Below are 461373 nucleotides of genomic sequence, written 5' to 3' on the forward strand. Positions count from 1 at the left end.
ATGTAAATGCCAGCTACCTATTTTGGCAATCCGCACCTTTCCGCTGACTTTGCCAACCACTTCATCACCTTTCTTTTTACTTTTAGTCGCTTTAGCGCCAAGTAAATTTGATACGTCTTCAGGTATCAAATCTTCCCCGAAGATCCGGAGTGTTGCTTGTGAATATTCAAGTGCCCCCATTAAAGGCCCTAACAGCTTATTCAAAGGATCTAAACCCGCGAGTTGCGTGTTCAAGATCCTGCAAGTTACAAATTAGAGCTGAGTTTATTCTGCTAGTTAAATGTAAATCAAGAATTTTTATCTTGTAGCAATTTCGGCCTTTGCAAATCTCGGGTTTCAAACCCGCGAGTTGCAGATAAAAAACTCAAGCCCGATTACTGTTTATTTAATCAGTCATAATTTGCAGCCGTAGGGGTATTATTTATCACTACAACACTTAAGTTAGCGGTGCTAACCGCCAAAAAACAAAAAAGCCAGACACAAGGTCTGGCTTTTTCACATCAGTAAATAAATTTACTTATCGTGGTGTAAGCGCATATGCGGGAACAGGATAACGTCGCGGATTGAGGCGGCGTCGGCCAGTAACATTACCAGACGGTCGATGCCGATGCCCTGGCCTGCTGTTGGTGGTAAGCCGTGCTCTAATGCTGTTACAAAGTCTTCATCATAGAACATAGCTTCGTCGTCACCGGCGTCTTTCTGCGCTACCTGATGGCGGAAACGCTCGGCCTGATCTTCAGCGTCATTTAACTCGCTAAAACCATTGCCCAGCTCGCGGCCGCCGATAAAGAATTCAAAGCGGTCGGTAATTTCCGGGTTATGGTCGTTACGGCGTGCCAGTGGTGATACTTCAGCCGGGTATTCGGTAATAAAAGTTGGGTGGCGCAGCTTAGTTTCTACCAGCTCGTCAAACACTTCCATTAAAATACGGCCATGGCCATAGTTGGCTTTAACTTCAATACCTAAGCTTTTCGCCAGCTCTGCTACTGCTTCACGCGTTTCCAGATGCGCTTTGGTCAGGTCCGGGTTGTAATGCAAAATAGACTCGGTAACCGACATGCGCGCAAATGGCTTGCCAAAGTCGAACACTTCGCCCTGATACGGCACTTCAGTGCTGCCCAATACATGCTGCGCTAAGCCGCGGAATAACTTTTCGGTTAAATCCATTAAGTCGTTGTAATCGGCGTAAGCCCAGTAGAATTCCAGCATGGTAAATTCCGGGTTGTGGCGGGTTGATACGCCTTCGTTACGGAAGTTACGGTTAAGCTCAAATACTTTTTCAAAGCCGCCAACTACCAAGCGCTTTAAATACAGTTCTGGCGCGATACGCAAAAACATCTGCATATCCAGTGCGTTGTGGTGGGTTTCAAACGGACGCGCTGAAGCGCCGCCCGGAATCGCTTGCAGCATTGGCGTTTCAACTTCTAAAAAGCCTTCGTCGTTAAAGAAACGGCGAATGTAAGCCACAGTTTTGCTGCGCACTAAAAAGGTATGGCGTGACTGCTCGTTGGAGATAAGGTCCAGGTAACGCTGGCGGTAACGCGCTTCGTTATCGGTTAAGCCGTGGAATTTATCTGGCAATGGGCGCAGTGCCTTGGTTAGCAGGCGGATATCACTTAGCCATACCGTTAGCTCGCCGGTTTGGGTTTTAAATAAATGGCCGGTGGCACCAATAATGTCGCCTAAGTCCCACTTTTTAAACTGGTCGTTATATACACCTTCAGCCAGGCTGTCGCGCGCGACATACAGCTGAATTTTACCGCCCATATCGGCAATAGTGGTAAAGCTGGCTTTACCCATAATACGGCGCGTCATAATACGGCCGCCTAAGCTTACGGTAATTTTTTCTGCTTCCAGCTCTTCTTTGCTTAAATGGTCGTATTTGGCAATCACGTCGCTGGAGATGCTGTCACGGCGAAAATCGTTCGGAAACATAAAGCCGTCTTCACGCAGTGCGGCCAGCTTATGTTTGCGCTCAGCAATCAGTTTATTTACGTCCTGAATTTCTTCTTGTGGTTGCTGTTGGTCAGACATAGTGCATTTCCTGATTGAGGTCGAAGTTTTAGTTAAGTAGTTATTACAGGCCGGCTTTTAGGCTGGCTTCAATAAATTTGTCCAGATCGCCGTCTAACACCGACTGGGTGTTGCGGGTTTCAATACCGGTACGTAAATCTTTAATGCGCGAGTCATCCAGCACATAAGAGCGGATTTGGCTGCCCCAGCCGATATCCGACTTGGTATCTTCCAGCGCTTGCTTTTCGGCATTTTGCTTTTGCAGCTCAAACTCATATAACTTGGCGCGCAATTGCTTGTAAGCGTTGTCGCGGTTTTTATGCTGCGAGCGGTCGTTCTGACACTGCACCACTATGTTAGTGGGTAAGTGAGTAATACGTACGGCAGAGTCGGTACGGTTAACGTGCTGACCACCAGCGCCCGAGGCACGGTAAGTGTCGATACGTAAATCGGCCGGGTTGATATCAATTTCGATATCATCGTCAATCTCCGGCGAGACAAACACTGAAGCAAACGAGGTATGCCGGCGGTTACCGGAATCGAACGGGCTTTTACGTACCAGGCGGTGTACACCGGTTTCGGTGCGCAACCAGCCGTAGGCATATTCGCCGGAAAATTTAATAGTGCAGCCTTTAATACCGGCCACATCGCCGTCGGTTACTTCATACAACTCGGGTTTAAAGCCTTTATCTTCACCCCAGCGCAGGTACATGCGCATTAAAATGCTGGCCCAATCCTGGGCTTCTGTGCCGCCCGAACCAGACTGGATATCCAGATAACAGTGGTTTTGATCATTTTTGCCGGAGAACATGCGGCGAAATTCCAGCAGGCTCAGCTGTTTGTCTAAGTCGGCCAGCTCGGTTTTGGCTTCTTCGAAAGTTTCTTCATCGTCAGCTTCTACCGCCAGCTCTACCAGGCCGGCAACGTCTTCCAGGCCACTGTCCAGCTTGTCGATAGTGCCAACCACCTGTTCCAGTGCTGAACGCTCTTTACCCAGCGCCTGGGCTTTGTCCGGCGTATTCCAGATTGCCGAATCTTCCAGCTCGCGTGAGACTTCTTCTAAGCGTTCTTTTTTGCCATCGTAGTCAAAGATACCCCCGAAGCACATTCGTGCGTTCAGTAAGATCTTTAATGCTGTTGTACACCGGATTGACTTCAAACATGCTGTTAGCCGTAACCTTGAATATCGGGAGAAAAAATAGGCGTGGATTGTAGCAAATTTATCGCTGGCAGTGCAGCCATCTGTGGCGGATTTTTCCAGCTAGGTAAATTCTGCCGGAATTTGCCACAGTTAGCCAACTTGCAGCAAAATTAAGCCGCTACGCCTGAGAAAAGCGGAAAATCAACATAAAAACAGGCGCCAGCGCCGGTGTTGGAGCTAAAGCCAATACTGCCGTGCATCGATTCTGTCAGCTGTTTTGACAACGCCAACCCAAGCCCGGTGCCGCCTTTTTGCCGTGTATCGCTGCTGTCGGCCTGCGAAAAACGCTGAAAAATCGCGGCTTTAAAGGCATCGGCTATCCCCGGCCCGACATCAGTAACACTGATCCGTACCTGCTGCTGGTGCTGCTCAATCTTTACCACTACGGTAGCAGCATCGGGTGAAAACTTAATAGCATTGGATAGTAAATTAGCCATTACCTGAGCAAAACGCAGGCTGTCGACATTAATTAACAGCTGCTCATCACAACCTGTGCTTTGCAGCTGTAGCTTAATATCTCTGTCCCGACCGTATGGGCTGTTATCGACCACACTTTGCTGCACCAATGCCACTACCGGTTGCGGTTGCAACACTATCTGCATCATGCCAGCGGATAACTTTTCTATATCCAATAAGTCGTTAATCAGGCTGGTAAGGCGCTGGCAATTATTGTTTGCCAGTTGTAACAGCTGAGCGACCTGAGGAGGCAGCTTGCCGATACAGCCGGAATTGACCAGTGCTAAAGCGCCATTAATCGACGTTAAAGGCGTGCGCAACTCGTGGCTGACGGTAGAGACAAACTCATTTTTTATCCGTTCCAGTTGCAAACGTTCGGTAATATCCTGCGCCGACGCATAGAGTTTGCCGCTGGCGGGGTCGAGCACCGAAGACCATTGCAAAGTGATATAGTGGCCGTTTTTATGCCGGTAACGGTTACAAAAGCCGGACGTTACCCGTCCTTGCTGCTGCTCGCCTACTTCAACACCGGTACTGTTTAAATCATCCGGGTGAATAAAGTCGGTGTAGGGCCGGTTTAGCAGCTCGGATTCGCTATACCCGGTTACCCGGCTAAAAGCCGAATTAACCCGTTCAAAATAATTCTGCTTATTGGCAATGCAGAGAATATCGCGCGACAACGAGAAGAACTGCTGCAGCTCGCAGCGGGTTTGCTGCTGTTGGGTTATATCCTGTACTGAGCCTATCAGCCTTGCCGGTTCAGAGCCCTGCGGCGTGGTCCATTTTGCTACTTCATGTACCCAGCGCATACTGCCATCCGGCAGCACTATACGATGTACTACATTGTGTTCACCACTTTGCATGGCACGGGTTTCACTTTGTTGCACCAGAAGGATGTCGTCCGGATGCACCAACTGGTAAAACAGCGCCATACTGGGGACAAAGTGCAGTGGGTCAACGCCAAAGATGTCATACACCATTGGCGACCACCATAGCTCGCCATTGCTGACATCTGCCTCCCAAAAACCAATGCGGGCATTACGGCTGGCCATGTCTTGCCGCTCCAACACCAGCTGATATTCACGCTGCAACTGCAAGTGCCGGCTAAAGGTATGCACTGTGCTGGCTATCGATGCCATAGCAGCAATAAAATGCTGCTCATCTACCGACCAACTGCGTTGTTCGCTCACCTGCTCGACACAGATCACGCCGCCAAGCCCGTATTCAGACTGGATAACCGCATCTAACATTGAGCGGATGCCGGTACTTTGCAAGTAGCCGTCGTTAAACTCGGTTGTCGCCGGATGGCTGGCTACATCAGGCGCAGCAATCAGTGCATGTTGCTTTAAAGCATTGAAGTATTTCGGGTAGTTACTGCGCTGCAAACACACACCGCTGCTGTGGCTGTTAAGCTGGTATTGATATAAGTCGGTGCATTGCAGTACATCGCTTTGGCTAAATAGCCAGATACTGACGCGGTCTGCGTACAACGTCTTACTGATTTGTTTAGTAAGAAATTGCCAGGCCTGGCGGGTATCGTTGGAAAACAACAACGGCGAGGCCAGTATTTGGGCCTGAAGTGCGAGCAATTGCGGCCCCTGCCGCGCAGCGGTAGCAGCAGAAGTTTGCGTTGCAGCTGAAGTGGAATCCATTACTACGCCCTGAGAAATATCCTTATATTCAGCTTAAGGTTTAGCAGGGCGCAGGGGTTACAGCAAGGCTTTTGCTTTAGCCGGTTAAACGGCGTTCATATGCCGCACAATTAACTGCAAACTTTGCTTGTCGCGGTATTCGTTAATATCCAACTGATACGCCAGTTGCACTTTTTGTACGTTAACATCCGGCCAGGCTTTGTTGTCGGCATTAAACCAGATGGCATCTATCAGCTTGCCATCAGCTGTTTGCAGCATCATTTTTAAATGGCGGTCAGCCAGCATTTTTTGGCTGATCAGGTTAAATTCACCATCAAATACCGGCTCGGGAAAGGCCTGGCCCCAGGGGCCGGCGTTTTGCAGTAATTGGGCAAAGCCAATATCAAAACACTCTGCCGGCAACTCGCCATCGCTATAGATCACTGCTGTAAGCTGCTCTGCTGTCAGGTGTTTTTTTGCCGTTAAGCTCAGTGCTAGTTTAAATGTATCCAAGCGATCTTCACTGATGGTTAAACCTGCCGCCATGGCATGGCCGCCAAATTTTTTTATTAAGCCAGGGTACTGGCTGGAAATTTCTTCCAGCAAATCGCGGATATGCAGGCCGCTTATCGAGCGCGCCGAGCCTTTAAGCTCGCCCTCATCGCCCTGGGCAAACACTATAGTTGGCCGGTGAAACTGCTCTTTAATACGCCCGGCTAAAATACCAATCACGCCCTGGTGCCAGTCGTGCCGGTATAAACACAGAGCCTCCGGCAGTTCGGCGCCGTCAAATGACAGCTGGCTTAAAAACGCCTGTGCTTCTAATTGCATACTTTGCTCGATAGCGCGGCGCTCTACATTCAGGCTGTCGAGCTCGGCGGCGTACTGACGGGCTATGCCCAAATCATTTGCCAGCAGGCAGCTTATACCCAGCGACATATCATCCAGCCGGCCAGCGGCATTTAACCGTGGCGCTAAGGCAAAACCAAAGTCGCTGGCGGTCAGTTTAACGGCATTGCGGTTGGCGACATCAATCAGTGCCTGAATACCGGGGCGACACTTGCCGCTGCGAATACGCATTAAGCCCTGATGCACCAAAATGCGGTTATTGCTGTCCAGTGGCACCACATCGGCTACCGTACCCAGCGCGACTAAATCGAGCAATTCGGCTAAGTTGGGTTCGCTTAGTTGGCGTTCGGTAAAATAATGTTGCTCCCGCAGTGCAGCACGCAGTGCCAGCAGCAGATAAAAAGCGACACCAACGCCTGCCAGCGCTTTACTGGGGAAACTACAACCTGGCTGATTCGGGTTTACAATAGCATCGGCATTGGGTAATTCGTTGCCGGCCAGGTGATGGTCGGTTACCAGCACTTTAACACCGGCTTTTTTAGCCAGTGCCACGCCTTCAAGGGCCGATATGCCATTATCAACGGTAACTATCAGCTCGGCGCCCTGCGCTACCGCCAGCTCGGCCATTTCGGTCGTTAAACCATAGCCGTATTCAAAGCGGTTAGGCACCAGATATTCCACTGATTTAAAGCCCAAAGCACGTAAGCCACTGATAAGCACTGCTGTGCTGGTGGCGCCGTCGGCATCAAAATCGCCAACAATGACTAAATGCTGCTGCTGTTGCAGCGCATCAATTAATAACGCTGTGGCCGCATCGATGCCTTTTAACTGTTGAAACGGCAGTAAACAGCCTGCGCCACGTTCAAGCTCATTAGCATGCACTACCCCACGGCAGGCATACAGCCGTTTCAGCACAGGATGGGTGTTATCGGGTAATTCAGGTAATACGCCGGGTACTACCCGGCGTTGAATAAAGCGGTTTACTGCAGACATAAGCGGTTATTATTCCGCCTGCAGTTGGGCTAATAACGCCTTGGCAGGCTGATAACCGGGAATTAAACGCCCGTTGGGTAAAATAATGGCCGGCGTGCCGTTAATACCAAAAGACTGACCCAGTTCATACTGCGCTTTAACCGGGTTATTACACATAGTGGGTTTAACATCTTTACCGTCTTTTGCCGCGTTCATCGCGCCCCGGCTGTCTTTGGTGCACCAGATATGCTGCATTTGCAGATAGGTTTCTGATGTCAGGCCACCACGCGGAAATGCCAGATAACGTACGGTAATACCAGCGTCGTTATAATCTTTCATTTCATTGTGTAATTTACGGCAATAGCCACAGGTAGGATCGGTAAATACGTTAATGACGTATTTTTCATTTTTTGCTTTGTATTCGATAGTGCCGCTTTTATTTGCCGCCACCTGTTGCTGAATATAAGGCCGCATTAGCTCATCGTTAACCAGTACTTTGTTGTTTAAGTCGTAAATATTACCTTCAATAAAATACTGGCCATCTTTTGACGTGAAAAATAAGCCTTTATCGGTAAACACCTGCAACAGCCCGTCCAGCGGTGCCTCGGAGATGGCATTCACCGATAAATTCAGCATAGCAAACTGCTGCTTAACCTGGTTGTGCTGCGCATCAATGTCGGTGCTTTGCGCACTGGCCGCTGCGATAAATCCAAGGCTACATAACGCTGATACAAACTTGTTCATACTGTTTCCTGTTTTGCGCCTAAGGGCGCGGGTGATGTTGCTGATGCAGGCTTTGTAACCGCGCCTGCACGACATGGGTATAAATTTGTGTGGTCGATAAGTCGCTGTGTCCCAGCAACATTTGTACTACACGCAAATCGGCGCCATGGTTCAGTAAATGGGTGGCAAAAGCATGGCGCAAGGTATGCGGTGATAGCTCTGCCTGAATGTGCGCTACTTTGGCATAAAATTTAATACGGTGCCAGAAGGTTTGCCGTGTCATCTGCTGCGCACGGTTGCTTGGAAACACCACATCCAGCATCTGCCCGCCGAGCAACTGTACCCGCGCTTCGCGTAAATAGCGGGTCAGCCAGTGCGCGGCTTCTTCACCCATCGGCACCAGCCGCTCTTTCTGGCCTTTACCCACTACCCTTACCAGACCGTGCTGCAGGTTAAGTTGTTGCATCGACAGCTCAACTAATTCAGACACCCGCAAACCGCTGGCATACAGCAGCTCTAGCATGGCTTTGTCACGGAACTGAATAAGCTCAGTTAAATCGGGCGCATTAAGTAGCGCATCTACATCTTGCTCCGACAAGCTTTTAGGCAGGCTGCGGCCCAACTTGGGGTTTAACAGCTGCGTTAGCGGGTTTTCGGCAATTTTGCCACTTTGATGCGCGTAAGCGTAAAAACGGCGCAAACTGCTAAGCGCACGTGAGGTGCTGCGCGGGCTGTACTGTTTGTCATAACGCTGCGCCAGATAGCGGTTTACCAACATGCTGTCGGTGCTAAGCAAATGCTGGTTTTGCCCGGCGATAAAGGCGGCAAACTTCTTTAAATCGGTGCCATAGGCACTAAGCGTATGTTCACTGACGCCTTTATCCAGCCACAGCTGATCAAGAAAGGCACTGATAAGCTGTAAATCGGCCGCCTGGGGTTGCGCAATTTCTGACACGTTTTTTGATACTGTTTTTGCCATGGCATTCCGCCTGTAATACTGCCGCTATGTTAGCGCATAGCACAGTGCAGGCAAAGCCGGGATTTTGCCGGTGCTGCTATTCTGCTACACTGCGCGTCTTTACTGTTGGCGTTATGGTGTAATAAGACAGACATGAAAATCGGTTTATTTTATGGCTCTACCACCTGCTATACCGAAATGGTTGCAGAGAAAATTCAGGCATTAATTGGTGCCGACGCAATAGATCTGCACAATATCAAGCAGGTGCCATTAAGCAAAATGGCCGACTACGATATTTTAATTCTTGGCCTGTCGACCTGGGATTTTGGCGAAATTCAGGAAGACTGGGAAGCGCACTGGGATGATATCAGCGGCGTAGATTTAAGCGGCAAAATTGTGGCCATTTACGGCATGGGCGACCAACTGGGCTACGCCGAATGGTTTATTGATGCCGTGGGTATGCTGCACGACGCCATAGCGCCACAAAACCCGCAGCGCATTGGTTACTGGCCCACTGCCGGCTACGATTTTATTGCCTCTAAAGCCTTAACTGAGGATGGCACGCTGTTTTATGGCCTGGCGCTGGACGATGAAAACCAGTACGACTTAACCGACGCCCGTTTAAACGACTGGGTAAGCCAGATTTTGCAGGAAATTGCTGGCCTGCTCTAACTTACTACCTGCAGACGACGATAATGCTGTTTCAGCTTACGGTCGTTACAAGCCACCAGTTTCCAGCGTTCACAACCGTTAAAGCGGGCATAACCGGCGACGGCATGTTCAAAGGCGGCCAGAAAATCGCTGACGACATTGCCGGCGCTATCATAAGCCGCCGGCTCCAATGTTAAGCGCTGCAATAATAAGGTTTTACTTGCCCGGTCGGCTTTAACATCTACCCTGCCAGCAAAGCTGTCTGCCCATAAAACGGCCAGGCTGTAATAGCCATAACGGCGCTTTTCTGCCGGCACATACACTTCTATCTGGTAGTCAAAAGCAAACCACTGTTTAATTCTGTCACGTTGTATCAATAAATTATCAAACGGATTGAGCAACCACACCCTGTTTGATATTGGCGAGGGCACGCTAAGTTTAGTAGCAAAGTAGTAGGTTTTGTTCTGTCGGGTAAAGCTGCCGGTCTCCCCTTGTTCGCACATTTGGTCCAGCACAGGTTGCAGCAGTGTTTTGCTGTTTTTACGCAAATAGCCTATTTGCGCGACAGAGCCAAAGCCATGCGCCTGCAAAAACCGGCTGATCAGATAACGGGCAAAAGCAGTATCGTCCGGTACATCACAATTAACCTGCGCCGGCAATACACGCTCAGTCAGATCGTACACTTTGTGAAAATTATCACGGTACTTCACCATCACGTCGCCGTGCATAAAAAGCTGCTCCAACGCTTTCTTCGCCGGTTTCCAATCCCACCAACTGCCGCGACTGCGGCTGTCATCGCCAAAGTCAGCGGCCTTTAGCGGGCCTTCGGCTGTTATGCGCGCCAGCACCTGCTGCATCAAACCGGTATCGGGTTGGTGCCAGTGTTTATCTCCTTGCTTTAGCTGCTGCTTGCGGTACAGGCTGAAACGATAATCAGCCATAGGCAGGTATGCTGCAGCATGGGCCCAGTATTCAAACACCTCTGCCTGCTGTACCGCCTGCTCCAGCATTGCCGGCCGATAACTGCTTAGCCGGCTGTGCAACACATGATGGTGCGCCCGCTCTACCACATTGATAGAGTCAATTTGCACATAACCTAATTGCTGTACCAAAGCAGGCAACGATAACGCTGGTTGTATCAAGCCTTGCTGCTGTAACGCAATCCGATTCCACTCTGTAGCCGAAAAAGGGCTGTTGTTCATAAGTTGTAATCGCTGTCAGGAAATTTCAGATAAAAAGCGCCAAGCAAATGCTGATATTGCGCAGAGTAAGCGCCGTCGCCAGCATGAATAACCAATTGGCTTTCAAACGTAGCAACAGGCTCTGTGCTGCGGCGCAAACACAACAAGCTGCGCTGCGGTTTATCTGCTTTGCTAAACTCAGCTTTGCTAAACACGGTACAGCGCTGCGCTATCTGCCAGCCCTGCGCCAGTGCCAACTGCGTAAACGCCAGGCTGCCGCTGGCAGGCAATACCAACGCAAAGGTACCAGCATCATGCAGCAACTGTGCGGCTTTTTGCAGCAAAGCAGCAAAGGGCAAGCTGTCGGTGTGGCGCGCCTGCGTGCGCCGCTGATCAGGCGATAACAGCGATTGTTGAAAAAACGGCGGGTTAGATACAATTAAGCGGTAACGTTTGCCACTGCTATAGGTTAGAATGTCGCCCTTTATCAGCCGTATCGCGTTTGGCCATGGGCTGTTTGCCACATTCGCAGCCGCTTGTTCTGCCGCAGCAGGATCCAGCTCTATCGCGTCTATCGCATTGGCTCCCGCGGTACGCTGCGCTAACATCAGGCTTATCAGGCCAGAGCCGGCACCAATATCGAGAATATCGCCACCCGGTGGTGGCAGCGGTGCAAAAGCACCAAGCAATAAACCGTCAGTGCCGACTTTCATCGCGCACCGATCATGAGCAACATAGAATTTTTTACATTGAAAACCGGCTGACATCAGCACCTCCGCCACCAGTTTACGGCGAAGCGGGCGCAGTGTCACCGGGCAGGCAACAATGCTGAGGACAAGATGACAACATTCGCAGATTTTCAACTGGACGATGATATTAACCGCGCCATTAGCATGCGCGGTTTCGAGGCGCCCACGCTGATCCAGGAAATGGCGATCCCATTGGCGCTGGAAGGTAAAGACTTACTGGCCAGTGCCCCTACCGGCACCGGTAAAACACTGGCGTTTGTGCTGCCTGCCATTCAGTACCTGCTCGACTTTGGCCGCAAAGACCCGGGCTTTGCCCGTGTGCTGGTTATGACGCCAACCCGTGAGCTGGCGTATCAGGTATACGACGAGTTTAAGCATTTTACCCAGTTTACCGAGCTTAACGTTGGCGTGATTACCGGTGGTATTAACTACGGCAGTCATAAAGATACGCTGGAAAAAAACAACGATATTCTTATCGCCACACCCGGCCGGTTAACCGAATATCTGGATGAGGAAAGCTTTCAGGCTGATGAAGTGGAACTGCTGATCTTAGATGAAGCCGACCGCATGCTGGACATGGGCTTTATTGGCGAGATGAACCGTATTGTGCTGGAAGCCCGCCGCCGCCGGCAAACGTTTTTATTCTCCGCCACACTGGAAGGCGCTAATTTAGAACGTTTTGCCGAGCGTGCGTTAAAAGAGCCAGAGCGGGTTGAAGCGATACCCTCGCGTAAAGAAAACGCCAAAATTCTGCAATGGGTGCATTTAGCGGACGACGCCCAGCATAAACTGGCGCTGCTTATTCATCTGCTGAAACAGCAGGATGTGACCAAAACTATAGTGTTTATTAAAACCCGTGAGCGCCTGGCCAGCTTAACCGGCCAACTGGAAACCGCCGGTTTGCGCTGCGGCTGGTTACAGGGCGAAATGCCACAGGATAAACGCATGCAGGCAGTTGAGCGCTTCAGCTCTGGCCGCGTAAGCATTTTACTGGCAACCGATATTGCCGCCCGCGGCCTGGATATTGACGATGTAAGCCACGTAATTAACTTTGATATGCCACGCAGTGCTGACGTGTACCTGCACCGCATTGGCCGCACTGGCCGCGCCGGTAAAAAAGGCACGGCGATATCACTGATTGAAGCGCACGATATGGCCATTTTGGCTAAAGTAGAGCGCTATGTAGAGCAAAAGCTAAAGCGTCGTGTGGTAGAAGCGCTGCGGCCGAAAAACAAAGAAGCCAAAGTGCCGGTGAAAAAGAAAAAGCCCACCAAGGCCGCAGCGAAAAAAGCCGCTAAAAACACGAAAAAATAAGCTTAACCACCGGCAACCGCCGCTCGCAAAAACAGCGGCGGCTATCGCATTTTTGCTGTGCAATCTTGGAATTATTTAGTTAAGCTGCTATTGGTAGTTTGAATAAATTATTAGCCCAGTGAATTGATAGCCAGTGGAGTTGCTTAATGGACAAAAGACAATTTATAAAAAGCTGTGCCTTTACCGCCGCCCTGTTACCTCTGGCCGGTTGCAGCAGCGTAATGGCCGCACCTGCAGGCGGTAATAACAAACGCTTGTTACCACTGGCATTAAACAAAGGCGATACCGTCGCCCTGGTTAGCCCGTCTAAAGCCACCGATGAAGCCCTGGATTTACAAATTGCCCAGGAAGTGATGCAGGCGCTTGGTTTTAAAGTGAAAACCGGCAAACACCTTGCAGCACGCCGTGGCCATTTGGCCGGCACTGATCTTGAGCGCGCCAGCGACATTAACGCCATGTTTGCTGACAAAGAAGTAAAAGCCATTATCTGCCTGCGCGGTGGTTCTGGCGCCGCACGTTTACTGCCCTTGCTGGACTACAAGCTTATTCGCAACAACCCCAAGGTTTTACTCGGTTATTCCGACATTACCGCGCTGCACAATGCCATTCATGCCCAAACCGGCTTAGTCAGCTTCCATGGCCCTAATGGCACCGGCAGTTGGAACAGCTTTAATGCCAATCAGTTTCAGCGTGTATTTTTCGATCGCGAGTTAATGCAGTACCAAAATGTGCTGGACGCTAAAGACGAGCTGGTAGCACGGCAAAACCGCACCGTAACCATTACCGGTGGTAAAGTTCAGGGCGAGCTGGTGGGAGGCAACCTTACGGTACTAACCGCACTGGCAGGCTCACCTTATTTACCTGATTTTACGGGTAAAATTTTATTTTTAGAAGATGTAGAAGAAGCACCCTACCGTATTGACCGTATGCTCAGCACGTTAAAACTGATGGGCGCGCTGGATAAAATTGCCGGTTTTATTTTTGGTGAATGCACAGCATGCCGCCCCAGCGGTGGTTATGGTTGGCTGACAATGGACCAGATTTTTGAAGACCACATTAAACCGCTGAATATACCGGCTTACCGCGGCGCTATGATTGGCCATATTAAACAGCAGTTTATCGTGCCGGTAGGTGGCCGCGTAGAGTTGGATGCCGATGCCGGTACTTTCCGTTTACTGGAAAGCGTATTTCAGAGCTAACTAACCCAGAGTGATAGCGCTGCGCAGGTGGGCGTCCCGATGCGCAGCCACAGAGTGTCTGAGCAAGCCAGGGATGGCTTGCGACAAATTCTTAGGGAAAGAATTTGAACAGCCTACGCTGGCCCGAAGGGTGATGGACAGGATTGTTCATCATAGTTGCTGTGGCGAGCACAGCGGGATTGCCCACTGAAGCAGCGCCACATCAGGCTAAACGCCCTATCATCTCTCCCAGTAAGCCTCTTCCAGGCTATCTTCACGCTCCGGCAGGCCTTTGGACAGGCGCGGTGCGTTTTGCACCAGAATCTCGTAACTTACCCGGTTAGCATACTTACAAATTTGTGCGAATGATGAATACGCCAGATACGGCTGCTCATGTTTGCCGGATAACGGCTGCACCTGCTTGTGAAAATGATTCGCCGCCATATCATGCAAAATAGCCGACAGCGCACCATCACCGGCGCCGTTAGTGTTTTTAATCCGCTCCGGCCCGCCTAAATACGGGTCGATATGCGAATACACTTTTAGCGGCTTGTCACAGCTGGCATGTAGCATTGGCCGGCTAAACTCGTACTGGTTAAAATCGGCCAGGCTGGCCGATTTAATCGGATTACTGCTCTCACGTTTTACATTGTCATCGGTATGGCCACACAGGTATAAACCTTCCGGCCCGGCGGTAATCAGCACCATATCAGTAAAGTCCAGTATGGCTTCGGCGGCTTTAAGTGGATCGGCAAAACCGGTTAAGGCTTCGGCTTCCAGTTCGTTCATTGCCAGCACGTTAACGTAATCTTTAATAGTACTGAGAATTTGCTCGCGGTTTTCTTCTACCAGATGCCGGGTGCCCAGGCTCATTACCACCGGTACATTATGCGCTTTAGCGTCCTGCAAGGCTTTAAACATCGCATGTTGAATCGGCTGATTTGTAGCACGCAGCGGGTAAGCACTAACTACAAAAGCCGCGCTACCTGCAATAATGTCAGTAGGAATATACTCCTGGCTTAACTCATCCATATCGCTGGGATCGATAACAAAGGTACGTTCGCCATCCGGCGTTATCATGGTAATACCCCGACCAATATCACCGGCCACGCCTTGTAAATGGTTCATATCCACTTTCGAGCTGGTGTGGCAAACATAGTGATATGCCGGTGAACCCAGCGCAATATTGGCAGACATGACGCCCAGCAACACCGATTTATCATCAGCCAGTACAGAATAATTGTGAATAGTATTGCCGATAGTACCGCCGGCGAAATGATCCGATATGGCCTGCTGCGCCACCAATTCCTGATAAATCAGATTGGCTTTGCCGTGCTCTACCAGATTAGATAAGCCTTTGCGGATATTATACTTTTGCAAAAATTCATCGCTAACGCTGGCCACTACATCAACAATAGTTTGATCCAGACCAACGATATAAGTATCAAGCTCTGGCCGTACTTCAAAGCTGGGTAGCTGAGGCTTGGGCTGGGATACCGGGAAATAATGTTTAATTTTACGCAGGCCGGGAAATTTCATCTGTTATACCACTGCAAAGCCGCTACCGGCAAAGAGCGGCATTGTAACAAAAAAACGACGGGGCGTAATGTTGAATCAATCAGCAGAACCGGCTTGTTGATGTGGACAAGCCGGCCCTAATTGTTCCTTGGAGAAGGACTATTCTGCGCTATGGCGTAAAAATACCAGTTCGTTGGCCGTGGAGTGTTCAGCGCTGTAGGCGTAGCCTGCCAGATCAAAGCCTTTTAACTGCTCTGCCGCTGTTAAGCGCTGCTGAATAATATAACGCGCCATTAAACCACGGGCTTTTTTGGCAAAAAAGCTGATAATTTTGTACTGGCCGTTTTTAAAATCTTTAAACACCGGCGTAATTAAACAGCCCTGCAGCAACTTAGGTTTTACTGCCTTAAAGTATTCCTGCGATGCCAGATTTACCACTACATCGCTTTGCAGCTTATCTAACTGCTGATTTAGCTGCTCTGTAATGCTGTTTTGCCAAAACGCATATAAGTCTTTACCGTTTGGGTTGGCCAGTTTAGTGCCCATTTCCAGCCGGTAAGGCTGCATCAAATCCAGTGGCCGCAGCACGCCATACAAACCACTTAAAATACGCAGGTGCTGCTGGGCAAAGGTAATATCGTCTGTGGTTAAGCTGGCAGCGTCCAGCCCCTGATATACATCACCATTAAAGGCAAATAAGGCTGCTTTGGCATTTTTTTCCGTAAAAGGCAGTTTCCAGTCGGCAAAACGGGCGGCATTTAAGCCTGCCAGTTTATCGCTGATATGCATTAGTGACGATAAATCGGACGGGGTCAGGGTTTTACAAATCTCGGCCAATTGCTGGCTTTGCGCCAACATGTCTGGCTGGGTAACCGGCAGTTGTGCTGCCAATGGCTGAAAATCAAGATCCTTTGCAGGAGATACAAGCAACAACATAAATAATTCCGATATTAATAAAACCTGTGTTAATCAAGGTACAGCTCTGGCAACTGAGGCAATAGCTGCGCCAGACGTTGCTGGTTCGCACTGGTTACGCTGGTATTTTCCAGCGCACTGAGCACGGCTTTAGCCAACGGTAGCAAGGCTTTGTGTGCCGGCAACTGGCTTAATACCTGCAACAGGTTAAGTGCCAGCCCGGCGTTACACGGCATCAGTAAAAACGCCTGGCGCAATTTTACCAGTGCCACTTTTACATTGCCTTTTTGTGCAGCGTCCATACCAGCCTGGTTTAAATCGCGCAGTTGCGCTCTGAGTTCTGTTTCACGCAGCACCACTTGTTTGGCTAATAAACGCTGACAACAACCCGACAGATCATCTGCGGCGAAATCGGCACTTTTTAACACCGCAAGATGCGCTTCAGCCTGTTTAGTATCACCCAGGGCAAAAGCCAGACGGGCTTTGTCCTGCTCGGCGGCAACATGCACCGGTTTTGTTGCCACGGTAATAAGGTTCAATTGCTGTTTGGCATCTGCCACATTGCCTTGCAATAAACTAATGCGCGCACGCAGTACTGCCAGTTCCGGCTCTATTACGTCTGTTGTCAGTTTCTGCGGCATGCTTGCCAGCGCTTCACTGCTTTTTTTCAGTGCAGCGGTAAAAGCCCCCAACTCGGCGTGTTGTGCTTGTTCCAATAATAAGCGGCTTAATTGCAAATAGCACTCTGGTGCATCAAAAGCAGAAAAACGAAACTGTTGAATCAATTTTTGTAAATATCGGCTGCTATCTTCCTGTTGGCCATTAAGCTGTAATACATCTGCCAGGGCATAATGTGCCGCTATATGGGTAGGTTGTAGTTTCAGCAGTTCGGTTAATTGTTCCTGCGCTTTGACTAAGTCAGCCTGCAATAAATAACACCGTGCCAGCCACTCTACAGCTTCCGGGCGAATATCGTCCTGCTCTGCCAGTTGCAACAGCGCTTGCTCGGCATCAGCCCATTGCTGCAGTTTCACCATGGTGACAGCAGCACCAAGCCTGGCCCAGCTAAAATCGCGTTGTTGTTGAATTTTGCTGTACAGCTGTGCGGCGGCGTTATATTCGCCTTGAGCCAGTAGCAGTTCGCCCTTTAAACGTAAAGCCTGTAAGGCATTGGCAGAACCGGCTTTTATCGCTTCGTCCAGTTCCAGCAGGGCATTGGCCAGATCGGTCTGTTTGATGGCCTGATAAACCTTGCGCAGTGCAGTACGGTTTTGCCAGGCTTTAGCCAGCCGCTTTTCCAACTCAACATAGGAAAACGGCTTTAATACAAAGTGATCAGGTGTACCTTGCAATACACCAAACACCGGTAAACGTTGTGGTTCAGTGCTCATGAGGACAAAACAACAGGCGGTTTTAATAGCACCCAACGCAGAAAGTTCGTTAAACAGCTGCAGCGCGTCTTTGCCGTCGCCCAGATTAAAATCAGCCAGAATAAAGTCAAAGCTGTGCCGCTTAGCAGGAGAAACAGCCTGCATTGCATCGGCAACAGCGGTAATATCATCGAAACCTATTTGCTGTAACATACCCTTAATAGAGGCACGTACAGGCTCACAGTCTTCGATTAGCAGAAGTTTTTTACTTTTATAAAAGCTGGCTTGGAAGATCATCGAGATCCTGTGCTAATTTACACTGAAACAAAATACAGGCCTTAGTGCCCGACAAAAACAGGCAATATAGTAACTTACTTTACGTCACGCAACGCTAATGTAGTTAAAATCCGGTTCACACCGAACTTTGTTGTAATATTCCTACATTAATTGCTTATTAAACGCTACATCACTAGAATGTGATCAAAAATACGGTAATAAAACAATATGAGCGACTTACTTACCCAGTTAAAAGCAGTGACCACTGTAGTGGTCGACAGCGGCGATCTGACCGCCATTGAGCAGTTCCGTCCGGTAGATGCTACCACTAATCCCAGCTTATTGTTAAACGCCAGTCAGCTGGAATTTGCTAAACCTGTGTTAGCCGGTGCTGTAGCCTATGCCAAAAGCAAAGCCAGCTCGGCTGAAGCACAGCTTAGCCTGGCATCAGACAAATTTGCCGTCGATATTGGCACAGCCATCAGTAAGCTGGTGCCGGGCCGCGTATCTACCGAAGTTGACGCCCGCCTGTCTTTTGATACTGATGCCACCATAGCCAAAGCCCACCAATTGGTAGCGCTGTACAAAGAAAACGGCATAGGCACTGATCGCATTCTGATTAAAATTGCCTCAACCTGGGAAGGCATTCAGGCAGCGCGCCAGCTGGAGCAGGAAGGTATTCAATGTAACCTGACGTTGCTGTTTCATATGGCTCAGGCCCGTGCCTGTGCTGAAGCTGGCGTATATTTAATTTCGCCTTTTGTTGGCCGCATTCTGGATTGGTACAAAGCCAGCACCGGGCAGGATTACACCAGCGACACCGATCCTGGCGTTGTATCTGTACGGGAAATTTACCGCTTTTACAAACAACATGGTTTTAAAACCGTGGTGATGGGCGCCAGTTTCCGTAACGTGGGCGAAGTATTGGCCCTGGCTGGTTGTGACCGCTTAACCATTAGCCCCGGCTTACTGGCCGAGCTTAGCCAGCAACAAGGCGAGCTGACAGTGCATTTAACCGATACCGGTGCCACCCGCTCTGCACCAGAGCAACTGAACCAAAGCCAGTTCCGCTGGGCATTAAATGAAGATGCTATGGCGACAGAAAAGCTAGCTGAAGGTATTCGCAAATTTGCCGTTGACCAACGTAAGCTGGAGCAATTGATCCAGCAGGCACTTTAATTACACATTTTTCAGGGGAGTAGAGTATGTCAGGTTCAGCATTGTCTGGTTTGAAACAGCTGGCAGCAAAACACATTTCGTTACGCCAGGCGTTTAATACCGATCCCGGCCGGGCCAACCGCTTTAGCACCAAAGCTTGTGGCATTACCCTTGATTACTCGAAAAACCTGATTGATGACCAAAGCTGGCAGGCGCTGCAGCAACTGGCCGCACAAAGTAATATTAATGCGGTGCTGCAGGCGATGCTGGCCGGCGACAAAATTAATAACACCGAACAACGCACGGTATGGCATACCATGCTGCGTAAAACGGATGTGGCAGGGCTTGAGCTTGATGGTGAAGATATCGGCGCCGCCATCGCCGATTGCCGCGCCAGAATGACAGCGCTGGTCAGCCAGCTACACCAGGGTGAATATAAAGGTTACAGCGGCAAAGCCATAACTGATCTGATTTGGGTTGGTATTGGTGGCTCGTTACTTGGCCCGCAAATGGCAGTAGAGGCATTAACGCCTTATCACTGCAGCCCGGTTAAGCTGCATTTTGCCGGTAATATCGATGGCGCTGTGGTATCTGATGTAGTGAAACACCTCGACCCGGCCACTACTCTGGTGTTTGTGGCGTCTAAATCATTTGGTACTGAAGAAACCAAACAAAACGCACTGGCTGTGCGCCAATGGTTTAAAGACAATGGCGCAGATGCCGCAGCTATTGCACGGCATTTCTGGGCAACGTCGTCTAACATTGCCGCTGCAGCAGAGTTTGGCATTGTCGAGCAAAATATTCTGCCGATGTGGGACTGGGTCGGTGGGCGTTACTCGCTGTGGTCAGCTATCGGCTTGCCGGTAGCACTGATGATTGGTAATGAGCATTTTTCTCAGTTGCTTAAAGGCGCTGAAGCAATGGACGAGCATTTTATCAACGCCCCACCGGCCGAGAATATGCCGCTGACGCTGGCACTGCTGGGTATTTGGTATATCAACGGCTTTGGCTGTCAGGCGCAGGCTTTACTGCCATACAGCCATTATCTGCGCTTGCTGCCCTCTTATGTGCAACAGCTGGACATGGAATCTAATGGCAAGAGTGTTGATACTAACGGCCAGCCATTAACTGACGCTACCGCACCGGTAATCTGGGGCGATGCAGGTACCAACGGCCAGCATGCATACCATCAGTTATTGCACCAAAGCGCGTTAGCTGTGCCAGCCGATTTTATTTTGCCATTGAAACCTGCGCATAGCTTAACCGATCATCACCAGCGTTTGGCGGCGCATTGTTTTGCCCAGACTCAGGCATTAATGCAGGGTAAAACACTGCAGGAAGCCACAGACGAATGCCTGGCAGCAGGTATGACTGCCCAACAGGCTGCAGAGTTAGCCCCGCATAAAGTATCGCCGGGCAATAAACCCAGTAATACCCTGCTGTTGCCGGAATTATCGCCCTATTATGTTGGCGCTTTAATCGCGTTGTATGAACATAAAGTATTCTGTCAGGGCGTATTGTGGGGCCTTAATTCGTTTGACCAGTGGGGAGTTGAACTGGGTAAACAGCTGTCAGGCCCTATTTATCAGGCATTGAGCGGCTCTGATGCCAGTAAACTGGACAGTTCAACCCAGGCATTAATAGCGGCATTCTCTCAACATAAGTAAGGTAAATAGTGCGGGTCTGTCATAGTGTTGTCACTTAGTTGTTTTATTTTGATGCAAAATGTGGTAAATCATTTGTTGAAAATAACAACAACTATTGAACAACAACTATCAGAGAGGCCAAACTATGGAAAGCTTCGAAGACTTACTGAATATGTTGGAGCGCCCTGCCGCTAAACCGCGTGCGGTAAAGCGTAAATGGCGTGAAATTGAACAGCTCAAAGAGCGCCAGCGCCTGAAAAGGGAGCTAAGCGATATTGACTGGACTATTGAACCTGAACTGGCTGATATCGAATTGTAGAAAAATGCCCGGTGTGTAAACTCCGGGCATTTTTCGTTTCTGTGTTCATATAACACAGAACGATAATAACCAGACTGATAGATGGGCTGTGCTTTAAAGCAGCTGTATCAGCGCTCGCGTAGTGCCTCTTTGGCTCTGTTAAAGGGTTTTATCAGGTAGTCCATCACGGTTTTGTTACCGGTTTTAATATCCACGGTAGCAATCATGCCCGGCACTATGGCAAAGCGCTGGCCAGTCTTGTTTTGCAGAAAATCAGCTTCAGTGCGGATATACACCCGGTAGTAGAAAACATCCGGCTTAACTTCATCCTGCAACGTGTCTGGTGAAATAGTCACAACCTCAGCGGCTAAACCGCCGTAAATAGCATAATCATAGGCGGTAATTTTCACCATGGCTTGCTGCCCCGGATGAATAAAAGCTATATCGCGCGGTGCTATACGCGCTTCAATCAGCAAATGGTCATCTACCGGCACGATTTGCATCAGTTGGCCATTGGGTGGTATGACTCCGCCAATAGTTGTCACCGCAATATCTTTTACAATCCCCCTTACCGGTGAACGGTGTGTCAGACGGCTAAGGGTATCTGAACGACCGCGCAATACTGAGGTTTGTAAATCGGCTTCTGCGCTGGCTTTTGCCAGCTCTTCGCGTGCTTGCACCAGATATTGCGTATTCAGCTCTGTTAGTTTCAGTTGTAATTCTGCCTGCTGGCGCTGCAGGCGCAATACTTCAACATTGCTGGCGGCACCGCTGTCCTGTAACGAGCGGGTAAGCACCAGTTCTTGTTCTACCAGTTTAAGCGACTGCTCAATACCTGCCTGTGTTTGCTCCAGCCAGCGCCGCCGGCTTTGATACAAGCGTGTTTCTGCAGCAATGAGGTGCGCAAACTCCTGTAGCTCGGCAGGAAAAATCAGCTCGGTTGCATTCACTTCGGCCTCTAAGCGTGCGGCGCTGGCCAGCGCCGCACGGTATCGGGCCGCACTTTCACCCAGGTTAGACTCTGTGCGGGTAGCGTCAAGCCTGGCTAGTATTTGGCCAGCCTCGACCAGAGATCCCTCGCGCACCGTTAGCTCAGTAAGAATACCGCCTTCAAGTGACTGGATAACTTGTTCACGGGCACTGGGCACTACTTTACCTGTGCCTGCTGATACTTCATCCAGCCGGGCAAAAGCGGCCCAAATCAACAACACCAGCAGTACCAGTGCGCTAAGTCTGATAATACGGGTAGTGCGGCAAAGTGCGGCCTCACTGTACTGGCTGTTGTCATCTAAAGCCGATGCGATAAGCTGCTCTGTTTGCTGTTGACTGGTATTGGCCATATCACCCTCTGTATTTTACCCAGGCTTACCTGCAGACAAGGCAGCAATAGCCTGAGCTTTGGGGGCATCCAGCACTATGCGGCCGGCATCGAGCACCAGAACCCGGTCTGCCAGCTCAAGCATCGCCATACGATGGGTAGCTATCAGCAGAGTGCGCGGCCCCAACCAGCGTTTAAGGCTGGCAATAAAAATACGCTCGGTATTGTCATCCAGTGCGGCACTGGGTTCGTCTAATAACAGAATATTGGGCTGGCGCAATATTAACCTGGCCAGCAGCAACGATTGCTGTTGCCCGCCGGACAGCCCCAGCCCTCCTTCCATTAGTTGCTGATCAAGGCCTGACGGCAAACGACTGATAAAATCTGCCGCACCGGTCATAGCTAAAGCGGCCAGAATGTCCTGATCAGAGGCCTGCGGGGCGGCTAATCTCAGATTATCGCGCACTGAACCATGAAATAACCTGGCCTGTTGAGTTAACACGCCAACATCGCGGCGCAAATCAGCCGGGTCAAGCTGCGGCAAGCTGATATCATCCAGAGTAAGCAAGCCAGAGCTGAGCTCTACACTGCCAGCCAGCGCCTGCAATAAGGTGGATTTACCCGCACCATTGCGCCCCAATATGGCAATGCGCTCTCCGGCCTGAATGTGTAACTGGTTGATATGCAGTACCGGTGCCGGATCATCACGGTGATAGCGAAAGGCAGCATCCTGCATCTGGTATTTGCCATTAAGTGCAGCCCGATGTATTGGCTGGCTGCCGTTTGCAGAATCCACCGGCAATTGCATAATGCTGTCCAGGCTTTGCATGGCAACTTTGGCCTGCTGCCAGCGGGTAAGAATAGCAGTTAGTTGCCCCATTGGCGCCAGCATTCTTGACGACAGAATAGATGCTGCTACCAGCGCGCCTGTTGTCATATCACCTGCCATTACCAACGGCGCGCCTACCACAATCACCAAAGCAAACACGCCCAGCTGTACTGTCTGGCTCCAGACTGTCAGCAGGTGAACCCGCTTACGCATGGCAACACTGGCTTCTGCGGTAGCAGCGTTAAACTGGTTCCATTGTTGCTGAAAACGCGGTTCTGCCTGTAACGCTTTAATATCGTCCAGCCCCTGAATACTTTCTACCAGCAGGCCGTTGCGTAATGATGACTCCCGCATCGCCATCTGGGCGCAGCGAGCCAGTTGTCTTTGCATCAACAAGGCAGGCCCAAGCATGAGCACGACAGCCAGTAACGGGATCCAGGAAACCGGCCCGGCGATGAGATGAAATACCAGCATAAACAGTAAGAAGAACGGTAAATCTGCTAGTGCGTTTATTGTGCTGGACGTAATGAGCTCGCGGATTTGTTCCAGTTCACGCAGTTGGGAAATAAAGGTGCCGGTTGATTTTGGCCTGACACTATTACGCAGCCGCAGAGCATGGCCAAATACCCGGTCTGACACCCGGATATCAGCCCGTTTACCAAGCAGATCGGTAACATGGCTGCGCAGCAGGTTCATCAGAAAACTGAATATCAGCGCCAGTAGTACACCACCAAATAATACATATAAAGTTGGCATCGACTGAGCCGGAATAACTCTGTCATACACCTGCATGGAAAATAAAATACCAGCCAGCGCAAGGATGTTGGCGATCATTGAGGCCAACATAACATGCCAGTAAGGTTTAAGCTCCGGTACTATCAGCCGCCACAACCAGCCGCGTTGCCAGGGCGCAATATAGCCGTCAATCCGCACATCTTTGCCACCGCTGAGTGGGCGCAGAGTCACCTTTTGCTGTGTAGTGCCAAGCAAAGTGCTGTAACTTACTGACAATGTCAGCCCCTGCTCTGCTATCGGGCAGATACTGATATCGCCATTAGCCTTTACCGCCTGAGCAACAACTAATTGTCCGTCTTGTAACTGCAACACTAAAGGCAAGCGCCAGGGCGATAAATCCTGCTTTGTCAGCTTGCCAAAACGAACTGCCAGCCCAGCTTGCCGTGCAATCTGCCGTACCAGATTATGCTGCTCAGAATCAGTGTACCAGTGCACTGCCTGCCGGATATTTTGCTCAGAACACTCCAGCCGATAATGCCGGCTGATCATTAACACAGCGGTTATCCAATCATATGGGTCGGGTTGTTGTTTGCCTGTACCATGCTCCTGGTCCTGGTCCTGGCGTAACTGTTTCACAGTAGTCATGGTTGTAGTTCTACCCCCTGGATCCGGCTATGCTGCAAAGCAAAAATCCGCCGAAGCTGGCCTGAATGGAACAGACAGCCTGCCTGAAGCTGCCGCAGATCTGACAGCGTATGCTGCCGGTCAAGCTGTGCCTGATAAATTTCCTGCTCAGCATTTAATAAATCAAGCAGCGGCCTGGTGCCCAGTGCCAGATATTGCTGGCGGTACAGATCCCGGGTTTGCATGCTCAATTGCTGACGGCGAACCAATACATCCAGATTCTGCTGTAAACTGGCTTGCTGGTTTTGCCCCTCCAGTAATTGCTGCTTTGCTGTTAACGCGGCCTGTTGTAACCCGGCATCGGCACTGCGTAATGCCTGGCTGGCAGCTCGTTGCCTGGCTTTTACCGCACCGCCCTGATCAATTGGTACACTAAAATTAAGTGCAACGGCATACTGGGTGCGATCACGGCCACTGCCCGCCAGCGGGTTATTGTCCAGATAGTGAGTTGCTGTTGGGTCAAGTGAAATGGTTGGCAACAGCTGAGCCTGCGCCTGATCTATGCGGGCTAAAGCTTGTTGGCGCTGAGCCTGTGCCACCAGCATGGCAGGGGTAGTTTGAATATCTGCTGCGGCATTGCAGGCTCCATGGTGATCCGGAAAACGTGCAGAGATATGCGGCACCTGCATGTCGCCCATCAACATAGCCAGAGTCCCGCGCCAGCGTTCAAGTTGAGCCTTGTATTGCAAATGCAAAGCTCTGGCGCCCTCAATCCGTGATTCGCTTTGTACAACATCTGACAATGAACTGGCTCCTTTGCTATGCCGCTCTCTGGCCAGGCCGGCTACCTGCTCTAATGCCTGCAGTTGCAAGCTGGCAACACTGACCAATTGCTGATAACGCTGGATCTCAATTACGGCTTGTATTACTTCACGGATAATTTGATCAATGGTGAGTAACAACCCGGCCTGGTACTGTGTTACTCCGGCCCTGGCTACCCGGACTTCGCCCGATACTTTGCCAAAATCATATAGCATCTGAGATACCGACAATACCAGCGCCTGACTATAACGGTTGTCAGGGTAGGCATTATCGTAACCACTGCGCACTCCTGCAGAAATCTGCGGGTAATAACCGGCACGTGCCACAGTGATCTGCTCATTTTGCTGCATCAGCAAACCTATAGCCTCTGCAATAGCAGGATGCCATTGCACAGTGCGCTGCACGGCAATATCAATATCCAAAGATGCAGCCTGCATATAATCAGCTTGCACTACGGGGGAGCCAAATGCGCTAATCAGACAGCAGTGCAGCGCTGCTTTCTTCACTTTGACAGCGCATAACTGTCGCCACGTTGCTATCCTGCTCCTTTTGGTTATCAGACCCATATCCTTAGCTTTGTCAGGTTCAGACAACTGACATATTATTCTGATGATAATATTCCTGCTCTGCCAGCAGTCTTAAGTTATGCATATCTGTTGTTACTTGCCAGTTATCCGCTGTGAGTGCCACCCGTGATGCTTCGGTGCTGCGAAGCTGAATATGCTGGCCGGTATCAAGCAACTGTGACAGGTGTAAATCAAGCCCTGTAGCAAGCTCAGCTGTATACTGCATTTTTGCAGTTAGCAGATCAAAATCCGGTGACCAGCCTTCGTGAGATAACCCCGGTTGCTCATACACCTGCGGGTTATCCGCATGGGTATCAACAGCGTCTTCACCATCACTTTGCAATACAGCATTACCAGATAATACACCTGCGCCTGCTACATCCAGCTGTATCTCAAGCCTGGCTGTGATGATCTCCCCTCCGGGATGGCGCAGCTGATACTCAAACAGTTCTGTAACATCGGCTGTATGATGCTGGCTACCATTTGGGGTATAAACATAGTCACCGTGTTTATTAATATGCAGCACACCATAACTACCGGTAATACTAATACCGGCATAATTCACCTCCTGATATAACCCGCTGCTGCCTTTAACAAACAATTTGGTAAAACTGGAGCCCAGCACATCATTCGCCAAAATATTACCGCTGACACCGGGGTTGGTGTCCACTGTGTATTCATCAAGGTGAGTTATTGTTTGTACCAACTGCACACTGGACAGAAAAGAGCCGCCAATCGTATTGTTGGTATTAACCGTAATACGATAATTGCCACCGGTGAGGCCATCAAGACTGAGTGATACTCCGGTGCCTACCAGAGGTAAACCCAATAACGCCGTGCCACTGACACTGCCGCCGGGTACCGCGACCCAGCCACCGGCACCATTCGACTTTTCCAGCACCACAGAGAACGTGGGTAACACTGCTACAGCCAGTGAAGTACCGGCATAAATAATGATATTGGAAACATCATTGGCATCTACCTGAAAAGCAAACTGGCCGCTGCCCTTACCAGGGTTAACCAGAATAGCTCCGGGTGTGTTAAAAGTGCCCAGCAGATTGGTTACAGGTGCATCAACCACATTTTTATATACCACAGCGGCAACCGCACTGTTGTTACCCGCTGATAGCACCAGTTCGGCGTTATTGCCTGGCTCACCCCAAACCAAATCAACCTGATCGCTGTCAATGCGTACATATAAAGTGGCTGTACTCTGCCGGCCGGTTGCAGTATCAATAATACGGTACTGGAATTGTTCAGCCTTGCCGATAACAGTGGCATTAGCATCTGGGGTATAGGTGTAATTACCTGCAGCATCTATTGTTAGTTGGCCGTACTGGCCCTGAATAACAGTGTTGCCCGCTGCTGCCACAACAGTTTGGTTAACCTGGCTGACAACGGTATTTACAGTGAGCAGATCTTGCTGTGATTCATCATTTAAATCTGCCAGTACATTGCCCGATGCAGCAATATCATCATAACCATGCGGGTTGCTGTAATCTGCCTGAATAAGGGCACCAGACAGGGTAGTAGCAATACTTAACCCTACCAAAGCGTTAATCGCAACAAAAGCGCGGTACTCCCCTGCCGCCAAACCTTCAACAACAACACCTTTGGCGTTATCTGCCAACAGACTAACCGACAAGAAAGATGCCTGACCGACACCACTGATAGCCTGCCACTGCCCGTCCTGCTTTACTTGCAGTACAATACGGTGCTCGCCCAGCGCATCAATTGCCAGTAACGTATCCAACGTCAGGGTAATCTGGCCTTCGCTACCATCGGCTACGGTAAAACCGATAGAAGGTGTTGCCAGCAACTGTAAGTTAATCGCACCCAGTAACCCCAGTAGCAACGTATAAGCCGCGCTACCAGCAGAGCTTTGCGTTTCAGTTGGCAGAATATTCACTTTTGCAGTCGCTGCATTGTCAAAAGCAGCGATATCAACCACCACAGGCGCAGCCAACTGTGCTGCGGCAGATATATTGCCACTGCTGTCTGCCAACACGACAGATAACAAGCCACCGCTGTCCTGCGCGGGGTTAAGTGCAATAGTAAAAACACCGTTTACAGCCACAATACCGGTACCGACAACGTCTGCATCAGCGTTATATATTGTTACCGTGGCACCGGGTTCACCTTCGCCGGTTAACTCTGTACCCGGCGCATTAATGCTAAGATTGTCAGCCACCGCTGGTGGAATTAAATCCGGAGCATTGGCGCTGGCTGCGTCGGAGGAATTACCCGCAGCATCGGTTAAAGTAACACTTAGCACGCCACTGTCACCTTGCACTGCAAGCAGCGTAATAATAAAGCTACCATCAGGCTGAACCAGGCCAGTGCCGACTATCTGGTTTACTGCATTGCGCACCGTTACAGTCGCCCCCGCTTCGCCGTTGCCGCTGAGACTTAAACCATCGGCACTGACCTGCAAATTTGCCGGCGCTGACGGGGCAACAAGATCCGGGCTGAGCACTAAACCAGTATCAGAAATATTACCGGCGGTATCTGTCAGGCTTACCTGTAGCAATGAACCGTCATTTTGTGCCGGGCCTAACGCTACAGTAAAGCTGCCATCGCCCTGCACAGTGGCAGTGCCTATTATCTGGTTCGCCGCATTACTTACGGTAACGGTTGACCCGGCTTCACCATTGCCGGTCAGGCTCAAACCATCGGCACTCACCTGTAAATTTGCCGGAGCTGCCGGCGCTATCAGATCAGGAGTGCTGACATTAGCCACGACAGAGGTATTACCTGCCGCGTCTGTCAGCGTCAACTGTAATGCTGTTCCATCTTGTTGTGGCGGAGCGAGCGTAACACTGAAACTGCCATCAGGTTGTACAGTACCGGTACCTAATAGTTGATTCGCTGCATTGTGTACCTCAACCGTTGCCCCAGCCTCGCCAGTGCCGGTCAGCAGGCTGCCATCGGCGTTAACCTGCAGCGCTGCTGCCATATCAGGCGCAGTCAGGTCCGGGCTTATTATCAGGCCTGGGGCAGAATATTTACCGGCGCCATCGCTTAGTACCACCTCCAGCGAGCGCCCGTCAATTTGCGCCGGAACCAAAGTAATGCTGAAGGTACCATTGGGTAGTACCACCCCGCTTCCTACCTGCTGGCCGTCCTCATTCCAGACAGTAACAATGCTGCCAGCTTCGCCTTCACCGGTCAGTTCAGTGCCAGCGCCATCCATACCCAAATTAACCGGCGCAACAATTTCAATAAGATCAGGCGACATAGCAAAGCCAGCGTCAGAGGCGTTACCCGCTGCATCAGTAAGGGTTATTCTTAGCTCTCCACCATCTACCTGTGGCGGATTAAGTGCAATGCTGAAGCTGCCATCACCCTGGACAACTCCGGAGCCAACAATATGATTAGTGGCATTGCGCACTGTGACCACTGTGCCGGCTTCACCTGTTCCTGAGATACTGGTACCTTCAGCATTAACCTGCAAGGCTAAAGGCATTGCAGGCGGGATCAGATCCGGGGCGCTGACAGTTCCGGCTAACGAGGTGTTACCGGCAGCATCAGTCAGGGTTATGCTTAATAGGCCGCTATCTCCTTGTGGCACAGTAAATACGATACTGAAACTACCGTTAGCCAATACTGTGCCTGTCCCGATAACTTCATTTAATGCATTACGCACCGTTACTGATGTCCCTGCCTCGCCACTGCCGCTTAACAAAGTGCCGGTCGCATTGACCTGAAGATTAAAGGGTGCGTCCGGAGCTATCAAATCCGGGCTGGCAATATCACCCGCAACGGAGGTATTGCCAGCGGTATCGGTTAATGTAACGCTTAAAGATGAGCCATCTGTTTGCGCCGGTGTTAGTGTGACACTGAAACTGCCATCCACTTGTACTGTGCCAGTACCCACTATCTGGTTTGCTGTATTGCGCACCGTTACCTCAGTGCCTGCTTCACCGGTTCCGCTCAATAAAGTACCACTGGCATTTACCAGTAAATTAAGCGGGAGATCCGGTGCTATCAGATCCGGGCTGGCAATGGTGCCCGCTACTGACGTATTACCCGCAGCATCTGCCAACGTTATGCTAAGTAACCCGCCATCGCCCTGAGCCGGGAATAATGAAAGCGTAAAGCTGCCGTCAGGTTGCACTGTACCTGAACCTACAATCTGATTGGCCGCATTATGCACAGTGATGGTAGTACCTGCTTCACCGGTACCACTGAGGATACTGCCGTTTGCACTCACCTGCAGGTTAGTCGGCATATCGGGCGCAATAAGATCAGGCGCATTAACCGTACTGCTGCCAGAAGTGTTACCGGCACTGTCTGTCAACGCCACGTTGAGGCTGCCGCCATTATTCTGAACAGGAACAAGGCTAATACTGAAACTGCCATCTGGCAAAACTGTGCCGGTTCCTACTACTGCATTTAGCACGTTACGCACGCTGACATCGGCCCCGGGCTCACCAGTACCGGTTAATGTACTGCCATCGGCATTGAGTTGCAGGTTTAACGGCGCATCGGGGGCGGTAAGATCCGGGCTGGCAATTATAGCTGCAGCAGAGATATTACCTGCTGCATCGGTTAATGTAACCTGCACTGGGCTGCCATCGTTTTGTAACAGATTAAGCGTAATACTGAAAGAGCCATCAGGCTGCACCAGGCCACTACCTATTTGTAAATCGTCACTGTTGTATATCCTGACAATAGCACCGGCTTCGCCTTCTCCGGTTACCGTGACACCATCAGCTGAGATCTGCAGATTAACCGGTATATCCGGGGCTATAAGATCCGGCGCGCTCACATTGCCAGCCACTGAGATGTTCCCGGCAGCGTCGGTTAGTGTTACATCTAATACACCACTATCACCCTGAACAGGAGAGAGCAAAATAGTAAAACTGCCATCAGCCTGCACTGTACCGGTACCCACTATCTGGTTAGCGGCATTGCGCACAGTAACGACAGTGCCTGCCTCACCGGAACCGGTTAAACTGCTACCATCTGTACTAACATGCAAAGCAAGTGGCATATCTGGCGCAATAAGATCCGGGCTTGCCAGTTGCCCCGCAGCAGACACATTGCCGGCGCTGTCTGTTAAAGTAATACTCAGTTGTCCGCCGTCATTTTGCAGCGGGTTCAGCGTAATACTAAAAGAACCATCGCCTTGCACTGTACCGGTGCCGACAATCTGATTAGCCGCATTACGCACCGTGACGACTGCATCAACCTCACCACTGCCTGTCAAGCTGCTGCCATCAACGTTTATCACTACATTTACCGGTGCTGCCGGAGGAATAAGATCAGGGGCATTTAGTAAACCAGCAGCCGATTCATTTTCGGCGGCATCAGTCAGGGTGACACTTAGTACGCCGCTGTCACCCTGAACCGGAAACAAGGTTACTGTAAAGGTTCCATCGGGGCCAACCAGCCCTGAGCCAACGAGATCGCCCGCAGCATTATATATTTTAACTAGAGCCCCAAGTTCTCCCTGCCCGCTTACTAAAGTGCCTGCAGCATTGATATTGAGATTTAGCGGCATATCAGGTGCAATCAGATCAGGGCTGCTAAGCCAACCTGCGTCAGAGCTGTTATTAGCGCTGTCTGTCAATACGATACTTAACAACCCGCCATCCTGCTGTGCAGGCATCAAGGTAATGGTAAAGCTGCCATCCGCTTCTACCACTCCTGAGCCGACAACTGCATTTGTATTATCACGTATGGTGACAGTCGCCCCTACCTCACCATCTCCGCTGACTTGCGTACCATCAGCCATGATCTGCAAATTTTGCGGTATTGCCGGAGCAACTAAATCAATGCTGTTGACACTGCCAGCAATCGATGTGTTACCCGCAACATCGGTCAACGTAACACTTAGCAATGAGCCATCTGTTTGGGCTACAGATAAAGTGATATCAAAACTGCCATCAGCCTGCACTGTGCCGGTACCAAGAATCTGGTTTGCCATATTGCGCACAGTAACAACTGCACCGGGTTCACCGGTACCACTCAAGGTCAGACCATCCGCACTCACACCCAGATTATCCGGCATAGCCGGTGCCTGCAGATCAGGCGTGTTAACAGTAGCTACCAAAGACGTATTACCGGCTGCATCAGTTAAAGTAACGCTTAAGGCTGCACCATCTGTTTGCGCCGGAGTCAGTGTGGCACTGAAACTCCCATTAGCCTGCACTGTGCCTGTACCCACTATCTGGTTGGCTGCGTCACGCACCGTTACCATTGCGCCAGCTTCACCACTGCCACTTACACTGCTGCCATCAGCACTAACCTGTAAATTAACCGGGATATCCGGCGCAGTATTATCAAAAGTGCTCACTAAACCCGGCGCTGAGTATTTGCCTGCACCATCGGTTAATATAACCTGCAAGGCCCCCCCATCCTGTTGCACCGGCGTCAGTGCAATACTAAAACTACCATCACCCTGCACTGTGCCACTGCCAACCTGCTCGCCGGCAGCATTCCATACCTGAACCTGCGTACCTGCGGTGCCTTCGCCATTAAGCGTTGTGCCATCCGGGCTCACGCTCAGATCCACCGGTGCGGCTATTTCCACCAAATCCGGGCTTTGCAAGGTCGCGGCGGCTGAGGTATTACCGGCATTATCTGTCAGCACTACGCTTAACTGCCCACCGTCTATCTGTGGTGGGTTCAGGGTAATACTGAAACTGCCATCAGCCTGCACTATGCCACTACCCACTAGCAACCCGGCGGCGTTTAACACCTTCACCGTCGCGCCCACTTCGCCTGTGCCGCTTAGTGCTGTGCCCTGAGCATTTAGTTGTACACTCTGCGGGGCCGCCGGTGGCGTTAAATCCGGGCTGCTGACATTACCTGCAACAGAGGTATTACCCGCGGCATCGGTTAATGTAACCTGCAGTGCTGCACCATCCATTTGTGCCGGGATTAAGCTGATATTAAAGCTGCCGTCAGGTAGTACCGCACCAATGCCCAGAACCTCATTATTTGCGCTTAGCACCCTGACTACAGAACCAGGCTCGCCACTACCGATCAGTTTCTGTCCACTGTTAATAATCTGCAGACTAACCGGTACATTCGGTGCTGTAAGATCAGGGCTGCTGACTGCAGCTGCGGCTGATTGATTACCTGCAGCATCGGTTAATGTGATCTGAAGTGCACTGCCATCAATTTGTGCTGAGAGCAGGTTAATCGAAAAAAGGCCGCTTGCTGAAATTGTACCGGTACCCACCAGAACGCCGGCACTATCACGGATTGTAACTGTGCTACCCGCAGCACCACTACCGTTGACAGTTAAACCATCAGCGCTGAGCTGCAGATTATCCGGTGCTGCAGGAGGGGTTATATCCGGTGTATCTGACCAGACCGGCGAAGAATACTGATCCCCCATTCTTAGCGATAACCGCAACACCCGGCCATCATTCTGCGGAGGGTTCAACATAACGGTAAAGCTGCCATCAGGGTTAACCATACCCCAGCCAACCATCTGATTATCCGCATTATGCACCATCACTTCCGCGCCGGCAGGCTGAGCAAGACCCTGCACCATAGTTCCATTGGCCTGCACCGTCACATTTGTTGGCATTTGCAGCGTCACTAAATCCGGGCTTTGTACTGCACTGCTTTCAGATGTATTACCGTTGCTGCCGGTTAGTACAACATTTAGTGGCGCCCCTTCTACCTGTGGTGGCGATAACACAACGCTAAAACTGCCATCAGCAGCCACAATACCCGAACCCACTACCTGCTCGGTAGCATCACGCACCGTTACAGTTGCTCCGGCCTCACCCCGTCCGGTCAGCACAGTGCCATCATTACTTACCTCAAGGGAGGAAGGCGCGGGTGGAGGTGTTAAGTCTGGTGTATTCACTGTCCCCACAGACGACATATTACCAGCAGCATCCGTCAGGGTAATCGATAAAGCAGCACCATCGGCTTGGGCGGGCGACAGGTTAATACTGAAACTACCGTCAATATTAACCATACCAATGCCAACAATATCACCGGCCTGATTACGCACTGTAACTACTGAACCAGGATCGCCACGGCCACTGATAACACTGCCGTTGATACTAACCTGCAAATCTGACGCCGCTACCGGTGGAGTATTATCAGGTGAGCTAACCATTGAGGCCTGTGAAACATTGCCTGCACTGTCTGTCAGTGCCACGCTAAGGGTTGAACCATCAATCTGAGCAGGAGATAGCGTAATACTGAACTGGCCATCCTGAGCAACCGTCCCAGTGCCAATAACATCACCTGCAGCATTACGTACCGTTACAACCGCTCCTGGCTCCCCTTCGCCGCTTAATACTGAACCATCGCTGCCAACCTGCAAATTAGTAGCTGCCTCCGGCGCAGTTAAATCCGGAGTAGCAACTGTAAGGCTCGCAGATTCATTACCTGCGCTGTTGCTTTGCGTTACGTTTAACAAATCGCCGTCTGTTTGCGCTGGAGACAATGGAACTGAAAATGAACCATCTGCAGCTACCGTGCCCGTGGTAATAACCTCACCGGCGGTATTGCGTACTGTAACAGTAAACCCCGGCTGCCCTCGGCCAATAAGGGTTGTACCTGTAGCATTCACTGCCAAATCTGACAGCGGCTGCAGCGAAACCGGAGGAGGATTAACAGAGTTATCATCTGCGCCGCTACTGCCGCCGCCTGCCGCTAAGGCGGCAACCCCGGCAGCACCCAAACCAATAGCCAGCCAGCTTACGCCGGCAGATGCAGCAGGAACCAGCATTAATGCGTCCAGAGATTGAAGCTCAGTAAACTGCAGTGCATTTAACCCGCCATCGTACTGCCCCAGCCACAATGATCCGCCATCTTCAAACACCACCTGGTTGTCATTACTGGCAAAAAAGTTGCGAACATTTAGCGTGCTGCCGTCGGTAAACTTTAATACCAAATCATCACCCAGCCGTTGGCTAAAAGTAACGCTGGTATGTGAAGCCGGAATTTTCACCACTGAGTTGCCAGTAAGGGAAATATCCCCAAAAGGCAGCTCACTGCTCCCTCCGGTTGAGCGATCAATAACCGTTAGCTCTTCAACACTAGTTGCCATAACCTTCATCCATTAATACATTGACTTATAACCAACATAACGGGTTATGCCAATAATATGCTTAAGTGGAAATTTACATTGTGCGGGGTAACAACTGAGTTGTTTTACAATAAATGTCATTACTACACATTATTAAAGGCTATTTTTGTTAACTCGCTTTAATAAACCAAACATAAAATATAAAACAAAACATCTGTACCCAACCCAAATATATTTTGTTACCTAAAAGTAGACAACAGGTTCTGGCATTGTCAAATGGATCTGAAACAGAGACAGAAATTACCGCTCAAAGCAGGCGTAAATGTATTATGGAGTTGATAAAAAGCAGTAAGCCAGCTACTAGCTGGCTTACTAAAATAGAATAAGCAGTTGTTAAATCTGCCAGTTAACCGGGTCTTTACCCTGCTTAACCAGTAGCTCATTTGCCTGTTTGAAGTGGCCACAGCCAAGAAAGCCGCGATGAGCAGACAGCGGTGACGGATGCGGTGCTTCCAGCACAAAATGGCGTTGCCGGTCGATCAGACGGCCCTTTTTCTGCGCGTGCGAGCCCCAAAGCAGAAATACGATGCCCTGACATTGTACGCTGATTTGGGCAATGACCTTATCGGTAAATTGCTCCCAGCCTAAATGGCGGTGCGAATTGGGTTGAGTCGCCACTACAGTCAGCACGGTATTAAGCAACAATACCCCCTGGCGGGCCCAGCTTTCCAGACAGCCATGCTGTGGGATCTGAAAATCGGCATACTCCAGTGCCAGTTCTTTATACATATTTTGCAGTGATGGTGGCACCCGCACGCCCTGGCGTACAGAAAATGCCAGACCATGCGCCTGATTCGGCCCGTGATAAGGATCCTGCCCCAGGATCACCACTTTCAGGTTATCCAGCCCGGTCAGCTTAAAGGCATTAAACACATCACTTTCAGGCGGATATATTACCTGCCCGGCCTGGCGCGCCTGCTTTACCTGCTCCAGGGTCTCAATAAAATAGGGCTGGGTTTTCTCCTGCCCCAATAGCTGCTGCCACGGCATCAGGCTTGCTCCAGTTTTAATAGCTCTTGCTGCAGCACAGCAAAATCTGCCGGAATGTCTTTGCTCAGCCCCTGCTCTGAGGCACAGCGCGCCAGCACTTCCGGCAACGCTATCGGAGTACCCAGAATATTCTCTACCTGCTCTTTAAATTTAGCCGGGTGAGCAGTACCGAGGAAAATGCCGTATTCGCCTTGCTGCAAGCTGCGCTTTAACGCTTTAAAAGCCACCGCTGCATGCGGCTCGCTTAAATAGCCAAGCTGCGACAATTGCCGTACGCCAAACACGGTATCGTCTTCATCTACCATTACTGCTTCAATATCAGTGCGGTTAATTACGCCTTGTGCCAGCAGCGCCTCTACCCTTGGCCAGTTATTCGGTGCGGCTACATCCATTGCATTTGACAGTGTGGCAACAGTGGCTTTTGGCTGCCAGCTGCCACTGCGCCAATAACGCGGTACTGTGTCATTAGCATTAGTCGCGGCAACCATACGTTTAATGGGCAAACCCAAAGTTTTAGCAATTAAACCGGCAGTTAAATTACCAAAGTTACCACTGGGTACCGCAATAACTATCTGATCACGTTTTTCGGCAGGCACCTGTGCTACGGCTTCAAAGTAATAGCAAATCTGGGCAAATAAGCGGCTGATATTAATCGAATTAGCCGAGTTAATACTGAGTTTTTCTACCAGCGCCTTGTGATCAAATACCTGTTTTACCAGTGCCTGACACTGATCAAAATCGCCCTCAACCGCCAGCGTGGTGATATTTTCGCCCAAAGTGGTAAACAGCTTTTCCTGTAACGGGCTGATTTTGCCTTTGGGGAATAAAATCACCACCTGCACACCACTCTGGCGATAAAAAGCATGTGCCACGGCAGCACCGGTATCGCCCGATGTTGCAGTAACAATAGTGGTTTTCTTACCGCCTTGCGCCTTTGCCAGCGCCTGAGCCATAAAACGGCCGCCAAAATCTTTAAACGCCAGGGTCGGCCCGTGAAACAACTCCAGACAACTTACGTCATCGGTTACCGGCACCAGTGGTGCCGGAAAGGTAAAGGCACTGCTAACCATCTGCGTGACTTCTGCCTGGCTTAGCTCGTCACCGATTAATGCCTGCAAAATAGCACTGCTTCGCTCTACCAGTGACATGCCAAGCAGCTTATCAATATCCAGTTTAGGCCAGCTGGTCGGGAAAAATAAGCCTTGCTGCTGCCCCAACCCCTGGCGTACTGCCTGTAAAAAACTCACCTGCTCGGCAGGTACTTTAATATTCGTTAACATCATTATTCTTTCCTACAGCGTCCGTGCGCCAGCCAATGATAAGCGACAAATTTGCGTGGTCGCGTCCTGATTCTTTTCATAATGCCGCGATAAATAGTCAGCGGCAAGCTGAGCCTGCGCTTCATTGCGGCACAATGCAAATAAGGTGGGGCCAGCACCTGAGATACCAACATGCAACACCCCTTCTGCCATTAAAGCTGCCCTGAGCGAAGGTAATTCAGGAATAAGCGGTGTGCGGGCGGGCTCTGCTACCAGATCTTGCAATGCACCTGCAGCATCCGTTTCATCACCGGCATACAGCGCACTGATAAAACGGCTTAACATACCAGCAAAAGCAATACTGTGAGGCAAACTCAACTGCTGCGGCAACACGGCGCGTGCCGCTTTGGTCGATAACACCGTGCCTGGGTAACTCAGCACCACCCGCCAATGCTCAAACCAGGGTAAAGTACGGCAAATATGCGGGCTTTGCGGCAACATCAGTTGCAGGCCACCAAAGTAAGATGGCGCGACATTATCATAATGCACACTGCCACTAACACCACCTTCCGCTTGCGCCATCAGTTGCAGCAATTCGGCCTCAGATAATGGTTTACCAAAGTAATCATTAAAGGCATAACAGGCCACCACTATCGAACAGGCGCTGGAGCCCAACCCACTGCCCACCGGCAGGTTTTTATGTAGTCGCAGCGTCAGGCGCGGTAAGGTGCGGCCCAGCTTTTGTTCAAAGGCATAAAAGCAGCTTAATACCAGATTATCTGTACTATTTGCCGGTAACTGATGCAGGTAGCGGCCAACAATTTCTAAGCTCAGCTCTGCCTGCTCAGCGCAGATATCCAGTACATCGCCAAACAGTTCACCGTTTACCGGTTCAAAAGCGGCGCCTAACAAGTCAAAACCAACCGAAAAATTACCGGTAGACGCCGGGGCGTAATAACGCTTTAAATAAGAAAACTGCTGCATCGTTATTACACCTGTTGTTGCCAGCCAAGGGTGCGCATAATATCGCTGAATACGCCTGCCGATGTTACCGCCGCACCTGCGCCATAACCACGCAGTACAAACGGAATAGGCTGGTAATAGCGGGTATGAATAGCCAGCGCATTTTCACCATCTTTAACCTTTGCCAGCGGATGATCTGCTGCCAGCGCTTTAATGGCTACCCGGCACTTGCCGTCTGCAATTTCACCAATATATCTGAGCACTTTACCTTCAGCTCTGGCGGCATTAATACGTTTGGCAAAGCTGTCATCAAGCTGCGGTAAGCCGGCGATAAAATCATCTGTGCTGGCCCCGGCTGCAAAATCTGCGGGCAATACTGATTCTACTTCAACATCGCTCAGCTCCAGCGCCATACCGGCTTCACGCGCCAGAATTAACAGCTTGCGCGCGACATCCATGCCGGACAGATCATCGCGTGGATCCGGCTCGGTAAAGCCCATTGTCCGGGCTTTTTTAGTGACGTCAGACAGGCTGACACCGGCTTCCAGCTCACCAAAAATGTAAGATAACGACCCTGACAAGATACCTTCAAAAGCAAGTAATTCGTCACCGGCATTGAGCAACCCCTGTAAGGTATCAATAACCGGCAAACCGGCGCCAACGGTAGTTTCATACAAAAAGCGGCGGCGATGTTGCTGCGCCAGCTGACGCAGTTGCTGATAATAAGCATAAGAGGCCGTATTGGCTTTTTTATTCGGTGTTACCACATGGAAACCCGCGGCAATAAAATCAGCATATTGCGCCGCAACCTGCTCTGAGCTGGTGCAATCTACCAGTACCGGATTTGTCAGATGCTGCTGCTGGGCAAACTGGTTCAGCGTATCCAGAGAAAATGCCTGTTTAGCCTCTGCCAGCTGAGGTTGCCACTGTGATAAATCAATGCCGTCACTGTGCAACAATACCGCCTTGCTATTGGCAATGCCGTACACTGTTACCTTAACCTGGCGGCTATGTAAAAAGGCCTGTTGGCGCTGAATTTGTTGCAGCAGTTCGCTACCCACCACACCACAGCCAACCAGAAATACATCAATGCTGGGGATATGGCTGAAAAAGTTTTCATGGCACACTTTTACGGCATTTTTACAGGCTGCCTGCTCAATCACCGCAGAAATAGAACGTTCGCTGCTGTCCTGTGCTATGGCCACTACATTAACCCGCGCCTGCGCCAGCGATGCAAAAAACTTCGCCGCTACACCGCGGTGTTGGCGCATACCATCACCGACCAGGCTAACAATTGCCATATCAGACAAAATACTCAGCGGGCGCAGCAAACCGGTTTGCAGCTCTAACTCGAACTCTTGCTGCAGGGCATTTTTGGCTGCCGTTAAATGCAACTGCGGTACACAAAAGCTGATACTGAATTCTGATGATGACTGGGTGATCAGGCTGACAGAAATATGCGCCCGCGCCATAGAGGCAAATACCCGGCTGGCCATACCCACCACGCCTTTTAAACCCGGGCCGGATACCGTGACCAATGCCAGATGCTCAAGGCTGGAAATACCTTTAACCAGCGCATCGCCTTCACCGTTATTATCAATGCAGGTGCCAGGAGCTGACGGATTAAGGGTATTTTTGATAAAACAGGCGATATTGTACCGTGCCAGTGGGCCTATGGTTTTCGGATGCAGCACCTTGGCGCCAAAGTACGATAACTCCATCGCTTCGTCGTAAGACAATTTATCAATTAACTTGGCATTTTTAACCTGACGCGGATCGGCGCTGTACACACCATCTACGTCAGTCCAAATCTCGCAGGCGCTGGCGCGGATACTGGCAGCAACAATAGCACCGGAGTAATCGGAGCCGTTACGCCCCAGCAAACAGGTTTCACCCTGTGCATTGCTGGACACAAAGCCGGCAATCACATACACCTGTGCGCTCTGGCTGGCGATAGCATGCTGTAACGTCAGCTCCGATGCGGCAATATCTGCCGTGGCATTTAAATAATCGCCACTACTTTTAACCAGTTTCACACCATCCAGTGCAACGGTTTGTACCTGCTTAGCAGTGAGCAACGCTGTCATCAGAGCCACGCTGAATTGCTCGCCCAATCCCAGAATTTGCGCCTTAATATGGTCAGGGCAATGCCTGAGCAACTGCATACCGGTAAGCTGGGCTTGCAGCTGCGTGTGCTGCTGGCTAATAACATCATCTAAACCGCTTAGCTCTGCTGCTGGAAATAACGCCAGCGCCTCACTGGCCAGAGCCTGATAGCGCTGCAGCAACTGCTGTAACAGCGGGCTGAAATCCGACCCCAAATAGGCTAAATCGGTTAGCTCAACCAGCGTATTGGTTACGCCCTGTGGCGCAGATAACACCAGACAAATACTGTCCGTCGCCGTTTGCTGCTGCACTATCTGTGCGACTCCGGCAAAACGGTTTACTGACGCCAGTGACGATCCGCCAAACTTGAGCACCCTCATTTTAAACTCCTTCGCTTAATTTACTGTTATTGTCAGTTATCGCGATACTTGGTTTATTCGGTAACAGCTCTGCACAACAGAGCCAAAAAAAAACCCGTGACATTTGAGGTCACGGGTCTTTTCTACAGACAACACACCGCCGACCTCCTACCCCGAAGGGTTGGTGGTAATAATAATGGTGGTGAGTGTCGTGGTTTTTATTTTCATGGCTTCACTATGCACAGACTTGTAGACGTCTGTCAACGGCTAATTTTTCACACCGGCTATTTTACCTTTTTAAGGTAACCTTCAAGCTCTGGTTGATAGGCAACGGCCCTATTACGCCCCTGTCTTTTGGCACAATACAGCGCCGTATCGGCGCGTTGGATCAGCTCATCAACACTTTGATCAAAGTAGGACACCACACCAATGCTGATGGTGGCTTTGAGTGTCTGCTGGTTATATAGCATTTTATGCTGGGCAACGGTGTCGCAAATGCGGTTAGCCACCTGCAGCGCGCCTGTCATGCCAGTATCGGGCAATATAATGCCAAATTCCTCGCCGCCATAACGGCCGAACAAATCGGTGTCTCTGAGCAATGAACCAATTAGTCGTGATAACTCGATCAGCACAAAATCGCCGCCCTGATGGCCGTATTGATCATTAAGATCTTTAAATTTATCCAGATCGAATAACAACAAAGACAACGGATGCTGATAGCGCTCAGCACGCTGAATTTCATACCCCAGTTGCTGCTGCCAGTAACGACGGTTATACACACTGGTTAAGCCATCGGTGCGGTTGGCATGTTCCAGCTGCATTACGCTTTGCTGTAATTGCTGCTGATATACATAAGCGTCGGTGGCATCTTCAATCAGCAAGCAAATGTAGCGCGATACGCCATCCGGCGCAGTAAGAGGCAGCATACTGCAGTTCTGGGCCATATACTGGCTGTCGCTGCTAAGAGGGCGCAGATGGGCTAATTTAATAATGTACTGCCGCTGCTCCCAGCTGCTGAACGCCGGAACCTGCAAATGCAACACGCTGTCCAGTTTGCGTCGCAGCCAGGCCAGAGGTAAGTCAGCAAAAACATCTTCCAGCAAGTTACCCTGCACTTTAGCCAGATCCACGTCGGCACGCCGGGCAATAAACTGATTAAAAAATACCACCCGGTATTGTGCATCCAATACCAACACACCGGTATTAAGCTGAGTCAGTAAAGGTTGCAGTAGCCAGTCCAGTTGCATCAAAAATCTGCCAGAATGTTGTCCAGTGTCTGACGCAACCGCAGTACCGCCTCTCCGGGAATAAGCAGAATCATGTCACAGTTAAAACTGTAGTCGGTTAACTGATAACGGATATCGACCTGCAGTGCCAGTTGCCATTGCTCCGCCGTGTAGGCCAGTTTGTCAGCAAAATCCTTATCACGGCTAGATAAAATACGCGGCGCAGCATACGAAAAACTGTTTTCCAGTTGCTCTGCCAGCCCACTTAAAAAAGTGGTTGTCAGCACCGAACTGATATCGGTCAGCATTTCAGCCTCAGAAACCGCATCATCGCTGTAACCCAGCAATTGGGCAATCACCCCGACATTCGCCAGCTGATACAACATGATGGTTTCACCACGCAGCCCCTGATCACCAAAAAACCCCAGGCTCACCAGTGTTGCGCTTTGTTGCTGATAACGGCTGGCAAAATGCTGCGATAACAGCGCAGCCTCTACCAGAGCAATAGCCGGCACCTGCAGATGCACGAAAGTGCCAAGGTAACGTGCCAGCTTGTCACTGGCCTGCCCCATAGCAACATTAACCAGCTCCTGCAGGCAATCACGCTGCACATCGGTGAAATGCAGTTCTGTCATATCAAACCGTACTTGTGCATAACATCAGCAAGTTTATCGGCGGTGGCAGGCTTTTGTACAAATGCCAGCGCGCCTAGTTCCATTACCCGTTTTTGCATTTCGGGCTGAATATCGGCAGACACCACAATAACCAGGCAGTCCATTGCATCAGCCTTGATGGCCTCCAGCACACCAACACCATCAAGCTCTGGCATCGTCAAATCGAGAAATACCAGCCCAACTTCGCGCGATCTCAAGATCGTAAGGGCTTCTACCCCGTTACTGGCGGTAATAATGTCGGCATCAAAAGCAGACGGTAGAGATTTTTTCAACTGATTCCGGGCAAGCAGGGAATCGTCGCAAATAAGTGCAGTTAAAGCCATTTACAGCAGCCTGTATTGTTATAATGTGTTTGGCGTAAATAGGTTAAAAAATATATACAGGGTGCCGCTATAAAGCAATATCTGAGCTATAAATAGCTGACACAAGCTGTAACAACTAACCCTATCCCGCAGCAATGCTATTTTCAAAGCTCAGGTTATTGGTTATGGTAGCGGTATAATACTAATAATGTTTCGTTACTCAAGGTTAATTCATGCAACATAAAAGCTTATCCCGTAAGCTCCTGACTAAGGTGTTGTCAGTTTATTTTATCCTGACATTTGTAGTAACACTGGGACAAATTGTTGCGGAGTATTTTAATACTAAGAATCATATCAACGGCGAACTTGAAACCCTGCAGCAAACCTTCTCTGGTAGCCTTACGCGCGCAATATGGGAGCTGAATACCCAGCAGGCGCTGATTATTGCCGATGGTTTACTGGCTATACCGGCAATAGAAGGCATTATAGTGCGCGATGACAGCGGTGCAGTAATTACTCAATTGGGCCGTTATATTGATATACAGGAGCGTTTCAGCACCCAACTGGTCAGGGAAGGTGTGCGCCTTACCGAGCAGCAATCCGGTATTTTTGGTTATACTTTTCCGCTTATTTTTGAGTTTTCCGGCCGGGCAACCCAGGTAGGCGACGTCACGCTATTCTCAAGCCGGGCCGTGGTGATCGATAGGATAAAAGTCGGTATTTATTTCCTGATTGGCAATGCCATGCTCAAAACCACTTTCCTTATTATCTTGTTTTTACTGGCATTTCGCCGGCAGCTCACCGTACCTCTGACAGAGCTGACTCAACAAATTGAAGATTTGGAGCTGGATCAGCTCGACGGTGCCAAAGTCGAAATACAACATGGCGACACCTCAGAATTAAGTGTTATGGCCGATGCCTTTAACCGCTTAATTGGCCGAGTACAGGATTACAAACACCAGTTGGAAACCACACAAAAACAGCTGATGCTGTCAAATGAAAAGCTGGATCAGCAAAACCTGATGTTAGAGCAGGAAGTTGCGCGTAAAACCTCTGGCCTGAGCCAGGCTATGATGGATTTGCAACAACAAAAACAAGAACTGGAAGTAAAACAACAAAGCCTGCGTGAAGAAATAGAACGCCGCCGCCACACTGAAGATGCCCTGCGTGGTAAACAAACCGAGCTGGAAAAAATTGTTGATGACTTAAAACAGGCGCAGGATAGGTTGGTGCAGTCGGAGAAAATGGCCGCACTTGGTGGCCTGGTTGCCGGTATTACGCATGAGGTCAATACCCCTGTCGGCATTGGTGTTACCGCAACCAGCTTTCTGGCTGAAAAAATTCATGCGCTGGAGCAGGCGTATCATGATAAAACCTTGTCGCCCAAAGCGCTGGAGCATTTTATTGAAGAAGCCAAGCAAGGCTCTGAACTGCTGCAATCAAACCTGATCCGCGCATCAGAACTGATTGCCAGCTTTAAGCAAATTGCCGTAGATCAAACCAGCGAAGCCATTCGGACGATAAATCTGGCTGAATATCTGCACGAAGTTATCCGCTCCTTGCAGCCTAACTTTAAAAAGACCCATCACCATATTGAAGTAAACTGCCCGGACAACATTATGCTGAATTGCCCGGCGGGTGCTATCTCGCAAATTTTCACCAACTTACTGATGAATTCGTTAATCCATGGTTTTGAAGATATGGACAGTGGCCTGATCCGTATTACTGTGCTGGACGAAGACGACAACGTAGACATTAAGTACAGCGACGACGGTAGAGGCCTGACCCCGGAGCAACTGGAAAAACTGTTTCACCCTTTCTTTACCACTAAACGTGATCAGGGTGGCAGTGGCCTGGGCACCCATATCACTTATAATCTGGTACGCCAGACGCTGGGGGGAAGTATTCAGGTCAGCAGTGAACCGGGTAAAGGTTTGCACTACCATATCTGCTTTCCAAAAAACCTGAAAATAACAGGCTAATCCACGTTATACTGCCGCTCCGGATTTATTGTTTAGAGTGAATTATGTGGTTTAAGAATGTTCGTGTTTATAAGCTAAGTGCGCCACTCAGTACTGATGTTGCTGAGTGGGAACAAGCCCTTACTGAATTCAAATTTACCCCGCTAACCGCGCAGGAAGCTGTCAGAACAGGGTTTAGTTTTCCGCTACACCATAGCATTAAACAATACTGCCATCAGTGTGCTCAGTTAGTATTTTTTGCGGTAAAACGGCAGGAAAAAATACTGCCGGCAGCGGTAATTAATGAAGAAATGCAACCTAAGCTCGAAGCTATGGAACAGGAAAAAGGCCGGCCACTCAGCCGTAAAGAAAAACAAAGCCTGAAAGAAGAGTTACAGCTGAGCTTGTTACCAAGAGCCTTTAGCCGCTCTTCTTTAACTCAGGGCTACTATGATCCGCAAAATCAGTGGCTGGTGATCAACACCAGCAGTGCCAGCAAAGCAGAAGATGTGCTGGCTTTACTGCGTAAAGCACTGGGCTCGCTGCCTGCACTACCCTGGCTTGATAACCATAAACTGAATGCCAGTTTACAGCTGTGGCTGCAAAATCAAGCATTGCCGCAAGGGTTTGTCCAGGGCAGTGATGCTGAACTTAAAGCGCCGGATGAAGAAGGTGCCAAAGTTAAATTCAGTAATCATCTGCTGTCAGCAGATGAAGTACAAAGCCATCTTCAGGATAAACTGGTCACCAGCATCAGCCTGGAACAAAGCGAAGGCTTGTCAGTGCAGATAACCGATGACGGTGCAATAAAACGGATTAAATTTCATGACTTACTAACCGGCCAGAACGACGAACTGGGCTGGGAAGATCTGACAGCAAGGCTGGATGCCGACCTTATGTTAATGGCTGCTGCGCTGAATAAGGCATTATTGAGTATCAGCCAACAACTTGGCACGGCTGAATAAGCAAACCCCGCTTAACTGAAAACAGCACGCACATCCTGGTATACCGCTTGTATATCAGGGTGTTGCATAAAATCTTGCTGTGGCACCATCTGCATCGTCATGTAATAACGCAATAAACGCTGCTGCAGCTCTTTATCTGCATAGCCATCTCTGGCAATGACAGCCAAACGGATAAAATCGGTATAGCCTGGCCCTGGTTTGTCTGGCTGTAATTTTTGCCAGTTTGATGCCACTTGCTGAAATGGCTCAGCAAAAGCCCAGGCATACATAATCCGAAGACTGACATCAGTAGATAAACTGGTGGCCAGATGCAATAAAAAACGCGGATCGCCGAGTAACGCTTCCTGCCGCTCGGCCTCGGCCACTATAGGTAAAGCACCGATGTTATGCACCAATGCCATTAATGTCAGTACGTCTTTATTTAAACCGGTACGCACCTCACGGCTATTGTAGTACGACAAGCAGGCAACCGCGACACTAGCCACCTGCACACTGCTTTGCCACAATGCATCCAGTTGTTGCTGCACTTGTTTATGTTTAGACACAAACACCTGCTCCAGTGCCATGGCAATAGCAATATTACGGATCTGGCTAAGCCCAATCCGCGTTACTGCCTGATTCAGCGTAGAAACTTTGATCGAGCGGCCCATAAAGGCACTATTAGCAACTTTGATCATGCGGGCAGCCAGTGCCGGGTCCTGCGCAATCACATCTGCCATTTCCTGCAGGCTGACATTCGGCTCAGCCGCCCGGCGTCGTACAGTCAGGGCGACATCTGGTAATGTCGGCAATATCAGCTGGTCTTGCTGTATTTTACGTTCGAGGATCTGAAGCAACTGCTGCTGTGCTGGCATAAAAAGGCTCCGGATTAGGGTGCATAGGCATAATTAACTGCCCGATCAAGATGTTGTATTACCTGTTCAGTATAGGCGGCGCGGCATACTTTGCACCCTATAAACGCTGGCAGGTGGTTATTCTGCGCCAACTGCGGGGTAGCTGTAAAATTATCAGACATCAGAAACTGTTTTATCTTCATTATCTGCCTGAATATTAAGCTGTATTTGTATCAACAACTGCAAGCACTCGTCCTGTTGCTGCGTATTAGCTGCAACTTCAAGCTCACCTGCCAACCGGGTAAGTTGCGGATACCCCATGCTGCCCGCACTACCTTTAAGGCTATGTGCTGCAAACGCCAATTCCCGCCACAGAGCTGCATTGAAATACTGCATCAGCTCCTGATATAACTGCGGGAGCTGGGCAGCAAACTGCCGCTTTAATGCCTGCATCTGCGGGTCTTGCGCCAGTTGTTGCTCCAGGCTATTTACCGCTGATATCGTCTGGTTTGTGTACTTTGCTAACAGCGCGATCAGCTCTTTATGGTTAACCGGTTTGGCCAGTAAGCTCTGGCAACCGGCACGTTTGTAACGTTCGAGATCTTCGGTCATTACATTTGCCGTCACAGCAATAACCGGCGTATCAATACCAGCATGGCGTATTAACTGTGTTGCCTCTTCGCCGCCCATTAGCGGCATTTGCATATCCATAAAAATCAGATCAAAATCTTCCGCCAACGCCCGCTCTACCGCTTTATGGCCGTTATCTACCAATACACAACTGGTATTGGCTTTTTCCAGCATCAACTGCAGCAATAGCTGATTATCGGGGTTATCTTCTGCTACCAATATATGCAGTTGGTGTACTGCAGTCGTTTCAGTATTGTGCGAAGTGGCCTGGGCTTCTTTTGAGAATGAGTGCACCAGTTCAGTTAGCTGGCCAGAACAGTCAAATTGCAGTTCAAAGCAACTGCCAATGCCTTTTACACTTTCAACCTGAATATCCCCACGCATTTGCTGCATTAGCTTCTTTGAAATACACAAACCCAGGCCGGTACCGCCGAAATGGCGGGTAACCGTGGCATCAGCCTGCACAAATGGCTGAAAAATACGCCCCAGCTCTTCCGCCGACATACCTATACCGGTGTCTTTTACCTTAATTGACAGCTGTTCTGTAATAGCATCAAAAGACACACTGATAATTATTTTGCCTCGTTGGGTAAACTTGACGGCATTGCTGGTCAGGTTTAATAGCACCTGCCTGAACCTTAACACGTCGTTATACAGCATCAGCGGTAAGGGGAATTGTAAATCCAGCTGGCAGGTCAGGCCTTTGGCTTCGCTCTGGCTGCGGGTTAACTGAAATACATCATCTATCAGTGCTAAACAGTTAAAGTGCTCGTGCAGCAATTCCAGTTTTTCAGCTTCAATTTTAGATAAATCCAGAATATCGTTAATCAATCCAAGTAAGTGATCACCGCTTTTTAGTACCCGCTGCAGATAGTTTTGCCGTTTGTCGTTATCAGGCTCTGTCTGGGCCTGCTCTGAAAAGCCAATAATGGCAGTAAGTGGAGTGCGGATTTCATGGCTCATATTCGCCAGAAATACACTTTTTAGCCGGTTAGCCTGCTCGGCGGTTTCACGGGCGAGGATCAATTCCTGGTTGGCAGCCGCCAGGTCATCATTGGCGCGGGCTAAATCCTGCGTACGGCGCAGTACTTTGTCTTCCAGTTGTTGTTTGTAGGCGCGCTCGCGTTCGCGGTATACCCGTAGCTGGCGTACCATAACATTAAAGGCAGCAAACATGTCGCCCAGCTCATCCTGCTTGGTGACTTCAAGCAGAGTAGACAAATCTCCGCGCCCTACTGCGGTTTTAGCCGCTGTCAGTTGTTTAATCGGTTCAAATACATTGCGGATAAGCAGCCAATACACCAACAAGGGCAGCATAAGGCAAACCAGCAACGTCATCAGCACCAGCACCAGCGACAGCATTTTCTGCTGGCGGTACAGTTCGCTCTCATCCAGGCCATATAACAGCTGAAAAGAGCCAGGCAGGCTTTTACCCAGCAATAGCCGTGTTTGTCCAAGCAATATCACAGGCTTGAACTTATCGGCATCAATACTTTGCTGAATAGCACGAAAATTAGTCGGTGCAAAAGCACTGCCAATTAATGCCGGCGTATTGGCAAACGTCACGGTGGCGGCTTTGCTGATCAGTAACGTAACGCTGTTAGGCGTATGTTGATAATTAACAATGTCAGACAACAATTGCGGCCTGACCACAACCACCAGATAGCCCCACAACCGTCGCGATTCGCTAACCGAGCCGAGATATAGCTTATGGGCAAAAAACAGCTGCAGATCTTTGCTGTCGTTGTCGCGGGCTAAAAAATAGCCTGACTCATCCACCATGGCCTGCAATGAGGAGAAGTATTCATTACGAAAACGGTTCGGGATGCCCGACACTTCGGCTTTGGCGGGCAACTGTGTTTCATATTCACCGTTCAGGTTAACCAGCTTCAGCGCAACAATATGCTGATCAGCCATAACATACTGATTAAACTGCTGCTCTAACGCTGTCAGTGTCGTGCTGTTACGTTGCGCAATATGCTGTTGCAGCAAAGGGCTTTGTGCCAGCATGGCAAGCCGGGTTTGTTGCAGCAGCAAAAAGTTAGTCAGCTCAGTTTGCTGCCGGAACAAGGTTTGCTCTGCTTTAAAGTAAGCTTCCTGTTGTAAATGTTGCTTGCTGAACTGGTACGCCAGATAGCCAAAAGCCATTACCGGCAATACCAGCAATGGCAACATATAAGCAACGAGCGTTTCGCGTAACCTCATCCTTGTCCTGGCTCACAGACAAAGCCTTACCGGCTTTGCATATTTTTCATCGTTACAGCATAACCAGCATACGACAACGCCACAAGAGCTAGTTTACATCGGCACTTACGTCGGCATGATACAGGGTTTTAATCCAGCGCTCTTCAGTAATAAAGTTCCAGTGCCAGCTCTGCCATTGCTGCCCCAACCCTTTGCTTACCGCTTGCTGTTCGGTCATACCAGCGGCTTTATAGCCTTGCACCACGGCCAGCGTGGCTTCCATCATATCCAGTGAGCGTTGCACACCGGCTTTATCGGTTAACTCGCCATGGCCGGGGATAACTTTAGTCTGCTCGTTCAGCATGCCAATAAGGGTGCGCGTATTATCGATATAGCCTTTAACCGAGCCGCCATTACTGACATCAATAAACGGAAAGCGGCCTTCAAATAACAAATCGCCAAAATGTACCGCATTAGCCTGCTCAAACCACACCACAATATCACCATCAGTATGGCTTGGCGGCATATAATCCAGCCGCACGGTTTGGCCGTTTAAATGTAAAGTGAGTTGGTCACTAAAGGTGGTCTTGGGTAAACCATTACGCGGAAATTTTTCATCTTGTGATAAACGGCTAAGCACATTGTTGTGGGCAATAATGTCGATATCTGCTGCCAGCGCACTGTTACCGCCAACATGATCGCCATGTAAATGAGTGTTGATCAGTGTGGTTAAGGCTTTATTTGCGCTTAGCTGCTGTAACTTCGCTTTTATTTTGTCTGCCAGCTCAGCGTATTGGGTGTCGACCAGCAATATCTTATCACCGGCGATTAAGGTAGCCATATTGCCACCGGCGCCAGACAGCATATACAGATTATCTGCCAGTTTCGTTTCTTCTACCTGCACGTCTTTAAAGCGATCTGCCTGTAGCGGTGCTGCCACAAGCAGCAATACCAGCGTAATGGCGAAGCTAAGTTTCATCAGATTTTATCCCCAAATAAATTTGGCCAGAAATATCAGCGCCAGTAACCAGACACTGAGTGTGGTTTGCTGTAGCTTACCAGTGACTAAACATAACACAGCATAACTGATAAACCCCATACCAATACCGTCTGAAATAGAGAACGTCAGCGGCATCATAATCAACACAACGCATACAGGCACGGCGTGGATCACATCATCCCACTCTACATGTTTTAGACTGCTAAGCATTAAAGTAGCCACGTATAGCAAGGCACCGGCTGTAGCATAAGGTGGCACCATAGCCGCTAACGGTGAAAACCACAGTGCAGCCAGAAATAGCAAACCAGTCACCACGGCCATTAGCCCGGTGCGTCCGCCTGCTGCTACCCCACTGCTGCTTTCTACATAGCTGGTGGTGGTGGAAGTGCCAAACAGCGCACCAAAGATAGTGGCGCTGCTGTCAGCGATCAGCGCTTTATTCAGATCCGGTACTGTGCCATTTTTTTGCATTAAACCCGCTTTATGGCTTACCGCCACCAGCGTGCCGGAGGTATCGAATAAATCCAAAAATAACAGGCTTAAAATAACCGGCAACATACTTAAACTAAGTGCTGCGGCAAAATCCAGTTGCATAAAGGTAGGCGCTATGGACGGCGGCAGCGCGACCACACCCTTAAACCGGGTATCACCAAGCCACCAGGCTAATGCTGTTACCAGTAAAATACTGATTAACACTGCGCTGTGCCAACCGCGGTGCGCCAGAGCAAAAATAACGAAAAAACCTGCCACAGCCAGCAACACTTGCGGGCTGTGTAAATCGCCCAGCGTCACTAGCGTAGCCGGGCTGGCTACAATAATATTGGCAGTTTTAAGGGCGATAAGCGCCAGAAACATGCCAATACCGGCGGCTATGCCCATCTTTAGCGGCAGCGGAATGCTGTTTATAATCCACTCGCGGATTTTAAAAATGCTTAGCAGCAAAAACAAACAACCGGAGAAAAACACGCACGCCAGTGCGGTTTGCCAGCTATGGCCCTGCTCTACCACTATAACGTAGGTAAAAAACGCATTTAGCCCCATACCCGGTGCCAGCGCTACCGGCAAATTCGCCAACAAACCCATTAACAGACAACCTAAGGCGGCTGCCAGACAAGTAGCAACAAATACCGCGCCCTGATCCATGCCGGTTTGCGCCAGCATGGCAGGGTTTACAAACAACACATACGACATGGCCATAAAGGTTGTCAGGCCAGCTACAGCTTCACGTTTAACCGATGTGCCGCGTGCGCTAAGTGCAAATAATCTGTCCAGCAAGGCGGTATTCCTCTAATGTAAAAAAGCTGGCGTGATGCCAGCTTTAGTAATAACCCAATAAACTCATCTGCTTAGATAATTTTATTCTGCTGCCAGAACTTTTCTTTATCCAGCCGCTGTTGGCGTTTTTCGCAAGGTTTATCGCAGTCACAAGCTTTCTCTATACCTAATCCATCCAAACCACCGCAGCTACCGGCAATTGTTTTACGTTGAACCAGATAACCAATAGCCATTGCGACCATAACCAGCAAGAACAAACCGAAAGTGAGCAAAAAAATAGTCATAACCACTCCACTATTGTGTTAAATAAGGCTCAAAGGCTGCAGAGCTAAGCTCTGTATAACCCTCGTTTGTTTTAACCACCAGTAAAACCGCAATATCATGCTGATTGGCAAATGCCAGCGCCTCTTGCGAATCCATCACATTGAGTGCTGTAGCATAGCCATCCGCTGTCATACAGGACGGGTGCAATACTGTTACCGATACAGTGCGATTATTAATCGGCTTGCCAGTACGGGGGTCGAGTAAATGTGAATAGCGTACGCCGTTCTCTTCAAAATAAATACGGTAGTCACCGGAGGTTGCCACACCAATATCGCCTGGTACTAAAATACGCTGTACGGCACGTTCGTTATTAACAGGTTTTTCGATAGCAATTTTCCACGGCTGTTGCTCAGGCTTAACACCTTTCAACCGCATTTCGCCGCCAATTTCTACCAGATAATTGCTGATACCGTTTTGCTCCAGTATCGCTGCTACCTGATCTACGCCAAAGCCTTTTGCTATCGGTGATAAATCAACTGCAAGTCCCGGGTTGGCTTTTTGCAATCCTTGTGCCGTCAGCGTTAACTTATCAAAGCCTACCACAGCCTGGGTTTGTTGTATTACTGCATCATCAGGGGCATGCTCGATACGGCCCCTTGCACCAAAGCCCCACAGCTCTACCAGCGGGCCAACAGTAACATCCAGCACACCCCGTGTCTGCTGTGCAATACGCAGAGCTTCTGCCACTACGGTGTGGGTTTGTGGCGATAGCGGAAAAACACTGCCATCGCTATGACGGTTAAAACGCATCAGTTCTGACTCGGGTCGGTAGGTCGACATTAAATCGTTTACCAATTCAAGTTCAGTATCAATCTGTTGTTGCAGCGCCGTTTTGTCTACTGCGACATCGGTATAAAATTTAACCACATAATAAGTGCCCATCGTGTTACCGTTTAACTGATATTGCTCAGTCGGCGGGGTTGACGGGCTGCATGAAACTAAAATGGCCAGCCCGATAAGAGCCAGCCAGTTTTTCAGCAAAGAAACACGGGACATAAGGGTTCCTGATAGCAGAAGGGGCAACCTGTTACGGTGCCCCTGCCGGTTTACTTAACTGTTAGCCGCCGAAGTCGTCTAACAGAATGTTTTCATCTTCTACGCCAAGATCTTTAAGCATATTGATAACCGCTTTATTCATCATTGGCGGGCCGCACATATAAAATTCACAGTCTTCCGGTGCTTTGTGGTTTTTCAGGTAGTTTTCATAAATAACGTTATGAATAAACCCTGTATAACCGGTCCAGTTATCTTCCGGCTGTGGATCTGACAACGCAACATGCCACTCGAAGTTGTCATTTTCTGCTGCCAGCATATCGAAATCTTCTACATAGAACATTTCACGTTTAGAACGGGCACCGTACCAGAAGGTAATTTTACGCTTCGATTTTAACCGGCGTAGCTGGTCAAAAATGTGCGAGCGCATAGGGGCCATACCTGCACCACCACCGATAAACACCATTTCCGCTTCCGTTTCTTTGGCAAAGAACTCACCAAAGGGGCCAGAAATAGTGACTTTATCACCTTCTTTCAGGCTCCAGATATAAGATGACATCTTACCGCACGGTAGCGTCAGATTATTTGGCGGCGGTGTAGCAATACGTACGTTTAGCATAATAATACCCTCTTCTGACGGATAGTTCGCCATTGAGTATGCACGTATGGTTTCATCGTCTACTTTTGACTCCAGACTAAAGAACTTAAAGCGTTCCCAGTCACCACGGAATTGCTCTGGGATCTCAAAATCCTTGTACTTAACATGGTGAGCAGGTGCTTCGATCTGAATATAACCACCGGCACGGAATGGCACTGACTCACCATCCGGGATCTGCAGTTTCAGTTCTTTAATAAAGGTCGCTTTGTTATCGTTAGAAATAACAGTACAGTCCCATTTTTTGATGCCGAAGATTTCCTCTTCAACTTCAATTTCCATATCAGATTTTACATTCACCTGACAAGACAAACGGCAACCTTCGCGCGCTTCACCTTTAGTAATGTGGCCAAGTTCAGTAGGCAGAATTTCACCGCCGCCTGATTTCACGTGCACACGGCACTGGCCACAAGAACCGCCACCGCCACAAGCTGATGATAAGAAAATGCCTTTATCCGCTAAAACACCCAGCAATTTACCACCGGCTTTAGTTTTAATCGCCTTGTCCGGATCACCATTAATGCTGATGGTAATGTCACCTGAAGCTACTAGCTTGGATTTAGCCGCTAAAATAATAACGACCAATGCCAGTACCACCAGGGTAAACATGCCAACGCCAAGAAATATGTCTAAATTTTCCATCTTCTGTGCCTTTACCCCTTACAGTGAAACACCAGAGAAAGACATAAAGCCTAACCCCATTAAACCAACCATTAAGAAGGTGATGCCCAGACCACGTAAACCATGTGGAATATCTGCATATTTCAGCTTCTCACGAATACCGGCCAGCAATGTAATAGCCAACATCCAGCCAATACCGCTGCCAAGACCGAATACCACACTTTCACCGAAGGTGTAATCACGCTCAACCATAAAGGCTACCGCACCGAAAATGGCACAGTTCACCGTGATTAATGGCAGGAAGATACCAAGGGCGTTGTACAGTGCCGGAAAAAACTTATCTAAAATCATTTCCAGAATTTGTACCAATGCGGCGATAACACCAATATAAGTTAAGAAACCCAGAAAGCTTAAGTCTGCATCCGGGAAACCGGCCCATGCCAGTGCGCCGGGTGCTAACAAATTTTTGAATACCAGATTATTTACCGGTACCGAAATTGCCAGTACCACGGTAACAGCAACCCCCAAACTAAAAGCGGTAGTGATTTTCTTCGATATAGCGATAAAGGTACACATACCGAGGAAGAAGGTCAGCGCCAGGTTTTCAATAAACACTGCGCGAACAAATAAGCTTATATAATGTTCCATCTACAGCTCCTTATGCCTTCTCGACTTGTTCTGTACGGTAAGTACGCAATAACCAAATCAGGCCGGCAATAATGATAAAGGCACTTGGTGGCATTAACAGCAAGCCCATTGGCTGATACCAGCCGCCATCTTTTACCAGTGGCATAATTTCAATACCAAACAGCGTACCAGAACCGCCTAATTCACGGATAAAGGCTACTGTCATCAGCACCACGCTGTAACCTAAACCATTACCGATACCATCCAGGAAGCTGATACCCGGCGCGCTTTTCATCGCGAATGCTTCAGCACGGCCCATAACGATACAGTTGGTAATAATCAGGCCAACAAATACTGACAGCTCTTTGGCCACATCGTAAGCAAAAGCTTTCAGCAATTGGTCTACCACTATTACCAGAGAAGCGATGATCGTCATTTGCACGATAATGCGCACGCTGGACGGTATATGGTTACGAATTAATGAGATAAAAAAGTTAGAGAAAGCCGTTACCAGAGTTAGTGCAATACACATAACCAAGGCTTTATCCATCTTGGTGGTTACCGCCAGCGCAGAACAGATACCCAGTACCTGAAGTGCTATAGGGTTATTGGCAAATACCGGGCCAAACAGAACCGTTTTAATTTCTTTTGCATTAGCCATTATTCAATGCTCCGTCGCGAACTTTAGCCAGGAACGGGGCAAAACCCTTAGCACCTGCCCAGAAATCGAAAGTGTACTGTACGCCATTACTGGTTAAGGTAGCACCAGACAAGCCGTCTACTTCAAAAGCAGAATCAGCACTGGCATTACCCGGTTTAACCACTTTAATAGCAGGAGCACCGGATTGATCAAGCAACTTTTTACCTTCAAATTGCGCCACCCATTTCGGGTTTTGCACTTCGCCACCTAAGCCAGCCGTTTCACCCTGCTCGTAGTAGTTAAGGCCCTTAATAGTAGTGCCATCCGCACCCAGCGCTAAAAAGGCATGCATCGTTGACCATAAACCATAACCATGAATTGGCAGCACTATGGCTGACAGCTCACCGGATTCAACGCCGTTGTTGTAAGCCAGATAAACCGGAGCAATATTAGCGCGGCTTTTGATGGAAGCCAGATCTTCGTCACCTGATAAGCGAATACTCTCGTCCGGGTCTTTCATAAACTTCCGGTAATCGTAGTTCGTAGGCTTTTCAACAAAGTCGCCGGTATCCAGGTCAACAAAGCGCTCTTCAATGTGCTTGCTGTACAGCTCGTTAATATCACTGCCAGACAGTAAGCCCGTTACTGCCAATACGTTTTTCTGCGAGTCCAGCAGCTTGTTTGCAGTTTGTTGCGGGCGTAACTGCACTGCTGCAGTAGACACAATAACCGCACAGACTAAACATAAAGATATGACTACGATCAGCGTTTTGCTGATGCTATCGTTATTACTAGACATTACGTGCCAGCCTCCGTTTGATGTTGGCCTGAGCCACGAAGAAATCGAACAATGGCGCAAACAGGTTAGCGAACAGTATGGCTAACATCATACCTTCAGGGTATGCCGGGTTAGCAACACGGATCATCACAACCATAAAGCCAATCAGAATACCGTATGCCCACTTACCTTTATCAGTAAAGGACGCCGAAACCGGATCAGTAGCCATAAAAAACATACCAATAGCAAAACCACCTAACACCAGGTGCCAGTGCCACGGCATTGCAAACATAGCATTGCTTTCTGAACCGATGGCATTAAACAGATAAGCAGACAGCACCATACCCACCATCACACCGGCAACAATGCGCCAGGAAGCAATGCGGAAGTAAATCAGAGCTAAACCACCGATTAATAATGCTAATACTGAGGTTTCACCGACAGAACCTGGAATAAAACCAAAGAAGGCATCCCACCACAGGTCCATGTTAGTCGCGTAATCCAGCTCGCCTGCTGCCGCCTTGCTTAACCAGGTAGCGCCTGAATAACCATCGGCTACCGTCCATACTGCATCACCGGAGATTTGCGCCGGATAAGCAAAAAACAGAAACGCACGGCCAGCCAGCGCCGGGTTTAAGAAGTTACGGCCGGTACCACCAAATACTTCTTTGGCAATAACGATACCGAAAGTGATACCCAGTGCTACTTGCCACAACGGAATAGTCGCCGGCAGAATTAACGCAAACAGGATAGAGCTGACAAAGAAGCCTTCGTTAACTTCGTGCTTACGCACTGAGGCAAACAATACTTCCCAAAAGCCACCAACAATAAAGGTCACAGCGTAAATTGGCAAAAACCATACCGCGCCGTACCACATTTTACTGCCCCAGCCAGACTGAGCTGTCAGTTCGCCACCTAAGGCCTGATATACAGCAACCTGCCAGGTATCCGGTGTACCAAAACCGGCCTGCAGAGCAATAACCGCCTGGTGACCAATATTGTACATACCAAAGAACAGCGCCGGGAATAACGCCAGCCAGACAAAGATCATGATACGTTTTAAATCGATACTGTCACGCACGTGAGTACCGTTTTTCGTAACAAGACCCGGGGTATAAAGAACAGTAGCAATAGCTTCATACAGCGCATACCACTTTTCATATTTACCGCCTTTCTCAAAAGACGGTTCAATGCGCTCTAAAAAATGCTTCAAACTCATGATTAGCCTTCCTTCTGAATGGTCGTCAGGCAACTACGCAAAATGGTGCCATAGTCATACTTACCCGGACAGACAAAGGTACACAGCGCCAGATCTTCTTCATCTAATTCCAGACAACCTAAAGATATTGCACCGTCAGTGTCACCCGACACCATATCGCGCAGCAGCAACGTAGGCAGAATATCCAGTGGCATCACGCGCTCATAGTTACCAATTGGCACCATAGCTCGGGCTGAACCATTAGTGGTTGTCGTCATGTTAAACAACCGCTTCGGATTCAGATGCGACAAATAAGCACGGGTTACTGAAAATTTAGTTGCGCCCGGAGCAATCCAGCCTAAGAACTCTTTTTCAGTACCTTCAGCCAACACAGAAAGCTGAGTGTGGTAACGGCCGACATAACCGTGTACGCCGTTTGCTGTAGCACCTGCTAACACTGAACCAGAAATAATACGGTTCTGGCCATCTGCCAGTTCACCGGCAGTCAATTCGCTGGTTGAAGCGCCCAGTACGGTTTTAACCAAACGCGGATTTTTCACAGCCGGGCCAGCCACAGCGATTACACGCTCACTGTGTAGCTCACCGGTGGTAAATAACTTACCGATCGCGATAACGTCCTGATAACCGATGTGCCAAACCACTTTTTTCGCACTAACAGGGTCAAGCAGGTGAATATGCGTACCTACCAGACCAGCTGGGTGCGGGCCATCAAACTCTGCTACTTCAGCTTTGCTGATAGTTGGCACTGCGGCTCCGGCTTTCTTACACAGATATAGCTTACCGTCAGTCAGCGTTGCTAACAGGGTTAAGCCCTGGGTAAATGCTTCGCTGTCAGCAGCGATAACTACAGCAGGATCAGCAGCCAGTGGGTTGGTATCCATGGCATTGACGAAAATCGCACGCGGCGTACTATCAATGGCTGGAGTCTGGCTAAACGGGCGGGTGCGCAGTGCAACCCATAACCCTGAATCCACCAGATTTTGTACGATCTGTTCACGGCTTACACCGGCGAGCTGATCGGCAGAATATTTGGCAAACTGCACGGCATCATCACCTGCAGCAGCAATCACTACAGACTGTAATACCCGTTTAGCGCCACGGTTGATCTCTTTGACGGTGCCCGCCAACGGTGCAGTAAACTTAACGCCGGGCGTTTTCTTATCTTCGAAAAGTACCTGGCCTTTCTTTACCGTATCGCCAACTTCAACCGACATGGTTGGACGCATACCAATATACTCTTCGCCTAATACAGCGACAGTGTTAATGGTATTGCCCGCACTGATCTCTTGTTTAGGACTGCCCGCGAGGGGAATGTCCAAGCCTTTTTTGAGTTTTATCATACGTACTTGCACTACTATTTTGGGAAGAAACAGGGCCTAGTTTTTCAGCTGCTCACCGCGCAGCGCATCCGGAGTTATTTATCAGGGTTTCCCGCTGTTTATTTTTAAACCGGATACACGTATTAAAGTCGCGGATTCTAGCATTAATACAGCTGCCTATCTATGCTGTTGCGCAAATTTTCCGGCAAACCAACCGGGCAATATGGCCATTGGTCTAGCCTGACAGCGCCGCGGCATTAGTGCTTTACTGCTGCAAATTCTAGTCAACTTTAGTCCATTTGCGCATAAACAAAAGCCGCCCGTAGGCGGCCTGATAAAATTAACCGGCAATATTTTGCAGTGGCACCATAGGTGAGACATCTGCATCATAATCTACATGGCTGTAGCCAAAACCAAATAATCTTAAAAATTCATTATGATAGCCTTTGTAATCAGTCAGTGTATCAATACTGTCTGTTGTTACCTGGCCCCATAAATCTTTTACTGCCTGTTGAATATGTGCGCTAAGCTCCTTGCCGTCCATGCGTAAGCGGCCGGCCTCGTCCATGACAGGCGTATCGCTATACAAACCCTGACGGAATAAGCCGTTAATTTGCTCAATACAGCCTTCATGCGTGCCTTCTTCTTTCATGACACGGTACAACAGCGAAATATACAGCGGCATAATAGGAATGGCAGAGCTGGCCTGAGTCACCAGCGCTTTTAACGACGCGACGTAAGCCTTACCCTTTTTGCTGGCTAACTGGGCCGTAATGGCTGCGGCCGCACGATCTAAATCTTCCTTGGCTTTGCCGATGGTGGCTTTGCCATAAATTGGCCAGGTTAGCTCTTTACCAATATAGGTGTACGCTACGGTCTGGCAGTTATCTGCCAGCACACCGGCAGCATCCAGCTGATTTAACCAGCGTTCCCAGTCTTCGCCGCCCATCACTTTTACTGTTTGATAAATTTCATCATCATTGGCAGGCTCTACCGACACTTCTTCTATTTCACGCTTGCTGGTATTGAGTGTTCTGGCCGTGTATGACTGACCAATAGGTTTTAATACTGAACTGAATATTTCGCCGCTCACCGGATCTTTACGTCGCGGCGCTGCCAGGCTATACACCACCAGATCGATTTTACCCATTTCACTGCGGATAATATCAATGGCTTGCGCTTTTAACTCATCGGTAAACGCATCGCCGTTAATGTGTTTATTCCACAACCCTTCTAGCTGAGCAGCCTGTTCAAATGCGGCAGTGTTATACCAACCAGCAGAGGCCGTTTTACTCTCTGTGGGTTCTTTTTCAAAAAATATACCTAAGGTTTTAGCGCCTGAGCCAAAAGCTGCAGTAATGCGCGAAGCCAGGCCGTAGCCGGTAGATGCACCTATTACCAGCACATTTTTCGGCCCGTTAGCCACAGGGCCAGCTTTTTTTACATACTCGATTTGTTCTTTTACATGCTCGGCACAGCCGACAGGATGGGCGTTAGTACAGATAAAACCACGAATTTTCGGTTGAATAACCATGACAGCTCCTGCTGTTGTCTCGACAAAATTAACGCTAGTGTAAAACTTTACCGCAGAAAACAGGTCTGATCAGCCGTTTTATGTGTCAGAACATAATTAATATGCGCCGGACAGAAAAAAAGCGTCATACCGACGCTTTTTCAATTTTATTACCGCCATAGCATCGTGGCGACACCGGCGGTTTTTCAGCGTAGTACTCATACCACTCAGACGGTGTGTACGTGTGCAGCGCCAACGCGTGAATTTTCTCTGCCAGTTCTTCTGCCACTATGGCATTAACGGCCCGGTGGCGCTGTAGCAAGCGCATACCATTAAAAGCCGGCGTGACAATGACCACTTTAAAATGCGACTCAGAGCCCTGAGGCACATTGTGCAGGTGGCTTTCGTTCACCACGTCAAGGAACACAGGATCAAATGCACTCAGTAACTTCTGTTCAATAGCTGTATGAATCAACATAGTCCTAATCCTTTTTTATTCCTTTAACTAACTCTAGATGCCCGTGTTAAACTTGCCAGCGGGTTTTGCTGTCAAGTTAAATAATCCGAACTAACGGGCTGGCGGCATTACTAAAAATAAATTTGTCTAAGCCTTTGCTGCAATATAACGAAAGGTCAGGTTCAACCTGGCCTCAGTTACCCGGCTTTGCTTTGGCAACCGGTGCAACCAGTGCTGCTGGCAACCCTGGCTCATTAGCAGCAAACTGCCTGGCGTTAAATCCAGCGCCAGTTGCCAGTGCTGCTGGCGATGTTTTAACTCAAAACGTCGTGCGGCGCCAAGACTAACAGAGGCGATAACCGGATCATCTCCCAGTTCTGGCTCATTGTCAGCATGCCAGCCCATATGTTGTTGACCGTTTGCATATAAATTAAGCAACACGCAGTTAAACGGTTGCTGCAAAAACTGGCTTACCTCGCCGGTAAGCTGCTTGACTGCCGGATGCCAGGGTTCAGGCGTAAAAGTAGTACCTGAGTAACGATAGCTGCAATGACTATCGCCCATCCAGACTTGCTGGCGTGGTATTTTTACTTTTTTACCAAACATCGTAATGCTGTCCTGTTTCCAGGCCAACTGAGCCCCCAGCTCAGCCTGTAACGCCGCAGTTGCAGCAGCATTTAACCAACCTGGCCATAATGTCATCTGCGCATCCGGCAAACGGAACACTTGCTCCGGGCATTGCTGGTTGTCGGCCTGACGTGGCCGTGTCAAAATACTCATCTTATTTCATCACTCGTGTTTCTATGAATACCACTTTTGTGCATTCTCAAGGCAGCCTGCAGTTACACCGCTGGCCGCTTAACCAACCCAATAACAGTTTACAGGCCTGGGATGCGGCTGACGAATTGTTGATCCTGCATGCGCAGGAAGCAATTAGCCAATTCACATTGCAACATCAGCGTCAGCCGACTTTGCTGCTTATTAATGACAGTTTCGGCGCTTTATCCTGCGCGTTGTCTGACTGCCCGCAGTTTCAGGTAAATGACTCAGTGCTGGCAGCGCAGGGCACTTTATATAACCGGCAACAAAACAATATTGCGGATAGCGGCCTGCAGCAATTATCCAGCCTGGCCCCCTACCCGGCGCAGCCAGATATAGTACTGCTTAAGCTTCCCAATAATCACAGTTATCTGCAATATGTATTGCAACAACTTGCCAGTGCAGTTACGCCGCAAACGTTAATTCTGGCCAGTGCCAAAGCAAAAGATATCAGCCGTAACGTACTGGCGATGTTCGACAATACACTGGGCCCGGCCACCGCGTCGCTAACAGTGAAAAAGTGCCGTCTGATCCAATGCAGCTTTAGCACGCTATTACCGGGTGCTGCTGCAGTACAATTTCCGTTAGCCTGGCCGCTGGAGCATACCGAATTTACTGTGGTAAACCATGCGAATGTGTTTTCCCGCGAAAAGCTGGATCAGGGCGCGCGCTTCTTTTTACAGCATTTGCCTGAAATAAAAAGTGCCCAGCGTATTATCGATTTGGGCTGCGGCAATGGCGTATTGGGACTTGCGCTGCTAAGCCAGTATTCTGACTTTCAGCTGGTGTGTTGTGATGAATCTTATATGGCGGCAGACTCGGCCCGGCAAACCATAGCGAACAACTTGCCGGATAAAATAGCGCTGTGTGAGTTTGTCGTGGATGACTGTCTGAGCCAGCAGCAAGATAAATCGGCCGATATTGTGCTGTGCAACCCGCCATTTCATCAGCAACACGCCGTTACCGGCCATATTGCCAGCCAGATGTTTACTGACGCCAAACGGGTACTGAAACAAGGCGGCCGTTTGCGCATAGTGGCAAACCGTCATCTGGGGTATGCTGATGTGCTTAAGCGTTTATTCGGCAATTGCCAACAGCTGGCGGCCGACCCTAAATTTGTCATTTTAGAAGCCATAAAAAGGAGCTGAACATGCGCTATATACTTTTAACCCTGCTGTTGCTTACCGGCTGCAGTGCACCAACACCAAAGTTTATTTTGTCGCCGCAGATATTCTGGCCGCAATCGACTCTGTTACAACAAGCCAGGTTTGCCTTTGCCGTATCTGATGAACGAGGCAGACCTTATTCATTGCGGATCCAAAAAGGTACCGATATACAGCAAATTAATGCCAGTAACGATATCAGTGCCGATTTACAGCGCACTATGGCACAAGCGTTAACCGATCAGGCAGCGGTGCTGGATCAGAACAGTAATACCCAAATGACCATAAAAATTACCCTGTTGCAGGCTCTGGTAGACCAGCGTTCGCTGGAACACGCCGTAACGAATCAGGTTTCGTTAACAGTGTTTGTACAAAGCTCACAGGGCACGTTCAGCAAAACCTATTCAGGTGACAGCAGCTACACGGCTCCGTTTCGTATGGATGTAGCGGCGGTTGAGCGTGAATTACGAGTATTAACAGAGCAAGTACTTGGCCAGATCCTGCAGGACAACAGCTGGCACCAGGCCGTTCGGGGGTAATATGCGTAGCTGGACAACATTCGCGCTGCTGTTGTTTACTCTGGTAACAGCCAGAGCTGAGGCCGGACAATTTATACAGCCCAATAACTTGTACCCTAAAGTAAAACTGATGACATCGCATGGCGATATTATTGTTGAGCTGGATCGTAGCCGTGCGCCGCTGAGCGTGAACAATTTTCTCAGTTATGTGAAAAAGAAAAGTTATGACAACACGCTGTTTCACCGGCTGGAACCTGAGTTTGTCTTACAGGGCGGTGGCTATGACGCAAACTATAAACCGGTAGAAGAGCAAAAACCGGTGTTTAACGAATCAGGTAATGGCATGAAAAACCAGCTTGGCACTATTGCCATGGCGCGCCTGAATGATCCACACAGCGCCACCAGCCAGTTTTTCTTTAATTTGCAGGACAACCCACACCTTGATCCTGGCCGTAACTGGGGTTACGCCGTTTTTGGTTACATTGTTGAAGGCAGCGAAGTTATAGAGAAAATAAGAGCGGTAGCAACCGACACCTCAGCAGAACTTGGCTGGCCAAACGTGCCGGTAGAAAAGGTGTTGTTAAAAACCGCTGTCGTGCTGCCAGAGCAATAAAACCGGCTATACTTGCCTTAACAGTTTTGTCAGTAAGGGGCCGCTGTTAAGGCAATATATGTTAAACCACTTTATTGAGCTGAAATCGCAACAGCTGATTTTTTACATTTCGCGTTACTTCCGTGGCCGCTTGCCGCACAGCGAGCTGCACCTGTTTATCTGGGATACATTGGAAGAATGGGCACAATTAAGCGCAACAGCTCAGTTTCCTTGCAGTTGCAAAGAGCGGGTGTTCTGGCACTTAATTCATCAGTTAGAATTTTGGCCCGATAGCATACTGCAACAAGACAAACTGCTTCGCCGCAATATTCAGGATTGCCTCTGTTATCTTAAAGGCTATGGCGTAGCACCGCCGGATTGCGTTGGTATTAGGCCCTAGCCAGGTTACGCTTTGGCAGTTAACAGAGCTTGACCAGAATAATCCGCGCTGTAAGCTAGGCCCACAAGCGTGTTTTAGCGGATGTCCGTTTTGCCTTATTACCTAGCCTGGCTGTCTGGCCTGAGTATCTATTTCCAACGTCGTGTACTGAGTATCTTTGTGCTGGGTTTTTCCAGTGGCCTGCCGTTAATGCTGGTGTTTGGTGTGCTATCTTTTTGGTTACGTGAAGCGCAGGTGTCGCGTGCCGATATTGGTTATTTTAGTTGGGTAGCAATGGCATACGCCATTAAATGGCTGTGGTCGCCGCTGGCTGATCATCTGAAAATTCCACTACTGCATCAAAAACTTGGCAGACGACGCAGTTGGCTGCTGATATCCCAGCTTAGCGTAATGGTGGCAATTTGCTGTATGGCATTAACCGATCCGCAGCAGGATTTAGCCCTGATGGCCGCTTTTGCTGTCATGCTGGCTTTTGCCTCAGCAACCCAGGATATTAATGTTGATGCCTTTCGTATTGAAAGCGCGCCCGAAAAGCTGCAGGCCGCGCTGGCTGCTGCCTATCTTGCAGGTTACCGACTGGCGATGATTATGGCATCGGCAGGTACCTTGTGGTTGGCCGCTATATTCTCCGATGGTAGCAATTACGATTTGGCCGGTTGGCAACAGGCATATGTGGTTATGGGGTTATGTATGCTGCCAGGTATCATCACCACATTACTTAGCAAAGAACCTGTCAGTGGCCTGCAGCAGCAACAATATACCAGCGGTTCCTTATTACAGCGCACTCTGTCCTGGCTAAAACAAGCAGTGGTTGCGCCCTTGATTGATTTTTTCAGCCGTTATAAATGGCATGCACTACTGATCCTGTCACTGATTGCGTGTTACCGCCTGAGTGACGTTGTCATGGGTGTGATGGCAAATGCGTTTTATGTTGATATGGGCTATAGCAAAGAAGAAGTTGCCAGCGTTTCGAAGATCTATGGCGTTATTATGACGTTGATCGGCGCCGCCCTTGGCGGAGTGCTGATTAATCAGTTTGGTATAATTAAAATCCTGTTTATTGGCGCGGTGCTAAGTGCGGTAACTAATTTGCTATTCTCTGCATTAAGCCAGATTGGCTATGATCTGATGTGGCTAACCTTAGTCATCTCGGCAGATAATTTGAGCGCAGGCATCGCCACCAGTGCTTTTCTTGCTTATCTAGCCTCTTTAGTTAATCTGGCATTTACTGCCACCCAGTATGCGATATTCAGCTCGCTGATGTTGTTGCTACCTAAATTTACCGGTGGCTTTTCCGGGGTATGGGTAGAGCAGATGGGATATAGCCAGTTTTTTATCATGACCGCCCTGATGGGCATACCAGCATTAGTATTGATTGTGTTATTGGCACGCGCTGAGCGCTTAAAACAGAACGCCGCACAATAGCGCGGCGTTGCTGATGTAGTTCAATGGATCAGGCTGATAATACTTGCTTTAACCCTTCCGTGGGGTCAACGTCCAGTGCCTGACAGTAACGTACGTATTCAATCACATCTAAACGACGTTCCTGGTTTTCTACCTTACCAATAAAGGAGTGCGGTGTACCCAAAATTTCAGACAGGCTGCGCATAGTGTGGCCTTTTTCCTGACGCTGCCGTTTCAACCAGACACACAGACGCTTATTTTCATCAGAAATTACGCTTTTTGTACCTTTCATGTTTTTTTCTTCTCCCAGCGTGTTACGCTTTTATTATGTCAAAAATACTTCCTGCAAAAATCAAAACCCTATTGCAAACGCAATAAGCAATAAAAATCGGTTAATTAAACCACAGGATGCGACAAGCGTACAGCCACAACTGTTAAAATATGTATTACGACTTTACAGTGCCAGAAATGGCGTAATGTACAGCTTAGAATTAATGCGAACCTTGAGCAGCACCATGCCAGGTATCAAACAGAGATAAAGATGATAAAACTATTTTTTTTAATGCCAATATTGATGTGCGCACTTTGGTACTGGTACCTAAAGCAGTCAGGCTGGACCATCCGGCAGGGGAAAAAAGGGTTTGCCTACATTATTGCCTTTAACGGCAGCATTGCACTGGCATTGTGGGGCATTATGCTACTGACTCAGCGCTGAGCCAGCAGCTTAAATAACAGACGGATCTGTAGTTTTTATTTTACAAAACCACTACGGCTTACACTGAAAAAGACGAGCCACAACCGCAAGTTGTAGTAGCATTAGGGTTTTGTATAATAAAGCGGCTACCTTGCAAACCTTCGGTATAATCTACCACGCCGCCCATCAGATACTGCAAGCTCATAGGGTCAACTACCATGGCAACGCCCTGCTTCTCTACGACGAAATCGCCTTCATTAACTTTTTCATCGAAGGTAAAACCATACTGAAAGCCAGAACAACCACCACCGGTAATATACACCCGTAGCTTTAGCTCAGGGTTTTCCTCTTCACTGACCAGCAACGCCACTTTACGTGCTGCCGCTTCAGTAAATTCAATTGGTACAGCTGGCTCTGACATAACAACTCCACAGGTTTAGCTAAGGGACAAATTATCTAATACTTGACTAATTTATTCAAGTATTAGCCCTATTCAGCGCAGATTAGTTATCGTCTTCGATAATAAAGCTGAGTTCTCAGCAACTTATGATAAACTCTGTATTAACTATTACGGGTGTTATGGCTTATGCAGCGCTGGCAGATCTGGCTTCCGTCTTTACAACGTCGTTTGGCATTACCACAAACCTCTTTGCAACTCTGTGTACTGGGTATGCTGGGTGGTCTGGCGGCGTCCATTCTGATTATTTTATTCCGCTTAGCCATTATTGGCCTGCAGAGCTTTTTCTTAGATCGTACCGACGACTTCTCAACAGTTGGCACAGATATCCGCTGGATGCTGCCAGTAGGCTCTGCAGTGTTAATTGGCCTGATTGCCTGGATCACCGGCTATAAACATTACCGCCTGGGTATCCCCTTTGTTATCCATCGGATAAAGCTAAAATACGGCATGATGCCAACCCGCAATACACTTAACCAGTTTTTTGGCGGCATATTAGCGCTGGCCGGTGGTTTTTCTGTCGGTCGCGAAGGCCCATCTGTACATTTGGGTGCTTATGGCGCCAGCACCCTGGGTAAATATCTTCAACTGCCTTACAACAGCATTCGTATTCTGGCGGGGTGTGGCATCGCCGCTGGTATTTCCGCCTCGTTTAACACCCCGCTGGCAGCAGTTATTTTTGTGATGGAAGTGGTATTGCGTGAATATCGCGTACATGTGTTTATTCCTATTATGCTGTCATCCGTTGTGGGTGCTCTGGTCACACAAACAGTGTTTGGCAGCGACAGAGAGCTGGCACTGCTGAATATAGTGTCTATCAGCGGTTGGCATATCCCTTATCTGGTGCTGTGTGGCATTGTGTTCGGCGCCATTGCCTTTGTGTTTAACAAAAACATGATGCGCCTGATAAAGTTGTTTAAAAACTGGCCGTTAATATTGCGTTTATGCCTGGCAGGCGCGCTTACTGCGGCGGTGGGTTATGTTATTCCGCATGCGATGGGTTCTGAAACCGGCGCGATTTACTATGCAGTAAATGCACCAAACGACGTTGCCCTGCTGCTGACCATTTTTATCGGTAAAATGCTGCTAACCTTATTTGCTTTGGGTTTAGGTGTACCCGGCGGTGTTATTGGCCCGGTATTTGGTATCGGCATTGTGTTGGGTACTTTGCTGGCTATTGTTCCGTCTGCCATTATTGGTGATAACAGTATCGCCGGTACTTATGCGGTGCTGGGGATGGCTGGTTTAATGGCCGCCACCATGCACGCGCCGTTGGCGGCCTTAGTAGCAGTAATGGAGCTGGCGCACAACCCCGGCATTATTGTGCCCGCCATGGTGGTAATAACCACGGCTTATATTACCGGTGTACAGTTTTTTAATAACAAATCTATTTTCCTGCTGCAGCTCGATTTTCTACAGATGCCCTATAAGCTATCTCCTGCTGATGACGTGTTGCAAAAAGTAGGTGTGCTGGCACTGTTAGATAATCAGTATCAGTTACTTGATAACCCCGACGAGCAACACGTGCTGCAGGCCCTGGATAAGCTGGAACCGCCGCATCAATTGCTGGTAAAACGTGATACGGGCGCTCAAAGCACGTTTTTGCTGGCAAGCTATGATGTTCAGCTGTCGATGACGGGTGCCAGTGCAGTGCAATACCTGCCATTACAGGGTTTAACGCATCAGGCCACCATGGCCGAGGTGTTTGCCATTTTGGAAGATAAGCGCGAAGGCGCAGTGTATATTTATCGCGAAGAAGAACCACAACAGCTGATCGGCATTATCCGCTGGGATCAGGTGCGCAGTTTATTGGTAAAACAGAACAATTTATTATGACGCTTATACTTGTATACAAAGCCTTACACGTGTTTTTTATGGTTGCCTGGTTTGCCGGTATTTTTTATCTGCCACGTTTATTTGTTTACCACGCCGGTACCACAAGCCTGGACTGCGACGCCGAATTTAAAGTGATGGAGCGGCGCTTACTCTATTTTGTAACGCCTTTTGCCGTGCTTACACTAGTGTTTGGCTTACTGCTTATTCACAGTTACGGCGCAGCCTGGTTTAAAGCCAGCCACTGGCTGCACTATAAACTGCCTTTGGTGATGTTACTGTATCTGTATCATGCTTATTGTTTTAAATTGCTGGCAGATTTTAAACACAACCGTAACCGGCGCAGCCCGCGGTTTTACCGCATTTTTAATGAAGTGCCGGTACTGGTTTTGCTGGCAATTATCCTGCTGGCGTACTTAAAACCCATGTAGCAGCTTATTCGCTTTTAACCGGTGTTTTCGCGTATAATGCGCCGGTCCATTGCCGGTTCCGGCCCAGTTCCGGCCCGGGTTAATTCTCAGCGAAAAGAGCACTGACTATGAGCTTTAAAGGCGAACACATCCTCTCGGTAAGCCAGTTTGATCGCGACACCATTCAACATGTTTTTGATATTGCCCGTAAGATGCAGCCTTATGCCAGCCGGCAAAAACGTACCAAAGTGCTTGAAGGCGCTATATTAGGTAACCTGTTTTTTGAACCCAGCACCCGTACCCGGGTCAGTTTCGGCTGCGCGTTTAACTTACTCGGCGGTGAAGTGCGTGAAACTACCGGTATGGAATCGTCTGCGTTATCGAAAGGTGAATCGCTGTTTGATACCGCCAGGGTGATCAGCAGCTACAGCGATGTTATCGCTATGCGCCATCCGCAGGCCGGTTCGGTAGCCGAATTTGCCTTAGGTAGCCGGGTGCCGGTGTTAAATGGTGGTGATGGCGCCAACGAGCACCCTACTCAGGCACTGCTGGATCTGTTTACTATTGAACGTGAGCTGGCCTCTTCAGGCCAGAGTATTGACGGTATGCATATCGCTATGGTGGGCGACTTAAAATTTGGCCGCACCGTACACTCATTATCTAAACTGTTAAAACTGTATAAAAACCTGCGCTTTACGCTTATTTCGCCAAAAGAGCTGGCAATGCCGGACGATATTGTCAGTGCCATTGAAAATGCCGGCCATCAGGTGAATGTTACCGATGTGCTTGAGGGCAACCTGAATGCTGATATTGTTTACCAGACCCGTATTCAGGAAGAGCGCTTTCCGTCAAAAACAGAAGCCAATTTATACCGTGGAAAATTTCGCTTAAACCAGGAAATTTATACCCGCTACTGTAAATCCAACACCGTCATTATGCACCCGCTGCCACGTGACTCGCGTATTGAAGCAAACGAGCTGGATAATGACTTAAACCTGAACCCTAATCTGGCTATCTTCCGTCAGGCCGATAACGGCATTCTGGTGCGGATGGCTTTATTTGCGCTGACGCTGGGCGTTGAAGGAATTATTACCAACTACGAATGCGCTGTGCCCTGGTATAGCAACAAGCACAGTGGTTAATACAGCGTGTAGCTGTTTCAATTTATTTATCGGAAACTGATTTATGTCTTTATCTGCAGAACTGTTCCAACGTGCCCAGCACACCATTCCCGGCGGTGTAAACTCACCGGTTCGCGCTTTTAAAAGCGTCGGTGGTACACCGGTATTTATCGACCGTGCTGACGGTGCTTACCTGTTTGATGTTGATGGCAAACGTTATATCGATTATATCGGCTCCTGGGGCCCAATGCTTTTGGGACATAATCACCCGGCTATCCGTAATGCTGTTATTGAAGCAGCCGCCAAAGGCTTAAGTTTTGGCGCGCCCTGCCCGGCTGAGGTAACCATGGCTGAGCTGGTAAGCAAACTGGTGCCATCAATGGAAATGATGCGGATGGTTAGCTCCGGCACAGAAGCCACTATGAGCGCCATTCGGTTAGCTCGTGGCTATACCGGCCGTAATACCATAGTTAAATTTGAAGGCTGCTATCATGGCCATGCTGACTCACTGCTGGTAAAAGCCGGTTCAGGCGCACTGACCCTTGGCGTACCAAACTCGCCTGGCGTGCCAGCCGATTTTGCCAAATACACGCTAACCAGCGAATTTAACAACCTGCCACAGTTAGAACAGTTATTCGCGCAGCATGGCGACGATATCGCCTGTATTATTGTTGAGCCGGTAGCAGGTAATATGAACTGTATTCCACCTGCCCCCGGCTTTTTACAGGGCCTGCGCCAGCTGTGTGATCAATATGGCGCAGTACTGATATTCGACGAAGTGATGACCGGTTTTCGTGTAGCACTGGGCGGTGCCCAGGCGGTGTACAACGTTAAGCCGGACTTAACAACACTGGGCAAAATTATCGGCGGCGGTATGCCTGTTGGAGCCTTTGGTGGTAAGCGCGATATTATGCAGCATATTGCTCCGCTGGGGCCGGTGTATCAGGCTGGCACATTATCGGGCAATCCCATTGCGATGGCTGCAGGCCTGGCGGCATTGACTGAGATCAGCAAAGCGGGTGTTTATGAGGCTTTAACCGCTAAAACGACCCAACTAATTAAAGGCATCAGCGCAGCTGCGGCAAAACATGGCGTGCCACTGGCCACCAATCAGGTGGGCGGTATGTTTGGCTTTTTCTTTACAGCTGAACCCAGCGTAACCAACTTTGCCCAGGCGACTCAGTGTAATATCGATGCTTTTAAACGCTTCTTCCACCTGATGTTACAGCAAGGCATTTACCTGGCACCTTCAGCCTATGAAGCCGGTTTTTTATCGCTGGCGCACAGTGACGAAGATCTGGCGCAAACCATTACCGCCGCAGAGCACAGCTTTAAACAACTTTAACGGCGGTTTTGTAACCAGACAATATCGGTATCGTACGGCCTTTGCCGTACGATATAACCAAGACCACTACCATCGCTGTATATTGCCACCGGCATTTCCTGCTCCATAACCAATAAAGCATTCACCTGCTGCGACAACCAGTCAAAACGATACACTGTTGTATTGTTATCTGCCAGCCAGTAAATGCCACTGTTATCAGTAAACCATTGTTCACCCGTGCTGCTACGCCAGTCAATTTGTACCGGCAGGGTTATCAGATCCTGTGCCGGTGTTAATAAAGCCAGGTTTACACTATTAGAAAACTGCAGCACTAAGCCCTGTTGTGGGCCGCAACGTACGTCTGTAACGTCAGGCATAACACTCTGTGGCGTAGCGCCTTTTTCTGTCATTAACACCCAGCCATCAGCTGTAAGTGCTGTCCAGTACAACTTGCCATGGCAACTGGCGTAACGCCCTGCCGATGTCATCACGTGATATTGCTGCAGTTGGCCTGATGCCAGGTCAAGCTGATACAAGCTGGCATTAATTAACACCAGCAACTGCCCTTGATGCCACAACATCTGCTGCACATGTTGTTGCTCAGTAAAGCGGGTGATCTGTGTACTATCCCGCTCTTGCGCCAGCCAGATTTGGCTATGCCCGGCACGTTCTGATACAAAAGCCGCCTGTCCGGTCTCACTTATAGCCAGTAAGCGTTCACTACGGTTACTGACATGCCATGGCAATAACTGTATACCGCCGATTGCGGCCGGGTTATCCGCCACCCGCAGGATATCCGTGGTGTAATCTAAAAATTGTGTTGCCAGTACCTGTCCGGGATAACGTAATGCCTGAGTCAGTTCACGTGTCATGGGCCCCAGGCCCTGACTGCTATCTGATTTTAACGAAACAATCTGTAACTCCTGCTGCCCGGCAGACAACAATAACTGCCGCTCATCCCACCAGCTAAATTGGGTGATAACATAAGGAAAATCCAGTAACTGTTCAAACTCACCGTCCGGTAATCGCAGTTGCAGCAGCACTGACTGATTAGCTGTCTGCTGAGCAATAAAGTACAAGGTATTATCGCTGATTAACATATATGAAATATCGCGCCAGCGGTTGTCCTGCGACAACATCATCTCTGCAGCCTGGCCTGGCAAAGCACTCCAAAGCTGTAGTTGATTGGCAGCAGTATCAACATCGAGCCACAACAACCGTTGTTGCCACAAAACAGCACCCTGGGGCAGTACTTTCTGACAGGACCAAAGCGGTTCAGGCTGCGTTGCCGGTTTGATGTGCTGACGGTAAAAGTGACAATTACCGTTGATGGTCTCAGCACGGAAGATGATATGTTCAGCATCCAGCCACAGTGCCTGAGACAACTGGCGATACTTTTGCGACATGTGCTCAACTTTAAGGTCTGTAAGGTTCTGCAAACTCCAGTTAAATAAAGTACTGTCCACAGCTTTATGTTGATACAACACATCAGTGCTGTCTGGCGTTAATACCGGCCAGTATTCCTGCCCGCTTAACGCACTGATAGGTGTAATGGTATCAGGCAATTTTATCAGCGGCGTTGAGGTATAGGTCGCCAGTACATATGCCAGGCTGGCACAGCCAATAATCACCGTCAAAGCAGTGCCAGCGATAAAGCGCCATGCAGGTCGTGGTTTTACTTCAGGGTCGGCATCCGCCATTACCGCTTCAACAACAGCATGCCCACCACTGGCAACGGCAATATCCTGCAACTTGGCCGGTGTAATAGCTGCCAACCAGCGATAACCCTTTTTCGATACTGTCTCTATGTAGCTTGGTGAGCGTACATCGTCGCCAAGCACTTTACGCAGCGCCCCTACAGCACGCATAACCGCAGCATCAGTGCCTTCATCGGCAGGCCAGACTTTTTCAATCAGTGTATCTTTGGCCAGCAGGATATCGGGGTGCAGTAAAAAGTAATTAAGCAGGCTGTGTAAGCGGGGTTCCAGCCGGACCATATCGTTCACACCAGTGGCATCAACCGGCCACAGCTGACCATAGATCACCTGATAATACCAGTTTCCAATTTGTACCACGGGGTCAAGATTTGACATTAAGGTCCGCCCGACAATTGATTGTCTGGGCGGATTATACCTTAACTATAAGAAATGTTTAGCGTTGTTAATTAAGGGACGTTTAAGCCAGCTTTAACTTATCATTGCTGGTGTCTTTGGCTTTGTCTTTACTATCTTTTATAGTCACCGGTGAGTAAATGTCCGGTAACGTGCACAGCGGATACCAGGCACAAGCATATAATTGTTGCTCATTCACGTCTATTTTATCGGTAACATAAGCTTTGTTTGCAACAAGCCCTGCAGTACCCATAATAGCGATAAACATAATTGTAAGTGTAGTTTTCATTTCCAGCTCCTGAGTTATTATTGGCTTACAAAACAACCATAGGAGCATCAATTCATTATAACTCGATGACTTTCAGATAAATTTTTTATAAAACGTCGACGTCGCTCTCAATTACAGCAATATCCATATCGCCAAAATCGTACTCCAGCATAAAAATATATTTTTCATCGGCACTGATACTAAACCGACCAAACTGGATAGGCTCCAGCACATTGGTAATTTCATCGGCAGCAAAATCAAGATAGTTCAACCGGTAATTGAGCTCGTCAACAAGATAAGAGTAATAAATACCTGTTTTACGCAGTTCAAATTTCAACATAATTTGTGTTTCAGGTAATGAAATTTTCAGCTTTTTCGGCGGTTCGCCAGTCCACTGTATGTAAAATTGTTTATCTCTGCTGCTGCGCCAGAATGCATAGTCGGCGTAATAACTTTCGTAGTAGTACTCTTTGTCATTGGCAAAAACATCCAGTTTGCCAAGATCATTGATATCACGCTTTATAATCTGCCAGCGCCCTTGTCTCGATTCTGAATAAAATAACGATTTACCATCTCTGGACCAGCTGGGAAACGCCAGTACGGCATCTTTCTCGCCAGCTATTTTCAGTGGATTTCCCTCAATATCAAAAAGCCATAATTCTTCATTTAATTGCACCATTAGTCTACTGCCGTCCGGGGAGAACATTAAACTGCGAATACGCTGAGCTTCACTAAAATTCGTTAGCTGTTTCTGCCGTCCGTCATTATAAAACAGCCATACCTGCTGCGAGCCTGAGCGCCTTGATACAACTGCCGCAGGTCCGCCCTCTACAGGGTTAGCCTCAACAAAAGTTTCATTCCGGTTAGAGCTGAATACCGGTTCATTGTGAGACTCATTGCTCTTTATACGGTTTGACACTTTTTTCGGGTTTATTCTGGAAAAGTTACCAATTGACGTAACAATTTTGCCTGATGTTGTTACTTGCAACTCACTCGCATACGCATCTGTGTAAGCCAGGATGGTAGGCTCACCTTTATCCAGCCATACCCTGCCTAGCGCATTGGATGCAGAAGGGTAAATAATAGAGCTGTCTGTTAAATCCCAGTCTACATTGCCTGGAAAGGTATCCGGCACTTTCGTTAACAAACGTGTGGATCTATCTGCAAGGTTAAGCAACCAGATTTGCGCAGAACCTGCGGCTTCTCTAAGGAATACCAATTGATCTCCAGCACGGGAAAAACGCGCGGCATAGTCACCAAAACTGCTTGAAGGCGGTACCGTAAGCACTTCTGAAATGGTATTATCGACCGACGTCATCTGTAAAACCATCTGCTTTTTAACGTCATCCATATTGGGATAAACGATATAGCGACCATCAGGTGACCAGGTAATTCTGATCGATACCGATTTCTCACCACAGTGTTTGAGTAAATTATCTTCCAGCACCTGAGTTCTATCTGCGCTAAGCGACATAATGCGCACTTCACACCTTTCCTGCTGATAAAGCCGTTGATAGGCTATCTTAGTTCCGTCAGGGCTAAATACGGCACCAAAGCCACTATAGGATTTATCAGTTAACTGTACCCTTTTATGTTCCTGCAAATCCTGCAACATCAGCACGGCTACATTGTTAGCATCAGGCGCAGCATAGCTATACACCAGATATCGCTCATCCACGGAGACATTATGGTAAAACTCCAGCCCGTCCAGCGCGGTGACAGGGGTGTAACGCCACATAGGAATCGCGCTGGCGGCATCATCACTTCCTGCGTTATCTACAGGCCATAGCCACCAGGTAACAACCATGATCAGCAATGCCGCGAAGGCCAATACACTAACTAATAAGGGGTTTCTCTTTACCGGCGTGATATCGGTATTTGCCGGACTAAGCGCCTGCTGGGTATGTTCTTCAACCGCCAGAGGCACAATTTCAGTTACCGGCGCAATAAAGCGGTAACCGCGTTTTGGAATGGTTTCAATATAACGGGGCTCACGGGTGTCATCCCCCAGTGCAACACGCAGCACCCGGATAACACGCGTTACCCTGCCGTCAGATACGTCGCGGATACCCCATACATCAAGTAGCAGCTCATCTTTTGTAACCAGCTTGCCTGCGTTGACAATAAAGTAGTTAGCTACCTTCTGACAAAGGTTATCTAAATCTGCGGTAATACTCAGCCTACCCTCAGCATCAAACTTCATCAGTTTGTCCTGCTCAGGTATATACTGCCATTCACCAACCTGTAACAGCTGGTTTGGTTTTATCGCCATAGGTTCAGACAATCGTTGTTATTCTTCTATACATTCGGTTGGTAATGGCATTTCAACTGAAATCGCAGGTAATAACAATACGTTAAGGCAATTTTGTGGTTGCGGATAGCCAGTTTTTGCTGAGAATGCCTGTAAAGATACCTGTTCAGGCATGGCTCTGAGCAGTGAATTCACGCCCTGCAGCGTAAAATACCGGCTAAAAACATTTAACGCTCCGCTAGCACCGGTTAACCCTATAGCTTTATTATCATCACGACCTAACCACACTGTCATCAGCGTTTGCTGATCAAAGCCACTAAACCAGCTGTCCCGATAATCACTGGATGTACCTGTTTTGCCTGCTAAAATCTCGCCGGGGAAAGCACTGCTCAGCGCACGTGCCGTACCTGTTTTTGCTGCTTGTATTAACGCATATTGCAACAAATACACTTCTTGTTCATTGTAGCGCCGCGTCAGTTGGTGATCGCGCATATGCAGTGGGTGGCCATTTGCGTCAGTTACTGCATACAAAGTGCTAAGCTGCTGGTGTATACCGTTATTCGCCAGTGTCTGGTACAACTGCGTCACCTCCAGCGGGCTTAGCTCAACAGCCCCTAACAATGCTGCCGGATGCAGTTTTACTCTGCGGTTTAATCCCAGCTTACGTAAACCGTCACTGATAGCAGGCAAGCCAAGCTGCAACCCCAGCCTTACGGTAGGAATATTAAGCGAGTTAACCAGTGCATCCAGCAAGCTAACCTGACCTCTGAATTTTTTATCAAAATTCTGTGGTTGCCAGTCCTGATCGTTACTACGTAAACGGATCGGGCTGTCATCCAACGGTGTTGCTAATGTGTAGCGCCCACGCTGGGCTAAAGCTTCAAGAAAAATAACCGGCTTGATAATACTGCCAATCTGACGTCTGGCATCAGTAGCCCGGTTAAAGCCGCCCTGCACTGCCACTTTACTTCCTATCATGGCGTTAATTTCTGCCTGCCGGTAGTCCACTACTACCGCTGCGGCCTGTAATTCCGGATCCAGCGGGGCAAGCTGGCTGCTAACAGCTTGCTCAATCGCTGCCTGAGCCTGAATATCTAGGTACGTAAATACTTTGATGCCGTTGTCCTGATATTGCTCATCAATATTTAACTGGCGCAGTTCTTTTTTAACCGCATCCAGATAAGAAGCAAAACCTGTATTCATGTATTGGCTGCGGGAAATCACCACTATTGGTTGCTCTACCGCTTGCTCGTACTGTTTGCGGTCAAGAAATTTTTGCTCGAACATCAACCGCAATACCAGATCCCGTCGCTCTTTAGCCCGTGCCGGGAAACGGCGCGGATCAAAGTATGACGGCCCTTTTAAAATGCCGATCATCAAGGCATATTCGGCTGCCGTTAATTCTGTCAGTGGTTTACCAAAATAAAACCGGCTGCCAAGGCCAACACCATGCACAGCATTCGCGTAGTTTTGTCCGACAAAAACCTCATTCAGATAAGCTTCGAGGATCTGATCTTTATTAAAGCGATAATCCAGCACCAGCGCGATCATGGCCTCGTTGAGCTTACGCCACAAGGTGCGGTCGCTGCTAAGGTACATATTCTTTGCCAGTTGCTGTGTCAGTGTCGACCCTCCCTGCACAGTGCGCCCGGCAGTAATATTTACCCACAACGCCCGCAGCACTGCCAGAGGTGACACACCGTGGTGGTGATAAAAGTCACGGTCTTCAACCAACAGCAGGGTATCTTTAAAAATTTCTGGCACCTGTTGTAGCTGCACCAGCTCACGGTCTTCCTGCTGTGCCGACACCAGATGGTCAATCAGCTGTGGCTCAAGCCGGGCAAAGTTCAGCGCTTCTTTTTGCTGGCGCTGGGTAATGCGGTTAATACCGCCACGGTTAAACTCGACACTAAACAGCTGCGCCGCCTCATAGCCTTCAACATACATAAAGGGACGCCGGTAAACTGAGACATGATTGCGCGACACACTGTATTGCCCGGCTGCCGATAACGCCGGGTTGCGCCGATACTGCAGTGAGTTCAGCTGCTGAATAAACTGTTGTTGTGTCAGAATTTTACCGGGATAGAGCTCTATACTCTTGGCATAGATTTGTGCAGGCACCTGCCATTTCTGGCCACTAAATTTTTTACTGATTTTGCTGTCCAGGTACAAAAAATAAAAAGCCAGCACCACCAACAACAGCAACGCCACTTTAACCAGCAACCATAAAGGTTTATGCCACCAGGCTAAGCGCAGCACATCTGGCGTAGCACGCTTTTTATTGCTGCGCCGGGGGCTGTCTTTTTTACTGCTCATCGTAACATCGCCTTTTTAGTTTTCGTTGTCGGCATGGCCTGCGCCGGATCTTCCGGCCAATAATGTTTCGGGTAGCGTCCGCGCATTTCTTTTCTGGCCTCCTGCCAGGCATTTTGCCAGAAACTGGCTAAATTCTGCGTTACCTGTAGCGGTTGTCTGGAGGGTGACAACAGCTCTACTGTGATATTTATTTTGCCCTGCAATAACGTTGGCGACTGCATCTGACCATACATTTCCTGAACCCGCACTGAAAGCCTGGGGCCGCCCTCGGCCAGGTAATCAATGCTAAGCCGTGAACCGGTGGGCGCCTGCCAGTGCGTGGGTAATAACTGGTTCAATAGTTGCTGTTGCTGATAACTTAAACATTGTAGCAGCGCGTCATACAGTGGGATCTGCGCTAAAGCCGTGCTTTTACTGATTTGTGCCAGATAGCTGCCCAACCAATTGGGTAAAGTGGCAAGTAAAGCATCTTCAGAAAAATCCGGCCAGCCAGCATCGCTCTGCTGTTGCTGCAGTAACCTAACTCTTGCGCGCAGTTGTAATGCGGTTTCAGCCCAGTTCAGGCAACTCAGGCCTTTATTATTAATATAGGTCTGCCACGCCAACTGCTTTTGCTCTGCGCTTAACTGCAAAGCTGCTGGCTTGGCAGCCAGTAAACACTGGCCAAACTTCAGTTGTTGCTCGGTAAAAAAGCTGCCGCTTTTGTCATCCCAGAAGGTTTGCGTTTGCCAGCGAAGCTCGGCCTGCCAGTCCGACAACACCGCATCAGGGCTAATACTGACGGCATGGTAAATGCGGTTTTCACGGCCAAACTGCTGCATATGCAATACCACCAGCCAGGGCTGGCCGCTAAGGCTGTGATTGTCTTGCAGCACTGCGCCAATGCCATTGGCTAACTGATAGCCCTGACCCCGGCGCTTGGCCAGCCGGTCCGGAAAAGCCCGCAACGCCAGCACCGGTACTAATTCCAGCGGTAACATTTCGCTTAGCTGACAACCAAGCAAACGGGCAAAACTTTGCGCTTGCTGCCACTGCTGTGGCAATGCCTGCTTTACTCGGCCAAGCAGGCTGTATATATCGCCCTGCAGTACGCGCGTATCTTCCAGTATTGCTGCCAGCACGCACGCCAGAGCCGATGCATGCCGGTGCCCCTGTAGCTCCAGTTGCTGCGCATGCAGCAACATGGCCGCTAATCTGGGATCCGTAGCCAGTTTATGCGCTTGCCGGCCGCTGGCAGTAATTACCCCTTTGCTGTCAATAAAGCCCAGCTGTTGTAATAACTGCTCTGCCACAGCTAAATTTGCTGCCGGCGGCGGTGTTAGCCACTGCAAATCATCCACCTGACAACCCCAGGCAGCAACTTCAAGCCGCAGGGCGGTTAAATCGCTTACTTCAATCTCTGGCGCTTCAAACCGGGCACGGCGCTGCCATTTTTCTGCGGTATCCAGCCGGTAGCAGTGGCCGGGCGACAAACGCCCGGCACGCCCGGCACGCTGGGTGGCTGCCGCCTGGCTTATAGCACAGGTTTCCAGCACGCTTAAGCCCTGACGCGGGTTAAACCGACTTTGCCGGCACAGGCCGCTGTCTATCACCACGGTAATGCCGTCTATGGTTAAACTGGTTTCGGCCAGATTAGTTGACAGCACCACCTTGCGTACCCCTGCCGGCGGCGCTGCGATAGCGGCTTGCTGCTGCGCCAGTGTCAGGCTACCTAATAAACGGTGCAGTTGCACATTGGCAGCTAAACCCTGCTGCTCCAGCAACTGGGCACTTTGGTTAATTTCTGCCTGGCCGGGTAAAAATACCAGGATATTGCCGTTATGTTTATTCAGCGCCTGCTGCACTAAGGCAGCAATTTGCTGCGCCAGCGGTTGGCTACCCGGCAGTGCATATTCGACTGTTACCGGATAACTGCGCCCCTCACTGGCCACTACCGGGGCATTAAGTTTGTCGGCCAGTTGCGCCATATCCAATGTGGCAGACATAATTAATAATTGCAGCTCAGGGCTTAATTGTTGCACTTCCAGACACAACGCCAGTGCTAAATCCGCATGCAGTGAACGCTCGTGAAATTCATCAAACAGTAGCAGATCCACGGCAGTCAGTTCAGGGTCTTGCTGTAATTTGCGCGTGAGTACGCCTTCAGTAACAATAAGCAAACGGGTTTTACTGCAGTGCTTTTGCTCCTGACGAATTTGATAACCTACAGTTTCGCCAACAGCCTCACCCAGTTGTGCCGCCAAATACGCAGCGATACTTTTGGCCGCTAAACGACGCGGTTCCAGCATTAATAGCTTTTTGCCGGCAAAATCGGGGTGCTGCAATAAGTACAACGGTAGATAAGTTGATTTGCCGGCACCGGGCGGTGCCGACAAAATCACTTTATTATGTTGCTGTAACAGTGACAGCAATTGCGGAAAAATGTCAGCGACAGGTAACACAACTTAACCCGAAAAAACTCTATTGGCGTCAGTTTACCCTGTTTTTTGCTGACGCCCCAACCTTGTTAAGCTTTTGGGTTAAGCTTCAGGCTTCGCCAAGTAAGGTGGCGCTGATGGTGCGAATACCCTGCCCGGTAGCTCCGGCCGCCCAATACGCGTTGTTGTTGTTGTTAAAGGCTGCTGCTAAATCAAAATGCAGCCAACCTTTGCCTTTATCAGGCACAAAACGGCTTAAAAACCCGGCCGCGTTACTGGCCCCGCCAGCGCCGCCGCCCTTTACCGGCCGGCTGTTGGCCGTGTCGGCATAAGCTGACGGACACTGCTGTTGATGCCATAGCTCCAACGGTAATTGCCAGGTAGGTTCCTGCACTTGCTCGGCATAAGCCAGGGCCTTTTGCGCTAAGGTTTTATCCAATGCAAACAGCGCATTATATTCCGCACCAACTGCTGTCATGGCCGCACCGGTTAAGGTAGCCGCGTCAATAATAAGCCCGGCACCGCTTTGTGCCGCGCACATCAGGCCATCGGCCAACACCAAGCGGCCCTCGGCGTCGGTGTTGACAATTTCAACAGTAGTGCCGTTTTTATAAGTAATAATATCGCCCAGCTTGTAGGCATTACTGCTGATCAGGTTTTCTGCACAACATAAAATAAGTTGTACGCGCTTATTCAAGCCCTGCTTTATCGCCAAAGCCAGTGCTGCGGTAACAGTAGCAGCGCCGCCCATATCACATTTCATTGTCAGCATGCTTTCAGTGGCTTTAATCGAGTAACCGCCACTGTCAAAGGTAATACCCTTCCCCACCAGCGCAGCACTAACCGGCGCATCGGCCTGGCCAGTCGGGTTATAGTCCAGTACCAGCATAGCCGGTTTGCGGGCACTGCCACGCCCTACAGCATGTAAGCCATTCCAGCCTTGCTCTAACAGTTGCTCATCGAGCAAAATATGGCTGTTAACCGTGCCTTTGGGCGCAATATCTGTAATAAAAGCGGCAGCCTGTTTTGCCAGTTGCTCTGGGTATAATTCATCCGGTGTTTGGTTTGTCAGGTGTTTTGCCCAGCTAAAACACTGTGCCAGTTGTTCCAGTTGAGTCTGCGCGGCATCACTGTTAAACAGCACGCCACCTTGTTTTTTTGCACTGCAAAAGCCCTGATAAAATGCCCATTGCAGTTCCAGTGTCCAGTTGTCACCGGTTAACTGTACCTGAGTTAAGCCTAAATTATCTAAGCTGCGCGCGGCCTTTTGCACACTGCGCTGCGCGTCCTGGGCATTAAAGTGGATCTGAAAACCATTTTCGGTAGGGGTAAGTAAAGCTTTACCCCATTTATTTGCCACGGTTTCTGCCTGTAGCTGAATTTGCACAACGTCTGTCATCTGTCACCCTTTTTATCAGTGCGGTTTTGCGTTAAATGCGATGCTAATCAGTGTATCACAAGGCTTTGCGAGCGAAACAGAAGCTCGTTATTTTGCTGCTGCGCCACGCTAAAGCGCGCGTTAAATTACGGCAAATTAAATAAGATGACGATATGCCCGCTAGTCTGTATACTTCCGCGTCTTTTTAAATCTGATTGCGATGCCAGCAATATTCTGCTATCTATAGCCGCCATATTTTTTCGCTTGGCATTATACAGGAGATGATTATGCCAGAAGGCAATACTACCAAAACGCTGGGCTTACTTGCCCTTGCAGGCGTAGCGCCATATCAGGAAGCTGTCGGGGAAGAGTATATGAACCCGAAGCAACTGGAACATTTCCGCCGCATTCTCGACGCCTGGCGTCAGCAGCTGCGCGAAGAAGTTGATCGCACCAAGAATCATATGGCAGATGAAGCTGCTAACTTCCCCGATCCGGTAGATCGTGCCGCTCAGGAAGAAGAGTTCAGCTTAGAACTACGTGCTCGGGATCGTGAACGTAAGCTACTGAAAAAAATTGAGAAAACACTACAGAAAATTGAAGATGAAGACTTCGGTTTCTGTGACACCTGCGGTATTGAAATTGGTATTAAGCGCCTGGAAGCCCGTCCAACGGCTGATATGTGTATCGATTGCAAAACCTTAGCAGAAATCAAGGAAAAGCAACTGGGCGGCTAAGATGCCCGCTTCGATGCCAATTGTTAGTCCCGCTTATATCGGCCGGTTTGCGCCCTCGCCCTCCGGCCCACTTCATTTCGGTTCCCTTATTGCTGCGGTTGGCAGCTATCTGCAGGCCAAAAGCCAGCATGGCCAGTGGCTGGTGCGGATGGAAGATATCGACACGCCTCGTATGGTGCCGGGCATCGACAGCGATATTCTGCGCACACTGGAGCAATTTGGTTTACTGTGGGATGGCGAGGTGTTGTATCAAAGCCAGCGCCTAAAACGCTACAATGAAATTTTTAACCAGTTACAGCGGCAACAGCTGATTTATGCCTGCCAGTGCAGCCGCAAACAAATCAGTGAAATGGGCGGTACTTACGACAACCGCTGTGGCGCATTGCAATTAACCGCTGATAACCTGGCCTGGCGCCTGCGCAGCGACAATGTCAACACCCACTTTACCGATCTGTTATTTGGCCGACAACAGATAACTACACAACTGGCGCAGGAAGATTATATTATTAAACGCCGCGACGGTTTGTATGCTTACCAACTGGTGGTAGTGGCAGATGATATCGATCAGGGTATAACCGAAGTGATCCGTGGCGCCGATTTACTGCAGATGACACCTCGGCAACAAGCATTGTGTCGCTTGCTTAGCGCACCTGTGCCACGCTATGGTCATTTGCCTCTTGCAGTGCTGCAGCCGGGGTTTAAGCTGAGTAAACAAAACCATGCTGCCGCTATCAGCCAGTGGCCTGAAGCTGGGGTAATGCGTAAAGTGTTGTCTTTTCTTGGCCACCCGCCACCGGCAGAATTAGAACAAGCCCCGGTTACAGAACAACTAAGCTGGGCCATTACCAACTGGCAGCTTGCCAAAGTACCGCTGCAAATGGAAATAAGCAGCACAGAATTTCGTTAAGCTTGCCCAGTTTAATTCTTTTTTTGTTTCGGCTGCGGTATTATTAGCCGGTTTTTGAAAATGCAGCCTGGTGCTGTTTTACCGTGCAGCTCAGGGCTGTTTCAGAATGCAGCTCAAGGCTGTATTTGTCAGGAGAATTATCATTATTTCGCGAGTGTTAGATTTTTGCCGCCGCACTTTTGGCGGCAAGGCCACTAAGGCAAACAACCAGAAAACTAAAGCTGCAGGCAAAGTGCAACAAGCACCGCGCCCGGCTCCGGGTGCCAGCCTGTTGCCTGCCGTGCAGCGTTTAAGCCGCGATCAGCATGCTATTTCACGTAAAGACATCAGCCCGAACGCGCTTAAAGTACTGTACCGTCTCAAAGATGCTGGTTTTGATGCTTATCTGGTTGGCGGCTGCATCCGCGATTTATTGCTCGGCCTTAAGCCAAAAGATTTTGACGTGGTAACCAACGCCAAACCCGAGCAGGTAAAACAGGTATTTCGTAACTGCCGCCTGATTGGCCGCCGTTTTCGTTTAGCCCATGTTGTATTTGGCCGTGAAGTTATTGAAGTTGCTACCTTTCGAGGCCACCACAGTGGCGCCGATGACGAAGCCGACACCGCACCTAAGTTAAAAACAGCCAGCTTAAGTGATCATGGCCAAATTCTGCGTGACAACGTTTACGGCACCATTGAAGAAGATGCTGAGCGGCGTGACTTTACCGTTAATGCGCTGTATTACTCGGTCAATGATTTCTGTGTTTATGACTTTGCCAACGGCATGCAGGCAATAGCCGCACGTAAAATTGAACTGATTGGCGACCCCGAGACACGTTATCGCGAAGATCCGGTGCGCATTCTGCGCGCTATCCGTTTTGCTACCAAGCTGAATATGCAAATTGCCCCAGCCAGCGCAGAGCCAATAGCACAGCTGGCGGTACTGTTGAAAAATATCCCGCCACCGCGTTTATTTGACGAACTGGTAAAGCTGCTACTGGCCGGTAAAGCCTTTGATAACTTTATGCTGATGCGTGACAGCAAAGTATTAAAACAGCTGCTGCCGCAACTGGATAAACTGTTAAAACAGGAACCGGAAGGCAAAGCGTTTCAGTTAGCCACTAAAGCCCTGCAAAACACTGATGAGCGGGTTGAAGCTGATAAACCGGTAACACCGGCCTTTATTTTTGCCGCCCTGTTGTGGTACCCGGTAGAGCTTCGCAGCCAAATGCTGATAACCGACGGTTTAAGTGAAATTGATGCAATGAATATCGCCATGACCGAAGTATTGGACGATATTCAGCGCACTATTGCTATCCCTAAGCGTTTTACGCTGTCAATGCGCGATATCTGGGCACTGCAAAGCCGTTTAACCAAACGCGCCGGGCGCCGGGCCTTTAAACTGCTGGAGCAGCCTAAGTTTCGTGGTGCCTTTGACTTTCTGCAATTACGTGCCGAAGCCGAAGGCGGCAGCTTAGTTGAGCTGGCACTGTGGTGGGAAAGATTTCAGTTTGCTGACGAAACCGACCGGTTGCAGCTGATCAACCAGTTGGGCAAAGAAGGCATCGATAAAGGCCCGCGTCGCCGTCGCAGTTATAAACGTAAACCCACGGCAGAATAATGACGCCGCTACGCTGTTACATTGGTCTAGGTGCTAACCTGGATCAGCCGGTAGTGCAACTGCAGCAAGCTGTGCAGGCGCTTAAGCAGCTGGCACAAAGTACGCTGGTGGCAGTATCCGGCTTTTACGGCTCTAAACCTATGGGGCCGCAAGATCAACCCGATTATGTTAATGCCGTAGCCGCAATAGACACCACACTAACGGCAGAGCAGCTACTGGATACACTGCAACAGATAGAACAGCAGCAGGGCCGTAAACGTAAAGCCGAGCGTTGGGGCCCACGTACACTGGATTTAGATATTCTGCTGTACGGCAATCAGGTTATTGCCACTGAACGCTTAACCGTGCCGCACTATGGCTTGCGTGTACGTGAGTTTGTACTGTATCCCCTTTACGAAATTGCCCCCCAGCTTAACCTGCCGGACGGTACTGTATTATCCTCTTTACTGGCGCAGGTATCGCAAAATGGCCTGCAAAAACTTCACAGCAGTTGCAGCTAATCGCACTTTGTGCGATCTTGCGCGTCCTGCGTTAATGGTCGGATGAGAAGATTATGGCTAAGATCACCACTGCCGTATTACAGAAAATGAAGCAGCAAAGCGACAAGATCACTATGCTGACAGCCTATGATGCCAGCTTTGCTAAGTTATTTGCTGAGCAAGGCGTGGATGTACTGCTAATTGGCGATTCCTTAGGTATGGTGCTGCAAGGCCACGGCGATACTTTGCCGGTTACCGTTAACGACATTGCTTACCATACCCGTGCCGTGCGCGCCGGTGCGCCGGATGCGTTCGTCATCGCCGATATGCCGTTTATGAGCTACGGTACCCTGGAGCAAGCGTTACAAAACGTAGTACCGCTGATGCAAGCCGGTGCCAATATGGTGAAACTTGAAGGCGGCGACTTTTTATTGCCCACCGTAAAAGCCTTAACCGAGCGCGGCGTGCCGGTATGCGGCCATTTAGGTTTAACACCGCAGTCGGTGCATATCTTTGGTGGCTATAAAGTACAGGGTAAAACCGATGCTGCCGCCGATACCATGGTTGCACAAGCCAAAGCGCTGCAAGACGCCGGCGCCCAGTTGCTGGTGTTAGAATGCATACCCACCGCCTTAGCTAAACGCATTACTGAAGCGCTAAGCATTCCGGTTATCGGTATTGGCGCCGGTAATGTTACCGACGGCCAGGTGCTGGTAATGCATGATTTACTCGGCATCAGCAGTGGCTATATTCCGAAATTTTCCAAGAACTATCTGGCACAAACCGGCGAAATAAGAAGCGCAATTGCTGCTTATGTCAGCGAAGTAAAAAGCCAGACCTTCCCTGCCAGCGAACACAGTTTTTAAGCCAGATGAAAATACTCAACTCTATTGCTGCGCTGCGGGCACAAATCAGTACCTGGCGGCAAAATGGCGAGCGTATCGCTTTTGTGCCTACCATGGGCAACCTGCATAACGGCCACTTAAAACTGGTTGATGTTGCCAAAAGCCGCGCCGATCGGGTGATTGTCAGCATATTTGTTAACCCGATGCAGTTTGGCAAAAATGAAGATCTCGACAGTTACCCGCGTACACTGGAAGCGGATTGTGCCGGGCTAACCGCGCATGGCGCCGATGCAGTATTTACCCCTACGCCGGATATGATGTACCCGCGCGGCCTGGACGTGCAAACCTTTGTTGAAGTGCCGCTGCTTGGCGATTTGCACTGCGGTGCCAGCCGCGCCGGCCATTTCCGTGGTGTGTCGACTATTGTTTGTAAGCTGTTTAATCTGGTGCAGCCGGATATTGCCTGCTTTGGCCAGAAGGATTATCAGCAACTGGCGATTATCCGCCAGATGGTGAGCGATTTATCCTTACCGATTGAGATTTTCGGTGTAGCGACAGAGCGTGCCGCCAATGGCCTGGCCCTGAGCTCACGTAACGGCTATTTAACGCCAGAGCAATTAGCAACAGCGCCACAGCTGTATCAGCTGTTGCAACAACTGCGCGCACAAATCCTGGCCGGTAATCATGATTACCGCAGCTTAGAGCTGCAAACTAAACAGCAGCTTAGTGACGCAGGCTTTACGCCGGATTATATTGATATCTCTGACCAAACCGATCTGACGCTGGCCACCGACGCAGAGCAAGCTAAAGTGATTCTGGCCGCCGCCTGGCTGGGCACTACCCGGCTGATTGATAACCTGGAAGTCTGAGTTACCGGCTGTTACCAGGCCGCTGTTTAAGCCGGATTTAACGGCCAAAACAGCGGTAACAACGCCATGGTTATTACAAACAACAATAAACTAAGCGGCCCACCCACTTTTAAATAATCGACAAAGCGATAGCCACCGGGCCCCATTACCAGCGTATTGGCCGCATGTGATACCGGGCTGGCCAGGCTGGTAGCCGCTACCGCTACTATCATCATCGCACTTTGGCCATTCACCCCCAGCGCATTGCTGAGCATTAAACCAATCGGCGCCATAATCAGCACCAGTGCCACAGTTGGCACTACCAAGGTGCCCAGTGCGGTAACCAGATACAACCCCGCCATCACCGCCAGCGGGCCAAATTGGCCGGCCCCTGCCAGTACCGCTTCAGCCAGCCAGGCGGCAGTACCGGAGTGTTGCATTGCCGCCCCGAGCGGCAACATGCCAGCAATCAGAAAAATAGACCGCCAGTCAATAGCAGCATAAGCCTGCTCCATGCTTAAACAGCGGCTGGCAACCATTAACGTCGCCGCCAGAATAGCCGCCAGATAAACCGGTAATACACCGACCACCGTCAGGGCTATCATCAACAGCATTAAGCCGGCAGCCAATGGCGCCTTGCGGGCATTAACCGGTTTTACCTGTACCGGGTTCATTACTATCAGATGCTCACTTTCGGTCAGCATTGCCAGTCGCGGGCGTGGCCCTACAATTAACAGCGCGTCTCCCGCCTGCAACAACATACTGCCCAGCGCCGAGCGATACGCACGGCCTTCGCGCCAAATGGCCGCCACTTCAACTTTGTAACGTTTATCAAGTTGCAAAGCATTCACACTCTTGCCGATGTATTTACTGCGCGGATGCAAAGTGGCTTCTACCAGTTCCAGTTTACCTTTCGCCAATAAATCCAGGTAAGGCGACATATCGTCCAGCCGCTCAAGCTGTTTAAAGCCGCGCAGAATATCCAGATCTTCCTCCCGCCCTTGGATCAGCAGCAGGTCGCCGGCTTGCAGCTTATCGTCGGAGTGAAACTGCTGAATAATCTCACCCTGACGGAACAACCCCAGCAGACGAAAATCAAAGGCGTCCCCCAGGCGGTTATCAGCAAAGGTGCTGTCAACCAGCGGGCTGTCCTCCGGTAAACCCAGCACAAATAAGCGCTCTTCCAGTTTATAGTGCTGGATCACAGCATCAGGGCTAAGCAATTGTACTGTGCTGAACGCTGCTTGTTTTTGCATGGCGTCCAGCGCATTTTTGCTGCCCTGCACCAGAATTTTATCACCGCCGGCCAGAGACAAATCGGCCAGCCGCGTACGTAAAGTCTGGCCTGCACGTTTTACCGCCAGCACATTAACCTGGTAGTGTTCCCGAAAGCGGTGATGCTGCAATACTTCGCCAACCAAGGCGCTGTCAGGCGCCACTTCCAGCTCTGCCAAACCACTGGCTGCCAGCAATTTTTCATGCAGCATTGGTGCTTCGCGTTCAATGGTTAACGAGTTCCAGCTACGCAGCCGTTCAAAGCGGCTGAATTTACCCTGTGCCAGTACAATATCGCCGCCCTGAAGAGCAGTATGGCGCGATGGCAGGGTAAAGGTTTCACTGCCGCGGGTCAGGGCAATAACGATTAGACCGGCGGTATTAATTAAGCCAGACTCTTCCAGCGTGCGTCCGGCCAGTAAAGAATCATCAGGTAAACGCAGCGCAAAAATCCGCTCCTGCAGGCTGTACTGATCACTGAGGTTCTTACTGCCCCCCAGGCCAGCGCGGCCGGGATCGGTATCCGGTAACAAATGACGGCCAATAAAGGCGACAAACAAGGTTCCGGCCAATAAAACCGGTAAACCGATTAAGGCGAAATCAAATAATTTAAAGCCGCTGTGGCCGCTTTCTTCCAGCGCAATATGCACCAGTAAATTGGGCGGTGTACCAATTAGAGTTATTAAACCACCGAGCATGGCGCCAAAGGCCATTGGCATCAACACTTTGGCCGGTGATATACCGCAGCGTCTGGCGGCTTCTACCGTCACCGGCAGCAATAACGCCACCACACCTATATTACTCATAAAAGCTGATAACGCCCCGGAAATCAGCACAATAACGATGATCATCCTGGTTTCACTGCTACCGGATAAGCGAATAACCTGCCGTCCGATACCGTCGGCAATACCAACGCGGGTTAAACCTTCACTCATAATAAACATGGCCCAGACGGTAACCACCGCCGGGTTGCTAAACCCGCTTATAGCCTCTGCCGGCGACACCAGGCCCAATAAAGCCAAAGTACATAACACCAATAAAGCGACCACATCCATTCGCAGCCAGCCGGTAACAAACAACACCAGGGCTGCCAGCAGTATCAATAATACCAGGGCGATATCCGGCGTCATAATGGCCACGTCAGCAAAGTGTTTAACGCCATGCCTATGCTGCTCAACAATACGTTCAGGATAATAGTACCTTGTGTCATGGTTGTATTGGTCTCTCACGGTTCATTAGATTAACAGCCTGGCCAGCTACACAGCCGGCACGCTAATTTCTTCTCAGTTTACAACATCAAGACAGAAAAGATGTTCTGGATCAAGCTATAACCGCATTGATAGCTATACTCTGTAGCAAAGATGGTTAAAGGATACTTTTTTGCTGAAACAACTTTGCGGCGTTGCGCGGATAAACTTTCTCAGTCTTACCCTGGTATGTATTGCTCTGGCAGCCGGAGCAAGCTGGCAAGCCGGATTTGTTTTACACTACGCTACACTTGCGCTGGTAACAGCCGTAGGGCTATGCGCTCACCTTAGTGTTAATGCCTTCAATGAGTACTTCGATTTTAAATCGGGGCTGGATTTTCTCACCGAGCGTACGCCGTTCAGCGGCGGCAGCGGTACCCTTGTCCGCTATCCAATGGCCAGCACCGCTGCTTTAACATTGGCAATTGTCAGCCTGCTGCTAACCATTGGCGGCGGCCTGTACCTCAGCTATCAATTAAACTGGCGGCCCTTAATGCTTGGCATTCCGGGCGTAGTACTTATTTATACGTACACCCAGTATGTTAACCGTTGGCCACTGCTGTGCCTGCTGGCACCCGGCATCGGTTTTGGCGTTTTTATGATACTGGGCAGCTACTGGGTATTGGCCGGCAGCGTCAGTGCCGCGGCTTGGGTGCTGGCGGTTATTATGCTGCTACTGGTGAGTAATTTGTTGCTGCTGAACCAGTTTCCGGATGCCGATGCAGACCGTCGCGTTGGCCGGCGCCACTTACCTATCGTTATCGGCCGGCGACGCAGTGCCAGCGTTTACACCCTGCTGCTGTTACTAAGTTACCTGGTGTTGTTAGCCGCGGTGGCTGGCGGCATTTTGCCCCGGCAGTGTCTGTTAGCACTACTTAGCCTGCCACTGCTGATAAAGTTGCTGCCAGGCCTGTTCCGCTATGCCGATAAACCCAAACAACTCACGCCCTACCTGGGCCTGAATGCACTGCTGTGCCACCTTTATCCGCTGCTGTTACTGGCAGGACTGATTTGGGCCGGTATTGGCCATAAGGCACTTTAATGCAAATACTGCAAACAGACATTATTGTCGTCGGTGGCGGTGGCGCCGGTTTACGCGCCGCCATTGCCGCTGCTGAAGCAGCACCGCAGTTAAGTATTACGTTGCTGTCAAAAGTATACCCAATGCGTTCGCACACAGTAGCCGCCGAAGGGGGCGCGGCGGCGGTAACCTTAAGTAGCGACAGTGCAGCAGCGCATTTTCACGATACCGTTAGCGGCGGTGACTGGCTGGCCGACCAGCCGGTGGTGGAGTTCTTTGTTAAGCAGGCCTATCGCGAGCTGGTACAACTGGAACACTGGGGCTGCCCCTGGAGCCGCCAGCAAGATGGCAACGTTGCCGTACGCCGTTTTGGTGGCATGAAAACCGAACGCACCTGGTTTGCCGCCGACAAAACCGGCTTTCATATTTTGCATACCTTATTTCAAACCAGCCTGAAATACCCGGCCATTAAGCGGCTGGATGAATATTTTATGTTGGATCTGCTGCGTGCAGGCGAGCAGGTAGTAGGTGTATTAGCACTGGCGCTGAACAGCGGCGAGCTGGTGCAAATTCAGGCTAAAAGTGTCATTTTGGCCACCGGCGGTGCCGGCCGGGTGTTTCATTACAATACCAATGGTGGCATTGTTACCGGTGATGGTATGGCACTGGCCTACCGCCACGGCGTGGCGCTGCGCGATATGGAGTTTGTGCAATATCACCCCACCGGTTTACCGGGTTCCGGTATTTTAATTACCGAGGCCTGCCGCGGCGAAGGTGCGGTACTACTGAATAAACACGGCAAACGCTATTTACAAGACTATGGCTTAGGCCCGGAAACTGCATTAGGCCAGCCGCAAAATAAACAAATGGAGCTGGGCCCGCGCGATAAACTATCGCAGGCATTCTGGCATGAACAACAAGCCGGCCGCTGCGGCGACTATAACGGCCATGCGGTGGTGTATCTGGACTTACGCCACTTAAGCCGTGCGCATTTACAACAGCGGCTGCCATTTATCTGTGAGCTGGCCAAAGCCTATGTCAATATTGATCCGGCGTTGGCGGCCATTCCAATCCGCCCGGCGGTGCATTACACCATGGGCGGCATTGCTACCGACATTAACTGCCAAACCACACTGCCGGGTTTATATGCCGTGGGCGAATGCGCCTCGGTCGGCTTGCATGGCGCAAACCGGCTGGGGTCAAATTCCTTATCTGAACTGTTGGTATTTGGCCGTGTCGCCGGTGAGCAGGCTGCGCAATATGCCAGCCAATGCCCGGCAGCTGACAGCAGAGCACTGAGTGTACAAAGCGAAATGTCACAGCGCTGGCTTAACCGCCGTTTTGGTACTAATACCACTGATTCCGTGGCACAGCTGCGCCACGATATGACACTGACAATGGAGCAAGGCTGTGGCATTTACCGCACAGGCGAAAGCCTGCTGCACTGTCAGCAACAATTACAGGCGCTACAACAGCGATATCAGCAGCTTAAAGTTACTGACCGCAGTAAGGTGTTTAACTCTGAGCTGCTGCAGTATCTGGAACTGGGCTTTGGCCTGGATGTGGCGCTGGCTATTTGCAGCGCTGCCATGGCCCGTACCGAGTCACGCGGTGCGCATCAGCGGCTCGACAGCGGCATGACAGTGCGCAACGACGGCGAATTTCTCTGCCATTCGCAGCTGTATTACAAGGCGAACAGTTTACCCCATCTTAGCTGGCAAGCCGTGCAGATCAGCAGCCTGCCACCGGCACAGCGCAGCTATGGGGTAAATAATGCTACTGCAGAGGATAGTGCTGATAGCACACCAGGAACGCAGCCATGACTGAATATCAACTGTTGATCCAACGCTATGATCCGGAGCACGACAACGAACCGCGGCTGCAGCGTTTTACTGTACCTGGCGATCACACCACATCGATGTTGGATGCGCTATTGTACGTGCAGCAAAAGCTGGACGTAACGCTGGGTTTGCGCTGGTCATGCCGGATGGCCATTTGCGGCTCGTGCGGGGTTATGGTTAACGGCATACCCAAACTGGGATGCAAAACCTTTTTACGCGATTATCATAGCGAAATCGTGATTGAACCACTGGCGCACTTTGCGGTGGAGAAAGATCTGATTGTTGATATGACACAGTTTCTGGCGCATTTATCGGCTATAAAACCCTATCTGATTAACGACTACAGCGGCACAGCGATGCATAAGCAAACGCCGGCGCAATTGGCAAAGTATCAGCAATTTTCTAACTGCATTAATTGCGGCCTGTGCTATTCGGCCTGCCCGCAATTTGGCTTAAACCCGGAGTTTTTGGGTCCGGCGGCTATTACGCTGGCACAGCGCTACAACCTCGATAGCCGCGACAACGGCAAAGCCGCGCGCATGCCACAGTTAAACGGTAAAAACGGCGCCTGGGGCTGCACCTTCGTTGGCTTTTGCTCAGATGTTTGCCCCAAACAGCTCGACCCCGCGGCAGCAGTGAATCAGGCCAAGGTGGAGTCAGCGAAAGATTTTATTATCAGCATGTTTAAACCTTAAGGAGCACGGCGATGAACACACCCGTTTCTGCACGTAAACCTTATCAATCCAAACTTAGCCGCAGCTGGTGGCTTAAACATAACTATTACCGGCTGTATATGCTGCGCGAGGCTACAGTGCTGCCGCTGCTGTTTTTTATCGGCTGTTTACTGTATGGCCTGTATTGCCTGACACAAGACGCCGCGCACTGGCAGAGTTTTCAGACGTTTATGCAACAAGGCTGGGTAATAGCACTGAATCTGCTGGCTTTTGCGGCCAGCTTGTTTCATGCCAAAACCTTTTTTGCCTTGTTCCCACGGGTAATGCCGCTGGCACCAGCCTGGTTGATGATCAGTGGCCAATGGCTGGCAACGTTGCTGGTCGCCGCTGGCGTACTACTGCTGTTTGGTGGCTGGCTATGAGCAGCCCAAAACGTTCAGATGAGCCGGTTTGGTGGAGCCTGTTTAGCGCCGGTGGCGTGTGCTTTGCGGTATTTCTGCCGGGGTTAATACTGGCACTGGGGATCTTGTGGCCGCTGGGGCTGCTTAATTCGTCCGTTCTGCAATACGCTCAGCTACTGTCATTATTGCAAAGCGGCTACGGTTTAACCGGGCTGGCTTTTACCGGCGCGGTAATTTGCTTACCGCTGTTTCATGCGGCACATCGTATTCACCATGGTTTGCATGATCTAAAGTGCGGTTACTCCAGTGCTACTAAGCTGTTGTGTTATGGCACGGCAGGCTTACTTAGCGTGCTGGCACTGTATTTTACACTCTCACTGCTACTTAAGTATTGATACCGACGCCTATTAATTTCAGCGTGTCGCTAATCAGCAACAGGCTATGCATATGATTTGTAAAGATAAAAACTCATTACGGTGTCAAGTGACTGCTATTTGCGACAGCTGAAGCAAGCTGGCGCGCAAAACACCGCACCATATAAGAATAAGCTATTGTAAATAATAATATTTTTATTTTTGGCACGGCATCTGCAATTGCTATAACAAGATTGCAAGAAAAGCCGGAGACGGAAAATGAAAAAAGTCCTTATTACTGCCCTGTTATTACTAAGCGCCAATCTGGTACTGGCAAATGAATTTCTGAATAAGGTAAATCAGCAGGATCAACCACAAACAGCGATGCTGTCTGAGGCTGAATTAGCAGCTCAGGAAGAACTTAGTGCAGCGTTATCTGCCAATGCAGAATTGCCTTAAAGCGTTGCCCTAACAAGAGTTGTTTTAAAAGTACGGGTGGCAAGCCACCCGTTCAGCTAAAAGCCGGATCTGAATTTTGCCGCATCGATAATGGCCCAAAGATGGGCAATAACCGCGATAATGCCTGGTATCACTAAAAACCATAAAGCATAGCCCGCTACACACACCAGAAAAAAGATAATTGCAGCAAATATACGGCCCTGTACTAACTGGCCTAAGCCCGGAATAAACACGTTACATAGTGCAGCAACAACATTGCCACCTGAACCCTGACCTGCCATAACTTTCCCCTATCGATTACTGTTTAATATATTACTGCTTTAACGCTGCAACAAACTGCTCTGACTGTGTAATGGCGTTATTCATGTCATCAATCAGGCGGTTAATGTCTTTTTGCACAGTATTAAACTCACCCTGTAAAGCGCCAATAGCTTTCGCGTTCAGATTATGTTTTAAATACAATGAATTGTCTCTGAGCGATGCCAATACAGGCTGCATACTTTGCTCGGCCCGGCGCATGGTTTTTAGCAGGCTGCTGTACTGGCGTCTGGTATCTGCCAGCTTTTTTTTACTATCTTGCTTTAACCTGGCGTTAGTATACTGATCCAGCTCGTCTTGCCATTCATCAAACAAAGCCTCTGCTACCGCTTCAATACTGTTGATCCGCTGACTGACATCCTCAGCCGCTGCACTGCAGGCCTGATACTCACTGTCAGTCGCTACATACATCCGCTGTAAATCGCCGCCATCAAATTTAATCAGGTCGCTAAACTGCTCCAGAGCTGATTTAAACTGCTTTTGTGCATCCTGTTGCGACTCCTGCGCTTCTTCTACGCGGTCGACCAGAATATCGCGCTTGTGCACGCCCACTTTTTCCATCGCAGAATAATAAGCGCTCTGACAACCAGTAACGCTGAGTAACAAAGGGAGTAAAAGCCAAGCATAACGCATAAAATCAGTCCGTTGCCTAAAGGTAATGCCTGATAATAGCCTGTCATGCCGCTTAGAACAAACCCGAATGTCAGGCAGCCAGCTCTTTGGCAAGTTGCAGCAGCTTGGGATAAAACTCTTTATCCAGTTGCGCCAGCTGATCCTGCTCAACCAGAACATCATGCAGAATTTGCTCAGTGGTTAGCGGGTTAGCCAATACCACGCGGAATACTATAGTTTCCTGGCGCTGATAACGCGCCGGGGTTAAGCGGGTACGTGATACAAAAGACTTCCCCTCTTCGCGCTGGCGCTTCTGAATAAACTTTGTCAGGCCGTTTAGCAGCTCGTTAAAGCGCTGCAGTTGCTCCGGGGAGGCGTTAGCCATGGCTTTTTGCACCTGCGCCGGTACATAGCGGTAGGTGAGCAAACACAGCTCGGGCTCGGTGATCAGTTCAAAATCAATATTATGCGAAATTAAGGTAGCAAAATAACGCGCTTTTTCCAGGCTGCGGTTTATCAGTATCTCGTAGCCATCGCGGCCGATTACCTGCAAACAGGCATGCACCAGCATTGCCATGCCGGGGCGCGAGCCTTCGAGCGTCTGGCTGCCTAAATCTTTTGAGCCTTTACGCAGGATATATTCAGCGTGGTGCTCAATGGCATGCGCAGCAGAGGGGTGTTTAAACACCACCATACCGGCCCCCATAGGTACATACATTTGTTTGTGCGCATCTATGGTAACGGAATCTGCCCGTTCTATGCCGTTCAGTAAGTAGCGGTATTTTTCTGACAGCAAAGTCGCACCGCCCCAGGCGGCATCGACATGGAAGTGACACTGATATTGCTCGGCTAAATCGGCCAGCTGGTGTAACGGATCAACATTACCGGTTTCGGTAGTACCGGCCACGCCAACTATAGCCAGTACGCGGATATTAGCGGCGCTAAGCTCGGCCATTTTTTCGGCCAGCAAGGCAGTATCAATTTTATTGTTCGCGTCGGTTTTAACCGCGATCAGTGACTCACGGCCTATACCCAGTACATCGGCCGCTTTACCCAATGAGTAATGGCCGCGCTCAGACACCAGGATTGCCAGGCCATCATAGCCGTAATGCTTCATCGCCTTATACAAGCCTTCACGGGCGATACCTTTAAAGTCGCCGTCAGCTTTTAGCAGGCGGTTACGCGCTATCCACAGCGCAGTAATATTGGCGATAGTACCGCCAGAGCAAAACGCCCCCAGCGAATGGTTGGCACTGTGCATCCACTTTTTATAAAAGCCATCACCCTCGCCGTACACCAGATGATGCATCATACCCAGCACCTGGCGCTCCATCGGAGTAAAGGCTTTAGAGGTTTCAATTTTTACCAGGTTCTGGTTCAGCCCCACCATCATTTTGGACAGCGATAAGACAAAATACGGCAGTGCTGACGTCATATGGCCGATAAAACTGGGCGCTGCGGTGTGTACCGAATGCGCCACCAGCTTTTGCATCAGGCTTTCGGCGTAATCCGAGACAAAGTTCGGCATTTGCGGGATTTGATGGGTTTGAAAATCGCGCTCAATTTGCCACAGCGGTTTTTCTACCGCCACGATACTTTCGCGCAAAAAGCCAGCCAGGTTCTGTGACAGGTTTTGCTCAATAATACTCAGCGTTGAGTCTGGCGCTTCCGGCACCGTAAAGATGCGCCATAAAGCTTCTTCAGAAGCGGTTGCCTGGCGTTTACTGGATTCTGTCATGCGCTTGCTACTCTGCATACGGTTTCAGCGGTTACTAAAACAGCCGGAAAATGGCGCTCACTTTACTGCAAGCGCCGAAAAATGTCTGCAAAAAAATAGCCGCAAACATGGTAGAAGGATTGGTTTGCCCTAAGCCAACCGTTGAAGGCATGGATGCCTGAGTCGAGCCCCCAGGGACCGGGTTTACGGCGCGTTGGCGTGGGCAAACCGATCCGTTAAGGTTGTTAGCTTCGCAGGCCAATGCCGCGGTTAATCAGGTACATGGCATAGCTAAACAACACGACAATAAAGCCCACCACCACCGCTAGCGCCAGCCACAGGCTAACGTCGGTTACGCCCAAAAAGCCATAACGAAACGCATTAACCATATACACCACCGGATTTAACGCCGCCACATGCTGCCAGAAGCCAGGCAGCAAGGTTAATGAGTAAAACACACCGCCCAAATAGGTAAGTGGCGTAAGCACAAAGGTAGGAATAATGCTGATATCGTCAAAGGTTTTCGCATACACGGCGTTAATCAGGCCGCCCAGAGAAAACAGCATCGACGTTAGCGTAACGGTAACGATAATTACCGCCAGGTTATGAATTTGAATTGTAACGAAAAACAGCGACAAAATAGTGACGATCAGCCCTACCAGCATGCCACGCGCCATACCGCCACCAACAAAACCCAGCACAATAATGTAATTGGGCACCGGCGCTACCAGCAGCTCTTCCACGTTACGCTGAAACTTGGCACTGAAAAATGACGACGCCACATTGGCGTAAGAGTTAGTGATCACCGACATCATAATCAGGCCGGGTACAATAAACTCCATGTAGGTAAAACCGCCCATATCGCCAATGCGCGAACCGATTAAACTGCCGAAGATAACAAAATACAACGTCATGGTAATGGCCGGCGGTACCAGGGTTTGCACCCAAATGCGCAAAAAGCGATTGGTTTCTTTATCCCAAATACTTTTTAACGCTACCAGATAATTAGAGTTGCTCATTTCGCACCTCCACGGCCATTCTCTACCAGCGACACAAACAATTCTTCCAGCCGGTTGGCTTTATTACGCATGGATAACACCTTAATATCCTGGGCACTAAGCTGGGCAAAAATGGTGTTTAAGCCCTGTGCTTTCTCTACGTCGACTTCAATACTGTTACCGTCCAGCGTGCGCCAGTTAACACCTTCCAGTTTAAGTGCAGCAGGCTGTGTCGCGAGATCGAGCACAAAGGTCTCACGGGTCAGCTTGGCTAACAGCGTCTTCATGCTGGTATTTTCAATAATCAGCCCTTTGTCGATAATGGCGATATTGCGACACAGGCTTTCGGCCTCTTCGAGGTAATGGGTGGTTAAAATAATAGTAACGCCCTGCTGGTTAATTTTGCGTAAGAACTCCCACATTGAGCGGCGCAGTTCGATATCAACACCCGCTGTCGGCTCATCCAGGATCAGCAGTTTTGGCTCGTGCATTAACGCGCGGGCTATCATTAAACGCCGTTTCATGCCGCCGGATAATTCGCGGGCACGGGCAGTACGTTTTTCCCACAAGCCCAGCTGACCGAGGTATTTTTCAGCACGTTCAAGTGCCAGCTTTTTTGGTACACCGTAATAACCGGCCTGATTCACCACTATCTGCAATACGGTTTCAAACTGGTTAAAGTTAAATTCCTGCGGCACTAAACCAAGCTGGCTTTTTGCTGCCTCGAGCTGAGTATCAATATCGTAATCAAATACTTTGATGCTGCCTTGCGACTTATTTACCAATGAACTGATAATACCAATAGTGGTACTTTTGCCTGCGCCGTTCGGGCCTAACAATGCAAAAAAATCGCCTTGGTTTACCTGTAAATCGATACCGCTTAATGCCACAGTACCGCTTTTATATACTTTATGCAGACCTTTGATATCTAACGCTAAACTCAATGCTATTCTCCTGCTTTTGCGGCATCACCACTGTAACCCCAGCGGTTAAGTAACTGATGCGGCAGCTTAAGGTGGTCTAAAATGCGCGCCACCATAAAATCGACTAAATCGCTGATCTGTTTCGGCTGATGATAAAAACCCGGTGCTGCCGGCATAATAGTCACGCCCACACGCGCCAGCTTAAGTAAGTTTTCCAGATGAATGGCACTAAGCGGGCTTTCGCGTGGCACTAAGATCAACTGGCCGCCTTCTTTGATCACTACATCCGCAGCGCGCTCGATCAGGTTATCACTGGCACCGGTAGCAATCGCTGATACGGTACCGGTTGAGCAAGGGCAAATCACCATTTGCCGCGGTGCAGCCGAGCCGGATGCTACCGGTGAAAACCAGTCATCTTTGCCGTACACTTTAAGCAAGCCGGCATCACAAGCAAAATGTTCCAGCAGCATCTGCGTACATTTGTCCGGTGCGGCCGGCAGTTTGACATCGTGTTCGGTGGCAAATACTACCCGTGCCGCGCTTGATACCAGCAAATGCACTTTAATACCCTGGGCCAGCAATAACTCAAGTAAACGCCAACCATAAGGTGCGCCCGAGGCACCGCTAAAAGCCAGCGTGATCTCTTTTGCAGTTGTCATTTGTATTTCCACATTAGTGTTCCCATTTGCGTCTTAGCGCACTAATCAGCTTATCGTGAATGCCGCCAAAACCGCCGTTGCTCATAATGACAATACTGTCGCCTTGCTCTGCCTGCTCACATAACAAGCTCACTAAAGCGTCAATGTCTTGCGTTAATGTTGCTTTGGGCGTCAGCGCGCGGGTTAAGGCATCCAGCGACCAGTTGGCGTTGGCCGGTTCATACAAAAACACCAGATCGGCCAGTGCCAGCGACAGTGGCAGTGCCGCCTGATGCACACCCATACGCATAGTATTAGAGCGAGGCTCCAATACGGCCAGTACCCGGTTTTGGCCTACTTTATTACGGATACCCTGCAAGGTGGTGCTGATAGCAGTAGGATGATGGGCAAAATCGTCATATACCTTAATACCGGCCACATCAGCTTTTAGCTCCATCCGCCGTTTCGGCGCAATAAAGCGCGTTAATGCTTCCAGCGCTACGTCAACCGGCACACCGGCATGACGCGCTGCAGCAATAGCCATCACTGCGTTATCGACATTATGCTGGCCACTGAGTTGCCAGTTCAGCTCACCAAGTTGTTTGTCCTGATAGTACAAAGCAAAATGGCTGCCATCAGTGCTAATTAGTTCGGCGCGCCAGTCAGTGCCGTAGCTCTGCCGCTCACTCCAGCACCCCATATCCAGCGTTTGTTTTACTGCCGGTGTATCTTCCGGCGACAACACCAAACCATTGGCTGGCACCATGCGCAGCAAATGGTGAAACTGGCGCTGAATGGCGGCTAAATCAGGGAAAATATCGGCGTGATCATATTCCAGGTTATTAATAACTACAGTGCGCGGCCGGTAATGCACAAACTTAGAGCGTTTATCAAAAAAGGCGGTGTCGTATTCATCGGCTTCAATAACAAAAAACGGCGACTCGCCAAGCCGGGCCGAGCAATCAAAATTCTGTGGGATTCCACCAATTAAAAAGCCCGGTTTTAAACCGGCGCATTCTAAAATCCAGGCCAGCATAGTGCTGGTGGTGGTTTTGCCATGGGTACCAGACACAGCCAGCACCCAGCGATCAAATAATACCTGCTCTGCCAGCCATTGCGGGCCTGAGGTGTAGCGTAAATTAGTATTTAATACATACTCTACCGCCGGGTTACCACGTGATAAGGCATTACCGATAATCACCATATCCGGCGCAGGCTCCAGCTGTGCCGGATCCCAGCCCTGGGTTAATTCAATGCCCAGTTGCTCCAGCTGGGTACTCATTGGCGGGTAGACATTGGCATCAGCGCCGGTCACTTTGTGGCCCATTGCTTTGGCAATAGCGGCAATACCGCCCATAAAGGTGCCACAAATACCGAGAATATGAATATGCATAAGTTATCCTGAAAATTAGCCGCAGCCATTGTAGCAAATGCGAACATTGCTGCAGTAACAACTGCAATTTGCGTAGAAATTCTTTAAAATACGCTGGCCTCTACCGCATTAGCAAAAATAATTACTGAGAAGGAACCACCAGCATGCGCCGCATCTCGCCAGTATTGCAACAGGACGGAGTCGACAGCGACCTGATTTCACTGATTAAAACCATACTGGCAGCCTGCCGGGAAATCTCTTTTCGTGTCAGTCAGGGCGAACTGGCTGGGGTATTAGGTTCTACCCTGGGTGAGAATATTCAAGGGGAAACACAGAAAAAACTCGATATTATTGCCAATGAATTGCTAAAAGAAGTGATTCTGGAAACCGGCGTTGTTAAAGCCATCAGCTCAGAAGAGGAAGATGACACCGTTGCCGGCAACCCAAACGGCAAATATCTGGTGACGTTTGACCCACTGGATGGCTCATCTAACACTGATATCAATAGCTTAATCGGCACCATTTTCTCTATTTTGCCAGCGCAAGCCGATAAAGCTGCCGATGATGCCAGTCAGTTTTTACAGCCTGGCACGGCGCAGGTGGCAGCAGGTTATGTGCTGTATGGCCCGTCTACCATGCTGGCGTTAACCACCGGCAAAGGTACGCGGATATATACACTGGATAAAACTTATGGCGGCTTTTTGCTTACTGAAGAGCAAGCCGCCATTCCGAAATACACCGCCGAATTTGCGGTGAATATGTCGAACCAGCGCTACTGGCAACCGGCCATGCAAGCCTATATTGCTGATCTACTTAAAGGCAAAGAAGGCCCGCGCGGTAAAAACTACAATATGCGCTGGATAGCCGCTATGGTGGGTGATGTACACCGCGTATTATGCCGCGGCGGTATTTTTGCTTACCCGCGCGACACTAAAGATGCTACTAAGCCGGATAAACTGCGACTAATGTATGAAGCCAACCCGATGAGTTTTCTGGTAGAACAAGCCGGTGGTGTAAGCTCTACCGGTTATGAGCGCATTATGGACATAGTGCCCACTGATATTCACCAGCGCGTTGCGGTGATACTTGGCTCAAAGCACGAAGTAGAAAGCTGCATTGCCTATCATCAGCGATAGCCATTTTTATTGCCGGCGCTATAATAAGCGCCACTTTTAACCAAGCTTTTATCATTTAAGGACCAGGCCATGAGCTTAAGCGATGTTGCAGCAGGTAAGAACCTGCCAGAAGAAATTAACGTTATTATTGAAATTCCGGCCAATGCCGATCCTATCAAGTACGAAGTAGACAAAGATACCGGTACCGTTTGGGTAGACCGTTTTATGTCTACACCGATGTTTTACCCGTGCAACTACGGCTTTGTAAACCAAACTTTATCACTGGATGGTGATCCGGTAGACGTATTGGTACCAACACCTTACCCACTGGTACCAGGCGCTGTGATTAAATGCCGCCCGGTAGGTGTGCTGTTTATGTCAGACGAAGCAGGCGAAGATGCGAAAGTTATCGCCGTACCGGTAAGCAAGCTGACCAAGTTGTACGACCATATTAAGGACATCAACGACGTGGACGAGCTGCTGAAAAAGCAAATTCAGCACTTCTTCGAGCGTTACAAAGAATTAGAAGCCGGTAAATGGGTTAAAGTAAATGGCTGGGGCGATGCTGCTGCTGCCAAAGCTGAAATTGTTACCTCATTTGAACGGGCTAAGAAATAACTATCTGCCTTTTGTAACAAAGCCCGGCATTGTCCGGGCTTTTTCATGGCGTGTACCCAGCAGACATAACCACAAGCATTTGCTTAAATAAAGCACTATACTGCGCCTGAATCTATTCTAATAATAACTAACAAATTTACAGAGGCCAGCAGTATGGATGTGTTACGACGCCTGTCTATATCAAAGAAAATCTACCTGATACCCTTCATCGGCACCCTGAGTTTTATCATTTACCTGATTCTTGCCAGCAATACGGCGCTGAACAACGTTAAAACGCTGGAGCAAACCCGTGATGTACAGTTCCCGGTATTGCAATCGGCACAAAGCTCGCTGGTGCTGCTGGAACGGATAAAAGACTCGCTGGCCAGTGCCGTGACGACAGGCGATGAAGAAGCTCTGGCCGGTGCTGCAGCTTTCAGCCGCCAGCTGACACAAGATTTAAGTAACATTTCCCAGCTAAACCGTGACTATGCCAATGATGTCAGTAATATCCAGCAAAGCTACGACGCGTATTATCAAGTGGCTTACAAAGTGTCGCAGGAAATGATTAACAACACTGCCGATTTCAGTACCCTGCCCCAGCGTTCAGAAAAAATGAATGCCGATTACGACACGACCGCCCTGCTGCTAAGCCAGTTCCGTGATATGCGGTTGCAGGAGTTTACCTCAACGATTGACGACGCCAGTGAACAGGCAGGTACCCTTATCACTGTGGGTATTATTATGGGCGTGATCACTACGCTGGTGCTGTTTGGCACTGCGTTTCCGGTTGCACGGGGCATTCAAAGCAGCTTGGGTAACATGATTAACTCGTTACAGGATCTGGCCAAAGAAAACGGCGACTTAACCGCCCGCATTAATACCAATAGCAAAGACGAGCTGGGCGACCTAGCGTACTGGTTTAACACCTTTATGCAAAAGCTGCAGCACGTAGTAAAGGATATTGTTAATACTGCCGTGCCACTGTCGGCCCTGGCTAAAGACTTACACGAGCTAACCGACGACACTAATAAAACCATTGCCCAGCAGCGTAAAGCGGCTAACCAGGCCAAACATGCAGTGGATGACATGAGTGCCAGCGTAGTGGCAGAAGTGAGCAGTGCTAACGAGGCGGCAGCTGCCGCCAATCAGTCCAGCGACGCTGCAGGTCAGGGCCAGCAAACCGTTATTGCAACGGTGCAGAATATTCAGCTATTAGCGGGCAATGTGCAGGACGCCTCTGATGTTATTCTGCAACTGGAGAAAGATGCCAATCAGGTAGGCACAGTGCTAAGTGTGATTAAAGGTATTGCAGAACAAACCAACCTGCTGGCACTGAATGCCGCTATTGAAGCCGCACGCGCTGGTGAACAAGGCCGTGGTTTTGCCGTAGTGGCTGATGAAGTTCGCACGCTGGCATCGCGCACGCAAAAATCGACTGAAGAAATTCAGCGCACCATAGAACAACTGCAAACGGCCGCCCGGCTGGCAGTACAGAAAATGCAGCAAAGCACCACGCAGGCAGACCATAGTGTGCAATCCGCCAATAAAGCCGGTGACGCCCTGCAACTAATCACTAAGAGCATTGCGCAAATACGTCTAATGAACCAGCAAATTGCAGAAGCCACTGATGATCAACAAAAAATGGCCAGCGATATCGTTGGCCATGTCGATGCAATTTTCAAGAACACTGAGCACAGCTCAGAAAGTGCTGGTCATATTGCGAAAGCCAGCAGTGAGCTGGCTTCACTGGCGCAAAATCTGGAAAGTATTACCAAATTATTCAGAGTGTAAAAACGGCCGGACCACAAGCCCGGCATATTCCGGCTTGTGGTTAGTTGTCAGCTCTTTTGCTGTTGCAAAAAAGTCAGTAACTCTGCTGGCGGCATCGGCTTGGCATACATAAAACCCTGCACTTCATCACAGCCCATGGCAACAATGGCCTGCTCCTGTGCCTGAGTTTCCACGCCTTCAGCAATAGTCGCCAGATTTAGTCTTTTGCCCAGATTAATAATGGTTTCAGCTATGACTTCGCCGGCCGGTTTATCAATATCACGAATAAAAGCACGATCTACTTTTATCCGGTCCAGCGGCAGTTGCTGCAGGTAATTCAGTGATGAAAAGCCAATACCAAAGTCATCTATCGCTACCTTGATACCGAAGTTTTTCAGTTTCTGCAGTGCGTCGATCACGATCTTAGGCTCGTCCATTACCACCGACTCAGTAATTTCCAGCTCAAGCAGTTGCGGGTCGATCTGCTGGGCACTGACACAGTCAATAACCGATTGCACAAAACCATGGCTTCTGAACTGTGGCATCGACACATTAACGGCAATACGTAAATCGGTATAACCTTGTTTTTGCAGCTGTTTGATTTGCAGGCACGCCTGCTCCATTACCCAGAAACCTATCTCTACAATTAAGCCGGAATACTCTGCCAGCGGAATAAACACGGCAGGCGAAATAAATTGCCCATTTGGCTGCGGCCAACGTAATAACGCTTCCATACCCACAACCTGTTTTGTGGTTAAAGAAACCTGAGGCTGATACCACAGCTGCAATTTATCGTTGGCAAAATCCTGGCGTAACATACGCAACAGTGCCAACCGCTCAGCCATTTCATCTTCCATTTCTGCCTGATAATACTGGAAGTTCTGACCGAGGTGTTTTTTGGCTTTATTCAGCGCAATGTATACATGCTTAAGGATCGTCAGCCCCTGTTCGGCAGTATCGGTTAAGTGGCAAAAGCCAAAGGTGGCACTGATTTGCAGTGAATGCTCTGACGCTTTAAACGGCTCGTCAAACACCGCCTGTAAACGCTCAGGCGTCAGTTCTGTGTCAGGCCCCACCAGGCCAAACACGTCAGCACCAATGCGGCCAAGCTGGGCATAAAGACCAAATTTTTCAATTAATCTAAATGTCACTGCGATCAGTAACTCATTGCCAACATCCTGGCCTAAGCCGTCGTTGACATCAGAAAAGTGGTCGATATCAATTAACACCGCAACATTATGCTCTGCTTCATAACGGCGGGTATCTTGCAAAATCTGAATAAACTCGTTGCGGTTCGGTGTTTTGGTAAGCGGATCTATATAAGCAGCATGCTTAAGCTGCTGAAATAGCGTAACGTTTTCATAGCCAATAGAAATATTACTTAAAAACACCTCTATCAGTTGGCGATCAAAATTCTCTATTGGCCGGTTAGTTTCAATATATACCGCAGCGCTGTGGATCTCATTGCCCAAATACAACACCGTTTCCCGATCGGTAAAAATGTGTTCATGGGTGCGTAAACAGTTGGTAATTTGCTGCACAATACGTGGGTTGCCCAGCCTGTCAAGCTGACACTTAATGTAGGGAGCGTAATTACCGGCTGCGCCTAACACGTATATGGTTTCGCTGGCGCTGCCGTCATCTTCTATCTGGGCACACAGCACCCCTTCAGCATGTAAGCCAATTAATGATGAGATCTGTGTAACAACACCTTCAGAGAACTCATGTAACGAGTGCTGCTCCAGCAGATTTGCCCCGGCATTGATAATTTTTTGCAAACCCAGACGGTTCTGATTAATGGTACGGATCTGCTGATAAGAACGCAGAGAAGAAATAATCGACGTAACCAGTTTGCTGCGGGTCAGTTCTGTCTTGGTTTTGTAATCGTTTATATCATATTCTTTTATAACGCTTTCTTCAGGCGCGTAGCCCGGCTGTCCTGTGCGTAGCACAATACGGATTTCATCCATGCCAAGCTCGTCACGGATTTGTTTCACAACCTTAAGACCGGCGTCATCCGACTCCATCACCACATCAAGCAGCACCAGTGCTACCTCAGGGTGTCGGGTTAAAAAAGCAATTGCCTCTTTACCAGAGTATGCATGATGAAATTTCAGTTGCTTACCTAAAACAGTAAGATCACTCAGGGCCAGCTTGGTCACTGTATGGATCTCTTCATCATCATCAACAATCAACAAGTGCCACTCGCCCAGTGTGTGCTCCTGTGCTGGCTCCGGTTCGTCTTCTGCTAAAAACAGAAAATCTTCATCTGTTTCTTTTGACACCATTATTCAGCCTTATTTAATGATTCCGTTTAAATATACATGTTTAATCTGTTAAATAGTAAGGTATAACAGATTTTATTTTACACAAACAACATAGCTTTACTTGCCGCATATTGCAGCAGATGCCAAGATAACCTATGTTTCATTTTCTGTTGTTCAGGCTGTTGTTATGGTTAAAATTAGTGCATTAAACAGCCAGCAACGTTTGCTGCAATTGGCTAAATCTCAGCTCGGTAGCATTAGTAGTGTCAGTCCGGCTGCCCAAAACGATTCCCCAGAGCAGCAAGGGAACTTTAGCGACAAACATCATCATCTGGCAGCACGCTCCGGTGCGGCCAGTTCAGCCGTGTTAACACTGGCGCAACGTGCTGAACGCAGGTTGCAAATGCAGCGTGAACGGCAGCAATACAATCTTGAAAGTATTATGACCCTCGCCCTGGAGTACTGCACCGATCAGGTTTCAACCCAGGATGTCGATCCAGACTGGTTCCAGCAGTTTTGTGAACTGGTGCTGGAAATCTCGAATAAAAGCATGCAACAGTTATGGGCAAAAATTTTGGCCGGTGAAATTGCCAGCCCGGGCAAATTTTCGCTAAAAACCCTGCATACGCTAAAACGTATGAGCTACAAAGAAGCGTTAGCGCTGCAGCAGGCCGTGAACTTAAGCTGCAAAACCCGGCAAGATCCCAGCGCCCGGATCTACTTTGGCTATATTCGCAAACCTTCGCTATGGCGTGTGCTAACAGGTAAAAGCCGCGCGGTACTTAACCTGAATCAATTTGGTTTATCGTACCCGCAAATTCTCAGCCTGATAGACATCGGCCTATTGCACAGTTCTGAAATTGAAAGCGGCGAATTGCCCGCAGGCCAGATACTTAACTGGCAGTATCAGCAATTACATCTCAACGGTACGATCACCAGTAAAGGTGTGGTACTGCAATACTATAAATATACCGCCAGCGGTGCAGAGCTGCTGCCTTTGCTTAGCAGCCAGCCAAACCAGGCATATATCAGTGCGTTAAAACAGTTACTGGCCGGTATTATCAGTTTTAGTTGACGAGCACCAATGCAATATTTGCTGTAATCTGCTCACTTCTAACGGTTTAAAAATCACATCATTCATACCAGCTGCTTTAAAGCTGGCCACTTCTTCAGCCAGTGCATGCGCAGTAAAGGCCAGTATCGGCGTTAGCTGATACGCCTGCATTTGCCGCAGCTGTTTGGCAACCTCGGTACCATGCATATCCGGTAACTGAATATCTAATAAAATCACATCAAATTGCTGCACGGCGCATAACTGCAACGCTTGTTGTGCACAATTTGCAGTGCTAAGTTCCAGTGGTTGCTGTTTAAGCAGCATCTGAATAAATGCCAGGTTAGTCGGATTATCATCAACCACTAAAAGCTTTGGTAGATTAGTGGTGTCAACCGCTTGTATCTGTTGTAATTGATCCAGACAAAACGGCTCTGCTGTTATCGCTACACCCAGCGCCTCACGCCACATTTGAATACAGTCTTCACCAGCGTAACATAACACTCTGGTTTTCTGTTTCAGCATCTGGATAAGCTCAAGCCATACTGTCAGTTCAGTGGGTTCTGGTAAAAAAATCAACACCACATCGTAATGATGTTGTTTAGCTTTAAGTTGTAACTCAGACAAATCAGAACATTGGGCAACACTAGTGACCAAACTACCCAGCGCAGCTTTTCGCTCTGCTAATCTTGTGAGCTGCAGATCAAATAACAACACATGTTTTAACCGGTCAACCTGCACCGGCTGACAATCCGCCGATGGGAAACGCACTGATACTGTACTGCCAAGCCCTTCGAGTGATTGCACGTCAATACTAGCATTCAGTTTGGCAGCTATCTGCGTAACAATCTGGCTATCAATATTCTGCCAGTGTGAGCTTTGCTGGCCGGGGTTAACCAGTTGCTGCCTGACAGACGCCAATAAGCCGTCGCCATTACCTGTCACACTGAGCAATAAACTGCCAGCTGTGCCGGTAACACTCAGCTGTATAGTCAGTGCCAGCTCTGTTATTCCTTCAGAGTGGCTGCTTAAGCGCAGCAAAGCTGTCAACAACGTTGTCAGTAAATTCTCAGGTAATGCCAGTTGGTATACCACATTAGCCGGGGCTTCATTAAGCTGCAGCGCCAGATTCTGCTCTGCCAGTATATTGCGATAATGCGGCAATTGCCGGCCGAGGTATTCTGTTAATAGCAGTGGTGTCAGCGGCTCAGGTTCGGTTGCCAGTGTTAACTCTGCCAACATCAACTGGCTGTGAAGCACCCGCTTTAGTAGCTTTTCTGGCATTACTGCCTGTTGTTGTACCAATTGCCTGAGCTGCGACAGCTGTTGTTGCTGTTGCAGCTGGTTCTGTTCATATAACCGCTGCAGCTGTGCAGATTGCTGTTTCTCACTGGTAAGCGATTGCGTTAATGCTGTTATCTGCTGTTTAAACTGATTTTTCTCAGTGTCATCGCGGGAGCGGTTGTTTAATTGCTGGCCAGCCAGGTCGTTCAGCGCCGTTTTTAACGGTGTCAGCTCTGCTACCAACTCGTCGTCTAACCTGCTATTTAACTGCCCTTGCTTTAACTGGCTGAGTTTATGTACCAGCAAGCTGATATCGGTTTGCTGGCGTTGTGACACCCGACCAATACCACCTAGCACTATTAGTAAAGTCGCCCAACCCAACATGGCAACCACCAGCACTGGCACTAACCAAACACTGTAATTCCCCGGTGCTTCAAGTTGTACAACCACATAATAATCGTCATTTTGCCCGGCGATAACTTCTTCATAGCCACTGCGGGCAGCAGACGACGACATAGGTTGTATCGCCATCAAATTGCCGGCTTCATGCAATAATTGAAACTCCTGCTGCATCTGCTCTGGCTGAAACTGTGGTAATAAAGTGGCTTTATCTGTACCACTGATTAACCGGCCGGTGTCGCTGTATACTGCAATAGTGCTGACAGGCAAAACACTGGCATAACGTAAATGGTTTAGCTGGGCTTTGAGTAAATCAGGATTTTTGCTGGCCAGCAAAGGCCGGATACTAAATTGCAGGCTGGACGTGAATTGCTGCACCTGTGCGCGCTGCATGATTTTGCTTTCGTAGTGATACCACAACGCCGTAAATAATAGCATCAGGCTAAGTGCAATAAGCCAGGGCAGAGTTAACTGTCTGAAATAATTTGTCAAAACTTAGCCTGCCAGAACGATGCGTGAAATAACTATAAAACGATTTGTCAGGCCTCACAAGACAGGCCCGGAAAATGCTGACCAGCTGTTACAGCCGGTCAGCATTTAACACAGTGTTTAAAAATGCAGCTCTATGCCGGCGAATACGCCTTTAAAGTCCAGATCTGCATGTAAATTGTCAACATCATCCAGCCGTAGGTTCATGGCGCGATATCCTAGTTTCAGGCGCATATTAACGGCCAGGTTATCCAAGACCGCATAAGCCACGCCAGCCTGAACATCATATATCCGGTTGCCATCCAGCGACACGTAACTGCCCTGAGTAAATACGTCCAGCCCGGTCAGCGGTAAACCGACAATGCCTGAAGCATACAACATCGGAATAAGCTGCGATGCCCGTTGAGACGCTGCCATGCCATCAGCGCCAGTTTCAGCAACCGCAACGGTGCCATTAATGTATTTACCGTTTATGCCTAAATCCAGGCTGACCAGATCGTTATCAAGAATTTCGTAGTACAACACATAGTCTGTATTAGTCAGCTCGGTTTGGTTTTGCAACTGGGTGTCGGCAGCGAAGGTAGCACCGGCAAAAGTAAAGTCAGCATCCAGGCTGGTTGAGCCTGAAGACTCTAACTGATTATGCTGCAGCCGGATATTAGGGATAAAAGGCAGCGGATGTTCCAGCGCGACATAATAAGATTTTTGCGTTTTGTCTAAGAAATTAAAACTCTGCAACTGACTACTATTAGCAAAGCCACCATCTGCAGAAGTACGCCAGCCGTCTGCACCAACATAAAGCCCAAGCAGGGTATCTGCCTGCGCTGGTCCGGTAAGTAATAAGCCGCTAACGGATAAGATTAATGCGGTTTTTTTCATGCTGTAACTACCCTTGTGATAATAATTCAGAGAGATCAATTAACGCGGCATTCGCGCGGGAGATATAATTTGCCATTACCAGGCTGTGGTTTGCCATCAAACCAAAACCACTGCCGTTAAGCACCATAGGGCTCCAGATTGGCTGTTGTGTTGCTTCAAGTTCACGGATAATTTGCCGCAAACTGATCATGGCATTTTTACGTTGTAATACGTCACTAAAATCTGTTTCTATTGCTTTTAGAAAATGCAGTAAAGCCCAGGCAGCGCCACGGGCTTCGTAAAATTCATCGTCTATTTTCCACCAGCTGGTTTTGATATTACGATGTGCAGGCGTTTCGGTAGACTGGCGTGCTGAGGCATCACCGGCCAGGTCCGTGTTAATGCGCTCCTGGCCAACACTGGCGCTTAAACGTTGTGAGTAGCTGCCAAGCCGTTTCTCTACTGCTTTCACCCATTCGCGCAAATTATCAGCGCGGGCGTAAAACTGGCTATCTGGTTTGGCGGGATCTAACAGCTCGGCACGATACAAATATAGTTGCTCTATTGCCTTGGCATACTCGGCTTCAGCACTGGGGATAGCCCAGCTTCTGTGATCAATATTAAAACGCGGCTGTGCCACTTTAAGAAAAACATTTTCTGTTGACTGTGACTGAGAGCGGCTAAAATCTTTACGTAAGGCCAACGCCAGATCACGTGACATTTCCAGTACGCCTAACTCCCATGCCGGCATATTATCCAGCAAGCTGAACGGCGGCATAATATCATTTGCCAGATAACCACCGCTTTTATACAGCAGGGTTTCACTGACGCGGATCAACGCAGTGGTAGTGCTATAACCGGTTATAGCGTCATCTCCCAGCTTGCGCTGCTCTTGCTTAATTTCTGCTATCAGCATGGCAGGTTCACGGCTTACCCACCAAGCGGTGCCATACATCAGCACCAGTATTGCCAATACTGCAGCACTGATGAGTTTTTTATTAACCATAAAACGGCCCTCAGCGTTTGGGTGTAGCAACTACCGGCACGGTCAACGCCAGTTGCTGGCCATCAGCAAACTCTAACGTCAGCGGTATTTGCTGGCCAATTTCCAGTTTGTCTTTAGGTTCAAACAACATCAAGTGCAAACCGCCCGGCTCAAATGCCACACTGCCACCGGCATCAATATTAATTTCACTGATTTGTTCCATGCGCATCATGCCATCTTTATGAGTATGCTGATGCAATTCAACCCGCGCAAACTGGCTGCTACTGGCAGCAACAAGCGTAGCCATTTCTGAAGAATGATTATGTAATATCAGGTAACCTGCCGTTACCGTGCGCCCCGGCATTGGCTGACGAATTTGGCTCTCTTGTGCACTGAATGCAGGTTCAGCATTAACCGACATAGCGCAGCTTAACATCAGCAAAGCAGCAAAAAACCGTAGCATCTTGTTTCTCCTTTATAGTCACGGCCTTATCTTACACCAGTTTCAACCAGTTAACAGCCCGTAACTTACCTGGTACAGTGTCAACGGTTTGGTAGCACCACCGCAGCCACCAGATAGGCCAGTATTACTGCCACAGGAAACATCACTAATAATATGACAGCCAGCAGACGGATCAGCCAGCGTGGTTGCTGATAATAACCGGCAAAACCTGCACAAACGCCGGCAATTTTCCGGTAAGCACGGGCACAATACCAACGATCAGTGTCATAAGTTGCCATTTGTCTGTACTCCATCAAGGTGTTTTTTATTTATCTGACTCAGCTCTGCTAACAGCAGTAAAGCCACAAAAATAGCAAAGGCTGTCAGTTCTATTGTTACCCAACTCATATCAGCGTTCCTTTTCTACAACATGCCTGAAGCTTTTTGCCCCAAACCAAACAGTGGCATCAGCCAGTGCCACAGCAGCACAACGGGTATTATGCTTAGCACCGGGCTGAGAAACAGCAGCAGTAACCAACCGGATGACAGCAACATAACTTACTCTGCCACTACAGCGGCAGTACGCACTGCCTGATATGCCAGTAATGCCGTTGCTGCATCCTGCTCAGCGGTTTGCCGGGCCAGCAGCTCTAACGCAGTTTTATGCAGTGCAATTCTGGCCTGTTGCTGATTGTGGCTATGCAGCTCCTGCAATTGCTGCTGGGCTGCGCCACGGATTTGGTCCGTAAGTTCATCTGCCATCGCATTGTTAGCCAGTAAAGCTCCGGCGAAAGCAGCAGTGAGGGTTAACGCAGTCAGTGTCTTCATTATCGTTTCCTTGAAAGTGGTTAGTCTGTACTACACAACCGGTATTTCAAGTGCTGTGCCAAGTCGATAAAACATCGTAAGTAGCTGATATTAATAAGTAAAAAAATAAAGGCGGGTAACTTTCGTTATACCCGCCTTTTATTGAAAACCAAAAAATAGTGAAATTAACTCATCAGGTGGTTAAATCCGCCACAGGCGCTACTTTTGCCAGTGCTTGCAGCATTAACTCTGGTGTTGCATCAGCGAAATGACCACGCTCGCTTAACAAACGCCGCCATTGTCTGGCACCCGGCATACCTTGAAATAGCCCCAGCATATGGCGGGCTATATGCCAAAACCGGGCGCCCTGCTGCATTTGCCGCTCAATATAGGGCAGCATATCCAACACCACCTGATGCGGGCTGCGGCTGTAACCGGGTTTGCCATATATAAGCTCATCAACACTGCTTAGCAACATAGGGTTTGAATACGCCTCGCGCCCCACCATCACACCGTCCAGGTACTGCAGTTGTGCTTTGGCTTGCTCGAGTGTTTTAACGCCACCATTAAGGCTGATATTAAGCTGTGGAAACTCACGCTTTAACTGGTATACCCGCTCGTAATTCAGTGGCGGCACTTCGCGGTTTTCTTTCGGGCTTAAGCCTTTAAGCCAGGCTTTACGGGCGTGGACAATCAATTGCTGACAACCAGCATCGGCTACTGTCGCGACAAAGTCCTGCAAAAACTGATAATCGTCGGAATCGTCAATACCAATGCGGGTTTTCACCGTCACCGGTATGCTGACTACATCCTGCATGGCTTTGATGCAATCGGCCACTAACTGTGGCTGCGCCATCAGGCAGGCACCAAACATGCCGTTTTGCACCCTGTCAGACGGGCAGCCAACATTAATATTTACTGCATCATAGCCGCGCTGCTCTGCCAGCTTAGCACAGTGCGCCATATCAGCCGGGTTAGAACCGCCCAGTTGCAGCACCACAGGATGCTCTTCTTCATTAAACGCTAAATAATCACCGCTGCCATGAATAATAGCGCCGGTAGTGACCATTTCAGTGTACAGCACGGCATGCTGGCTCAGCAGGCGGTGAAAGTAGCGGCAATGCTTATCAGTCCAATCCAGCATAGGGGCGATGGAAAACTTATGGTCGATAAGCCTGGCCATCAGTTACTTCATATCCGGCAGGTTACGGCCGTAGAAAATTTCGCGCATTTCGCGGAACACTTTTTTGCTGATTGTCTTTTGCTCTTCCGGCGTCATTGAATCTTTGCCCATACCAAACAGGTAGTTATTCAAATCAGCTTCTTTTAGCATCATTTTGGTGTGGAACAGGTTTTCCTGATACACGTTAACGTCAATCATCTGGAAGGCACGTTTGGTGTCTTCGTCCATAAAGTTCTGAATAGAACTGATAGGGTGATCGATATAATGCTTGGTGCCGCTGACATCACGGGTAAAACCACGTACGCGGTAATCGATGGTAACAATGTCAGATTCAAAGCTGTGGATCAGAAAGTTCAGTGCTTTCAGTGGCGATATAATACCGCAGGTAGAAACCTCGATATCGGCACGGAAAGTACAGATGCCATCATGCGGATGGATTTCCGGATAGGTATGCACGCAAATATGGCTTTTATCCAGATGTGCCACAACGGCATCAGGCCGCGGCCCCGGGTTTTCTGAGTTGTCTGGATCAACCAGTACCGGCTCTTCACTTACCAGTATGGTAACGCTGGCGCCTTGCGGATCGTAATCCTGCCGTGCCACATTCAGAATGTTAGCACCGATAATATCAGTGACTTCAGTCAGAATATCCGTCAACCGATCGGCATTATATTGCTCGTCGATATATTCGATGTATTCCTGCCGGTGTTGCTCAGTTTTGGCATAACAAATGTCATAAAGGCTGAAACTCAGGCTTTTTGTCAGGTTATTAAAACCGTGTAGTTTCAATTTTTCAAAAGGCTTAACCACTTAACATTGTCTCCGCTAAAAAACCGGTTACCGGTTTTGACTAATTTACTGCTGTTATTCTGCTGCCGGCGTAAGCTCAGCAGCTATAACACTGAATGAATGTGTTACGGCTACGCTGCCGGATAACATAATGGATACCGAACAATATTTATCTGCTGACAACTGCACTGCCCGCTCTACCTGCTTTTCACTGAGGTTAACCCCGGTTACGGCAAAATGCAGATGCAGTTTGGTAAATACTTTAGGTACGGTGTCGGCGCGCTCGGCACTTAGCTTAACTTCACAATCAAGCACTTGCTGGCGGGATTTTTTTAAAATACTGACAACATCAACAGATGAGCAGGCACCTGCGGCCATCAGCACCATTTCCATCGGGCTGGGAGCCGTGCTGTCATCTTTATTGCCGTCAAATACCACTGCGTGACCACTACCAGAGCGGCCAATAAAGGTATTGTTATCGTGCCATTTAACCGTTGCTTCCATCACAAACCCCAGCCAGAAAAAGGAGGCCGACATTCTACGTAAAAGCTGCTCAGGTATCTAGCACATTTGCAGTAAGGTGTAGCGTTAATCCATCAGATCGGCGATAGCAGTATCGAACAGGTTTTTGATTAACAGAGAGATTTCATTGATAAGTTCAGCCTGCTGGCGGGTGGCTTTTTTATCCAGCACACTGGCGAGCACCTCCTGAAAGTCATACATAATGCCGTCAACTTCACGGATAATCATGCTGCGGTGGTTCATCTCCAGCTCAGTGTGCTGGGTGCAAAGCGTGATAATTTGCTCTGCGATAGACTCTTCCAGTAAGGCACCAATAGTTTTATCTGCATCACCCGAGCCGGTTTGCTCAAACAGCGACAAATGCTCTGTCAGAAACTGGATCAAATGCTCGTATCCGGGTTTATCTGTGACCATGGGCTGTTTTACACCTGACTGTTGGCAAGAGATGCATTAAGTATGCGTTATTTAAGCAAATACTGCAGCAGAAAACAAATCGGGGCGCTAGCCCCGATAAGATTTATTTACTGCCAGACTTAAAAAGCCAGACCCGGCGATAATTGCTCTGGCAATACTACCTGTTCCAGCTCCACAGACGCCACCGGATAAGCACAGTAATCTGCGGCATAAAATGCACTGGCCCGGTGATTGCCGCTTGAACCCACACCGCCAAAAGGTGCGGCTGAGCTGGCGCCGGTAATCGGCCGGTTCCAGTTAACAATACCGGCGCGGATGCGGCGGAAGAAATGCTGATATAACTCAGCACTGTCACTTAACAGCCCGGCAGATAAACCAAACTGGGTGTTGTTGGCCGCATCAATCGCCTGATCAAAATCAGTGAAGCGGAACACCTTTAACAGTGGGCCAAAATGCTCGTCATCCGGATAATCGGTTATGTTGCTGCATTCAATAATGCCCGGGCTCACCAAAGCGGTGTTAACATCGATATGCTGCATTTCAACCAGCACCTTGCCACCCAGTTCAACTAATTGCTGCTGCACGGCCAGCATACCTTTAGCGGCGGCAACAGAAATCATTGAACCCATAAAAGGCTGCTCGGCGGCGTCATACACACCTACCTTGATATTGCGGGTTACTTCAAGCAGGCGCGCCAGAATGGCATCGCCCTGCGCATTGGCAGGTAAAAACAATTTACGGGCGCAGGTACAGCGCTGGCCGGCAGAAATAAAAGCCGACTGAATAATATCGTGCACTGCGGCATCAATATTACTGACATCCTGGACAATCAGCGGGTTATTGCCGCCCATTTCCAGTGCCAGAATTTTATCCGGCCGGCCGGCAAACTGCTGGTGCAGGTAATGGCCGGTGCGGGAGCTGCCGGTAAAGAAAATACCATCAATACCATTGTGGCCTGCAATCGCCTTACCGGTATCTACTTCGCCTTGCAGTAAAGCAATAACGCCAGCAGGCAAACCGGCCTGCTGCCATAGTTTTACGGTTTCCTCAGCCACTTTCGGCGTTAACTCTGAGGGTTTAAATATTACTGCATTACCTGCCAGCAAGGCCGGTACTATGTGGCCATTGGGTAAGTGGCCAGGGAAATTATAAGGCCCGAATACTGCGACTACACCATGCGGTTTATGCCGTACAAAAGCCCGGCCCTGTGGCATCGGGTTTTCTTTGCTGCCGGTGCGCTCCTGATAAGCCCGTACAGAGATATCAATTTTACCAATCATCGCCGCAACTTCAGTGCGGGCTTCCCACAGTGCTTTACCGGTTTCGCTGGCAATAGTCAGTGCCATGGCTTCTTTGTTGTTGGTAAGCTGCTCAGCAAACTTTTTTACCACAGCAACACGCTCATCAAAGCTTAAGCCAGCCCAGTCATATTGCGCTTTACGCGCCACCTGCACCGCAGTGTCTACCTGTGCAGCAGTTGCCGCCTGGCCTTGCCATACCGGCGTGTTTTTTACCGGGTCCAGTGAGGTAAATTCTTTACCTTCACCACCAAGCCATTGATTATTAATAAACTGTACTGCGTGATTCATATATCTCCCCTATTAAATTCTTGTAACCCGAACCCAGTCGCCCGCGTTTACCCGCAGCGCCGCGGCAACATCAGCCGGCAGGGTTACCTCTGCGCTATGTTCGTTTACGTCAAGTGCCAGCCAGGTAGCACGGAAGTCTACAACGCTGGTATTACATATCAGATAAGGCTGGCCGTTAACGACATCGCCCAGCCGCACCTGCAGGCGCTGGCTGTTGCGCACTGAGCGGATATGTTCCACTCTGGCTTCTACTGTAGGGCCGGCATCAAAAATATCGACATAGCCTCGATGCGAAAACCCCTCTGACTGCAGCAATGCCAGCGCAGGTTTGGTTTTATCATGCACCCGGCCAATTACTGCCTGCGCCTGTTTGCTGAGCAGGCTGACATAAATCGGATACTTAGGCATCAGTTCTGCGATAAACACCTTCTGGCCTATGCCAGTCAGATAATCTGCGGTGGGGAAATCCAGCGAGAAAAAATGCTCCTGCAGCCACTGCCAGAATGGCGAGCTGCCGTCGGTATTGGAAATACCGCGCATTTCGGCGATCACTCTGTCGGAAAAACGCTGCGGGAATTCCGCCATAAACAAAAAGCGCATTTTTGACAGCAAACGGCCATTGTTTTTCTCGCGGCGGCTTTCTCGCAAAAATAACGTGCATAACTCACTAACGCCGGTGTAATCATTACACAGGGTTAATATATCGGCTGTTTTATACACCCCGAGTGAACGTGAGCTATGTACCACCTTGCCCAGGTGGTAATGATAAAACGCATCATCCAGCCCCACAGCGGCTTCCAGCGCGCTGGTGCCACATACCTCACCGGTGAGCGTATCTTCCAGCACAAACAGATAGCCTTCATCACCCGGCGAACTGACCTGCTTGTTAAATGATTGCTCTGAGCGGCTTATTTTACGCATCAGCAGTTCATCATTTACCGGTAACGAGGTAAAACCATGCCCCGACTCAACCGCAATGCTATACAGCGCCGGGTAATCATCCGCACGGATTGGGCGAATCACCATCATCGTCGCTACTCCACTTTTACGTTATTGTTTTCGGGGCTCTGAGGCCCCTTAGCTTCATTTTTGCAGTCTTGGTGCTGCTTAATAGTAGTGTCAGGAACAGCTGTGTCAGGACAGCAGTGTCCTGATAGTCGTGTCAGGCGTTAACTACCTGTTTTACCGCCTGTTCAAAACGCTGCATTCCTGCCGTAATCTCTTCTGGTGTAATAACCAGTGATGGCGCAAACCGCACTACATCGGGGCCTGCTACCAGTGCCATTAAACCCTGATCTGCCGCAGCCAGAAAAAACTCACGCGAACGGCCTTTGTATTTCTCATTTAATACCGCACCCAGCAACATACCTTTGCCGCGTATTTCGCTGAATACCTGATATTTTTCATTAATGGCAGCAAGTTGTTGGCGGAATAACTGCTCATTGCTTAATACCTGCGCCATGACTTCCGGCTGGTTTACCGTTTCCAGCACAGCTTCTGCTACAGCACAAGCCAGCGGGTTACCGCCATAAGTGCTGCCATGGGTGCCAACTTTAAGGTGCGAGGCGATATCATCAGTAGTAAGCATAGCGCCAATAGGGAAACCTCCGCCTAATGATTTTGCCGTGGTAAGAATATCCGGCGTTACGCCATAGTGCATATACGCATACAGCTTACCGGTGCGGCCTACGCCGGTTTGCACTTCGTCCATAATCAACAACGCATTGTGTTGGTTACATAAATCACGTACACCCTGCAAAAATTCTGCAGTAGCAGGAATAATCCCGCCCTCGCCCTGAACAGGCTCCAGCACTACCGCGCAGGTATTGTCGGAAATTAACGCTTTAACGCTATCAAGGTTATTAAACTCGCCATGCATTACTGCACCGGGTTTAGGGCCAAAACCGTCAGAATATGCCGCCTGACCACCTACCGTTACGGTGAAGAAAGTACGGCCGTGAAAGCTTTTATGAAAAGAAATGATCTGATCTTTATGTGCGCCGAATTTTTCCAATGCATAGCGCCGGGCCAGTTTAAAAGCGGCTTCGTTGGCCTCAGCACCAGAGTTAGCAAAATAGACTTTGTCCGCAAAAGTAGCGTTAACCAATGCACTAGCTAAACGCAATGCCGGTTCATTGGTCATCACATTACTTAAATGCCACAGCTTGTCAGCCTGCTGCTTTAATGCGTTAACCAGAGCCGGGTGGCAATGCCCCAGGCTGCTTACGGCAATACCACCGGCAAAATCAATGTATTCGCGCCCTTGCTGATCCCACACTCGCGAACCTTCACCTTTTACCGGAATAATATTGGCAGGAGCGTAGTTAGGTACCATCACTTCATCGAACAGAGCACGGTTTACTTGCGTTTGGCCAGTCATTTTATTTTCCTTCTTATTCCGCTTCGGTTAGCCCGCTACACAGCCAGAATGTAGCTGGCTGTGATATAAGTTTGTCGCATTATTGCAGATTTAACAGCCCTTGTCTTGCTTGCCAACAGCCAGCAAACCCATAAAACACAAGGCCTGCAGATAGATTTGCATAGGATGTGAATAAGTAAGCACTACGGTACTACCGGCAAAAAGAACGCTGATTTTGCCGCCAGACTCTACACCAAGCACTGCGTTAAGCGCAGGCGGTGAAAATAGCTGCGCTATAACTTTGCATGTTTATTGCGGTATTTTTTATTACAGCTGCTCACTTACACTGCAATACTTACAATTCAATATTTAAACGCTTAAGGTTGGTTCTTGCCAGAATATCTACGCTGTCGCTACTTAATTGTACTGCCGCAAACCAATTACTGGTTTCCTGCTCTGATATCTGCTGGCTATTGCGCAGCGTTTGCCACTGCACATAGGTTTGCGCCTGCAATACCAGCCGGGCCAGAGGGCTGCAGCCGGCAAAACCGGCACCTTCAGCCAGTTGATCCAGCGTCTGGCATAGCGGTAATGTACGTAACTGCCAGCGCGAAGTGATGTCTGCACTTAATACCGCAGCGAACTCGGCAAGGCTTTCACACAAAAAGCTGGCATCGGCTTCAAGCTGATCCAGTGTATTGGTCAGCTGCGTATCGCGGTTTTCTCTGGCATGCAACAGTTGCTGCTGGCGTACCTGCAGGTAAGTACGCAGGTAATTGCGGGTAACTACGGCATGGCCGGTGGTATGAAACAAGCCAGCACAAAACGCATTGTAAGGGTGTTCTGCACTGTTTTCTGCTAACGCACGCGCGGCAATGGCAACGGCCAGTGTGTAGTCCCACAATCGGCTTTTTAACGGCGTAAAAGGGTCGGTTGAATGCGGTATCATCCGGCGCATAGCATATACCGGTATAATCAGCTGCAAACTTTCAACGCCTAAAAAACGTAGTGCGGTTTTAATATCTTTGATCATCGCACCCGATGCGGTGCGGTTACGGTACTGCGGCTGATTAACCAGACGTAATAACTCTTCTTTTAACCATGGCACCTTTGATACCAGCGGATCGAGCTTATTAACGGTAACAATTTTTTCACTGAGTACATCCAGCACCGGGAAAAATGCTTCGCCCGGGTCAAACAACGACGCCATCACCTGCTCAATATTATGCAACTTGCGTAGCAGCTCATCGGCCACTTCATCGTGCAAATGCGCCTGAGCAAACTCAGTAAACTGGGCTTTAGCCTGCTCGCCGGCTTCGCGTAGCTGTTGGGCCTGAGCTTCCACAGCAAGCAAGGTGCGCTGCGTATCCACCTGCCCTGCCCGGATTTGGTAGCCCAGACGTTTCTTTTGTGGGTTTACCCCAACTAACTGATCGAAAAAGCGCTGCACCATCACATCTGCAAAAGCCACTAAATACTCCATCTGAATTCGGTGACAGTTGTCATCTGCACTGTCTGCTGCCAATACTGCAACCTGACTCTGACAGAGTCAAGCCAGCCGGCTAGCCGGGTTGGGCCGAGGTTAAAAAATTATCTAACAGCTGTTTTCCCTGCTGGCTAAGAATAGCCTCAGGATGAAACTGCACACCGTGCAATGCCAGCCCGGGGTGCATTAAGCCCATAATGTCTGCTGTTTCCTGGCTGGCATCATCTGTCCAGGCTGTTTGCACCAGTTCAGCGGGCAGGCTGTGTTTGTCGACTACCAAAGAGTGGTAGCGCGTTACATCCAGCGGATTAGCCAGACCACGAAATACCGACTGATTATTGTGCCGCACCAGCGAATTTTTACCATGCATTACCTGACGGGCCCGTACCACACGGCCACCAAATACCTGCGCAATAGCCTGATGGCCCAGACAAACCCCTAACAGAGGAATTTTCCCGGCAAATTGCTCAATTGCCGCCAACGACACGCCGGCATCATCGGGGGTTTTCGGGCCGGGAGAGATAACAATATGGTCCGGCGCCAGTTTGGCTATCTGCGCCACGCTAATATCATCGTTGCGCCGCACGATAACCTGCTGGCCTAATGCAGCAAAATACTGCACCAGGTTATAAGTAAAAGAGTCGTAATTATCGATCATCAGCAGCATTCGGCCGTCCCTGCTTTATAAGCCCATAGCGAATAACGGGCTATTTTGCCACAAGCGACGGCTTTTTGCTGCGCTGCTAAAGCGCAACGGTCGGGTTTGGATATTTTTACAGCAGTTCATTGACAGGCTATTAATCATACAATAGGATGATTAATAGTTCGTACAATAGCACGAATAATAAAAACACATAAAAAAACGCCTCCATTGTCAGTTTTCTCTGGCCAGGAAGGCAATAACATAAGTGACAAGGGGAGTTATGCTCATGTTTAAACCTTCGGTTTTAAGCAGTGCTGTCGCCATGGCGATAACATTGTCTGCCCATCCGTTATACGCTCAGCAAAGCAGTGACGACACCACAGTATCGCCAGATGAGGTTGAAGTTATTCTGGTAAAAGGCATTCGTGGTAGCCTGGCCCGTTCAGTTGATCTGAAGCGGGAAAATATGCAAATCGTCGATTCAATTATCTCGGAAGATATCGGCAAATTTCCAGACAATAACGTGGTGGAAGCCCTGCAACGTTTATCTGGGGTACAGGTAACAGACCGCGGTGCCGGTGAAGTTAGTACCGTATCTATCCGCGGCTTAAATGACGTGACCACCACCGTAAACGGCCGCAATATTTTTACTGCTTCAGGCCGCTCAGTGGCACTGGCAGATATTCCCGCCAGCTTGCTAAACCGGGTAGATGTGTATAAAACCCGTTCAGCCAGCCTGATAGAAACCGGTATTGCCGGCCAGATTGATATTCATACCCAGCGCCCGTTTGATTTTGACACCAGCAAGCTGGTGGTAGCCGGGCGCGGTATTCACTCAGATCAAGCCGATAAAACTGACCCGAATATCAGCGCTTTATTCAGCAATAACTGGGATATTGGCAATAGCCGCTTTGGCGCGCTGATTAACCTGTCTTATGCGGAAACGCATTATCGCGATCAAAGCGTTACTGCCGGCGCTATGATGCCGTTTGCCACCAATAATCCACCGGCAGGCTTTGCACCTTACGAAATTATCCGCAGCACCGATGGCCGGGCCTCGGAAAACCCAATTTGGCAACCGGGCTTAGAAGCTGGTTTACCCTTTGCACCTGGCTCTACCTTTGATGTGAATGGCGTACCTACCGAATATTTACTGTCGCGCGATGCTGTGTTTGCCAGCGATCTGACCGGTAAACGCGAACGCCCGGCAGTAAACGTGGCTTTTCAGTTTGCGCCGAACGATACCTCTGAGTACATCTTTGAAGCGTTTTATAACGGCTTTCGCAACGAATCTTATAACTCGTTGTTGTTTTCGTTTGTCGATTGGTGGGGCAACTTAGGCGACAATCCGGACATTAGCCTGTTCGAAGGCACTAATATTATTAAATCCCGCACTGTTGGCGCACCTTACATGTTTACCAGCGGTGACTTAAGTACCGGTAAAACAGACAGCTATGTGTATGCGCTGGGCGGAAAATGGCTGATTGGTGACAACCTGCAATTGCGCTCTGAAGTGGTGTATCAGGACACCCAGTACGACGAAAGCTTTTTTGCTATGCGTACTGAGCGGGTAGCAGACAGCATTAGTGTTGATTTTAATAGTGGCAACGGTATTCCATCATTTAGTTTTGGCCCTGCGACAGATTTAACCGCCCCGGACCAATGGGCCATGGCCCAGCTTTATGATCAGGCCTATAGCCGTGGTGGTGATGCACTAACCTTTACCTTAGATGCCGACTACATGCTGAATAAGAGTATTATTACCAATATCAGCTTTGGTGGCCGTTATGACAAACGCAAAGCCTCCGAAGCTCAGCTGCTGCAAGATACCGGCTTGTGTAACTCAGGCACTGCCGCCTGTCAGTTGGCCAGCTATGAAGGATTGCTTAACGTAAATAATGGCTTCTTTGATGGCGAATCGGATGTGCCTACCTCGTGGTTATCTGCCAATGGTTATTACATTCGCGACAATGCCGATATGTTCCGCACTATTTACAACACTGAAACCGGCTCGAGCCTGGCTGTGGGTGATCAGCGCATATTAGCGCAAACTTTCGAAGTTACCGAAACAACCACCGCACTGTATGCGCAGGCAGATTTCGAAACTGAACTTGGCGGGCGTTTGTTCGATGGCCAGTTTGGCTTGCGCTATGTAGATGTTGACACCGACATGGCGTTTGCTGGCAATGCAGCGTCAACCGGCGCCAGCAAGGTGCTGCCCAGCCTGATGCTGCGCTATAACCTGACCGACGATTTACTGGCGCGCTTCAGCTATGGTGAAACGCTGCGTCGCCCGGGCTTTGCCCAGCTAAACCCAACCATCAACTATGTGCGCGATGTCACCAATATTGGTTATGGCACAGCAACCGGCGGTAACCCTGAACTTGAACCGACTGAATCGAAAAACTTTGATTTGTCGCTGGAATGGTATTTTGCCGAAGGCAGCACCCTGTATGCCACAGCCTTTAAGCGCGAGATAGAAGGCTTTGTGGTCGATTTTCGCCGCCGGGTAATCCACGATGATGGCGAGGGCGAATACCCTTATATCCTGAACCAGCCGGATAATGCTTCAAACGGTAAACTGGATGGCTATGAACTAGGCGTGGTGTACTTCCCGAAAGGCTTACCGGATTTACTGGACGGTATTGGCGTGCAGGCCAGTTACACCATACTGGATTCGTCGCAGGATATTCCGATCACCAACAGCGAAGGTACGGTAGTTGGCACCGATACCACACCATTATTCGGCGTATCGGATTCATCTTACAGCGTGGTATTGGCTTATGAGAAAGAACGCTTCGATATGCGGTTATCGTATGTCTGGCGCGAAGACTTCCTGAATAACTATGAAGCAGCGCAGTTTGCCAACCCGCTGGGTATATACCGTAACCCGGAAAAAAGCCTAGATTTTCAGTTAAGTTACAACGTTACCGACAACCTGATGGTAACGTTTGATGCCACTAACCTGACTAACGAAATTTTCCAAAGTTACTATGAGTATCCGTCAACGCATAACTTTGGTTCTTCGCTGTTTAGCAGAACCTTTGCGCTGGGGTTCCGTTACAGCCTTTAACAGTACAAAGCGATAACGCAAAAGCCCCTGACTTCAGGGGCTTTTTAATTTCTGCAGAGTAACTTCCGGGTATTGTTCAGTTATACCCCAGCTCAGCCTGCTTCTCCAGTTCAGCGTCTGGCTCTGCTGGTGGGCACTGTGCCTCAGATGCAGCCACTGCCGAAGCGTCAGATATAGGTAAAGATGTCATGTTTATCACCTGTAATCGTTTATACAGTAGCAGCAGAAACAACGCAGGCTCTGCTGCTGGGCTAATCGTCAGTTAATGGCGCGAATATGAAAGCGCTGGCAGAAACTGTCTGCGGCCAGCGGCGCTTGTTTCAGTTCGCTATCATCGGCCAGCGCACAGGCCGGTACTTCCAACACCGCTTTGCTATGCGCCGACACTAACCGCATACTGCCGTACGCATTGGGTTGCAATAACCAGTGGCTGGCTTTGGCATCGCAGGCGGCCATCACCACCGGCGCACCAGCCGCCAGAGATTCAGCCTGTACCGCCAGGCATAGATTATTGCCACTGCCATTTCGCAACTGCAAAGTACCCTGCTCTGTCTGGCTAAACTTCCAGTGCTGATCGGGCCGGTTTTGCCAGCCTGTCTGGCTCACTTTTACCGCGCCAGCAGGCTGCCCGGCGGCAACTGATAACACCTTACCACTTTGGCTGCTGCTGATAGCCACCTTACCGGCCGGCAGTAATTGCCAGTCGCTGCACCCTTGCTCGGCGTTACAACCTGGTATTTGCAACGCCGTATCACCGGCTTTATTGATTAATTGCCAGGCAGCTGAATCCGTTGCCGCAAAACGCCACTGCTGGCGCACTTTATTGCGCCATGGCCCGGCTTCAGCCGCACCATCAAGCCCAAGGCCGATATACTGGCCCTGCTGTGTCACCAGCCGGTAATATTCGCCTATGGTCGGGTCTACTTTTAAGGCGCTCTGTGCAGAGCAATTAACAGCCGCCGGTGCACCATCCACCACGCTCAGGCATTGGCCCTGGCCATTACGCAGTAACCAGTCAGCCCCTTGCGGCACTGCCGTTATCGGGCCGTTTTCACCGGACGGTGCAGCCATTACCTGGCCTTCTGGTACCGGCTGGCCAAAATTTGGTGTGCCGTCATCATGCCAGCTAAACGGCTGTGCCCGTAACGAGCGGGTCGCACTGCAGCCATCGGTTTCTTTATTGTTACCATGGTAAACCAGCCAGTCTTCTTTATTGTCCGGCGATTTAAAAAAGCCGTTATGGCCAGGGCCATAAACGCCATTAGCGCGTTCAAATACCGGTTTATCGTATTTTTTCCAGTCTGCAGGATTCAACGGGTCGTCGCCGGTCAGTTCCAGCAAACCCAGTTTGTAATCCGGCGTATCGCAAAAGCTGGCTGAATACACCACAAAGGTGCGACCGTTACGTTTTAACACTTCTGCGCCTTCATTCACTTTACGGCCGGATATTTCCCACGGCAGCTCTGGCCTGGACAGCACTACTCTGGGCCCGGTAATGGTCCAGGGGTTAACCATTTCGGCAATCCAGTTCAGTTGCTCATCGCCCTGCCATTCTGACCATAACAGATATAATTTGCCGTTGTGCTGCAGATAATTACCGTCAATATTCCAGCTATCCGGCATCGGTGAGCCTTTAAACTGATAAGGCCCCATAGGATCATCACCGGCGCTTTCCAGTACCGACAAATGCTGGCCATCGAGGTTTTCCTGCTTGCCAGAGGTAAACATCATGTACCAGCGATAACCATCCGGCCCTTTAAGCCGGTGAAACTCATAAGCCCAGAAGTTACAACAGCGGGCCGGATCGGTTTCAGACCAAAGGTAAACCGGCGTTGCCTCTGCCAGCGCGGCCAGCGTGGGTGCTTTGCGCATCACTAACTGCGAGGTCCAGGTGGTGGTGGTCAGGTAATAATTGCCGTCAAAATATTCCAGCCAGGGATCGGCGCCATTGTTATACAGTGGGTTGGTAAAGCTCTGGCCTTCATAGGCATCACTGACCATGCTATTGCTGGCATCCGCTGTCTGATTAAGCGATTGCTGGCAGCCACTTAGTGACAGCACTATGGCGCTGGCCAGTAACGCCGGCTTAAGTATTGGTTTAATATTATGCATCTTCTATCCCCGTTTTTTGTTTGTCGCTTTATCCGCGCTATTTTTGCTCTGCTGGCAGTAATACGCTGCGATAGTCATTCAGCACGCTGTCACTCAGCAGTGGCCATTTGGCGTCATCCCAGCTCATTTCGGCTATTTTTAGTTTTTGTAAGCCATTGTCGGCCGCTTCATAGGCATGAAACACCAGATAGTCTTTACCATTGAAGGTGTAGGCACTGTTATGGCCCAGGCCGGGCCAGTCGCGGTTGCCTTTAAGTAGCACAGTGCCGCCGCCCTCATTTAGCGACTTACCGTCTTTATCCAGATAGGGGCCGGTAACATTTTTTGCGCGACCAACAACCAGATGATAGGTACTGTCGGCACCACGGCAGCATTTACCGTACGAGACAAACAGATAGTAATAACCATGCTGTTTAAAGATAAAAGGCGCTTCCAGCTCGCCCGGGCCAGGCTCGGCGTCATCAATAAAGGCCGGGCGCTGTGCTTTGGCAATGGTATGCCACTGCTGCGGCTGTGCCAGCGATACTAAGTCATCTGCCAGTTTTACCAGCTTTAAGCCGCTCCAGAATGAACCAAAGCTCATCCAGATATCGCCGTTATCATCGGCAATAATATTCGGATCTATCGCGTTCCATAAATCGCGCTGCGGCACTGATTGCAGCACTATGCCTTTATCCTGCCACTGGTAATCCGGGCTGCTTTTATCCAGCGTATTATTAACAGTAACACCAATGGCCGAGGTGTTTTTGCCAAAGGCCGACACTGAGTAATACAAATAAAACTTACCGTTGTGCTGATAAATATCCGGCGCCCAGATATGGCCATCAAAGCTTGGCGCCACCTGCTTAGCCCACTGTGGTTCATCAGCAAATACGCGGCCGGCCAGTTGCCACTGCAGCATATCGTCGGAGTGATAATAGGTAATACCCGGCCCGGTACTGAATAAATAGAAGCGGCCATCTTGCTGTGCCATCACCGGATCATGGATACTGAGTTGTGGCAGTGTGTGTTGTTCATCTGCGCAGGCGGTTTGCCCGGTTAATAACAAGGCCAGCGCTGAAACCCTGCCCATGCCAGCCAGCCATTTTGTTGTCGTTACCCCGTTTAACATCTACGCCTCCTTAAGGCTGCAGACCCCACCCTCTCTAGGGGTAGATATCTGCTTTCATTTTAGTAGTATTGTATTACTATTTATCATATATTATTCGACAGTGCAAAACTCAACCAGCCAAACTGTGGCAGTTTTGCGAATAAAAAATATAAAAAACCGGTGCTACGCAGGAATAATCACAGGCTTGAACCTGCCGCATAGTACCGGGAACGACAGGGAACTTTATGCAAACTCACAAACTTTCCGTACTGGAGAAAGTCGGCTTTGGTGCCGGCGATATGGCGGTCAACGTGGTGATGTCATCTATGATGCTGATTATCACGTTTTTCTACACCGATATTTTTGGCTTAAAGCCAGCCGACTTAGCGGTGCTGTTTTTAGTGGTGCGGCTGGTTGATGCCGTTACCGATCCGCTAATGGGCATAATTACCGACCGTTTTACTACCCGCTGGGGCCGCTACCGGCCCTACTTCTTGTTTTTAGCGGTACCCTTTGGTATTGCGGTATATCTTACTTTCAGTACCCCCGACTGGGATTACAACAGTAAACTGGTGTGGGCCTATGCTACCTATATTCTGGTCACGGTCATTTTTACTGCGGTGACCATTCCGTATATCTCTATTATTGGCGTACTAACAGATAACCCGAAAGAGCGCTTATCCGCCAACGGCTACCGGTTATTTTTTGCCAAAATTGCGGCTTTTCTGGTGACTATTATTGTGCCTATTCTGGCAAAGCACTGGGGCGGAGAAAACCTGGCCGGCGGCTATCAGTCGGCGATGGGAGTGATGGCATTAATGGCAACGCTGCTGTTTTTATTCTGTTTTTTCACCACTACCGAACGTATCCAGCACACCGTAGAAACGCTGCCGTTTTTGCAGCAGCTAAAATACCTGCTGAAAAATGATCAATGGCTGGTGCTGTGCGCGGTGTGCGTTACCGGCACTATCGGCTATGTGGTGCGTGGCTCTGTCGCCGCTTACTACGCCAAATATTATCTTGGTGGTGACGCCGCTATGCTGTCAGCATTTTTATCCACCGGCGTCGCTGCAGCCATATTAGCCATGGTGGCGTCAACCTGGATCACCAAGCATTACTGCAAAGTAAAACTGTTCCGCTACAGCCAGATTTTAGTGGCGATATTAAGTGTGCTGCTATATGTACTGGTTAACCCCGGTGATGTGATGCTGGCATTTGTGTTGTATTTTCTGCTGTCATTTGTCGTCGATTTGCATGCCCCGGTATTCTGGTCGGCTATTCCCGAGGCCGTTGATTACGGCGCAGATAAAACCGGCCAGCGCGTGTCCGGCCTGGCTTTTGGTGGTATCTCTTTTTGCCAGAAAGCCGGTATGGGCATCGCTGGTTTTATGGTTGGCAGCCTGCTGGCCGGTTTTGACTATGTGCCGGATCAACCGCAAAGTGCGCTGGCACTGACCGGCATTGCCTTAATGCTGTCGGTTATTCCGGGCGTGTTTCATCTGCTGATGGGCTTGCTGATGTTTCGCTATCGCATTACCGATAACTATTACCAACAGCTGGTCGGGAAAACCAGTGTCGTTAAGCCCACTACTATCTGAGGAGTTTACTGTGAGATTACAGCAGCCATTAATTGAACAGCGCGCCGATCCGTGCATTTATAAACACAGTGACGGCTTTTACTATTTTACCGCCTCGGTGCCGGCTTATGACTTAATTGAATTACGCCGCGCCAGAACAATAAATGAGCTGGCCAGCGCCCCGGCGGTAGCGGTATGGCATAAGCCCGACAGCGGCCCTTACTCTGAGCTGATCTGGGCACCGGAGATCCATTTTAATCAGGGTGCCTGGTATATTTATTTTGCCGCGGCGCCCAGCCGCGAAATCAAAAATAAGCTGTTCCAGCACCGGATGTATGTACTGCGCTGCACTGACGCCAATCCGGTTGGTGGCCAATGGCAGTTTGTCGGCCAGCTCGACAGCGGCATCGACACCTTTTGCCTGGATGCCACCACTTTTAGCCACCATGACCAGCTGTACTATGTCTGGGCACAAAAGGATAACGCCATCGAAGGCAACAGCAATTTATATATTGCCACGATGGACACGCCGGATAAATTAAGCGGTGCGCCGGTTATGCTAAGCAAACCTGAGCTGGAGTGGGAAACGCGCGGTTTTTGGGTTAATGAAGGCCCGGCAGTGCTCAAGCGTAACGGTAAAATCTTTTTAACTTACTCAGCCAGTGCCACCAATGAAAACTACTGTATTGGCCTGTTATGGGCCGATGAAAATGCCGACCTGTTAAACCCCGCCAGTTGGCATAAATCACCACAGCCGGTATTTCAAAGCTGCTTTGAACATGGTGTTTATGGCCCGGGCCATAACAGCTTTACCGTATCAGAAGATGGCCGGCACGATATGCTGGTATACCACGCCCGCACCTATACCGAAATTGTTGGCGACCCGTTATGGGACCCAAACCGCCATACTTATGTTAAAGCCATACGCTGGAATGACAACGGCATGCCGCTATTTGGCAAAGCGTCAGAGGCGTGAAGTTTAACCCTGAGTGAGGAAGCAAGATGAAAGCTTTGCTTAGCCTGTGTATGTTACTGCTGGTACTGCCGGTCAGTGCCGCTATAGACACTTTTGCGCTTAATCAGGTACGGCTGCACAGCGGGCCCTTTTATCAGGCGCAGCAAACTAACATCGGCTACCTGATGGCGATGAACCCGGACCGCCTGCTGGCCCCCTACCGGCGCGAAGCAGGCCTGCCGCCACTGGCCGATCCTTACCCGAACTGGGAAAGCTCTGGCCTGGATGGCCATATCGGCGGCCACTACCTTAGCGCCCTGGCGTTGATGTACAGCGCCAGCGGCGAGCCGCAACTGCTCGAGCGGCTGAATTATATGATTAACGAGCTGCACAGTTACCAGCAAAAAAACGGCGATGGCTACCTGGGCGGTATTCCAGGTGGCAAAGCCAGCTGGCAGCAAATCAGCCAGGGCCAGATAGACGCTGATTTATTTGTGTTAAACAAGCAATGGGTGCCCTGGTATAACCTGCATAAAACCTTCGCCGGTTTGCATGATGCTTATGTTTACGCCGGTAATCAGCAGGCTAAGCAGATGCTGCTGCAACTGAGCGACTGGGCGCTTAAATTAACCAGCCAACTAAGCGATCAGCAACTGCAGCAAATGCTGATCACCGAATATGGCGGCATGAACGATATTCTGGCCAAAGTGGCCGAACTTAGCGGTGACGACAAATACCTGCAACTGGCGTTTCGTTTTTCTGAACTGCGTATTATGCAACCGCTGTTGCAACAACAAGACGTACTGGACGGCCTGCACGCCAATACCCAGATCCCGAAAATTATTGGCATGGCGCAGCTTGCCAGCCAAACGAACAACGACAGCTGGTACCAGGCCGCCGATTTTTTCTGGCAACAAGTAGTGAATAAACGCAGTGTCGCCATAGGTGGCAACAGCGTGCGCGAGCATTTTCACCCGTCAGACGATTTCAGCAGCATGCTAACTGATGTAGAGGGGCCGGAAACCTGCAACACCTACAATATGTTAAAGCTAACCAAGCTGCTATATCAGCGCACGCCAGAACCGCGCTATATGGCCTACTACGAGCGGGCACTATACAACCATATTTTATCGTCGCAGCACCCGGAGCATGGCGGCCTGGTGTATTTTACGCCCATGCGGCCCAATCACTACCGCGTCTATTCGTCGCCAGAGCACACCATGTGGTGCTGCGTTGGCTCCGGCATTGAAAACCACGCCAAATACGGCGAAATGATTTATGCCCATAAAGGCGATCAGCTGTATGTGAATTTGTTTGTCGATTCCAGCCTGAACTGGCAACAGCAGGCCGTAAAAATTCGTCAGACTACCGAATTTCCGGATCAAGACAGCAGCCTGATCACGATAGAACAAGGCGGTAAATTTGGCCTGAATATCCGTAATCCGCAGTGGGTCGCCGGTAAGGTGCAACTGACACTAAACGGCAAAGCCGTGGAATTTACGTCAACTACACCAGGCTATTTAAGCCTGCAGCGCCAGTGGCGTAAAGGCGATAAGCTGGCGATTACCCTGCCGATGCAAACCACGCTGGAGCAACTGCCGGATAACAGCAAGCACTATGCTATTTTGCATGGCCCTATTGTGCTGGCCGCGCGCAGCCAATGGCAGGACAAGCTTAGTTTTATTGCCGACAGCAGCCGCATGGGCCATATCGCCAGTGGCGAGCAATGCCCGGTTGATCAAACGCCGACCTTTATCAGTGATAACGCGGATTTTGTCCGCCATATTAAACCGGTTGCCGGCAAGGCGCTGACCTTTACCAGCGGCGAAGCAGTGCTGGCCGGTGTTGAGGGCCCGTTAGAGCTGATACCATTCTTCCGGCTGCATGACAGCCGCTACACGCTGTATTTCCCGCACAGTAATGCCGGCCAGTGGCAGCAACAAAAAAATTTATTGCGCCAGCAAAGCCAACTTGACAGCCAGCTGGCAGCTAAAACCATCGATATGATCCGCCCCGGCGAGCAACAACCGGAAGCTGACCATCAGTTTGCCGGCGAAAAAACCGCAGCCGGGGTGCACCAGGGCCGGCACTGGCGCCATGCTGCCGGCTGGTTTAGTTACCGCTTAAATACCAGCGGGCAAGATGCGCTGAAACTACGACTGACGTATTTTGGTGCTGACAGCAACCGGCATTTCCAAATTTTGCTGAATAACCAGCTACTGGCTAATGTCGGCCTGACGGGTGAGCAGGGCGATAATTTTTACCATGTCGATTACCCGATCCCAGCCCGACTGTTAAACACGGGCGATAGTATAGAACTGAAATTTGTTGCAAATCCGGGTTCCATCGCTGGCGGTATTTATGAAGTGCGTTTAATGCAGATTGATTAATATTACTCAGCTGAAAAAAAGCCAGTCCGGTTGCCGGACTGGCTTTTGCTTACTACGGCAGTTTACTGCCCCATACCGACACACCCTGTGTCGACTGAGCGCTAAAGGTCACGACAAACTGTGCCGGGGTTTCATGCCACTGGCGTGATAATACGCCTTCGTACAGGCCGTCATCACCGAGGTTTAGCGTGATCTGCTGCTCTGTGCCAAAATGCCAGCTACCACTGATACTATCGCTGCCACTCGCTGCACTGCTTACCGAGCCATCCGCGCTCAGAGTGATCAGCTGCGAGTTTTTAATACTGGCCGAGATATCTTTACCATGATTAATAAATTTATACTGGCCAGCGACCTCATCTTCGCTAATGGTCGCGTTCAGTTCAGTTGATGCGCTACTCAGCGGTGCATAGCGATGCGGCGCCACCACCGGCCAGCCGTCTTTATTAATAAAAAACTGGTGCACCCTCAGCTGATGCTGCTCACCCAGCCCCGGAAAGCGGGTATGAAACAGCAAAAAGTACTGGCCGCTGGCCGCGTCAAAATAGGCTGAATTATGCCCCGGCGATACATAGCCGCTACCCGCCCCCGTGCCCGGCTCATCGCTACTGCGGACAAACAAATGGTTACCCATAATTTTCTGGCCAAAAGGCGCGATAGAAGCATCATCAAACAGTGGCAGCGCCGGATCCGACTTTACCGCCGCCATATCGTTACCCAGCGCATCCAGATAAGGGCCATCCGGCGCACTGGCGCGGGCCACCCGCATATTGTAAGCGCCGCTGGCATCCAGGCCGCCAAAAGAGCTGAACAGGTAGTAATAATCACTATCCGGGCTGTACAGCACATAAGCGCCTTCAATCCGGCTGTGGTTGCCGCCCATCAGGTGCTTACCGTAGCCCTGCCCTGGTAGCGTTAAGCCGGTCGCCGGGTCCATTTCCAGCATAAACAGGCCACCGGAATAAGAGCCGTACACCAGCCATAACTTGCCGTTTTTATCAAAAAAAGCTTGAGGGTCAACTACATTTGGATGAATTTGCGCATTATAAATCGTGCCGTCTTCACTAATTTCGTCCCACATGCCGGATTTAAGCAAAATCTGCTTATTAACATAAGGCCCCTCTATATTATCGGCCACCGCCACCCCCAGAGCCGAACGGGGTGAGTCGCCCTTACAGGCGTTGTAATACATATAGAACTTGCCATCGGCCAACTGGATCACATCGGTAGCCCATAGCGTATCGGTTTGCGCCCAGGCGAAGGTTTCCTGTAGCTCAGTCAGCACATCATCAAATAGTGGGTTATTGCTGTTTACGCCATCGGCGACTTGTTGCCAATGCATCAGATCAGTCGACTTTGCCGCTGCCAGATGCGAGCCAAACACATAGTAGGTGTCGGCTACTTTAATGACTGACGGGTCGTGCACACCAACATTAGTAAATGTCGGGCCTCCCTGTTCCGGCGGCAGCGGTACTGGCGGAGCTGCCGATGCCGGTGGGTAGGCCACCGCCGCCGGTGGTGAGTTATTGCCGTCGTTACAGGCACTGAGCAGCAGTGCCGTAGCTAAAATGCTGAAGGAAAAAATACCGCTGTTACGTTTTTGCATCTTATACCCCTGTCGTTTGTTGTTATTACGGGTAAGTTCTGCTGCCGTTATATGGCACAAACAACTATGCGGCTAAAAACAACCTGATTTTGCTGCATCGGTTAGTGACAGAATCACCCTTTCGCTCACTAATATTATTGTATTACTTTTTAAATTTAAGCGAAAAATCCCGCTTAAACCGCGATTACAGCGCGGCTATTGTCTTACTACTGACAGTGAATTAATCCGGTTGATGATCGTTAAATAACGGTAAGCCGCTAGCCGACCAGTGTATTTGCCGCCAGCGGGTATGACGGTTGCCGTCGGTTAACGGCGAGCCTTGCAGTTGCTGAGTTTCGCGGGCGTGGTAAAACATCAGATCTTCACCGTTATCACCAACTACAAAGCTGTTATGGCCGGGGCCATAGCGATTAAATTCCGGCCGGGTCTGAAATACCGGCTCAGGCGCTTTATGCCAGCTTTGCGGGTCAAGCAAATCGGCATTTTCATCGGCCCACAGCAACCCCATGGCATAGCGGTGATCAGTCGCACTGGCTGAATAAGCGATAAAGATTTTGCCATGGCGCTTAAGCACCGCGGCGCCTTCATTAACTTTATAGCCCTGCTGCTCCCAGCTGAATTCGGGTTGGCTGATAATCACTTCAGGCGCCTCCAGCCGGGTTGGCGTGGCCATTTTTGCCAGCACTAAAGCACTGTTGTAGCTGCGCGCGGCATCCTGCTGCGCCCACACCATATAATGCTGGCCGCGGTGGACAAACACCGTGGCATCAAGTGAAAAACTGTCCAACGCGCTTTGCATCTGCCCCAGCTCCTGCCATTGGCCCTGCATAGGATCGGCAGCGCTATTGGCCAACACATACATACGGATCTGAAACGGCCTTTCAGCCTCGCCAGCTGCGACATACAAATACCAGACGCCGTCTATCCGGTGCAGCTCTGGCGCCCAGATATTGGCGCTCATCGGCCCGCTGGCTTTTTTGCGCCAAACGGTTTTTGCCTGCGCGTTGGCCAGGCCAGCTATGTTGGGGCTAAAACGCAGCTCTATCCGGTCAAACTCCGGCACCGAGGCGGTAAAGTAATAGCCATTGTCGGCTTTATACACCCAGGGATCGGCCCGCCGTGGAATAAAAGCAGCGGAAACCTCGCTGTTTACCACCACCGGCTGCGCCGCAGCTAAGTTGTCAGTCGCCGTTTTGGCTGGCTGGCAGCCAGTTAGCAGCAACATGCCTGCTAATAATGGTAAAACCCTCATTCAGCACCTCCGTGATAGCGCTGTGCCAGTTGCTGCCACGGCATTACCGCCAGTTGTGGCTCGGTTAGGCCCTGGTGCGGGTACTGATAAACCAATAAATTCCCCGCTTGTGTTTGCTGGTTAAGCTGCTCAGCACTTAAGCCCTCGGTTGCGGTGGTAACAAATAAAATATCCAGCTTGTCGCCACCGAGCGCAACACAGGTGGGTTGTGTTACCGGCAGTGGGTAAAGCGCCGCCAGGCTGCCATCGGCTGCATAGCGGGCCAGTGCACTGCCGCCCCACATGGCACACAATAGGTGATCATCGGCATCAATAATGGCGCCATCCGGCTCGCTACCTGCAGGCACTGTCGCAAACGGCTCTGCCCTGCCAATATCACCGCTGGCCGCATCGAACCGGTACCGGTTAATTTGCCGTAGTGGTGAATCAGCGTGGTACATCAGGCTGCTATCGTGGTTCCAGCACAGCGCATTAGGAATACGCAGGCCGCTCAGCATCTGCTGACAACCTTTTTGATCCAGCCGGTACAAGCTGCCGCTGGCAGCGGTATCTGCTGTTGCCTGCTCTACCATAGTGCCGGCCCAGAACCGGCCCTGGCGGTCGACGCGGCCATCGTTAAAGCGGTTGCCGCTTAATTGCTGTTGGGGTTTTGCCAGCCACAAGATAGCGCCGCTATCGGGGTTATACAGTGCCAACCCGCTGGCAAAGGCCACCAGCAAGGGGTAGCGGCTTGCCATCGGATCGGTAGCATTTAACAACGTAAAACAGCTGATGCGCTCAGGCAGTGGCCATTGACGTAGTGTTTGCTCTGGCCAGCGCAGCTGAAACAAGGCTTGGCCGTGAATATCTGTCCACCACACACTGCCGCTGGCCGCGTGCCAGAAAATACCTTCGCCCAGGCGGTTTTTTACGTTGATACTGGCTAATAGTTGCAGGTTTTCGCTGTTAGCCATGAGCAGTACTCCGTGCCGCTGTTGTTAATGCAGTGCGCCGGCTGAGTAATTTTTGCAGCACAATAAAACCGAACAACAGCAAGCCGATAACAATTTTGGTCCACCAGCTGCTTAAACTGCCATCAAAAATAATATAGGTCTGGATCACGCCCATCAGCAGCACCCCCAACACTGTACCGATAACAAAACCACTACCGCCGGTTAGCAAAGTACCGCCAATAACTACGGCAGCAATCGCATCCAGCTCCATGCCAACGCCGGCCAGGGCATAGCCGGAAAAGGTATAAAAGGTAAACACGATACCGGCCAGCGCCGCCAGCACACTACTTAGTACATAGATGGCTATAGTGGTGCGCGCTACCGGCACGCCCATCAGCTCAGCTGACTGACTATTACCGCCCAGCGCATAGACATAAGTACCAAAGCGGCTGTAGTGCATCAGCACAATAACCAGCAACAACAACACGATAAAGATCATGGTTGAAGCACCTACCCAGCCGCCGCCGGGCAGCGCAAAGCCAAATTCAGCTATCGCATCGTAAAAGCTGTGGTTGATGGCTACTGATTCTTCACTGAGCGTGGTTGCCAGACCACGTGCCAGAAACATGCCTGCCAGCGTGACAATAAACGGCTGCAGTTTATAAACGTGGATCAGCACGCCCATCAGCGCACCAAATAACGCCGCCACCGGCAGGATCAGCGCAAAAGCCAGCAGCGGGTGCCACTGGTACTGGCTGATCAGTAAACTGGCGGCCACGCCACTGAGCGCAATCACTGCACCGACGGATAAATCAATACCACCGGAGATAATCACCAGTGTCATACCCAGCGCGACAATCAGTAAAAAGGCATTGTCACTAAACAAATTACTCACCACGGCCAGTGAGGCAAAGCCGTCAAACTGCCAGCCACCAATGCCAAACAACAGGCACAGCAACGCCGCCGTGATCCACAAGGGTAAATAGCGCACCGACATCATGCCTTATCTCCTTTACGCCACTTTCGCAACTTGGGTAACCAGCTGCTTAGCTGGCGGCGGAACTTATCTGACTGCAGCAACAGCACCAGCAGCACTACCAGGGCTTTAATCAATAAGTTAAATTTGGCCGGTACACCACTGACAATAATAGTGGTGCTTAAACTTTGAATAATCAGCACGCCGATAACCGACAACAGCAGTGAAAACCGTCCGCCGCTGAGCACCGCACCACCAATCACCACCGCCAGAATGGCATCCAGCTCCAGCCATAAACCGGCGTTATTGGCATCCGAGCCCTGAATGTCGGCGGCGCTGATCATACCGGCCAGCGCCGCACAAAAGCCGGCAAAGGCATAGACAAACAGCTTTATCGCTTTATCGTTAACACCTAAATAACGGCTGGCGGTAGCATTGCAGCCTACCGCCTCAATAAACAGGCCCAGCGCGGTGCGCCGCAGCAGTAGCTGGCTTAAAGCAAACATGCCGATAACCAGCCAGATTGGCAGCGGCAGCCCTAACCAACTACCGGTACCAAGCCAGGCAAAATCGGGCCGCAAAAAGGTTACTATCTGGCCCTGGTTAATCAGCTGGGCGACACCGCGCCCGGCCACCATCAGCAATAAGGTAGCCACAATCGGCTGAATTTTCAGATAACTGACCAGAGTGCCATTAATAAGGCCAGCAGCAATACCGGTCGCCAGCCCGGCTGCAATCACCAATGCCAACGGTAACTCTGTCTGCAACAATAAATTCGCGCATACTGCACCGGCAATGGCCATCACGGCCCCGACTGACAAATCAATACCGCCGGTAGCAATCACCAGGCTCATACCTATTGCCAGCAATGCTACCGGCGCACTACGGTTTAAAATATCAATTAACGAGCCATACAAGCGGCCGTCCTGGAAACTTAGCTGAAAAAAGCTGGCATCCAGCAGCAGGTTTACCGCCAGCAGCAACATTAGCGCTGCCAGTGGCCACAAATAACGCGCCGACGCTTTAATGCTGCCAGGGCTGTAACGTGCCAGCCGCGCCTGCTGTAAGCTGTCGGCGCAAGATTGAGTCTGTTTCATTTATCCCTCTGCAATAGCCTGCATAATATGCGGGGCAGTCATAGTGTCGCCGCTTAATTCCGTCACTTTTTGCCGGTCGCGCAGCACCACGACTTTACCGGCAAAAGCGACCAATTCCTCCAGCTCAGACGAGGTGACCAGCAGCGACATACCTTGCTGACACAGGCTTTTAATCAGTAATAAAATTTCGGCGTGGGCGCCAATATCAATGCCGCGGGTGGGTTCGTCCAGAATAAGTAATTGCGGATTAATGGCCAGCCAGCGCGCCAGGATCACCTTTTGCTGATTGCCACCGCTTAGTTGCTCAATAGGTTTGTCGGCATCCGGCGTGGCAATTTGCAGCTTGTCGATATAGAACGCCGCCAATTGTTGCTGTTGTTTAACCGGCAAATAGCGCCACCAGCCACGACGAGCCTGCAGTGCCAGCATAATGTTTTCGCGAATGGATAAAGGGCCGATAATGCCCTCTGTTTTGCGCTCTTCCGGACACAGCGCAATACCGGCTTTTATCGCATCAGCAGGCTGCTGCAACCGCAAAGTTTTACCGCCAAACTGAATCTCGCCCTGGCTTAAAGCATCAACACCATACACAGCACGACACACCTCGGTACGGCCAGAGCCAAGCAACCCGGCCAATCCGACAGCCTGGCCTTGTGCTACCGTTAGCGAAACACCACTAATTGAGCCCTTTACTGCAATATTGTTCAGTACCAGCAGCGGCTCAGCTACGGCTGGCGTGGTGGTAGCAGCCTGATGTGTCAGCTGTTGCAACTCTTTGCCGAGCATGGCTTCAATCAGCCGGGAACGCGGTAAATCAGCCGCCAGGTATTCGCCTACTTTGCTGCCGTTACGCAGCACGGTAATGCGATCACTTATCTGATACACCTGATCAAGGAAGTGGGTAATAAACACTATCGCCACCCCCTGCTCACGCAGCTGGCGCATTACGTCAAACAACATCTGCACTTCACTGCTATCAAGGCTGGCAGTCGGTTCGTCCAGCACCAGCACTTTAGCCGACATTGCTACGCCACGGGCAATGGCAATCAGTTGCTGTACGGCGACAGAATATTGCGCTAATGGGGCAGTAACGTCGATATTAAGCTTAAAACGCAGCAATAACTGCTGCGCCTGCTGCTGCATTTTTTGGTGCTGAATTAAGCCAAAGCGGCGCGGTTCATGGCCCAGAAACAGGTTTTGTGCCACGCTCAGGTTAGGCAGTAAATTCACCTCCTGATACACGGTACTAATACCGGCTTGTTGTGCTGCAGCCGGGCTGGCAAAGCTGCAGTTTTGGCCGTTAAAGTAAATGTCACCGCTGCTTTTGGCCAGCGCGCCGGTCATTACCTTAACCAGTGTAGATTTACCGGCGCCGTTTTCGCCGAGCAGAGCGTGTACTTCACCGGCAAATAAACGTAAATCGACATCTTGCAGCGCCTTAACGCCGGGAAAATGTTTACAGACCTGTTTCAGCTCTAATACCAGAGATGGCGTAGTCATAAATGGCTCCTGTACTTTGCGGCAGCGAAGGCCGAACCTACGCTGCCAGTCAGTTATTTATTGGTACGCTTCTGATATTCGGCTGCTGCCGTATCCTGGCTGAACAGCTCGCCGGTATTATTAATGTATTTAGGTATCGATTTATCGCCACTTAAGTAAGCCGCTATCACATCAAAGGCCGGGCCGCCCAGGTGCGGATCAAGCTCAACGGTGGCATTGGCTTCACCGTCGGCCATGGCTTTGAAATAGTCCGGTACGCCGTCCACCGCCACTACCAAAATATCCTGGCCCGGTTTTAAGCCTGCTTCTTTAATAGCCTGAATCGCCCCCAGCGCCATTTCATCGTTATGCGCCCACAAAGCACAGATATTGCGGCCGCCCTGCTCGGCTTTAAGAAAACTTTCCATCACTTCTTTGCCTTTACTGCGGGTAAATTCAGCGGTCTGGCTGCGGATAATTTTTGCAGCGGGGTACTCTGCCAATACTTCGTTAAAGCCTTTGGCGCGGTCAATGGCGGCCGTGGCCCCCACGGTACCCTGTAGCTCAACTATGGCGCAGTTACCGTCGGTTTTTTGCATCAGCCAGCGGGCAACTTTGCGGCCTTCCTCGGTAAAGTCTGAGGCAATACGGGTTAAAAATAATGAGTCGTCATTTAGCTGCACATTACGATCGACAATCACCACCGGAATACGCGCCCGTTTGGCCTCACGCAGCACCGGCGCCCAGCCGGTTTCAACCACCGGCGCAATAATAATGGCATCGACCCGCTGGGCAATGAAGCCACGTACCGCACGGATCTGGTTTTCCTGTTTTTGCTGCGCATCAGCAAATTTTAAGTCGATTTTACGCGCGGCGGCTTCTTGCTTAACCGACTCACTGAAACTGCTGCGCCAGCCGCTTTCTGAACCCACCTGCGAAAAGCCAATGGTGGTGGCCCTCGCCAAAGAAGATAGTGCCAGCGAAGAAGACAGCACCAGCATAGCTGTGGCGCCTAACAGACGTTTAATTTTCATACCTTGTCCCCGTTGACCGGGTTACCCCGGCAGTTTTATAAGTTATGCGATGCGGGGTCTGTGCCCCGTTGCGATCGCGCTTGGCGGTTTAGCTTATCCTCTGTGTATAAAAACGATAAATAGTGCGCTGCCGGTAGGCCTGCGCCGGTGTAATTAAAATCGATGGAAACTGCGGCAGATTAACTGCATTAGGGTAAGCATGGGTTTCCAGGCACAGCCCGGCAAATTTGCTAAGCGGCAACCCATCGGCGCCGTTCAGGCTGCCATCGAGAAAATTGCCACTGTAAAACTGCATACCGGCCTCAGTGGTGAGAATGTCCATCACCCGGCCTGAGCCCGGATCTGTGAGCACAGCCGCCAGTTGTGGCTGCTGTTTATTGATGTTATTCAACACAAAAAAATGATCATAGCCATTAGTAAGTTGCGCTATATCGCGGCCGATAGTTTTGGCCTGCTGAAAATCAAAGGCCGTACCCGCCACCGCCAGCAAGTTACCGTTAGGCACCAACTGCTGATTAACCTCTAAGGTATGGCCGGCGTTAAGCCATAATGTATGCCCCAGCACATCAGCACCGGGTTTAGCCGCCAGATTCCAGTAACAATGGTTAGTTAACGATAGCGGCGTAAGCTTATCGGTAGTGGCGTAATAGTCGATGCTAAGCTCGTTATCGCGGTTCAGCCGGTAGCAAACTTCCAGCACCACATTACCGGGGTAGCCCTGATCACCATCGGCACTTTGGCAGCTGAAGATCACCGCCACGCTGTCGGCCTGTTGCTCAGTACGGTATTGCCAGAAGCGACTGCCAAGCCCTTCTGGCCCGCCATGCAGCTGGTTGGCGCCCTCGTTAGCGGCAAGCTTGACCTGCTTGCCATCAAGCTCAAACGCCGCAGCAGCAATGCGGTTAGCCACCCGGCCAATGGTGACGCCAAAATAGTACGGATTTACTGCCCACTGCGCCGGGTCCTGATAATTCAGCACCAGTTCGGCCGCTATACCGCTTTCATCCAGCTGGGTAACTGACCAGATGCCAGCCCCCAGCGTCGACAGCGTAGCTGTTAAGTCATTGCCATTATCCAGAGTGATCAGCTGTAGCGGTTGCGCCAGCGCAGGATGCGCCAGCTCACGACTGCTAACTGACATTGCCGCTGCCATTAGCTGACGCTCGCTACCGCAGCTTCTACCGCAGCAGTAGTGCGCTCACCATTGACTAGCCGTGAGATTTGCAGCGGATTGCTATCTTGCAGCTCTTGCGGTAACAGTGCCTGTGGGTAGTTTTGGAAACATATTGGCCGGATAAAACGGGCAATTGAGGCGGTACCTACTGAAGTAAAACGGGCATCGGTTGCTGCCGGGAAAGGCCCGCCATGCATCATCGCATCGCACACTTCCACGCCTGTCGGGAAGTTATTAATCACCAACCGGCCAACTTTGCTGCGCAGCAACTGCACCAGTTTACTTTGCCCGGCCAATTCCGGCTCTGTGCAGTGAATAGTGCCGGTTAGCTGGCCTTTAAGGCTACTCACTACCTGGAGCAACTGATTGTTATCGTTACAGACCACCACCACCGAGGTGTGGCCAAACACTTCTTCCTGTAAATGCGGGTTGGCCAAAAAGGTAGCCGCAGCCACTTTAAATAACTGCGCCTGAGTATAAAAGCCCTGCTCTGCAGTAACGGCTGCGCCGCTGCCGGCGATACTCACGCCTGGCTGTGCTGCCAGCTCAGCCACACCTTTATTGTAGGCATCGGCAATATTGTCATTCAGCATCACGCCGGCCGGTGTTTTCGCCAGTGCTTCAGCCGCGCTTTGCATAAAGCTGTCCAGCTCTGGTCCGGCTATAGCTACGGCCACGCCAGGGTTAACACAAAACTGACCACAGCCCAGGGTTAACGAAGCCACATAGCCTTGGGCTAATACTGCGCCTGATTGCTGCAGCGCCTGTGGCAGAAATACCACCGGGTTAACACTGCCCATCTCGGCGAATACCGGTATTGGCTCCGGCCGGTCATTAGCCAGTTTGAACAGCGCCATACCTCCGGCCAGTGAGCCGGTAAAACCGACTGCTTTTACGGCGGGTGCTACTACCAGCTCAGAGCCAATTTCCCGGCCAGAACCCATTAATAAAGAGAACACACCAGAGGGTAAACCACAGGCTTTAACGGCGTTATCCAGCGCCTGCGCTACTAACTCACAGCTGCCAGGGTGCGAATTATGGCCTTTTACCAGCACCGGGCAGCCTGCTGCCAGCGCTGCAGCGGTATCGCCACCGGCGACCGAGAACGCCAACGGAAAGTTACTGGCGCCAAATACCACAACCGGCCCAAGCGGCTGGTTCATAAAACGTATATCCGGCCTTGGCAGTGGCTGGCGCTCTGGTAACGCCGTATCAATGCGGATATCGAGATAATCACCCGTGCGAATGGAGCTGGCAAATAAGCGCAGCTGATGACAAATACGACCACGCTCACCTTCAACCCGGCCGCGCGGATAGCCGGTCTCCTGCATTACCCGTTCAATTAGCTCGTCCCCCAACGCCATTACTTCTTCCGCGCAGCGCTGTAAAAACTCTGCCCGCTGTGCCGCACTGGTGTTTGCATACAAGGGCGCTGCAGCTTCTGCTGCCGCTACAGCTGAGGCAACCTGGGCCTTGCTGGCATAGCTTAATGCTGGGGCTATTTTCTGGCCGGTTGCCGGGTTAATGGCCTGATATTGCCCTGCTTCACCTGCCAGCCATTGGCCGTTGATCAGTTGTTTGCCGGTAATACGCATAATCTTGGTCCTGTTAAGTTAGCGCAGCTGGTTAAATCCAGCCGCCGTCTACAATAAAGTTCTGTGCTGTGCAAAGCCTGCTGTCGTCAGAGGCGAGAAACAGTGCCATAGCCGCGACATCTTCCGGCATCACGCTGTCTTTAAGGCACTGGTTTTTCTCGATATCCAGGGCAGTTTCCGGTGTCACCCAGTGGGTTAACTGGCGCTCGGTCATTACCCAGCCTGGTGTTAACGTATTAACGCGGATTTTATCCGGGCCTAAATCCCGTGCTAAGCCCCGGGTTAAACCCAATACGGCAGCTTTGGCACTGGTATAGCCCGGCATGCCGCCCTGGCTTTCGTACCAGCTCATCGAGCCAAGGTTAATCACTGAGCCACCACCGAGTTTTTTCATCTGCGGATACACCGCCTGAATAGCGAAAAACTGATGGCGCAGGTTAATTTGCATGCGCTGATCCCAGTACTCCTCTGTTACATCCAAAAAGTGATGCCGGGTGTCACTGGCCGCGTTATTAATAAGTACCGCAATAGCCCCTAAATCCTGCTCAGTCTGGCCAATAACCTGCTTTAAGCGCTCGATATTAGTCAGATCGCAACTGTAAAAACGCACTGCACCATGTTGCCGGTTGTCATCCGCCAATGCCTGTAACCGGCTAATCAACGCCTGGGATTCTGCTTCAAGGATATCAACAAACGCCACTTTGGCGCCCTGACGATAAAAGGCTTCAACCAGGCAAGCACCAATGCCGGAACCGCCACCGGAGATAAATACGGTTTTATCCCGCAAGCTGGGATAATTGTTACTTAACTTCATAGCTAACCCTGTTTAACCGCCTGCTGTAGCAGGCGCCGTTTTTATTATGTTTAATGCGAATGTGCCGGCACCGCTGCACCGCGACAGCCCACCAGAAAATCAAAGTCGCAGCCTTCATCGGCCTGCAATACCCGTTCGCGATACATTTCCATATAACCACCGGTACGCATAATGACCTGGGTAGATTTTAGTTTTTCCAGCCGAGCCGCCAGTTCAGCATCCGACACTTCCAGTTGCAACAGGCCATTCTCGGCATCCAGCTGAATGTAATCGCCTTCCTGCACGGCGGCCAGCGGGCCCAGTTCCATCGCTTCGGGTGTGACATGCAACACAACTGTGCCAAAGGCGGTACCACTCATCCGCGCATCAGAAATACGCACCATATCTTTAATGCCTTTTTTCAGCACTTTTGGCGGCAGGCCCATATTGCCAACTTCGGCCATGCCGGGGTAGCCTTTGGGGCCACAGTTTTTCAATACCATTACGCTGTTCTCGTCGATATCCAGCTCAGGGTCGTTAATGCGTGCTTTGTATTGATCGAAATTTTCAAATACTACGGCCTTGCCGCGGTGCTTCATCAGATGCGGGCTGGCCGCAGAGGGCTTTAATACCGCGCCGCGGGGAGCCAGATTACCGCGTAAAATACAGATGCCGCCGTTCGCCACCAGCGGGTTATCCAGCGGGCGAATGACATCATCGTTATGACACTGCGCGTCTTTAACGTTGTCCCAGATAGTTTTGCCGTTTACCGTCAGCGCGTCTTTTGTCAGCACACCCAACTCACCCAGCCGGCGATGTACCGCCGGTAAGCCACCTGCGTAATAAAACTCTTCCATCAGATATTTGCCGGATGGCTGTAAATTCACAATGGTGGGCACACCGCGGCCATGCTCCCAGTCGTCCAGGCTTAAATCCACGCCAATCCGCCCGGCGATAGCTTTTAAATGGATCACGGCATTGGTTGAACCACCGATAGCCGCATTGGTACGGATCGCATTTAAAAATGCATCTTTAGTCAGAATTTTCGACAGGCGTAAATCTTCATGCACCATCTCAACAATGCGCATACCGGACAAATGCGCCAGCACATAGCGGCGTGAATCCACTGCCGGAATAGCCGCATTATGTGGCAAGCTGGTACCGAGCGATTCAGCCATACAGGCCATGGTAGAGGCGGTGCCCATGGTATTACAGGTACCGGCAGAGCGTGACATGCCGGCTTCGGCGCTTAAAAATTCGTTCATATCAATATTGCCGGCTTTTAAATCTTCATGCATCCGCCACACCAAAGTACCGGAGCCAACATCCTGGCCTTTATGTTTACCATTTAACATCGGGCCGCCGGTAACAACGATAGTGGGCAAATCGCAGCTGGCAGCCCCCATTAGTAACGCCGGTGTGGTTTTGTCGCAGCCCACCAGCAGCACTACGCCGTCTATCGGATTACCGCGGATAGACTCTTCAGTATCCATCGCAGCCAGGTTACGGGTTAACATTGCAGTAGGGCGTAAATTCGACTCGCCATTGGAAAACACCGGAAATTCAACCGGAATACCACCTGCTTCACGAATACCATTTTTTACCCGCTCGGCAATTTCACGAAAATGAGCATTGCACGGCGTTAACTCTGACCAGGTATTACACACACCGATAACCGGCCTGCCTTGAAAGTGGTGATCCGGAATACCCTGATTTTTCATCCAACTACGGTACATAAAACCGTTTTTGTCATTAGTGCCGAACCAGCTTGCTGATCGTAATACTGTCTTGTTGCCACTCTTTTTGTCGTCGTTATCTGCCATGGTTGCATCTCGCAATAGCTTAATTTAATATTATTGTATTACTAATACTAAAACCTTGGAAAGGTTACAAGTGATTTTTTTCTCCGGCAGCAAAATCGGCAAGGTGCCAATGGGGTAAAACAGCTGTCAAAGCAGCTTATTAGTAATACTATAATTCAAATCTGACAATTACAAATATCGACAGGGGACTTATGAAAACACTACTACTGCTACTGGGCTTAAGCTGGGCAATAGCTGCCAGCGCCAACCCGATTTTTAAGGACATACGCACCGCCGATCCAGCTGCGATAGTGCACAACGACACCGTATACCTGTACACCGGCCATGATGAAGCGCCAGACAACAAAGGCTTTTTTGTCATGCATGACTGGCTGGTGTTTTCATCGACCGATATGCTGAACTGGCAACGCCATGGCCCTAAACTCAGCACCAAAGACTTTAAATGGGCCAAAGGCGATGCCTGGGCCTCACATGTGATTGAAAAAAATGGCAAGTTTTATTGGTTTGTTACCGTGCGCCACACCACTATTAATGGCTTTGCTATTGGCGTTGCGGTAGCCGACAACCCACTGGGGCCGTTTAAAGATGCGCTAGGCAAGGCACTTATTACCAATGATATGACCACCGACACCGAGATTGACTGGGACGACATAGACCCGGCCGTGTTTACCGACGATGACGGCCAGTCTTATCTGTTTTGGGGTAACACCAAAGCACGCTACGCCAAACTGAAAGACAATATGATTGAACTCGACGGCCCGATTAACACCATCGATATACCCGATTTTACTGAAGCCTTGTGGGTGCATAAACGTGGCGACATTTACTATCTGTCCTATGCCTCCGGCTTCCCGGAAAAAATTGCCTATGCCACCAGCAAAAGTATTCATGGCCCCTGGCAGTATCGCGGCATTCTGAACGAAGTGGCTGGCAACTCGCCGACTAACCATCAGTCGATTATCGGGTTTAAAGATAAATGGTTCTTTATCTACCACACCGGCGCATCACAACCTGACGGCGGCGAATTCCGCCGTGCGGTGGCAATAGATCCACTGTACTACAACGAAGATGGCAGCATTAAACGCATCATTATGACATCCGAAGGTATCACCGAAGCGGTGAAATAACTTATTTGCCGGCTGCAAGCTAATATGCCGCGGCCGGCTTTTTTGTACTACTTTTTGTAATAAGAGGAACACCATGCGTCTTATTCAGTTTTATACATCAGACAAACAGCGCGCTGTAGCTATTGTTAATTCAGCCGACAGCGTTACAGTGCTGCATAGCGTCAGTTCGGTTTATCAGTTGGCACAGCTGGCGCTAAGCAACCAACTGTCATTGCAACAGCAAAGTCTGGCCCTGAAAAGCGACACCACGTTAAGCTATACCGACATTATTCAGCAACAACGCTTGCTGCCGCCCTATGACCACCCGGACGATGCCGCCCATATGCTGATAACGGGCACCGGCCTGACCCACTTAGGCAGCGCCGACACCCGCGCCACTATGCATGCACAGACATCCGGCAAAGCCGACTCTGAGCTGACCGATACCATGAAAATGTTTAAGCTGGGAGTAGAAGGCGGCAAGCCTGTAGCTGGCCAGCAAGGCGTGCAGCCGGAATGGTTCTATAAAGGCGATGGCAGCATTGTCGTCGCACCAGGGGCAGCGTTAACCTCCCCTGCGTTTGCGTTAGATGGCGGCGAAGAGCCGGAAATTGCCGGTTTGTACCTGATTGGCCCGCAAGGACAACCGTACCGGCTTGGCTTTGCTATTGGTAATGAGTTCTCTGATCATAAAACCGAGCGGCAGAACTACCTGTATCTGGCGCATTCGAAACTACGACCATGCTCGTTCGGCCCTGAGCTGCTGGTAGGCGAGTTACCGGCTGATATTCGCGGCCACTCGCGGATTATCCGTAACGGCGAAACTGTGTGGCAAAAACCTTTTGTCAGCGGTGAGCAAAATATGTCGCACAGCATTGCCAACCTTGAGGCGCACCATTTTAAATACCGCCAGTTCTGCCGCCCGGGCGATGTCCATGTGCATTTCTTTGGCACCGCAACCTTGAGTTTTGGCGATGGTTTTGAGACAAAGGCCGGTGATGTGTTTGAAATTGGCGCAGCGCCATTTGGCCAGCCACTGCAAAATATGCTGGCTGTAGATAATGATGCCAGTGTGCAGGTTAAAGCGCTGTAACTGTAGCGCAGAGATGGCAAGGCAGTAAGCCAAAAGTTTAGTTAACAACTATTGGTTTACTGCTTATTTTTAGCGTACCGCTTAGTGTTTTATGCGCCGCTGCCGGTAAAATTGGTCAGGGCATAATCGAGGTTTTCTTTTGACCGGCTGAGTAAACGCGACATGGCTTGTTTGGCGCCTTGCGCATCGCCTGCGGCTATCGCCTCATACACCGCTTTGTGCGCCGGCAGGGCTTCGGTATATTCATCACCAATTGAACTGCTCAGACGGAATAACCCCATCAACGCCGTTTGGATGGTCATACCCAGCGAAATCATAAATTCATTGTTAGTGGCATTCAGCACACAGAGGTGGAAATTCAGATCGCTGGAGAATACTTCATCAGTGCCCAGCTTAGCTTTTTCCATATCTTTATAAGCTTTAGCCAGCAATTTTATCTGCTCAGCAGTGCTGTTTTTCGCTGCCAGCTCTGCAGAGGCCGGTTCAAAAATTTCCCGTACTTCAAACAGTGAAACAAAAAACTTTGGCGTAGGCTTAGACTCAAAACACCAACTGAGTATTTCGGTATCGAACATATTCCAATACTGCCGCGGCCGCACGCGTGTGCCCAGTTTGGGGCGAGCCTCAATTAAGCCTTTGGCAGTGAGAATTTTAAAGGCTTCACGCAGCGCGGTGCGCGATACATCCAGTTCTGCGCCAATGGCAGCTTCGTTCGGAATATATTCACCCGGCGTATAAACCCCACTAACAATGCGGGTTCCCAGCTCTTCGGCCACCCAACCATGGATACTTTGCGGACGATTTCTGCCTGCAGCCATTCAGTTTCCCCTTGCTCACACCTGTACTGTCAACCGTAACCGCTTAACTGTGCCAATACTACTACAATAATATATATCCTATCTTATTAATGCAGAAAAACCCATAATCTAAGCCAACTTAGCAAGATTATGGCAGCACAAAACCCACAGCATCATTCACTTTTGCCAGTGTCGCTGCGGCTCGCGAACGGGCTTTTTCTGCCCCGGCACGCATTACTGTGGTTAAGGTAGTTTGATCGGCACGTAACTCGGTAAAGGTTTTCTGTACCGGCTCCAGCAAAGCAATGACAGCATCGGCAACATCGCCTTTTAAATGGCCGTACATTTTACCTTCGTATTCGGCTTCCAACGCGGCGATGGTTCTGCCGGTAACACCGCTTAGTATGCTTAATAAGTTGGCTACGCCCGGTTTAGCGTCCAGATCAAAACGTACCCGTGGCGGATCTTCTGAATCCGTCATCGCCTTTTTAAATTTCTTACTGATCATTTTCGGATCTTCAAGCAAACCGACGAAGTTCCACGGATTTTCATCCGATTTAGACATCTTCTTCGTGGGGTCTTGCAAACTCATGACCCGAGCCGCTACCGGCGGAATAAAAGGCTCCGGTACAGTAAAAATGTCGCCATGCACTGCGTTAAAGCGTGTTGCTACATCACGGGCTAATTCTAAATGCTGCTTTTGATCATGCCCCACCGGAATTTGATTCGCTTGATACAATAAAATATCGGCGGCCATCAGTACCGGGTAAGTAAATAAACCGGCATTAACGTTGTGCGTATGGCGCTCAGATTTATCTTTAAACTGCGTCATCCGGCTAAGCTCACCAAACTGGGTGTAGCAGTTCAGCACCCAGGCCAGTTGGCTGTGCTCCGGCACGTGCGACTGCAGAAACACAGCAGAACGCTTTGGATCGATACCACAGGCCAGATACAACGCCAGGCTGTCGAGCGAGGCATTACGCAGAGCTGCCGGCTCTTGCCGTACAGTAATAGCATGCAAGTCAACAATACAGTACAAGCAATCATAGTCATCCTGCATTTTGTCCCATTGGCGCAGCGCCCCCAGATAATTACCGATGGTAAGTTGTCCGGATGGCTGTGCACCACTTAGCACAATTGGCTTATTGCTCATAGTTGTATCCACTTTAAAGGCTGTATTGTTATTGATAGGCCGGTGCAGACCGGTTTGAAGAGCAGCATTATAACCATATCAGCGCGTTGCAACAGTAAAAAAGCCGCTTAACGCGGCACTTTTGCCAATTGCTGGCGCATCTTAGTAATCACTTCGGCATAATCCGCGGCATTAAAAATGGCCGAACCGGCAACAAACATATCAGCGCCGGCTGCAGCGATGTCAGCAATGTTATCCAGGTTTACCCCACCATCAATTTCCAGCCGGATGGGCAAGCCGCTGGCATCGATAATATTGCGTGTTGCCGCCAGTTTCTCCAGCGTGGCCGGAATAAACTTTTGCCCGCCAAAGCCCGGGTTAACCGACATCAGCAAAATAACGTCGACTTTGTCCAATACATAATCCAGGTAACTCAGTGGCGTAGCCGGGTTAAATACTAATCCGGCCTGACAGCCATGGCTTTTAATTAACTGCAGAGTACGGTCAATATGCCGCGATGCCTCAGGGTGAAAAGTAATAATGCTGGCACCCGCTTGTGCAAATTGCGGCACCAGCGCATCAACCGGTTCTACCATTAAATGCACATCTATCGGTGCAGTAATGCCGTAATTTCTCAGCGCCTGACACACCATAGGCCCCATGGTCAGGTTTGGCACATAATGATTGTCCATCACATCAAAGTGCACCACATCGGCACCAGCCTTTAATACCGCCGCCACATCATCTCCGAGGCGGGCAAAATCAGCAGACAAAATAGAAGGCGCAATCAAATAGGGTTGCATAGCAGATTTCCGTTTAAGCACAGTGTGCGAACTTTACTGAATTTGGCATAAAAATGCACGGTTATGCCGCAGTGCATTAGCGCCCAAAAAACGAGCAACGGCGCACCAATTTAGCACAAGCTGTTACATAAGTTAAAACCAGACTAACTTATCCACATGAATTAAAACAATAAAACTACATGGCATATATCTTGGAACCCCAAATCGAGGGAACAGAGAAAAGGGCGAATAAAATGAAAACAGCAACAAAAATGACGACGTTAGCAACTAGCATGATTTTACTGGGATTATCGGCCAGCAGTTTTAGTGCCAGCGCAGTAGAACTGAGCGGAGATATCACTTTCGCTTCAGACTATGCGTTTCGTGGTGTGTCACAAACTGAAGAAGCACCAGCCTTGCAGGGTGGACTATCACTCACTGACGAGTCCGGATTTTATGTTTCAGTTTGGGGTTCAAACGTTGATTTTCTGGCCGAAGGTACCTTAGAACTGGATGTGATGTTGGGTTGGAGTGGTGCCATCAATGATGACTGGTCCACCGACGTTGGTATTATGCGCTACGGCTATCCGAACGCAGAAATCGATGGTTCCAATTTCTGGGAGATTTATGGCTCCTTATCATACAAAGATTTAACCTTTGGCCTGGCATACAGTGATGATTACTATGCTAACAGTGGTAACTTCTATTATGTGTACGCTAATTACAGTTATGCCTTAACTGAAAGTTTCAGTTTAGACTTACATGTCGGCCAGAACGAATATGATGATAGCAGTGCCAGCTATCTGGACTGGAGCGTGGGTGTCAGCACTGAAGTTCTGGGCGCGGGGCTAAGCCTGGCGTACGTTGACACTGATGTTGATGGTTCATATCTGGCGGATAGCCGGGTGATATTTTCTATTTCAAAAAGCTTTTAACGCTACGATTAAGCTGCCGGTGTAGTTGCGCCGGTAGCTACCTCATTTGAATCATATTGTTCGGCCGATAATAAAATGGTGAAGAAATAATCAGCTTGAATCAAAAAGCCAGATGCTTTATTATCTGAACTGTTTACAAGAGCAAATGGAATTAACATGAAATTCACCACCCCGTTAAAAGCGGCTGTAATTTCAGCTGGCATTATTGCCGGAGCTCTGAGCCTTGCCTTACCTGACTGGGTTGCCAATCACCACTGCCAGCAACTGATGCAGTCAGCTATGCCGTGTACCGAGGTTGATCAACAAAACTGGCTGAGCTGGTTTACCGGCAAAAGTCGCTCAACCCAGTTTCATTTCGTTGATTTACTTGAACTCCTAAGCCGGTTTGCTCCGGTACAAAAGTCTTGACAAACCAAAAACCCTCTCTATCGCAAGTCATTAAAGCTGTGTTAGGTGCTTTGGTCGGCGTTCAGTCAGAGCAGCAACGCCAACAAGACTTCAGCGCAAGCAGCCCGCTACCTTATATTGTTGTCGGTGTTATTGTTACCCTGCTTTTTGTGGTAACACTGCTACTTGTAGTGTCCTGGGTACTCTCTTAGGTTGATACACCGCAAATAGTTCAGCTACCTTACCGCGCGTTGCACCATTTTGGCTAATCGAGTGAAGTTGCAGAGAAAGGGTTAGTTAAAAAGAGCGAGCTGTCCCCCCAAATTAATTAGAGAAGTATGTAGTTGGAAAATTGTTTTCGGCATTACATGAATTATGGCGCTTGCAAATGTATACTGTTTAAATATACATATAGTGAGAAAGTTAAATGCCCGAAGAATCAGTTAACTATGGAATGTTCGATACTTTAGAGACAGGCAACGAGTCTTTACCTTTTAACTTGTATAACATGGATGCAATATCTTGGTTAAAGACACTGAATGACAATTCTGTTGATCTCATGATTACAGACCCACCATATGAGTCACTAGAAAAACACAGAAAAATAGGGACAACTACACGCTTAAAAAACAGTAAAGCCTCCAGCAACAAGTGGTTCGAAATATTTCCGAACGAGCGTTTCGAGTCTTTGCTGATAGAGGTATATCGAGTTCTCAAAAAGAATAGTCATTTCTATCTTTTCTGTGATCAAGAAACAGCATTCTATGTGAAACCGATAGCTGAAAGCGTAGGATTCAAATTTTGGAAACCTATCGTATGGGACAAAATGAAAATAGGTATGGGGTACCATTACAGAGCTAGGTACGAATTCATTTTGTTTTTTGAAAAGGGAAAGAGGAAACTTAATAATTTTTCAACTCCAGATGTTTTACAGGTGCCCAGAGTATTCCGAGGATACCCCACAGAAAAACCTGTGAAACTATTGGAAATACTGATAAATCAAAGTAGCATGGCCGGAGAATGTATATTTGACCCTTTTATGGGGTCTGGTTCAACCGGAAAAGCAGCTCTAAACTTAAAACGACAATTTGTTGGAAACGATTTGTGTGTAGAAGCCTGTCAAGTGACTAAAGATAGGTTAATCAAAGAATAAGGACGTCGCATGATTTTAACGGTATTGGCATATCCCAAAGATTTCCCACAGGGAGTTCCTCCCCAAAACGCCCAAGCAGCAGACGGAATAGCTTATAGGGTTGTGGTAAATAATCCTCCTAAACAACAGGATTTCTGTGGTTACTACAGAGAACCGTTTCAAAAAAAAGTGCCTGCCAATCCGCCTCCTAATTTTTTTGGGACATCTATGTACAGAAAATACGAATCCATAAAATTAGCTAGAGATTTGTATAAAAATCTTCGAGGAAAAAAAATAGCTAAAGGGAAGTTGAGTTCAGAATATGGTGTAATTTCTGATGAAAGACATGATTCCCACTTTGAAGCTTGGTTAAAAGAAAATTGCGGTATCGAAAAAAACTTCGAAGTTTTGAGTTGTGAATTATGAATTTCATACCCAAGCTTCAAGAATTAGGCACCGTAAAGCTTTTGAAGATTTATCACCAATACGATATCCCAAGGACATTCTTAGTTAGCACTAGAAATCTCGGCTCTTGTGTCGTCATTTGGTTTGATGAAGATGAAAGTTGTGACTCTTGGTATTACGCTCCCGTAAATGACGAAGAAATAGAAAGACTGGAACGCGGTTATGTGCAACTTCGTGATGTTTTTTGCCATAAAGAGTTATACGAAATCAGAACTGGACACTGTGAAACAGTGAAAGCTTCCTTTAATCGGATTTCTCCTTCTACAGTCGATCAAGACGCATTGCCACCGCCTGGATTTGCAGTCAAGGTTATCGGGGAAGGGATATTTGATATTGAGCAGCGCAAGCACGATTCGTTTGCACTACACTCGAACTCACACGAAATTAGAATAAGTAGGCCTGGGAGCAAAAAACTAATTGAGTGGGAACCTATTGAGTTTATATTTGGAGCTTGGAAGAGATTACACAATAACATCCTCCAAACTGTGCAAAATATAACCGAAGACGTTTCAGCTTTTCCAGATGTTGCTACTACTGGTTCGTATAAAATGCAATTTCGATCATCTCACAATAACGATGTATATGAAGGTGTGAAAAAGGTGTTTGACGCAGTTAAATGTGCAGATGGTTCTTTATATAAATTAAAAGAGCTGAATGTAGATTTATCTGTATTAGAAGAGCTGCTTTTAAATCTGATAGAGTTTAATCTGAAATTTGAAATAAGAACAAATTCTGGTGCTCTTATAGAGAGTTTAAATTACAAGTTAGTTGAAAAAACAATCAACGCTTTAAATGAATATAACCAACATATAATCTCAAGTGATCTAATACCTCAAGCGAATGAAATTGACCGAATAATTACATATGTAAAAAATAAGTCTACGGGTAAACCATTTACATCAGAAACAGAAGACATTACCCCTCGACAGATAGATTATTATAAAGCAGCTTCTGACATGCTTGGTCTAAGTAACAGAGGTACTCTGACTCCGATAGGGTGGAGGTTATCAGAGTTAGAAAATGAAATTGAAATCTACCAAATATTACTTGATAGATTTGAAACATCAGAGTGCGGATGGGCTTGGTTAAAGTACGCAGGTGTAAGATCTATATTAGAGCTAGACCCATATTCAGCAGAAAGCTTTCTGAGAGAATATTCTACAGGTCTAAGTGAGTCTACGATTGTAAGACGAGCTTCAACTCTCAGAAAATGGCCTTTAGCATTTGCTGAAAAATTAAATAGGTCGCGTTGATAGAAAAAGCAATACGAGCCCAGCCAGATATTTACGCGCTTGCAATGCACAATCTCTTTGCGAAGAGATTGCTTTACCTATACCACTTTATAACCATAGCCTCTTGGATAACTTCAACCTAGAGGCTTTTTTCTTTTGAGTTTAGTAAGTATTGATACACCTTTACACTAATCAACCTTCTAAACTTATTACAAGGCATTTAAGACTATTTAGCAGGAAACATCACAAACCCGTGTTTCTCAAAGGTCTTCTTAAATTTCATACTATTTTTTCCAAAATAGAAGAACGCCTGACCTCGAGTATTTCCTGATATATTTTTTCTATCAGCATTCCAGAAGCTTATTCTATGATTCGTAAAACAAATAGCACTACAATGATTCACAAGTGCACTAAACCACCTGGTATCAGTAGCATTATTTGCCAGTACAATACCTTCTACAAATTTATGAGCGTCATATTGATCAATAAATCGATTTACAGAGCGCCCACACAGCCCTGCTGAATAGGGAGGGTTCATAAAAACTTTAACCTTGTCACCAACGTTCCAATCGTTGTCGAAAGCACTGTTATCTATAGTGAATATCTTTGTCGCCCGTACGATTTCATTTGCTCTTTCTGACGAAAAAGGGTCTAGATCGATTCCACCTAAGACAGTTCGAACTGAATCTATATACTCAGGTGGAGTAAACCAAGCGTCAGAATCTCTTTTCTTTTCCTCAGAAGTGCCAGGCTTAGCTCCAATGTAGGCTAATTTGTTTGAGTTAGCTTTGGTCATCAAAATCGCCTCAGTGTTTTTCTATAATTACGACGTGTATTACACATCTAATTCTAATAAGTACGCCATTTATAAGCATGGTTTACAAATCGACGTTTTCTTGTAAAGGTAAATAAAACTTTTCTTAAAAAGGATTCAAAGATCAAAGCATTATCAACAACCCAAGCGAAAAGTTCTTTTTTAGTTCGATATAAGCAATAAACCACTGCACCAACAGGCGCCTGCAGCATTAGTTGCTGGTAGCTGGCACAGCTAAATTCAGCACGTTGCGCTTTCTCTGCGAAAAAATACAACTCGGCTTGTGGAAAGTACGGCTTTTTATAACTGCCAAAAGGCACATTAAACTTACCTGAAAGATTGTAACGGCACAGGCCATTGTAGCCATGCCGGTTCAGATACAGAAATAACAGCGCCCGCTCATAGGCATCGTCACTGAGGTTGAATTGCTGGCGCAACCGCAGATAAACCTCACGCTGGTTAGTGAGCTGTGTAAACAAGGTTTTTGCATCAGCTATAAAACTATCGGGCTGAGTTTTAACCAGTTGATACAAGTTAATTAGATCTGCGTTAATATCGTTCAGTTTATAGCTTGGATAATCAGTATTAAGGAATACTGAGCCGGCGCCAACGAAAGGTTCTATCAGAGTATCACTGTCTGGCAGATGCTGTTGTATTGCATCTACCAGATTGTATTTCCCACCCGCCCACTTAAGAAATGCCCGGCTTTTTTGCCTGCTTTTAACCATAGGTTGTTATTCCGGCACGCTTTGCTGGTTGCGGCGCAAGGCGTTAATTTCTGTCTGTACGGCCTGTAATCGTTTAACAAAAGGCCCGCCAGTCCGCAGTGCCTCAGGCAACTGTGCCAGTTGTTGATTAGCAGCAGCGGCATTACTAAACGGTGCCAATAATATTACCCGTTGTGTTTTACCCTGCCAGTTACGCTGATAAACCAGGCTGCCCAGCTGTGGATAAGCCTTATTAAAGCGCTGTAAGGACGCATCACTGGACAATACGGCAAGCTGCAGTGCTACCTGTTGTTTGTCCATGCCGAGCAGTTCGGTTTCATCATACTTAAAAGACTCTACTACAAGCGGTTCCTCAACCTCTGGCGCATCCGGTTCTGATACGGCTTGCTCTGCCGGCACGGTTGCATTTTCAGCTTCAATCGCACTATCGTCTGTAACGATTTGCTCTGGCGCAGCAGGTGGAATTGTCGGGATCAGTTCTGGTTCAGGTACAGGCTCTACAAAAGCGGTGTCTTGTTCTGCGATAACGTCTTCTGGCTCTGGCGTAACTGCTGGTATCGGCACCGGTATACGCACTGGCGTATCAGGTGTTTCGCTTTCAGGCCAGAAAAAATAAAGCAACATAGCCACCAAAACTACCGCTATCACAATATATACCGCTTTAAACGGCGGCATAGCAGGCTTAGTGTATTCTGGTATTATTGCAGCAGACCTGGCTTGCGCCGCGGGACGCAATAACAAGTGCAGGTTGCCATCAGCATCAGCCAGACGAGTGGTAATTTCCAGTGGATTAAGTTGTTCTGCTAGCAGCAAGGATTCTGCATCGGCGGATGTAGGCCGATTGATGGTAAGCGTTAAGCCGTCGTCTAATAAGGGTTTGCCGGAAAAGCTAAACAGCAAACAGGATAAATTCTGTAACTGTGGCAAAATAGTGCTAAATTGCTCGGTATTATCAATGATAAGCAGCAACGGCATTGTACCGGCCTGGGCCGCTATTTGTTCCGACAACGCGACACCAGCCTGGGCTGGCAAACCAAACCATTGCTGCATTAACTGGCCTGCAACCTGATCATCACCTGCGGCGGTATTGAGCAAAGCAACGTTATATTGCTCGGAAAACAGCTCAGCCAGTGTCAATGCCAGTGTTGACTTACCGCTGCCCACTGCACCAACAGCCTCAATATGATCAACATCATTAAACGCCAGTTGGAACAGCAACCGTTCTGTCCATTCCCGCTGCGATGGCAGCAAGTGGTCAAACGATGCTAACTTTGCCTGCAGTTCAGTTGTTTCCATCAGCAAATACCCTGAAAAGTTCCGTTTCGGTTACGTTATCTACCACAGCTGTGGCGCCAAACGCGGTTGGTAACACAAAACGCATACTGCCGTTTTTAACTTTTTTATCCGTTTTCATGTAAGGCATAAAATCGCCAATATGCATACCTTCTGGAGGTTTAACCGGCAATGAAAATGCCAGCAATAATGCATTAATACGTGTTAAGTCTGCTGCTTGCAAATCGCCCCGACTGAAAGCCAGTTCAGCGGCCATTACCATACCTACTGCCACCGCCTCGCCATGCAGCCATTCGCCATAACCCAGATAAGCTTCTATAGCATGGCCAAAAGTATGGCCTAAATTAAGCAGTGCTCTTTCGCCTTGCTCTGTTTCATCGCGGCTGACAATATCAGCTTTCATTTGGCAACAGTAGCGAATCATCTCGGCCAGTGTAGCAGCATGCTGTTGTTGAATAAGCTGTTGTTTCTGTTCCAGCCAGCTGAAAAACTCAGCGTCAGCTATCAGGGCATACTTAATCACTTCTGCCATACCGGCTGCAAACTCCCGCGTAGGCAACGTTGATAACACTGCAGTATTAATCAGTACCTGAGCAGGTTGTTTAAAAGCACCGATCATATTCTTGCCAAGCGGATGGTTTACGGCTGTTTTACCACCCACAGAAGAATCGACCTGAGATAATAACGTAGTGGGAATTTGTAAAAAGGGCACACCGCGCTGATAACAGGCAGCAACAAAACCAGTAAGATCGCCAATTACCCCACCGCCCAGTGCAACCAGTAGTGCATCGCGGGACATGCGCTGTTCCAGCAAAAAACCCATAACCTGTTCAAACGAACTTAAGGTTTTATAGGCTTCACCATCAGGCAGTAAGAAATGTAGTGTTGTGCAGCCGGTAAACAATTGCTGCACAGACTGAAGATAAAGTGGGGCCACGGTGGGGTTAGAGATAATAACAACCTGACGGCAGTTCGCCAGCGCAGGTTCTAGCCCTTGAAAATTATCAGCGATAGAGATGGTGTAGCTGCGTTCGCCAAGTTGGACTTCAACTTTCTGCATCAGCAGCTCCCCGGTAGATGTTGGTTAGAAACCCAGTTGTTCTATAATCTGACTGGCTACAGCACGAGCGCTTTGCTCATCCGTACGCACTGTAAAGTCAGCAATTTCTGCATAAAGCGGGTTACGTTCAGCCGCCAGACGCTCCAGAACCTCTTTGGGTGCTTCTTCAGTTTGCAGCAACGGCCTGCGTTTATCACGCTGAGTACGGGCAACCTGCTTTTCAATTGGTGTCTCAAGATACACTACAATACCGCGCGCAGACAAGCGGTTACGGGTCTCTTTACTCAGTACGGATCCACCGCCAGTAGCCAGCACAATGCCCTGTAGTTCGGTCAGATCCTGAATGACAGTTTCTTCACGTACGCGGAAACCCTCTTCACCTTCCAGATCAAATACCCAGGCAATATCTGCACCGGTGCGGCGCTCGATTTCCTGATCCGAATCGTAGAACTCAAGATGAAGCATGTCTGCTAAGTGACGTCCAATTGTGCTTTTGCCTGCACCCATTGGGCCAACAAGGAAGATATTACGTTTTTCTGCCATAGGTAGTATTACTAATCAGCTAACTCAGTGAAAAGTTGAATTCAAGGACCAAAAGGCTCCCACGAAAATTTGAAGCGCTGAATTATGTCAGGAATAGCCTTTTGTTGGCAAGCTAATTCTCAAACCTCCAGCACCGCTGCCAGCGCAGCTACAGCAGTGCTTATGTTGTCAGCTCACAGGCCGTCAGTAATGATTTTTGGTGTTACGAAAATTAGTAACTCATTCTTTTCATTAACTTCACGGGTTGATCTGAACAAAACGCCGACATAAGGAATATCACCAAATAACGGCACCTTATTAACTGTCGATAGAATTTGCTGCTGGTAAATACCACCTAGAACGATGGTTTCACCATTATCAACCAAGACCTGGGTTTGTATTTGTTGTGTATCAATGGCTGTTGCTGGCCCGGTTGGGGTTTGCACCGTTTCACCACGGGTATTCTGGGTAATAATCAGATCCAGGATGATTTTATTGTCCGGGGTGATCTGGGGCGTTACTGTTAAACTTAATACCGCTTTCTTAAACTCCACGGTGGTAGCACCGCTGGATGCAGCCTGTACATAGGGGATTTCAACACCCTGCTCTATCCTGGCTTCTTTCTGGTTTGCCGTAGTAATACGCGGGCTGGCGATAATTTCACCTTTGTTTTCTTGCTCAAGGGCTGAAAGTTCAAGATCCAGTAAGGTGCCATCTGCCAGGCGGGCGATATGAAAAGCAATACTACCTGCCGGGTTGCTGGCAGGTAAGTTCACATTCCAGCGATCATCAAGTGAAGGGATCACACCATTAGCAATACTGTTGGCGCCACCTGCAGAGCCTGATGTACCCTGATTAGAGCTGCCACTGCTTTGCTGGTCGCTAAAGCCCCAGCGAATACCCAGCTCATCAGTAACACTGTCACGCACGGTTACCATGCGCGATTCAATCAGTACCTGCCGTACCGGAATATCCAGCCGCTCTATTAACTTACGGACGCTTTCAATATTACGGGCGGTATCTTTAATTAAGATGGTATTGGTACGCTCATCCACATTAACAGAACCGCGGGATGACAGCATGGTTGCATCTTTGTTTGATAATAACCCGGCTAAATCAGCCGCTTTGGCGTAATTAATTGTCAGGAAATCCGAGTACAAAGGCTCCAGATCGGCCACTGTTTGTCTGGCCTCAAGTTCTCTGGCTTCACGCGCTGCCAACTCCTCGGTTGGCGCTACCATCAGGATATTGCCTTCCATCCGCTTATCTAAACCTTTGACCCTAAGCACAATATCCAGAGCCTGATCCCAGGGCGTACCATCTAAACGCAACGTAATATTGCCGGTTACAGAGTCACTGGTTACCAGATTAAAGCCGTTATAATCAGCAATAATCTGTAGTACGGTACGCACCGGGATATCCTGGAAATTCAATGAAATTGCCCGGCCTTTATACTCTTTTCCGCCGCCAAGAATGCTGCGGTTGGTGGTATCGCGCTCCACATTCAACGTGAAAATGTTATCGATTTGCTGATAGGTAAAGGTAAACTCTGCAGTAGTATCTACCACCAGACGGGTAGAGCTGCCTTCTTTAAAGGTTTCTATACCTTTTACAATAGTACCAAAATCAACTACATCCAACTGATACAACAACTCGTCGAGAATATCGGTGTTATGAAACTCAACTTCCAGTTTCCCTAAACGCTCGGCTACATCAACAGCGGCGGTGTTATCGCGTAAAAACACCAATACGTGGCCTTCGCCTTTATCACCACGGCGAAAATCAATTGCATTTACCCGGTTAATATAAGTGGGGGTGACATCGGCCACTGAACCAACATTACCTGAAGTAGGGTTGTCGGAAATATGAATATGAAAAACATTACCTCTGACCCGGGTACGATAAATTTTCAGATAATCCAGATAGATAACAGTTTTAAACCCTTCACCGACAAATTCAGACGTAACACGTTTTACCCCGGCTTTATCGATCAGTACTTCGTTTAATTTTTCTTCGTAATCTGAGTTATCAAAAAATAATTCAATACGAGCAGGTTCATTGAACACCTGAATACTCGGATCTGCGTACAACTCTTCATCAAAAATAAACTCAATTTCTGTTTCACCTGTCAGCAACGGGTTGTATCTGACATCATATAACAGGGGCACAGCTGCTGCGGGCAACGACAGTAACATTAAGGCTGCAAAGCACATAGCTGTGCACTGGAGTCTGCCAGACATTATTTTGATTATTTTATCCATGATTTACTCGCATACCTGTCAATTACTCGCCGCAGATGACAGATCAGTCATCTGTAACATGGTCGTCCGTTCTTTCCAGCAACCCGCGCCATCGGGGATCAATTCCAGCAACTCTATATGAGTAGGCTCCACATTAATCACCCTGCCGTGAAACAATCCTACGTGGTTGCTCAGGGTTACCCGGTGCAATGTTTTGTCAGAGGCCTCAATCAGCGCCCAGATATTACCTGTATCGCCCAAGGTGCCACGCATCTTTAAGTTGTCCAGCGCGTATTTTTCTAATGGTTCTTTCCTGCGCCTCGGGTCTGGATGCAAACAGTCTTGCACCTGCAGAAACTTATCCTGTACCGCCTCTGGCCTTGGTGCGGCAAAGGGGCTCCGTACGTCCTGAGAGCGATAAGGAATATGAACAAACTCCTTAACTTCTGGCAACGGTTCTACACGGGCTTTGGTGCTGGATTTTACTTCGGCAATGTACTGCTGCACACCGCTCAAATCATTAAAACAACCGCTTAGTAGTAAGCTCAACCCAACAACACACATTGGTCTTATCATGGCTGAACCTCCTTATAGCGGTAGGTTTTTGCCACTACATTAAAACGTAGCCTTTCGTTTGGTTCGGTTTGAATAGAAAAGTCATGCAAACTTACAATACGCGGCAATTTAGCGACTTCACTGACGAAATTACCAAACTGGTGGTAGTCACCTACTACTTCTATTTTTATTGGCAACTCAGTATAAAATTCTTTTTCTATTTCCGGTTCCCAGTTAATACGAATAAAAGTTAACCCACTGGTGGTTCCAACATAGGTAATGTCATCCAGCAGGCCTGGTGTTTCATGCGTTGTTGGCAACTGTTTTAGCAAAAACGAAAACGTTTGCTCCATCTCAACCATTTGCTGCTTATATAAATCCAGATTTACTGCAAATGCATATTTGCTGCGGTAAAGCTGGCGTAACTCAACTTCCTTTTTTTGTGCAAAAGCCAACTCATCAATCTTGCTGTCAACCAGCAGGAAATAACTTAATACCGATACTAAAAGTGCAAGTATTACAGCAAAGATGATCTTTGCGGCAACAGGCCAGGAACCCATGTTCTGAAAATCCAGATCATTGATATCAATCTCAGATAGATTCAGATTCATTTAGCACCACCTTTTACCGGAGTTGCAGGGGCGTCAGAGCCCTGCACCGCTTCGTAACCTTCAACTTTGAGGTGCATCTTAAAATTACTTAATAAGCTGGTATTATCTTTACCAGCCTCGATAAATTCCAACAATGGGCTGGAAAGCAATTCTGACTCTTCTGCTTCGCGTAATAAATTAGATAAACGGTTGTTAGATTCGCTTTTACCAATTAACAGCAAAGCCGTACCTTTTTTATCCAGCTGAGTTAGGTAAACCCCGGCAGGCACTGACTGGGCGATAGCGTCCATAATTTGCGTCCCCAGATTACGGCTGCCTTGCAGCTGTTCAATCAGTGACATACGCTGTTGTAAATTTTTCTTCGTGTCATTTAGCGTGCGGATCTCCGCTATGCGTTGATCCAGCACCTTAATTTCATTTTCCAGATAGCGGTTGCGCTGAGTTTGTCCGTCAATACGGGCGTTATAGGTTATGTTTACCAGAAATATAAGTAAAAAACTCATTACCGCTGTTGCCGTAAGCACTGTAAGGTATTGTTTCTGCTGCTCTTTACGCGCCGCTTCCCGCCACGGCAACAGGTTTATATATGCCATGATGAAAAACTCCTTAACGCCAGACCGCTGGCAACCATTAACTGCGATGAATGACGGTTAAGCTGATCACGGTCAACAGACGTGGCCACTTCCATGGCTTTAAAAGGATTCGCCACCACGGTATGAATGCCCAACTCATCAATCAGCAGCTTATCAATACCTTCTATAAGCGCAGTGCCACCAGACAACACCAGGTAATCCACAGTGTCTTTACCACTGCTGGTAAGGTACATCTGGATACCGCGGCGTACCTGTTGTAGCAGCATAGTCTGAAATGGTGCCAAAACTTCAAAGGTGTAATTTGGTGGCAAATCGCTGTTTACTTTGGCTTGTTCTGCTTCGTCGTAGCTTTTATTGTAATAAGATAAAATACTACGGGTGTATTGATCGCCGCCAAATACCTGATCACGGGTATACAGTGTTTTGCCATTTTCCATAATGCTGAGTAAGGTCATGGTGGCGCCTATGTCCACCATAGCAACCACTTTTTTATGCGCATCATCTGGTAATTGTTTCAAACATAGTTGTGCAGCGCGGCTTAAAGCATAGCTTTCAATATCCACCACCTTTGCCGTGAATCCGCTATTGTCTAATGCAGCAACACGCGCCTCAATACTTTCTGTGCGGGCAGCACTTAACAGCACATTAACTTTGGAAGGATCAGCTTCGTTCACATCCAGCTTTTCAAAGTCCAGGCTAACTTCATTTAATGGGTAAGGAATTAACGTGTCTGCTTCTACTTCAATCTGGCTTTCCAGTTCAGCATCCGTTAAGGACACATCCATGAAAATGACTTTGCTGATCACGGTAGATCCGGAAACGGCGGCGGCAGCAAATTTTACTGAACGGGGGATCTTTTTGCGGATCTTGCTAAGCACATTGCCTACGGCCTCTATGTCCTGTATCTCACGATCAGACATAGCACCTTTCGCCATTGGCTCAACTGCAACGGCTTCCACTTTGTAAACACCATTATGCTGGCTAAGTAACACAGCTTTGACGGAGTGTGCACCAACGTCAATCCCAACCATCATGGGCGTTTGTTTACTAAACAGGCGATTTATCATAGCACCCTGCGACCAATTTATAGTTATGATTATAATTGTCTCATTGATAGCTTAGTCGCTAATTTTTGGCAAGAAAAAGCGTTTAATCTAATGCTAATAAATATATACTAGCAGCGTTGTAAAGGAATTGGGAGTAAAAATTGGGGCTATTCAGTGTCTTGGGTTAAAAAACTTTTAATTCTTAGCCTGCTAATGATCGTCTTTGGCATCATTTCGATCGCTGGGATCTACTTTTATCTTAAAGATGATCTTCCAGACGTCACAACCTTGCAGGATGTAAGACTACAAACGCCGATGCAGGTATTTACTGCAGACGGAGAACTGATTTCGCAATTTGGTGAAAAACGCCGTATTCCACTTAAATTGGAAGAAATGCCGCCTTTGTTAATAGAGGCATTCTTAGCTGTTGAGGATACAAGGTTTTATGAACACCCCGGTATAGATATCATCGGTATTTTCCGTGCTGTTACGGTAGTGGCATCATCGGGCGATTTCAGTCAGGGTGCCAGCACTATTACCCAACAGCTGGCGCGGAACTTCTTTTTAAGCCGCGAAAAGAAGATAGTTCGTAAAATCAAAGAGATTTTTCTAGCGATTCATATAGAGCAACTACTAACAAAAGATCAGATCCTCGAGCTTTATCTAAATAAGATAGAGCTGGGTCAACGGTCTTTCGGTGTGGGTGCTGCAGCTCAGGTGTATTTTGGTAAAACGGTGCACGAATTAACTGTCGATGAAATTGCTATTATTGCCGGTTTACCTAAAGCCCCCTCTGCGCTCAATCCTGTGCGCTCGGCATCTAATGCCAGAGCACGCCGTAATGTTGTGCTTGGCCGTATGCTGGAAACACGCGTAATTGACAAAGCCGCTTACGATCTGGCCATTGCTGCTCCGGTTACCAGCCGCTTGCATGGTGCCCAAATTACCGCCTCTGCACCTTATATTGCTGAAATGGTGCGTCAGGACATGGTCAATCGCTTTGGCGAAGAAACTGCCTACTCTGCAGGCTTACAAGTGTTTACCACTATTCAGAGCAAGCAGCAGGCAGAAGCAAAACACGCATTGCAGCAAAACCTGTATGACTACGACGAACGCCATGGCTACAGAGGGCCGGTAGCAGAGCTATGGCAATCAACTCTGGTTGAAGCAGAAAACGCAGAGCATAAGTTTGAACAGGAAGATCCGCTAAGCGCAGAAGAAATTCTTGCCTACCTTGATAAACAAAGTAGCATTGAAGACTTACGTTCAGCCATTATTACAGCAGTGCATGAACAAAGTGCCGATGCGATTATTGCCGGTGGTCAGGAAGTCACATTGCAATGGGACGGCCTGAAGTGGGCTCGTACTTTTCAAACTGATGAACGTCAGGGCGTCGCACCAAAAACGGCTTTTGCTATTGTTAAGCCCGGACAACACGTTTTGCTGCGCCAGCAGAACGACCAATGGCGCCTCAGCCAGGTACCCCAGGCCAGTAGTGCCATAGTAGCAATTGATCCGCATAATGGTGCTATCCGCTCGCTGGTTGGTGGCTACAGCTTTAGCCAAAGCCAGTTTAATCGTGTTACGCAGGCAAAACGGCAGGTGGGTTCAAACATAAAACCCTTTATCTATTCTGCCGCGCTGGAGCATGGCCATACGCTGGCAACCATTATGAATGATGCTCCTATTCATCAGTGGGACAGCAATGCAGGTATTGCCTGGCGGCCGAAAAACTCTCCGGCAGTTTACGACGGCCCAATCCGCGTGCGTGAAGCACTGGCCAAGTCAAAAAACGTAGTGTCAGTTCGTCTGCTCAGAGCAGTGGGTATAGATAACATTATTACCCACCTGCAACGCTTTGGTTTTACGCCCAGTGATTTACCGCGCAATGAAACCCTTTCATTAGGTTCAGCCTCATTAACGCCGTTGGAACTGGTAACAGGCTATGCAGTATTTGCTAATGGCGGCTATCTGGTAACGCCTTACGTTATTGAGAAAATACTGAGTGAAGAGGGTGAGCTATTGTATCAGCACAACCCTGTCACCGCCTGCCAGGGCTGCGACACAACGCCTGCGGAACAGCAGACAGCCGAACAGCCTGGTGATGCTGAAGCCCAGATGGATCAGTTATTTAATACCTTGTCACTTGATACGCCATTAAACCAGCAAGACATCGCAGAGCAGTCAGTAAAACAGGCTGAGCAGGTTATTTCTGAGCAAAACAGCTTTCTTATTGCCGATGCGCTAAAAAGCAGTGTTTGGGGTGGTGGCAGCTGGCAACATGGCACAGGCTGGAATGGCACTGCATGGCGCGTGCAGCGCCTGAAAAGACGCGATATTTCGGCAAAAACCGGTACCACCAATGACTCTAAAGATACCTGGTTCTCTGGTTTTACCCCGGATCTGGCTGTAACAGTGTGGGTGGGTTTTGACGACGCTAACCGCAGCCTGGGCCGTGCTTTATGGCATGCCAATATGGGCCAGCAGCAAAGCGCAGGTACTGAATCCGGCGCCCGTACTGCACTACCCGCCTGGCTTACTTACATGGAAACGGCTTTACCGCAATATCCGGAGCAGCCAGCTAATGCGCCTGTCGGTTTATCATCTGTACGTATCGACTTACAAACCGGCCTGCTGACCAACCGTACCGACTACACCAGTGCTTTTGAATACTTTAAACCCGGTACAGAGCCTAAGCAGTATGCTACCGCCAATATTCAGCAAATCAGTTTTGATAAAGCACAGGATAAAAAGCAGGACGAAGAGGAAGTTGAGTTGTTCTGACTTTCTGTATTGCTTGCAGATAATTAAAAAGCCCGCATTGCGGGCTTTTTAATACTTATCAATATGATAAGAGTCAGGCTGATTCAAACCACTGCTTTGCCTGTGCCAGGGCCGCGAGCACTTGCTGCGGTGCAGTACCGCCCAGGGCTGCACGTTTTTGTAAACCGGCTTCCAGTTGCAGCGCCGGATAGACATCCTCGCCAATCAATCTGCTAAACTGCTGTAACTCGCTCAGAGGCAAGGCTTCCAGCGCCAGCTGCTGCTTAGCCGCATGCAATACCAGCTCGCCGACTACCTCGTGTGCATCACGAAACGGCATACCTTTACTAACTAAGTAATCGGCTAAGTCAGTGGCGTTGCTGTAGCCCAGCTCTGCCGCCTGGCGGCACTGTGCCTCGTTAACACTTAAGTGCGGGAGTACCGTGGCCAATACCAGCAAAGATTGCTGCCACGTCGCCATCAGGTCAAAAAAGCCCTGCTTGTCTTCCTGCATATCTTTGTTGTAAGCCAACGGTAAGCCTTTTAGTACATGTAAAATCGCCACTAAATGGCCCAGTACACGGCCGGTTTTGCCGCGCAGTAACTCAAACACGTCGGGGTTTTTCTTTTGCGGCATTAACGATGAGCCGGAGCTTATCGCATCGCCCAGTTTGAAAAAGCCCGCTTCGCCGGAGCAGAAAAAAATAACATCTTCGGATAAGCGTGATAAATGCGTCATACAGATGCTGGCCGCGGCAGATAACTCCACCACGTAGTCACGGTCTGATACCGCATCCAGGCTGTTTAGCGCAGCGCTGCTAAAACCCAACCGCTGTGCCAGCTGCTCACGATCAACTGCGACACCGGTGCCGGCTAAGGCACCGCAACCGAGCGGACACACATCCATCCGCGTCAGCGCATCGTCTAAGCGGCTGACATCGCGTTTAAACATCTCAACATAGGCCAGTGCCCAGTGCGCTACCAATACCGGCTGAGCCCGCTGTAAGTGGGTAAAACCGGGCATTACCGCCGTACCGGCACGCTCTGCAAAGGTCAGCAAGGCCGCTATGGCACCAAGTAAAGACTGACGCACACTTTGTGCATTCAGTTTGCTCCACAAGCGCAAGTCAGTTGCTACTAAATCATTGCGGCTGCGGCCAGTGTGCAGCTTTTTCGCCACTGCCCCCAGCTTTGCGGTTAGCTGCGCTTCAACCCAGCTGTGAATATCTTCTTCGCTGGTTTGCAGCGGCAACTTAGGGTCGGCATCTATCGCCACTGCTAAATCGGCCAGCCCGGCATCGAGCTGCGCCGCTTCGTCGCTGCTGATAATACCGGCCTGCGCCAATTGCTGCGCCCAGGCGCGCGAGGCCTGAATATCCTGTTGCGCCAGCAGATAATCAAAGCTTAGCGAGTCGTTAAAATCGCGAAACTCCGCCAGGGTTGCTTCCTGAAACCGTCCGCCCCACATAGCCATAATAATTAACCCTTTTGTTGCTGGTGCAGCGTACGGATGCGGCTGGCCAGGCTGTACAAGCGAATAAAGCCGGCCGCATCTTTCTGGTTGTACACTTCATCGCCTTCAAAGGTAGCAAAAGCTTCAGAGTACAGCGAGTTAGGCGAGCGGCGCTTGGCCACGGTAACATTACCTTTATACAGCTTAATTACCACATCACCGGTTAACTGTTCGGCCAGCGAAGTTGCCGCCGCCAATAGGGCATCTTTTAACGGCGTAAACCAACGGCCGTCATATACCAGCTGGGCAAATTCCTGGCCGACTTCTTCACGGTATTTCAGTGAAGTGCGGTCATATACCAGCGCTTCCAGGCCTTTTAACGCCGCCATTAAAATGGTGCCGCCCGGTGTTTCATAACAGCCGCGGGACTTCATACCAACTAAGCGGTTCTCGACGATATCAATCCTGCCAATACCATGCTCAGAGCCGATTTCGTTTAACAATTCAATCGCTGCTACCGGCGCAACGGCATGGCCGTTAATTTTGCTCAGCTCGCCTTTATCAAAGCTCAGCTCAACATAGGCAGCATGATCCGGTGCCTGCTCCGGTGATTTGGTCCACATCCATACCTGGTCTGACGGTTCACACCAGGGGTTTTCCAGCTCGCCGCCCTCATGTGAGATATGCCATAAGTTAGCATCACGGCTGTAAATTTTGGTAGCAGACGCCGTGGTTGGTACCTTTTTCTCTGCAAGGTAATCCAGCAATGACTGGCGTGAGTTAAATTGCCACTCCCGCCATGGTGCGATCACTGCTAACTGCGGTGCCAGCGCAGCAAAAGCGCCCTCAAAGCGCACCTGATCATTACCTTTACCGGTACAGCCATGGCACAGTGCATCGGCGCCCAGCTCCAGCGCCAATTTTACCTGAGCACGGGCAATAACAGGCCGTGCCATAGAAGTACCCAGCAGATACTGGCCTTCGTATACGGCACCGGTTTTCAGTGTCGGGTAGATCACTTCTTTTACCAGCTCTTCGCGTAAATCAACGATATGGCAACTGCTGGCACCGGAGTTAATGGCTTTTTGCTCAACACCGGCCAGTTCCTCATCGCCTTGGCCAACGTTGGCGACAAAGGCGATCACTTCGCAGTTATAGTTGTCTTTTAACCAGGGCACGATAGCCGAAGTGTCCAGACCGCCGGAATAGGCTAAAACGACTTTTTTAATACTCATAGTGTCCTCACGCAAATAAACTGATTAATACGGCATTCTGGGCATGCATGCGGTTTTCCGCCTGCAGTAATACAAGTGACGCCTCGCTGTCGAGTACCTCGCTGGTAACCTCGTGCTCACGGTGCGCTGGTAAACAGTGCATAAAATATTTTACCGCCAGCCGTTGCATCACGGCGGTATTGATCTGATACGGCTTAAACACCCGCTCAATAAGTTCAGGATCGGCTTTATCGCCCATCGATAGCCAGGTATCAGTATAGATAGCATCGGCGCCGGCGGCGGCGGATAAATGCGGGCTCAGCTCCAGCACAGCGCCGGTGTCGGCAGCAATTTTCTGCACATTCAGCAGCACCTGGGCATCCGGTGAAAAGCCTTGTGGCGTTACCACTGTCATCTTCATACCGCTAAGCGCGGCGCCAATCATCAGCGAATGGCAGACATTGTTGCCATCACCGACATAAGCCAGATGCACTTTGCTCAGATCGCCAAAGCGCTCTTTTAGCGCCAGTAAATCAGCCAGCGCCTGGCATGGGTGATATAAATCGCTCAGCGCGTTAATCACCGGTTTATGGCTGGCCTGTGCCAGTTGCTCCAGTGTTTGCTGCGAGAAGACCCGCGCCACTATGGCATCGGTCCAGCAGGCCAGATTACGGCCAAAATCGGCGACGGTTTCGCGTTTACCCATAGCGCCGTTTTGCTGATCCAGATACACACTGTGGCCACCGAGCTTATAAATACCCACATCAAAACTAACGCGGGTACGCAGCGATGGCTTCTCAAAAATCAGCGCTATGCTTTTGCCCGCCAGCGCCTGAGTGTATTTCTGCGGTTGCTGCTTTACATTCAACGCTAAATTCAGCAAATCGTTAAGCGTTGCCGGGCTTAATTCAGCCAGACTCAATAGTTGGTTCAGTTTACTCATTTTCAGCTGATCTGCCGCCAGTGCGGCATCCTTGTTTAAGGGACTAACAGACGATGCGCGTGCCTACTGCTTGCTGTCGCATCAGATTTAACAAATCTTGCGGGTGTTGCCAGCCCGCGACGGTGATACTTCGTCGCAGTGCCTGAGCGGTGTCTAAAGCGGCATCCAGTTTTACTTTCATACCACCCTTGATAATACCTTGGGTGACTAATTCTGCCGCCTGAGCTCCATTAAGCTCACTGATAAGCTTACCTTCGCCATCTAAAATACCCGGCACGTCGGTCAGCAACACCAATTGCCCCTGTACCAGCTGACAAATAGCGGCAGCAGCTAAATCGGCATTTACATTTAATAATTGCGCCTGCTCGCCATGACCAACCGAGCTGAATACCGGTGTAAAACCGGCAGACAATAAATTTTGTAATAAGCTGCCGTCTTGTGGTTTAGCCACGCCAACAGCTCCCAGTTTGGTATTTAATTCAAAGCGGCAGCTGTTACCGGCAGACAGCGTTAACCCGACTGGCTTTAAACCCTGTAATGAGGCACGCGCTACCATGTGCGTATTAACGGCACCGGCTAAAGCACCGGCGATCACCGGCATTTGCTCAGCAGGTGAAATACGCTGGCCATCGAGTTTTTCAGTGTGAAAACCAAATTTGGCCAGCCACTGATCAACCTGATCGCCGCCGCCGTGCACCAGCACCAGCGGATACTGCTGCTTTAATTCAGCACACACTGCCAGCAAGGCATCCAGCGCGCTGTCATCCTGCAACAGGCGGCCGCCCATTTTCAGTACCAGAGGGGTATTATTCATGGCTCACCCCGGCAAATAAACCGGCGGTTTCCGGCTTAGCAAAACGCACGTTAGCCGCTTGCATCGCCTGAGCTGCTGCACCTTTTAACAGGTTATCAATAGCTGATACCACCACCAATTGCTCGCCATCCTGCTGCCAGTAAATATCACAATATGGTGTACCGGCTACATCGGCGACATTAGGTGAGTGCGACACTAAACGCACTAACGGCTTACCGTTATAGGCGTTAGTAAAGGCAGCACTTACCTGCTCTGGCGTAACGCCGGCTTTTAGCGTTACCACACTGGTGGCCAGAATGCCGCGTTTAAAGTTGCCCAGATGCGGCGTAAACACCACTTTGCGGCCCAGGTTTTGCTCTATTTCCGGCCGGTGGCGATGTTTAAAAAAGCCATAGGCATTTAAGCCGACTTCACAAAATGAGGTGCTAAGTGCCGCCTTACGGCCTGCACCGGAAACACCGCTGGTAGCGTTGATTACAGGAATACAGTTATCTGCCACCAAACCGGCTTTAATCAGTGGCAACAGCGCTAAAGTACAGGCTGTCGGATAACAGCCAGGCACAGAAATTAACCGCGGCAATGGCGTGTTCTGCCATTCCATTAAGGAATACACCGCTTCTTCTAACAGTTCAGGATGCTGATGCTCATAACCATAATACTGCGGATACAGCTGCGGTTGCTTTAACCGGAAAGCACCGGATAAATCCACCACATCGATACCTTGTGCCAGTAATAGCGGCGTTACCGCTTCGCTGGCTTCATGCGGCAGCGCTAAAAAAGCCACATCAATTTTGCCGTTTAAGCCTGCAGCCAGCTCATCCGTCCACGGCTGAACCAGAATATCCAGCTGCTGTTTGTAACGCGGATACAAAGAAGAAAACGGCTCTGCACTGCGCCCGGCAGAAGCATAGGCACCACAAAGTTCAAAATAGGGATTGCGCGCTAAAATCACTGCCAGTTCAGCACCGCTGTAACCGGCAGCACCTAATACAATGCTGCGTACTAAAGAAGAAGATTTGTCAGTTGATAACATCGGATACGGCTCTCGAACAGTAAATAACGTATAGGTATAGCACGAAACAGCCGCTAGTGTAGAACGGCCGCCATGCAGTTTCAAGAATTATTATTCTGTTTTTGTGAATTTTTATACAAAACAGTTCATGGTAATAATGCTTAAACAGCAACATCTACCCTGTTGCGGCCATTTTGCTTTGCTTTATACAGTGCGCTGTCAGAACGTGACAATAACTTATCATAGTGTGCCTCTCCGGCAAACTCAGCAATGCCCATACTTACTGTAATACGCAGGTTTGCTGCAAAAACTGCACAATCAATCTGCATAATCGCCTGACGCATTCGTTCGCAAATATCCTGCGCCACCTTTACCGTGGTATTAGGCAACAATATGGCAAACTCTTCCCCCCCCCAGCGCGCTACCGTGTCGTCGGCCCGGCAATGGCTGCTAATTTCTGCGGCCACCAACTTGAGTATTTCATCACCAATGCTATGGCTGTAACTGTCGTTTACCTGTTTAAAATGATCTATATCCAACAGCACCAGGCAAAGTGGTAAATTATTACGCCGTGAGCGCGCGCACTCACGCGCCAGTGCTTCATCAAACGCGCGCCGGTTCGCCAGCCCCGTTAACGCATCACGCCGTGCCTGTTGCTCAAATTCTTCGGCCTGGCGTTTTAATTGTATCAACAGAGCTGAACGTTCCTGATCTATCGCTTTTAAATGATCGGCCTGCTGCTGTAATTCAACGGTTTTTTCCGCTACCTGCCAACGTAATAATTGCTCACGCCGGCGCAAAGCGTTAAGACGCCAGCGCAACATTATCAGGCCCAGCAATGTGACCAAACCTATTATCGCCAGCCAGAAACCCGGCCTTTGCCAGATATAAGGAAAAATGGTGAAGCTTAAGCTGGCTTCATGTTCGCTCCAGCCGCCTTGCGGATAAGCTGCACTGACTAAAAAGCGATACTCTCCTGGTGGCAGGTTGGTGTACTCGGCCACGTTTTGTGAACCCCGCTCCACCCAGTCAGAATCGAACCCCTGCAACCTGGTTCGATATTGAATACGCTGTGGCATAACAAAACCCAGCCCGGCAAAGGCAAATTCCAGCCGGTTAACCCCTGCAGCTAACTGAATTGAAGAGGTTAACTGTCTTTCAGTGCCATTAACTTTCAGGCTTTCGATCACTATCGGCGGAATATTTGCCGCAAAGCGTTTTAACACCTGCGGCTGCACCATACTGGCACCTTTGGAGGTAGCAAACCAGACAGCACCGTCCTGTGCTAATGTAGCAGCAGGCATAGAACCACCATTTGCCTGAGCACTTTGCATGCCATCACCTTCACCAAATAACTCATAGTCAAGTTGATGCCGCTCACCACTTAGTACTGCAGCAATATGCTCTCGTTCCAGCCGCAGTATGCCCCTGTTACTGCTGATCCACAGGTGCTGTTGTCTGTCGATCACCACCTGAAACAACTTATCAAACGGCAAGCCGACATTTCGGCCCAACATTTTTAACTCGCCGCTGCTCAATGAGTAGTGAACCAGGCCGCGGTCGGTTGTCATCCAAATGGCATCAGCACCGCTATCCAATGCAAAACCAAAAGCGTATTCCGCCCCGTCCAGATTGCTGAAATCAACCGGCATTATGCTGCCATCTGGCTGCATAATAGCCACACCAGCCCCGGTACCAATAAACAACCTGCCATCGCTGTGCTGGTACAACGCCATAATAAACGGTGCCGGTAATCCCTCTGTGGTGGTAAAGTTTTTGATGCCGTCAGTGCCGACATAGTTAAGCCCCTGCGCTGTTCCTACCCAGAGCCCGCCGTCTTTTGCCGCTAACAGCGCACGGATTTCATTGGCCAACAAACCACTTTGCCGGTCCAGCCGCCGGACAATTTTACCGTCCTGCCACAGCAGCACGCCGTCGGTGTAGGTACCAATCCATACCGAGCCATCTGTAGCCTCGGCCAGGCTTAATACCGACTGGCCGCGGCTGGCAGCAGACAAATCCAGTGTTTCCAGCTGCCGCCCCGCCAACCGGCTAACACCCTGGCTGCTGCCAATCCAAACTGAGCCGTCGCTGTGCGCCATTACACTGCGCACATAGTCCCCGGCAAGCCCAAGTTCGGCGGTGTAAGTAATAAAAGGTGCGTCGCGTAAACGGAATAAGCCACCGTTAGTGCCTACCCACACACTTTGCTCGCGATCCAGATACAACGATAAAATACGGTTATTTGGCAAGCCACCGGCGATAGTTAGTTGCTCCAGCCCCTGCTCACTGTAACGAAGCAAACCACGGTCAGTGGTACCAATCCAGATTTGCTCATTGCTTAACAACAATGATGAAACCGGTAAATCGGCTAAGGCAGCATTGAGCAATGCACTTTGGCCATTTTGCCAGCTAAATAAGCCACGCTCGGTCCCTGCCAACACTTTGTCGTTATACTGAGCTAACACAAATACCGGCACGGCAGGTATGTCCTCTACTACCACTATTTGCGGCTGCGGCTGTGTTGTATCCAACCAGGCCAGGCCACGACCAGAACCCATCCACAGCCGGCCAACACTATCAACCATTAAGCTGTGTACAACATCACTGGGTAAACCATCAGCCTGGGTATATTGCTTGCGGCTGCCATCCGGTGCCTGGCGGAACAAGCCTTCCCCCTCGCTGGCCAGCCAGAACATGCCATGTTTGTCTTCAACTACGGCATTTAGTAAAACATTAAACGCCGGCCAGCTTTGCCAGCTGTTATCCACACGCCGGATAAAACCGCCGCGCGCGCCCACTACCAACAGGTTGCCGGCATTATCTTTACGCAGCGCTCTGATACCGGAATCAGGCAGGCCTGTCTGCGGCCCACGGCCCAAAATACTAAACTCCCGGCCATTAAAGCGGGCAATACCTTCCCAGGTGGCTATCCAAAGATAACCATCTTCGCTTTGGCTGATACTGTTTATGGTGTTGTGCGGCAGGCCGTCGCGGGTGGTCCAGCTTTCCTGAAAATAATTGCTTAGTTTGGCCGGGCTGGCACTGGCAAAAAGGCTTGCGCAGCTGCACAACAACATCAGTAGTGCCAGCCAGCTATGGCGCATTAATGAGTGTCTGGCAACACAGCGCCAGCTGAGAACTTCAGACATTACTACTCATCCCTGTTCATTAAGCAATTGCTAAAGCAATAATGCTGCTCAGATTACCCCAATTTTCAGTTGGCGCCAACCCGGCAAAAGTCCATTTGTTAATGAAAAAAGCCCGCTTAATCACGGGCACAGGTGTGTCAGAGCAGGTTAAACAGCAGCTTGTGGCCTTACTCCCAGTAGATGGCAAATAGCGTAACTCAGTTCGCTGCGGTTAAGCGTATAAAAATGAAAGTGATCCACGCCTTCACGGCTTAATACCTTCACCATTTCCATGGCAATGTTAGCGGCGACCAAATTACGGGTGGTGGCATCGTTTTCCAGGCCCTCATAGGCTTTATGCATCCAATTTGGCACCGCTACGTTAGTCAGAGCCGCAAATTTCTTCAGTTGCTGAAAATTAGTTACCGGTAAAATACCCGGCACGATATCTACATCAATGCCGATCGCCGCACAGCGATCGCGATAGCGCAAAAATTTCTCTGCATCAAAGAAAAACTGTGTAATAGCGCGTGACGCTCCGGCATCAACTTTGCGCTTTAAATTAAGCAAGTCAAACTGCGTATTAGGTGCTTCCGGGTGCATTTCAGGGTATGCAGCTACCGAGATATCAAAGTCGGCCACTGAGCGCAGTATTTCTACCAAATCTGCTGCATATAAATCTGGCTTTGACGTATTGCCGGGCGGTAAATCACCGCGCAGTGCTACGATATGGCGAATACCGTTTTGCCAATAGTCTTTGGCAATAGCAATTAAATCGTCCTTGGTAGCATCGACGCAGGTTAAATGCGGTGCCGCAATTAAGCCGGTGCGCTGTTTAATCGACTTAATAATATCGTGGGTACGGTCACGCTCACCAGAATTAGCGCCATAGGTTACCGACACAAAAGACGGCGCCAGCGGCGCAAGCCGTTCAATTGACTGCCACAGGGTTTGTTCCATTTGTGGCGTTTTCGGCGGAAAAAACTCAAAACTGACGTTAACCTTGCCTTCCACATCCTGCAAGTTACGGTTAATTGCGTCTAAATATTGTGCATTTGCAAATGCCATAACGATTCTCTTTCTGTTACGTCAGTAAGGCAGGCGCAGTGGCCTTGCCAATAAGTTGATTAACCAGTACAGCCAGATCGGCATGCAAACCACCGGCAGTAACTACCCGGCCAGCACCCGGGCCTTTTAATACCAGCGGGTTAGCATTGTACCAGCCAGAGCGGATAACAAAGACGTTATCGCAAGGTGCTATCGCTGCCAGTGCATGTTGCTGACTAACCTGTTGCAGTGACACACTAGCACTTACTTTGCCAGGCTCCAGCGATAAAACAGCCACATAACGCAACACCTCGCCCTGAGCTTTTGCCTTAGCAAACACTGCTGAAAGCTCTGTATCAAGGACGCCACGCTTCGCCCAGAAATCCTGCCAGTTGCCGTGCTCCAGCCCCTCAGGTAATAAGGGCTGCAATTTAATGTCGTCCAGCTCCAGTGTTACACCCAGCTCGCGTGCCAGTACCAGTAACTTACGCTGTACATCTTTGCCGGATAAATCATCGCGCGGGTCCGGCTCGGTTAACCCGGCCTGCTGCGCTTCCAGCACAAAATCTGAGAACGGTTTGCTGCCATCATACTGACATAATAACCACGACAGCGTACCGGAGAAAATACCGCTGACCTCTGCTATTTGATCGCCGGCACTTAATAATTCCTGCAAGGTACGCTGCACCGGTATACCGGCACCGCAGGTGGTGTTGCTCAGCCATTGTCGCTGATGCTGTGCCAATGCCTGTTTAATTTGCTGATACTCAGCACCTGGCAAAGTTACACCCTGTTTATTGGCGCTGATAATATCGCAACCTGCAGCAATAAACACAGGGTATAAACGGGCAAAGTCACCACTGGGGGTAATATCTATCAGCACTTTAGGTGCCGGCAAGGCCTGCAAATAAGCGGTTAGTTGCTCTGCATGCCAGTTGTCACCTGCGGCCAGTGCGGTTTGCCAGTCAGCGGGCATTACGCTGTCTGCCAGCACTGCACGGCGTGAGTTCAGTACAGCGGCCAAATTCAGTTTAAGCTTAGCGGCAAAGCGTTGCTGTTGCGTTGCCAGCATAGAGAGAAACTCAGCGCCAACGTTGCCAGTACCGGCCACCACCAGTTGTAACACTGGCTTTTGCAAAATTAACTGTTGATGCAATTGCTGTAATACCGCAGCCGACAAGGGCTCAGCCAGCAACCAAATTAGTTGCTGGGTGTTTTCATAGCGATGCAATACCCCATGTTGCTGCAGCAGTTGATCAGCCGGTGCCGCCTGCTCTGTCTGATCGGCTTTTAGCCATGCCACGGCGTAGTATTGCTGTGTATCCCATACTGCATGTACGTTTAATTCTGCCAGCCAGGCCAGTGCCTGCTCTGCACAGGCCGCCGGTAACAACCAGCACAGGTTGTCACCTTGTTGTGGCAGTGCAATTACCGGCTGCTGCAGCTCTAACGCCAGCCTCTGTGCAGTAACGGCCGTGTCCTGATGAAGTGTTAATAAGGTCACGTCATTCAGTTCAGTAATAAAACCCTGTTGCGCAGCGCCAGGCTGTGTAATGTCTGGCTGCGCCACGCAACAGCCACCTTGCGCAGGTTCATAGCTGCTGCGTACCTGCAATACGGTGTCGGTGCCGGTTAATGGTGCTAAAGTGCGGGCATGCAACACCGGGTTACCCAGCTGCGCCAACTGACATGCCTGCTGCCAGCTCACCTGCTTATAAGGTATGGCACAGGCAACTTTGCGCGGATCGGCGCTATAAATAGCTTTAACGTCAGTCCAGATCGTTACTTCACCGGCCTGCACCAGCGCACCTAACAAAGTGGCAGAATAATCGCTGCCATTGCGGCCCAGTGTAATACTGCGGCCTTTGTCGTCACGGGCGATATAACCGGTAACGATATGAATACAGTCTGGCTGTGTATATTCAGCCAGCAATGATGCTGATGCTGCCCAGTCTGGCTGATGCTGCTTTAAACGTAGAAAATCACGGGCATCCAACGCAGTAGCATTAAGCCCGCGCTGCTTTATTAGCTCGCTTAATAATGAAGCCGATAAGCGCTCACCAATTGCCAGCACATCATTTATCCGCTGCTGCGCCAGTGCCTCTGGTACATCAGCTAACCAGTGTTGCAATTGGGTCTGCACTGTTGTGGCCGCCGCTGCGGTTAGTGTTTCGGCCACCAATTGGTTTAGCTGTTGCTGCAAGCTGGCCAGAGCCTGGTCGCGGGCGGCGGTGTCATCAGCACAAGCAATAATATGCAGTAAAGCATCGGTAGTATCGCCCGGCGCAGACACCACCACCCACAGCGCTTGCTGCAGGTTTTGCTGTTGCAGAATATCGGCCACAGCACTAAAACGCTGCGCACTGGCTAAGCTGCTGCCGCCAAATTTATGTACCTGAGCTGCCGGGCTAATTTGTTGTTTCACTTCAATTTGCATTATGTATTACCAAAAGCATGTATTACCAAAAAGCGCTGAGCGCCGGGTTAAGCCGAAACTGCTGCTGTTGCTGTTCATTCTGTTGCTTTAACCTGTCAGTCTGCTGGTTAAGCTGTTGCTGATGATTCTGCTGATTATGTTGCGCCACAGCGTTAAAAGCCTGTTGTAAATCGGCCAGCAAATCATCAGCGTTTTCAATACCTACCGACAGACGGATTAACGTAGCGCCGATACCGGCAGTTTTCTGTGCGGCGGCATCCATTGATGCATGCGTCATAGTACCCGGATGGCACACCAGACTTTCAATACCCCCCAATGACTGGGCCAAGGTAAATAAACGCAGTGCAGAGAAAAACACCGGCAGTAAGGCTTCGTCAGCGGCCAAATCAAAACTGCACATCGCACCAAAGCCGCTTTGCTGGGCTTTAGCAATAGCATGGCCTGGATGCTGCGGCAGCCCGGGGTAATACACTTTAGCCACCAGTGGCTGCTTTGCCAGAAAATCGACTACCCGGGCGGTATTGTCCTGCTGCAAACGCAACCGCGGTTCCAGTGTACGCAGGCCGCGCAGCGTCATATAGCTGTCAAAAGGTGCACCGGTAATGCCCAGGCAATTAGCCCACCATTTTAATTCATCGCCCAGTTGCTGCGATTTTGCAATCAGCACACCACCGACAATATCGCTGTGACCATTAATATACTTGGTGGTGGAATGCACGACGATATCGGCACCCAGCGCCAGAGGTTGCTGTAATATCGGCGATAAAAAGGTGTTATCCACCACCACCAATGCTTGTAATACTTTGGCCAAATCACATACTGCGCGCACATCAGTAATTTGCAATAACGGGTTAGACGGCGTTTCCAGCCAGATCATTTTCGGTTTAACAGCCCGGATTTGCTCAGCCCAGCCAGCTTGCTGAAAATTTACCACCAACAGGTTAAAAGCACGCTTACGCTGTGCCAGGTTAATAAACAACCGGTAACTACCGCCGTAGCAGTCATGCGGGATCACCAGCGTATCATCCGGTGTCAGCAGTTGCAGTGCCAACAGGCAGGCAGACATGCCGGTGCTGGTCACTATGGCTTTTACCCCGCCTTCCAGCTCAGCCAGCGTTTCGGCCAGTAAATCCCGTGTCGGGTTATTCGAGCGTGAATAATCGTACGGGCCGGGTTGTTTAAAAGCTCTTAATTCATAAGTTGAGGTTAAATACAGCGGTGGTGTAACCGCAGCATGAGCAGAGTCCTGAGCGATACCGGCCCGGGCAGCGATAGTCGCGGCGTGGCGCTTTGACATGGGAAACCTCATTTAGATGTTTAGACGTCTAAAAGTATAATGATAGAAATAAAGATGTCAAACCATTTAGCCGTCTATAATCATTATTTGTTGTACACTATTTGACTGCGCGGCATAACAAGATAGAATTTCGCCACTTGCGAAAAGCAATACAACATAATGACTAATACAAGGTAACCATATGGCTAAGTGGAATGGGGAATATATTCACCCGTACGCGGAACACGGTAAAAAATCAGAACTCGTAAAAAAAATCACCGTATCTATTCCGCTGAACGTATTAAAAGTGCTGACAGATGAGCGCACCCGCCGCCAGGTAAACAACCTGCGACATGCAACCAACAGTGAATTATTATGCGAAGCGTTTCTGCATGCATTTACCGGCCAGCCACTGCCAGCCGATGAAGATTTACGTAAAGATAACCCGCACCAGATCCCTGCAGAAGTACGCCAGATCTTAACCAGCATGGGCAAACCGATTCCGGTTATTATTGAAGCTGACAGCGACGAAGAATAACAAACAGAACACCCGCCAGTTGGCGGGTGTTCTGTTTCTGCAGCATGTTAACTGCGCTGGTTAGGTATGGCAGTTAAGTCTGGCAATTAACTATAGTAGTTTTCCGGCAACGGTAACCTTGCCACCCCGGATGCCACTGCGGCATGTGCAACCGCCAGAGCAACCCGTGGTAACAGGCGCGGGTCCATCGGTTTAGGAATAATGTAGGTTTTACCAAAACTAAGCTGGTCAACCTTAGCGGCAGTTAACACTTCCTGCGGCACAGCCTCTTTAGCAATAGCCCTAATCGCATTTACCGCCGCCAGTTTCATTTCATCGTTAATAACACTGGCGCGTACATCTAAAGCACCGCGGAAAATAAATGGAAAACACAGCACGTTATTTACCTGGTTCGGATAATCTGAACGGCCGGTAGCCATAATAATATCGTCGCGCATCGCATGGGCCAGCTCAGGCTTAATTTCCGGATCCGGATTCGAGCAGGCAAAAATAACCGGCTTGTCGGCCATTAACTTTAACGCCTCTGGCGGTAATACGTCCGGGCCAGACACCCCAACAAATACATCAGCACCGTTTAAAGCATCTTCTAATGTGCGTTTATCAGTATTGTTGGCAAACAGCAGCTTGTACTGGTTTAGGTCATCACGGCGGGTGTGAATAACACCTTTAGTATCCAGCATATAAATATGTTCACGCTGAGCACCGCATTTAATCAGCAGTTCCATACAGGCAATAGCCGCTGCACCTGCGCCCATACAGACAATAATTGCGTTTTTAATATCTTTACCCTGAATTTCCAGTGCGTTTAACATGCCAGCGGCTGTGACAATAGCAGTACCGTGCTGATCGTCATGAAATACCGGAATTTTGCAGCGTTTAATCAGCTCTTTTTCAATTTCAAAGCACTCCGGCGCTTTGATATCCTCAAGGTTTATGCCGCCAAAGGTGTCGGCAATATTGGCGACAGTATTGATAAACTCTTCTGTGGTGCGGTGTGTTACTTCAATATCAATCGAATCCAGGTTAGCAAAACGCTTAAACAGCAATGCCTTACCTTCCATTACCGGCTTCGAGGCCATAGGCCCTAAATTACCCAGGCCTAAAATAGCCGTGCCATTAGTAATTACAGCCACCAAATTGCCTTTGGCGGTGTACTTGTACACATTGTCGATATCAGCAGCTATTTCGCGTACCGGCTCAGCCACACCAGGGCTGTAGGCCAGAGCCAGATCAGTAACGGTTTCGGCCGGTTTGCTGATCTCAATACTGATTTTGCCGGGTGTGGGTTCTGCGTGGTAACGCAGTGCTTGTTCTCTGAAATCTGACATCTGTTTATCCTGCCGTTTGTTGTAGGGCTTAGCGTAAAGTTATTGTTATACAGTTACGTCTGAGGGAGGCTTATTCTAAAGAGCTGCCAGCGGTAAGAGAACCTTAATCAGTCTGATCGTACCAGCGCAAAATGGTTTATCTGGCTATACCACTTTAGTCGCACCCAGTAGTTGTTATAACAATTACGACAGACAAACGACATTTCTTTTAGCAATATTGAATATAAATTCCTCATCTGACACAAATTACAGGCACAAAAAAAGCACCCGCAGGTGCTTTTTTCTGTTTTGCTGTAACAGAACCGATTAACGGTTGCCCAGTACAGAGAAACGTTTTTTGAAGCGATCTACACGGCCGCCTACGTCTAACACTTTTTGCTTACCGGTATAAAACGGGTGGCAAGCTGAGCAAACGTCCAGGTGGATGTCTTTGCACAGTGCTGATTTAGTTTTGAATGCATTACCGCAAGTACAAGTTGCAGTAATCTCTTTATATTCTGGGTGAATACCTGGCTTCATGGGTTACCTCGTTAGGCCGTATCGCTATCTGGTCAAATTGTTGCCAGACACCATACGTAATTACAGTTAATTAAGGGCGCGTAGCTTAATAGATAGCCACAAAAGTTGCAACAGCTTATGCACCGGTGCAATAAATTTTGTTTTACTTGGCATTTAACCGGGCTGTCCTTACACTTGAAGGCTGCTATTTAACAGGACCCTGTTGTGACTGTAGTACGCGTGGCTCTGCCGGTGCCGCTAAGACAACACTTTGACTACCTTATTGCCTCTGATCAACCTTGTCAGATTGGCTGTCGTGTACTTGTGCCTTTTGGTAACCGCCAGTTGGTAGGCATTATCTGGCAACTTGCACCTGACGATGGCTTTGATGCCAGCAAACTAAAAACCGTACTGCAACTGCTCGACACCACGCCGGTGCTGCCACCGTTACTGTGCCAGTTGCTAAGCTTTGCGGCTGAATATTACCATTACCCGCTTGGTGAAGTGTTAATCAGCGCCCTGCCAGCTTTGCTGCGCGAAGGCCGTAACTTAACAGACTACCAACCTAAAGCCTATCGCCTGACCACTGCAGGCCAGCAACTCAGTGCTACAGCATTAAAGCGCTCGGCCAAACAAAGTGCGCTGTGGCAGGCACTGCAAAGCCATCAGTTAACCGAATCAGTGCTGTTGCAGCAACATAGCCGCGCCACCTTAAAACAGTTACTGGATAAACAGCTGGCAGAAGAGCTGATTGTGCCACCGGTACCTTTTACTGCACCGCTAAAACCCGCTACAGGCCTTAAACTTACCAGCGCCCAGGCATTGGCGGTTACAGCAGTTGACCAGGCCTGCGGCCGCTTTGAACGCTTATTGCTCGAAGGTGTTACCGGCTCGGGGAAAACCGAAGTGTACCTGCAAAGCATTGCCGGCTTGCTTAATCAGCAACAGCAGGTATTGGTGATAGTGCCGGAAATTGGCTTAACGCCGCAGACACTGGCACGGTTTCAGGCGCGGTTTGATGTTCCGGTGCTCTGCTGGCACTCTGCACTTAGCGATAGCGAGCGCTTACATTGCTGGCTGCAGGCCAGCACCGGCGCCGCGGCTATTATTATCGGCACCCGTTCGGCACTGTTTTTACCCTTTTACCGCCTGGGGCTGATTATTATTGATGAAGAACATGACCAGTCATTAAAACAGCAGGACGGTTTTCGCTATCACGCCCGCGATTTAGCCATTAAGCGCGCGGCGCTGCAGCACTGCCCTATTCTGTTGGGCTCAGCTACCCCCAGCCTGGAAAGCCTGCACAACACACTGAATAAACGTTTTATCCACTTACCGCTGCCAGACCGTGCAGCAGGCCAGGCCTTACCGGTGTTTGAACTGGTCGATTTAAAACAGCAGGTATTGCAGTTTGGCCTGGCCAGCCAAACGCTGGCACAAATAAAAAAACAATTAGATTTAGGCCTGCAGGTGATGTTGTTTTTAAACCGGCGCGGCTTTGCCCCGGCACTAAGCTGCCAGGAATGCGGCTGGCTAACCGAATGCCATCGCTGCAGCGCTTTTACTACCTACCATAAACAAAGCCGCCAGTTAGTGTGCCACCATTGTGGCGCCAGCAAAGCCGTGCCGCGCCAGTGCGGCAGTTGCGGCAGCACCCAGCTAAAACCGTTGGGCCAGGGCACCGAACAATTAGAGGAAAACCTGCAGCAGTTATTTGCGGGTGTGGCCATTACCCGGCTTGACCGTGACAGCACACGCCGCAAAGGCGCGCTGCACCGGGCACTGGATGATATTCATCAAAGCGGTGCCAGGCTGATTGTCGGCACCCAGATGCTGGCCAAGGGCCATCATTTTCCTAATGTCAGCCTGGTGGTGATTGTTGACGTTGACGGCGCGCTGTACAGCAGCGATTTTCGTGCCCCCGAACAACTGGCGCAGTTACTTACGCAAGTAGCCGGCCGCGCAGGCCGTGGCAGCAGCGGCGGTAAAGTGCTGCTGCAAACCCATTACCCGGAACATGTTTTACTGCAGGATATTATTAATAACGGTTATGCGTCTTTTGCCCGCAGTGCGCTGAAAGAGCGCGAGCAAACCCGTTTGCCGCCCTTTCAGCATCTGGCACTGTTTCGCGCCGAGGCGCATCAGTCTGATCTTTGCCAGCAATGGCTGCAGCAATTGGCCGACTACAGCCGTCAGTTTAGCGGCTTACAACTACTGGGCCCAATACCGGCACCACTGGAGCGCCGGGCCGGTAAATACCGCTGGCAATTGCAATTGTACAGCACAGGCAGGCCACAGCTGCACAGTGCGCTGGATAATATGCTGCAACAGCTGCACAGCTGGCCATTAAGCCGAAAAGTAAAATGGCAACTGGACGTTGACCCCACCGATCTTACCTGAAGCCGCACTGTTGTTTCTTTTTCTGCTTAACCTAGTAGAATAGCCGCCAAGCCCCGAAGTTTGAGCAAATTACCTGACCTTATGCCACAAAAAGATTACGTTAAAGCCAGCCGGCCTAAGGCCAAAACCGCCAGCCGCCGTCCGGCCAGAGCCAACAGCAAAGCTGTCGCGCCGAAAAAACCCTGGTTGTTAATTCTGGTTACCCTCACACTGGTCAGTGGTTTTATTTATTTTCTCTGGTACTTAAATCAGCAACCGGCTGCACCGGTAACGCCGGTGGCTAAAAAAGAACAAGCTGTTAAAAAAGACGAGCTGCCAGCCAAACCCACTGAAGAGCCATACCAATACATTAAAGAGCTGGAAAACAAAGAAGTAATTGTAGAAGTGCCGGTACAACAGCAATCCAGTGGCCCTTATCAGATGCAGTGTGGCTCGTTCCGCCAGGAACAACAGGCTGAAGCGATGAAAGCCCAAATCGCTTTTGCCGGTTTTGCCTCAACCGTGCGCCGTACTGAAGGCACTAATGGTGTTTGGTTTCGGGTGGTGTTAGGCCCTTATGAATCCAAGCGTAAGGCCACTTCAGACATGAACCGCCTACGCCAGCAAAATATCAATACCTGCAGGATCTGGAACTGGACTTGAAAAGCGCCCGGCGCAGCCACACTTAAGCCTTAAGTTAATCACGCCACAGGGCTTATTCATGACCACTATTGTTTCTGTTCGCCGCGATGGCCACGTTGCCATCGGCGGTGACGGCCAGGTTTCGCTTGGTAACACCGTAATGAAGGGCAACGCCCGCAAAGTTCGCCGTTTGTACAACAACAAAGTTATTGCCGGTTTTGCCGGTGGTACGGCCGACGCCTTTACCTTATTTGAACGCTTTGAAGCCAAGCTTGAAGTGCATCAGGGCCATTTAATGCGCGCCGCGGTTGAACTGGCCAAAGACTGGCGCACTGATCGCATGCTGCGCAAGCTTGAAGCGCTGCTTGCTGTAGCCGACGCCAATACCTCACTGATTATTACCGGTAACGGTGATGTAGTGCAGCCCGAGCATGACCTTATTGCCATTGGCAGCGGCGGCCCTTACGCCCAGGCTGCGGCCACTGCACTGCTGCAAAATACCCAGTTAAGTGCGCGCGACATTGTTGAGAAAAGTCTGACTATTGCCGGTGATATCTGTGTTTACACCAATCACCACCAGACCATTGAAGAATTATAAGCAGGTACTTTATGTCTGATATGACCCCAAGAGAAATTGTGCACGAACTGGACCGCCACATTATCGGCCAGAATAAAGCCAAACGTGCTGTGGCTATAGCCCTGCGTAACCGCTGGCGCCGTATGCAGCTGGAACCGGCACTGCGCCAGGAAGTTACGCCGAAAAACATTCTGATGATTGGCCCCACCGGTGTAGGTAAAACTGAAATTGCCCGTCGTCTGGCCAAACTGGCCAATGCGCCCTTTATTAAAGTAGAAGCCACCAAATTTACTGAGGTGGGCTATGTTGGCAAAGAGGTAGAAAGCATTATCCGCGATTTGGCTGACAGCGCGGTAAAAATGTTCCGCGAGCAGGCGATTGAGAAAAACCGCTTTCGTGCTGAAGAAGCCGCTGAAGAGCGTATTTTAGATGTACTGCTGCCACCGGCCCGCGACAACTGGAGCGATGCCGACAACAAACCTGCAGCAGACAGCAATACCCGCCAGGTATTTCGCAAAAAACTGCGCGAAGGCCAGTTAGACGATAAAGAAATTGAGCTGGAGCTATCGCAAGGCCCTATCGGTGTTGAAATTATGGCACCGCCAGGTATGGAAGAAATGACCTCGCAACTGCAAAGCATGTTTCAAAGCCTGGGCAGTGAGAAAAAGAAAAAGCGTAAACTGAAAATCAAAGATGCTTTTAAACAACTGATCGAAGAAGAAGCCGCCAAACTGGTGAACCCGGAAGAGCTAAAGGCACAAGCGCTGGAAGCTGTAGAGCAAAACGGCATCGTGTTTCTCGATGAAATTGACAAAATATGTAAGCGCGGTGAAACCAGTGGGCCAGACGTTTCGCGCGAAGGCGTACAACGTGACTTACTGCCGCTGATTGAAGGTTGTACCGTTAACACCAAGCACGGCATGGTAAAAACCGACCATATTCTGTTTATTGCCTCTGGCGCATTTCAGATGAGCAAACCATCAGATTTAGTGCCGGAACTACAAGGCCGCCTGCCCATCCGGGTAGAACTGGAAGCATTAAGTGCTGCTGATTTTGAGCGCATACTGACAGAGCCTAAAGCCTCACTGACCGAGCAGTCTATCGCGATGCTCGCCACCGAAGGCGTTAAGCTGAGTTTTGATGCTGAAGGTATTAAAAGCCTGGCTGCAGCAGCATGGCAGGTAAACGAAACCACTGAAAACATTGGTGCGCGCCGCCTGTACACCGTAATGGAGCGGCTGCTGGAAGAAATTTCCTATGACGCTGCCGATCATGCCGGTGAACATATTGAGGTTGATGCCGCTTATGTTGAAAAGCATCTGGGCGCACTGGTAAAAGACGACGACTTAAGCCGGTTTATTCTGTAACGATGGCCAACACAGAGCACAGCGCACAAACTACTCAGCTGCAGGTTAGCCGCCTGCACTACCACCGCCAAAGCCGGACACTGGACATCACGTTCAGCGATGGCACTGTGGCGTGCTTTAGTGCAGAGTTTCTGCGGGTGTTCTCGCCATCGGCTGAAGTACGTGGCCACGGCAAGCCCAAACTGGTAAGCAATAAAAAACTGGTTAGCATCAGCAAGCTGCAGCCGGTTGGCCATTATGCGGTAAAGTTGGTGTTTGACGATGGCCACGACAGCGGCATCTACAGCTGGCAATATCTTAAACAGCTCAACGAGCAGCAAAGCGAGCTATGGCAACAGTATCTGGCACAACTGGATCAGGCCAACGCCAACCGCGATGGTTTAATTGCTGTTAACGTGCGTTATTAACCGGATTAGTCATCATTTGATGCTTACCTCCACCGCCTCAGCAAGCCCCGCCCTTCGGCGTTCAACTAATTGTGATAACTGGTAATCGTCCAGCATATCCATTAACCATTCATAGGTTTCTGCCGGAACAAGGTAAGCCGTAGGTTTATTGTGGTTAAGAATAGCAACAGCAGCGCCATTGGCTTCGTTAAGTAACGCTGTTGGGTTCTTTTTTAACTCTGAAATGCTGACTGAGCAATCTGCCAAAACCCGCTTCATAAAAACACCTTTTTCAACCCTAAATTAAGTGCTAATTTTAGACCTATATAATAAAAAGTGCCAGCGCTGAGTTTACGGCATAGTGTTTGGTTAAGGATCTGGTTTATACCACGTGAAAACTCATAGCTGTTAAGCTGTTTCCTCAATGCTCTCTTTCTGCTCTGCCCAGTTTAACAGCGCGTCCAAAGCAGGGCACAATGCCTGCCCCCATGAAGTTAACCGGTATTCAACCTTAGGTGGCACCTGCGGGTATACCTTGCGCTGCACAATGCCATCTGCTTCAAGCTTTCTCAGCTGCTGAGCCAGCATCTTTTGCGAGATGTCAGGAATAAGTTTCTCGAAATCAGAATAACGCTGCACTTTTCCGTCGAACAAATGAAACAGGATCACCAGCTTCCAGCGCCCTTCCAGAAATTTAATTGCTTCAAGCGTTTCGGCCGCAGCGCTAGCAGGCGTATAAATCTTTCTCATAGGTATGTCACTTACTTTTTCGTGCGTTCTTGATTATTGCTAAGCCTAAGCAGAAACTTCCTGCTCAGCAACAGTGCAGCAGGAGAAATTTAAATGAATATTCAGTTAGCTAAATCCATCAATAATTATTTTGCGATCGGCAACGGTACAGGCTCGGTCCGGGTACAGGATTGTTTCACGCCCGAGGCCGTTGTACTTGATGAAGGTGGCACTTATCAGGGCCAGCCGGCTATTGAATCCTGGCTGCAGAAAACCCGACAAAAGTATCAGTTCAGCGCCAAGCCCATCAGCGCTACATCGAAGGAACAGCAAGAAATCGTGGTTGCAGAAGTCAGTGGCAATTTCCCTGGCAGCCCAATACAGCTGAGCTATGTCTTTGTCCTTAACGGCGACAAGATCCAATCGCTGGAGATTTCCTGATGGCTATGGATTTAGCGCTACAAGGCAAAAAAGTGCTGGTAACTGCTGGCACAAAAGGGATAGGTGAAGCAGTTGTGACGCTGCTGCGGGATTGTGGCGCAAGTGTACTGGCCTCGGCACGAAGCCGCCCGGCGTCTTTTCCCGAAGAACTGTTTGTCGCGGCTGACCTGACAACAATACAGGGCTGCAATACGCTGATAGATGCTGTGAACAGCCGCCTTGGTGGCGTTGATATTATCATTCATGTATTGGGTGGTTCAGCTGCACCGGCCGGTGGTTTTGCCGCGCTCAGCGAAGACGTGTGGCAACATGAGTTAAATCTCAATCTGTTTCCAGCCGTGCGTTTAGACCGTGCTTTACTACCGCAAATGTTGGCACAAGGCGAAGGTGTCATTATTCATGTCACCTCTATTCAGAACGTTCTTCCTCTGCCAGAGTCCACCACGGCTTATGCTGCCGCCAAAGCTGCATTGTCAGCGTATAGCAAAAGCTTGTCTAAAGAAGTCGCACCAAAAGGTGTGCGGGTTGTGCGTGTATCGCCTGGTTGGGTTGAAACAGAGGCATCAGTGGCGTTAGCTGAACGGCTGGCCGAGCAGGCAGGCACTGATTACGAGGGCGGCAAACAGATTATTATGGCTTCACTTGGCGGCATTCCGCTCGGGCGACCGTCTAAACCTGTTGAAGTGGCAAATCTGATAGCATTTCTTGCATCGCCACTCGCGTCAAGTATTACCGGCACAGAATATGTGATTGACGGCGGAACAACTCCCACGGTTTAAGACATTACCCACCGAAAAATAGCAGGCGCCAGCGAGTTATTTTCCGGTGCATAACAGACTACACTTCACCAACGATACCGTGCTTTGACACTCCATACATACGCGCAAGATATCCTGACTCTTATCTGATTACGCATGAAGCCAAATTTAACACGAAAAGCGACGTAGTGAGTTAACGTCGCAACCAGGCTTTTTTGCTGGCAATACAATTTGTTTGTTATAAGGTTTTACTGCAATTTCAACTGTGTAGCCCAATCTACCTTCTGGTAAACGGACTTATTCTTAAAATCTGTTTTCCCTGTTGATGAACCCACATAATAAAATCCACTACCCATAGAGCCGAAAGCGCCTACTGAAGTTAGGCTTTTGGGTAATGCAGCCACAGCCTGTTCTGCAGTTTCATAAACATGATTCTCAGGATAAGCAGTAGTAATAGCGCCCTGACTTGAATAGCTGATTGCTTGGTTTACTAGCCTACTCACAACAGCATCATTCGTAACACCTTTCGCCCAACCGAGTGATTTGCCTTTTAAAAGATGCAGCTCGTCACTGTGCCCGGCATAAAAAACTTCATCGGCTACAATCACACCATTGTCTTCAATACACCAGTCCACGATCACGAAACTGGCATAGCTTGCGTTGGTAATAACCTGCGCATATTTGTGAATCTTGACATGTATATTGAAACTATCTTTTGCACTGGGGGCATTATTGTTAATAGCATCTAATGCAGCAACTTTAATAGCAGCGACATCTTCATCTGAGAAAGCTCCCCAATTGAATGCACCATGTGACGCATTGTCACTAGCATCTTTGCCAGTGATCACCGTTAAATTTTCTACTCTTTTAGTTACAGCAATATCGTTGGTTAATCTGGGATACTCCGATTTTGAAGCTGTACCTGTTACACCACAACCTGCCAGAAACATTATCCCTGTAAGGACAACTACTTTTCTCATTACAACTCCATTACCGGTGAGGCTTTTGGGCATCCCGTTCGTGATTTTGCTACTCATTGAACCGTCTTACCAGCCCGACTAAATTGGCTACTAGACAATTTTACACCGCTAAATCAGAGTATTACTAGTTCAAATAAAGGCTGGGCAGCCATTATCAACTGGTTAACCGATGAAATTGCCTTCTGCCATCAAGTGCTCATTGAGAATGAGAGAGCCCGCTCTATGTTTGTTACAGGCTATCGCCTGGCTACCATGATGGCAGATAAAGCAGCCTATCTTGCTGATGAACTACAAACTAACCGCTAACTCGGCCTGAAGACGGATTTCAGTTATTAACTCCGGGAAGGTCCATATGTGTTAGGCACGCATGCTCCAAACGGAACTTATAAACATTTAGGGATTTATAACAGTTATATACGAGGCTTTTTCGTTAAGCATATCTCGTAATTCCTTGGCCTCAACCTCGGTAATTCCTTGTTTTAATTCTATGTACATACTGCCAGTTTTACTCACGAATGGTAATTGCTGAGTTTCAGGATAGCACTCCAAAGCCCACACAGAACTTTCTTTATAGGGCAGCTCTTTGACTATGTATCGATAGTCAGCTCTGTTTGTACTCATGTTCTTTACCCTCAAATAAATATGAAACTTTAAGGCTGCTCTTACCCATAAAAATCAGCCGTGCGCTGTTTTTCATCTGCTAATTTTACTTGTCACGTCTAACCAACTGATTCGTACCGATAGTTGCCCTACAGTGGGAAGAGGCTTCGATGCATTGGCGGTGTAACTGTGGCTGTGAACCACCGCTAAAGCTCCATGAAGCTCTTGTTGAGAAACTGTTCGCTCTAGTACGGCCAGCCATGTGCCTCGTTAAACCCTGACCTATTCATGAGATCAGATATAAGCTCTTCTACAAGCTTATAGTCTGACGGATACACCAATTTCATTTTGCCGCTTGCCTTCTTAAGCTCGGATTTTCTTAACGGCACCTGATACTTAGACCCCCATTGCACGAAAATTGTGAGTCGCTCAAGTAGGTCACGTTGAAAATCCGTAAGATTGAGGTCCAATTTTCGTGCGACATCTGAAAGATCATGCGCAGCTTTGTGGAAATGCCGAGGATCCAGCCGGTCTTTGGAAAGATCCGGTTTAGACTGAAATACTAAAGCACCTTTCATTGCATTTTCAGCAGAGAGTCCAAGAAGTAGCATTGCTCCCTTCATTGCCCCTACTCGACGATAATTATCTTCCTCACTCCGAATCGATTCGTGACCTGAAAAAACTTCGTAGAGTGCCTTGGAGGCTTCATACATCTCGCACGACTGCCTAAACCAGCTCTCAGGTGTCGACACACCTTTTTCGAACTCGATCACAGATTCTCCTAATTATAGAGCGAACACTTATTCGGCAGTTCGCTCTATATTTAAACACAGCTTGACCAAATTTTGTAAACTCAATGTGATAAACATTACTTTGCTTTTTGATCATTTACAACGAATTATAGGTACAAGTCTTTTTGATGTTGACGCCCCCGGTCCGTCTAAAAAGACGGGCTGGGGTTTTGCGTAGTATTTATGCTGCTGGCTTAGGCGTGGAACCGGTCTACCGTTTGATGTAAACGGGCTGCCTGCTGGGCGACTTCTTCGCTAATCGACGCATTTTGTCTGGCGTGGGCGTAGGTTTCATCTGACAGATCCCGAATTTTAACCACGTTTTTATTTACCTCTGCTGCCACATGGCTTTGCTGCTCAATTGCCGCGGCTATTTGCGTGGTCATATCCATAATATTGCTGACATCTGCAGTGATTTCACCCAGTAAACGCATGGCCACATTGGCCTGGCTGGCGCTTTCGCTGCCCTGCTCGCGACAACTTAGCATTACTTTAACAATTTCATTGGTACGCCCCTGCAGGCCGCCTACTATGGCTTCAATCTGCCGGGTTGATTCCTGTGTGCGCATAGCGAGGTTTCGTACTTCGTCTGCCACTACGGCAAAACCACGGCCCTGATCGCCTGCTCTGGCTGCCTCAATGGCAGCATTAAGTGCCAGTAAGTTTGTTTGTTCGGCAATGCCCCGGATAACGTCCAGCACCGAGCCTATAGTTTTGCTGTCCTGCTCAAGCTCTGATACTACCCCGGCCGCATTTTGCAGCCTGTCTGACAACAGCTGAATACGTTGCACGGTTTGCTGCACTTCCATTCTGCCGGTCTGGGCATTCTGGTTAGTGGCCTCTGCCCTGGCGGCGGTGTTTTCCGTATTACTGGCGATTTCGTTTATGGTAGCGCCCATTTCCGTTACCGCCGTGGCAACCATGTCAGTTTCACTTTGCTGTTGTTGCATGCCGCGGCTGGTATCGGCGGTAGACTGCGCCAGTTCATTGGTGGCCTGATCGAGCATTTCCAGCGCCTGATTTACCGTTTTAATTAAATCCTGAAAATCACCCAGCATGGCGTTGAAGTCTGTCGCTAATGTGCTCATTTCATCTTTACCGGCAACATCAACCCGCATACGAAAATCGTTACTGCTGCGAATAAGGCCAATGGTTTTACATACATCCAGCACCGGGCGCAATATGCTGCGGCTGGTCATCGCTACCAGCAGCAACACTACCGCCAGCACCAAAACAAAAATACCTACCGCCAGCCGTTGCACTGAAGTAACTGCATCGGCAATAGCTTCGCTGGTCTGCACGGATAACTCGCTAAGGCTGGTTTCAGTAGTTTGAATGGCGGTGCGCATTTGCCCGGTTAAACCCTGGGTTTCGTCCAGACCGCTTTGCTGAATTGAGCTGACCAGCGCCGTAAAATGCTGCTGATAGTTATCCAGTAAATTTTTACTGGCCGGATCATCCGCTACTGCTTGCTGTAGCTGCAATGCCACCTGGTTAAACTGCTGCTGGTAAGCCAAGTCCCGGCGCAGCAAAAAGTCTTTTTCAGCACGGCGTAATTGCAACAATAATACGCTAAGGTTGTCACGCCCCAGTTGCTCAAAGCGGCTTTCAAGCTGGTGCACGGTTTGGCGCAGTTCTCCCATCATACCGGAGGACGGGTTCAGGCCGATAACCTGCTGCTGCGCCACTAACTGATTAAATGCCTGCTGATACTGCGCCGTTAAACCCAGAAACTGCTGCAATGGTTTGGCATCAATGTTGTGCTGCACCAGCAACTGCTGTAGCTCTGTTGAACGCTGCTGCATCTGGCTGTAGTGATCATTCAGCCGCTGCTGGTACTTAAGATCGGTGCGCATAACAAAGTCTTTTTCATGGCGGCGAAACATCAGTACGTCGGTACTTATTTGTTCTACCAATTGCTGTGTTCTGGCCAGAGACGTTAACTGCGCACTTTGATAAAACAGGATCAGCAACATTACTGCCATTGCCACTACCAGTGCCCCGCCGTTAATAAATAACCGCTGTTTTATCGATAACTGTCGTAACTGATTCATACTGCCTGCCTGAGTTATTAACAACTCAGTTGAGCATAGCGCAGCCAGATAAAAGTGCGGGCTATTTTTCGGCTAACCATTAATTGTATATAATATAGGCACTTAAACTGCATAAAGTGCCAAGAGTGGCACCGGCGATAACATCAAGCGGAAAATGTACGCCCAGCATAATACGTGACAACCCCACACTGCAGGCCCAGATCAGCGCTAAAACGGCCAGCGCCGGAAAATAAATGGCCAGTGTGGTTGCTACCACAAAGGCACCGGCCGTGTGGCCGGAAGGCAGGCTAAAGCGGTCAGAAGGGGTAATATGGGCATAACCAAACACCGTTAAAATATCTGCTGGCCGGGCCCGTTTGATACAATTTTTCAGAACTAAATACAGCGGTAATTCCAGCGCAAAAGCCAGCAACAGTATCGTAGTTAACTCTGTAGCATCGGTATGGTTAAACAGATATAAAATGCCGCAAAGCAGCAGGTACAACGGGCCGTCGGCCGTTTTAGACAAAAAGTAGCTGGCGACAAATGCCTGCCGGGACGAGCTGCGGCTGAACAAGCTGCAAAATGAGTGGTGATCCCATTGCTCCAGACGTTTAAGTAACATAACTGCGCCCTGTCATTTATCCTGACTAAACGCAGCCTAACGGCTTTTTATGACGTTATAATGACATTTTACTGCGATAAAACGCGATGGCATCGGCTTCTGTCAACGGCTTGGCCAGGTAATAGCCCTGCACCGCATCACAAGACATGTTTTGCAGCAGTTGCAATTGCACGGCCGTTTCAACGCCTTCAGCCAGAATACGTTTGCCCAAACCATGTGCCAGCTTAATCATGGTTTTAACAATCATCATATCGGAATCGTTACCGGCCATATCCATTACAAAACTGCGGTCTATCTTAATTTTGTCTATTGGCATACGCCGTAAATAGGCAAGTGAAGAATAACCGGTACCAAAATCGTCAATAGATACGCGGATACCCAGTTGTTGCAGTTCCATCACGTAATTTGAGCCTTTTTCCATATCATGCATGGCGGTGTTTTCAGTGATCTCAAGCTCCAGCAGATCCGGTGAGACTTTGTACTGTAATAATAACCGCTGGATTTCACGTTTCAGGCCGTCAAGCTGAAAATTTACCGGCGACATATTTACCGCCAACGGAATATGTAAGTGCTGCTGTTTCCACTGGCTGATCGTGAGCACCGCCTTGCGCAGCACCCACAAATCCAGTTGCCGGTTTAGCCCCAGTTGCTCCACAAAGGGTAAAAACTGCCCCGGCATCAAAAAGCCTTTTTGTGGATGCTGCCAGCGTAACAGCACTTCAAAGGCTTCTATACTATTGCTCCGTGCACAACACTGCGGCTGGAAGTACAACACAAACTGGTTATGTTCCATCGCTGCCAGCAATTCTGTTTCCCAACTGATCAGGCGGCTGCTTTCATCTTCCATACCGGGCTGATACTCCAGCCAGCGGCTTTGCATGCGTTTGGCCTGATGAAAAGCAATATTGGCTTTTTGTACCAGTTGCTCTGCATTGGTGGCATGCTGGGGAAACCTTGCCAGGCCAATGCTGCAGCTTAATTTCAGCGAACCACAATCGAGCACAAAGCTTTTTTCTACCAGTTGCTGTAAATGCCGGATAGTAAACTGCAACTGGGTATCATTATGTACATCGGTGATCACCAGAGTAAAAATATCGCCACCGGTGCGGGCAATTAATGCCGGTTTTAACACACTTTGTTCAAAACGCCGGATCAGCTGGCGTAAAATCTCATCACCTTGTTTCAGGCCAACCGACTCATTGACGGTTTTAAATTTATCTAAACCCAGCATCAGCAAATGTAGCGGTGCTGCTTTTTCCTGCCGCAACTGGTCGTTTAGTATAGATAACAGCGCATCGCGGTTTAATGCACCAGTTAGCTGATCGTAGCGGTTAAGGTAGTGGGCTTTTTCGGTTAGCTGCGCGTTGGTACTGCGTTCATGCTCTTGCAACCACATAATCAGGCTTAGCCCGAGGCAACAAAGCAAAAACAATTCGGCACTTTTATACAGCAGGATCCAGTAGCTCCATTCCTCCTGGCGTTCTGCCAGCATCAGCCAGATACCGTTGCCAACATATAATAAGCCCCAGAGTATCAACGTAACCACGGCCAGCCGCTGCCCCAATGTGGGTGACATTCTCTGCCATAACCCTACAGCAGCTGTCAGCAACACAATGCCCATCAATAACAGTCTGATATACAACTGAAAATATAACTGCCAACTGGCGAAGGCGTCGGTTACTGCAAATGGCACTACGCTAAGTAGCGCAATAACAGCCAGCAACAGCAGAGTAGGCAGCAATTTTACTCTTAACAACAAATGCTGCTTGTCATGCCTTGTCATTACCATGCCGCGTAGTAGTAGCATGGCAAAAGCGTAGCTGCTGAAGATCAGTAAAAACTGAAATACTGAGGGGATTACCGCGGTTCCAGCCCCCAGCCCCGCAGCGCCCTGGATCAAAATTGCCGACTGATATAGGGCAAAACAAAGCAAGGCGGCAAACCAGCATTTAATGTATTCCTGCCGGTATATCCGGCTAAAATGCCACAGCAAATAACACAGTAATAAGGCTATGCCCAGCTGGGTAAAGTACACAACAAACCTGGCAAATAATTCGGAGGTCACTACGGGCAGCCGGTAAATTTTGTTACCATCACCATAGCAAACAACCTGTCAAAACGACAACTATGTGACACGCTGCAGGCTACGAAAAACCAATAATAATAATAGTTTGAGCTTACTCCAGTCAGCGCTATACTGTGGGCTCAGTACCTTTCCTCAACCGGAGCTTCTTATGGAATACAACACTTCTGAATTATGTGATCTTTATGCCGATTTAGTTGATGTAGTAGAGCCGCTGTTTGCCAGCTACGGTGGCAGACGTTCTTTTGGTGGTAAAATTCATACCGTCAAATGTTTTGAAGACAACGGCCTGGTACGGCAGATGCTAACTGATCCCGGCATTGGCAAAGTGTTGCTGATAGACGCAGGCGGCTCTGCCCGTCGCGCTATCATTGACGCTGAACTGGCGTCACTGGCTGCGGCTAATGGCTGGGAAGGCATAGTATGTTATGGCAGTGTACGCGATTTAGATCTGCTGGAAGATTTCGATATCGGTATTCATGCGGTTAATGCCATTCCGGTGGGTGCTGATGACAAAGGCTTCGGTGAAACCGATGTGCCGGTCAATTTTGCCGGTGTCACCTTTTTGCCGGGCGATCACCTGTATGCCGACAGCACTGGCATTATTATGTCGCCAGACGCACTGGATATTGAATAAAACGGCACTGGCATGCTGAATTTTTTTACCCGCGACCAACTTAACCAGCACTGCAGCATCCGTGATGGTGAGCTGCGCCTCGGGCAGGCACTAAACCTGCCTGATCCAGCACTCAACCTGGCTGAACAACTGGCGCAAAGCAAAGCTGAAGGCTGTCGCTTTGTGCTGCTGGGCGTGCCGGAAGATATCGGCCCCCGGGCAAATCTTGGCCTGGGCGGCGCAGACAAAGGCTGGACAGCGTTTTTAAACAAATTTGTAAACCTGCAAAGTAATCATTTTATTGCCGCCGGGCAAATTTTGCTGCTGGGCGAGATACAGTGTGCCGACTTACAACAGCAAGCCAGTAATCTTGATATCTCACAACCACAGCAGCTTAGCCAGCTACGGCAGCTGGTTGAGGTTCTGGACAACAGAGTTGCAACCGTGGTGCAGGCAATATTTGACGCCGGCCTATTACCGGTTGTCATCGGCGGTGGCCACAATAATAGTTACCCGATAATAAAGGCGTTAAGCCAGGCCAGCGGCCAGCAGGTTAATTGCGCCAATTTAGACCCGCATTCAGATTTTCGGCCGCTTGAAGGCCGCCACAGCGGCAATGGCTTTAGCTATGCCTGGCAAGACGGCATACTAAAACATTACTTTGTACTGGGTTTGCATGAGCTGAAAAATTCAGCCGCAACACTGGCGCAATTACAACAAGCTGGCGGTGAATTTTGTAGTTATCAGCGAATTTTTGTCCGTCAGGAATTGAATTATCAGCAGGCGTTGGATATGTGTATCGACAATGTTGTGCTGGGCAATGGCGACATTGGTATTGAGGTAGACACCGACAGTATCAGTCTGATGCCGGTAAGCGCCTTTACTAACTGCGGCATCAATGTGCAGGCCGCTGAGCAATTTGTTTATCAACTGGCTAAATTACCCCGCAGCCGGTATTTGCACCTGGCAGAAGCAGCTCCGCTACAACATCCGGCTGGTTTGGCCGCTGGCATTAACGAAGCAGGGCAAGTGTTGTCTGCACTGGTGTTGGCGTTTATGCAGGGTAAAAAAGATCAGGCTATTGCAATTTAATCTTGTCTGGCTGCCACTGCTTTAACCATACGGCAAAACCACTGAGTTCAAACGGCCGTGAGTAAAAAAAGCCCTGCCCACGGCTGCAGCCCATGCGCAGCAATTTTTGCTCTACTTCTGCTTCTTCCACGCCTTCGGCTATCACACCCAGATCCAGATTACGCGCCATATCAATAATGGCGCCGGTAATGGCAGCATTCATATCAGATTTATGCAGATCACTGATAAAAGAGCAGTCAACTTTAACGTACTGCACAGGGAGTTGCCTGATATATGCCAGCGATGACAAGCCGGTACCAAAATCATCCAGCGCAAGCTCTACACCCAACTGATGTAAACGCTGCAGCATTGTCATGGCTTTTACCGGCTCAGCTACCAGCGCACTTTCTTTTAGCTCCAGTATCAGTTGCCCCGGCGCTACCTGATATTTGTCAAATAACTGCTCCAGCGCTTCAACCAGCTCGTCATGCAATAAATCTTTGCTGGAAATATTTACCGCAATTTTACTGACCAGCCCGGCCTGTTTCAGTTTGGCTATCATGGCAACCGCTTCATTTAATACCCATTGGGTCAGTGGGTAAATAACCCCCATTTCTTCTGCCAGTGCCAGAAAACTATCTGGCGTTAGTAAACCCCGCTTCGGGTGGCGCCAGCGAATGTAAACCTCACCGGCTAATACCTCGTGGCTGCGCATATCTACCTGCGGCTGAATATACAACGCCAATTGTTGTTCGGTAATAGCCTGGCGCAGCTCTGCCATCAGCGTTAATTTGTCGTTGGTGTAGTGCAGCATGTCATTGCTAAACACCTGGCTGCTACCCTGCAACGAACTATGATATTGCAGCGCAAGGTGGGCGCGCTCCAGCAACTCATTTAGCTGAGTGCCATGCTCAGGGTAATGTGCAATGCCCGACTGTAGCTGGTAATCAACAGCACAGCCATGCACTATCATCGGTTCAGGAATAGCACGCTCCAGTGTATCTGCCAGATACTCGGCCATATGCTCTTTGTCGTCACAGTCTACCCAGATAGCAAAATCAACCCCGCCTAAGTGGCATACACGGGTGGGCTTCTGCTGACGAAATTCAAACGTCAGTGCTTTATCTTCAGCGGCCAGGTGGTCATTAATGCGCTGCGCTATCTGCGCCAGAATAAGGTTGCTATTACTGTGCCCCAGTAACTTATTCACTTGTTCAAACTGCGTTATTTTTATCAGTAACAATGAATAATGCTGCTCAGGCGCCCGCTTTAGCAGTTCGTCCAGTTGTTGCTGCAAAAAGAATTTGTTTGGAAAACCACTGATATCATCATGTAGCGAATAAAAGCCAAGCCGGCTGCCTTTTTTGGTCGTTTTGGCTTTCTGTAGCTTGTAGATGTCCAGTTTCAGTTTAAATATGTAAACAAATGCCAGCAGCAAAAAGCCACTAAGCAAACTGACAATTGGCAACGAAGACTCTGATGTCTGCGCTGCCAGCGGACAACTGAGCAGGCCAGAAACAAGCAGCCGGTAAGACAAAACGATACTCCAGCAAAAATAGTGCTATTAGCTTAATCTAAAATACCCACTTGTAAAGCAGATTAACGCCGGTGATTTACCTCTTTACCATTAATAATCAGCTGTTTAAGTGAATTTACACCAAATTGATAGCATAACTCTGCCGGGCGGCTTATGGCATAACAGGCAAAGTCGGCCCGCTGCCCTACCGCCAGAGTACCGCGGTCCGATAAACCAAGTGCGGCGGCTGCATGCCGGGTTACCCCGAGCAAAGCCTCTTCCGGCGTTAAACGAAACAGCGTGCAGGCCATATTCAACATTAAAGGTAAGGAGCACAGCGGCGAGGTGCCGGGGTTTAAATCGGTGGCTACCGCCATCGGCACGCCGTATTGACGCAGCAGTGCAATCGGCGGCAGCTGAGTTTCGCGTAAAAAGTAAAACGCGCCGGGTAGCAGCACCGCAACGCTGCCGGCTTTGGCCATGGCGGCAACACCTGCTTCATCCAAAAACTCGATATGATCAGCCGACAAACCGCCAAACTGTGCCACTAAGGCGCTGCCACCCAGATTAGATAATTGCTCGGCGTGGGCTTTAACCGGTAGCCCCAGTACTGTAGCGGCAGTAAATACTTTGCGTGTTTGTTCAAGGCTAAAACCTATGCCCTCGCAAAATACGTCCACGGCGTCGACCAACCCAAGTGCGTGCAACTGCGGCAGCATCTGACACACGGCCTCAATGTAGCCATCCGCATCGTTGCTAAATTCGGCCGGCAAAGCATGGGCGCCTAAAAAGGTTTTTTGTACGCTGGCCGGATGGTGCTTGTCCAGCTCAGCGGCGACTTCGAGGATTTTTTGCTCGCTGGCTAAATCGAGGCCATAGCCGGATTTAATCTCTACTGTGGTGACGCCTTGTGCCAGCAAGGTATTCAGCCGGTCTTTAGCTAACACAAATAAGTCGGCATGGCTGGCCGCGCGTGTCGCCACTACCGTAGCTTTGATACCACCGCCGGCTGCAGCAATATCCTGATAACTGGCGCCATTTAAGCGCATTTCAAACTCATTGGCGCGGTTACCGGCATATACCAAATGCGTATGGCAATCAATAAAGCCCGGCAGTAACCATTGCCCCTGTGCGTCATAGAGCGGGGTAGCCAGGGCATCAAACGGCGGCAAATCCGCTTTACGGCCAACAAAAGCAATTGCGCCATCTTTAACGGCCAGCGCGCCGTTTTCTATGCAGCCATAGGCCATGCCGTTGTCAGTCATGGTGGCGATATTGGCGTTAATCCAGATGGCATCAAACTGCTGCATTGGGGGCATCCTGTAAGTGGTTTTAAAATAATTTTACACCAACAACTTGTATATACAACCAAATTAGCTTATTTTTTATTTAGTAAAACCAGGGGGTGTTATGGCTGTTGCCAAGTTTGCCGAAATTAAAGAGTACATGCTCAGCCAGATTGAAATTGCCGCCTGGCCGGAGCACAGCCGTGTGCCATCAGAAAACGAGCTGGCAGTGCAGTTTAGTGTCAGCCGGATGACAGCACGGCGCGCGCTGCAGGAGCTGACCGAACAAGGCATTTTGTACCGCACCCAGGGGGTAGGCAGCTTTGTTGCGGCGCTTAAATCACAGTCGTCGCTGCTGGAGATCCGTAATATTGCTGATGAGATAAACAGCCGTGGCCATGCTTACAGTGCGCGTTTATTACAGCTAACCGAACTGCCCTGCCCGACCATTATTGCTGCCGCGCTGGGATTAAAGCGCAATGAACCGGTGTATTTCTCCCTGATAGTGCATTTAGAGAACAACCAGCCGCTGCAATTAGAAGCGCGTTACGTAAGCCCGCAACTGGTGCCGGACTACGTAAAGCAAGACTTTAACCAGCAAACACCACACCAGTACTTAAGCTTTATTGCGCCGCTGACTGAAGCCGAACACACCGTTGAGGCCATTTGGCCGGACGATTTTACCTGTAAGCATTTAGTGCTGAAAAAAGCCGAACCCTGCCTGCGTTTGACCCGCCGCACCTTTAGCCGTGAAGGCGCGGTCAGCCTGGCGTATTTAACTTCACCGGGTAGCCGCTATCGTTTAGGCGGCCATCTGAACTTTTCCTTACCCAGCAGCAGAGAGACTATCTGATGACAGACCCACGTATTGATAACAGCCGCGTGATCCGCGCTGATCGCGGCAGCAAGATCACCGCTAAAAGCTGGCAGACAGAAGCTGCCAAGCGCATGTTAATGAATAACCTTGACCCGGAAGTGGCCGAGCACCCGCAAGCCTTAGTGGTATACGGCGGTATTGGCCGTGCGGCACGTAACTGGCAGTGCTATGACAAAATTGTTGAAGTGTTAAACCGGCTGGAAGATAACCAAACACTGTTGGTACAAAGCGGTAAGCCGGTTGGCGTATTCCCGACCCACCCCGACGCGCCGCGGGTATTGATTGCTAACTCTAACCTGGTGCCGGCCTGGGCCAACTGGCAACACTTTAACGAATTGGATCGCAAAGGCCTGATGATGTACGGCCAGATGACAGCCGGTTCGTGGATCTACATCGGCACCCAGGGCATAGTGCAGGGCACCTATGAAACCTTTGTGTCTATTGCCAAACAACACTTTGACGGCCAGGCAGCCGGCAAATGGGTGTTAACCGGCGGCTTAGGTGGTATGGGCGGCGCCCAGCCATTGGCGGCGACTATGGCCAGTTTTCATATGCTGGCCTGTGAAGTAGATGAAAGCCGGATCGATTTCCGCTTAAAAACCCGTTATCTGGACAAAAAGGCCCGTTCACTGGATGAAGCCCTGGCAATGCTGGCTGCTGCTAAAGCAGAAGGCAAACCAACGTCAATTGGCCTGCTGGCCAATGCGGCTGATGTGTTTGCTGAGTTAGTTGCGCGCGGTATTACGCCGGATGTGGTGACCGACCAAACGTCTGCCCACGACCCGCTAAACGGCTACCTGCCGCAGGGTTGGAGCATGGAAAAAGCAGCTGAGCAGCGTAAAACCGACGAAGAGGGCGTAGTTAAAGCCGCCAAACAATCGATGGCGGTGCAGGTGCAAGCGATATTAACCATGCAGCAACGTGGCGCCGTCGCCACCGATTACGGCAACAATATCCGCCAAATGGCCAAAGATGAAGGCGTGGCCAATGCGTTTGATTTCCCGGGCTTCGTGCCGGCTTATATCCGGCCACTGTTCTGCGAAGGCATAGGGCCGTTTCGCTGGGTCGCTTTGTCGGGCAATGCCGAAGATATTTATAAAACCGATGCCAAAGTCAAAGAGCTGATTCCGGATAACCCGCACCTGCACAACTGGCTGGATATGGCGCGTGAGCGCATTCAGTTTCAGGGCTTACCGGCGCGCATTTGCTGGATTGGTTTAAAAGACCGCGCCCGTATCGCGCTGGCCTTTAACGAGATGGTGAAAAACGGCGAGCTGAGCGCACCGGTAGTAATTGGTCGTGATCACCTCGATTCCGGCTCTGTTGCCAGCCCGAACCGCGAAACCGAAGCCATGCTTGATGGCTCTGACGCCGTATCCGACTGGCCATTACTAAATGCCCTGCTTAACACCGCCGGTGGCGCTACCTGGGTATCACTGCATCATGGTGGTGGCGTAGGTATGGGCTACAGCCAGCACAGCGGCGTGGTAATAGTGGCCGACGGCACCGACGCGGCAGCGGCACGCCTTGGTCGCGTATTATGGAACGACCCCGGCACCGGCGTTATGCGCCATGCCGATGCCGGTTATGATATTGCGGTTAATTGTGCGACAGAACAAGGTTTAGACCTGCCAATGGTAACGGAGTAACAACATGAGCTTTAAACTGAATATAGTGCCGGGCACCCTGACACTGGCACAATTACGCCAGGTACAACAAGGCCCGGTTGAACTGAGCCTCGACAACTCTGCCATAGCCGGTATTGAAAAATCCGCCGCTTGTGTCGCCGACATTATTAAACAAAACCGTGTGGTGTATGGCATTAATACCGGTTTTGGCTTGCTGGCCAATACGCGGATTAAAAACGAAGAGCTGGAGTTACTGCAACGCTCTATCGTGTTATCGCACGCCGCCGGCTTTGGCGACATTATGGACGACAGCACAGTGCGCTTATTAATGGTGCTGAAAATTAACTCCCTCGCCCGCGGCTTTTCCGGTATTCGCCTGTCGGTGATTGAAGCGCTGATTAAGCTGGTGAACGCCGAAGTTTACCCCTGCATTCCGAAAAAAGGCTCGGTGGGTGCATCCGGCGATTTAGCGCCGCTGTCACATATGGTATTGCCGCTGATTGGCGAAGGCGAAGTCAGTTACAAAGGCCAGATCTATGATGCGCGTGAAGGCCTGGGTTTTGCCGGTCTTGAACCGGTAACCTTAGCGGCCAAAGAAGGCCTGGCGCTGCTTAACGGCACCCAGGCGTCTACCGCGCTGGCACTGGAAGGCTTATTTAAAGCAGAAGACTTATTTGCAGCAGGCACAGTAATTGGTGCCATGAGCGTAGAAGCTGCCATGGGTAGCCGCTCACCGTTTGACGACCGCATTCACCAGGCCCGTGGCCAGCGTGGTCAAATCGATGCCGCCGCTATATACCGCCATCTGCTGGGTGCTACGTCAGAAATCGGCGAAGCGCATCATAACTGCGAAAAAGTACAAGACCCTTATAGCCTGCGCTGCCAGCCGCAGGTAATGGGCGCCTGTTTAACACAGATCCGCCAGGCGGCAGAAGTCTTAGCGGTAGAAGCTAATGGCGTTACCGACAACCCGCTGGTGTTTGCCGATGACAACGATATTTTGTCCGGCGGTAACTTTCATGCCGAACCGGTGGCGATGGCGGCAGATAACCTGGCACTGGCGATTGCCGAAATCGGCGCTATATCCGAGCGGCGCATGGCGCTTTTAATTGACGCGACGTTAAGCAAGTTACCGGCGTTTTTAGTGCCCAACGGTGGCGTAAACAGCGGCTTTATGATTGCCCAGGTAACAGCCGCGGCACTGGCATCGGAAAATAAAAGCCTGGCCCATCCGGCCTCGGTAGACAGCCTGCCCACATCCGCTAATCAGGAAGACCATGTGTCAATGGCGACCTTTGCCGCAAGGCGTTTAGCCGATATGGCGGAAAACACCGTGGGTGTATTGGCAGTCGAGTATCTGGCAGCAGCCCAGGGCCTGGATTTTCGCGCCCCGCTTAAATCGACCCCGGCTATTGAGCAAGCCAAACATTACCTGCGCGAACAGGTAAGTTTTTATGGCGAAGATCGTTACTTTGCGCCGGATATTGAACAAAGCGCCAACTTACTGCGCCAGCGTCAGTTAAATGCCCTGTTACCGCAAAATCTGTTATGTAGCTTCTGATTTATACGGCAGCACCATTTTGGTGCTGCCGCCCTCTTTTCGTTCATGTACCTTTTTACTGGCTGGACCAGTTTTCGTTTCTTTGTTAACTTCAGGTTGTTTACCAGACAGCTAGTGTCTATGGTTAAGGCACAGCAACGGCGTGGAGTTTGCTTCAGTGATATCATTAAAAGTTGCCCATAAAGTTATTATCGGCTTTGGATTTATCGCCTTGCTGTTGTTATTGTCCAGCGGCTCTGCACTGCAGAGCTTTGCAGCAATTACTCAGTCCAGCGACAGAGTTAATACCCTTGCGGTGCCCGTACAACAACAAAGTAACGCAGCGCAAATCCAGCTGTTAAAACTGGCCAAGTTATCGGCGTTGGGTTTTACAGCAGAACAAGACAGCGAAATTAGCCAATATCAGCACCTGTTTAACAGTGGCAGCCAAACTCTGCGCGATCTGCTAACCGGTCTGGCTAAGCTTACTAGCGCCGAACCCGCATTTACGCAAACCCTGAATGATATCGACAACCGCTACCAGCAATATGCCACAGCAGTTGATACGATGTTTAATGCCAGGCTACAAAGTATTGCTATGCAACGTCAGGTGCTGGCTGAACTGACCGGGCTGGAACAACTGATTGACAATATAGGCGCCAACCTGCTGGACATCTCTTATCTTGAATTACCGGGCGGCAGACAACAAATGGAGCTGATAGCCGGCAGTGCGAACCGTATCGATGGTCAATTACTGGGTTTGCTGAATACATTAAAAGAAGTAGCTGCCTACAATGAGCTGACAGCGGCAGAAACCGGCCAGGAAAATATCAGCTTTACCCTTAGTGATATGCAGGTCAATATCGACTATCTGGCTAATATTTTGGATAAGCTCGACACCGATGGTTTATGGCAAAATACCACGGAACAACTGGCACAACTGACCACCAAACTGGAAAGCTCAAACAGTCTGGCCAGCCTTAAACTGCAACAGGTTAGCGCGCAGCAAACAGCGCGGGTACAACTGAATCTGTCAGAGCAACGGGTTGAGCAGGTTATCGTTGCACTGGATAAATTACTCTCCGCTGCTGACACCCAGTTCAGCACTTTACAACAAAATGTGTCTGACTCTGTCAGTTCCGGCAATACCCGCACCCTCAGCCTGATGTTGGTGCTCATTTTGCTGGCTGTCGCTGCAGCCTATCTGACTATAAACGCTATGCTGCGCCCGTTAGCTGGCATTAATAAGGTGTTGGGCGACATTGCTAAAGGTGACTTAACCCGCAAACTGCATATTACCAACCAGGACGAATTTGGTGCTCTGGCCGCTAAGGTAAACAGCCTGATTAATGCACTAAGCGCACTGATTATCAATATTCAGAACAATGCTACAGAGCTTAATTTAAACGCCAGCCAGTCAGCACAGGAAGTGGGTGAAATTAATGACTCGCTACACCAACAGCAGCGCCAGATTGCGCTGGTAAACGATGTTACCCGGCAACTGGCAGACAGTACCCGCGATATTGCCCTGCAATCGGCTGAAACCACTGCGGCAATGCAACAGGCATTATTACAAGGCGAACAGATAGACTTAATTGCCGGTCAGAATAATAAACTTATCAATCATCTGGCAGATCAACTGACAGCAACAAGCGCAGTAATGAGTAAGGTAAACGACGAAGCCAATAACATCGGTGGCATTTTGGCTACCATTCGCGGTATAGCAGAGCAAACGAATTTGCTGGCGCTAAACGCAGCGATTGAAGCAGCCCGGGCCGGAGAGCAAGGCCGCGGTTTTGCTGTTGTCGCTGATGAAGTGCGCTCACTGGCAGGGCGAACGCAACAGGCTACCGACGAAATCCGTCAAATGATCGAAACACTGCAACAGCAAAGTAAACAGGCTGTGCAGGCTATTACCAATGGTAAAGCAGATGCAGACAGCTGTGTGGCGCAAACGCTGGAGCTGGTGTCTTCACTTGTTCTGGTGAATCAGGCGATAGCCCAAACCCAGGATATCAGCAGCCGGGTAACGGCCGCCACTGAAACGCAACTGAGCCTGGGCCTGGCCATAGATAAAAATATGCAACAGATGGTCAGTATTGCTCATATCAGTGGCGAAAAAGCCAGCCGTACTTTACAACACAGTGATGGCGTATCTGAACTGGCAGTAGAACTACAGCAAGCTGCCAGTGCCTTTAAAATATCCTGATGACACAGATAAAACACTACAGTGATTTTATGCTGTGGTGTGCTTATTTAATACGATGGTTGTTTAAACGGTGATTGTTTAATAAAGCAGTTGTTAAATGCGAAGGTATTTGTAATACAGCGGCATCCTGCCGCTTTGTTGCTTATCCTGAGCTAAGAAAAGGGCTGGACAATGTCCAGCCAGGCAGGAAGTATCTTTGTGTCCCTTTGTTTTTATTTCGATTCCATTCACTATTCATAGTGCCAAAACAGCAACAAAAAACCCGATGAAAACATGATATTGCTGCTAAACCATTGCAAATTGTTGCTCGCGCTGTCTTTTTTGCTGCTTTTTTAAGCTTTTCGCATCAATCAGTTCAATATTGGCTTCATGAGCAAATATCCAGGCCTGATTACTAAAACCGGCGTAGCTCACTACAACACCGCTGCTGAAATCTGCAGCCAACATCTGTTGGAACAGTGCACGGATTTGGGAAATATCAACGGATTGATTCTTCTGCTGTATATAAACCAGCTTCTCACTTTCGCCTTGCAGGCATTTATAGTCGGGGCTAACACGGCTGGAATACGTCAGCTTACCTTGTCGCAGTAAAAAGCGTTCCGCTTCCTGCATAAATTGCTGCTGTTTGTCTGCCGAAGACAAAAACGCCTTTATCGGGCGCGCCAGCCCAAGCAGCTTATGTTGCTCATCTAATTCAAAAAATGCTAATACGTTAAAGAACAATGCCACCATAAACATCAGCACAAAGGTCCACAACATAAAGGCTGACCAGAAAGCTGATAACACCCATTGGTTGTCGCTCAGCAGCAAAGAATGTTCAGCAAAGAACAGATAAACAGCACCGGCGATAATGCCAAGGCCGGTACTGACAGATGAGATAAGTAGCCATTTATTTTTCATATCAACCTCAAGTCCATATGCAACAGCCTACAGTATCAATCTGATGCTGAAATTTTTCTTAACAAGAAGTTGATAAATGGATTATAAAGACGCTGCTTGCTTAATTTTACATCAATCGCAGTAAGCCAAAGCGTCAGAAGCCGCAGCAAAGCGATAAGAAAAGTTAAACTGCCGGACAAACTTTTCGGCATTCACTTTACGGCCTTCACCGCCCTCGTTGGCGAAAATGGCGGGGGTTTTACCTGCTGACACTGCCGCCTGCTGATAAAAATCCTGCCGTAGTATGGTTAACGGGCAGCTGAGATTGAACACTCCGTTACAAGGTGTAGCGCCAAGTAACAGCTTTACTGCTGCAATGATATCTGCCGAGTGCAGCATATTAATTGGCGCTGTTGCATCAGGCAGCATCTTACCTGCGGTAAAACGCCCTGGGTGCCGCCCTGGGCCCATTAACCCGGCAAGACGCAGTGTTAATGCAGGTTGAAACTGCTGCAATGCCTGCTCACCTTGCCATAGCAAACTGACCCGGGGCTCTGCCATTTGTAGCGGCGCAGTTTCATCGACCTCACCGTGCAGGCCCTGATATATACCGGTAGAACTAAAATGTATTAGTTGCCGGCTGCCAGCTACCGTAGCCAACCCGGCGAGCTGCTGCAATGCGGTTATATAGTGCTGTTGCCTCTGATCCCGCCCCGGAGTGATAGCACAAATAACGACTGCATCATGCAACATGGGCGTTAGGGTGTTTTGATCTACAGCCGCATTTAAATCCAGCACAAAACCGGTTGTACCCTCGGGTAAATGAACCAATGCTGAGCTTAAACGACGGCTGGCATACACCTGATGGCCCTGCGTTATAAGCTCGGCCACCAATTGCTGCCCTAACCAGCCACAGCCTATAATAACCACTTTCATACCGGTTCTGCCTTAGCAGGCAATACCGCATAACGACCAGTAAATTCAACAGCAAGTTCACCTGCCGAGAACACCTGCACTGTAATATGCTGCACAGCTTTACGCCCTTCAGCTAACATCTCAAGAGCGCCGGAACATTGTTGTAATGCACAACGTGCCTGCGGCTGTGCCGCTACCGGCCTGAGATACTTAATTGTCGCATCTGCCAGAACCTGATCGCCATGAAGCCCCAATGCCTGCAACTGCAGATATAACATACCCCAGCCGGTTAATGTCGCCAGTGCATAAATACTGCCGGCAAACATGGTCTGGTGCAGGTTAATGTTTGGCGCCAGCGGTGCCTCGCAACGTATTTCATTGCCATCAAAACTGGCGATAGTCAGCTGCATATACTGGCTAAGCGGTATCGTCTGCTGCCAGGTATTACTTAACTGACTGCACCACAACTGGTGCTGCTCTTTAGTGCCTGCCAGCCGGATCTGCTTTTGCATAACAAAGTGTGCAATACCATATAGCTGAGGGGCCAAAGCAATTTGGCGGTAACCATTGCGTTGATAAAACGCCAAAGCGGTATCACGGGCATTTAATCTGATATAACCGCAACCCCATTTTACCGCCTGTAACTCCAGTGCGGCTAATACTCTGCCACCGGCACCTTTGCCCTGATGCTCAGTAGCAACTGCCATATAACGCACCTGAGCCCCACCGTGTTCAAGCTGATGCAAACGCCCAATAGCTGCAATATCGCCTTGTGGTGTCAACAACATCAGATGATAAGCCTGCGCTTCCAGATCGTCGCGCTCAGAACCGGGTGGCTGCTGCCAGGGCGCACGTAATATTTGCCAACGCAAATGATAATAACGTTGCCACTCGTCAGGTGTGGCGGGCGAGCGTAATTGCCAATGCCGCATAAAGTACAACTCCGAAAAATTAGCTTTGCAGTAAAAACGTTACCGGGCCGTTATTCACCAGACTCACCTGCATATCGGCAGCAAATTGTCCCGTTGCGGTGTTCAGGCCAAGTGAACGGCAATATGCCACAAAAGTTTCGTAATACTGGTTGGCTTTGTCGGGTAGTGCGGCAGGGGTAAAACTGGGCCTTAAACCCGATTGGGTATCAGCAGCCAGCGTAAACTGTGACACCACCAGCAAGCTGCCGCCAGCTTGCTGTACATTCAGGTTCATTTTGCCATTGCTGTCAGAAAACACCCGGTAATGACAAACCTTGTGTGCCAGCCTGGTAATATCTGCCGGTGTGTCATCAGCTTCAACCCCCAGCAGCACTAACAGACCGTGCTCAATTTGGCCGATAACCGCACCGTTAACGGTAACTGACGCCTGATCAACCCGCTGGATCAATGCTTTCATCTTATAACTTAACTCCGGTTTCGTCTTCAGACGGGTCTATCTGGTCTGGATCATCGGCATCGGCTTTTTCAGTATCGGCAGCGATTTGCTGCAGCAAGGCTGTCATTTCAGCCCCCAGCAATACTACCAGCCAGCACAGGTATACCCAGACAAAGACAATCGGCACCAATGCCAGTGCACCGTATAGGGTGTCGTAGGCCGGAAAATGCGTTACATAAACCGCAAAGCCGCGTTTAGATAATTCAAACAGCAGCATCGCCAGTAAAGCACCAAAAAAGGCATGCCGGGAGCGTACTTTGACATTAGGTACCACCAGATATAACAGAAAAAACGCCAGTAAAGACATCAGATACGGCACCACCCCCAACAACAGCGTAGACAATCCCGGAGTGTAATCCTCAGCGAGGCGGGTTAGCCTGATCAGATAAGAGGTTACCGCGATGGATGAACCAAACAGAATCGGCCCTAATGTCAGAATCATCCAGTAAATCGAGAATGAGATAACCGGCCTTGGCCTTTTGGTTACCCGCCAGATTTTGTTCAGTGTTTTATCAATATTATGAATAAGCAGCAACGCAACAAGCACCAGTACCGCAATACCTATTGCCGTCATACCGCCGGTATTGCCGATAAACTGGTTAATGTAGGTTTGGATTTCTTCACCACGCGAAGGAATAACATTGGCGTAAACAAAGGCTTCAATCGCCTGACGAAACTCTCCAAACATCGGAAAAGCACTCAACATGGAAAACATCACCGCGATCAAAGGCACCACAGACAACAGCGAGATATAAGCCAGATAACCGCCAATCATACCAATTTGGTCCTGCTGGCAACGCTGGATATAGAGTTTAATAAAGCGCACAGCAGTTTTTAGGTAGGATTGCCACTCAGGCAGCATAACGCCTCCAAATCACATAGAATACTATCAGAGGATACAAGAAAAGCAGTGGCTCAACCAGCTTGGCAACAACCTAACCCTCTGACTGCTAAAAATAACCCAGAAAAAAGGCCAGCATGATGCTGGCCTTTTATACACGTATCGATCGGTATTAACCGCGGCTGGCGCGTTTACGATCGTTTTCTGTCAGGTGACGCTTACGGATACGGATCGACTTAGGTGTTACTTCTACCAGCTCGTCGTCATCAATAAATTCCAGCGCCTGTTCCAGAGTGTAACGCACTGGCGGCACAAGATTAATTGCTTCGTCAGTACCAGAAGCACGCACGTTAGTTAATTGCTTACCTTTCAAACAGTTTACAGTTAAATCGTTACTGCGGCTGTGAATACCGATAACCTGGCCTTCGTACACTTCTTCAGCATGACCAATAAACATACGGCCACGTTCCTGCAACGAGAAAATAGCATAACCGGCAGCTTTACCCATGGCGTTAGAGATCATTACACCGTTAGTGCGCTGGCCGATAGTACCGCCTTTGTGCTCACCGTAGTGATCAAAGCTGTGGTACATCAGACCTGTGCCTGACGTTATGGTCATAAACTCAGTACGGAAACCAATCAAGCCACGGCTTGGCATTAAGAAATCCATGCGGATACGGCCTTTACCATCTGGTTGCATATTGGTCATTTCAGCTTTACGCTCACCCATACGCTCCATGATAGAACCCTGGTTTTGCTCTTCACAGTCGATGGTAACGTTTTCCATTGGCTCCATCTTCACGCCGTCAACCACTTTCATGATAACTTCAGGGCGTGATACCGCTAGTTCGAAACCTTCACGGCGCATATTTTCAATTAATACGCCAAGGTGCAATTCACCACGACCGGATACTTTGAATTTATCGCCGTCTTCCGTTTCTTCAACCCGCAAAGCTACGTTATGTTTCAGCTCGTTAGTTAAACGCTCTAAAATCTGGCGTGAAGTAACAAACTTACCTTCTTTACCAGCAAATGGCGACGTATTTACCTGAAAGGTCATGGTAACGGTAGGTTCATCGACCTGCAGTGCCGGTAAGGCTTCTACTTTAGTAGTGGCACAGATAGTGTCAGAGATTTTCAGCTCACCCAGGCCGGTAAAGGCTACGATATCGCCGGCGTTGGCTTCGGTAGTTTCTACCCGCTCTAAACCTAAGTAGCCAAATACCTGACCTACTTTACCGTTACGCTTAGTACCATCAGCACCAACAATAGTAACCTGCTGGTTTGGCTTTAATGACCCCCGCTTAATACGGCCGATACCAATAATGCCCAGGTAGCTGGAGTAATCCAGCTGTGATACCTGTAACTGGGTTTCGCCATTGAGCTCTACAGCTGGCGGTGCTACGTGTTTAACAATAGCTTCAAATAAGTCAGTAATATCGGTTTTTGGCACGTTATGATCTAAAGTTGCCCAACCGTTTAATGCAGAAGCGTAAACGATAGGGAAATCTAACTGCTCGTCAGTGGCACCTAAGTTATCGAACAGATCAAATACCTGATCGATAACCCAATCCGGACGTGCACCCGGACGGTCGATTTTGTTTACTACAACAATTGGCTTTAAACCGTGTGAAAACGCTTTTTGTGTAACGAAGCGAGTTTGCGGCATAGGGCCGTCAACGGCATCTACTAACAACAGCACTGAGTCGGCCATTGACAGTACGCGCTCAACTTCACCACCGAAGTCAGCGTGGCCCGGCGTATCAAGAATATTAATGTGGTAACCGTTCCAGCGCACCGAAGTGTTTTTTGCCAGGATAGTTATACCGCGCTCAGATTCCTGCGCATTCGAGTCCATTACGCGCTCCTGTAACTTGGCGCGGGCGTCGAAGGTGCCAGACTGCTGTAGCAGTTTGTCAACCAAAGTGGTTTTACCATGGTCAACGTGCGCAATAATGGCAACATTGCGCAGCTTGTCTAAGTATGTCGCGGTAACGCTCATGTAAATATATCCTCTGTGGCACTAGATGACCGTAATGACCACCAGGCAAAACTAACTGAAACGAAAGGGCGCACATTCTACTCTGTTTTTGCATGGAAATAAAAACAGCAACTGCAGTTTAAGCAATTTTTTTTCTCACAGGCCTCAACAGCATCTAGACTTAAGCCTGCCGCAGGCGCACCATAAAAATGCAACGCAGCACTGTAATGGTGCAACATTGATTGTGGCGACGTTGCATCAGCCATAAATTCAGATATAAATCAAACACTTAAATGTTTGGCATATATCTGGCATTTAATGGAGCAACACCGCTAAATCAGTTCAAAACAGATTAATTGGAGGAATGCATGTCTGCATCATCTGTACTGAGTTTAATTAAAGAAAATGAAGTGAAGTTTGTAGATTTACGTTTTACCGACACCAAAGGTAAAGAACAGCACGTGACAGTTCCGGTTAATCAGATCACCGAAGACTTCTTTGAAGACGGCAAAATGTTTGACGGCTCTTCTATTACTGGCTGGAAAGGTATTAACGACTCAGACATGATCCTGATGCCAGATGCGTCTACCGCAGTACTGGACCCGTTCTTTGAAGAAACCACACTGAACATTACCTGCGACGTTATCGAACCCAGCACTATGCAAGGTTACGACCGCGACCCACGCTCAATTGCCAAGCGCGCTGAAGAGTATCTGAAGTCTACCGGTATTGCTGACACTGTGCTGTTTGGGCCAGAGCCAGAATTCTTTATGTTCGACGACATCCGCTTTGAAACCACGATGTCAGGTTCTTTCTTTAAAATTAACTCTACTGAAGCGGCATGGAACTCAGGCACCAGCTATGAAGATGGCAACAAAGGTCACCGTCCTGGCGTAAAAGGCGGTTACTTCCCGCTGCCACCGGTAGATTCAGGCCATGATATCCGTAGCGCCATGTGTATGGTACTGGAAGAAATGGGTCAAACCGTTGAAGCCCACCATCACGAAGTTGCTACTGCCGGCCAGAACGAAATTGCTACCAAGTTCAACAGCCTGACCAAGAAAGCAGATGAAGTGCAGCAACTTAAATACGTTATTCATAACGTAGCGCACCTGTATGGCAAAACTGTTACCTTTATGCCAAAGCCTTTAGTTGGTGATAACGGTTCAGGCATGCACTGCCACCAGTCTCTGGCAAAAGATGGTGTAAACCTGTTTGCCGGTGATAAGTATGCTGGCCTGTCAGAACTGGCTTTGTATTACATCGGCGGTATTATTAAACATGCTAAGGCAATCAACGCCTTTACCAACCCGTCGACTAACTCGTACAAGCGTTTAGTGCCACACTTTGAAGCACCGGTAATGCTGGCATACTCTGCCCGTAACCGCTCAGCGTCTATCCGTATTCCACTGGTACCTAGTGCCAAAGCGCGTCGTATTGAATGCCGCTTCCCGGATCCGGCAGCTAACCCATACCTGGCTTTTGTTGCTCAGCTGATGGCTGGTTTAGACGGTATCCAGAACAAGATCCACCCAGGCGATGCGATGGATAAAGACTTGTACGACTTACCGGCAGAAGAAGCCGCTAATATTCCACAGGTTTCAACCTCGCTGGAAGAAGCGCTGAACGAACTGGACAAACACCGCGCTATTTTCACTAAAGGCGGCGTAATGTCTGATGCGATGATCGATGCCTATATCGATATTAAACGCGCTGAAGCCCGTAAAGTGGCTGTAGCCGTACACCCATTAGAATTTGAACTGTATTACAGTGTTTAAATGATAATCTGATTAAAAGCTCACTTCGGTGAGCTTTTTTTTTGTAGAAAATTAAACCGAAGCAAGCTAGAGTAACCGGATGGAGTAACAACAATAAATAAAATGGAACCTGCAAAGTATATGAATAAAGTATTGTTTATTTTAATAATGTTGCTTTGTACACCATCTTTGCCGGCGCAGGAAAACAAAAAAGTATTTGTCACACGCGATGCCAATGGCGTACTGGTATTTTCTGACAGCCCGCAACCCGGCGCAGAAGAGCTGACACTATCAACCCGGGCCAATATTATGGCTGCAACAGACCCTACCCTACCCGCCCGCAAAGCACCTGCCGCGGAGCCTTTTAGCGTTGAGATTGTACAGCCTGAAGAACAAGGCACAGTGCGTGACAATACTGGCTCTGTTTATGTATCTGGCAAAATCAGCCCTATGTTTGAACGTGGCTTAAGGGTGCGCTTGTTATTAGACGGTAAACCACAGGGTGAGCCACAAAATAACGCAGTATTTATTCTGCGCGATGTACACCGCGGCGAACACCAATTGCAGATGGAACTTTTTGATCAAAGCGGCAAGCTTATTGCAACAAGTCCTGTAACGACCTTCTATTTACATAGAACATCGGTAATCTCACCAAATTAGTGCGCACGCTATGCAATTCAGCCTGAACTGAATTACACTGCCAAACTAGCGCACCAACTTGGTGCATAAGGTGAAGCAGTGACAAATACAGTAATAGCAACCGAACAATTACACGCTCATATCAGTGAACAACTGACAACTGCAATAATGCTATTGGACGCCGATCTGATGATCCGCTACTTCAATACCGCATGTTGTGCTGTGTTAGGCTTGGGCGAAAAGCGCCTGAGTGCGCAATTTTTCCCGGATTTATTCCAACATTGCGATATCAACGCTAACCATTTTGTTAGTGCGCTAAACAGCAAACAGGGTTTCGGTGTCAGTGATGTACAAGCCGTATTGGCCGACGGTCGTCATCTGCTGCTGGATATTTCAGTCACTATCTGCGAAAACCCGGCAGAGCATTTATTGCTGGAAATTCGCCAGGTTGATCAACAACGCAAAATCAGTCTGGAAAGCCTGCAACAACATCAGCATCTGGCCGCGCGGGAATTAATCCGCGGCCTGGCCCACGAAATTAAAAATCCGCTGGGCGGTTTGCGCGGTGCTGCGCAGTTGCTGGAAGAATCGTTAAACGATGAGTTAAAAGAATACACCCAGCTTATTATCGCGCAGGCTGACCGGCTGCGTAATCTGGTAGACAGGCTACTGGGGCCTTACCGGCCGGCACAGCGTGTTAGTGCCAACCTGCATCAGATCATTGAACAAGTGCGCCAGCTGGCACTGATGGACAACCCGGTATTAGTGCAGTTTAGCCGCGACTACGACCCCAGTATTCCCGATTTTCCGTTTGACCCGGAGTTAATTGAACAGGCGTTGCTGAACATAGTACGTAATGCCCAGCAAGCCCTGGAGCAAACCGAGCAACCGGCAATTTGCCTGCAAAGCCGTGTGTTACACCAACACACTTTGCATGGCAAACGCTATAAGCTGGTGGCGCTGATCCGGGTTATCGACAATGGCCCCGGTATTCCTGCCGATATTAAAGATACTTTATTTTACCCGATGGTCAGTGGCAAAGCCGGTGGTACAGGGCTTGGCTTGTCTATTGCCCAAACCCTGATCCATCAGCATGGCGGCTGGATTGATTGTGACAGCTGGCCCGGCCATACCGAATTTACGTTATACCTGCCAATTGCAGACACTGAGGATTGAACTAATGAGTCATACTGTGTGGATTATTGATGACGACAATTCTATCCGCTGGGTTCTGGAAAAAGCCCTGGCCCGAGCGGATATTTTATGTGAAAGCTATGCCTCAGCCGATTTAATGCTGCAGCGGCTGGAGTATGATCAGCCTGCTGTAGTGGTATCTGATATCAGGATGCCAGGTACTGATGGCATGGCTTTACTGAGTAAATTGCAAGAACTGGCCCCCGAGCTGCCGGTGATTATTATGACCGCGCATTCTGATCTCGACAGCGCGGTTAATGCTTTTAAACGCGGCGCTTTTGAATATCTGCCAAAGCCCTTTGATGTCAATGATGCCGTAGCACTAATCAGCCGCGCACTGGAACATGCCAGTGCACGCCAACCCAAACACAAGGCGGCAGCACCTACTCTGTCGCCGGAAATTATTGGCGAGGCGCCGGCAATGCAGGAAGTATTCCGCGCTATTGGCCGGCTGGCTCGTTCCAGTATCAGCGTATTAATTAATGGCCAGTCTGGTACCGGTAAAGAGCTGGTTGCACGGGCTCTGCACAAGCATAGCCCACGCTGCGAACTGCCGTTTATTGCGCTGAATATGGCCGCAATACCAAAAGATCTGATTGAGTCAGAGCTGTTTGGCCATGAGAAAGGCGCTTTTACCGGCGCGAATAACCTGCGCAAAGGCCGCTTCGAGCAAGCCGATGGCGGCACTTTATTTCTCGATGAAATCGGCGATATGCCGCTGGATGTGCAAACCCGCTTACTGCGGGTACTGGCAGATGGCCAATTTTACCGTGTTGGCGGCCATCAAGCGATTGGTGTAGATGTACGCATTATTGCCGCTACCCATCAAAATCTTGAGCATCTGGTTGGTGAAGGTAAGTTCCGTGAAGACTTATTTCACCGCCTGAACGTTATCAGGGTGCATTTGCCGCAATTAAAAGAACGTAAGCAGGATATCGCCAAACTGGCACAGCATTTTTTATTGCAGGCAGCAAAAGAGCTAAATGTTGAGGCCAAAACCCTGACCAAAGAGGCTGAACAGTTTTTAAGCCAACTCGACTGGCCCGGTAACGTGCGCCAGTTAGAAAACACCTGCCGCTGGCTCACAGTAATGGCCAGTGGTAAACATATTGTAGTGGCCGATTTACCGCCTGAGCTGACATCGCCACAAAAGGCTGCACCAACAGTGCTCAATGGCCAGGGTGGTAGCTGGCAGGATTTACTCGCAGGCTGGATCAGCCATAAGTTAAATGCCGGCGAAGAGAATATTCTGGCAGAAGCCGGGCCGGAGTTTGAGCGCACAGTGTTACAACAAGCGCTGCAGTTTACCCACGGCCATAAACAGGAAGCAGCAAAACGGTTGGGCTGGGGGCGCAACACCCTGACCCGTAAACTTAAAGAGCTGGATATAGAATAAATAACGAGGCCGGGCGTTAAAACGCACCGGCCTGCTGTTAGCTGTAAGAAGCGCCTACAGTGTTATGCTCAATTTCACGAATCGCTGCGTTGCTGCTTCTTTTCCTGCCATTTCTGCCGTTTTTCATTTAGCTGCTGGCGCTGTTCATCTGTCAGCACCTGCAATACCTGATGCTGTAATTTTATCGCAGCCAGCCGTTTGTCTACTGCTTGTTGTTGCTGCTTTTCTATAAGCTGACGTGCAGTGATTTCATCAAAGGTATCTGCGGCCAGTAAATCACGCATTTGCTGGCGCTCTGCCTTGTCAGGCCGGGCCGCTTTTTGCTCGCTACGGTGTTGTTTCATCAGCTGTTTGATCTGTTCCCGCTGGCTATCAGTCAATTCCAGCACGGCCAGCATGCGCTTCATCGGAGCATGCTGCATATGGCGGCCATGTTCATAACCTGCTGCTTTGTGTTCATGTGCTACAGCAACACCAGACAGGCTGCTGGCAGTAAGTAAACCTAACGCAAAAATCAGTTTTGATACTTTCATCGGATACACTCCTTTATTAAGACAGGCTAAGCATAAAACACCCAATGCAAAGCAACGCAAAGGCCGGGTAAAGATTCTGTAAAGCTATATTGCGAGGCACTGACATTAGGTAAACTTATAACAAATAAGGAGTGGTTATGCCTGCAATTTTAATGATCGATGATGACACCGAACTGTGTGAACTGGTAGCGCAATATCTGGCGCTGGATGGCTTTCAGTTTACTGCCGCCCACGACGGCCAGCACGGTCTGACTATGGCTCAAAGTGGCGACTATCAGTTAATTCTGCTCGATATCATGCTACCTGGCATGGATGGTCTGTCGGTGCTTAAAGCGCTGCGAGCCAGCCAGTACTGTCCGGTATTAATGCTAACCGCCCGTGGCGATGATGTTGACCGTATTGTTGGGCTTGAGCTGGGCGCAGACGATTATCTGGCAAAACCCTTTAACCCACGCGAACTGGTTGCGCGTATTAAAGCGATATTGCGCCGGGTTGAACTGACACAAGCTCCCAACAGCACCAGTGACAGCTTGCTGAACCTGAACGAGCTGTTGCTAAACCCGGCTAACCGGCAACTCAGTTGTAATGGCGAAGTTGTCGCGCTAACCGCCACCGAGTTTCAACTGCTGGAACTGCTGATGCGCCGCGCCGGCGAAGTGGTTAGCAAAGACGAGCTCAGCCGTGAAGTATTAGGCAAGCGGTTGCAAATGTATGACCGTAGCCTGGATATGCACATCAGTAATATCCGCAAAAAAATTGCGGTATATAGCAGTGACGAAAAAATCCAGACACTGCGCGGCAGCGGTTATTTGTTTTTACAAGGTAAAGTATGAGCTGGTTAACTCACCTGAACCCGTTTCACTATCTGGCCGGGCGGATTTTTCTCTGGTTCTGGCTGGTATTGTTAAGTGCTGTGTTTGCTACTCTGGGCTTATCACGGGCTTTAGTTGAGCAAACCGAAATCCGTCGCTTGCCACATAATGTAATTCAGCAGCTACAGCAACAACTTGCACCGCTGGCCGACAGCAAAAATAGTGAGCATTTACTTGCCCGGCTGCAACAAGACAGCCCGGACCGCTGGCTGGTAGTCGATGCGCAAACCCAAAGCGTGCTGACACCCCAGCTGTTGCCGCGTGACTTTGATCAACACTGGCTGACTGAACTGTCGCAATTATCGCGCCCGCGCTGGCTAAAACACCACAACACCTCGCTGGCCGGCCCTTTTATTTTACAGCTGGGTGATGAAACCCTGGCACTGTACCAGAAAAGGCAACGCCCACCACAGCCATGGTGGCGGCTAAGCGAAATTCCGCAGCATGTCTTAATGTTATTTACCTTACTTATTTCAGCCGTTGCCAGCTTTGTGCTGGCGGTATCTATCTCCCGCCCGCTACGTGAGCTGTTGCAGCGTAACCTGCAATTTGCCGATGGCCAGCTTAACAGCCGGGTAACCAGCCTTATTAAGCGTAAAGATGAACTAGGGCAATTAGGCCACAGCTTTAATACCATGGCCGAACGCATTAGTGCCCTGTTAACCAATCAGCAGCGCTTACTGCGTGATATCTCGCACGAGTTACGCTCGCCGCTTGCCAGAGCGCAGCTGGCGCTGGGCTTGACCGAACGTCAACAAAATCTTGAGCAGGTACCCAGGCTAAAACAAGAGCTGGACCGGCTGGATATTATGCTGGATGAACTGCTGACCTTCAGTAAGCTGGATGCAGGCCAGTATCAGCTGCAACAGCAACGTTTCGATTTAACCGAATTGCTGTCCGATATTATTGATGTCAACCGGGTAGAGGCGGATGTAAAGCAACAACAAATACTGATGCAAGCGCCGCAACACCTGGAAATAACCGCCGACAGTAGGCTGCTGGCACGGGCCATTGAAAATATTTTGCGTAACGCCATTAAATACGGGCCGCCAAACAGTGAAATAACCTGTGCTGTCACTCAGCTACAGCAACAACTGGTGTTACAAATTTGCGATCAGGGGCCAGGTATTGCCACCGATCAGCTTGAGGCAATATTCGAACCCTTCTACCGGGTTTCTGACAGCCGCACCAGCAGCACCGGTGGCACCGGGCTTGGCCTGGCAATAGTGGCGCAAATAATCCGCCAGCATGGCGGCAAAGTGTATGCGGCCAATGGCCCCGAGCAAGGGCTTTGTATCACTGTGCAGTTACCGCTACACTAGCGCCATAATACTGATTAAAAGAGCCTATTTTGACAGCAAGTGATTTTCCACAGTGGCAGACCAGCGGTAATGCTGCCGATCTGGCAGACCGCTGGACACAGCAGCTACAGCCATTCTGGCAAAATATGACCTCAGGCGTACTTACCAGCAGCGATGGCCTGAAACTGTGTTACCACTACCATCAACACCCCAACGCGCGCCATGCCGTGGTGATCAGCGCAGGCCGGATGGAAATGGCAGTAAAATATGCCGAACTCTGTTTTGAACTGGCCAGTTCAGGCTACAGTGTTTTTTTACTCGACCACCGGGGTCAGGGCCTGTCGCAGCGGGAACTGGGCAACCCACATAAAGGCTACGTAGCCGACTTCAAGCTGTATCAGCAAGATTTAGCCCAGTTTATCCAGCATATTGTGCTGCCAACCGGTCACAGCAGCCATATTGCGTTGGCACACTCAATGGGTTGCGCCATTCTTGCCGGTTATTTACAACAACAGCCGCACCCGTTTAGTGCTGCCATACTGGCGTCACCTATGCTGGGTATTTATACCGGCCTGGTGCCAGCCCGTTTCGCCGAACCACTGGCACTGGCATTTGGTGCTGTTAACCGGGTGCTTAGTCAGCAGCCCTGGTATTTTCCCGGCCAGCGTAATTACGAGGAAAAAGCGTTTGCCAATAACCCCCTAACCAGCAGCGCAGAGCGCTATCAGTGGCTACATCAGTTATATCGTACTTATCCCGACACCAGGCTTGGCGGCGTCACTACCGCCTGGGTTGGTGCGGCGATAATGGCTATGCGGCGCCTGCAGCAAGATGCTGCTAAGTGGCACACGGCAGTGTTAATGCTACAAGCCGGTGACGATAAAGTCGTCAGCAATTACGCCCAGCAGCTTTGGTATCAGCAATTACCTGCAACGATTTATCACCGCAGTGTTGTGCTAAGGCCGGCGCGACATGAAATTTTTATGGAAACAGACAGCATCAGGCAACAGGCATTCGCTGCTATTAATGATTTTCTGGCCCAGCTGCCAGACTAAGCTGCTTTTGCTACAATACCGCCTTATTATGCCGGAGAGCCACATGTTACATATAGTGCTGTTTGAACCCGAAATTCCGCCGAACACCGGCAATATTATCCGTCTTTGTGCCAATACCGGTTATCAGTTACATCTGATCGAGCCGCTAGGCTTCGAGTGGGACGACAAGCGGGTAAAACGTGCCGGGCTCGATTACCATGAGTTTGCCGATGTAAAACGCTACGCCAACTTCAGCGACTTTATCTCACAAGTAAGGCCAGCTCGTTTATATGCCTGCACCACCAAAGGCCACACCCGCCACAGCGACGCCGCCTTTGCCCCGGGGGATGCTCTGGTATTTGGCCCGGAAAGCCGTGGCCTGCCACTGGAGGTGTTGCAACAAATGCCAACAGAAAACTGGCTGCGTATTCCAATGACAGCCAACAGCCGTTCAATGAATTTATCCAATGCCGTAGCGGTTTTTGTTTATGAATCATGGCGCCAGCTGGGCTACGCCGGGGCCAGACAATAACAACCAGTAATAGCATTTGCATATAGCAAAAGACTCCGGCTATATTTAGAGCTGTTTTTATCGATAACAAGGATGTCGATACTATGCCGTTGTCTGGTTGGCTGCTCTTGTCTGCTGTGTTACCGCTGCCAGCAGCTACCGCTTTGAGTGGAGATACTCACGCTATGCTACTGGCATTAACCGTATTACTGCTGTTGGTTATTGTACTTAGCCTGTACAACCGCAAACTGCTGCACAACAATAAAGCCGCTGATTCTGAACAGCAGGTACTGAAAAACCTATTGGATCAGTCGGCTGAATTTATTGCTGTTCTGGACAGCAATCTAAAGCCCACTTACCTGAACCCGGCTTTTTCATCCGTTATTCCAGCCCAGCAATATCCACTAGCCGTTTTTAAGGATGAAGAAAGCGATGTTTTGCTGCTCAGCGAGATTGCCCGGCAACCAGATTGGCAAGGTGAGGCCTGGCTGCAACTGACACAGAATGAAAGGCGCATGCCGATAGCATTAACGATGACTCACCATCAGGATAGTGGCAGTTACTTGCTAACCGGGCGTGATATCAGCAGCTGTAAGCGAAAGCAAACCGAACAAGACGCCGATTATATTTACGATACAGACACCGGCCTTTTTACGCCGTTACTGCTTAATCAATTTATTCAGACCGCGATACACAGCACAACCGCCAGACAACCTCAATTTGCCATCTTCCTGATCAAGTACAATCAGGTATTAAGTTATATGGCCGCAGCCCCCCAAGGCAAAGTGCCTGATGTGATCCGCAGCCTCAGCGCACAGTTAAAACAATACAGCAGCAAAGGTGCAGTAGTTGCCAGATACAATACCGATACACTGGCCATACTGATCCCCGCGCACCTATGCTCTACCCAAATTGAAGTGAACCTGAACCGGCTGGCACAAAAAATTTTGCTGGCTGCCGATCAGGCTGCACAAGAATTTAAGCAATCAGCTTTACAAAGCTATATTGGCATCAGCATTTATCCTTTGGACGGTGCAACCCCGGCAATGCTGCTCAGTAGTGCTTCAACAGCCATCTGCAACGCCGCCAGGCTGGGGCGCAGTAATATGCAGTTTGCCAACAGCCGGTATCAGCTTAAAGCACCGGAATATCTCACGCTGGAAGCCGAGTTATTAAAAGCACAGGATAATGACGAGTTCGATGTTTATTATCAACCGCGGCTCAGCATTGGCAGCAACCGTGTTGTCGGTTATGAGGCTTTGCTGCGCTGGCACAATCCGAAACGCGGCATACTGGCGCCACAGTATTTTCTCAATATCGCGGATGATACCGGCCAGGTGGTTGCCCTGGATAAACTGGTTTTCCGTAAGTGCTGTCAGCAACTGAACCACTGGCAACAAACCGGTATCAGCCGTGGCCGTATCTCAATGAATATTTCTACCCTGAGCTTTCGTCAGCAAGATTTTGTCAGCACGCTACAGCAGCAGCTGGAAGAGTCGCAGTTAACAGCAGAGCTGTTTGAACTCGAGCTGCATGAAGATATTTTCCTACAACCCGACAGCACCATAAACACCACGTTACAGCAGCTTATTACACTGGGTTTTCATTTAACGTTGGACAATTTTGGCCAGGGCGTGTCGTCATTGTCTGTGCTACGGGAGTACCCACTGCATAGCCTGAAAATAGCACAGAGCTTTATCCGGGATATGGAACACAATGAGCAACAGCGCAATATAACGGCCAGCCTGATCCGACTGGCGTCTTATTTACAAATAGATGTGATAGCAACCGGTATTGAAAATGAAATGCAGGCGTACCTATTGCATGTGATGGGTTGTGATATTTTACAGGGCCACTTATTCAGTAAAGCCCTGCCAGCAAGCGAAGTGCCCGCTTTGCTGGCAAGAGAAAACCGGCTACTACGTAAAGAAGTTAGCTAGTAAAACGTGGTTAGCTAAAGTGGTTAACTGCGTAACTCACTCTAAGTGACTTCGTCGCGCTTTTCCCGGCCCAGTAAATCCAGTGCAGCCAGTTTTGCATCTTTACCCTGATACAACACCTGATAGATCTGCTCAGTAATCGGCATTTCAACACCGACACGCTGCGCCAGATTAAACACCTCTTTGGCGTTACGGTACCCTTCAACCACCTGGCCGATGGCCTGTATAGCTTCTTCAACACCTTTGCCCTGCCCCAGCAGTAAACCAAAGCGCCGGTTGCGTGACTGGTTGTCGGTACAGGTAAGCACTAAATCGCCCAAACCTGCCATGCCCATAAAGGTATCTTTTTTGGCACCAAGCGCACAACCTAAGCGGCACATCTCGGTAAGACCACGGGTGATTAATGCCGTGCGGGCGTTAGCACCAAAGCCAATACCATCGGCCATACCGGCACCAATGGCAATCACATTCTTTACTGCGCCACCTAACTGAACACCAATAAAATCGGAGTTGGTGTACACTCTGAAGCTTTTAGCACAGTGCAATAAGTCTGATAACTCGCGGATAAACTCAGGATCGGTTGATGACAACGAGATAGCCGTGGGCAAGCCCATGGCCATTTCTTTGGCAAACGTAGGGCCGGAGAACACCGCCAGCGATACCCGCTCACCCAGAATATCCCGAGCCACATCCTGCAACAGCCGGCCAGTGTCTGGCTCCAGGCCTTTGGTGGCCCAAGCCACACGGCCATTAACCTGCAAATGCGGTTTAATCAGCTGTAAAGTGTCAGCAAAGGCATGGCTTGGTACCACAATCAGAATGTCGCGGCTGCTGGCAACAACATCAGCTAAGTTTGAGCTTACCTGCAGTGTATCGGGCAGGCGGATGTCAGGCAGGTATTTCTGGTTAACTCTGTGCTCAGCCATTTGGGCCATTTCCGGCACATTACGGCCCCACAAACTAATGGTGTTACCGTTACGCGCCAGACAAATAGCCAGAGCAGTGCCATAAGACCCTGCTCCGATCACAGCAATTGCTGAAGGCTGCATTATTTAAGCGTCTGCCTTCACGCCTTGCATATCCGCCTGGCGTTTTTGCAAATATTGCGCAAACAGCGCATCGAAATTCACCGGAGCCAGATTCAGCTGCGGGAAAGTGCCACGGTTCACCAGATTAGATACGGCTTCACGGGCATAAGGGAATAACGTATTCGGGCAGAACGACGCTAACATATGCGCCATTTGTGAGTCTTCCAGCTGGCCGATAGAGAAAATACCCGCTTGCTGAACTTCACACAAAAACGCCACTTCGCCTTCTACTTTGGTGGTTACTGTCAGTGACAGCACTACCTGATATACGTTGTCTTCCAGCTTTTCGCTGCGGGTATCCAGATCCAGTTGCACTTCTGGTTTCCATTCTTTACGGAAAATAGCAGGTGCGTTAGGTGCTTCAAACGAAATGTCTTTTACGAAAATACGCTGAATAGCAAATTGTAAACCCTGCTCAGTGGCAACGCCGTTTACTTGTTGTTCGGCCATGATAATTCCTGTTTTTTTATTTATGACTGTAATAAAGGATCGAGCTTGCCTGCCGCATCAAGCGCCAGCATGTCATCACATCCGCCAATATGCTGCCCGCCGATAAAAATCTGTGGCACTGTTGTGCGCCCTGCAGCACGTTCGATCATTTGTGGGCGCAGCTCGGGCTGCTCGTCAATACGAATTTCCTGATAGGCTACGCCTTTGTTGTCCAGCACCGACTTAGCGCGAACACAATAAGGACAATAAGCCTTAGTGTAAATAGTCACTTGCGACATCAATTACCTCTTCGATTTGACGACCGGCAAACTGGCACCTGTCCAGCTTCCCATACCGCCCTGTAATATAGATACAGTAGTAAAGCCCTGCTTAACTAAACTGGAAGCTGCTTTTGATGCGGTCATTCCAGCCTGACATACCACAATAATGGGCACGTCTTTTTGCTTTTCAAGCCCGGCCAGCTGTTGTTTTTCAATATCGGCCAGTGGTAAGTGCTTAGCGCCGGTAATATGGCCTTTGGCAAAATCAGCTTCAGTGCGGATATCAAGCACCACCGCATTGCTGCGATTTACCTGCAATGTCAGCTCTGTGGGTGACATCTGTTTTATGGCAGAAAAACGCGACTTGATAAGGCTGGTGATTAACATAATAAATAACACCACCCAAACTGCACTTAAGATCGGATGATTAGTAACAAACTCTATATACTGCTGCATACTCATTCTGCTTATCGGAAAATAAACCAGCGCAGAGTATACTCAGTTTGCCAGCCCTGAGCCAGCACACTGCCGATACAGGGCTGGAGAATTGCGCAAAATTCGGTAAGATAGCCATTCACTTTATCCGCATGTCTTAGCTAAACAACGGAGCACACATGACCAGTCGCAAAAAACCTTTGGTATTATTAATTCTCGATGGCTGGGGCCACCGTGAAGAAACCAGCAACAATGCGATTGCCCAGGCCAACACTCCGGTAATGGACCAGTTATGGCGCGATTACCCGCACACGCTGATTTCAGGCTCAGGGCTGGATGTCGGCCTGCCTGACGGCCAGATGGGTAATTCAGAGGTCGGCCACGTTAATCTGGGCTCAGGCCGCGTGGTATATCAGGATTTTACCCGTATAACTAAAGCCATCAGCGATGGTGACTTTTTCACCAACCCGGTACTGACAACGGCAGTAAACACTGCTGCCAAGCAACAAAAAGCGGTGCATATTATGGGGCTGCTGTCACCTGGCGGCGTACACAGCCATGAAGACCATCTGTTGGCCATGATTAAACTGGCTGAACAACAAGGTGCAGGCCCGGTTTATTTGCATGCCTTTCTTGATGGCCGCGACACACCGCCACGCAGTGCTCAGGCCTCGCTGGAAAAAATCCAGGCACATTTTGCCAGCAGCGGCAGTGGCCAGATCGCCTCTGTAATTGGCCGCTACTTTGCCATGGACCGCGACAAACGCTGGGACCGGGTGCAAAAAGCCTATGATCTGCTCACTCAGGGCAAAGCCGCTTTTCAGGCGGCAGATGCTGTCACCGCGTTACAGCAAGCTTACCAGCGTGATGAAAATGACGAATTTGTCAAAGCCACCGCTATAGTAGGCAAAGATGGTAAACCGGTAAAAATGCATGACGGCGACGCACTGATTTTTATGAACTTCCGTGCGGATCGTGCCCGCCAGTTTAGCCGCGCTTTTATCAATGATGATTTTGATGGCTTTAAGCGCGAATACCGCCCTGCCCTGAGCAGTTTTGTTATGCTGACAGAATATGCCGCCGACATTAAAGCGCCTTGTGCCTATCCGCCAGAAAGCCTGAATAATGTACTGGGTGAGTGGCTGGCAAAACATAATAAAACCCAGTTGCGCATCTCGGAAACTGAAAAATACGCCCATGTTACCTTTTTCTTCAGTGGTGGCCGTGAAGAGCTGTTCAGCGGCGAGCAACGCATTCTGATTGACTCACCCAAAGTAGCCACTTACGACCTGCAACCAGAAATGAGCTCAGCTGAGCTGACAGATAAACTGGTAACCGCGATTCATGGCAGCGAATTTGACGTTATTATCTGTAACTACCCGAACGGTGACATGGTTGGCCACACTGGCATTATGTCTGCAGCGATTAAAGCCGTTGAAGCTGTCGACGCCTGTATCGGCCGTGTGGTTGCCGCGTTGCAGGAAGTGGGTGGTGAATGTCTGATCACCGCAGACCACGGCAATGCAGAACAAATGCTGGACACTGAATCTGGTCAGGCTCATACCGCTCACACCAGCGGGCCGGTACCATTAATTTATGTTGGGCGCCAGGCAACAGTGGTTGAGGGCGGTATTCTGAGTGATATTGCTCCCACAATGTTGCATTTAATGTCGATGCCAGTGCCTGCCGAGATGACAGGTAAAGTACTTATGCAGCTAAAATAGATGCCTCTACACTGTATAAAACGCTTCATACAGCAGTCTTGTTGGCTGCTGTGCTTTTGCCTGCCTGTAACTACCGTTGCCCAGCAGCAGGAGCAAGAGCTGGCAGAAGTTAAACAGCAAATACAGCAAACAGAAAAAGAAGTTAAACAGCAGCAAAAGCAGCTGGAGCAAGCTGAAAAAAAGCTGCAACAGTCGGATAAAGCACTGGCTGACGCGTCATCCGAAGTGCGCGAAACCGAGCAACAACACCAGCAACTTATTGCGCGCGAGCAACAGTTGCTTAAGCAAAAGGCTGAGCTGGAGCAAAGCCTGCAACAGCAGCAAAAGCTGCTGGCATCACAGTTAAAAAGTGCTTATAGCCTGGGACAACACGACTACAGCCGCATGCTGCTAAACCAGCAGGACTCAGGCAAGTTGGAGCGTGTGCTCAGTTACTACCAGTACTTTAACCGGGCCCGCATGCAACAACTGGCCGAACTTAACAACACCATTAGCCAACTACAACAGGTTCTGTCTGAGCTGAGCGAAAAACAGCAACAACTGGCACAGACGCTGACAGTACTGCAACAGCAGCAACAGCAACTGCTCGGTGCTAAAACAGAGCAACAACAAGCCGTTGGCCGGTTACAGGCCATGTTAAAGCAACAAGGCCGGCAGCTGGATTACCTGCGCCAGAACGAAGCCAGCCTGCAAAGCAAACTGGAAGAGCTGCGCCGGCTGGCACAGCAGGCCCGTGAACTGGCAGGGTTAACAAAAAATAAAGGCAAGCTGACCTGGCCACTACAAGGTAGTTTGTTGCAACGCTTTGGCGAAAGCCGCCAGGGCGGTATATCATCGCGTGGTATTCTGATCCAAAGTACAGAAGGTCAAGCCGTTAAAGCCGTTGCTGATGGTCAGGTCATTTATGCTGACTGGCTTAAAGGTTATGGCTGGGTCATCGTGCTGGACCATGGCGCTGGTTTTATGAGCCTGTATGGCCATAATCAAAACTTACTGAAAAAACCAGGCACCCGTATCAACGCTGGTGAAATCATTGCTCTGGCAGGCACCAGCGGTGGCCAGTCTTCTGCCGGGCTGTATTTTGAGATCCGCAATAAAGGTGAGGCGGTTAACCCGCTGCAGTGGCTCAGCAGGAATTAGCGGTTGAAAATAGGAATAACAGTAACGTGCGTTTGTTAACTTACCTGCTGCTTAGCCTGCTTAGCATAAAGCTGTATGCCGCAGAGCCTAATGCAAAAATCGCCATTATCATTGACGATATTGGTTATCAGAAATCTGATTTAAAACTTATTGATTTACCGTTCTTGTTAACCTACGCCGTGTTGCCACACACGCCTTATGGCGCCCAAGCTGCCAGGCAGGCTTTTGCGCAACAAAAAGATGTGATGTTGCATATGCCAATGGAAGCCAGCAACGGCAAAGCACTTGGCCCGGGAGCCCTGACCAGTGACATGTCAAAGCAGAAAATTCAGCACACCTTGCAACAAGCGTTAGCGGATATCCCCTACGCTATTGGCGTTAATAATCATATGGGCAGTCTTTATACCGCGCAGGAACAACCGATGGCCTGGATGATGGAGTATTTAAGCCGCCGCCAGTTGTTTTTTGTCGACAGCCTTACCACGCCAAACAGCACAGCAGCCAAATATGCCAGCCATTATGGTGTAACAAATTTAAGCCGGCATGTGTTTCTCGATAACATACAAACAGAAGCCGCTATCACTGTACAGTTTGAACAGTTGCTTGCCATTGCCCGCAAGCGCCACAGTGCCATTGCTATTGGCCATCCCTACCCGGAAACGTACCGTTTTTTACGTAAAAACCTGCCGGCATTGCGCCAGCAAGGCATAGAGCTGGTTAGTATTTCGGCGTTGTTGCCAACTGGCCACAATATCGTTGCTGCTGGTTTTACTGCTCCGGCTATTTCAGCGGCACAGTAAACTTGCAGGCATAAAAAAACCGCCAACCGGCGGTTTTTTATTCAGCTCAGGCTTAGCTCATGGCTGCCTGCAGCTTTTTCATTGCATTCTTTTCTAACTGGCGTACACGCTCAGCAGACACACTGTATCTGTCGGCCAGTTCCTGCAATGTCAGCTTATTGTGGTCAAGCCAGCGGGCACGGATAATATCCTGACTACGATCATCAAGGGTGCGCATTGCGGCCTGTAGACGATCTACCGCAGCGTTATCCCACTGATCTTCTTCTACCCGCAGTGCCAGATCAGAGGCTTTATCCTGCAGATAATATGCCGGAGCAGTATAGGCTGCTTCGTCGTCGTCATCCGGTGCGTCAAATGGCATATCGTAGTTGCTCATGCGCGATTCCATCTCGCGCACTTCATGCTCGGCTACACCCAGCGACTCAGCTACGTTTTTCACTTCTTCCTGGTTAAACCAGCCTAAATGTTTCTTGGCTTTACGCAGATTAAAGAACAGTTTGCGCTGGGCTTTAGTGGTAGCAATTTTTACGATGCGCCAGTTTTTCAGCACATACTCATGAATTTCAGCTTTTATCCAGTGCACGGCAAAGGAAACTAAACGCACCCCCACATTAGGGTCGAAACGTTTTACCGCCTTCATCAGGCCTATGTTGCCTTCCTGAATTAAATCGCTTACCGGTAAACCATAACCAGAGTAGCTGCGGGCAATGTGCACTACAAAACGCAGGTGCGACATAATTAACTGGCGCGCAGCTTCTAAATCACCATTCTGGTGTAAACGTTCAGCCAGATTGCGCTCTTCTTCTGCGCTAAGCATGGCAATGGAACTGACAGCATGAGTGTAAGCTTCCAGGCTGCTGCTGGCTGCTACCGGTAATGACATCATTTCTGCTGTATCGCTCATTTGTGTGTCCTGTCCTAACTAAGTGAACCGATATTAGCACTCTTTGACAGAGAGTGCTAATTTTAGTTGCGGCAGTTTTTAGATCTGCTTATTCTAAAAACTGCGGTGTAATAATTAAACGCTATTAAGGGCCGGTGGGTTCAATGGCACTGATATGCCGGCGTACTGAAAGGTAAGAGCCGGTAAGCCCCAGCAATACCGCCAGTAACATTAAGCTGAAAAACTCTGTTACGCTAAACGCCATCAGGCGAAACTCGCTATCGTATAAAGAGGTGACGCTGCCAATAGCGCCTTGCAGCCACCACAGCATAGCTTCTACAATCAAAAACGCCAGCAGGCCGCCGAATACACCAAACCATACACCACTGTATAAGAACGGCCGCTGAATAAACGCATCGGTTGCCCCAACCAGCTTCATCACTTCAATTTCGTCTTTCTTACTCATAATGGATAGCCGGATGGTATTGCCAATAATCAGCAATACCGCACCAAGCAGCAAAACTGCGATAACCAGCACTGCCTGGCGCAACAGGCTGACAATGGCATCAAGCCGGGTAAGCCAGTCGATATCCAGCTTACCAAACTCGACGATACGTTCCTTTGACAAGCGTTCGAGCAACTGGCGGGCACTACCGGCACTGGTATTTTTCGGCAAAACCAGCAGCACATCCGGTAACGGGTTGTCTGTCAGGTAAGTGAGCGCTGAGCCAAAACCGGAGACATCGGCAAATTCATCCAGCGCCTGCTGCTTGCTAATATGAGTGACGCGGGTAATATCATTGTCGGCCTGCAGAATTTTCAGCAAACTGTTAATTTGCCTGTCGTCAGTGCCGTCTTTAATAAATAAACTGATCTCGGCAGCCTGAGTAAAGCTGTCACTCACCTGCTGCACATTTTTTACCAGCAGATGCAAGGTTGCGGGCAGTGTCAGGCTAACACCCAGCACACCAATAGTTAGAATAGAAGCAGAAGGCGTACGCCATAATTCGCCCAGGCTAAATAGTGCCTGGCGGACATGGTTAACCCAAAACATCACAAAACGGCGGCCAAGACTAATTTTATGTGCCGAAGCACCACTGCTGGCGCGGCCGGAAAACAGAATACTCATAGCGGGTCTTCCTGATACTGCAGCAGGCCGTCGTTAATCATTTTGCCTTGTTTTAACGTCAGGGTACGGTATTTCATCCGCGCAACCAAGCCAAGGTCGTGCGTGGCAACCAGCACCGAAACACCTACCTGATTAAAGGCTTCAAACACCCGCATAATGTCTTTGGACAAGTCCGGGTCAAGGTTACCGGTAGGTTCATCAGCCAGCAGCAAAGGCGGTTTATTAACCACAGCGCGGGCAATGCCTACCCGTTGCTGCTCACCACCAGATAAGGTTTGCGGCAGGCAGCGTACTTTATCCAGCAGGCCCACTTTATCCAGCGCAGCGTGCACACGCTTTACCATATCTTTACCGCTAAAGCCCTCTATCACCAGCGGCAGTGCAACGTTGTCAAATACGGTGTGATTCATCAGCAGACGGTGGTTTTGAAAGATAATACCTATATCGCGGCGTACATAAGGAATATGCGGCCGGCGAATACGGCTTAAATCCACTTCATTAATCAACACCCGGCCAACACTGGGGCGTTCAATCAGGCTGATCAGCTTTAACAGCGTACTTTTACCGGCACCAGAGTGGCCGGTAAGAAATGCCATCTCACCTTTTTCCAGTTTAAAACTGACACGATCCAGCGCAACAAAACCACCCGGATAGCTTTTACTGACCTGATCAAACTCCAGCATAGTTAAGCGTCCCGGTTAAATAGCGCGCGAATAAAATCCTGGCTGTTAAACACGCGTAAATCATCTATACCTTCACCAACGCCGATATAACGCAGTGGCATTTTAAATTGATCAGCAATGGCAAAAATTACGCCGCCCTTGGCGGTACCATCAAGCTTGGTTAAGCTGATCCCGGTTAGCTGCACCGCTTCATTAAACACTTTGGCCTGGCTGAGCGCATTCTGGCCCGTGCCGGCATCCAGTGTCAGCATCACTTCATGTGGTGCTGCCGGGTCAATTTTTTGCAGCACACGAACAATTTTTTTCAGCTCTTCCATCAGGTGAGCTTTGTTTTGCAAACGCCCGGCCGTGTCAGCAATTAACACATCAACTTTACGCGCTTTGGCCGCCTGATAGGCATCAAAAATAACTGAGGCACTGTCTGCACCGGTATGCTGGGCAATAACCGGGATTTGGTTGCGCTCGCCCCATACCTGCAATTGCTCTACCGCCGCGGCGCGAAAGGTATCGCCCGCCGCCAGCATCACCGACTTACCCTGCTGCTTAAATTGCTGCGCCATTTTACCGATAGTAGTGGTTTTACCCACACCGTTGACACCTACCATCAAAATAACAAAAGGCCCGCCCGCATTTACCGGCAACAATGGCTGTTCGACATCTTTTAGCAGCGCCGCCATATCCTGCTGCAATTTTTCAAACAACAGCGAAGAGTCTTTCAGTGATTTACGATCGGCATGCTGCTCCAGTTGCCGGATCAGCTTCTGCGTGGTATCAACACCAACGTCGGCCAGCAACAACTGGGTTTCCAGCTCTTCATACAGCTCGTCATCTATTTTCCGGCCGCTGAATAAACCCGCCAGGCCAGAGCCCAAATTCAGGCTGGTTTTAGCTAAGCCCTGCTTTAAACGGGAGAAAAAGCCGGTTTTTTTTGCCGGTTCAGTAACAGCAACGGGGTCGGCAGCGACTACCGGTTCAGCGGCAGTTTCAGTTGTAGTCTCAATAGCCTCAACAGGTGCAATATCCGCCGGTTCAACGTCAGTTACAGTGGTGTCTGGCACAGCAGTTTCGGCCTGGCTATCGTCTTTGCCAAAGCCAAGCCAGGAAAACAGTTTATTTTTTTTGCTCATAAGCCCAAGTGTATGCAGATAAAAACTAAGGTAAACTTGGCCGTTATACTAACACCTTTGTGTTAAAGGCAAAACGGATTAGATGAAACAAGCAAAAAGCGCAATAAAACGCCCTTCTACCGGTGCAAAACGTGTTGCTGCAGTAGCGGGTGCACCGGGAGAAGTACGGGTAATAAGTGGTAAATGGCGCGGCCGCAAACTGGCCGTGCTAAATGCAGAAGGCCTGCGGCCAACCACTGACAGAGTAAAAGAAACGCTGTTTAACTGGCTGATGCACGACATTAGCGGGGCAACGGTGCTGGATTGTTTTGCCGGCAGCGGCAGCCTGGCGATAGAGGCATTATCACGTTATGCCGCTCATGCCACCTTAGTGGAACGCGACGCAGGCTTGGCGCGGCATCTGAAACAAAACCTGCAAAAGCTAAGCTGCGACAATGCCCGGGTGGTAAATCAGGATTGCTTAAGCCTGTTATCCAACATGGCAACACAGCAATACAATGTGGTGTTTATCGACCCGCCTTTTCGCAAAGGTTTAGCACTGCCCTGCTCTCAGGCGCTGGAGCAACAGCAATGGTTAGCCGACAATGCCCTGGTATATCTGGAAACTGAAAAAGAACTTACAACAACAGAAATACCGGCAAACTGGCGCTTACTAAAAGAGAAAATAGCCGGCCAGCTGGCTTACCGGCTATATCAGCGTGGTTAATACCGCGCTTGAGGGTTAATCTGTATTGCTCAGATCCATACCCAGGTTAGTCAGGCCTTGCTCTTTTACCCAGTTTTGCAGCATTTGCCGCTCTTCGCGGCCAAATTGCTTAACTGGCGTCACAAGTTCAATTAACTCCGCCAGGCAGTCCATTTCGTATTGCATCAACGGGTGTTCGCGGACGATTTTTTTCAGCTCTGCTTCGGTCGTAATATCATCGTCAATACTGTCATGCTCAATTAACCGCGCTACGGTTGCCTGAGAAATTTTAGCGACATTAATAAATTCACCGGCATCTTGCTGGGCAATACCGCTTAGCATCATATCCAGAGCCGTGGCGCAATCTACTGCCGGATACACGCCAAAAATATCAAAGTCACTTAACTCCGGCGTTATTGCGTCCAGCTCTTCAGATAACTTTTCAAAATTAATTTTGGCTTTCTTTACCGTTAACCACTCCCATACCAGCGTCAAAATATGGCGTGGCAGTTCGGCATCACCGGTTTGGGTTACTTCAGCAAACAGCTGGTAGTTCGGTAACATGCGTTCAAGCAAGGTGGCAGCAACGGCGGCTTGCTGGTAAAAGTTCAGCTCACGCATCGCCTGAAAATTATTGGCTTTTTGTTTCATCTTTGTCCTGAAGACATGACCAGCAAATATCAAAACTCTGATAGTTAAGTTCACCGCAGCTACATTGCCACTGTGCTGGTTCATGCTGTAATTGTTGTAAATATTGGTTGATTATACGCTGTGCAGAGGAAAACTGCTGCTGCGGAACCCAAAGCTGAATACCCACATCATTTAATGGCAGTTCACCCGCTGCCCCGGCAAGATATTCACCGCTCACTCTGACCAACACTGCACCGTGCTGCAATAAGCCTTGCACCAGGCCCGCTTCAAAACTGTTGGCCGCCTGATATAACCGCTGCCATTGCTGCACGTCATTGGGGTGCAACAGCTCCACTGTCAGCCCGTCACTTTAAGTTGCTTTTGCGCATATTCAAATTTCAGCTTGAACTCCATCATGCGCTCTTCCATTGCCTGCACCTGTAGTTGATGTGTTTCTTGCTGTTGTTGTAACTCGGTGCGAAGTGTGCGGATTAATTCGCGGCTACTGTCAGCTTCCTGCTGCTGTTTTTGTTCTGCCGCATACTGGCGGTTTTGTGCGTGCTCAAGCTGGGCTTCTATTTTTTGCTGTCTGCTCTGGCTAAGCTGATATTGCTCTGTCAGGTTAACGTAATCGGCCTGCAAACGGGTCAGTTCAGAACCTAAGCTGCCGCTTTCGTCAGTAGCGCTGGTCAGTTGCTGCTGCAAATCTGTCCGCTGTTGTTCTGACTCGTTCAGTTGTTGCTGCCATTGCTGCTGTTGTTCAGCCTGAGCCAAAAGCTGCTGTTGCAGTTGCTGAATTTTTTGCTGCTGTAATTCATGGGTTCTTTTACGGTCCTGCACTTCTTGCTGCAGTTTGGCAATGGCTTGCAGTTTGTCCTGCTGCGCGCCTTCTATCAACGCCATACGCTGATGTTCTGCCGTTAACGCTGCAGCTTGCGTGTTCAGGTTTTGCTGCAGCTCTGCCAGTTGTAACTCATACTTAGCTTGCAGTGCGTCAAGTTGTTGCTGATGTTTTTGCTGTTGTTCATTGGCTAATTTCAGCTCGGCTTTACCCTGCTGTACTACCAGCTTTAACTCATGAGCAGCCGCTTTGGCTTGCTCGGTATCGGCTTCTGCTGATGCCAATTGCTGCTGCAGCTGGCTTAGCTGAAATTCGGCCTGCTGCAGCTTTTTCTCAGCCTCACTATTGCCGTTATCGGCGTGCTGCAATTGCACAACCTGCTGTTGTAATTGCTCGTACTGTTTAATTTGTGCAGTGTAATTTTGCTGTATTGCCGACAACTGAGTGCTGGTTTTCTCCAGTTCATCGGTAACGTCATCGTGTTGCTGGCGCAACTTGGCCAGTTCCTGATGATCGGCACTGGCTACCGGCACCGCCATATCAAGTTGCTGTTTAGTGTGTTGCCAGTCTTTAAAGAGTTTCTGGTAGGCTTGTTCTTGTTCAAACAATCGCTGCTGCCACTGTTGCTGGCTATCGGCCAGTACATCGCTGGCAAACTGCTCTAGTTGTTGCTGCTGAATATTAAGAAGCTGGCTGGAAAAATCGACTAAACTGGCTTCCAGCTGTTGCTGGGCGGCCTGAGTTAAATCGGCAATAATTTGCTGCTCGTTTTTATTATTGTTTTTCTTCACTGCATTCATTATCAGCTCTCGCTTTACTTCGGTAGCCATTGCCTGAATTTTGCAAGCGCCACGACGTCAACAGTTAAGCACACCATAGCCAGAATATCAGCATAAAAAGGCTATAACATACTATGCCGGACTTTAGTGTAATATGACTTATCATTGATAGCTAACGCTATTGATAGTTTTAACATTTTCGCGGTTTAATTTTTTATAACAGGTGCCTGCATATGATGGATTTAACCACCCCCGCCCTACTGTTTCCCGCCATCTCTTTGCTGTTTTTGGCTTATACCAACCGCTTTTTGGTGCTGGCGCAATTGATCCGGGAGCTGAACCAGCGCGAGGGCGATAATGTACGCCAAATGGCCAGACGCCAGATTGACAACTTACGCCGCCGTATAGTGTTAATAAAAGTGATGCAGGCTTTTGGTGTGCTTAGCTTTGTACTGTGCACTGCGGCCATGTTCTGCCTGTTTATGTTGTGGCAAACGGCAGGTCAGCTGTTGTTTGTTGTCAGCCTGATTAGCTTATTAATTAGTCTGCTCTATTCTTTATATGAGATCCAAATATCCTGTGATGCCATAAATATAGAACTGGAATCACTGCAAAACCGCTAATGGACACCGATGATGACAACCAGCACCGGATGGCAGCATGAGTAATGAAGAGTTTCTGTTTCAGGATGAAAGCGCAGGCCCGGATAAAGAGCCAGACATCAACACCAGCCCACCGTGGCGGGTGCTGGTAGTTGATGATGATGAAAGCATTCACCAAATCACCACTTTGGTGCTGAACAACTTTGAATTTGAACAGCGACCTTTGCAATTACTGCATGCCTACAGCGCGCGCGAAGCCTTAAGTATCGTGTCGCAGCAGCCGGATATTGCTCTGGCCATCATTGACGTTGTTATGGAAACACAGCATGCCGGCCTTGAATTAGTTAAAACCATTCGTCAGCAGTTACAAAACCGCAGTATGCGGCTGATTTTACGCACCGGCCAGCCGGGAGAGGCACCCGAAGAGCACGTTATCCGCGATTACGACATTAACGATTACAAAAACAAAACTGAAGTAACCGCAATAAAACTGAAAACCATGCTTTACGCCGGGTTACGTTCATACCGCGATCTATGCATTATTGAGCACCACAAAACCGGGCTGGAAAAAATAATTGGTTGCACTACCAGCTTTTTACAGTGCAGCAGTTTAAAAGAGTTTGCCTCGTTAATTTTGGGTCAGGTTGCTTATTTACTCGGTCTTGAGCGGGAACAAATATACTGCTGCGCCGCTATCAACAACGCCGGGCAGCCCGGGCCCAGGTTGGACATTATTGCCAGCAGTAACCCCGCCAGCGGCAACAAGCTACCAGACGACGTCGCCAGCAAAATCCGGCAGGTGCAGCAAAATAAAGAGTCTTACTATGCTGAAGATTGCTTTATCGGCTATTTCACCACGCACAAGGGCAACGAAAATTTCCTCTTTGTTAGCAAAGGCAGCAAGCTAGAGCAGAGCGATCATCATTTACTCAGTTATTTCTCGCACAGCATCGCCATAGCTTATGAAAATATCCAACTGCGCGAGCTAATGCGGGAAAGCCAGCGCGAGCTGTCGTACATTTTGGGTGAGGCGGTAGAAAAACGCTCAAAAGAAACCGGCAGCCATGTAAAGCGGGTTGCTAATTACAGTTATCTGCTGGCGGTTAAATGTGGCTTGCCAGAGTACGAAGCCGAAAAAATAAAGCTGGCCTCGCCACTGCACGATCTGGGTAAAATTGCGATACCGGATTATATTTTAAATAAACCCGCTAAACATGATGCCAGTGAATGGGCTATTATGCAGCAGCACGCCGAACTCGGTTACCAGATTTTACAACATTCCACTAACGAGATACTGCAGATGGGTGCCACTATCGCTTATCAGCATCATGAGAAGTGGAATGGTAAGGGTTACCCGCAAGGGCTGAGTGGCCACAATATTCATATTGCCGGGCGCATAACCGCACTGGCAGATGTTTTTGACGCTTTAGGCAGCGACCGGTGCTATAAAAAAGCTTGGCCATTGCCGGAAATTATCGAACTTATCCGCCATGAACGTGGTCAACACTTTGACCCGGTATTAGCGGATATCTTGTTAAACAATCTGGATGCTTTCCTCGCAATACGCGATGCGTACCCAGATTAAGCATAGGAAGAAGTGTATGCTACGCAAAAATATTAAACAGATGGTTATTACCTGTGCCGCACTGGCAGCGCTGGTTATCACCGGTTGTGCTACCGGGCCCAAAGTGCGTTCTGACGCAGCGGCCAACACCAACTTCGCTGACTATAAAACCTTTGCTTTTATGCCAGAGCCGGCAACCGACAAAGCGGGTTATGCCACTTTGGTAACGCAGCATTTTAAAGATGCTATCAGCGCACAAATGACGGCTTTAGGTTATCAGTACAGCGAAACCAATGCTGACTTGCTGGTAAATTTTAACTCTAATGTGGAAACCCGCACTGATGTGCGCTCTATGCCATCAGCCACCTTTAACTACGGCTACTACAATTACCGCCGTGGTTTTTATGCCGGTTTCCCGCTCTACACCAATGATGTAGATACCATTCGCTATAAATACGGCACAGTAAATATTGATGTGATTGACGCAGAGAAAAAACAGCTGATTTGGGAAGGTATTTCTGAGGGCACACTGAAAAAATCGGATCTGGAAAAGCCTAAGCAGGCAATTTCAGAAGTTGTAGGCCTGATTTTCCAGCAGTACCCCACCCGTCAGGTTACGCCGCAGTCTTAACTGCGGCCTGATATTAGAATAAGCAGCTCAAACAGCGTTAGGTATGAGCTGCTTAATTTTTTGTTGTAACGCCGCACAGTCGGCGTTTTTATTTTGCTGCTGAATGGCCAAGGTCAGCTCCCCTACCGTTAAACCAAATTTATGCAGAGTACTGCGATTTATCAGATTCTGTTCGTCTACCAGATAGAGCCAGTCTTTAACCTTTACATCAAGCGTGTCGCCATCATACGGAATACGCAGTGTATATTCCCAGTACAAAGTATTCCCGGCCAGTTGCCCGGTGGCGTTGCCGATTACATCACCGGCAGTACCGCTAATACTGCCATCAGCGTTTTGTTGCAGTTGCCAGTGGCGCTGCTCTGTACGGCCATCGCTAAATTGAAACAGCTCATACAAGTTACCGGTATTACCCTGCCAGCTGCCGCATAACTCTGCGCTAAAACGTACACTCTGTTTACCTTGCCAGTTGTGCAACACTCCCCATGCCAGGCTTTCACCCTGAAAAAACTGATCCAGCTTTAATACCGGCGTCTCATTACTATACTCAGACACCGACTGGCTACAACCAGCCACTGCTATGGTGCTGGCAACCACTGCCGCTAACGATAATTTGTGCATAAATCCCTCCACTAATCTGACAAACTACGCAGCGCAGCAACTGTCAGCTCAGAAAATAAAAAAAAATTTGCTAACAGCCAACTAAATTTGCAGTCAGCCCGACTTAATAAACAAAACCAGCAGAGAATAACAATATCGTGTTTAAACGCAGTGACGAGAGCTTAATTGCCAAAGCGTTAAATGGTGATCAAAGTGCCTGGCAGCAACTGGTAAACCGACATCAAAGTGCGCTGTTTTACTTTGGTTTACGCTTGCTTGGCTCGCGTGAAGACGCCAATGACCTGCTACAGGATGTATTGATGGTGCTGTGCCGTAATCTGGGTCAGTACCGTGGCGATAGCAGCTTTAAAAGCTGGTTGTTTGGCATTGCCAACTATCGCGCCATGGACATGCTGCGCCGGCGAAAATACAGCGACAACGATGATGAACTGGCTGAAATGCCAGCCGATAACCCCGGCTTGCCAGAGCAACTGGCCAGCTACCGGCAACAAAAGCAAGTGCAGCAGCAGTTGCGCAGCTTGCCGGCGGAACAACGGCTGGTGCTGGAGCTGAAGTTTTATCAGCAATTTACTTTTGACGAAATTGCCAGCCAGCTGGCGATTTCAAGCAACACCGTTAAATCACGTTTTTATGCCGCGCTGGATAAATTGCGCCTGCAGTTGGAGGACGATCATGTCGAACAATCAGCAAATTTTTGAAGACTGGCTCGACGGTAAAATTACCGATCAGCAATGTGCCACCGCGTTACAACATGATGCTGTTTGGTACGGCCGTATGCAAAATGCTCAGGCAATACAAATCGATGCTAAAGCGCCGCACTTTGAAGCTGTACCGGATTTTGACAGTAGCGCAGTATTTGCCAAGCAGTGGCAAAGGCCCAAACCACAGCGTAGTTGGTGGCCCCAGCTTAGCCTGGCACTGTCTTGTGCGGCCATGTTAATTAGCCTGTCGCCGGCTAAATTTCAGCTACAGGATGGCAGCCTGACACTTAGCTGGCAAAACAGCCAGAATGAAATTAACAACGCCGTCAGCCATGCACTGCTGGCGTACCAAAAAGAACAGCAGCAATGGCTGGTGCAGCAACTGGATACGCAGCAGCAAAGCACCAGCTCACAACTGGTACTACTGAAAGATTACTTACAGGATGAACTGAAGCGCGACCAGCGCAGCGATATGCTGCAACTGGTGGAATACCTTAACCAGCAACGCCAGGCTGACTGGCAATACTGGCAGGAAAACTATCAGCCGATGCAGGCCGGTTACCGCCCTGCCAGCAGTTACTATAGCCCAACCAATACCGGAGTGGTAAAACCATGAATGCATTACGCCGTACCCCGTTTTATGCCGCAACCGTTGGCGCAGTTTTAGCGTTAATGCCATTGCAGGCCGCAGAAGTTAGCCCGGCGCTGAAAAAAAATGCCGATATTCTGCAAACCATCCTGCAAACTGCGTTTAAAGATAACGAAAACAGCCGTTTATCATCGCTGCAGTACAGTTACTTAACTGGCCAGGGCTTATTGTTTCAGGCCAGCAGTGGCGGCCGGCATATTTTTCAGTTCAGAAATATGAGTATACCGTCGGCGCCGGTTGCACCAGTGCCACCATTACCGGGCGGTGAATTTGAGTTTGAATTTGATACCAGCGATATTGAAAAAATCACAGAAGCTGCAGAAGAGATGGCCGAGCAGATGCAGGATCAGCATCGGCAAACCTATCGCATAGCGGAAAAGCAGCGCACGATAGAGCGTGAGTTGCGGGATACTGAGCGCGACAAGCGTGATATAGAATTTAATAAAAATCTGACCAAGCTGGATAAAGAGCAGCAGCAGGAACTACAAATGCTGCAGCAAAAAACCAAGCTGCTGCAGGAAAAGCTGGCCGAAGTGGCCAAAGAAGCAGAGCTAAGCCGTAAACAGCTGGAGGAACAACGCGCCAAACAGCTGGCTGAACAACAACAACAAACCGCAGCTATGGTTAAGGCCGTGGGCGAAAAATTCAGCCAGGTATTGTGTGACTACGGCGCCAGCCTGCGCGATATGCCGGATAACGAATACGTTACCTTGCAGGTAAACAACCGTGGTAGCGAAGGCCGCTATTACTGGGTGGTAAAAAAAGCCGATATTAATCAGTGTATGACCGGCAAAATTAAAGCCAAAGATTTGCTGGCTAAAACCAATAGTTACCAGTTCTGATATTAGAAGGAAAATGACCACCTTAGTGAGAATCGATTTGCCCTAAGCCAACCGTTGAAGGCATGGATGCCTGAGTCGAGCCCCCAGGGATGGGTTCACGGCGCGTTGGTGTGGGCAAACCGGTTCGAAACTGCAACTAACTAAAGATTTTTCATTTCTGCACTTTAGGCCGCAATAACTGAAACCGCGTTGCTGCATCTGCGACAAAGTAATCGCCCGGGCCGCCACCGCGTAATACCGGCTCTGCCGCTGCTGTATCGTATAGTCCATCCACCAGCAAATGCCGCGCAATATGCACGCCTACTACTTCGCCAAACACCATCCAGGTTGTTATTTTGCTGCCATCGGCTGCACTTAGCTGCACTATCTGGCTTAGCTTACACTCAAAAGTAACCGGGCTCTGTGCTACATGTGGCACCTTGATAATACTGGACGCTTTGGCCGTTAAACCCGCCAGCGCAAATTCATCTACCTCAGGTGCAACCGCGGCACTGGTCTGGTTCATCGCCTCTGCTAACGGTTTGGTTACCAGGTTCCAGCAAAACTCACCGGTTTGCTCAATATTACGCAGCGTATCTTTGTAACTGGTGCTGGCAAAACCAATAATCGGCGGCGTGTAATTAAAGGCATTAAAAAAGCTGTAAGGTGCTAAGTTCAGCTTGCCTTCGCTGTCCTGTGATGAAATCCAGCCAATCGGCCTTGGCGCTACCAGCGCATTAAAAGGGTCGTGCGGCAAGCCATGGCCTTTAGCGGGTTCATAGAAATAGATATTATCTGACATGGTTTTCCTCTGGCGTAAACTAACCGGATGCCAAGAGTAACAAAATCCGCTTTATGGGCGTGATTTTTTCAGCGACAATAAGCGCAGTTTATCTTCTGAGTATCGCTATGTCAGGCCCGGCTTTGTCCAGTGACGCTATTATTGAAGCTTTTCATCAGCACGGCTGGGTTTGGCTGCCCAACTTTTTAAACACTGAGCTAAATGCCGCACTGGCGCATGAGGCCAAATATGAAGCACAACTTGCGCCCGCCGGTATTGGCCGCCAGGGCGGTCATCAGTTAAATAAGCAGATCCGCCGCGATGCCACCCAGTGGTTTGATGGCAGCACAGCGGCGCAGCAGCAATATCTGGCACAGATGGCACAGCTACAGCAGCTGTTTAACCGGCACTGCTTTTTAGGCTTATTTGACTTTGAATGCCATTTTGCCCGTTACCAAAACGGCGACTATTACCAAAAGCATGTTGATGCTTTTAGCGGCCGCTCAAACCGGGTGCTTACCACGGTAAGTTACTTAAACAGCGTCAGCGCGGGCGGCGAGTTAGCCCTGTATGATGAACACGACAACCTGATTGATAAATTTCTGCCCACTGCAGGCGGCCTGATCTTGTTTGAAAGCGAGCGCTTCCCACATGAAGTACTGCCAGCTATAGACAGCCGCTACAGCATTGCCGGTTGGTTTCGTAAAAATGCCAGTATTAACGGCGTGCTGGACCCGGCAAATTAAAACGCCTATGATAAGCGCCATGCGCACTGTACTTAGCTATTTGTTATTGCTTACTCTGGCACTATCCGGCCTTAGCGGATCGGTGCAGCAGGCGCATGCCTATACACTGGCTGATGCGATGGCACAGCAACAGCATACAGCACCGGTAGCCGAAGCCGATATGCCCTGCCATAGCGCGCAAAAAGCGGTAGCTGACGATACCGATCACAGTTGCTGTGAGCAAGCGCAGCATATCTGCAAAGGCGATTGCTGCGCTAAACATTGCGCTACAGCCGGTGCATTGTTAGCCACTGAGTTATTTCGCTATATCCGCCCTGACAATACCGTTGCAAGGCTTTCTGACAGCCTGCCACAGTGGTTATTTACTGAAGATCCCCCGCCGCCTATAAACGCCTGAACCGATTAAACCATGTTAATGCTGTGCTTTTGCACGCGGGTTGGTATTGTTTCAGGAAAATATTATGCGCACTTTTTATTTAATGACGTTGCTGTTATTGCAACCGGCTTTTGCTATATCGGCACAAGATCATAGTGAACATCTTCATCAGGCTGCAACGGCTACCTCACCTGCCGCGCAGCAGAGCGTATTGCCACAAGCAACACCGCTGTATGTCTGCCCGATGCACCCACATATTCAGCAAGGCGAAAGCGGTAACTGCCCGATTTGTGGCATGGACTTAGTACTGCAGCGCCAACAGCAAACAACAGCTGTAGAAGTTAACGGTGCTCTGCAGCAGGCGCTGGCGATACGTACCGAAGCTGCAGCACCGCGCACGTTATGGCGCTTTATTGAAAGCTTTGCCCAGGTGCAATACCCGGAAGATGCTATTCATCACAGCCATATCCGCGCTGAGGGCTGGATAGAACAATTGTATGTGCGCAGCCTGGGCCAGCGCGTTAAAGCCGGTGACAAACTGTTTAGTTACTATGCCCCCGACTTACTGGTAGCGCAGGACGATTATCTGCAGGCGTTGTCTGTCAGTAAACAAAATGGCGAGCGCAGCAGCAGCCTGCTAAAACGCGCCGAAACCCGCCTACGGCTGCTTGGCCTTACCGATAACGATATTAGCCAGCTACAACAAAGCCGGCAAAGCCAGTACCAAATAACCGTGTATGCCCATCAGGATGGTGTGGTAACTGTGCTGAACGTGCGTGATGGTATGTATATCAGCCCCGGCGATACCCTGATGGAGATCACCAGCTTAGCCAAAGTCTGGCTATTGGCCGATGTACCTGAAGCGCAGCAAAGCTGGTTGCGTGACGGTATGAGCGCCGAGGTAGATATTCCCCAGCATCAGGTAACAGGCATTGAAACCAAGGTCGATTTTATTTATCCGGCACTGGATGCGCAAAGCCGCAGCAGCAAAGTACGCATGACGGTAGATAACAAACAGCAACTACTGCAACCCAATATGTTGCTGCCGGTGCGGCTATACGGCGGGCCGCTGCGTGATGTATTAGCAGTGCCGCGCGATGCGGTGTTGTTATCAGGTAACGGCAGCCGGGTTATTGTTAAAGATGGCGATAGCTTTAGCGTGCGGCATATTACTACCGGCAGCAGCGCCCAGGGTTATGTGCAGGTATTAACCGGCTTGCATCAGGGTGAACAGGTAGTGGTATCCGGCCAGTTTTTACTTGATGCCCAGGCCAGTTTAAGCCAGTTGCCACAAAGCACAGCTGGCACTCATCAGCATTAGGAGCAGCGACAATGATTAAAGCTATTATTCGCTGGTCAGTACAAAACCCGCTGCTAATTTTGCTCAGCACTTTTGCGCTGGCACTGTTTGGCTATCAGGCCAGTCAGCAGCTGAAATTAGATGCCCTGCCGGATTTATCCGATGTGCAGGTTATTATAAAAACCAGTTACCCGGGCCAGACACCGGAAACCATAGAGCAACAAATCAGCTATCCGCTATCCAGTGCGTTACTGGCAGTACCCAAAGCCAAAGCAGTACGCAGTTTCTCCATGCCGAACGACAGCTATCTGTATGTTATTTTTGAAGATGACACCGACCCGTACTGGGCGCGATCCCGGGTGCTGGAATATCTGCAAACCGTTACGCTACCCGCTGGCGCCAATGCTACCTTAGGGCCTGATGCCAGCGGTGTCGGCTGGATATTTCAGTACGCCTTAGTGGATAGAACCGGCCAGCAGTCGCTGGAACAACTAAGTAGCCTGCAGCAGTTTTTCCTTAAACCTGAATTGCAAAGTGTCAGCGGTGTGGCGGAAGTCGCCAGCATCGGCGGTATGGCAAAAACTTATCAGTTACAAATAGAGCCACGGCTGATGCGCGCTTATAACGTTACGCTGGCGCAGGTGATTAGTGCTATTAACAGCCATAATCAGCAGCAGGGTGGCGGCATTATTGAAGTAGCCGAAACCGAACTGCTGGTGCAGGCGGGTGAATATATTCAGTCGCTGGAAAACCTGGCCGCAGTGCCACTTGGCGTGCGTAACAGCGCCGATTACCCGCTGACATTAGCTGATATCGGCACTGTGCAGTTAGTACCGGCAGCGCGGCGCGGTATTGCCGAACTGAACGGCGAAGGTGAAGTGATTGGCGGTATTATTGTGATGCGCCAGGGCGAAAATGCCCTTAGCACCATCAATGCAGTAAAACGCAAACTGGCTGAGCTGAAAAACGGCCTGCCAGAAGGCGCAGAACTGGTAACGGTGTACGACCGCTCCGAACTGATTGAAAATACCGTCAGCAATTTAAGCCAGAAACTGCTGGAAGAAATGGCGGTAGTCGCACTGGTGTGTCTGGTGTTTTTACTGCATGCCCGCTCCGCGTTAGTGGCAGTAATCAGCTTACCACTGGCACTATTAGCCAGTATTTTGCTGATGCAAAAGCTGGGTATTAATGCCAATGTGATGAGCCTCGGCGGTATAGCTATTGCCATTGGCGCTTTGGTAGATGCAGCCATTGTAATGGTAGAGCATGGCCATAAAAAGCTGGAACAGGCCCGTGCTAATGGCAAAGAGCTGAGCGCTGCAGAGTTTCGCCAAACCATTATCGATGCCTGCCTGGATGTTGGCCCGGCGCTGTTTTTCTCCTTGCTGGTGATCACCGTCAGTTTTTTACCGGTGTTTATGCTGGAAGCGCAGGAAGGTCGCTTATTTGCCCCGCTGGCTTACACCAAAACCTTTGCTATGGCCTCTGCGGCATTGCTGGCAATAACGTTGATCCCGGTGCTGATGCTGTATTTTTTACGCGGTAAGCTGCCATCAGAGCACAGCAACCCGCTTAGCCGCCTGCTGATTGCGCTTTATACGCCGCTGTTAACATTAAGCCTGCGCTTTCCGAAAACCTTAGTGCTGCTGTGCGTGCTGGCGCTGGGTTCCAGCCTGCTGCCGTGGCAACGGTTATCTACCGAGTTTATGCCAGCCTTTGCTGAAGGCGACCTGCTGTATATGCCCACCACCCTGCCCGGCATAAGCCCGGCCACGGCGGCGAAGCTACTGCAGCAAACTGATCGCTTAATAAAAACCGTGCCCGAGGTAGACACCGTGCTGGGTAAAAGTGGCCGTGCCGATACCGCCACTGATCCGGCCCCGCTGACAATGCTGGAAACCAGCATTAAGTTAAAACCGCAAAGCCAGTGGCGGGATGGGTTTACGCTAAATGATATTATTGCGCAGCTGGACGCCACGGTGCAGGTACCTGGCCTGACTAATGCCTGGCTGCCGCCGATAAAAACCCGCATTGATATGTTATCTACCGGTATTCGTACCGCAGTGGGGGTGCGTGTTAGTGGGCCGGATCTGGCCACTATTTCTCAAACAGCGCAACAACTGGAAAGCCAGATCAGACAACTGCCGGGCAGCCGCTCGGTATTTGCTGAGCGCGCTGAAGATGGCCTGTATTTACAAATCACACCCGACTTACAGCAATTGGGCCGCTACGGCCTGACACTTACCGAGCTGCAGCAATATGTCGCCTTTGCCATTGGTGGCGCACCGGTGGCACAAAGTATCCAGGGCCGTGAGCGCTACGATATCAGCCTGCGCTTTCCGCACGACAGCCGCAGCCACCCGGATGATATCCGCAAATTGCCACTGCAAACCGCTGACGGCGCCTACCTGCTGCTGGAACAGGTAGCAAAGGTAGAGGTAGTAAAAGGCCCGGTAATGATCCGCGCGGAAAACGCCCGCTTAACCAGTTGGGTGTATATCGACTTACCGGCAGAAACCCAGCTGGGTGAGTATATATCCCGGTTGCAGCAGCTACTGGCAGAGCAGCGTTTTGCACCGCAGGTTAGCGTAAGTATCGGCGGCCAGTATGAATATCTGCAGCGGGTAACACAGCGTCTGCAGCAACTGCTGCCCTTTACTTTACTGCTTATTGTGTTGCTGCTGTATTTAACCTTCCGCCGCTTTAGTGATGTGCTGCTGGTGCTGGTTACTTTACCCTTTGCGCTTAGCGGCAGCTTATGGTTGCTGTATTTGCTGGATTACCAGCTATCGGTAGCCGTTGCCGTGGGCTTAATTGCCCTAGGGGGCGTAGCGGCTGAATTTGCCGTAGTAATGTTGCTGTATTTAAAGCGCGCAGTGGAGGAAGTAAAACCACAAAATCAGCAGCAGCTCTGGCAGGCCATTATGCAGGGAGCTGTGCAGCGGGTAAGGCCAAAAGCAATGACAGTGCTGACCATTATTGTCAGTTTACTGCCGGTAATGCTGGGCAGTGGTGCCGGTAATGAGGTTATGCAGCGCATTGCCGCACCTATGCTGGGCGGTATGCTGGCCGCACCGCTGGTGTCGATGCTGCTAATGCCGGTATTGTATTTTTTGCTGCTGCGCCGCGCGTTACCGGCAAACTGATACTAAGCGGATATTGAAATAAAGTAGAGATAGTTGCCGATAGCACAGCCACAGACCTTTTCGCGTTAGCGAAGGCGGATAACAAATTCGTCCGGAACGAATTTGGTCAGCGCAGCTGGTCCGCCTGGTGGAGGGCATGATGCCCGTAACCCTGCTGTGGCGAGCAGAGCGGCAACTATCTCGTGCTACGAAGCTGGCACTTAGCAAATCTGTGGGCAAAGTGATATTCAGGTCAAGGTGTTGCACTAAGGCTACGCTATCGGTGCAGTACTCCCTGATTCTGGATCAAAGCAATATTATCAGGGTTTAGTTTCAGGGTTCAGGCTTACTTTCTGCCCAACCGCTACGCCATATTTGGCAAACCAGCCGCGCGGCATCTCCAGCGCGGCGATTACCGGCTGCTGCGATGGCACTGGCGTTTCATCATAAGGCTCAAGCGTAATCAGCTCTGCAATAGTCCAGTTGGCATCAATATATGCCACATCCAGCGGCATAGCGGTATTTAGCATCCACAATGCAATTTCTCGCGGCTCGCTATACAGCAATAACATGCCGGGGTCTGCACTTTGCTGAAACATCAGCCCCTGCGCGCGCTTTTGCGGTGTATCTGCCAGCTGCACCTGAATTAATTGCTCCCCCAATTGCAACGGCACCAGGCTGAATACTTCCCGCTCATCTGCCGGTACAGCACAGGCCAATAATGGCATTGCCAGAGCCAGCATAACTAAAAATCGTTTGATCATCGGTTTATCCTTTTAACAGGTAACTTAAGGCAATACCGGCAAAAACCAGCATGCCTACATAGTGATTATGTAAAAACGCAGTAAAACAGCCCTGACGACTGCCTCTGGCAATAATATACTGATAAATAAAACAGCCAGCAGCGGCAATAAGGCTGAGGTAATACACCAGATGTAATTGTGCCAGATACCCCACTACAACCAGCAGCAGTAAAGTACACAACTGCAGCAGCACAATAATAGGCAAGGCATATTTGCCAAATAAAATAGCGGTCGATTTAATGCCTACTTTCAGATCGTCCGGCCGGTCTACCAGCGCATAGTAAGTGTCATAAGCCACTGTCCACAGCAGATTAGCCAGGTAAAGCAGCCACAGCAACGGCGGTAATTGCAGCTGAATAGCCATAAACGCCATTGGCATACCCCAGCTAAACGCTGCGCCCAGCACTACCTGCGGCAAATGGGTGTAGCGTTTCATAAAGGGATACACCGACGCCAGCAATAAAGCCACTATCGATAGCAATACCGTCTGCCAGTTTAAAAACAGCAATAAAGCGGCAGATAGCAACACCAACAGTGCAAATAACTGCAGCGCTTCACTACTGCTTATCACACCGCTGGCCAGGGGCCGCTGTTTAGTGCGTTCTACCGCGCCGTCCCATTTGCGATCGGCGTAATCATTAATTACGCAACCGGCGGCGCGCATTAACACCACACCGGCGCTAAACACCAGCAGCAAATACAGCGGCGGCGGGCCTTCGGCAGCCAGCCACAGCGCCCACCAGGTGGGCCACAGCAGCAAATATGTCCCTATCGGCTTATTTACCCGCATCAGTTGCAGGTAATACCCCCGATGGGCCCAGTTCAGCGCCAGTTTCATCACAAGGTGGCTTCCAGTTTACTGATATCAGGCAAAAAGGCTTCAGCTACCAGCAGTGGCTGGCCTTCCAGCTGAAATACTGAGCGACGGACATAACAGCGCGCAGCAATATTCAGCTGCGTCAGCATAACGTCAAGCTGCGCAGCCTCAATAGTGCCGCGATGCAGGCTCTGATGCTGAAAAATATAGTCACCCAATGGCCGTTCGCCTAAATCAGCCAGCGGGCGTAGCGTGGTGATAGTTTGCTCGGGTAACCAGCTTTGCGCATACACACAGGGCATATCGTTACACCATAAAATCACTTCCCGCACCTGCGCTGTGGTAGTGTCAGGTAGCAAAGGTTGTAAAAATTCGGGTAAGACAGCGCTGTATTCCTGTAATACCTGCAGACGAAAATTCTGACAATGCCGCTTTAAACGCGCTGTCAGCGAGGCGGGTTCTAAAATCCACGGCGCTAACGCGACCGGTAACGCCAGGGTATTGGCGTCCTGCCAGTCCCGGGCAAGAGAAATCAGGGGAGTGCTCACAAATATCTATTCTGCAACCAAAAGTCTGGCCGCATCATAGCAACTTCAGGCTGACTTTTCAGCCGTAATCAACACAGAAAAACGGCTTACTGTAAACTCAGTTAGCTGGTAAAATGCCACGCTTAACGCTACTGTTAGTGTCGTTGCCGCCATTTATTCCTCAACCAAAAGTGATACTTATGATCAAAAGCCTGCTGCTTTCTCTGGTGCTGTCAGTGCCGCTGCTATTTGCAACACAACCCGCTGTTGCACAGCAGCCACAAGAAATTGTCTATTACGGTTTTGACCCGGATATCGTGACTAACTATATTTCCGGCAACCGTCGCAGCCTGGGTTATATCCGCGTTACTGTAGAGCTGATGATCGAAGATAAAGCTTATCTGACCGCTATTGAACATCACGAGCCACTGATACTGGATCTTATTATCGGCACCTTCACCAAACAGCCGGAAGATAAAATAAAGTCACTTACCGGCCGTGAAGAAATTCGCCTGGCTATTTTAGATAAACTGCAACAGGCGATGAAAAAAGAAACCGGTAACGCCATGATCAAAGATATTTTATTTACCAAGTATCTATATCAGTAGCACCTGTATCAGTAAGCGCTTTATTGCACATGCTCACGGCCTGTTTGTTTACGCAGCAACCAGGCCCAGCCCATACCGGCTAACAAACCACCCAGATGGGCCCAGTTTGCCATGCTTACCCAAAGCACATCGAAAAACCCCAGTAATAACCATAACAGCATAAAACCCACCAGCCCCGGGCTGATAGATAAACCCTGCGCCGGGTTTAACCGCCCTGCTATCCAGAAATAACCAAATAAACCGTATACCACACCAGATAAGCCGCCAAAATTAGGGTTAACCATAAAGTACTGCGCGGCATTTGAAATAAGCGCCACCGACAGGGTGACATTCAGCAACATTACCAGCCCCAGCCGTTGCTCAAACTGGCGCCCGAGATACAACCACCAGGCCAGGTTAAACACCAGATGGGTTAACGAAAAATGCAACAGCATCGGGGTAAACCAGCGCCACAGCTGGGTGGGCTCAGTAAGCTGTAATGCGCCGCTGCTGCTGCGCCAGTCAAGTTGCTGCCACAGATACACCAACAGACATAACAACAACAGTGCTGATGTTAAAGGTGCCTGACGCCACAGCTCGCGCCAGTTAAAAACCGGCAGGCCATCATCCTGCAATTTTTGCGTATCTGGCTGGCTTAGCTGCCAGGCCGCCGCCTGATACCGCGGATGCGCTGGCTGCTGTAAAAAACGGGCAAATTCCTGCTCTATCCGGGCCAACTGCTCTGTTGCACCATACAGCTCTGCCAGCGTTGGCTGCTGCACTACTGCATTTACCTCAAGCCCCTGGGCTACGCAATAAGCAGCAAACAGTTGTGCCGCCTGAGCAGAATTTAACTCGGCAAATTTATGCACTGTCGCCACTCACAAAAGGCAACTGCTGGCGCCAGCTTTCAAAGCCGCCATCCATGCTGTATACCTGCTCAAAACCTTGCTGGGCTAAATATTGTGCCGCGCCTTGGCTGGAGTTACCGTGGTAACACACCACCACGACTGGCTGCTCAAATTCGTACTGTTGCATAAAGCCAGTTAAGCTGCCATTAGTCAGATGAAAAGCCCCATCAATATGGCCACCGGCAAAGCTTTGCTCATCGCGGATATCGGCAATAACCACTTTGCCTTGAGCCAGTAACTCCGCCGTTTGTGCCACAGAAATATGTTGAAAATCGCTCATGCTTACCCCTCAATGTCAGGTTGGCTATGATACCGCAGCCATCAGGAATTACCAGCCAGACACATCGCAGCACCAACCACCGCAGTTTAATGCTGCTTTAGCAAGAATCGCTGGACAGTGATTAAATTATTGTTAACAATAGCTGCCTGAATTATGTAACCTCGGAGACATCATGACCAGCCTGATTATTCTGGCTATCTTAGTTGCCATAGTATTCTGGGTTATCAGCATTTTTAATCAGCTGGTAAAACTGAAAAACCGCTTTCAGAACGCCTTCGCCCAAATTGAAGTACAGCTGAAACGCCGTTATGACCTGATCCCCAATCTGGTTGAGACAGCTAAAGCTTACATGGCCCACGAGCGCGACACGCTTGAGGCCGTTATTAACGCCCGTAATGCGGCGCTGGCCGGGTTAAAAGTTGCGGCAAACAACCCTGGTGATGCCGGTGCTATCAGCGCCCTAGCCGGGGCTGAAGGTGCGCTGCAAAGTGCTATGAGCCGCTTAAATGTAGTGATGGAAGCCTACCCGGACTTAAAAGCCAATCAGAACATGATGCAGTTGTCTGAAGAGCTTACCAGCACCGAAAACCGGGTAGCCTTTGCCCGCCAGGCTTTTAATGATGCAGTAACCGACTACAACAGCTACAAACAAAGCTTTCCACCGGTGTTGCTGGCCCCAGCTTTTGGCCATGCCGCCGATGCTAAGCTGCTGGAGTTTGCCGACAGTGCTGCCATTCAGGCTGCACCTAAAGTCAGCTTTTAAGCTGCGGCGCAGCAAAATATGAGCAGTAACTTTTTTGCCCAGCAGGATTTAGCCCGGCGTAATACCCGCATTTTAGTGGTGTTATTTACGCTGGCTGTGCTGCTGTTATTACTGCTGACCAATATTATCGCGCTGGTTAGTTTAGGCTTTATCGACCCGTCTTTTTTATCATCGTCCTTAGCCTGGCAAACCCTGCCCTGGCATCTGGTTGGCTGGGTAAGTATCGCTGTGCTTGCTGCCGTAACAATAGCCGTGTTGTTTAAATGGCAGCAGCTAAGGGCCGGCGGTAAAGTAGTGGCTGAATCGCTCGGAGGCATACGGTTGTTACCCGACAGCCAGGACCCGCTACAACGGCGTTTGCTTAATGTGGTAGAAGAAATGGCACTGGCCGCCAATACCCCTGTGCCGCCGGTATATCTGCTGCCAGAACAAAGTATTAACGCTTTTGCCGCCGGTTACAGCCCGGCAGATGCGGTGATTGGTGTTACCCAGGGTTGCCTGGAACAATTAAACCGCGACGAATTACAAGGCGTTGTAGCGCATGAGTTCAGCCACATATTAAATGGTGATATGCGGATGAATATCCGCCTGATTGCTATTTTAAACGGCATCCTGTTTCTTGGGCATATTGGCTATTATATGCTGCGCGGCAGCGGCAGAGCCGGTGCCATACGGGCCAGCAGCCGCTCTTCCGGCAACAGTAAAAACAACGGTGGTGGCATAGTGCTGCTGGCGCTGGGCTTAGTGGTAATAGGCTATTTAGGCTCTTTCTTTGGTAACCTGATTAAAGCGGCAGTAAGCCGCCAGCGCGAATTTCTGGCAGATGCCTCTGCTGTGCAGTTTACCCGCAACCCACGCGGGATCGCCGGTGCGTTAAAAGCCATTGGCAGCCATAGCAGTTCAAGTAAAATTAAAAACCAGAATGCCGACGAAAACAGTCATCTGTTTTTTGGTGAAGCCATCAGCCGTTGGGCAGCTATTTTTGCTACTCACCCACCACTGGCCACGCGGATAAAACGGCTGGAACCCCATTGGAATGGCAAATTCCCCACTGCACGGTCCGCACAAACGGCAGTTGATGCTACCGCTGGCACCAATGAGGCTAAGCCCACTAATGCAGAGCGCTTGCAACAGGCGTTACCTTTATTGCTGCTGCACAGCAGTCGCCAGACAGAGCCGGCTACAGCGCTGGTGTGTTGCTTGCTACTGCAGCAGGATCACGATATCCGGCAAAAACAACTGCAGCTGATTAAAGAGCTGGGATCAGCCAGTTTATTGCAGCAAACCGATCAGCTGTGTGACAGCGTGGCAAACCTGGATGCCCTGCAACAAGTGCAGCTATTACAGCGGCTGATCCCAGCACTTAAAACCTTATCCGAAAGCAAGTTCCGCCAGTTTGAACAATTATTACAAGCACTTATGCAAGCTGCCGCCACTCCGGATATCGGCAGCTGGCTGGCGCGCGAATTTGTAGAGCACAGTGTGGCAGTGCAGTTTGATCCGGCTCAGATAAGCCGCAAGTACTCGGGTAAAACCCTGCCCCAACTAAAGCCTGCAGTTAGCGCACTACTGGCTTTAGTGAGCCAGGTTGCCGGTGACGATGCCAAGCAACAACAAGCCTGGCTGGCTGCTGTGGCCGCATTGCCTTTTACTGCCGACAACACCCGGCCTGATTTCAGTTTTACCAACCTCAGCGCGCAGTTGCCGCACTTGCTGGCACTGGCACCACAACAAAAGCAGCAGCTGTGGCTGGCTATTGAAGCCGGTGTGCGTGCTGATAAACTGCTGGTAACGCAAGAGCAGGCATTACTGCTGGCCTTAGCATTATTACTGGAAATGCCCTATCAGCCAGAGCCATCAGCCGCTTAATAGCCAATATTCACCGCTATTGCATTTATCCTTACAGTTCGCCCTTTAGCATCAGCGTAATTTCAGGTAAAATTAGCGGCCATTTTTTCAGCAGGATAACGTCATGACCGATAATCGATTGTTTCTGATGTACGATACGTCATTTGACGAGATGGACGCTGAAGGCAGCCCGAGTTTTGGCTATGTGCTGGTATTTAACAGCGAAGACGCTGAACAATATCAGGCCGGTGAAAACCCATCATGCCCTGCCGTATCGATGATGTTTACCGATCATGCCGATGGCGCTATCAGTGGTGACTTACTCGGCTGGGCCCATCTGGATGCCGACATTTTCCAGCAGTTCCCATTAGGCCACTTTTTATTATTGATGGAACAAGCCGCCCAGGTTGCCATTAATGCCTACCGGCAGGTTGGCCAGGTGCCCGATCGCTTAATAGCCCAGCACCTTGGCGACGAAGAGCTGATCCAGTTCGATGTGCAATTTAACGATCTGCAGTTGAATGAACAACAAAATGAACAGCAACTGGCACAGCAGTTGATGTCCGGCCGCCCTTATCTCGACTCATAGTAGATATTTTAGTGGCAATAAATACCGTAAAACTGTTTTGCATTTCGTCCTAGCGGCTTTTACTATTAGCCGCTGAGTTGGCAGTTTGTTACCGGAGAAGGTGTTATGGCGCATGCCATTGATATGTCAGCAATTGAACAAGCGCTAGATGGCTTTACCATACCACCACAGCCGGAGATCCTGCAGCATATTCAGCAACAGCTGGATCTGCCGGAGCCCAGCATTAAACGCATTGCAGCACTGATAAACCTCGATATTGGTATTGCCGGCTTTACGTTAAAAGTAGTGAACTCAGCCTTTTTTGGTCTGCGGCACAAAATTACCTCTGTTGAACATGCCTGCAAATTTCTCGGCGTTAACCGGGTATTAAAACTGGTGCGCAGTGTACTGGTGCGTTTTACGCTGTCTGAAGGGCGGCATGACAAATTCAGCCTTAAACTGTGGTCCAGCGCTTTACAAACCGGCAATATCGCCATGACACTGGCCAGGAATTTTAATTTCAGCCAGGACATTCAGGACGACTGCTACAGCCTGGGCCTGTTTCATAACGCCGGTATTGCACTTATTCAGCAACAGGTAAGTAACTACGAACAACTGATGCAGCAAGGCTTGCAACAAGGCCGCGGCTACAGCGAAATTGAAGAACAATATTTTCATACCTGCCATGAGGTATTGGGCTACCTGGTGGCACAGTCATGGGGCTTAACGCCAGAGCTGTGTAATGTTATTGCCTATCACCACAGCCCGGCACTGATGCTGGAAACCGACAGTGAACTGGAAAAACAGCTGTTTGCCTTGCTAAAACTGGCAGAGCATTTTAGTGGCGAAAGCCGTCAGCTATTTAATATTACGCTGGACCCGGAATGGGAGCTGCACAAAGGCGCCATTCTCGAAGCTTTAGATGTAGAGCCGCTGCAATTGCCCGAACTGGCTGAACTACTGCATCGCCAGCACATCAATACCGTTTACTCTGTCTGATATGCCACACCACAAACTGCATTTGCCGGAAAAACGTTGTCCGGTATGCGGCCTGATGTTTAGCTGGCGTAAAAAATGGCAACGTAACTGGGAGCAGGTAACCTATTGCTCTGAACGTTGCCGCCGCCACAAAACGGCCGACCCGGCCCAAAGCTGATGAAGATTATTCTGGCGCCGATGGAAGGCGTAGTCGATCATCTTATGCGCGATATGCTGACGCGTATTGGCGGCTATGACTTATGCATCACCGAATTTATCCGCATCGTAGACCAGAAACTGCCGGTACGGGTATTTACCCGTTTTTGCCCTGAGCTGCAAAACGGCGGCAAAACTTTTGCCGGTACCCCGGTGCGGGTGCAATTACTGGGGCAAGACCCAAACTGGCTGGCCGAAAATGCCGTGCGCGCGGTAGAGCTGGGCTCGCCAGGCGTTGATCTAAACTTTGGCTGCCCGGCCAAAACAGTCAATAAAAGCCGCGGCGGGGCTGTGCTGCTAAAAGAAACCGAGCAACTATACCGTATAGTAAAAGCCGTGCGCGATGCAGTACCGGCTGAATTTCCGGTCAGTGCAAAAATCCGCCTTGGTTATGATGACACCAGCCTAACGCTGGCCAATGCAGCGGCTATCGCTGATGCCGGTGCCAGTATGCTTACCGTACACGCCCGCACCAAAAGCGACGGCTACCGGCCACCGGCTTACTGGCCATGGATCGCCAGAATTAAGCAGCAGATAACTATTCCGCTGGTAGCCAATGGCGAGATCTGGAACGCCGCCGATGCTGCCCTGTGCCAGCAGCAAGCCGATTGCAGCGACATTATGCTTGGCCGCGGCGCGCTGGCTATGCCAAACTTGGCCCAAAGCATCCGCACCGGTGCAGCCGCTATGCCCTGGCCGCAAGTGCTGGAACTGCTAATGCGCTACTCTGAATTTGAGATCAGCGGTGACAAAGGCCAGTACTATGCGAACCGTATCAAACAATGGTTCAGCTATTTAAAGCTGCAATACCCGCAAGCGGCCGACTTATTTCAGCAACTGCGTGTGCTGCGTAAAAGCAGCGATATTCTGGCGACATTAAATCAGGCTCTGCAGCAAAGCCAGCAAGCGTAAGCCAACGCAAAGTTTTTTATAAAGACTATACTCCTCAGACAGTTAGTTTAAGGAGTCCAAGTTATGCCAATACAGGTTGCCGTGCTGAAGGAAAGCCGGCCAGACGAAAAACGTGTTGCCATGGTGCCCGCCGTGGCCGATAAACTTAGTAAGCTGGGCTGTCAGATTAGCCTGCTCAGTGGTGCAGGCCTTAACAGCAAATTACCCGACAGCGCCTATGCAACGGCGCGTTTTGTCAATACAGAACCAGAACTGCTGGCAACAGCCAATATAGTACTGGCAGTACAACCCCCTACAGCGGAGCAAATTAACCTGCTGCCGCCCGGCTGCATTTTGCTTAGCTTTGTTTACCCACACAAAGAACCCGACCTTACCCGCTTACTGCGCGATAAACACATTACCTGCTTTGCTATGGAACAGGTACCACGTATCAGCCGGGCCCAGGCCATGGATGCGCTGTCATCGCAAGCAGCGTTAGCCGGTTATTATGCCGCGCTGCTTGGTGCCACTAAGCTTGCCCGCATTCTGCCGATGATGACCACCGCCGTTGGCTCAATCCGCCCGGCACGCTGTTTAGTTATGGGCCTTGGTGTTGCCGGTTTACAGGCCTTAGCCACAGCACGGCGTTTAGGTGCGATAACTGAAGGCTATGACGTACGGCCCGAAACCAAAGAGCAGGCCGAATCCTTAGGTGCAAAATTTGTTGATACCGGCGTTGATGCCCGCGGCGAAGGCGGCTATGCCCGCGAGCTGACACCAGAAGAGAAAGACAAAATTGCCAGTGTCGTCACCCGGCATATCCAGCAGGCCGATATTGTTATTACCACGGCAGCCATACCCGGGCGGCCTTCGCCGAAGCTGATTAGTAAAACCCAGGTAGATGGCATGAAACTGGGCGCCGTGATCATTGATTTAGCCGCTGAAGGCGGCGGTAACTGTGAATACAGCGTACCGGGTGAAACCATTACACAGGGCCAAATCACCATAGCCGCACCGTTAAATGTGCCGTCGATGCTGGCCGAACATGCCTCAGAGCTTTACGCCAAAAACCTACTGAACTTATTACAGTTATTTATTGTAGATGGCGAAATTAAACTGGATTGGGATGACGAAGTACAGGCAAAAACCGTACTGACGCACCAGGGCGAGATCAAACCGGCAGCGGTTAAAACCGCGCTGGAACAGCAATAACCTACCATTATTTTTGGGGATAACCATGGATTACACCACCACCATCTTAACCGGCTTTGTGGCACTGTATATTTTTATGCTGGCCGCTTTTACCGGCTTTGAAATTATCGGCCGCGTACCGGCCATTTTGCATACACCGTTAATGTCCGGTTCTAACTTTATTCACGGCATTGTTGTGGTTGGCGCCTTGTGGGCGCTGTTAAACGCCAGCTCGTTACCCGAGCAGATCATCGGCTTTGTCGGCGTGCTGCTCGGCGCGGGCAATGCCGCCGGTGGTTATGTGGTAACCGAACGCATGCTACAGATGTTTAAACCTTCCAGCAAAACTAATAAGGAGTAAGGCATGAACGCAGCTTTGCTCATCGACAGTAGTTATTTTATCGCCGCCTTTTTGTTTATCTACGGCTTAAAACGTATGTCTTCACCGCTCACGGCCCGCTCTGGTATTGTCGTTGCCGGTGTTGGTATGGTGCTGGCTGTGCTGGCCAGCTTTTTATACACGCTGGATGTTAACGAGGCCGCCAAACCACACCTTAGTACTAACCTGACGCTGGCACTGATTGCGCTGGCATTAGGCCTTGGCTGGGCGTGGCGTAGCGGCAAAAAAGTAGCGATGACCGAAATGCCACAAATGGTCGCGCTGTATAACGGCATGGGCGGCGGTGCAGCAGCGGCGATTGCCGCCATAGAGCTGATTGGCTACAAAACCCACGGCACAGTGTCACTCAGCCTGGCGGTGCTGGGCGGCTTAATTGGTGCCATCGCGTTATCTGGCTCGCTTATCGCCTGGGCTAAACTGGATGGCCGTATTAATAAAACCCTGCGTTTTTCTGCTTTGCAGCTGGTCAATGGCAGCCTGTTGCTAGTGTTGCTGGCCATTGGCGCTTACATTATCTTGCACGGCGGCATCGTTGCGTGGCCGGTGTTTGCCGTGTTTTTTGCGCTGGCGCTGATTTACGGCGTCATGATGACAATGCCGATTGGCGGTGCCGATATGCCGGTGGTTATTTCGCTGTACAACGCCTTTACCGGTTTAGCCGTTGGCTTTGAAGGCTACGTGCTGAATAATCCGGCGCTGATGATTGCCGGTATGGTGGTCGGTTCAGCCGGATCGTTACTAACACTGCTGATGGCCAAAGCAATGAACCGCTCGGTGGCCAATGTGCTGTTTTCTAACTTTGGCGCCACAAGCGATGAAGCCGAAGGGGATATTGCCGGCAGCCAAAAACCGATTGATGCCAGCGACGCCGGTATTAATATGCGTTACGCCAGCAAGGTGATTATTGCACCAGGCTATGGTTTAGCGGTGGCGCAAGCACAGCATAAACTGTACGAGTTGGTAAAACTGCTGCAGGACGCCGGGGTTGAGGTAAAATTTGCCATTCATCCGGTAGCCGGCCGTATGCCGGGCCATATGAATGTGCTGCTGGCCGAAGCAGGAGTGCCGTACGATATTATCTTTGATATGGAAGATATTAACGGCGAGTTTAAAGAAGCCGATGTTGCCATAGTAATTGGCGCCAACGACACGGTAAACCCGGCGGCGCGCACCAATAAAAGCTCGCCGATTTACGGCATGCCGGTGCTGAATGTCGATATGGCAAAGCAGGTGTACGTAGTAAAACGCGGCCAGGGTAAAGGTTACTCTGGTGTGGAAAACGCGCTGTTTTACGCCGACAACACCCAGATGGTATACGGCGATGCCCAAAAAGTGATGGTATCGATGATCCAGGCGATTAAATCACTCGGAGGCGGCCATTAACCGGCACAAGAAACCGTTACCGGTTTAATTGCTGCTGACACAACTGACCCAGCGTTTGCAGTGCCCGCTCCAGCCGGGCATCCTGCTCTATGGCGCAGTTTAGGCGGATAAAGTTACGGTAGTGCGCGCTACCAGTCACAGCAGCGGGTGAGAATATAACCCCCGGCGCTATGCTGATATGCTCTGCCAGCGCCTGCTGTGCCAGCGCGTAACCATCTACTGCGTGTGGCAGTTCTACCCAGAGCACAAAACCACCCTGCGGCTGGCTAACGCGGGTGCCGGGTGGAAATAACCGGCCAATACTGCTGCTAACGCGCTGCACCGCAGCTTCGTACTGTGGCCGTACCTGACGTAGATGCCGTTCATACTGGCCACTTTGCAACACCTTTGCCACCGCTAATTGTGGCAATGCAGCGGTACTTATATTACTAATAAACTTCAGGTATTCCAGTTTTGCAGTGTGTTTTGGTGCTATTACCCAGCCCAGACGTAAATCCGGCGACAGCGTTTTGGAAAAAGTGCTGCAGTAAAAAATATCCTGCTGTGGCGCCAGCGCTAAACAACTGCCCGGCCTTGGCCCGGCAAAGCCTAAATCGCCGTAGGTGTCATCTTCTATCAGCGGTATACCACGTTTTGCCAGCAACTTCAGTATGCGCTTTTTATTGGCGTCAGGTATCAGGCTGCCCAGCGGATTACTGTAATTAGCAATCAGCACACAGGCCTTTACCGGCCATTGCTCAAGTGCTTGCTCCAATACGTCTGGCGCCATGCCGGTTTGTGCATTAGTAGGCAGCGCCAGCGCTTTTAAACCTGCCGCTTCCAGGGCTTGCAGCAAACCATAAAACGCCGGCGATTCTATCACCACCACATCACCCGGCTGGGTTACCGCGGTTAAGCTCAGCATCAGCGCTTCCTGGCAGCCATTGGTAATAATGACATCGTCCTGCGATACCACAGCGCCATGTAATGCCATACGCCGGGCTATTTCACGGCGTAATTCAGGCGCACCACGGCTGGCTTCATAGCGCATTAAGCGTGCTGGTTCGGTTTTTATTACCTGCTGCAACGCTTTTTGTAGCGCGTGCTGTGGCAGATAAACCGCAGCAGGTACCGCGGCCCCTAAGCGCATATAGGCTGGATCGGCTGCAGCCTTAGACAGCGACAACGCTATTTGCTGGCTGCAGACAAGGCTGGGCACAGCCGCCTGTTGCAGCAACGCACTGCTAAGCGGTGGCGGCTGATGACGCGCTTTAACAAAATAACCACTGCGGTTATTGGCTTGCAAATAACCATCAGCCTCCAACCGGCGGTAACTCGCTACCACAGTGGAAATACTCAGCGAGCGGCGCTTGGCCAGTTCGCGCACACCCGGCAGACGCTCGCCACAGCCATACTGGCCCAGCTCTATTTGCTGTTGCAGCTCAGCAGCCAATTGTTGATAACGAAAACTCACACACCCTCCTTTGGTTTCAGCTAAAACACCTGTAGCGCCTGCCACAATGGCGGTAATACCGACAATGCCAGCAGCATGCCCATTGCCCGGTTAAACCAGCGCCGTTGCTCTGGTGCTGTCAGTAAGCGCTTTAAACCGGCACCAAACATCAACCAACTAATAGTGCAGGGCAAACCCACCAGCAAAAATACCAGCGCAATCAGCGCCAGTTGCTGCCAATATACGCCCTGCAAGCTGGTAAAAGCGGCAATAGCGCCGGTAATCATCACCCAGGCTTTGGCATTTACCCACTGAAACAGCAGTGCCTGCATAAAACTCAGTGGCTTACTGTTGCCCGTTTCTATTTGCTTTGGCTCTGCGCTGGCAATTTTCCACGCCAAATACAGCAAATATATCGAGCCAACTAACTTTATCAGTTGGTGCAACAGCGGCTGTTGCTGCAAGATCAGCCCGGCACCCAGACCTACCGCCAGCAACATCAGTAAAAAACCCAGTTGAATACCGGCCAAATGCGCCAGGCTTTTTTGCACGCCGTAATTAACGCCGGACGACATAATCATAATGTTATTCGGCCCGGGTGTAATACTGGTGGCAAAGGCAAAAAATACTAAGGTCCAGAATAACTCCATGCAGCTTGCTCCTGTTTGCTTACGTTAAGTAGCGACAGTAGCGCGTGCCCCCGGCAGAAAATATACACAGTACAGTGCAAAATAAGCAGTACAGATAAAATAAAAATAATAGCAGAGCAATACAGCGAAGCACTCAAATCAAACCATCAGGTCACACCAGCAGTGTAATAAACAATTAATTACACAAAACATTATGCTACTAACTCATGATTAACAGCTTTGTAGTCGCTAAACTTAAAAACACCCTGATTTTTATATTTATTGTGGAGTAATTGGTATGGGCCTTTGGTCTTTTGTTAAACCGGCCGCCAACAGGCACACTGTGCCGGCCTGGTTGCTTGTGTCTGCACTGGCATTAGCAGTGTCGGGCTGCGGTGGTGGCAGTGACAGTGCGGATACTATGCCCCCGGTGGCCACACCTCCGGTGGTAACACCACCCGATCCAACACCACCAGAGGAAACTCCACCGCCAGAGGAAACACCGCCGCCAGAGGAAACACCGCCGCCAGCAGAAGAGCTGCCAGAACCTGATCTTGAAACCGCTCCCAGCGCCGACGTTAAGCCACTGCCCAAACCAGGTGGCCCGTCGTTACCGCCGCCACCGACTGAGCTCAGGCTATCGGCGGCTTATGATAAAAGCGCCGCTGCAACAGCGGTACTTGCGGTATCTGCCAGCTCGTCTGGCGATGAAAATGGCAATAACACTGCAGATAAAGCCATTGATGGCGATTTAACCAGCCGCTGGGAAAGTGCTTGGGGCGATGATGTTGCCAACGCTGACAATGCCTGGATACAGTTTGATTTTGGTGCCAAAACCGCCATTGGTTATATCAAGCTGTATTGGGAAAATGCCTATGCTGAAGAGTACGCCATTTATATTTCTGATGATGGCCAAAACTGGTATCAGCTGCGCTATATCGCCGGAGCACAGGGCGGCACTGAAGAATTTTTTAACCTGAATATCGATGCCCGCTATGTTCGCCTGCAAGGCATTAAGCGCCACACCCAATATGGCTATTCATTGTTTGAGGTAGAGTTTAAAACGCCGGGCAGCGACAACTCCATGCCGCTGCTGGATACCTCCTATGTGCCCTACCCGCTAAGTGGTAGCGGCCGCCAGCCACTGCCAGCCCCGGCTGAACCGGTTGAAAGCGTGCGCTTTACCCTGGCGGATGGCACCCTGGTAACACGGTTTGGTATGGTAGGCCGCTCACGCCACGCCCGCGAGCGTGGTGAGGAATGGAACGAAATAGGTTTTGGCCTGAACGAAACCGTCGACGCCCAGGGCAACCCCGCCGATAAAGGCCCGGGCGCACATTTAAACTTTATTGCTAACTACTTTAAAAACCGTACCTGGGGCGTCGAGTTTATTGATAACAGCAATGTTGCCGGTGTTACCGCGCCAAGGATTATCGTCAACCAATATTACCAGCAAGCGCAAAAAGGCGGCGGTCACTCTTTTGTTCGCCGCTTTGACGAACCCAACGTTACCGGTTTTGGCTGGATGAGCCCAGGCGATTTACTCGATGATTCTACTTATCTGAGTGACGGTGCACCCTGTCCGGTTGTACAAAAGCCAGCCAATGGCGTGCTGTTAAACCCCAACAGCGGCTACAACGACATCATTGGTGCCAATGACGGCTGCAGCGTGGTATTTGACACCTACCCAGGCCACAGAGCGCTGTCTGCCAATGACGATGGCGTACTGGTGCCAAACGGCAATAGCGTAGCCGCGCGGGCGCTGAAAAAGGGTGACATTATTGAGTTTACCGGCTCGTTTTTCTCTACCCGTGCAGTGATGGATGCCATTGGTGATAACGGCGGCTTTCGGTATTACACCAACGAGCTAACCTACGTCATGGGCCAGGGCTTACGCCCCTGGTATGGCGTGCAACCGCGGTTAATGAATGAACCTTTACCAGACAGCACCCTGCAAGGCGGGCTGGGCTCGGTGTCGTACGATTACGCCGACAATGCCACCTTTATTTTTCAGCAGCCGCATAACAATATTGGTATGCAAAATATACAGCGCTTTATGGAAGGGCGCCGCTGGTTACACACCAACTTATGGACCGGTGAGCATAATGAAGATGGCAATGACCGTAATGACGCAGGCCGGTTTCTGCAAGGCCCGCGTTTTAACCAGTCATCCTGTTTTAACTGCCACGTGAGCAATGGCCGCAGCGTCGCCCCAACAGTAGTAAACCAGCGGCTGGACACTATGGCAATACGTACCGGAGCAACCGGTACCGACACCAACGGCAACTACCTGCCACACCCTATTTACGGCCAGGCACTGCAAATGAATGCGCGCTCGGCCAGCACCGGCGCCGTGCAAAACTGGGGCAATGCTGCTGTGGTTGCCGGTTTTACCACAAAAAATGTACAACTGGCCGACGGCACTGTGGTTGAACTGCGCAAACCGGAAATAGCCTTTGAAGGCCCAACGCCTGAGGCTTATTCCGTGCGCTCGGCGCAGCCATTAATCGGCATGGGCCTGCTTGAAGCCATTGCCGATGAAACCATCTTGGCACGGGTACGCACCACCCCCGATGCTGATGGCGTGCTGGGTACCGCCAACTATGCTTACGATCCTGAAACCGGCGATGTGCGTTTAGGCCGCTACGGCTGGAAAGCCGGTAAAGTGAGCCTGCGCCACCAGGTGGCCAACGCCGCCCTGCTGGATATGTCGGTAACCTCGTCTATTTACCCGAACCGCGATTGTCTGGCCGGGGCAGCACACTGCGACGCTGCCAGTGGCACAGAGCCCGGCTTACCGGATGAAGCGCTGCAGTTAATGACAGAATATCTGCACCTGTTAGCCGTACCGGCACAGCGCAGCCTGGTCAGCGGTTACCCTAAAGGCGTATCGCCCATGGCTTATCTGGATGTTGAGCCGGCAAAAATAGCCCAGGGTGAGCAAGTGTTCAAAGCCATCCGCTGTAATGCCTGCCATGTCAGCGAAGTGCAAACCAGCGCCCGCTCGGCGTTTGATGAAGTACGCAACCAAACTATCCGGCCTTATACCGATATGCTGTTGCATGATATGGGCGAAGAGCTGGCCGATAACTTCGCCGAAGGCCTGGCAACAGGCAGTATGTGGCGCACGCCAGCTTTATGGGGCATAGGCTACACCGAACACGTTGCCGACGGTACACCGGTAGGTTATTTACACGACAGCCGCGCACGCACGCTGACTGAAGCCATTTTATGGCACGGCGGCGAAGCTGAAGTGATTAAAAACCGCTTTATCAACTTACCCACCGAAGAGCGCCAGGCGCTGCTGGCTTTCCTGAAATCGCTGTAATATGCAACCCGGTGCTTACCAGGCACCGGGTTTTCACCCTCTGGCCACTTCCGGTTATCTTGCTGCTGATCTTCTTCTACAACAAGCTGCAGGCTTGCAGCATAGACAGGCTTTTCGCCGCGCAGTACACTGAGGCGCTATTTTATTAACAAACAAGGCTATACCAGTGAATAGAGAGACTTTGTCTGAGCAACAAATTGCAGAAATTAAAAGCAACTTCGATTTTTTTGACCGTGACGGCAATGGCCGGATTGATTTAACCGAGTTTATCGAACTGCTTACAGCGCTGGCCCCTAAAACCAAAGCCAGCCATGTTGAAGAAGGCTTTAAACTTATCGACACCAATAATAACGGCTATATCGACTTTGCCGAGTTTTTAGACTGGTGGCAAGACTGCTGGTGGGAATACTAACATCCACAAGGGCAACGCTACGGCCTGCCCTAATCGGCAAAACTCACTGCACCCATTTTAACTATAGGCATTCCCTCTCGGGCGTAATTGAAATTTTCACCATCAGGGGCAAGACAAGAATCATTACTTGCACTCTTAGCTTTGGCCCCCCTACAGAAGGCAAAGCCTGGTTCCCAAGCTTAGTTAGTTACAAACCTTAGGGAGATCAACTTTCCTAATCTGGGTAATTAATTCTTCAGATTCTGTTATGTCATAGTTAATAGGTAAATCTATCTTTACTATATCAAGACCGTCACCCCCATTAGGTCTGTTAAGGATAAATCTGGGGCTAATTGCCTTTAACCCTGAGTTATCCAATACAAGCTTCTGCGTGCCGCCAGTTTGCCCAACTTTGCCACCAATAGCGTCTCCCGCTACTAAGCCAAAGCAAAAATCCTGCACTACATTGATAAACAATATTGAAGAAGAGTAACTAAAGCCATCGACCAAGATAACCACCTCGCCTGTAAACTTATTTGGCAAGTCGCTATTAACCTTTTCAAGATCTTTAACTTCACCGTTTACCACATCACCAACAGCGTGCTTGTCACTGCCCTGACCACTGAGTATTTTTACCTTATACGTTGAACCTGAACGCCAGGGTTTGCTTGCTATATAGGGCATTATTGCCTTTTTCCAGGTGTCATCTCCGCCGCCATTTCCTCTGATATCGATGTATAAGCGGCGGATATTTTTTTCGGCAATTGAAGTGAAGAAACTATCAAAAAAATCTGTAAACTTTTCATTTTCTTCATAACTCCGAAACGACTTAATTTTCAGTACCGCATCGTCATCCAATATAGTGGCCGCAAAGTTGCTCTCAAAACTGTGGTCTGGCAGCAACAAGTCTGTGCTTTTTTGCTCAGAGACATCAATCGACACGTTTGCTAAAAAAATATCCTTCTTCAGATCTAATACAAACTTCTCTGCGGAGCCATACAACAACCAGTAATACATTGAGAATCGGGTGGACAAAATTGCTTGCCGGTGTGTGGCACTATCGCCGTGAGTAAGCTGTAACAAGGCTGGCATAATTTGCGCTACCGGTACACTATTTATACTAACCACCCGATAGCCTTTTAACTTGCTCTCTTTTCCATTTAGATTAGACAGCACAATGAGCTCGTCACCTTTTATCTTAAATTGAAAAGGCAGCACCCTGTCACCTTCATCTATACTTTGGCGAACAAGGTCTTCCAGGGAATCTGGCATAATAGATAGGTGGCCATCATTAAACTGGCTGTTAAATTTCATTAGTTCAAGCCAGTATGCTCTTAGCGCTATTGGCTTCTTCAAGTTCGATTTTAACCTTTCCACATCGTGATAAAACGACGCAGGATTTTTGACGGTATAAGCCAAATCAGGATGAGTCGACTCGATAAAGTGCAGCCATTTATCTATGTCTTCTACTGCTACTTCCGGGGAGATAAGACTATCTGGCTTTAAAAGCTCTGCAGCAGTATGTGTTGATAAGCAAGATATGAACAAGCACAGCGTGAGTGCTATCAGGCGGTTTTTCATTATTATTCTCTCAGTTAAAACAAGTGAGTCGTAACTGAAGGAGAAAAAGTTTGAAGGCTCAGCAAGTGATAATTAAATCAAAAAATTGAAGCATTTTTTGATTCTGACTAATTAATGGTTAAAACGACTAAAACATTTGGCACTGGTTTGTACATTTCGACTAAAAAACACCTAACCAACTAATTTTAAATGATAAAAATACTGGCATAACACTTGATTGCTTAATGATAAAACACCGCATGTTTAACATTAAAAGGATCAACACTATGAACAGAACACTGGTTATTATCTTATTAGTTGTTGTAGGTATTTACTGCTTGCCTACTTTACTGGCTGTGGCCGCGACCATTTTTGCTATTGTTATCGGCGTTTTCGGCGCTATTCTCGGCGTGGGTATCTCATTAGTGGTTACGCTATTGCCGGTTATTATTGTCGGCTACCTGATCTGGTGGCTGGTGCGTGACAACCGCCGTAACCGTCAGTATTAAACGGTTTCCGGCACAGGGGGCGGTTAAGCCCCCAATGGAAAATTTTACTCATCCCCACTACAACAAGGGGAACTCAGATGCCACTTCTGGCAATAATTGCATCGGAGCATAATTGAACTGGTATGTTTGGTTAGTTAATTGATGTCATAACTATCGGTATCTGAATTTATGCCGGTAAGCTGATTAAGGATCCGATTTCGGCAAACCTGTAAAATTTCATCTGCCAGCGGCGAGTCGTCCGGACAGGCTCGTGATAAAACAATCGCGCCCATGATTTGCGCAATCGTCGTTATTCTGCTGGCTCGGGCTTCGCGCTGGGCGCGTTCGCTCAAAGCATCATCTTTACCTGCCAGGGTTGCCAGCTGATTTTCAATGCCGGCTAAAAATGTCTCTTTAAGTGACTCCGGCTGACGCGCAGCATCTGCGCAAAGTGCAGCCATGGTACAACCTTCGCCCGGAGCATCACGGTGCTGCCGGGACAGGTATTGCTGCACAAAGTCGGCGATATCAACGTCTGCAGTTTTCTCTGCCGACTGCGCAAAACTGCAAGCTGCCGCTTCTGCCATCAAATCAGCCTTAGACCCAAAGTGCTTATAAAACCCTCCATGGGTAAAGCCCGCCGCCGCCATTAAGTCAGCGACGCCCACGCCGTCGTAACCACGTTCGCGAAACAATACCGAGGCCGTCTCAACAATACGCTGACGGTTTTCCTGCACCTGCGCTTTTGTCACCTTCATCTTTGCGGCATCTCCTCACAAAATTATGGCCGCAGTATACTTTGATTATGATCATAATCAAAGTATTTGACATTTTAGATTATGGCCATCATCATTAATGCATTCACCATCCATCAACCGGAAAGCATAGACATGACAGATAGCAAACTTAAACTGCACCGCGCATCGCGGCCGCTATCCAACTATTAACTAAGAGTAAATATTTATGACCACATCTTCCGTTCTTATTACAGGCGCTTCCACTGGTATTGGCGCTGTCTACGCAGATCGCTTTGCACGCCGCGGCCACGACCTTGTACTGGTCGCTCGTGATAAAGCCAGGCTTGATGCCCTCGCAAATCGCTTGCGCCAACAATACGGCATTGCCGTCGATGTTTTAGCTGCTGACCTGACTCAAACCAGTGATCTGGTCAGGGTAGAAACACGTCTGCGCGATGACTCCCGCATAGCAACCCTGATCAACAATGCAGGCATAGCGCAGTCCGGTAGCTTTATTGAGCAAACTCCAGTTGCAATAGAGCAACTTATCGCCTTGAATACAACCGCCCTGACACGGCTGGCCAGCGCTGTTGCACCGCGGTTTGTGCAGACAGGTAAAGGCTCAATCGTCAACATCAGCTCGGTTGTTGGCCTGGCACCCGAGTTCGGTATGTCGGTTTATGGTGCAACCAAAGCCTTCGTGCTTTTCCTGTCGCAGGGCATGAGCCTGGAGTTATCGCCTAAAGGCGTCTATGTTCAGGCCGTACTACCAGCCGGAACCTATACCGAGATCTGGCAACGTGCCGGTATCGACATCAGCACCCTCTCCGAAATGATGCAAGCAGGCGAACTGGTCGATGCAGCACTGGTTGGCTTTGATCGTCGTGAACTGGTAACGATCCCGCCACTGCACAACGCAACGCGCTGGGATAGCCTTGATGCAACACGACAAGCTCTGCTTACAGATATCAGGCAAGCAGAAGCCGCCGAGAGATATAAAACCGCTTAGTAATAAGTAACGCATTTAAGGAGTCCAAGTATTGACAAATAAACTTGTAGCCCTTGTAACCGGCGCCTCATCAGGCATCGGCCAATAGCTTGCTGGCAGCGGGCTACACTGTTTATGGCACCAGCCGGCGCGGCGCTCAGGCAGGCCAGCTGCAGTTTTTACGCAGGTTCGCGCCAGCAGTTGTGCTGGATAAAGGCATATGTAAAAGTCTGCAGCTGGATAATACAAAGGAAAAGTGGTAATAAAAATATGATAAGTACTTAGTGCTTAGCTTAACTGCTCAGCACATTATTATATAGAAACAAGCAGCCTGAACAGGAGACACCATGTTTAATGCCATTGTGATTAACAAAGATGAGCAGGGTTATCGCGCCGGATTAACGGCGGTAGACGAGCAGCAATTACCTGCCGGTGATGTTACGGTAAAAGTGCTGGCCAGCACGCTTAACTACAAAGATGCCCTGGCTATTAGCGGCAAATCGCCGGTGGTGCGTACATTTCCTATGGTACCGGGTATTGACCTCGTCGGTGAAGTGCTGCATTCCGATTCAGTCCGCTTTCAAAGCGGAGATAAAGTATTGCTCAATGGTTTTGGTGTCGGTGAGAACCATTGGGGTGGTCTGGCTGAAAAGGCGCGCCTTAACAGTGCCTGGCTGCTACCGCTGCCAGCAGCATTTACACCTGAGCAGGCGATGGCAATAGGTACAGCCGGTTATACGGCGATGCTGAGCATTTTAGCATTGCAAAAACACGGCATTACTGCGGAACATGGCGAAATTTTAGTCACCGGCGCCAATGGCGGTGTCGGCAGTTATGCAGTGCGCTTACTTAGTAAACTTGGCTACACGGTGGTGGCATGCACCGGCAGGCCAAATGAGAGCGACTATCTTAAACAGCTAGGGGCTGCAGAGATATTACCGCGTGAACAGCTGAGCGCTGCCGGTAAACCGCTGCAAAAAGAACGCTGGGCCGGTGTCATCGATTGTGTCGGCAGCCACACCCTGGCTAATGCCTGCGCCAGCACCCGCTACGGCGGCGCGGTGGCAGCTTGTGGCTTAGCACAGGGCATGGATTTCCCGGTAACGGTTGCACCTTTTATTTTACGCGGCGTTACCTTGTACGGCATTGACAGTGTAATGCGCCCGTTGGCGGATCGCAGCAAAGCCTGGCAGCACCTGAGCGAGTTGCTGCAGCCAGCCGATGTTGATCAGATAGCCAGTGTTATCAGCCTGGAGCAGGTTGTTGCCACTGCTACCCGGTTATTGCAGGGCGATATCCGGGGCAGGGTTATTGTTAAAATCTGACATGCAGCGGTTACAGAACCCGCTGCGTAACGCAGGCTTTAATCAGCAAAACTCACCTTACCCATAGTAACGCCCGGTATACCTTCGCGGGCGTTGCTGAATTTTTGCTTACCGCCAACTAAACATTCGTTCGCCAGTACGGCAAATAATACTGCTTCTTTCGCGTCGGGGTTTATGCCTAAGTCATGGGTGGTTTTAATGCTTACGCCCGGCAGTGCGGCCTGAATTTGGGCCATTAATAACGGGTTATGAATACCGCCGCCGCTGGCGTAAATAACAAACTGATCCAGTTTTGCCGTAGTTTGCTGAATGGCGCTGATAATCATATCGGCGCTAAAACAGTTTAGCGTGGCCATAATATCGGCATCGCTTAACTGCTCTGTGCCACTTACCTGCTGCGCCTTAGCAAGATAGGCCAGATTAAACACCTCCGGCCCGGTGGTTTTAGGAAAACCCAGCGCAAAAAAGCTATCTTGCTTTAACGCCCCCAGTAAAGGCTCACTAACCTTTCCGGCTTTGGCCAGTAAAGAGTTTTCATCAAAGTACTTACCCGGATAATGCTGTTGAATAAACGCATCCATCATAGTATTGCCAGGGCCAATGTCGCTGCTAAATACTGCTTCGGCGTCCAGTGTTTGTGGCAGCCAGGTAAAGTTAGCTATGCCGCCAATATTCAGCATAATGCGGTTTTCGCTATTGCTGCTAAACAATAAATAATCGCCATATACCGCTAAGGGTGCACCCTCGCCGCCGGCAGCAATATGTTTTTGCCGAAAATCACTCAGGGTAATAATACCGGTGGCCATCGCCAGATGATCGCCATCGCCAATTTGCAGCGTGGCATTACCGTAATCAGCCAGATTATGCTGGCGTTTGGGGCAGTGAAAAATGGTCTGGCCGTGGCTGGCTATTACGTCAACATCAGCAGCGGTAAGTTGCCACTGCTCCAGACACTGGTTAATCATGCGGCCGTGCTCCAGGCCTATCCATGGGTTTAGCAGCGTTACTGCCTGCAGGTCTACTTCACGTTTGGAAAACACTGCCTTTACCCGCTGCTTGTAGCCGGCATCGTAATCTACCGTGGTGAATTGCAATAAATTAATACGGGTATTAAGGCCATCGCCGCTTAGTTCACACAGTGCCACATCCAGGCCGTCGAGTGAGGTGCCGCTCATCAGGCCAATAACTTTACGGCTGGGTTTGGCGGCAATATTAAACAAGTTCTGAATATGTGTGTGCATGTGTTTTCCTGTTGAGGCTAACCAAAACTACTGTTGCAAACTGTAGCATGAATAATTTATCCGAAAACACTAAGATTTACACTAAATAAAATTGCATAAAATTTCGCACTGGGGTATATATTCATCGAAAGCTAGTTACTAATGTATAAAAAATTCACAAATCTAAACCCGATATTCTAGCTACAGCAACTGGGAGTATACACAGATGGCGTCTTACCTTAGCAGCAAAACCGCCGGTCACACACTGCGCCAAGCCTCTAAACTGGCTTTGGCAGTAAACCTGGCATTATTCAGCCACATCACTCTGGCACAACAAACGGATGAAGCCGCGGCAGAAAAAACCGAAGTGATCACTATCACCGGTTCGCGCATCGCCCGTACTGAACTTGTTGCATCAAGCCCGGTGGCCTCGGTAGATGAAGTACAAATTCAGCTGGACCGCGCCGTTAACGTTGAAGACATTACCGCCAAACTGCCGCAAGCGGCAGCAGGTGCCAATGCCACCGGCGCCACTGTGGGTGACTCTTTAGGCTCTTCAACTATCGACTTACGCAGCCTGGGCCAAAACCGTACTCTGGTACTGATTAACGGTACCCGTGCCATGCCTTTCAGCTTTCGCAACTCGGTAGATGTTAATATTATTCCGGCCGGCTTAATTAAGCGGGTAGATGTATTAACCGGTGGTGCGGCTGCCGTATACGGCGCCGATGCCGTAGCTGGCGTAGTGAATTTTATTATGGACGACAAGTTTGATGGCGTTGAGCTGTCGGCCAGTTATGAAACCGCCGATGGTGGCGGTGAAAAAATGAATACTGAAGCCGTATTTGGTGGCGACATTGCCAATGGCCGTGGCCATATTACCGGCTATGTCGGCTACTCTGAACGCAAAGCGCTGCTGGCCGGTGAACGTGACTGGGCGATGCAAAACAGCGGCAGCATTATCAACAGCGGCGGTTTTTATACCGATGTTGCCAGCGGCAACAGCTTTGGTATTGACGATAACGGCGGCGTGACTGCTGGCCGTAACACAGTAAACGTTACTGATCAGCGCTACCTCACCCAGCCAATGGATCGTTTATCTGCCGGTTTATTCTTTAACACCGAATTTAATGATTACGTTGAACTGTATGGCCGCGGCATGTACGCCAAAGTAAAAGTAACCGGCGCCGGTTCTGCTGGCCAGACTCCCATTTCAGTTAACGAGCAGGTTACCTTAACAGCAGATAACCCTTATATTCCTGCGGCGGTGCGCGATTCAATCAGCTTTGACGCCAACGGCAACGCGCTGGTTAACGTAGAGCGTAATCTGGGCCTGGGTGTCCAGTACACTGAAGCGGTGCGCGAATCCAGCCAGTTCCAACTGGGTTTAAAAGGTATATTAACCGATAGCTTAAGCTACGACGTTTACGCCCAGTATGGCCTTACCGACGAAACCTCCAGCATTTATAACAATGCCTACCGCAACAACAACAGCGGTGTCAGTCGTTTTGGTGCTTTGGCCAACACGGTAGATATTTTTGACCCGCAGCTGGATTTAAGCTCGTTTAGCGCGCCACTGCTGTTTGCCAACCGCGAGCGTACGCAAAGCGTATTGGCGGCTACAGTATCGGGCGATTCAGCGCCATTATTTGAATTACCGGCCGGTGCAGTAAGCTATGCGCTGGGTTATGAATACCGCAAAGAAACTGGCAAACAAATTCCGGGCGATGCGTTTCGTAACGGCACCAGCTTTTCCTCAGCCGGTGTATTTGACATGGATGCCAGCTTCGACAGTAAAGAAGCCTATGCCGAAGTGCTGGTGCCACTGTTATTTGATACCGCCTTTGCCGAACAGCTTGACTTTGAAGGGGCTTACCGCGTTTCTGAGTACTCTAACACCGACGCTGAAAACACCTGGAAGCTGGGCATTAACTGGGCAATAAACAGCGACGTACGTATTCGTGCCAGCCGCCAAACTGCGTTTCGTGCACCTAACTTAGGTGAATTTGCCAGCCCGATCACAGCGTTGTCACTGGCGTTGTTTGACCAAACCAGCGAGCAATTTGTACCACGCTTTGCCGGCCGTTTTGATGGCGACCCATGTTTACTGGGCACCGGTAATGCCGAGCAATGCGCCCGTTACGGTGCCGCGCCGGTAGGCACACCGTTTGATGCCTCTACCGCCAGCTACACTTTTGGCGGTAACCCTGAGATTAAACCAGAGCAAGCTGTGTCTGCTACGCTGGGTCTGGTGTATACGCCGTCTTATCTGAAAGGGTTTGATGTCACGGTGGATTACTACACCATTGAAATTACTGATGCAGTAAGCCAGATCCAGCCGGCTGCCGCGCTGAAAAACTGTTATATCGACAACCCGGTTGCCGGCAACCCGTTGTGTGATGCGGTAGTGCGCGACCCGCAAACCGGCCTGATCAGCACCGCCATTGTGAACGACTTTAACCTGGCAGCTGTGAAGCAAGACGGCGTTGACCTGGCGGTTAATTACCGCTTCGACGCCCCTGCTATTATGGGCGGCAGCATGAAGCTGGCGTATCAGGGCACCATTATTACCAAGCAAACCCGGCAGGATAACGCCACCCTGCCCGCCATTGACTGTAAAGGCACCTTTGGCAGCGCTTGCTCCGGCGATTTTGCCAGCGTGCTGCAGGCAGACTACAAACACCGTATGACACTGGACTGGAACCTCGACACGCTGGGCGTTCAGCTGGGCTGGCGTCGTATTGGCGAAGTAGAAAGTGCCGCCAACCGCAGTATCAGCATTGGCGCACAAAACTATATCGACTTATCCGCGTCATGGCAGGCTACTGACGAGCTTAGCGTAACAGCTGGTATTGATAACATGCTGGATAAAGATCCGCCATTACCGGTATCTGGCGCCAACCACTTTAACACAGTAAGTGACTACTCAGTTTTAGGTCGCACTGTGGGTATTTCCCTGCGTTACAAGCCCGCGTTCTAATCCCGGACACGGTGTTTCCCGGCCTGTATTGCAGGCCGGGCTTTTCAATTCCCTCCCTTCATAATAAGCTGCTGGTTAAAACCGTTTTACTATACTGAGCCAATCTGGCTGCAAACAGGAATACCGGATGTCTGTACTCGACAAAATTCATGCCCTGCGCGAAAAATTTCCGCGTGCAGAGCAGCAACTGGCAGAATATATTCTGGCTAACCCGGATCATATCCGTGATATGCCATCACAAATGCTGGCAAAAGCCGTGGGCATCAGCCAGGCCAGTGTGGTGCGCTTTACCCAGAAACTGGGTTACAAAGGCTACCCGGATTTTAAATTTGCTATAACCGACAGCCTGCACCATCAGGTACTGCCCGCTAGCGCCGACAAGCTGCACGGTGAAATTTCATTAGATGACACCTTCAGCACCATGAGCCAGAAACTGCTGGCCAGCAAAATTAATGTGCTGAATAAAACCCATACCATTAACTCACAAACCAGCTATGAGCAGGCCGCATTGATGTTGCGCAATGCCAAACGGGTGCTGCTGTGTGGCAAGGGCGGCTCGGCCTTAGTGGCAAAAGATTTCTCTTACAAACTGCAAAAACTCGGCATGGCTGCGCTGGCCGAAACCGACACCCATGTGCAACTGGCCAATATTGCCAACTACACCAGAGAAGATGTACTGGTGGTGTTGAGTGAATCGGGTGAAACTGCCGACAGCGTAAAAATTACCGAACAAGCGGCCAGCAACGGCGTGCAAATTATCAGTATTACTGCCTACGGTGCCAATAGCATTGCCCGGCTGGCCGGGCTGAATTTGTATACGGTGGCAGATGAAAGCTCAGCGCGGTTGTCGTCTATTCTGGCGCGCAATGCTCAGGAGCTGGTGATCGACACGCTGTTTATTCTGCTAACCCAAACCTGCCCGCAAGGCCGCAAAAAACTGGCGGCATCTAACAAAGCAGTAGACACCTTTTTAGCCCGCAAACGCTAATAAATTAAAAAATTCTAATATAGAGTAACAAAAGCTTGATCCAGCGCATAAGCGCTGGCTGCCTTCGCTTGTATAGTGTTTGGGCTGTACTACCTTATAGGTACTGCCTAACATTAACCTGCTCACGCGGAGTATGCAGATGGATATTGTAGACCTGTCCCGACTTCAGTTTGCCTTTACGGCAATGATCCACTTCCTGTTTGTTCCTCTTACTCTGGGTATGGCTTTTTTACTGGCCATTATGGAATCGGTTTATGTTATGACCGGTAAAACCATTTACCGTGATATGACCAAATTCTGGGGTAAGTTATTTGGTATTAACTTTGCGCTGGGGGTAACCACCGGCATTGCCATGGAATTCCAGTTTGGTACTAACTGGTCTTACTATTCGCATTATGTTGGCGACATTTTTGGCGCACCGCTGGCAATTGAAGCACTGATGGCATTTTTTCTTGAATCTACCCTAATCGGCTTATTTTTCTTTGGCTGGGACAGGTTAAACAAAGAAAAACATTTAGCAGTCACCTGGCTAATGGCATTAGCCAGCAATTTGTCGGCGCTGTGGATCTTAGTCGCCAACGGCTGGATGCAACATCCGGTAGGCTCAGTATTTAATATCGACACTATGCGGATGGAGCTAACGAGCTTTAGCGAGGTTATTTTTAACCCGGTAGCTCAGGTTAAGTTTGTTCACACCGTATCAGCCGGTTATGTCACCGGTGCGGTATTTGTACTGGCCATTTCCAGTTGGTATCTGCTCAAAGGCCGCGACTTACCCTTCGCAAGGCGTAGCTTTGCTATTGCATCAGCGTTTGGCCTGGCCAGTGCGCTGTCGGTAATAGTGCTGGGAGATGAATCAGGCTATGAAATTGGCGATGTACAAAAAGTAAAACTGGCCGCTGTAGAAGCCGAATGGCATACCCACCCGGCACCGGCAGCCTTTACGGTGTTCGGCGTACCAAACGAGCAAACACAAACCACCGACTACGCGCTGAAAATCCCGGCTGTGCTTGGCCTTATTGCTACCCGCTCGGTAACCGAAGAAGTAGCCGGCATCAGCGAACTGAAAGAAAAACACCTTGAGCGTATTATCCGCGGCCAGGAAGCTTATGTGCTGATGACGCAATATCGCGCCGGTGATAAATCGCCGGCAACGATTAACCGCTTTAATGAAGTCAGCGCCGATTTAGGCTACGGCATGCTATTAACCGCTTACACCGACGATGTTGCCAATGCAACGGCTGAGCATATTGCTCAGGCGGTGGAAGACTCAGTGCCTAAAGTATGGCCGCTATTCTGGAGCTTCCGCATTATGGTCGCGTGCGGCGTATCAATGCTGGTGCTGTTTGCTGCAGCCTTCTGGCACAGCGCTAAACGCACGGTAGATAAACCGCGCTGGCTGCTTAAATTTGCCCTGTTCAGCCTGCCACTGCCGTGGATAGCCTGCGAAGCCGGCTGGTTTGTCGCCGAATATGGCCGCCAACCCTGGGCCATTGGTGAAATACTGCCAACCCATTTAGCGGTGTCGCAGCTTAGTGTCAGCGATATCTGGTTCAGCCTTGGCACTATAGTGGTGCTGTACACCATCTTCGTCATTATCGAAATGTGGCTGATGACAAAATACGCCAGGCTTGGGCCCTCCAGCCTGCATACCGGTAAATACGATTTAGAAAGCCCAGCTACCGTGAAGGAGGCATAACATGGATTACGAAGCACTAAGGTTTATCTGGTGGGTACTGATTGGCGTACTGCTGATTGGTTTTGTAGTAACCGACGGTTTTGATATGGGTGTAGCTGCCTTGCTAAAAGTGCTGGGCAAGAGCAATGACGAGCGCCGCGTTATGATCAACGCCATAGCGCCGCACTGGGATGGTAATCAGGTGTGGTTAATTACGGCTGGCGGTGCCTTATTCGCGGCCTGGCCCACGATATATGCCGCCTCGTTCAGTGGCTTTTATATCGCGTTAATGTTAACGCTGTTTGCGCTGTTTTTACGCCCCATTGGCTTTGAATACCGCGCTAAAATTGACAGCGAAACATGGCGCAGCCGCTGGGACTGGGCACTTACCGCAGGCTCAGCCATACCGGCGCTGATTTTTGGTGTGGCGTTTGGCAATCTGCTACAAGGCGTACCCTTTTACTTTGACGACATTCTACGCCTGCACTACACCGGCGGTTTCTGGGCTTTGCTTAACCCCTTCGCCTTGCTGGCCGGCGTGTTAAGCCTGCTAATGATAGTAAACCACGGCGCCACTTACCTGCAGCTGAAAACCGAAGCCGAACTTAAAGCGCGCAGCGAAAAACTGTCGGTAAAGCTGGCACTGGTATGCGCGGTTATCTTTGTGCTGGCCGGTGTTTGGCTGTTTCTGGCAGTAGATGGCTATAGCGTTACCAGCCTTATTGATACTAACGGTGCCAACCGTACTACCGACAAAACCGTACTGATAATCGCCGGAGCCTGGTTTAGTAACTATGCTAAATGGCCGCTGCTGTGGCTGGCACCGGCGCTTGGCGTGGTGGGCTTTTTAGTCTGTGCGCTGGCTAGTAAAACGCAGCGCCATATTACTGCTTTTATCAGCTCGTCTTTGGCTATTGCCATGGTAGTGCTGACAGCCGGCATAAGTATGTTCCCGTTTGTTATGCCATCCAGCACCACACCGGCACACAGCCTGACCATGTGGGATGCTACCGCCAGTGAAACCACGCTGATGATTATGTTTGTGGTAGCCTGCATCTTTGTACCGCTGATCCTGGCATACACCGGCTGGAGTTACTTTGTCATGCGCGGTCGCTTAAACGAGCAGCATATCCGTGACAACAGCCATTCACTGTACTGATCTTCAGTTGAGAAAAAGGAGCACCTTATGTGGTATTTTGCCTGGATTTTAGGCGTATTAATGGCCTGCTCATTTGGTATTATCAATGCCATGTGGCTGGAATTTAAAGGCTACGAAGGCGAGGATGCCCAAGCTGACTAGCCCAACCAAACCGGCGCAGCAGCTGGCAGCACTGCTGCAAAGCCAGCGTAAACGGCTTAACAGCGCCCTGCTGTTAGCCGTAAGCGCCAGCCTGCTGTTTATCTTGCAATGCTATTTACTGGCCAGCCTGTTTGCCAGTTGGCTTATTGCCAGCCAGCAAGGCCTGCAATTTGACAGCAGCCATTTACTTAACACCCTGCTCTGGCTGGCGCTGTGCCTGCTGGGGCGGCCTGCACTGCAATATTGCCGTGAACAACTTAGCTTAAAGGCCAGCCAGCATATCCGTAGCCGCTTACGTGTGCAGTTGCTGGCAAAACTGGCCGATGCCGGCCCGGCTAAAAACCAGTATGGTAACGATGGCAGCTTAAGCAGCAAACTGCTGGAGCAGGTTGATGCACTGGATGGTTTTATCAGCCGCTATTATGTACAACGTTATCTGGTGCTGATCACGCCATTGCTGCTGGTTAGTACCACCTTTATCTACAGCCCGCTGGCGGCGGTTATTTTATTAGTTACCGCCCCGTTGGTGCCACTGTTTATGATATTGCTCGGCAATGCTGCCGCCGGTGCCAGCCAGCGCCAGTTGCAACAACTTAGCCGCATGAGTGGCCGCTTTCTTGATTTAGTGCGTGGTATGCCTACGCTGCAACAATTGCAGGCTACTGAACGCGCTGCGCAATCGGTTGCCAATGCCGCTGGTCGTTACCGCGACAGCAGCATGGGCGTGCTGAAACTAGCTTTTTTATCCGGCGCTGTGCTGGAGTTTTTCTCGGCACTGGCCATTGCCTTACTGGCACTGTATTTAGGTCTGGGCCTGCTGGGTATTTTGCCCTGGGCCAAAGAAGTTATACCGGTGCCGTATCAGGGCGCTTTATTTATTTTGCTGCTGGCACCGGAGTTTTACGCACCACTGCGCCAGCTTGGCAGCGATTACCACGCCAAAGCACAGGCCGAAGCCGCAATTGACGAGCTAAGCCCTATTCTACAACGCCGTGCCTGGCAACACCCCGGCACACAGTTACTAACGCTAAGCAGTGCGCCGCAGATTAGCCTGCAACAGCTGCATATTCTAACCGCAGAGCAGCGCCAGCGGCTGGCACCGGTTAGCTTTAGCATAAAAAGTGGCGGGCGCATTGCCCTGCAGGGGCCAAGTGGCTGTGGCAAATCCAGCCTGTTGCATGCACTGCTGGGTTTTGTGCCGTATCAGGGCGATATTCTGATCAACCAGCACAGCCTGGCACAGCTTGAGCGCAACCACTGGCAACAGCAACTGGGCTATATGGCGCAGTACAGCAGTATTGCTGCTGCCAGCATTGCCGATAACCTGCGCCTCGCCGCGCCTGATGCCAGCGAGCAGCAACTGATAGCCGCGCTGCAACAGGTAGAGCTGTGGCCGTTAATACAACAATTACCGCTGGGGCTAAATACTATGCTGGGAGAGCGCGGCCGGGGCTTGTCCGGCGGCCAGCTGCAACGGCTGGCACTGGCGCAGCTGTTGCTGCGCGATGCTAAAGTCTGGTTACTGGACGAGCCCACCGCGCACTTAGACGGCGCTACTGCTTATCGTTTACACCAGCTGATTGGCACACTGAGCCAGGGTAAAACGCTGATTATCGTTAGCCACCAGCTACACGGCCTGGATTGGCTGGATCAGGTAATACGGCTGGACAACCCTGCCATTAGCCATATTGACGGAGCGCAGTATGTTCAAGCCTAAGAGCGTGCCAGCGCCTGAACGCAGTATTCGTTTACGCAGCCTGCTGCAAAGCCGCGGCAAGGCATGGTTGCTGGCCTTGCTGCTGGGGCTGGTTACTTTACTGGCTGCAGTGACCTTGCTGGCATTATCTGGCTGGTTTATCAGTGCCGCCGCGCTGGCAGGGCTGGCCAGCGTGGGCGCTTATGGTTTTGATTACTTCCGACCGGCGGCGATTATCCGCCTCTGTGCCATTGGCCGCACGGCCGGGCGCTATGCAGAGCGCTTAACCTCGCACTATGCTGCCCTTGGCTTGTTAAAAGATTTACGCGTGCACAGCTTTACCGCGCTGGCACAACAGCCGCACAGCAACCGCCATTCGGCAGATACGCTGCAGCATCTGGTCGGCGATATCGATTTACTCGATCAGTTTCCGTTAAAAGTTATCGCGCCCTGGCTTTGGGCCTGCAGTTTAACCGCACTGGTGCTGTTGTTCTGGTACTTGCTGGCACCTACTCTGCTAATCTATGCCGCCCCTTGCCTGCTGCTGGCGCTGGCGTTGCCGCTGCTAACGGTACGCCGTGGCAAAGCACTGGCACAACAGGATACCCGCTCCACCACACAGCGGCGCACACAACTGCTGGAGCCGCTATCAATGCTAACGTCGTTACTGTTGTGGCAACGCTGGGCAGATAAAATCAGTCAATTTAGCGCACTGGATCAGGCTTATATCCGTTTACAGCTGCGCCAGCAGCAATTAATCAGCCGTACCGCTTTGGTGCAGCAAAGCCTGCTGGCATTAAGCCTGCTGGCGCTGTTGTGGCAAGGCAGCACGCTGGTGGCAGACAACAGGCTAACCGTGCCGCTGCTGCTGGCAGCCATGCTGGCACTGTGGGCCTTGCATGAAGTATTGCTGCCGCTGTGCCAGAGCTTTATTGCGCTGGGCCTTAGTAGCGCTGCCCGCGACCGGCTGAATCAGTTAACTGATGTCAGCACGCCAAAACAGTTTAATAAACCTGAACCTGCCACACCGCTGAGCCTGAATGTCTACCAGTTGTCGGCACGCCAGAATGGTGCTTTATCTGGCCCTTCACAGGTCAGCTTCAACCTGAAAAGTGGTGATGTACTGCTTGTAAGTGGCGCCTCCGGCAGCGGTAAAACGACTTTATTGCAGGCGCTGGCTAATCAACTGGCGTTTAGTGGTGATATCAACCTGAACGGCCTGCCATACGCCGAATGGCAACTGAGTAATACTGTGGGCTATTTGCCACAACAACCGGACTTATTTGATTTAACTCTGGCGCAAAACCTGCGCTTAGGTGCGCCAGATGCAACCGAGCAACAGCTATGGCAGGTATTAGATGATGTGGCGCTATGCGACTGGGCCAAAAATCAGCCGCAGCAACTGGATACGGTGATGGGTGAATACGGTGCCGCGGTGTCTGGCGGCCAGGCCCGGCGCATTGCCCTGGCGCGCCTGCTGTTAACCCGGCGGCCGCTATTACTGCTGGACGAACCTTTTGCCGGCTTAGACCCGGCCACCACAGCGCATGTGCTTAACACCTTGCTGGCACGCCAACGCAATGGTTTGCTGGTTATGGTCAGCCATCAGCAGCTTAATGTGCCACACGCTAAACTGCTGCAACTGTAGTAACGGCAGTAGAACTTTGTGTCAAAAAGATTTACAACACTACTGCAAATAACGCATTATATTGCAGGTAACCTGATGATTTACAAAAATTTCAGTACTTTGGTATTTTTTTTGCATCAAAGCAGCCATTAAACGGATGCCCGGCTGAATGGATAAAACAGCGTCCGGGCGGCATCAGCTCATTGGATTAAGGCTATCACTATGGAAAAGTTACTTGTTGCCAGTTTGCTTGTACTTAGCAGTACCAGTTATGCAGCTACCCAAACCTGGGATTTTGTTGGCAGCGGCGGTGTCAGCAGCCTGAACCGTAATATAGTTGCCAATAGCATCAACCTGAGTGACAACGACAACACTATGTCGGTGTCAATGACGGCTTGGTCTGCCTACAACGATGAAAACATTTTTCAAAGCGAACTGTGGTTAAGCCAATGGGGTACGCTGGTATATAACGCCAACGGCGAAGCGCACTGGACAGATAACGTCGGGCGCTATGACTTTGTGCTGTTGTCTTTTGATCAGGATGTTGAGCTGTCTGGCATCAGCATTTCTAACTACATGACCGACTCTGATATTTCTATTGCAGCCTTTGACAGCAACCCGTTTGAAGGTGGCTCTGCCATGACTCGCTGGAATCAGGTATCTGGTTATGCATTGTCGTCTTCCAGTTTTTCTAATGTTGGTTCATCACCACTGAACCAGTATTATGCTCTGGACAGCGGCGCTAATCAGGCTAAAACAACAGCCGGCACCAGCGCCAGTTATTGGCTGATTGGTGCTTACAACCAGTATTTTGGTGGTGGTTTAACAGCGGGTAATGACAACCTGAAATTCAGTGGCTTAACCACTCAAACCTCAAATACTACCCAGGTTTCTGCTCCTGCCAGCTTGTCATTGTTTGCCTTTGCTTTATTAGCTTTTGCCGGCCGGCGCAACAAGCTGCGTTGATTTTTATTGTGTTACCCAAAGCACCGCACGCGGTGCTTTTTTATTAGCTGTAATTTATACCAATAAAAAACCCCGCGCTATAAAGCACGGGGTGTCAGATAAAAAGACAAAGGACAAGGATAGACGTAGTTTGGTGGTGACGTTCAGTTCGCGGTAGCGCTACCTGTTGGTAGCGTATCGCTCACTTGCTCCCGGGAAGTTCCACCAACTCTTCCCAGGCTGCTTACTTTACCGACGCGACGAATTCAGGGTAGGCTTCAATACCACACTCTGACGCATCAACGCCTTCATACTCGGCTTCTTCGCTTACGCGGATGCCTATAACCAGTTTCAATACATACCAAACTATCAGGCTGGCAATAAATACCCAGGCGAAGATAGCTGCAGCGCCAATTAACTGGCCAACAAAGCTGGTACCGTCTTTGGTTAATGGCACCAGTAACAGGCCAAATAAACCTGCGACACCGTGTACAGAAATCGCACCCACCGGATCATCAATCTTCAGCTTATCCAGACCGATAATAGACGCTACAACCAACACGCCACCAATAGCGCCGAATAACGTTGCCTGCAGTGCAGTTGGTGTGGATGGCTCAGCAGTAATAGCCACTAAACCCGCCAGTGCGCCGTTTAATGCCATGGTTAAATCTGCTTTACGGAACAACACCACCGACAGTGCCAGCGCAGCTATTGCGCCTGCAGCGGCAGCAGCATTGGTGTTAAGAAATACTACAGCTACCGCATTAGCGTTGCTGATATCACCCAGCTTTAATACCGAGCCCCCGTTAAAACCGAACCAACCCATCCACAAAATCAGGGTACCCAAGGTAGCCATTGGCATATTCGCACCCGGAATGGCATTTACTTTGCCATCTTTGCTGTACTTGCCTTTACGCGCGCCCAGCAGCAATACACCTGCCAGCGCAGCGGCCGCACCGGCCATATGTACGATGCCTGAACCGGCAAAGTCAGAGAAACCAAATTGGTCATCCAGATTAATACCAAACATGCCCTCTGCACCCCAGGTCCATGAACCGTGCACCGGATAAATAAAACCCGTCATCACTACGGCAAATGCCAGGAAAGCCCACAATTTCATGCGCTCGGCCACAGCGCCGGAAACGATAGACATAGCAGTAGCTACAAACACCACCTGGAAGAAGAAATCAGATGCAGTAGAGTACACAGCACCACCAGTGAAGCCATCTTCACGTTCAGCAAAGCTGGTTAAGGTGGCATCAACGTCAACGCCGCCGATACCGCTTAAGAAAAACTCGCCGCCATACATAAAGGCATAACCGCACACCAGATACATAATGCAGGCGATAGAATACAACGCCACGTTCTTAGTCAGAATTTCGGTAGTATTTTTTGCCCGTACCAGGCCAGCTTCCAGCATAGAGAAGCCCGCAGCCATCCACATCACCAATACCCCACAGATCAGGAAGTAAAAGGTGTCCATTGCATACTGTAAATGATAAATTTGCTCTTGCATGATAACAGCTCCTTATATGGCTTCAGCGTCAGACTCGCCGGTCCGAATACGCACTGCCTGCTCCAGGTCATAAACAAAAATTTTGCCGTCGCCGATACGGCCGGTGTAAGCGGCTTTCTGGATCGCTTCAATCAAACGATCAACCTGATCGTCCAGCGTGGCAATTTCTAGCTTGACCTTAGGCAGGAAGTCGACCTGATACTCAGCACCGCGATATAACTCGGTATGCCCTTTCTGGCGGCCGAAACCTTTTACTTCTGTTACCGTTAAACCTTCTACCCCAATGTCAGCAATAGCTTCGCGTACATCGTCCAGTTTGAACGGCTTGATGATGGCACATACAAGCTTCATGATGTTTTCCTTTTTACTTTTGTAAGGCGATTGCACCTTATACAAGGAAACCTTGTGCCACTTTTATTTATTCTTTATTTATCAGAACATTAAGTGAAAACCCCTCTGGTAGATGAAAAAAAACGCACCATAACGGTGCGTTTATTCCCTGTCGCTGTGCAGCTTCAGCGCAGGTTCAGCTCGCCAGAAACTGCTGCCATTCGCGCAGCAGTTTTAGTAAATCTTCCAGCCCGCATTGCGTGCTCATACCCTGCTCGTCCAGCTGTAAATCGTCATCGGCCAGCTTATCTTGCTGGCGCTGCGGCAACTGCTCAGTACCGGTATAAAACAGCGTGTTGTGGCTTAATGTCACTTCGCCATTTTCTACCTCAAGCAAAAACTCTTTGCCCTGATACTGCATACTCTGGTGCGGTTTAAGCCCGCTTAGTTGCTGCAGTAATGGCGTATACGCTTCGGCCAGTTGGCCAAATTCATCCAGTAAAAACCGGCCCAATACCTCATGCTCCGCCGTCAGCTTGATGCTGAACTGCAGTGTATTGCGATCGTAAATAAAGTCGTATTCCATACATTTTATCCATACGAAGAAATAGGCTGATGGTTATTTGCGCTGCTTTTCCCTGGCGAACTTGCATCCCCAATGGGGCGACACAGGGTGTCTGAGCGAGCGCTTTAGCGGGCGCGAGTTACTGTGTCGAGCCCAGTGGGTGGTGCAAGGGTGCCCGCGCAAATAATCTTTCAGCCGGTCGCTGCTAAAATTGTAGCTGCTCGCCGTATATTAGCGAGCAGAAAAAAGGCCTGCAGTGGCAGGCCTTTAGCAGAACAGAGGCTATTACACCGCTTGCTGGATAATCACGTTATCCGCTTTTTTGGTGTACTGCTCCATACGGTGGAAGTTCAGGTAACGGTAAGTATCGGCCGCGGTAGCGTCGATTTGCTTAGCGTATTCCATATACTCGGCTACCGTTGGCAAGCGGCCGATAATGGAGGCTACTGCTGCCAGCTCTGCAGACGCTAAGTACACATCGGCCCCCTGACCTAAACGGTTCGGGAAGTTACGCGTAGAGGTAGATACTACTGTTGAGTTCTCCGCTACCCGTGCCTGGTTACCCATACACAGTGAACAACCTGGCATCTCAGTGCGGGCACCTACTTTACCGAAAATGCTGTAGTAACCTTCTTCGGTTAACTGCGCCTGGTCCATCTTGGTTGGCGGTGCAATCCACAGACGGGTTGGCAGCTGGCCTTTGTATTTATCCAGCAGCTTACCGGCGGCACGGAAGTGGCCGATGTTGGTCATACAAGAACCGATAAACACTTCGTCGATCTTGTCGCCGGCGACGTCAGACAGTAAACGCGCATCATCCGGATCGTTTGGTGCACACAGTACCGGCTCTTTAATGTCAGCCAGGTCAATTTCGATAATTTCGCTGTACTCAGCATCGGCATCGGCCGACATCAGCTGCGGATCTTTCAGCCAGGCCTGCATCGCGTTAATACGACGTTCGATAGTGCGCACATCGCCGTAGCCTTCAGCAATCATCCACTTAAGCATTACGATGTTTGATTCCAGGTACTCAGCAATAGAGGCATCTGACAGTTTGATACTACAACCGGCAGCTGAACGCTCGGCAGACGCATCTGATAACTCAAACGCCTGCTCTACCGTTAAGTTTGGTAAGCCTTCGATTTCCAGGATACGGCCGGAGAAGATGTTCTTCTTGCCTTTCTTATCAACGGTTAACAAGCCTTTTTGAATGGCTACGTACGGAATGGCATGTACCAGGTCGCGCAGGGTAATACCCGGCTGCATTTCGCCTTTAAAGCGCACCAGTACTGATTCCGGCATATCCAGCGGCATAACACCGGTAGCAGCAGCAAACGCTACTAAACCAGAACCGGCCGGGAAGGAAATACCAATCGGGAAACGGGTGTGCGAGTCGCCACCGGTACCTACAGTATCCGGCAGTAACATACGGTTTAGCCAGCTGTGAATAATACCATCGCCAGGGCGCAGTGATACACCGCCACGGTTCATGATAAAGTCCGGCAGCGTGTGGTGCGTATCAACGTCTACTGGCTTCGGATAAGCGGCAGTGTGACAGAACGACTGCATGGTTAAATCGGCAGAGAAGCCCAAACAGGCTAAGTCTTTTAACTCGTCGCGCGTCATCGGGCCGGTCGTGTCCTGCGAGCCTACTGTAGTCATTTTTGGCTCACAGTAAGTACCCGGGCGTACGCCTTTCACGCCACACGCTTTACCGACCATTTTCTGCGCCAGTGTAAAGCCTTTGCCAGAATCCACTTTAGCTTGTGGACGGCGGAATTTGTCCGACGGGCCATGGCCTAAAAACTCACGCGCACGGTCGGTTAAGCCACGGCCGATAATCAGCGGAATACGGCCACCGGCACGTACTTCGTCAATTAATACATCGGTTGCCAGGCTAAATTCTGCCAGCACTTCGCCAGTACCATGGCGAACCACTTTGCCTTCGAACGGCAGAATGTCGATCACATCGCCCATTTCCAGCTTAGATACGTCAACTTCAATTGGCAACGCACCTGAGTCTTCCATCGTGTTAAAGAAGATAGGCGCAATTTTGCCACCCAGCACAAAGCCACCACCGCGCTTGTTCGGCACGTATGGAATATCGTCACCCATAAACCACAACACAGAGTTAGTGGCGGATTTACGTGATGAACCGGTACCCACTACGTCGCCAACATAAGCCAGCGGGAAGCCTTTTTTGTTCAGCTCGTCTAACTGTTTGATTGGGCCAACCGTGCCTGGCTGATCCGGGTTAATGCCTTCACGGGCATTTTTCAGCATGGCTAAGGCATGTAGCGGAATATCCGGCCGTGACCAGGCATCCGGTGCCGGTGATAAGTCATCAGTGTTGGTTTCGCCCGACACTTTAAATACGGTAACAGTAATTTTCTCTGCCAGCGCTGGTTTGGCTTCAAACCACTGCGCATCAGCCCAGCTTTGCACTACTTGCTTGGCATGCGCATTACCGGCATCGGCTTTTTCGGTAACATCATGGAAAGCATCGAAAATCAGCAAAGTGTGCGACAGTGCTTTAGCGGCAATAGGCGCCAGCTTGTCGTGGTCCAGCAGGCTGATTAACGGCTGAATATTGTAGCCGCCCATCATGGTGCCCAGCAGCTCTGTAGCATATTCGGCACTGATCAGGCTGCTTGACGCTTCGCCGTTGGCCAGGGCCGCTAAAAAGCCAGCTTTAACATAAGCCGCTTCATCAACGCCCGGTGGTACACGGTTTACCAGTAAATCAACTAAGGTGTCTTCTTCACCTTTTGGCGGGTTCTTTAACAGTTCAACTAAGGCGGCTACCTGCTCTGCATTGAGCGGTTTTGGCGGGATACCTTGCGCTGCGCGCTCGGCCACATGTTCGCGATATTGTTGTAGCACAGTATGATCCTCATGGTCGTTGCCGGCAGTCTTGCTACTGCGGCGTCATTCTTAGAATGAATGGGCGTAATTATATGAAAATTCGGGCCAGATTGACATCAGGCCGTTAACCACCCTACTTATAGTGGGTATAAATTCTGTGAATATAAAACCGGATGTTATATATTCTTTATTATAGTGGTCAGACCTCACTGATCGAGCAAGTCTATGTTTGCTCTACGATACCAGTTGCAACACCCTCCTTGGCTCACCACAGCAACTACTTCGGGCATCCTGCCCTTCGCAAGCCAGCAAAGCTGTTCAAATTCGTTCCCGACGAATTTGTCGCCCCGCTGCCTACGGCAGGGCTCAGACACTCTGTGGCGACCAAAACGGGGTTCCAACCTCTATCTGGCAGAGTAATCTGAAAACAAAAAGGCCGAGCAGTTACCTACTCAGCCTGTGCAGTGTAGCAGATTTTAGTTACCAGATCTTAACGCGCTGCTCTGGCGGTAAATACATCTTATCGCCCTCTTTAATATCAAAGGCAGTATAAAATTCCGGAATATTTGGCAACACACCAATTACCCGGTAATGCGCCGGTGAGTGTGGCCCGGTGCTCAACTGACGGCGCAAGGCTTCTTCACGAAACTTAGTACGCCAAACCTGCGCCCAACTGATAAAGAAACGCTGGTCGCCGGTAAAACCATCCATTACCGGAGCGTCTTTATCCTCCAGTGACAAATGGTAAGCTTTTAACGCGACTGTCATACCGCCTAAGTCACCAATATTTTCACCCAGTGCCACAGCACCGTTTACATTAACGCCCGGTAATGGCTCAAAACGGTTGTACTGGCCAATTAACTTAGCACCACGCGCCTGGAACTGGCCTTTGTCCTGCTCTGTCCACCAGTTACGTAAGTTGCCGTTGCCATCATACTTTGCGCCCTGGTCGTCAAAGCCATGACCAATTTCATGGCCGATAACACCACCAATACCACCATAGTTCACCGCGTCGTCAGCCTCCATATTAAAGAATGGCGGTTGCAAAATAGCGGCCGGGAACACAATTTCATTGTTTACCGGGTTATAGTAGGCATTTACCGTTTGCGGCGTCATAAACCACTCGCCTTTATCGATTGGCTTACCCAGCTTGTTAAGCATGTCATCATAGGCCCAGTGGCTGGCGCGCATAAAGTTGCCGACTAAATCATCTGCTTTAATTTCCAGTGCTGAGTAATCTTTCCATTTATCCGGGTAACCAATTTTTGGCGTAAAGGTGCTGAGCTTTTCCAGCGCAGCCACTTTGGTTTCTTCGGTCATCCATTCCAGTTCTTTAATGGAAATTTCGTAAGCTTTAATCAGGTTAGCAACCAGCTCTTCCATCCGCGCTTTGGCTTCTGGTTTAAAGTGGCGCTCGACATACAGTTTACCGGTCAGCTCACCCAACACCTGATCCGAGGCATCAACCGCACGCTTCCAGCGAGGTTGCTGTTGCTCAATACCACTTAAGGTGGTGCCATAGAAAGCGAAACGGCGATCAGCAAAATTACTACTTAATTTATCGGCATAGCCATGAATAGCTTTGAGGCTTAAATAATCCTGCCAGCTTTGCAGATCAGTGTCTGCCAGCACTTTGCTAAAACCTTCAAAGTAAGACGGCTGGCTGACAATAATATCCGTTACCGAGCTTAACTTAGCTCCACTGGCAAATGCGGCCCAGTCAAAGCTACCCATGCTGCTGTTAAGCTCAGTGGCAGACATTTTGTTATAAGTTTTATCGGCATTGCGGCTTTCCAGCCGGGTCCAGTGGTGCTCTGCCAGCGCTTTTTCCAGCGCGTAAACCCGCTCAGCCGCCGCTGCAGCATCAGTGTTGCCTGCCAGAGTAAACATATCAGTTAAGTACACTTTGTACTGGTTAATAATATTTACTGAGGCTTCATCATCTTTAAAATAGTAATCACGGTCTGGCAAACCCAGGCCGCCCTGGCCCAGATATACCGCGTACTCGGAAGAGTTTTTTGCATCGTTATTAACATACCAGCCAAACGGAATAGCCACACCATCACGTTGCAGGCTGGCAAAAAGCGCCGCTAACTGGCTTTTATCTGTTACCGCTTTAATGGCATCCAGTTGCGGTGCCAGCGGGCTTAAGCCCAGTTTTTCAATCGTGGCTTCATCCATAAAACTGTTGTAAAAGCTGCCTAGCTTTTGCTCGTCTGAACCGGCTTTTAAATCTGCGCGGGCCGACACTTCATCAATAATGGCTTTTACTGCCTGCTGCGAGTTGTCATTTAAAATATGGAAGGAGCCATAAGAGGCTTTGTCTGCCGGGATCGGTGTTTCAGCCAGCCATTTGCCGTTAATGGCCAGGAAGAAGTCTTCACTGAATTTTACTGCCGGGTCAAAATACTGCTGATCAATACCCGATACCAGCGGTGCTTTAGCTTCAACAGCCGCCGCAGCCGGGGTTTGAGTTTGAGTGGTGTCCTGTTTGTTACACGCCGTAAGGCCAAGCGCCAGCGCCACAGAGGCGGCGGCTAAAGTAAGTTTCTTCATTGTTGTTATCCTGATGGGGTTACTTATTATTACGCCGCTTTATACTACTCCGTTGTATAACTGATGCCAAACCACCGCTGCTACGAAGTTGTAACAAGTTATAAAAACGCTATGATGCTAGCCAACAAACCATCTGAGAAAATAATCGCATGGACAAATTGCAACACGCTAACCAACTCCTGCAATGGCGCGAACAGCGCCAGCTTAGCGCTGAGCAGCTGCAGCAGGCCAGCGGGCAATTTCCGCTGCAGCCTGCTACAGGCCTATGGTTGGCACAGGCTAACCTTATTTTGTTATTTGGCACTGTGGTACTGCTGGGCGCGGCGATAATTTTCTTCCTCGCGCATAACTGGCCGTTTATGCATCACTTTACTAAGTTTGCCCTGGCCGCCGGTGCGCTGGTGCTATCCGGCGTTATTGCTATACGCAGCGCCCCTGCCAGCCTGGTGCAGCGCGCGGCTTTACTAAGTGCCACCATACTGACGGGCGCTTTGCTGGCACTGATTGGCCAGACGTACCAAACCGGTGCGGATATCTGGCAGCTATTTGCCAGTTGGGCTGCGCTTATTACGCCGCTGGTACTGCTATCAAAAAGCCGGGCCTGTTATTTACTCTGGTTTGTGGTGCTGGAACTCGCGCTTGGCCGTTATTTAATGACCCAATCCGAGCTTTTCTGGCTGCTGGCAGGCGCTCCAATGATACTCAGCCTGGCGCTGGCAAATCTGGTAATTATGCTATTTGCCGAGTTTGCCCTGCCGCGGCTGAGGGTTCAGGCCAATCAAACGCTGGTTCGTCTTGCGGCGCTGATATTAATAGCTCCGTTAACGCTTGGTGCAGGTCTTGCGGCGTGGGACAACGGATACCAGCTTAACTTGCTGGTGTATCTGCCACTCACTGCCGCGCTGACACTGTGGTACTGGCGCCAGCGCCGTGATGTGCTGATCCTGGCTTTATTGGCCTTTAGTGCGATTACCGTGGCTACCGCAATGCTGGCAAGCTTGCTGGAAAGTGCTGATGACTTTTTTGCCATGAATTTTTTAGCGCTGTTTGTTATTGGCGCCAGCGCCGGTACGGTTATCTGGCTGAAGAAGCTACTGCCAGGTAGCAGCAAAAAAAACAGCCTAAGCAATCACTCAGAACTTACTACCCAACTGCAGCATGCCAGCATTATTGATGCCGCCAAAGCGCAGCAATTACAGATTGTTACCAGCCCCTGGTGGCTGCAAATTTTGCTTGGCATTGCTGCCTGGATAGCCTCTATTTTGATTGTCGGCTCTTTTTTAGGCCCTTTGCTGGCGCTGGCCGATAATAACCCGGTGCGCACCGTAGCCGCCGCTGTGTTGCTGGCTGCAGCAATCTGGCTGACCAGCCGCAAACAGGAGTTTTTGCAACAAATGGCGGTGGCAATTGCGCTGGCCGGCCAAGGGTTGCTGGTATACGTTATTTACGATGTGTCGGGCCTGAATCATGAAATCGCGCGCTACGCCTGCGCGGTTATCAGCATTTTGCTACTGCTAAGCCCGCTAAACCAGTTGCATCAGCGTGCCAGCCTTAGCATAGCGTTGTTATGTCTGTTATCACTGGTAAGTTCCGCCCCAATGCTTGCGGTTGTCAGCAGCCTGCTGGCTCTTGCCGCCGCACTGTTATGGTGCGGCCGGCTAAAATGGGTGAACCTTTCTCAGGCTAAAACCATTAAAAGCCTGCTGGAAGTCACCACCGTGGCAGCACTGGCGCTAACCTTATTCGGCCAGTGTTTATTGTGGCTGGATGCCGGTTACTACCGGTTGGATCACCAGCTTGATATGGCCCGCGCGCTATATAGTGCACTTGGCAGTGTGTTGTTAATTTCAACTGTATTCTGGCTTAGCCGGCTGGCGACAGTACCCAGCAGGCTGGCGCTGCTTACTATCACCGTTATGCTGTGTATTTTGCTGTACCCGGCATCCGGTTTACTGGTTAGCACAGCTTTAATGCTGGCATGTTTTTATGGCTGCAGCAGAAACTGGTATGCGTTATGTCTGCTTAGCATGTTGTTGGCCATCAGCCAGTTTTACTACAGTTTACAGCTTAATTTATTACATAAATCCGGCATCTTAGCCCTTAGCGGTATAACGCTACTGGCAGCCTGGTTATTGTTGCAGCGCTATCAGCGGAGACTTGTATGAGCATAACATTACAACGCCGGGCTATTGCGGCGGCTTTGCTACTCATTCTTGCCGCAGCAGGTTTTGCTATCTGGCAGTTTGAGCAAACATTAAGAACCGGCCGGGTGGTAAATATTGCGCTGGCACCGCTGGACCCGCGCTCAATTATGCAGGGCGATTATATGGCACTGGCCTACGCCATTGACCGGGAATTACCCGACGATGCCGCGCAATATAAATACGCCTGGTTAAGTATCGATGCCGAACAACGGGCCAGTTTGCACAGCCTGAGCAATAACCTGCCGCAAGACCCACAGCTGGTTGCAGTATTGCTGCGCTGGCGTGACCGTATTATTAGTGTTGGCCCTAATGCATTCTTTTTTGCTGAAGGTACAGGCGCACAGTATGAGCAGGCACCTTATGGCCAGTTCCGGGTAGATACCAGCGGCAAGGCACTGCTGGTAGGCCTATTGGATGAAAATTTGCAGTTATTGGGAGAAAATAACCGCTGAACCTACACTAAGCGAGAACCGGATTACCCTAAGCCAACCGTTGCAGACCAGGACGGTCGAATCGAGCCTACAGGGACGTATTTACGGCGTGTTGGTGTGGGTAAACCGGTTCGACGTGCTTCAGACTGTTTAACCTTTGCACTGATAACAGCCCGGACTTCGCGGGCAGCTGTTACCGCGGGCGCAAATCAGCTGCACCGGTTTTTGTAAGCTGCGTGCCACCCAATTAATATTCAGAATATTCGCCACACTGGTCAGCGCGGTTTGAATACCTCTCGGTACCTTAGCACCACCGCTGCTGCCAACGCACAGCTGTTTTAACTCAGCCGCCATCGTGTCAGCATCAACGCCTTGCGCCAGCAACGCCGGGTTTAAATCAATACCGGCACAGAGCACATGCGTATTACCGGCCAAATCACTTACTTTAGTTGACTCGCAGCAGTAAATTCGCGGCGCGCCGTTTACATCCAGCAACGACAACTGCGCGCTGCTGGCTACACCTTCAACATCAAACATCCGAAACACGGCCCAGTGCTGACAAGGGTCTTCTACCTGGCGCATATTGCCCCATGGCAGCGGTATACCATTGCCGCGATATACGGCCTTGAGTTTGCCCGGTGTGTAGGCATCAAAATAATGCCAGTGCGTATAGGGTGATACCGCCGTCATACGCCGCATTGCTACCGATGCGGAGACCCCGGCTTGCTGATACGTGCTGATCTCATAACCGTGACGGTCCAGCAACTGGCGAAACGGTAACTTGGGGCAAAGCAGCGCGCCGGCAAAAAAGCTCGATTCAAAATCACGCCAGGCATGCAAAATATCCTGCGGCTGCACGGCGGTAGAGCTGGACAGCTCATCATCATGCGCACCGCCCACTGTCATGCTGCTTTTAACGCCATCTTTATTGTGCAGCACGGCATGGCCTATATGCACTGCCAGCTCATACTTTAACCGCGTAGGAAATTGCTGCAGCAAGCTGTTTAAATGCAAGGTGTTGGGCGGGGTGAAAAACGACGTAGAGACATTTTTTGACAACACTCCCAGCTCATCCAGCAGCTCTTTCGGTGCTTCAGCAAACCAGCTTATTTGCAGCCCAAGCTGTTTAACAATCGCCAGCAATTCGTCCACGCCAAGCGGCATCCGTTTTTGGCCGACGTCTTCGGCTGCGCGCTCCAGCTCGGGAAAGTGGTTTTGATGATGCTCCTGATGCGCGCGAATAAGCAGCTGGGCAAACTGCTTACCGCTGGTACCGGTTTGCGACAGCATCTCCGGAATAGCAATTTGTAGAATATCATTGGAAAACAGAAAACCCGGTTCCAGCGCCATACCACTGATCCCGCCACGGCTACCTTTTTGTGGCGTTAAATCCTGGCCGTCGTCTTCGCCATCAAGAAACCAGTCGATGTCTTTTTGAAATACTTCGGCAATCACCTGCAGCATTTCGACACCCGGTACCCGCTTCCCACGTTCAATCATTGACAGATAAGACACCGACGGCGCCTGCTCCGGATCAACACGGATACAGCGGGTGGACAAATCTTCCATAGTTAAGTTGTTGCGCTTTCTCAGATTTCTGATCTTGGTTCCGAGAAAATGCGACTTTCTGAGCAGGCTTTTGTTTGCTTTCATTTTGTAAAATTCACACTGTAAAATTTTTATTGTGAAATTATGCTGATTTTTAGCCTAGACTAGTTTTTAACCGATAGCAACCAAAGCTAAACACTGTACCTGATTACAAGAGACGAGGATGACATCATGACAACACTGGCCCAACACCACAGCACTCCATCACCAAGCCATACTGCCTGGATGGCGACTGAACTAAGCGTGATTAACGAGCTGAACCAGCGCCATGTCAAACAGGTAATGGATTACTCAAAAGGCTTTTTAGACAAAACCTTCCCGCTGCAGCAAGGCTCGCATAAAGATGTATGCAGTTACGTAGTGTACTACCAGCAGCTGCTGGCATTTTTTGCCGACGGCAGCACCAGTGGCCTGCAAACCCCGGCGCAGTTTGTTGCGTTAAGCGGCCACCGTGAAGCGCCCTGTTCTATCGTGCTGAACAATAATGGCCGTCACGTCGAGCTGATTTTAAACCGCAGCGGCATTAACGGTTGCCAGGATAAAGCCAGCATTGATGATATTCAGCTGCAAACCTCCGAGCCAGATTGCGTCTGGTTTAGCATGGTAACCGGCCGCCAGGTTAGCTGCGCCCATAAGGGTAATAAGCAGTTTACCTGCAAAGACGGCCAGCCATATTCGCTGGTATAACATCTGCAACCCCTGAAGTTACCAGCTCAACTTCAGGGGTTGTATAAATGCGCGTTAAACAGCGGAAATAAATCTCATATATGTTTATTTTCATAGCTGAACATGTAAAAATTCTGCATCCACTAAATAATGCCCCAATAAGAGTTTTATATGTGCCTGACGAAACACCTGGCCACAGTTATTTTGCTATTAACTCTTAACGGCTGCACTGTGTTCGGTATGATTGCAGATGGGGCGGCCGAAAACAAAGCTGAGAAACACCGTCCAGTAATGGAGCAAGGCTCAAGTAAAGAACGCATTAGCACTCTTAGCCAAATTGGCCTTGAAGCAGATATTGCCATTGTAAAAAAAATTAAAGATGTACTGACCCCTGAGCAAAACAAGCCCAAAGTACGCTGTACGATGGAAAACGGCCTGCGCATTTGTTATGAAGAAGGCGCTGAAGGCTACTAAAAACCACTTTTCTGTTACGGGGCATTAAAGTTTTCCGGGCCGCAGCCGATACAGGGCAACCTATACTTTAAGCCGCCTGCCTTTTATGCAAATTAATACTCTGCAACCCCAGCTTGTTAGCTTAAAACTCAACCAGCCAAAACAAACGGCAGCCGGTGCAACCACCTCTGCTATCAATAACAATACTATGCCGGGTGCTTATGTCAGCTTGTCAGAGCTGGGCAAAACCAAAGCCAAACAAGCAGAGCAAAATAAAGATATTGATGACAGCAATCTGCCGGATATTATTAAGCAAATATTAAAAACTATCCGCGATCTTAAGCAGGAAATTGCCGATAAGCAGGCCGAAATAGATAAAGCGACACAAGACGGACTGCAATCAGAACAACAGCGGGAAAAACTGAAGCTATTGCAAACTGAGCTAGGCATGCTAAACAGCGCTCTTGGCAGCGCCCAACAAAGCCTGAATAAAGCTATGCAGCAGCAAGATCTAAGCGATGAACAAATACAAACTGCCTTAGCGCTGATGCTATAACGCTAAATTGCTTAGTTACACTGCAGCTGTTTACGCTGACGTCTATCGGTTGCAACCAGCAACAGTTCATCAATATTCGTCGTATTTTTCCGGCAAACGGGGCTTATGCTAACTGCCACTTCAACATTATTGCCATCCTTGTCGGTCATGCTGGTATCTAACTGCAGGGTTTCAGCTTTGCCAAAGCCCGCTCTACCTTTTGCTGTAAACATTGCCCGCAAACGGTGTAGTGCGTCACTGGCAGTGTCGGTTTGCCCAAACAGCGTCATAATGTTCTGCCCGGCAAGGCTCCCGGCCTTATAACGCAGTAAAGTTTCTGCAGAGGAATTATTAAAACGAACGGTGCCGTCCGGGCTTAATACCATAATGACTAACTCAGTGGCTGAATTTAGTACAGCTTGCAGCCTGGCATTGGCTTTTTGTAACCTTTGGGCATATATCATAGTGTCGTTTTGAGTTTTTATCAGCTCCCGCTCAAAGCGGGAACGCTCACGCGCCGGAAAAATAACCCAGCGATAACACTGCTGCTGGCGAAACTCACCACGGCTGCAATTAAGCAATACTGGCAGCTGAGGCTCTGTGCGGGCGCGTACTTTAAGATAAATTTCTTTCACACTGCCCTGGCGGTGTAATAGTGGCCAAACATGGGTTTGCAAAAAAATCTGTGATGCTTTCGGGAAAATCTCACTGATATTGGTATTAATGGCACAGTCGCCAAATTCGTCAGTAAATGCCCGGTTTACCTGCAGCACAATTCCCACCTCGTCTGTAATTACCAGCGGACAAGGCAGAAAATTTATATCATCTGTAATAACCACCTCCACCCTGCCCAGCCAGATACTGCGACATAGCATCAATAATCAGTTGCGGGTGGCTCATATGAGCAACATGGCCCGCCACATCCAATACTACCAAGTCACTGTTTTTCAGCTGGCGGTGCACAAACTCGCCTACCGCTACCGAAGCCAGCGCATCCTGTTTATGCTGCAACACTAAACAAGGTGTTGCCACTTTGGCGAAATCTTCACGGTTGTCAGCAAAAAAGGTGGCTTTGGCAAACTGTTTCATCACCAGCGGATCGGTAGAGCAAAAGCTGTCAGACAGCCGCCCGCTAATAGTGCTGGCTTCGCCAGCGACTACAGGCGCCAGATAGTTAGCCCAACCCAGATAGTTTTGCTGCATTAAATCCAGTAGCTCGTGCAAATCGGATGGTTCAAAGCCACCGAAATAGTGCGGCGGGTCATTGAGAAAACACGGCGAGGGACCAAGCAAAATCATGTTAGAAAACAGTCCAGGCTGGGCTATAGCCGCCAGAATACCGATACTGCAACTGACTGAGTGGCCAACAAAAACAACATTGTTGGTTAAGCTCAACGCTGCGCAAATTTCAATAATGTCCTGAGCATAGCCCTGCAAAGTAGCATAGCGCCCGGCATCATAGGCACTGATATCTGACTGGCCGCTGCCGACATAGTCAAACAGCAGTTGAAAATGGCTGTGTTGAAACGCAGGAGTAATCTGATTCCACATGGTCTGGTCGCAGCCAAAACCATGGCCATACAACAGCACCGGAGCCGTCGGATCGCCAACAGTTTGCACATTATTTCTTTGCAGAATGTTCATTAAGCCAGTGTTCGCAACAAATATCTTAAAAACGTACCTTTTACAGGTTTTTTATCATACTGTCACTTCTGCTAAAAACAAAGCTGAACAGAGAGCCTGATGTTGGGTATATATGCAACGCCATGATGTAAAGCGGCTGAGACTGATGAGTTCTTTAGCCAGGCATTGGTGATACCACCACAAAATGTTATTTTATCAGTCTGGCAACTTTCAACACCTGCTTAGTAGTACAACCGAAGTGCAGCCAATACACCCAACATGCAATAATTGAGCTTTAGCAATGCAAGATTTGATTTACCTGCGCCAATATCCCGACACACTTCAACAGCAAGTACGCCAGTTGCTGGCAGAAAATCAGTTGGGTAGCACCTTACAGCGCCGCTACCCCAACCAAAGCCACAGCGTGCAAACCGACAAAGCCTTGTATGAATTTACCCAGGAGCTGAAACGGCAATGGCTGCGCAGCAGTGAGCCGGTTAGCAAAGTGATATTCGACCCTAAAATTCATATTATTAACAACGCCCTGGGCACTCATACGCAAATTAGCCGGGTGCAGGGCGGCAAATTAAAAAGCAAAAATGAGATCAGAATAGCCGCACTGCTAAAGCAGCTACCCCTACCACTGCTGCAAATGGTAGTGGTGCACGAACTGGCGCACTTACGCGAAAAAGACCACAACAAAGCTTTTTACAAACTTTGCCAGCATATGCAGCCTGATTATCACCAGCTTGAACTGGACTTACGCCTGTATCTCACCTTATTTGAACAGCGCGGTGAAAATACCGTATCAACATAACTACCATGCCCGTTCAACTGAACAAAAACCACAGCCAGACGCCAGCGAGCACCAGCAAAGCCGCACCAATCTGACGCGAATAACGTTTCCACAGCTTTAGCGCCGCTTCACCGGCGACATTTACCAGTATTACCAGGCCAAAATAACGCACCGACCGCGACAACGTAACCGCAAGTAAAAACAGCAAGAATGAATAGCCTGTAGCGCCGGCTGCCAGCATCGCTATTTGCAGTGGCGTTGGCGTTACGCCTACCGCCAATACCGATATAAAGCCGTTATTATGTATTTCCTCGGCAAAGCTGTCATAAGCCTGTGCCCCGCCAAACAGGCTGATCAAAGTATCGCCCCATTGCTCCATCGCCAGCGCACCTAGCCAATATCCCAGCGCGGCAGCAGTGATATTGCCAGCCAGTGCCACAGAGGCAATGGTCCAGCGCCGTCGCGATTGGCTAAGCATCCACGGAATTAAAATCGCCTCTATCGGTATCGGTATAATCAGCGTTTCCATCATCGACAGCACAAATAACAACGGCAATGCGTAGGCAGACCGATCCAGACGGTCCAGCCAGGTTTCGGCCGATAATTCTTTGGAATCCAGCATCGTATTAAAAATCCTAATAAGCCTGCTTTTCACATCTGGCATAAACAGGCAGTAACGTAAAAAATAACGCGGTGCAGTGCTGAACATTCTCGCGGTTAGCTTGCAGGCATTATCTTACCCGCAAGTTATAAAACTTCACACTTAGCTTCAATTTGATTGCAATCAATTACATTTCATCGCCAGCTGACACGCTACCATTTCGGCTAAACCACTGTCGAGAAATAGCATGATGAAAATTAGCGCCCCCCTGCTGGCTGGCAGCCTGTTGCTGCTAACCGGCTGCGATATTGAATACGGCACCTTGCCAGCACATTATTATGATTTTCGCCAGGGTGCTCACCAGTGGCAGCCGGGCTTTTCTGATTACCCAAGCGACAACGCTGATATCTATCAACTGCAAAGTGGTATGCGCGACCTGCCAGCAGGTTTCTCCGGTAAAGGCCTATATCTGGCAGGCATGAACCGCAGCGACGATTTGTTTATGTACATCAAAAAGCAAATAACCGGGTTAGAACCTTCCACCCGCTATCAGCTGTCGGCTTCACTGCGCTTTTTAACCGATGCCGGTGCAGATTGTGTAGGTATAGGCGGTGCACCGGGTGAGTCGGTTTACTTAAAGTTTGGTTACGCCGCTACAGAGCCCAGGCAAGCCGGTTACTATTTAAATGCCGATAAAGGCAATCAAAGCCAGGACGGTACCCAGGCCCGTGTTATCGGCAACATCGCCGCGCCTGAATTAAGCTGTAACGGTCAAACCTTTGCCAGCAAAACCGTTAGCGGTAGCGGCAATACACCGCTGCAATTTACCAGCAACGCCGATGGTACTATCTGGGTATTTATCGGCACAGACTCCGGCTATGAAGGCCTAACCCGGCTGTATTATCAGGAGCTGGAGCTAAGGTTTAGGGCTATTTAACAGCGATTGGTCGCATTAAAACAACGACAACCCCAGCTCGTCGGCCAGCTGTTGAATTAACTGCATGGCCACCACCGAGTTACCATAGCTGTTAAGTGGCGGGCTCCAGGCGGTTATCACACCAAATTGCGGCACTATCGCCACAATAGCACCACCTACGCCACTTTTAGCTGGTAAGCCCACTTTAAAGGCAAACTCACCAGACTGATCATACATGCCACTGGTAGATAAAATGGCATTAATACGGTGAGCATCACGCCGGCTGCAAATTTGTTCGTTAGTGCTTGGCTGCACGCCGCGGTTGGCTAAAAACAACAACGAACGCGCCAGTTGCTCGCAGCTGATTGCGGTGGCGCATTGGTGAAAATAATGCTCCAGCACTTGCGGCACGTCCGCTTCAATATTACCGAAACTTTTCATCAGATACGCCATAGCCGCGTTGCGGTTGCCGTGCTCAAGTTCAGACAAATACACCTGCTGGTCGGCGTAAAGCGCTTCTTCCCCGGCTAAACGGCGTAAAAAAGTTAAAAACGCACTTTTGCTGGCCGAGTAATGGCTAACCAGCACATCAGCCACCACAATGGCGCCGGCATTAATCATCGGGTTGCGGGGTATCCCCTGCTCCCACTCCAACTGCACTATAGAATTAAACGGCTGGCCGGAAGGTTCCATATTTACCCGCTGCCACAGCTCATCACCCAAGCGGTTCATTGCCATTACCAGGCCAAAGATCTTAGAAATACTTTGCAACGAAAAGCTTTGTTGTGCAGCGCCGGCGCTATGCAGCCGGCCATCCAGCGTGGCCACCGCCACCGCAGCTTGCTGCGGCGCCACTTGCGCCAGAGCCGGAATGTAATCGGCCACTTTACCGGTGCTGTACAATGGTTGGCTCTGCGCTAACATTTGCTGCAACAAGGCACTAAGATCGGTGGTATTCGTTATCGGCAAGGCTGCCTCCTGCACTATTCTCTATGCTGGCAGTATGCCACAGCAGCATAGTAACCGGGGCATTTTGCCGCTTTGCATTAGCGCGGAATTTCTGTTGATATAGCATTTTTTGCTTTAGTGAATAACGTCTTATGCTGAAATGGTGCCGCCGTCTGCACAACTGGCTGGGTTTACTGTTGGTAGTACAAATACTGCTGTGGTTTTTAAGCGGCCTGGTAATGGCTATTTTGCCGATAGAACAAGTGCGGGGCGAACATTTACACGCTCAGCCTGATACGCTGTGGCATCAGGCCAGCGTTAATCCGGCCGGCGTGTTGGCACAACACAGCACACAGGCCACTATCAGTCTGAGCCAACAGCTGACACTAAGCGATAACCAGCTTAATGCTGAGCCGGTATATCTGGTAGACGATGCCGGCCAGCGCTTTCGATACAGCGCTGTTGACGGCACGTTATTAACGGCATTATCTGAGCAGGACATCACCGCACTTGCGCAAGCGCAATACCGGGGTAATGGCACGCTTCGCCGGATAACGCTGCTACAACAAACCCCGGCAGAGGTACGACACTTACCAGCACCACTATGGCAATTGCAGTTTGCCGACAGCGACAACAGCATTTTTTATCTCGACCCGGCTACCGGCTCGGTACTCAGAGTGCGTACAGATGGCTGGCGGCTGTTCGATTTTTTCTGGATGCTGCATATTATGGATTACGACGAGCGCAGCAACTTTAACAACCCGCTGCTTATCAGCACCGCCGCTGCATCTTTACTGTTTACACTAACCGGCATTCTGCTGCTGTGGCAGCGCTACCGACCCAGACGGCATCAACTAACACCAGGCAATGTTCAGCCCGGTTAGACGGAGGCATTATGCTCAAGTGCGACTTGCATGATTATATTGAAATTGTCTGCCTGTACCATTATCCGCTGAAGCTAACGCTAAGCTCGGGTGCTGTGCTTAGCGGCACTGCGTTAACCACCCGCTATAACGACAAGCGGCAGGAGTGCTTGGTAATTAAGCAAAACGATAGTGAACAACTGGTGCTGCTGGAGGATATTACGCTGCTTGAAGTGACAATAGCTAACCCGCATTTGCAGCAAGTTCGGTTTAAGTAAGCCACCCGTTAGCTGCGGTACTTGCTTGACCACCTTTGCGCTGATTTCTGCAGATGGCGACCAGGTGATGCAAAAACACCATGCATAAACTGTCGAAGCTTGCTGCTGCAACCCTGATCTCAAAAGCTTTATAAGCCCCCACTAATCGCGATCTAATTAAATTAAATGTAAATTTAATTTGAATAAATAAAGCGTGATGTTTAAAATCTGACAGATAGTCTTTCTGCTTAACTTAAGGAAATTTTATGCTGACGGATCAACAAAAGCGCGGTATGCAGCGCGTTATCCAAGAAAACCAGCACGAAGTCTGTGTGATCTCTGTGGAAATGATGGATGAAATTGTCAATAGTCAGGCAGCGCGAGGCAATACTCAAGCGAAATCTCTCTGGGACCAAATAAGGGGTACACTTGAGTTTGGCGCCAACTACCTCGCTCTTGGTGGAGATATGTCGAAACTGGCACAGCTCGGTTATGCACTAGGTGGCTTAGGCCAGGCGTATGTTAAATCTTATAACGGTAAATCTTACATCATTCTTAAAGGGCACGCTGGGCTACGCAGAGTGCTTACCGGCACCCGTTATCTTGCAAACAACACTCAGGTAATGGCTTTAGGTTTGGGTAAGCATGCAGCACAGGCGTCTGTAAGAGCCGGCGGCATTCTTACACTTTATCTGGTGGGTGCTTATAGGGTTGCCGATTTCTTTTTGCGGGATGAGGCCACTCTTACTCAGCTAATTGGTAATCTGGCCGTTGACGTAGTAAAAGTTGCAATTACTGCAGGCGTTGCCTGGGGCGCTATTGCCGTTGGCGCTGCCATTGGTATTGCAGTTGGCCCTATAGCTGCGGTAGTGCTGGTTGGTCTTATATTAACACCTGCACTTAATTCTTTAGATAAACAGTTTGGTATTTCAGATAAGGTTGTGAAAGGTTTAGAGGAGCTATCAGACAGAACGAAAAACTACGCGCAACAAGTGCGCCGTAACCTGCAGAACAAAGCAACACAGACAGCTGCGAAAGCCGCCAAGCCAGTACTGGATTATATCGTCGACTCTGCCCGCAGAATTGTTATTGATGCTGCCAAACACCAGTTGGATCGTTTCCTGTCTCCAAGGTTATTTTGATGCATAAAGACGAAAATGAACTGGCACCTTGGAAGTTGGTTGCAGGGCTGACAGTATTTGCAATTCTTACAGCCTTTGGCTTTGGTTATTTCGGCTATTACTTGTCGTTACTGCTTAAAGGCTTGTTCAGCGCGGCTGAAGCAGTGACGTTAAATAAAGGTGCTTTTTACTGTTTGGGTGCGGCAATAATTGGTTGTATGTTGCTGTATTTTGGTGTGCGAAAACTTCAGGGTAAGACGGTAAGTACTATACAAAATAGGCGGGCAAGCCTGATTTTCTTTATCGGGTTAGGTATCGCAGTAGTTCTGCCGCAACTCATTCATTATCCTACTGCCAGCTACCTGCAAGCGCAGGGTTATAGCGAATGCGAGCTACAATCGCGCCAATGGTTACACGACAAGGTGATGGTGTTTACCGTTACGCCAGAATACTGCATTGAACTGGCACGGGCAGACTGCGAAGAGACACCTGACAGGCAGAAATGCCGCTTATTACCACAGTTCAGCACAAGCAAAACTGTAACTGATTAGCCTCCGGGAACTACTTATCCAAAGCATGAACATCAATAAACCCAAAGCCGTTCTGTTTGGCGCAGGTATATCTATATTTTGCTGCCTGTTTGCGCTGGGCTTGTTTTGGATATTACAAAGCGATTGGAGCAGCCAGCAAGAGCAGTTAAAAAGTGGCCAGCAGCTAATAGTGCTAAGTTATTCTTCCGGTTATATTCCGGGTGTAATCGCAGGTATAGCTGTTATCGCCTTATTGTTTACTGGCCTTACGCTACTGTTATTTGCAAACAATAAAGTACAACAGCTCAAACCGGCTTTTATCCGGTTTTGCAGCGTAGCAGTGTTGTTGAGCGTTGCCGGTGTGTTTTTTGGCGAAATGGTCATTGCAAATAAGTGGGATAAACAAGCGCAACAAAAAGGCTACCTGCCCTGCCCCGTCGGCACACTGTTATCCAACCGCTTAACCTACACCGCCTGGGTTCAAAACGAAGCATTGTGTTACAACAGCGATGTCCGGCGCATTATCAGCCGGGGCACGCCAGAGGAAACCAGACAGGTAGAACAGTATTGGCAAGCACAGCAAAAACAAAGCCAAACACGGGCGAAATTGCAGCAAGGCTAAACAGTTAAGCAAATACCGGCCACTCGCCACTTATTTGAATCGCGACAGCAATGAGAGGCCTTTAAAAATGGAAAAACTTTAAGAGGACCAGTTTTATGTCCCGTATCCTGAGCATAATATTTTGCGGCCTCTTTACCCACACAGTACATGCCAGCCTCACACAACTGGAACTTAGCTGTAACCTGATCCCATTGGATTATCCCGGTTTTAGTCTGGATGATATCCAAGAACGTACAGTAATACTGGATGCCTCAAATCCTTCTGCCACGCCACTGTTCACTGTGAAAGACCTTACTTTTATAGTTAGTGTTAACCGCACAGATATTACCGATATACCGCATATTCTGGATTTTTATCTGGAAGTGCAGCCACCCGCCCCCGCTGCGCCGGTAAGAGCCTATAGTGCATCTTATTTTAGCCCCGGCAGCGGCAAGCATCACGGCCGATTAGAAATACTGCATTATGGCGATAAAGCTGAACCCTATCCCACGGGCCAGCTGGTATTTGAATGCCAGCAGTATGAGTAAAACATAGAGGTTTTAAAAGCCATCAATCAGCAGATCAAGGCCTGCTTTGATTTACTGGCGGTATTGGGAAGTACTATATCTGCCCCAACCGCTCAGCAAAAGTACCGTGCTGTGCAACTTGCTGGTTATAGGCCGTTATCGCATCGGCATTTTCTGCCGGCCACAACTCAGCTTTAGCCTGGCTAACCGCCTTGCGCAGCGCATGCTCTAACACCACAGATGGGCTGATATTGAGTGACTTAGCCTCGGCCAATAAGGCCGTATCCACCGAAGTATTACAAGCTGCTTTTGTAGTTTGGTTCATACTCAAACTCCGCTGTGAGGTAATTAGCAGCAGTATAGCGCAAATTTTATGCGCAGATAACCTGCGCAAATCTGCTGCGGGAGTCTGAAATGTTTAATTGTGACTTACATGATTATATTGAAATTGTCTGCCGGTACCGTTACCCGCTAAAGCTGAACCTATCTCCTAAGGTTCAATAAATAACTCAACCTGCAGCTTTATCCCTTTGCTTTGTGCATATTGCATCACGTCTTGCATTAATTGCTGCCAGTTGGCAAGCGCATCATAATCAGTTGTTACCTGGCTACCGGTGCAAAAACGCCACACAGTTGGCTCAGTCAGGGTATCCACAATATCCAGCAACAGATCATAAGCGGCATCTAAATTTTCGCCAAAATAATCGGGAAACGAAAAATGCCGTTGCAGGCTGGCCAAGATTGTCTGTTTGATTAGCATGCCATCTTTAGCAAGGCAAATGGCATCCGACGGCGCTGCGATATACTGCAGTAAAACGCTGCCGTTATTGTGTTGGTCTGTCATTGCGCACCAGAAATTATTCGAAATGAGCTGTAATGATCTTCGGTGTAGTAATACACATCTGGCGGATTACCACCGGTAACTACCCGCCTCGGCCCCCGGTGTGGCAGGCCTGGCGTATCAACGGTATATTCGCGGTAGTAACCGCTGGGTTTAATTGGCAACAGGCGTTCTCTGTTGTGAAAAGTAATGCCATCACGGTCATAAGGAAAAGGGCCGTTATCACGGATCCGCAGTAGTGTTTTCTGCAGCTCACGCTCCTGAGCAGACAGATGTTGTGGCAGGCTGTCGCTCTGCTGCGTTACGGCCTGTTGAGAACCGCCATTAAAGCTGTCGCTTAAATTGCTGCCTTGAAAATGGTAGATGCCAGCCAGCACCAGCAATATCAGTAGAAACTTTTTCATCCGAAATCCTTTTCAACCTTGTTTAGCTTAATCGTTACAAACAATACCGAACTTTGCTCAGAGTTAACAACAAAAACTGCTGCTCTGCCGGTATGACATTGCAGCTCTTGTATGCCGAGTTTATGTTTTCATCGTAACTTGCTGTAGATGCAGCTTACTTAGCCGCTATGTAGCATCCAACGCCACATTTGGCTTTGCGTTTTAACAATTGGATCTGACCCCGAACGTCTTGCCCGTCAGCCACGGTGCTTGCTTAACCACCTTTGCACTAATTTCTGCAGATGCTAAACTTTGTGTTAACTATTCACACATAGGTGCAATCATGGCCAGAACCACCAGCGTTACCATAGGCACGCAGCTTGATGACTTTGTCAGTAAATTGCTTGAATCGGGCCGCTATGGCTCAACCAGCGAAGTAATGCGTTCAGCCCTGCGCTTACTAGAGCGCCAGGAAAACCAAATGGCAGCACTAAGGCAGGCTGTTGCCGCCGGTGAACAAAGTGGAGAAAGTGATTTAACGCTAAGCCAGATTGCCGACCGGGTGAAGCAAAAGCACCATGTATAAGCTATCGAAGCTTGCCGCAGCAGACTTCGCCAGTATTTACGAATATACCTTGCTTAACTTTGGCGTGCGTCAGGCTGATGTTTACACCAAAGAGCTGGAGTACGTGTTGGGTCTGTTGTCTGAATCCCCTCTTATGGGGCAGGAGTACACGGATATTGGCGCAGGGATCCGGCGTCATGATCACCAACGCCATGCCATTTTTTACCGCAGCCGTAAGCACGATATATTTGTGTTACGAATATTACACCAGCAAATGGAAGCCACCCGGCACTTGTTTGAACCACCGCTTTACTAAGCGATACCGAAACATAAACAGTTGGAACCATAAATTTCTTGCCATGAATCCGAACGATCGCCGCTGTATGGTGGTTGAAAACTTTTCGCTGGATGGATGCTTCAATCGATGACAACAACATTCACTTTACCGAATTTCAAAAGCATTTTGCTCTGCAGCTTTGCCAGTGCACTACTAAGTTACTCTCTTACCGCCTGCAGCGACCCTGTGCAGCAGCGCGAGGCAGAGCACTATATTCTGCCGGCTAATTATGTCGGCGCCTTTTACGTTATTTTTGATCAAGCCAGCGGCGAGCCATTGCAGTACCAGCACGATGCCCGCCAGTATCAGATCCCGGCCAATGGCGTATTGCTAACACAAGCCAAGATTAGCGAAGGCGCCATTGCCGCCGATAAACTGCGCTTTTTTCGCCAGAATGCACCAGAGCAACTGACTGAAATAACATCGCGCTGGTTAACCAGCATCGATACAGAACAAGCATATCAGGATAACACCACTTACATTTTCGGTGGCGGGCCGGGCGTATACAGCAGCTCAGAGCTTAAGTGCGACATCCACTTTCGTGGCTTTCATATCGGCACTAAAAGCCAGATCCTGGATGAGGTAAACCACTTTGATATTGAGAGCTTTATTCGGCAGAATAAGCTGAATTGTGATTAAGTTAGCACAACAACAAGTTGCTGCTCTATGCGGACAACACTAAATTGCTGCGGCACTATATTTGCCCCAGCCGCTCAGCAAAGGTACCCTGCTCAGCAACTTGCTGGTTATAAGCTGCTATCGCATCGGCATTTTGTGCCTGCCATAACTCAGCCTTAGCCTGGCTAACCGCTTTATGTAAAGCCTGCTCTAACACCACAGACGGGCTGATGTTAAGCGACTTAGCCTCGGCCAGCAAAGCTGCATCCACCGAAGTATTGCACGCTGCTTTAGTATTTTGATTCATCGCAAGCTCCAAGCGTGGTCAGCCCGTTTCATGATGCTTAAAAGTTTAGCGCAAATTTCCTGCGCACAGAAACTGCGCAAATATCGCTAATAATCAAACTGCTGCATATGCAGTTTGCGCAGCACTTTCTTACCGGCCTTAGCCATATTTAGCCTTGCGCTAAACTGGCGCTGTTGGTCGTCACTGAAGCACAGCTGATTAAAACGGTTAATGTAGTCCCCTACCAACTCGGTATACATCACGTTTGCCGGTATTTGAAATTTAAACTCCGCGCGCAGGCTAAAAGCGACAATTGGATGCACTGAGCCACTGTCTTTGCTGCTTAAACCAAGCAGCTGCTTTACTGCTTCAGTGTGTTTATAGTTTTGGTGCAGCGGGTTCATAAACTGATACTTACTGCGAAAGCGCTGTACCGTCCACTGTGGCTGCTTTTCACCACCAAAAATCCAGCCACGGTAGTTTTTAACCTCTATAACAAAGATACCAAAGGGGCTTAATACCAGGTGATCTACCTCGGTAAAATCATCTTTCTCTGCTGGTATTACCAAATTGCGATAATGCTGGTAGCTGGCCGGTAGCTCGCTCACCAAAACCCGGTGTAGCGCCAATTCGCCAAGCGCGCCTTTAATGCGCGCGGCATAACGGCCAGCAACATACGCCAATAAGCCTACAACCAAGGCCAACAACAGCAGCATAGCCAACATACTGCCAAGCAGTGCCAGCACAGGGGCGAATAGTGCTTTTAGTACATCAGCTGGCTTTGCCGGCGCGGAAGGTGCCGGTGCAATCGGTGGCGGTGTTGCGGCGTTAACAGCGACATTAGCGTTAGCAGGCTTTGTTGTTACATTATTTTTAACGTTGCCAACGGTGATGGGTTTGGCTGGAATATTAGTAAGCACCAGATTTTTTACCGGCGCCGGTATCGGGTTTTGGCAGTGGTTATCAACTTCACGCTTAGCGCTTTGGTAGTTATGGCTATTCGGTTGAGCTGAAAACTGCACCATTTGGTGCTGCAGCAACAAACACGCCCCTTCGGTATATTGCTTTTGGCCAAAGGCCAGCGGGGAGGTAAGCAGCAACAGTGGTAAAGTAAAACGCATCCGGCGCATAACACGTCCCTGAATTATGGAATCCAGATGCTAGCAAGAGGAGGCTTACGCGGCAAGTAGCATATGATTGAGTGATTACTATTGTTGAAACTTTGGTAGCCTGAGCTCAGTGGGTGTTCGTGGTTCTCAGAATATCAATGACACTGACCCCATCGATTTTTTTCAACATTACCGCAGGCAAAAGGCTAGAAAACAGGCAAAAAATGCACAGTTAAACTCCTGAAGCGTATGGGCAGCAACGTATTCCTATTAGCAGAAAGCACGCCGTTTTATATCCCTATGTTAGTTGAGTCGAGGTCAACTAAAGCCTATAATGCCGCATCTTGTAAGCAAAATTCGGTGATAGTGAATCAGTATGACAAAACTTGCGATTAGAAATGTTGGTCCCATAAAAAATGGCTTAAGCAAAAATAAGTTCATTGATTTTGGAGGATTAACAATTTTGATCGGTACACAAGGCTCAGGCAAAAGTACAATAGCAAAAGTCTACTCTTCTCTTTGCTGGCTTGAAAAATCTTTAGTCAGAGGTGATGTCACAAAAGATGTAGCCGAAAGTAAAGATTACTTCTTAAATGAAGTTATGTCATTTCAAGGGATATCAGATTACTTCTCTGAGAAATCTCATATAGAATTTATCGGTGAAAAATACAATTTCATACTCAACAATCTAAACTTTAACATTACTGAAAAAGAAAATAGACAATACGCATCTCCCAAGATAATGTATGTCCCTGCTGAAAGAAATTTTTTAACTTCAATTGTAAGGCCAGATTTAATTTCTAAGCTACCTAAAGCATTACATGCTTTCCTTGCCGAATACGAAGAAGCAAAAGACTATAGCCGTTCAAAGCTAATTGATTTACCTATCGGCAATTTGAAGTATCAGTATGATCCTGATGATGGATCTTCTTACCTAGTTGGCGAAAGTTTTAGAACTAACCTTTTAAATGGCTCGAGTGGCTATCAAAGTCTTATTCCACTTTTCCTTGTCACTGAGTACCTTTGTGATCTTATATCTCAACAAGACCAGGACAGCTCTGAGGTACCATTGAGTGTTGCTCTTCAACGCAGGATGATGAAAGAAGTTAAAGTCGTCATGGAGCGACAGATTAAATTGAAAAAAATTAAATCGCTGATGGACGAAATTAAAAGAGTACAAAATAGATTTATTTACTCTTCTTTCATTAATATTGTTGAAGAACCAGAACAGAACCTTTATCCAGATTCTCAGAAGAAAATTTTATTCGAACTATTAAAAACATTAAATTCAACACCAGAAAACAGATTAGTAGTTACCACACATAGCCCTTATATCCTGAATTTTATGATGCTTAACTTTCAGGCCGGCAAACTTTATAAGAAAAACCTGTCGGAAACCTCCGCCTCTGAAGTCGAAAAAATTGTTCCTAGAAACTCTGTAGTCGAGTCAGATAAAGTTAGGGTTTACCAACTAAGTTCAGATGGTACTATTGAAAATCTTGAGTTTGAAGACGGTTATATTCCCGATACAAATAAGCTTAACCATAAGCTTGATGAAATTAACGATCAGTTTTCCCAGTTGTTATATATGGATGTATAAATCTTGAGTTTTTTTCTGGCTCAATGCCACAGTCAAACACAGTGGACTCAATTTGGTCTGATTGATGACAACAACACGAATTGTGGACCAGCATACATCAGCGATACTGACCCAGCCAGTTGGATTGGTGTTGTAAACAACAGCGAAGCTAAACTTTTACATTACTATGCGATTGATAAATGTATACGGTTTTACAAACCAAATACTCACCTCCAATTAGAGTCTACTTGCGATTCTGCCCTGATTGATGGGAATACTCTATACTTTATTGAGTTAAAGGAGCGTTGTAGTTCAGGTTGGTTAGCTAAAGCCAGCGATCAAATTCTAAATACTATGCGGTTGTACAAAGCTAATGACCCACACGCGAACCAATTTCAATTAGTAGGTCAAGTCTGTAATTCTCTAAAACCCAAAGCAAGCTCTGGTCATATGAATGTTATTCGAAAATTTCACTCCCAATCTGGCTGCAAACTGATTGTACAGAAAAATATAGAAATCAGCTAAAGAATCACCAGAGGCAACGGGAACAATTTATGCTAGCTACGATCAATCCGAGCTTGAACACCAATTGATTCAACCTAGCATTTTATCAGCATCAGCTTTTATTTTAACAACAACTCTTCACTAACACGGCTTATTTCTTTTAGCCTTGCTGCTGCCGGGCGAAACAGCCCCTGCTCTACGGCGCCAGACGTTTCGATAATGCGCAGCATTTTTTCATACAGCTCAGCACTTAGCATATAACCAGCAGGCTTGTTGTTCGATAACACTGCCACCGGTTCATCCGTAAAGTACTGGCTTAAGTTCTTACGGGCTTCCGATACCGAAACCGCTTTTTCCGCCAAAATAGCATGTGACGCCATGCAACACCTCAAAGTACATTGTCATGTACATAATTAAGCACAGGCGTAGTATGGTACTTAGACAGATTACAAGCTGACAAAAACAACAAAGGCCGCATTCGCGGCCTTTGTTTCGTTACTCAACTCAGAAAATTACTTTTTCTTCGCTTTCGGGTTTGGCAGGTCGGTGATTGAGCCTTCGTACATCTCGGCGGCTAAGCCGATAGACTCGTTCAGCGTTGGGTGAGCATGGATAGTTAACGCGATATCTTCGGCGTCGGCACCCATTTCTACTGCTAAGCAGATTTCGCCCAGCATTTCACCGGCGTTGATACCCACAATAGCGCCACCCAGAATACGGTGGGTTTCTTTGTCGAAAATTAGCTTGGTGAAGCCTTCAGTGCGGGCTGAAGCGATAGCACGGCCTGACGCTGCCCATGGGAAGGTAGCGGTTTCAATTTTTAAGCCCTGCTCTTTGGCTTCTTTCTCGGTAACGCCGGTCCAGGCCATTTCCGGGTCGGTGTAAGCTACTGACGGAATGCAGCGCGGGTCGAAGTAGTGCTTCTGGCCGGCAATCACTTCAGCCGCTACGTGGCCTTCGTGTACTGCTTTGTGCGCTAACATCGGTTGGCCGATAACATCACCGATAGCATAGATATGGCCAACGTTGGTACGCAGTTGCTTATCAACATTGATAAAACCGCGCTCGTCTACGTTAACACCGGCTTTGGCGGCATCTAACAGCGCACCGTTTGGCTTACGGCCAACGGCAACCAGAATTTTGTCGTAACGTACAGCTTTTTCCGGCGCGTTTTTGCCTTCAAAAGTAACGTATAAACCGTCTTTTTTCGCTTCTACGCCAACAACTTTGGTAGACAACATAATGTTGTAGTTGTCTTTGTTGTACTTGGTGTAGGCTTTAACGATATCAGCATCAGCTGCTGGCACTAACTGATCAGCAAATTCTACTACTGACACTTTAGAACCCAGCGCACGGTATACAGTGCCCATTTCCAGGCCAATAATACCGCCACCTAATACCAGCATTTCGCCAGGAATGTCTTTTAATTCCAGCGCACCGGTTGAATCGATAATACGGTCGTCATCTTTTGGAATAAACGGCAGTGATACCGGCTCTGAACCTGCAGCAATAATGGCGTGTTCAAACGTAATAGTGGTGTCGCCAACCTGTAAGGTGTTCGCGCCGGTAAATTTACCGTAGCCGGTAACTACCTTAACTTTACGCATTTTCGACATACCGGCCAGGCCGTTAGTCAGCTGGCCGACTACTTTGTCTTTCCAGCTACGAACTTTGTCTAAATCAATTTTCGGCTCACCAAAGGTTACGCCGTGTGATGCCATATCGCGGGCATCGTCAATCACCTTAGCAACGTGTAATAAGGCTTTAGATGGGATACAACCCACGTTTAAACACACGCCGCCTAAAGTGCTGCGCGCTTCAACCAGAGTAACTTCTAAGCCTAAGTCTGCCGCACGAAATGCTGCAGAATAACCACCAGGGCCTGCGCCCACAACTACTACCTGAGTTTTGATATCGTTGCTCATCGTATTACCTTTCTTTATCAGTTCAGAGTACTGACAACAGCATGTAGGGCACGGCTGTCAGGCGAAAAAAGTGGCAGAATTTTAACATCCTGCCTGAGCGATGTCCCGTAACTTTTCCGTACGGGACACAAAATTCGCTCTTAGCTAAACATTACATAATGATCTGGCGAATATCGGCCAGATAGCTGGCCAGCGTCGCGGTAAAGCGTGCTGCCAGGGCGCCGTCGATAACACGGTGATCATAAGACATACTTAGCGGCAACATCAGCTTGGGTTCAAACTCTTTACCGTTCCATTTCGGCTTAATGTCTGATTTCGACACACCTAATATGGCGACTTCCGGCGCATTTACAATAGGCGTAAACGCCGTACCGCCAATGCCACCTAAGCTTGATATGGTAAAGCAGCCGCCCTGCATATCGGCAGAAGTTAACTTACCTTCGCGCGCTTTTACCGAAATATCCTGTAACTCGCGTGACAGCTCGATAATGCCTTTTTTGTTTACATCTTTTACTACCGGTACAACCAGGCCGTTTGGCGTGTCTACCGCTATACCTAAGTGCACGTATTTTTTCAGGATCAGGCTTTGGCCATCTTCTGACAGTGAACTACAGAAGGTTGGGAATTCTTCCAGCGCCTTAGCCACCGCTTTCATAATAAACACCAGCGGGGTGTACTTAACGCCAAGTTTTTTCTTCTCGGCAAGTGCATTTTGCTCTTTACGGAAGTCTTCCAGCCCGGTGATATCGGCTTCGTCGAACTGGGTAACATGCGGAATACGCACCCAGTTACGATGTAAATTGTTGCCGGATAACTTCTGAATGCGCGACAGTGGCTTGCTTTCTACTTCACCGAACTTGGCAAAATCGACTTTTGGCCAGGCGATTAGATCAAAGCCCATGCTATTGCCTGCGCCAGAGCCTGCAGCTGCGCCGCTTTCAACCTGCTTAACCAGTTGCTTAACGTAGTTTTGCACGTCTTCTTTTACTACGCGGTTTTTACGGCCGGTGCCTTTAACCTTAGCCAGGTTAATGCCAAATTCACGCGCTAAACGGCGGATAACCGGTGACGCATGGGCATAGGCGCTGTTTTCAACAAAGCCATCATTTGACGCAGGTGCTGCTTCAGCTTTCGCTGCCGGAGCTTCGGTTTTCGTTTCAGCTTTTGTTTCGGCTTTACTTTCAGCTTTTGGCGCTTCAGCGTCTGCCGCCGGCGCAGCATCGGCAGAACCTGTGGTTTCAAATACCATAATCAGGCTGCCGGTAGATACCTTATCGCCAACGCTGATTTTAATTTCTTTAACCTTACCGGCAAATGGCGCCGGTACTTCCATACTGGCTTTGTCGCCTTCCACGCTAAGCAGTGACTGATCTTCGCTTACCGTGTCGCCTACTTTTACCATAATTTCAGTAACTTCAACGGCGTCACCACCAATATCCGGTACTTTTACGTCTTGTACGCTGGCGGTTTTGCTTTCAGCTTTGGCTTCAGTTTTACTTTCAGCCTTGCTGTCTGCTTTTGCTTCTTCCTTTGCCGGTGCGGCGTCGGCTTTGGCCGCGCCTCCACCTTCAAAGGTCATAATCAGGCTGCCGGTTTTAACCTTATCGCCTACTTTTACTTTAATTTCTTTTACTACACCGGCGTCATTGGCCGGTACTTCCATAGAAGCCTTGTCACCTTCAACGCTGAGCAGTGATTGGTCGGCAGCCACTTTGTCGCCTACCTTCACCAGAATTTCGGTTACTTCAACTTCATCAGCACCAATATCCGGTACATGAATTTCAATAGTCATGTGTAATCCTCTTATGCGTACAGCGGGTTGGTTTTGCCGCTGTCGATGCCGAATTTCTTAATCGCATCTGTCACTACGGTTTTCTTCAACTCGCCCTGCTTCACCAGCTCGCTCAGTGCGGCCACTACGATATAACCGGCGTTCACTTCAAAGTGGCGGCGCAGGTTTTCACGGCTGTCAGAACGGCCAAAACCGTCGGTGCCCAGCACCTTGTAAGACGTAGCCGGAATAAAGGCACGTACCTGATCGGCATAGTTTTTCATATAGTCGGTTGCAGCAATGGCTGGCGATTTGTTCATTACCGTAGCAATGTATGGCGTTTTAGCCTTGGCATCCGGGTTTAGCATGTTAAAGCGCTCGGCGTCCTGGCCATCACGCGCCAGTTCATTAAACGAGGTTACTGAGTACACGTCAGACGCTACGCCGTAATCCTTGCTTAAAATTTCTGCCGCTTTGCGCACTTCATTTAAAATGGTGCCCGAGCCCAGCAACTGTACCTTGCCGCGATCGCCATTTAAGCTTTCCAGCTTGTAAATACCACGGCGGATACCTTCTTCGGCGCCTTTTGGCATAGCCGGGTGATGGTAGTTTTCATTCATTACGGTAATGTAGTAATAAATGTTTTCCTGATCTTTACCGTACATACGGCGAATACCGTCTTGCATGATAACCGCCAGCTCGAAGGCGTAGGTTGGGTCATACGAAATACAGTTTGGTACTGTGCCAGCCAGAATATGGCTGTGGCCGTCTTCGTGTTGTAAACCTTCGCCGTTCAGCGTAGTACGGCCCGCAGTAGCGCCTAACAGGAAGCCACGTGCTTGTTGATCACCGGCCAGCCAGGCCATATCACCCACGCGCTGGAAACCAAACATTGAGTAATAGATGTAAAACGGGATCATCGGTAAGTCGTTAGTGCTGTACGACGTTGCCGCAGCGACCCAGGACGACATCGCGCCCAGCTCGTTAATGCCTTCCTGCAGTACCTGACCACCGACGTCTTCTTTGTAGTAGCTAACTACTGAGCGGTCTTCCGGCGTGTAGTTCTGGCCGCCCGGGTTATAAATACCGATTTGGCGGAACAAGCCTTCCATACCAAAGGTACGGGCTTCGTCGGCAATAATCGGCACAATTTGCTTACCGATATGCTCGTCTTTCAGCAGAATATTCAGTGCCCGCACATAGGCCATGGTGGTAGAAATTTCGCGTTTTTGCTCTTCTAATAAACCATCAAAGGCGCTTAATTCCGGCAGTGTTAATGGCTTGGTAAAGTTAGGCAGACGTACCGGCGTATAACCGTGCAATGCTTTGCGCCGTGCGTGCATATATTCCAGCTCTGGTGAACCTTCAGGCAGCTTAATATATGGCAGTTCGGCTGCCTGCTCTTCGGTAATATAGTCTTCCAGGCCTAAACGCTGGCGCAGTTGCAGCACATGCGTCATGTCCATTTTCTTCACCTGGTGGGCAATGTTTTTACCTTCTGCCGCTTCACCCATACCGTAACCTTTAACCGTTTTAGCTAAAATAACAGTAGGTTTGTCGGTGCAGGCCTGCGCCGCTTTAAAGGCAGCAAACAGTTTAGATGGCTCATGGCCGCCGCGTTTTAAGGCAAAAATTTCTTCGTCGGTCATATCAGCAACCAGTGCTGCGGTTTCCGGGTAACGGCCGAAGAAGTGCTTACGCACATAGGCACCGTCGTTAGCTTTGTAAGTCTGGTAGTCACCGTCGATAGTTTCGTTCATCAGCTGTAACAGCTTACCGGTGGTGTCTTTAGCCAGCAGTTTGTCCCAACCACGGCCCCATACTACTTTAATTACGTTCCAGCCGGCGCCGCGGAACAAACCTTCCAGTTCCTGGATAATTTTACCGTTACCCATTACCGGGCCATCTAAGCGCTGCAGGTTACAGTTAATTAAGTAACACAGGTTGCCCAGCTTCTCACGGGCAGCAAAGCTTACCGCACCGCGTGATTCCGGCTCGTCCATCTCGCCATCGCCCAAAAAGGCATAAACGCGCTGTGCGCTGGTGTCTTTTAAACCACGGCCGTGTAAATACTTTAAAAACCGCGCCTGATAAATAGAAGCAATAGGGCCCAGGCCCATAGACACGGTAGGAAACTGCCAAAACTCCGGCATTAATTTCGGGTGCGGGTAGCTGGATAAGCCTTTGCCGTCTACTTCCTGGCGGAAGCTGTCCAGTTGCTCTGCCGTTAAGCGGCCCTCAACAAAAGCACGGGCATAAATACCCGGTGAAATATGGCCCTGATAATACACTAAATCGCCGCCGTCTTTTTCGTTTGGCGCGCGGAAGAAGTGGTTAAAACAGGTTTCATAAAACGCCGCAGAAGACTGGTAAGACGCCATATGGCCGCCTAAATCAAGCTCTTTTTTCGAGCCGCGCAGTACGATCATAATGGCATTCCAGCGGATCACCGAGCGGATACGTCGTTCCAGGTTAACATCGCCAGGGTAAGCCGGCTCTTGCTGCGGTGGAATGGTGTTAATGTAGTTGGTAGTAACACCGGTAGGCATAGCAACGCCCTCTAACCGGGCTTGCTCCAATACCTGCTCCAGCAGGAACTGTGCCCGCTCTACCCCTTCAGTGCGAACAACCGATTCCAGCGCTTCAAGCCACTCTTTGGTTTCCAGAGCGTCGATGTCAACTTTACTGACTTCAGACATATCGAGGTTTCCTTTGGTTATGCACGCCTGTGTTTTAAATGCACAGCTGCGTTAAAAATAATGATCAACCTTGTTGGGTGCGCCGTAACGAGCGTTCAATACGCGAGCGCTCTTTACCCACATCCAGCAAAGCTTCTTCGATAAAGGCCAGATGGCCATTACTGGCCTGGCGCGCCTTCTCCGGCTCACCATTTATGACCGCTTGCATCAGCCGTTGCCGATGCGAATTCAGCTGGCCGACTATGCCTTCCTTCTGCTGCAGGGTTTCCAGGTTAACCCGGATATTCTGCTCCACCAGTGGCGTTAAGCCGCGCACTAAATGCAGTAAAACCACATTATGTGACGCCTCTGCCACTGCTAAATAAAAACTACCTACCGCTTTGGCTTCAGCGTCCAGATCATTTAACTGCTGTGCATCACAAATAGCATCATAGTGGTGCTTAATCTGGTCAAAATCGGCCGTTGTGCCACGCAATGCGGCGTAATAAGCACATATGCCTTCCAGCGCATGGCGAAATTCCAGTAAATCAAACTGCGATTCAGGATGGCGTGCTATTAATTCAAACAGTGGATCGGTAAGGCCGGCGGTCATATTGTCGCACACATAGGTGCCACCACCCTGACGGCGGCTGATCAGGCCTTTGGCTTCCAGCTTTTGAATGGCCTCGCGCAATGACGGCCGCGACACGGCAAACATTTGCGCTAAATCACGCTCGGGAGGCAGCTTTTGCCCCGGTGCAAAACTGCCCTCCAGCAACATGTTTTCCAGTTGCTCGACAATGCGATCAGAGAGTTTAGCCGGTTTAATTTTAAAATCTGCCATGCCGTGCTGTGGTTTCCCGTTGGCTGCAAGCCTTTTGTAAATTGGTATTACCAATTTATTTTTAGTGCCGATAAGGTAACAGTTTCTGCTTAGCAAGTAAATAAAGCAGAGATTACCGGCAAAGGCAAAAGCAGAAAATAGTTAGAGTAATAACTCAGTGTAAAGTGGCTAATAAAGCTGCTGAAAAAATTGGTCTGACCAGAATTGAAATATTGGGAGCGGTAGGTTACAACAGCCACATCGCAGCCACAGACCACTTTCGCGCCAGCGAAGGCGGGCAAGTCATTCGCAGGGAGCGAATGGCGTAAGCATAGCTGGGTTGAGGGCAGGACGCCCGAAACCCCGCTGTGGCGAGTAAGTGGCTTTTGCAACCGGTGGGCTACCCACCAGCAAAGGTCAGAAAAAATGTCCTTAGCGCAAGCGCGCTAAGGAGTACCATCGTTGCCCAGCCAAATTACCCCAACCAGCCGGTTAAGGTTAAAATAGCCGTAAAGGCTAAAAAGAACAGCATATTACGTTTAGCCAGCTGCACCATATAGCTGGTGTCGTCCAGCGTATTAATGCTTTCAGCCGGCAATGGCTCTGCGGCTGTAGCAACATCTACTACTACCTGCTCATTGCTGGCGGTAAAATCAAGAAAGTAGCCCAGCAAGGCGGTAGACGCGCGGGAGAAATGCCCCACCAGCGCAAACCCCAAACCAAATAACCGTGCCGGAAACCAGTTAGCCCAGTGCGCCACATAATGTACTGCTTTGTTGTCGCCGCCCAGGCAGGCGGCGTAATTGGCGGCGTCTTCTTCTGCTACAGCTTCCTGTAAATGCCGCACCAGAGCATAAGTAATTACACCAAAAGCACCCAACAGTAAAAACCAGAACACCACAGCGGCATAATAGCGAAAATTCAGCCAGATCAGTAACTGGCCATAACTGCTTTGCTCGCGTGTGCTACCCATATCAGTGCGTATTTGCTGCATGGTAATAAAAGCTGCTTCTTCGTCGCCTCTGTCCATCGCATTTAAATACTGCTTATACAGCTGGCGGTAATGCCAGCAACCAATAGCCACCAACAATAGCAGGGTGTTAACCACTAAGCTCAGTAAATGGCTGTCTACCAAACACAGCACCAACATTACCAGCGCGCCGGGCAGTGCAAGCCACAAATATTGCCCCAGGCTATGCGCAGATAACTTGCTTAACGCCGACCCGGCGGTAAAGCGCACATAAGCACGGCAATAGCCGCTGGCTTGCCATTTATTGCTGCGCACAGCCAGGCGCTCAATAATTAATGCCAGCAACATACTGATTAACGTCATTTAGAAAACTCCTTGATCGCACTTTTTATCTTATTGCGGTAGCGCATCCAGTCAAAAGCGATGCCGGGGTCGGTTTTACGCCCCGGCGCAATATCACAATGGCCAACAATACGGTCTGGCGTAATAGCCGGATGTTGCTGCATTAAAAAATATGTCAGCGTAATAAGGCTCTGATATTGCTGCTCAGTATAAGGCAAATTGTCTGTGCCTTCTAATTCAATACCAATGGAAAAATCGTTACAGCGTTCGCGGCCATCAAACTGGCTTACGCCGGCATGCCAGGCGCGCTGGGTAAAAGGTACGTAGTTAAAAATGCGGCCATCGCGCCAGATCACGCAGTGCGCCGACACTCTAAGCCCCCGCAAACCGGCAAAGCTGCTATGCGCGCTGCAATCTAAGTTACCCATAAATAAGGCGTCAACAAAGCTTTGCTCGGGTGCGGCAGCAAACTGCCCGGCCGGCAGGCTGATATTATGAATAACCAGTAAACTGATGGTTTCAGCATCCGGGCGCGCATCACAATGCGGGCTGGGGCGGGTTAACATGGCTGGCGGTTTAGCGCTCATCAGAAGTTTTGCCTTTGCAGGTCTGTGCCAGTAAGCTATGGGCCTATTGTCAATGCTGGAGCCTTTTAATGCAAGCGCCTGAGCCCACGAACAAATATGGTAAGACCTTTGCTATTATCGCCTGGCTTATTTTAATGGCGCTGCTGTTTGTATTTTTTCAGGACACCATCAGCAAGCAGCTTAACCCCAACCAACAGTTAAGCAGTGTGCAGGGCAGCGCCGGTGAAGTACGCACCGTGCTTATCCGTAATAAAAGCGGCCACTACGTTGGCACGGCTCTGGTTAATAACAGCCCGGTCGACTTTATGCTGGACACTGGCGCTACCACTGTTGCCATAGCAGCCAGCGCGGCAGAAAAACTCGGTATGCCGTTTGGTGCAGCTATACAGGTAAACACCGCCAATGGCTTAACCACTGCTTATCGCAGCCGCATTGACCAACTACAACTGGGCGACATAGTGCTGACCAATATTCCCGCCAGCATTGTGCCCAACCTTAGCGGTACCGAGATATTGCTGGGCATGAGCGCGCTTAAACAGTTAGAATTCCACCAACAGGGCAACCAGCTCACCCTGATCCAGCATAACTAAAAACGAGCACCACTAACTTTTGTACACACTATGATTATGCCAACTGATATGCCAACTGATTACTCAACACTGCTGCAGCAGGAAATTATCCGCTCGGTATCTAATGCTTTGGCAGAAGATTTAGGCTTTTTACCGCTTAGCGAAGGCGATATTACCGCTTCGCTGATACCGCAAAGCCAGCAGGCCACAGCTACCATTATTACCCGTGAAAACTGCGTAGTATGCGGCACCGCCTTTGCCGATGAAGTATTTCGCCAGTTAGGTAACGACGTTAAACTGCAATGGCAGGTAACAGACGGCGATAAGGTACCAGCCAATACCATCCTGTGTACCTTAAGTGGCCCGGCGCGCATATTACTCACCGGCGAGCGTACCGCGCTTAATTTTCTGCAACTGTTAAGCGGCACCGCCACCACTACCGCGCACTATGTGCAGTTTTTACACGGTAGCAATACCCGCCTGCTGGATACCCGTAAAACCCTGCCCGGCCTGCGCTTTGCACAAAAATACGCGGTAACTACCGGTGGCGGCAAAAACCACCGTATTGGCCTGTTTGATGCATTTTTAATTAAAGAAAACCATATCGCCGCGGCAGGCTCTATTGCTAAGGCGGTTGCCAGCGCCCGGCAGAACTTCCCCGGTAAACCGGTAGAAGTAGAAACCGAAAACCTGCACGAGCTGCAACAAGCACTTAACGCCGGCGCCGATATTATTATGCTGGATAACTTCAGCACAGCCGATATTGTGCAGGCCGTTAGCATTAATAACGGCCAGGCCAAACTGGAAGTGTCGGGTAATATTACCAGCGAGCGCCTGACAGAACTGGCCACCACCGGAGTAGATTACATCTCCAGCGGGGCGTTAACCAAACATGTGCAGGCGATAGATTTATCAATGCGGCTTAATATTAAAGCTGTTTAATATCACGCATTAAGTTTAATCGCAGGTTCAGTTGTTGCTGGTTAAACTTATTGCTCCTTGTTACAGTCACAGCTGTAATCAACCCCAGAGTTTACCCAACTACCATGCAGTTAACCGGTAAAGTGGTGTTCTGGCGCGACGATAAAGGCTTTGGCTTTGTGGTATGCGATCAGACCCAGCAAAAACTGTTTTTCCATATCCGCGATCATGCCGGCACCGAAGGCCGTCCGCAAATGGGTGACACACTGCAATTTAGCGTAAAACAGGATAAACAAAGCCGTGACATTGCCGCCCCCTGGCAATTTGCTACCGCCAAAACCACCACATCAGCACCGCCATATAAAGCCACCGTGCACTCTGACAGCCTCAGCATTCAATACGCTAACCAGATAGCCCTGCTGTTTCGTATCAGTTTTCTTATAGCCGTTATTATCGCCCTGCTGTTTGGCCGCCTGCTGTATATTTTGCCGCTGCTATACCTTGAAGCCAGCTTATTTACCTACTGGCTATACAAAACCGATAAAGAAGCCGCCATCGCCCGCCACGGCAACCGTCTTACTGAAGAAAGCCTGCAGCTATTTAGCTTAATTGGTGGCTGGCCCGGTGCTTATCTTGCCCAGCAACAACTGGCACACAAACGCAGCAAACAATCGTTCAGGCGTGAATTTGGCTTTGTTATTTTGGGTAATACCTTACTGGTTATCTGGCTGTTATCGCCCTGGGGGGAGCAATTTTTAGCCCGTATGGCACTTTGGGCCGGGTAAGATGCAGTAAAACTGGCCTGGCTTGCCGCAAACACTTCACCACAAGAGCAGCGATTAAAAGAACAGCTATTAATTGCTGCCATATACCGCACGGTAATTGAAATATGGCTTCCGATAAAAACCTGCATAGCAGTGGCCAGCAACTTTGGCCAATAAACAGCAACCCCACTACTTTATTTCCGCCAAACTTCCCGGCCTTTATTACCTGATAAATGCACTATACTGTCGATGGTTACACAGTAAATTGCGATAAGTAAAAACGGATTTAGCTGCGTAATCACTTTATTAGAGCTGTAAAACTAGTACTTTATTACTAATAAATATGGCGACAACCTTTATTAGAAACAACTAAAATCTGTTTTAATTTAATTAGTTATGCATTTAAATTAAATTTAGCTACATTTCACTTGCGGCTCTAAATAAATTGCTCAAAATAGCATCTAGCCTTAAAGGCTAAATAAAAAATCAGGAGAAGTTAAAATGAAACGTACACAACAAGGTTTTACCTTAATTGAATTAATGATCGTAGTAGCGATCATCGGTATTTTGGCTGCAGTAGCATTGCCAGCTTACCGTGAATATGTAGCCACCTCTTATGGTGGTCAGGCAATGAAAGGTATCTCTGCTTATGTAAGCAAAATGCAAGCTTGCGTTCAAACCGGCATTGGTTGTGAGACATTAAACAGCGAAGTTACTGCCGATCCAAAAATTGCCTCTACCGCAGCAATCGCTGAAGCTGTGGATGGTGATTTAATTTGGACGAACCAAGGTTGCATATTGACAGCTGATTTAACCGCTGCCGGTGTGTTAACTTATTCCATGGCTGGCGTAGGCACAACTACTGTCGAACAATGCGAAAAAGGTGCAGGCTTAGACAGCTAATGTCTACCTGACTGAAAAGCACTTCGCTAAGCGAAGTGCTTTTTTCTTTACCCAACGGCGTAACTTAAAAGTGCATAACCTCCGCATAAAATACCTTAAGCCCATTTTTTACCTGCTTATTTTACCCAATGTATTTTTATTCTCAGTAGCGGCTTATCTTAACCTCGGCAGGTCACCGGTTAATATTGATTATTTATTTGCAGCGTTATTTGTTTATTCACGTGTTCCGATTATTGGTTATGTTGCTTTTGCTGTATTTTTATTACTGGATGTTTTAGCGCTGGTAGTACAGGTATTCCAATTCGCACGACTTGATCATCTAATGTATTTGTCTAGCTTTTTGCCCGAAGCACCTGTGGCTTATCAGATTGCTACTGCCTGTACCGTGCTCTGGCTGATCTTTTTTATGTTTTATGCAGTAACACTACGTAAAAATACAAATTTAACTCAAGCGTTGGCGCTATTTAATATCGCGCTTGGTATATATACCATAGGTGTCTATTCAGCGCCTGCCGATAATACTGAACGTATCTGGCGCATAGATAATGCTGCATTTGTTGGCAGCCCAACACTGCATACCGTTAAACACCGCACCAGACTGTTTCATCAATACTTTTACGCCGATGGAGAGGCATTTAGCAAATATATCCCTCCAAGTGCTACCAGCGAAAACGCCTCTACGTTTGGTTATAACGATGATGAGAAGCTACTATTAATTATAAATGAATCATGGGGAGTAACGGCCAACCCAGGTATTACTGAGCAACTGCTTCAGTCTGTCGTTCATCTAAATGAGCATGTAACAGAAATTGATTCGGGACAAATAAACTTTACCGGCGCCACGGTTGCAGGTGAGCTGCGTGAATTGTGTCAATTATCCCCCAATCATTTTAATTTAAAAGACGTCACCGCCGGGTTTGAAAACTGTCTTCCTAATAAACTTAAACAGCGTGGCTACACTACTTCCGCTTTTCATGCTGCGTCTGGCGTGATGTATGACAGAATCTACTGGTATAGCCAAGCAGGATTCCAGAATAGTAACTTTTTTGAAAACTTTGAATGGTCACGGCGCTGTTACTCTTATCCCGGCGGCTGTGATTTTGAGCTGATCAATAAGGTTGTCGAAGAGCTGGCAAACCCCGGTAAAAGATTTGCCTACTGGCTAACATTAAATTCTCATGCCATTTATGATGAAAGAGATTTAATCACCAACCAGTTCGATTGCCAACGCTTTGCTGTAGACCCAAGTACACAGTCATGCCGAAATTTAAAACTGCAGGCGCAATTCTTTTATGTTCTGGCGCAGCAAATAGCTGAACACAAACTGCAGGGTGTTAGAGTTATTGTGGTGTCAGATCACGCACCTGTAATAACCGATAAGAAGGAAAAAAATACCTACTTTGTTGACAATCGCATTAACTGGGTGAGTTTTAAAGTGGCTGCATACTAATCTTTGGAGGAACCTTGGGGGGCAGATCCAATTGTTAATGACCTTCGGGGTCAAATCCATATTACAAAAGCCAGCTAAACATGCTGGCTTTTTCTTTTAATGCCATGCCACGCCACACCCTTGAACCACAACTTAATGATGTGTATATTTAATACACAACTCCGCGGCGGGATACAACTATGTTAGGCACTGGCCCTGAAGCAACTCACAAAAAACGCACAAATCTCTCTATCGACAGTCAGTTATTGCAAGAGGCAAAACAACTGGGTATTAATGTGTCGCAATCCGCCGAGGCCGGGCTTGCACAAGCAGTTAGTCAGCAAAAACAGCAGCGCTGGCTGCAAGAGAACAACCAGGCAATTGAAAGCTCAAACGATTTTGTTGCCCATCATGGCTTACCGCTCGCACAGTACCAGCATTTCTAATGGCTCGCTTTGACGTTTATCTATCAGGTAGCCCTGGCCTTTTACTTGATGTCCAGACAAATTTATTAGCAGGCCTGAACACCCGAGTGGTTGTACCTCTATTACCTCTGGGCACAGCGCCAAAAGCAGCGAAACGCTTAAACCCTATTTTTGACATTGAAAATCAATCGTATCTGATGGCGACTCAGTTTATGGCAGCCATTCCAGAAACCGAGTTAAAGCAGAAAATAGGCAGCCTGATTGAGCAGCAACAGGAAGTATCCGAAGCACTGGATATGCTGCTTGTTGGTTTCTAGAACCTTTAGAATCTTCGTAACCTTCGGGGGCAACTCCAGATGTTACAGACTATTAAACCACCTTTTTACTACAACTGTCCCTTAGCCGCTGTTTAACTTGAATAACCGGCATTTAGTGGCATAATCAAGCAATTCAGAAAAATCTTATTAGCAAAATCAGGATGTTTTCGTTTAATGGCCGTTACCACTACCTCAACTCTTTTTAGGCGCCTGGTACAACTGGGTTTGCTAAATAGCGAACGTGCCACTAAAGCGGTAGCCGACAAAGGTGGCCAGTATAAAAACCTGCCTGAATTACTGATTAACGAAAAGCTTATTACCGCCACAGTATTAGCGCAGGCTGCCGCCAGCATTAGCCAGGCAATTAGCCTGGATTTGGAACACTATGACGCGACAAGTATTCCAGAAGACTTACGTAACGAAAAACTGATCCGTAAAACCGATATGCTGCCGCTGGGTAAACGTGGCCGTAATATTTTTTTGGCAGTGGTCGACCCTACCAATATTCAAACCATTGAAGATTTTGAATTTAACACCGGCTTAAATGCCGAGGTAGTGGTAGTTGAATACGACAAACTGCATAAGCTAATTGATAAAATATTTGATAGCAGCCTGGGCGGTGACTTTGCCGAAAGTGACTGGGATTTAGGCTCTATGGGCATCGTTGAAACCGACGACGATGACGGCCCGGGCGCTATGCCCGATAAAGAAGACCAGCCGATCATTGCCTTTATTAATAAAATGCTGCTGGATGCCATACGCAAAGGCGCGTCCGACTTACACTTTGAACCCTACGAAAAAATTTACCGCATTCGCTTTCGTATTGACGGCATTTTACATGAAGTTGCCAACCCGCCGGTGGCACTGGCTACCCGGTTATCAGCCCGGTTAAAGGTTATGTCGCGGCTGGATATTGCCGAAAAGCGCGTACCGCAGGATGGCCGCATTAAATTAAAGTTGTCGGCGAAAAAGTCGATTGATTTTCGTGTTAGCACCCTGCCCACCTTGTGGGGCGAAAAAGTGGTAATGCGTATTCTGGATTCTGACAGCGCCATGCTGGGCATAGATATATTAGGTTATGAAGAACATCAGAAAAAGCTGTATTTAGAAGCGCTGGCCCAGCCACAGGGTATGATTTTAGTAACCGGCCCGACAGGCTCTGGTAAAACGGTATCGCTGTATACCGGTTTGGCTATTTTAAATACCAGCGAAACTAATATTTCTACCGCTGAAGACCCGGTAGAAATTAACCTGCCCGGCGTGAACCAGGTACAGGTTAACCCGCGCGCAGGCTTAACCTTTGCATCGGCGTTAAAAGCCTTTTTACGGCAAGACCCCGACGTAGTAATGGTTGGTGAGGTACGCGATTTAGAAACTGCCGAAATTGCCATTAAAGCCGCACAAACCGGCCACCTGGTGTTATCTACCCTGCACACTAACTCGGCACCGGAAACCCTTACCCGTTTACTGAATATGGGCGTGCCGTCTTATAACGTGGCAAGCTCAGTGTCGTTAATTATTGCCCAGCGCCTGGCGCGGCGGCTATGTAGTTACTGCAAGCAACAAGAAATACTGCCCGAGCAGGAACTGCTAAAGCAGGGCTTTACACCACAGCAACTGCCAACAGTTAAAGTGTTTAAACCTGTAGGTTGCGACCACTGCACCAATGGTTACAAAGGCAGGGTAGGTATTTATGAAGTCATGCCGGTGAGCGGCAAAATGGCCGATATTATTATGCAGGGCGGTAACTCGCTGGATATTGCTACCCAGGCCCAGTTAGAAGGGGTAAATAACCTGCGCCAGTCTGGCCTTATTAAAGCGGCAGCCGGTTTAACCAGCCTGGCCGAAATAAACAGGGTGACAAAAGGCTGACGCTGGCGCTGAGTGGTTAATGCTTAGTGTTTAGTGGTGAGTGTTTAGTTGTGAGTGATAAGTGATAGCAGATTTTGACTTTTATGCGCTAAGGCGCTGCAACAGGAAACCAACATGGCTCAGGCACAACAATTTAAAATAAAAGAGCTGGAAGCATTTACCTATAAAGGCGTTAACCGGCGCGGTAAAAAAGTTGACGGTGAAATAAAAGGCACCAGTATTGCCGAAGTAAAAGCGCTGCTGCGCCAACAGGGTATTACCCCGTCAGGCGTAAAGAAAAAGCCTAAATCGTTATTTGGCGACGGTAAAAAAATTACCGCGTTGGATATTGCTATTTTTACCCGGCAAATTGCCACTATGCTGGGCGCCGGGGTACCACTGGTACAATCGATCGACTTAATTGCCAATGGCGCGGAAAATAAAAGCCTGCGCACTTTAATGCAAAAAATTTCGGTTAAAGTTCAGGCCGGTTTGCCCTTATCAGAAACCCTGCGCGAGCACCCAAAATACTTTGATGAATTATACTGCGATTTAGTGAAATCGGGCGAAGCCTCGGGCGCGTTAGATGCCATTTTTGACCGCTTAGCCATTTATAAAGAAAAGGCCGAAGCGCTAAAATCTAAAATTAAAAAGGCAATGTTTTACCCGATAGCCGTTTTAGTGATAGCCGGTATAGTCACTTCTATTTTACTTGTTTTTGTCGTGCCGCAGTTTGCCGAAATTTTTGCTGGCTTTGGTGCCGAATTACCCGCCTTTACGCAGTTTGTACTGGGTATTTCCGAGCTGATGCAGGCTTATTGGTGGGTAGTGCTGGTAGGTTTGATAGCCACTTTTTTTATAGTTAAAAAAGCTTATGGTAGTAACCTGACGTTTCGTACCTGGGCAGACGGGCTTATTATTAAACTGCCGGTAATCGGCAATATTTTAAATAAAGCCGCGGTAGCGCGTTATGCCCGCACGCTATCTACCACCTTTGCTGCCGGTGTGCCGTTAATTGAAGCGCTGGAGTCAGCCGCTGGCGCCTCGGGCAACGAGGTGTATAAGAATGCCATTTTATTTATTCGTGAAGAAGTCTCCTCCGGTAACCAGATGCATATAGCTATGAAACAAACTAAGCAGTTCCCGGAAATGGTGATCCAAATGGTGGCCATTGGTGAGGAATCCGGCGCGTTAGACAGTATGCTGGCCAAAGTGGCTAATATTTATGAGCAGGAAGTAGACGACGCCGTAGATGGTTTAACAGCGCTACTGGAGCCAATGATAATGGCGGTACTGGGTGTGGTAATAGGCGGCCTGATTATTGCCATGTATTTACCAATTTTCAAGATGGGTTCAATAATCTGATGCAGCAGTTAACAGAATTATTCAGCCTGTACCCGGCGTTATTTATTACTGCCACGGCAATATTAAGCCTGATTATTGGCAGTTTTTTAAATGTGGTAATTTACCGCTTGCCAAAGATGATGGAAAACGAATGGCAGCAAGAATATAAAGCCTATTTTTTATCTGCTGCTACAGCCGCAGCACCGGCTAAGTTTAACCTGGCGGTGCCGCGCTCAAGCTGCCCCAGCTGTAATTCACCGGTGTTGGCGCGTGACAATATCCCCGTACTTAGCTGGTTGCTGCTAAAAGGCAAATGCCGCAGTTGCAGCACACCAATAAGCATACGCTACCCGGTGGTAGAAGCCTTAACCGCGGTACTGTCGGCGTTAGTGGCCTGGAAGCTGGGTTTTGGTTTGCCTGCCGCGGTGCTGATAGTTACCACCTGGACACTTATCGCCCTTACCTTTATTGATATAGATAAAATGCTGTTGCCTGATCAGCTAACCCTGCCATTGCTGTGGCTGGCGCTGTTATTCAGCCTTAGTAGTTCAGCCTTTGTTAATCCGGGGCAGGCTATTGTTGGCGCCGCTGCCGGTTACCTCAGTTTATGGAGCGTATACTGGCTGTTTAAATTGCTTACCGGCAAAGAGGGCATGGGCTACGGCGACTTTAAGTTGCTGGCTGTTTTTGGTGCCCTGCTGGGCTGGCAACAATTACCGCTTATTATTCTACTGTCGTCCTGTGTGGGTGCCATAGTAGGCGTAATATTGCTAAGTGTGCAGGGTAAAAACAAAGCTACTCCGATACCCTTTGGCCCTTATATTGCCGCTGCCGGCTGGATAGCCCTGTTATGGGGCGAGCAAATAACAAGTGCGTATTTACGCTATTTAGGCCTGTAATGTCAGCTGTTGTTGTTGGCCTTACCGGTGGCATTGGTTGTGGTAAAAGCACGGTAACAGAGCTGTTTGCCAGCCATGGCGTACAATATGTAGACGCCGACATTGTAGCGCGTGAAGTCGTGATGCCCGGTACGCCGTGCCTGGCAGCCATAAGCGCGCATTTTGGTGCAGATATTTTGCAAACCAATGGCGAGCTTAACCGCGCCAGTTTACGCCAGCGTGTATTTAGTAACAGTGCAGACAAACTCTGGTTAGAGCAACTGTTACACCCGGCGATACGGCAGGAATTATTAACGCAACTGGCCGCGCTGACATCGCCTTATGCGTTATTAGTGGCGCCTTTGCTTTTAGAGAATAAACTTAACCAGTATGTGCAGCGGGTACTGGTGATAGATTTACCCGAAAGCCTGCAGCTACAACGTGCCATGGCGCGTGACAGCGCCAACGAGCAGCAGATAAAAGCCATTATGGCGGCGCAAATTTCGCGGCCAGAGCGGCTAAAACTGGCTGATGATATTATTAAAAACGACAGCAGTATTGCTGATTTAACTCCCCGCGTTGCCGCCTTGCATCAACAGTATCTGCAACTGGCCGCCGCACAGTAAACGGGGCCTTCAGTCTGCTGTCACAACAGGTGTGATACAGCAAACTCATGACAGAACTTATCTACGAACATCCGCTTAATGAGAAACTGCGCACTTATCTGCGTCTGGAATATTTACTGGCACAGCTGCACAACCTCAACGATCTGGATTCTGAGTGGCAGCAACAGGCATTCTTTAATGCGCTGTTTGATCTGGTAGAAGTGCTGGACCGCAACGATATTCGCCCCGATTTAATCAAAGACTGCGAGCGCTGTGAAAGCGCACTGGTGGCCTGGGCTAATCACCCTTCGGTGTCTGGCGACAAGCTAAAACCGGTACTGCAAAAGGCGGTGCGCTTACAAAGCGAGCTGCTGCGCAGCGGCAAGTTTGTCGGTAACTTAAAAGAAGATAAGTTTCTGGCACCACTACGCCAGCGTTTTTCTATTCCCGGTGGCACCTGCTATTTTGATGTACCCCAATTGCACTACTGGTTTAACTTACCACTGGAACAACGCCAGCAAATGGCCGCCGGCTGGTGCCATGAATTTGGCCTGCTGTTAGAGGCAATAAGCTTTGTGTTAGGTTTTAGCCGGGAAAAAGGCCAGTTTACTGCTGTCGTTGCCGATAACGGTTTTTATCAAAGCAATACTGATCAGCACGAGTTACTGCGTATCCGCTATCCGATAGACGCAGGAGTTTACCCTACCGTGAGTGGCAATAAGTACCGCTATGCTATCCGCTTTATGCAGCTGTGTGATGACGCCGGGCGCAGCAACAGCGACCAAAGCATCAGCTTCGAGCTGGCCTGCTGCTAACAGTAAGCATCTTTGCTGTAAGTTGCCGTGCCGTGACAGCCTGAAAATGCTAACATTGGCGCAAATTAAGCCGGAGCTCACGCATGAATGTAAAATGCCCAACCTGTGATAAAGATGTAGTCTGGTCGGCTGCTTCACCGTTTCGCCCTTTTTGTTCTGAGCGCTGTAAATTAATTGATTTAGGCGATTGGGCAGCAGAAAACCACCGCATACCCGACAAAGCGCCGATAGACGCGGCCTTGTCAGAAGAATATCTGGCCGAGCTGGAACAAGAATTTATCGCGCAGGATAATGAGTTTTTTAAGCATTAAGCCGCTAACCAACAAGCTGGCGTTACGGCGATATTACTCTGGCGCAAATAACTGCTGAATACGCGCGACGATTGGCTGGTTAGCATCCGGAAACGGAATTTCTGTTAGCTCTGCCACTGTCGCCCAGCGCAGTGGCTGGCCTTCACGGCCGTGCGGTTCGCCGCTAAATTCGGTTACCAGCCAAATATCCAGCAGCACGGTTTTTTCCGGATAAGCGTATTCTAACTGCATTAATGGGCTGCTTTGGCTAACACTTATTGCCACCTCTTCCTGCAGCTCACGGTTAAGCGCCTGCGGCACTGTTTCGCCCGCCTCTACCTTACCACCGGGAAACTCCCATTTGCCGCCCTGATGCTGTTTGCTGCTGCGCAGCGCCAGTAAAATTTGTTGCTGGCGTACTATTACGCCAACCGCCACATGCACGACTTTATTTTGCACTGTTGTTTGCATTATTACCTACCTGCCTGACACCAAAACAAAAGAGTCAGCCTAAGCTGACTCTGTATTGATACTGTTGTGTAACAGTTAAACCAGTTTACCGTGGCACTGCTTATACTTTTTACCTGAGCCACAAGGACAAGGGTCGTTACGGCCTACTTTATCCTGGTCACGAAATACCGGAGCGCGTGGGGCATCCTCTGGGATCTCGCCACCAACATGCTCTGCTTCTGCGTGCTGGTAATCGTGCGGTACCGCATCGGCTTTACGGCGTTGGTCTTCTACGGCTTCTACGTCTTCTGCTGCACGTACCTGCACGCGGCTTAATACGCCGACAACGTCAACTTTCAGGTTTTCCAGCATGGTAGAAAACAGTTCAAAGGCCTCGCGCTTGTATTCCTGTTTTGGGTTCTTCTGGGCATAACCGCGCAGGTTAATGCCCTGACGCAGATGGTCCATCGCTGCCAGATGCTCTTTCCAGTGCGTGTCCAGGCTTTGCAGCATAATGGCTTTTTCAAACTGACGCAGTACCTGCGGGCCAACCATTTGTTCTTTATGGCTGTAGGCCTGCTCAACTTCCTGCTGAATACGCTCGCGCAGTTTTTCCTCGAACAGTTTTTTGTCGTCAGCCAGCCATTGCGTAATAGGCAGCTCAAGGTTGAAATCGGCTTTTAAACGTTGCTCTAAACCCGGTATATCCCACATTTCGTCAAGCGACTGTGGCGGAATATACTGGCTGATCACGCCTTCGATAACATCTGTACGGATAGCGCTAATGGTTTCGCTGATATCGGTAGCGTCCAGTAGTTCATTACGTTGCTCGTACACAACTTTACGCTGATCGTTGGCAACATCGTCAAATTCAAGCAGTTGTTTACGAATATCAAAGTTACGCGCTTCTACTTTACGCTGCGCGTTTTCAATGGCGCGGCTCACCCATGGGTGTTCAATGGCTTCGCCTTTTTCCATGCCCAGGCGGCGCATCATGCCTGCCATACGATCTGAAGCAAAAATACGCATCAACGCATCGTCCAGCGACAGATAAAAACGGCTGGAACCCGGATCGCCCTGGCGGCCTGAACGACCACGTAACTGGTTGTCGATACGGCGTGATTCGTGGCGCTCAGTACCGATAATATGCAAACCACCAGAACTGATCACGGCATCGTGCTGCACCTGCCAGTCGGCTTTAACTTTAGCAATTTGCTCAGCACTGGCGTCTTCACCCAGTGCAGTCAGTTCAGCTTGTAAACTGCCCCCCAACACAATATCAGTACCACGACCGGCCATATTGGTGGCGATAGTTACCGTACCTGGCTGACCGGCCTGAGCAATAATCTGGGCTTCGTTGGCGTGGAATTTGGCGTTTAACACCTGGTGTTTAATTTTGGCTTTGTTAAGCAGGCCGGATAAATACTCTGAGCTTTCAATTGAAGCCGTACCTACCAGCACCGGACGGCCGGCATCACGGGTTTGAATAATGTCTTCAATAATGGCCTGGTATTTATCTTCGGCATTTAAATACACCAAATCGGCCATATCTTTACGAACCATAGGCCGGTTAGTTGGCAATACTATAGTTTCCAGGCCATAAATTTGCTGGAATTCAAAGGCTTCGGTATCTGCAGTACCTGTCATGCCCGACAGTTTGTCGTACAGACGGAAATAATTCTGGAAGGTAATAGAGGCAAGCGTTTGGTTTTCGTTCTGAATTTTCATCCCTTCTTTGGCTTCTACTGCCTGGTGTAAACCTTCAGACCAGCGGCGGCCTTCCATAGTACGGCCGGTATGTTCATCAACAATAACGATGTCGCCGTCTTTTACTACGTAATCCACATCGCGCTTAAACAGCTGGTGCGCACGTAAGGCCGCATACACATGGTGCAACAAGGTAATATTAGCAGCAGAGAACAGAGTGTCGTGCTCGCCTATCATACCTTGCTCGCGCAGCATGTCTTCTACTTTAATCTGGCCTTGTTCAGTTAAATATACCTGACGGGCTTTTTCATCTACGGTGAAGTGGCCATCGCCATGCGCGCCCTCTTCGTCTTCTTTTTCTTGCTTAACTAACTGCGGTACCAGCAGGTTAATTTGTTTGTACAGTTCTGAGCTGTCTTCGGCCGGGCCAGAGATAATAAGTGGGGTACGGGCTTCGTCAATTAAGATTGAATCCACTTCATCGATAATGGCAAACGCCTGATCACGCTGCACGCGGTCCTGCGGTGAAAATGCCATATTGTCGCGCAGGTAATCAAAGCCAAACTCGTTGTTAGTGCCGTAGGTAATATCAGCGGCGTAAGCTTTGTGCTTTTCAGGGTGCGCCATGCCAGGTACGTTAACGCCAACGCTTAAACCAAGGAAAGAAAATAACGGCGCGTTAGTTTGGGCGTCGCGCCGGGCCAGATAGTCGTTTACGGTAATAACATGTACGCCTTTACCGCTTAACGCATTTAGATAAGCCGGCAAGGTGGCCGTTAAGGTTTTACCTTCACCGGTACGCATTTCAGCAATTTTGCCCTGATGCAGCACAATACCGCCCAGCAATTGCACATCAAAGTGGCGCATGCCAAATACACGCTTACTGGCTTCACGCACAGTGGCAAAGGCTTGCGGCAAAATGCTTTCAAGCGTGCTGCCATTGGCCAGTTGCTGTTTAAATTCTGCGGTTTTTTGTTTCAGCTGGTCGTCGGATAAGGCTTCAAGTTCTGCCTCTAACGCATTGATCTGCTGTACTTGTTTTTCTAGTTTTTTTAAGAAGCGGTCGTTGCGGCTACCAAATAATTTGGTAAAAAGTTTTCCAAACATTATCCAAATACCATGTTAAGTTAAAACTGCAGTGCAGCCCCGGCGGCGCTATGCCCGGCCAGTAAAAAGTGTGAAAGCTTCAGCATCTTACGCCAGATATGGTGCCCCATGCCAACGCTTTCAAGGTGCAACATTCTCTGCATCTGAAGAAGCTGTTACACTGCACAGATGTTTTTACTTGTTGCAGGTGCTTAAAGGCAATGGCCCGCTATACACAAAAGCCTCTGGATATCAGCAAAGTGCTGGCCCACAGTACTCTGGCATCAAAGCAACAACAGGTAAGCCTGGTGCAACAGCTGAACCGGGTATTAGCCGAGGTATTACAACTGGAGCAACTTAGTTTCTGTCAGGTCAGCTGTATTCGTGACGGCCGGGCGGTGATCTTGTGTGCCTCAGCGCCCTGGCTGACCAGTTTAAAAATGCAGCGCGACGCCATTCTAGACAATTTTCGCCGAAAAATCTTGCCTGATTTAGCCGGAATTGAGATAGAAGCCTCACCTAACGGCCAGATCACCAAACTGCAACTGCCGGTAGCGCAGAAAAACAGCCATCAGCTGTCTGACAATGCCGCTTCAGCGCTGCGCTCGGTAGCGCAAAACAGCGAAGGGGCGTTAAAACAAGCATTGTTAAAACTGGCGCAGAACGCTGATACACAACAGCCAAATAGCGGAAAAACAAAACCCGGCTAAACCGGGTTTGTTTGTAGCTTAAGTTGTCACTCAGGCCAGCTGAGGTGCCAGATAAGATATTGGCATTTGGGCTTTGTCTTCAAAGGTAACAAATTCCCAGTTTTCCTGCTTAGCCAGCACAGCGCATAACAGCTGATTATTCAGGGCATGCCCGGTTTTGAAGGCTTTAAACTCGCCCAGAATGCTGTAACCTGCCATATATAAATCGCCGATAGCATCGAGGATTTTATGTTTAATAAATTCGTCTTCGTAGCGCAGTCCGTCCTGGTTTAATACCCGGTATTCGTCCAGTACTACGGCGTTGTCAAAACTGCCGCCCAATGCCAGGTTATTTGCACGCAGGTACTCTACTTCATGCAAAAAACCAAAGGTGCGGGCACGGCTGATATCTTTAATAAAACCAGCGGCGGAGAAATCCATTTGCATATGCTGCGTGGTTTCTGCAATCACCGGGTGGTTAAATTCAATGGCAAAATCAATTTTAAAGCCATGATGCGGCTTAAATTCGGCCCATTTGTCGCCGTCTTCTACCCGTACAGACTTTTTAATGCGGATAAACTTTTTCGCCTGGCGCTGCTCTGCCACACCGGCTTCAAGCAGCAAATAAACGAACGGGTTGGCACTGCCATCCATAATAGGAATTTCAGCTGAGTCAACTTCAACCACCAGGTTGTCGATCCCCAGCCCGGCAATGGCCGCCATCAGGTGTTCAGTGGTAGATAAGCGCACGCCATTTTCATTGATTAAACAGGTACACATCACCGTATCACCTACTAACTCAGGTGTTACTTTGAAATCGACCACAGGATCGAGATCAACACGACGGAACACGATACCCGTGTTGTCCGGCGCAGGTCGGAGAGTAAGCGTAACCTTTTCGCCTTTGTGCAATCCCACTCCAATGGAGCTGACTGTTTTGTCGATGGTACGTTGTTTAATCATAATTTCTTCCTGCTCAAATAATAAGCAATCACAAAATGGTGGCGAAGCATAGCATAATGTGGCAATTATGCCAAATTCCACTGAACAGCAGCTTAACCCTGCTGTCGGCCCTGCCTGCAACTAAAACTATACTGAGTATAGACTTAGTCGGCTTGTTTGCGTAAAAACGCCGGAATATCAAAAATATCGATATTCGCTTTGCTTTCTGGCTGTGCTTTCACGGCAGCGGTTGGCTGTTCTTCACGCATGGCCTGCGGTGCAGGTTTTTGCATGGTGTTACCGTGTTGTACGTACACAGGCATTGGCTCAGCGCGGTGATTTTGCACCAGGCTGATGTCCGGCCGGCGGTCTGCACCAATACCGGTGGCAACTACCGTTACACGCAGTTCGTCATGCATGTTAGGGTCGATTACCGCACCTACTACTACAGTGGCATTTTCAGACGCAAAAGCTTTTACTGCGTTACCGACAATTTCAAACTCTTCGATGCTGATATCTAAACCGGCTGTGATATTAACCAGAATACCCTTGGCACCTGATAAATCAATATCTTCCAGCAGTGGGCTGGAAATAGCCTGCTCAGCAGCTTCTTCTGCCCGATCCGGGCCAGAAGCACGGCCACTACCCATCATGGCGGTGCCCATTTCTGACATCACGGTACGTACGTCGGCAAAGTCGACGTTGATCAAACCCGGACGGGTAATTAATTCAGCGATACCCTGCACAGCGCCCAGCAACACGTTGTTGGCGGCTTTAAACGCATCCAGCAAACTAGTGCCTTTACCCAGCACTTTTAACAGCTTGTCGTTTGGAATGGTGATCAAGGAATCAACATGCTTGCTCAGCTCCAGAATACCTTCGTCAGCATAAGCGGTACGCTTTTTACCTTCGAACGGGAATGGTTTGGTTACCACTGCCACGGTTAAGATACCCAGTTCACGCGCCACTTCGGCCACGATTGGTGCTGCACCGGTACCTGTACCACCGCCCATACCGGCTGCGATAAAAATCATATCAGCGCCCTGCAGGGTTTTCTTGATGGTTTCGCGGTCTTCCTCGGCTGAACGGCGGCCGATTTCCGGGTTGGCACCAGCACCTAAACCTTTAGTAACATTTGCGCCTAACTGCAGCGTAATGTTGGCTGATGAATTACGCAGAGCCTGAGCGTCGGTATTGGCCGCAACAAACTCTACACCTTCGATATTGCTGGCAACCATGTACTCAACAGCGTTACCGCCGCCGCCACCAACACCTATTACTTTAATAACAGCTTCTTCGCTGTGGTTTTCCATTAATTCAAACATAGCTCTCTCTCCGTTTCTACGCTTACTAACTTAAAATTCGCCTTTGAACCAGCTGCTGATCCGTTTGACGAAGCTACTTACTGAATCGCGCACATCAACATTTTTTTTCTGCTGGGTGCGTGCATCTTTACCGTACAACAACAGCCCTACCACGCTGGCATAAGCCGGGTCCTGTACGTACTCTTTTAAACCAGTAACATGCATAGGCTGCCCTACCCGCACCGGCATCTGAAAAATGTCTTCGGCAAATTCCACCGCGCCTTCCATCTTGGCGGTGCCCCCGGTAAGTACGACACCGGCAGCGATTTGCTCTTCCAGGCCAGAGCTGCGAATTTCTTCCAGCACCAGCTCAAATAATTCCTGATAACGTGGCTCTACTACTTCAGCCAGGGTATGGCGCGACATAGACCTTGCCGGCCTGCCACCAACACTTGGTACTTCAATGCTTTCTTCTTTACCCACCATGCTGCGCAGCGCACAGGCATACTGCACTTTGATGTCTTCAGCATGGCTTAGCGGCGTACGGAAGATTTTGGCAATATCACTGGTAACCTGATTACCGGCTACCGGGATCACGGCGGTGTGGCGCAGCGCACCATTGGTATAAATAGAGATATCAATAGTACCGCCGCCCATATCCACTACGCAGACGCCAAGCTCTTTTTCATCGTCGGTCAGCACGGCGAAACTGGAGGCCAGCGAAGTAAAAATAAGTTGATCGACTTGCAGGCCACAGCGCTCAACGCACTTTTCAATGTTCTTTGCCATGTCGTTGGCGCAGGTAATAATGTGCGCGCGGGCTTCCATCCGCACACCAGACATGCCCACCGGGCTTTTAATGCCTTCCTGCATATCTACCGAGAACTCCTGCGGCAGCACGTGCAGCATGCGCCGCTCGGCCGAAATAGGTACGGATTTAGCAGCGTGGATCACATTGGCGACGTCTTCTGCAGTCACTTCAGTGTCGTTAATCGGTACCATGCCGCTTTCGTTCTGGCAGCGGATATGTTTACCGGTAATGCCTAAATACACTGAGGATACGCGGCAATCTGCCATCAGCTCGGCTTCGTCAATGGCGCGCTGCACAGCCTGCACCACCAGATTCAAATCGTTAACGCCGCCTTTATCCATACCGCGGGATACATGAGTACCCACGCCGACAATGCTAAGCTTGTCATCAGCAGTAATTTCGCCCACCACCGCTTTTATCTGGGCAGTGCCGATATCCAGGCCAACAATCAGATCTCTATCCAACGACTTAGTCATGCTTTTCTCTTTTGTTCAGTGCTGTAACGCACCGCTATACCGGTGTCGTAGCGCAAATCTACTTCGGCTACGGCTTCGGTTTTGTGTTTACTGATAACCGGATACAGCTCGATAAAGCGCTGTAGCCGTTTTAAGGTGTCTTCTCGCCCCAGCTTTAGTGCAACACCGTTGCTCAGGCTTACCTGCCAGGAAAAACGCTCGGTTAAACCCAGCGCCACGGCATTAAATTTATGCAGGGCCAATAAGCCCTGCATATGGCGGAACATGGCAAGTGCATCCTGTTGGCTGCCTTCGGGGCCGGTTAACATTGGCAATGCTGTTTTCAGCTGTTCTACGGGCGCCTGAAAAACCTCGCCCTGTGTATTAAGTAATTGCTGCTGATTCCAGATTGCTACCGGTCGTTGTTCTGTTACCACCACAACCAGAGCATCAGGCCATTGTTTGCGCACGGCCACCTGATATACCCAGGGTTGCTGTAACAGGAACTGCTGCACCTGATCCACGTTCACGCTAAAAAAGTTACCGACGTACTGCTGTTGCAGAGTCTGGTGCAGTACGGTGGCATCGATATGATGAAAATCACCGTATAAGCGCACCTGACGCACCGGCGCACTTTGCTGGCTTTGCATCCAGTCGCTGATTTTTGCCCCTGTCCATGCCAGCGCTGCTACCGCGACAATAAAAAACAGCACTCCGGCATAAAATGCCGGGCGTTGTTTAAATTGCAGCTGAGGCAGGCGCCAGTTCATAGTTATTTTGTTCCTTCGGTCTGGTTAAGTATTGCCAGAACTAATTGCTGAAAACTCAGACCAGCGGCTTTAGCGGCCATAGGTACCAGCGATTTTTCTGTCATACCCGGCACAGTGTTTACTTCCAGTAAATAGTGCTGGCCGCTTTGGTCCAGCATAATGTCTACCCGGCCCCAACCTGATGCACCCACTGCATTAAAAGCCTTAAGCGCAGTGTCTTGCATCGCGGCGGTTTGCTCTGCGCTTAATGGCGCCGGGCATAAGTATTCAGTGCTGTTGGCCTGGTATTTGGCTTCGTAGTCGTAAAAGGCGCGTGGTGTGCGCATTTCCACTACCGGCAGTACCTGGCCATTTAACATAGCGACAGTAAACTCGCGGCCGTTTATCCAGCGTTCAACTAAAATTTCGCTGTCGTATTTCAGTGCCGCGCGAATGGCCTGCTCCAGCTCTTCTGCTGTGCTGGCGGCACTCATGCCAATGCTGGAGCCTTCATTGGCTGGCTTAACCATTACTTTGCCGCCAAGGCTGGCCAGCAAACCGGCAAAATCGGTGTCGTTGTTGTGTACTACGGCAAAAGGAGCCGTTGGTAATTGCTGCGCCTGAAACAGCCATTTACAGCGGATTTTGTCCATCGCCAGAGCAGAACCCAGTACACCGCTGCCGGTGTAAGGTAAGCCCAGTTGTTGCAGTGCGCCTTGCATGCTGCCATCTTCACCACCACGGCCATGTAACACAATAAATACCCGTTGCGCTGCGGTGGCCGCTAACTCAGCCAGTGACTGGGTTTGTGGATCAAAAGCAAAGGCATTTACACCTGCATCTTGCAGGGCTTTTAATACCGCAGTGCCAGAGCGCAGCGACACTTCGCGCTCGGCAGAGTTACCGCCAAACATTACGGCGACTTTGCCAAAAGCATTTACATTGCTAGTCATGCCTGTACTCCTGCGCTGGCTTTAAGTTGGTCAATATTCAGCTGCATAGCCGCCAGCTTTTTAACTAAAGCGCCGATATTGCCGGCACCTTGTGTCAGCACTACATCGCCATCCTGCAGCACACCAGCCAGGCTGGCAGCAAGCTCGGCAGGCTCGGCAACATAAATTGGGTCCAGCGTGCCACGGGCGCGGATAGAGCGGCATAAACTGCGGCTGTCGGCACCGGCAATCGGCGCTTCTCCGGCTGAATACACTTCCAACAGCAATAGCTTATCTACCGTAGACAGCACTTTGGCAAAGTCTTCGTACAAATCACGGGTACGGGTAAAACGGTGTGGCTGATAAGCCATAACCAACCGGCGCTGTGGCCAGGCAGCCCGCGCCGCAGCAATAGTGGCAGCCACTTCGGTTGGGTGATGGCCGTAGTCGTCCAGCAGCAGTACTTTGCCGTTACCGGTATCAAATTCACCGTACTGCTGAAAACGCCGGCCTATACCTTCAAACTTGCTCAGCGCAGCCAGTATGGCCTGCTCGCTGATGCCTTCATCCAGCGCCAGCGCAAAGGCGGCAGTGGCATTTAACGCATTATGTTTGCCGGGTAAATTCAGTACCACTTCGCGTTGATTACCGCTGTTATCGCCAATAGTGTTGTCGGTGATCACAAACCGGCTTTGGGTGCCGCTTTGGCTGAATTCACTGATGACAAAATCAGCGTCGTCACTAAAGCCGTACGTCAGCACGGTGCGGCCAATTTGCGGGATCAGCGCGCGCAGCACCGGATCGTCGATACATACCACTACCACGCCATAAAATGGCAGGTTGTGGCAAAATTCCAGATAGGTGGCTTTTAGCTTTTCAAAGTCGCCCTGATAGGTGTCCATGTGATCAGCTTCGATATTGGTGATCACTGTAGCCAGGGGTTGCAGGTGCAGGAAAGATGCGTCGCTCTCGTCGGCTTCAGCAATTAAATAACGTCCGCTGCCCAACCGGGCGTTAGAACCGGCTGAATTAAGCAGACCACCAATAACAAAAGTAGGGTCGGTACCGGCTTCAGCGAAAATAGACGCCAACAAACTGGTGGTAGTGGTTTTACCGTGCGTACCAGCAACGGCGATACCATGGCGAAAGCGCATTAGCTCGCCAAGCATTTCTGCGCGGCGCACTACAGGAATACGTAACTCACGAGCGGCAGCTACTTCAGGGTTATTGCTGTTAATAGCACTTGAAACCACTACTACGCTGGCGCCATTAACATGGCCGGCATCATGGCCAAACAGCACGCTGGCACCCAGCGTAATTAAGCGTTCAGTAACAGCATTAGGCGCAATGTCGGAGCCCGATACGTTATAACCTTCATTAACCAGCACTTCGGCAATACCGCCCATACCGGCACCACCAATGCCGACAAAGTGAATACGCTCAACGCGGCGCATTGCCAGTTTTTTCTGTTGCGGTGTACTTATCATAAATTCTGTCCTGCTACTTGCTGACCTACTACCTGCTGACATAGCGCCACTACCTGTGCGGTTGCATGATCCAAGGCACAGGCACGCGCTTTGACGGCCATTTGCTGTAACGGTGCTTTACTGTGTAACCATTGCTGCAGCAGCGGCAGCAAGCGTTGTTCTGTTAACTCGTGCTGCGCCAGCAACAAGGCAGCACCCTGTTCTGTTAACCAGCGGGCGTTAGCACTCTGGTGATCGTCTATTGCGCTTGGCAGCGGCACAAACACCGCCGCCACACCGGCACACGCCAGCTCACTGACGGTGGAAGCACCGGCGCGGCAAATTACTACGTCGGCCCAGGCATAGGCTTGCGCCATATCGTCAATAAATGCGCTGGCCTGCGCGGTTAAATTGGCATTGCCCAGTTGCTGATACTGCTGTTCAGTTTGCAGTTGCATGGCTTTACCGGTTTGGTGGCGCACTTCAAGCACACCAGCCTGCGCCGCTTTGGCAAAAATGGCTGGCAATTTATCGTTTAATGCCTGAGCCCCCAAACTGCCGCCCACGACTAATACTTTTAAACTGCCGCTGTAATCGTGCGCTGCGGCAATATTAATAAGCTCTGCCCGTACCGGGTTACCCACCAGCTGTTGTTTGGCATGGCCAGCAAAAGCCGCAGGAAAGGCTACCAGTACCTTGCGGGCCAGCTTAGCCAGCAGCCGGTTGGTGCTGCCTGCAACGGCATTTTGCTCGTGAATAAACAGCGGTAGCCGTTTTAACCAGGCGGCCACGCCACCAGGGCCACTGGCATAACCGCCAAAACCCAGTACCAGATCAGGTTGCACCGTATTAAACACCTGGCGCGCCTGCAATAGTGATTTAACCAGCATCCAGGGTGCGGTTAGCAAAGACAGCACACCTTTACCGCGCAGCCCGGCAACGTTGATAGCATGAAATGGCCAGCCGAATTGCGGCACCAACGTCGCTTCCATCCGGTTAGCCGTGCCCAGCCAGTGAATTTGCCATCCGGCAGCAGACAGTGCAGTCGCTACCGCCTGCGCCGGGAAAATATGACCGCCGGTGCCGCCTGCCATAATCAGAATGCGCGGTTTAGTCATTACGGCCTCCGCTGATGGCGTGCTTGCCTTTTAGCCGCACTTCAAAATCTATCCGCAGTAACAGCGCGGCAGTGGCCAGCATAATAATTAAACTACTACCGCCAGAGCTGACAAAAGGCAGCGTTAAGCCTTTGGTAGGTAAAGCGCCGGTAGCTACACCAATGTTTACTGCCGACTGAAAACCAATCCAGATTGCCAGTGCATAAGCTAAAAAGCCGTGGAAGCTCATATTTTTTGCCAGAGCGCGCTGGCCAATCCACAGGGCGCGGTACACCAGCATAAAGATCAGCGCCAGTAACAACGCAACACCGATAAAGCCGGTTTCTTCGGCAATAACGGCCAGAATAAAATCGGTATGAGCTTCGGGCAAATATTCCAGTTTCTGAATGCTGTTACCCAGGCCCTGGCCAAACCAGCCGCCGCGACCAAATGCCATTAACGACTGCGTTAACTGATAACCACTACCAAAAGGGTCAGCCCAGGGATCCAGAAATGCGGTTACCCGTTTCCAGCGGTATTCGCTGTATACAATCAGTACACCAATCGCCATCAAGCCGGTAAAAATAAGGCCGAAGAACTGCCATAACTTGGCACCTGCCAAAAACAGCAAAGCCACAGCCGTGGCAAACATCACAATGACCGTGCCTAAATCTGGCTGCATCAGTAGTAACACCGCAAAGGCAAATAACACCAGCAAGGGTTTTAGGAAGCCTTTTAAGTTCTCGCGCACTTCTTCATGGCGCCGCACCAGATAACTGGACAGATAAACAAAGAAGAACAGCTTGGCGGGCTCAGCCGACTGCAAACCAATAGGGCCAATGGATAACCAGCGGGTACTGCCGTTAACGTTACGGCCAAACAGCAATACCGCGACCAACAGCGCCAGCCCGGTAAACAGCAGTAACATATTGCTGTTGTGCCACCATTGCACCGGAATATTAATCACCACCAGTGCGGCAGAAAACCCCAGCGCCAGATACACCAGATGCCGGATAGTAAAATGCAGTTCGTTGCCGTGCAGCCTGGCGGCAACCGGCACCGACGCGCTGGTAACCATGACCACGCCCACCGCCAGAATAAGCAGCAGCAAGGTAAGAAACAGCTTGTCGTAGGCAGCGCCATCATCGGCATTCCACCAGTTGGTAATAATGTGCAGCGGGTTTTGCAGCTGAGTTCTCAGCGTATCCAGTGCCAGCTGTTTCATAGCACCTCCGCCTTAACAGCGGCGGCAAATTGCTCGCCACGGTCTGCATAACTTTTAAACATATCCAGGCTGGCACAGGCCGGTGACAGCAATACCATATCGCCAGGCGCAGCCAGCTTTGCCGCCGTTTTTACCGCCTCTTGTATCGTTTTTACCTGAATACTGCCGGCTTTAAGCGCGGCTATCACCGGGCCGTCCTGCCCCAGGGTAATCAGCTGCTGTACGTCGCTGTCTAGCACGGGTTTTAGCTCGGCCATGTCGGCGCCTTTACCATCACCACCGGCAATTAAAATCAGCTTGCCGCTTACCGCCGGGCGCAAACCGGCAATAGCCGCCAGCGTAGCGCCGATGTTGGTGGCTTTAGAGTCGTTGATCCAGCGCACGGCGTTTTTCTCGGCCACTAAAATGCAGCGATGCGGCAAAGACACAAACTGTTTTAGCGCGCTGATTAAACCTGCCCGGCTGGCACCGGCCGCCAGTGCTAAGGCGCAGGCTACCAGGGCATTAAATTCGTTATGAGCACCAAACAGTGTCATTTCGCTAATGGGTAACAGCGGCTCACCGGCAACATTTAACCAGCGGTTACCGTCAATAACGGCAATGCCGTAGGCGGAATCGGCCAGTTTAATGCCCAGCGTATGCGCACTGATTGAAGGTGTGGTGGCACTGTCAGCTAAATTAAATACCGCCAGTTGGCTATGCTGATATACCCGCTGTTTAGACGCGGCATAAGCCGCCATATCACGGTAGCGATCTAAGTGATCGGCGCTTACATTTAAAATGCAGCTGGCCACACTATGCAGGCCTGTTGTGGTGTCAAGCTGAAAGCTGGACAGTTCAAGCACAAACACATCGGTGTCTTGTTGTGCTATGGCATCGAGTACCGGCAAGCCGATATTGCCTGCCGCCAGTGCTTTTACACCACTGCATTTGAGCATGGCTTCTACCAGCATCGTCACGGTAGATTTGCCGTTAGAGCCGGTAATCGCCACCACCGGCTTATGATTAAAGCGGGCAAATAACTCAACATCGCCCAGCAGCTCTACGCCTTGTGCCACCGCAAAGCGGATAGCCGGATGCGTTGGCGATAACCCCGGGCTTAAGATAATCATGTCCATCTTGGCCAGCCGGTTGGCGTCCAGCTCGCCTAAGTAAATGCCATCTACCTTTTCAGCGGCAATTTGTTCAATACCGGCGGGTTTGCTGCGGCTGTCCATCAGCACAGGTTTAACGCCCAGGCTTAACAAAAAACGCACAGTGGCCAGACCCGACAGGCCCAGCCCCACAACTGCAATGCGTTTCTTCGCTAAATGCTGCATCATTAAACTCTGTGTCTCCGTTAACGTCATCGTTATCTCAGTTTCAAGGTGGCAAGGCCCACCAGCACAAAGATGATGGATAAAATCCAGAACCGCACAATCACGCGCGGCTCAGGCCAGCCTTTTAATTCATAGTGATGGTGGATAGGCGCCATGCGGAAAATACGCTGGCCGCGCAATTTGTAAGAGCCTACCTGCAGGATCACTGACAGCGTTTCCATGACAAAGACGCCGCCCATAATAAACAGCACTATTTCCTGCCGCACCAGAATGGCGATAACGCCCAGCACCGCACCCAGCGCCAGTGAGCCAACATCGCCCATAAATACCTGCGCCGGATAGGTGTTAAACCATAAAAAGCCTAAGCCTGCGCCGACTAAAGCGGCACACACCACCACCAGCTCACCGGCGTAGGGCAGATAAGGAATATTCAGATAACCGGAAAAATTCACGTTGCCGCTGGCGTAAGCAATAATGGCAAACGCCGATGCCACCATAATGGTAGGCACTATGGCCAGGCCGTCGAGGCCGTCGGTCAGGTTGACGGCATTACTGGTGCCGACAATGACAAAATAACTTAACGCGATAAACAATAAGCCCAGTTGTGGCATAACGTCTTTAAGAAACGGTACCAGCAGCGCGGTTTCGGCCGGACGCTCGGCGGTAAAATACAAAAAGGCCGCAGTAGCAATGGCAAACAGCGATTGCCAGAAGTATTTCCAGCGGGCAATCAGGCCTTTGGGATCTTTGCGGATCACTTTACGGTAATCATCAACAAAGCCAATCCAGCCAAAACTTATCAGCACAAACAGCACTACCCAGACATACTTGTTGTCCAGATCTGCCCATAACAAGGTGCTTAGCAATACTGAGCCTAAGATCAGCAGGCCACCCATCGTCGGTGTGCCTTTTTTCGAGAAGTGGCTTTGCGGGCCGTCGTTACGTACCACCTGGCCAATTTGCATCAGTTGCAAACGCGCAATAAGCTTAGGCCCTAAATACAGGCTTAATAGTAACGACGTTAAAATACCCAGTATGGCGCGAAACGTCAGGTAACTGAATACATTAAAAAAGCTGAAGTATTGGGTTAAATACTCGGCCAACCAAACTAGCATGGGCTGTTCTCCTGCTGACATCTTTCTAGCAAGTCTTGCACGACTAATTCCATTTTCGCGCTACGCGAACCTTTCACTAGCAGGGTGACTTCCTGTTGTTCTGACACTATCGGCAACAGCCGCTGTAACAGCGTCTGGCGCGAACTGAAATGAGCGCCTTGTCCATTGAACAAGTCACTGGCGCTCTGTGATAACACGCCAAGGGTGAACAACAGATTAATACCTGATTTTTTTGCGTATAAACCAATCTCTTCGTGGTATAAACGGGCATCTGCGCCCAGTTCGCCCATGTCGCCGAACACCAGCACCCGGTAACCGGAATACGACGCCAGTAAGTCAATTGCCGCCTTTACCGACTCGACATTAGCGTTGTAGGTATCATCAATAATACGCAGCTGCGGGTTAACCATTTTGACATTGGTGCGGCCTTTTACCGCCTGCATTTGTGCCAGCCCCAGCTGCACATCGGTCAGCGTGGCGCCAACAGCGATACAGGCAGCTGCAGCGGCCAGCGCATTGACAACATTGTGCCGGCCAGGAATAGTCAGCTGAATAAACTGGCGGCCTGTCGGGCAGATAAGCTCAAAAGCGGCACAGCCCTCTGTGTCCAGTACGATACCTTCGGCATAATAATCGGCCGGCCCGGTAGCGGAAAACTGCATAACTTGTTTGCCTTCAAGCCGTTTTAACCAGTAATCACGGTATTCACTGTCCCCAGGCAATATGGCAAGGCCGTTTGCTGACAAACCATTAAAAATTTCGCCTTTGGCGCGTGCTACGCCGGATACATCACCAAAGCCTTCTAAATGCGACGCCGCCACATTGGTAATAATGGCGACATCCGGCTTAGCCAGTGAGGTGGTGTAGGCAATTTCGCCCTGATGATTCGCGCCCAGCTCCAGCACGGCAAAATTGTGCTTTTCTGTCAGGCGCAGCATAGTTAGCGGCACACCGATATCGTTATTAAAATTGCCCTGAGTTGATAACACCTGGCCACGACGGCTTAAAATGGCGGCCATCATTTCTTTAACGGTAGTTTTACCGGCACTGCCGGTAACCGCGATGGTTTTTGGTACCAGCCGGGCTTTTACGGCCGCAGCCAGTTGCCCCAGCGCCAGGCGGGTGTCTTTTACCACAATCTGGCTGATCGCCTCAGATACCTGTTGCTCAGTGACTACTGCAATGGCGCCTTTGGCTTTCACTTCGGCGACAAAAGCTGTGCCGTCAAAGTTCGGCCCTTTTAAAGCTATAAACAGCTCGCCGGCACTGATACTGCGGCTGTCGGTGCTGACAGAGGTTACAGTGACATCGTCACCGTGCAGGCTGCCATGCAGAATTTCAGTTATGTCGGAACAGCGTAAGCTAATCATAGTGACATCTCCGCAACCAGTTGTTGCAAATAAGCGCGCTCGTCGTACTGCCGTACTTCTGCGCCAACAATCTGTACTGTTTCATGCCCTTTACCGGCAACCAACACTATGTCGCCGGGCTGCGCACTGACCAGTGCCAGCTTAATGGCAGCCTTGCGATCAGGCTCTATCTGATAACTGGCATCCGGGCTCATGCCTGCGGCAATTTCTTCGCAAATTGCCACTATATCTTCGCTGCGCGGATTATCGGCAGTAACAATAATATGGTCGGCAAACAGCTCTGCCAGTTGGCCCATTAGCGGCCGTTTACCGCGATCTCTGTCGCCACCGCAGCCAAAAACACACCACAGGCGGCTGGCACAATGCATACGCAATGACTGTAATGCCTGCTGCAGCGCATCCGGGGTGTGGGCATAGTCGATAACTGCGGTAAACTGTTGCGGAAATAAAAACTGTTCCATGCGACCAGGTACGGCTTTTAACTGCTCAGCAGAGGCAATAAGCATACCCAGTGGATGGCCCAGCATGTATAGGGCGCCAATAGCGGCCAGTACGTTTTGAATATTAAACTCACCCAGCAGTGGCAACTGCAGACTGAACTCGCCCAAATGGCTGCTAAGACGAACCTGATAACCATTTACCATTGGCACAACATCTGAGTACGCCAGATAGCGTTCAAAACCATTGCAGTCTTCTGCTTTGCCATAAACAAACAGTGGATTGACACACTGCGCAGCCAAAGCACGGCCAAATTCATCGGACACATTAATAACTGCGGCCTGGCTCAGCTCTGGTTTAAACAGTAAGGCTTTGGCAGCGCCGTATTCAGCCATAGTGCCGTGGTAATCAAGATGGTCGCGGGTCAGGTTGGTAAACACCGCCACATTGAAATTTAACCCGGCAACCCGTTGCTGCACCAACGCATGGGATGACACTTCCATCGCCGCCAGCTTAATATCTGAGCTAACAAATTCTGAAAAAATACGTTGTAAATCAACAAAGTGAGGTGTTGTATTAGGCAGCGTGGTCAGCTTTTGATAATAGCCATAGCCCAGAGTACCGATAACCGCAGCATTGGTCGCCAACAGCTCTGCCAGCTGATTAATAAAAAACGCTATGCTGGATTTACCGTTAGTACCGGTAATTCCAACAAGTTGCAGTTGCGCAGCCGGTTGCTGATAAAACGCACTAACCAGCTGTGGCAATATTTGGTTTAACTGCGGCAACACAATAATGCGTTCGTCGGTATAGTTGCCGCTGTCAGTCAGTATCAGAGCTGCGCCCTGTGTCAGCGCTTTAGCAATAAACTGGTTACCATGCTGCTGCACACCCGGTATAGCCAGAAACACATCACCTGCGCCAACTTTACGGCTATCCAACTGCAGTTGCTGCACCTGAACATCGGGTGCGCTGATACCATAAGCAGCTAGCCAACTGCGGGCATTAACCGGCATGGCGGCCTCCCGTTACGGCAGAGAGTTTAGGCTGGCTGTCACTGTCTGGTGCCAGATTAAGTAGTTGCATGGTCGCCCCCATAATGTTGGCAAACACCGGTGCGGCAATTTCACCGCCGTGGTAAAAATCACCCGCTGGTTCGTTAATGACTACTACACATGCCAGCCGCGGGTTAGAAACAGGCCCGACACCGGCAAAGGAAGCGACATAGTCGTCACCGTAACCACCGGCAATGGCTTTACGCGAAGTACCGGTTTTGCCGCCAACACGATAACCTTTCACCTTCGCTCTGGTGGCGGTGCCACCGGGCATAATATTGGCTTCCATCATTTCCAGCATGGCCGCAGCATGTTCCGGAGCCAGCACTTGCTCGCCCGGATAAGGTTGATCTGATTTTAAAATGGTCAGCGGCCGGCTGATGCCGCCATTGGCCATGGTGGAATACACTTTTGCCAGTTGGGCTGCAGTAACTGATAAGCCATAACCAAAGGATAAGGTGGCACGCTCAAAATCAGACCAGCGCCGGCGATGGCTCAACATGCCGCCACTTTCGCCATTCAGGCCAAGGCCGGTATCCATGCCCAGCCCCATATTGGCGTACAGGCCAATAACATGCTCTACCGGCATATCCAGCACCAGCTTGCTCACACCGATATTGCTCGATTTCTGAATAATGCCGGTCAGGCTGAGGTTGTTGTAATTGTTTGCATCGCGCACCCAGCTGCCGCCAATGCGCATATAACCGGGCGAAGTATTAACAACCTCGTCCAGTTTGGCCGAGCCGAACTCCAGCGCACTGAGCACCGCCAGCGGCTTCATGGTTGAACCTGGCTCAAAGGTGTCAGCAATGGCACGATTACGAAACAGGTAAGACGGCGTATTGCGGCGGTTATTCGGGTTAAACGACGGGCTGTTCACCATCGCCAGCACTTCACCGGTTAACACATCAACAACGATTGCCGAGCCGGACGTGGCACCATGGGATAACACAGCTTTTTTCAGCTCACGGTAGGTTACCGACTGAATACGCTGATCAATACTGAGTTGTACATTGCCTGGCGCCTGCGCCTGAGCGCGCTCAATTACTTCAATTTCACGGCCTTTGGCATCTTTGCGATATACTTTGCGCCCTGCTGTACCGGTAAGCAGCTCGTCAAAGCGTTTTTCGATGCCTTCTACGCCAACATCGTCAACATTAGTAAAGCCCAGCAGCTGTGCGGTAACTTCGCCTGCCGGATAATAACGGCGCGATTCCTGACGGAAATAAATGCCCGGTACTTTGAGTTTTTTGACATAGTCGACCACCGCCGGGTTAACCTGACGCTGCAGGTAAACGAAACGGCGCTGCGGGTTATCGCCAATCCGGTTTAGTAATTGCGCCGGAGTCAGCTGCAGTATTTCTGCCAGAGCATGCCAGCGACGTTCATCAGCGGCAGCGTTGCGTTCAATAACCACTTTCGGATCAGCCCAGATGGCTTCTACCCCAACACTGACTGCCAGCTCTTCGCCGTTGCGATCAACTATCATGCCGCGCAGTACGCTGTCCGACTCTACCCGCAGGCTGCGCGCATCGCCCTGGCTTACCAGCATGTCAGGCTCTATTACCTGCAGCCAGGCAGCACGCACAACCAAAGCGGTAAATACGGCCGTTAAGCTCAGCAAAACAAACGCAAAACGCCAGCCCAGCACTGAAGGTGATGTTCTGGCTTTAGCCTGAGGTGTTTTCTTTGCCCGGCTCATGGTTGTGTCACCGCAACGTCCTGCTCACCGGCAGGACGTAACATGTGTAATTGATTACGGGCAATGTCTTCCACCCGGCTGTGTTCAGACAACGCCCGCTGCTCCAGCAGCAGGTTGCGCCATTCTATATCCAGTTGATCGCGTTGCTGGTACAGGCCATCCTGCGCTATGGTTAGCTGGCGGTTTAAATGGGCAAAATGTACCACTGTCAACGCCGAGGCAATACACGCCAACAGCATCAGCGCCAGCCACTTTTGTGCACGCCAGTCCTGGCCAATTAAGCGATGCAGGCTGATATTACTCATGGCGCTGCTTCTCTGCTATACGCAGCACTGCACTGCGCGCCCTGGGGTTAGCTTCCAGTTCTTGCTCAGACGGCATAATGGCTTTGCCAATCAGCGTAAGTTCGGTGCGCTGTTGCATCTGGGCCGCTGTCAGCGGTATACCGCGTGGTACAGGTTCACCTTTGGCATAGCGGCGCATAAACTGCTTAACCAGCCTATCTTCCAGTGAATGAAAGCTGATCACCACCAAACGGCCACCGGGTTTTAACACCTGCATTGCTGCCTGCAAGGCCTGGTTTACCTGCTCCAGCTCGCTGTTAATATAAATACGGATCGCCTGAAAACTGCGCGTAGCCGGGTGTTTTTTCTCTTTATTGCTTTTAGGCACGCTGTCGCTTATCAGCTTTGCCAGCTGTGCCGTACGGGTTATTGATGTTTCTGCACGCGCAGCGACTATGGCCTGCGCTATGCGCCAGGCAAACTTTTCTTCGCCGTATTCACGCAACACAAAACTGATGTCTTCCACGTCGGCCTCAGCCAGCCATTTAGCTGCACTGATGCCTGAGCTGGGGTCCATCCGCATATCCAGCGGGCCGTCGCGCATAAAACTAAAACCACGATCGGCGTCGTCCAGTTGTGGGGAGGACACGCCAAGATCGAGTAAAATGCCATCAAGTGCACCGGTGATGTGCAGCTGCTCAGCGATAGTTGCCAGGGCGGCAAAGGGGCTGTGGGTGATATGAAAACGGGGGTCTGCCTTAAGTAACTCGGCAGCTGCTATCGCGGTGGGGTCGCGATCTATAGCAAATAAACGGCCTTGTGGGCCTAATAAGGATAGAATAGCCCGGCTGTGGCCACCGCGGCCGAAAGTACCGTCCAGGTAGCAGCCGTCAGGTTTTATTGCTAGCCCGTCCAGTGCTTCTTGCAGCAGAACGGAAATATGCGCCACAGTAGTCATTTTACAGTGCAAAGTCCTGTAATCGTTCTGACAATTCAACATCACCGGCCTGAGCCTGCTCTAATGCAATATCTGCAGCAAGCCGCTCATGCCAGGCTGTTTCATCCCAGATTTCAAATTTATTTAACTGGCCAACCAAACGAATACCCTTGGTCAGGCCAGCGTGTTGCCGTAAAGGAGCCGGCAATAAAATACGGCCACTTTTGTCCATATCACAATCAGTGGCATTACCCAGCAATACGCGCTGTAAGCGGCGTTCCTGCGGGTTTAAGCTGGATAGGCGTTTAAGTTTTTCTTCTATTTCTTCCCACTCTGCCAGCGGGTACAACAATAAGCAGGGGTCGTGCAGGTCAATTGTGCATATCAGATGGCCCTGACAATCAGACAGCAGAAATTCACGGTAGCGCGCGGGTAGCGCTAACCGGCCTTTCTCGTCCAGTGTCAACGTAAATGAGCCACGAAACATTAAGCTTCCTGAGTATGTTATTTAACAGCTTTGGCTTAGGGGTAACCCAACTTGATCCACTATTACCCACAAATCCCCACAACGACACAGTTTAGGGTGCCGCTTTCCCCCTTGTCAAGGTAAAAACAGTGCCGATTGATCGATTGCAACCACAGTAAAAATAAGCTCTGTAGCAAAGATGATGATTTTGGTGGAAAAAAGTGGGGTGTAGATCAAACAGTAAGATCAAAACAGCGTAAATGTGGCCCGGCCGATATTGTGTTAGTGCTTTTTGCAACAGTGACTTGCCAAGTCAGAATAAATTATTCAATACTGAAGCTAAGTATTAATAACAAATTCCCGCTCAATGCAGCAGCCGGCAAAAAGGAAGATCGTACTATGGTGTGTTTACTGAAAATTCGCGGCATGCTGGAGCAAATGTCAGTAATTGAACGTAAGCTGGCAGATTTTATATTAGACAACGCGCACTTACTGCGCGATTACTCCTCACAGCAGTTGGCCGATGCCGTGGGGATCAGCCAGTCGAGCGTGGTAAAGTTTTGCCAGAAGCTAGGTTATAAAGGTTACCCGGATTTAAAACTGGCGGTAAGTGAAGCCGTTATTACGGCATCGACCCTGCAGCGTGACACCAATGAACATCAGCCTCAGCCTAATACATTGCTGACACTGGTAGAACAGTTGCAGTTTAGCCTGCAGCATCATTTTCGCGCCTTACTGGAAATTAATGCCGAAAAAACCTTGCTGGATGTAGCCGACTTGCTGTCGCAGGCAGATAAAATTCTGATCGCGGGTTTTGGCCAGTCCGGCATCGTAGCCCATGATATGCAATTCCGTTTGTTGCAGCTGGGTAAGCTGGCACTGACCAACAGTGATCCGGCCGTCACCTTGCAGCTAACCAGTATGCTTAGCAGCAACAGTGTATTACTGCTGGTGTCCGAGTCTGGCCAGAATAACGATTTACTGAAACTGGCCAAATTTGCCCGCCAGCGGCAAATTCGTATTATCAGCCTTACCAGTTATAAAACCAATGCGCTGAGCCTGGCGGCAGATTTAGCGCTATTTGTGTTACATGGCGATGAAAACGTGCGGCTTAACCCGATATTGGTGCAACTGGCACAGCAGCACCTGTGCCATATTGTCTACTTATTGCTGTGCCAGCAGCTGAATAATGATTACCAGCTGGAAGAAAACAGCAAGCTGCCGGATTTGCTGGAAAACCTGTAGCAGCCTTATGGCAGCATTTCCAGCCCTTCTATAGCGGTAATGCCCAGCCCCGGTGCATCTTCAATGGTAATATCCGCATCATTAAACTTCACACTGCTTTTTACCGGGTCAAACAAGCACAGCGACGGCCCGTCCAGATCAATTTTGGTAATAACATCTGATTTTGCTACCGCCACATGCACTGCAGCTGCAACGCTGATACTGCCTTCGAGCATGCAGCCTATCATGCACTGCATATCGTAAAACGAGCAGATATCGGCAATTTTAATAGCATTGGCAATACCGCCGGTTTTCATCAGCTTAATATTAATAATGTCGGCAGCACGCATCTTAATAAGGTCAATTACCTCGCGCGGGCCAAAGCTGCTCTCGTCGGCCATTACCGGCGTATGTACGCGCTCGGTAATGTATTTCAAACCGTCTAAATCATAAGCTTTCACCGGTTGCTCTACCAGTTCCAGCCGTACTCCGGCATCTTCGAGTTTATGCAGCGCATATACCGCCTCTTTTGCTGTCCAGCCCTGATTTGCATCCAGCCGGATTAACGCTTTGCCTTCCACTGCAGCATAAATAGCTTTAACCCGCTCAATGTCGACACCAATATCTTTGCCTACTTTTACTTTTAAAGTTTCAAAGCCCCGATCAATCGCGCTTAACGAGTCGGCCACCATTTTGTCGATGTAATCCACGCTGATGGTAATATCTGTGGTTATTTTAGGCACGCCGCCGCCAAGTATTTTATATAGTGGTGCTTTATATAACTGCGCGAACAAGTCATACACTGCCATTTCTACCGCCGCCTTGGCGCTGTAGTTTTTCATAATACAATTTTGAATAAGGCGGATAATATGATTTAAATCAGCTACTTCCTGCCCAACAATTTTAGGTTTAATCACCGTGCGGATAGCTTCAATGATAGAGCCATGAATATCGCCGGTAATCACCGCGGTGGCGGGTGCTGAGCCATAACCAAGGTGGCCGGTGTCAGTTTCCACCATCACCACCACATCTTCGATGGTATTTACGGTGCGCAGTGCAGTTTTAAACGGGGTTTTCAGAGGCACACGTAACATACCCAGTCTGATATCAGTTATTTTCATAGTTGCCTCTGTTAACGCAGTGATTTAATAGCATAGAGCGCATCCAGATAAGATTGCTCCGGATTGGCATTTAATGGCAGTAACGGCGTAACCACTACACCGTTGAGGGTACCGACATAAAGCCCGCCATTGGTTGTCGGATACACCAGGGTATTTACATCGTGGATCATAAAAGGCTGCTCATCCTGCATGCCCAGATACAGTGATACATGGCCGGGGAAATACAGTAAATCGCCAACCTGTGCCTGCTGTATCGCAGTTAGCTTGTCATCTTTACTGCTTTGGCTGTCAAACCTGACATTGCTGCCATAAGTGCCATTACCCTGCTGGCCGGAATTGCGAGGCATTAAAAAGCCAAAGCTGCGAAAAATTTCTGAAATAAAGCCGGTGCAGTCCCTGCCATTGTAATCATGGCCCCAGCCGTAGCGCTCGCCTAAAAACTTAAACGCCTGTGCCACAATATTATTGGCTGTAAACGGCAAATATCCCTGATGTACATCCTCGGAGCGTGGAATAAGCGCAGCCGTAAAGGTCAGGCTGCCATCGTTGCGGCGCAGCGGTAACTGCACTATGTAGCTCGCCGCCGGGTTCTGGCCATGCACTTTAAAACCGGTTTCTGCTGCGCCAATTTCTGCGGCGTTAAGTTGCGGCAAACGGATGCCCATATCCAGCTGCAGTTCAGAAATAGCCTCTAATTCAGGATTGTAGGCAGTGCGCACCTTAGCCCCGGTAGTTACCAGAAAAGGTGTCTTAGCGGTGTAGGCAAATACCTGCTCTTTGCTGCCAATAGCAATATCAGCGGCTTTCACCCAGCCGGTATAATTAAAACTGCGTACCAACAGCCATGTTTTATCGCGGCTCTGATGCAACACAGCCACGGCATCGGCCACAAACAGTGCGGTTTCAGCAAAGCGATCAAGATCGGTATTTAATTGTGCATTAAAAACCCTGTCATCTGTAGGAAAAGCACGCAGCGCGGTGCGTTTAACCACCAAACCAAACTGCACTGCAGTTTGTGGTTTAATCTGTTTTTGCGCCAGCAATGCCGTGTAGCCTTGCCACTGCTTTGGCGTTACCTCACTGCCATCTGCATAAAAGCGTGGCGCTTCAGGTACGCTGCTGACAGCCTGTAAAATAGCCGTCAGCTCATTTTTACTGTAATGCGCGGGCAGGTTTTGCAATAGCTGCATTTCGCTCTGCTGGTTAAAAGTTTGCTGGTTACGCCCGGCTATTTGCTCAGTACTTAACAGCAGTTTGTCGGCACCGGTGAGTTTCGTCTGCCAAAAAGTGCTGTTCAGCTGTTCCTGCCGCAGCAATGGCACATCGGTACTAAACTGTTCTTCAGCAAAGGCTGCAACAGTAGCACTGCACCAGCAACACAGCAGTAATAACAGCTTTCTCATTCAGACTCCTTCAAATACGTTGTTTTTCAGGCTTTTTTCACTCATCAATTGGCATAACCATACTGCCAAGGAATGAAATATTCCAATTATTTTGAAAAATCAGCATAAATTATTTTCAAAAGAAATAAAATATTGCTATGTTAATTTTGAGCAGAAAATAAACATCTGCCAACAAACATCAGAAACGGGCGAACAGAACCCGACAAACGGATAGCGATAAAAAATAAGACACAATTGTAAATCCAGGAGAGAAAGTGATGAAGTCAACACAGCATACCCTGGCTAAAAGCCGCTTAGCCTGCGCAACGCAGCGCGCTTTTAGCTCACCGAAAACAGTATCGGCGTTTGTACTTGCTGGCATGTTAGCTTGTGCTCCGGCCTTAGCTCAGCAAGCAGGCGGTATCAGAGGTAAAGTAACGACCGAGCAAACAGGCACCTCAGTTGAAGGCGTTACCGTTGTAGCATCCAGCCCGGTACTACCCCGTCCGCGTACTGTACAAACCCGTGAAGACGGCAGTTTTAACTTGCCACTGCTGATCCCCGGCCGCTACACGCTAACCATTACCGCAGCCGACGGCTCTGTCAGAACCATGGAAGTAGACGTACTGCTGGACCAAACGTCCAACGTGAACGTGGATCTGCAACCGCAAACGTCTGATATTGAAACAATCCAGATTGTGGGCTCACCGTTTTTCGCTCAGCAAGGCAATTCTTCCCTGAGTAACTCACTAGGCTCAGATGTGGTTGAAGCTTTGCCTGTTGGTCAGACTTTCCGCGACATGCTAAAAATTATTCCGGGTGTCCAATATACCGAAAACGGTACCTTAGGCCCGTCTGCCGGTGGCTCTGGTGCTCACAATAAATATGGTTTCGATGGCGTTGATGTTTCAATGCCGTTGTTCGGTAACCTGGCTTCTGAACCCTCAACGCACGACATTGAAATGGTGTCGATGGAGCGTGGCGGTGCCAAAGCGGTTGGCTTTAACCGCTCTGGTGGTTTTGCCATTAACACTAAAACGAAATCTGGTACCAACGAGTTTAAAGGCTCTGTTGAGTACAAAATAGAAAATAAAAACTTCAGCGCTTCACCTGAAGATGGTGTTGAGCAAGACGTTGATAAAACCTGGATAACAGCGGCGGTGAGCGGCCCACTTATTCAGGATCAGTTATTTTTCTACGGCTCTTACTATGGCCCGGAAGAAAAAGGCTCTAACAAAGTTACCGCTTATGGCCCAACCAAGGCCTATAAGAGCGACCGCGATGAATACTTTGGTAAATTAACCTGGGCACCTACCGACGACTTACTGCTAAACCTCAGCTACCGTGATTCAGACCGTATTGTAACGGGCGGCAGTATCGGTGAGTTTGAAGCAGATTCTGTTTCTGTTGGCGATCAGGCAACCCAGAAAATCTTTACCTTTGACGGTTCCTATATTTTGGGCGACTACACCACCTTAAGTTTTAACATTAATAAATTTGACTATAAAACCGGTGGCAAACCTGACGTAGAGCTAGGCTTGGTGCCTCAGTTGGGGGCATCACTGGACATAGCTAACCTGGAGCAAATGGGTTACTTCAATGTACCTGATTTGCTGGCAGATACTGAAGTTGATGCCGCCAGCTTTAATGTCGGTGCACAACAGCTGATTAATCGCTACGGCTATACTGAAAATGGCGTGATGACAGGCGGCGGCGGTGTTGGTGCTTACTTCCAGTATAATAACCAGAATTTCTTCCGTGATGGCTTTGAGCTAGCACTAGACCATGAAATTATTGGTGATACTCTGGTTCACTCCATTCACGTTGGTTTGAAATATTCTGAAGCAGAAGAAGAATTAAGCCGCTTCTCTAATGGCTGGGGCTCTATCAGTTATCACGGAGGCCGCAATGTAGCTCTGGACGGTAGCTTAGCTGACCTAGACCCGACCTCTGTATATTACATTACCACAACTGAACAGATGAGCTTTGTGAATGAGTCTGGCCAAGCTGTGTCGGCTATCAGCTCGATCTCGGAATCATGGAACCTGGAAATTAACGACACCATTGAACATGGCGACTTTACCTACAACATTGGCGTGCTGATTAGCAAAGACACCCTGTATGGCCAGGGCTTACGCGCGAATGCTGCCAATGGTTCAGGCTGGGAAGTTGCTATGGGCGAGAAGTACAAGATGTACTCTTTTGACTGGAAAGATATGATTCAGCCGCGCCTGGGCATTGACTGGAAATACGATGGCCAAAACTCCGTATTTGCGAACTACGCCAGCTATAACCCTGAAGCCAGTTCATTGGCCCGTGCTGCATCCTGGGATCGTAATACCCAGCAGTCGTTAAAAGTGTACTTTGACGAAGACGGTAATTACCTGGATTCAGGTGCTGCCAGTGGTTCATCCGGTAAATTATTTGCCGATAATTTGAAGCCACACCGTATCGATGAAATCACGCTTGGTACCACTAAGGCAATTACAGACCGCTTGCAGTTGCGTGGCCATACCCGTTACCGTTATGGCTCTCATTTCTTAGAGGATATGCCAAATAATGGCCGTATTGCTGCCTACCCAGAAAGCAGCCAGGCACCGGGCGTACCTGCACATATCGCTGATAGAGGCTTATATATACCCGATTTAGCAGAGCGCTACGACGGTATTGGCACTCCATCAGGTGGCACCTATGTGATTGCCGAGATAGACGATGGCCAGACCAAATACTGGGAAGTGAGCCTGGAAGCTGAATATTTTGGTGACCGCACCTACTTCAATGCGTCATATGTATGGAGCCACTACTACGGTAACTTTGACCAGGACAACACCACTACAGGGAATGACGCCAATATTTTTATCGGCTCTTCAAACTATGGCGATGGTCCTGGCCGTTATTCCTGGGACAACAAGTACGGTAAGCTAGCGGGCGATAAACCGCATCTGTTTAAAGCCTTTGGTTACTACACCACAGACTGGGAAGCCAATATTGGTGCTTACTTTGTGTATCAATCAGGCCAACCATGGGAGACCTGGGACGGTAACTACTACGGTTACAGCGCTGGCACCATCCGTTATTCTGAACCTGCCGGCAGCCGTCGCAGTGCCAGCCATTGGCAGTTGGACCTGAGCTATAACCAGAACTTTACCTTTGCAGATAAATACGTACTGAAGTTCCGTGCTGATTTGTTCAACGTGTTTGATCGTCAAACAGGTTATCGGATAAATCAACTTGCTACCTCAACCACGTATGGCGAGCCAACACGTTACTACAACCCGCGTCGCCTGCAGTTATCTGTCGGTTTCGATTTCTAAACCCACCGTTCCTGGTGATTTTTCAGCCCGCTTTATGCGGGCTTTTTTAGACCAATTTCGACAGTCACCTGACAATATAACCTGACAATCTTTGTACCTGAGCACCGTCATTAAATAAACTCAGCGCCAAAACTTCGCCAGAATCCTGAGTCCAGCCAGCAACAAGACCGTTAATATCACCTGCGATGTCACAGCCACTTAATGTCATACTGATATCAGCAACAGATGCCTGATAATCAACAACTTTGCCAGTTACAGAGCAACCAGATACAGTTCCGCTAACTTCACCAGAGTCAGTAACAGACAATCCATCCCATGTACCGGCCAGCGACTCCAGCATTTTATTCTGCGATATGGGTTGTAGATTTCTAACTGTAAATTCAGTACTGATAATATCAGTCTGGAATGCAACCTTGCCTTCAAGGTTATTACTTGTAGCAGAGAAAGTTAACTCAAACTGTGCAACAGCAGATCTACTCATGTACAGTCCTCTGCCATCTGCTTCTAATTTAGCGCTATCCTCTGAAGCCTTTTGCGTTAAGGCAAAGCTACTACTGCCAAATATATTAACTAAATGTATCTGGTCTCCTTTGCTAATCATTATTTCCTGTGCAGTATTAATATGCACTCCCGCTTTGAGGTTGCCGTTGCGGGCAAAATATTCCTGTGCACTCTCTGCACTATCAATTCGGCCAGAAACAAATTGACGCTTTTCATCAAATGCGAGCCAATTTAAATATTTAACATCGTCAAGCTGATACGCCCATAATGCACCTTCATATTGGCCCGCTTGCTGACAACTACTGTACGTCAGCGATGCTGAAAATACTTTGTTATCTTGTTCTGTCAAAGTACCGCTGATATCGCAGTTGTTAATATCAGTGGCACGAAGTACCAGTCCAGTATCAATTTCAAATGAAGAAAAATGACTAGTTATCCACTGCTGATTAAGCAATGGTAAATCAGTTAAATTGTCGACTGCGACCAGGGCTGACGTTGAAAAACTGGTGAGTATAGGACTAGCTATACTGACATTCGACAGATTGTCTACCATTTTATCGTCGTTGAAACTTAATTCAGCACTGAAAGTCGCATCAGCCAAGAGAGGGTTAATGCCTGATTTAATAATACCTTCCGCATCAACAATTTTGTTTTCAGTAACAAAGCTACTTATATCGTCAAAACGACCATAAACATTCGAACCGGAGCCAGTCACGCTGTACAGCAAACTGTCATTCAGAATAACAATTTCTCTCAACTCACCATTATGTTGACGAATATAAGTTGCAGCAGCAAATTCAGACGCAATAACTACCGGTGTTGGTGTTGGTGTTGGTGTTGGTGTTGGTGTTGGTGTTGGTGTTGGTGTCGGTGTTGGTGTTGGTGTTGGTGTCGGTGTCGGTGTCGGTGTCGGTGTCGGTGTTGGTACTGAAACCGATGTATCTGTTGCGCTGTCAGAGCCACCACCACAAGCGGTCAAACCGGCCAGGGTTAACGCATAAACTACGCTAAGGGCTAAGTTCTTTTTCAACATTTTTTACTCTCCATGCAAAAAAAATCATCCGATGCGCTCTGGCACCAATGGCAAACCAAATGAAGAAGCCGTGATGGCTGCGCCACACGACGAATAAAGACAGACGGCATAGATAGGCATAATCGGATAACGGTAAAGTACCGCCATGATTGACATCAAACAGATGTGACTAAGCTAATGCAACCACTGCCATCATTAACATTCGTAACGAACACTATTAGACCAGCGGCTTTGCGTCCTGACCTTTCGGTACAGTTTGCCTTTTAATTGTATTAGCTTGAAACGAGAACTGGGCTACATTAACTCAAGCTGAACGGACAGCAAGATATACAAATAATTACAAATTCACAAGTTGTTTTTTCGCCAATTTTGCAACAAGCTTTACAAATCAAGCGCTAAGTAGTGATAATTGTTCCGGGAAGAGGAAAGCAGAAAAGCAGGGGGAAGAGTTGCTTTAAAGCAGAGCAGTAGCACAACAAGTTGCACCACTGCAGCCAGTTACTTGATACGACCAGCTACCGCATTATTGGCGAAATGCTCATGATCCCCCTGACAACTCATAACCCGGCTTGTTATTTTTTTCCAAAATAAAATCAATAGTTATTGTATTTGTAACTTCCGCCCCCGTGGGGCATACCGTTGAGCGGTTAAATAACCTCTCCGCTGTCCTGGAAAACACTCTTTCAGGAGTACTGACAATTTCAACAAACTCTTTATGAAAACCGGCGTCATCAAATAATTGAGTAACGACCACCTTCCCCTCAATCCCATCCCGGGCAGCTTGAATAGGATATCTTGACATTCTGGGGAGGTATAAGAATTTTTCTGGCGCAATTGCCAGTTGCTGACACAAGTCCAGTGCCAAAGGCACATACAATCCCTTTTTATGTAACCATAGCGCACTGTCCAGCCAAAGAGCTGATGCTTTTAGTTCCAGGACAACTGCCTTGTGGAAGCCCTCTTCATCCAAGTCGGCTCTAAACTCACGCATGCATGTCTGGTAGGCACCTTCTAATAATTCACTTCTTCTCGATTGCCATGACAGCTCCGCTAAGCCAAACTTGCAATCAGCGATATAGCTTTCATAGTTTTTTCTTTCCTGCTCCTGTCGCAAAATACTCAGCTGTTTGTAGTAGTCTGCTACAGTGCTTGCATCTTTTTTATTGTTGCCTTGTCCGGAGTTTTCAGCTGCACAAGCTGAAATACCTGCCAATAACACCAAAAGACACAACCGCGATTTTAATTGATACATAAAATCCTCCAAGACAACGTAACGTCAAAACATATCACTATAGTATCTGATTCCGGCAATAATTGGGGTCTGATAATCAGGGACAGATAAAACAAAAAAACCGCAGCCTGTTACAGCTGCGGTTTTTGTGGTGTTTGGTGTGAGCCGGCCTTTAAGCCGGGTTCTGTGCTCTGTTGCCAGAGTGACAATCATTCCTCTAGGACTTAAGTCGCCTTAAGCCTCAAGCAATCTACCCGCCCCCAACGCGGGCCGCGCCAAAGGGGGCCTATTTGATCTTGCTCCGGGTGGAGTTTACCGTGCCACGAACTGTTGCCAGCCGCGCGGTGCGCTCTTACCGCACCCTTTCACCCTTACCTGATCCCACTTGCGTGGGCCATCGGCGGTTTGCTCTCTGTTGCACTGGTCGTAGGCTCACGCCCCCCAGGCGTTACCTGGCACCCTGCCCTGTGGAGCCCGGACTTTCCTCCCCCTGCTTGCGCAGGCAGCGATTGTCTTGGCCAACTCACGGCGGCGATTATACCGGTTTTATCCGGTTTCACCAGACAATTGCAGTGCCACTTTATATAAAGCGTTTTTCTTGCCGCCATGAATTTGTGCCGTTAACGCCGCAGCCTTTTTTAGCGGCAACTCGGTTAACAACAGTTTAAGTGTGCCAAGTTCAGCATCGCTTACTTCACTTTCGGCTTTGGGTGTTGGCGCTATCATTAATACCATTTCACCCTGGCAGCGCTGCGGATCAGCTTCGAGCCAGGCAGTAATTTGTGCTGCGGTGCCATATTCCAGATGCTCAAAAGTTTTGGTCAGCTCTTTGGCCAGTACCAGCTCGCGCTCAGGTCCGAACACAGCAGCTACATCCTGTAGCGTATCTTTTATCCGTCTGGCCGTGTCATAGCAAATAATGGTGCCGACACCGGCCGGAATATCTGCCAATTGGTTTTGCCGCTGCTGGCTTTTCGGCAATAAAAAGCCGATAAAATGAAATTTGTCGGTCGGTAAACCAGCGGCGCACAGCGCGGTAATCAGCGCACAAGGGCCGGGAATGGGAATTACCCGTACACCGGCGTCGCGGCACTGGCGCACTAAGCTGTAGCCGGGGTCGCTGATCAGCGGCGTACCTGCGTCTGATACCAGCGCCACGTGCTCTCCGGCCAAACATTTCTGGATAATACTGGCGGCACGCTGCTTTTCGTTGTGATCATGCAGTGCTATGGTTTTGGCACTGATACCAAGATGCGATAACAAGCGCCCGGTATGGCGCGTGTCTTCAGCAGCTATCCAATCGGCCTGCTTTAAGGTGTCAACAGCGCGCTGGCTGATGTCGTCCAGATTGCCTATTGGCGTCGCCACTACATATAAAAAACCGTTATCTTTTGCCATTTGATGATTAATGTACGCTATTTAATTGAGCTTAACCGGCAGTCTCAGTAAGATAAGACCATTGTTTCGCTATGGTACTGTGCATTGTGACTTCCAGCAAATTAAAGCCTTTGTTATTTCTCTGCGCCGCAGGCGTGCTAAGCAGCTGCGCGCAAAGCCCGCAACAACGCCCGGCAGATACGGTATCTCAAAGTGAAGAGCCAGCCAAAGATACCGCTCAACCTGGTGTTGCTGCCCGTCAGCTATACCAACTGGCGGCGAATTATCAGGCCGAGCCGCAACATTATCATTTGCTTAAAGCGGCGCGTCAGGCGCTGATTGAGCAGGATTACCTATTGGCGCTGGCCATATGTGAAAACCTGAAGCAAAGCCCGTTTCCACTGATCCGCCAGCAAAACCTGCTGCCATTGCTGCATGCATATATTGCTACCGGCCAGCAGGCAAACCTGAGCAACTTGCTGGAAAAAACCGACATAAAAGATGTTGCCCGTGCCGATCAGGCCGAATTTCTCTGGCTAACTGCCAGCTATCACAGTGAGCAACGCCGCTATCTGGCCGCAAGCCGCAGCTTGTTGCAACTGGAACAGTACGCCGATATCAGCGCCAACTACCCACAGTACAATGATTTGCTCTGGCGCAATCTGAGCGCCCTTAGCGACAGCCAACTGGAAAGCCTGCGGGTAAATGCCCGGCAAAATACACTGGCCTGGCTTAATCTGGCGCAGCTAAGCCGGCGTCATATTGGTGAGCCTGAAGTATTGCAGCAGGCTTTTACTGACTGGCAACGCCGCTACAGCAATATGCCGCCATTGCAACAGCTACCCGAAGCCGTGCAGCAGCTGTTTAGCTTGCAACCGTTTCAGCCAGCAAAAATTGCCGTGTTGCTGCCGCTGCAAGGTCAATTCCGCCAGCATGCACAGGCTATTCAGTACGGTATTCTGGCCGCAGCCGGTGCCAACAATGCCGAGTTAGTGTTTATCGACAGCCAACAACCAGCCGCAGCACTGCGTGAGCAAATCAGCGCCTTGCAGGCAGAGTTTGTCATCGGGCCTTTATTAAAAGATCAGGTCGACACCATTAGCAACGAAGCTGACTGGCCCTGGCCAACGCTGTTTTTGAATACCCACGACACCAACAAAACTGATGCTAAAGATAAATTTTATTTTGCCCTTAGCATGGAAGACGAAGCAACACAGGTGGCCGAACTGTTTCAACAAAAAAGTTACCGCCGCCCGGTGGTGATCAGTGCAGCGAATAACATTGCTGTGCGGATGCAGCAGCACTTTAGCCGCCAGTGGCAGCAACTGGGCCATCCACCAGCAGAAAGCTATCAGTTTAACAGCAAAGAAGATCTGGAAGCGCTGATTGCCAGTTTGCTGGAAACCGACCGCAGCCGTGAGCGCTTAAAACAAATTAATAGCCTGGTGCCGCAAAAACTGGAAACCGAACCACACAGCCGGTTAGATATTGATGCCATCTACCTGATTGCCGATCCGGTGCAAACCCAGTTGTTTAAACCCTTTGTCGATGTGTCTGTCAGCCCCACAGCACCACGGCTGCCTATTTATGCCAGTTCGCGCAGCCACAGTACCAGCCTTAGCAGCACAGATTTACGTGATTTAAACGGCCTTACTTTTACTGAAATGCCCTGGATGCTGGGCGAGCAAAGTTCAGTCGAGTTGCGGGCGCAATACCAGCAATTGTTTAAAGAACAGGACGAAACTCTGCAGCGTTTGTTCGCCATGGGGTATGATGCCTTCAAACTGGTGGGCAGCCTGCGCCAGCAGCAGCAATTACCGTCTGCCGTTTTTCCTGGCCTGACCGGCCAATTGCGGCTTAGCCCGGATGGCAGCATAGTGCGCCAGTTAAGCTGGGCCAGTTACCGTAATAGCCGATTATCGGCGGTGCAGGAGCCCTGATTAACTGATGAATAAGCTGGGCCAGCTGTATGAGCAACTTGCTATGGCGTATCTGCAACGCCAGGGATTACAGCTGGTGCAGCAAAATTATCAGTGTAAAGCCGGTGAAATAGATTTAGTTATGCGTGACAGCACCACACTGGTATTTGTTGAAGTAAAATACCGCGCCAGCACTGCTTTTGGCGGTGCTATTGCGGCCGTTACAGCAGCCAAACAGCAAAAGCTGCTGCGCGCCAGCCGTTGGTATTTACACCAACACAAATTAAGCGATACCGCCTGCAGGCTTGATGTGCTGGCGATTGAAGGCCAGCCGCCATATCAGTATCAATGGATAAAAAATGCGATTACGCAGTAGTACAACAAGCAGGATACCCTGATGCAAGAGCATATTCGCCAGCTGTTTAGCGAAAATATTCAAACCATGATAGCCACTGGCGAAAGCCTAGCAGGCCCACTGGAAAATGCCGCCTGTGTTATTGTGAATAACCTGATTAGCGGCGGCAAAATTATTTGTTGCGGCGAAGGCGCCACCAGTGCACTGGCAAACCATTTTGCCCAGTTGCTGCTGGACCAGTTTGAAACCGAACGCCCGACACTGCCGGCACTGGCATTATTACCGCATAACCACAGCCTGCAGCATTGCCATCAGCAGGATTATCTGGCCCGGCAAATCAAAGCGCTGGGGCAAAGTAACGACGTACTGCTGGTTATTTCACTTACCGGCGCCGAACCAAGTTTAATAAAAGCCGTCGAAGCAGCATTAACTAACGACATGAAAGTGATAGCCCTGACGGTAGACACCAGTGGCGAGCTGTCTGGTTTACTGAATCAACAAGATGTTGAGCTGAAAGTGCCGGTACACCGGCCAGCCCGGATTTTTGAATGCTATACCTTTTTACTGCACAGTCTGTGCGAACTGATCGATATGACGTTGTTCCCACAACAAGGAGATTTATGAATACGCTAAAGTTAGTCTGTGCCTGTACACTGCTGGCGTTATTGCAAGGTTGTGCCGCTGCTGTGGTTGCCGGCGGCGCCACTGCGGTAACATCAGCCAATGACAGACGCACTCTGGGTGCGCAAATTGATGATAAAAATGTGGTACTAAAAGCTAAGCGCGCTTTATCTGATGATGCCAGCACAGCTGAGGGCAGCAATATCAACGTAACCAGTTATAACGGTGTGTTGCTGCTTACCGGCCAAACGTCAAGCGAAGCCATACGCCAGAAAGCCCAGGCACTGGTTGGCAACATTGATGGTGTACGCGATGTACAAAACCAGATCCGCCTGGGTAACAACACCGCCATGACCACCCGCACCCGCGACAGCTGGATCTCCACCAAAGTAAAAACGCAATTACTGGCGGATGAGCAGGTAAGCGGCCTGAATATCAAAGTGGTAACAGAAAACGCTGAAGTGTTTTTAATGGGTTTGGTTACCGAACAAGAAGCGGCGAAAGCAGTAGATATTGCCCGCCATGTTGATGGCGTATCGCGCGTAGTGCGCGCTTTTGAAACCCGCCAGAACTAAACAGGTTAAGCTGACTAACGGCTTAGTTTGTTCAAATGCCCGGGGTTGCAGTTGCAGCCCCGGGCATTTTGCATCTTAACTCAGCATTCCTGCAAGGCTTTGAGCACTTTAGAATGAAACTCACGGTGCTTCATTACCATCATCACGACAACGGATGCCACCATAAACATTATCGGATCGATAAACCAGGTTAACGCCGATAATGAAAAATAGATCGAACGCAAACCGTAGTTAAACGAGTGGCCGGCCTGATCAATTACTTTAGCAGCGCGGTTGGCATATAACTTTTGGTCATCAGCAGTCATATCGCGGCCATCCGGTGCGGCACCAATTAATACGCCACAAAAACCATACTGGCGTAATGACCAGGTAAACTGGAAAAAAGCAAACACAAAGATAAACGCCAGCAATAATAGCTTCAGTTGTACCGCGCTTTCGCTGTAGCTGGCCCATGGCACCAGATTAGATAACATCAGGCTCAGCTTGTCTGCGGCTGTCATTACCGTTAGCAAACCCGCCAGGATCAGTAAGGTACTGGATGCAAAAAAAGTGACATTGCGCTCCAGCGTAGAAATAAGCCCGACATCGGCCATTTTGTTATCGCGCAGCAGCATCTTTTGCATCCAGTCGTTACGTTTACGCCGCAGCTCAAACGACAAACAAGACACCACTTTTGCACGGCGTTTGGCAAATAATGTATAACCAATCCATAAGCCAAAAAACCAGATAACAGCAATTAAATCAATGGTACCGGCCATCATAATGCTCCTTTATTGTGCCCGTTTTAAGCTTACGCTATTTTAGTTTTGCCTGCAGCCGGCGCTGGCGGTTAAATTGCCAGGCATCGGCGGTATACAGCAATAACGCCAGCCAAATTAAACCAAAGGTAACAAAACGCTCTGCCGCAAACGGCTCGTGATACAGCCAGACACCAAACACAAACATAAAGCTTGGGCCTATGTACTGGAAAAAGCCCATAGTAGATAATTGCAAACGCCGGGCACCAGCAATAAAACACAATAACGGTACAGTGGTAACCAAACCCGCCGCCATCATATAGCCATTTAGCTGCCAGTTATTGGCTAATAAATTTGCCGCACTGCTGTCGGCAAACTGCCACCAGTACCATAACGCCAACGGTAACAATAACAAAGACTCATAAAACAAGCCGGTAATCGCATCTACCGCCAGTTTTTTACGCATCAAACCATAAATAGCAAAAGAGCCAGCCAATGTCAGCGCTATCCACGGCAGTGAGCCAAAGGTGATCAGCTGGATCAGCACGCCACTGGTGGCAAGCGCTACCGCCGCCCATTGCATTTTGCGCAGCCGCTCACCTAAAAACATCATACCCAGCAGCACATTAAGCAGCGGATTAATGTAGTACCCCAGGCTGGCATCCAACATGTGGTGATTATTTACCGACCAGATAAACAGGCCCCAGTTGCCGCCCAGCAATAAAGCCGACAGCAACAGCCAGCCAAGCATTTTAGGCTGACGCAAAATAGCCAGTACTTTATCGCCCTGACGCAGCGCCAGCACAACCAGTAGCAACAAAACAAAAGACCAGACAATGCGGTGCAGCAGAATTTCTGTTGCCGGAATAAAATCAATCTGTTTAAAGTAAAGCGGGGCGACACCCCATAAACTGTAAGCACTGGCGGCGAAAATGCCCCCCAGTTTTTGTTCGCGACTTAACGACATGCAGGCAGGCTCCGGTAAATGAGTCACTATTATACGCCCAAATAAGCACGGCCAGCATCTCACTTAACGGCTAAAATTAGTCAGCCAACTAAACCATTGCAGCGGATAAGCTGAATTTATTGTTTCTGAGCACCGCGTTTGCCATTAGAATGGCGGCTTATTTTCGTTACCCGATGGTATTAAGTGATAGACGATCTGCTGCCCCTGTTAAAACAAGCCTTTGGATACAGTGAATTCCGTGATGGCCAACTGGATGTGATCCAGGCTGCCTTGCAAGGTCAGGACAGCTTTGTGCTCATGCCAACCGGTGGTGGTAAATCGTTGTGCTATCAATTACCGGCATTATTGCTGCCGCAGATCACCTTAGTGGTATCCCCGCTGATGTCACTGATGAAAGACCAGGTTGATGCACTTCAGGCCAATGGTATTGCCGCTGAATTTATTAACAGCAGCCAAAGCCGCGAAGAAATACTGCAGGTATTTGCCCGGCTGCGCCGTGGTGAGCTAAAACTGCTGTACGTTGCCCCCGAGCGCCTGTTACAACCGCAATTTCTCGACCGCCTGCAAGATTTGGGTGTCAGCCTGTTTGCCATTGATGAAGCGCACTGTATTTCACAGTGGGGCCATGATTTTAGGCCAGACTATATGGCGCTGGCATTATTAAAGCAGCGTTTCCCAACCGTACCGGTAATGGCATTAACCGCCACAGCAGATGGCGCCACACGCCAGGATATTCTGCAACAGCTGAACCTGCAGCAGCCGTTAGTGCATCTGGGCAGCTTTGACCGGCCCAATATCCGCTACACGGTACAGGAAAAGTTTCGCCCGGTGGAACAACTGGTCAGCTATCTGCAACAGCAAGACGGCGCCAGCGGCATAGTGTATTGCGGCTCAAGACGTAAAGTAGATGAGCTTACCGAACAACTAAAACAGCGCGGTTTTAACGCTGCTGCTTACCACGCCGGCCTTAGCAGCGACGAGCGCAATAACGTACAGGATGCCTTTAAACGCGACGATTACCAGTTAATTGTCGCCACTGTCGCCTTTGGTATGGGGGTAAATAAATCGAATATTCGTTACGTGGTGCACTTTGAGCTACCCCGTACCATTGAAGCCTATTACCAGGAAACCGGTCGCGCCGGGCGTGATGGTGTGGCAGCCGAAGCCATGCTGTTATTTGATCCGGCAGACATAGGCCGGATGAAACGCTGGCTGGACGCTGAAGAAAACGCCCAACGCGCTGAAGTGACCTGGCAGCGCTTTTTAGCCATGGCCGCCTTTGCCGAAGCGCAAACCTGTCGCCGCCTGGTGTTACTAAACTACTTTGGCGAAGCCCGGCAAACCCGCTGTGGCAACTGCGATATTTGCCTGCAGCCACCACAGCAATTTAACGGCACTGAACTGGCGCAAAAAGCCCTGTCCTGTGTTTACCGTGTTGGCCAGAGTTTTGGTATGCATCATGTTATTGATGTACTGCGCGGCGGCCAGAGCCAAAAAGTGCTGGAACTGGGCCACGACAAACTGTCAACCTGGGGTATTGGTAAAGAATTAAGCCATGATTACTGGCTGAGCATTTTGCGTCAGCTTATTCATTTTGGCTTGCTGCAGCAGGATATTACTGCGCATTCAGTATTAAAACTGCAACCGGCAGCCCGCCCGGTGCTGCGCGGCGAAACCGAATTGTCGCTGGCCGTACCCAGATTGCAAAGCGTAAAACGCGAACCAGAGCGCCTGAGTAAACAGCAATATGACCGGGCTCTATTTGCCCGGCTTAAAACCCTGCGTAAACATATTGCCCAGCGCGACGATGTGCCACCTTTTGTGGTGTTCAGCGATGCCAGTTTAATTGAAATGTGCCAGCAGTTGCCAACAGACAACCGCAGCCTGTTGGCGATATCAGGCGTTGGCCAGACAAAGCTGGCCCGTTATGGTGCTGACTTTATTGATGAGATCAGTGATTATCTGGCAGCTGATAATCAGCCACCGGCCGGTAAGCTGGCAAAATAAGCGGCGATATTCGCCACATCAGCATCGGTTAACCCTGATGCCATTGGTGACATAATCGGGTTTTTCCGCTCACCATCGCGATAAGCCTTGATAGAGCTTTCCAGATATTTCACTTTTTGCCCGGCCAGGTTAGGGTAATCAGGAATAATCGAAATACCATTCGCGCCATGGCAGGCGGCACATACTGCAGCCTTGGTTTTGCCGGCAGCGATGTCAGCCGCACTGGCCGCTCCTGCCAGCAAAAAAAGCCCGCATATCAGTATCAGTGGTTTCATAATGTCTCCGTGTTGTTGTTTTCTTATCTAGTTATAACCTAAGTTGCTGCGTGCTCAAACCGGATAAACCACTCTTTAGCTGATCCGCATCAAAACCACGCCAAACAATGTTTTTTGCTGACACCATAGCGTGGCATATGTTACTGTTCACAGCTCATTTCATTAACATTCCAACCTGCTGCGGAGAAAGCTGTCAGTGAGAACAGGCACTTACTGCTTATTGCTATTGATCTGGCTGTTTACCCTGCCTGCACATGCTTTTCATGCTGAAGTTAACATGCTAAACAGCCCGCTGCCAGAACAGCAGCAGTTGCAGCAGGTCTATTTTCAGGTTACGCCGTTGCAACTGGGCCTGGACGATATTTTAGCCGATCCGGAAAAACAGCATGCGTTTAGCTTACTGGCACCTTCACAACAGGTGTTGTTTGCCGAACATCAGGTAGTATGGCTATTTGCCCGCCTGCAAAATAACAGCCATCTGAAGCGACAAATGCTGCTGGAATATGACTTTCCGATGGCAGATAAAATTGAAATCTACCAGCGCAATAGCCAGACACAAGACATCCGCCTGCTTAGCCGCTCAGGCAATGATTACCCCTACACAGAAAGGGCGTTACCCTATCGCAGCTATGCGGTTAGCCTGAACCTTGCCGCCCATGAGCAAACCGATATTTTTATCCGTATACAGGACGCCGCTATAGTACCCAGTGATTTACTGCTGTGGCGCTATACCAGCTTTATTGCCTACTCGCAAAAAGACGCCATACTGGATGGCCTGTTACAAGGCGTGCTGTTGCTGCTGGCATTTTATAATCTGGTACAGTTTTTCCGCTTAAAAGCAAAAAACTATCTGTACTACAGCGCCTTTTTTGTCAGCTTCGCACTGGTTATTGCCGTACTTAACGGCATGGCATTTGCGATGCTATGGCCCGGCCACCCCGAAGTAAACCAGGCCATTTTATATATCAGCGTGGGTACAGCACTATTGTGCCTGAACCTGTTTATTCATCATGCTTTACAGCATTTATACAGCCCGTTGTGGCGCTGGCTTAGCTACGCCAGCAGCTTTGCGGCTATGTTGCTGTTATTCAGCCCGTTATACGCCTCTGGCCCGTTGCGGATAGTGCTGTTGTTTCTGGCTTTGGCCTGGGTGCTTGGCAGCAATATTGTGCTGGCTGTCCGCTTTACTCTGGCCGGCCAGCCACAAGCCAGATCCTTTGTCTGGGCCTGTGTATTCACACTGTGCAGTGCGTTATTACTGACACTGAGCCAGGCCGGTTATCTGAACACCGGCTTTGACTGGCTATACCTGCTGCAACTATTAATGCTGTTCAGTCTGGCATTAACCAGCTTTGGCTTGCAAAAAATACCGCGCCAGTCCGACGCAAACTACCTAACTCTCAGCCAGTTACAGCAGTATCATGATATTTTTCATAATGCTGTTGAGGGCATGTTTACCACCACTTTGGATGGCAAACTGTTAAATGCCAACAACGCCCTGCTGAATATTCTGGGTTACCACACTCTGGATGAACTGAAGCAGGCCGTGAGCGACAGTGGTATGGCACGCTTTTATGCCGATCCAGCCGAGCGGCAAATGCTGATACGGCAGTTAGAGCTGGGCAGTAACAAAGGTTTTGAAATTCAGGGCTTACGCGCAGACAACAGCCCGTTCTGGGCGTTGATGTCGGCCAGGCTGGCCCGCTCAGTTAATGATCGCGATGCATTTGTGCACGGCTCTGTTATTGATATTACCGAACAAAAGCTGGCCCATGAACAACTGGCCTATCTGGCGAATCACGACAGCCTTACTGCACTGTACAACCGTTTTTACTTTGAACAGCAGCTACAGGCACTATGTCAGCAAGGCGGCGCTACGGCAGGCTGCATGCTGTATATCGATATAGATCAGTTTAAACTGATCAACAACAACTGCAGCCATAGTGCCGGTAATGCTTTGTTAAAGCAGCTCAGCGAAGTATTTAAACGCACTGTAGGTCATAACGGCCCGCTTGCCCGGCTCGACAGTGACGAGTTTGGTGTCTTGCTAACCGGCAAAAATGCCAATGAAGCCTTTGCTCTGGCTTACCGTATGCTGGATGCGGTTAAAGAATTCCGTTTTATCTGGCAGGACAGCATTTACCCGATCAGTATCAGCATTGGTATTGCTGAAATCAGCGGTAATGATGTTGTCGCCGATGATGTGATTAAACAGGCCAATGCCGCCTGCAGTATCGCCAAAGACAAAGGCCGTAACCGTATTCAGCTGTTTGACAGCAACGATCTGGAAACCCAGCGCCATCAGGCAGAAATGCAATGGGTAGCGCAACTGCGTGATGCAATAGCACAAGACCGTTTTGTCCTGTATCAGCAACCTATTCAGTCGTTAAAGCAACAAAACAGTGGCATGCATTACGAAGTGTTGTTACGTCTGCACGGTGACGATAATACCCTGATCGGCCCCGGCAGCTTTCTTAGCTCTGCTGAGCGCTTCGGTTTAATGCCGCAAATCGACCTGTGGGTTATCCGCCATTACTTCCGCTGGTTGCAGCAAAATCCGCAGCATCTGCAACAACTGGAGCTTTGCTGTATTAATTTGTCTGGCAGCTCGCTGGTCGACAGTGGTTTTAAAGAACAGGTGCAGCAACTCTTTGCCGATTATCAAATCCCCTATCAGCGCATCTGTTTTGAAATAACTGAAAGCGTGGCCATAGTGAACCTGCAAAACACGCTGAGCTTTATTCAGTTCTTCCGCGAGCAGGGCTGTTTATTTGCGCTGGATGATTTCGGCAGTGGCTTTTCATCTTACAGTTACCTGAAGCACTTTCCGGCCGATTTTATAAAAATTGACGGTCACTTTGTGCGTGACTTGCTGGACGACCAATACGACAAAGCCATAGTGAAATCTATCCATGAAGTAGCCAAAGCTGTGGGGATGCGAACTATTGCTGAATATGTTGAAACCGAAGCCGTACGCGACGCCCTGCAACTGCTGGGAGTAGATTATGTGCAAGGCTACGCCATAGCGCGCCCCTCGCCCCTGCTGACATTATCCATTTAAGCCTAACTATATTTCACCGCGCCTATTGCTGATAGATTGAACAACTCAGTACAATGGCTCGGCGACATTTCGTCGCTCCTTAACAGGCAAACCCAAATTTATACTTATTTCGTTCGGAGTCTTTAATGCAACGGCTGCGTGAATTATCGCGTCGTGTTGAGGCTGTGTATGGCGAAATAGCGACAACGTTTTCAGCTTATCAGCAACAGCGTGGCTTAAATTGCCGCAGCGGCTGCGGTGAATGCTGCTTGCAACCGACGATAGAAGCGACGGTGCTGGAAATGTTGCCGCTGGCATTACACTTGTTTGATCAAGGTAAAGCAGAACAAACACTGACACAACTCGAAGAGTTAACAGAGCCTCAGGGCTGTTTTTTTTATCAGAAGCTGTCCTTTGATGGCAAACAGGGCCAGTGCAGTGTGTATCAGCAGCGCCCCAGTATTTGCCGCTTGTTTGGCGCCTCAGGCTATCGTGATAAACAGGGTAAAACCTCTTTGTCGGTGTGCAAGGTCATTAAAACTGATCGGCCGGTGCCGTATCAGGACACACTGATAGCGTTGGAATCTGATCCGCCACCGATGATGATCATGGCCAAAGAGCAGGTAAACGAACTGGATTATGAACTGGGTAAGCAACATTTGCCTATTAACGACGCGTTGCAACAGGCGCTTGAAAGAGTGTTATTTAAAGCCTGGTATAGCGGTATGAATGACGATCAGCAAATTGCCTGACCCGACGATGTAACAGCAGCCAGATTTGGCTGCTGTTACAGCTTAACCTGTTAGTTCCAGCCTTCCAGCACCACTTTACCAATAGCGGTACCGCTTTCCAGCAGCAAGTGAGCCTGACGTAAATTATCGGCGTTAATACTGCCCATGGTTTGTTTTAGCGTGGTTTTAATCTGGCCCTGCTGAATAAGCCGGCTTAAATCGCTTAGCAGCTGATGCTGTGCGCTCATATCCGGCGTGCCGAACATGGCCCGGGTAAACATAAACTCCCAGTGCAGCGAAATACTTTTTTGCTTTAACGGCATAATATCAATGCCGCCAACCGGATCGTCTATCAGCGCCAGCTTGCCCTGCGGCGCCAGCAATTGCACCAGCTCAGCATAATGCTGGTCGGTGTGGGTTAAACTGGCAACATGGCTTACGCAGCTTAAATCCAGCGCTTTTAGCTGTGGCAGCAACGGCTGGCTGTGATCCAGCACGTAGTGGGCACCCAGCCCGGTTACCCATTGTTTGGTTTCCGGCCGGGATGCCGTAGCAATAATGGTTGCTGTGGTTAATTGCCGGGCCAGTTGCACCAGCACTGAGCCTACGCCACCGGCAGCACCTGTTATCAGCAGCACAGGGCGCGGGTGCTTTAAACTGGGTTGCTGAATTTCCAGCCGGTCAAACAACAGCTCCCAGGCGGTAATAGCGGTTAATGGCAAGGCCGCGGCTTCAGCATAGCTTAAGTTCTCGGGCATTACTGCGGCCAGGCGTTCGTCCACCAGTTGCAGCTCGCTGTTGCTGCCAGGGCGGGTAAGTGAACCGGCATAAAACACTTTGTCGCCCACTTTAAATAAACTGACGTCTTCGCCCACCGCGACTACTTCGCCTGCTGCGTCCCAGCCCAGCACTTTGTATTGACCGGCTTCAGGCTGAACCCGCGTTCTGATTTTAGTATCTACCGGGTTAACTGATATTGCCTGCACCCGCACCAGAATATCCTGGCCACTGGCTAGCGGATCCGGCAGCTCAATATCAACCAGGGCTTGTGGATCGGTTGCCGCTAGTGACTGCTGATAACCTACTGCTTTCATTTTTATTCTCCAAGTTTTGCTGCCTACCTTAATCTGCCAGTTGGTAGCGGTCAATTTTCTTTAGTAACCCCTGCCGGGATAACCCCAGTTGGCGTGCGGCCTGGCTCTTGTTACCGTTACATTGTTCAAGTGCTTGTTTAATCATGCGTATTTCTAATTGCTGCACTGCCTGGTCTAACAATTGTATCCCTGTTTCTGTTACCGCTTGAGTAGTGCCCGCAGTGCCGGCTTCGGGATGCAGCAAGCTGATATCAGCCATGCTGATAACTCCACCCTGTGCCACAGCAGCTACGCTTTCCAGCGTGTTTTTCAGCTCACGGATATTACCCGGCCAGTCGCGCTGTAAAAACCAGCTTAGTGCAGTGCTGTCCAGTTTTAAACGCTGGCCCTGCTGTTGCGATAACTGTTCAAGAAAGAACTGTAGCAGCAGCGGTATATCCTGGCTACGGCTGCTAAGCGCTACCGTTTCCAGCGTAATGCCTTTAATGCGGTAATATAAATCTTCGCGAAACAGCCCTTTTTGTACCAGTTGTGGCAAATTAGCATTGGTGGCAGAAATAAGCCGTAAATCAATTTTCTGTTGCTCACGGCCGCCAACCGGAAAAAAGGTGCCTTCCTGCAATACCCGCAATAGCTTAACCTGCATTGGCAAAGGCATCTCGCCAATTTCATCCAGAAATAAAGTACCGCCATCGGCCAGTTTCAGCAGGCCCGGCCGGTCTTTATCGGCACCGGTAAAGGCACCTTTAACATAACCAAACAGCTCGCTTTCCAGCAAGTCGGCCGGAATAGCGCCGCAATGCACAGACACAAAGGCCTGCTCCGCACGCCGGCTCAGCTCATGCAGTGCGCGTGATACTACCTCTTTACCGGTACCGGATGGCCCGGTTACCAGTACCCGCACATCAGTGGGGGCAATACGTTGGATCAGTGTACGCATAGCCTCCATTGCCGGTGATACGCCAATTAAGCGCTGCACAGCAGTGTTGGCCTGACGCTGCTGTTTTAGCTGGCTCAGCTCTTGCTCCAGCTGATGCTTACCCAATGCCCGTTTTATTACCACAGCCAGTAAATCCGGATCGACCGGCTTGGCAATAAAATCCCAGGCACCCAGCGCTATGGCATCCAGTGCCAGTTGCCGCTCGGCATGGCCGGTTAAAATAATTACCGGCCTTGAAATAAGCTCGGGCAAGGCCTGTAGTGTATGTTGCGGGTTAAATTCGGGCGGTAATGATAAATCCAGCAAAATTAAGTCAGCATCAAATTGCTGTAGGTGCTGGCGGGCAACGGTTAAATCGGCCGCCGTCACCACCTGATAACCGCTGTTTTCCAACCAGCTTTGTGCCAGTTGGCGAAATGCCGGTTCATCGTCAATCAGTAAAATACGGCCTTTATTCATTTGCGGAGTCTTCTGTATTTAAGTTAAAGCGTAATTCAAAGCTGACCGGCCAACCCAGATCGGTGCGGTGGTTAATCTCACCACCGTGTGCCTGCATAATACGTCGCACTATCGCCAGCCCCAGGCCACTGCCACCGGCCCGTTTGCTAACAAAAGGCTGAAACAGGCTGCTATGCTGCTCGCTGGCAATAGCCGGGCCGTTATTGTGTACATACAGCAGCAACTGCGTACCCTGCTGCTGCGCCTGCAGTTTAATAATGGCGCCGCTCTGGTTACGGCAAAATGCCAGCGCATTATCCAGCAGGTTTACGATCACCTGCTGCAAACGGTATACGTCAGCGGTGATCAGCAGTTGTTCATCTACATCCAACTGGCAGCTTACCCCTTGCCAGTTGTGTTGCTGCACTAAGCTTTGTAGCAGGGCATTCAGTGGCACTGTGGTTAATTGCAACTGCAACTGGCCGGAATAACTCAGTAAATCGGCAATCAGCCGGTCGGCGCGTTTTAACTGTTGCTGAATATGCTGGCGGGTTTCATCTGCCGTGCTTGCTGCTGCCATGGCAATAATATTTAGCGGGTTTCTAAGCTCATGCGCCATCGCGGCCGACAATGCGCCAAGCTCAACCAGATGCTGTTGATCCAGCCTTTTACGCTCCGCTTCAGCCAGTTTTAACGATTGCTCCAGAATACGGCAACTGCTTAGCAATAAGGCAGCAAACACCTCGCCCTGCAGCCGGTAACCCGGCGTAACATCATCCCAGCCTTTAAGCTCATAATGCCAGCCTTCGGCCCCGCGCTGGCAGTGAATTTGCAGCTGTGCCGCCGCTGCCTGAGTTTGTGGCAAATGCACGGCAACACGCATGCGTAACTGTTGCGATAACAACTTGCTGCCAAGGGCCGCCAGCTCCGTCCAGCTTTCGGTTTGCTGCAACTGCAAACGCCAGCGTTCCAGCAAAGCTTCATTTAACGTAACACCGGGGTATATTAATCGCCTGGCCAGCGCGGCTACCGGCTGGTAACAGGCTGCAGACAGTAACAGCAGCAAGGCCGAATACAGCCAAAGCTGCAATGCCGGAACCGCCGACAACGCCTGCATACCAAACTGCCCCAGCATGGCACTGACCAGCGCCATCAGTGCCAGCACCACCAACAGCATGCAAAACCATAACAGCGCTTTATTGGCAAAAGCATTAATCGCCAGTACCTGATACCGCACTACCCCATACACCAGCAATAACAGATAGCTGGGTAACAACAGCATTGGATACGGATACCAGGTCAGGCCAAGTGATGGGAAAATAAAACTGGTAGCCAGCAACAAGCCCCAGCCACCGGCAATAAACATGGCGCCAATAGAACGCCTGCGGTTACCGGAATGATGGCGCCAGCCATACAGCAGCACGCCATGGGCAGCAATACCCAGTAATACTGTGTACACCAGGTTTAACCAACCCAGCCCCTGAAAAGCAAAAAATGCACTGAAACCGGTAGTAGCAATGATTTTGCCACCATTAAATTGCCAGCTCAGCGCTATTAGCACAAAAGTGAAACCATATAGTAACGGCATCTGCCGTTGTAAGGTCTGCAACCGTGACGATAATGGCCGGCCTGCTGCGACAAACTGCAGCGCAAAGTGTAAAAAGCACATTGGCATCAGCGGGTTTGCCAGTACCAATGCAATACCCAATTGCGGCCACTGATGCAAAATTGCGATATGACCGGCGCACCACAGTGCCATCATAGCGGCAAAACCGGCCAAGGCCGGCATACCTGGCTGGCGCTGGCCCTGCCACAGCAACCAGCCAGCCAGTAACACCGCGCAGCAACTGGTTAGCAGCATGCTTATTTCAAATACTAAGTACAGTGGCACTGTAAACCTCGTTTACATCAACTCAGAACGCGAATCGTAAACCTTGTTTACACACCAAACAAGATAAATATAAAAATTGATATAAATCATAAACTAATAAGTATACTGACAAAGTGGTAAGCATCTTGCAAATCTCGCTATATCTAAACTGAACAGATTTCGCATTAAAGAGAGTAAGTTATGAATAGTAGTTTATTAATCACAGAAGTTCTGGCTTTAAGCCTGATGGTGGCAGTAGCCTTAGCACCTGCTTTATACCGCTATTTGCAGCAACGGAGACGCTAATATGGAACTGGATGCTGCGCTGCTATCCCGTCTGCAGTTTGCTTTTACCGTTAGTTTTCATATTATTTTTCCGTCTATTACCATCGGCCTGGCAACACTGATTGCGATCTGGGAAGGCTTATGGCTGAAAACCGGCAACCCGGTATATTTGCAACTGGCTAAATTCTGGATCAAACCTTTTGCCATTACCTTTGGCATGGGTGTGGTGTCGGGCATAGTGCTGTCGTATGAGTTTGGCACTAACTTTTCTGAGTTTTCCCGCATTACCGGTGCAGTACTGGGGCCATTAATGGCGTACGAGGTACTGACCGCGTTTTTCCTTGAGGCTGGCTTTTTGGGCATTATGCTGTTTGGCTGGCAACGTGTCGGGCCTAAGCTGCATTTTATGGCTACGGTAGTGGTGGCAGTTGGTACCTGGATTTCGGCTTTTTGGATTATCGCTGCCAACTCCTGGATGCACACACCGGCAGGCCACATTATTGTTGATGGCGTATTTCAGGTAGACAGCTGGTGGCAGGTGATTTTTAACCCATCGATGCCATACCGCTTTACTCATATGTTACTGGCAGCCTTTATTACCGGCACTTTTGTCGTGTTAGCCACCAGCGCCTGGCAACTGCGGCACAGCGAGCATAAAAATATGGCTCGCAAAGGCCTATCAATGACGCTGTGGCTGGCGCTGATTTTAACGCCGCTACAGGCTTATGTCGGCGACTTGCACGGCCTGAATGTAAAAGAGCATCAGCCGGTAAAACTGGCCGCAATGGAAGGTATTTGGGCCGAACGTGAAGCCGGTGCACCGCTGTTGTTATTCGCTATTCCTGACAGAGCGGCCGAAAAAAACCATTTTGAAATTGGTATTCCCAAACTGGCCAGCCTGATTTTAACCCACGATCCCGACGGTGAGCTGATGGGCTTAAAGGCTGTACCAGCTGATGAGCGGCCTAACGTTGCGGTGGTGTTTTTCTCGTTCCGCGTAATGGTCGGTATTGGCGTGCTGATGATTTTAGTCGCATTTACCGGAGCTTTTTTACGTTGGCGCGGCAGTTTATACCAAAGCCGCTGGTTTTTAACCGCCTGCAGCTATCTGGCCCCCAGTGGCATTATTGCCGTATTGGCTGGCTGGTATGTGGTAGAGGTTGGCCGCCAGCCCTGGCTGGTATATGGCCTGGTGCGCACCATTGATGTGGTGTCGCCCCTGCCGGCCGAACGAGTGCTGTTTTCACTCACCTTGTTTGTCCTGACATACAGCCTGCTGTTTGGTGTTTACCTGTACTTTATGCGCAAGCTTATCCGCAAAGGGCCGCCGCCACTGGAAAAACTGTCGCAACAGCTAATTGGTGTAAAAGCGTCAGGCTACGCCGTAGCGTTAGCCAAAAAAATAAAACCGGAACAGGAGCAACACTAATGGAACTGCAAATGGGTTTACCGTTGTTTTACTTCCTGCTGCTGGGTTTTGCCATTCTGATGTACGTGCTGCTGGATGGCTTTGATTTGGGCATTGGCATTTTGTACCCCTGGTTTAACACTGATGCCGAACACGATCATTTAATGCGCTCTATTTCGCATGTCTGGGATGGCAACGAAACCTGGCTGGTGTTTGGCGGTGTGATCCTGTTTGGCGCTTTTCCGCTGGCGTATGCCAGCATTGCGTCGTTATTGTACCTGCCGATTATGCTGATGTTAATTGGCCTGATCTTTCGCGGTGTGGCGTTTGAATACCGCTTTAAATCTCATACCTCTAAAGTATGGTGGAACCGCGCTTTTGCCATAGGTTCCAGCCTTGCCGCATTTTGTCAGGGCCTGATGCTGGGTGTATTGGTACAGGGTGTCGACGCAGACAGCGTAGCCTCGTCCAGCCTGCAGTGGTTAACGCCGTTTAGCCTGTTTACCGGCTTAGCCGTTATGGCCGGCTATGCTTTGCTGGGCTGTACTTACCTGACGATGAAAAGTCGTGGCGATATTCAGCAAAAAGCAGCGCGCTATGGCCAGCGCTTGCTGCTATTCGTTATGCTGGCGATGTTGTTAGTGAGTTTATTTACGCTGTACCAACAGCCAGAAATCCGCGAGCGCTGGTTTGGCGGCGCCCACAGCCTGATATTAATGTTACTGCCACTCATGGCAATACTGGCGGCCAGACTGTTATACCGTGATTTAGGCCGCGTACAGCGCCAGTTTGCTGCTGAAGCCCATATCAGCATCCGCCACGAAAGCCGCCCGTTCTGGCTGGCGGCCAGTTTATTTTTGCTGGCGTTTGCCGGTTTGGTTGCCGGGTTATTCCCTTATTTACTGCCGCACCAAATCAGCTTTTATGCCGCAGCGGCACCTGACAGCAGCTTAAGCTTTATGCTACCGGGCATACTGATCTTTTTACCGCTGATCCTGGCTTATACCTTGTGGGGTTATCATATCTTTCGCGGTAAGGTGGAAGACTACGAGGAGGGTTACTAATGGTAAAACTATCACTGCCAAATGGCCGGCCACTACCTAAAATAGTCTGGTTTATTCTGCTGTATCTGGTGGGTTTAGGTAGCCTGACCTTAGTAGCCCTGTTACTGAAAAGCCTGCTGTCCGGGCTGTAAACGCCACTGTGTCGTGCAAAAATAGTCGTTAATCGCAATTCGCGGCTATTTTTGCAGCGCCCCCTTGCGCCAGGTGTAACAAGCGCTCATTATCAAATGGCATCGTGTTACTTTAAAACGATGTCTTAAGTGAATGAGGGTGTATGCGCTGGCTAAGTAGTTTTGCCTTACTGTTGTATCTAAGTTTATTGTGCACGCCGCAAGCCTTTGCTGTGCATGATCAGCGCTTGTCGCCGCTGGCAGATACGCAGTTTCATGCCCTCACGCCGTCTGTTTCACACCACACGGTAACAACAGAACAAGACAGCACAGACGAACCCCAACCGGTGTTGCCGGTGTCTGCCGGTGCTGCCACTTTAGCTTTTTTCAGCACAGTTTATGCTGTGCGCAGTGTATTTAACAAAGCACCGTTCTTAGTTTCACTACAGGCCCGCGCCCCGCCCGTTTTTTCCTCACATTAAGTTTCAGCCAGAACAGCGCTGCTGTTCACACTTAAATTATTTTTTAGCTGGTATGGCCTCTGCGTGCCGGCATGTGAGGAACACCATGAAAACATTAGCATTATATTCTGTTGAAGCCATTGATCATTTAGTACAACCCACTGATTTCGATGGTATGACGTTAAACTCACCAGCCCTGACGGTGGTAACCGATTTTAAACACAGCCAGCCTAATATTGTGGCGGCATCGACCACAGCACGTGATGCGCTGGACATGATGCAACAAGAGCAAACCAAACTTAAGCTGGTAGTAGACCACGACGCCGAATTAGTAGGGTTATTGCACCTTGACCAGTTGTCAGATCAGTCGATTATGCGCCGCATTGCCTTTGGTGACAGCCGCGATGACATCACAGTAGCTGACTTAATGCGCCCGCGTGAACGTATTAAAGCACTGGCGTATCAGCAATTGCAGCACTGCAGCATTGCCGATGTGGTTAATACCCTGCAATCAAGTGGTGAACAACACTGTGTGGTAGTTGACCGTGAATCACACCAAATCCGTGGTGTAATAAGCGCGCAGGATATTGCCCGGCGCTTACGCATGCAGCTGCATATTCAGCAAGCGCCCACTTTTTTGCATATCTTCGACAGCTTATCAGCCTGAAGCTAAAACGGCTGGCCTTAGCGCCAGCCTTTTTCTTTGCCGTATTACCACAGCATATTAGCTATGCCGCTTAAAACCCGCGCTTTGCCGCTGTGGGGTTTGTACTTCTGTCTGGATCGGGTTAGGTTTAAACAAAAATAAACTTAAATAAACCTATCCGGGAGCATTATGCGTACATTTACCCGCTCAGCATTGCTGATTAGCACCAGCTTATTACTGAGCAGCCCTGCCTTACTGGCTGAAGAGCCTGTTGCCAGCTCTGGCGCGAACAGTGCAAACACCACTGCCAGCAGCCGTTATTTTGAAGCCGAAGATATTTTTGCACTGGAGTATGCCGCCGATGTGCAAATATCGCCTGATGGCAGCAAGATTGTCTATGTGCGCGCCAGTAACGACATTATGACCGACAGCACCCGCAACAGCCTGTGGTTGCTGGATGTAAAAACCGGCCAGCAGTTGCCGCTGTTTGCCGACCAGTTTAATTACAGCCAGCCGCGCTGGTCTGCGGATGGCAAACAACTGGCATTTATTTCTGATATCAGCGGCTCACGGCAAATTCACCTGCACTGGCTGGCAGAAAATAAAACCGCCCAGTTGTCTAAATTACGGCAAAGCCCGTCTAATCTGGTTTGGTCACCGGATGGCAAACAGCTGGCTTTTACCATGAATGTAGACGCCAGCGAGGCCGCTGTTAAACAAAGCGTAAAACGGGTAAAAAAACCTAACGGTGCCAAATGGTCTGAACCTGCGATAGTGTTGGACAGGGTGCGTTATCAGGCCGATGGCCAGGGCTTTTTAAAGCCACAGTTCCGGCAGATATTTATATTACCGGCCAGCGGCGGTATTGAGCGCCAGCTAACTCAGGGCGACTTTAATTACGGCAGCGATTTAAGCTTTACGCCGGATAGCAAAGCGCTGGTATTTTCTGCCAACCTCGACCCGGAGTGGGAATACCAGCCACGTGACAGCAATTTATACCAGTTGGATTTAGCCACCGAACAGTTAACTGCCCTGACTACCATGCCCGGCAATGAATCGTCGCCGGTGTTTTCACCCGACGGTAAACAGCTGGCGTTTTTATGGCAAAACAATGCGCTGGTGCCTTACAGCAACAGCAAGCTGAAAATTCTAAACCTGAACTCGAACAAAATCAGCGATATTGCCGCAGACTTTGATCGCAGCGTTGAACAACCAAACTGGCTGAACAATTCCAGCTTTGTGGTGCAATACGATGATCGTGGTCAGCGCAAGCTGGCCACCCTGAACAGTAGTGGTAAAATTACTGATCTCACTGCCAGTTTAGGTGGAGTATCACAGCCGCAGCCTTATTTAAGTGGTTCATACTCGGTGGCCAATAATGGTGCCATCGCATATACCCACGGCACCAGCCAGCGGCCAAGTGAGGTTGCCGTACTACAAAAAGGTAAAACTACCGTACTTACTACACTAAACGAAGATTTGCTCGGCCATAAAAAGCTGGCACAGGTACATGAAATTACTTATAAATCGTCTTTTGATGGTGAAGAAATACAAGGCTGGTATATGACACCGCCAGATTTCGACCCGGCGAAAAAATACCCGCTGCTGCTTGAAATTCACGGCGGCCCGCACTTAGCCTATGGCGCCCAATGGAGCGCAGAAATGCAGCGTTATGCCAAAGAAGGTTATGTGGTGTTTTATGACAACCACCGCGGTAGCTCATCTTACGGCGAGCGTTTTGCCATGTTGCTGCACAATAAATACAGCTCACCGGAAGACTATGCCGACCACGACAGCGGCGTAAATGCGATGCTGGCACTGGGCTTTATTGATGAAAACAACCTGTTTATCGGCGGCGGCTCGGCCGGTGGTATTGCTACCGCTTATGCCATAGGCCTGACCGACCGTTACAAAGCCGCCGCAGTGGTAAAACCGATTATTAACTGGTTGAGTAAAGTACTGACCGGTGATAGCTACACTTATCAGACCTTCCACCAGTTCCCCGGCGTGCCGTGGGAAAATGTCGAGCACTACTGGCAGCGCTCGCCGCTTAGCCTGGTGGGCAATGTAAAAACCCCGACAATTCTGATCACCGGTGAAGCAGACCGGCGCACACCTATTTCAGAATCTGAACAGTTTTATCAGGCGCTGAAACTGCGCCGGGTTGATACCACGTTGGTGCGGGTACCGGGTTCACCACACGGTATTTCTAACCGCCCCAGCCGGATGATTGAAAAAGTCGAATATATGCTGGCCTGGTTTGAAAAATACCGCACGCCGTCAAATTAACTGACCGGCTGAAGCAAATAAGCTTAGCAGAACCGGCTTGCCCTAAACTAACCGTTGCAGGCCAGGATGGCCGAATCGAGCCCCCAGGGATGGGTTTACGGCGTGTTAGTGTGGGCAACCGGTTCAGGCTCAAACCTCAAAGTGCTTTTATATTGTGAATTTGCGGCCTGCATGCTAGTTTGCGGCCAGTTGTATTTGCCGGAGTGTCTGTGATGGTGGCCAAGCTTATTATTTTTAGTATCCGCTCGCTTATTTCCCTGCTGCTGGGCGTGGCGCATGTATATTTTGTTATTTTGTGCTTTGGTTTTATCGCCACTATAAACCCGGTGCAACTGTGGATCATGGATTCCAATACCTTACGCGGCTCAGCACTGCTATGGCTTTCCATTATGGATTTAGCGCTACACCTGTTGCTGGCTATTCCGGTTACCGTCGCCCTGTTGTATCTGCAAACCCAGCTACGCCGTTACCATTTGTGCCTGGTTGCCATGCCAATACTTGGCTTTGGTTTATATAGTATGTGGCAGCTGTTTAGCCAGCGGCACGAGCTTAGCCTGACCTACCTCAGCTACATCAACACCCTGCTGCCGGCTTTTGCTTTACTGCTGATTGGCTTTTTGGCATTAAAACACTTTAGCCATATCAAACCTGCAGCTGCATCCGTGCGGCTGTAATGTTTGCTGTTTTAACATGTTAACGCGATAACAGATTAACGCGGTAAAAAGTAACGGTCTAATATCGCCAGAGTATCGCGGACATACCCCATGCGCTGGCCAATATCGGCGCTATGTGGCCGGATACCAATTTTTGCCCCCAGCACCGGCAAGCCTGCCGCATCATTACATGCCGCCAAACAATTGTGCATCGCCTGCTCTGTCATCCAGCTACCGGGTTCACCATTTACGACCAGCTCGCTGTTGCGCGGCGGTTGATGGCTATCGCGCCAGGCGCCGTATTCGCTATCCTGATCCGATACCCCGGAGAACATCAGCCCGCTTAGCACACCTGCTGCCTGTGCGGCCTGAATATGCTCAACAGCACCTGCAACCCGGCGGGTTTCAAATACCGAGCGGCCCCAGTTAATGACCATACCCAATTGCTGCTCTTTGCTTAAAGCGGCATTTAACTGCGTGATAACGTCCAGCTCATCACTTAGTGCTAAAAAGCCTTTCGACGGTGTCTGGCTGTCAACATAAGCATCGCAATGCTCAATCACAATACGGACACCATGCCAGTTCCAGCTAAGCATAGTTTGCAACGATGCCAGCAGCGACGCTTTGGAAGACGCCGCCTTATGCCGTGCCGGTGCGGTTTGAATTTGAATTGCAGTTACCGCCTGGCGCCCCAAATGCGTGTTTAATTTGCCAATCGCTGCACAGGCTTGTTTTATAAATGCCAGCGCTGCCTGGCGCCCGGCTTCATCATCAGAGGCAATACCAAACATTGGGTTTTGCCCCAGTGCATTCATAATGCCGGGAATACAGGTAAACACGTAATTCCACTGCGGCGCGATATTGGCCAGAAACCAGTTGTCATCGTGCTGATGTAAAACACCCCAAAACGGATGCTCCAGGCCTTTTATATTCGGCAGCGCTTTTAACTCGTTGTAATAAGCAGTTTCCAGTATTGGATCCCAGCCACTATGGTTGGGCGAAGCGGCATAAGCGCCCAGATAATATTGCACAATAAATTTCCTTAACTGATGCGAGAACTGACAAAATGCAGGCCGGATAAAACGCCAAGATTACCATGTTGCCAGCGTTTTGCCTGCCAAGACTGCAGTATTTGTTACCCGGTGACAATTCCGGCCGGCTAAATAATAACGGCCAGCTTAGCTGGCCGTTATTTTAAAGGGCGCATCTTAGAGGCTGAATGGCAAACCCTGTAGTTAACGCGCGCGTTTAAACTGTGGCACAACACGCAGTAGCAACAGCATTGCCAGCCACCAGCCTGTCATTGCACCACCGCCACTTTTAGCCGGTGCGGCAATGCTGATATTGGCGCTGGCCGTCTGGCTTTGCCCCAAAGCATCAGTTGCCGTTAAGCTAAGCACTACCGCCTGAGCAGCTTGCACTTCGGGTAACGTAAAGTTAATTTCGGCAGCTGTTGGCTGGCTAAGTGGCACAGCAGGTCCGCTGCTTTGTTGCCAGTTCAGGCTGGCTGGCGTATTGGTTTGCGCCCGCAGTGTCACTTTATCGCCGGCTTTACCGCTGATGCTAAGCGCTGTTTCGCCATTAATTAAAATAGCCAGCGGCGGAATAATCTCAATCTCCGGGGCATAAGCCGCTTCGGTCTGGTTATCCGCAAGCTGGTAATTAACTTTAAGGCGTACATTGCCGCTGGCTTGTGGCGTGCTGACAAAGTGTAGCGTCAAGTTTTTCGCCTCAGCACCAGTTGCTTGTGCCAGCACAAAAGTGATAGTGCCTGTTTGCTGGCTATACTCTGCGCCTTCTAGTGCACTTAAGCTAAGCCCTTCAGGTACAGCCAGGCTAAATGCCACATTACGCGCTGTCGCTGTGGTATTCGCCGCCAGCGTTAGCTGGTAACTCAGCGTTGTGCCCGCCCCTACCTTTTGTTGTGCAGTGCTTAATGCCACAACTGACTCAGCAATGTGAATATCCAGTGCTGTCAGACCAAACCGCTGCCCTGTCACCGTTTCAGCGGCAACCACACCGATATAATCATCGCCCGGTTGTGCCTCGGCTAATTGCCAGTCAGCCCGCAGAGCAAATTGCTGAGCTGTGCCCGGTACCAATGTCAGCGCCAGATTGGCTTCATCTTTATCACTGATCACCGCCACCGATAAGCTGACATCATCCATTGCACCGGCGGCTGAACCCTTAAAATTATGCAGTGCAATATAATAAACACCGGGAGCGGGCGCCAGAAGGTCACAGCTTTCATTGGAGTCGACACCGGCGCTTATGCACAATAAGCTTGTCGTGCCTTCCCCGGCGCTAATATCGCCATCCAAATCTTCATCCGGGCCAATATATAAGTCCAGATCCGGGCTGCTGGTGCTGTCTACTTTTACCCGCACCCGTTGGGTACTGTTGGTAACGATTAGCGGCAGTACAAAGCGGTTATCTTTGTTGTAAGTCCATTCCAGATCATAGGGTTGGGTAGTGGGTGCTAACAGCTGAATATTATAACGCTCAGCTTTTACCAGACCACGGGCAACCGGTTGCAGTTGGTCAATAGACGCGCCGCTACTAAAGCCACCAACCAGTATTTCACCTTCAGGGCTGTGTGCGGTCAGGCTGGCCTGCTCAGGCCCCGTACCGGCAACAAAACTGGCAATAACCGGCAGGTGCAGTGTTTGCTCCTGGTTGCCATTGCTTAGCACCAGTTGGCCAAATTGCCATTTGCTGGCCGACGTAAAACCAGAGCTGGCGGTAATGGTGAGTACCTGAGTTTCACCCTGATTCAGGCTAAAACTGGCCGGGCTGGCACTAATGCTGATATCGCCCTGCAATGTAGCAGAACCCGCGCTCCAGTTACCGCTTTCAGTAGCAGTAAAGGTGCGTGTCCAGGAACAGGTTACAACACAACGCGGTTGAACCATACTGGCCAGGTTAAGCTCTGTCGGGTTACCACCTAACTCTGGATCGGCAGCCAGATAATTATCGCGGCTTTCATCCAGCAGCAAACCGGCTTTTACGGCTTTGTCTACCCGTACCATGCCAGCGCCCATATCAAAGAACGTGGCCTGCTGTTTGTTGCCGCTTAACTCATCGTCTTTATAAGCCTGGCTGTTGGCTGTCATCATTAGCGCCGATTGTGCCTGAGCCGGTGTCCAGTGCGGATGTACTGCCTGAATAAGCGCCAGCGCCCCGGCCACATGCGGGCTGGCCATAGAGGTACCATCTAAAAAGGCGTAAGGGGCTTCGTTTTTCTGGTTACTGAATGGCTGATATGGCGTATAGGCTGCATAAATACTGACACCCGGTGCGGCAATGTCCGGCGATAAGTAGCTATCATAAGGATAGCCGGGGCCGCGGGACGAAAACACACCAGCAACTGAACCCAGCTCATCATCCTGAACAAGCTCTGATGCACTGATGCTAACCTGCTGCCCGCCATTTGTTTCCAGCCAGGTTAATAAGGTTTCGCCGTCTGCAGCGCTAAGGTTAATGCCGGGCAACACATGAAAATCATCATCTACGCTGGCGGCTTCACCTGCTACGTTAACCAGCACAATACCGCCCGCACCACCGGCTTTAACATTGCTGCCTTTTTCAACCCGGGCAATCACCCCTCGGCGACATAGCACAATTTGGCCATCAAAGGTTCCGGCAGCAAAAGGCGTCATACAATCGGCATCGCCATAATCAGCGGCGTTAACCAAGGTTGCATTAACAGCACCGCTGGCACTGCGGCCGCTAAGCTCCAAACCATTGGCGGTTAGTGTTTTGGCCGAAAAAGCCCGGTTGTGGGTAAAGGCCGCAACCGTAGTTACCCAGGGCAAGTTGCCCGGTGAACCGATAGTCTCATTATCAGGCCCGGCATTACCGGCAGATGTAGCAACATGAATACCAAAATTACGGGCATTAAGAAATGCCTGCCCCTCAAACGAACGCCAAGGGCTGTCTGCCGGCCCGCCGACAGAGTAGTTCAGTACCTTTACACCGTTGGCTATGGCATGTTCAACCGCATTGAGTGACAACTCGGGGTAGCAACCGGCCAGATAGTCATCACCGTTGCCCGGTAAACACACCTGATACGACACTATATTCGCATGCGGCGCCATGCCGCTTATCTGGGCAAACTGATAGGCAGATTCTTCGCCCACCGCATTGTAAGCCGGTACGTTTTTCAGCACATTGCCCGCAACCGTGCTGGCAACATGGCTACCGTGGCCGTTAAAGTCAAAGCCCAGCTGTAACCTGTCACCCAGATCTGGGTACTGCACGGTATCTACCGGTACTAACGAATAGGCATTAATAATATCGGGGTAACTGACAATACCAATCAGCTTGCTGTTACAAAACTGGCTGTATGTTTGGCAATCACCGAGATAATTGCCTTCACCCAGCGGATTCACATGCTGATAGCCATCGCCACCGGTTGCAGCAAAACTGGGGTGATCAGCATTAATACCGGTATCCAGAATACCGACGATAACGCCTTCCCCTTTGCTGGCAACACCGGTCTGGCTTTGCCAGATTGCCGGAGCACCGGTATAAGCCGGGCCGGAATCGGTATGCAAATAGTGAATTTGCCGTTTTACTACAGCTTTTACACCCGGTTGCTTTGCCAAAGCAGCAGCGCCCTGCGCCGACACCCTTACCGCGGCAGCATTAACACTGTACTGGTACTGAAACAAGGTGTGTACCGGCTCGCCGATACGGCTACCTGCACTGCTAAGCACCTGTGTCTGAGTGGTTCTCAGGTTGCCAGCATAGCGCTGCACAGCTGCCGATTTAGCATTAAGCAGTTGCCCATTGCGGGCAATACCGGCCGTGGCAACAGCGGGTTCGTCAAACAGGACAAAGTAAACATCATCATCACGGCTGGACAGGCTTTTTTGCGCCGCTTTAGGCACATAATTCATTGGGTTTTGGCTTAGCCGGTTCTGGCCATCATCAGGCTGTGCTGCCACTGCTGGCAAACTCAGCAAAGCGGCCAGTAATAAGGTCTTTTTCATTACAGGGATCCTTTATTGGCGGGGTCTATGGCCCCGCTTAAGTCAAATACGATGAGTAAAGCGGCGACGCAGAGCAACCAACAGCATCAGCAGCATACCGGTGCCAAAAGCACCGCCACTGCTGCCACCGGAGGGCGCAGCTTTCAGGTTCAGAGAAAAGGCAAAAGCAACCTGATGCCGGCCATCGCTAACGTTAACAACAAACTCGTAGTTTCCGGCGGTGGCAATGCGGCCACTGAGTTTGCCGCTGCTGGTATCCAGCGTCAGGCCCTGCGGCAAAGCTGTTGCTGAAAAGCTCAGCGTGTCATCATCGGCATCGTCAAACAGCGCTAACAAATCAAAGTTCAGGCTGGCTCTGGCAGTACCAGTCAGCTTTGCACTGGCCGGGTTATTAAGCTGCGGCGCAGAAATATTGCTGCTGCTCACCTTCACCAATACTTCAACAGTAGGGCTGATAAGTATTTCGGAACCATCTATCTGGCCAAACACTTTTAAGTGATAGGTGCTAATGCCATCTGCATTGAGTACTGAGGCATCATCAACCAGAATTTCACCCTTTTTGGTGATCCGCAGTGCGTTATCCGGCAGCGGGCTAACCAGTTGCACTTCATAACCAGGTGCGGCTTCACCTCCGGCCATATTAAAAAAGGCGTTAGATTCAAGCTGAATAATACCTACCAGTTGGCCGGATTCAGCGTTATCCACAACATTAAACTGCTGCCCGCGGCGTGGGGAGGCAACAAAGGCATGGTCATTACCTAAAGTCAGTGCAGACCAGATATGGTAATCAGCCGCTTCTGCCAGCAGCACAAAGCCTTTACCGCACTGGCCGGCATATTCACAAAAGCCATCCATTACGCCCGTTAACGTGGCACGCTCCCCCGGTGCCAGGGTTATTTCATTTACGTAATCAGTTACTGGTGTGCTGCCGCCTTTTTCGCTTAAAGCAACATAGTTGGCCTGATTACTTATTACTTCAATCAGGTTGCCAAACCAGTCGTACTCGTAGCGTATTTCTATTGGCCCCATATTTACCGGGTTAAAGGCAATAAATGGCTCCCGGTTCGATGCCGGCATAGCATCCCGCTCAGTCTCAACCAGATAGCCGAGGTTTTTGTTCAAATCTGCCAGTGTTAAGTCATCACGCAGCAGCTCTTCCAGACAGTAATCCACCATTAAATTGCGGCTGTCGGTGGCAAAGCGTACTGGTAATTTACTGGTTTTCAGGCTGGCCGCAGGATCGGCCGGGTTAATGGGAATATTCAGATCATGGTAATAATTTACCGGCACTCCGGCTTCATCCAGGCTGACAAAACTCTCCAACACCAGATCTTTATCTTCAATAAAAGAAAACAGTTCCTGCACTGACAAATCCGGGTAATCGGCCAGGATTTCATTACGCACGATATACATATCCAGCGAACCGTTAAGTGCCTTATCAAAATAACTGCGAAATGGCAAAGCGCGCGGGTTAAACAACGTAACCGCTAAAGTCAGCTTCTGGCCCGCTTCACAGCGCCCATCAGCGACTACGGCACTGGCCAGGTTCTGCAGTATCATACCGCCCTTAGCACCCACAGTGCTGTCACGGGGCTGAACATTACGTGCCACCACCGGCAGTACAGTAAAGGTCATATCATGGGCCGAAGTATTTTCAAATTCCTGCTCACGGCTAAAGTAATTGTTAGGAAATAGCGCTTCGCCTAAAGGGAAATCAGGCCCTTCTGTAGTAAACGACGGTAATACCTCACGATAGGTGTCAAAATGCACCTGAATATCGGCAGCAGGCCGCGGCCGCACCAGCCAGGGCAGCTGAATAGCAGGGATATTCTCACCCGCGCTTAGTGTCAGGTAGCCATCCATCTCACTGGCACGCCATTGTGCGTGGTTATAATCAACTGCGTTTTTAAGTGGCCACTTCGGCAGCAAGCTGCCATCAATAATCAGCGTAACCGGCACTGTTACCGCCCGTTTGGCCGGAACAGTAACCTCAGGCGGCAACTGCCAGCTTAGTGCACTGGCGTCTGGCCCATCTTCACGGCTGTGTGCACTAAGGGAGTATGTCAGCGGCTGCTCACTCAGGTTACGGATATAAAGCTCGCGCCGGATCTCAATATGCTTACCCGGCAATACTTCAGGGTTGCCAAGATGCAGGCTGGGCAACCCACTGGCCAGCTCCCAGGCTACCGCCGGGCTGGCAGCGGCTACGGTAGCATCTTCCAGACCTGCGCCAATCCAGCTGATCTCTGCCAGTTTTTCACTGTCTGCGGCACTTATCTGGTTATTGGCGGTATTCATCAGCAAGGCTTTTAGCTCAAGGCTGTTCAGCTCAGGCCGGGCACTTTTTAATGCTGCCGCGCTGGCTGCAGTTCTGGCCAATGCAAATACATTATCACTGGCCATGCCTTCACCCGAGCCGGTGCCTACCAGTGCAATTTGCTGATCCTGGTACAAACCAACAAGGTCGGGTTTAATCGCATTTACATCGCCACGCACCGGCCCGTGCAATGAGTTAGCCGCTACCTCAGGCAGCTCCTGCCCGGCTTGTGCCACACCTACTGCCAAAGCGGCAGGCGCTAAAGCCTGAATAGGTGTCATATAACTGCTTTGATGTTCAGCTACACCCTGTGGCACCAGCACCAGAGTGCCTAACGAAGCCGCTTTTTGGATATTTTGCGCCATCGCGACATAGGTATCGGTCCAGATATCTTGTTCAGAGTAAAAGCCGGGGCCAAAACCAGCCAAATCCAGCACAATAATGTCGGCTCGGTCACTGGTATCGCCATCGCGGTTTGGGTCCAGTGCCCACTCCAGAGCGTCTTTTACCTGATCAGTATTCGGCCCAAGCGGATACACCGAACTACCCACTCGCGATGCCCGGTAGATTTTGCCTGCCCACAACTCGGCACCCGGCGCCAGCTGATGAATAATCGATGCTAACGCGGTACCACGACCGCCGCTGGTGTTACTACTGTCGAGCGCAGAATCTATCGGGTTAATATCCGCAACAATCATCTGCGGCTCACGTTCACTGAAAAAATCCCAGCCTTTGGTAACCACACTGGTAGGAAAACTATCGAAGGGCACACCAGCATACTGCCAGGCCTGCTGGTAAGCTTCTGGTGTACCGGGGCCACCCAGGCTGGCGTGGGTGTAATCAACCCCGGAAGATATCAGCGCAATTTTTACGCCCTTGCCCACATTGGCGTCAGCAGCCGATACGCTAGCAACCGCACGGAGCTGCTGCACTGCTAGACTTAGCGGTGCTGGCAGCGGCAAAGCGGCGCTGGCCAGGCTAATTTGCTTAACCCCTTCCATCCGGCTTACTTCCTGCGCCTGAGCAGCGGTAAGTTTTACTGTAATACTGTTGCCCAGTAGTTTGCTGCGGCTATGTAGCTCTACACCGGCAAAACGAACATATAACTGTTGCAGCAAATCTTCCTGTTGCTGCTGCAATCCAGCCTGCGTATTCGGATTAACACTGCCGTTTTCCACAGCAGGTGCCGCGCTTAGCTGCACAACATAGAGGTTTGGCTCGACGGATTCAGCCGGAGGCCGGGTTAAACTCCCGCTGTTAGCAGGCACAGGCGTTGCCAGAGCCGGCAAACTAAGCAGGCCCAACCCGCCAAGAACCAGGTAGCGTGGCAACCAGGGAAATAAAGCTTTATGCATGACAGTTTCTCTTATCGTTATGGTTAATACCCTGCGGCCAGGGCAATAGGCAGAACTGTCAGGATTAATGCTCCGTTGCTATAACAAAGGCTATCTTTTGAGCATTATTTATTTATCTTTTTTATATTTTTAGAGTAAAAACAAATGCTTGAATAAATTCCGGCCAATTTGATTCAGGTTTACCAATATCCGACAAACGCAACTATTTGTAACCGCAGTTGATACTGACATCTAAATGTAATAGAACCATTAGCAACAAAAATAACCCGAGCCATTCCCTTGTCCAGCCGCACCCGCACCAGTCAATGCTGTTACCAGATAAGCCATTGGACTATTCTCCCTGCCAAGCTGCAGATCCGCGGGCCACAGGGCCAGGCAATACTGCCGGCCAAAGCATTTGAAGTAATAAAACAGCTGATAATCCAGCCAGGCGAAACCGTTAGCCGTGAACAATTTGTCGCAGCCATCTGGCGGGGCCATAAAGACGTGGGTGACAAAGCGCTAAACCAGGCCATCTGGCAGTTACGTAAAGCCTTTGCCGAGACCGGCGGCGACAGTGAAGTGATTGGTACCGTTGCCAGAATAGGCTACGTATTGCAGCACGGTGTTACAGAAGCAGCAGACCTTAGCGCGCAACCCCGTGCTGCGCACAATCAGCCTTGGTGGCTGCTTGCTGCTTTGGCACTGGTGCCAGTTGCAACTGTAGTATGGGCATTAAAGCCGCAAGCCCTGCAACCAACACCGTTACAGCAGCGCCCGGTGATCCTTAGCCATTATAAAGGTGCCGAAGAAACCCCGGCCTTTACCGCCGATGGCCGCTTTATGGCATTTCAATGGGATAAAGGCCGTGGTTTACCGGGCATTTATACCGTTGATTTGGCGCAAACAGGCAGCGAGCCACAGCGGGTATCGGCCAATGATGAATTTGGCGCCTCGCCGACCTTCTCGCCAGACGGCAGTCAACTGGCCTATGCGGTCATTAACGGCAAAGACTGCCGCGTGAAAATTCAGCACTTGTCTGGTGGCACCAACCAGTTTATTGACAACTGCTACGGCGAGAGCATAGTTAACACCCTAAGCTGGTCCAGAACCGGTAATCAGCTGGCGTATGCTTATAAAAATGCGAAGGGTGGCATCAGCATTAAAGGCTATAACGCCGATAATGCCCAGTTTAGCCAGCTAAGTGCAGAGCAAAGCGACTTTGACGATTACCCGCTGGTATGGGCCAACCACAGCGACACTCTGGCTTATGCCAGCCTGAAAGGCGGCCTGGGCAATATTTACCTGCGAGCTAAAAATGGTCGCATCCGTGCACTGCTGAAAGAACCTCAGGCCATTTACTCGCTGGCATTCAGCCCGGCCGATTCCCATTTGTATTTCAGTACCGTTTGGCACTCTGAGGTGACTATTTTGCAGGTGTCACTTAAAGACGGCAGCATATCGCCATTATCGTTTGAAGCCACCCCAGGCCGCATTGCAGTAAGGCCAGGCAAACAGCCACAACTGGTTTACCCACGTTATACCTCGATGGAACAGCTGGTTAAACTGCAGCCAGATGGCACAACCAAACCCTTGCCGTTTTCGTATGGCCGCGAGCTTTACCCGCTTTACTCCGCCAGCCAGGATAAACTAGTGTTTTTTAGTAATAAAAGCGGCAGTTTTCAGTTATGGACGGCCGCTGCCGACAGCGAATTTGCCAGTAAAGTTGCTGATATCAGTGGCTCAGCCTACATTCATGCACTTTCTAATAAAGGTGATAAATTTTTGCTGCCGGTAAAACAAGACGGCGACAACTACTACCGCCTGTATCTGGGAAATTTTGACGAACAACCCTTACAGCAACTACCGCAAATTAATTACTCAGCCAAAAACTTCAGCTGGGGTGTCAATGATGATTCCATCCTGTTTAGTTCTGATTTGAACGGCCACTGGCAAATCTGGCGCCACTATCTGGCAACCGGCATTCGCGAGCAACTTACCCTCAACGGCGGGCTGTTTGCCCAAGATGGGCGTAACAATGAACTGTTTGTTGTTAAACCTGGCGGGGGGATTTGGCGCTTAAGTGCCGGCCAGCCTGCCGAACTACTGGTAAAACAGCTTAGCAGTTTGGATTGGGGCAACTGGCTACTGCGCGAAGACGGTATTTTGTATCTGCAGCGCACCGCAGCAGCAGACCTGATCAAACTGCAAAGCTGGGCCGGCGAGCAGCAACTTATCGCCAGCCTGCCACCAAGGACAATAAAAACGGGCCGCTCGATGACCCAACTACCTGATGGCAGCCTGATCTTATCAATGTATCAGTCAAAAGAAGCCGATATTGTGGCTATTGATTTAGCAATACCTTAGTCATCAGGGCTAGCTAATCGTCAGGTGAGCTAAGCGTAAACACCAGATGCTTGCGCATATCTTTTAGCACTATGCCTTTTTTCAGCAGCAAACCGCTTAAGCGCCTCTGCCACGCCAGCAACTGCGGCTGCGCCGCATCCAGCATCGCTTGCTCAGTAAACTGCAACCGCACCAGTAGCGACATCGGAAAAGCTTCATATTCCAGGCTAAACCAGCACTGTATCGCGCCGGGTAAATCTACCAGCGCCTGTTGCTCCAGAGTGGTTACCGCATCCAGCACAGCAGCCTGTTGTTTTTGTTGTACTATAGAGAGTTTTTTCACTTTGCCCCGTCCTTTAACAATACTGCCCCGCTACCCAGCCGGACGCCCAGGCCCACTGGAAGTTATAGCCACCGAGCCAACCGGTTACGTCGACCACTTCGCCGATAAAATACAAGCCGGGTTGTTGTTTGGCTTCCATGGTTTTGGAAGATAAATAATCGGTATCTACACCGCCGATGGTCACCTCTGCAGTGCGGTAGCCTTCAGTGCCGTTGGGTTTAAATACATAAGCATGCAGGCTGTCGGCAAGCTGTTTAATGCTTTTCGGGTTTAACGCTTTCAGCGGCTGGTTAGTAAAAACTTTTAGCTCCAGTAGTTTTTCTACCAGCCGTTTTGGTAGCAATTTAGCCAGTGCGGTTTTTACTTCCTGCTCCGGGTGCGCTTGCTGTTGCGCCGATAAAAACTCTGCCACATCAGTTTGCGGTGCCATATTCACTATTACTTCATCACCAGGCTGCCAGTAGCTGGAAATTTGCAGTATGGCCGGCCCGCTTAAACCGCGGTGGGTAAACAGCATATCTTCCGGGAATACGGTGCCATTCGCTTCAGCGGTGACCGGTAAGGACACACCGCTGATTTCTTCAAACACCGCTTTGTCGCTGGGTTGCCAGGTTAATGGCACTAAGGCGGCGCGCAGCGGCAGTACTTTTAAGCCAAACTGTTCGGCCAGCTGAAAACCAAAGGCGGTAGCACCTAAATTCGGCAGGCTTAAACCACCGCTGGCCACCACTAAACTGTGGCACTGGCGGCTAAGCTCTGCCGTAGTAACGGTATATTGGCCATCGCCAAAGCTGACGCCGGTAATGCTTTGCTGCAGGGCAATTTGCACATTGGCGGCTTTGACCTCGCTTAGCAGCATATCAACAATATCTTTGGCGGAATCATCACAGAACAGCTGGCCAAGCGTTTTCTCGTGGTAGGCAATAGCATGCTTTTGCACCATAGCGATAAAATCCCACTGCGTATAGCGGCTAAGAGCCGATTTACAGAAGTGTTTGTTTTGCGACAGGAAGTTTTCCGGCCCGGCATACATATTGGTAAAATTACAGCGGCCACCGCCCGACATCAGAATTTTACGGCCAACCCGCTTGCCATTATCCAGCAGCAAGACCTTACGGCCACGTTTACCGGCTTCTATCGCGCACATTAAGCCCGCTGCGCCGGCACCTATGATTATGACATCCCACTGCTGCATTAATTTATACTCTTTTCTATCCGGGTTGCCGGGAGTTGGCTGGCTTGCTGATAACCCAGCTCAAGCACGGCGAATTGCTCACTCTGCCAATGGAAGACCGGCAGCTGCTGTTTTTCTTTATTTAAAGAACGTAATAAACGCTGTACATTCTGTTGTTTCCAGCTTTGATCCGCAAAGTCGGCGCTGCTTCGAATAGCACATTTATCAAAATCTATCAGCCAAAACTGGCCCTGCTTATCCAATAAAATATTGTGACAGTTTAAATCGGAGTGATACACATTGTGCTGATGGAAACGTGCGATTAAAGCCCCCAGTTGCTGCCACTCAGCGCGGCTTAAAGCACGTTGTTGCAATAGATGGGCAAGGTCGGTGGTGCCAGGTATAAGTTCAATCAATATATCGGCGCTATAGCCAAAGAGATGTTGTTGATACAAAGCCGCACAGGGCCGGGGCACAGGTAACCCCCACTGCCGCATTTGCCAGAGTAAACTAAATTCTGCCATAGCCCGGCTTTGTGTTACCGGCTGTGGCCAAAACCGGTCTTGGTTGATTTTACCCACCAGGCCACCACGATAATAATGTCGCAGTACCGCCTGTTTGCCATGCTGCTGCACAAACCATACAGTATTGCGCCCCTTCGACTGGCCTGTTACTAAACCTTGCTGCTGCCAATATTGCGGCTGAAAATACTGCAGTTCAAACTGCGGATAAAACACCGGGTCAAACCACGCCATAGCCTTGTCATTGTTAATTATGCTGACATCAGCCAGCGGTACTAATGCCCGCACCTGTGCCATGATGCGCGACACTGCACCTTGCTGCTGCTGATACAGTTTTAAACCTTTTGCACCGGCCTCAATAGCCAGCTCTGGTTGCTGAATAAGTTGAGTGACTGTGCCAACCAGATCAGCAACCGCAGCAACCTGAAAATATGCTTGCTGTTGTTGCAATAATTGAAATACCAACTGAAAATTAAATACATAAGGGCCTGATAATACGGCTTTAGCAAACGCCATAGCTTCCAGCGGATTATGGCCGCCGCGCTCAATCAGGCTACCGCCGATAAAGACAAAATCGGCCAGCTGATACCAGCTTAATAACTCGCCCATTGAATCACCAAGCCAGACTTCGGTATTGGCAGCTGGCATCTGGCCCTTACTACGGCGGATAAACTTAACTTGCTGTTGCTGCAAGAGCTGCGCGACAACATCAAAACGCTCCGGATGGCGGGGCACCAACACCAGCAATAGCTGCGGAAACTGGTTTTTTAACTGCTGATAAGCCTGAATAAGCAGCTCATCTTCACCGGCATGACTGCTGCCCGCCACCCAAACGATACGGCCTTGCAGCACTGGTTTTAAGCTTTGTGCCAGTTGCACACTACTTTCTGGCACGTCCAGTTCAAACTTTATATTGCCTGCGACACTAACCTGCTGAGCCCCAAGGGCTTGAAAACGCCGGGCGCTGTTTTTATCCTGAGTCAGAATTTGGCCAATGCTTTTCAACATAGGCTGCGTCAAGGCACTACAACGCTTATAACCTTTGGCTGAACGTGCTGATAAACGGGCATTGACGATCAAAGTGGGAATAGACAGCGCTTTACAATTGGCTAGCAGATTAGGCCAAAGTTCAGTTTCTAAAATCAGTAACAACTGCGGCTGCATCCACTTCAGCCAGCGGCGCATCAGTAGCGGGTAGTCAAAAGGCAGGTAACAATGCTCAAGGGTTCTGCCCAGCTGCTGCTGTTCAGCCTGCAATTTTTCAATAGCGGCAGAGGCTGTAGGTGTGGTGCAGCTAATAGTGAAAGGCAAATGCGGATACTGCTGTAACAGTTGCTTAATCAAAGGTTTGGCAGCGTTAAACTCACCCACTGAGACAGTATGCAGCACTATGCCATTTTTGGCAGACGCAGCAGGCAGCTTCAGCGCAAAACGCTCAGCAAAGCGCTGGCGATAGCCAGGGTCTTTGCGCGAGCGCAGCAATAAATACAGTACAAGCAAGGGCGTCAGCGCCACAACCACGGCGCTGTATAGCAATCTTAACAGCAGAAAAACAGGCTGCATTTAGCTTTTTGCTTTGGCTTTAGCATCAGCCACCATAGTGGCTAAAGCGGCATATTTATGAAAAGCATACTGGCCCAGCACTATCGCCATCAGTAAACCACGCCAGCCGTCAAGGAAACCTAAACGCAGTACATATTGCTGAATAAAATCGGTGAAAAACCGCAAAATGGCATAACTCAAACCAGCCTTTTTACCGCGGGCAAATTTATCTTCAGCGCCTAAACAAGCATATTTCACATGCTTTTCCTGGCAATGCTGATAACTGCGCCAGCTGTGGTGAATAATGGCCGATTTCAACACCCGCACTTTTTCGTAAGGCAATAACAGGGTTTCATGCACCTGCCGATCTTTAAAACTGGCGCCTGTTTTTAAAAACAATTTGCCCTGCGGTGTGGAGTAACGACCATGTTTAAGCAACTTGCCAAAGAAGTAAGTGTGCCATGGCATTTTGATAAAATTGGCGTCTAAATCAGGCTCTGCCAATACCTGATCAATTTCCACTTTAAGTTCAGGCGTCAGCACTTCGTCGGCGTCTATGCTTAGCACCCAGTCATGTTCACACCAGGCCAAAGCACGGTTACGCTGCGGGCCAAAACCCGGCCAGTCGGTTTGATATACTTTATCGGCATACTGTTCGGCAATTGCCACTGTTCTGTCTTTACTGCCTGAGTCGACCACTATCAGTTGATCCACCCAGCCAGAGAGCGACTGTAAACAGGCTTCAATGCGGTCTTCTTCATTGCAGGAGATCACAAAACAGGAAATTTTACGGCTACGCATGCTTAAACCTCTTCCTGTTTGGCGGGATTAAACTGTACCTGCGACACATCGCCTGACAGATGCTTGTTACGGATAGATTTCAGCTGGAAACGGTATTTCAGGTTACGCCAGAACGAGGTGCCCCCTTTACGGCTGCCGCCACTCATTTTGTCAATTTCACTTTCAAAACGGCTGGCCGACCATAAGCGATAAGGCAAGATTGAATACACCGTCAGGTTCAGCTCCGGATAAAACTGTAAGTCGACATCTACGGGGCGGAAAAATTTCGGCCGGCTGAGCAGCTTTTTCGCGCCTTCCAGCGTCAGGGCATAAGCTGTGGTGCAGTTCGGTACTTTAGCAAAGTTCACCAGTTGATAGCCATCACCCAGATCTTTTTTCTGCTCGCCCTGGCCTGCTCTGTCATCGGCCAGTTTAATCATATCCCAATGCTTTAGCTGGGTAATTTTTTCCAGCACGGTCAGAAATTCAGGCTCAAGGTCAATGTCGTCTTCCAGAATAAAAGCCATGGCGATGTTTTCATCCACCATACGTTGCCACAAAGTACGGTGACTCAAATAACAGCCAATTTCGCCGGGAGACAAAGGCCGGCGGAATTTTTTCTGGTTAAGCGCAGGATCATAACAAGCTGCCACGTCGCCGGGGCTAAGGTTTTTACCATAAATGGCACTAAAGCGCTCTGCGTCCAGCCCCAGCTTGTGCAGTTGCTTTTTAGCAGACTCATAACGCTCTGGGTTAGAATCCAGATTAATTAACCAGATTGGGTATCCAGCATACTGTCCCATGTATTTCTTCCGTTTTGTGTCGCGAATATGCAACGATTTTACCTGAACGACTTCTAAAGGCAGAGCTTTTTTTCCCTGCGCAGGCCTTGCAGACACAGAGCATTGCGAAAAAGTTCTTTTGCAATAAACAAGATCCGTTAAAATGCCTTTATTCAAGCAGCCAAGCCGAGCCTTATATGTCAGATTTAGAACAGAGTTTTTTACAGAGTTTAAAACGTCACCGTGATGCCTTTGCCACGGTGGAGGCTTATCATGGCCAGGCTATGCAATTACTGGCCGCCGTGCAGGACTGCTTAAAACAAGGCGGCAAAGTGGTCTGGATGGGCAATGGCGGCAGCGCGGCCGACAGCCAGCATTTAGCCGCCGAGTTTATGGTGCGTTACAAAGCCGAACGTGGCCCGCTGGCATCTATTGCCTTAACCACAGACACGTCTATTCTGACAGCCCATGCCAACGACTACCATTTTGACAGCGTGTTTGAGCGTCAGGTGTTAGGTTTAGTGCGGCCACAAGATGTGGTGATTGGTTTAACCACGTCGGGCAAAAGCCCGAATATCAATTTAGCCTTAAAAGCCGCCAATGAATTAGGCGCTTTTACCGTAGCCCTGACCGGCCGCGATGGAGGCTTAGTTAAAGATATTGCCAAACTGCCGATTATCGTTAAAAACGACGAAACGGCCCGCATTCAGGAAATACATATGTTTATTGGCCACTGGCTATGTGAAGCTTTAGACCTTGCCATCGTAGGTAATAACTAATGATTAACCTGAGCCTGCTGCAAAATTTGTCTTCGGCTTCTGTACTGGTAGTAGGTGATGTGATGCTGGACCGTTATTTTAATGGCGACTCGCAGCGGATATCACCGGAAGCGCCGGTGCCTGTGGTAAAAATCAGCAAAATAGAAGACAAAGCCGGTGGCGCTGCCAACGTGGCACGTAATATCGCCCATCTGGACGGTAAAGTGGGCTTATTAGGTATTATTGGTAACGACAGCGCCGGTGAGTCGTTGCAACAGTTGCTGGCGGGTGAACAAATTCACTCCGAGCTGTTTAGTCAGGATCATAAACCTACTATCGCTAAAATGCGGGTGGTGTCGCGCCAGCAGCAAATAGTGCGGCTGGATCAGGAAGAAATGTTCAGCAGCGAAGACGCCGAACTCTTGGCTGAGCGTTTTGCCACTGTGTATCAGAACTACGATGTAATTCTGTTCAGTGATTACAACAAAGGCTCATTGCAGCATATTGCCAAAATGATCAAACTGGCCAAAGCGGCGGGCAAAACCGTATTGGTCGACCCAAAACAAGCCGATTTGTCGGTATATGCCGGTGCTGATGTGATTACGCCGAATTTAGGCGAATTTAAAAGCGCTGGCGGTAAAATCGGCTCGGTGGATGAGATGCTAAGTTCAGCCCGCGAGCTGATGCAAAAAGCCGGCGTAGCTTCTATTTTATTAACCCGCAGCGAACAAGGCATGAGCCTTATTACCGCCACTGAACATTTTCACTTCCCGGCACAAGTGCTGGAAGTCAGTGATGTTACCGGTGCCGGCGATACCGTGATCGCCACGTTGGCGGTGATGTTAAGTGCTGGTATGTCTTTGCATGACGCCACTCAGTTGGCGAACTTAGCGGCAGGTATAGTGGTGGGCAAAGTAGGTGCCGCTACGGTTTCACCTGAAGAGCTGGCCGCTAAGCTAAATAAAGATCTATTCCGTCAGGGCGATTTTTACCAGACGCCTTTTGACAAAGTCCTGCAGCATATTCAGTTTGCCCGGCAAAACGGCGAACGTATTGTGTTTACCAATGGCTGCTTTGATATTTTACACGCTGGTCATGTGCGTTATTTAGCGCAGGCTAAAGCGTTGGGTGACCGTTTAGTGGTGGGCCTGAATTCAGATGCTTCAGTGCGCCGCTTAAAAGGCGAACAGCGCCCTATCAATACTTTGGAAGACCGCGCCACTGTGCTGGCAAGTTTGGCTAGTGTCGACTGGGTGGTGCCTTTTGGCGATGACACAGCCGAAAACGATACGCCGCTCAAATTAATCAGCACCATATTGCCTGACGTATTGGTAAAAGGTGGCGACTACAGCATTGCAACCATAGTAGGCGCTGACGTGGTGATTGCTCATGGTGGTGAAGTGCAGATGCTGACTTTTGTTGATGGCCGCTCCACCAGCAAAGTGATACGCAAAATTCAGGACTTGCAGGGAAATAACTGATTTGTCGCAGCCCATAAAATCTATTTGTATTCTGCGTTTATCTGCTATTGGCGATGTCTGCAATGCAGTGTCTGTAGTGCAGTCTATTCAGCGTCAGCACCCGCAGGCGCAGATCACCTGGATTATCGGCAAAATCGAAGCCCGTTTGCTGGAGGGTTTGCCCGGTGTACGTTTTGTCGTGTTTGATAAAAAGCTGGGCAAAGCAGCCTACAGCCAGTTAAAGCAGGATTTAAAACACGACTATTTTGATGTGCTGCTGCATATGCAGGTAGCCTTTCGCGCGAATGTCGCCTCTTTGTGTATCAAGGCGCGCAAAAAAATTGGTTTCGACTGGCATACCGCCAAAGAGTTACATGCGCTTTTTATGCGTCACCGTATAGCACCTGCGCCACGCAGCCATGTGCTGGATGGCTTTCGCCAGTTTGCCAAAGCTATTGGGGTTACAGAACAACAGCTTGGTAAAACACCTACATGGCAACTGCCCATCCCTGAAGCAGACGAGTTATGGGCTAAACAGCAGTTAGCAGCCAGCGGTAATTCCAGAGTATTAGTCATTAGCCCCGCAGCGTCAAAAGCAGAACGTAACTGGTTACCAGAACGTTATGCAGCCTTGGCCGATTATGCGCATACCAAAGGCTTTGCAGTGATTTTATCTGGTGGCCCGACAGAGCTGGAACGCAGTTTAAGTCAGGCTATTTTGGCATCGGCACAGCATCCAATCACAGACCTGACCGGCAAAACCAATTTAAAACAGCTGCTGGCTTTATTGAAACACGCAAGTTTAGTCTTAGCACCAGATACAGGCCCTACTCATATGGCTGTGGCTGTTGGCACTCCGGTCATTGGTTTATATGGCCACAGCAATCCGGACCGCACCGGGCCTTATTTATTCCGTCAGTATGTGGTCGAGGCCTATCACCAATCTTTGCTGGAGCAGCAGGGCAAAACTGCAGCAGAATTAAAATGGGGCACCCGCGTCAAAGGCAGCGATATTATGCAAAAAATAGCTGTAGAGGCCGTGACCGCCATGTTCGATAAAGTAGTGGCCGAACAGAAATTATGAGCCAGCCGCTAACCCCAAAACCTAAAGCTGCCTTTTTAGACCGTGATGGTGTCATTAATGTCGATCATGGTTACGTCAGCAGCCCGGAGCAATTCGAGTTTATTGACGGTGTATTTGATGCTTGCCGCCATTTACAGCAACAAGGTTATTTGCTGATAGTAGTGACTAACCAATCTGGTATTGGCCGGGGTTATTACAACGAGCAGCAATTCCATCTGTTAACTGACTGGATGAAAGCTCAGTTTAAGTCGCATGGCGTGACTCTGACCGATGTATTTTTTTGCCCTCATCATCCGCTTAAGGCCAATCCACCTTATCAAATCGACTGCGATTGCCGTAAACCAGCCCCAGGCATGTTATTGCAGGCCATCAACAAGTATCAGCTAGACCCAAGCCAAAGCCTGATGTTAGGCGATAAAAAAGCTGATATGCAGGCAGCAAAAGCTGCTGGTGTTGGCCGTAAGGTGCTGGTGTTATCAGGCCAGAGCCTGACAGAAGAAGATAAGGCCAGCGCAGATGAAATCTGGCCTTCGGTGAAAACTGCCCTGACAGCAGTGTAAATATACTAACCTGAGCGCTAACTTACAGCGCGGCCAATACCACTTCAGCTTTGCTTACTTCAAAGGTTTTTGGTGCTTCAACATTGAGCAGCGTAACTACGCCGTTTTCAACGATCATGGCATAGCGTTGTGAGCGTACACCGCCAAAATCACCGGTTTCCATGGTCAGGCCAATCGCTTTATGAAAGGCAGCACCACCGTCGGCCAAAAATACAATTTCTTCGGCATTCTGGCTCTTGGCCCAGGCACTCATAACAAAAGCATCATTTACTGCGGTGCAAACAATAGTATCAACGCCTTTGGCTTTGATCTGGTCGGCCAACGTAATATAACCCGGTAAGTGTGCAGCTGAGCAGGTAGGTGTAAAAGCACCAGGCACAGCAAACAATACCACTTTTTTGTTAGCAAAAATCTGGCTGGTGGTGGGGTTCATTACACCCTCTTTGGTCAGTTGCGAAAAACTCACCTCAGGTAACTTGTCGCCGGTTTTGATCATGGTATTTCCCCTGTTTAATTAATCTGCTGTCAAAAGTATCACTAAATTGCTGCATTAATATACACATCAAAGCGGTTATTCTTGCCGGTTACCGACATTGTCGGTGTTGTAGCGGCTAAAAAGTCGGCATAACCCGGCCGTTTTACCACCACGCGCTTTTGTGCCAGCTTAAGTGCCGGTGCCAGTAAGGCATCAGCATCAATATCACTGCCCACTACATCATGAAAAGCGCGCATTTCTTTTTTTACCAGCGCCGTTTTATCCCGCGGCGGAAACATAGGGTCCAGATACACCACATCAACAGCGCCATGCTGCTGCAGTGCTTCCAGCGCGCTGCTGTGCAGCAGTTGCATACGCTCGCCCAGCCAGTTAAGTTCAGTTATCGTCGCTGCCCGGCGCAAACCGTCAAACAGTAAAGCCGCCACTGCCGGGTTACGCTCAACCAGGGTTACCTTAGCACCCAGGCTGGCTAGTACAAAAGCATCACGGCCCAGGCCCGCAGTGGCATCTAATACGGTGAGATCGCGCTTTTTGTTCAGCCCGCAAGCTTTGGCAATTGCCTCACCTTTGCCACCGCCATGCAAGCGCCGGTAACTGGCAGCACCGCTGGCAAAGTCGACCTGTATATCGCCTTGTTTGGGTAGTTCACTGTGGCGCAATACCAACGCATTATCCTGCCAGGCCAGATGCCAGCCAACGGCCTCTGTGGCTAAGGTTAAACCAAACTGCTGACAGAGGCTGGCAGCATAGTCTGCATTAAGCTCAGGGCTGTGTAATAAATTCAGCGACATTATTGCTGCATACCAACAATATTTTCGCCAACGCTTAAAGCAATAATCTGGCTGATATGTGTCAGGCTGCGGCCCGACTGCTTATGCCACAGATTAAACTGCTGCTGGATCTGATTTAAACTGCGTTTGCTGCTAAGGCCGCCGTCAAATATGTTGGTTGCCCGCAGGTAAGCTTCTACATCACCACTTAAGATAAAGGTATCTTTACCAATGGCCCGCAGCGCATAAGGCCCGGTATTACCACCGAGGCGGGCGCCGTGCTGTTTAAGGTAGGCCCATAAACCGATAATATCGGCTGTTGGCCAGTCGGCAATAAAACGGCCGAAGCTACCATGTTTACGGGCAATATCATCAATCATCAGCGCATTATGGCGAATGGTAAACACTTTAGCGGCATTGCGGATAATACGTTCATCGCGGGCTTTAGCTTCAAGCATTTCATCGCTCATCAGCAGCATTTTTTCGATATTAAAATCAAAAAACACTTCACAAAAGCCAGGCCATTTTTGTCGCACCACGCGCCAGACAAAACCCGACTGAAACACTTTTTTGGTTAGCTCGCCCAGTAATAAGTTGTCTGGTATGGCGGCAATATCATCACTGCTGGCACTTTGCCCCAGCAATGCTTCAAGTGCTGCAGCGCCGCCTTTACGCTCGCAGGCGCGCTGATAGATACGGTCAAAGGGTTCTGCGGTCGTCAAAATTGTACTCATCTTCAGTGAAAAAATAAGGCAACACGGTAACGGTTGCCTTTATGCTTATCATTGTAACCGTTACTGCAGGTTAATAGGCTGCGGTTTCACCGCCCTCTTTTAACGTACACACACCATTTTGCAGCACTACGGCAGGTTTAGGCACTACGGCACAATCAGACATCAGGCCAAGCCGCTCGTTCTCTGCTTTGGCAGCAGAATTATACTTGCCTATCAGAGCCATAATTTCAGTTTCATTGCCGCCTTTGGTAGACACCGCTATGTAGCTGGCCGGGCCGCCGCATGGTTTGCTGCCAAACCCGACTACCCGACATTGCTCAACGTTATCTGCTTTTGCATCGCCAACCAGCGCCATAATTTCAGCCCGCATGGCGCTGAGGTTTACTTCATCAGCCATTTGTTGCTTCCTCGCTTTTACCGCACTTACCGGATCTTTGCTTGGGTCTATCGGCTCTATCAATGGTTTAGGTGGCAACCGCTCTGCAGTGGTATCACTGCCTGCCTGGCCCTGCTGACACGCTGCCAGCGTTAAAGCCGTCATGATTACTATCAATACCTTAGTGCGCATATTTATTCCTCCGCGTTCGGCTTCAGCTTGGCAGAGCTGGTCTGAATTCGCAATGAATTGTTAAGTTTAAATTAACCACGCCGGCATTAACCGGCGATACCCATATGACGCAACAAAGCTTCGTTCGATGGCTCGCGGCCACGGAAACCTTTAAATAACTCCATTGGCTCGGCACTGCCGCCGCGCTCTAAAATCCAGCGCAAAAAGTCACGGCCGGTGTCGGCATTAAAAATGCCCTCTTCCTCAAAACGGCCAAAGGCATCAGCTGATAACACTTCGGCCCACAGGTAGCTGTAATAACCGGCGCCATAACCGCCGGCAAAAATATGGCTGAAACCATGCTGAAACCGGTTAAAACGTGGCGGCACAATAACCGACACTTCATTACGCACTTCGTCCAGCATCTGCTGTACACGGCCGCCCTGCGCCGGATCGTACTCGGCGTGTAAACGAAAATCGAATAAGGCAAATTCAAGCTGGCGCACCAGAAACATCGCCGACTGGAAGTTTTTCGCCGCCAGCATTTTATCCAGTAAATCGTGCGGTAATGGCTCGCCGCTTTCATAATGGCCGGAAATAATCGCCAGCGCTTCACTTTGCCAGCACCAGTTTTCCAGAAATTGGCTGGGCAGCTCTACCGCATCCCAGGCCACACCGTTAATACCGGCGACCGCGGCAGCATCCACTTTGGTGAGCATATGGTGAATGCCATGGCCAAATTCGTGGAATAACGTAACCACTTCATCATGGGTAAACAGTGCCGGCTTGCCGCCCACCGGTTTATTAAAGTTACAGGTTAAATAAGCCACCGGCGTTTGCACGCTGCCATCGGGCAAAATACGCCGCCCCTGACAGTCGTCCATCCAGGCACCGCCGCGCTTTTTCGCCCGGGCGTATAAATCCAGATAAAAACTGCCACGCAAGGTGCCGGTGGCATCAATAATGTCGTAAAACTTAACGTCCGGGTGCCATACATCAACGCCATCGCGCTGCTTTACTTCTACACCAAACAACTTGTTCAGTACGGTAAATAAACCGGCTACTACTTTGTGCTCAGGGAAATACGGCCGCAATTGTTCATCAGAAATAGCGTATTTGGCCTGTTTTAGCTTTTCGGCATAGTAAGTAATGTCCCAGGCCGCCAGTTCTTTCACAGCGTATTCGCTTTGGGCAAAAGCCCTTAACTCCGCTAAATCCTGCTGCGCCTGAGGTTTGGCGCGGCGGGCTAAATCCTGCAGAAAATCCAGCACATGTGCCGGGCTTTGCGCCATTTTTGTTGCCAGTGACTCTTCCGCAGCGTTGTTAAAATCCAGCAATTGCGCCAGCTCATGCTTTAGTGCCAGCGTTTCTTCAATAATGGCGCTGTTATCAAACTGGCCCGCAGTCGGGCCCTGATCAGACGCACGGGTGCAATAGGCGCTGTACAGCTCTTCACGCAGCTCACGTTTGTCTGCGTAGGTCATTACGGCAATGTAACTGGGAAACTCCAGCGTAAACACCCAGCCGGTCAACTCACGGCTTTGTGCTTCTTCGGCAGCGGCCAGTTTGGCATCGTCGGGCAAGCCCACCAAATCTGCTGCATCGGTGATGTGCTTAAACCAGGCCTGGGTAGCGTCCAGCGTGTTATTGGAAAATTGCGAACTTAAATCTGATAAACGGCTTTGAATTTCGCCGTAGCGCTGCTTTTTCCCGGCTGATAAGCCAATGCCCGACAGCTTAAAATCACGCAGGGCATTTTGAATCACTTTTTGTTGCGCCGCCGTTAAGCCAGCATACTGCTGGCTTTGCGCCAGTTGCTGGTACTTCTGGTACAGGCCTTCATGCTGGCCAACCCAGGTGCTGTATTCAGACAGCAACGGCAGACAGCTTTCATACGCTTCGCGCAGCTCGGGGGTATTCACTACCGAATTCATATGCGACACAGGTGACCATAACTTACCTAAGCGCTCGCTGTCCTGATCCAGCTGTTCTATCAGTGTTTGCCAGCTAACGTCCGGCAGTGCCACTGCAGCTTCTACCGCAGCCCGTGCCTGTGCAATAGCCTGTTCAACCGCAGGCTTAACCTGCTCTGGCGTAATGTGGGAAAACGGCGGTAAATCCGGGAACGACAACAAAATATTTTGGGTAGCAGACATAGCAAACCTTAAGCAAAGTAACAAACATTAGCCATAATGTTGGGGCAAACACGGCCATTGTCAATGCTAAAACGGCCCTATTGGCAGTAACTAATGCCGTTGGCTATACTGTGCAAAATTTGTTAATCAAAGGAATGAAACTGAAATGAAAATACTGCAAAAAACCGCTGTCAGCTGCCTGTTACTTAGCTGCCTGAACCTGTCGGCCAGTGCCAGTGAAATAGACGAAGCCATAACAGCTGCCACCAAACATTATAAAGCCGGAGAGTTGTCGCAGGCCATAGCGCAACTGGATTATGCCAGCACGTTAATTCGCCAGGAAAAAGGCGAACAGGTAAAACTGGCCTTCCCAGCCGCACCCAGCGGCTGGCAGGCGCAGGATGCCAGTGCTGAAGTGGCTGGCGCAGCGATGTTTGGCGGCGGCATCAGTGCCTCGCGCAATTACTACAACGACAGTGACAGCATTGATATTGAACTGATGATGGATTCTCCGATGTTACAGGCCTTTGCCATGATGCTGAGTAACCCGTCGATGATTGCCATGTCTGGCGGCAAACTGACCAAAATTCAGGGCCTGCAGGCCGTGCAACGTTTAGAGGGCAATAGCCTGGAAATTCAGTTTGTTACCCAGGGCGGCGCCATGATTACCGTGCGCGGCAATAATGACAACCAAAGCACTATGTTAGCGCTGGCCAACAGCATTGATTTAAAAAAGCTGTAGCCTCGGTCTTACGCCCTGTAGCCGGAACTGCCTGGCAACAGGGCTTGTAAAACACTGTCAGAACCCCTATAACCGCAGTAATGTCTACTTTGCGGAATTGTCTGATGTCTCGTCATTTTAACTATTTGTCCATTGGTGGCGGCAGCGGTGGTATTGCCAGCGCCAACCGTGCGGCTATTCGTGGCGCAACTGCTGCAGTGATTGAAGCAAAAGCCGTCGGCGGCACCTGCGTTAATGTCGGTTGCGTACCAAAAAAAGTGATGTGGTACAGCGCGCACATTGCCGAAGCACTAAAGTACAGCCCGGCCTATGGCTTTGACATTACACAAAACAGCTTTAACTGGGCCACGCTGGTAAAAAACCGCGAAGCTTATATCCAGCGCATTCATGGCAGCTATCACAAAGGCTTTGAGAATAATGGCGTAACCTATATTGAAGGTTTTGCCCGCTTTATTGACGAGCGCACCGTTGAAGTTAACGGCGAGCGTATTACTGCCGATCATATTACTATCGCCACCGGCGGCCGCCCGGTACTGCCTGATATTCCAGGCGCAGAGCACGGCATAGATTCAGACGGCTTTTTTGCCTTAACAGAGCAGCCGAAAAAAGCGCTGGTAATAGGTGCCGGTTATATCGCGGTAGAAGTTGCCGGTGTGCTGCATGCACTTGGCACAGACACACATTTGTTAATACGTGGCGATAAGCCACTGCGCAGTTTCGACTCTGACATTACCGATATGCTGCTTGAGCGTATGACACAGGATAAGCTCAAACTGCATAAACAAACCAACGTGATTAAAATAGAGAAAATCAGCGACGGCAACTTAACGGTGCATTGCGATAACGGCGTTGAGTTTACCGAAGTAGACTGCGTAATTTGGGCCATCGGCCGTGAACCTGTCAGTGACAAACTTAACCTGGCTGCCGCCGGGGTACAAACAGATAAAGATGGCTTTATCAGCACCGATAAATACCAGAATACTAATGTAAAAGGCATTTACGCCGTAGGCGATATTACCGGCGAAGCACAGTTAACCCCGGTAGCCGTTAAAGCCGGCCGCCTGTTAGCAGAGCGTTTATTTAATAAAAACATGCCCGATGCGCATATGGATTACGCGCTGATCCCAACCGTAGTGTTCAGCCACCCGCCCATTGGCACCATTGGGCTAACCGAAGCAGAAGCCATTGAAAAGTATGGTGCGGCCAATGTAAAAGTGTACCGCTCTGGCTTTGCTGCTATGTATAACGCCATAACCGAGCATCGCGCCCTTAGCCGCTTTAAGCTGGTATGCACAGGCAAAGACGAAAAAGTGGTCGGCCTGCACGGTATTGGCGAAGGTATGGATGAAGTGCTGCAAGGCTTTGCTGTAGCAATAAAAATGGGCGCCACCAAGGCTGATTTTGACGCCACTGTGGCACTGCACCCTACCAGTGCGGAAGAATTTGTTACGCTACGCTAACTGAGCACAACTGCAATGGCAGTAACAGCACAACATCCGCCACTGCCATTAGTGTTGGCAGGGCCATTGCTGCGGGCAGTCACACCGAACAGCGTAAGTTTCTGGTTGGCCACCAGCACCCCCGTGCAACTGCAATTATCTCTTAGCCCGAATGGCGAGGCAAGCCGCCACTACAACAACACGCAAATGCAGCAGTATTGCCAGAGTATTCGCTGCGCCGGCAAGCTGTTTTTGCAGCTGATACATATTCCCCTGCAACAGACACTACCAACTGGTTGCTGGATTGGCTACGACTTACGCCTGGCCGCGACAGATGGCAGTATTGAACCTGCCTGGCAAGGCTGGCAGCAATGGGCTCCGGATCTGGTATATCCGGGCAGCGATAGTCCGGGTTTTGTTATACAACCCAAACTAACCCGCCTGCTGCATGGCTCGTGCCGTAAACCGCACTATGATACTGACGATGGTTTGCTGGCAGCTGATTTATACCTGCAGCAGCACGCGCCTGAGCAGTGGCCGGCGCTCTTGTTACTCAGCGGCGATCAAATTTATGCCGATGATGTGGCAGCCCCCATGCTGCGTGCCATTCATCAGCTTATTACCCGGCTGGATTTTACCGACGAAAGCCTGCCATGCTCAGCGGTAAGCCAATCAGCAAAGTTGCATACAGACAGCCCTTATTATTACCGGCGCGATACCTTACTACCAAAAACAGATGGCAGTAAGGCTGTTTTGACACAGGTATTTAAAGGCGCGAAAAAGCCGGTATTTACCTCAGACAACGCCCGCAACCACCTTATCAGCCTGGCTGAAATGCTGGGTATGTACCTGCTGGTTTGGTCTCCTGCCGGCTGGCAGGCTAACGCTACTGAACTAACTGCAGAGCTGGAAGCCACACTTAGTGCAGAACAGCAGCAAACTTATAGCAAACATCAGCATATTATCGGGCAATTTGCTGCAGGCCTTGGCAAGGTGCGCCGTTTGTTGGCTCACCTGCCCAGCGCAATGATCTTTGATGATCATGATGTAACCGACGACTGGAACCTGACTGCTAAATGGGAGCAAACGGCTTATGGCCATGACTTCTCCCGCCGGATTATTGGCAATGCACTAATCAGTTATTTATTATGTCAGGGCTGGGGCAATACACCAAAACGTTTTGATAGTGCGCTGCTACATCAAACCGAGCTGGCGTTTGGCAATAGCGGCTCTGCGCAACACCAGCAACTTATTACCGACTTATTGTGCTTTAATCAGTGGCATTATCAGTGGCCAACAGAACCGCCGCTGCTGGTGTTAGATACCCGCACCCGGCGCTGGCGCTCTGAGGTTGCCATGGATAACCCCTCCGGCCTGCTTGATTGGGAGGCGATTACCGAATTACAGCAGGATTTAATCGGCCATGACGCTGTGGTACTGGTATCACCTGCGCCGGTATTTGGTGTTAAGCTGATCGAAGGTATTCAAAAACTGTTCACCTTCTTTGGCAAACCCTTGTTGGTAGACGCCGAGAACTGGATGGCGCACCGCGGCACTGCTTATGCGCTGATGAACTTATTCCGCCACCCGAAAACCCCAAAACACTTTGTTATTTTATCCGGCGACGTGCACTACTCTTTTGTTTACGAAGTAAACCTGCGTGGCCGCCAGCGCGGGCCGGATATCTGGCAAATTACCAGTAGTGGCTTAAAAAACCAGTTCCCTGCACGCCTGCTGGATGTATTAGACCGGCTTAACCGCTGGCTTTACTCGCCGCGCTCACCACTGAACTGGTTTACCAAACGGCGGCGGATGAAAATTGTGCCGCACAAACCCGACAACGCCAAAGCCGGCGAACGCTTGCTGAATCAATCCGGCATAGGTTTGGTTGAACTAAACAGCGACGGTTCACCAAAGCGGGTTATACAATTAACCGCCAAAGGAGAGGCTATTACTTTTAATATCAGCGAAGATGAAGCCCGCTGGGAGTAAAGCCGCAGTTTAGCTGTTCCCGTTAAACGACGACGTTATCGTCAGCACGAAACAGTAAGCGAAACTGCAACCCCGGCTGCATTTTATGGGCTGATAACGCCCAGCCATGAGCCCGGGCAATTTCGCGGCAAATGGTCAGGCCAAGCCCGGCTCCAGTATCGCGCTTGTGCGCGCCGCGCCAGAAGCGGTCGAACAACTTTAGTAATTGAGCGTCTTCAATACCCGGGCCGTGGTCGCGCACGGTGATATTGTCAGAGAACACATCTACCGACACAGCACTGCCTTCAGGCGCATGTTGTATGGCATTTTCCAGCAGGTTTTTTAACAGGGTAAATAATCCGCCCTTATCAGCCTGTAACAAAATGCCGGTAGCATGCAGTTCCAGATTAAGCTTAACCTTTGCAGTGTCTGCCATGCGTTGCAGGTAGGCAACGGCCTCTGCTACCTGTTGCGGCATATTGACCCGGATAAACTTGTAGTTCTGCCGTTCACTGGCCTCTGCCAGCAATAACAATTGCTGCACCTGACGCGACATATAACTGACATCATGCAATAACCAGTTACGCTGTTCTGTCTCTGGCATCAATTCAAGTTGGGCGCGGATTAATGCTAATGGGGTTTTTAGTTCATGCGCAGCGGTGGCCAGAAACTCCTGTTGTACACGATAACCATGCTCCAACCGCTCAAGTGCCTGATTAAAGCTGTTTACCAGGGGCGTAAGCTCGTTAGGCACGCCTTTAACCGGCAGACGAACATCCAGAGAATAAGGAGAAATAGTGGACGCAGACTGAGAGATATCTTTTAGCGGCCTTAGGGTATAGCGCAGAGTAATGTAAGCGAACAAACCGAAAGCAAGCAACGACACCACACTAAACAGCGTAACACCAGCACCCACCAGCGGCAGTGCAATATGGCGATGCATAAGCTCCATAAACCTTGTGCTGGCGGTAAGCTGCAAATACCAGATTTTACCATTGTGCATAATTGGCTCAGTTGCTCCATGCATAGTAAGCCCATTATGCTCAAAATCAAACCGGCCGCGCACCAGGCTGAGCAGTTCTTTGCTCTGTGGCCAGACTGACTCGCCGGTGCCTGATTGCAACACCACGTTACCGGCCTCGTCCAGTACCCGGTACGCCGTTTCACGCGAGATACTGTCAAACAACCATGTTACATCCTCTACTTTCGCAGCAAATCCAATCGGCGTACCTTCGTCATCGTACCTGATATCATCTGCGATCCCGGCAGCGGCATCTGCCAGGTCCATTCTGGCAAGCGTATTATCTTGCAACACCCAAACCGCAGCCAACACCAGCAATGTTACGCTCAGAATCATCCCGCCGAGATACGACAGTAATACCTGCAGTCGTAAACTATTGAAATGACGCATCGTCACGAAGCGCATAGCCTATACCTCTTATATTTACTATCCGCTGCTGCGAACCAATGGCCTGCAATTTGCGCCGTATCCGATGTAAGGCCACATCCAGTGCATTGGGTGTAACTGCCTCGCTAAAGCCCCAACCGGCGGCTTCCAACGCACTGTGGCGCACCGATTCATTACATCTACGCACCAGCAATAGCATAATTTGCATTTCGGCCTGCGCCAGTATCTCGCTTTTATCACCACAGCACATCAGGCTGTCGGCCGGGCGCAAAGTTAAATCACCACATTGCGGCGCCAGCGAGCGAACTTCCGCCGGCCGGCGCAGCAGCGCCCGCACCCGCGCCAGCATTTCTTCCATGGCAAAAGGCTTGGCCAAATAGTCATCAGCGCCTGCATCTAGCCCTTCAACCCGATCGTTTAGTGCGGTGCGTGCAGTTAGTACAAGACAGGGAATAGTATTGCCCGCCTCGCGCAAACGCCGCAGCAACGATAAGCCATCACCGTCCGGTACACCGCGGTCAATCACCAATGCCTGATAAGGCACTTGCTGTAAAGCAAGCCAGGCATGGTCAATACGGCTGAAAACGTCGGCGACAATACCAGCCTGTGCCAGCCCTTCGCATATCAGCCGGGCTAAACGCTCGTGATCTTCAAGTAACAGAATACGGTTCATCAGAAGCTGTAAATATAACCGAGCATCAGCCGGTTTTCTGTTGAGCTGTCTACCAGAGGGCTGTCTTTGATTTCTGACGCCAGGCTGGTAACGCTAACATCCAGAAACACAAAATGCTTTTGCTTAAACATATAGCCCCCACGTGCGCCTACCTCAATATTTACCGCAGACTCACCCTGATAATAAGCTCTGTCAGCCGTCACTTCATTGGCGCGCACACCATAGTAGTAATCGACATACTTTTTATCCAGTAAGCTCACCATCACCCGCGGGGTAAACATAAACTGTTGTTTAAAATGCCAGGTTCTCTCTACAGCAAAATTAAATGCACTGCCTTCGCTGTCGCCAGCCACCTCAGTAACATATTCGGCACTGATATCAGCCAGGCTGTTTTGCCATTCTGCTTTAAAGCCCGCCCAGAAACCACCATCGCGATCCTCCATACCATTAAGAATTGGCGCATCGTTTTGTTCGTAGTCGGTAAAATCATATTTGCCGATAATACTGAAATTAATTTTATTCGACTCGCTAAACTGATAACCCGGCAACTTAACTGCCAGCTCCGGCCCGGCCAGCCGGATATAACGGTTTTCGTAGCTCAGTATCGGTAATACCTTATTATCACGGTCAATATCAGTATAAGCCTTCTGGCTGGTGACGACTGCCAACCCCAGCCCCCAAGATGACTCAGATGAATCATCATCTACTTGCTGTGCCGTAACAGCCAAAGGTAAACCTGCTCCAAGCAGCATAAACGAAGCCGCAACAGTGCGGGTAATTGCCGTTTTCAAATAAGGCACAGTTGAGATCACTAAGCGCATAGATAACTTCCTTTCAGGTGATGTATAGGTGGCGTTGTATGTAAAAACAGCCTCCATCATCCACCGCCTGACTTACCTAAAACTTACCAAAACATTTTTTTGTTGTTTTTGCGTCAGTAAGTTTGCTGAAAGGCAACTTGCCGGACAGTAGCTGCTATACCCGGTAAAATAAGGAAGCAGAAAATGAAAAGGTCACACCAGGTTGTTTTAATTGCCACCGTGTTCGTAGTGGCAATTACTGCAGCCATTGTCATCGCTGCTGATGGCGCTGATACGCCAGCAAACACCCCCAGCATTGCACCCGCTAAACCCACACTGACAGTTAACCTAACTACACCGCAAGTTATGGTGTTGCCGCTGACAATATCAGCCAATGGCAATATCAGCGCCTGGCAGGAAGCCATTATCGGTAATGAAACCGAGGGTTTAAGGCTGGAACAGGTAAACGTGAACGTAGGTGATATCGTACAGCGCGGCCAGGTGCTGGCAACCTTCGCCAAAGATACGGTTAAGGCAGAACTGGCGCAAAGCCAGGCTGCAGTGGCAGAAGCCGAAGCGGTGCTGGCCGAAGCAGCCAGCGACGTAAAGCGTGCTACTGAATTGCAAGCCAGCGGGGCGCTGTCAGCACAGCAAATTCAGCAATACCGCACCACAGAAAAGACCGCCCAGGCCCGACTTAAATCGACACAAGCTGATTTGGACACCCAACAACTCCGCCTGAAACAAACTCAGGTGCTGGCACCGGACAACGGCATAATTTCTGCCAGAACCGCCACTGTCGGGGCAGTGTTGCCGGTAGGTCAGGAATTGTTCCGGCTGATCCGCGGCAACCGGCTGGAGTGGCGGGCAGAGGTGTCAGCACAAGATCTGGCAAAGCTGCAGCCGGGGCAAGTGGTGCAGGTTACGCCTGTCGGCGGTAACACTATTACAGGTTCACTGCGCATGGTGGCACCGGTAGTAGATACCCAAACCCGTAACGCTTTGGTTTATGTTGACCTGCCTGTTGATAACGCCACCCGGGCCGGCAGCTTTGCCCGCGGCCAGTTTGAGCTGGGTGCGACGAGGGTGCTAACACTGCCACAAAGCGCCGTGCAACTGCGCGACGGTTTTAGCTATGTGATGCGTGTGGGCACGGATGCCAGAGTGATACAAACCAAGGTAAGTACCGGGCGGCGCACTGCTGAGCTGGTAGAAATTACCAGCGGTATTACGCCTGCCGATCAGGTGGTTGCAGCAGGCGGTGCCTTCCTTGGTGATGGCGATTTGGTGCAGATTGCCTCCCGGCAACCCGACGCACAGCAGCCTGCAAAACCCAGCGCGACAACAGCGGCTTTAACCGCGCCATCAGACGACGTGATGTAAAGCCGGAGTATAAAATGAATTTGAATATCTCTACCTGGGCCATACGCAACCCTACGCCGGCTATCCTGCTGTTTATTTTGCTGACCTTTGCCGGAATTTTTAGTTTTCGCGCGATGAAAGTGCAGGATTTACCTGATCTGGATTTACCCACAGTTACGGTAACAGTCGAGCTGCCGGGGGCTTCACCGTCACAGCTTGAAACCGATGTAGTACGTAAAATCGAAAGCTCTCTGGCTACCGTGCAGGGCGTTAAACATATTTACAGTAATCTGACCGATGGTGAAGCCGGTATTTCGGTGGAGTTCCGGCTGGAGCGTTCAATACAGCAGGCCGTTGATGATGTGCGTGATGCGGTATCGCGCATCCGGGCCGATCTGCCGTCAGATTTGCGCGATCCGGTAATAAAAAAGCAAGAATTATCCGGCTCACCTATTCTGACTTACAGCCTGAGCTCAGCACAAATGGATAACGAAGCCTTATCCTGGTTTGTTGATAACGATATCAGCAAAACCCTGCTGGCGGTCAGAGGTGTCGGTGCTATCACCAGAGTGGGTGGCGTTAACCGGGAAATACGCGTTGATTTGGATTTTGCCAAACTGCTGGCATTTAATACTACGGCTGCCGATATTTCCCGCCAGTTACAACTGGTGCAGCAGGAAGCTGCCGGCGGCCGTGCCTATTTTGGCGGTATGGAACAATCGGTAAGAACCATTGCTACCGTGCAGTCGGCTGAAGAATTCGCTGCGATGGAAATTACGTTAACTGATGGCCGCCGGCTGCGGCTGGACCAGATAGCCACAGTGTCTGACACCTTAGCAGAGCAACGTTCTGCGGCCTTTCTTAACGGCGAGCCGGTGGTGGGCTTTGAGATAACACGCGCCATCGGTTACGGCGAACTTGAAGTTGCAGAAGGAGTGCGTGCCGCACTGCAGCAGCTACAAACACAGCGGCCGGATATTAGCGTAACAGAAGTATTTAACCTGATTGACCCGGTAGCCGAGAATTATGCCGGCTCCATGCAGCTACTGTATGAAGGTGCCTTGCTGGCAGTATTAGTGGTATTTCTGTTTTTACGCGACTGGCGGGCCACCTTTATTTCTGCACTGGCACTGCCTCTGTCTATCATTCCCACCTTTTGGCTGATCCATATGATGGGCTTTTCGCTCAATACCGTCACCTTATTATCGCTATCGCTGGTAATTGGCGTGCTGGTGGACGATGCTATCGTTGAAATAGAAAACATTGAGCGCCACTTGCTAATGGGCAAAACGCCGTTTAAGGCCGCTATGGAAGCTGCCGATGAAATTGGCCTGGCAGTGGTTGCCACTACCTTTACCCTGGTAGCAGTATTTCTACCCACCGCCTTTATGAGCGGTGTAATCGGCAAGTTCTTTGTGCAGTTTGGTTGGACAGCAGCTATAGCAGTGTTATTTTCCCTGCTGGTGGCCCGGCTACTTACGCCGATGATGGCTGCCTATCTGCTGCGCTCACCTGAGCAGAATAATAAACAGCAGATTAAACCGGAGCCGGGCTGGGTTCGCTACTACCTGCATCTGGTCACCTGGTGCTTACAACACAAAGGCACAACCCTGAGCGCTGCGGCGGTATTTTTTGCTGGTGGTATTATGCTGGCGATGGCACTGCCCGGGGCTTTTATGCCAGCAGATGACAATCAGCAAACTCAGGTTACGCTTACGCTGCAGCCCGGCACTAAGCTGCAGAATACCATTGCCCTGGCTGAACAGGCGCGCCAGATACTGCAGCAAAATGAGCATGTAAAACAAATTTACACCGCTATCGGCAGTGGCAGTTCCGGTGCATCAGATAACACTGGCAGCACAGCAGCCAGCGTGCGCTCTGCAGTGCTGACACTTAGCCTGACCCATCGCAGTGAGCGGGCTGGTTTACACAAGCAACAGATTGAACAGCAATTACGCGAAATGTTAAGCGCCCTGCCCGGCGCCAGAATTAAAGTGGGTATGGGCGGAAACGAAAATTATATGCTGGTGCTGGCCGGCGAAGATAGCCGCATACTGCAACAACATGCGCTGCAGGTAGAGCGCGAGCTTCGGGCTATCCCGGGCATTGGCGCTGTCACTTCCAGCGCCAGCCTGGTCCGGCCGGAGCTGATTGTTACCCCCGACTTTGCCCGCGCAGCCGACCTTGGTGTAACGTCATCGGCGATTGCCGATACACTGCGGGTTGCCACCGCCGGCGACTATGAGCAGAATTTACCCAAGCTTAACCTGAGTGAACGCCAGGTGCCGGTAGTGGTGCGTCTGAATGATATTGCCCGCGAAGACTTTGACACCTTTAAACGCTTACCGGTACCCGGCGCCCGCGGCCCGGTAGCACTTGAAAACGTCGCCAGCCTGGAAATAGGCAGCGGCCCGGCTGAAATCGCCCGCTTTGACCGGATGCGCAATATCAACTTTGAAATAGAGCTAAACAACCTGCCACTGGGTGTGGTTGAGCAGGCCGTATTGGCGCTGCCAAGCCTGCAAGCTCTGCCACCGGGCGTATCCCAAACTACACTGGGCGATGCAGAAATGATGGGCGAACTCGCCAGCGGTTTCGCCGTGGCCATGTTAACCGGCGTATTCTGTATTTATATGGTACTGGTACTGCTGCTAAAAGATGTTGTTCAACCGGTCACCATTCTTGCTGCACTGGTGCTATCGGTACCGGGGGCCTTTCTGGCGCTGTTTTTAACCAATGCCGCACTGTCGCTACCGGCGATGATTGGCTTAATCATGTTAATGGGCATCGCCACCAAAAACTCTATCCTGCTGATTGACTACATCATCATTGCCAGACGCGATCACCAGCTAAACCGCTGGGACGCCGTTATCGACGCTTGCCGCAAACGAGCGCGGCCAATAGTGATGACCACTATTGCCATGGGCGCCGGCATGATGCCGATCGCCTTAGGTATGGGTGGCGACCCCAGCTTTCGCGCACCGATGGCAATTGTCGTGATTGGTGGCCTTATCACCTCAACCTTCCTTAGCTTGCTAGTAATACCGGTGGTGTACAGCTGTGTCGATGATGTCGTGCAATGGCTAAAACCGCGTTTGCACCGTTTTTCACCGCTTAACCACTAAGCCCAGGTTGTTCACTAACAATGTTGCTGATATTTTTTAGTCTGTTTGAACATTTATTACTGAAATAAGCAGGTAAAGCGCCAGAAAGCGCTGCAAACATATGTTGCATTAGGTTAATATTCTGTCTTTACCAGCTAACATAAAAAGTGCTGTTTCAGCTGAGCTGAAAGCATAAAAACAAGTCTTCTACTTGTTTAAAAACAATATGTTAACTCTGCGTGATGAATTTAAAGGCTATATGCTTAAATACAGCCATATTGGTGATTGATGAAAACTGCTATGACAATAGGTGCGGTGCTGCCGCTTAAAGTAACCGGCAGCTACGGTGTCGACGATTTAAACCGGGCGCATATTTTATTTAGCTCACTGCAACGCTTTGCTGAGCCAGGCTTGTTCAGTGAATTTTATGTGGTGGTACCTGCTGCTGAAGTGGAACAAGTCAGTTCGGCCTTTGCCCGCTGGCAGTCGCTGGGTATTCAGGTGATATCTGAAGACACCCTGGTGCCGGAGCTGGCAAAGTATCCCAAAATGCGCGGTTGGCGTAAGCAGCAAATCGTTAAACTGGCGATAGCCGCAAAAATGCAGGCAAAATTTTATTTAACCTTTGATGCCGATGCTATTTGCCTGAAACCCTTAAGCGCAGAAAAACTTATTATTGATGGCAAAGCCTTGTTGCAATACGAACAGCGCGCCCAGCACCCCAAATGGTGGAAGGCGTCTGCCCGTATCTTAAAAATGAATGCCAACGTTGGCGATCCGCAACTGGGCATGACAGTAACACCGGCTATTTTGGCTACTGATATTGTTAAAAGCCTGATACAACAACTCACGCCAAAAACAACGCAACAAAGCTGGGTAGACTGGCTATGCCAGTTACATTTACCTAAACACCCGAAAAACTGGCTGCTGCACCGGTTTTTAATGCTGAAGTGGACTGAATATTCGCTGTACTACCTGTGCGCCCATAAGCTGGGATTACTGGATAAATACCATGTTACCGCCGGCACCGCCGAGCTGCCACAGCGATTGCTGGTGCATGAGTCTCACCCTTACGAGCAGTGGGATGTTGCGCGCAGTTTCAGCAACAACTGCCCGGGTTTATTTTGTGTTGTTGGCAGTAAAACCTTTTTACCCCCTGCAGAGGTATGGCAGAAGGTAAGGCCCTTCATTGCAACGCAGCAAAATACCGGGCCTTTATAACGGACCACAACGCCGGGCTAATACCCCGGCTATTGTTCAGCATAACTTAAGCTCAAAACGACAAAATAGCCCCATACCCTGGTGCTATAGCGGCGGGCAGATTTCAGCGTTAACACAGCCTTAGTTGTAATTAAGATAACAGCTTAATTACAAAGTCACACAATCTGCCACCAATCACCGCTTTATATTACCGCCAATAAATACAATGCGCAGCGGTGTAACTGATGATCCCGAAAATAATTCATTATGTCTGGGTAGGCAATGCGCCCAAGCCCGAACTGGTACTCAAATGTATTGCCAGCTGGAAAACTCACCTGCCCGACTATCAGATTGTAGAGTGGAATAACGACAGCGTGCATGCGCTGGACAATACCTATATGCAACAGGCTTTTGCGGCCGGTAAATGGGCTTTTGTTTCTGATTATCTGCGACTTTACGCTTTACAGCAGTACGGTGGCTTCTACTTTGATACTGATCTGGAAATTACTGCAGATCTTGATGCATTCCGCCAGCATGATTTTGTTACCGGTTTTGAACAGTTTAAAAAGCGTCTGGCTCCGGTAACGGCATTAATGGGCGCCACCGCCAACAATCCAGTGATCCGGCAACTGCTGCAACCTTATACCAGCAAGCAATTTATTAAGGCTGACGGCCAGTTTGATTTAACACCGAATACCGGGCTGATCAGTGATATTTTTGCCGCAAAGTTTGGCCTAGTTAAGCCCTACAACGCCAATCATATTAACAAACTGACAGACAACGCCTTTATCTACCCCAGCCATTACTTTTGCACGCCAGAGGCGGGCAAACCCGGTTATGCCATTCATCACTTTAATGGCTCATGGTTTGAAGAGTACAGCCGTAAACTACTGTTTAGTATCAAAGAATATAAATTTATCCGCTTAAAGCGCAACAAAATACGCTCGGCATTACTACCATTACAAAGCGGTGAAACTAAAATATGGCAGTTAGGCTTAAATGCCAGATACAGCCTGTTAGTTGTGCATAGCAGCCATAGTTAGATAACTTAATCAACACTACGCTGTTACCCGTGGTATCACTGATGCCACGGGTAAATGTAACGGCCCACTCCCCGCCTTGTCGCGCTAACAGATTCACCTGCTGTATCTTTGTTTCGGTTGTTACAACACCTTTGCCCAATGTTGACTAAGCTGATTGCAGCTGTAACCGCAAACAGGATTAGAAAATGGCGTTTATCAATGAGTTGTTGAACGGCGATTTTATGCCGCATGGCCATTGTTTGTTATGGCGTACCGATTTATTGCTGCTACATGTGGGTGGCGATACGCTGACATTTATCGCCTACATGCTGATCCCGATAGCCTTGATAAGGCTGGTCAGGGCAAGGGATGACCTGCGCTTTGACTGGATGTTTCTGCTATTTGCCGGTTTTATTTTTTTCTGCGGCGCCACCCATATTCTCGGCATTATCAATGTCTGGCATGGCTATTACTATATTCACGGCATTATAAAGTCGATGACCGGCATTATCTCCATTCTGACGGCAATATTACTCTGGTACTTGCTGCCGCAGGCGATAAGCTTGCCCGGCAAACGAGCTATGGAGGCTAAAATTGTCGAACTGATGCGGGCTGAACATGAGCTGGCAGCATCAAACCAGCGGCTGGAAGCTGAGGTAAAAAAACGTACTGCACAGCTGGAAAAAATGGCCACCACTGATGAACTGACAGAGCTGTTAAACCGGCGCGAAATTATGCGCCTGCTTGAGCTGGAGATTGCCCGCGCTGATCGCCAGGGTACTGCGCTGAGTATTATGATGCTGGATTTGGACCACTTTAAGGCGATAAACGACAGTTATGGCCATCAGGCCGGCGATCGCGCATTAAAAAATGCCGCAGAAAACTTTAAACAACAGCTGAGGAAGACCGACTTTATTGGCCGTATTGGCGGCGAAGAGTTTCTGGTTCTTTTGCCCGACACCGGTATCAGCAGTGCTTGCGTGCTTGCCAACCGCATTCGTCAGGCTTTGGAACAGCAAACCACCGACAACTCTGCAATACCAAGCTGCACCGCCAGCATAGGGGTGACGCAATATATCGCCCCTGACGATCTGCACAGTTTAATTCAGCGCGCCGATGAGACCCTGTATCAGGCAAAATCCAATGGCCGTAACTGTGTGTATCAGTCACCAGCCTAACGCTGCCACAGCCGTAGTTGCATACTGCGCTGCAAAGCAGGGTTATAGTTTGCCCGGCTGCAGCTTAATCCGCAGTAAATAACGGCTGGCGGTGATATACAGCCAGCTGTTGTCATGGCTTAACGCCACATTGGCCGCGGCTACGCCGGTTTGTATTGTGCCAAGGTGTTCACCCTGGGGTGATAGCAGCCAAACGCCACCCGGCCCGGTGGCCAGCAAAACGCCTGATGGCAGCACTTTTAAGCCATCGGGCAGGCCGCTGGCAGCTTTAGTGGCTGCTGTGGCATCAAAAAACAACTCACCGTTAGCCAAACTGCCGTCGGCGTTAACAGCATAACGCCACCACTGCGCGGCCGCCGGGTCAGAATTGGCAACATACAGCCATTGCTCATCCGGTGAAAACGCCAGGCCATTTGGTCGCGTTAAATTGTCAGTCAATAGTGTGATCTTGCCATCTGCGGCCAGCCGGTATACGCCATTTACGCTTTGCTGTTTTTGTGCTGAATCATCACCGCCTTTTAAGCCATAAGGCGGATCTGTAAAGTAATAGGCACCGCTGCTATGCTGCACCAGATCATTCGGGCTGTTGAGCAGTTTGCCCTGATAATGACTCACCAATGTCTGATAACGCGGTAATTTACCGGAGGCGTCCTGCAACACCGCCAGGCGCCGGTCACCGTGCTGCGCCAGCACCAGCTTATTGTCAGCGTTAAACATCAGGCCGTTGGCACCTTCCTGCAGATTATTCTCCGGGTACAGGCCACTATAGCCAGAAGGCTGCAGATATACCGCTAAACCGCGTGCTTCACTCCAGCGGAAAACTTTATTCTCCGGTACATCGGAGAACAGAATATCGCCGGTATCAGGCTCGGCTACCGGCCCTTCTGCCCAGCGAAACCCTGTGGCCAGCTGCTCCAGCGTTGCATCTGCAGCTATTAGCTGTTGCATCTGAGGTTTAAGTGTTAATACCGGCTGTGCCGGCCAGGGCGGGTTGGCAGCCAGTGCCGGGGCAATAAGTAAACACAGTGCAAAAGCTGAAAAACGCATAAAAATTCCGCTAAGTCAGGTCAAGTACTTACAGGCTAGCATTAGTACCCGTTTGAAGAAATGCTCAATTTTGCTGTTTTGCTTATGTTTATTAACACAATAAGGCTTGTTCTTCCGGTCGCAGCGTTAACACCTCTACCCCGCTTTCGGTTACCGCAATGGTATGCTCCCACTGTGCCGACAACTTTTTATCGCGGGTTACTACTGTCCAGCCATCTTTTTTGGTTTTAACTTTAGCACTGCCCTGGTTCAGCATCGGCTCTATGGTAAACACCATACCGGGCTTTAACAGCATACCAGTGCCGGCGGCACCATAATGCAGTACCTGTGGCTCTTCGTGCATTTCACGGCCAATGCCGTGGCCGCAATATTCGCGTACCACACTGTAGCCCTTGCTGCGGGCAAACTGTTCAACGGCAAAGCCGATATCGCCTAAACGGGCGCCGGGTTTTACCGCCTTAATGCCAAGCCATAGCGCGCTGTAACAGTCGTCTATTAACTGGCGCGCCAGAAAACTCAGCTCGCCAATGCCATACATCTTGCTGGAATCAGCAATAAATCCATGTTTTTCCAGCGTAATATCGACATTAACAATATCACCGTCTTTCAGCACCTGCGTAGCGGATGGCACGCCATGACATACCACGTCGTTAACCGACGTATTCAGTACATAAGCAAAACCATACTGGCCTTTGCTGGCCGGGCGCGCCTGTAATTCATCAACAATATAGCGCTCTGCCAAATCATTGATCTGCAAAGTAGACATGCCCGCTACGATGTTTTTATCCAGCATGGCAAATACCTGCGTCAGTAAGCGGCCGGCTTCACGCTGCAGCGCCAGCTCGGCGGCAGTTTTAAGCTGAACGGCGCTCATCGCTGCCTCCCGCCAATTTAAACTCTGCCTGCTGTAGCAGCATTTGCACCAACTGCTGATAATTATGTGTTGGGTGCAGTTCAGCCAGCATACCCATTTTCAACCAGAATTCGGCCTGCGCATTAATTGAGCGTGACATAGCGCCGCTGGCTTTACGAATTTCTTCATGCAGTTCATCTGCAATTTTAACAATACCCAAGGTGATACTCCGCTATTGGGTTAGAATATACGAAGTATATATAAAACATATATACCGGTAAAGTCAGGCGTGTAATTTCGGTTGCGCTAGTTTTCAATTGTACTAATTTTAAGTTGCACTGCGGCGGTTATTTTCGCAAAGTAAACACCTATGTTAATAAGCGCGAGATCAATATACCAATGGCTGCAAAACTGCGTACCCTGCTGGTAGGTTACGGTTATGCCGGTAAAACCTTTCACGCGCCGCTGCTGCGCTCAACTACAGGCCTTGAGCTGACGCATGTCGCGTCATCGCAGGCAGCACAGGTTAAGCAACAGCTGGGCTTTGATGTCACGGTATTGGCCGATTACACCGCCGCTGTGCAACTGGCGGATATTGATCTGGTGGTCATTGCCAGCCCGAACGACAGCCACGCCCCGCTGGCTGAACTGGCCCTGCGCGCCGGTAAGCATGTAGTGGTAGATAAACCCTTTGCCCTCACCTTTAAAGAAGCCACAGCGTTAACCGCACTGGCGACAGAACAAAAACTGCTGCTGTCGGTATTTCATAACCGCCGCTTTGATGCTGATTTTCTCAGCCTGCAGCAACTGCTAAACAGCGCTCAGCTGGGCCAGGTAGCACATTTAGAGTCACGCTTTGACCGCTTCCGGCCACAGGTACGCCAGCGCTGGCGTGAACAGGCCGGGCCTGGCGCCGGTTTATGGTTCGATTTAGGCCCGCACCTGCTGGACCAAAGCCTGGTGTTATTTGGTCTGCCACACAGCATTACGGCCAGCTTAAAAACGCTACGGCCAGATGCCACAGCCACCGACTGGTTCTCGGTGCTGCTGGATTATGGCAATTTTAGTGTAACCCTTGGCGCCTCTATGCTGGCCGCCGCACCTTCGCCACGTTTTACCTTGCAGGCTCAACTGGGTAACTGGCAAAAATTTGGCCTGGATATACAGGAAGATCAGCTAAAGCAAGGCTTAACACCCGCAGATACCGGCTGGGGCATCGAAACGCAACCCGGCTTGCTGTATCAGGCAGATCACGTCACCCCCTACAGCACAGCAGTAGGCTGTTATCAGCATTATTACGCAGCCATTGTTGCTGCCATAAACGGCCAGGGCCCAAACCCGGTAACTCCACAACAAGCCTGTAACGTAATGTGGCTACTTGAACTGGCTGTACAATCGGCGGCTGCGGGTAAAACTTTGCCGGTTACCACTGCTTACTGAATAGCGGATACCGATTCAACTACCCGCTGTGCGCCACGTTCAATATCGTCAATTATCGCCGATAGCTGTTTAATTTTATCGCCGTTTTGCTTACTTAAACCATCGATAGAATTAATGGCCTGCAGTACATTTTGCGTAACTTCAAGGTTTCTGCTGACAACACTGGAGATATCGCTGGTGGCCTGGCTGGTTCTGGATGCCAGTTGTCTTACCTCATCGGCTACCACGGCAAAACCGCGGCCGGCTTCGCCAGCTCTGGCGGCTTCAATCGCTGCATTTAATGCCAGAAGGTTAGTTTGCTCTGCCACGCTGCGGATAATGCTTACCATATTGGCAATTTCTTTTGCCTGCTCGTTCAGGCTTTGGATCACGCTGTCGGTTTGCAGCACAGTGGCAGAAATTTCTGTTGCCAGCGCGCTAGATGAGGCAATATGCAATTTGCCCTGCTCTGCCACATTAAAGGTTTCTGTCGCGGTTTCATGGGCTATGCGGGCAGCTTCGCGGGTGCGCATGGCCTGCATAACCCGGTTGGTGATCAACGTAGCAAACTTAATCACCTTATGCACTTTACCCTGCGCATCCAATACCGGGTTGTAGGTTGCCTCCAGCCATACTTCATTACCGCGGGCATCAACCCGCTTAAACTTACCGGAACTGACTTTACCCTGCGCCAGCTTACTCCAGAAGTCGGGGTTTTCACGGTAGAAACTGTCGTCACAAAACATACGATGATGTTTATGCTGAATTTGTTCCAGCGTATAACCCATAGACTGCAGAAAATTTTTATTAGCATTAACAATGTGGCCATCTGGCGTAAACTCAATTACCGCCATAGCCTGATCTATCGAGGCATAAATCGCTTTTTGCTCGTCAGCTTCCTGTGTTTGCCGGGTTACATCGTAAGCTATTTTCATTACCGAGCGCACTTTGCCATTGTCGTCCCGCACCGGAAAATAGGTGGCCTCCAGCCATATTTTTTTGCCACCGTTGGTTTTACGCGAAAAGGTACCATGTTTAGCCTCGCCACGGCCTAAAAACTGCCAAAATGCTCTGTACTCGCCACTGTTGGCATAAGCACTTTCACAGAACATCGAATGATGCTGCCCTTTGATCTGCTCAAGCGAATAACCCACGGCACTAAGAAACAACGGGTTGGCATCTTGAATAATGCCGTCGGCGCTAAATTCGACCAGAGCAACACTATTGCGTACTGCAGCGATTACTGCGGTTTTATATGCCAAATCCGTTTGTGCCGACAACAACTGAGCTTTTAACTGTTTGTTAAACATGATTTTCCCGATTTAAGCAGCGTGTTCTGATACAAACCATCGAATTTTGGTTGAAATAGAAACAACATGATACTGGTACGCAGTGAGCCACCAATACGGAGCAACATTCACTTTTGATCAGCAGGAAAAACAAAAAGGCTAAAACCGGCGGCTATCCCCGCCAGTGTGTTTAAGCAGATTTAATATACGACGTTTAATTATTGGCTTAGTTCGCTAAGGCTGCCGTTGGTTAAATCCAGCATAAAATGCGCATCGCTCTCACCGTGGCGAAAGGCCTGTAGCAGCTGAAACACGCCGCCAAACTGCCGGGCAAAGCTGTCGTGGCCGGTTTCGGCTTTCGCCGCCAGTAAACGTGTAAGCAGTTGGTACTGTGCCAGCCGCTGCGGGCTGATATCCTGCAACGCCAGGCTGCCAGCATTGCGCAGGCGGTAAAAATCCAGCGCTAAATCAAAGCCACTCCAGTTGGCAAAATCTTCAGCATCAAAGCCCGCCTCTATTATCATCGTATTGGCTTTCGTTGCTGCTTGCTGCCAGTTTGGGCTTTGCTGCAAGGTTGGTAGCTCTGCCAATAGTTGTGCTAAAGGCTGTGGGCTTTGCAGTTGTGATAACACCAGCATTTGCCAGCCATTTAATGCCAGCAGGTTATCGCGCAGCGGCGCTGGCCAGTCTTGCGGTAAAAAGCGTTGCCGGGTTAATTCGCTAAGGTGCCAGTTGGTAAATTCGCGGTAGTTTTTTGCCGTTAAAATCGCGTTATTCCACAACTGTGCGCCCTGCTGAGCCAGGGTGCTATGCTCTTGCTGATAGTGCTCAAACAGCTCGTTATAACGCGGAACATCATCCAGTACCACCGTTTGTACTTCAACTTTTTGCTGTGGTTTTATGCTCACCAGCTTATACGCCGGTACATAAGCGGCCAGCGACGGTGCCTGTACATTAACCAGCACTTTGCCATCCGGGCTTTTGCTAATGCCGGTGTCGTTAAAATGCATATGGCCGCCGATATGCAGTTTTAAGCCGGTGGCAGCCAGCAACTGGCTGACATTATCGGCCGGGCGGCGCGCCAGCTGAAAACTGTCGGCGCCAAACTGTTCGGCTATCGCATCCGACTGACCATTGTAAAACTCGGTCATCGGGTAATGACTAAAAGCGATTAAGGTTTTACCGGTTTGCTCAGCGCGCTGCACAACCTGTGTTATCCAGTCGGTTACCTGGGTTTTATGGCTGAACATACGGTTGTAACCGGCATTGCCGGCCCCGGCATAACTGCTGCCACCGGCCTGCGGCAAATAAACGTTGGCATCTATTGCCAGCAACCATACACCGGCCACCGGCTCTACCAGATAACTGCTGTCAGGCACCATACTGCACTGGCTGAAACCGGGTTGCTTGTAACGCCCGCCGGTGCCTTGCAGGCATATTTCATATTGGCGCTGCTTGTAGGTAGCTTGTTCTTTGGCGAGGTTAGCGCTGTAGTTATGTTCGGTATAATCGCTGTACGGCGTTTCCCAATAGATATAATCCGGCTGCGGGTAAAAACCAAACGGCGCCAGCTGCGCCATAATCTCTTTATAGCCCAGCTCTTTTACCTCTTCGCTGCAAATGGTGCTGAGTTTGCTGTGGCTTTGTACTGCCGGTAATTTAGCTGAGCACGCTGCACTGCCGGGGCTGTAGATGGGTTGCTCGTAGCCATTAACGCCTAAATAATCGCTTTTACCGGCCGGGCGGCTAAAGGGCCGTACCGGATCATGGTTACCGGGAGCGGCAAAAAACTGCATGCCGTAAGTGTCACTGTAATGCTGCAAAATGGCCGCCAGACCACGGATATGCAGCGGCTGGCCGTCATCGCTAAAATCACCCGGCAGCGCTATCAGCTTAACACCGCGCGCGGCGGCATCGTCCAGTGCGGCCAGTAAAGCAAAGTAGTTTTCGTTAAATAACCGGGTCGATTTAAGCTGTGCCGCCATACTGCGGATAGTGGCATTTTTACCGCTTTGGCTGTTAGGTAAACCGGTAAATGCCGCATCGCTGAAACTGGCGTAAATATCGTGAAAATGAATATCCGGCATAAAAGCGATTTGCAGCTCCTGGCCGGTGGCTAACTCAGTAGATGTTATTGATGTTGGTACTGATGTTAAAGCGGGTGTTGAGGCTGGCGGCGACGAACAGGCGCTGATACTAATACCTAGTACGGTACTTACTGCTGCCAGAGAAAAACCGGAAAAATGCTTAAACTGCATACTTTTGCCAATTGCTACTACAAAATAAAAACAGTGTACCGCCAGCGCTGTAACATGCAAAGTTACAGCGCTGCGGTGCTTTTAGGCGGTTAGAAATCCGCGCGGATGCCTAAACTAATACGGCGGCCGGAGAACTCATTCATCACCGGGAACAACGGGCTTAATGTATAGCCGGTCGCTTCTTCGTCGGTAATATTAATACCTTTTAAGCTCAGCTTGATATTGTCGGTAAGGTTATAGCCAATAGCGATATCGACCTGGCCATAAGCATCACGGTATACCGGGTACATATTCAGGTGAATATATTCTACGTACTTATCTTTGTAGTTATAAGAAATGCGGGTATCGAAGCTGTCATTCTCATAATACAGCGTAAAGTTGTAGGTTGTATCGGCCAGGCCTTCCGGCGGGGTGGGAATATCCAAATCAGAAGCGCCGGTTAAGGAGTTATCCAGCATGGTGTAGTTGCTGTTAATACCAAAACCTTCCAGCGCTGGATGCAACACGCTTAGCGGCAGTTGAGCAATCAGCTCCAGCCCGGTTACTTTATACGAGCCTTCAGCATTTACCGGCTGAAATACTTCAAAATCGTAGTAACCATCTAAAGTACCGTTGGCGTTAAGCTTTTCCACATCTTCTACCACACCGGTCAGGGCTTCACGCACCACACCGTCAATTTCTTTCCAGAAGTAAGACGCCGCCAGAATACCACCGTTTTCCAGATACCATTCCACACCGGCTTCCCACTGCTTGGCCGTAGTCGGTTTAAGATCCGGGTTGCCGTCTTTAAAGCGGAATTCACTCCAGCTAACCGAGCGCTTATAAGCAATATCACCCAGTGCCGGGCGCATCAGAGTTTCTGACGCTGCAGCGCGTAATAATACGCCGTCGGCCAGCTCCATGGTCATATTCAGGCTGGGTAGCACGTCGTTGTAGCTGCCATCTTTCGAAATAGGCGTATCGGTATAACCGTTAGAGCCGTCGTCGTTTTGCACCTGGTGGTAACCAAAAGACAATACCGAGGTATCTACTGCCCGCACACCGGCGTTCAGTGTTACCGGCATGCCGGCCAGGTCAAAGTCCAGGTTTGCCATGGCATATAGGCTAAGCACTTCTTCATCTACGCGGTAGTAATCGCCTTCGTTAAACGGCGTGCTAAAACCGGCATAGCGAAAGGTGTTGCGGGCGTAATCGTTCGCTACCTGCATCCAGTTCAGATCTTTAGCTTTGTAAGCACCGCCTGGCACTATATCCGTTACCCATTGCAGCTCGCTGTCGGCCAGGGTGCGGGTGTTTACCCAGGACGAGTCACCTGCAGCCGGGCCCTGAATTTTAGTACCGCCAAACTGGCGCTCTTTTGATTTATCGGTGTAACGCACACCAAACTGCACACTGCTCAGCGCTGGCATAAATGACAGCTCAAGCGACTTTTTAAAATCAAGCTGGGCGGCATATTTATCGTCAGTAACACTTTCCAGCTCGGTTTCGTATGCCTCAAACAGGTAGCTTTGCGGCGAGTTGTACATATCAATACTGGCCGGGTTATCGCTGACAATGGTTTCACCGCCCGTCGCTGTCCAGCGCGTACGTGAAGGCGCATAGGCTACATGTTTCAGGTTAGCGTAATCCTGATCTTTTTCCGCACCGGAAAAACCTAACAGGCCGTTAATATCCCAGCCGTGGGTTTGCCAGTCCAGCGCCAGGCTGTACTGCGAGTAATCGGTTTCGTTAATACGCTCTTTACTTAAAAACTCGTGCTGTGTCGCCGTGTAAGACACATCGGTCAGTACCACTATGCCGTATTGCGCCAGCGTGGTGTCATCGTAATCGTGGATGGTTTCCAGCGTGCTGCGGCTGGATGCCGAATAAGCCGCGGCATCATACTCATCTTCTGTGACATCGTAGCCACCTTTCATCGCATCAAAGGTCAGGCTGAAATCATTGCCTGGCTTGTATTGCAGCGATGCGGTAGCGCCCCATTTATCCTGATCATTCAGGTATAGCCGGTCGCCGACTTTATCCTGAAAAATAATCCGGCTGGTTTCGTTTTTATCTCTGCGATCTGCTACCACTACACCGGCATCACGTTCCAGCACAGCTGCGGCCTGATCAGAGCGCGTGCCTGTAGCTTCCAAAAAGCGGCCCATTGGCCGAAAGTTAATACCGGAGTTAGCGTCGGTTCTGTTAGTACGCGTAGCTTTAGAAAACGATACCAAAGCGCCCCAGTCACCAAAAGTATCGCTGGCTAAAAAGGAAAACTTAGGATCAATTTCTTCTGAAATAGAGTTATGCGCACCTTCAGCCGACACAATCAGCTTGCGCTCGCTGTAATCAAATGGCCGCGCGGTAGAGATCATTACCGAACCGGCAATACCGCCTTCTTCATCAGCGGCTGTCGGCGATTTTTGCACAGTAACGCTTTGAATAATTTCTGAGGCAAAAATATCAAATTCCACATCGCGGCCACCACTGCCTGATGCTGTCGCCAGGTTGTTTATCGACACATGGGTAAATTCACTTGGCAGGCTGCGCACGTTAATTTTACTGCCCAGGCCTTTATTGCGCTCTATGGTAACGCCCGGCATCCGTTGTAGCGCTTCGGCCAGGTTTTGCTCGGGGAAATCGGCTACATCGGTAGCAACGATAGAATCAGAAAAACCAATATTGGTTTTTTTCAAATCGATGGCTTTTTCCAAACTGCGGCTATAACTGCCGGTAACTGAAATCACCTCAACAGCTTGCTCTGCATTGTTGTCTGCGGTTTGCGCCAGCACTGGCGTTGCAGCGGCAACCAGCGCAGCACCGATTAAAATTTGCTGCACTGCACGGCTTAATGGTTTTTGTTGTAATTTGCTGATGTCGTTGTGTTTAATAGAGGACTGCATGTGTGTACCCACTGCTAATAGCTATCGCCGGCCCGGCCGCTGTTATAGCAACCCGGCATAGCGCGCACGGTTATTATCGGATTGGTGACTAAGTGCAGTGCTCCCGGGTGACAATAACTCAGAATTACCGTAGCACTGCGTCCTGCTAACAGGAACGCCGCTACAGTACAGTAGCTATATGATGGTTTTCTTACAGTAAAATTAATGATTTACGACAGCGAAGTGCTCCGGCAATCCGCAGGCAGCGGGCTACTCGGCCCAGCGTTGGCGGATAGCCAGAATGTCAGGCAGGTGTTGCTCCAGCAAATCGACCAGCCGGGGCTCAAAATGCAGGCCTTTTTGCGCCCGCATATACTGCAGTGTTTCTTCAATACCCCAGGCTTGTTTATACGGCCGCGCACTGGTTAGCGCATCAAATACATCCGACACCGCCACAATACGGGCTTCAAGCGGAATAGCCTCGCCCGCCAGGCCATGCGGATAACCGCTGCCATCCCATTTTTCGTGATGATACAGCGCCACCACTTTTGCCATACGCAGCAGATCAGAATCACATTCGCCGATAATTTCTGCGCCTATCAGCGGGTGTTGTTGCATCTGCTGATACTCTTCTGCAGTAAGCTTGCCGGGCTTAAGTAAAATACTGTCGGCGATGCCTATTTTGCCAATATCGTGCATTGGCGCGGCGTGCAGTAAGTCTTCTGCCTGGTGCGCAGATAAACCATAAGCCAGTGCCAGTACCTGGGCGTAGTGGCTCATACGCATAACATGCAGGCCGGTTTCGTTATCTTTATATTCTGCCGCCCGGCCCAGGCGCTGAATAACCTGCAGCCGGGTTTGTTTCAGCTCGTCGGCGCGTACCAGCGACAAATGGGTTTTAACCCTGGCCCTCACTACAGCAGGTGATACCGGTTTGGTAATGTAATCTACTGCCCCCACCGCAAAGCCTTTGGTTTCGTCTATCTCGTCTTTTAACGCGGTAACAAAAATAACCGGCAGCCGCTGGGTCGCCGGGCTGGCTTTTAAGCGGGCGCACACATCGTAGCCGGTCATCCCCGGCATCATCACATCCAGCAAAATCAGATCCGGCTGCTGCTGTTGCACTAACTGCAGCGCCTCTTCACCACTTTTGGCAAACAGCAGCCGATAGTCGTCCTGCAATATAGTGCGCAGCACCCGCAAGTTGGTTGGCTCATCATCTACCAGCAACAATGTTTGCTTGTCGGCCATCAGTGTTGTCCTGTATTGATATGCTGTTGCAGTTGCTCCAGTACCGCTAAAGCATGGGCAAAGTCAAAATCATTTACTGCATCCAGCAGTGATAAGATCAGCGTCTCGTGTTTACCACTGTATATTTCCAGCTGTTTTAGTACATTGTCGTCCAGCTCGTGGCGCTGCAGCGCCAGGTGCAGGGGGGTAAGCAACGCTGCCAGTGCATTATCATCAAACTGCTGCAGAGTTTTCGCCGCACCGTTACCGGCCTGTTGTTGCAACTGCTGGCATGCCGCCTGATATTGCGGCCAGTTTTGCATAATCTGTTGTAAGGTTTTATCTGCCCGCTGATGCTGTTGCTGCCGGGCAGCCTGTTCTAACTCACCACATAACTTACTCAGTTGCTCTAATGCCAGGTTACCACTTACGCCTTTAATGGCATGCGCCACTTTTTGCAACTCGTCAAAACGCTGCGCCTGCAGATACTCTGCCGCTTTTGTCAGCATCGGTTGTTGCTGTTGCAAAAACTGCTCAAGCTGCTGCTGGTAATGTGCTACCGAGCCCCACAATTGTAGCGCTTTTGTCATATTCAGCAGTTGCAATACCGCAGGCTCTGCTGCTGCAACAATAGCCGTTGGGCCGGCATTAAGCTGCAGCACCCGTGCTATTTCGTTAGTTAGCACAGCAAAATCAACCGGTTTGCTGGCGAACCCCTGCATACCAGCCTCTTTGGCGGCAACCTTATCTTCATCCAGTACACTGGCGGTTAGCGCAATCACCGGCAACGGCTTACGCTGCTGCGCCTGTTCCCATTGGCGGATCAGTCTGCAAGCCTCCAGGCCATCCATTACCGGCATCTGAATATCCATCAGTACCACATCAAAATGCTGCTGTTGCACTGCAGCTACCGCTTGCTCGCCATCGGCCACGGCAACCACCGTATGCCCGGCGCGTTCCAGCATCAGCTGCAGCAGTTCCAGATTTTGCGCTATGTCATCGGTTATCAGCACAGATAACGCCGGCAGCGCCAGCGCCTGGTCAGTATTGTGTTGCACCAGGGCCACTCCCGGTTGCAGCGGTACAGTAAAGCTAAAACAGCTACCCACGTCTTCGGTGCTTTGTACGCTGATCTGGCCGCCCATCAGCTCGACTAACTGTTTACTGATGGTGGTACCAAGGCCGGTACCACCGAAGCGGCGGCTCATTGAGGCATCAGCCTGAGTAAAAGCGTCAAAAATGTACGGCAAACGCTGCGGTGAAATACCAATACCAGTATCAACAATGCTGAATGTCAGCTCTGACGGTGCACTTAACTGCACTTTTACCCTGACACTGCCCTGCTCAGTAAATTTAATCGCATTGCCCAGCAGATTGGTAAGCACCTGGCGCAACCGGTCTGGCGCACCGTAATAAAACTCGCCCGCCGCCGGGTCCAGCTCCAGCGTCAGTTGCAGTTGTTTTTTGCGGGCCTGCAGCCACAAAGTAGACACCACGGTATCCAGCAGCGCCGGTAACGAAAAGTCGGTGTACTCAAGCTCCAGCTTGCCTTTTTCCAGTTTGGCGCTGTCAAGAATATCGTTTAGCAGGTGCAGCAAAGAGCGCGCAGCACTGTGGATGGTTTGCAGGTGTTTATGTTGCTGCGGGGGTAAATCGTCCGACAGCATTAAATCGCTAAAACCAATAATGGCATTCATTGGTGTGCGGATCTCATGGCTCATATTGGCTAAAAAGGCGGCACGGGCTTCGGCAGCCTGCTCTGCCGTATCTTTGGCCAATACCAGCTCTTGTTCCATCTGTTTGCGGGTGGTGATATCCATTAAGAAGCCGTCTAACCAGATAATATCGCCGTTGTCTGATTTAATCGCTTCGCCGTGCTCTAAAATCCAGCGCCAGCTGCCATCATGATGGCGGATGCGGTATTCCAGCGTAAAACTGCCCTGATACAAGTCCAGCTGGGTAGTGGTAGCTTTATCGGCCGGGTGCACTAAATCAGACCAGCTGCGCTGTGGCGATGGCAGCATAAAATCGCTGGGCGGGTAACCCGACAACAATTCAACGGCATCGCTGATAAACAACATGTCCCAGTTGTCATTGTGCAAACAACGGTAAGCCGCACCGGGAATATTGCTGATTAACGAGCGGTACTTTTCTTCATTATCTCTGGCCAGAATTTCTTTGGCCTTAACCTGCTGGTTCAGCTCGCGGTATTTAAACAGCAAATTCACCGCCACCACCAGGCCAGTGATCATCAGCGTAATAAAAGCTACCGCCAGTGACAGCTGCCAGGAAATATCGTTGTTGTCGCTCATAGCTGTAAAGCCCGGCGGCGGTACAAAACGGGCTGCAGCCATACCGGTATAATGCATACCGCTGATTGCCGCTCCCATCACCACACTACTTAGCAACGTAAGCCAGTGCGGTGCCAGATTAAAACGGCGCAAGCCAAAGCGCACCCATAGCGCAATAATGGCCAGCACTACCGCCACCAGAATAGACAACAAAAACATCGGCAAGTCGTAGCGCAGCGCCACCGACATCTGCATGGCTGCCATGCCCATATAATGCATGGTACCAATACCGGCCCCCACGAGTACGCCGCCGCTCAGCAGTTGTAAGCTACGCAGTTGCTTTTTACTGATCAGGTCAAGCGCTACCCAGGAGGCGGCAATACTGGGAATCATAGATAAAAAGGTTAAACCTGGCTGATAACTGACACCGGTACACAAGGCAAACGCCAGCATACCGATAAAATGCATCGACCAGACACCGCCACCCAGCGCAATACTGCCGCTGCCCAGCATCAGCAGGCGCAGATTTTTTTTCTTAACACTGATAGCCTGGGCGGTAATATGAATGGCAATCGCAGAAGAAAATACCGCAATCAGAAAAGACAGCAGCACCAAGCTGGGGTCATAACTGCCGGCAAGCAGCAAAGGGTCGGCCGGATGCTCAAACCACTGACGTAACCAATCCAACATTTCTACCCTACACTGCTTATGCTTTGAGCAAATGTTAACAGATTACAGCTAGAAGGCTATGTCAGTTGCGCTGGTATAGCAGTATCCTCCGTCAAATAACGGCCAGACTCGCTTACAGCGCTATTGCTAAGCCGCAGCGTTAACAACTGGCACAATTTCTGCTTTATTTCGGTACAGGCAAACATTCCAGCCACAGCGGAGCGCATCGTATGACAGTGTCAGGCCTTAGTATCAATAACTATCAGCTGCAATATCAGTTGTTAAAACCAGAAACCGAAGCTTTCGACAGCAGCGCACAGCGGCAAGAAATTGCCGGCATAGCCACAACTGCGGCAACCCCGGCAACACAACAAGCGCCGCAGCAGCAGGATGAAACCAGCAAGCAGCAAGAAGCGTTCTTAACTCAGCTGATGGAGCAAATGCTGGCTAACCGCATCGGGCTGGATAAGCAAAAGTACGATGAAATACAGCAGAAAATAGAAGAAGCCCAGGCCGAAAAAGAAGCCCTGCAACAGCAACCACAAAGCCCGGAGCGCGACGGTAAAATAGCCGCCTTAGATGCAAAGCTGGATAAACTCGGCAAAGCTCTCGAAGGCCTGTTAGCAGAAGCCAACCGCAACCGCGAAGCTAAAGAACGCGAAAAGCAAACAGTAAATGCCGTGCAGCAATATCAGCTAACAGCGGCAACAGACAAAGAGCCAACGCTGTTTTTGTAACAGCTGTTAGTTATCTGGCCAGTAATTCATTTCGCACAATCTCTGCCCCTGCCGCTAAGGCATTCAGCTTGCCGGTAGCAACGTCACGGGATAACGGCGCCATACCACAGTTAGTGCAGGGGTAAAGCTTGTCGGCATCGACATACTGCAGCGCTTTTCTCAGCGTCGCCGCCACTTGCTCCGCTGTTTCTATGGTGTCAGTTGCCACATCAATGGCGCCTACCATCACTTTTTTACCGCGGATAAGCTCCAGTAGCTCAAGCGGTACCCGCGAGTTGTGGCACTCCAAGGATATAATATCGATATTGGATTGTTGCAGTTTGGGGAATACCGCTTCGTATTGGCGCCACTCGGAACCCAAGGTTTTTTTCCAATCGGTATTGGCTTTAATGCCATAGCCATAGCAAATATGTACTGCCGTTTCGCATTTAAGCCCTTCGATGGCGCGCTCTAAACACTTAATGCCCCACTCATTGACCTCATCAAAAAACACATTAAAGGCCGGTTCATCAAACTGAATAATATCCACACCGGCAGCTTCTAAGTCTTTTGCTTCCTGGTTCAGTATCTTGGCAAATTCCCACGCCAGTTGCTCACGGCTTTTATAATGGTCATCGTACAGCGTGTCGATCATCGTCATCGGGCCAGGCAGCGCCCATTTTATCGGCTGGCTGGTTTGCGCGCGTAAAAACTTAGCATCTTCAACAAACACCGGCTTTGGCCGCGACACCGGGCCCACTACTGTGGGTACACTGGCATCATAGCGGTTACGAATTCTGACCGTCTTACGCTGGTTAAAATCCACACCGCTTAAGTGTTCTATAAAGGTGGTGACAAAGTGTTGCCGCGTTTGCTCGCCATCACTGACAATATCAATGCCGGCCAGTTGCTGCTGTTGCAACGACAGCCGCAGCGCATCCTGTTTGCCATCAGCGAGTTCTTCACCCTGCAACTTCCACGGTGACCAAAGTGTTTCCGGCTGTGCCAGCCAGGATGGTTTAGGTAAACTGCCGGCCGTTGAGGTAGGTAATAATACTTTTTGTAGTAAATGCTTGTTCATAATTCGTATTTTATCCGGGTTATTAAGCGTAGTTAGCCGACCATTGTTCCAGCGTTGCGCGGTGCGGTTTAATAAAGTGCTCTTCAGCAAACCGGCCCTGGGCTATAGCTAACTTGCTGCGCTCTTCGCGGTCATACACAATTTGCGTAATGGAATGATCCTGATTTTTTAAATCCGGTTTATAGCTTTTGCCTGCAACCGCATTGGCGTTATAAATCTCCGGCCGGTAAATTTTTTGAAAGGTTTCCATGGTGCTGATGGTGCTAATCAGCTCAAGATTGGTGTAATCGTTAAGTAAGTCACCGACGAAATGGAAGGCCAAGGGCGCGACACTGTTTGCCGGCATAAAATAGCGTACCTGCAAGCCCATCTTTCTAAAATACTGCTCGGTTAACGACGACTCGTTTGCCAGGTACTCCACTCCCAATACCGGATGCTGGTTTTCCGTGCGCTGATAGGTTTTGTTATCCGATACACTCAGGCAGATAACCGGCGGCTTTTTAAAATGCTGCTTGTAAGCACTTGAGTTAACGAAATATTTAAACAGCTTGCCATGCAGCTCGCCAAAATTCTCCGGGATGCTGAACTGGGCTTGCTGCTTATTATGCTCCAGCAGCAATACGCTAAAATCATAGTCCCGCACATAAGAGGAAAAGTTATTACCCACTATGCCTTCAATGCGCTCGTTGGTTTTATGATCAACAATATTGGTTTTTAATACTTCAATCGACGGGAAACTTGAGCCATTGCCGTCAATGTCCACATCAACCGAAACGATGTCCAGCTCGACAGAGTAACGATCGCCTTTGGGGTTATCCCATTGCGCTAAGGCGTTAAAACGGTTGTTAATCATCGTTAAAGCGTTACGCAAATTCTGCTGGCGGCACTCACCTCTTGCCAGGTTAGCAAAGTTAGTGGTGATACGGGTACTGTCCGCCGGCTGATAATGTTCATCGAACCGAATACGCTTAATGGTAAAAGTGAAATCTTTGTTCATGCTCTGCTATCCCCTGTGCTAACCGTCGAAAAAACATCTAGACGTCTAGACTTAAAGCCATGTGTAATTTATACACCCGGGGCTGCATGAATAAAAATGATATTATTTCATTAACCCATGAGTAAAAGTCATAGTTAAGCCGTAACGAACGCTTAGCAGGAGGATGACGGGATATCAGATGCTGCGGTCAGCAACGCCCCCTGAGTAAAAGGGGCGGCTGGTATGTAAATGCGTTGGCTAACTTATGCCATCGAGTGCAGGCCGATTAAATTACCTTCACAGTCGCGCACCACGGCGCAAAAGCCATGTTCACCAATCGACATTTTCGGCTGCTGTATACTGCCGCCATTGGCTGCTGCGCGCTCAGCCTGTACTGCACAATCCTCGCAGCCAAAATACACCAAGGTGCCACCGCCGCCGGGGGTAAAACCATCCATTTTTACCAGGCTGCCGCCGGCACCGTAATAACTCATGCCGTTTTCTTTATCCATTGGGAAGAACCACATCTCCATCTCAACCTCCGGCGTGGGTGACGGCATGTGTTCCAGCTTGATATCAAACAGCGCCTGATAAAACGCTATGGCGCGCTGCATATTTTCTACGTAAATTTCAAAATGTACTACCGGGTTAAATTTCATCGCGTTGCTCCTAAATTTGGCAATACCTTGCACAGCCAGCTGATGCTGCAGTAAAGGTAGCAGTGATTAACTCACGGTACTTAGTCGGATGGTGACGGATAAGATCGACGAGCGTTTGGCAGGATTTTAGTAATTTTTCTTAGGCTATTGTTTTACATAACTGAAATTTCTGTTCTGGTTATCTCAGCGTCAGCAGCAAGAGGCTGCGCCACAAGGGCGAGGCTGCTCGAAAAGTAGCAAAGCAGGTTAATTTTGTTCTGTCCCCGATAACCCTACTTTGGAAATAAGCCTTTGCTTTGTATTACGTGAAAAGTAAACATTAATAATGCTCTTCAATATACGCGTATGCCTTGGTGAACAACTCTTTGTCTTTGCCCAAGCCGAACTGTGCCAGCGTTAGTAGCAGGGCTTTCTGTATCTCACGCGGGCCGCTGTTGGAGTTTTGCCAGCCGTCGAAGCGGGTTGCTTTTACTATTTTGTCGATTTGCTCTACTACGTCGCCAATTAGCTTAGGCGTGGTCTCAGGCCGGGTTTCTAGAAAGAGTTTGGTTAGTGCTTGTTTATTATCTTCCTGTGTAACAACTTTATCGCCACTTTCGCGCTCAGCCTGTACGGTGTCTTTGGCTGCGTCTAAAAGGCCTTTTAGCCAGTCTATGGCTTTGATAACTCCGGCTTCGTAGTCTTGACGTAGTTTCTCTAACCGTTCGCCCAACGCAACGAATTTAGGGTCGTGACTGCCACGTAGGCGACCCATCAGGTCGATTTCTAATTTACGCGCCCGCTGTTCTTGCTCTTTATCTGTCAGGGTAAAGATGGCGTGCTCATCCATTACCAGCTCATCGATATCATCCCGGATGCGATTAATATCGGTATGCTGGTGTATAAGCTGAATGGTTTCTGGGCCTAATGCTGCCCAAACTAATGCGCCGGTTTGGCCGACTGGGCGCACTGATTCATAAATCTGCGCCAGCCATTTGTAATCTTTGCGGTAGGTGTTTAAGAATGGGTCAGGGTTAATTGCCGACCATAGTTTGGCGACTACGCCAAAGGCTGCAGCAAATTCGTCGCGTTTTTCATTGGTAGGCAGGCACTCTTGCGCGGTCATAATGCCCTCAAAACCTTCAAGACTTCGGTCAACATTTGGAAAGAAGGCCAAGCACTTTTCTAGCTGCAGCGGCAATAGGGCTTTAAAGGCTTCAATGCCTTCCACTACGCCTTCAATTTCTTCCGGGTTGTACGCCAGTGCCGTGCGCAGGTTTTCAAATACGCCGAGGTAGTCGATGATCAGGCCCATTTGTTTACGGGTTTCATCGTTCTGATACAGCCGGTTAGTGCGGCACATAGCCTGTAACAGGGTATGGTCACGTAATGGTTTATCTAAGTACATGCAATAGCAGATAGGTGCATCAAAGCCGGTTAGTAGCTTGGCTGTTACGATAAGTAACTGCAGCGGCTGTTTTGGGTCTTTGTAGGTTTCTATCAGATCTTTTTGCTTTTGCTCATCGTCATCGATGCTTTGCCAGCGTTCAAAGTCACTCTGTTTAACCGGCAGCTTTAAATCATCATGCCATTTGCGCCAGTCTTTATTAACCTTGCCTTTCTTATCACCGTCTGGCGCTTTAATTGGGGCTTGGTCAATATTCATCACCACTTCAACAGCATCAAACCCGAGCCTTTCACCCAGCAAGTAATACATCTGCACACAGGCATCACGGTCGTACACCACCACCATAGCCTTCATCTTTTTCGGCTTAACGTGGCAGGTAAAGTGCTCGGCAATATCGGCGCTAACTGCAGCCATACGTTTAGGCGCTTTTAGCATAATAGCCAGTTTGCCAGCACGTTTAGACAGCTCAGCTTTTTCTTCTTCGTCCAGGTTGTTGGCGGCGGCTAAGGCTTCAAACTCTTTGTCTATTGCTTCACGGTCTACCCGAAGCTCTGCCAGGCGTGGTTCAAACTTTACCGGGTTAGTAGCACCGTCACGGATAGACTGCTTATAGCTATAACGGTTCATGTAACGACCAGGGTCGTCTTCGGCACCAAATAACTTAAAGGTATTGCGATCTATACCTGAAATAGGTGTACCGGTTAAACCGTAAAAATGGGCATTAGGCAGCGCCCAGCGCATTTTGTCACCTAAACCCCCTTCTTGGGTGCGGTGCGCTTCATCGACCAGCACAATGATATTGTCGCGATCGTTCAGGCCTTTTTTATTGGCTTCGTCGATTTCAACATCTTTAAATTTGAAGATGGTGGTAATTAAAATACCCCGGCTATCTTGCTCGATATACTCACCAAGCTTTTTGCAGCTTTGCACTTTAATCAGGTTTTTAACGTCGGCACCGCCAAAGGTTTCACTGATTTGGCTATCTAAATCTCGCCGGTCTACCACTACCAACACAGTCGGGTTTTTCAACTGGTTATCTGCCCGCAGCATCTTAGCGGCATACAGCATTAATAATGACTTACCAGAGCCCTGGAAGTGCCAGATAAGGCCTTTTTTCGGGTAGCCACGGCGCACCCGCTCCACAATTTGCTTAGCGGCTTCAAACTGCGGGTAACGCGGTAATATTTTTATGCGTTTAGGTGGCGTGTTTTTTCCGGTTTTAACCGTTGAAAACAACGCGAACGATTCCAGCAGCTGCAATAAGGTAACCGGATTTAGTAAACCCTCAGCACTGTTAAGTACAGTTTGCAGGCCGGGTAAAATGTCATCGCGTAAATCAGTGTTATGCCACGGCCCCCAGTCTTTAGGGCCAGCATTAATAGCACCATAAGCAAAGGTTTTACCTTCACTGGCAAAGCACAGCAGGTTAGGCACAAAAAATGGCGCTACATTTTGCCAGTAGTGCTTTTTACCACCCATAAAATCAGCGGCACCGTCTTGCCAGCTAACACTTGGCCGGGTGGCAGTTTTTACTTCACCCACCACCAACGGGATGCCATTAACGTACAGCACAACATCAAAATACACTTCAGTGGCAGCGATATAATGCACCTGCTGCGACACGACAAAATGGTTGTTTTTGATATCGTCAAAATCAATCAGGTTAATGGTGATATGGTCGCCATTTTCACCAAAGGGTAGGCTTTTCTCTGCCAACAGCCATTCCTGAAAGTTTTCGTTGGCTTTTACCAGGCCGGTATGCTTGGCCTCCAGAATAACGCCACGAAGTTTATAAATAACCTCGTCCGCCAGGTCCGGCTGTTTAGCGATATCAGGGTTTAACGAACAAAGCGCGTCTTTTAGCCACTCATCAACAAAGATATCGTGTGCTTGCTTTGGCAGGCTATCACCGTGGCAGTAAGTCCAATTTACCCCGCTTAAACCCTTTAAGCGGTCGATAATTCCATTTTCCGTGACAGTTTGTTCGTTAAACATTAAGTTACCTACTCGAAGTATTTTGATTTAACACCTGCAAATAAATTAAACATCTTTTTATAATGCTCTTTCAAAACATCAATTTGCCTATCAAATTCGCGAAGAACTTTTTCTATCTCTATTATTCTCTCAGGAGGAGGAACAAGGATTGGCAAACTTTTCAAACTACCAGGATTTATGTTTGCTTGGCTAACCCCGGGAGTAGCAAAAGCTTTTAACCTATATTGAACTAAGGGAAGATTTAAATACTGAGTCAGATAATATGGAGTTAGCTTTTCAGTATCAGCGACTAAACGGATTAAGTAGGAAGCAAATAGATAGTCCTCTTTCAGCTCGAATATTCCTGTTCTTCCAACCCACTCCATGCTGTTGGTTCTATTGAAAACTATGTCTCCATAATTTAACAAGTACTTTCTTGCTTCCTCGATAGAATAATCTAAATACTTTAGATCATTCGGATCTACGTATCCATTTGTAATATTCATCATACGAAGCACGGGATAGCGCCCAGTTGCCTCCAGCGAGTCAGATAACCCATATTGAGTATCTTTAAGAACGTCGCCCACTCTCAGTATCTGCCATCCTTGGGGAACATTAACCCTCAATGGTCCAAATAATTGTCGATACCAATTACCCTCAAGCATTAGCGCGTAAGCCGTGCGAATTTTTGCCTTACTTAACTCTTCTAATAAATTTTCAGACTTACGCAAAGAATCCTCTGCTGCATCCAAAACAGATATGCAAACTTCTTGAGGGAAATGTGGAATAGATATATTCAGCTTCGAGAGCACAGAGAAATTTGTTCTTGGTGAAAGAGAACCAGAAGAATTTAAAACTGCCCAATTCCATACAACTTCAGACTGAACTATATGCTTTATAATGCCATGTGAAATTGTCGTATTTTTTCTAGGCTCCATAACAATGATGTCACCAGAACAAATTCCGTCGAATTCGGCTATCGCAGCTTTTTTTAAGTAAGGACGTCGTTTACCGAATAATATTTGTCCCTTTTTGAAAACACGATTAAAGCTTGGATTGTCTTCTGCGATGCTTCCCCACCGCTTTATTTTTAGCGAGCCAGTATCCAAATGCTCTAGGCCAATATAACGCTCGTAACCATCAGCAACTGGATCTTTGGTGGTTAATTTTACTTCGCGATAAATATCACCGAATTTAACAGTTTGTTTATCATTCATTTTTTTTCTACCTCGTAACCCAACTGCGCGAGGCTTTGGAGTAGTTTATTGGTCTGTTTCTTCAACAGCACCCTGCTAATTTTCCAAGTCTCTACCGCATGCTCAATATCATGCACTTCCTCATCGTCTTTGGTTTGCACATAAAGCGGAATCGACAGGTTGTAGAGGTTTTCTTTAATAGTATCGATATCAACCAGTGCGGTAATATCGCTTTGCTTTTCCGGCTCGAAATAGGCTTCGCACAGCACTGCGAGGTCATCATCCGATAAGCGGCTATGCGCCCGTTCGCGGGTAACATGCTCAACGCCGTTGATAAACAGCACCTTGTTTTTACGCTCGGCTGGCTTGTTGCAGTTAAGCACTACTACACAAGATTCCATCGGTGAGTTATAGAACAGGTTTGGCCCAAGGCCAATTACTGCTTCGATAATGTCAGACTCAATTACCTGCTTTCGAATAGCCTGCTCAGAGTCACGGAACAACACGCCGTGTGGCCACAGCATGGCAGCTCTGCCAGTATCTGCTTTTAGACTCTTGATGATATGGGTGTAAAACGCATAGTCGGCACAGCCTTGCGGCGGTACACCAAATAAATTGCGGCCATAAGGGTCGGCAGCAAATTTGTCGCGGTTCCACTTTTTAATGGAGTACGGCGGGTTGGCAAAGATTACATCGAACTGCTTTAGCTGGTCGTTTTCGATAAATTTAGGCTCTGCCAGGGTATCGCCACGCAGCACTTCAAACTCTTCGATATCATGTAAAAACATGTTCATACGGGCGATAGCTGAGGTAAGCAGGTTTACTTCCTGGCCGAACAACTTAACGCTACGCCATTCTTTACCGTCTGAGCGTAAGTCCATCACCGCATTTAGAAGCATGCCACCAGTACCACAGGTTGGGTCGTAGGCGGTTTCGCCGGGTTTAAGCTGCATAATGCGTGTCATTAAATGCACAACAGTGCGGTTGGTATAAAACTCGGCAGCTGTGTGGCCAGAATCGTCAGCAAACTTTTTAATTAGGTATTCGTAGGCTTCGCCAAGGTCATCTTGTTTAACCGATTTAATACCCAATGGAATTTTACTGAAGTGTTCAATTAAATCGGCCAATAGATGATCAGGCAGGCGCTCTTTGTTAGTCCACTGCGCATCACCAAACACACCATGCAAACGCGGATTATTGGCTTCAATTAACCTAAGTGCTGTTTGAATGGCTTCACCAATATTTTTACTGGTATGGCGTACCTTTTCCCAGCGGGCTTCCACCGGAATATCAAAACGGTGATACATGGGCAATGCTGCGTAGTCGGCATCACCATCATGCGCTTCGAATGCCTCAACATACTCTTCTAAGTAAACGTCAGACAAACGCTTGTAAAACAACAGCGGGAAGATGTACTGCTTGTAATCTGAGGCGTCAATTTGGCCGCGTAGAAATTCAGCTGCGCCCCAGAGTAAATCTTCTAAATTTTTTCTGTTCATAGACGGTAATCCAAATATTCAGGACCATCACACCAGATGTTTATATAGCCATTTCTTAACTGGGGGCCTGCCTGCGAAAGGATGAAGACCGTTTTGGGTTTCTTGTCGGCCAGTCTTTCCAGTTCATTAACCTTAAAGCGTTTAAAGCCAGACTCTACAAGCTTATCGAGCGGCATGTAAATTGATGGTCTCTTAGTAATTTCTGCAGAAGTGAGTGTTTTATCAAAGACTATGGAATATCCATTTTCTTTTTTATTAAACCAAGCTTTACCGTAATAAATTCGAAATTCATCTTCTAACTCAGATAAGTCCTGACCATTAATTTCAACAAAGAAGTCTCTGATGTTAATTACGCCGACCTCCGGAAGCTGTATCGTGTGTGATTCATGCGCTAAAAAAGCATCTATTAGTGATGATAGCGTTTTTGAACGTTGAATTTTTCGCTTACCTGACTCTTCGGTGTTGCCTTGTCTTGCTTTTCCGTCAGTGTCCGAAGTAACTCGTGTATCTCCCATAGACACAGGTCTTTTGGTGCTGGGGGGCTGTAAATTAAGACGAATAGCATTATCAATGTATTCATCGCTATCACTATAAATGTCCGTTTTCGAATTTGTTCGTTTTTTCTGCTTCTCAATATCCTTTGCTATGTCGCAATTAGGACTATGTTCACCAACGACTTTATAATATGGATCGCGCTTTCTCTTATCTTTGGGGCGTTCTAAATTAGCACATGTGACTGGCGCGCTACAGTGTTCATCCGGACACTGAAAACTAAATTTGGATTTAACAACGCCAGCTGAAAACTGTCGATCAGCTTCTTCTGCAGTGATATTTAACTTGATATCTTCTGCATATGCCTTCTCTAACTTCATATTTCGAACCCCTCTTCTATAAGAAGGGCTTCAAGCTCTTCTTCAGCTCTTTCCAGCGCAGCGAGCTTTTTCTGAAAATCTTTCAATGCCTCTTCTACGGTAATGCTTTCTTCTTCCAATGGCTTTTGCACGTAGCGCGCAATATTCAGGTTAAAGTCGTTTTCGGCAATTTCATTAAGGCTTACCCAGCGGGCAACGCCTTCAATTTCATCTGCCTTGGTGCCGGTCAAATATTGCTGATGATAGATGCGGTAAATTTCATCAGACTGGTCATTGCTAAGAGTATTTTGCGCACGGCCTTTGGTGTAGATTTCTTCGGCGTTAATAATAAGCACATGATTGTTATGTTCTGCAGGCCGGTTTTGCCGCAGTACCAGAATACAGGCCGGAATGCCTGTGCCGTAGAACAAGTTGCTGGCCAGGCCAATAATGGCCTCTATTTTATTTTGCTTAAGTAGTGCTGTTCTGATAACACCTTCGGCAGCACCGCGAAATAGCACACCGTGCGGTAATACTACTGCCATGCGACCTTTGCTGTTAAGTGACGCCAGCATATGCTGCACCCAGGCAAAATCGCCATTAGTTTGTGGGGCCAGGCCATATTGCTTTCTACCATATTGGTCATTTTGCCATTTGTCATAACCCCACTCTTTTAAGCTAAAAGGCGGATTGGCAATAACACAATCAAAGGCTTCCAGCTGATCATTAACGACAAATTTAGGGTCACGCAGTGTATCGCCCCGCAAAATCTGAAAATCCTCCTGGCCGTGTAAGAACAGGTTCATCCGAGCAATAGCCTCGGTTGTCAGGTTTTTTTCCTGGCCTTTGATTTTTAGCAGGCGTGGATCACCGCCGTTTTCTTGAACATGGTGAATGGTCTCCAGCAACATACCGCCCGTACCACAGGCCGGGTCGTACACACTTTCACCGGCAACCGGGTCCAGCACGTTTACCATTAAGCGAATAATAGTACGAGGCGTGTAGAACTCACCGGCCTTTTTATTGGCTTTGTCGGCAAAGCGTTTAATCAGGTACTCATAGGCGCGGCCCATGTCATCATCACGCACGCTAGCCACGCCTAAATTCACCTTATTAAAGTGATTCAGTAAGGTTGATAGCAGCTCGTCTGACAAGCGTTCTTTGTTAGTCCAACTGGCATCACCGAAAATGCCATATAAGTGTGGGTTAGCTACTTCGATAGTACGAAAGGCATCTTTAAGTGCCTGACCAATATCTTTGGTTTTAGCAAATACCTGGCTCCAGTGTGCTTCGGCTGGAATTTTAATGCGGTGGAACATGTCGCCACGGGCTAACTCTTCATCAGCCACCTGCTTCATGGCATCATCAAATTCTTCGTCATACACATCGCAAATGCGCTTAAAGAACAGTACCGGAAATATATAAGTCTTGTAGTCTGATGCATCGATGGGGCCGGTAATAATGTGCGCGGCATGCCATAGATGTGCTTCCAGATCCTTCAAGTTAATCAATGTCATCTACAACTCAATTCTTGTTATGAAATAGCAATGGGGTTAAACAGAATACTGTACAGCTCTTCAACGCTGTAATACACAGTGAATTTACTCTTCAGTATTTTTTTATTTCAGGGCGTTCAGCTTTCACATCGTCGTTATTGCCCTTGATATGCTGAGCCACTTTAAAGTCGGTTACATCTAATAAAGGTTCATCGGCTGATGTACCAAAAAACAGAAAGGATCCACAAGTTGCATGGTGTTTTCATCAAAGTATCCAGATAACGCAGCCAGATAGTATTCGTACTAAGGCTTTTTGCTTAACAACACAAAGCCAGCAAAATACACCGCCAGTGCTATAAGCGGTAGGGTGAAGATCCAGTAGCCGCTGGTGTCGGCTGCATTTTGGTAGTTAATAATGCCTAAAATTATGCCCACTATGCCCGAGCCGGGTAACCATACCCAGGCGCTTAGCATATAGGCGTGCAGCAAACGGTTACGTTGCTGTATCCCCATCGACGTATAAAAGCCAATAGCGAACACGATATAAGCGGCAAAAAAGGTGGCGATGCAGGCGAAGATGGTCCAGCCTAATGTCATATCCTGTCCTTGGTAGGTTAGGCCTTTAATAATGCTATTAACGGCCTTAAGTGGGTACAGCTGGCGTTATTTTGCGATACTTAACGGCAGATGTAAAATAAAGCGTTTCATCATTCAGCACAAAGTCACCGGCTTATGGTGACACTGCAATATTTAACAAGGATGCCCGGCTTGAAAGCGTTACTATTACTTAGTGCCACGGTAATAACCGTAGTTTGCTCAGGGCCTATACAAGCCGCGGTGCCCAGCCACTGCAGTGCGGAAGAAATGACCTTGTTCTCATGCCAAATTGAACAGTCTGCCAAGGTGGTGTCGTTGTGTGCATCGCAGCCTTTGTCAAAGGCATCGGCGCTGGCTTACCGTTTTGGTAAGCCGGGTAATATTGAACTTGAATTTCCGAAAACGGCCGTTAATTCAATCGAAAAGTTTCGTTTTGCGCATTACTTCCGCTATCAGGTCGACCGCAAAACCCTGGCGTTTAATATTGGCCACTACCACTATATGTTGTTCGATTATTACGAAGGTGAGGAAACCCCGCCTTACGGGCGTGGTATTTTGGTAACTGACACCCGGCACAGCGATAAAACAGTTTCCTTGCTATGCCGTGATGAAGTGGTGGCTGAGCTGCCGCTGCTTAACGATATTGTGCCCTGTGATGCCGGCAATGCCCTGGCGAATTGCTGAAACGGTACAAAAAATACTTAATTAGGTTAAACGTAGAAAATCTGTATGACGACTTTTTCAACTTATAGCCAGCGTTTTATGGATGAACTGCTGTGGCGCGGGCAACACTTTAATCTGCTGGCTGATAAAGAGCTGGAATCTGCCTTATATGCCTGCGAACCCATACCAGCAGAGCATGACACAGATGAGTTTTGTCTGGTGCCGGCAGACAAGCTGTACCGGCTGCCACAGCCGGTTACGCTGGGCGGGCAGGCAACCACTGTGGTATCTGTGATGTTGGGCAATGTTTTTTTGGTGTTTCGCGGCCAGCTGGCGCACACCTTTGCAAAGGAGTTGTCACTTAGCTTTGATCAACAACGGCAAGTACCACGACCGAATGATATGGCCGGTTTACTAAACGTGTATGTCGAAACAACAGATGACCACTATGAAGCAGTAGCAGAAGACGATATAGCGCCCATGCTCGCCGCTGGCAAACTGTATGACAATATCTATTACCGCAGCGAAGAAGTAACCGACGGCATAGTGATCAAGCAGCGCCGGCTGATTGCCTATGAATCCAGCCGTTTTCCGGGCTTTACCTTGTTAGGTACTGAACATGCCGCCTGGTTGAACGATGCAAGTCAGGAAAAACTAAACCAGATCAATGCCCAGCATGAAGCACAGCGTCAGGCTGAACGCGCAGCCGTAGCTGCTGAAGTTAATACCGTGGCGGATGCGGATAAGCTAGCGCTATTACAACGCAGCCAAGCCGCTATGACACCGGATGATGCTTTTATTGCCGCGCGCCGGCAAAAGTTTATCAGTGCCCAGCTATACCGGGCAATGCTGTCACATTGCAATACGGTGGAAGACTATTGGCGTGATAATCTCATGCAGGCCGACCCAACAGCGGAGGATCAGGCCCGTAAAGCCCGCGATATTCAAAGCGCCCATCTGGATGAGTTACTACTGAGGTATACCGCCGGTGAAGCCATTGCATCCTTGCCACCTTACCTTGAAAGACTAATTGGCAGTTATGAGCAGCACCAGCTAGCACTGGCACATTATGAGCAAATGGCAAATATTCCACCTCTGGCCATAGATGATGACCTGGAGCACTACGAAGAAGCCGTGCAGGTGATCAGCCTGTGTATTTTGTTGCAGCGCACCGATTTACTGCAGCGCTTTGTCAGCTTACTGGACAACGCTGGCTATGCCGCTGAAGACACCTTATATGAAGATTTACTCAAAAAACTGCTGCCACAACGCCATGACGTAGATGAGTGGTATCACGAGGTTTATACCCCGCTGATCCAGTCTATTTATGCGCCGGACAAGCAGCAGGCCTCTGAGCTGCTGCAACAGTATTGTAATCAGTGGTATCCGGCATTTGAAGAAGCTGCCTGGTATGATGCCCATTCCTGGGGCGATGAAGGCAGTTATGTCGGGTATTGGGCTTTTGAAGCTGCCGCTATTGCCTTTCTTTACGGTATAGACGACAGCAGCATAGAGCATATGGTTTACCCGAAAGAGCTGGTGGCTTACGCCCGCGCGGGTGCGCCGCCCTTCACCAGACTGGGTTTATAGCACCAGGCGGCCGTTTTAGCTTTGTGATACGCTCTGGCCGTCCTGCAGGCGCTCAGCGCCGCGGGTTACTACCTTTTCACCGGCCTGCAGGCCTTCATCTACCGTAACCCAGTCGCCGTGGCCATCACTGATTTTCACGGCCTTACGCCTGGCAATGTTATTGTTATCCACGGTAACAACATAGGTGCCGTCACTGCGCAGCAGCACCGCATCGCGGTGTATTGTTATCGCGGCCTTGCTATTACGGGTGGCGACTTTTACGTTTACCAGCTCCCCTGCCAGCCACTGCGTAGATGCTGCCCCCAGTTTTAACCGTAGTTCAGCACGCTGGCTTTGGGCATCGGCCGCCGGGATCACTGCTGTTACGGCGGCACTGCCCTGATATTGCGGGTTACTGATCTGCAACATATCGCCCAGTTTTACATAGCGCAGGTATTGCAATGGCACATAAGCGCGTACCTCCAGCTGATAAATATCCTGCAACCGCAATAACGGCGAACTGCGGGAAACATCGCCGCCGGCTTCGCGCAACCGCTGTGCTACCACACCGGCAAAAGGCGCAGTAACCTGGGTGCGGCTTAACTGATCATCCAACTGGGCAATACGGGCAGCGATGATATCGGCATCGGCCTGAGCCAACTGATAATCGGAGCGGGCTTTATCCAGTTGTAACAGCGAAACACTCTGGCTTTGCTGTAAATTCTGTAAGCGCTGATATTCAGCCTGAAAATAAGCGGTTTGCAATTTGGCGCGTTGCCACTGCGCCGTTAGTTCGGCTTTTTGCAACTGCAGCGGCACCGGGTCTAATTGCACCAGCAAGTCGCCGGCCTGCACCAAGGTACCCGCTTCGGCAACCCAACTTAGCCTGCCATCAATACCGGCGGTTATTTCAGTATTGTTGATACTGTATACGGTGCCGGCTGCATCTATTGTTGGCACTTCATAAGATAACCGGCTTTCACTTAATTGCACTGATGTGGCTGTTGGCGTGGGCACGGCAGTTTGCGCTAGCAGGCTAAAGCTGCAGCACAGTGTGATAACCAGCATAGACTTACGCATGATGAGATCCTTGAGCCGAAGCTGATAAAGTTGCAGGTTGCACCACCTTAGGCCGCTGCATTTGCAGCACCGCTGGTAGTAAGATCAGGGTAAATATAGCGCTGATGGCCATACCGCCCACTATCACCGTAGCAAGGCCGCGATAAATCTCAGCGCCTACGCCGGGAATTAACATCAGCGGCAGCATACCGAATAAACTGGTCAGCGTGCTCATATATACTGGCCGGGCACGCAACAAAATGGCCTGGCGCACGGCTTCTGGCCGGCTTAAGCCTTCACGTTCGCCACTGCGGGTTTGATCGACCAGTAAAATGGCATTATTTACCACCAGGCCAAGCAAAATAATAAAACCAATCATTGTTAGCAGATCCAGCGACTGCGGCGTAAACAGGTTTACCAGTGCCAATGCCATAACACCGCCGGCAATGGCCAGCGGCATAACCAGTAACACCAACAATGCATCGCGCAATGATTTAAACAGTGCCGTCATTAATAACAGCAAAATCAGCAGCGCCAGCGCGAAGTTCAGCAACATTTCGTCAATGGCCGAATTCATCTGGCTGGCATTACCGCTTAGCTGCAGGCTGGCGCCATCAGGCAATACCTGCTGCATAGCTGGCATAACGTGTTGCTGCAACAGCTCCATGGTTTCATCCAGTGACATCCCCTCCGGTGGCCGTACAATTAAACTGATAGTGCGTTTGCCGCCAATACGCCGCAACTGCGATGGCCCGACTGTCTGACGGATCTGTGCCATATCTGCCAGTGTTTGCACGCCTGCGCGCGGTGTTACCAGCGGCATGGCCGCCAGTTGCTCTGGGGTGTGCCATTGCTGGGCGCGCAGAATAACGTCCATTCTGTCATTGCCATCAAAATACTCTGAGACAAATAAACCACTGGTAAAAGAGCGT

409 protein-coding genes, 1 other RNA gene and 1 riboswitch (2 of these 411 only partly in view) are annotated in these 461373 nt (G+C 49.6%); of the genes, 173 read left to right on the forward strand and 237 right to left on the reverse strand.

The features are described 5' to 3' along the window. From AR688_RS09485 to xerD, 7 genes are all read right to left on the reverse strand, one after another. Positions 1-204 carry the 5' portion of a DUF4279 domain-containing protein gene (locus tag AR688_RS09485; RefSeq protein WP_197412191.1) on the reverse strand. Its footprint begins 237 nt before the window's first position, so the window shows 204 of its 441 coding nt (coding positions 1-204); the start codon lies at positions 202-204; the stop codon falls past the left edge of the window. Between the two features lie 309 nt (positions 205-513). Beyond that, on the reverse strand, positions 514-2034 hold the full coding sequence (lysS, locus tag AR688_RS09490; RefSeq protein WP_068232557.1) for a lysine--tRNA ligase: 1521 nt from the start codon (positions 2032-2034) through the stop codon (positions 514-516). Positions 2035-2077: 43 nt separating this feature from the next. Continuing rightward, a protein-coding gene (prfB, locus tag AR688_RS09495) for a peptide chain release factor 2 (protein WP_156420270.1) occupies positions 2078-3176 on the reverse strand; the annotation gives its coding sequence in 2 pieces (ribosomal slippage) (positions 2078-3100 and positions 3102-3176; 1098 coding nt in all). A 148-nt stretch (positions 3177-3324) separates the two neighbouring features. Beyond that, positions 3325-5322 carry a sensor histidine kinase gene (locus tag AR688_RS09500; protein WP_068232559.1) on the reverse strand — a complete coding sequence of 666 codons (1998 nt, stop codon included), beginning with the start codon at positions 5320-5322 and terminating at the stop codon, positions 3325-3327. 84 nt (positions 5323-5406) lie between these two features. After that, a complete protein-coding gene (recJ, locus tag AR688_RS09505) occupies positions 5407-7143 on the reverse strand; it encodes a single-stranded-DNA-specific exonuclease RecJ (protein WP_068232560.1) in 1737 nt (578 codons plus the stop codon). 9 nt (positions 7144-7152) lie between these two features. After that, the gene (dsbC, locus tag AR688_RS09510; RefSeq protein ID WP_068232561.1) at positions 7153-7866 is read right to left on the reverse strand and encodes a bifunctional protein-disulfide isomerase/oxidoreductase DsbC; all 714 of its coding nucleotides are present in this window, start codon (positions 7864-7866) and stop codon (positions 7153-7155) included. A gap of 19 nt (positions 7867-7885) precedes the next feature. Beyond that, positions 7886-8824 carry a site-specific tyrosine recombinase XerD gene (gene xerD / locus AR688_RS09515; protein WP_068232563.1) on the reverse strand — a complete coding sequence of 313 codons (939 nt, stop codon included), beginning with the start codon at positions 8822-8824 and terminating at the stop codon, positions 7886-7888. A 132-nt stretch (positions 8825-8956) separates the two neighbouring features. On the opposite strand from xerD, the gene fldB reads away from it, so the two are divergent. Further along, a complete protein-coding gene (fldB, locus tag AR688_RS09520) occupies positions 8957-9475 on the forward strand; it encodes a flavodoxin FldB (RefSeq protein ID WP_068232564.1) in 519 nt (172 codons plus the stop codon). Here fldB and AR688_RS09525 read toward each other — a convergent pair. Beyond that, positions 9472-10656 carry a winged helix-turn-helix domain-containing protein gene (locus tag AR688_RS09525; RefSeq protein WP_068232565.1) on the reverse strand — a complete coding sequence of 395 codons (1185 nt, stop codon included), beginning with the start codon at positions 10654-10656 and terminating at the stop codon, positions 9472-9474. The genes fldB and AR688_RS09525 overlap by 4 nt on opposite strands. Beyond that, a complete protein-coding gene (locus AR688_RS09530) occupies positions 10653-11402 on the reverse strand; it encodes a tRNA1(Val) (adenine(37)-N6)-methyltransferase (RefSeq protein WP_068234079.1) in 750 nt (249 codons plus the stop codon). The genes AR688_RS09525 and AR688_RS09530 overlap by 4 nt, the downstream gene beginning before the upstream one ends. A 72-nt stretch (positions 11403-11474) precedes the next feature. Between AR688_RS09530 and srmB the strand changes: the two genes are divergently transcribed. Both srmB and AR688_RS09540 read left to right on the forward strand, forming a co-directional pair. Further along, entirely contained in the window at positions 11475-12698 is a 1224-nt protein-coding gene (srmB, locus tag AR688_RS09535) for an ATP-dependent RNA helicase SrmB (protein ID WP_068232568.1), read from the forward strand. 146 nt (positions 12699-12844) lie between these two features. Beyond that, a complete protein-coding gene (locus tag AR688_RS09540; RefSeq protein ID WP_068232570.1) occupies positions 12845-13897 on the forward strand; it encodes a S66 peptidase family protein in 1053 nt (350 codons plus the stop codon). Positions 13898-14116: 219 nt separating this feature from the next. Here AR688_RS09540 and AR688_RS09545 read toward each other — a convergent pair whose 3' ends face one another. The 3 genes from AR688_RS09545 to AR688_RS09555 form a co-directional block, all read right to left on the reverse strand. Next, complete coding sequence (locus tag AR688_RS09545) at positions 14117-15415, reverse strand: inosine/guanosine kinase (protein WP_068232576.1); 1299 nt, start codon at positions 15413-15415, stop codon at positions 14117-14119. A gap of 138 nt (positions 15416-15553) precedes the next feature. Beyond that, entirely contained in the window at positions 15554-16330 is a 777-nt protein-coding gene (gene yaaA / locus AR688_RS09550) for a peroxide stress protein YaaA (RefSeq protein WP_068232578.1), read from the reverse strand. A 29-nt stretch (positions 16331-16359) separates the two neighbouring features. Continuing rightward, positions 16360-17976, reverse strand: coding sequence for a tetratricopeptide repeat protein (locus tag AR688_RS09555; RefSeq protein WP_068232581.1), 1617 nt, complete (start codon positions 17974-17976; stop codon positions 16360-16362). A 207-nt stretch (positions 17977-18183) separates the two neighbouring features. On the opposite strand from AR688_RS09555, the gene tal reads away from it, so the two are divergent. The 3 genes from tal to AR688_RS19895 all read left to right on the forward strand — a co-directional run bounded on the left by tal (position 18184) and on the right by AR688_RS19895 (position 21078). After that, positions 18184-19134, forward strand: coding sequence for a transaldolase (gene tal / locus AR688_RS09560; RefSeq protein ID WP_068232584.1), 951 nt, complete (start codon positions 18184-18186; stop codon positions 19132-19134). A 26-nt stretch (positions 19135-19160) separates the two neighbouring features. Further along, positions 19161-20780 (forward strand): glucose-6-phosphate isomerase, encoded by a 1620-nt coding sequence (pgi, locus tag AR688_RS09565; protein WP_068232587.1) that lies wholly within the window; start codon positions 19161-19163, stop codon positions 20778-20780. Positions 20781-20904: 124 nt separating this feature from the next. Continuing rightward, positions 20905-21078 carry a DUF3545 family protein gene (locus tag AR688_RS19895; protein WP_082694730.1) on the forward strand — a complete coding sequence of 58 codons (174 nt, stop codon included), beginning with the start codon at positions 20905-20907 and terminating at the stop codon, positions 21076-21078. 107 nt (positions 21079-21185) lie between these two features. Here AR688_RS19895 and AR688_RS09570 read toward each other — a convergent pair whose 3' ends face one another. The 11 genes from AR688_RS09570 to AR688_RS09620 all read right to left on the reverse strand — a co-directional run bounded on the left by AR688_RS09570 (position 21186) and on the right by AR688_RS09620 (position 42918). Continuing rightward, positions 21186-22397 carry an HlyD family efflux transporter periplasmic adaptor subunit gene (locus AR688_RS09570; RefSeq protein WP_068232591.1) on the reverse strand — a complete coding sequence of 404 codons (1212 nt, stop codon included), beginning with the start codon at positions 22395-22397 and terminating at the stop codon, positions 21186-21188. A gap of 15 nt (positions 22398-22412) precedes the next feature. Continuing rightward, a complete protein-coding gene (locus tag AR688_RS09575; RefSeq protein ID WP_068232594.1) occupies positions 22413-24584 on the reverse strand; it encodes a type I secretion system permease/ATPase in 2172 nt (723 codons plus the stop codon). After that, positions 24581-25822 (reverse strand): TolC family outer membrane protein, encoded by a 1242-nt coding sequence (locus tag AR688_RS09580; protein ID WP_197412192.1) that lies wholly within the window; start codon positions 25820-25822, stop codon positions 24581-24583. The genes AR688_RS09575 and AR688_RS09580 overlap by 4 nt, the downstream gene beginning before the upstream one ends. Before the next feature lie 148 nt (positions 25823-25970). Beyond that, positions 25971-34979 carry a BapA/Bap/LapF family large adhesin gene (locus AR688_RS09585; protein WP_068232598.1) on the reverse strand — a complete coding sequence of 3003 codons (9009 nt, stop codon included), beginning with the start codon at positions 34977-34979 and terminating at the stop codon, positions 25971-25973. Between the two features lie 372 nt (positions 34980-35351). After that, positions 35352-36008 carry a uracil-DNA glycosylase gene (gene ung / locus AR688_RS09590; protein ID WP_068232600.1) on the reverse strand — a complete coding sequence of 219 codons (657 nt, stop codon included), beginning with the start codon at positions 36006-36008 and terminating at the stop codon, positions 35352-35354. Beyond that, the gene (thrC, locus tag AR688_RS09595) at positions 36008-37291 is read right to left on the reverse strand and encodes a threonine synthase (protein WP_068232604.1); all 1284 of its coding nucleotides are present in this window, start codon (positions 37289-37291) and stop codon (positions 36008-36010) included. Before thrC ends, ung begins: the two co-directional genes overlap by 1 nt. Positions 37292-37300: 9 nt before the next feature. Then, on the reverse strand, positions 37301-38251 hold the full coding sequence (gene thrB / locus AR688_RS09600; protein WP_068232606.1) for a homoserine kinase: 951 nt from the start codon (positions 38249-38251) through the stop codon (positions 37301-37303). Between the two features lie 5 nt (positions 38252-38256). After that, complete coding sequence (gene thrA, locus AR688_RS09605; protein WP_068232608.1) at positions 38257-40716, reverse strand: bifunctional aspartate kinase/homoserine dehydrogenase I; 2460 nt, start codon at positions 40714-40716, stop codon at positions 38257-38259. 263 nt (positions 40717-40979) lie between these two features. Beyond that, the gene (locus AR688_RS09610) at positions 40980-41942 is read right to left on the reverse strand and encodes a GGDEF domain-containing protein (protein WP_068232611.1); all 963 of its coding nucleotides are present in this window, start codon (positions 41940-41942) and stop codon (positions 40980-40982) included. Further along, positions 41942-42556 (reverse strand): chemotaxis protein, encoded by a 615-nt coding sequence (locus tag AR688_RS09615; RefSeq protein WP_068232612.1) that lies wholly within the window; start codon positions 42554-42556, stop codon positions 41942-41944. The genes AR688_RS09610 and AR688_RS09615 overlap by 1 nt, the downstream gene beginning before the upstream one ends. Next, entirely contained in the window at positions 42553-42918 is a 366-nt protein-coding gene (locus AR688_RS09620) for a response regulator (protein WP_068232615.1), read from the reverse strand. The genes AR688_RS09615 and AR688_RS09620 overlap by 4 nt, the downstream gene beginning before the upstream one ends. 212 nt (positions 42919-43130) lie before the next feature. Between AR688_RS09620 and AR688_RS09625 the strand changes: the two genes are divergently transcribed. Both AR688_RS09625 and AR688_RS09630 read left to right on the forward strand, forming a co-directional pair. Continuing rightward, the gene (locus AR688_RS09625) at positions 43131-44879 is read left to right on the forward strand and encodes a sensor histidine kinase (protein ID WP_068232618.1); all 1749 of its coding nucleotides are present in this window, start codon (positions 43131-43133) and stop codon (positions 44877-44879) included. Between the two features lie 44 nt (positions 44880-44923). Then, positions 44924-45823 carry a recombination-associated protein RdgC gene (locus tag AR688_RS09630; RefSeq protein ID WP_068232620.1) on the forward strand — a complete coding sequence of 300 codons (900 nt, stop codon included), beginning with the start codon at positions 44924-44926 and terminating at the stop codon, positions 45821-45823. A gap of 11 nt (positions 45824-45834) precedes the next feature. Here the strand turns inward: AR688_RS09630 and AR688_RS09635 are convergent, their stop codons facing one another. The 15 genes from AR688_RS09635 to AR688_RS09705 form a co-directional block, all read right to left on the reverse strand. Beyond that, the gene (locus AR688_RS09635) at positions 45835-46677 is read right to left on the reverse strand and encodes an HDOD domain-containing protein (protein ID WP_068232623.1); all 843 of its coding nucleotides are present in this window, start codon (positions 46675-46677) and stop codon (positions 45835-45837) included. Between the two features lie 153 nt (positions 46678-46830). Continuing rightward, positions 46831-49491 (reverse strand): ATP-binding protein, encoded by a 2661-nt coding sequence (locus AR688_RS09640; protein WP_068232624.1) that lies wholly within the window; start codon positions 49489-49491, stop codon positions 46831-46833. Between the two features lie 88 nt (positions 49492-49579). Continuing rightward, the gene (locus AR688_RS09645) at positions 49580-50449 is read right to left on the reverse strand and encodes an MBL fold metallo-hydrolase (protein WP_068232626.1); all 870 of its coding nucleotides are present in this window, start codon (positions 50447-50449) and stop codon (positions 49580-49582) included. A 6-nt stretch (positions 50450-50455) separates the two neighbouring features. Beyond that, positions 50456-51745, reverse strand: a complete 1290-nt coding sequence (locus tag AR688_RS09650) for an NCS2 family permease (protein WP_068232629.1) — start codon at positions 51743-51745, stop codon at positions 50456-50458. Between the two features lie 71 nt (positions 51746-51816). Next, positions 51817-52029, reverse strand: coding sequence for a (Na+)-NQR maturation NqrM (gene nqrM / locus AR688_RS09655; protein WP_068232632.1), 213 nt, complete (start codon positions 52027-52029; stop codon positions 51817-51819). A gap of 10 nt (positions 52030-52039) precedes the next feature. Continuing rightward, entirely contained in the window at positions 52040-53065 is a 1026-nt protein-coding gene (locus AR688_RS09660; RefSeq protein WP_068232634.1) for an FAD:protein FMN transferase, read from the reverse strand. Positions 53066-53126: 61 nt separating this feature from the next. Beyond that, the gene (nqrF, locus tag AR688_RS09665) at positions 53127-54359 is read right to left on the reverse strand and encodes an NADH:ubiquinone reductase (Na(+)-transporting) subunit F (RefSeq protein WP_068232637.1); all 1233 of its coding nucleotides are present in this window, start codon (positions 54357-54359) and stop codon (positions 53127-53129) included. 18 nt (positions 54360-54377) lie between these two features. After that, complete coding sequence (gene nqrE / locus AR688_RS09670; protein ID WP_068232640.1) at positions 54378-54986, reverse strand: NADH:ubiquinone reductase (Na(+)-transporting) subunit E; 609 nt, start codon at positions 54984-54986, stop codon at positions 54378-54380. 10 nt (positions 54987-54996) lie between these two features. Then, a complete protein-coding gene (locus AR688_RS09675) occupies positions 54997-55626 on the reverse strand; it encodes an NADH:ubiquinone reductase (Na(+)-transporting) subunit D (protein ID WP_068232641.1) in 630 nt (209 codons plus the stop codon). Next, positions 55619-56404, reverse strand: a complete 786-nt coding sequence (locus tag AR688_RS09680) for a Na(+)-translocating NADH-quinone reductase subunit C (RefSeq protein ID WP_068232644.1) — start codon at positions 56402-56404, stop codon at positions 55619-55621. The genes AR688_RS09675 and AR688_RS09680 overlap by 8 nt, the downstream gene beginning before the upstream one ends. Beyond that, positions 56397-57602, reverse strand: coding sequence for an NADH:ubiquinone reductase (Na(+)-transporting) subunit B (locus AR688_RS09685; RefSeq protein WP_068232645.1), 1206 nt, complete (start codon positions 57600-57602; stop codon positions 56397-56399). Before AR688_RS09685 ends, AR688_RS09680 begins: the two co-directional genes overlap by 8 nt. Positions 57603-57604: 2 nt before the next feature. Beyond that, positions 57605-58942: a Na(+)-translocating NADH-quinone reductase subunit A gene (locus AR688_RS09690; protein ID WP_068232646.1), complete on the reverse strand. Its 1338-nt coding sequence runs from the start codon at positions 58940-58942 to the stop codon at positions 57605-57607. Positions 58943-59261: 319 nt separating this feature from the next. After that, entirely contained in the window at positions 59262-60455 is a 1194-nt protein-coding gene (fabV, locus tag AR688_RS09695) for an enoyl-ACP reductase FabV (RefSeq protein WP_068232649.1), read from the reverse strand. Positions 60456-60579: 124 nt separating this feature from the next. Further along, positions 60580-60912: a BolA family protein gene (locus AR688_RS09700; protein WP_068232654.1), complete on the reverse strand. Its 333-nt coding sequence runs from the start codon at positions 60910-60912 to the stop codon at positions 60580-60582. Positions 60913-61038: 126 nt separating this feature from the next. Next, entirely contained in the window at positions 61039-61671 is a 633-nt protein-coding gene (locus tag AR688_RS09705; RefSeq protein ID WP_197412193.1) for an alpha-ketoglutarate-dependent dioxygenase AlkB family protein, read from the reverse strand. A 23-nt stretch (positions 61672-61694) separates the two neighbouring features. On the opposite strand from AR688_RS09705, the gene AR688_RS09710 reads away from it, so the two are divergent. The 5 genes from AR688_RS09710 to AR688_RS09730 all read left to right on the forward strand — a co-directional run bounded on the left by AR688_RS09710 (position 61695) and on the right by AR688_RS09730 (position 65808). Beyond that, positions 61695-62858, forward strand: coding sequence for a methyltransferase (locus AR688_RS09710; RefSeq protein WP_068232656.1), 1164 nt, complete (start codon positions 61695-61697; stop codon positions 62856-62858). Between the two features lie 2 nt (positions 62859-62860). Next, positions 62861-63412 (forward strand): YajG family lipoprotein, encoded by a 552-nt coding sequence (locus AR688_RS09715; protein WP_068232660.1) that lies wholly within the window; start codon positions 62861-62863, stop codon positions 63410-63412. Between the two features lies 1 nt (position 63413). Beyond that, on the forward strand, positions 63414-64004 hold the full coding sequence (locus AR688_RS09720) for a peptidylprolyl isomerase (RefSeq protein ID WP_068232665.1): 591 nt from the start codon (positions 63414-63416) through the stop codon (positions 64002-64004). A 58-nt stretch (positions 64005-64062) separates the two neighbouring features. Beyond that, the gene (locus AR688_RS09725; RefSeq protein WP_068232668.1) at positions 64063-64383 is read left to right on the forward strand and encodes a hypothetical protein; all 321 of its coding nucleotides are present in this window, start codon (positions 64063-64065) and stop codon (positions 64381-64383) included. Positions 64384-64473: 90 nt separating this feature from the next. Next, positions 64474-65808 carry an AmpG family muropeptide MFS transporter gene (locus AR688_RS09730; RefSeq protein ID WP_231732029.1) on the forward strand — a complete coding sequence of 445 codons (1335 nt, stop codon included), beginning with the start codon at positions 64474-64476 and terminating at the stop codon, positions 65806-65808. Between the two features lie 28 nt (positions 65809-65836). Here the strand turns inward: AR688_RS09730 and AR688_RS09735 are convergent, their stop codons facing one another. Then, positions 65837-66079 carry a helix-turn-helix domain-containing protein gene (locus tag AR688_RS09735; RefSeq protein ID WP_068232674.1) on the reverse strand — a complete coding sequence of 81 codons (243 nt, stop codon included), beginning with the start codon at positions 66077-66079 and terminating at the stop codon, positions 65837-65839. A 249-nt stretch (positions 66080-66328) separates the two neighbouring features. Here AR688_RS09735 and AR688_RS20340 point away from each other — a divergent pair, with 249 nt between their 5' ends. Further along, entirely contained in the window at positions 66329-66502 is a 174-nt protein-coding gene (locus AR688_RS20340; protein ID WP_197412194.1) for a hypothetical protein, read from the forward strand. 58 nt (positions 66503-66560) lie between these two features. Here AR688_RS20340 and erpA read toward each other — a convergent pair whose 3' ends face one another. Beyond that, a complete protein-coding gene (gene erpA / locus AR688_RS09745; RefSeq protein WP_068232678.1) occupies positions 66561-66902 on the reverse strand; it encodes an iron-sulfur cluster insertion protein ErpA in 342 nt (113 codons plus the stop codon). A 165-nt stretch (positions 66903-67067) separates the two neighbouring features. On the opposite strand from erpA, the gene AR688_RS09750 reads away from it, so the two are divergent. The 4 genes from AR688_RS09750 (at position 67068) to hemL (ending at position 71647) form a co-directional block, all read left to right on the forward strand. Next, the gene (locus AR688_RS09750; protein WP_082694756.1) at positions 67068-68774 is read left to right on the forward strand and encodes a chloride channel protein; all 1707 of its coding nucleotides are present in this window, start codon (positions 67068-67070) and stop codon (positions 68772-68774) included. Next, positions 68771-69202 (forward strand): CopD family protein, encoded by a 432-nt coding sequence (locus AR688_RS09755; RefSeq protein ID WP_068232679.1) that lies wholly within the window; start codon positions 68771-68773, stop codon positions 69200-69202. The genes AR688_RS09750 and AR688_RS09755 overlap by 4 nt, the downstream gene beginning before the upstream one ends. A gap of 107 nt (positions 69203-69309) precedes the next feature. Next, a complete protein-coding gene (locus AR688_RS09760) occupies positions 69310-70323 on the forward strand; it encodes an aspartate carbamoyltransferase (RefSeq protein ID WP_068232680.1) in 1014 nt (337 codons plus the stop codon). A gap of 43 nt (positions 70324-70366) precedes the next feature. Further along, positions 70367-71647, forward strand: coding sequence for a glutamate-1-semialdehyde 2,1-aminomutase (hemL, locus tag AR688_RS09765; RefSeq protein ID WP_068232681.1), 1281 nt, complete (start codon positions 70367-70369; stop codon positions 71645-71647). Here hemL and AR688_RS09770 read toward each other — a convergent pair. The 6 genes from AR688_RS09770 to pepB form a co-directional block, all read right to left on the reverse strand. Then, the gene (locus AR688_RS09770; protein ID WP_068232684.1) at positions 71644-73719 is read right to left on the reverse strand and encodes a winged helix-turn-helix domain-containing protein; all 2076 of its coding nucleotides are present in this window, start codon (positions 73717-73719) and stop codon (positions 71644-71646) included. The genes hemL and AR688_RS09770 overlap by 4 nt on opposite strands. 82 nt (positions 73720-73801) lie before the next feature. Beyond that, positions 73802-74026, reverse strand: coding sequence for a hypothetical protein (locus tag AR688_RS09775; protein ID WP_068232691.1), 225 nt, complete (start codon positions 74024-74026; stop codon positions 73802-73804). An 85-nt stretch (positions 74027-74111) separates the two neighbouring features. Beyond that, the gene (locus tag AR688_RS09780) at positions 74112-76277 is read right to left on the reverse strand and encodes a winged helix-turn-helix domain-containing protein (RefSeq protein WP_068232695.1); all 2166 of its coding nucleotides are present in this window, start codon (positions 76275-76277) and stop codon (positions 74112-74114) included. Between the two features lie 18 nt (positions 76278-76295). After that, positions 76296-78572 (reverse strand): penicillin-binding protein 1B, encoded by a 2277-nt coding sequence (gene mrcB / locus AR688_RS09785; RefSeq protein ID WP_082694732.1) that lies wholly within the window; start codon positions 78570-78572, stop codon positions 76296-76298. After that, positions 78569-81013, reverse strand: coding sequence for an ATP-dependent helicase HrpB (gene hrpB, locus AR688_RS09790; protein WP_068232698.1), 2445 nt, complete (start codon positions 81011-81013; stop codon positions 78569-78571). The genes mrcB and hrpB overlap by 4 nt, the downstream gene beginning before the upstream one ends. 85 nt (positions 81014-81098) lie before the next feature. After that, on the reverse strand, positions 81099-82388 hold the full coding sequence (gene pepB, locus AR688_RS09795; RefSeq protein WP_068232702.1) for an aminopeptidase PepB: 1290 nt from the start codon (positions 82386-82388) through the stop codon (positions 81099-81101). Between the two features lie 266 nt (positions 82389-82654). Here pepB and dksA point away from each other — a divergent pair, with 266 nt between their 5' ends. The 6 genes from dksA to panC all read left to right on the forward strand — a co-directional run bounded on the left by dksA (position 82655) and on the right by panC (position 87804). Beyond that, positions 82655-83104, forward strand: a complete 450-nt coding sequence (dksA, locus tag AR688_RS09800) for an RNA polymerase-binding protein DksA (protein WP_068232704.1) — start codon at positions 82655-82657, stop codon at positions 83102-83104. Positions 83105-83117: 13 nt separating this feature from the next. Then, positions 83118-84011, forward strand: coding sequence for a tRNA glutamyl-Q(34) synthetase GluQRS (gene gluQRS / locus AR688_RS09805; RefSeq protein WP_197412195.1), 894 nt, complete (start codon positions 83118-83120; stop codon positions 84009-84011). A 106-nt stretch (positions 84012-84117) separates the two neighbouring features. Further along, complete coding sequence (pcnB, locus tag AR688_RS09810; RefSeq protein WP_156420273.1) at positions 84118-85611, forward strand: polynucleotide adenylyltransferase PcnB; 1494 nt, start codon at positions 84118-84120, stop codon at positions 85609-85611. Further along, positions 85611-86111, forward strand: a complete 501-nt coding sequence (folK, locus tag AR688_RS09815) for a 2-amino-4-hydroxy-6-hydroxymethyldihydropteridine diphosphokinase (RefSeq protein WP_068232712.1) — start codon at positions 85611-85613, stop codon at positions 86109-86111. Before pcnB ends, folK begins: the two co-directional genes overlap by 1 nt. Positions 86112-86164: 53 nt before the next feature. Then, positions 86165-86956 carry a 3-methyl-2-oxobutanoate hydroxymethyltransferase gene (gene panB, locus AR688_RS09820; protein WP_068232715.1) on the forward strand — a complete coding sequence of 264 codons (792 nt, stop codon included), beginning with the start codon at positions 86165-86167 and terminating at the stop codon, positions 86954-86956. Between the two features lie 5 nt (positions 86957-86961). Next, on the forward strand, positions 86962-87804 hold the full coding sequence (gene panC, locus AR688_RS09825) for a pantoate--beta-alanine ligase (RefSeq protein ID WP_068232722.1): 843 nt from the start codon (positions 86962-86964) through the stop codon (positions 87802-87804). A 26-nt stretch (positions 87805-87830) separates the two neighbouring features. Here the strand turns inward: panC and AR688_RS09830 are convergent, their stop codons facing one another. Continuing rightward, positions 87831-90287 carry an SLC13 family permease gene (locus AR688_RS09830; RefSeq protein WP_231732030.1) on the reverse strand — a complete coding sequence of 819 codons (2457 nt, stop codon included), beginning with the start codon at positions 90285-90287 and terminating at the stop codon, positions 87831-87833. A 151-nt stretch (positions 90288-90438) separates the two neighbouring features. On the opposite strand from AR688_RS09830, the gene AR688_RS09835 reads away from it, so the two are divergent. From AR688_RS09835 to AR688_RS09860, 6 genes are all read left to right on the forward strand, one after another. Continuing rightward, positions 90439-91347 carry a prenyltransferase gene (locus AR688_RS09835; RefSeq protein WP_068232723.1) on the forward strand — a complete coding sequence of 303 codons (909 nt, stop codon included), beginning with the start codon at positions 90439-90441 and terminating at the stop codon, positions 91345-91347. Further along, positions 91347-93149 carry a fumarate reductase (quinol) flavoprotein subunit gene (gene frdA / locus AR688_RS09840; RefSeq protein ID WP_068232724.1) on the forward strand — a complete coding sequence of 601 codons (1803 nt, stop codon included), beginning with the start codon at positions 91347-91349 and terminating at the stop codon, positions 93147-93149. Before AR688_RS09835 ends, frdA begins: the two co-directional genes overlap by 1 nt. Further along, a complete protein-coding gene (locus AR688_RS09845) occupies positions 93146-93862 on the forward strand; it encodes a succinate dehydrogenase/fumarate reductase iron-sulfur subunit (protein WP_068232726.1) in 717 nt (238 codons plus the stop codon). The genes frdA and AR688_RS09845 overlap by 4 nt, the downstream gene beginning before the upstream one ends. Positions 93863-93873: 11 nt before the next feature. Beyond that, positions 93874-94263: a fumarate reductase gene (locus tag AR688_RS09850; protein ID WP_068232727.1), complete on the forward strand. Its 390-nt coding sequence runs from the start codon at positions 93874-93876 to the stop codon at positions 94261-94263. Continuing rightward, entirely contained in the window at positions 94260-94637 is a 378-nt protein-coding gene (gene frdD / locus AR688_RS09855) for a fumarate reductase subunit FrdD (protein WP_068232730.1), read from the forward strand. Before AR688_RS09850 ends, frdD begins: the two co-directional genes overlap by 4 nt. A gap of 237 nt (positions 94638-94874) precedes the next feature. Next, positions 94875-95054, forward strand: coding sequence for a hypothetical protein (locus AR688_RS09860; RefSeq protein ID WP_068232733.1), 180 nt, complete (start codon positions 94875-94877; stop codon positions 95052-95054). 56 nt (positions 95055-95110) lie between these two features. On the opposite strand, the gene AR688_RS09865 is transcribed toward AR688_RS09860, so the two are convergent. From AR688_RS09865 to mpl, 7 genes are all read right to left on the reverse strand, one after another. Continuing rightward, the gene (locus AR688_RS09865; RefSeq protein WP_068232739.1) at positions 95111-95335 is read right to left on the reverse strand and encodes a hypothetical protein; all 225 of its coding nucleotides are present in this window, start codon (positions 95333-95335) and stop codon (positions 95111-95113) included. Positions 95336-95366: 31 nt separating this feature from the next. Continuing rightward, the gene (locus AR688_RS09870) at positions 95367-96005 is read right to left on the reverse strand and encodes a DUF2959 domain-containing protein (RefSeq protein ID WP_068232740.1); all 639 of its coding nucleotides are present in this window, start codon (positions 96003-96005) and stop codon (positions 95367-95369) included. A gap of 70 nt (positions 96006-96075) precedes the next feature. Further along, the gene (gene panP / locus AR688_RS09875; protein WP_068232743.1) at positions 96076-97722 is read right to left on the reverse strand and encodes a pyridoxal-dependent aspartate 1-decarboxylase PanP; all 1647 of its coding nucleotides are present in this window, start codon (positions 97720-97722) and stop codon (positions 96076-96078) included. A 224-nt stretch (positions 97723-97946) separates the two neighbouring features. Further along, a complete protein-coding gene (locus AR688_RS09880; protein ID WP_068232746.1) occupies positions 97947-98720 on the reverse strand; it encodes an ABC transporter permease in 774 nt (257 codons plus the stop codon). Next, positions 98717-99643: an ABC transporter ATP-binding protein gene (locus AR688_RS09885; protein WP_068232749.1), complete on the reverse strand. Its 927-nt coding sequence runs from the start codon at positions 99641-99643 to the stop codon at positions 98717-98719. The genes AR688_RS09880 and AR688_RS09885 overlap by 4 nt, the downstream gene beginning before the upstream one ends. A gap of 2 nt (positions 99644-99645) precedes the next feature. Beyond that, the gene (locus AR688_RS09890; protein WP_068232752.1) at positions 99646-100281 is read right to left on the reverse strand and encodes a flavin prenyltransferase UbiX; all 636 of its coding nucleotides are present in this window, start codon (positions 100279-100281) and stop codon (positions 99646-99648) included. A 13-nt stretch (positions 100282-100294) separates the two neighbouring features. Beyond that, entirely contained in the window at positions 100295-101653 is a 1359-nt protein-coding gene (mpl, locus tag AR688_RS09895) for a UDP-N-acetylmuramate:L-alanyl-gamma-D-glutamyl-meso-diaminopimelate ligase (RefSeq protein WP_068232753.1), read from the reverse strand. A 143-nt stretch (positions 101654-101796) separates the two neighbouring features. Here mpl and AR688_RS09900 point away from each other — a divergent pair, with 143 nt between their 5' ends. The 3 genes from AR688_RS09900 to AR688_RS09910 all read left to right on the forward strand — a co-directional run bounded on the left by AR688_RS09900 (position 101797) and on the right by AR688_RS09910 (position 105138). Further along, a complete protein-coding gene (locus AR688_RS09900) occupies positions 101797-102768 on the forward strand; it encodes a class 1 fructose-bisphosphatase (RefSeq protein ID WP_068232755.1) in 972 nt (323 codons plus the stop codon). Positions 102769-102837: 69 nt separating this feature from the next. Further along, a complete protein-coding gene (gene ppa / locus AR688_RS09905; protein WP_068232757.1) occupies positions 102838-103365 on the forward strand; it encodes an inorganic diphosphatase in 528 nt (175 codons plus the stop codon). A 153-nt stretch (positions 103366-103518) separates the two neighbouring features. Further along, positions 103519-105138 (forward strand): methyl-accepting chemotaxis protein, encoded by a 1620-nt coding sequence (locus AR688_RS09910; RefSeq protein ID WP_068232762.1) that lies wholly within the window; start codon positions 103519-103521, stop codon positions 105136-105138. A 47-nt stretch (positions 105139-105185) separates the two neighbouring features. Here the strand turns inward: AR688_RS09910 and AR688_RS09915 are convergent, their stop codons facing one another. Next, entirely contained in the window at positions 105186-107405 is a 2220-nt protein-coding gene (locus AR688_RS09915; RefSeq protein WP_068232763.1) for a two-component system response regulator, read from the reverse strand. A 166-nt stretch (positions 107406-107571) separates the two neighbouring features. On the opposite strand from AR688_RS09915, the gene AR688_RS09920 reads away from it, so the two are divergent. Beyond that, entirely contained in the window at positions 107572-108459 is an 888-nt protein-coding gene (locus tag AR688_RS09920; RefSeq protein WP_068232765.1) for a TIGR03899 family protein, read from the forward strand. Here AR688_RS09920 and AR688_RS09925 read toward each other — a convergent pair. The 17 genes from AR688_RS09925 to AR688_RS09995 form a co-directional block, all read right to left on the reverse strand. After that, complete coding sequence (locus tag AR688_RS09925) at positions 108430-110610, reverse strand: response regulator (protein ID WP_068232768.1); 2181 nt, start codon at positions 110608-110610, stop codon at positions 108430-108432. The two genes, AR688_RS09920 and AR688_RS09925, sit on opposite strands and share 30 nt — an antisense overlap. Positions 110611-110727: 117 nt before the next feature. Next, positions 110728-111486: a TIGR04219 family outer membrane beta-barrel protein gene (locus tag AR688_RS09930; protein WP_068232769.1), complete on the reverse strand. Its 759-nt coding sequence runs from the start codon at positions 111484-111486 to the stop codon at positions 110728-110730. A gap of 7 nt (positions 111487-111493) precedes the next feature. Further along, positions 111494-112471, reverse strand: coding sequence for a DUF2333 family protein (locus tag AR688_RS09935; protein WP_068232770.1), 978 nt, complete (start codon positions 112469-112471; stop codon positions 111494-111496). A gap of 10 nt (positions 112472-112481) precedes the next feature. Continuing rightward, on the reverse strand, positions 112482-112913 hold the full coding sequence (locus AR688_RS09940) for a copper chaperone PCu(A)C (protein WP_068232771.1): 432 nt from the start codon (positions 112911-112913) through the stop codon (positions 112482-112484). A gap of 80 nt (positions 112914-112993) precedes the next feature. Beyond that, positions 112994-113191: a PspC domain-containing protein gene (locus AR688_RS09945; protein ID WP_068232773.1), complete on the reverse strand. Its 198-nt coding sequence runs from the start codon at positions 113189-113191 to the stop codon at positions 112994-112996. After that, on the reverse strand, positions 113178-113300 hold the full coding sequence (locus tag AR688_RS20610; protein ID WP_259237745.1) for a hypothetical protein: 123 nt from the start codon (positions 113298-113300) through the stop codon (positions 113178-113180). The genes AR688_RS09945 and AR688_RS20610 overlap by 14 nt, the downstream gene beginning before the upstream one ends. Before the next feature lie 15 nt (positions 113301-113315). Further along, on the reverse strand, positions 113316-113447 hold the full coding sequence (locus tag AR688_RS20615; RefSeq protein ID WP_259237746.1) for a hypothetical protein: 132 nt from the start codon (positions 113445-113447) through the stop codon (positions 113316-113318). Between the two features lie 3 nt (positions 113448-113450). Beyond that, the gene (locus tag AR688_RS09950) at positions 113451-113720 is read right to left on the reverse strand and encodes a hypothetical protein (protein WP_068232774.1); all 270 of its coding nucleotides are present in this window, start codon (positions 113718-113720) and stop codon (positions 113451-113453) included. A 172-nt stretch (positions 113721-113892) separates the two neighbouring features. Then, positions 113893-114882 carry a tRNA dihydrouridine(20/20a) synthase DusA gene (gene dusA, locus AR688_RS09955; RefSeq protein ID WP_082694733.1) on the reverse strand — a complete coding sequence of 330 codons (990 nt, stop codon included), beginning with the start codon at positions 114880-114882 and terminating at the stop codon, positions 113893-113895. Positions 114883-114885: 3 nt separating this feature from the next. Continuing rightward, a complete protein-coding gene (speD, locus tag AR688_RS09960) occupies positions 114886-115692 on the reverse strand; it encodes an adenosylmethionine decarboxylase (RefSeq protein WP_068232775.1) in 807 nt (268 codons plus the stop codon). A 54-nt stretch (positions 115693-115746) separates the two neighbouring features. Beyond that, positions 115747-116175, reverse strand: coding sequence for an OsmC family protein (locus AR688_RS09965; RefSeq protein WP_068234096.1), 429 nt, complete (start codon positions 116173-116175; stop codon positions 115747-115749). Between the two features lie 84 nt (positions 116176-116259). Beyond that, positions 116260-116607 (reverse strand): DUF3802 family protein, encoded by a 348-nt coding sequence (locus AR688_RS09970; RefSeq protein WP_068232778.1) that lies wholly within the window; start codon positions 116605-116607, stop codon positions 116260-116262. A 119-nt stretch (positions 116608-116726) separates the two neighbouring features. Beyond that, positions 116727-118196 (reverse strand): succinylglutamate-semialdehyde dehydrogenase, encoded by a 1470-nt coding sequence (gene astD, locus AR688_RS09975; RefSeq protein ID WP_068232782.1) that lies wholly within the window; start codon positions 118194-118196, stop codon positions 116727-116729. A 12-nt stretch (positions 118197-118208) separates the two neighbouring features. Then, the gene (gene astA / locus AR688_RS09980; RefSeq protein ID WP_068232785.1) at positions 118209-119225 is read right to left on the reverse strand and encodes an arginine N-succinyltransferase; all 1017 of its coding nucleotides are present in this window, start codon (positions 119223-119225) and stop codon (positions 118209-118211) included. Between the two features lie 133 nt (positions 119226-119358). Beyond that, positions 119359-120576, reverse strand: a complete 1218-nt coding sequence (locus tag AR688_RS09985) for an aspartate aminotransferase family protein (protein WP_068232787.1) — start codon at positions 120574-120576, stop codon at positions 119359-119361. Positions 120577-120910: 334 nt separating this feature from the next. Beyond that, on the reverse strand, positions 120911-122026 hold the full coding sequence (locus AR688_RS09990) for an HDOD domain-containing protein (RefSeq protein ID WP_156420274.1): 1116 nt from the start codon (positions 122024-122026) through the stop codon (positions 120911-120913). A 91-nt stretch (positions 122027-122117) separates the two neighbouring features. Beyond that, positions 122118-122708, reverse strand: a complete 591-nt coding sequence (locus tag AR688_RS09995) for an anthranilate synthase component II (RefSeq protein ID WP_068232791.1) — start codon at positions 122706-122708, stop codon at positions 122118-122120. A gap of 262 nt (positions 122709-122970) precedes the next feature. Between AR688_RS09995 and AR688_RS10000 the strand changes: the two genes are divergently transcribed. Beyond that, on the forward strand, positions 122971-125757 hold the full coding sequence (locus AR688_RS10000; RefSeq protein WP_068232792.1) for a TonB-dependent receptor: 2787 nt from the start codon (positions 122971-122973) through the stop codon (positions 125755-125757). Between the two features lie 258 nt (positions 125758-126015). Here the strand turns inward: AR688_RS10000 and AR688_RS10005 are convergent, their stop codons facing one another. After that, entirely contained in the window at positions 126016-127869 is a 1854-nt protein-coding gene (locus AR688_RS10005) for a family 43 glycosylhydrolase (protein WP_068232793.1), read from the reverse strand. Positions 127870-127906: 37 nt separating this feature from the next. After that, entirely contained in the window at positions 127907-128980 is a 1074-nt protein-coding gene (locus AR688_RS10010) for an arabinan endo-1,5-alpha-L-arabinosidase (RefSeq protein ID WP_197412196.1), read from the reverse strand. A 224-nt stretch (positions 128981-129204) separates the two neighbouring features. Here AR688_RS10010 and AR688_RS10015 point away from each other — a divergent pair, with 224 nt between their 5' ends. Genes AR688_RS10015 through AR688_RS10025 form a run of 3 tightly spaced genes read left to right on the forward strand, consistent with a single transcriptional unit; the run spans position 129205 to position 133881 of the window. Beyond that, positions 129205-130557, forward strand: coding sequence for an MFS transporter (locus AR688_RS10015; protein ID WP_068232795.1), 1353 nt, complete (start codon positions 129205-129207; stop codon positions 130555-130557). A gap of 10 nt (positions 130558-130567) precedes the next feature. Further along, positions 130568-131512 carry a glycoside hydrolase family 43 protein gene (locus AR688_RS10020; RefSeq protein WP_068232797.1) on the forward strand — a complete coding sequence of 315 codons (945 nt, stop codon included), beginning with the start codon at positions 130568-130570 and terminating at the stop codon, positions 131510-131512. 26 nt (positions 131513-131538) lie between these two features. Further along, a complete protein-coding gene (locus tag AR688_RS10025) occupies positions 131539-133881 on the forward strand; it encodes a glycoside hydrolase family 127 protein (RefSeq protein WP_068232800.1) in 2343 nt (780 codons plus the stop codon). 52 nt (positions 133882-133933) lie between these two features. Here AR688_RS10025 and AR688_RS10030 read toward each other — a convergent pair whose 3' ends face one another. The 11 genes from AR688_RS10030 to AR688_RS10080 all read right to left on the reverse strand — a co-directional run bounded on the left by AR688_RS10030 (position 133934) and on the right by AR688_RS10080 (position 147639). Continuing rightward, positions 133934-135484: a glycoside hydrolase family 43 protein gene (locus tag AR688_RS10030; RefSeq protein ID WP_082694734.1), complete on the reverse strand. Its 1551-nt coding sequence runs from the start codon at positions 135482-135484 to the stop codon at positions 133934-133936. Positions 135485-135704: 220 nt separating this feature from the next. Further along, the gene (locus AR688_RS10035; RefSeq protein WP_068232803.1) at positions 135705-136736 is read right to left on the reverse strand and encodes a glycoside hydrolase family 43 protein; all 1032 of its coding nucleotides are present in this window, start codon (positions 136734-136736) and stop codon (positions 135705-135707) included. Further along, positions 136733-137689, reverse strand: coding sequence for an SMP-30/gluconolactonase/LRE family protein (locus tag AR688_RS10040; protein ID WP_068232805.1), 957 nt, complete (start codon positions 137687-137689; stop codon positions 136733-136735). The genes AR688_RS10035 and AR688_RS10040 overlap by 4 nt, the downstream gene beginning before the upstream one ends. Beyond that, positions 137682-138668, reverse strand: coding sequence for a galactofuranose ABC transporter, permease protein YjfF (gene yjfF / locus AR688_RS10045; protein WP_068232806.1), 987 nt, complete (start codon positions 138666-138668; stop codon positions 137682-137684). The genes AR688_RS10040 and yjfF overlap by 8 nt, the downstream gene beginning before the upstream one ends. Next, positions 138665-139741: an ABC transporter permease gene (locus AR688_RS20180; RefSeq protein WP_156420275.1), complete on the reverse strand. Its 1077-nt coding sequence runs from the start codon at positions 139739-139741 to the stop codon at positions 138665-138667. Before AR688_RS20180 ends, yjfF begins: the two co-directional genes overlap by 4 nt. Beyond that, positions 139742-141241, reverse strand: coding sequence for a sugar ABC transporter ATP-binding protein (locus tag AR688_RS20185; RefSeq protein ID WP_068232807.1), 1500 nt, complete (start codon positions 141239-141241; stop codon positions 139742-139744). Positions 141242-141294: 53 nt separating this feature from the next. Beyond that, positions 141295-142254 (reverse strand): ABC transporter substrate-binding protein, encoded by a 960-nt coding sequence (locus tag AR688_RS10060; RefSeq protein ID WP_068232808.1) that lies wholly within the window; start codon positions 142252-142254, stop codon positions 141295-141297. An 88-nt stretch (positions 142255-142342) separates the two neighbouring features. Continuing rightward, on the reverse strand, positions 142343-143395 hold the full coding sequence (locus tag AR688_RS10065) for an aldose epimerase family protein (protein ID WP_068234107.1): 1053 nt from the start codon (positions 143393-143395) through the stop codon (positions 142343-142345). An 11-nt stretch (positions 143396-143406) separates the two neighbouring features. After that, entirely contained in the window at positions 143407-145023 is a 1617-nt protein-coding gene (locus AR688_RS10070; RefSeq protein WP_068232812.1) for an aldehyde dehydrogenase (NADP(+)), read from the reverse strand. A gap of 31 nt (positions 145024-145054) precedes the next feature. After that, complete coding sequence (locus AR688_RS10075; RefSeq protein ID WP_068232818.1) at positions 145055-145837, reverse strand: SDR family NAD(P)-dependent oxidoreductase; 783 nt, start codon at positions 145835-145837, stop codon at positions 145055-145057. Between the two features lie 50 nt (positions 145838-145887). Continuing rightward, positions 145888-147639 carry an IlvD/Edd family dehydratase gene (locus AR688_RS10080; RefSeq protein WP_068232820.1) on the reverse strand — a complete coding sequence of 584 codons (1752 nt, stop codon included), beginning with the start codon at positions 147637-147639 and terminating at the stop codon, positions 145888-145890. Positions 147640-147830: 191 nt separating this feature from the next. Here AR688_RS10080 and AR688_RS10085 point away from each other — a divergent pair, with 191 nt between their 5' ends. Together AR688_RS10085 and araD1 are read left to right on the forward strand one after the other, a co-directional pair. Next, complete coding sequence (locus AR688_RS10085) at positions 147831-148766, forward strand: glycoside hydrolase family 43 protein (RefSeq protein WP_068232823.1); 936 nt, start codon at positions 147831-147833, stop codon at positions 148764-148766. Between the two features lie 73 nt (positions 148767-148839). Continuing rightward, a complete protein-coding gene (araD1, locus tag AR688_RS10090; RefSeq protein WP_068232829.1) occupies positions 148840-149838 on the forward strand; it encodes an AraD1 family protein in 999 nt (332 codons plus the stop codon). Between the two features lie 89 nt (positions 149839-149927). Here the strand turns inward: araD1 and AR688_RS10095 are convergent, their stop codons facing one another. The 3 genes from AR688_RS10095 to rpe form a co-directional block, all read right to left on the reverse strand. Beyond that, positions 149928-150656, reverse strand: a complete 729-nt coding sequence (locus tag AR688_RS10095) for a FadR/GntR family transcriptional regulator (protein ID WP_068232836.1) — start codon at positions 150654-150656, stop codon at positions 149928-149930. A gap of 127 nt (positions 150657-150783) precedes the next feature. Further along, on the reverse strand, positions 150784-151788 hold the full coding sequence (gene trpS / locus AR688_RS10100; RefSeq protein ID WP_068232840.1) for a tryptophan--tRNA ligase: 1005 nt from the start codon (positions 151786-151788) through the stop codon (positions 150784-150786). Between the two features lie 107 nt (positions 151789-151895). Further along, positions 151896-152570, reverse strand: a complete 675-nt coding sequence (gene rpe, locus AR688_RS10105) for a ribulose-phosphate 3-epimerase (protein ID WP_068232843.1) — start codon at positions 152568-152570, stop codon at positions 151896-151898. Between the two features lie 233 nt (positions 152571-152803). On the opposite strand from rpe, the gene AR688_RS10110 reads away from it, so the two are divergent. Beyond that, on the forward strand, positions 152804-153484 hold the full coding sequence (locus tag AR688_RS10110) for a TorF family putative porin (protein WP_068232846.1): 681 nt from the start codon (positions 152804-152806) through the stop codon (positions 153482-153484). Positions 153485-153492: 8 nt separating this feature from the next. Here the strand turns inward: AR688_RS10110 and AR688_RS20190 are convergent, their stop codons facing one another. Next, entirely contained in the window at positions 153493-153642 is a 150-nt protein-coding gene (locus AR688_RS20190) for a hypothetical protein (RefSeq protein ID WP_156420276.1), read from the reverse strand. Between AR688_RS20190 and AR688_RS10115 the strand changes: the two genes are divergently transcribed. From AR688_RS10115 to AR688_RS10135, 5 genes are all read left to right on the forward strand, one after another. Next, positions 153641-153892, forward strand: coding sequence for a hypothetical protein (locus AR688_RS10115; protein ID WP_068232848.1), 252 nt, complete (start codon positions 153641-153643; stop codon positions 153890-153892). The two genes, AR688_RS20190 and AR688_RS10115, sit on opposite strands and share 2 nt — an antisense overlap. Positions 153893-153930: 38 nt before the next feature. Continuing rightward, the gene (locus AR688_RS20715) at positions 153931-154083 is read left to right on the forward strand and encodes a DUF2970 domain-containing protein (RefSeq protein ID WP_442966002.1); all 153 of its coding nucleotides are present in this window, start codon (positions 153931-153933) and stop codon (positions 154081-154083) included. 215 nt (positions 154084-154298) lie between these two features. After that, the gene (locus AR688_RS10125; protein WP_231732031.1) at positions 154299-155024 is read left to right on the forward strand and encodes a DNA-methyltransferase; all 726 of its coding nucleotides are present in this window, start codon (positions 154299-154301) and stop codon (positions 155022-155024) included. Positions 155025-155033: 9 nt separating this feature from the next. Next, positions 155034-155429 (forward strand): hypothetical protein, encoded by a 396-nt coding sequence (locus AR688_RS10130; protein WP_068232854.1) that lies wholly within the window; start codon positions 155034-155036, stop codon positions 155427-155429. Beyond that, positions 155426-156721 (forward strand): DUF6575 domain-containing protein, encoded by a 1296-nt coding sequence (locus AR688_RS10135; protein WP_068232858.1) that lies wholly within the window; start codon positions 155426-155428, stop codon positions 156719-156721. Before AR688_RS10130 ends, AR688_RS10135 begins: the two co-directional genes overlap by 4 nt. A 205-nt stretch (positions 156722-156926) precedes the next feature. Here AR688_RS10135 and AR688_RS10140 read toward each other — a convergent pair whose 3' ends face one another. From AR688_RS10140 to AR688_RS10185, 10 genes are all read right to left on the reverse strand, one after another. Beyond that, positions 156927-157496, reverse strand: coding sequence for a DNA N-6-adenine-methyltransferase (locus AR688_RS10140; RefSeq protein ID WP_068232861.1), 570 nt, complete (start codon positions 157494-157496; stop codon positions 156927-156929). Between the two features lie 53 nt (positions 157497-157549). Further along, positions 157550-158242, reverse strand: a complete 693-nt coding sequence (locus tag AR688_RS10145; RefSeq protein ID WP_082694737.1) for a Dam family site-specific DNA-(adenine-N6)-methyltransferase — start codon at positions 158240-158242, stop codon at positions 157550-157552. A gap of 6 nt (positions 158243-158248) precedes the next feature. Beyond that, positions 158249-159538, reverse strand: a complete 1290-nt coding sequence (locus AR688_RS10150) for an SPOR domain-containing protein (protein WP_068232863.1) — start codon at positions 159536-159538, stop codon at positions 158249-158251. Next, on the reverse strand, positions 159525-160595 hold the full coding sequence (gene aroB / locus AR688_RS10155) for a 3-dehydroquinate synthase (protein ID WP_068232864.1): 1071 nt from the start codon (positions 160593-160595) through the stop codon (positions 159525-159527). Before aroB ends, AR688_RS10150 begins: the two co-directional genes overlap by 14 nt. Positions 160596-160619: 24 nt before the next feature. Beyond that, complete coding sequence (aroK, locus tag AR688_RS10160) at positions 160620-161138, reverse strand: shikimate kinase AroK (RefSeq protein ID WP_068232868.1); 519 nt, start codon at positions 161136-161138, stop codon at positions 160620-160622. A 173-nt stretch (positions 161139-161311) separates the two neighbouring features. Beyond that, complete coding sequence (locus AR688_RS10165) at positions 161312-163285, reverse strand: type IV pilus secretin PilQ (protein ID WP_231732032.1); 1974 nt, start codon at positions 163283-163285, stop codon at positions 161312-161314. Between the two features lie 111 nt (positions 163286-163396). Further along, positions 163397-163933 carry a pilus assembly protein PilP gene (locus AR688_RS10170; protein ID WP_068232870.1) on the reverse strand — a complete coding sequence of 179 codons (537 nt, stop codon included), beginning with the start codon at positions 163931-163933 and terminating at the stop codon, positions 163397-163399. Continuing rightward, positions 163930-164523, reverse strand: coding sequence for a type 4a pilus biogenesis protein PilO (locus tag AR688_RS10175; RefSeq protein ID WP_068232873.1), 594 nt, complete (start codon positions 164521-164523; stop codon positions 163930-163932). Before AR688_RS10175 ends, AR688_RS10170 begins: the two co-directional genes overlap by 4 nt. After that, on the reverse strand, positions 164520-165116 hold the full coding sequence (locus AR688_RS10180; protein WP_068232876.1) for a PilN domain-containing protein: 597 nt from the start codon (positions 165114-165116) through the stop codon (positions 164520-164522). The genes AR688_RS10175 and AR688_RS10180 overlap by 4 nt, the downstream gene beginning before the upstream one ends. Further along, entirely contained in the window at positions 165104-166183 is a 1080-nt protein-coding gene (locus AR688_RS10185; RefSeq protein WP_068232878.1) for a pilus assembly protein PilM, read from the reverse strand. Before AR688_RS10185 ends, AR688_RS10180 begins: the two co-directional genes overlap by 13 nt. 153 nt (positions 166184-166336) lie before the next feature. Here AR688_RS10185 and AR688_RS10190 point away from each other — a divergent pair, with 153 nt between their 5' ends. Continuing rightward, positions 166337-168946: a penicillin-binding protein 1A gene (locus tag AR688_RS10190; protein ID WP_068232881.1), complete on the forward strand. Its 2610-nt coding sequence runs from the start codon at positions 166337-166339 to the stop codon at positions 168944-168946. 73 nt (positions 168947-169019) lie between these two features. On the opposite strand, the gene argH is transcribed toward AR688_RS10190, so the two are convergent. From argH to metB, 9 genes are all read right to left on the reverse strand, one after another. Then, a complete protein-coding gene (gene argH / locus AR688_RS10195) occupies positions 169020-170399 on the reverse strand; it encodes an argininosuccinate lyase (RefSeq protein ID WP_068232884.1) in 1380 nt (459 codons plus the stop codon). Positions 170400-170404: 5 nt separating this feature from the next. Further along, complete coding sequence (locus AR688_RS10200) at positions 170405-171613, reverse strand: argininosuccinate synthase (protein WP_068232887.1); 1209 nt, start codon at positions 171611-171613, stop codon at positions 170405-170407. Positions 171614-171620: 7 nt separating this feature from the next. Further along, a complete protein-coding gene (locus AR688_RS10205) occupies positions 171621-172535 on the reverse strand; it encodes an ornithine carbamoyltransferase (protein WP_068232891.1) in 915 nt (304 codons plus the stop codon). A gap of 43 nt (positions 172536-172578) precedes the next feature. Then, a complete protein-coding gene (argB, locus tag AR688_RS10210) occupies positions 172579-173349 on the reverse strand; it encodes an acetylglutamate kinase (protein ID WP_068232894.1) in 771 nt (256 codons plus the stop codon). Further along, a complete protein-coding gene (argC, locus tag AR688_RS10215; protein ID WP_068232897.1) occupies positions 173342-174382 on the reverse strand; it encodes an N-acetyl-gamma-glutamyl-phosphate reductase in 1041 nt (346 codons plus the stop codon). Before argC ends, argB begins: the two co-directional genes overlap by 8 nt. 140 nt (positions 174383-174522) lie before the next feature. Then, positions 174523-177513 (reverse strand): diguanylate cyclase, encoded by a 2991-nt coding sequence (locus tag AR688_RS10220; RefSeq protein ID WP_231732033.1) that lies wholly within the window; start codon positions 177511-177513, stop codon positions 174523-174525. A gap of 147 nt (positions 177514-177660) precedes the next feature. Further along, positions 177661-178560, reverse strand: a complete 900-nt coding sequence (gene metF, locus AR688_RS10225; protein ID WP_068232901.1) for a methylenetetrahydrofolate reductase — start codon at positions 178558-178560, stop codon at positions 177661-177663. Positions 178561-178576: 16 nt separating this feature from the next. Continuing rightward, on the reverse strand, positions 178577-180976 hold the full coding sequence (gene metL, locus AR688_RS10230) for a bifunctional aspartate kinase/homoserine dehydrogenase II (protein WP_068232903.1): 2400 nt from the start codon (positions 180974-180976) through the stop codon (positions 178577-178579). A gap of 22 nt (positions 180977-180998) precedes the next feature. After that, positions 180999-182273, reverse strand: a complete 1275-nt coding sequence (gene metB / locus AR688_RS10235) for a cystathionine gamma-synthase (RefSeq protein ID WP_068232906.1) — start codon at positions 182271-182273, stop codon at positions 180999-181001. 181 nt (positions 182274-182454) lie between these two features. On the opposite strand from metB, the gene metJ reads away from it, so the two are divergent. After that, positions 182455-182790, forward strand: coding sequence for a met regulon transcriptional regulator MetJ (metJ, locus tag AR688_RS10240; protein ID WP_008217699.1), 336 nt, complete (start codon positions 182455-182457; stop codon positions 182788-182790). Between the two features lie 86 nt (positions 182791-182876). On the opposite strand, the gene AR688_RS10245 is transcribed toward metJ, so the two are convergent. Then, positions 182877-184118 (reverse strand): malic enzyme-like NAD(P)-binding protein, encoded by a 1242-nt coding sequence (locus AR688_RS10245; protein ID WP_068232908.1) that lies wholly within the window; start codon positions 184116-184118, stop codon positions 182877-182879. A gap of 306 nt (positions 184119-184424) precedes the next feature. After that, a complete protein-coding gene (gene rpmE / locus AR688_RS10250; RefSeq protein WP_027670299.1) occupies positions 184425-184637 on the reverse strand; it encodes a 50S ribosomal protein L31 in 213 nt (70 codons plus the stop codon). A 204-nt stretch (positions 184638-184841) separates the two neighbouring features. Between rpmE and priA the strand changes: the two genes are divergently transcribed. From priA to AR688_RS10275, 5 genes are read left to right on the forward strand one after another with little or no spacing between them, the layout of a single operon-like run. Continuing rightward, the gene (gene priA, locus AR688_RS10255; protein WP_068232911.1) at positions 184842-187016 is read left to right on the forward strand and encodes a primosomal protein N'; all 2175 of its coding nucleotides are present in this window, start codon (positions 184842-184844) and stop codon (positions 187014-187016) included. Between the two features lie 60 nt (positions 187017-187076). Continuing rightward, positions 187077-187658, forward strand: coding sequence for an SPOR domain-containing protein (locus tag AR688_RS10260; protein ID WP_231732034.1), 582 nt, complete (start codon positions 187077-187079; stop codon positions 187656-187658). A gap of 58 nt (positions 187659-187716) precedes the next feature. Next, positions 187717-188235, forward strand: coding sequence for an ATP-dependent protease subunit HslV (gene hslV / locus AR688_RS10265; RefSeq protein WP_068232917.1), 519 nt, complete (start codon positions 187717-187719; stop codon positions 188233-188235). Positions 188236-188246: 11 nt separating this feature from the next. After that, on the forward strand, positions 188247-189581 hold the full coding sequence (gene hslU / locus AR688_RS10270) for an HslU--HslV peptidase ATPase subunit (protein ID WP_068232920.1): 1335 nt from the start codon (positions 188247-188249) through the stop codon (positions 189579-189581). Between the two features lie 2 nt (positions 189582-189583). Then, positions 189584-189988, forward strand: coding sequence for a gamma-butyrobetaine hydroxylase-like domain-containing protein (locus AR688_RS10275; RefSeq protein ID WP_068232923.1), 405 nt, complete (start codon positions 189584-189586; stop codon positions 189986-189988). Between the two features lie 12 nt (positions 189989-190000). On the opposite strand, the gene AR688_RS10280 is transcribed toward AR688_RS10275, so the two are convergent. Together AR688_RS10280 and AR688_RS10285 are read right to left on the reverse strand one after the other, a co-directional pair. Beyond that, on the reverse strand, positions 190001-190246 hold the full coding sequence (locus AR688_RS10280) for a type II toxin-antitoxin system Phd/YefM family antitoxin (protein WP_068232926.1): 246 nt from the start codon (positions 190244-190246) through the stop codon (positions 190001-190003). Between the two features lie 129 nt (positions 190247-190375). After that, a complete protein-coding gene (locus AR688_RS10285; protein ID WP_068232929.1) occupies positions 190376-190717 on the reverse strand; it encodes a winged helix-turn-helix transcriptional regulator in 342 nt (113 codons plus the stop codon). Between the two features lie 93 nt (positions 190718-190810). Here AR688_RS10285 and AR688_RS10290 point away from each other — a divergent pair, with 93 nt between their 5' ends. After that, positions 190811-191137, forward strand: coding sequence for a nuclear transport factor 2 family protein (locus tag AR688_RS10290; protein ID WP_068232932.1), 327 nt, complete (start codon positions 190811-190813; stop codon positions 191135-191137). Further along, positions 191137-191916 carry an SDR family oxidoreductase gene (locus AR688_RS10295; RefSeq protein WP_068232935.1) on the forward strand — a complete coding sequence of 260 codons (780 nt, stop codon included), beginning with the start codon at positions 191137-191139 and terminating at the stop codon, positions 191914-191916. Before AR688_RS10290 ends, AR688_RS10295 begins: the two co-directional genes overlap by 1 nt. A gap of 227 nt (positions 191917-192143) precedes the next feature. Here the strand turns inward: AR688_RS10295 and AR688_RS10300 are convergent, their stop codons facing one another. The 5 genes from AR688_RS10300 to AR688_RS10325 form a co-directional block, all read right to left on the reverse strand. After that, positions 192144-192875, reverse strand: coding sequence for a hypothetical protein (locus tag AR688_RS10300; protein WP_156420277.1), 732 nt, complete (start codon positions 192873-192875; stop codon positions 192144-192146). An 845-nt stretch (positions 192876-193720) separates the two neighbouring features. After that, positions 193721-194248: a hypothetical protein gene (locus tag AR688_RS10310; RefSeq protein ID WP_068232945.1), complete on the reverse strand. Its 528-nt coding sequence runs from the start codon at positions 194246-194248 to the stop codon at positions 193721-193723. Between the two features lie 212 nt (positions 194249-194460). Further along, entirely contained in the window at positions 194461-196320 is a 1860-nt protein-coding gene (locus AR688_RS10315) for a methyl-accepting chemotaxis protein (RefSeq protein ID WP_068232948.1), read from the reverse strand. A gap of 79 nt (positions 196321-196399) precedes the next feature. After that, positions 196400-196924 carry a phosphatase PAP2 family protein gene (locus tag AR688_RS10320; protein ID WP_068232951.1) on the reverse strand — a complete coding sequence of 175 codons (525 nt, stop codon included), beginning with the start codon at positions 196922-196924 and terminating at the stop codon, positions 196400-196402. A gap of 55 nt (positions 196925-196979) precedes the next feature. Then, complete coding sequence (locus AR688_RS10325) at positions 196980-198989, reverse strand: putative bifunctional diguanylate cyclase/phosphodiesterase (RefSeq protein WP_068232953.1); 2010 nt, start codon at positions 198987-198989, stop codon at positions 196980-196982. A 169-nt stretch (positions 198990-199158) separates the two neighbouring features. Between AR688_RS10325 and rraA the strand changes: the two genes are divergently transcribed. Together rraA and AR688_RS10335 are read left to right on the forward strand one after the other, a co-directional pair. Continuing rightward, positions 199159-199644 carry a ribonuclease E activity regulator RraA gene (gene rraA, locus AR688_RS10330; protein WP_068232956.1) on the forward strand — a complete coding sequence of 162 codons (486 nt, stop codon included), beginning with the start codon at positions 199159-199161 and terminating at the stop codon, positions 199642-199644. A 12-nt stretch (positions 199645-199656) separates the two neighbouring features. Beyond that, the gene (locus AR688_RS10335) at positions 199657-200715 is read left to right on the forward strand and encodes a formimidoylglutamase (RefSeq protein WP_068232959.1); all 1059 of its coding nucleotides are present in this window, start codon (positions 199657-199659) and stop codon (positions 200713-200715) included. On the opposite strand, the gene AR688_RS10340 is transcribed toward AR688_RS10335, so the two are convergent. Then, positions 200702-202231 carry a putative bifunctional diguanylate cyclase/phosphodiesterase gene (locus AR688_RS10340; protein WP_082694738.1) on the reverse strand — a complete coding sequence of 510 codons (1530 nt, stop codon included), beginning with the start codon at positions 202229-202231 and terminating at the stop codon, positions 200702-200704. The two genes, AR688_RS10335 and AR688_RS10340, sit on opposite strands and share 14 nt — an antisense overlap. A gap of 62 nt (positions 202232-202293) precedes the next feature. Continuing rightward, on the reverse strand, positions 202294-203520 hold the full coding sequence (hutI, locus tag AR688_RS10345) for an imidazolonepropionase (RefSeq protein ID WP_068232966.1): 1227 nt from the start codon (positions 203518-203520) through the stop codon (positions 202294-202296). Positions 203521-203620: 100 nt separating this feature from the next. Here hutI and hutC point away from each other — a divergent pair, with 100 nt between their 5' ends. The 4 genes from hutC to AR688_RS10365 all read left to right on the forward strand — a co-directional run bounded on the left by hutC (position 203621) and on the right by AR688_RS10365 (position 209750). Then, a complete protein-coding gene (hutC, locus tag AR688_RS10350; protein ID WP_068232969.1) occupies positions 203621-204349 on the forward strand; it encodes a histidine utilization repressor in 729 nt (242 codons plus the stop codon). Next, complete coding sequence (gene hutU, locus AR688_RS10355) at positions 204349-206022, forward strand: urocanate hydratase (protein WP_068232973.1); 1674 nt, start codon at positions 204349-204351, stop codon at positions 206020-206022. The genes hutC and hutU overlap by 1 nt, the downstream gene beginning before the upstream one ends. A gap of 4 nt (positions 206023-206026) precedes the next feature. Further along, the gene (gene hutH, locus AR688_RS10360; RefSeq protein ID WP_068232976.1) at positions 206027-207562 is read left to right on the forward strand and encodes a histidine ammonia-lyase; all 1536 of its coding nucleotides are present in this window, start codon (positions 206027-206029) and stop codon (positions 207560-207562) included. Between the two features lie 157 nt (positions 207563-207719). Continuing rightward, on the forward strand, positions 207720-209750 hold the full coding sequence (locus tag AR688_RS10365) for a methyl-accepting chemotaxis protein (RefSeq protein ID WP_197412197.1): 2031 nt from the start codon (positions 207720-207722) through the stop codon (positions 209748-209750). 285 nt (positions 209751-210035) lie between these two features. On the opposite strand, the gene AR688_RS10370 is transcribed toward AR688_RS10365, so the two are convergent. From AR688_RS10370 to typA, 6 genes are all read right to left on the reverse strand, one after another. Continuing rightward, complete coding sequence (locus AR688_RS10370; protein ID WP_068232980.1) at positions 210036-210650, reverse strand: restriction endonuclease; 615 nt, start codon at positions 210648-210650, stop codon at positions 210036-210038. Positions 210651-210761: 111 nt separating this feature from the next. Then, entirely contained in the window at positions 210762-211565 is an 804-nt protein-coding gene (locus tag AR688_RS10375; RefSeq protein ID WP_068232984.1) for an NAD(P)H-binding protein, read from the reverse strand. Beyond that, entirely contained in the window at positions 211562-212476 is a 915-nt protein-coding gene (locus AR688_RS10380; protein ID WP_068232987.1) for a bifunctional GNAT family N-acetyltransferase/hotdog fold thioesterase, read from the reverse strand. Before AR688_RS10380 ends, AR688_RS10375 begins: the two co-directional genes overlap by 4 nt. A gap of 19 nt (positions 212477-212495) precedes the next feature. After that, entirely contained in the window at positions 212496-212933 is a 438-nt protein-coding gene (gene dtd / locus AR688_RS10385; RefSeq protein WP_068232991.1) for a D-aminoacyl-tRNA deacylase, read from the reverse strand. Between the two features lies 1 nt (position 212934). Continuing rightward, positions 212935-213834, reverse strand: a complete 900-nt coding sequence (locus AR688_RS10390) for a virulence factor BrkB family protein (RefSeq protein ID WP_068232994.1) — start codon at positions 213832-213834, stop codon at positions 212935-212937. A gap of 151 nt (positions 213835-213985) precedes the next feature. Further along, positions 213986-215815, reverse strand: a complete 1830-nt coding sequence (gene typA, locus AR688_RS10395) for a translational GTPase TypA (RefSeq protein ID WP_068232996.1) — start codon at positions 215813-215815, stop codon at positions 213986-213988. 347 nt (positions 215816-216162) lie between these two features. Between typA and glnA the strand changes: the two genes are divergently transcribed. From glnA to glnG, 4 genes are all read left to right on the forward strand, one after another. Then, positions 216163-217572 (forward strand): glutamate--ammonia ligase, encoded by a 1410-nt coding sequence (glnA, locus tag AR688_RS10400; RefSeq protein WP_068232999.1) that lies wholly within the window; start codon positions 216163-216165, stop codon positions 217570-217572. 120 nt (positions 217573-217692) lie between these two features. Then, positions 217693-218211 (forward strand): DUF4124 domain-containing protein, encoded by a 519-nt coding sequence (locus AR688_RS10405; RefSeq protein ID WP_068233002.1) that lies wholly within the window; start codon positions 217693-217695, stop codon positions 218209-218211. A gap of 78 nt (positions 218212-218289) precedes the next feature. Continuing rightward, positions 218290-219366 carry a nitrogen regulation protein NR(II) gene (gene glnL, locus AR688_RS10410; protein ID WP_231732035.1) on the forward strand — a complete coding sequence of 359 codons (1077 nt, stop codon included), beginning with the start codon at positions 218290-218292 and terminating at the stop codon, positions 219364-219366. A gap of 4 nt (positions 219367-219370) precedes the next feature. Next, entirely contained in the window at positions 219371-220780 is a 1410-nt protein-coding gene (glnG, locus tag AR688_RS10415; RefSeq protein ID WP_068233005.1) for a nitrogen regulation protein NR(I), read from the forward strand. Positions 220781-220854: 74 nt separating this feature from the next. On the opposite strand, the gene AR688_RS10420 is transcribed toward glnG, so the two are convergent. Next, positions 220855-221313 (reverse strand): Spy/CpxP family protein refolding chaperone, encoded by a 459-nt coding sequence (locus tag AR688_RS10420; RefSeq protein ID WP_068233008.1) that lies wholly within the window; start codon positions 221311-221313, stop codon positions 220855-220857. A gap of 137 nt (positions 221314-221450) precedes the next feature. Between AR688_RS10420 and AR688_RS10425 the strand changes: the two genes are divergently transcribed. The 5 genes from AR688_RS10425 to AR688_RS10445 all read left to right on the forward strand — a co-directional run bounded on the left by AR688_RS10425 (position 221451) and on the right by AR688_RS10445 (position 226971). Next, positions 221451-222146, forward strand: a complete 696-nt coding sequence (locus AR688_RS10425; protein WP_068233011.1) for a response regulator transcription factor — start codon at positions 221451-221453, stop codon at positions 222144-222146. Next, positions 222143-223507, forward strand: coding sequence for an ATP-binding protein (locus AR688_RS10430; protein WP_068233014.1), 1365 nt, complete (start codon positions 222143-222145; stop codon positions 223505-223507). The genes AR688_RS10425 and AR688_RS10430 overlap by 4 nt, the downstream gene beginning before the upstream one ends. Before the next feature lie 29 nt (positions 223508-223536). Beyond that, positions 223537-224541: an alpha/beta fold hydrolase gene (locus AR688_RS10435; protein WP_068233017.1), complete on the forward strand. Its 1005-nt coding sequence runs from the start codon at positions 223537-223539 to the stop codon at positions 224539-224541. A 43-nt stretch (positions 224542-224584) separates the two neighbouring features. Next, entirely contained in the window at positions 224585-225052 is a 468-nt protein-coding gene (trmL, locus tag AR688_RS10440; protein WP_068233020.1) for a tRNA (uridine(34)/cytosine(34)/5-carboxymethylaminomethyluridine(34)-2'-O)-methyltransferase TrmL, read from the forward strand. 143 nt (positions 225053-225195) lie between these two features. Further along, a complete protein-coding gene (locus AR688_RS10445; RefSeq protein ID WP_197412198.1) occupies positions 225196-226971 on the forward strand; it encodes a putative bifunctional diguanylate cyclase/phosphodiesterase in 1776 nt (591 codons plus the stop codon). Positions 226972-227012: 41 nt separating this feature from the next. On the opposite strand, the gene gpsA is transcribed toward AR688_RS10445, so the two are convergent. The 4 genes from gpsA to AR688_RS10465 are packed head-to-tail and all read right to left on the reverse strand — an operon-like array spanning position 227013 to position 229225. Then, entirely contained in the window at positions 227013-228020 is a 1008-nt protein-coding gene (gpsA, locus tag AR688_RS10450) for an NAD(P)H-dependent glycerol-3-phosphate dehydrogenase (protein ID WP_068233026.1), read from the reverse strand. Between the two features lie 3 nt (positions 228021-228023). Next, positions 228024-228509 (reverse strand): protein-export chaperone SecB, encoded by a 486-nt coding sequence (gene secB, locus AR688_RS10455; RefSeq protein ID WP_068233028.1) that lies wholly within the window; start codon positions 228507-228509, stop codon positions 228024-228026. Between the two features lie 20 nt (positions 228510-228529). Beyond that, positions 228530-228787: a glutaredoxin 3 gene (gene grxC, locus AR688_RS10460; protein WP_068233031.1), complete on the reverse strand. Its 258-nt coding sequence runs from the start codon at positions 228785-228787 to the stop codon at positions 228530-228532. A gap of 3 nt (positions 228788-228790) precedes the next feature. Further along, on the reverse strand, positions 228791-229225 hold the full coding sequence (locus AR688_RS10465; RefSeq protein WP_068233034.1) for a rhodanese-like domain-containing protein: 435 nt from the start codon (positions 229223-229225) through the stop codon (positions 228791-228793). A 158-nt stretch (positions 229226-229383) separates the two neighbouring features. On the opposite strand from AR688_RS10465, the gene gpmM reads away from it, so the two are divergent. The 3 genes from gpmM to AR688_RS10480 are packed head-to-tail and all read left to right on the forward strand — an operon-like array spanning position 229384 to position 232868. After that, positions 229384-230928 (forward strand): 2,3-bisphosphoglycerate-independent phosphoglycerate mutase, encoded by a 1545-nt coding sequence (gene gpmM, locus AR688_RS10470; protein WP_068233036.1) that lies wholly within the window; start codon positions 229384-229386, stop codon positions 230926-230928. After that, positions 230929-232068, forward strand: coding sequence for a murein hydrolase activator EnvC family protein (locus AR688_RS10475; RefSeq protein ID WP_082694739.1), 1140 nt, complete (start codon positions 230929-230931; stop codon positions 232066-232068). Between the two features lie 26 nt (positions 232069-232094). Continuing rightward, complete coding sequence (locus tag AR688_RS10480) at positions 232095-232868, forward strand: divergent polysaccharide deacetylase family protein (RefSeq protein WP_068234119.1); 774 nt, start codon at positions 232095-232097, stop codon at positions 232866-232868. A 52-nt stretch (positions 232869-232920) separates the two neighbouring features. Here the strand turns inward: AR688_RS10480 and rpoH are convergent, their stop codons facing one another. The 4 genes from rpoH to ftsY all read right to left on the reverse strand — a co-directional run bounded on the left by rpoH (position 232921) and on the right by ftsY (position 236690). Beyond that, positions 232921-233772 carry an RNA polymerase sigma factor RpoH gene (gene rpoH, locus AR688_RS10485; protein ID WP_068233039.1) on the reverse strand — a complete coding sequence of 284 codons (852 nt, stop codon included), beginning with the start codon at positions 233770-233772 and terminating at the stop codon, positions 232921-232923. 124 nt (positions 233773-233896) lie between these two features. Then, on the reverse strand, positions 233897-234880 hold the full coding sequence (gene ftsX / locus AR688_RS10490) for a permease-like cell division protein FtsX (RefSeq protein WP_068233042.1): 984 nt from the start codon (positions 234878-234880) through the stop codon (positions 233897-233899). Beyond that, on the reverse strand, positions 234877-235563 hold the full coding sequence (gene ftsE / locus AR688_RS10495; protein ID WP_068233045.1) for a cell division ATP-binding protein FtsE: 687 nt from the start codon (positions 235561-235563) through the stop codon (positions 234877-234879). The genes ftsX and ftsE overlap by 4 nt, the downstream gene beginning before the upstream one ends. A gap of 2 nt (positions 235564-235565) precedes the next feature. Further along, positions 235566-236690: a signal recognition particle-docking protein FtsY gene (gene ftsY / locus AR688_RS10500; RefSeq protein ID WP_068233048.1), complete on the reverse strand. Its 1125-nt coding sequence runs from the start codon at positions 236688-236690 to the stop codon at positions 235566-235568. A gap of 82 nt (positions 236691-236772) precedes the next feature. On the opposite strand from ftsY, the gene rsmD reads away from it, so the two are divergent. Next, positions 236773-237396, forward strand: a complete 624-nt coding sequence (gene rsmD / locus AR688_RS10505) for a 16S rRNA (guanine(966)-N(2))-methyltransferase RsmD (protein WP_068233052.1) — start codon at positions 236773-236775, stop codon at positions 237394-237396. 15 nt (positions 237397-237411) lie between these two features. On the opposite strand, the gene AR688_RS10510 is transcribed toward rsmD, so the two are convergent. The 3 genes from AR688_RS10510 to AR688_RS10520 are packed head-to-tail and all read right to left on the reverse strand — an operon-like array spanning position 237412 to position 239646. Continuing rightward, on the reverse strand, positions 237412-238026 hold the full coding sequence (locus AR688_RS10510; RefSeq protein ID WP_068233055.1) for a YjaG family protein: 615 nt from the start codon (positions 238024-238026) through the stop codon (positions 237412-237414). Continuing rightward, positions 238007-238360 carry a putative signal transducing protein gene (locus AR688_RS10515; RefSeq protein ID WP_068233058.1) on the reverse strand — a complete coding sequence of 118 codons (354 nt, stop codon included), beginning with the start codon at positions 238358-238360 and terminating at the stop codon, positions 238007-238009. The genes AR688_RS10510 and AR688_RS10515 overlap by 20 nt, the downstream gene beginning before the upstream one ends. Positions 238361-238362: 2 nt before the next feature. Further along, the gene (locus AR688_RS10520) at positions 238363-239646 is read right to left on the reverse strand and encodes a hypothetical protein (protein WP_156420278.1); all 1284 of its coding nucleotides are present in this window, start codon (positions 239644-239646) and stop codon (positions 238363-238365) included. Between the two features lie 212 nt (positions 239647-239858). Between AR688_RS10520 and AR688_RS10525 the strand changes: the two genes are divergently transcribed. The 3 genes from AR688_RS10525 to AR688_RS10535 are packed head-to-tail and all read left to right on the forward strand — an operon-like array spanning position 239859 to position 242422. After that, entirely contained in the window at positions 239859-240248 is a 390-nt protein-coding gene (locus tag AR688_RS10525) for a DUF2721 domain-containing protein (RefSeq protein ID WP_231732036.1), read from the forward strand. A gap of 37 nt (positions 240249-240285) precedes the next feature. Beyond that, positions 240286-241812 carry a response regulator gene (locus AR688_RS10530; protein WP_068233064.1) on the forward strand — a complete coding sequence of 509 codons (1527 nt, stop codon included), beginning with the start codon at positions 240286-240288 and terminating at the stop codon, positions 241810-241812. Positions 241813-241828: 16 nt separating this feature from the next. Then, a complete protein-coding gene (locus tag AR688_RS10535; RefSeq protein WP_068233067.1) occupies positions 241829-242422 on the forward strand; it encodes a DUF4136 domain-containing protein in 594 nt (197 codons plus the stop codon). 27 nt (positions 242423-242449) lie between these two features. Here AR688_RS10535 and AR688_RS10540 read toward each other — a convergent pair whose 3' ends face one another. Further along, positions 242450-243040, reverse strand: coding sequence for a DUF3833 domain-containing protein (locus AR688_RS10540; RefSeq protein WP_068233070.1), 591 nt, complete (start codon positions 243038-243040; stop codon positions 242450-242452). A gap of 137 nt (positions 243041-243177) precedes the next feature. Between AR688_RS10540 and AR688_RS10545 the strand changes: the two genes are divergently transcribed. From AR688_RS10545 to AR688_RS10555, 3 genes are read left to right on the forward strand one after another with little or no spacing between them, the layout of a single operon-like run. Next, entirely contained in the window at positions 243178-243738 is a 561-nt protein-coding gene (locus AR688_RS10545) for an RNA polymerase sigma factor (protein WP_068233073.1), read from the forward strand. Further along, complete coding sequence (locus tag AR688_RS10550; RefSeq protein ID WP_068233076.1) at positions 243713-244357, forward strand: hypothetical protein; 645 nt, start codon at positions 243713-243715, stop codon at positions 244355-244357. The genes AR688_RS10545 and AR688_RS10550 overlap by 26 nt, the downstream gene beginning before the upstream one ends. Continuing rightward, positions 244354-245232 (forward strand): hypothetical protein, encoded by an 879-nt coding sequence (locus tag AR688_RS10555; RefSeq protein ID WP_068233079.1) that lies wholly within the window; start codon positions 244354-244356, stop codon positions 245230-245232. Before AR688_RS10550 ends, AR688_RS10555 begins: the two co-directional genes overlap by 4 nt. A gap of 151 nt (positions 245233-245383) precedes the next feature. On the opposite strand, the gene AR688_RS10560 is transcribed toward AR688_RS10555, so the two are convergent. Continuing rightward, entirely contained in the window at positions 245384-246013 is a 630-nt protein-coding gene (locus tag AR688_RS10560; protein WP_068233082.1) for a flavin reductase family protein, read from the reverse strand. A 107-nt stretch (positions 246014-246120) separates the two neighbouring features. Between AR688_RS10560 and AR688_RS10565 the strand changes: the two genes are divergently transcribed. The 4 genes from AR688_RS10565 to AR688_RS10580 all read left to right on the forward strand — a co-directional run bounded on the left by AR688_RS10565 (position 246121) and on the right by AR688_RS10580 (position 251560). Next, positions 246121-246738: a 2OG-Fe(II) oxygenase gene (locus AR688_RS10565; RefSeq protein WP_068233085.1), complete on the forward strand. Its 618-nt coding sequence runs from the start codon at positions 246121-246123 to the stop codon at positions 246736-246738. 19 nt (positions 246739-246757) lie between these two features. Next, positions 246758-247135, forward strand: a complete 378-nt coding sequence (locus AR688_RS10570; protein WP_156420279.1) for a hypothetical protein — start codon at positions 246758-246760, stop codon at positions 247133-247135. 64 nt (positions 247136-247199) lie between these two features. Then, positions 247200-248435: an efflux RND transporter periplasmic adaptor subunit gene (locus AR688_RS10575; protein WP_068233091.1), complete on the forward strand. Its 1236-nt coding sequence runs from the start codon at positions 247200-247202 to the stop codon at positions 248433-248435. Positions 248436-248446: 11 nt separating this feature from the next. Beyond that, complete coding sequence (locus tag AR688_RS10580) at positions 248447-251560, forward strand: efflux RND transporter permease subunit (RefSeq protein WP_068233094.1); 3114 nt, start codon at positions 248447-248449, stop codon at positions 251558-251560. A 299-nt stretch (positions 251561-251859) separates the two neighbouring features. On the opposite strand, the gene AR688_RS10585 is transcribed toward AR688_RS10580, so the two are convergent. From AR688_RS10585 to AR688_RS10595, 3 genes are read right to left on the reverse strand one after another with little or no spacing between them, the layout of a single operon-like run. After that, positions 251860-252303, reverse strand: coding sequence for a DUF192 domain-containing protein (locus AR688_RS10585; protein WP_231732037.1), 444 nt, complete (start codon positions 252301-252303; stop codon positions 251860-251862). A gap of 4 nt (positions 252304-252307) precedes the next feature. Continuing rightward, positions 252308-253180, reverse strand: coding sequence for a 4-hydroxybenzoate octaprenyltransferase (ubiA, locus tag AR688_RS10590; RefSeq protein ID WP_068233097.1), 873 nt, complete (start codon positions 253178-253180; stop codon positions 252308-252310). Then, positions 253180-253707 (reverse strand): chorismate--pyruvate lyase family protein, encoded by a 528-nt coding sequence (locus AR688_RS10595; protein ID WP_068233099.1) that lies wholly within the window; start codon positions 253705-253707, stop codon positions 253180-253182. Before AR688_RS10595 ends, ubiA begins: the two co-directional genes overlap by 1 nt. 179 nt (positions 253708-253886) lie before the next feature. On the opposite strand from AR688_RS10595, the gene AR688_RS10600 reads away from it, so the two are divergent. After that, positions 253887-254294 (forward strand): flagellar basal body-associated protein FliL, encoded by a 408-nt coding sequence (locus AR688_RS10600; protein ID WP_068234126.1) that lies wholly within the window; start codon positions 253887-253889, stop codon positions 254292-254294. A 20-nt stretch (positions 254295-254314) separates the two neighbouring features. Here the strand turns inward: AR688_RS10600 and glpG are convergent, their stop codons facing one another. Both glpG and glpE read right to left on the reverse strand, forming a co-directional pair. Beyond that, positions 254315-255145 (reverse strand): rhomboid family intramembrane serine protease GlpG, encoded by an 831-nt coding sequence (gene glpG, locus AR688_RS10605; protein ID WP_068233102.1) that lies wholly within the window; start codon positions 255143-255145, stop codon positions 254315-254317. After that, complete coding sequence (gene glpE, locus AR688_RS10610; RefSeq protein WP_068233105.1) at positions 255138-255464, reverse strand: thiosulfate sulfurtransferase GlpE; 327 nt, start codon at positions 255462-255464, stop codon at positions 255138-255140. The genes glpG and glpE overlap by 8 nt, the downstream gene beginning before the upstream one ends. 172 nt (positions 255465-255636) lie before the next feature. Between glpE and AR688_RS10615 the strand changes: the two genes are divergently transcribed. The 9 genes from AR688_RS10615 to AR688_RS10650 all read left to right on the forward strand — a co-directional run bounded on the left by AR688_RS10615 (position 255637) and on the right by AR688_RS10650 (position 263702). Further along, the gene (locus AR688_RS10615) at positions 255637-256227 is read left to right on the forward strand and encodes a LemA family protein (protein ID WP_068233108.1); all 591 of its coding nucleotides are present in this window, start codon (positions 255637-255639) and stop codon (positions 256225-256227) included. An 18-nt stretch (positions 256228-256245) separates the two neighbouring features. Further along, positions 256246-258096 carry a M48 family metallopeptidase gene (locus AR688_RS10620; RefSeq protein WP_068233111.1) on the forward strand — a complete coding sequence of 617 codons (1851 nt, stop codon included), beginning with the start codon at positions 256246-256248 and terminating at the stop codon, positions 258094-258096. A gap of 103 nt (positions 258097-258199) precedes the next feature. Further along, positions 258200-258664 (forward strand): hypothetical protein, encoded by a 465-nt coding sequence (locus AR688_RS10625; RefSeq protein WP_068233114.1) that lies wholly within the window; start codon positions 258200-258202, stop codon positions 258662-258664. Between the two features lie 105 nt (positions 258665-258769). After that, complete coding sequence (locus AR688_RS10630) at positions 258770-259642, forward strand: HDOD domain-containing protein (protein WP_068233117.1); 873 nt, start codon at positions 258770-258772, stop codon at positions 259640-259642. Between the two features lies 1 nt (position 259643). Beyond that, positions 259644-259799 carry a DUF2256 domain-containing protein gene (locus tag AR688_RS19905; RefSeq protein ID WP_082694741.1) on the forward strand — a complete coding sequence of 52 codons (156 nt, stop codon included), beginning with the start codon at positions 259644-259646 and terminating at the stop codon, positions 259797-259799. Further along, the gene (gene dusC / locus AR688_RS10635) at positions 259799-260749 is read left to right on the forward strand and encodes a tRNA dihydrouridine(16) synthase DusC (protein WP_068233120.1); all 951 of its coding nucleotides are present in this window, start codon (positions 259799-259801) and stop codon (positions 260747-260749) included. The genes AR688_RS19905 and dusC overlap by 1 nt, the downstream gene beginning before the upstream one ends. Before the next feature lie 63 nt (positions 260750-260812). After that, entirely contained in the window at positions 260813-261940 is a 1128-nt protein-coding gene (locus AR688_RS10640) for an NAD(P) transhydrogenase subunit alpha (RefSeq protein WP_068233123.1), read from the forward strand. A gap of 25 nt (positions 261941-261965) precedes the next feature. Then, positions 261966-262280, forward strand: coding sequence for an NAD(P) transhydrogenase subunit alpha (locus AR688_RS10645; protein ID WP_068233127.1), 315 nt, complete (start codon positions 261966-261968; stop codon positions 262278-262280). 3 nt (positions 262281-262283) lie between these two features. Further along, the gene (locus tag AR688_RS10650) at positions 262284-263702 is read left to right on the forward strand and encodes an NAD(P)(+) transhydrogenase (Re/Si-specific) subunit beta (RefSeq protein ID WP_068233130.1); all 1419 of its coding nucleotides are present in this window, start codon (positions 262284-262286) and stop codon (positions 263700-263702) included. A 16-nt stretch (positions 263703-263718) separates the two neighbouring features. Here the strand turns inward: AR688_RS10650 and AR688_RS10655 are convergent, their stop codons facing one another. Together AR688_RS10655 and AR688_RS10660 are read right to left on the reverse strand one after the other, a co-directional pair. Further along, positions 263719-265155, reverse strand: coding sequence for an aminotransferase-like domain-containing protein (locus AR688_RS10655; protein ID WP_068233133.1), 1437 nt, complete (start codon positions 265153-265155; stop codon positions 263719-263721). A 20-nt stretch (positions 265156-265175) separates the two neighbouring features. Continuing rightward, complete coding sequence (locus AR688_RS10660) at positions 265176-265784, reverse strand: LysE family translocator (protein WP_068233136.1); 609 nt, start codon at positions 265782-265784, stop codon at positions 265176-265178. Between the two features lie 277 nt (positions 265785-266061). Between AR688_RS10660 and AR688_RS10665 the strand changes: the two genes are divergently transcribed. After that, entirely contained in the window at positions 266062-269091 is a 3030-nt protein-coding gene (locus tag AR688_RS10665) for a di-heme oxidoredictase family protein (protein ID WP_068233139.1), read from the forward strand. A gap of 166 nt (positions 269092-269257) precedes the next feature. Beyond that, positions 269258-269503, forward strand: a complete 246-nt coding sequence (locus AR688_RS10670) for an EF-hand domain-containing protein (protein ID WP_068233142.1) — start codon at positions 269258-269260, stop codon at positions 269501-269503. Between the two features lie 183 nt (positions 269504-269686). Here the strand turns inward: AR688_RS10670 and AR688_RS10675 are convergent, their stop codons facing one another. Next, the gene (locus AR688_RS10675; RefSeq protein WP_068233145.1) at positions 269687-271063 is read right to left on the reverse strand and encodes a S41 family peptidase; all 1377 of its coding nucleotides are present in this window, start codon (positions 271061-271063) and stop codon (positions 269687-269689) included. Between the two features lie 266 nt (positions 271064-271329). Here AR688_RS10675 and AR688_RS10680 point away from each other — a divergent pair, with 266 nt between their 5' ends. After that, on the forward strand, positions 271330-271551 hold the full coding sequence (locus AR688_RS10680; RefSeq protein WP_068233148.1) for a hypothetical protein: 222 nt from the start codon (positions 271330-271332) through the stop codon (positions 271549-271551). 134 nt (positions 271552-271685) lie between these two features. Here AR688_RS10680 and AR688_RS10685 read toward each other — a convergent pair whose 3' ends face one another. Continuing rightward, positions 271686-272288 carry a TetR/AcrR family transcriptional regulator gene (locus AR688_RS10685; RefSeq protein ID WP_068233151.1) on the reverse strand — a complete coding sequence of 201 codons (603 nt, stop codon included), beginning with the start codon at positions 272286-272288 and terminating at the stop codon, positions 271686-271688. 205 nt (positions 272289-272493) lie between these two features. On the opposite strand from AR688_RS10685, the gene AR688_RS10690 reads away from it, so the two are divergent. Together AR688_RS10690 and acuI are read left to right on the forward strand one after the other, a co-directional pair. Continuing rightward, on the forward strand, positions 272494-273276 hold the full coding sequence (locus tag AR688_RS10690) for an SDR family NAD(P)-dependent oxidoreductase (protein WP_068233154.1): 783 nt from the start codon (positions 272494-272496) through the stop codon (positions 273274-273276). Positions 273277-273602: 326 nt separating this feature from the next. Further along, positions 273603-274580, forward strand: coding sequence for an acrylyl-CoA reductase (NADPH) (gene acuI, locus AR688_RS10695; RefSeq protein WP_068233157.1), 978 nt, complete (start codon positions 273603-273605; stop codon positions 274578-274580). Between the two features lie 38 nt (positions 274581-274618). Here acuI and AR688_RS10700 read toward each other — a convergent pair whose 3' ends face one another. Next, positions 274619-275821, reverse strand: coding sequence for an anhydro-N-acetylmuramic acid kinase (locus AR688_RS10700; RefSeq protein ID WP_068233160.1), 1203 nt, complete (start codon positions 275819-275821; stop codon positions 274619-274621). A gap of 205 nt (positions 275822-276026) precedes the next feature. Here AR688_RS10700 and AR688_RS10705 point away from each other — a divergent pair, with 205 nt between their 5' ends. The 8 genes from AR688_RS10705 to xdp1 all read left to right on the forward strand — a co-directional run bounded on the left by AR688_RS10705 (position 276027) and on the right by xdp1 (position 287035). Next, on the forward strand, positions 276027-278780 hold the full coding sequence (locus tag AR688_RS10705; RefSeq protein ID WP_068233162.1) for a TonB-dependent receptor domain-containing protein: 2754 nt from the start codon (positions 276027-276029) through the stop codon (positions 278778-278780). Positions 278781-278907: 127 nt separating this feature from the next. Next, entirely contained in the window at positions 278908-279768 is an 861-nt protein-coding gene (locus AR688_RS10710) for a MurR/RpiR family transcriptional regulator (RefSeq protein WP_068233165.1), read from the forward strand. A gap of 139 nt (positions 279769-279907) precedes the next feature. After that, on the forward strand, positions 279908-281467 hold the full coding sequence (locus AR688_RS10715) for a cytochrome ubiquinol oxidase subunit I (protein ID WP_082694742.1): 1560 nt from the start codon (positions 279908-279910) through the stop codon (positions 281465-281467). A 1-nt stretch (position 281468) separates the two neighbouring features. Continuing rightward, on the forward strand, positions 281469-282605 hold the full coding sequence (cydB, locus tag AR688_RS10720; RefSeq protein WP_068233172.1) for a cytochrome d ubiquinol oxidase subunit II: 1137 nt from the start codon (positions 281469-281471) through the stop codon (positions 282603-282605). Between the two features lie 27 nt (positions 282606-282632). Next, entirely contained in the window at positions 282633-282746 is a 114-nt protein-coding gene (gene cydX / locus AR688_RS10725; protein WP_068233175.1) for a cytochrome bd-I oxidase subunit CydX, read from the forward strand. Next, positions 282730-284463 carry a thiol reductant ABC exporter subunit CydD gene (gene cydD, locus AR688_RS10730; RefSeq protein WP_068233178.1) on the forward strand — a complete coding sequence of 578 codons (1734 nt, stop codon included), beginning with the start codon at positions 282730-282732 and terminating at the stop codon, positions 284461-284463. Before cydX ends, cydD begins: the two co-directional genes overlap by 17 nt. Next, on the forward strand, positions 284450-286090 hold the full coding sequence (cydC, locus tag AR688_RS10735) for a thiol reductant ABC exporter subunit CydC (RefSeq protein ID WP_082694743.1): 1641 nt from the start codon (positions 284450-284452) through the stop codon (positions 286088-286090). Before cydD ends, cydC begins: the two co-directional genes overlap by 14 nt. A 201-nt stretch (positions 286091-286291) precedes the next feature. Beyond that, entirely contained in the window at positions 286292-287035 is a 744-nt protein-coding gene (xdp1, locus tag AR688_RS10740; protein WP_068233180.1) for an exosortase-dependent surface protein XDP1, read from the forward strand. Between the two features lie 223 nt (positions 287036-287258). Here xdp1 and AR688_RS10745 read toward each other — a convergent pair whose 3' ends face one another. The 5 genes from AR688_RS10745 to AR688_RS10765 all read right to left on the reverse strand — a co-directional run bounded on the left by AR688_RS10745 (position 287259) and on the right by AR688_RS10765 (position 294846). After that, positions 287259-288530: an ammonium transporter gene (locus AR688_RS10745; RefSeq protein ID WP_068233183.1), complete on the reverse strand. Its 1272-nt coding sequence runs from the start codon at positions 288528-288530 to the stop codon at positions 287259-287261. Between the two features lie 12 nt (positions 288531-288542). Beyond that, positions 288543-288881 carry a P-II family nitrogen regulator gene (glnK, locus tag AR688_RS10750; RefSeq protein ID WP_027672351.1) on the reverse strand — a complete coding sequence of 113 codons (339 nt, stop codon included), beginning with the start codon at positions 288879-288881 and terminating at the stop codon, positions 288543-288545. A gap of 175 nt (positions 288882-289056) precedes the next feature. Beyond that, on the reverse strand, positions 289057-289446 hold the full coding sequence (locus AR688_RS10755) for a YacL family protein (protein WP_068233186.1): 390 nt from the start codon (positions 289444-289446) through the stop codon (positions 289057-289059). Between the two features lie 264 nt (positions 289447-289710). Further along, entirely contained in the window at positions 289711-292308 is a 2598-nt protein-coding gene (acnB, locus tag AR688_RS10760; protein WP_068233188.1) for a bifunctional aconitate hydratase 2/2-methylisocitrate dehydratase, read from the reverse strand. A gap of 462 nt (positions 292309-292770) precedes the next feature. Beyond that, positions 292771-294846 (reverse strand): M13 family metallopeptidase, encoded by a 2076-nt coding sequence (locus AR688_RS10765; protein ID WP_068233191.1) that lies wholly within the window; start codon positions 294844-294846, stop codon positions 292771-292773. A 149-nt stretch (positions 294847-294995) separates the two neighbouring features. On the opposite strand from AR688_RS10765, the gene AR688_RS10770 reads away from it, so the two are divergent. Both AR688_RS10770 and AR688_RS10775 read left to right on the forward strand, forming a co-directional pair. Continuing rightward, complete coding sequence (locus AR688_RS10770) at positions 294996-297011, forward strand: DUF4401 domain-containing protein (protein ID WP_068233193.1); 2016 nt, start codon at positions 294996-294998, stop codon at positions 297009-297011. Continuing rightward, positions 297008-297502 (forward strand): GDYXXLXY domain-containing protein, encoded by a 495-nt coding sequence (locus AR688_RS10775; RefSeq protein ID WP_068233195.1) that lies wholly within the window; start codon positions 297008-297010, stop codon positions 297500-297502. Before AR688_RS10770 ends, AR688_RS10775 begins: the two co-directional genes overlap by 4 nt. 129 nt (positions 297503-297631) lie before the next feature. Here AR688_RS10775 and AR688_RS10780 read toward each other — a convergent pair whose 3' ends face one another. Further along, positions 297632-299050 (reverse strand): DUF3612 domain-containing protein, encoded by a 1419-nt coding sequence (locus tag AR688_RS10780; RefSeq protein ID WP_231732038.1) that lies wholly within the window; start codon positions 299048-299050, stop codon positions 297632-297634. A 210-nt stretch (positions 299051-299260) separates the two neighbouring features. Here AR688_RS10780 and AR688_RS10785 point away from each other — a divergent pair, with 210 nt between their 5' ends. From AR688_RS10785 to AR688_RS10795, 3 genes are all read left to right on the forward strand, one after another. Beyond that, on the forward strand, positions 299261-299776 hold the full coding sequence (locus AR688_RS10785) for a malate synthase (protein WP_068233200.1): 516 nt from the start codon (positions 299261-299263) through the stop codon (positions 299774-299776). Positions 299777-299995: 219 nt separating this feature from the next. Next, positions 299996-300229, forward strand: a complete 234-nt coding sequence (locus AR688_RS10790; protein ID WP_156420280.1) for a hypothetical protein — start codon at positions 299996-299998, stop codon at positions 300227-300229. An 85-nt stretch (positions 300230-300314) separates the two neighbouring features. Further along, a complete protein-coding gene (locus AR688_RS10795; protein ID WP_068233206.1) occupies positions 300315-300764 on the forward strand; it encodes a hypothetical protein in 450 nt (149 codons plus the stop codon). 11 nt (positions 300765-300775) lie between these two features. Here AR688_RS10795 and AR688_RS10800 read toward each other — a convergent pair whose 3' ends face one another. After that, positions 300776-301516, reverse strand: a complete 741-nt coding sequence (locus AR688_RS10800) for a PAS domain-containing protein (protein WP_197412199.1) — start codon at positions 301514-301516, stop codon at positions 300776-300778. 49 nt (positions 301517-301565) lie between these two features. Beyond that, positions 301566-302387 carry an alpha/beta fold hydrolase gene (locus tag AR688_RS10805; protein ID WP_068233212.1) on the reverse strand — a complete coding sequence of 274 codons (822 nt, stop codon included), beginning with the start codon at positions 302385-302387 and terminating at the stop codon, positions 301566-301568. 280 nt (positions 302388-302667) lie between these two features. Between AR688_RS10805 and AR688_RS10810 the strand changes: the two genes are divergently transcribed. After that, positions 302668-303183, forward strand: coding sequence for a M48 metallopeptidase family protein (locus AR688_RS10810; protein ID WP_068233215.1), 516 nt, complete (start codon positions 302668-302670; stop codon positions 303181-303183). 13 nt (positions 303184-303196) lie between these two features. Here the strand turns inward: AR688_RS10810 and AR688_RS10815 are convergent, their stop codons facing one another. Beyond that, complete coding sequence (locus tag AR688_RS10815) at positions 303197-303784, reverse strand: YqaA family protein (RefSeq protein WP_068234129.1); 588 nt, start codon at positions 303782-303784, stop codon at positions 303197-303199. 226 nt (positions 303785-304010) lie between these two features. On the opposite strand from AR688_RS10815, the gene AR688_RS10820 reads away from it, so the two are divergent. Further along, complete coding sequence (locus AR688_RS10820) at positions 304011-304700, forward strand: hypothetical protein (protein ID WP_231732039.1); 690 nt, start codon at positions 304011-304013, stop codon at positions 304698-304700. A 15-nt stretch (positions 304701-304715) separates the two neighbouring features. On the opposite strand, the gene glsB is transcribed toward AR688_RS10820, so the two are convergent. Beyond that, complete coding sequence (gene glsB / locus AR688_RS10825; RefSeq protein ID WP_231732040.1) at positions 304716-305648, reverse strand: glutaminase B; 933 nt, start codon at positions 305646-305648, stop codon at positions 304716-304718. 131 nt (positions 305649-305779) lie between these two features. On the opposite strand from glsB, the gene AR688_RS10830 reads away from it, so the two are divergent. The 6 genes from AR688_RS10830 (at position 305780) to AR688_RS10855 (ending at position 309547) form a co-directional block, all read left to right on the forward strand. After that, the gene (locus AR688_RS10830) at positions 305780-306511 is read left to right on the forward strand and encodes a PepSY domain-containing protein (RefSeq protein WP_068233223.1); all 732 of its coding nucleotides are present in this window, start codon (positions 305780-305782) and stop codon (positions 306509-306511) included. Positions 306512-306522: 11 nt separating this feature from the next. Beyond that, entirely contained in the window at positions 306523-306768 is a 246-nt protein-coding gene (locus tag AR688_RS10835) for a Rho-binding antiterminator (protein WP_068233225.1), read from the forward strand. A 245-nt stretch (positions 306769-307013) separates the two neighbouring features. Next, positions 307014-307889, forward strand: a complete 876-nt coding sequence (locus AR688_RS10840) for a hypothetical protein (protein WP_068233227.1) — start codon at positions 307014-307016, stop codon at positions 307887-307889. After that, positions 307889-308419 carry a hypothetical protein gene (locus AR688_RS10845; RefSeq protein WP_068233230.1) on the forward strand — a complete coding sequence of 177 codons (531 nt, stop codon included), beginning with the start codon at positions 307889-307891 and terminating at the stop codon, positions 308417-308419. Before AR688_RS10840 ends, AR688_RS10845 begins: the two co-directional genes overlap by 1 nt. A 25-nt stretch (positions 308420-308444) precedes the next feature. Further along, positions 308445-309020, forward strand: coding sequence for a hypothetical protein (locus AR688_RS10850; RefSeq protein ID WP_068233231.1), 576 nt, complete (start codon positions 308445-308447; stop codon positions 309018-309020). 95 nt (positions 309021-309115) lie between these two features. Then, on the forward strand, positions 309116-309547 hold the full coding sequence (locus AR688_RS10855; protein WP_068233233.1) for a hypothetical protein: 432 nt from the start codon (positions 309116-309118) through the stop codon (positions 309545-309547). A gap of 73 nt (positions 309548-309620) precedes the next feature. On the opposite strand, the gene AR688_RS10860 is transcribed toward AR688_RS10855, so the two are convergent. Further along, the gene (locus AR688_RS10860; RefSeq protein ID WP_068233236.1) at positions 309621-309851 is read right to left on the reverse strand and encodes a type II toxin-antitoxin system CcdA family antitoxin; all 231 of its coding nucleotides are present in this window, start codon (positions 309849-309851) and stop codon (positions 309621-309623) included. A gap of 89 nt (positions 309852-309940) precedes the next feature. Between AR688_RS10860 and AR688_RS19910 the strand changes: the two genes are divergently transcribed. Beyond that, positions 309941-310030 carry a Rho-binding antiterminator gene (locus tag AR688_RS19910; protein WP_082694745.1) on the forward strand — a complete coding sequence of 30 codons (90 nt, stop codon included), beginning with the start codon at positions 309941-309943 and terminating at the stop codon, positions 310028-310030. Here the strand turns inward: AR688_RS19910 and AR688_RS10865 are convergent. Together AR688_RS10865 and AR688_RS10870 are read right to left on the reverse strand one after the other, a co-directional pair. Beyond that, positions 310017-310370 carry a barstar family protein gene (locus AR688_RS10865; protein WP_068233239.1) on the reverse strand — a complete coding sequence of 118 codons (354 nt, stop codon included), beginning with the start codon at positions 310368-310370 and terminating at the stop codon, positions 310017-310019. The genes AR688_RS19910 and AR688_RS10865 overlap by 14 nt on opposite strands. Next, positions 310367-310771, reverse strand: coding sequence for a ribonuclease domain-containing protein (locus AR688_RS10870; RefSeq protein ID WP_082694746.1), 405 nt, complete (start codon positions 310769-310771; stop codon positions 310367-310369). The genes AR688_RS10865 and AR688_RS10870 overlap by 4 nt, the downstream gene beginning before the upstream one ends. Before the next feature lie 322 nt (positions 310772-311093). Between AR688_RS10870 and AR688_RS10875 the strand changes: the two genes are divergently transcribed. From AR688_RS10875 to AR688_RS10885, 3 genes are all read left to right on the forward strand, one after another. Next, positions 311094-311336, forward strand: coding sequence for a type II toxin-antitoxin system ParD family antitoxin (locus tag AR688_RS10875; RefSeq protein WP_068233242.1), 243 nt, complete (start codon positions 311094-311096; stop codon positions 311334-311336). Next, complete coding sequence (locus AR688_RS10880) at positions 311329-311631, forward strand: type II toxin-antitoxin system RelE/ParE family toxin (RefSeq protein ID WP_068233245.1); 303 nt, start codon at positions 311329-311331, stop codon at positions 311629-311631. The genes AR688_RS10875 and AR688_RS10880 overlap by 8 nt, the downstream gene beginning before the upstream one ends. 108 nt (positions 311632-311739) lie before the next feature. Beyond that, complete coding sequence (locus AR688_RS10885) at positions 311740-312291, forward strand: DUF6843 domain-containing protein (RefSeq protein ID WP_068233248.1); 552 nt, start codon at positions 311740-311742, stop codon at positions 312289-312291. Between the two features lie 55 nt (positions 312292-312346). On the opposite strand, the gene AR688_RS10890 is transcribed toward AR688_RS10885, so the two are convergent. Both AR688_RS10890 and AR688_RS10895 read right to left on the reverse strand, forming a co-directional pair. Then, the gene (locus tag AR688_RS10890; protein ID WP_068233252.1) at positions 312347-312577 is read right to left on the reverse strand and encodes a type II toxin-antitoxin system CcdA family antitoxin; all 231 of its coding nucleotides are present in this window, start codon (positions 312575-312577) and stop codon (positions 312347-312349) included. Positions 312578-312663: 86 nt separating this feature from the next. After that, complete coding sequence (locus tag AR688_RS10895) at positions 312664-313686, reverse strand: nuclease-related domain-containing protein (protein WP_068233255.1); 1023 nt, start codon at positions 313684-313686, stop codon at positions 312664-312666. Between the two features lie 355 nt (positions 313687-314041). Here AR688_RS10895 and AR688_RS10900 point away from each other — a divergent pair, with 355 nt between their 5' ends. Together AR688_RS10900 and AR688_RS10905 are read left to right on the forward strand one after the other, a co-directional pair. Next, positions 314042-315265: an AAA family ATPase gene (locus tag AR688_RS10900; protein ID WP_068233258.1), complete on the forward strand. Its 1224-nt coding sequence runs from the start codon at positions 314042-314044 to the stop codon at positions 315263-315265. Between the two features lie 3 nt (positions 315266-315268). Continuing rightward, a complete protein-coding gene (locus AR688_RS10905) occupies positions 315269-315769 on the forward strand; it encodes a hypothetical protein (protein ID WP_068233261.1) in 501 nt (166 codons plus the stop codon). A gap of 98 nt (positions 315770-315867) precedes the next feature. Here the strand turns inward: AR688_RS10905 and yafN are convergent, their stop codons facing one another. From yafN to ampD, 7 genes are all read right to left on the reverse strand, one after another. Continuing rightward, on the reverse strand, positions 315868-316128 hold the full coding sequence (yafN, locus tag AR688_RS10910; RefSeq protein WP_068233264.1) for a type I toxin-antitoxin system antitoxin YafN: 261 nt from the start codon (positions 316126-316128) through the stop codon (positions 315868-315870). A 132-nt stretch (positions 316129-316260) separates the two neighbouring features. Continuing rightward, positions 316261-317673: a dihydrolipoyl dehydrogenase gene (gene lpdA, locus AR688_RS10915; RefSeq protein WP_068233268.1), complete on the reverse strand. Its 1413-nt coding sequence runs from the start codon at positions 317671-317673 to the stop codon at positions 316261-316263. A gap of 151 nt (positions 317674-317824) precedes the next feature. Then, positions 317825-319465 (reverse strand): pyruvate dehydrogenase complex dihydrolipoyllysine-residue acetyltransferase, encoded by a 1641-nt coding sequence (gene aceF, locus AR688_RS10920; protein ID WP_082694747.1) that lies wholly within the window; start codon positions 319463-319465, stop codon positions 317825-317827. Positions 319466-319476: 11 nt separating this feature from the next. Further along, positions 319477-322143: a pyruvate dehydrogenase (acetyl-transferring), homodimeric type gene (gene aceE / locus AR688_RS10925; RefSeq protein WP_068233270.1), complete on the reverse strand. Its 2667-nt coding sequence runs from the start codon at positions 322141-322143 to the stop codon at positions 319477-319479. A 64-nt stretch (positions 322144-322207) separates the two neighbouring features. Next, on the reverse strand, positions 322208-322966 hold the full coding sequence (pdhR, locus tag AR688_RS10930; protein WP_068233272.1) for a pyruvate dehydrogenase complex transcriptional repressor PdhR: 759 nt from the start codon (positions 322964-322966) through the stop codon (positions 322208-322210). Positions 322967-323420: 454 nt separating this feature from the next. Next, positions 323421-324278, reverse strand: a complete 858-nt coding sequence (ampE, locus tag AR688_RS10935; protein ID WP_068233278.1) for a regulatory signaling modulator protein AmpE — start codon at positions 324276-324278, stop codon at positions 323421-323423. Then, on the reverse strand, positions 324275-324844 hold the full coding sequence (gene ampD, locus AR688_RS10940; protein ID WP_068233286.1) for a 1,6-anhydro-N-acetylmuramyl-L-alanine amidase AmpD: 570 nt from the start codon (positions 324842-324844) through the stop codon (positions 324275-324277). Before ampD ends, ampE begins: the two co-directional genes overlap by 4 nt. 68 nt (positions 324845-324912) lie before the next feature. On the opposite strand from ampD, the gene AR688_RS10945 reads away from it, so the two are divergent. The 13 genes from AR688_RS10945 (at position 324913) to yacG (ending at position 335976) form a co-directional block, all read left to right on the forward strand. Next, entirely contained in the window at positions 324913-325434 is a 522-nt protein-coding gene (locus AR688_RS10945) for a retropepsin-like aspartic protease family protein (protein WP_068233291.1), read from the forward strand. Positions 325435-325470: 36 nt separating this feature from the next. After that, the gene (nadC, locus tag AR688_RS10950) at positions 325471-326355 is read left to right on the forward strand and encodes a carboxylating nicotinate-nucleotide diphosphorylase (RefSeq protein WP_082694762.1); all 885 of its coding nucleotides are present in this window, start codon (positions 325471-325473) and stop codon (positions 326353-326355) included. Positions 326356-326459: 104 nt separating this feature from the next. Next, positions 326460-327119, forward strand: a complete 660-nt coding sequence (locus tag AR688_RS10955; RefSeq protein WP_068233294.1) for a DUF1294 domain-containing protein — start codon at positions 326460-326462, stop codon at positions 327117-327119. Between the two features lie 480 nt (positions 327120-327599). Next, the gene (locus tag AR688_RS20620; protein WP_068233297.1) at positions 327600-328001 is read left to right on the forward strand and encodes a prepilin-type N-terminal cleavage/methylation domain-containing protein; all 402 of its coding nucleotides are present in this window, start codon (positions 327600-327602) and stop codon (positions 327999-328001) included. Between the two features lie 70 nt (positions 328002-328071). Beyond that, a complete protein-coding gene (locus AR688_RS10965; protein ID WP_068233300.1) occupies positions 328072-329451 on the forward strand; it encodes a sulfatase-like hydrolase/transferase in 1380 nt (459 codons plus the stop codon). Positions 329452-329630: 179 nt separating this feature from the next. Continuing rightward, positions 329631-329876 carry a type II toxin-antitoxin system CcdA family antitoxin gene (locus AR688_RS10970; RefSeq protein ID WP_068233306.1) on the forward strand — a complete coding sequence of 82 codons (246 nt, stop codon included), beginning with the start codon at positions 329631-329633 and terminating at the stop codon, positions 329874-329876. Continuing rightward, positions 329876-330172 (forward strand): CcdB family protein, encoded by a 297-nt coding sequence (locus tag AR688_RS10975; protein ID WP_068233308.1) that lies wholly within the window; start codon positions 329876-329878, stop codon positions 330170-330172. Before AR688_RS10970 ends, AR688_RS10975 begins: the two co-directional genes overlap by 1 nt. 174 nt (positions 330173-330346) lie before the next feature. Further along, positions 330347-332044 carry a type IV-A pilus assembly ATPase PilB gene (pilB, locus tag AR688_RS10980; protein WP_068233311.1) on the forward strand — a complete coding sequence of 566 codons (1698 nt, stop codon included), beginning with the start codon at positions 330347-330349 and terminating at the stop codon, positions 332042-332044. Between the two features lie 114 nt (positions 332045-332158). Next, positions 332159-333388: a type II secretion system F family protein gene (locus AR688_RS10985; protein ID WP_068233319.1), complete on the forward strand. Its 1230-nt coding sequence runs from the start codon at positions 332159-332161 to the stop codon at positions 333386-333388. Next, complete coding sequence (locus AR688_RS10990; RefSeq protein ID WP_068233322.1) at positions 333388-334266, forward strand: prepilin peptidase; 879 nt, start codon at positions 333388-333390, stop codon at positions 334264-334266. Before AR688_RS10985 ends, AR688_RS10990 begins: the two co-directional genes overlap by 1 nt. Continuing rightward, complete coding sequence (gene coaE / locus AR688_RS10995; RefSeq protein WP_068233325.1) at positions 334266-334871, forward strand: dephospho-CoA kinase; 606 nt, start codon at positions 334266-334268, stop codon at positions 334869-334871. Before AR688_RS10990 ends, coaE begins: the two co-directional genes overlap by 1 nt. A gap of 47 nt (positions 334872-334918) precedes the next feature. Next, entirely contained in the window at positions 334919-335665 is a 747-nt protein-coding gene (gene zapD, locus AR688_RS11000; RefSeq protein WP_068233326.1) for a cell division protein ZapD, read from the forward strand. Between the two features lie 83 nt (positions 335666-335748). After that, complete coding sequence (gene yacG / locus AR688_RS11005) at positions 335749-335976, forward strand: DNA gyrase inhibitor YacG (RefSeq protein WP_068233327.1); 228 nt, start codon at positions 335749-335751, stop codon at positions 335974-335976. Between the two features lie 33 nt (positions 335977-336009). Here the strand turns inward: yacG and mutT are convergent, their stop codons facing one another. The 3 genes from mutT to AR688_RS20625 all read right to left on the reverse strand — a co-directional run bounded on the left by mutT (position 336010) and on the right by AR688_RS20625 (position 339362). Next, positions 336010-336426: an 8-oxo-dGTP diphosphatase MutT gene (gene mutT / locus AR688_RS11010; protein ID WP_068233330.1), complete on the reverse strand. Its 417-nt coding sequence runs from the start codon at positions 336424-336426 to the stop codon at positions 336010-336012. A 75-nt stretch (positions 336427-336501) separates the two neighbouring features. Continuing rightward, entirely contained in the window at positions 336502-339219 is a 2718-nt protein-coding gene (gene secA / locus AR688_RS11015; protein ID WP_068233333.1) for a preprotein translocase subunit SecA, read from the reverse strand. Between the two features lie 20 nt (positions 339220-339239). After that, positions 339240-339362, reverse strand: coding sequence for a hypothetical protein (locus AR688_RS20625; protein WP_269433697.1), 123 nt, complete (start codon positions 339360-339362; stop codon positions 339240-339242). A gap of 57 nt (positions 339363-339419) precedes the next feature. Between AR688_RS20625 and AR688_RS11020 the strand changes: the two genes are divergently transcribed. Then, complete coding sequence (locus tag AR688_RS11020; RefSeq protein ID WP_068233334.1) at positions 339420-339908, forward strand: DciA family protein; 489 nt, start codon at positions 339420-339422, stop codon at positions 339906-339908. A 30-nt stretch (positions 339909-339938) separates the two neighbouring features. On the opposite strand, the gene lpxC is transcribed toward AR688_RS11020, so the two are convergent. The 16 genes from lpxC to mraZ all read right to left on the reverse strand — a co-directional run bounded on the left by lpxC (position 339939) and on the right by mraZ (position 357575). Further along, a complete protein-coding gene (gene lpxC / locus AR688_RS11025) occupies positions 339939-340850 on the reverse strand; it encodes a UDP-3-O-acyl-N-acetylglucosamine deacetylase (protein WP_068233335.1) in 912 nt (303 codons plus the stop codon). A 143-nt stretch (positions 340851-340993) separates the two neighbouring features. Beyond that, positions 340994-342154: a cell division protein FtsZ gene (ftsZ, locus tag AR688_RS11030; protein WP_068233340.1), complete on the reverse strand. Its 1161-nt coding sequence runs from the start codon at positions 342152-342154 to the stop codon at positions 340994-340996. 30 nt (positions 342155-342184) lie between these two features. Continuing rightward, positions 342185-343420: a cell division protein FtsA gene (gene ftsA, locus AR688_RS11035; protein WP_068233342.1), complete on the reverse strand. Its 1236-nt coding sequence runs from the start codon at positions 343418-343420 to the stop codon at positions 342185-342187. Further along, positions 343417-344169, reverse strand: coding sequence for a cell division protein FtsQ/DivIB (locus tag AR688_RS11040; protein WP_068233345.1), 753 nt, complete (start codon positions 344167-344169; stop codon positions 343417-343419). Before AR688_RS11040 ends, ftsA begins: the two co-directional genes overlap by 4 nt. Positions 344170-344171: 2 nt before the next feature. Next, positions 344172-345101, reverse strand: coding sequence for a D-alanine--D-alanine ligase (locus AR688_RS11045; RefSeq protein WP_068233348.1), 930 nt, complete (start codon positions 345099-345101; stop codon positions 344172-344174). Then, positions 345098-346567: a UDP-N-acetylmuramate--L-alanine ligase gene (gene murC, locus AR688_RS11050; protein ID WP_068233349.1), complete on the reverse strand. Its 1470-nt coding sequence runs from the start codon at positions 346565-346567 to the stop codon at positions 345098-345100. The genes AR688_RS11045 and murC overlap by 4 nt, the downstream gene beginning before the upstream one ends. After that, on the reverse strand, positions 346564-347664 hold the full coding sequence (murG, locus tag AR688_RS11055; protein ID WP_068233350.1) for an undecaprenyldiphospho-muramoylpentapeptide beta-N-acetylglucosaminyltransferase: 1101 nt from the start codon (positions 347662-347664) through the stop codon (positions 346564-346566). Before murG ends, murC begins: the two co-directional genes overlap by 4 nt. Further along, a complete protein-coding gene (gene ftsW, locus AR688_RS11060) occupies positions 347657-348868 on the reverse strand; it encodes a putative lipid II flippase FtsW (RefSeq protein ID WP_068233351.1) in 1212 nt (403 codons plus the stop codon). The genes murG and ftsW overlap by 8 nt, the downstream gene beginning before the upstream one ends. Continuing rightward, positions 348865-350217 (reverse strand): UDP-N-acetylmuramoyl-L-alanine--D-glutamate ligase, encoded by a 1353-nt coding sequence (gene murD, locus AR688_RS11065; RefSeq protein WP_231732041.1) that lies wholly within the window; start codon positions 350215-350217, stop codon positions 348865-348867. The genes ftsW and murD overlap by 4 nt, the downstream gene beginning before the upstream one ends. Before the next feature lie 2 nt (positions 350218-350219). Continuing rightward, positions 350220-351302, reverse strand: coding sequence for a phospho-N-acetylmuramoyl-pentapeptide-transferase (gene mraY / locus AR688_RS11070; protein WP_068233355.1), 1083 nt, complete (start codon positions 351300-351302; stop codon positions 350220-350222). Further along, positions 351296-352672: a UDP-N-acetylmuramoyl-tripeptide--D-alanyl-D-alanine ligase gene (locus AR688_RS11075; protein ID WP_068233357.1), complete on the reverse strand. Its 1377-nt coding sequence runs from the start codon at positions 352670-352672 to the stop codon at positions 351296-351298. The genes mraY and AR688_RS11075 overlap by 7 nt, the downstream gene beginning before the upstream one ends. Next, complete coding sequence (locus tag AR688_RS11080) at positions 352669-354126, reverse strand: UDP-N-acetylmuramoyl-L-alanyl-D-glutamate--2,6-diaminopimelate ligase (RefSeq protein ID WP_068233360.1); 1458 nt, start codon at positions 354124-354126, stop codon at positions 352669-352671. Before AR688_RS11080 ends, AR688_RS11075 begins: the two co-directional genes overlap by 4 nt. Continuing rightward, positions 354116-355867 carry a penicillin-binding transpeptidase domain-containing protein gene (locus tag AR688_RS11085; RefSeq protein WP_068233363.1) on the reverse strand — a complete coding sequence of 584 codons (1752 nt, stop codon included), beginning with the start codon at positions 355865-355867 and terminating at the stop codon, positions 354116-354118. Before AR688_RS11085 ends, AR688_RS11080 begins: the two co-directional genes overlap by 11 nt. Continuing rightward, a complete protein-coding gene (gene ftsL, locus AR688_RS11090) occupies positions 355864-356172 on the reverse strand; it encodes a cell division protein FtsL (protein WP_068233365.1) in 309 nt (102 codons plus the stop codon). Before ftsL ends, AR688_RS11085 begins: the two co-directional genes overlap by 4 nt. Beyond that, entirely contained in the window at positions 356165-357109 is a 945-nt protein-coding gene (gene rsmH / locus AR688_RS11095; RefSeq protein ID WP_068233367.1) for a 16S rRNA (cytosine(1402)-N(4))-methyltransferase RsmH, read from the reverse strand. The genes ftsL and rsmH overlap by 8 nt, the downstream gene beginning before the upstream one ends. Before the next feature lies 1 nt (position 357110). Beyond that, a complete protein-coding gene (gene mraZ, locus AR688_RS11100; protein WP_068233371.1) occupies positions 357111-357575 on the reverse strand; it encodes a division/cell wall cluster transcriptional repressor MraZ in 465 nt (154 codons plus the stop codon). A gap of 378 nt (positions 357576-357953) precedes the next feature. Here mraZ and AR688_RS11105 point away from each other — a divergent pair, with 378 nt between their 5' ends. Then, positions 357954-358799 (forward strand): MurR/RpiR family transcriptional regulator, encoded by an 846-nt coding sequence (locus AR688_RS11105; RefSeq protein WP_068234134.1) that lies wholly within the window; start codon positions 357954-357956, stop codon positions 358797-358799. Between the two features lie 5 nt (positions 358800-358804). Here the strand turns inward: AR688_RS11105 and AR688_RS11110 are convergent, their stop codons facing one another. Both AR688_RS11110 and AR688_RS11115 read right to left on the reverse strand, forming a co-directional pair. Further along, entirely contained in the window at positions 358805-359899 is a 1095-nt protein-coding gene (locus tag AR688_RS11110) for a dipeptide epimerase (RefSeq protein ID WP_068233374.1), read from the reverse strand. Between the two features lie 11 nt (positions 359900-359910). After that, positions 359911-361302 carry an NlpC/P60 family protein gene (locus tag AR688_RS11115; protein WP_068233377.1) on the reverse strand — a complete coding sequence of 464 codons (1392 nt, stop codon included), beginning with the start codon at positions 361300-361302 and terminating at the stop codon, positions 359911-359913. A 257-nt stretch (positions 361303-361559) separates the two neighbouring features. On the opposite strand from AR688_RS11115, the gene AR688_RS11120 reads away from it, so the two are divergent. Continuing rightward, positions 361560-364595 (forward strand): TonB-dependent receptor, encoded by a 3036-nt coding sequence (locus AR688_RS11120; RefSeq protein ID WP_068233380.1) that lies wholly within the window; start codon positions 361560-361562, stop codon positions 364593-364595. A gap of 64 nt (positions 364596-364659) precedes the next feature. Here the strand turns inward: AR688_RS11120 and AR688_RS20350 are convergent, their stop codons facing one another. The 4 genes from AR688_RS20350 to rsmI form a co-directional block, all read right to left on the reverse strand. Continuing rightward, positions 364660-366129: a hypothetical protein gene (locus AR688_RS20350; RefSeq protein WP_197412201.1), complete on the reverse strand. Its 1470-nt coding sequence runs from the start codon at positions 366127-366129 to the stop codon at positions 364660-364662. A gap of 175 nt (positions 366130-366304) precedes the next feature. Further along, a riboswitch (cyclic di-GMP riboswitch) is annotated at positions 366305-366400 on the reverse strand. A 267-nt stretch (positions 366401-366667) separates the two neighbouring features. Further along, the gene (locus AR688_RS11135) at positions 366668-367381 is read right to left on the reverse strand and encodes an energy transducer TonB (RefSeq protein ID WP_068233387.1); all 714 of its coding nucleotides are present in this window, start codon (positions 367379-367381) and stop codon (positions 366668-366670) included. A gap of 136 nt (positions 367382-367517) precedes the next feature. After that, positions 367518-367886, reverse strand: an RNA gene (gene rnpB / locus AR688_RS11140) — RNase P RNA component class A. Between the two features lie 20 nt (positions 367887-367906). Then, positions 367907-368758 (reverse strand): 16S rRNA (cytidine(1402)-2'-O)-methyltransferase, encoded by an 852-nt coding sequence (gene rsmI, locus AR688_RS11145; protein WP_068233390.1) that lies wholly within the window; start codon positions 368756-368758, stop codon positions 367907-367909. A gap of 86 nt (positions 368759-368844) precedes the next feature. Between rsmI and AR688_RS11150 the strand changes: the two genes are divergently transcribed. Genes AR688_RS11150 through dolP form a run of 4 tightly spaced genes read left to right on the forward strand, consistent with a single transcriptional unit; the run spans position 368845 to position 372207 of the window. Beyond that, positions 368845-370677 (forward strand): penicillin-binding protein activator, encoded by a 1833-nt coding sequence (locus tag AR688_RS11150; RefSeq protein WP_231732042.1) that lies wholly within the window; start codon positions 368845-368847, stop codon positions 370675-370677. Positions 370678-370684: 7 nt separating this feature from the next. Then, entirely contained in the window at positions 370685-371032 is a 348-nt protein-coding gene (locus AR688_RS11155) for a YraN family protein (RefSeq protein ID WP_068233396.1), read from the forward strand. Between the two features lie 21 nt (positions 371033-371053). After that, the gene (locus tag AR688_RS11160; protein ID WP_068233399.1) at positions 371054-371635 is read left to right on the forward strand and encodes an SIS domain-containing protein; all 582 of its coding nucleotides are present in this window, start codon (positions 371054-371056) and stop codon (positions 371633-371635) included. Continuing rightward, positions 371632-372207: a division/outer membrane stress-associated lipid-binding lipoprotein gene (gene dolP, locus AR688_RS11165; protein WP_068233402.1), complete on the forward strand. Its 576-nt coding sequence runs from the start codon at positions 371632-371634 to the stop codon at positions 372205-372207. Before AR688_RS11160 ends, dolP begins: the two co-directional genes overlap by 4 nt. 80 nt (positions 372208-372287) lie before the next feature. Here dolP and AR688_RS11170 read toward each other — a convergent pair whose 3' ends face one another. Then, positions 372288-372968: a DUF599 domain-containing protein gene (locus tag AR688_RS11170; RefSeq protein ID WP_231732043.1), complete on the reverse strand. Its 681-nt coding sequence runs from the start codon at positions 372966-372968 to the stop codon at positions 372288-372290. Positions 372969-373002: 34 nt separating this feature from the next. Beyond that, positions 373003-373911 carry an EamA family transporter RarD gene (rarD, locus tag AR688_RS11175; protein ID WP_068233409.1) on the reverse strand — a complete coding sequence of 303 codons (909 nt, stop codon included), beginning with the start codon at positions 373909-373911 and terminating at the stop codon, positions 373003-373005. A gap of 183 nt (positions 373912-374094) precedes the next feature. Here rarD and recQ point away from each other — a divergent pair, with 183 nt between their 5' ends. Beyond that, a complete protein-coding gene (gene recQ, locus AR688_RS11180; RefSeq protein ID WP_068233416.1) occupies positions 374095-375918 on the forward strand; it encodes a DNA helicase RecQ in 1824 nt (607 codons plus the stop codon). Here the strand turns inward: recQ and AR688_RS11185 are convergent. Continuing rightward, a complete protein-coding gene (locus AR688_RS11185) occupies positions 375888-376193 on the reverse strand; it encodes a c-type cytochrome (RefSeq protein WP_068233418.1) in 306 nt (101 codons plus the stop codon). The genes recQ and AR688_RS11185 overlap by 31 nt on opposite strands. A 196-nt stretch (positions 376194-376389) precedes the next feature. Here AR688_RS11185 and AR688_RS11190 point away from each other — a divergent pair, with 196 nt between their 5' ends. Continuing rightward, positions 376390-379254, forward strand: coding sequence for an EAL domain-containing protein (locus AR688_RS11190; RefSeq protein ID WP_068233420.1), 2865 nt, complete (start codon positions 376390-376392; stop codon positions 379252-379254). Between the two features lie 125 nt (positions 379255-379379). Further along, entirely contained in the window at positions 379380-379985 is a 606-nt protein-coding gene (locus AR688_RS11195) for a YkgJ family cysteine cluster protein (protein WP_068233424.1), read from the forward strand. A gap of 50 nt (positions 379986-380035) precedes the next feature. Here AR688_RS11195 and AR688_RS11200 read toward each other — a convergent pair whose 3' ends face one another. From AR688_RS11200 to AR688_RS11210, 3 genes are read right to left on the reverse strand one after another with little or no spacing between them, the layout of a single operon-like run. After that, complete coding sequence (locus AR688_RS11200) at positions 380036-381058, reverse strand: zinc-binding alcohol dehydrogenase family protein (RefSeq protein ID WP_068233427.1); 1023 nt, start codon at positions 381056-381058, stop codon at positions 380036-380038. Between the two features lie 28 nt (positions 381059-381086). After that, positions 381087-382457, reverse strand: a complete 1371-nt coding sequence (locus AR688_RS11205) for a sigma-54-dependent transcriptional regulator (RefSeq protein WP_068233434.1) — start codon at positions 382455-382457, stop codon at positions 381087-381089. Next, positions 382450-384327, reverse strand: a complete 1878-nt coding sequence (locus tag AR688_RS11210) for a sensor histidine kinase (protein WP_231732044.1) — start codon at positions 384325-384327, stop codon at positions 382450-382452. Before AR688_RS11210 ends, AR688_RS11205 begins: the two co-directional genes overlap by 8 nt. Positions 384328-384613: 286 nt before the next feature. Between AR688_RS11210 and AR688_RS11215 the strand changes: the two genes are divergently transcribed. The 7 genes from AR688_RS11215 (at position 384614) to AR688_RS11240 (ending at position 391243) form a co-directional block, all read left to right on the forward strand. Further along, on the forward strand, positions 384614-386020 hold the full coding sequence (locus tag AR688_RS11215; protein ID WP_068233435.1) for a cytochrome ubiquinol oxidase subunit I: 1407 nt from the start codon (positions 384614-384616) through the stop codon (positions 386018-386020). Beyond that, on the forward strand, positions 386020-387063 hold the full coding sequence (gene cydB, locus AR688_RS11220; protein ID WP_197412202.1) for a cytochrome d ubiquinol oxidase subunit II: 1044 nt from the start codon (positions 386020-386022) through the stop codon (positions 387061-387063). The genes AR688_RS11215 and cydB (AR688_RS11220) overlap by 1 nt, the downstream gene beginning before the upstream one ends. Beyond that, on the forward strand, positions 387063-387194 hold the full coding sequence (locus AR688_RS20630) for a hypothetical protein (RefSeq protein WP_259238050.1): 132 nt from the start codon (positions 387063-387065) through the stop codon (positions 387192-387194). The genes cydB (AR688_RS11220) and AR688_RS20630 overlap by 1 nt, the downstream gene beginning before the upstream one ends. 143 nt (positions 387195-387337) lie before the next feature. Further along, on the forward strand, positions 387338-387655 hold the full coding sequence (locus AR688_RS11225; protein WP_068233441.1) for a hypothetical protein: 318 nt from the start codon (positions 387338-387340) through the stop codon (positions 387653-387655). A gap of 85 nt (positions 387656-387740) precedes the next feature. After that, complete coding sequence (locus AR688_RS11230) at positions 387741-388301, forward strand: CBS domain-containing protein (RefSeq protein WP_068233442.1); 561 nt, start codon at positions 387741-387743, stop codon at positions 388299-388301. Between the two features lie 168 nt (positions 388302-388469). Beyond that, the gene (locus tag AR688_RS11235; protein ID WP_068233444.1) at positions 388470-390569 is read left to right on the forward strand and encodes a S9 family peptidase; all 2100 of its coding nucleotides are present in this window, start codon (positions 388470-388472) and stop codon (positions 390567-390569) included. A gap of 209 nt (positions 390570-390778) precedes the next feature. Beyond that, a complete protein-coding gene (locus tag AR688_RS11240; RefSeq protein ID WP_156420281.1) occupies positions 390779-391243 on the forward strand; it encodes a hypothetical protein in 465 nt (154 codons plus the stop codon). Between the two features lie 35 nt (positions 391244-391278). Here the strand turns inward: AR688_RS11240 and AR688_RS11245 are convergent, their stop codons facing one another. The 3 genes from AR688_RS11245 to AR688_RS11255 form a co-directional block, all read right to left on the reverse strand. Then, the gene (locus AR688_RS11245) at positions 391279-392253 is read right to left on the reverse strand and encodes a DUF4862 family protein (protein WP_068233449.1); all 975 of its coding nucleotides are present in this window, start codon (positions 392251-392253) and stop codon (positions 391279-391281) included. Positions 392254-392457: 204 nt separating this feature from the next. Then, positions 392458-396216 carry a S8 family serine peptidase gene (locus AR688_RS20635; protein ID WP_068233452.1) on the reverse strand — a complete coding sequence of 1253 codons (3759 nt, stop codon included), beginning with the start codon at positions 396214-396216 and terminating at the stop codon, positions 392458-392460. A gap of 42 nt (positions 396217-396258) precedes the next feature. After that, the gene (locus AR688_RS11255) at positions 396259-399888 is read right to left on the reverse strand and encodes a putative Ig domain-containing protein (protein ID WP_068233454.1); all 3630 of its coding nucleotides are present in this window, start codon (positions 399886-399888) and stop codon (positions 396259-396261) included. Between the two features lie 279 nt (positions 399889-400167). On the opposite strand from AR688_RS11255, the gene AR688_RS11260 reads away from it, so the two are divergent. Beyond that, positions 400168-402234 carry a winged helix-turn-helix domain-containing protein gene (locus AR688_RS11260; RefSeq protein ID WP_068233456.1) on the forward strand — a complete coding sequence of 689 codons (2067 nt, stop codon included), beginning with the start codon at positions 400168-400170 and terminating at the stop codon, positions 402232-402234. A gap of 13 nt (positions 402235-402247) precedes the next feature. Here the strand turns inward: AR688_RS11260 and AR688_RS11265 are convergent, their stop codons facing one another. The 5 genes from AR688_RS11265 to AR688_RS11285 are packed head-to-tail and all read right to left on the reverse strand — an operon-like array spanning position 402248 to position 407376. After that, positions 402248-402556, reverse strand: coding sequence for a hypothetical protein (locus AR688_RS11265; RefSeq protein ID WP_068233457.1), 309 nt, complete (start codon positions 402554-402556; stop codon positions 402248-402250). A 13-nt stretch (positions 402557-402569) separates the two neighbouring features. Continuing rightward, positions 402570-403751 (reverse strand): NAD(P)/FAD-dependent oxidoreductase, encoded by a 1182-nt coding sequence (locus tag AR688_RS11270; protein WP_068233459.1) that lies wholly within the window; start codon positions 403749-403751, stop codon positions 402570-402572. Next, the gene (gene waaA / locus AR688_RS11275; RefSeq protein ID WP_068233461.1) at positions 403751-405814 is read right to left on the reverse strand and encodes a lipid IV(A) 3-deoxy-D-manno-octulosonic acid transferase; all 2064 of its coding nucleotides are present in this window, start codon (positions 405812-405814) and stop codon (positions 403751-403753) included. The genes AR688_RS11270 and waaA overlap by 1 nt, the downstream gene beginning before the upstream one ends. Next, complete coding sequence (locus AR688_RS11280; RefSeq protein ID WP_068233463.1) at positions 405815-406594, reverse strand: glycosyltransferase family 2 protein; 780 nt, start codon at positions 406592-406594, stop codon at positions 405815-405817. Positions 406595-406596: 2 nt separating this feature from the next. Then, a complete protein-coding gene (locus AR688_RS11285) occupies positions 406597-407376 on the reverse strand; it encodes a glycosyltransferase family 25 protein (RefSeq protein ID WP_068233466.1) in 780 nt (259 codons plus the stop codon). Between the two features lie 176 nt (positions 407377-407552). Here AR688_RS11285 and AR688_RS11290 point away from each other — a divergent pair, with 176 nt between their 5' ends. The 4 genes from AR688_RS11290 to gmhB are packed head-to-tail and all read left to right on the forward strand — an operon-like array spanning position 407553 to position 411217. Further along, the gene (locus AR688_RS11290) at positions 407553-408134 is read left to right on the forward strand and encodes a D-sedoheptulose-7-phosphate isomerase (protein ID WP_068233469.1); all 582 of its coding nucleotides are present in this window, start codon (positions 407553-407555) and stop codon (positions 408132-408134) included. Beyond that, on the forward strand, positions 408134-409594 hold the full coding sequence (hldE, locus tag AR688_RS11295) for a bifunctional D-glycero-beta-D-manno-heptose-7-phosphate kinase/D-glycero-beta-D-manno-heptose 1-phosphate adenylyltransferase HldE (RefSeq protein ID WP_197412203.1): 1461 nt from the start codon (positions 408134-408136) through the stop codon (positions 409592-409594). Before AR688_RS11290 ends, hldE begins: the two co-directional genes overlap by 1 nt. 1 nt (position 409595) lies before the next feature. Continuing rightward, positions 409596-410657 (forward strand): glycosyltransferase family 9 protein, encoded by a 1062-nt coding sequence (locus AR688_RS11300; protein ID WP_068233472.1) that lies wholly within the window; start codon positions 409596-409598, stop codon positions 410655-410657. Beyond that, positions 410654-411217 carry a D-glycero-beta-D-manno-heptose 1,7-bisphosphate 7-phosphatase gene (gene gmhB / locus AR688_RS11305; protein WP_068233476.1) on the forward strand — a complete coding sequence of 188 codons (564 nt, stop codon included), beginning with the start codon at positions 410654-410656 and terminating at the stop codon, positions 411215-411217. Before AR688_RS11300 ends, gmhB begins: the two co-directional genes overlap by 4 nt. A 22-nt stretch (positions 411218-411239) precedes the next feature. Here the strand turns inward: gmhB and AR688_RS11310 are convergent, their stop codons facing one another. The 5 genes from AR688_RS11310 to prlC all read right to left on the reverse strand — a co-directional run bounded on the left by AR688_RS11310 (position 411240) and on the right by prlC (position 415920). Then, positions 411240-411713, reverse strand: coding sequence for a peroxiredoxin (locus tag AR688_RS11310; RefSeq protein WP_068233478.1), 474 nt, complete (start codon positions 411711-411713; stop codon positions 411240-411242). Between the two features lie 41 nt (positions 411714-411754). Next, a complete protein-coding gene (locus AR688_RS11315; RefSeq protein ID WP_068233481.1) occupies positions 411755-412504 on the reverse strand; it encodes a class I SAM-dependent methyltransferase in 750 nt (249 codons plus the stop codon). Then, on the reverse strand, positions 412504-413205 hold the full coding sequence (locus AR688_RS11320; RefSeq protein ID WP_156420282.1) for a DNA-3-methyladenine glycosylase I: 702 nt from the start codon (positions 413203-413205) through the stop codon (positions 412504-412506). The genes AR688_RS11315 and AR688_RS11320 overlap by 1 nt, the downstream gene beginning before the upstream one ends. A gap of 82 nt (positions 413206-413287) precedes the next feature. Beyond that, positions 413288-413785, reverse strand: coding sequence for a hypothetical protein (locus tag AR688_RS11325; protein ID WP_068233484.1), 498 nt, complete (start codon positions 413783-413785; stop codon positions 413288-413290). 86 nt (positions 413786-413871) lie between these two features. Further along, the gene (gene prlC, locus AR688_RS11330; protein WP_068233486.1) at positions 413872-415920 is read right to left on the reverse strand and encodes an oligopeptidase A; all 2049 of its coding nucleotides are present in this window, start codon (positions 415918-415920) and stop codon (positions 413872-413874) included. Positions 415921-416065: 145 nt separating this feature from the next. On the opposite strand from prlC, the gene AR688_RS11335 reads away from it, so the two are divergent. From AR688_RS11335 to AR688_RS11345, 3 genes are all read left to right on the forward strand, one after another. Then, positions 416066-416641 carry a hypothetical protein gene (locus AR688_RS11335; protein WP_068233488.1) on the forward strand — a complete coding sequence of 192 codons (576 nt, stop codon included), beginning with the start codon at positions 416066-416068 and terminating at the stop codon, positions 416639-416641. 104 nt (positions 416642-416745) lie between these two features. Beyond that, the gene (gene gorA / locus AR688_RS11340) at positions 416746-418101 is read left to right on the forward strand and encodes a glutathione-disulfide reductase (RefSeq protein ID WP_068233489.1); all 1356 of its coding nucleotides are present in this window, start codon (positions 416746-416748) and stop codon (positions 418099-418101) included. A 15-nt stretch (positions 418102-418116) separates the two neighbouring features. Beyond that, a complete protein-coding gene (locus tag AR688_RS11345) occupies positions 418117-420072 on the forward strand; it encodes an alkaline phosphatase D family protein (RefSeq protein ID WP_068233490.1) in 1956 nt (651 codons plus the stop codon). 22 nt (positions 420073-420094) lie between these two features. On the opposite strand, the gene AR688_RS11350 is transcribed toward AR688_RS11345, so the two are convergent. Genes AR688_RS11350 through AR688_RS11360 form a run of 3 tightly spaced genes read right to left on the reverse strand, consistent with a single transcriptional unit; the run spans position 420095 to position 422953 of the window. Then, positions 420095-421477, reverse strand: a complete 1383-nt coding sequence (locus AR688_RS11350; RefSeq protein ID WP_068233492.1) for a sensor histidine kinase — start codon at positions 421475-421477, stop codon at positions 420095-420097. After that, positions 421446-422132, reverse strand: coding sequence for a response regulator transcription factor (locus AR688_RS11355; RefSeq protein WP_068233496.1), 687 nt, complete (start codon positions 422130-422132; stop codon positions 421446-421448). The genes AR688_RS11350 and AR688_RS11355 overlap by 32 nt, the downstream gene beginning before the upstream one ends. After that, positions 422132-422953: a MipA/OmpV family protein gene (locus tag AR688_RS11360; RefSeq protein WP_068233499.1), complete on the reverse strand. Its 822-nt coding sequence runs from the start codon at positions 422951-422953 to the stop codon at positions 422132-422134. Before AR688_RS11360 ends, AR688_RS11355 begins: the two co-directional genes overlap by 1 nt. A gap of 183 nt (positions 422954-423136) precedes the next feature. Between AR688_RS11360 and AR688_RS11365 the strand changes: the two genes are divergently transcribed. From AR688_RS11365 to AR688_RS11385, 5 genes are all read left to right on the forward strand, one after another. After that, complete coding sequence (locus AR688_RS11365) at positions 423137-424315, forward strand: efflux RND transporter periplasmic adaptor subunit (protein WP_068233501.1); 1179 nt, start codon at positions 423137-423139, stop codon at positions 424313-424315. A 14-nt stretch (positions 424316-424329) separates the two neighbouring features. After that, positions 424330-427419, forward strand: a complete 3090-nt coding sequence (locus AR688_RS11370; RefSeq protein ID WP_068233502.1) for an efflux RND transporter permease subunit — start codon at positions 424330-424332, stop codon at positions 427417-427419. A gap of 279 nt (positions 427420-427698) precedes the next feature. Further along, the gene (locus AR688_RS11375; RefSeq protein ID WP_068234145.1) at positions 427699-428619 is read left to right on the forward strand and encodes a DUF6492 family protein; all 921 of its coding nucleotides are present in this window, start codon (positions 427699-427701) and stop codon (positions 428617-428619) included. A gap of 224 nt (positions 428620-428843) precedes the next feature. Next, positions 428844-429641: a glycosyltransferase family 32 protein gene (locus tag AR688_RS11380; protein WP_068233503.1), complete on the forward strand. Its 798-nt coding sequence runs from the start codon at positions 428844-428846 to the stop codon at positions 429639-429641. A gap of 185 nt (positions 429642-429826) precedes the next feature. Next, on the forward strand, positions 429827-430798 hold the full coding sequence (locus AR688_RS11385; protein ID WP_068233504.1) for a GGDEF domain-containing protein: 972 nt from the start codon (positions 429827-429829) through the stop codon (positions 430796-430798). 42 nt (positions 430799-430840) lie between these two features. Here AR688_RS11385 and AR688_RS11390 read toward each other — a convergent pair whose 3' ends face one another. From AR688_RS11390 to AR688_RS11400, 3 genes are all read right to left on the reverse strand, one after another. Beyond that, positions 430841-431845, reverse strand: coding sequence for an SMP-30/gluconolactonase/LRE family protein (locus tag AR688_RS11390; protein ID WP_068233505.1), 1005 nt, complete (start codon positions 431843-431845; stop codon positions 430841-430843). 91 nt (positions 431846-431936) lie between these two features. Continuing rightward, complete coding sequence (map, locus tag AR688_RS11395; RefSeq protein ID WP_068233506.1) at positions 431937-432719, reverse strand: type I methionyl aminopeptidase; 783 nt, start codon at positions 432717-432719, stop codon at positions 431937-431939. Next, positions 432700-432918, reverse strand: a complete 219-nt coding sequence (locus AR688_RS11400; RefSeq protein WP_068233510.1) for a ParD-like family protein — start codon at positions 432916-432918, stop codon at positions 432700-432702. Before AR688_RS11400 ends, map begins: the two co-directional genes overlap by 20 nt. A 179-nt stretch (positions 432919-433097) precedes the next feature. Between AR688_RS11400 and AR688_RS11405 the strand changes: the two genes are divergently transcribed. Beyond that, positions 433098-434138 carry an oxidoreductase gene (locus AR688_RS11405; RefSeq protein ID WP_068233512.1) on the forward strand — a complete coding sequence of 347 codons (1041 nt, stop codon included), beginning with the start codon at positions 433098-433100 and terminating at the stop codon, positions 434136-434138. Here AR688_RS11405 and AR688_RS20640 read toward each other — a convergent pair. From AR688_RS20640 to AR688_RS11430, 5 genes are all read right to left on the reverse strand, one after another. After that, on the reverse strand, positions 434132-435400 hold the full coding sequence (locus AR688_RS20640; RefSeq protein WP_442966004.1) for a methyl-accepting chemotaxis protein: 1269 nt from the start codon (positions 435398-435400) through the stop codon (positions 434132-434134). The genes AR688_RS11405 and AR688_RS20640 overlap by 7 nt on opposite strands. A gap of 224 nt (positions 435401-435624) precedes the next feature. Further along, complete coding sequence (locus AR688_RS11415; RefSeq protein ID WP_082694764.1) at positions 435625-437664, reverse strand: metallophosphoesterase; 2040 nt, start codon at positions 437662-437664, stop codon at positions 435625-435627. A gap of 89 nt (positions 437665-437753) precedes the next feature. Further along, entirely contained in the window at positions 437754-440549 is a 2796-nt protein-coding gene (locus AR688_RS11420) for a TonB-dependent receptor (RefSeq protein WP_068233514.1), read from the reverse strand. Between the two features lie 249 nt (positions 440550-440798). Next, on the reverse strand, positions 440799-441779 hold the full coding sequence (locus AR688_RS11425; protein ID WP_197412204.1) for a response regulator: 981 nt from the start codon (positions 441777-441779) through the stop codon (positions 440799-440801). After that, positions 441779-444739 carry an MHYT domain-containing protein gene (locus AR688_RS11430; RefSeq protein WP_231732045.1) on the reverse strand — a complete coding sequence of 987 codons (2961 nt, stop codon included), beginning with the start codon at positions 444737-444739 and terminating at the stop codon, positions 441779-441781. The genes AR688_RS11425 and AR688_RS11430 overlap by 1 nt, the downstream gene beginning before the upstream one ends. Positions 444740-444948: 209 nt before the next feature. Between AR688_RS11430 and AR688_RS11435 the strand changes: the two genes are divergently transcribed. Beyond that, positions 444949-445455, forward strand: coding sequence for a hypothetical protein (locus tag AR688_RS11435; protein ID WP_068233518.1), 507 nt, complete (start codon positions 444949-444951; stop codon positions 445453-445455). 10 nt (positions 445456-445465) lie between these two features. Here the strand turns inward: AR688_RS11435 and AR688_RS11440 are convergent, their stop codons facing one another. The 9 genes from AR688_RS11440 to AR688_RS11480 all read right to left on the reverse strand — a co-directional run bounded on the left by AR688_RS11440 (position 445466) and on the right by AR688_RS11480 (position 457150). Next, on the reverse strand, positions 445466-446515 hold the full coding sequence (locus AR688_RS11440; RefSeq protein WP_068233524.1) for a methionine synthase: 1050 nt from the start codon (positions 446513-446515) through the stop codon (positions 445466-445468). Positions 446516-446537: 22 nt separating this feature from the next. Beyond that, positions 446538-447512: a DUF1852 domain-containing protein gene (locus AR688_RS11445; RefSeq protein WP_068233525.1), complete on the reverse strand. Its 975-nt coding sequence runs from the start codon at positions 447510-447512 to the stop codon at positions 446538-446540. Positions 447513-447754: 242 nt separating this feature from the next. Beyond that, the gene (locus AR688_RS11450; RefSeq protein WP_068233526.1) at positions 447755-448150 is read right to left on the reverse strand and encodes a VOC family protein; all 396 of its coding nucleotides are present in this window, start codon (positions 448148-448150) and stop codon (positions 447755-447757) included. A 319-nt stretch (positions 448151-448469) separates the two neighbouring features. Beyond that, positions 448470-451532 (reverse strand): type I restriction endonuclease subunit R, encoded by a 3063-nt coding sequence (locus AR688_RS11455; RefSeq protein WP_068233527.1) that lies wholly within the window; start codon positions 451530-451532, stop codon positions 448470-448472. Between the two features lie 8 nt (positions 451533-451540). After that, on the reverse strand, positions 451541-452728 hold the full coding sequence (locus AR688_RS11460; RefSeq protein ID WP_068233530.1) for a restriction endonuclease subunit S: 1188 nt from the start codon (positions 452726-452728) through the stop codon (positions 451541-451543). Continuing rightward, a complete protein-coding gene (locus AR688_RS11465; protein WP_068233533.1) occupies positions 452725-454206 on the reverse strand; it encodes a type I restriction-modification system subunit M in 1482 nt (493 codons plus the stop codon). Before AR688_RS11465 ends, AR688_RS11460 begins: the two co-directional genes overlap by 4 nt. Continuing rightward, positions 454203-455078, reverse strand: coding sequence for a hypothetical protein (locus AR688_RS11470; protein WP_068233539.1), 876 nt, complete (start codon positions 455076-455078; stop codon positions 454203-454205). The genes AR688_RS11465 and AR688_RS11470 overlap by 4 nt, the downstream gene beginning before the upstream one ends. Then, a complete protein-coding gene (locus AR688_RS11475; protein ID WP_068233542.1) occupies positions 455075-456574 on the reverse strand; it encodes a type I restriction-modification system subunit M in 1500 nt (499 codons plus the stop codon). The genes AR688_RS11470 and AR688_RS11475 overlap by 4 nt, the downstream gene beginning before the upstream one ends. Before the next feature lie 282 nt (positions 456575-456856). Continuing rightward, the gene (locus AR688_RS11480) at positions 456857-457150 is read right to left on the reverse strand and encodes a hypothetical protein (RefSeq protein WP_068233546.1); all 294 of its coding nucleotides are present in this window, start codon (positions 457148-457150) and stop codon (positions 456857-456859) included. Positions 457151-457321: 171 nt separating this feature from the next. On the opposite strand from AR688_RS11480, the gene AR688_RS11485 reads away from it, so the two are divergent. Both AR688_RS11485 and AR688_RS20645 read left to right on the forward strand, forming a co-directional pair. Next, positions 457322-457834 carry a hypothetical protein gene (locus AR688_RS11485; RefSeq protein WP_156420283.1) on the forward strand — a complete coding sequence of 171 codons (513 nt, stop codon included), beginning with the start codon at positions 457322-457324 and terminating at the stop codon, positions 457832-457834. Between the two features lie 45 nt (positions 457835-457879). Then, positions 457880-459403 (forward strand): PoNe immunity protein domain-containing protein, encoded by a 1524-nt coding sequence (locus AR688_RS20645; protein WP_197412205.1) that lies wholly within the window; start codon positions 457880-457882, stop codon positions 459401-459403. A gap of 15 nt (positions 459404-459418) precedes the next feature. Here the strand turns inward: AR688_RS20645 and AR688_RS11495 are convergent, their stop codons facing one another. Both AR688_RS11495 and AR688_RS11500 read right to left on the reverse strand, forming a co-directional pair. Then, a complete protein-coding gene (locus AR688_RS11495) occupies positions 459419-460462 on the reverse strand; it encodes an efflux RND transporter periplasmic adaptor subunit (RefSeq protein WP_068233551.1) in 1044 nt (347 codons plus the stop codon). Further along, positions 460455-461373, reverse strand: partial view of an efflux RND transporter permease subunit gene (locus tag AR688_RS11500; protein ID WP_068233553.1) — the 3' portion only. Its footprint extends 2180 nt past the window's final position; the window shows 919 of its 3099 coding nt (coding positions 2181-3099); the start codon falls outside the window, past its right edge — the gene reads right to left on this strand; it ends in the stop codon at positions 460455-460457. The genes AR688_RS11495 and AR688_RS11500 overlap by 8 nt, the downstream gene beginning before the upstream one ends.

Source organism: Rheinheimera sp. EpRS3 (assembly GCF_001513785.1).
GTDB lineage: Bacteria > Pseudomonadota > Gammaproteobacteria > Enterobacterales > Alteromonadaceae > Alishewanella.

What these genes read in the sequence shown, in the direction of transcription:
- AR688_RS11285 (WP_068233466.1), bottom strand. Translation starts at nt 407,376, where the DNA reads ATGGGACAGTATGCTGGATACCCAATCTGGTTAATTAATCTGGATTCT.
- AR688_RS11385 (WP_068233504.1), top strand. Translation starts at nt 429,827, where the DNA reads ATGGCGTTTATCAATGAGTTGTTGAACGGCGATTTTATGCCGCATGGC.
- AR688_RS11375 (WP_068234145.1), top strand. Translation starts at nt 427,699, where the DNA reads ATGACAATAGGTGCGGTGCTGCCGCTTAAAGTAACCGGCAGCTACGGT.
- gmhB (WP_068233476.1), top strand. Translation starts at nt 410,654, where the DNA reads ATGAGCCAGCCGCTAACCCCAAAACCTAAAGCTGCCTTTTTAGACCGT.
- AR688_RS10150 (WP_068232863.1), bottom strand. Translation starts at nt 159,538, where the DNA reads ATGGAAACAACTGAACTGCAGGCAAAGTTAGCATCGTTTGACCACTTG.
- AR688_RS09555 (WP_068232581.1), bottom strand. Translation starts at nt 17,976, where the DNA reads ATGATCTTCCAAGCCAGCTTTTATAAAAGTAAAAAACTTCTGCTAATC.
- AR688_RS10080 (WP_068232820.1), bottom strand. Translation starts at nt 147,639, where the DNA reads ATGGCAGATAACGACGACAAAAAGAGTGGCAACAAGACAGTATTACGA.
- pepB (WP_068232702.1), bottom strand. Translation starts at nt 82,388, where the DNA reads ATGACAGACGTTGTGCAAATTCAGCTACAGGCAGAAACCGTGGCAAAT.
- AR688_RS10065 (WP_068234107.1), bottom strand. Translation starts at nt 143,395, where the DNA reads ATGTCAGTTAGCAGTCGTGAGCTGGCGCATCCTGCGCTGGCGCAACCG.
- rsmI (WP_068233390.1), bottom strand. Translation starts at nt 368,758, where the DNA reads ATGGCAAAAGATAACGGTTTTTTATATGTAGTGGCGACGCCAATAGGC.
- AR688_RS11495 (WP_068233551.1), bottom strand. Translation starts at nt 460,462, where the DNA reads ATGCGTAAGTCTATGCTGGTTATCACACTGTGCTGCAGCTTTAGCCTG.
- AR688_RS10125 (WP_231732031.1), top strand. Translation starts at nt 154,299, where the DNA reads ATGCCCGAAGAATCAGTTAACTATGGAATGTTCGATACTTTAGAGACA.
- AR688_RS10845 (WP_068233230.1), top strand. Translation starts at nt 307,889, where the DNA reads ATGCATAAAGACGAAAATGAACTGGCACCTTGGAAGTTGGTTGCAGGG.
- AR688_RS09585 (WP_068232598.1), bottom strand. Translation starts at nt 34,979, where the DNA reads ATGGCAACTAGTGTTGAAGAGCTAACGGTTATTGATCGCTCAACCGGA.
- AR688_RS11365 (WP_068233501.1), top strand. Translation starts at nt 423,137, where the DNA reads ATGAAAAGGTCACACCAGGTTGTTTTAATTGCCACCGTGTTCGTAGTG.
- AR688_RS11415 (WP_082694764.1), bottom strand. Translation starts at nt 437,664, where the DNA reads ATGCAGTTTAAGCATTTTTCCGGTTTTTCTCTGGCAGCAGTAAGTACC.
- AR688_RS11155 (WP_068233396.1), top strand. Translation starts at nt 370,685, where the DNA reads ATGAATAAGCTGGGCCAGCTGTATGAGCAACTTGCTATGGCGTATCTG.
- ubiA (WP_068233097.1), bottom strand. Translation starts at nt 253,180, where the DNA reads ATGAAACTGGCGCTGAACTGGGCCCATCGGGGGTATTACCTGCAACTG.
- ftsY (WP_068233048.1), bottom strand. Translation starts at nt 236,690, where the DNA reads ATGAGCAAAAAAAATAAACTGTTTTCCTGGCTTGGCTTTGGCAAAGAC.
- AR688_RS10600 (WP_068234126.1), top strand. Translation starts at nt 253,887, where the DNA reads ATGATCAAAAGCCTGCTGCTTTCTCTGGTGCTGTCAGTGCCGCTGCTA.
- argB (WP_068232894.1), bottom strand. Translation starts at nt 173,349, where the DNA reads ATGAATAATACCCCTCTGGTACTGAAAATGGGCGGCCGCCTGTTGCAG.
- AR688_RS19905 (WP_082694741.1), top strand. Translation starts at nt 259,644, where the DNA reads ATGCCACACCACAAACTGCATTTGCCGGAAAAACGTTGTCCGGTATGC.
- AR688_RS11420 (WP_068233514.1), bottom strand. Translation starts at nt 440,549, where the DNA reads ATGCAGTCCTCTATTAAACACAACGACATCAGCAAATTACAACAAAAA.
- AR688_RS11475 (WP_068233542.1), bottom strand. Translation starts at nt 456,574, where the DNA reads ATGACATTGATTAACTTGAAGGATCTGGAAGCACATCTATGGCATGCC.
- AR688_RS09705 (WP_197412193.1), bottom strand. Translation starts at nt 61,671, where the DNA reads ATGAGTATTTTGACACGGCCACGTCAGGCCGACAACCAGCAATGCCCG.
- hslV (WP_068232917.1), top strand. Translation starts at nt 187,717, where the DNA reads ATGACCACTATTGTTTCTGTTCGCCGCGATGGCCACGTTGCCATCGGC.
- AR688_RS10010 (WP_197412196.1), bottom strand. Translation starts at nt 128,980, where the DNA reads ATGTTAAACGGGGTAACGACAACAAAATGGCTGGCTGGCATGGGCAGG.
- murG (WP_068233350.1), bottom strand. Translation starts at nt 347,664, where the DNA reads ATGACTAAACCGCGCATTCTGATTATGGCAGGCGGCACCGGCGGTCAT.
- AR688_RS10540 (WP_068233070.1), bottom strand. Translation starts at nt 243,040, where the DNA reads ATGCACAAATTATCGTTAGCGGCAGTGGTTGCCAGCACCATAGCAGTG.
- AR688_RS11440 (WP_068233524.1), bottom strand. Translation starts at nt 446,515, where the DNA reads ATGAACAAGCATTTACTACAAAAAGTATTATTACCTACCTCAACGGCC.
- AR688_RS10420 (WP_068233008.1), bottom strand. Translation starts at nt 221,313, where the DNA reads ATGAAAGTATCAAAACTGATTTTTGCGTTAGGTTTACTTACTGCCAGC.
- gluQRS (WP_197412195.1), top strand. Translation starts at nt 83,118, where the DNA reads ATGCCAATTGTTAGTCCCGCTTATATCGGCCGGTTTGCGCCCTCGCCC.
- AR688_RS11115 (WP_068233377.1), bottom strand. Translation starts at nt 361,302, where the DNA reads ATGAGAAAGCTGTTATTACTGCTGTGTTGCTGGTGCAGTGCTACTGTT.
- AR688_RS11020 (WP_068233334.1), top strand. Translation starts at nt 339,420, where the DNA reads ATGGCCCGCTATACACAAAAGCCTCTGGATATCAGCAAAGTGCTGGCC.
- AR688_RS11445 (WP_068233525.1), bottom strand. Translation starts at nt 447,512, where the DNA reads ATGAACAAAGATTTCACTTTTACCATTAAGCGTATTCGGTTCGATGAA.
- AR688_RS10890 (WP_068233252.1), bottom strand. Translation starts at nt 312,577, where the DNA reads ATGAATCAAAATACTAAAGCAGCGTGCAATACTTCGGTGGATGCAGCT.
- AR688_RS10815 (WP_068234129.1), bottom strand. Translation starts at nt 303,784, where the DNA reads ATGCTGGATTCCAAAGAATTATCGGCCGAAACCTGGCTGGACCGTCTG.
- prlC (WP_068233486.1), bottom strand. Translation starts at nt 415,920, where the DNA reads ATGTCTGCTACCCAAAATATTTTGTTGTCGTTCCCGGATTTACCGCCG.
- secA (WP_068233333.1), bottom strand. Translation starts at nt 339,219, where the DNA reads ATGTTTGGAAAACTTTTTACCAAATTATTTGGTAGCCGCAACGACCGC.
- dtd (WP_068232991.1), bottom strand. Translation starts at nt 212,933, where the DNA reads ATGAAAGCATTGATCCAGCGGGTTGATCAGGCGTCAGTTACCGTTAAC.
- coaE (WP_068233325.1), top strand. Translation starts at nt 334,266, where the DNA reads ATGTCAGCTGTTGTTGTTGGCCTTACCGGTGGCATTGGTTGTGGTAAA.
- AR688_RS10865 (WP_068233239.1), bottom strand. Translation starts at nt 310,370, where the DNA reads ATGACAGACCAACACAATAACGGCAGCGTTTTACTGCAGTATATCGCA.
- AR688_RS10870 (WP_082694746.1), bottom strand. Translation starts at nt 310,771, where the DNA reads ATGAAAAAGTTTCTACTGATATTGCTGGTGCTGGCTGGCATCTACCAT.
- grxC (WP_068233031.1), bottom strand. Translation starts at nt 228,787, where the DNA reads ATGTCGCAAGTGACTATTTACACTAAGGCTTATTGTCCTTATTGTGTT.
- AR688_RS10285 (WP_068232929.1), bottom strand. Translation starts at nt 190,717, where the DNA reads ATGAGAAAGATTTATACGCCTGCTAGCGCTGCGGCCGAAACGCTTGAA.
- AR688_RS20340 (WP_197412194.1), top strand. Translation starts at nt 66,329, where the DNA reads ATGATAAAACTATTTTTTTTAATGCCAATATTGATGTGCGCACTTTGG.
- AR688_RS10660 (WP_068233136.1), bottom strand. Translation starts at nt 265,784, where the DNA reads ATGGAGTTATTCTGGACCTTAGTATTTTTTGCCTTTGCCACCAGTATT.
- AR688_RS09775 (WP_068232691.1), bottom strand. Translation starts at nt 74,026, where the DNA reads ATGAAAACTACACTTACAATTATGTTTATCGCTATTATGGGTACTGCA.
- AR688_RS10175 (WP_068232873.1), bottom strand. Translation starts at nt 164,523, where the DNA reads ATGAATCTGAATCTATCTGAGATTGATATCAATGATCTGGATTTTCAG.
- ftsA (WP_068233342.1), bottom strand. Translation starts at nt 343,420, where the DNA reads ATGACTAAGTCGTTGGATAGAGATCTGATTGTTGGCCTGGATATCGGC.
- hutC (WP_068232969.1), top strand. Translation starts at nt 203,621, where the DNA reads ATGGCTGTTGCCAAGTTTGCCGAAATTAAAGAGTACATGCTCAGCCAG.
- pilB (WP_068233311.1), top strand. Translation starts at nt 330,347, where the DNA reads ATGGCCGTTACCACTACCTCAACTCTTTTTAGGCGCCTGGTACAACTG.
- AR688_RS10680 (WP_068233148.1), top strand. Translation starts at nt 271,330, where the DNA reads ATGAACAGAACACTGGTTATTATCTTATTAGTTGTTGTAGGTATTTAC.
- AR688_RS11470 (WP_068233539.1), bottom strand. Translation starts at nt 455,078, where the DNA reads ATGAAGTTAGAGAAGGCATATGCAGAAGATATCAAGTTAAATATCACT.
- AR688_RS09720 (WP_068232665.1), top strand. Translation starts at nt 63,414, where the DNA reads ATGCGTAGCTGGACAACATTCGCGCTGCTGTTGTTTACTCTGGTAACA.
- zapD (WP_068233326.1), top strand. Translation starts at nt 334,919, where the DNA reads ATGACAGAACTTATCTACGAACATCCGCTTAATGAGAAACTGCGCACT.
- AR688_RS10315 (WP_068232948.1), bottom strand. Translation starts at nt 196,320, where the DNA reads ATGAATCAGTTACGACAGTTATCGATAAAACAGCGGTTATTTATTAAC.
- AR688_RS10115 (WP_068232848.1), top strand. Translation starts at nt 153,641, where the DNA reads ATGAAATTCACCACCCCGTTAAAAGCGGCTGTAATTTCAGCTGGCATT.
- AR688_RS10580 (WP_068233094.1), top strand. Translation starts at nt 248,447, where the DNA reads ATGATTAAAGCTATTATTCGCTGGTCAGTACAAAACCCGCTGCTAATT.
- AR688_RS11170 (WP_231732043.1), bottom strand. Translation starts at nt 372,968, where the DNA reads ATGATGGCCGGTACCATTGATTTAATTGCTGTTATCTGGTTTTTTGGC.
- AR688_RS09865 (WP_068232739.1), bottom strand. Translation starts at nt 95,335, where the DNA reads ATGGCAGGTCAGGGTTCAGGTGGCAATGTTGTTGCTGCACTATGTAAC.
- dksA (WP_068232704.1), top strand. Translation starts at nt 82,655, where the DNA reads ATGCCAGAAGGCAATACTACCAAAACGCTGGGCTTACTTGCCCTTGCA.
- secB (WP_068233028.1), bottom strand. Translation starts at nt 228,509, where the DNA reads ATGGCCGAACAACAAGTAAACGGCGTTGCCACTGAGCAGGGTTTACAA.
- murC (WP_068233349.1), bottom strand. Translation starts at nt 346,567, where the DNA reads ATGATAAGTACACCGCAACAGAAAAAACTGGCAATGCGCCGCGTTGAG.
- AR688_RS09610 (WP_068232611.1), bottom strand. Translation starts at nt 41,942, where the DNA reads ATGCAACTGGACTGGCTACTGCAACCTTTACTGACTCAGCTTAATACC.
- frdA (WP_068232724.1), top strand. Translation starts at nt 91,347, where the DNA reads ATGCAAATACTGCAAACAGACATTATTGTCGTCGGTGGCGGTGGCGCC.
- nqrM (WP_068232632.1), bottom strand. Translation starts at nt 52,029, where the DNA reads ATGACTATTTTTTTGCTCACTTTCGGTTTGTTCTTGCTGGTTATGGTC.
- AR688_RS20625 (WP_269433697.1), bottom strand. Translation starts at nt 339,362, where the DNA reads ATGCAGAGAATGTTGCACCTTGAAAGCGTTGGCATGGGGCACCATATC.
- AR688_RS20610 (WP_259237745.1), bottom strand. Translation starts at nt 113,300, where the DNA reads ATGAGTTGGGTAACAATAGAACTGACAGCCTTTGCTATTTTTGTGGCT.
- AR688_RS10335 (WP_068232959.1), top strand. Translation starts at nt 199,657, where the DNA reads ATGCTGAATTTTTTTACCCGCGACCAACTTAACCAGCACTGCAGCATC.
- AR688_RS10650 (WP_068233130.1), top strand. Translation starts at nt 262,284, where the DNA reads ATGAACGCAGCTTTGCTCATCGACAGTAGTTATTTTATCGCCGCCTTT.
- AR688_RS10220 (WP_231732033.1), bottom strand. Translation starts at nt 177,513, where the DNA reads ATGTCTGAAGTTCTCAGCTGGCGCTGTGTTGCCAGACACTCATTAATG.
- AR688_RS11200 (WP_068233427.1), bottom strand. Translation starts at nt 381,058, where the DNA reads ATGAAAGCAGTAGGTTATCAGCAGTCACTAGCGGCAACCGATCCACAA.
- AR688_RS09545 (WP_068232576.1), bottom strand. Translation starts at nt 15,415, where the DNA reads ATGAAATTTCCCGGCCTGCGTAAAATTAAACATTATTTCCCGGTATCC.
- pgi (WP_068232587.1), top strand. Translation starts at nt 19,161, where the DNA reads ATGTCAGGTTCAGCATTGTCTGGTTTGAAACAGCTGGCAGCAAAACAC.
- AR688_RS10795 (WP_068233206.1), top strand. Translation starts at nt 300,315, where the DNA reads ATGCAAATTAATACTCTGCAACCCCAGCTTGTTAGCTTAAAACTCAAC.
- ung (WP_068232600.1), bottom strand. Translation starts at nt 36,008, where the DNA reads ATGCCGTGGCAGCAGCTATTGGGGCAGGAGAAAACCCAGCCCTATTTT.
- AR688_RS10405 (WP_068233002.1), top strand. Translation starts at nt 217,693, where the DNA reads ATGAATAAAGTATTGTTTATTTTAATAATGTTGCTTTGTACACCATCT.
- AR688_RS10975 (WP_068233308.1), top strand. Translation starts at nt 329,876, where the DNA reads ATGGCTCGCTTTGACGTTTATCTATCAGGTAGCCCTGGCCTTTTACTT.
- AR688_RS10535 (WP_068233067.1), top strand. Translation starts at nt 241,829, where the DNA reads ATGCTACGCAAAAATATTAAACAGATGGTTATTACCTGTGCCGCACTG.
- AR688_RS10530 (WP_068233064.1), top strand. Translation starts at nt 240,286, where the DNA reads ATGAGTAATGAAGAGTTTCTGTTTCAGGATGAAAGCGCAGGCCCGGAT.
- metB (WP_068232906.1), bottom strand. Translation starts at nt 182,273, where the DNA reads ATGTCAAAGCGCCACGCCGCGACTATCGCTGCCCGGGCCGGTATCGCT.
- hslU (WP_068232920.1), top strand. Translation starts at nt 188,247, where the DNA reads ATGTCTGATATGACCCCAAGAGAAATTGTGCACGAACTGGACCGCCAC.
- fldB (WP_068232564.1), top strand. Translation starts at nt 8,957, where the DNA reads ATGAAAATCGGTTTATTTTATGGCTCTACCACCTGCTATACCGAAATG.
- AR688_RS10465 (WP_068233034.1), bottom strand. Translation starts at nt 229,225, where the DNA reads ATGCAGCAGTATATAGAGTTTGTTACTAATCATCCGATCTTAAGTGCA.
- AR688_RS09645 (WP_068232626.1), bottom strand. Translation starts at nt 50,449, where the DNA reads ATGAAACTTAGCTTCGCCATTACGCTGGTATTGCTGCTTGTGGCAGCA.
- aroK (WP_068232868.1), bottom strand. Translation starts at nt 161,138, where the DNA reads ATGGCAGAAAAACGTAATATCTTCCTTGTTGGCCCAATGGGTGCAGGC.
- AR688_RS20180 (WP_156420275.1), bottom strand. Translation starts at nt 139,741, where the DNA reads ATGAAACAGACTCAATCTTGCGCCGACAGCTTACAGCAGGCGCGGCTG.
- AR688_RS09675 (WP_068232641.1), bottom strand. Translation starts at nt 55,626, where the DNA reads ATGGCTAATGCAAAAGAAATTAAAACGGTTCTGTTTGGCCCGGTATTT.
- AR688_RS10015 (WP_068232795.1), top strand. Translation starts at nt 129,205, where the DNA reads ATGCAAACTCACAAACTTTCCGTACTGGAGAAAGTCGGCTTTGGTGCC.
- AR688_RS09710 (WP_068232656.1), top strand. Translation starts at nt 61,695, where the DNA reads ATGAATACCACTTTTGTGCATTCTCAAGGCAGCCTGCAGTTACACCGC.
- AR688_RS10830 (WP_068233223.1), top strand. Translation starts at nt 305,780, where the DNA reads ATGCTGAAATGGTGCCGCCGTCTGCACAACTGGCTGGGTTTACTGTTG.
- AR688_RS10885 (WP_068233248.1), top strand. Translation starts at nt 311,740, where the DNA reads ATGACAACAACATTCACTTTACCGAATTTCAAAAGCATTTTGCTCTGC.
- AR688_RS10510 (WP_068233055.1), bottom strand. Translation starts at nt 238,026, where the DNA reads ATGAAACAAAAAGCCAATAATTTTCAGGCGATGCGTGAGCTGAACTTT.
- AR688_RS10200 (WP_068232887.1), bottom strand. Translation starts at nt 171,613, where the DNA reads ATGAGTATTAAAAAAGTCGTTTTAGCCTATTCCGGCGGTCTGGACACT.
- AR688_RS09920 (WP_068232765.1), top strand. Translation starts at nt 107,572, where the DNA reads ATGGTTAAAATTAGTGCATTAAACAGCCAGCAACGTTTGCTGCAATTG.
- AR688_RS10550 (WP_068233076.1), top strand. Translation starts at nt 243,713, where the DNA reads ATGTCGAACAATCAGCAAATTTTTGAAGACTGGCTCGACGGTAAAATT.
- AR688_RS11085 (WP_068233363.1), bottom strand. Translation starts at nt 355,867, where the DNA reads ATGAGCCGGGCAAAGAAAACACCTCAGGCTAAAGCCAGAACATCACCT.
- AR688_RS20645 (WP_197412205.1), top strand. Translation starts at nt 457,880, where the DNA reads ATGACGACTTTTTCAACTTATAGCCAGCGTTTTATGGATGAACTGCTG.
- argH (WP_068232884.1), bottom strand. Translation starts at nt 170,399, where the DNA reads ATGGCTATGTGGGGCGGACGGTTTCAGGAAGCAACCCTGGCGGAGTTT.
- thrC (WP_068232604.1), bottom strand. Translation starts at nt 37,291, where the DNA reads ATGATGTTAACGAATATTAAAGTACCTGCCGAGCAGGTGAGTTTTTTA.
- rraA (WP_068232956.1), top strand. Translation starts at nt 199,159, where the DNA reads ATGGAATACAACACTTCTGAATTATGTGATCTTTATGCCGATTTAGTT.
- AR688_RS10990 (WP_068233322.1), top strand. Translation starts at nt 333,388, where the DNA reads ATGCAGCAGTTAACAGAATTATTCAGCCTGTACCCGGCGTTATTTATT.
- AR688_RS10025 (WP_068232800.1), top strand. Translation starts at nt 131,539, where the DNA reads ATGAAAGCTTTGCTTAGCCTGTGTATGTTACTGCTGGTACTGCCGGTC.
- AR688_RS09965 (WP_068234096.1), bottom strand. Translation starts at nt 116,175, where the DNA reads ATGGAAGCAACGGTTAAATGGCACGATAACAATACCTTTATTGGCCGC.
- dusC (WP_068233120.1), top strand. Translation starts at nt 259,799, where the DNA reads ATGAAGATTATTCTGGCGCCGATGGAAGGCGTAGTCGATCATCTTATG.
- yacG (WP_068233327.1), top strand. Translation starts at nt 335,749, where the DNA reads ATGAATGTAAAATGCCCAACCTGTGATAAAGATGTAGTCTGGTCGGCT.
- aroB (WP_068232864.1), bottom strand. Translation starts at nt 160,595, where the DNA reads ATGCAGAAAGTTGAAGTCCAACTTGGCGAACGCAGCTACACCATCTCT.
- dsbC (WP_068232561.1), bottom strand. Translation starts at nt 7,866, where the DNA reads ATGAACAAGTTTGTATCAGCGTTATGTAGCCTTGGATTTATCGCAGCG.
- AR688_RS11040 (WP_068233345.1), bottom strand. Translation starts at nt 344,169, where the DNA reads ATGAACTGGCGCCTGCCTCAGCTGCAATTTAAACAACGCCCGGCATTT.
- AR688_RS10030 (WP_082694734.1), bottom strand. Translation starts at nt 135,484, where the DNA reads ATGCAAAAACGTAACAGCGGTATTTTTTCCTTCAGCATTTTAGCTACG.
- panB (WP_068232715.1), top strand. Translation starts at nt 86,165, where the DNA reads ATGGCTAAGATCACCACTGCCGTATTACAGAAAATGAAGCAGCAAAGC.
- AR688_RS09635 (WP_068232623.1), bottom strand. Translation starts at nt 46,677, where the DNA reads ATGCCAGCACAGCAGCAGTTGCTTCAGATCCTCGAACGTAAAATACAG.
- AR688_RS09860 (WP_068232733.1), top strand. Translation starts at nt 94,875, where the DNA reads ATGAAAAAAGTCCTTATTACTGCCCTGTTATTACTAAGCGCCAATCTG.
- AR688_RS10665 (WP_068233139.1), top strand. Translation starts at nt 266,062, where the DNA reads ATGGGCCTTTGGTCTTTTGTTAAACCGGCCGCCAACAGGCACACTGTG.
- AR688_RS09690 (WP_068232646.1), bottom strand. Translation starts at nt 58,942, where the DNA reads ATGATAAAACTCAAAAAAGGCTTGGACATTCCCCTCGCGGGCAGTCCT.
- glpE (WP_068233105.1), bottom strand. Translation starts at nt 255,464, where the DNA reads ATGAGCGATTTTCAACATATTTCTGTGGCACAAACGGCGGAGTTACTG.
- cydB (WP_068233172.1), top strand. Translation starts at nt 281,469, where the DNA reads ATGGATTACGAAGCACTAAGGTTTATCTGGTGGGTACTGATTGGCGTA.
- AR688_RS10520 (WP_156420278.1), bottom strand. Translation starts at nt 239,646, where the DNA reads ATGAATGCAGTGAAGAAAAACAATAATAAAAACGAGCAGCAAATTATT.
- AR688_RS10970 (WP_068233306.1), top strand. Translation starts at nt 329,631, where the DNA reads ATGTTAGGCACTGGCCCTGAAGCAACTCACAAAAAACGCACAAATCTC.
- AR688_RS10145 (WP_082694737.1), bottom strand. Translation starts at nt 158,242, where the DNA reads ATGGTTAAAAGCAGGCAAAAAAGCCGGGCATTTCTTAAGTGGGCGGGT.
- AR688_RS10715 (WP_082694742.1), top strand. Translation starts at nt 279,908, where the DNA reads ATGGATATTGTAGACCTGTCCCGACTTCAGTTTGCCTTTACGGCAATG.
- nqrE (WP_068232640.1), bottom strand. Translation starts at nt 54,986, where the DNA reads ATGGAACATTATATAAGCTTATTTGTTCGCGCAGTGTTTATTGAAAAC.
- AR688_RS11215 (WP_068233435.1), top strand. Translation starts at nt 384,614, where the DNA reads ATGGAACTGGATGCTGCGCTGCTATCCCGTCTGCAGTTTGCTTTTACC.
- rpoH (WP_068233039.1), bottom strand. Translation starts at nt 233,772, where the DNA reads ATGAGCGATACAGCAGAAATGATGTCATTACCGGTAGCAGCCAGCAGC.
- trmL (WP_068233020.1), top strand. Translation starts at nt 224,585, where the DNA reads ATGTTACATATAGTGCTGTTTGAACCCGAAATTCCGCCGAACACCGGC.
- AR688_RS11370 (WP_068233502.1), top strand. Translation starts at nt 424,330, where the DNA reads ATGAATTTGAATATCTCTACCTGGGCCATACGCAACCCTACGCCGGCT.
- metJ (WP_008217699.1), top strand. Translation starts at nt 182,455, where the DNA reads ATGGCTAAGTGGAATGGGGAATATATTCACCCGTACGCGGAACACGGT.
- AR688_RS10640 (WP_068233123.1), top strand. Translation starts at nt 260,813, where the DNA reads ATGCCAATACAGGTTGCCGTGCTGAAGGAAAGCCGGCCAGACGAAAAA.
- metF (WP_068232901.1), bottom strand. Translation starts at nt 178,560, where the DNA reads ATGGCATTTGCAAATGCACAATATTTAGACGCAATTAACCGTAACTTG.
- AR688_RS11290 (WP_068233469.1), top strand. Translation starts at nt 407,553, where the DNA reads ATGTCAGATTTAGAACAGAGTTTTTTACAGAGTTTAAAACGTCACCGT.
- yjfF (WP_068232806.1), bottom strand. Translation starts at nt 138,668, where the DNA reads ATGATGTCGGTGCGCTATTTACCCTTGTGGATCACGGCGGCGTTGCTG.
- glnG (WP_068233005.1), top strand. Translation starts at nt 219,371, where the DNA reads ATGAGTCATACTGTGTGGATTATTGATGACGACAATTCTATCCGCTGG.
- AR688_RS09970 (WP_068232778.1), bottom strand. Translation starts at nt 116,607, where the DNA reads ATGGTCACAGATAAACCCGGATACGAGCATTTGATCCAGTTTCTGACA.
- ampE (WP_068233278.1), bottom strand. Translation starts at nt 324,278, where the DNA reads ATGACGTTAATCAGTATGTTGCTGGCATTAATTATTGAGCGCCTGGCT.
- AR688_RS10710 (WP_068233165.1), top strand. Translation starts at nt 278,908, where the DNA reads ATGTCTGTACTCGACAAAATTCATGCCCTGCGCGAAAAATTTCCGCGT.
- AR688_RS10585 (WP_231732037.1), bottom strand. Translation starts at nt 252,303, where the DNA reads ATGATCAAACGATTTTTAGTTATGCTGGCTCTGGCAATGCCATTATTG.
- AR688_RS09755 (WP_068232679.1), top strand. Translation starts at nt 68,771, where the DNA reads ATGACGCTTATACTTGTATACAAAGCCTTACACGTGTTTTTTATGGTT.
- AR688_RS09985 (WP_068232787.1), bottom strand. Translation starts at nt 120,576, where the DNA reads ATGACTGGCCAAACGCAAGTAAACCGTGCTCTGTTCGATGAAGTGATG.
- gorA (WP_068233489.1), top strand. Translation starts at nt 416,746, where the DNA reads ATGTCTCGTCATTTTAACTATTTGTCCATTGGTGGCGGCAGCGGTGGT.
- AR688_RS10675 (WP_068233145.1), bottom strand. Translation starts at nt 271,063, where the DNA reads ATGAAAAACCGCCTGATAGCACTCACGCTGTGCTTGTTCATATCTTGC.
- hutI (WP_068232966.1), bottom strand. Translation starts at nt 203,520, where the DNA reads ATGCAGCAGTTTGATGCCATCTGGATTAACGCCAATATCGCCACCATG.
- aceF (WP_082694747.1), bottom strand. Translation starts at nt 319,465, where the DNA reads ATGACTATTGAAATTCATGTACCGGATATTGGTGCTGATGAAGTTGAA.
- AR688_RS10565 (WP_068233085.1), top strand. Translation starts at nt 246,121, where the DNA reads ATGTCAGGCCCGGCTTTGTCCAGTGACGCTATTATTGAAGCTTTTCAT.
- AR688_RS10295 (WP_068232935.1), top strand. Translation starts at nt 191,137, where the DNA reads ATGGCTATGGATTTAGCGCTACAAGGCAAAAAAGTGCTGGTAACTGCT.
- aceE (WP_068233270.1), bottom strand. Translation starts at nt 322,143, where the DNA reads ATGTCTGAAGTCAGTAAAGTTGACATCGACGCTCTGGAAACCAAAGAG.
- AR688_RS11185 (WP_068233418.1), bottom strand. Translation starts at nt 376,193, where the DNA reads ATGAAACCACTGATACTGATATGCGGGCTTTTTTTGCTGGCAGGAGCG.
- AR688_RS10850 (WP_068233231.1), top strand. Translation starts at nt 308,445, where the DNA reads ATGAACATCAATAAACCCAAAGCCGTTCTGTTTGGCGCAGGTATATCT.
- AR688_RS10380 (WP_068232987.1), bottom strand. Translation starts at nt 212,476, where the DNA reads ATGCGGCATTGGCAATTACGCTCGCCCGCCACACCTGACGAGTGGCAA.
- AR688_RS10685 (WP_068233151.1), bottom strand. Translation starts at nt 272,288, where the DNA reads ATGAAGGTGACAAAAGCGCAGGTGCAGGAAAACCGTCAGCGTATTGTT.
- AR688_RS10880 (WP_068233245.1), top strand. Translation starts at nt 311,329, where the DNA reads ATGTATAAGCTATCGAAGCTTGCCGCAGCAGACTTCGCCAGTATTTAC.
- AR688_RS09700 (WP_068232654.1), bottom strand. Translation starts at nt 60,912, where the DNA reads ATGTTGATTCATACAGCTATTGAACAGAAGTTACTGAGTGCATTTGAT.
- panC (WP_068232722.1), top strand. Translation starts at nt 86,962, where the DNA reads ATGAAAATACTCAACTCTATTGCTGCGCTGCGGGCACAAATCAGTACC.
- AR688_RS11120 (WP_068233380.1), top strand. Translation starts at nt 361,560, where the DNA reads ATGAAGTCAACACAGCATACCCTGGCTAAAAGCCGCTTAGCCTGCGCA.
- tal (WP_068232584.1), top strand. Translation starts at nt 18,184, where the DNA reads ATGAGCGACTTACTTACCCAGTTAAAAGCAGTGACCACTGTAGTGGTC.
- AR688_RS10615 (WP_068233108.1), top strand. Translation starts at nt 255,637, where the DNA reads ATGACCAGCCTGATTATTCTGGCTATCTTAGTTGCCATAGTATTCTGG.
- AR688_RS10860 (WP_068233236.1), bottom strand. Translation starts at nt 309,851, where the DNA reads ATGAACCAAACTACAAAAGCAGCTTGTAATACTTCGGTGGATACGGCC.
- AR688_RS09630 (WP_068232620.1), top strand. Translation starts at nt 44,924, where the DNA reads ATGTGGTTTAAGAATGTTCGTGTTTATAAGCTAAGTGCGCCACTCAGT.
- AR688_RS10755 (WP_068233186.1), bottom strand. Translation starts at nt 289,446, where the DNA reads ATGGAATACGACTTTATTTACGATCGCAATACACTGCAGTTCAGCATC.
- rpmE (WP_027670299.1), bottom strand. Translation starts at nt 184,637, where the DNA reads ATGAAGCCAGGTATTCACCCAGAATATAAAGAGATTACTGCAACTTGT.
- AR688_RS09845 (WP_068232726.1), top strand. Translation starts at nt 93,146, where the DNA reads ATGACTGAATATCAACTGTTGATCCAACGCTATGATCCGGAGCACGAC.
- AR688_RS10705 (WP_068233162.1), top strand. Translation starts at nt 276,027, where the DNA reads ATGGCGTCTTACCTTAGCAGCAAAACCGCCGGTCACACACTGCGCCAA.
- fabV (WP_068232649.1), bottom strand. Translation starts at nt 60,455, where the DNA reads ATGGTTATTCAACCGAAAATTCGTGGTTTTATCTGTACTAACGCCCAT.
- hutH (WP_068232976.1), top strand. Translation starts at nt 206,027, where the DNA reads ATGAGCTTTAAACTGAATATAGTGCCGGGCACCCTGACACTGGCACAA.
- panP (WP_068232743.1), bottom strand. Translation starts at nt 97,722, where the DNA reads ATGACAGAATCCAGTAAACGCCAGGCAACCGCTTCTGAAGAAGCTTTA.
- AR688_RS10555 (WP_068233079.1), top strand. Translation starts at nt 244,354, where the DNA reads ATGAATGCATTACGCCGTACCCCGTTTTATGCCGCAACCGTTGGCGCA.
- AR688_RS11280 (WP_068233463.1), bottom strand. Translation starts at nt 406,594, where the DNA reads ATGCGTAGCCGTAAAATTTCCTGTTTTGTGATCTCCTGCAATGAAGAA.
- nadC (WP_082694762.1), top strand. Translation starts at nt 325,471, where the DNA reads ATGCCAACTGATATGCCAACTGATTACTCAACACTGCTGCAGCAGGAA.
- AR688_RS11480 (WP_068233546.1), bottom strand. Translation starts at nt 457,150, where the DNA reads ATGACATTAGGCTGGACCATCTTCGCCTGCATCGCCACCTTTTTTGCC.
- xerD (WP_068232563.1), bottom strand. Translation starts at nt 8,824, where the DNA reads ATGGCAAAAACAGTATCAAAAAACGTGTCAGAAATTGCGCAACCCCAG.
- AR688_RS10775 (WP_068233195.1), top strand. Translation starts at nt 297,008, where the DNA reads ATGAGCATAACATTACAACGCCGGGCTATTGCGGCGGCTTTGCTACTC.
- AR688_RS10170 (WP_068232870.1), bottom strand. Translation starts at nt 163,933, where the DNA reads ATGATAAGACCAATGTGTGTTGTTGGGTTGAGCTTACTACTAAGCGGT.
- AR688_RS10900 (WP_068233258.1), top strand. Translation starts at nt 314,042, where the DNA reads ATGACAAAACTTGCGATTAGAAATGTTGGTCCCATAAAAAATGGCTTA.
- lpdA (WP_068233268.1), bottom strand. Translation starts at nt 317,673, where the DNA reads ATGAGCAACGATATCAAAACTCAGGTAGTAGTTGTGGGCGCAGGCCCT.
- xdp1 (WP_068233180.1), top strand. Translation starts at nt 286,292, where the DNA reads ATGGAAAAGTTACTTGTTGCCAGTTTGCTTGTACTTAGCAGTACCAGT.
- AR688_RS10075 (WP_068232818.1), bottom strand. Translation starts at nt 145,837, where the DNA reads ATGAAGTTAAGTAACAATTATCCCAGCTTGCGGGATAAAACCGTATTT.
- AR688_RS11465 (WP_068233533.1), bottom strand. Translation starts at nt 454,206, where the DNA reads ATGAACAGAAAAAATTTAGAAGATTTACTCTGGGGCGCAGCTGAATTT.
- AR688_RS10000 (WP_068232792.1), top strand. Translation starts at nt 122,971, where the DNA reads ATGTTTAAACCTTCGGTTTTAAGCAGTGCTGTCGCCATGGCGATAACA.
- AR688_RS09915 (WP_068232763.1), bottom strand. Translation starts at nt 107,405, where the DNA reads ATGGTGTCAAAAGAAACAGATGAAGATTTTCTGTTTTTAGCAGAAGAC.
- AR688_RS11435 (WP_068233518.1), top strand. Translation starts at nt 444,949, where the DNA reads ATGACAGTGTCAGGCCTTAGTATCAATAACTATCAGCTGCAATATCAG.
- AR688_RS10300 (WP_156420277.1), bottom strand. Translation starts at nt 192,875, where the DNA reads ATGAGAAAAGTAGTTGTCCTTACAGGGATAATGTTTCTGGCAGGTTGT.
- argC (WP_068232897.1), bottom strand. Translation starts at nt 174,382, where the DNA reads ATGTTATCAACTGACAAATCTTCTTCTTTAGTACGCAGCATTGTATTA.
- lysS (WP_068232557.1), bottom strand. Translation starts at nt 2,034, where the DNA reads ATGTCTGACCAACAGCAACCACAAGAAGAAATTCAGGACGTAAATAAA.
- AR688_RS09715 (WP_068232660.1), top strand. Translation starts at nt 62,861, where the DNA reads ATGCGCTATATACTTTTAACCCTGCTGTTGCTTACCGGCTGCAGTGCA.
- AR688_RS11455 (WP_068233527.1), bottom strand. Translation starts at nt 451,532, where the DNA reads ATGTTTAACGAACAAACTGTCACGGAAAATGGAATTATCGACCGCTTA.
- AR688_RS10370 (WP_068232980.1), bottom strand. Translation starts at nt 210,650, where the DNA reads ATGAAAAATAAATGGCTACTTATCTCATCTGTCAGTACCGGCCTTGGC.
- AR688_RS20190 (WP_156420276.1), bottom strand. Translation starts at nt 153,642, where the DNA reads ATGTTAATTCCATTTGCTCTTGTAAACAGTTCAGATAATAAAGCATCT.
- astD (WP_068232782.1), bottom strand. Translation starts at nt 118,196, where the DNA reads ATGAATCACGCAGTACAGTTTATTAATAATCAATGGCTTGGTGGTGAA.
- AR688_RS09735 (WP_068232674.1), bottom strand. Translation starts at nt 66,079, where the DNA reads ATGAAAGGTACAAAAAGCGTAATTTCTGATGAAAATAAGCGTCTGTGT.
- rsmD (WP_068233052.1), top strand. Translation starts at nt 236,773, where the DNA reads ATGAAACAAGCAAAAAGCGCAATAAAACGCCCTTCTACCGGTGCAAAA.
- AR688_RS09950 (WP_068232774.1), bottom strand. Translation starts at nt 113,720, where the DNA reads ATGAAGACACTGACTGCGTTAACCCTCACTGCTGCTTTCGCCGGAGCT.
- AR688_RS10855 (WP_068233233.1), top strand. Translation starts at nt 309,116, where the DNA reads ATGTCCCGTATCCTGAGCATAATATTTTGCGGCCTCTTTACCCACACA.
- AR688_RS10135 (WP_068232858.1), top strand. Translation starts at nt 155,426, where the DNA reads ATGAATTTCATACCCAAGCTTCAAGAATTAGGCACCGTAAAGCTTTTG.
- rpe (WP_068232843.1), bottom strand. Translation starts at nt 152,570, where the DNA reads ATGCAACCCTATTTGATTGCGCCTTCTATTTTGTCTGCTGATTTTGCC.
- AR688_RS11230 (WP_068233442.1), top strand. Translation starts at nt 387,741, where the DNA reads ATGAAAACATTAGCATTATATTCTGTTGAAGCCATTGATCATTTAGTA.
- AR688_RS11315 (WP_068233481.1), bottom strand. Translation starts at nt 412,504, where the DNA reads ATGTCGCTGAATTTATTACACAGCCCTGAGCTTAATGCAGACTATGCT.
- AR688_RS11450 (WP_068233526.1), bottom strand. Translation starts at nt 448,150, where the DNA reads ATGAAATTTAACCCGGTAGTACATTTTGAAATTTACGTAGAAAATATG.
- dolP (WP_068233402.1), top strand. Translation starts at nt 371,632, where the DNA reads ATGAATACGCTAAAGTTAGTCTGTGCCTGTACACTGCTGGCGTTATTG.
- AR688_RS10785 (WP_068233200.1), top strand. Translation starts at nt 299,261, where the DNA reads ATGACAACACTGGCCCAACACCACAGCACTCCATCACCAAGCCATACT.
- AR688_RS11160 (WP_068233399.1), top strand. Translation starts at nt 371,054, where the DNA reads ATGCAAGAGCATATTCGCCAGCTGTTTAGCGAAAATATTCAAACCATG.
- gpmM (WP_068233036.1), top strand. Translation starts at nt 229,384, where the DNA reads ATGACCAGTCGCAAAAAACCTTTGGTATTATTAATTCTCGATGGCTGG.
- AR688_RS10820 (WP_231732039.1), top strand. Translation starts at nt 304,011, where the DNA reads ATGATGAAAATTAGCGCCCCCCTGCTGGCTGGCAGCCTGTTGCTGCTA.
- AR688_RS11205 (WP_068233434.1), bottom strand. Translation starts at nt 382,457, where the DNA reads ATGAATAAAGGCCGTATTTTACTGATTGACGATGAACCGGCATTTCGC.
- AR688_RS11080 (WP_068233360.1), bottom strand. Translation starts at nt 354,126, where the DNA reads ATGCCGGTTAATGCCCGCAGTTGGCTAGCTGCTTATGGTATCAGCGCA.
- AR688_RS10645 (WP_068233127.1), top strand. Translation starts at nt 261,966, where the DNA reads ATGGATTACACCACCACCATCTTAACCGGCTTTGTGGCACTGTATATT.
- ftsZ (WP_068233340.1), bottom strand. Translation starts at nt 342,154, where the DNA reads ATGTTTGAATTAATGGAAAACCACAGCGAAGAAGCTGTTATTAAAGTA.
- AR688_RS11380 (WP_068233503.1), top strand. Translation starts at nt 428,844, where the DNA reads ATGATCCCGAAAATAATTCATTATGTCTGGGTAGGCAATGCGCCCAAG.
- AR688_RS10110 (WP_068232846.1), top strand. Translation starts at nt 152,804, where the DNA reads ATGAAAACAGCAACAAAAATGACGACGTTAGCAACTAGCATGATTTTA.
- AR688_RS10375 (WP_068232984.1), bottom strand. Translation starts at nt 211,565, where the DNA reads ATGAAAGTGGTTATTATAGGCTGTGGCTGGTTAGGGCAGCAATTGGTG.
- mraZ (WP_068233371.1), bottom strand. Translation starts at nt 357,575, where the DNA reads ATGTTTCGTGGCTCATTTACGTTGACACTGGACGAGAAAGGCCGGTTA.
- mraY (WP_068233355.1), bottom strand. Translation starts at nt 351,302, where the DNA reads ATGCTAGTTTGGTTGGCCGAGTATTTAACCCAATACTTCAGCTTTTTT.
- AR688_RS09615 (WP_068232612.1), bottom strand. Translation starts at nt 42,556, where the DNA reads ATGACAGAACTGCATTTCACCGATGTGCAGCGTGATTGCCTGCAGGAG.
- typA (WP_068232996.1), bottom strand. Translation starts at nt 215,815, where the DNA reads ATGAGCGTTACCGCGACATACTTAGACAAGCTGCGCAATGTTGCCATT.
- AR688_RS10770 (WP_068233193.1), top strand. Translation starts at nt 294,996, where the DNA reads ATGGACAAATTGCAACACGCTAACCAACTCCTGCAATGGCGCGAACAG.
- waaA (WP_068233461.1), bottom strand. Translation starts at nt 405,814, where the DNA reads ATGCAGCCTGTTTTTCTGCTGTTAAGATTGCTATACAGCGCCGTGGTT.
- AR688_RS09620 (WP_068232615.1), bottom strand. Translation starts at nt 42,918, where the DNA reads ATGGCTTTAACTGCACTTATTTGCGACGATTCCCTGCTTGCCCGGAAT.
- AR688_RS11310 (WP_068233478.1), bottom strand. Translation starts at nt 411,713, where the DNA reads ATGATCAAAACCGGCGACAAGTTACCTGAGGTGAGTTTTTCGCAACTG.
- AR688_RS10560 (WP_068233082.1), bottom strand. Translation starts at nt 246,013, where the DNA reads ATGTCAGATAATATCTATTTCTATGAACCCGCTAAAGGCCATGGCTTG.
- AR688_RS09870 (WP_068232740.1), bottom strand. Translation starts at nt 96,005, where the DNA reads ATGCGTTATGCTTGGCTTTTACTCCCTTTGTTACTCAGCGTTACTGGT.
- folK (WP_068232712.1), top strand. Translation starts at nt 85,611, where the DNA reads ATGACGCCGCTACGCTGTTACATTGGTCTAGGTGCTAACCTGGATCAG.
- AR688_RS09930 (WP_068232769.1), bottom strand. Translation starts at nt 111,486, where the DNA reads ATGAAAAAAACCGCATTAATCTTATCCGTTAGCGGCTTATTACTTACC.
- AR688_RS10070 (WP_068232812.1), bottom strand. Translation starts at nt 145,023, where the DNA reads ATGCGTATTACCGGCAAACAACTGATCAACGGCCAATGGCTGGCAGGT.
- AR688_RS09525 (WP_068232565.1), bottom strand. Translation starts at nt 10,656, where the DNA reads ATGAACAACAGCCCTTTTTCGGCTACAGAGTGGAATCGGATTGCGTTA.
- AR688_RS11075 (WP_068233357.1), bottom strand. Translation starts at nt 352,672, where the DNA reads ATGATTAGCTTACGCTGTTCCGACATAACTGAAATTCTGCATGGCAGC.
- AR688_RS20630 (WP_259238050.1), top strand. Translation starts at nt 387,063, where the DNA reads ATGGTAAAACTATCACTGCCAAATGGCCGGCCACTACCTAAAATAGTC.
- hldE (WP_197412203.1), top strand. Translation starts at nt 408,134, where the DNA reads ATGATTAACCTGAGCCTGCTGCAAAATTTGTCTTCGGCTTCTGTACTG.
- hemL (WP_068232681.1), top strand. Translation starts at nt 70,367, where the DNA reads ATGTCTTTATCTGCAGAACTGTTCCAACGTGCCCAGCACACCATTCCC.
- AR688_RS10625 (WP_068233114.1), top strand. Translation starts at nt 258,200, where the DNA reads ATGACCGATAATCGATTGTTTCTGATGTACGATACGTCATTTGACGAG.
- AR688_RS10275 (WP_068232923.1), top strand. Translation starts at nt 189,584, where the DNA reads ATGGCCAACACAGAGCACAGCGCACAAACTACTCAGCTGCAGGTTAGC.
- metL (WP_068232903.1), bottom strand. Translation starts at nt 180,976, where the DNA reads ATGCAAATTGAAGTGAAACAACAAATTAGCCCGGCAGCTCAGGTACAT.
- AR688_RS09940 (WP_068232771.1), bottom strand. Translation starts at nt 112,913, where the DNA reads ATGCTACGGTTTTTTGCTGCTTTGCTGATGTTAAGCTGCGCTATGTCG.
- map (WP_068233506.1), bottom strand. Translation starts at nt 432,719, where the DNA reads ATGAGCGCCGTTCAGCTTAAAACTGCCGCCGAGCTGGCGCTGCAGCGT.
- AR688_RS10805 (WP_068233212.1), bottom strand. Translation starts at nt 302,387, where the DNA reads ATGAACATTCTGCAAAGAAATAATGTGCAAACTGTTGGCGATCCGACG.
- AR688_RS11195 (WP_068233424.1), top strand. Translation starts at nt 379,380, where the DNA reads ATGCAACGGCTGCGTGAATTATCGCGTCGTGTTGAGGCTGTGTATGGC.
- AR688_RS11135 (WP_068233387.1), bottom strand. Translation starts at nt 367,381, where the DNA reads ATGTATCAATTAAAATCGCGGTTGTGTCTTTTGGTGTTATTGGCAGGT.
- AR688_RS10425 (WP_068233011.1), top strand. Translation starts at nt 221,451, where the DNA reads ATGCCTGCAATTTTAATGATCGATGATGACACCGAACTGTGTGAACTG.
- AR688_RS20185 (WP_068232807.1), bottom strand. Translation starts at nt 141,241, where the DNA reads ATGACTACGCCATCTCTGGTATTAGAGCTGAAACAGGTCTGTAAACAT.
- AR688_RS10700 (WP_068233160.1), bottom strand. Translation starts at nt 275,821, where the DNA reads ATGCACACACATATTCAGAACTTGTTTAATATTGCCGCCAAACCCAGC.
- AR688_RS11355 (WP_068233496.1), bottom strand. Translation starts at nt 422,132, where the DNA reads ATGAACCGTATTCTGTTACTTGAAGATCACGAGCGTTTAGCCCGGCTG.
- dusA (WP_082694733.1), bottom strand. Translation starts at nt 114,882, where the DNA reads ATGGCCAGGCTTATCGACCATAAGTTTTCCATCGCCCCTATGCTGGAT.
- AR688_RS10390 (WP_068232994.1), bottom strand. Translation starts at nt 213,834, where the DNA reads ATGCTGCCTGAGTGGCAATCCTACCTAAAAACTGCTGTGCGCTTTATT.
- AR688_RS11270 (WP_068233459.1), bottom strand. Translation starts at nt 403,751, where the DNA reads ATGCAGCAGTGGGATGTCATAATCATAGGTGCCGGCGCAGCGGGCTTA.
- erpA (WP_068232678.1), bottom strand. Translation starts at nt 66,902, where the DNA reads ATGTCAGAGCCAGCTGTACCAATTGAATTTACTGAAGCGGCAGCACGT.
- hutU (WP_068232973.1), top strand. Translation starts at nt 204,349, where the DNA reads ATGACAGACCCACGTATTGATAACAGCCGCGTGATCCGCGCTGATCGC.
- AR688_RS10060 (WP_068232808.1), bottom strand. Translation starts at nt 142,254, where the DNA reads ATGAAAATTAAACGTCTGTTAGGCGCCACAGCTATGCTGGTGCTGTCT.
- AR688_RS10280 (WP_068232926.1), bottom strand. Translation starts at nt 190,246, where the DNA reads ATGAAGCGGGTTTTGGCAGATTGCTCAGTCAGCATTTCAGAGTTAAAA.
- AR688_RS09640 (WP_068232624.1), bottom strand. Translation starts at nt 49,491, where the DNA reads ATGAGGTTACGCGAAACGCTCGTTGCTTATATGTTGCCATTGCTGGTA.
- AR688_RS09570 (WP_068232591.1), bottom strand. Translation starts at nt 22,397, where the DNA reads ATGGCCAATACCAGTCAACAGCAAACAGAGCAGCTTATCGCATCGGCT.
- AR688_RS11360 (WP_068233499.1), bottom strand. Translation starts at nt 422,953, where the DNA reads ATGCGCTTAGTGATCTCAACTGTGCCTTATTTGAAAACGGCAATTACC.
- AR688_RS10320 (WP_068232951.1), bottom strand. Translation starts at nt 196,924, where the DNA reads ATGTTACTTAAACGTCTGGAGCAATGGGATCACCACTCATTTTGCAGC.
- AR688_RS10630 (WP_068233117.1), top strand. Translation starts at nt 258,770, where the DNA reads ATGGCGCATGCCATTGATATGTCAGCAATTGAACAAGCGCTAGATGGC.
- AR688_RS11110 (WP_068233374.1), bottom strand. Translation starts at nt 359,899, where the DNA reads ATGAAAATAACTGATATCAGACTGGGTATGTTACGTGTGCCTCTGAAA.
- cydC (WP_082694743.1), top strand. Translation starts at nt 284,450, where the DNA reads ATGTTCAAGCCTAAGAGCGTGCCAGCGCCTGAACGCAGTATTCGTTTA.
- AR688_RS09750 (WP_082694756.1), top strand. Translation starts at nt 67,068, where the DNA reads ATGCAGCGCTGGCAGATCTGGCTTCCGTCTTTACAACGTCGTTTGGCA.
- AR688_RS20615 (WP_259237746.1), bottom strand. Translation starts at nt 113,447, where the DNA reads ATGTTGCTGTCATCCGGTTGGTTACTGCTGCTGTTTCTCAGCCCGGTG.
- AR688_RS20620 (WP_068233297.1), top strand. Translation starts at nt 327,600, where the DNA reads ATGAAACGTACACAACAAGGTTTTACCTTAATTGAATTAATGATCGTA.
- AR688_RS10205 (WP_068232891.1), bottom strand. Translation starts at nt 172,535, where the DNA reads ATGAGTAAACTGAACCAACTATTGAGTCTGGCTGAATTAAGCCCGGCA.
- glnK (WP_027672351.1), bottom strand. Translation starts at nt 288,881, where the DNA reads ATGAAGCTTGTATGTGCCATCATCAAGCCGTTCAAACTGGACGATGTA.
- AR688_RS10085 (WP_068232823.1), top strand. Translation starts at nt 147,831, where the DNA reads ATGAAAACACTACTACTGCTACTGGGCTTAAGCTGGGCAATAGCTGCC.
- AR688_RS09660 (WP_068232634.1), bottom strand. Translation starts at nt 53,065, where the DNA reads ATGTCCCGTGTTTCTTTGCTGAAAAACTGGCTGGCTCTTATCGGGCTG.
- recJ (WP_068232560.1), bottom strand. Translation starts at nt 7,143, where the DNA reads ATGTCTGCAGTAAACCGCTTTATTCAACGCCGGGTAGTACCCGGCGTA.
- AR688_RS11390 (WP_068233505.1), bottom strand. Translation starts at nt 431,845, where the DNA reads ATGCGTTTTTCAGCTTTTGCACTGTGTTTACTTATTGCCCCGGCACTG.
- thrB (WP_068232606.1), bottom strand. Translation starts at nt 38,251, where the DNA reads ATGCAGCAGTTTTCTTATTTAAAGCGTTATTACGCCCCGGCGTCTACC.
- AR688_RS10525 (WP_231732036.1), top strand. Translation starts at nt 239,859, where the DNA reads ATGATGGATTTAACCACCCCCGCCCTACTGTTTCCCGCCATCTCTTTG.
- AR688_RS10180 (WP_068232876.1), bottom strand. Translation starts at nt 165,116, where the DNA reads ATGGCATATATAAACCTGTTGCCGTGGCGGGAAGCGGCGCGTAAAGAG.
- AR688_RS10475 (WP_082694739.1), top strand. Translation starts at nt 230,929, where the DNA reads ATGCCTCTACACTGTATAAAACGCTTCATACAGCAGTCTTGTTGGCTG.
- AR688_RS09880 (WP_068232746.1), bottom strand. Translation starts at nt 98,720, where the DNA reads ATGAGCAACTCTAATTATCTGGTAGCGTTAAAAAGTATTTGGGATAAA.
- AR688_RS09625 (WP_068232618.1), top strand. Translation starts at nt 43,131, where the DNA reads ATGCAACATAAAAGCTTATCCCGTAAGCTCCTGACTAAGGTGTTGTCA.
- pdhR (WP_068233272.1), bottom strand. Translation starts at nt 322,966, where the DNA reads ATGGCAGATTTTAAAATTAAACCGGCTAAACTCTCTGATCGCATTGTC.
- ftsL (WP_068233365.1), bottom strand. Translation starts at nt 356,172, where the DNA reads ATGAGTAATATCAGCCTGCATCGCTTAATTGGCCAGGACTGGCGTGCA.
- AR688_RS19895 (WP_082694730.1), top strand. Translation starts at nt 20,905, where the DNA reads ATGGAAAGCTTCGAAGACTTACTGAATATGTTGGAGCGCCCTGCCGCT.
- AR688_RS20635 (WP_068233452.1), bottom strand. Translation starts at nt 396,216, where the DNA reads ATGAAAAAGACCTTATTACTGGCCGCTTTGCTGAGTTTGCCAGCAGTG.
- AR688_RS09945 (WP_068232773.1), bottom strand. Translation starts at nt 113,191, where the DNA reads ATGGCAACTTATGACACTGATCGTTGGTATTGTGCCCGTGCTTACCGG.
- AR688_RS10185 (WP_068232878.1), bottom strand. Translation starts at nt 166,183, where the DNA reads ATGATAAATCGCCTGTTTAGTAAACAAACGCCCATGATGGTTGGGATT.
- frdD (WP_068232730.1), top strand. Translation starts at nt 94,260, where the DNA reads ATGAGCAGCCCAAAACGTTCAGATGAGCCGGTTTGGTGGAGCCTGTTT.
- AR688_RS09910 (WP_068232762.1), top strand. Translation starts at nt 103,519, where the DNA reads ATGGATGTGTTACGACGCCTGTCTATATCAAAGAAAATCTACCTGATA.
- trpS (WP_068232840.1), bottom strand. Translation starts at nt 151,788, where the DNA reads ATGAGCAATAAGCCAATTGTGCTAAGTGGTGCACAGCCATCCGGACAA.
- ampD (WP_068233286.1), bottom strand. Translation starts at nt 324,844, where the DNA reads ATGAGCGCTAAACCGCCAGCCATGTTAACCCGCCCCAGCCCGCATTGT.
- AR688_RS09890 (WP_068232752.1), bottom strand. Translation starts at nt 100,281, where the DNA reads ATGACAACTGCAAAAGAGATCACGCTGGCTTTTAGCGGTGCCTCGGGC.
- AR688_RS11235 (WP_068233444.1), top strand. Translation starts at nt 388,470, where the DNA reads ATGCGTACATTTACCCGCTCAGCATTGCTGATTAGCACCAGCTTATTA.
- AR688_RS10745 (WP_068233183.1), bottom strand. Translation starts at nt 288,530, where the DNA reads ATGCAAGAGCAAATTTATCATTTACAGTATGCAATGGACACCTTTTAC.
- acuI (WP_068233157.1), top strand. Translation starts at nt 273,603, where the DNA reads ATGTTTAATGCCATTGTGATTAACAAAGATGAGCAGGGTTATCGCGCC.
- AR688_RS10005 (WP_068232793.1), bottom strand. Translation starts at nt 127,869, where the DNA reads ATGCATAATATTAAACCAATACTTAAGCCGGCGTTACTGGCCAGCGCC.
- AR688_RS10620 (WP_068233111.1), top strand. Translation starts at nt 256,246, where the DNA reads ATGAGCAGTAACTTTTTTGCCCAGCAGGATTTAGCCCGGCGTAATACC.
- pcnB (WP_156420273.1), top strand. Translation starts at nt 84,118, where the DNA reads ATGCAGCTCAAGGCTGTATTTGTCAGGAGAATTATCATTATTTCGCGA.
- AR688_RS10570 (WP_156420279.1), top strand. Translation starts at nt 246,758, where the DNA reads ATGCGCACTGTACTTAGCTATTTGTTATTGCTTACTCTGGCACTATCC.
- AR688_RS10290 (WP_068232932.1), top strand. Translation starts at nt 190,811, where the DNA reads ATGAATATTCAGTTAGCTAAATCCATCAATAATTATTTTGCGATCGGC.
- AR688_RS11350 (WP_068233492.1), bottom strand. Translation starts at nt 421,477, where the DNA reads ATGCGCTTCGTGACGATGCGTCATTTCAATAGTTTACGACTGCAGGTA.
- AR688_RS09780 (WP_068232695.1), bottom strand. Translation starts at nt 76,277, where the DNA reads ATGGCGATAAAACCAAACCAGCTGTTACAGGTTGGTGAATGGCAGTAT.
- AR688_RS11045 (WP_068233348.1), bottom strand. Translation starts at nt 345,101, where the DNA reads ATGACTAGCAATGTAAATGCTTTTGGCAAAGTCGCCGTAATGTTTGGC.
- ppa (WP_068232757.1), top strand. Translation starts at nt 102,838, where the DNA reads ATGAGCTTAAGCGATGTTGCAGCAGGTAAGAACCTGCCAGAAGAAATT.
- yaaA (WP_068232578.1), bottom strand. Translation starts at nt 16,330, where the DNA reads ATGTTGTTGCTTGTATCTCCTGCAAAGGATCTTGATTTTCAGCCATTG.
- AR688_RS09770 (WP_068232684.1), bottom strand. Translation starts at nt 73,719, where the DNA reads ATGTCAAATCTTGACCCCGTGGTACAAATTGGAAACTGGTATTATCAG.
- mrcB (WP_082694732.1), bottom strand. Translation starts at nt 78,572, where the DNA reads ATGAGCAGTAAAAAAGACAGCCCCCGGCGCAGCAATAAAAAGCGTGCT.
- AR688_RS09575 (WP_068232594.1), bottom strand. Translation starts at nt 24,584, where the DNA reads ATGACTACTGTGAAACAGTTACGCCAGGACCAGGACCAGGAGCATGGT.
- AR688_RS10955 (WP_068233294.1), top strand. Translation starts at nt 326,460, where the DNA reads ATGCAGTTAACCGGTAAAGTGGTGTTCTGGCGCGACGATAAAGGCTTT.
- AR688_RS10430 (WP_068233014.1), top strand. Translation starts at nt 222,143, where the DNA reads ATGAGCTGGTTAACTCACCTGAACCCGTTTCACTATCTGGCCGGGCGG.
- AR688_RS09995 (WP_068232791.1), bottom strand. Translation starts at nt 122,708, where the DNA reads ATGCTGCTGATGATCGATAATTACGACTCTTTTACTTATAACCTGGTG.
- AR688_RS11460 (WP_068233530.1), bottom strand. Translation starts at nt 452,728, where the DNA reads ATGAATGATAAACAAACTGTTAAATTCGGTGATATTTATCGCGAAGTA.
- rsmH (WP_068233367.1), bottom strand. Translation starts at nt 357,109, where the DNA reads ATGACTACTGTGGCGCATATTTCCGTTCTGCTGCAAGAAGCACTGGAC.
- mutT (WP_068233330.1), bottom strand. Translation starts at nt 336,426, where the DNA reads ATGCAAACAACAGTGCAAAATAAAGTCGTGCATGTGGCGGTTGGCGTA.
- AR688_RS11345 (WP_068233490.1), top strand. Translation starts at nt 418,117, where the DNA reads ATGGCAGTAACAGCACAACATCCGCCACTGCCATTAGTGTTGGCAGGG.
- srmB (WP_068232568.1), top strand. Translation starts at nt 11,475, where the DNA reads ATGACAACATTCGCAGATTTTCAACTGGACGATGATATTAACCGCGCC.
- AR688_RS10245 (WP_068232908.1), bottom strand. Translation starts at nt 184,118, where the DNA reads ATGTCAGATTTCAGAGAACAAGCACTGCGTTACCACGCAGAACCCACA.
- araD1 (WP_068232829.1), top strand. Translation starts at nt 148,840, where the DNA reads ATGCGTCTTATTCAGTTTTATACATCAGACAAACAGCGCGCTGTAGCT.
- AR688_RS09500 (WP_068232559.1), bottom strand. Translation starts at nt 5,322, where the DNA reads ATGGATTCCACTTCAGCTGCAACGCAAACTTCTGCTGCTACCGCTGCG.
- AR688_RS10835 (WP_068233225.1), top strand. Translation starts at nt 306,523, where the DNA reads ATGCTCAAGTGCGACTTGCATGATTATATTGAAATTGTCTGCCTGTAC.
- glnA (WP_068232999.1), top strand. Translation starts at nt 216,163, where the DNA reads ATGTCTGCATCATCTGTACTGAGTTTAATTAAAGAAAATGAAGTGAAG.
- cydD (WP_068233178.1), top strand. Translation starts at nt 282,730, where the DNA reads ATGCCCAAGCTGACTAGCCCAACCAAACCGGCGCAGCAGCTGGCAGCA.
- AR688_RS10810 (WP_068233215.1), top strand. Translation starts at nt 302,668, where the DNA reads ATGCAAGATTTGATTTACCTGCGCCAATATCCCGACACACTTCAACAG.
- AR688_RS10575 (WP_068233091.1), top strand. Translation starts at nt 247,200, where the DNA reads ATGCGCACTTTTTATTTAATGACGTTGCTGTTATTGCAACCGGCTTTT.
- thrA (WP_068232608.1), bottom strand. Translation starts at nt 40,716, where the DNA reads ATGAGGGTGCTCAAGTTTGGCGGATCGTCACTGGCGTCAGTAAACCGT.
- AR688_RS09540 (WP_068232570.1), top strand. Translation starts at nt 12,845, where the DNA reads ATGGACAAAAGACAATTTATAAAAAGCTGTGCCTTTACCGCCGCCCTG.
- AR688_RS09935 (WP_068232770.1), bottom strand. Translation starts at nt 112,471, where the DNA reads ATGGTTAATAAAAAACTCATCAGTGCTGCAGTATTGGCAATACTGGTG.
- AR688_RS20350 (WP_197412201.1), bottom strand. Translation starts at nt 366,129, where the DNA reads ATGTTGAAAAAGAACTTAGCCCTTAGCGTAGTTTATGCGTTAACCCTG.
- cydB (WP_197412202.1), top strand. Translation starts at nt 386,020, where the DNA reads ATGGAACTGCAAATGGGTTTACCGTTGTTTTACTTCCTGCTGCTGGGT.
- AR688_RS10035 (WP_068232803.1), bottom strand. Translation starts at nt 136,736, where the DNA reads ATGAGGGTTTTACCATTATTAGCAGGCATGTTGCTGCTAACTGGCTGC.
- AR688_RS10140 (WP_068232861.1), bottom strand. Translation starts at nt 157,496, where the DNA reads ATGACCAAAGCTAACTCAAACAAATTAGCCTACATTGGAGCTAAGCCT.
- ftsX (WP_068233042.1), bottom strand. Translation starts at nt 234,880, where the DNA reads ATGAGTATTCTGTTTTCCGGCCGCGCCAGCAGTGGTGCTTCGGCACAT.
- AR688_RS11430 (WP_231732045.1), bottom strand. Translation starts at nt 444,739, where the DNA reads ATGTTGGATTGGTTACGTCAGTGGTTTGAGCATCCGGCCGACCCTTTG.
- AR688_RS10840 (WP_068233227.1), top strand. Translation starts at nt 307,014, where the DNA reads ATGCTGACGGATCAACAAAAGCGCGGTATGCAGCGCGTTATCCAAGAA.
- AR688_RS10895 (WP_068233255.1), bottom strand. Translation starts at nt 313,686, where the DNA reads ATGCGCCGGATGCGTTTTACTTTACCACTGTTGCTGCTTACCTCCCCG.
- AR688_RS11335 (WP_068233488.1), top strand. Translation starts at nt 416,066, where the DNA reads ATGAAAATACTGCAAAAAACCGCTGTCAGCTGCCTGTTACTTAGCTGC.
- AR688_RS10780 (WP_231732038.1), bottom strand. Translation starts at nt 299,050, where the DNA reads ATGGAAGATTTGTCCACCCGCTGTATCCGTGTTGATCCGGAGCAGGCG.
- AR688_RS10040 (WP_068232805.1), bottom strand. Translation starts at nt 137,689, where the DNA reads ATGGCTAACAGCGAAAACCTGCAACTATTAGCCAGTATCAACGTAAAA.
- AR688_RS11225 (WP_068233441.1), top strand. Translation starts at nt 387,338, where the DNA reads ATGCGCTGGCTAAGTAGTTTTGCCTTACTGTTGTATCTAAGTTTATTG.
- AR688_RS09685 (WP_068232645.1), bottom strand. Translation starts at nt 57,602, where the DNA reads ATGAGTTTGAAGCATTTTTTAGAGCGCATTGAACCGTCTTTTGAGAAA.
- murD (WP_231732041.1), bottom strand. Translation starts at nt 350,217, where the DNA reads ATGACGTTAACGGAGACACAGAGTTTAATGATGCAGCATTTAGCGAAG.
- AR688_RS10765 (WP_068233191.1), bottom strand. Translation starts at nt 294,846, where the DNA reads ATGAAGAAACTTACTTTAGCCGCCGCCTCTGTGGCGCTGGCGCTTGGC.
- AR688_RS11425 (WP_197412204.1), bottom strand. Translation starts at nt 441,779, where the DNA reads ATGGCCGACAAGCAAACATTGTTGCTGGTAGATGATGAGCCAACCAAC.
- AR688_RS11325 (WP_068233484.1), bottom strand. Translation starts at nt 413,785, where the DNA reads ATGCGCACTAAGGTATTGATAGTAATCATGACGGCTTTAACGCTGGCA.
- ftsE (WP_068233045.1), bottom strand. Translation starts at nt 235,563, where the DNA reads ATGCTGGAGTTTGATCAGGTCAGTAAAAGCTATCCGGGTGGTTTTGTT.
- AR688_RS09725 (WP_068232668.1), top strand. Translation starts at nt 64,063, where the DNA reads ATGTTAAACCACTTTATTGAGCTGAAATCGCAACAGCTGATTTTTTAC.
- AR688_RS10130 (WP_068232854.1), top strand. Translation starts at nt 155,034, where the DNA reads ATGATTTTAACGGTATTGGCATATCCCAAAGATTTCCCACAGGGAGTT.
- rarD (WP_068233409.1), bottom strand. Translation starts at nt 373,911, where the DNA reads ATGTCGTTAAGTCGCGAACAAAAACTGGGGGGCATTTTCGCCGCCAGT.
- AR688_RS11405 (WP_068233512.1), top strand. Translation starts at nt 433,098, where the DNA reads ATGGCTGCAAAACTGCGTACCCTGCTGGTAGGTTACGGTTATGCCGGT.
- AR688_RS11105 (WP_068234134.1), top strand. Translation starts at nt 357,954, where the DNA reads ATGGTGTGTTTACTGAAAATTCGCGGCATGCTGGAGCAAATGTCAGTA.
- gpsA (WP_068233026.1), bottom strand. Translation starts at nt 228,020, where the DNA reads ATGCAGCCTTCAGCAATTGCTGTGATCGGAGCAGGGTCTTATGGCACT.
- yafN (WP_068233264.1), bottom strand. Translation starts at nt 316,128, where the DNA reads ATGGCGTCACATGCTATTTTGGCGGAAAAAGCGGTTTCGGTATCGGAA.
- AR688_RS10095 (WP_068232836.1), bottom strand. Translation starts at nt 150,656, where the DNA reads ATGGCTGCAGGCAGAAATCGTCCGCAAAGTATCCATGGTTGGGTGGCC.
- AR688_RS10945 (WP_068233291.1), top strand. Translation starts at nt 324,913, where the DNA reads ATGCAAGCGCCTGAGCCCACGAACAAATATGGTAAGACCTTTGCTATT.
- nqrF (WP_068232637.1), bottom strand. Translation starts at nt 54,359, where the DNA reads ATGGAAAATTTAGACATATTTCTTGGCGTTGGCATGTTTACCCTGGTG.
- AR688_RS11255 (WP_068233454.1), bottom strand. Translation starts at nt 399,888, where the DNA reads ATGCATAAAGCTTTATTTCCCTGGTTGCCACGCTACCTGGTTCTTGGC.
- AR688_RS09900 (WP_068232755.1), top strand. Translation starts at nt 101,797, where the DNA reads ATGCGCCGCATCTCGCCAGTATTGCAACAGGACGGAGTCGACAGCGAC.
- astA (WP_068232785.1), bottom strand. Translation starts at nt 119,225, where the DNA reads ATGATGGTGATTCGCCCAATCCGTGCGGATGATTACCCGGCGCTGTAT.
- AR688_RS10985 (WP_068233319.1), top strand. Translation starts at nt 332,159, where the DNA reads ATGGCTCAGGCACAACAATTTAAAATAAAAGAGCTGGAAGCATTTACC.
- AR688_RS09580 (WP_197412192.1), bottom strand. Translation starts at nt 25,822, where the DNA reads ATGCAGGCTGCATCTTTGGATATTGATATTGCCGTGCAGCGCACTGTG.
- AR688_RS09680 (WP_068232644.1), bottom strand. Translation starts at nt 56,404, where the DNA reads ATGTCTAGTAATAACGATAGCATCAGCAAAACGCTGATCGTAGTCATA.
- lpxC (WP_068233335.1), bottom strand. Translation starts at nt 340,850, where the DNA reads ATGATTAAACAACGTACCATCGACAAAACAGTCAGCTCCATTGGAGTG.
- AR688_RS19910 (WP_082694745.1), top strand. Translation starts at nt 309,941, where the DNA reads ATGTTTAATTGTGACTTACATGATTATATTGAAATTGTCTGCCGGTAC.
- ftsW (WP_068233351.1), bottom strand. Translation starts at nt 348,868, where the DNA reads ATGAAACAGCTGGCACTGGATACGCTGAGAACTCAGCTGCAAAACCCG.
- AR688_RS10690 (WP_068233154.1), top strand. Translation starts at nt 272,494, where the DNA reads ATGACCACATCTTCCGTTCTTATTACAGGCGCTTCCACTGGTATTGGC.
- AR688_RS09850 (WP_068232727.1), top strand. Translation starts at nt 93,874, where the DNA reads ATGAACACACCCGTTTCTGCACGTAAACCTTATCAATCCAAACTTAGC.
- mpl (WP_068232753.1), bottom strand. Translation starts at nt 101,653, where the DNA reads ATGCATATTCATATTCTCGGTATTTGTGGCACCTTTATGGGCGGTATT.
- AR688_RS09760 (WP_068232680.1), top strand. Translation starts at nt 69,310, where the DNA reads ATGAGCTTTAAAGGCGAACACATCCTCTCGGTAAGCCAGTTTGATCGC.
- AR688_RS09530 (WP_068234079.1), bottom strand. Translation starts at nt 11,402, where the DNA reads ATGTCAGCCGGTTTTCAATGTAAAAAATTCTATGTTGCTCATGATCGG.
- AR688_RS10875 (WP_068233242.1), top strand. Translation starts at nt 311,094, where the DNA reads ATGGCCAGAACCACCAGCGTTACCATAGGCACGCAGCTTGATGACTTT.
- cydX (WP_068233175.1), top strand. Translation starts at nt 282,633, where the DNA reads ATGTGGTATTTTGCCTGGATTTTAGGCGTATTAATGGCCTGCTCATTT.
- AR688_RS10790 (WP_156420280.1), top strand. Translation starts at nt 299,996, where the DNA reads ATGATTGCAGATGGGGCGGCCGAAAACAAAGCTGAGAAACACCGTCCA.